This window comes from Pseudomonas sp. MRSN 12121, from assembly GCF_000931465.1.
Lineage (GTDB): Bacteria > Pseudomonadota > Gammaproteobacteria > Pseudomonadales > Pseudomonadaceae > Aquipseudomonas.
The window spans coordinates 3,326,051-3,787,423 of record NZ_CP010892.1; the positions used below are offsets into that span (position 1 = coordinate 3,326,051).

General features: G+C 64.6%; 402 protein-coding genes and 4 pseudogenes (2 of these 406 only partly in view). 211 read left to right on the plus strand and 195 right to left on the minus strand.

Annotation, left to right across the window (positions count from 1 at the left end):
• The 8 genes from arnE to TO66_RS15100 all read right to left on the minus strand — a co-directional run.
• Positions 1-196: the 5' portion of a 4-amino-4-deoxy-L-arabinose-phosphoundecaprenol flippase subunit ArnE gene (gene arnE, locus TO66_RS15065; RefSeq protein ID WP_044463080.1), read on the minus strand. Its footprint begins 149 nt before the window's first position; 196 of the gene's 345 nt are visible here — the first part of the coding sequence; the start codon lies at positions 194-196; its stop codon lies off the left edge, out of view.
• Positions 193-1,839, minus strand: a complete 1,647-nt coding sequence (gene arnT / locus TO66_RS15070; protein ID WP_044463081.1) for a lipid IV(A) 4-amino-4-deoxy-L-arabinosyltransferase — start codon at positions 1,837-1,839, stop codon at positions 193-195. Before arnT (TO66_RS15070) ends, arnE begins: the two co-directional genes overlap by 4 nt.
• Positions 1,836-2,717: a 4-deoxy-4-formamido-L-arabinose-phosphoundecaprenol deformylase gene (arnD, locus tag TO66_RS15075; RefSeq protein ID WP_044463082.1), complete on the minus strand. Its 882-nt coding sequence runs from the start codon at positions 2,715-2,717 to the stop codon at positions 1,836-1,838. The genes arnT (TO66_RS15070) and arnD overlap by 4 nt, the downstream gene beginning before the upstream one ends.
• Positions 2,717-4,708, minus strand: a complete 1,992-nt coding sequence (arnA, locus tag TO66_RS15080; RefSeq protein ID WP_044463083.1) for a bifunctional UDP-4-amino-4-deoxy-L-arabinose formyltransferase/UDP-glucuronic acid oxidase ArnA — start codon at positions 4,706-4,708, stop codon at positions 2,717-2,719. The genes arnD and arnA overlap by 1 nt, the downstream gene beginning before the upstream one ends.
• A complete protein-coding gene (gene arnC / locus TO66_RS15085) occupies positions 4,705-5,724 on the minus strand; it encodes an undecaprenyl-phosphate 4-deoxy-4-formamido-L-arabinose transferase (protein ID WP_044463084.1) in 1,020 nt (339 codons plus the stop codon). Before arnC ends, arnA begins: the two co-directional genes overlap by 4 nt.
• Entirely contained in the window at positions 5,721-6,869 is a 1,149-nt protein-coding gene (gene arnB / locus TO66_RS15090; protein WP_044463085.1) for a UDP-4-amino-4-deoxy-L-arabinose aminotransferase, read from the minus strand. Before arnB ends, arnC begins: the two co-directional genes overlap by 4 nt.
• A gap of 409 nt (positions 6,870-7,278) precedes the next feature.
• Positions 7,279-8,934, minus strand: a complete 1,656-nt coding sequence (arnT, locus tag TO66_RS15095) for a lipid IV(A) 4-amino-4-deoxy-L-arabinosyltransferase (RefSeq protein WP_044463086.1) — start codon at positions 8,932-8,934, stop codon at positions 7,279-7,281.
• 312 nt (positions 8,935-9,246) lie between these two features.
• Positions 9,247-9,882 (minus strand): histidine phosphatase family protein, encoded by a 636-nt coding sequence (locus TO66_RS15100; protein WP_256243652.1) that lies wholly within the window; start codon positions 9,880-9,882, stop codon positions 9,247-9,249.
• Between the two features lie 427 nt (positions 9,883-10,309).
• Here TO66_RS15100 and TO66_RS15105 point away from each other — a divergent pair, with 427 nt between their 5' ends.
• A complete protein-coding gene (locus TO66_RS15105) occupies positions 10,310-11,083 on the plus strand; it encodes an ABC transporter substrate-binding protein (RefSeq protein ID WP_044463087.1) in 774 nt (257 codons plus the stop codon).
• A gap of 84 nt (positions 11,084-11,167) precedes the next feature.
• Here the strand turns inward: TO66_RS15105 and TO66_RS15110 are convergent, their stop codons facing one another.
• Positions 11,168-12,211, minus strand: coding sequence for a hypothetical protein (locus TO66_RS15110; protein ID WP_044463088.1), 1,044 nt, complete (start codon positions 12,209-12,211; stop codon positions 11,168-11,170).
• 301 nt (positions 12,212-12,512) lie between these two features.
• Between TO66_RS15110 and TO66_RS15115 the strand changes: the two genes are divergently transcribed.
• The 4 genes from TO66_RS15115 (at position 12,513) to TO66_RS15130 (ending at position 16,712) form a co-directional block, all read left to right on the plus strand.
• Complete coding sequence (locus tag TO66_RS15115; RefSeq protein ID WP_044463089.1) at positions 12,513-13,436, plus strand: ABC transporter ATP-binding protein; 924 nt, start codon at positions 12,513-12,515, stop codon at positions 13,434-13,436.
• Entirely contained in the window at positions 13,433-14,167 is a 735-nt protein-coding gene (locus TO66_RS15120; protein WP_044463090.1) for an ABC transporter permease subunit, read from the plus strand. Before TO66_RS15115 ends, TO66_RS15120 begins: the two co-directional genes overlap by 4 nt.
• 10 nt (positions 14,168-14,177) lie before the next feature.
• Entirely contained in the window at positions 14,178-16,055 is a 1,878-nt protein-coding gene (locus tag TO66_RS15125) for a Gldg family protein (RefSeq protein WP_044463091.1), read from the plus strand.
• 222 nt (positions 16,056-16,277) lie between these two features.
• On the plus strand, positions 16,278-16,712 hold the full coding sequence (locus TO66_RS15130; RefSeq protein WP_044463092.1) for a nuclear transport factor 2 family protein: 435 nt from the start codon (positions 16,278-16,280) through the stop codon (positions 16,710-16,712).
• Positions 16,713-16,798: 86 nt separating this feature from the next.
• Here TO66_RS15130 and TO66_RS15135 read toward each other — a convergent pair whose 3' ends face one another.
• Positions 16,799-17,707, minus strand: a complete 909-nt coding sequence (locus TO66_RS15135) for a LysR substrate-binding domain-containing protein (RefSeq protein WP_044463093.1) — start codon at positions 17,705-17,707, stop codon at positions 16,799-16,801.
• Between the two features lie 368 nt (positions 17,708-18,075).
• Between TO66_RS15135 and TO66_RS15140 the strand changes: the two genes are divergently transcribed.
• From TO66_RS15140 to ppk2, 10 genes are all read left to right on the plus strand, one after another.
• Positions 18,076-18,744: a GntR family transcriptional regulator gene (locus TO66_RS15140; protein WP_044463094.1), complete on the plus strand. Its 669-nt coding sequence runs from the start codon at positions 18,076-18,078 to the stop codon at positions 18,742-18,744.
• An 81-nt stretch (positions 18,745-18,825) separates the two neighbouring features.
• A complete protein-coding gene (locus TO66_RS15145) occupies positions 18,826-19,635 on the plus strand; it encodes an ABC transporter substrate-binding protein (protein WP_044463095.1) in 810 nt (269 codons plus the stop codon).
• An 11-nt stretch (positions 19,636-19,646) separates the two neighbouring features.
• A complete protein-coding gene (locus TO66_RS15150) occupies positions 19,647-20,414 on the plus strand; it encodes an amino acid ABC transporter permease (protein WP_044463096.1) in 768 nt (255 codons plus the stop codon).
• A 2-nt stretch (positions 20,415-20,416) separates the two neighbouring features.
• Positions 20,417-21,196: an amino acid ABC transporter ATP-binding protein gene (locus TO66_RS15155; RefSeq protein WP_044463097.1), complete on the plus strand. Its 780-nt coding sequence runs from the start codon at positions 20,417-20,419 to the stop codon at positions 21,194-21,196.
• A gap of 32 nt (positions 21,197-21,228) precedes the next feature.
• Positions 21,229-22,839, plus strand: a complete 1,611-nt coding sequence (locus TO66_RS15160; RefSeq protein WP_044463098.1) for a gamma-glutamyltransferase family protein — start codon at positions 21,229-21,231, stop codon at positions 22,837-22,839.
• Between the two features lie 232 nt (positions 22,840-23,071).
• Positions 23,072-23,296 (plus strand): hypothetical protein, encoded by a 225-nt coding sequence (locus tag TO66_RS15165; protein ID WP_044463099.1) that lies wholly within the window; start codon positions 23,072-23,074, stop codon positions 23,294-23,296.
• Positions 23,297-23,574: 278 nt separating this feature from the next.
• On the plus strand, positions 23,575-24,831 hold the full coding sequence (locus TO66_RS15170; protein WP_082061170.1) for an HlyD family secretion protein: 1,257 nt from the start codon (positions 23,575-23,577) through the stop codon (positions 24,829-24,831).
• 9 nt (positions 24,832-24,840) lie between these two features.
• Positions 24,841-27,012, plus strand: a complete 2,172-nt coding sequence (locus TO66_RS15175) for a peptidase domain-containing ABC transporter (protein ID WP_044463101.1) — start codon at positions 24,841-24,843, stop codon at positions 27,010-27,012.
• Positions 27,009-28,424 carry a TolC family protein gene (locus TO66_RS15180; RefSeq protein WP_044463102.1) on the plus strand — a complete coding sequence of 472 codons (1,416 nt, stop codon included), beginning with the start codon at positions 27,009-27,011 and terminating at the stop codon, positions 28,422-28,424. The genes TO66_RS15175 and TO66_RS15180 overlap by 4 nt, the downstream gene beginning before the upstream one ends.
• A gap of 254 nt (positions 28,425-28,678) precedes the next feature.
• The gene (ppk2, locus tag TO66_RS15185) at positions 28,679-29,500 is read left to right on the plus strand and encodes a polyphosphate kinase 2 (protein ID WP_044463103.1); all 822 of its coding nucleotides are present in this window, start codon (positions 28,679-28,681) and stop codon (positions 29,498-29,500) included.
• 90 nt (positions 29,501-29,590) lie between these two features.
• Here ppk2 and TO66_RS15190 read toward each other — a convergent pair whose 3' ends face one another.
• Positions 29,591-30,250, minus strand: coding sequence for an O-methyltransferase (locus TO66_RS15190; protein WP_044463104.1), 660 nt, complete (start codon positions 30,248-30,250; stop codon positions 29,591-29,593).
• Between the two features lie 128 nt (positions 30,251-30,378).
• Here TO66_RS15190 and TO66_RS15195 point away from each other — a divergent pair, with 128 nt between their 5' ends.
• The gene (locus TO66_RS15195) at positions 30,379-31,017 is read left to right on the plus strand and encodes a TetR family transcriptional regulator (protein ID WP_044463105.1); all 639 of its coding nucleotides are present in this window, start codon (positions 30,379-30,381) and stop codon (positions 31,015-31,017) included.
• A 28-nt stretch (positions 31,018-31,045) separates the two neighbouring features.
• Here TO66_RS15195 and TO66_RS15200 read toward each other — a convergent pair whose 3' ends face one another.
• From TO66_RS15200 to TO66_RS15235, 7 genes are all read right to left on the minus strand, one after another.
• Entirely contained in the window at positions 31,046-32,068 is a 1,023-nt protein-coding gene (locus TO66_RS15200; RefSeq protein WP_044463106.1) for an XdhC family protein, read from the minus strand.
• A 68-nt stretch (positions 32,069-32,136) separates the two neighbouring features.
• Positions 32,137-33,489 (minus strand): cytochrome c, encoded by a 1,353-nt coding sequence (locus tag TO66_RS15205; protein ID WP_044463107.1) that lies wholly within the window; start codon positions 33,487-33,489, stop codon positions 32,137-32,139.
• 16 nt (positions 33,490-33,505) lie between these two features.
• Positions 33,506-35,755, minus strand: coding sequence for a molybdopterin cofactor-binding domain-containing protein (locus TO66_RS15210; protein WP_044463108.1), 2,250 nt, complete (start codon positions 35,753-35,755; stop codon positions 33,506-33,508).
• Positions 35,755-36,219: a (2Fe-2S)-binding protein gene (locus tag TO66_RS15215; protein ID WP_044463109.1), complete on the minus strand. Its 465-nt coding sequence runs from the start codon at positions 36,217-36,219 to the stop codon at positions 35,755-35,757. The genes TO66_RS15210 and TO66_RS15215 overlap by 1 nt, the downstream gene beginning before the upstream one ends.
• A gap of 598 nt (positions 36,220-36,817) precedes the next feature.
• Positions 36,818-37,090 carry a hypothetical protein gene (locus TO66_RS15225; protein WP_038579044.1) on the minus strand — a complete coding sequence of 91 codons (273 nt, stop codon included), beginning with the start codon at positions 37,088-37,090 and terminating at the stop codon, positions 36,818-36,820.
• Between the two features lie 195 nt (positions 37,091-37,285).
• The gene (locus TO66_RS15230) at positions 37,286-37,741 is read right to left on the minus strand and encodes a hypothetical protein (RefSeq protein WP_044463111.1); all 456 of its coding nucleotides are present in this window, start codon (positions 37,739-37,741) and stop codon (positions 37,286-37,288) included.
• A 145-nt stretch (positions 37,742-37,886) separates the two neighbouring features.
• Positions 37,887-38,495, minus strand: a complete 609-nt coding sequence (locus TO66_RS15235) for a TetR/AcrR family transcriptional regulator (protein WP_044463112.1) — start codon at positions 38,493-38,495, stop codon at positions 37,887-37,889.
• Positions 38,496-38,637: 142 nt separating this feature from the next.
• Between TO66_RS15235 and TO66_RS15240 the strand changes: the two genes are divergently transcribed.
• The 3 genes from TO66_RS15240 to TO66_RS15250 are packed head-to-tail and all read left to right on the plus strand — an operon-like array spanning position 38,638 to position 44,380.
• Entirely contained in the window at positions 38,638-39,795 is a 1,158-nt protein-coding gene (locus TO66_RS15240) for a MexC family multidrug efflux RND transporter periplasmic adaptor subunit (RefSeq protein WP_044463113.1), read from the plus strand.
• A gap of 27 nt (positions 39,796-39,822) precedes the next feature.
• On the plus strand, positions 39,823-42,954 hold the full coding sequence (locus TO66_RS15245) for an efflux RND transporter permease subunit (RefSeq protein ID WP_044463114.1): 3,132 nt from the start codon (positions 39,823-39,825) through the stop codon (positions 42,952-42,954).
• A gap of 4 nt (positions 42,955-42,958) precedes the next feature.
• Positions 42,959-44,380 carry an efflux transporter outer membrane subunit gene (locus tag TO66_RS15250; RefSeq protein ID WP_044463115.1) on the plus strand — a complete coding sequence of 474 codons (1,422 nt, stop codon included), beginning with the start codon at positions 42,959-42,961 and terminating at the stop codon, positions 44,378-44,380.
• 133 nt (positions 44,381-44,513) lie between these two features.
• Here TO66_RS15250 and TO66_RS15255 read toward each other — a convergent pair whose 3' ends face one another.
• Entirely contained in the window at positions 44,514-45,080 is a 567-nt protein-coding gene (locus TO66_RS15255; protein WP_044463116.1) for a TetR/AcrR family transcriptional regulator, read from the minus strand.
• A 131-nt stretch (positions 45,081-45,211) separates the two neighbouring features.
• On the minus strand, positions 45,212-46,111 hold the full coding sequence (locus TO66_RS15260; RefSeq protein ID WP_044463117.1) for a LysR substrate-binding domain-containing protein: 900 nt from the start codon (positions 46,109-46,111) through the stop codon (positions 45,212-45,214).
• 207 nt (positions 46,112-46,318) lie between these two features.
• On the opposite strand from TO66_RS15260, the gene TO66_RS15265 reads away from it, so the two are divergent.
• From TO66_RS15265 to TO66_RS15300, 8 genes are all read left to right on the plus strand, one after another.
• The gene (locus TO66_RS15265) at positions 46,319-47,266 is read left to right on the plus strand and encodes a branched-chain amino acid ABC transporter permease (RefSeq protein WP_044463118.1); all 948 of its coding nucleotides are present in this window, start codon (positions 46,319-46,321) and stop codon (positions 47,264-47,266) included.
• A complete protein-coding gene (locus TO66_RS15270; RefSeq protein WP_044463119.1) occupies positions 47,263-48,366 on the plus strand; it encodes an ABC transporter permease subunit in 1,104 nt (367 codons plus the stop codon). The genes TO66_RS15265 and TO66_RS15270 overlap by 4 nt, the downstream gene beginning before the upstream one ends.
• Complete coding sequence (locus tag TO66_RS15275; RefSeq protein WP_044463120.1) at positions 48,363-49,136, plus strand: ABC transporter ATP-binding protein; 774 nt, start codon at positions 48,363-48,365, stop codon at positions 49,134-49,136. The genes TO66_RS15270 and TO66_RS15275 overlap by 4 nt, the downstream gene beginning before the upstream one ends.
• Complete coding sequence (locus TO66_RS15280) at positions 49,129-49,845, plus strand: ABC transporter ATP-binding protein (RefSeq protein WP_044463121.1); 717 nt, start codon at positions 49,129-49,131, stop codon at positions 49,843-49,845. The genes TO66_RS15275 and TO66_RS15280 overlap by 8 nt, the downstream gene beginning before the upstream one ends.
• 86 nt (positions 49,846-49,931) lie before the next feature.
• On the plus strand, positions 49,932-51,089 hold the full coding sequence (locus TO66_RS15285) for a branched-chain amino acid ABC transporter substrate-binding protein (protein ID WP_044463122.1): 1,158 nt from the start codon (positions 49,932-49,934) through the stop codon (positions 51,087-51,089).
• A gap of 59 nt (positions 51,090-51,148) precedes the next feature.
• Entirely contained in the window at positions 51,149-51,640 is a 492-nt protein-coding gene (locus TO66_RS15290; protein ID WP_044463123.1) for an L-2-amino-thiazoline-4-carboxylic acid hydrolase, read from the plus strand.
• A complete protein-coding gene (locus tag TO66_RS15295) occupies positions 51,637-52,872 on the plus strand; it encodes a M20 family metallo-hydrolase (RefSeq protein ID WP_044463124.1) in 1,236 nt (411 codons plus the stop codon). Before TO66_RS15290 ends, TO66_RS15295 begins: the two co-directional genes overlap by 4 nt.
• A gap of 120 nt (positions 52,873-52,992) precedes the next feature.
• A complete protein-coding gene (locus TO66_RS15300; protein ID WP_044463125.1) occupies positions 52,993-54,072 on the plus strand; it encodes a sigma-54-dependent Fis family transcriptional regulator in 1,080 nt (359 codons plus the stop codon).
• A gap of 6 nt (positions 54,073-54,078) precedes the next feature.
• Here the strand turns inward: TO66_RS15300 and TO66_RS15305 are convergent, their stop codons facing one another.
• From TO66_RS15305 to TO66_RS15335, 7 genes are all read right to left on the minus strand, one after another.
• A complete protein-coding gene (locus TO66_RS15305; RefSeq protein ID WP_044463126.1) occupies positions 54,079-55,215 on the minus strand; it encodes an LLM class flavin-dependent oxidoreductase in 1,137 nt (378 codons plus the stop codon).
• Positions 55,205-56,233 carry an LLM class flavin-dependent oxidoreductase gene (locus TO66_RS15310; RefSeq protein ID WP_044463127.1) on the minus strand — a complete coding sequence of 343 codons (1,029 nt, stop codon included), beginning with the start codon at positions 56,231-56,233 and terminating at the stop codon, positions 55,205-55,207. The genes TO66_RS15305 and TO66_RS15310 overlap by 11 nt, the downstream gene beginning before the upstream one ends.
• A 39-nt stretch (positions 56,234-56,272) precedes the next feature.
• Positions 56,273-57,322: an LLM class flavin-dependent oxidoreductase gene (locus TO66_RS15315; protein ID WP_044463128.1), complete on the minus strand. Its 1,050-nt coding sequence runs from the start codon at positions 57,320-57,322 to the stop codon at positions 56,273-56,275.
• Complete coding sequence (locus TO66_RS15320; RefSeq protein ID WP_044463129.1) at positions 57,319-58,344, minus strand: LLM class flavin-dependent oxidoreductase; 1,026 nt, start codon at positions 58,342-58,344, stop codon at positions 57,319-57,321. Before TO66_RS15320 ends, TO66_RS15315 begins: the two co-directional genes overlap by 4 nt.
• Entirely contained in the window at positions 58,341-59,282 is a 942-nt protein-coding gene (locus TO66_RS15325) for a 5'/3'-nucleotidase SurE (protein ID WP_044463130.1), read from the minus strand. Before TO66_RS15325 ends, TO66_RS15320 begins: the two co-directional genes overlap by 4 nt.
• Complete coding sequence (locus TO66_RS15330) at positions 59,279-60,622, minus strand: LLM class flavin-dependent oxidoreductase (RefSeq protein ID WP_044463131.1); 1,344 nt, start codon at positions 60,620-60,622, stop codon at positions 59,279-59,281. The genes TO66_RS15325 and TO66_RS15330 overlap by 4 nt, the downstream gene beginning before the upstream one ends.
• Before the next feature lie 65 nt (positions 60,623-60,687).
• Positions 60,688-63,117, minus strand: a complete 2,430-nt coding sequence (locus TO66_RS15335) for a TonB-dependent siderophore receptor (protein WP_044463132.1) — start codon at positions 63,115-63,117, stop codon at positions 60,688-60,690.
• 448 nt (positions 63,118-63,565) lie between these two features.
• On the opposite strand from TO66_RS15335, the gene TO66_RS15340 reads away from it, so the two are divergent.
• A complete protein-coding gene (locus tag TO66_RS15340) occupies positions 63,566-64,561 on the plus strand; it encodes a P1 family peptidase (protein WP_044463133.1) in 996 nt (331 codons plus the stop codon).
• Between the two features lie 85 nt (positions 64,562-64,646).
• Here TO66_RS15340 and TO66_RS15345 read toward each other — a convergent pair whose 3' ends face one another.
• On the minus strand, positions 64,647-66,020 hold the full coding sequence (locus TO66_RS15345) for a tetratricopeptide repeat protein (protein ID WP_044463134.1): 1,374 nt from the start codon (positions 66,018-66,020) through the stop codon (positions 64,647-64,649).
• 283 nt (positions 66,021-66,303) lie between these two features.
• Between TO66_RS15345 and TO66_RS15350 the strand changes: the two genes are divergently transcribed.
• The 6 genes from TO66_RS15350 to TO66_RS15375 are packed head-to-tail and all read left to right on the plus strand — an operon-like array spanning position 66,304 to position 73,500.
• Positions 66,304-67,941: an ABC transporter substrate-binding protein gene (locus TO66_RS15350; RefSeq protein ID WP_082061090.1), complete on the plus strand. Its 1,638-nt coding sequence runs from the start codon at positions 66,304-66,306 to the stop codon at positions 67,939-67,941.
• Positions 67,938-68,930 carry an ABC transporter permease gene (locus TO66_RS15355; protein ID WP_044463135.1) on the plus strand — a complete coding sequence of 331 codons (993 nt, stop codon included), beginning with the start codon at positions 67,938-67,940 and terminating at the stop codon, positions 68,928-68,930. The genes TO66_RS15350 and TO66_RS15355 overlap by 4 nt, the downstream gene beginning before the upstream one ends.
• Positions 68,927-69,775, plus strand: a complete 849-nt coding sequence (locus tag TO66_RS15360; protein ID WP_044463136.1) for an ABC transporter permease — start codon at positions 68,927-68,929, stop codon at positions 69,773-69,775. The genes TO66_RS15355 and TO66_RS15360 overlap by 4 nt, the downstream gene beginning before the upstream one ends.
• Positions 69,772-71,415 carry an ABC transporter ATP-binding protein gene (locus TO66_RS15365; protein ID WP_044463137.1) on the plus strand — a complete coding sequence of 548 codons (1,644 nt, stop codon included), beginning with the start codon at positions 69,772-69,774 and terminating at the stop codon, positions 71,413-71,415. Before TO66_RS15360 ends, TO66_RS15365 begins: the two co-directional genes overlap by 4 nt.
• Positions 71,412-72,641, plus strand: coding sequence for an LLM class flavin-dependent oxidoreductase (locus TO66_RS15370; protein WP_044463138.1), 1,230 nt, complete (start codon positions 71,412-71,414; stop codon positions 72,639-72,641). Before TO66_RS15365 ends, TO66_RS15370 begins: the two co-directional genes overlap by 4 nt.
• Entirely contained in the window at positions 72,634-73,500 is an 867-nt protein-coding gene (locus TO66_RS15375; protein ID WP_044463139.1) for an alpha/beta fold hydrolase, read from the plus strand. The genes TO66_RS15370 and TO66_RS15375 overlap by 8 nt, the downstream gene beginning before the upstream one ends.
• Before the next feature lie 52 nt (positions 73,501-73,552).
• On the opposite strand, the gene TO66_RS15380 is transcribed toward TO66_RS15375, so the two are convergent.
• The 7 genes from TO66_RS15380 to TO66_RS15410 all read right to left on the minus strand — a co-directional run bounded on the left by TO66_RS15380 (position 73,553) and on the right by TO66_RS15410 (position 81,031).
• Positions 73,553-74,290, minus strand: a complete 738-nt coding sequence (locus TO66_RS15380) for a GntR family transcriptional regulator (RefSeq protein ID WP_044463140.1) — start codon at positions 74,288-74,290, stop codon at positions 73,553-73,555.
• 43 nt (positions 74,291-74,333) lie between these two features.
• Positions 74,334-74,933, minus strand: coding sequence for a nicotinamide riboside transporter PnuC (gene pnuC, locus TO66_RS15385; protein WP_044463141.1), 600 nt, complete (start codon positions 74,931-74,933; stop codon positions 74,334-74,336).
• 36 nt (positions 74,934-74,969) lie between these two features.
• A complete protein-coding gene (locus TO66_RS15390) occupies positions 74,970-75,806 on the minus strand; it encodes a 5'-nucleotidase, lipoprotein e(P4) family (RefSeq protein WP_044463142.1) in 837 nt (278 codons plus the stop codon).
• A 12-nt stretch (positions 75,807-75,818) separates the two neighbouring features.
• Positions 75,819-77,966, minus strand: coding sequence for a TonB-dependent siderophore receptor (locus TO66_RS15395; RefSeq protein WP_044463143.1), 2,148 nt, complete (start codon positions 77,964-77,966; stop codon positions 75,819-75,821).
• A 127-nt stretch (positions 77,967-78,093) separates the two neighbouring features.
• The gene (locus TO66_RS15400) at positions 78,094-78,981 is read right to left on the minus strand and encodes a sulfurtransferase (protein WP_044463144.1); all 888 of its coding nucleotides are present in this window, start codon (positions 78,979-78,981) and stop codon (positions 78,094-78,096) included.
• Positions 78,978-80,114 (minus strand): phosphotransferase enzyme family protein, encoded by a 1,137-nt coding sequence (locus TO66_RS15405; protein ID WP_044463145.1) that lies wholly within the window; start codon positions 80,112-80,114, stop codon positions 78,978-78,980. Before TO66_RS15405 ends, TO66_RS15400 begins: the two co-directional genes overlap by 4 nt.
• Complete coding sequence (locus tag TO66_RS15410) at positions 80,111-81,031, minus strand: ABC transporter substrate-binding protein (protein WP_044463146.1); 921 nt, start codon at positions 81,029-81,031, stop codon at positions 80,111-80,113. The genes TO66_RS15405 and TO66_RS15410 overlap by 4 nt, the downstream gene beginning before the upstream one ends.
• 366 nt (positions 81,032-81,397) lie before the next feature.
• Here TO66_RS15410 and TO66_RS15415 point away from each other — a divergent pair, with 366 nt between their 5' ends.
• The 13 genes from TO66_RS15415 to TO66_RS15475 all read left to right on the plus strand — a co-directional run bounded on the left by TO66_RS15415 (position 81,398) and on the right by TO66_RS15475 (position 97,804).
• Positions 81,398-83,539 (plus strand): TonB-dependent receptor domain-containing protein, encoded by a 2,142-nt coding sequence (locus tag TO66_RS15415; protein ID WP_044466042.1) that lies wholly within the window; start codon positions 81,398-81,400, stop codon positions 83,537-83,539.
• Positions 83,540-83,599: 60 nt separating this feature from the next.
• Positions 83,600-85,330 (plus strand): ABC transporter substrate-binding protein, encoded by a 1,731-nt coding sequence (locus TO66_RS15420; protein WP_082061092.1) that lies wholly within the window; start codon positions 83,600-83,602, stop codon positions 85,328-85,330.
• Complete coding sequence (locus TO66_RS15425; protein WP_044463147.1) at positions 85,327-86,259, plus strand: ABC transporter permease; 933 nt, start codon at positions 85,327-85,329, stop codon at positions 86,257-86,259. Before TO66_RS15420 ends, TO66_RS15425 begins: the two co-directional genes overlap by 4 nt.
• 19 nt (positions 86,260-86,278) lie before the next feature.
• Positions 86,279-87,547, plus strand: coding sequence for an acyl-CoA dehydrogenase (locus tag TO66_RS15430; protein WP_044463148.1), 1,269 nt, complete (start codon positions 86,279-86,281; stop codon positions 87,545-87,547).
• 23 nt (positions 87,548-87,570) lie between these two features.
• Complete coding sequence (locus TO66_RS15435) at positions 87,571-88,914, plus strand: LLM class flavin-dependent oxidoreductase (RefSeq protein ID WP_044463149.1); 1,344 nt, start codon at positions 87,571-87,573, stop codon at positions 88,912-88,914.
• 29 nt (positions 88,915-88,943) lie between these two features.
• Positions 88,944-89,996, plus strand: a complete 1,053-nt coding sequence (locus TO66_RS15440) for an NADP(H)-dependent aldo-keto reductase (RefSeq protein ID WP_044463150.1) — start codon at positions 88,944-88,946, stop codon at positions 89,994-89,996.
• A 29-nt stretch (positions 89,997-90,025) separates the two neighbouring features.
• A complete protein-coding gene (locus tag TO66_RS15445; protein WP_082061093.1) occupies positions 90,026-90,922 on the plus strand; it encodes an ABC transporter permease in 897 nt (298 codons plus the stop codon).
• Positions 90,919-92,679, plus strand: a complete 1,761-nt coding sequence (locus TO66_RS15450; RefSeq protein ID WP_044463151.1) for an ABC transporter ATP-binding protein — start codon at positions 90,919-90,921, stop codon at positions 92,677-92,679. The genes TO66_RS15445 and TO66_RS15450 overlap by 4 nt, the downstream gene beginning before the upstream one ends.
• A gap of 108 nt (positions 92,680-92,787) precedes the next feature.
• Positions 92,788-93,276 carry an AAA family ATPase gene (locus TO66_RS15455; protein WP_044463152.1) on the plus strand — a complete coding sequence of 163 codons (489 nt, stop codon included), beginning with the start codon at positions 92,788-92,790 and terminating at the stop codon, positions 93,274-93,276.
• A gap of 288 nt (positions 93,277-93,564) precedes the next feature.
• A complete protein-coding gene (locus TO66_RS15460; protein WP_044463153.1) occupies positions 93,565-94,773 on the plus strand; it encodes an acyl-CoA dehydrogenase family protein in 1,209 nt (402 codons plus the stop codon).
• Positions 94,774-94,910: 137 nt separating this feature from the next.
• Positions 94,911-96,275 carry an MFS transporter gene (locus TO66_RS15465; RefSeq protein ID WP_082061094.1) on the plus strand — a complete coding sequence of 455 codons (1,365 nt, stop codon included), beginning with the start codon at positions 94,911-94,913 and terminating at the stop codon, positions 96,273-96,275.
• Between the two features lie 152 nt (positions 96,276-96,427).
• Positions 96,428-97,210: an HAD-IIB family hydrolase gene (locus tag TO66_RS15470; protein WP_044463154.1), complete on the plus strand. Its 783-nt coding sequence runs from the start codon at positions 96,428-96,430 to the stop codon at positions 97,208-97,210.
• A gap of 51 nt (positions 97,211-97,261) precedes the next feature.
• Positions 97,262-97,804 (plus strand): hypothetical protein, encoded by a 543-nt coding sequence (locus TO66_RS15475; RefSeq protein ID WP_044463155.1) that lies wholly within the window; start codon positions 97,262-97,264, stop codon positions 97,802-97,804.
• Positions 97,805-97,944: 140 nt separating this feature from the next.
• On the opposite strand, the gene TO66_RS15480 is transcribed toward TO66_RS15475, so the two are convergent.
• Positions 97,945-98,676, minus strand: coding sequence for an SDR family oxidoreductase (locus TO66_RS15480; protein WP_044463156.1), 732 nt, complete (start codon positions 98,674-98,676; stop codon positions 97,945-97,947).
• A gap of 126 nt (positions 98,677-98,802) precedes the next feature.
• Between TO66_RS15480 and TO66_RS15485 the strand changes: the two genes are divergently transcribed.
• Positions 98,803-99,399, plus strand: coding sequence for a TetR/AcrR family transcriptional regulator (locus tag TO66_RS15485; protein WP_082061095.1), 597 nt, complete (start codon positions 98,803-98,805; stop codon positions 99,397-99,399).
• A gap of 221 nt (positions 99,400-99,620) precedes the next feature.
• On the opposite strand, the gene TO66_RS15490 is transcribed toward TO66_RS15485, so the two are convergent.
• On the minus strand, positions 99,621-100,529 hold the full coding sequence (locus TO66_RS15490; RefSeq protein ID WP_044463158.1) for a pirin family protein: 909 nt from the start codon (positions 100,527-100,529) through the stop codon (positions 99,621-99,623).
• Between the two features lie 425 nt (positions 100,530-100,954).
• Here TO66_RS15490 and TO66_RS32595 point away from each other — a divergent pair, with 425 nt between their 5' ends.
• On the plus strand, positions 100,955-101,353 hold the full coding sequence (locus TO66_RS32595; RefSeq protein ID WP_080925955.1) for a helix-turn-helix domain-containing protein: 399 nt from the start codon (positions 100,955-100,957) through the stop codon (positions 101,351-101,353).
• A gap of 276 nt (positions 101,354-101,629) precedes the next feature.
• On the plus strand, positions 101,630-101,938 hold the full coding sequence (locus TO66_RS15495; RefSeq protein ID WP_044463159.1) for a hypothetical protein: 309 nt from the start codon (positions 101,630-101,632) through the stop codon (positions 101,936-101,938).
• A gap of 154 nt (positions 101,939-102,092) precedes the next feature.
• Here TO66_RS15495 and TO66_RS15500 read toward each other — a convergent pair whose 3' ends face one another.
• On the minus strand, positions 102,093-103,091 hold the full coding sequence (locus TO66_RS15500; protein WP_044463160.1) for a DNA-binding protein: 999 nt from the start codon (positions 103,089-103,091) through the stop codon (positions 102,093-102,095).
• A 178-nt stretch (positions 103,092-103,269) separates the two neighbouring features.
• Between TO66_RS15500 and TO66_RS15505 the strand changes: the two genes are divergently transcribed.
• From TO66_RS15505 to TO66_RS15520, 4 genes are read left to right on the plus strand one after another with little or no spacing between them, the layout of a single operon-like run.
• A complete protein-coding gene (locus TO66_RS15505) occupies positions 103,270-104,241 on the plus strand; it encodes a site-specific integrase (RefSeq protein WP_044463161.1) in 972 nt (323 codons plus the stop codon).
• Between the two features lie 29 nt (positions 104,242-104,270).
• Positions 104,271-105,014 (plus strand): phage Gp37/Gp68 family protein, encoded by a 744-nt coding sequence (locus tag TO66_RS15510; protein ID WP_044463162.1) that lies wholly within the window; start codon positions 104,271-104,273, stop codon positions 105,012-105,014.
• A gap of 20 nt (positions 105,015-105,034) precedes the next feature.
• Positions 105,035-106,348, plus strand: a complete 1,314-nt coding sequence (locus TO66_RS15515) for a three-Cys-motif partner protein TcmP (RefSeq protein ID WP_044463163.1) — start codon at positions 105,035-105,037, stop codon at positions 106,346-106,348.
• 55 nt (positions 106,349-106,403) lie between these two features.
• Positions 106,404-107,015: an HAD family hydrolase gene (locus TO66_RS15520; protein ID WP_044463164.1), complete on the plus strand. Its 612-nt coding sequence runs from the start codon at positions 106,404-106,406 to the stop codon at positions 107,013-107,015.
• 323 nt (positions 107,016-107,338) lie between these two features.
• Here the strand turns inward: TO66_RS15520 and TO66_RS15525 are convergent, their stop codons facing one another.
• The 8 genes from TO66_RS15525 to TO66_RS15560 form a co-directional block, all read right to left on the minus strand.
• Positions 107,339-108,241 (minus strand): DUF1259 domain-containing protein, encoded by a 903-nt coding sequence (locus TO66_RS15525; RefSeq protein ID WP_197092456.1) that lies wholly within the window; start codon positions 108,239-108,241, stop codon positions 107,339-107,341.
• Positions 108,242-108,368: 127 nt separating this feature from the next.
• Positions 108,369-109,766: a chromate efflux transporter gene (gene chrA / locus TO66_RS15530; protein WP_044463165.1), complete on the minus strand. Its 1,398-nt coding sequence runs from the start codon at positions 109,764-109,766 to the stop codon at positions 108,369-108,371.
• 37 nt (positions 109,767-109,803) lie between these two features.
• Positions 109,804-110,745 carry a chromate resistance protein ChrB domain-containing protein gene (locus tag TO66_RS15535; RefSeq protein ID WP_044463166.1) on the minus strand — a complete coding sequence of 314 codons (942 nt, stop codon included), beginning with the start codon at positions 110,743-110,745 and terminating at the stop codon, positions 109,804-109,806.
• A gap of 313 nt (positions 110,746-111,058) precedes the next feature.
• Positions 111,059-111,421, minus strand: a complete 363-nt coding sequence (gene tnpC, locus TO66_RS15540; RefSeq protein ID WP_044463167.1) for a Tn3 family transposase post-transcriptional regulator TnpC — start codon at positions 111,419-111,421, stop codon at positions 111,059-111,061.
• Complete coding sequence (locus TO66_RS15545) at positions 111,418-114,432, minus strand: Tn3 family transposase (protein ID WP_044463168.1); 3,015 nt, start codon at positions 114,430-114,432, stop codon at positions 111,418-111,420. Before TO66_RS15545 ends, tnpC begins: the two co-directional genes overlap by 4 nt.
• A gap of 290 nt (positions 114,433-114,722) precedes the next feature.
• A complete protein-coding gene (locus TO66_RS15550; RefSeq protein ID WP_044463169.1) occupies positions 114,723-116,993 on the minus strand; it encodes a P-loop NTPase fold protein in 2,271 nt (756 codons plus the stop codon).
• 203 nt (positions 116,994-117,196) lie between these two features.
• The gene (locus TO66_RS15555; protein ID WP_082061097.1) at positions 117,197-118,159 is read right to left on the minus strand and encodes a bifunctional GNAT family N-acetyltransferase/nucleoside diphosphate kinase regulator; all 963 of its coding nucleotides are present in this window, start codon (positions 118,157-118,159) and stop codon (positions 117,197-117,199) included.
• 156 nt (positions 118,160-118,315) lie between these two features.
• Positions 118,316-118,705, minus strand: a complete 390-nt coding sequence (locus TO66_RS15560; protein WP_038578985.1) for a MerR family transcriptional regulator — start codon at positions 118,703-118,705, stop codon at positions 118,316-118,318.
• 73 nt (positions 118,706-118,778) lie between these two features.
• Between TO66_RS15560 and TO66_RS15565 the strand changes: the two genes are divergently transcribed.
• A complete protein-coding gene (locus TO66_RS15565) occupies positions 118,779-119,858 on the plus strand; it encodes an SDR family oxidoreductase (protein WP_044463171.1) in 1,080 nt (359 codons plus the stop codon).
• Positions 119,859-120,054: 196 nt separating this feature from the next.
• Here the strand turns inward: TO66_RS15565 and TO66_RS32600 are convergent, their stop codons facing one another.
• Positions 120,055-120,711, minus strand: a complete 657-nt coding sequence (locus tag TO66_RS32600; RefSeq protein ID WP_044463172.1) for a DUF3223 domain-containing protein — start codon at positions 120,709-120,711, stop codon at positions 120,055-120,057.
• Between the two features lie 85 nt (positions 120,712-120,796).
• Complete coding sequence (locus tag TO66_RS15575; protein WP_044463173.1) at positions 120,797-121,777, minus strand: 5'-nucleotidase; 981 nt, start codon at positions 121,775-121,777, stop codon at positions 120,797-120,799.
• A gap of 273 nt (positions 121,778-122,050) precedes the next feature.
• Between TO66_RS15575 and TO66_RS15580 the strand changes: the two genes are divergently transcribed.
• Positions 122,051-122,890 (plus strand): 5'-nucleotidase, lipoprotein e(P4) family, encoded by an 840-nt coding sequence (locus tag TO66_RS15580; protein WP_044463174.1) that lies wholly within the window; start codon positions 122,051-122,053, stop codon positions 122,888-122,890.
• A gap of 69 nt (positions 122,891-122,959) precedes the next feature.
• Here TO66_RS15580 and TO66_RS15585 read toward each other — a convergent pair whose 3' ends face one another.
• A complete protein-coding gene (locus tag TO66_RS15585) occupies positions 122,960-124,546 on the minus strand; it encodes an alkaline phosphatase (protein ID WP_044463175.1) in 1,587 nt (528 codons plus the stop codon).
• Positions 124,547-124,858: 312 nt separating this feature from the next.
• Here TO66_RS15585 and TO66_RS15590 point away from each other — a divergent pair, with 312 nt between their 5' ends.
• The 6 genes from TO66_RS15590 to TO66_RS15615 all read left to right on the plus strand — a co-directional run bounded on the left by TO66_RS15590 (position 124,859) and on the right by TO66_RS15615 (position 131,354).
• A complete protein-coding gene (locus TO66_RS15590) occupies positions 124,859-125,266 on the plus strand; it encodes a biopolymer transporter ExbD (RefSeq protein ID WP_044463176.1) in 408 nt (135 codons plus the stop codon).
• 2 nt (positions 125,267-125,268) lie between these two features.
• On the plus strand, positions 125,269-126,006 hold the full coding sequence (locus TO66_RS15595) for an energy transducer TonB (protein WP_044463177.1): 738 nt from the start codon (positions 125,269-125,271) through the stop codon (positions 126,004-126,006).
• 24 nt (positions 126,007-126,030) lie between these two features.
• The gene (locus TO66_RS15600; protein WP_044463178.1) at positions 126,031-128,310 is read left to right on the plus strand and encodes a TonB-dependent receptor; all 2,280 of its coding nucleotides are present in this window, start codon (positions 126,031-126,033) and stop codon (positions 128,308-128,310) included.
• Positions 128,311-128,349: 39 nt separating this feature from the next.
• Positions 128,350-128,997 carry a MotA/TolQ/ExbB proton channel family protein gene (locus tag TO66_RS15605; protein WP_044463179.1) on the plus strand — a complete coding sequence of 216 codons (648 nt, stop codon included), beginning with the start codon at positions 128,350-128,352 and terminating at the stop codon, positions 128,995-128,997.
• Between the two features lie 50 nt (positions 128,998-129,047).
• Entirely contained in the window at positions 129,048-130,286 is a 1,239-nt protein-coding gene (locus TO66_RS15610) for a phospholipase D-like domain-containing protein (protein WP_044463180.1), read from the plus strand.
• 318 nt (positions 130,287-130,604) lie between these two features.
• Positions 130,605-131,354 carry an SDR family NAD(P)-dependent oxidoreductase gene (locus TO66_RS15615; RefSeq protein WP_044463181.1) on the plus strand — a complete coding sequence of 250 codons (750 nt, stop codon included), beginning with the start codon at positions 130,605-130,607 and terminating at the stop codon, positions 131,352-131,354.
• A gap of 169 nt (positions 131,355-131,523) precedes the next feature.
• On the opposite strand, the gene TO66_RS15620 is transcribed toward TO66_RS15615, so the two are convergent.
• The 4 genes from TO66_RS15620 to TO66_RS32610 all read right to left on the minus strand — a co-directional run bounded on the left by TO66_RS15620 (position 131,524) and on the right by TO66_RS32610 (position 136,620).
• Positions 131,524-132,414, minus strand: a complete 891-nt coding sequence (locus tag TO66_RS15620) for a LysR family transcriptional regulator (RefSeq protein ID WP_177330403.1) — start codon at positions 132,412-132,414, stop codon at positions 131,524-131,526.
• 237 nt (positions 132,415-132,651) lie between these two features.
• Positions 132,652-134,178, minus strand: coding sequence for a sodium:proton antiporter (locus TO66_RS15625; RefSeq protein ID WP_044463183.1), 1,527 nt, complete (start codon positions 134,176-134,178; stop codon positions 132,652-132,654).
• Between the two features lie 243 nt (positions 134,179-134,421).
• Positions 134,422-135,780 carry an aromatic acid/H+ symport family MFS transporter gene (locus TO66_RS15630; RefSeq protein ID WP_044463184.1) on the minus strand — a complete coding sequence of 453 codons (1,359 nt, stop codon included), beginning with the start codon at positions 135,778-135,780 and terminating at the stop codon, positions 134,422-134,424.
• A gap of 198 nt (positions 135,781-135,978) precedes the next feature.
• Complete coding sequence (locus TO66_RS32610) at positions 135,979-136,620, minus strand: TetR/AcrR family transcriptional regulator (protein WP_177330404.1); 642 nt, start codon at positions 136,618-136,620, stop codon at positions 135,979-135,981.
• A gap of 421 nt (positions 136,621-137,041) precedes the next feature.
• Here TO66_RS32610 and TO66_RS15640 point away from each other — a divergent pair, with 421 nt between their 5' ends.
• The 9 genes from TO66_RS15640 (at position 137,042) to TO66_RS15680 (ending at position 150,925) form a co-directional block, all read left to right on the plus strand.
• Positions 137,042-138,232, plus strand: coding sequence for a thiolase family protein (locus tag TO66_RS15640; protein WP_044463186.1), 1,191 nt, complete (start codon positions 137,042-137,044; stop codon positions 138,230-138,232).
• A 61-nt stretch (positions 138,233-138,293) separates the two neighbouring features.
• Positions 138,294-139,910 (plus strand): long-chain-fatty-acid--CoA ligase, encoded by a 1,617-nt coding sequence (locus TO66_RS15645; RefSeq protein WP_218187726.1) that lies wholly within the window; start codon positions 138,294-138,296, stop codon positions 139,908-139,910.
• Between the two features lie 72 nt (positions 139,911-139,982).
• Complete coding sequence (locus tag TO66_RS15650; protein ID WP_044463188.1) at positions 139,983-140,741, plus strand: enoyl-CoA hydratase-related protein; 759 nt, start codon at positions 139,983-139,985, stop codon at positions 140,739-140,741.
• A 24-nt stretch (positions 140,742-140,765) separates the two neighbouring features.
• On the plus strand, positions 140,766-141,938 hold the full coding sequence (locus TO66_RS15655; protein WP_044463189.1) for an acyl-CoA dehydrogenase family protein: 1,173 nt from the start codon (positions 140,766-140,768) through the stop codon (positions 141,936-141,938).
• Positions 141,939-142,414: 476 nt separating this feature from the next.
• Positions 142,415-143,704, plus strand: a complete 1,290-nt coding sequence (locus TO66_RS15660; RefSeq protein ID WP_044463190.1) for an OprD family porin — start codon at positions 142,415-142,417, stop codon at positions 143,702-143,704.
• A 241-nt stretch (positions 143,705-143,945) separates the two neighbouring features.
• Positions 143,946-145,232: an MFS transporter gene (locus TO66_RS15665; protein ID WP_256240316.1), complete on the plus strand. Its 1,287-nt coding sequence runs from the start codon at positions 143,946-143,948 to the stop codon at positions 145,230-145,232.
• A gap of 4 nt (positions 145,233-145,236) precedes the next feature.
• Positions 145,237-146,361 carry an efflux RND transporter periplasmic adaptor subunit gene (locus tag TO66_RS15670; protein ID WP_052506125.1) on the plus strand — a complete coding sequence of 375 codons (1,125 nt, stop codon included), beginning with the start codon at positions 145,237-145,239 and terminating at the stop codon, positions 146,359-146,361.
• Positions 146,362-146,376: 15 nt separating this feature from the next.
• The gene (locus TO66_RS15675) at positions 146,377-149,478 is read left to right on the plus strand and encodes an efflux RND transporter permease subunit (RefSeq protein ID WP_044463191.1); all 3,102 of its coding nucleotides are present in this window, start codon (positions 146,377-146,379) and stop codon (positions 149,476-149,478) included.
• A gap of 10 nt (positions 149,479-149,488) precedes the next feature.
• Positions 149,489-150,925 carry an efflux transporter outer membrane subunit gene (locus tag TO66_RS15680; protein WP_044463192.1) on the plus strand — a complete coding sequence of 479 codons (1,437 nt, stop codon included), beginning with the start codon at positions 149,489-149,491 and terminating at the stop codon, positions 150,923-150,925.
• Positions 150,926-151,569: 644 nt separating this feature from the next.
• On the opposite strand, the gene TO66_RS15685 is transcribed toward TO66_RS15680, so the two are convergent.
• On the minus strand, positions 151,570-153,042 hold the full coding sequence (locus TO66_RS15685; protein ID WP_044463193.1) for an aldehyde dehydrogenase: 1,473 nt from the start codon (positions 153,040-153,042) through the stop codon (positions 151,570-151,572).
• 128 nt (positions 153,043-153,170) lie between these two features.
• Here TO66_RS15685 and TO66_RS15690 point away from each other — a divergent pair, with 128 nt between their 5' ends.
• The gene (locus tag TO66_RS15690) at positions 153,171-154,094 is read left to right on the plus strand and encodes an AraC family transcriptional regulator (RefSeq protein ID WP_044463194.1); all 924 of its coding nucleotides are present in this window, start codon (positions 153,171-153,173) and stop codon (positions 154,092-154,094) included.
• On the opposite strand, the gene TO66_RS15695 is transcribed toward TO66_RS15690, so the two are convergent.
• A complete protein-coding gene (locus TO66_RS15695; protein ID WP_044463195.1) occupies positions 154,091-154,840 on the minus strand; it encodes an SDR family NAD(P)-dependent oxidoreductase in 750 nt (249 codons plus the stop codon). The genes TO66_RS15690 and TO66_RS15695 overlap by 4 nt on opposite strands.
• 829 nt (positions 154,841-155,669) lie before the next feature.
• Positions 155,670-158,924 carry a response regulator gene (locus tag TO66_RS15700; protein WP_044463196.1) on the minus strand — a complete coding sequence of 1,085 codons (3,255 nt, stop codon included), beginning with the start codon at positions 158,922-158,924 and terminating at the stop codon, positions 155,670-155,672.
• A gap of 32 nt (positions 158,925-158,956) precedes the next feature.
• Between TO66_RS15700 and TO66_RS15705 the strand changes: the two genes are divergently transcribed.
• Both TO66_RS15705 and TO66_RS15710 read left to right on the plus strand, forming a co-directional pair.
• Positions 158,957-159,946, plus strand: a complete 990-nt coding sequence (locus tag TO66_RS15705; protein WP_082061100.1) for an EAL domain-containing protein — start codon at positions 158,957-158,959, stop codon at positions 159,944-159,946.
• Between the two features lie 32 nt (positions 159,947-159,978).
• Positions 159,979-163,662, plus strand: coding sequence for a transporter substrate-binding domain-containing protein (locus tag TO66_RS15710; protein ID WP_052506127.1), 3,684 nt, complete (start codon positions 159,979-159,981; stop codon positions 163,660-163,662).
• A gap of 46 nt (positions 163,663-163,708) precedes the next feature.
• Here TO66_RS15710 and TO66_RS15715 read toward each other — a convergent pair whose 3' ends face one another.
• From TO66_RS15715 to TO66_RS15750, 9 genes are all read right to left on the minus strand, one after another.
• Positions 163,709-164,338, minus strand: coding sequence for a response regulator transcription factor (locus TO66_RS15715; RefSeq protein WP_044463197.1), 630 nt, complete (start codon positions 164,336-164,338; stop codon positions 163,709-163,711).
• Positions 164,339-164,562: 224 nt separating this feature from the next.
• Positions 164,563-165,591, minus strand: coding sequence for a fimbrial protein (locus TO66_RS33380; RefSeq protein WP_156162070.1), 1,029 nt, complete (start codon positions 165,589-165,591; stop codon positions 164,563-164,565).
• 99 nt (positions 165,592-165,690) lie between these two features.
• Positions 165,691-166,692 (minus strand): fimbrial protein, encoded by a 1,002-nt coding sequence (locus tag TO66_RS33385; protein ID WP_156162071.1) that lies wholly within the window; start codon positions 166,690-166,692, stop codon positions 165,691-165,693.
• Positions 166,693-166,752: 60 nt separating this feature from the next.
• Positions 166,753-169,245, minus strand: a complete 2,493-nt coding sequence (locus TO66_RS15725; protein ID WP_409077160.1) for a fimbria/pilus outer membrane usher protein — start codon at positions 169,243-169,245, stop codon at positions 166,753-166,755.
• Between the two features lie 77 nt (positions 169,246-169,322).
• A complete protein-coding gene (locus TO66_RS15730; RefSeq protein ID WP_256240318.1) occupies positions 169,323-170,090 on the minus strand; it encodes a molecular chaperone in 768 nt (255 codons plus the stop codon).
• A 9-nt stretch (positions 170,091-170,099) separates the two neighbouring features.
• The gene (locus tag TO66_RS15735) at positions 170,100-170,693 is read right to left on the minus strand and encodes a fimbrial protein (RefSeq protein WP_044463201.1); all 594 of its coding nucleotides are present in this window, start codon (positions 170,691-170,693) and stop codon (positions 170,100-170,102) included.
• Between the two features lie 228 nt (positions 170,694-170,921).
• On the minus strand, positions 170,922-172,760 hold the full coding sequence (locus TO66_RS15740) for a Gldg family protein (RefSeq protein ID WP_044463202.1): 1,839 nt from the start codon (positions 172,758-172,760) through the stop codon (positions 170,922-170,924).
• A 4-nt stretch (positions 172,761-172,764) separates the two neighbouring features.
• Entirely contained in the window at positions 172,765-173,499 is a 735-nt protein-coding gene (locus TO66_RS15745; protein ID WP_044463203.1) for an ABC transporter permease subunit, read from the minus strand.
• Positions 173,496-174,419, minus strand: a complete 924-nt coding sequence (locus TO66_RS15750; protein WP_044466051.1) for an ABC transporter ATP-binding protein — start codon at positions 174,417-174,419, stop codon at positions 173,496-173,498. The genes TO66_RS15745 and TO66_RS15750 overlap by 4 nt, the downstream gene beginning before the upstream one ends.
• A gap of 223 nt (positions 174,420-174,642) precedes the next feature.
• Here TO66_RS15750 and TO66_RS15755 point away from each other — a divergent pair, with 223 nt between their 5' ends.
• The 3 genes from TO66_RS15755 to TO66_RS15765 all read left to right on the plus strand — a co-directional run bounded on the left by TO66_RS15755 (position 174,643) and on the right by TO66_RS15765 (position 176,765).
• A complete protein-coding gene (locus tag TO66_RS15755; RefSeq protein WP_156162072.1) occupies positions 174,643-175,560 on the plus strand; it encodes a hypothetical protein in 918 nt (305 codons plus the stop codon).
• 119 nt (positions 175,561-175,679) lie between these two features.
• Entirely contained in the window at positions 175,680-176,147 is a 468-nt protein-coding gene (locus TO66_RS15760) for a VOC family protein (RefSeq protein ID WP_044463205.1), read from the plus strand.
• A gap of 117 nt (positions 176,148-176,264) precedes the next feature.
• Entirely contained in the window at positions 176,265-176,765 is a 501-nt protein-coding gene (locus TO66_RS15765; RefSeq protein ID WP_044463206.1) for a DUF4142 domain-containing protein, read from the plus strand.
• Between the two features lie 97 nt (positions 176,766-176,862).
• Here the strand turns inward: TO66_RS15765 and TO66_RS33390 are convergent, their stop codons facing one another.
• Complete coding sequence (locus tag TO66_RS33390) at positions 176,863-177,030, minus strand: hypothetical protein (protein ID WP_156162073.1); 168 nt, start codon at positions 177,028-177,030, stop codon at positions 176,863-176,865.
• 256 nt (positions 177,031-177,286) lie between these two features.
• Here TO66_RS33390 and TO66_RS15770 point away from each other — a divergent pair, with 256 nt between their 5' ends.
• From TO66_RS15770 to TO66_RS15780, 3 genes are all read left to right on the plus strand, one after another.
• The gene (locus TO66_RS15770) at positions 177,287-177,454 is read left to right on the plus strand and encodes a KGG domain-containing protein (RefSeq protein ID WP_044463207.1); all 168 of its coding nucleotides are present in this window, start codon (positions 177,287-177,289) and stop codon (positions 177,452-177,454) included.
• 94 nt (positions 177,455-177,548) lie between these two features.
• Positions 177,549-177,962, plus strand: coding sequence for a CBS domain-containing protein (locus TO66_RS15775; RefSeq protein ID WP_044463208.1), 414 nt, complete (start codon positions 177,549-177,551; stop codon positions 177,960-177,962).
• A 73-nt stretch (positions 177,963-178,035) separates the two neighbouring features.
• Positions 178,036-178,314, plus strand: coding sequence for a hypothetical protein (locus TO66_RS15780; protein WP_044463209.1), 279 nt, complete (start codon positions 178,036-178,038; stop codon positions 178,312-178,314).
• Here the strand turns inward: TO66_RS15780 and TO66_RS15785 are convergent.
• The 4 genes from TO66_RS15785 to TO66_RS15800 all read right to left on the minus strand — a co-directional run bounded on the left by TO66_RS15785 (position 178,311) and on the right by TO66_RS15800 (position 182,561).
• The gene (locus TO66_RS15785) at positions 178,311-179,450 is read right to left on the minus strand and encodes a carboxylate-amine ligase (protein ID WP_044463210.1); all 1,140 of its coding nucleotides are present in this window, start codon (positions 179,448-179,450) and stop codon (positions 178,311-178,313) included. The genes TO66_RS15780 and TO66_RS15785 overlap by 4 nt on opposite strands.
• Before the next feature lie 15 nt (positions 179,451-179,465).
• Positions 179,466-180,446: a class I SAM-dependent methyltransferase gene (locus tag TO66_RS15790; protein ID WP_044463211.1), complete on the minus strand. Its 981-nt coding sequence runs from the start codon at positions 180,444-180,446 to the stop codon at positions 179,466-179,468.
• A gap of 21 nt (positions 180,447-180,467) precedes the next feature.
• The gene (locus TO66_RS15795) at positions 180,468-181,841 is read right to left on the minus strand and encodes an iron-containing redox enzyme family protein (RefSeq protein ID WP_044463212.1); all 1,374 of its coding nucleotides are present in this window, start codon (positions 181,839-181,841) and stop codon (positions 180,468-180,470) included.
• Positions 181,842-182,096: 255 nt separating this feature from the next.
• Positions 182,097-182,561, minus strand: coding sequence for a cupin domain-containing protein (locus TO66_RS15800; protein WP_052506128.1), 465 nt, complete (start codon positions 182,559-182,561; stop codon positions 182,097-182,099).
• Between the two features lie 114 nt (positions 182,562-182,675).
• Between TO66_RS15800 and TO66_RS15805 the strand changes: the two genes are divergently transcribed.
• The 3 genes from TO66_RS15805 to TO66_RS15815 all read left to right on the plus strand — a co-directional run bounded on the left by TO66_RS15805 (position 182,676) and on the right by TO66_RS15815 (position 187,652).
• A complete protein-coding gene (locus TO66_RS15805; protein ID WP_156162074.1) occupies positions 182,676-183,575 on the plus strand; it encodes a helix-turn-helix domain-containing protein in 900 nt (299 codons plus the stop codon).
• Entirely contained in the window at positions 183,563-185,977 is a 2,415-nt protein-coding gene (locus tag TO66_RS15810) for a DUF3772 domain-containing protein (RefSeq protein WP_044463213.1), read from the plus strand. Before TO66_RS15805 ends, TO66_RS15810 begins: the two co-directional genes overlap by 13 nt.
• Before the next feature lie 151 nt (positions 185,978-186,128).
• Positions 186,129-187,652 carry a sensor domain-containing diguanylate cyclase gene (locus tag TO66_RS15815; RefSeq protein ID WP_044463214.1) on the plus strand — a complete coding sequence of 508 codons (1,524 nt, stop codon included), beginning with the start codon at positions 186,129-186,131 and terminating at the stop codon, positions 187,650-187,652.
• 30 nt (positions 187,653-187,682) lie between these two features.
• On the opposite strand, the gene ptrR is transcribed toward TO66_RS15815, so the two are convergent.
• Positions 187,683-188,555 carry a putrescine utilization regulator PtrR gene (gene ptrR, locus TO66_RS15820; RefSeq protein WP_044466054.1) on the minus strand — a complete coding sequence of 291 codons (873 nt, stop codon included), beginning with the start codon at positions 188,553-188,555 and terminating at the stop codon, positions 187,683-187,685.
• Positions 188,556-188,656: 101 nt separating this feature from the next.
• Here ptrR and TO66_RS15825 point away from each other — a divergent pair, with 101 nt between their 5' ends.
• The 4 genes from TO66_RS15825 to TO66_RS15840 all read left to right on the plus strand — a co-directional run bounded on the left by TO66_RS15825 (position 188,657) and on the right by TO66_RS15840 (position 191,875).
• Positions 188,657-190,048 carry an aldehyde dehydrogenase family protein gene (locus TO66_RS15825; protein ID WP_044463215.1) on the plus strand — a complete coding sequence of 464 codons (1,392 nt, stop codon included), beginning with the start codon at positions 188,657-188,659 and terminating at the stop codon, positions 190,046-190,048.
• Positions 190,049-190,220: 172 nt separating this feature from the next.
• A complete protein-coding gene (locus TO66_RS15830; RefSeq protein WP_044463216.1) occupies positions 190,221-191,078 on the plus strand; it encodes an SDR family oxidoreductase in 858 nt (285 codons plus the stop codon).
• 78 nt (positions 191,079-191,156) lie between these two features.
• Entirely contained in the window at positions 191,157-191,540 is a 384-nt protein-coding gene (locus TO66_RS15835; RefSeq protein ID WP_044463217.1) for an NUDIX hydrolase, read from the plus strand.
• 89 nt (positions 191,541-191,629) lie between these two features.
• On the plus strand, positions 191,630-191,875 hold the full coding sequence (locus tag TO66_RS15840; protein WP_044463218.1) for a hypothetical protein: 246 nt from the start codon (positions 191,630-191,632) through the stop codon (positions 191,873-191,875).
• A 40-nt stretch (positions 191,876-191,915) separates the two neighbouring features.
• Here TO66_RS15840 and TO66_RS15845 read toward each other — a convergent pair whose 3' ends face one another.
• The 5 genes from TO66_RS15845 to TO66_RS15865 all read right to left on the minus strand — a co-directional run bounded on the left by TO66_RS15845 (position 191,916) and on the right by TO66_RS15865 (position 194,057).
• Positions 191,916-192,149 carry a PLD nuclease N-terminal domain-containing protein gene (locus TO66_RS15845; protein WP_044463219.1) on the minus strand — a complete coding sequence of 78 codons (234 nt, stop codon included), beginning with the start codon at positions 192,147-192,149 and terminating at the stop codon, positions 191,916-191,918.
• Positions 192,150-192,287: 138 nt separating this feature from the next.
• A complete protein-coding gene (locus tag TO66_RS15850; protein ID WP_044463220.1) occupies positions 192,288-192,731 on the minus strand; it encodes a DUF421 domain-containing protein in 444 nt (147 codons plus the stop codon).
• An 8-nt stretch (positions 192,732-192,739) separates the two neighbouring features.
• A complete protein-coding gene (locus TO66_RS15855; RefSeq protein ID WP_044463221.1) occupies positions 192,740-193,255 on the minus strand; it encodes a hypothetical protein in 516 nt (171 codons plus the stop codon).
• A gap of 8 nt (positions 193,256-193,263) precedes the next feature.
• Positions 193,264-193,764, minus strand: coding sequence for a CinA family protein (locus TO66_RS15860; protein WP_044463222.1), 501 nt, complete (start codon positions 193,762-193,764; stop codon positions 193,264-193,266).
• A gap of 86 nt (positions 193,765-193,850) precedes the next feature.
• The gene (locus TO66_RS15865; RefSeq protein ID WP_044463223.1) at positions 193,851-194,057 is read right to left on the minus strand and encodes a hypothetical protein; all 207 of its coding nucleotides are present in this window, start codon (positions 194,055-194,057) and stop codon (positions 193,851-193,853) included.
• A 311-nt stretch (positions 194,058-194,368) separates the two neighbouring features.
• On the opposite strand from TO66_RS15865, the gene TO66_RS15870 reads away from it, so the two are divergent.
• Entirely contained in the window at positions 194,369-194,671 is a 303-nt protein-coding gene (locus TO66_RS15870) for a hypothetical protein (protein WP_044463224.1), read from the plus strand.
• Between the two features lie 315 nt (positions 194,672-194,986).
• Here TO66_RS15870 and TO66_RS15875 read toward each other — a convergent pair whose 3' ends face one another.
• Positions 194,987-195,523, minus strand: coding sequence for a hypothetical protein (locus tag TO66_RS15875; protein WP_044463225.1), 537 nt, complete (start codon positions 195,521-195,523; stop codon positions 194,987-194,989).
• 227 nt (positions 195,524-195,750) lie between these two features.
• Between TO66_RS15875 and TO66_RS15880 the strand changes: the two genes are divergently transcribed.
• Positions 195,751-196,308 (plus strand): ATP-dependent Clp protease proteolytic subunit, encoded by a 558-nt coding sequence (locus TO66_RS15880; protein ID WP_044463226.1) that lies wholly within the window; start codon positions 195,751-195,753, stop codon positions 196,306-196,308.
• Positions 196,309-196,326: 18 nt separating this feature from the next.
• Here TO66_RS15880 and TO66_RS15885 read toward each other — a convergent pair whose 3' ends face one another.
• The gene (locus TO66_RS15885) at positions 196,327-196,557 is read right to left on the minus strand and encodes a hypothetical protein (protein WP_044466055.1); all 231 of its coding nucleotides are present in this window, start codon (positions 196,555-196,557) and stop codon (positions 196,327-196,329) included.
• Positions 196,558-196,864: 307 nt separating this feature from the next.
• On the opposite strand from TO66_RS15885, the gene TO66_RS15890 reads away from it, so the two are divergent.
• Complete coding sequence (locus tag TO66_RS15890) at positions 196,865-198,214, plus strand: sodium:proton antiporter (protein WP_044463227.1); 1,350 nt, start codon at positions 196,865-196,867, stop codon at positions 198,212-198,214.
• Positions 198,215-198,410: 196 nt separating this feature from the next.
• Complete coding sequence (locus tag TO66_RS15895) at positions 198,411-198,881, plus strand: hemerythrin domain-containing protein (RefSeq protein ID WP_044463228.1); 471 nt, start codon at positions 198,411-198,413, stop codon at positions 198,879-198,881.
• 99 nt (positions 198,882-198,980) lie between these two features.
• Here TO66_RS15895 and TO66_RS15900 read toward each other — a convergent pair whose 3' ends face one another.
• Positions 198,981-199,778, minus strand: a complete 798-nt coding sequence (locus TO66_RS15900; protein ID WP_044463229.1) for an exodeoxyribonuclease III — start codon at positions 199,776-199,778, stop codon at positions 198,981-198,983.
• Between the two features lie 227 nt (positions 199,779-200,005).
• Between TO66_RS15900 and TO66_RS15905 the strand changes: the two genes are divergently transcribed.
• The gene (locus TO66_RS15905; RefSeq protein WP_044463230.1) at positions 200,006-200,620 is read left to right on the plus strand and encodes a Yip1 family protein; all 615 of its coding nucleotides are present in this window, start codon (positions 200,006-200,008) and stop codon (positions 200,618-200,620) included.
• Here TO66_RS15905 and TO66_RS15910 read toward each other — a convergent pair.
• Positions 200,574-202,547, minus strand: coding sequence for a PAS domain-containing sensor histidine kinase (locus TO66_RS15910; RefSeq protein ID WP_044463231.1), 1,974 nt, complete (start codon positions 202,545-202,547; stop codon positions 200,574-200,576). The two genes, TO66_RS15905 and TO66_RS15910, sit on opposite strands and share 47 nt — an antisense overlap.
• A gap of 394 nt (positions 202,548-202,941) precedes the next feature.
• Here TO66_RS15910 and TO66_RS15915 point away from each other — a divergent pair, with 394 nt between their 5' ends.
• A complete protein-coding gene (locus TO66_RS15915; RefSeq protein WP_044463232.1) occupies positions 202,942-203,373 on the plus strand; it encodes a hypothetical protein in 432 nt (143 codons plus the stop codon).
• 59 nt (positions 203,374-203,432) lie between these two features.
• Positions 203,433-203,654 (plus strand): hypothetical protein, encoded by a 222-nt coding sequence (locus TO66_RS15920; protein WP_044463233.1) that lies wholly within the window; start codon positions 203,433-203,435, stop codon positions 203,652-203,654.
• Positions 203,655-204,267: 613 nt separating this feature from the next.
• Here the strand turns inward: TO66_RS15920 and TO66_RS15925 are convergent.
• Positions 204,268-207,321 carry an FAD-binding and (Fe-S)-binding domain-containing protein gene (locus TO66_RS15925; RefSeq protein WP_044463234.1) on the minus strand — a complete coding sequence of 1,018 codons (3,054 nt, stop codon included), beginning with the start codon at positions 207,319-207,321 and terminating at the stop codon, positions 204,268-204,270.
• Positions 207,322-207,480: 159 nt separating this feature from the next.
• Between TO66_RS15925 and TO66_RS15930 the strand changes: the two genes are divergently transcribed.
• Positions 207,481-208,383 (plus strand): LysR substrate-binding domain-containing protein, encoded by a 903-nt coding sequence (locus tag TO66_RS15930; protein WP_044463235.1) that lies wholly within the window; start codon positions 207,481-207,483, stop codon positions 208,381-208,383.
• A 6-nt stretch (positions 208,384-208,389) separates the two neighbouring features.
• Here the strand turns inward: TO66_RS15930 and TO66_RS15935 are convergent, their stop codons facing one another.
• Complete coding sequence (locus TO66_RS15935) at positions 208,390-209,160, minus strand: phytanoyl-CoA dioxygenase family protein (RefSeq protein ID WP_044463236.1); 771 nt, start codon at positions 209,158-209,160, stop codon at positions 208,390-208,392.
• 5 nt (positions 209,161-209,165) lie between these two features.
• Entirely contained in the window at positions 209,166-209,396 is a 231-nt protein-coding gene (locus TO66_RS15940) for a DUF317 domain-containing protein (RefSeq protein WP_044463237.1), read from the minus strand.
• 258 nt (positions 209,397-209,654) lie between these two features.
• On the opposite strand from TO66_RS15940, the gene TO66_RS15945 reads away from it, so the two are divergent.
• From TO66_RS15945 to TO66_RS15975, 7 genes and pseudogenes are all read left to right on the plus strand, one after another.
• Positions 209,655-211,037: an S-type pyocin domain-containing protein gene (locus TO66_RS15945; RefSeq protein WP_044463238.1), complete on the plus strand. Its 1,383-nt coding sequence runs from the start codon at positions 209,655-209,657 to the stop codon at positions 211,035-211,037.
• 1 nt (position 211,038) lies between these two features.
• Entirely contained in the window at positions 211,039-211,512 is a 474-nt protein-coding gene (locus TO66_RS15950) for a DUF6392 family protein (protein WP_044463239.1), read from the plus strand.
• Positions 211,505-212,011 (plus strand): DUF6392 family protein, encoded by a 507-nt coding sequence (locus tag TO66_RS15955; protein WP_409077161.1) that lies wholly within the window; start codon positions 211,505-211,507, stop codon positions 212,009-212,011. Before TO66_RS15950 ends, TO66_RS15955 begins: the two co-directional genes overlap by 8 nt.
• A 10-nt stretch (positions 212,012-212,021) precedes the next feature.
• Positions 212,022-212,483, plus strand: a complete 462-nt coding sequence (locus TO66_RS15960; protein WP_044463240.1) for a DUF6392 family protein — start codon at positions 212,022-212,024, stop codon at positions 212,481-212,483.
• Positions 212,484-212,493: 10 nt separating this feature from the next.
• Positions 212,494-212,950 (plus strand): annotated as a pseudogene (locus tag TO66_RS15965) (DUF6392 family protein).
• A gap of 120 nt (positions 212,951-213,070) precedes the next feature.
• A complete protein-coding gene (locus TO66_RS15970) occupies positions 213,071-213,853 on the plus strand; it encodes an APH(3') family aminoglycoside O-phosphotransferase (protein ID WP_218187719.1) in 783 nt (260 codons plus the stop codon).
• Between the two features lie 155 nt (positions 213,854-214,008).
• On the plus strand, positions 214,009-214,392 hold the full coding sequence (locus tag TO66_RS15975; protein WP_044463241.1) for a cytochrome c: 384 nt from the start codon (positions 214,009-214,011) through the stop codon (positions 214,390-214,392).
• 30 nt (positions 214,393-214,422) lie between these two features.
• Here the strand turns inward: TO66_RS15975 and nirD are convergent, their stop codons facing one another.
• The 19 genes from nirD to TO66_RS16070 all read right to left on the minus strand — a co-directional run bounded on the left by nirD (position 214,423) and on the right by TO66_RS16070 (position 240,609).
• Complete coding sequence (gene nirD / locus TO66_RS15980; RefSeq protein ID WP_044463242.1) at positions 214,423-214,800, minus strand: nitrite reductase small subunit NirD; 378 nt, start codon at positions 214,798-214,800, stop codon at positions 214,423-214,425.
• Complete coding sequence (gene nirB, locus TO66_RS15985; protein ID WP_044463243.1) at positions 214,800-217,361, minus strand: nitrite reductase large subunit NirB; 2,562 nt, start codon at positions 217,359-217,361, stop codon at positions 214,800-214,802. The genes nirD and nirB overlap by 1 nt, the downstream gene beginning before the upstream one ends.
• A 353-nt stretch (positions 217,362-217,714) precedes the next feature.
• Positions 217,715-218,329, minus strand: coding sequence for an RraA family protein (locus tag TO66_RS15990; protein WP_044463244.1), 615 nt, complete (start codon positions 218,327-218,329; stop codon positions 217,715-217,717).
• Positions 218,326-219,105, minus strand: coding sequence for an IucA/IucC family C-terminal-domain containing protein (locus tag TO66_RS15995; RefSeq protein ID WP_044463245.1), 780 nt, complete (start codon positions 219,103-219,105; stop codon positions 218,326-218,328). Before TO66_RS15995 ends, TO66_RS15990 begins: the two co-directional genes overlap by 4 nt.
• On the minus strand, positions 219,102-219,893 hold the full coding sequence (locus TO66_RS16000; RefSeq protein WP_044463246.1) for an ABC transporter ATP-binding protein: 792 nt from the start codon (positions 219,891-219,893) through the stop codon (positions 219,102-219,104). The genes TO66_RS15995 and TO66_RS16000 overlap by 4 nt, the downstream gene beginning before the upstream one ends.
• Positions 219,894-219,903: 10 nt before the next feature.
• Complete coding sequence (locus TO66_RS16005; protein WP_044463247.1) at positions 219,904-220,935, minus strand: iron ABC transporter permease; 1,032 nt, start codon at positions 220,933-220,935, stop codon at positions 219,904-219,906.
• Complete coding sequence (locus TO66_RS16010; RefSeq protein ID WP_044463248.1) at positions 220,928-221,917, minus strand: iron ABC transporter permease; 990 nt, start codon at positions 221,915-221,917, stop codon at positions 220,928-220,930. Before TO66_RS16010 ends, TO66_RS16005 begins: the two co-directional genes overlap by 8 nt.
• Complete coding sequence (locus tag TO66_RS16015; protein WP_044466058.1) at positions 221,914-222,807, minus strand: ABC transporter substrate-binding protein; 894 nt, start codon at positions 222,805-222,807, stop codon at positions 221,914-221,916. The genes TO66_RS16010 and TO66_RS16015 overlap by 4 nt, the downstream gene beginning before the upstream one ends.
• Positions 222,808-222,836: 29 nt before the next feature.
• On the minus strand, positions 222,837-224,699 hold the full coding sequence (locus TO66_RS16020) for an IucA/IucC family siderophore biosynthesis protein (protein WP_044463249.1): 1,863 nt from the start codon (positions 224,697-224,699) through the stop codon (positions 222,837-222,839).
• A gap of 4 nt (positions 224,700-224,703) precedes the next feature.
• Entirely contained in the window at positions 224,704-225,477 is a 774-nt protein-coding gene (locus TO66_RS16025; protein ID WP_044463250.1) for an HpcH/HpaI aldolase/citrate lyase family protein, read from the minus strand.
• On the minus strand, positions 225,471-227,339 hold the full coding sequence (locus TO66_RS16030; RefSeq protein WP_177330405.1) for an IucA/IucC family siderophore biosynthesis protein: 1,869 nt from the start codon (positions 227,337-227,339) through the stop codon (positions 225,471-225,473). Before TO66_RS16030 ends, TO66_RS16025 begins: the two co-directional genes overlap by 7 nt.
• Before the next feature lie 12 nt (positions 227,340-227,351).
• Positions 227,352-228,761, minus strand: coding sequence for a DHA2 family efflux MFS transporter permease subunit (locus TO66_RS16035; RefSeq protein ID WP_177330440.1), 1,410 nt, complete (start codon positions 228,759-228,761; stop codon positions 227,352-227,354).
• Positions 228,761-229,981: a type III PLP-dependent enzyme gene (locus TO66_RS16040; RefSeq protein WP_044463253.1), complete on the minus strand. Its 1,221-nt coding sequence runs from the start codon at positions 229,979-229,981 to the stop codon at positions 228,761-228,763. The genes TO66_RS16035 and TO66_RS16040 overlap by 1 nt, the downstream gene beginning before the upstream one ends.
• Positions 229,974-231,773 (minus strand): IucA/IucC family siderophore biosynthesis protein, encoded by a 1,800-nt coding sequence (locus tag TO66_RS16045; RefSeq protein WP_044463254.1) that lies wholly within the window; start codon positions 231,771-231,773, stop codon positions 229,974-229,976. Before TO66_RS16045 ends, TO66_RS16040 begins: the two co-directional genes overlap by 8 nt.
• Before the next feature lie 233 nt (positions 231,774-232,006).
• Complete coding sequence (locus tag TO66_RS16050; RefSeq protein WP_044466059.1) at positions 232,007-233,383, minus strand: diaminobutyrate--2-oxoglutarate transaminase; 1,377 nt, start codon at positions 233,381-233,383, stop codon at positions 232,007-232,009.
• Positions 233,384-233,732: 349 nt separating this feature from the next.
• Positions 233,733-236,156: a TonB-dependent receptor gene (locus TO66_RS16055; protein ID WP_044463255.1), complete on the minus strand. Its 2,424-nt coding sequence runs from the start codon at positions 236,154-236,156 to the stop codon at positions 233,733-233,735.
• Between the two features lie 67 nt (positions 236,157-236,223).
• The gene (locus tag TO66_RS16060; protein ID WP_044463256.1) at positions 236,224-237,198 is read right to left on the minus strand and encodes a FecR domain-containing protein; all 975 of its coding nucleotides are present in this window, start codon (positions 237,196-237,198) and stop codon (positions 236,224-236,226) included.
• Positions 237,198-237,707 carry a sigma-70 family RNA polymerase sigma factor gene (locus TO66_RS16065; protein WP_044463257.1) on the minus strand — a complete coding sequence of 170 codons (510 nt, stop codon included), beginning with the start codon at positions 237,705-237,707 and terminating at the stop codon, positions 237,198-237,200. The genes TO66_RS16060 and TO66_RS16065 overlap by 1 nt, the downstream gene beginning before the upstream one ends.
• 757 nt (positions 237,708-238,464) lie before the next feature.
• Positions 238,465-240,609: a phosphocholine-specific phospholipase C gene (locus TO66_RS16070; RefSeq protein WP_044463258.1), complete on the minus strand. Its 2,145-nt coding sequence runs from the start codon at positions 240,607-240,609 to the stop codon at positions 238,465-238,467.
• A 290-nt stretch (positions 240,610-240,899) separates the two neighbouring features.
• On the opposite strand from TO66_RS16070, the gene TO66_RS16075 reads away from it, so the two are divergent.
• A complete protein-coding gene (locus TO66_RS16075) occupies positions 240,900-243,500 on the plus strand; it encodes a membrane protein (RefSeq protein ID WP_044463259.1) in 2,601 nt (866 codons plus the stop codon).
• 33 nt (positions 243,501-243,533) lie between these two features.
• Here TO66_RS16075 and TO66_RS16080 read toward each other — a convergent pair whose 3' ends face one another.
• Entirely contained in the window at positions 243,534-244,439 is a 906-nt protein-coding gene (locus tag TO66_RS16080; RefSeq protein ID WP_044463260.1) for a helix-turn-helix domain-containing protein, read from the minus strand.
• 163 nt (positions 244,440-244,602) lie between these two features.
• On the opposite strand from TO66_RS16080, the gene TO66_RS16085 reads away from it, so the two are divergent.
• From TO66_RS16085 to TO66_RS16095, 3 genes are all read left to right on the plus strand, one after another.
• A complete protein-coding gene (locus TO66_RS16085; protein ID WP_044463261.1) occupies positions 244,603-245,961 on the plus strand; it encodes a glutamine synthetase family protein in 1,359 nt (452 codons plus the stop codon).
• Between the two features lie 249 nt (positions 245,962-246,210).
• Positions 246,211-247,299: a polyamine ABC transporter substrate-binding protein gene (locus TO66_RS16090; protein WP_044463262.1), complete on the plus strand. Its 1,089-nt coding sequence runs from the start codon at positions 246,211-246,213 to the stop codon at positions 247,297-247,299.
• A complete protein-coding gene (locus TO66_RS16095) occupies positions 247,296-248,597 on the plus strand; it encodes an FAD-binding oxidoreductase (RefSeq protein WP_044463263.1) in 1,302 nt (433 codons plus the stop codon). Before TO66_RS16090 ends, TO66_RS16095 begins: the two co-directional genes overlap by 4 nt.
• Before the next feature lie 222 nt (positions 248,598-248,819).
• On the opposite strand, the gene TO66_RS16100 is transcribed toward TO66_RS16095, so the two are convergent.
• Positions 248,820-249,344: an SgcJ/EcaC family oxidoreductase gene (locus TO66_RS16100; protein WP_044463264.1), complete on the minus strand. Its 525-nt coding sequence runs from the start codon at positions 249,342-249,344 to the stop codon at positions 248,820-248,822.
• A 170-nt stretch (positions 249,345-249,514) separates the two neighbouring features.
• Between TO66_RS16100 and TO66_RS16105 the strand changes: the two genes are divergently transcribed.
• Genes TO66_RS16105 through TO66_RS16120 form a run of 4 tightly spaced genes read left to right on the plus strand, consistent with a single transcriptional unit; the run spans position 249,515 to position 254,134 of the window.
• Positions 249,515-250,699: a sensor histidine kinase gene (locus TO66_RS16105; protein WP_044463265.1), complete on the plus strand. Its 1,185-nt coding sequence runs from the start codon at positions 249,515-249,517 to the stop codon at positions 250,697-250,699.
• Positions 250,696-251,361 (plus strand): response regulator transcription factor, encoded by a 666-nt coding sequence (locus TO66_RS16110; RefSeq protein WP_044463266.1) that lies wholly within the window; start codon positions 250,696-250,698, stop codon positions 251,359-251,361. The genes TO66_RS16105 and TO66_RS16110 overlap by 4 nt, the downstream gene beginning before the upstream one ends.
• The gene (locus tag TO66_RS16115) at positions 251,358-253,685 is read left to right on the plus strand and encodes an ATP-binding protein (RefSeq protein WP_044463267.1); all 2,328 of its coding nucleotides are present in this window, start codon (positions 251,358-251,360) and stop codon (positions 253,683-253,685) included. Before TO66_RS16110 ends, TO66_RS16115 begins: the two co-directional genes overlap by 4 nt.
• Positions 253,682-254,134 carry a response regulator gene (locus TO66_RS16120; protein WP_044463268.1) on the plus strand — a complete coding sequence of 151 codons (453 nt, stop codon included), beginning with the start codon at positions 253,682-253,684 and terminating at the stop codon, positions 254,132-254,134. Before TO66_RS16115 ends, TO66_RS16120 begins: the two co-directional genes overlap by 4 nt.
• A gap of 27 nt (positions 254,135-254,161) precedes the next feature.
• On the opposite strand, the gene TO66_RS16125 is transcribed toward TO66_RS16120, so the two are convergent.
• From TO66_RS16125 to TO66_RS32615, 17 genes are all read right to left on the minus strand, one after another.
• Entirely contained in the window at positions 254,162-255,505 is a 1,344-nt protein-coding gene (locus tag TO66_RS16125) for an OprD family porin (RefSeq protein WP_044463269.1), read from the minus strand.
• 80 nt (positions 255,506-255,585) lie between these two features.
• Entirely contained in the window at positions 255,586-256,791 is a 1,206-nt protein-coding gene (locus TO66_RS16130; protein WP_044463270.1) for a DUF1624 domain-containing protein, read from the minus strand.
• A 355-nt stretch (positions 256,792-257,146) separates the two neighbouring features.
• Complete coding sequence (locus TO66_RS16135) at positions 257,147-257,374, minus strand: hypothetical protein (protein ID WP_044463271.1); 228 nt, start codon at positions 257,372-257,374, stop codon at positions 257,147-257,149.
• Positions 257,375-257,571: 197 nt separating this feature from the next.
• Positions 257,572-257,943 (minus strand): Mor transcription activator family protein, encoded by a 372-nt coding sequence (locus tag TO66_RS16140; RefSeq protein WP_044463272.1) that lies wholly within the window; start codon positions 257,941-257,943, stop codon positions 257,572-257,574.
• A complete protein-coding gene (locus tag TO66_RS16145) occupies positions 257,940-258,392 on the minus strand; it encodes a gp16 family protein (RefSeq protein ID WP_044466060.1) in 453 nt (150 codons plus the stop codon). The genes TO66_RS16140 and TO66_RS16145 overlap by 4 nt, the downstream gene beginning before the upstream one ends.
• Positions 258,389-258,607 (minus strand): hypothetical protein, encoded by a 219-nt coding sequence (locus TO66_RS16150; protein WP_044463273.1) that lies wholly within the window; start codon positions 258,605-258,607, stop codon positions 258,389-258,391. Before TO66_RS16150 ends, TO66_RS16145 begins: the two co-directional genes overlap by 4 nt.
• 1 nt (position 258,608) lies before the next feature.
• On the minus strand, positions 258,609-259,049 hold the full coding sequence (locus TO66_RS16155; RefSeq protein WP_044463274.1) for a hypothetical protein: 441 nt from the start codon (positions 259,047-259,049) through the stop codon (positions 258,609-258,611).
• A gap of 1 nt (position 259,050) precedes the next feature.
• Complete coding sequence (locus TO66_RS16160; protein ID WP_052506129.1) at positions 259,051-259,440, minus strand: DUF2528 family protein; 390 nt, start codon at positions 259,438-259,440, stop codon at positions 259,051-259,053.
• A 1-nt stretch (position 259,441) separates the two neighbouring features.
• Positions 259,442-260,059 carry a DUF3164 family protein gene (locus tag TO66_RS16165; RefSeq protein ID WP_044463275.1) on the minus strand — a complete coding sequence of 206 codons (618 nt, stop codon included), beginning with the start codon at positions 260,057-260,059 and terminating at the stop codon, positions 259,442-259,444.
• Entirely contained in the window at positions 260,052-260,714 is a 663-nt protein-coding gene (locus TO66_RS16170) for a hypothetical protein (RefSeq protein ID WP_177330380.1), read from the minus strand. Before TO66_RS16170 ends, TO66_RS16165 begins: the two co-directional genes overlap by 8 nt.
• Entirely contained in the window at positions 260,714-260,998 is a 285-nt protein-coding gene (locus TO66_RS16175) for a hypothetical protein (RefSeq protein WP_044463276.1), read from the minus strand. Before TO66_RS16175 ends, TO66_RS16170 begins: the two co-directional genes overlap by 1 nt.
• Positions 260,991-261,311: a hypothetical protein gene (locus TO66_RS16180; protein WP_044463277.1), complete on the minus strand. Its 321-nt coding sequence runs from the start codon at positions 261,309-261,311 to the stop codon at positions 260,991-260,993. Before TO66_RS16180 ends, TO66_RS16175 begins: the two co-directional genes overlap by 8 nt.
• A 1-nt stretch (position 261,312) precedes the next feature.
• On the minus strand, positions 261,313-262,494 hold the full coding sequence (locus TO66_RS16185; RefSeq protein WP_044463278.1) for an ExeA family protein: 1,182 nt from the start codon (positions 262,492-262,494) through the stop codon (positions 261,313-261,315).
• The gene (locus TO66_RS16190; protein WP_044463279.1) at positions 262,494-264,269 is read right to left on the minus strand and encodes a DDE-type integrase/transposase/recombinase; all 1,776 of its coding nucleotides are present in this window, start codon (positions 264,267-264,269) and stop codon (positions 262,494-262,496) included. Before TO66_RS16190 ends, TO66_RS16185 begins: the two co-directional genes overlap by 1 nt.
• A gap of 2 nt (positions 264,270-264,271) precedes the next feature.
• Positions 264,272-265,159 carry a DUF3102 domain-containing protein gene (locus tag TO66_RS16195; RefSeq protein ID WP_044463280.1) on the minus strand — a complete coding sequence of 296 codons (888 nt, stop codon included), beginning with the start codon at positions 265,157-265,159 and terminating at the stop codon, positions 264,272-264,274.
• Between the two features lie 11 nt (positions 265,160-265,170).
• Positions 265,171-265,473, minus strand: coding sequence for a helix-turn-helix domain-containing protein (locus TO66_RS16200; RefSeq protein ID WP_044463281.1), 303 nt, complete (start codon positions 265,471-265,473; stop codon positions 265,171-265,173).
• Positions 265,474-265,485: 12 nt separating this feature from the next.
• The gene (locus TO66_RS32615) at positions 265,486-265,755 is read right to left on the minus strand and encodes a DNA-binding protein (protein ID WP_082061102.1); all 270 of its coding nucleotides are present in this window, start codon (positions 265,753-265,755) and stop codon (positions 265,486-265,488) included.
• A 122-nt stretch (positions 265,756-265,877) separates the two neighbouring features.
• Between TO66_RS32615 and TO66_RS32620 the strand changes: the two genes are divergently transcribed.
• From TO66_RS32620 to TO66_RS16300, 23 genes are all read left to right on the plus strand, one after another.
• Entirely contained in the window at positions 265,878-266,345 is a 468-nt protein-coding gene (locus tag TO66_RS32620) for a helix-turn-helix domain-containing protein (protein ID WP_082061103.1), read from the plus strand.
• Between the two features lie 20 nt (positions 266,346-266,365).
• On the plus strand, positions 266,366-267,037 hold the full coding sequence (locus TO66_RS16205) for a hypothetical protein (protein WP_052506130.1): 672 nt from the start codon (positions 266,366-266,368) through the stop codon (positions 267,035-267,037).
• 19 nt (positions 267,038-267,056) lie between these two features.
• A complete protein-coding gene (locus TO66_RS16210; protein WP_044463282.1) occupies positions 267,057-267,590 on the plus strand; it encodes a hypothetical protein in 534 nt (177 codons plus the stop codon).
• 132 nt (positions 267,591-267,722) lie between these two features.
• Positions 267,723-268,190, plus strand: coding sequence for a structural protein (locus tag TO66_RS16215; protein WP_044463283.1), 468 nt, complete (start codon positions 267,723-267,725; stop codon positions 268,188-268,190).
• Positions 268,187-268,426 carry a hypothetical protein gene (locus TO66_RS16220; RefSeq protein WP_044463284.1) on the plus strand — a complete coding sequence of 80 codons (240 nt, stop codon included), beginning with the start codon at positions 268,187-268,189 and terminating at the stop codon, positions 268,424-268,426. Before TO66_RS16215 ends, TO66_RS16220 begins: the two co-directional genes overlap by 4 nt.
• A gap of 195 nt (positions 268,427-268,621) precedes the next feature.
• Positions 268,622-269,221, plus strand: a complete 600-nt coding sequence (locus TO66_RS16225) for a hypothetical protein (RefSeq protein WP_044463285.1) — start codon at positions 268,622-268,624, stop codon at positions 269,219-269,221.
• Between the two features lie 6 nt (positions 269,222-269,227).
• On the plus strand, positions 269,228-269,446 hold the full coding sequence (locus TO66_RS32625) for a TraR/DksA C4-type zinc finger protein (protein WP_038632464.1): 219 nt from the start codon (positions 269,228-269,230) through the stop codon (positions 269,444-269,446).
• On the plus strand, positions 269,443-269,748 hold the full coding sequence (locus TO66_RS16230; protein ID WP_044463286.1) for a DUF2730 family protein: 306 nt from the start codon (positions 269,443-269,445) through the stop codon (positions 269,746-269,748). The genes TO66_RS32625 and TO66_RS16230 overlap by 4 nt, the downstream gene beginning before the upstream one ends.
• A complete protein-coding gene (locus tag TO66_RS16235) occupies positions 269,745-270,038 on the plus strand; it encodes a hypothetical protein (RefSeq protein ID WP_028684132.1) in 294 nt (97 codons plus the stop codon). Before TO66_RS16230 ends, TO66_RS16235 begins: the two co-directional genes overlap by 4 nt.
• 1 nt (position 270,039) lies before the next feature.
• The gene (locus tag TO66_RS16240; protein ID WP_044463287.1) at positions 270,040-270,588 is read left to right on the plus strand and encodes a phage protein Gp27 family protein; all 549 of its coding nucleotides are present in this window, start codon (positions 270,040-270,042) and stop codon (positions 270,586-270,588) included.
• Positions 270,585-272,204, plus strand: coding sequence for a phage protein (locus TO66_RS16245; protein ID WP_044463288.1), 1,620 nt, complete (start codon positions 270,585-270,587; stop codon positions 272,202-272,204). Before TO66_RS16240 ends, TO66_RS16245 begins: the two co-directional genes overlap by 4 nt.
• Positions 272,201-273,694 (plus strand): DUF935 family protein, encoded by a 1,494-nt coding sequence (locus TO66_RS16250; protein WP_044463289.1) that lies wholly within the window; start codon positions 272,201-272,203, stop codon positions 273,692-273,694. Before TO66_RS16245 ends, TO66_RS16250 begins: the two co-directional genes overlap by 4 nt.
• Entirely contained in the window at positions 273,694-274,524 is an 831-nt protein-coding gene (locus TO66_RS16255) for a phage minor head protein (RefSeq protein WP_044463290.1), read from the plus strand. The genes TO66_RS16250 and TO66_RS16255 overlap by 1 nt, the downstream gene beginning before the upstream one ends.
• Positions 274,525-274,534: 10 nt before the next feature.
• Entirely contained in the window at positions 274,535-275,011 is a 477-nt protein-coding gene (locus TO66_RS16260; protein ID WP_044463291.1) for a phage virion morphogenesis protein, read from the plus strand.
• Between the two features lie 235 nt (positions 275,012-275,246).
• Positions 275,247-276,359, plus strand: coding sequence for a hypothetical protein (locus TO66_RS16265; protein WP_044463292.1), 1,113 nt, complete (start codon positions 275,247-275,249; stop codon positions 276,357-276,359).
• A gap of 12 nt (positions 276,360-276,371) precedes the next feature.
• A complete protein-coding gene (locus tag TO66_RS16270) occupies positions 276,372-277,295 on the plus strand; it encodes a hypothetical protein (protein WP_044463293.1) in 924 nt (307 codons plus the stop codon).
• A gap of 7 nt (positions 277,296-277,302) precedes the next feature.
• A complete protein-coding gene (locus TO66_RS33395; protein WP_156162076.1) occupies positions 277,303-277,767 on the plus strand; it encodes a hypothetical protein in 465 nt (154 codons plus the stop codon).
• Positions 277,764-278,096, plus strand: coding sequence for a capsid cement protein (locus tag TO66_RS16275; RefSeq protein WP_044463294.1), 333 nt, complete (start codon positions 277,764-277,766; stop codon positions 278,094-278,096). The genes TO66_RS33395 and TO66_RS16275 overlap by 4 nt, the downstream gene beginning before the upstream one ends.
• An 8-nt stretch (positions 278,097-278,104) precedes the next feature.
• Positions 278,105-278,536 (plus strand): gp436 family protein, encoded by a 432-nt coding sequence (locus TO66_RS16280; RefSeq protein ID WP_044463295.1) that lies wholly within the window; start codon positions 278,105-278,107, stop codon positions 278,534-278,536.
• Complete coding sequence (locus TO66_RS16285) at positions 278,536-279,018, plus strand: Gp37 family protein (RefSeq protein WP_044463296.1); 483 nt, start codon at positions 278,536-278,538, stop codon at positions 279,016-279,018. The genes TO66_RS16280 and TO66_RS16285 overlap by 1 nt, the downstream gene beginning before the upstream one ends.
• The gene (locus TO66_RS16290) at positions 279,015-279,248 is read left to right on the plus strand and encodes a hypothetical protein (protein ID WP_044463297.1); all 234 of its coding nucleotides are present in this window, start codon (positions 279,015-279,017) and stop codon (positions 279,246-279,248) included. Before TO66_RS16285 ends, TO66_RS16290 begins: the two co-directional genes overlap by 4 nt.
• A 5-nt stretch (positions 279,249-279,253) precedes the next feature.
• A complete protein-coding gene (locus TO66_RS16295) occupies positions 279,254-280,678 on the plus strand; it encodes a phage tail sheath subtilisin-like domain-containing protein (protein ID WP_044463298.1) in 1,425 nt (474 codons plus the stop codon).
• A complete protein-coding gene (locus tag TO66_RS16300; protein ID WP_044463299.1) occupies positions 280,679-281,203 on the plus strand; it encodes a phage major tail tube protein in 525 nt (174 codons plus the stop codon).
• A gap of 1 nt (position 281,204) precedes the next feature.
• On the opposite strand, the gene TO66_RS16305 is transcribed toward TO66_RS16300, so the two are convergent.
• A complete protein-coding gene (locus TO66_RS16305) occupies positions 281,205-281,648 on the minus strand; it encodes a hypothetical protein (RefSeq protein ID WP_044463300.1) in 444 nt (147 codons plus the stop codon).
• On the opposite strand from TO66_RS16305, the gene TO66_RS16310 reads away from it, so the two are divergent.
• From TO66_RS16310 to TO66_RS16375, 12 genes are all read left to right on the plus strand, one after another.
• A complete protein-coding gene (locus tag TO66_RS16310) occupies positions 281,647-281,883 on the plus strand; it encodes a hypothetical protein (RefSeq protein ID WP_052506131.1) in 237 nt (78 codons plus the stop codon). The two genes, TO66_RS16305 and TO66_RS16310, sit on opposite strands and share 2 nt — an antisense overlap.
• Before the next feature lie 172 nt (positions 281,884-282,055).
• Positions 282,056-282,370: a phage tail assembly protein gene (locus TO66_RS16315; protein ID WP_044463301.1), complete on the plus strand. Its 315-nt coding sequence runs from the start codon at positions 282,056-282,058 to the stop codon at positions 282,368-282,370.
• Between the two features lie 183 nt (positions 282,371-282,553).
• Positions 282,554-285,274 carry a phage tail tape measure protein gene (locus TO66_RS16325; protein WP_044463302.1) on the plus strand — a complete coding sequence of 907 codons (2,721 nt, stop codon included), beginning with the start codon at positions 282,554-282,556 and terminating at the stop codon, positions 285,272-285,274.
• Positions 285,274-286,155 carry a phage tail protein gene (locus TO66_RS16330; protein ID WP_044463303.1) on the plus strand — a complete coding sequence of 294 codons (882 nt, stop codon included), beginning with the start codon at positions 285,274-285,276 and terminating at the stop codon, positions 286,153-286,155. Before TO66_RS16325 ends, TO66_RS16330 begins: the two co-directional genes overlap by 1 nt.
• Positions 286,155-286,361, plus strand: a complete 207-nt coding sequence (locus TO66_RS16335; RefSeq protein WP_028684150.1) for a tail protein X — start codon at positions 286,155-286,157, stop codon at positions 286,359-286,361. The genes TO66_RS16330 and TO66_RS16335 overlap by 1 nt, the downstream gene beginning before the upstream one ends.
• Positions 286,358-287,464: a contractile injection system protein, VgrG/Pvc8 family gene (locus TO66_RS16340; protein WP_310732163.1), complete on the plus strand. Its 1,107-nt coding sequence runs from the start codon at positions 286,358-286,360 to the stop codon at positions 287,462-287,464. The genes TO66_RS16335 and TO66_RS16340 overlap by 4 nt, the downstream gene beginning before the upstream one ends.
• On the plus strand, positions 287,464-288,015 hold the full coding sequence (locus tag TO66_RS16345) for a phage baseplate assembly protein V (RefSeq protein WP_044463305.1): 552 nt from the start codon (positions 287,464-287,466) through the stop codon (positions 288,013-288,015). The genes TO66_RS16340 and TO66_RS16345 overlap by 1 nt, the downstream gene beginning before the upstream one ends.
• Positions 288,016-288,082: 67 nt before the next feature.
• Positions 288,083-288,460 carry a GPW/gp25 family protein gene (locus tag TO66_RS16350; RefSeq protein ID WP_044463306.1) on the plus strand — a complete coding sequence of 126 codons (378 nt, stop codon included), beginning with the start codon at positions 288,083-288,085 and terminating at the stop codon, positions 288,458-288,460.
• On the plus strand, positions 288,444-289,565 hold the full coding sequence (locus TO66_RS16355; protein ID WP_044463307.1) for a baseplate J/gp47 family protein: 1,122 nt from the start codon (positions 288,444-288,446) through the stop codon (positions 289,563-289,565). Before TO66_RS16350 ends, TO66_RS16355 begins: the two co-directional genes overlap by 17 nt.
• Positions 289,558-290,139, plus strand: a complete 582-nt coding sequence (locus TO66_RS16360; protein ID WP_044466065.1) for a phage tail protein — start codon at positions 289,558-289,560, stop codon at positions 290,137-290,139. Before TO66_RS16355 ends, TO66_RS16360 begins: the two co-directional genes overlap by 8 nt.
• A complete protein-coding gene (locus TO66_RS33770) occupies positions 290,139-291,494 on the plus strand; it encodes a hypothetical protein (RefSeq protein ID WP_052506132.1) in 1,356 nt (451 codons plus the stop codon). Before TO66_RS16360 ends, TO66_RS33770 begins: the two co-directional genes overlap by 1 nt.
• 2 nt (positions 291,495-291,496) lie before the next feature.
• Positions 291,497-291,829: a hypothetical protein gene (locus tag TO66_RS16375; RefSeq protein WP_052506133.1), complete on the plus strand. Its 333-nt coding sequence runs from the start codon at positions 291,497-291,499 to the stop codon at positions 291,827-291,829.
• Between the two features lie 219 nt (positions 291,830-292,048).
• Here TO66_RS16375 and TO66_RS16380 read toward each other — a convergent pair whose 3' ends face one another.
• From TO66_RS16380 to TO66_RS16415, 8 genes are all read right to left on the minus strand, one after another.
• Complete coding sequence (locus tag TO66_RS16380) at positions 292,049-292,948, minus strand: polysaccharide deacetylase family protein (RefSeq protein WP_044463308.1); 900 nt, start codon at positions 292,946-292,948, stop codon at positions 292,049-292,051.
• A 158-nt stretch (positions 292,949-293,106) separates the two neighbouring features.
• A complete protein-coding gene (locus TO66_RS16385; protein WP_044463309.1) occupies positions 293,107-293,793 on the minus strand; it encodes a phosphoribosyltransferase in 687 nt (228 codons plus the stop codon).
• A gap of 21 nt (positions 293,794-293,814) precedes the next feature.
• Positions 293,815-294,705 (minus strand): universal stress protein, encoded by an 891-nt coding sequence (locus TO66_RS16390; protein WP_044463310.1) that lies wholly within the window; start codon positions 294,703-294,705, stop codon positions 293,815-293,817.
• A 140-nt stretch (positions 294,706-294,845) separates the two neighbouring features.
• On the minus strand, positions 294,846-295,610 hold the full coding sequence (locus TO66_RS16395) for an ABC transporter permease (RefSeq protein WP_044463311.1): 765 nt from the start codon (positions 295,608-295,610) through the stop codon (positions 294,846-294,848).
• Positions 295,610-296,818, minus strand: a complete 1,209-nt coding sequence (locus TO66_RS16400) for an ABC transporter substrate-binding protein (protein ID WP_044463312.1) — start codon at positions 296,816-296,818, stop codon at positions 295,610-295,612. The genes TO66_RS16395 and TO66_RS16400 overlap by 1 nt, the downstream gene beginning before the upstream one ends.
• Positions 296,819-296,957: 139 nt before the next feature.
• A complete protein-coding gene (locus tag TO66_RS16405) occupies positions 296,958-297,758 on the minus strand; it encodes an ABC transporter ATP-binding protein (protein WP_044463313.1) in 801 nt (266 codons plus the stop codon).
• Positions 297,755-298,825 (minus strand): acyl-CoA dehydrogenase family protein, encoded by a 1,071-nt coding sequence (locus tag TO66_RS16410; RefSeq protein ID WP_044463314.1) that lies wholly within the window; start codon positions 298,823-298,825, stop codon positions 297,755-297,757. The genes TO66_RS16405 and TO66_RS16410 overlap by 4 nt, the downstream gene beginning before the upstream one ends.
• 76 nt (positions 298,826-298,901) lie before the next feature.
• Positions 298,902-299,462 carry a carboxymuconolactone decarboxylase family protein gene (locus TO66_RS16415; RefSeq protein ID WP_044463315.1) on the minus strand — a complete coding sequence of 187 codons (561 nt, stop codon included), beginning with the start codon at positions 299,460-299,462 and terminating at the stop codon, positions 298,902-298,904.
• Between the two features lie 103 nt (positions 299,463-299,565).
• Between TO66_RS16415 and TO66_RS16420 the strand changes: the two genes are divergently transcribed.
• Positions 299,566-300,477, plus strand: coding sequence for an AraC family transcriptional regulator (locus TO66_RS16420; RefSeq protein ID WP_044463316.1), 912 nt, complete (start codon positions 299,566-299,568; stop codon positions 300,475-300,477).
• A 12-nt stretch (positions 300,478-300,489) separates the two neighbouring features.
• On the opposite strand, the gene TO66_RS16425 is transcribed toward TO66_RS16420, so the two are convergent.
• Positions 300,490-301,437: an ABC transporter substrate-binding protein gene (locus tag TO66_RS16425; protein WP_044463317.1), complete on the minus strand. Its 948-nt coding sequence runs from the start codon at positions 301,435-301,437 to the stop codon at positions 300,490-300,492.
• A gap of 435 nt (positions 301,438-301,872) precedes the next feature.
• On the opposite strand from TO66_RS16425, the gene TO66_RS16430 reads away from it, so the two are divergent.
• The 5 genes from TO66_RS16430 to TO66_RS16445 all read left to right on the plus strand — a co-directional run bounded on the left by TO66_RS16430 (position 301,873) and on the right by TO66_RS16445 (position 305,435).
• Positions 301,873-302,868: an aliphatic sulfonate ABC transporter substrate-binding protein gene (locus tag TO66_RS16430; protein ID WP_044463318.1), complete on the plus strand. Its 996-nt coding sequence runs from the start codon at positions 301,873-301,875 to the stop codon at positions 302,866-302,868.
• Between the two features lie 64 nt (positions 302,869-302,932).
• On the plus strand, positions 302,933-303,793 hold the full coding sequence (locus TO66_RS16435; protein WP_044463319.1) for an ABC transporter permease: 861 nt from the start codon (positions 302,933-302,935) through the stop codon (positions 303,791-303,793).
• A gap of 3 nt (positions 303,794-303,796) precedes the next feature.
• Entirely contained in the window at positions 303,797-304,510 is a 714-nt protein-coding gene (locus tag TO66_RS16440; protein ID WP_044463320.1) for an ABC transporter ATP-binding protein, read from the plus strand.
• Between the two features lie 119 nt (positions 304,511-304,629).
• Positions 304,630-304,791 carry a hypothetical protein gene (locus tag TO66_RS33670; protein ID WP_171820050.1) on the plus strand — a complete coding sequence of 54 codons (162 nt, stop codon included), beginning with the start codon at positions 304,630-304,632 and terminating at the stop codon, positions 304,789-304,791.
• 53 nt (positions 304,792-304,844) lie between these two features.
• Complete coding sequence (locus TO66_RS16445; RefSeq protein ID WP_171820119.1) at positions 304,845-305,435, plus strand: helix-turn-helix domain-containing protein; 591 nt, start codon at positions 304,845-304,847, stop codon at positions 305,433-305,435.
• Between the two features lie 93 nt (positions 305,436-305,528).
• Here TO66_RS16445 and TO66_RS33970 read toward each other — a convergent pair whose 3' ends face one another.
• Together TO66_RS33970 and TO66_RS33975 are read right to left on the minus strand one after the other, a co-directional pair.
• The gene (locus TO66_RS33970; protein ID WP_080926040.1) at positions 305,529-306,041 is read right to left on the minus strand and encodes a hypothetical protein; all 513 of its coding nucleotides are present in this window, start codon (positions 306,039-306,041) and stop codon (positions 305,529-305,531) included.
• A gap of 146 nt (positions 306,042-306,187) precedes the next feature.
• Entirely contained in the window at positions 306,188-306,358 is a 171-nt protein-coding gene (locus TO66_RS33975) for a hypothetical protein (RefSeq protein ID WP_256240395.1), read from the minus strand.
• 43 nt (positions 306,359-306,401) lie between these two features.
• Between TO66_RS33975 and TO66_RS16455 the strand changes: the two genes are divergently transcribed.
• The 7 genes from TO66_RS16455 to TO66_RS16485 all read left to right on the plus strand — a co-directional run bounded on the left by TO66_RS16455 (position 306,402) and on the right by TO66_RS16485 (position 317,204).
• Positions 306,402-307,223 (plus strand): aldo/keto reductase, encoded by an 822-nt coding sequence (locus TO66_RS16455; RefSeq protein ID WP_044463322.1) that lies wholly within the window; start codon positions 306,402-306,404, stop codon positions 307,221-307,223.
• A 138-nt stretch (positions 307,224-307,361) separates the two neighbouring features.
• Complete coding sequence (locus tag TO66_RS16460) at positions 307,362-310,190, plus strand: response regulator (protein ID WP_044463323.1); 2,829 nt, start codon at positions 307,362-307,364, stop codon at positions 310,188-310,190.
• On the plus strand, positions 310,177-311,367 hold the full coding sequence (locus TO66_RS16465) for an EAL domain-containing protein (protein WP_044463324.1): 1,191 nt from the start codon (positions 310,177-310,179) through the stop codon (positions 311,365-311,367). Before TO66_RS16460 ends, TO66_RS16465 begins: the two co-directional genes overlap by 14 nt.
• 105 nt (positions 311,368-311,472) lie before the next feature.
• Positions 311,473-314,697 (plus strand): hybrid sensor histidine kinase/response regulator, encoded by a 3,225-nt coding sequence (locus TO66_RS16470; RefSeq protein WP_044463325.1) that lies wholly within the window; start codon positions 311,473-311,475, stop codon positions 314,695-314,697.
• A 74-nt stretch (positions 314,698-314,771) separates the two neighbouring features.
• Complete coding sequence (locus TO66_RS16475) at positions 314,772-315,419, plus strand: response regulator (protein ID WP_044463326.1); 648 nt, start codon at positions 314,772-314,774, stop codon at positions 315,417-315,419.
• Positions 315,420-315,452: 33 nt separating this feature from the next.
• Positions 315,453-315,866: a TIGR03067 domain-containing protein gene (locus TO66_RS16480; RefSeq protein ID WP_044463327.1), complete on the plus strand. Its 414-nt coding sequence runs from the start codon at positions 315,453-315,455 to the stop codon at positions 315,864-315,866.
• A 129-nt stretch (positions 315,867-315,995) separates the two neighbouring features.
• The gene (locus TO66_RS16485; protein WP_044463328.1) at positions 315,996-317,204 is read left to right on the plus strand and encodes a serine hydrolase; all 1,209 of its coding nucleotides are present in this window, start codon (positions 315,996-315,998) and stop codon (positions 317,202-317,204) included.
• Here TO66_RS16485 and TO66_RS16490 read toward each other — a convergent pair.
• Positions 317,189-319,477, minus strand: a complete 2,289-nt coding sequence (locus TO66_RS16490; protein WP_044463329.1) for an ATP-dependent DNA helicase — start codon at positions 319,475-319,477, stop codon at positions 317,189-317,191. The genes TO66_RS16485 and TO66_RS16490 overlap by 16 nt on opposite strands.
• Positions 319,474-321,126, minus strand: coding sequence for a VRR-NUC domain-containing protein (locus TO66_RS16495; RefSeq protein WP_044463330.1), 1,653 nt, complete (start codon positions 321,124-321,126; stop codon positions 319,474-319,476). The genes TO66_RS16490 and TO66_RS16495 overlap by 4 nt, the downstream gene beginning before the upstream one ends.
• A 220-nt stretch (positions 321,127-321,346) precedes the next feature.
• On the opposite strand from TO66_RS16495, the gene TO66_RS16500 reads away from it, so the two are divergent.
• Complete coding sequence (locus TO66_RS16500) at positions 321,347-321,571, plus strand: YgdI/YgdR family lipoprotein (protein ID WP_044463331.1); 225 nt, start codon at positions 321,347-321,349, stop codon at positions 321,569-321,571.
• 775 nt (positions 321,572-322,346) lie between these two features.
• Here TO66_RS16500 and TO66_RS16505 read toward each other — a convergent pair.
• The 12 genes from TO66_RS16505 to TO66_RS16560 form a co-directional block, all read right to left on the minus strand.
• Positions 322,347-322,733, minus strand: coding sequence for a hypothetical protein (locus TO66_RS16505; RefSeq protein WP_044463332.1), 387 nt, complete (start codon positions 322,731-322,733; stop codon positions 322,347-322,349).
• A 276-nt stretch (positions 322,734-323,009) separates the two neighbouring features.
• Entirely contained in the window at positions 323,010-324,863 is a 1,854-nt protein-coding gene (locus TO66_RS16510; RefSeq protein ID WP_044463333.1) for a polyurethanase, read from the minus strand.
• Between the two features lie 106 nt (positions 324,864-324,969).
• On the minus strand, positions 324,970-326,670 hold the full coding sequence (locus TO66_RS16515) for a polyurethanase (protein ID WP_044463334.1): 1,701 nt from the start codon (positions 326,668-326,670) through the stop codon (positions 324,970-324,972).
• Between the two features lie 37 nt (positions 326,671-326,707).
• Positions 326,708-329,791 carry an autotransporter serine protease gene (locus TO66_RS16520; RefSeq protein ID WP_044463335.1) on the minus strand — a complete coding sequence of 1,028 codons (3,084 nt, stop codon included), beginning with the start codon at positions 329,789-329,791 and terminating at the stop codon, positions 326,708-326,710.
• A 163-nt stretch (positions 329,792-329,954) separates the two neighbouring features.
• The gene (locus tag TO66_RS16525; RefSeq protein WP_409077194.1) at positions 329,955-332,897 is read right to left on the minus strand and encodes an autotransporter domain-containing protein; all 2,943 of its coding nucleotides are present in this window, start codon (positions 332,895-332,897) and stop codon (positions 329,955-329,957) included.
• A 121-nt stretch (positions 332,898-333,018) separates the two neighbouring features.
• On the minus strand, positions 333,019-334,377 hold the full coding sequence (locus TO66_RS16530) for a TolC family outer membrane protein (protein WP_044463337.1): 1,359 nt from the start codon (positions 334,375-334,377) through the stop codon (positions 333,019-333,021).
• A 2-nt stretch (positions 334,378-334,379) separates the two neighbouring features.
• Positions 334,380-335,696, minus strand: coding sequence for an HlyD family type I secretion periplasmic adaptor subunit (locus TO66_RS16535; RefSeq protein WP_156162121.1), 1,317 nt, complete (start codon positions 335,694-335,696; stop codon positions 334,380-334,382).
• A gap of 14 nt (positions 335,697-335,710) precedes the next feature.
• The gene (locus tag TO66_RS16540) at positions 335,711-337,504 is read right to left on the minus strand and encodes a type I secretion system permease/ATPase (RefSeq protein WP_044463339.1); all 1,794 of its coding nucleotides are present in this window, start codon (positions 337,502-337,504) and stop codon (positions 335,711-335,713) included.
• 238 nt (positions 337,505-337,742) lie between these two features.
• Complete coding sequence (locus TO66_RS16545) at positions 337,743-338,126, minus strand: AprI/Inh family metalloprotease inhibitor (protein WP_044463340.1); 384 nt, start codon at positions 338,124-338,126, stop codon at positions 337,743-337,745.
• Between the two features lie 107 nt (positions 338,127-338,233).
• Complete coding sequence (locus TO66_RS16550) at positions 338,234-339,682, minus strand: serralysin family metalloprotease (RefSeq protein WP_044463341.1); 1,449 nt, start codon at positions 339,680-339,682, stop codon at positions 338,234-338,236.
• Between the two features lie 295 nt (positions 339,683-339,977).
• Entirely contained in the window at positions 339,978-341,081 is a 1,104-nt protein-coding gene (locus tag TO66_RS16555; protein ID WP_044463342.1) for a P1 family peptidase, read from the minus strand.
• A gap of 10 nt (positions 341,082-341,091) precedes the next feature.
• A complete protein-coding gene (locus TO66_RS16560) occupies positions 341,092-342,456 on the minus strand; it encodes an APC family permease (protein ID WP_044463343.1) in 1,365 nt (454 codons plus the stop codon).
• A gap of 228 nt (positions 342,457-342,684) precedes the next feature.
• Here TO66_RS16560 and TO66_RS16565 point away from each other — a divergent pair, with 228 nt between their 5' ends.
• Entirely contained in the window at positions 342,685-343,488 is an 804-nt protein-coding gene (locus tag TO66_RS16565; RefSeq protein WP_148558640.1) for a helix-turn-helix transcriptional regulator, read from the plus strand.
• Positions 343,489-343,525: 37 nt separating this feature from the next.
• On the opposite strand, the gene feaR is transcribed toward TO66_RS16565, so the two are convergent.
• From feaR to TO66_RS16585, 4 genes and pseudogenes are all read right to left on the minus strand, one after another.
• A complete protein-coding gene (gene feaR / locus TO66_RS16570) occupies positions 343,526-344,464 on the minus strand; it encodes a transcriptional regulator FeaR (RefSeq protein WP_044463345.1) in 939 nt (312 codons plus the stop codon).
• Positions 344,465-344,610: 146 nt separating this feature from the next.
• On the minus strand, positions 344,611-345,204 hold the full coding sequence (locus TO66_RS16575; protein ID WP_044463346.1) for a DUF3156 family protein: 594 nt from the start codon (positions 345,202-345,204) through the stop codon (positions 344,611-344,613).
• Positions 345,170-346,685: pseudogene (locus TO66_RS16580) on the minus strand (APC family permease). Before TO66_RS16580 ends, TO66_RS16575 begins: the two are co-directional and overlap by 35 nt.
• A 109-nt stretch (positions 346,686-346,794) precedes the next feature.
• Complete coding sequence (locus tag TO66_RS16585) at positions 346,795-348,282, minus strand: aldehyde dehydrogenase (RefSeq protein WP_044463347.1); 1,488 nt, start codon at positions 348,280-348,282, stop codon at positions 346,795-346,797.
• Positions 348,283-349,008: 726 nt separating this feature from the next.
• On the opposite strand from TO66_RS16585, the gene TO66_RS16590 reads away from it, so the two are divergent.
• The 5 genes from TO66_RS16590 (at position 349,009) to TO66_RS16610 (ending at position 354,550) form a co-directional block, all read left to right on the plus strand.
• Positions 349,009-350,343, plus strand: coding sequence for an aspartate aminotransferase family protein (locus tag TO66_RS16590; RefSeq protein WP_044463348.1), 1,335 nt, complete (start codon positions 349,009-349,011; stop codon positions 350,341-350,343).
• Positions 350,344-350,575: 232 nt separating this feature from the next.
• Entirely contained in the window at positions 350,576-351,235 is a 660-nt protein-coding gene (locus TO66_RS16595; RefSeq protein ID WP_044463349.1) for a LuxR C-terminal-related transcriptional regulator, read from the plus strand.
• A gap of 90 nt (positions 351,236-351,325) precedes the next feature.
• Positions 351,326-352,153, plus strand: coding sequence for a molybdenum cofactor biosynthesis F family protein (locus TO66_RS16600; protein ID WP_044463350.1), 828 nt, complete (start codon positions 351,326-351,328; stop codon positions 352,151-352,153).
• Positions 352,154-352,406: 253 nt separating this feature from the next.
• The gene (locus tag TO66_RS16605; RefSeq protein ID WP_044463351.1) at positions 352,407-353,789 is read left to right on the plus strand and encodes an aspartate aminotransferase family protein; all 1,383 of its coding nucleotides are present in this window, start codon (positions 352,407-352,409) and stop codon (positions 353,787-353,789) included.
• Positions 353,786-354,550: an SDR family oxidoreductase gene (locus tag TO66_RS16610; RefSeq protein ID WP_044463352.1), complete on the plus strand. Its 765-nt coding sequence runs from the start codon at positions 353,786-353,788 to the stop codon at positions 354,548-354,550. Before TO66_RS16605 ends, TO66_RS16610 begins: the two co-directional genes overlap by 4 nt.
• A gap of 142 nt (positions 354,551-354,692) precedes the next feature.
• Here TO66_RS16610 and TO66_RS16615 read toward each other — a convergent pair whose 3' ends face one another.
• The 8 genes from TO66_RS16615 to TO66_RS16655 all read right to left on the minus strand — a co-directional run bounded on the left by TO66_RS16615 (position 354,693) and on the right by TO66_RS16655 (position 364,728).
• Entirely contained in the window at positions 354,693-355,244 is a 552-nt protein-coding gene (locus tag TO66_RS16615; protein ID WP_044463353.1) for a flavin reductase family protein, read from the minus strand.
• A 24-nt stretch (positions 355,245-355,268) separates the two neighbouring features.
• Positions 355,269-356,504, minus strand: a complete 1,236-nt coding sequence (locus TO66_RS16620) for a cation:proton antiporter (RefSeq protein ID WP_044463354.1) — start codon at positions 356,502-356,504, stop codon at positions 355,269-355,271.
• A 154-nt stretch (positions 356,505-356,658) separates the two neighbouring features.
• On the minus strand, positions 356,659-357,750 hold the full coding sequence (locus TO66_RS16630; protein ID WP_044463356.1) for a Rieske 2Fe-2S domain-containing protein: 1,092 nt from the start codon (positions 357,748-357,750) through the stop codon (positions 356,659-356,661).
• On the minus strand, positions 357,747-359,477 hold the full coding sequence (locus TO66_RS16635; RefSeq protein ID WP_044463357.1) for an NAD(P)/FAD-dependent oxidoreductase: 1,731 nt from the start codon (positions 359,475-359,477) through the stop codon (positions 357,747-357,749). Before TO66_RS16635 ends, TO66_RS16630 begins: the two co-directional genes overlap by 4 nt.
• A 39-nt stretch (positions 359,478-359,516) precedes the next feature.
• Complete coding sequence (locus TO66_RS16640; RefSeq protein ID WP_044463358.1) at positions 359,517-360,602, minus strand: monodechloroaminopyrrolnitrin synthase PrnB family protein; 1,086 nt, start codon at positions 360,600-360,602, stop codon at positions 359,517-359,519.
• On the minus strand, positions 360,602-362,218 hold the full coding sequence (locus TO66_RS16645) for a tryptophan halogenase family protein (protein ID WP_044463359.1): 1,617 nt from the start codon (positions 362,216-362,218) through the stop codon (positions 360,602-360,604). The genes TO66_RS16640 and TO66_RS16645 overlap by 1 nt, the downstream gene beginning before the upstream one ends.
• 236 nt (positions 362,219-362,454) lie before the next feature.
• Positions 362,455-363,861 carry an FAD-binding oxidoreductase gene (locus tag TO66_RS16650; protein WP_044463360.1) on the minus strand — a complete coding sequence of 469 codons (1,407 nt, stop codon included), beginning with the start codon at positions 363,859-363,861 and terminating at the stop codon, positions 362,455-362,457.
• A gap of 51 nt (positions 363,862-363,912) precedes the next feature.
• The gene (locus TO66_RS16655) at positions 363,913-364,728 is read right to left on the minus strand and encodes an AraC family transcriptional regulator (protein WP_044463361.1); all 816 of its coding nucleotides are present in this window, start codon (positions 364,726-364,728) and stop codon (positions 363,913-363,915) included.
• 267 nt (positions 364,729-364,995) lie between these two features.
• On the opposite strand from TO66_RS16655, the gene TO66_RS16660 reads away from it, so the two are divergent.
• Positions 364,996-365,265, plus strand: coding sequence for a DUF1652 domain-containing protein (locus tag TO66_RS16660; RefSeq protein WP_044463362.1), 270 nt, complete (start codon positions 364,996-364,998; stop codon positions 365,263-365,265).
• A gap of 41 nt (positions 365,266-365,306) precedes the next feature.
• Here the strand turns inward: TO66_RS16660 and TO66_RS16665 are convergent, their stop codons facing one another.
• Positions 365,307-367,766 carry a UvrD-helicase domain-containing protein gene (locus TO66_RS16665; RefSeq protein ID WP_044463363.1) on the minus strand — a complete coding sequence of 820 codons (2,460 nt, stop codon included), beginning with the start codon at positions 367,764-367,766 and terminating at the stop codon, positions 365,307-365,309.
• Positions 367,767-368,046: 280 nt separating this feature from the next.
• Between TO66_RS16665 and TO66_RS16670 the strand changes: the two genes are divergently transcribed.
• From TO66_RS16670 to radC, 4 genes are all read left to right on the plus strand, one after another.
• A complete protein-coding gene (locus tag TO66_RS16670; RefSeq protein WP_044463364.1) occupies positions 368,047-368,742 on the plus strand; it encodes a pirin family protein in 696 nt (231 codons plus the stop codon).
• Positions 368,743-369,096: 354 nt separating this feature from the next.
• Positions 369,097-370,296 carry a site-specific integrase gene (locus TO66_RS16675; protein ID WP_014603550.1) on the plus strand — a complete coding sequence of 400 codons (1,200 nt, stop codon included), beginning with the start codon at positions 369,097-369,099 and terminating at the stop codon, positions 370,294-370,296.
• Complete coding sequence (locus TO66_RS16680) at positions 370,293-371,357, plus strand: YhcG family protein (protein WP_016487843.1); 1,065 nt, start codon at positions 370,293-370,295, stop codon at positions 371,355-371,357. Before TO66_RS16675 ends, TO66_RS16680 begins: the two co-directional genes overlap by 4 nt.
• Positions 371,358-371,708: 351 nt before the next feature.
• Positions 371,709-372,218 carry a RadC family protein gene (gene radC / locus TO66_RS16685; protein ID WP_016487841.1) on the plus strand — a complete coding sequence of 170 codons (510 nt, stop codon included), beginning with the start codon at positions 371,709-371,711 and terminating at the stop codon, positions 372,216-372,218.
• A 66-nt stretch (positions 372,219-372,284) separates the two neighbouring features.
• On the opposite strand, the gene TO66_RS16690 is transcribed toward radC, so the two are convergent.
• On the minus strand, positions 372,285-373,046 hold the full coding sequence (locus TO66_RS16690; RefSeq protein ID WP_044463365.1) for an AAA family ATPase: 762 nt from the start codon (positions 373,044-373,046) through the stop codon (positions 372,285-372,287).
• Between the two features lie 11 nt (positions 373,047-373,057).
• Between TO66_RS16690 and TO66_RS16700 the strand changes: the two genes are divergently transcribed.
• Positions 373,058-374,208 (plus strand): IS3 family transposase gene (locus tag TO66_RS16700; protein ID WP_088540460.1). Its coding sequence is split into 2 segments (ribosomal slippage): positions 373,058-373,301 and positions 373,301-374,208, totalling 1,152 coding nucleotides; the frame shifts between segments, so codons are not numbered across the junction.
• 15 nt (positions 374,209-374,223) lie between these two features.
• On the opposite strand, the gene TO66_RS16705 is transcribed toward TO66_RS16700, so the two are convergent.
• Entirely contained in the window at positions 374,224-375,822 is a 1,599-nt protein-coding gene (locus tag TO66_RS16705) for an AAA family ATPase (protein ID WP_044466070.1), read from the minus strand.
• Between the two features lie 545 nt (positions 375,823-376,367).
• On the opposite strand from TO66_RS16705, the gene TO66_RS16710 reads away from it, so the two are divergent.
• From TO66_RS16710 to TO66_RS16725, 4 genes are all read left to right on the plus strand, one after another.
• Entirely contained in the window at positions 376,368-377,195 is an 828-nt protein-coding gene (locus tag TO66_RS16710; protein ID WP_003092327.1) for a DUF932 domain-containing protein, read from the plus strand.
• Between the two features lie 80 nt (positions 377,196-377,275).
• Positions 377,276-379,345, plus strand: a complete 2,070-nt coding sequence (locus TO66_RS16715) for a ParB/RepB/Spo0J family partition protein (RefSeq protein WP_006379606.1) — start codon at positions 377,276-377,278, stop codon at positions 379,343-379,345.
• A gap of 61 nt (positions 379,346-379,406) precedes the next feature.
• Positions 379,407-379,616 carry a hypothetical protein gene (locus TO66_RS16720; protein ID WP_016487839.1) on the plus strand — a complete coding sequence of 70 codons (210 nt, stop codon included), beginning with the start codon at positions 379,407-379,409 and terminating at the stop codon, positions 379,614-379,616.
• A 770-nt stretch (positions 379,617-380,386) separates the two neighbouring features.
• A complete protein-coding gene (locus TO66_RS16725) occupies positions 380,387-380,701 on the plus strand; it encodes a DUF736 domain-containing protein (RefSeq protein WP_001273857.1) in 315 nt (104 codons plus the stop codon).
• Between the two features lie 312 nt (positions 380,702-381,013).
• On the opposite strand, the gene TO66_RS16730 is transcribed toward TO66_RS16725, so the two are convergent.
• Positions 381,014-381,307, minus strand: a complete 294-nt coding sequence (locus TO66_RS16730) for a helix-turn-helix domain-containing protein (protein ID WP_006379425.1) — start codon at positions 381,305-381,307, stop codon at positions 381,014-381,016.
• Positions 381,308-381,594: 287 nt separating this feature from the next.
• On the opposite strand from TO66_RS16730, the gene TO66_RS16735 reads away from it, so the two are divergent.
• From TO66_RS16735 to TO66_RS16775, 9 genes are all read left to right on the plus strand, one after another.
• A complete protein-coding gene (locus tag TO66_RS16735; protein ID WP_016487838.1) occupies positions 381,595-381,942 on the plus strand; it encodes a DUF2958 domain-containing protein in 348 nt (115 codons plus the stop codon).
• 342 nt (positions 381,943-382,284) lie between these two features.
• Positions 382,285-383,055, plus strand: coding sequence for a DUF2285 domain-containing protein (locus tag TO66_RS16740; RefSeq protein ID WP_006379424.1), 771 nt, complete (start codon positions 382,285-382,287; stop codon positions 383,053-383,055).
• A 111-nt stretch (positions 383,056-383,166) separates the two neighbouring features.
• A complete protein-coding gene (locus TO66_RS16745; RefSeq protein WP_001247107.1) occupies positions 383,167-383,451 on the plus strand; it encodes an AlpA family transcriptional regulator in 285 nt (94 codons plus the stop codon).
• Positions 383,452-383,477: 26 nt separating this feature from the next.
• Positions 383,478-384,323: a replication initiator protein A gene (locus TO66_RS16750; protein ID WP_022652188.1), complete on the plus strand. Its 846-nt coding sequence runs from the start codon at positions 383,478-383,480 to the stop codon at positions 384,321-384,323.
• A 241-nt stretch (positions 384,324-384,564) separates the two neighbouring features.
• The gene (gene parA, locus TO66_RS16755; protein WP_003092312.1) at positions 384,565-385,203 is read left to right on the plus strand and encodes a ParA family partition ATPase; all 639 of its coding nucleotides are present in this window, start codon (positions 384,565-384,567) and stop codon (positions 385,201-385,203) included.
• A complete protein-coding gene (locus tag TO66_RS16760; RefSeq protein WP_022652187.1) occupies positions 385,200-385,463 on the plus strand; it encodes a hypothetical protein in 264 nt (87 codons plus the stop codon). Before parA ends, TO66_RS16760 begins: the two co-directional genes overlap by 4 nt.
• Positions 385,460-386,017: a DUF2840 domain-containing protein gene (locus TO66_RS16765; RefSeq protein ID WP_006379346.1), complete on the plus strand. Its 558-nt coding sequence runs from the start codon at positions 385,460-385,462 to the stop codon at positions 386,015-386,017. The genes TO66_RS16760 and TO66_RS16765 overlap by 4 nt, the downstream gene beginning before the upstream one ends.
• Positions 386,014-386,601: a S26 family signal peptidase gene (locus TO66_RS16770; protein WP_006379345.1), complete on the plus strand. Its 588-nt coding sequence runs from the start codon at positions 386,014-386,016 to the stop codon at positions 386,599-386,601. Before TO66_RS16765 ends, TO66_RS16770 begins: the two co-directional genes overlap by 4 nt.
• Positions 386,602-387,049: 448 nt before the next feature.
• On the plus strand, positions 387,050-389,044 hold the full coding sequence (locus TO66_RS16775) for a relaxase/mobilization nuclease and DUF3363 domain-containing protein (RefSeq protein WP_016487835.1): 1,995 nt from the start codon (positions 387,050-387,052) through the stop codon (positions 389,042-389,044).
• 75 nt (positions 389,045-389,119) lie between these two features.
• Here the strand turns inward: TO66_RS16775 and TO66_RS16780 are convergent, their stop codons facing one another.
• The 9 genes from TO66_RS16780 to TO66_RS33980 all read right to left on the minus strand — a co-directional run bounded on the left by TO66_RS16780 (position 389,120) and on the right by TO66_RS33980 (position 398,808).
• Positions 389,120-389,725 (minus strand): ABC-type transport auxiliary lipoprotein family protein, encoded by a 606-nt coding sequence (locus TO66_RS16780; protein WP_223231737.1) that lies wholly within the window; start codon positions 389,723-389,725, stop codon positions 389,120-389,122.
• A 92-nt stretch (positions 389,726-389,817) separates the two neighbouring features.
• The gene (locus tag TO66_RS16785; RefSeq protein WP_016487833.1) at positions 389,818-390,747 is read right to left on the minus strand and encodes an MlaD family protein; all 930 of its coding nucleotides are present in this window, start codon (positions 390,745-390,747) and stop codon (positions 389,818-389,820) included.
• 91 nt (positions 390,748-390,838) lie between these two features.
• The gene (locus TO66_RS16790; protein ID WP_028689679.1) at positions 390,839-391,627 is read right to left on the minus strand and encodes an ABC transporter ATP-binding protein; all 789 of its coding nucleotides are present in this window, start codon (positions 391,625-391,627) and stop codon (positions 390,839-390,841) included.
• A 29-nt stretch (positions 391,628-391,656) separates the two neighbouring features.
• The gene (locus TO66_RS16795; protein ID WP_016487831.1) at positions 391,657-392,814 is read right to left on the minus strand and encodes an ABC transporter permease; all 1,158 of its coding nucleotides are present in this window, start codon (positions 392,812-392,814) and stop codon (positions 391,657-391,659) included.
• Positions 392,811-393,431, minus strand: coding sequence for a DUF3313 family protein (locus TO66_RS16800; RefSeq protein WP_016487830.1), 621 nt, complete (start codon positions 393,429-393,431; stop codon positions 392,811-392,813). Before TO66_RS16800 ends, TO66_RS16795 begins: the two co-directional genes overlap by 4 nt.
• Before the next feature lie 15 nt (positions 393,432-393,446).
• The gene (locus TO66_RS16805) at positions 393,447-393,794 is read right to left on the minus strand and encodes a multidrug efflux SMR transporter (protein WP_032665245.1); all 348 of its coding nucleotides are present in this window, start codon (positions 393,792-393,794) and stop codon (positions 393,447-393,449) included.
• An 80-nt stretch (positions 393,795-393,874) separates the two neighbouring features.
• Positions 393,875-396,979 (minus strand): efflux RND transporter permease subunit, encoded by a 3,105-nt coding sequence (locus TO66_RS16810; protein WP_016487828.1) that lies wholly within the window; start codon positions 396,977-396,979, stop codon positions 393,875-393,877.
• Positions 396,980-397,003: 24 nt separating this feature from the next.
• Positions 397,004-398,035 (minus strand): efflux RND transporter periplasmic adaptor subunit, encoded by a 1,032-nt coding sequence (locus TO66_RS16815; protein WP_223231736.1) that lies wholly within the window; start codon positions 398,033-398,035, stop codon positions 397,004-397,006.
• Between the two features lie 131 nt (positions 398,036-398,166).
• A complete protein-coding gene (locus TO66_RS33980) occupies positions 398,167-398,808 on the minus strand; it encodes a TetR/AcrR family transcriptional regulator (RefSeq protein ID WP_016487826.1) in 642 nt (213 codons plus the stop codon).
• Positions 398,809-398,909: 101 nt separating this feature from the next.
• Between TO66_RS33980 and TO66_RS16825 the strand changes: the two genes are divergently transcribed.
• The 4 genes from TO66_RS16825 (at position 398,910) to TO66_RS16840 (ending at position 401,980) form a co-directional block, all read left to right on the plus strand.
• Positions 398,910-400,313 carry an efflux transporter outer membrane subunit gene (locus TO66_RS16825; RefSeq protein ID WP_016487825.1) on the plus strand — a complete coding sequence of 468 codons (1,404 nt, stop codon included), beginning with the start codon at positions 398,910-398,912 and terminating at the stop codon, positions 400,311-400,313.
• 89 nt (positions 400,314-400,402) lie between these two features.
• Positions 400,403-401,308 carry a LysR family transcriptional regulator gene (locus TO66_RS16830; protein ID WP_006378999.1) on the plus strand — a complete coding sequence of 302 codons (906 nt, stop codon included), beginning with the start codon at positions 400,403-400,405 and terminating at the stop codon, positions 401,306-401,308.
• A 32-nt stretch (positions 401,309-401,340) separates the two neighbouring features.
• Positions 401,341-401,604, plus strand: coding sequence for an EexN family lipoprotein (locus TO66_RS16835; protein ID WP_016487824.1), 264 nt, complete (start codon positions 401,341-401,343; stop codon positions 401,602-401,604).
• Positions 401,605-401,662: 58 nt separating this feature from the next.
• Entirely contained in the window at positions 401,663-401,980 is a 318-nt protein-coding gene (locus TO66_RS16840) for a multidrug efflux SMR transporter (protein ID WP_000539741.1), read from the plus strand.
• Between the two features lie 335 nt (positions 401,981-402,315).
• Here TO66_RS16840 and TO66_RS16845 read toward each other — a convergent pair whose 3' ends face one another.
• From TO66_RS16845 to TO66_RS16855, 3 genes are all read right to left on the minus strand, one after another.
• Positions 402,316-402,822, minus strand: a complete 507-nt coding sequence (locus tag TO66_RS16845) for a hypothetical protein (RefSeq protein WP_006378996.1) — start codon at positions 402,820-402,822, stop codon at positions 402,316-402,318.
• Positions 402,823-402,866: 44 nt separating this feature from the next.
• A complete protein-coding gene (locus TO66_RS16850) occupies positions 402,867-403,397 on the minus strand; it encodes a polyketide cyclase (protein WP_016487823.1) in 531 nt (176 codons plus the stop codon).
• A gap of 280 nt (positions 403,398-403,677) precedes the next feature.
• Positions 403,678-404,583 (minus strand): LysR family transcriptional regulator, encoded by a 906-nt coding sequence (locus TO66_RS16855; RefSeq protein ID WP_006378991.1) that lies wholly within the window; start codon positions 404,581-404,583, stop codon positions 403,678-403,680.
• A gap of 306 nt (positions 404,584-404,889) precedes the next feature.
• Between TO66_RS16855 and TO66_RS16860 the strand changes: the two genes are divergently transcribed.
• The 13 genes and pseudogenes from TO66_RS16860 to TO66_RS16920 all read left to right on the plus strand — a co-directional run bounded on the left by TO66_RS16860 (position 404,890) and on the right by TO66_RS16920 (position 417,221).
• Positions 404,890-406,887 (plus strand): conjugal transfer protein TraG, encoded by a 1,998-nt coding sequence (locus tag TO66_RS16860; protein WP_016487822.1) that lies wholly within the window; start codon positions 404,890-404,892, stop codon positions 406,885-406,887.
• A complete protein-coding gene (locus TO66_RS16865; protein ID WP_006378865.1) occupies positions 406,884-407,360 on the plus strand; it encodes a CopG family transcriptional regulator in 477 nt (158 codons plus the stop codon). Before TO66_RS16860 ends, TO66_RS16865 begins: the two co-directional genes overlap by 4 nt.
• Positions 407,357-408,426 (plus strand): annotated as a pseudogene (gene trbB / locus TO66_RS16870) (P-type conjugative transfer ATPase TrbB). The gene TO66_RS16865 and the pseudogene trbB overlap by 4 nt, the downstream one beginning before the upstream one ends.
• A complete protein-coding gene (locus tag TO66_RS16875) occupies positions 408,423-408,809 on the plus strand; it encodes a TrbC/VirB2 family protein (RefSeq protein WP_006378803.1) in 387 nt (128 codons plus the stop codon). Before trbB ends, TO66_RS16875 begins: the two are co-directional and overlap by 4 nt.
• Positions 408,806-409,075, plus strand: coding sequence for a VirB3 family type IV secretion system protein (locus TO66_RS16880; protein WP_006378802.1), 270 nt, complete (start codon positions 408,806-408,808; stop codon positions 409,073-409,075). The genes TO66_RS16875 and TO66_RS16880 overlap by 4 nt, the downstream gene beginning before the upstream one ends.
• A gap of 12 nt (positions 409,076-409,087) precedes the next feature.
• On the plus strand, positions 409,088-411,538 hold the full coding sequence (gene trbE / locus TO66_RS16885) for a conjugal transfer protein TrbE (RefSeq protein WP_006378801.1): 2,451 nt from the start codon (positions 409,088-409,090) through the stop codon (positions 411,536-411,538).
• Positions 411,535-412,278, plus strand: coding sequence for a P-type conjugative transfer protein TrbJ (gene trbJ, locus TO66_RS16890; RefSeq protein WP_006378800.1), 744 nt, complete (start codon positions 411,535-411,537; stop codon positions 412,276-412,278). Before trbE ends, trbJ begins: the two co-directional genes overlap by 4 nt.
• Before the next feature lie 12 nt (positions 412,279-412,290).
• The gene (locus tag TO66_RS16895; protein ID WP_006378798.1) at positions 412,291-412,617 is read left to right on the plus strand and encodes a hypothetical protein; all 327 of its coding nucleotides are present in this window, start codon (positions 412,291-412,293) and stop codon (positions 412,615-412,617) included.
• On the plus strand, positions 412,614-413,981 hold the full coding sequence (gene trbL / locus TO66_RS16900; protein ID WP_006378795.1) for a P-type conjugative transfer protein TrbL: 1,368 nt from the start codon (positions 412,614-412,616) through the stop codon (positions 413,979-413,981). The genes TO66_RS16895 and trbL overlap by 4 nt, the downstream gene beginning before the upstream one ends.
• Before the next feature lie 18 nt (positions 413,982-413,999).
• A complete protein-coding gene (gene trbF / locus TO66_RS16905) occupies positions 414,000-414,704 on the plus strand; it encodes a conjugal transfer protein TrbF (protein WP_006378793.1) in 705 nt (234 codons plus the stop codon).
• Entirely contained in the window at positions 414,701-415,693 is a 993-nt protein-coding gene (gene trbG, locus TO66_RS16910) for a P-type conjugative transfer protein TrbG (protein ID WP_016487821.1), read from the plus strand. Before trbF ends, trbG begins: the two co-directional genes overlap by 4 nt.
• 2 nt (positions 415,694-415,695) lie before the next feature.
• On the plus strand, positions 415,696-416,979 hold the full coding sequence (locus TO66_RS16915) for a TrbI/VirB10 family protein (protein ID WP_016487820.1): 1,284 nt from the start codon (positions 415,696-415,698) through the stop codon (positions 416,977-416,979).
• On the plus strand, positions 416,976-417,221 hold the full coding sequence (locus TO66_RS16920) for a DUF2274 domain-containing protein (protein ID WP_006378741.1): 246 nt from the start codon (positions 416,976-416,978) through the stop codon (positions 417,219-417,221). The genes TO66_RS16915 and TO66_RS16920 overlap by 4 nt, the downstream gene beginning before the upstream one ends.
• A 310-nt stretch (positions 417,222-417,531) precedes the next feature.
• On the opposite strand, the gene pgm is transcribed toward TO66_RS16920, so the two are convergent.
• Together pgm and TO66_RS16930 are read right to left on the minus strand one after the other, a co-directional pair.
• A complete protein-coding gene (gene pgm, locus TO66_RS16925) occupies positions 417,532-419,175 on the minus strand; it encodes a phosphoglucomutase (alpha-D-glucose-1,6-bisphosphate-dependent) (protein ID WP_044463367.1) in 1,644 nt (547 codons plus the stop codon).
• A gap of 227 nt (positions 419,176-419,402) precedes the next feature.
• Entirely contained in the window at positions 419,403-420,425 is a 1,023-nt protein-coding gene (locus tag TO66_RS16930; protein WP_044463368.1) for a zinc-dependent alcohol dehydrogenase family protein, read from the minus strand.
• Positions 420,426-420,695: 270 nt separating this feature from the next.
• On the opposite strand from TO66_RS16930, the gene TO66_RS16935 reads away from it, so the two are divergent.
• From TO66_RS16935 to hxsA, 5 genes are all read left to right on the plus strand, one after another.
• Entirely contained in the window at positions 420,696-421,610 is a 915-nt protein-coding gene (locus tag TO66_RS16935; protein WP_044463369.1) for a LysR family transcriptional regulator, read from the plus strand.
• Between the two features lie 186 nt (positions 421,611-421,796).
• Complete coding sequence (gene hxsD / locus TO66_RS16940; protein WP_044463370.1) at positions 421,797-422,096, plus strand: His-Xaa-Ser system protein HxsD; 300 nt, start codon at positions 421,797-421,799, stop codon at positions 422,094-422,096.
• Positions 422,093-423,580: a His-Xaa-Ser system radical SAM maturase HxsB gene (gene hxsB, locus TO66_RS16945; RefSeq protein ID WP_044463371.1), complete on the plus strand. Its 1,488-nt coding sequence runs from the start codon at positions 422,093-422,095 to the stop codon at positions 423,578-423,580. Before hxsD ends, hxsB begins: the two co-directional genes overlap by 4 nt.
• Positions 423,580-424,815: a His-Xaa-Ser system radical SAM maturase HxsC gene (gene hxsC, locus TO66_RS16950; RefSeq protein WP_044463372.1), complete on the plus strand. Its 1,236-nt coding sequence runs from the start codon at positions 423,580-423,582 to the stop codon at positions 424,813-424,815. Before hxsB ends, hxsC begins: the two co-directional genes overlap by 1 nt.
• Positions 424,812-425,420 (plus strand): His-Xaa-Ser repeat protein HxsA, encoded by a 609-nt coding sequence (gene hxsA, locus TO66_RS16955; RefSeq protein ID WP_044463373.1) that lies wholly within the window; start codon positions 424,812-424,814, stop codon positions 425,418-425,420. Before hxsC ends, hxsA begins: the two co-directional genes overlap by 4 nt.
• Before the next feature lie 422 nt (positions 425,421-425,842).
• On the opposite strand, the gene TO66_RS16960 is transcribed toward hxsA, so the two are convergent.
• The 10 genes from TO66_RS16960 to TO66_RS17005 all read right to left on the minus strand — a co-directional run bounded on the left by TO66_RS16960 (position 425,843) and on the right by TO66_RS17005 (position 446,408).
• Positions 425,843-427,069 (minus strand): RhtX/FptX family siderophore transporter, encoded by a 1,227-nt coding sequence (locus TO66_RS16960; protein ID WP_044463374.1) that lies wholly within the window; start codon positions 427,067-427,069, stop codon positions 425,843-425,845.
• A gap of 12 nt (positions 427,070-427,081) precedes the next feature.
• The gene (locus TO66_RS16965) at positions 427,082-428,584 is read right to left on the minus strand and encodes a PepSY domain-containing protein (protein ID WP_044463375.1); all 1,503 of its coding nucleotides are present in this window, start codon (positions 428,582-428,584) and stop codon (positions 427,082-427,084) included.
• A complete protein-coding gene (locus TO66_RS16970) occupies positions 428,581-428,862 on the minus strand; it encodes a hypothetical protein (protein WP_044463376.1) in 282 nt (93 codons plus the stop codon). Before TO66_RS16970 ends, TO66_RS16965 begins: the two co-directional genes overlap by 4 nt.
• The gene (locus TO66_RS16975; protein WP_082061105.1) at positions 428,862-430,955 is read right to left on the minus strand and encodes a TonB-dependent siderophore receptor; all 2,094 of its coding nucleotides are present in this window, start codon (positions 430,953-430,955) and stop codon (positions 428,862-428,864) included. The genes TO66_RS16970 and TO66_RS16975 overlap by 1 nt, the downstream gene beginning before the upstream one ends.
• A 168-nt stretch (positions 430,956-431,123) precedes the next feature.
• A complete protein-coding gene (locus TO66_RS34130) occupies positions 431,124-432,821 on the minus strand; it encodes an ABC transporter ATP-binding protein (RefSeq protein ID WP_044463378.1) in 1,698 nt (565 codons plus the stop codon).
• Positions 432,818-434,557: an ABC transporter ATP-binding protein gene (locus tag TO66_RS16985; protein ID WP_044463379.1), complete on the minus strand. Its 1,740-nt coding sequence runs from the start codon at positions 434,555-434,557 to the stop codon at positions 432,818-432,820. Before TO66_RS16985 ends, TO66_RS34130 begins: the two co-directional genes overlap by 4 nt.
• Positions 434,554-435,591: a Gfo/Idh/MocA family oxidoreductase gene (locus TO66_RS16990; protein ID WP_044463380.1), complete on the minus strand. Its 1,038-nt coding sequence runs from the start codon at positions 435,589-435,591 to the stop codon at positions 434,554-434,556. The genes TO66_RS16985 and TO66_RS16990 overlap by 4 nt, the downstream gene beginning before the upstream one ends.
• A complete protein-coding gene (locus tag TO66_RS16995; RefSeq protein ID WP_044463381.1) occupies positions 435,588-441,026 on the minus strand; it encodes a non-ribosomal peptide synthetase in 5,439 nt (1,812 codons plus the stop codon). The genes TO66_RS16990 and TO66_RS16995 overlap by 4 nt, the downstream gene beginning before the upstream one ends.
• Positions 441,023-445,348, minus strand: a complete 4,326-nt coding sequence (locus TO66_RS17000; protein WP_044463382.1) for a non-ribosomal peptide synthetase — start codon at positions 445,346-445,348, stop codon at positions 441,023-441,025. The genes TO66_RS16995 and TO66_RS17000 overlap by 4 nt, the downstream gene beginning before the upstream one ends.
• 166 nt (positions 445,349-445,514) lie before the next feature.
• The gene (locus TO66_RS17005) at positions 445,515-446,408 is read right to left on the minus strand and encodes a helix-turn-helix transcriptional regulator (RefSeq protein WP_044463383.1); all 894 of its coding nucleotides are present in this window, start codon (positions 446,406-446,408) and stop codon (positions 445,515-445,517) included.
• 227 nt (positions 446,409-446,635) lie between these two features.
• Here TO66_RS17005 and TO66_RS17010 point away from each other — a divergent pair, with 227 nt between their 5' ends.
• The 4 genes from TO66_RS17010 to TO66_RS17025 are packed head-to-tail and all read left to right on the plus strand — an operon-like array spanning position 446,636 to position 450,787.
• On the plus strand, positions 446,636-448,297 hold the full coding sequence (locus tag TO66_RS17010) for a (2,3-dihydroxybenzoyl)adenylate synthase (protein ID WP_218187733.1): 1,662 nt from the start codon (positions 446,636-446,638) through the stop codon (positions 448,295-448,297).
• Positions 448,294-449,073: an alpha/beta fold hydrolase gene (locus TO66_RS17015; RefSeq protein WP_310732164.1), complete on the plus strand. Its 780-nt coding sequence runs from the start codon at positions 448,294-448,296 to the stop codon at positions 449,071-449,073. Before TO66_RS17010 ends, TO66_RS17015 begins: the two co-directional genes overlap by 4 nt.
• A 14-nt stretch (positions 449,074-449,087) precedes the next feature.
• Positions 449,088-449,393, plus strand: a complete 306-nt coding sequence (locus TO66_RS17020; protein ID WP_044463385.1) for an isochorismate lyase — start codon at positions 449,088-449,090, stop codon at positions 449,391-449,393.
• On the plus strand, positions 449,390-450,787 hold the full coding sequence (locus TO66_RS17025; protein ID WP_044463386.1) for an isochorismate synthase: 1,398 nt from the start codon (positions 449,390-449,392) through the stop codon (positions 450,785-450,787). Before TO66_RS17020 ends, TO66_RS17025 begins: the two co-directional genes overlap by 4 nt.
• Before the next feature lie 238 nt (positions 450,788-451,025).
• Here TO66_RS17025 and TO66_RS17030 read toward each other — a convergent pair.
• Positions 451,026-452,036 (minus strand): annotated as a pseudogene (locus TO66_RS17030) (chitinase); the annotation flags it as partial.
• 37 nt (positions 452,037-452,073) lie between these two features.
• Positions 452,074-452,709 (minus strand): lytic polysaccharide monooxygenase auxiliary activity family 9 protein, encoded by a 636-nt coding sequence (locus tag TO66_RS17035; protein WP_044463388.1) that lies wholly within the window; start codon positions 452,707-452,709, stop codon positions 452,074-452,076.
• 377 nt (positions 452,710-453,086) lie between these two features.
• On the opposite strand from TO66_RS17035, the gene TO66_RS17040 reads away from it, so the two are divergent.
• Entirely contained in the window at positions 453,087-453,998 is a 912-nt protein-coding gene (locus tag TO66_RS17040) for a LysR substrate-binding domain-containing protein (RefSeq protein WP_044463389.1), read from the plus strand.
• Positions 453,999-454,181: 183 nt separating this feature from the next.
• Here the strand turns inward: TO66_RS17040 and TO66_RS17045 are convergent, their stop codons facing one another.
• The 6 genes from TO66_RS17045 to TO66_RS17070 all read right to left on the minus strand — a co-directional run.
• A complete protein-coding gene (locus TO66_RS17045) occupies positions 454,182-455,222 on the minus strand; it encodes an ABC transporter substrate-binding protein (RefSeq protein WP_044463390.1) in 1,041 nt (346 codons plus the stop codon).
• Positions 455,223-455,277: 55 nt separating this feature from the next.
• Complete coding sequence (locus tag TO66_RS17050) at positions 455,278-456,660, minus strand: aspartate aminotransferase family protein (protein ID WP_044463391.1); 1,383 nt, start codon at positions 456,658-456,660, stop codon at positions 455,278-455,280.
• Complete coding sequence (locus TO66_RS17055; protein WP_044463392.1) at positions 456,657-458,093, minus strand: APC family permease; 1,437 nt, start codon at positions 458,091-458,093, stop codon at positions 456,657-456,659. The genes TO66_RS17050 and TO66_RS17055 overlap by 4 nt, the downstream gene beginning before the upstream one ends.
• Before the next feature lie 98 nt (positions 458,094-458,191).
• On the minus strand, positions 458,192-459,709 hold the full coding sequence (locus TO66_RS17060) for an aldehyde dehydrogenase (protein ID WP_409077162.1): 1,518 nt from the start codon (positions 459,707-459,709) through the stop codon (positions 458,192-458,194).
• Positions 459,702-460,865 (minus strand): acetylornithine deacetylase, encoded by a 1,164-nt coding sequence (gene argE, locus TO66_RS17065; RefSeq protein WP_044463394.1) that lies wholly within the window; start codon positions 460,863-460,865, stop codon positions 459,702-459,704. The genes TO66_RS17060 and argE overlap by 8 nt, the downstream gene beginning before the upstream one ends.
• On the minus strand, positions 460,858-461,373 hold the 3' portion of the coding sequence (locus tag TO66_RS17070) for a DUF1028 domain-containing protein (protein ID WP_044463395.1). The gene runs 159 nt beyond the window's last position; 516 of the gene's 675 nt are visible here — the last part of the coding sequence; its start codon lies off the right edge, out of view; the stop codon is at positions 460,858-460,860. The genes argE and TO66_RS17070 overlap by 8 nt, the downstream gene beginning before the upstream one ends.

A 461,373-nucleotide genomic window follows, 5' to 3' on the forward strand; every position in this document is an offset into this window, starting at 1 on the left:
CCTCCATGCGTTGCAGCACCAGCAGCCATACCAGCAACCCGCCCCCCAGGCTGGCCAGGGCCAGCCACAGCCAGGGCGAGCGCAGTTTGGCGAGCGCCGACGAAGGCTGGCCGCGCCAGCTTTCCACGGCGAACTTCTGCGCGAGCTGGCCGAGGCAGGTCAGCCCGCAGGCGACGAGCAGCAACAACAGGCTCATGGCTGGCTCTGGGAGAAGATCAGGATCACGAGATTGCCCTGGTCATAACGTTTGAAGTCCTGTGGCAACAGGTCGATTTCGTAATGCTCGTCGTCACTGACGCGCATCAGCACGGCGACCTGGCCCTGCTTGCGGGCCTCGGGCAGCCATTGGCCGACGTCGCGCAGATCGACGTAGCGCTGCTGGGTGTCAGGATAGGCCAGGCCATATTTCACTTCGCCACTCGTGTTGTACAAGGCGATGTCCGGCCGCCCGAGGCGCCACGCCAGGGCCGAGGCCGCTCCCAGGTCGTTGCTCACCAGGGTATGGCTCTGGGCGAGTTCCTCGAGGTGATCGCTGATGAGCTGGTCCGGCATCTTGTTGTAGACCACCGAGTTCGGCAGGCCGGCCGGCAGCAGGGCCAGCAGCAGCCAGCTGCCGAGCGCCGGCGCGGCCCACAGCTGCAGCGGCCGGAAGGCTTGCAGCAGGTTGCTGACGATCCAGCCGAACAGGGCGAGGAACACCAGCACCAGGTGCCCGGGTTCGTTGACGTACAGCGGCTTCTTCAACTGGAAGAACACCAGCGTCAACAGCAGCAACAGGCCCAGCACCAGGTTGAGCACACCGTTGAGGCTGATGATCCGGGTCTGCCCGGCCTGCAGCCGATCGCTTAGGGTATGGCCCATCAGCAGGGCCAACGGCAGCAGGCACGGCAGGATGTAGGCCGGCAGCTTGCCCTTGCTCAGGCTCAGGAAGGCCAGCGGCAGGAACAGCCACAGCAGCAGGAAGCCGATGGGCGCCTGGCGCCGGTTCTGCCAGGCCTGGCGGAAGGTGCCCGGCAGCAACAGCACCCAGGGCATGCTGAACGCCACCAGCAACGGCAGGTAGTACCACCAGGGCGAGGCGTGCTGGGCATCGTCCCCGGCAAAGCGGCGGATGTGCTCGTGCCAGAAGAAGAACCGCCAGTAGTCCGGCTCCTGGGCATGCACCGCCAGGGCCCAGGGCAGACTGATGACGATCGCCACCAGCACCGCCACGCCACCGTAGACGAAGAGCTCGCGCAGGCGTTTCTGCCAGAACATGTAGGGCAGGGCGATCAGCACCGGCAGCAGCCAGGCGAGGAAACCCTTGGTCATGAAGCCCATGCCGCAGGCCAGGCCCAGCCCGGCCCAGGCCAACAGGCGGCCGCGCGGGGTCTTGCTGTCGAGGGCGAACCACAGCGCCACCAGGCTCAGGTTGACCCAGAAGGTGAACTGCGGGTCGAGGTTGGCGTAGCCGCCAGCGCCGACCACCACGCAGAAACTCATGTACAGCAGCGCGCAGACCAGGCTCTTGCGCGGATCGTTCCACAGCCGCCGGGCCATCAGGTAGGCGAGCAGGGCGCTCAGGCCCATGCTCAGGGCCGAGGCCACGCGCACGCCGAACAGGTTCTGGCCGAACACGGCCTGGCCCAGGGCGATCGCCCAGTAGCCGGCGGCCGGTTTCTCGAAATAACGGATGCCCATGAAGTGCGGCGCTGCCCAGTGACCGGTCAGGAGCATTTCCTGGCTGATCTGCGCATAGCGGGTTTCATCGGGAATCCACAGGCCGTGGGTGGCCATCGGCAGCAGGTAGAACAGGCCGAAGGCAAGCAGCAGAAGAGGCAGGGCCCAGCGTCTGGTCATGCGCCTTGTACTCCCAGCCAGCCTTCGCGGCCTTCGAGGGCGCCGCGGACCACCTGCCCCCGGGGCAGCGCTTGCTCGGCGGGCAACAGCTCGCCCAGCGGGTTGAAATGAATGTCGCGCTGGCGGGCTTGCGCCAGTAGCTGACGAAAATCGTTGGCCATCAGAATCCCTTCGACTTCGGCGTGAATGGTGTAGACGTTGAGCCCTTGCGGGCTGAACCGGTCCAGGATGAATGCATTGAAATCCGTCGCGGCCACGGTCGGTCCGACGACTTCGTCGAAGGTCGGCAGGTCCACCGGAATCTGCGGCGCGCCCAGGCTTCCATCCTCCAGCCGTGGCTGGAAGATGGCGGTGCCGCGGCAATCGCTGTTGTAGCGGAAACCGAAGGCCTGCTTGGCCTCGATCACACGCTCGTCGGCGCGCCAGCCGGCCGCGGCCGAGCAGTCGACGCGCTGGCCGAGAATGTCATTGAGGGTATCGACGCCCTGGCGGATCTGCTCGATCAGCTGCGCCTGGCTCCAGCGTCCGGCGTTGGCCTGCCAGCCATGGTGATCCCAGGCGTGCAGGCCGACTTCATGACCGGCGTCCCGGGCCTGGCGCATCAGGTGGCCGAGGTCGCGACCGATCGGCTTGCCCGGCCAGGCGGTGCCCGCCAGCAGGATGTCCCAGCCGTACAGCCCGGCGGCGTTGGAGCGCAGCATCTTCCAGAGGAACTGCGGCCGGATCAGGCGCCACAGGTGGCGCCCCATGTTGTCCGGGCCGACGCTGAAGAAGAAGGTGGCCTTGACCCCGGCTTCGTCGAGCAGTTCGAGCAATCGCGGCACCCCTTCGCGGGTGCCTCGATAGGTGTCGACATCGATTCGCAGACCTGCGCGCATCAACGCTTGTCCGCGATTTCGAGCATGGCCTCGCGCAGGAAGAAGTCCAGCGTATTGCCGATGGTTTCCTTCATCTCGATGCTCGGCTCCCAGTTCAGCAGGCGCTTGGCGTTGGCGATGCTCGGCTTGCGGTGTTCCACGTCCTGGTAACCGGCGCCGTAGAAGGCCTTGCTCTCGACTTCGCGGAAGCCGGCGAACGGCGGGAAGTTGCCCCGCAGCGGGTGAGCCTCGAACTGGCGCAGCAGCTCTTCGCCCAGCTGGCGGATGCTGGCTTCGTTGTCCGGGTTGCCGATGTTGATGATCTGGCCGTTGCACACGTCGTTTTCGTTATCGACGATGCGCGCCAGGGCCTCGATGCCGTCGGCGATGTCGGTGAAGCAACGCTTCTGCGCGCCACCGTCGAACAGCCGGATCGGCGTGCCTTCCACCAGGTTGAGGATCAGCTGGGTGATGGCCCGGGAGCTGCCGATACGCGCCGAGTCGAGGCGGTCCAGGCGCGGCCCCATCCAGTTGAACGGACGGAACAGGGTGAAGTTCAGGCCCTTGCTGCCGTAGGCCCAGATCACCCGGTCCAGCAACTGCTTGGACACCGAGTAGATCCAGCGCTGCTTGTTGATCGGGCCGACGATCAGGTTGGAGGTGTCTTCGTCGAAGTTCTGGTCCTGGCACATGCCATAGACTTCCGAGGTCGACGGGAAGATCACGCGCTTGTTGTACTTGACGCAGTAGCGGACCAGCTTGAGGTTTTCCTCGAAGTCCAGCTCGAACACGCGCAGCGGGTTGCGGGTGTATTCGATCGGGGTGGCGATGGCCACCAGCGGCAGGACCACGTCGCACTTCTTGATGTGGTATTCGATCCACTCGGAGTGAATGCTGATGTCGCCCTCGACGAAGTGGAAGTTCGGGTGGCTGCGCAGGCGCTCGATGGCGTCGGAGCCGATGTCCAGGCCGTAGACTTCGTACTTGTCGTCGCGCAGCAGGCGCTCGGACAGGTGGTTGCCGATAAAGCCGTTGACCCCGAGGATCAGCACCCGCGTGCGACGCGGCGCGCGGCCGGATTCGGCGCCGCGCAGCAGCGAGCCGTCCACCAGGCCCAGCTCGTTGGCCAGTTGCGGGCCGCTGAGGTACAGGCCGTTGTCGTTACGCTGGCCGGCGTTGATCACCAGCGAGTCTTCGCCACAGGCGATGCGCAGCGGATCGACACTGATGACCCGGCCCGGGGCCTGGCCTTCGTTGCCCTTGACCACCTCGGCGCTCCAGACGATCAGCTTGTGCTCGCCCACCGCGCAGAACGCCCCCGGATAGGGTTTGGTCACGGCGCGGACCAGGTTGAACAGGCGTTCGGCCGGCTGGCTCCACAGCAGCTTGCCGTCCGCCGCGGTGCGGCGACCGTAGTAGCTGGCCTTGGACTCGTCCTGGGCGGTTTCGTTGACCTTGCCCTGGGCCAGCGCCGGCAGGGTATCGCGCAGCAGGCTGGCGGCGGCGTCGCGCAGTTTGCCGTGCAGGCTCAGCGCGGTGTCGCTGCGCTCGATGGCCACGCGCTGCTGGGCCAGGATCGCCCCGGCGTCGGCGCGCTTGACCATGCGGTGCAGGGTCACGCCAGTCTCGCTTTCGCCGTTGACCAGCACCCAGTTGGCCGGTGCCCGGCCACGGTAGTTCGGCAGCAGCGAGCCGTGCAGGTTGAACGCGCCCTTGGCGGCGGTGGCCAGCAGGGCTTCGCTCAGCAGGTTGCGGTAATAGAAGGAGAAGATGAAGTCGGGGTTGAGCTTGGCGATGCGCTCGACCCACAGCGGGTGGTTGGCGTCTTCCGGGGCGTGCACGGGAATGCCCTTGAGCGAGCACAACTGGGCCACGGAGCCGTAGAAGGTGTTTTCCTTCGGATCGTCGGCATGGGTGAAGACTGCAGCGATGTCATAACCCGCGTTGAGCAGGGCTTCGATGCCCGCGCAGCCGATATCGTGATAAGCGAAGACAACAGCTTTTTGACTCATGGCGAAACCTGATCGGAGAGAGTGGAAGTTAGACCGTCAACCGTGACAGCGGGAGCAGGGGCGGCAGGCTGGCTGCGCAGGATTTTTTCAATGAAGAAACGCGGGCGGGCACGCACATCGCTGTACATGCGCCCTAGGTATTCGCCCAGCAGGCCCATGCCGATGAACTGGCCGCCGGTGAACACGAACAGGATGGCGAACAGCACGAACATGCCGTCGCCGGCCCACTCGGAGCCGAACACCAGGCGCAGGAAGATCAGCATCAGGGCGAACAGCACCCCCAGGCCGGCCATGCTGAAACCGATGATGCTCAGCAGGCGCAACGGCGTGGTGGTCATGCAGGTGATCAGGTCGAACATCAGGTTGATCAGGCGCATCGGGCTGTACTTGGAGTCGCCGTGTTCACGCTCGGCGTGGTTCACCAGCACCTCGGTGGTGTGGCGGGCGAAACTGTTGGCCAGGATCGGAATGAAGGTGCTGCGCTCGCGGCAGGCGAGCATCGCGTCGACCACGCTGCGCCGGTAGGCGCGCAGCATGCAGCCATAGTCGCTCATGGCCACGCCGGTGGAGCGCTGCACCGCCAGGTTGATCAGCTTCGACGGCCAGCGCCGCCAGGCGGAGTCCTGGCGGTTGTTGCGCACGGTGCCGACCACGTCGTAGCCCAGCTCGGCCTGGGCCACCAGGCGCGGGATTTCTTCCGGCGGGTTCTGCAGGTCGGCGTCCAGGGTGATCACCACATCGCCGCGGCATTGCTCGAAGCCGGCCATGATCGCCGCGTGCTGGCCGTAGTTGCGGTTGAGGATCACCGCCACCACCGGGCTGCCTTCACGGGCGGCCGCCTCCTCGAGGATCTGCGCCGAGCTGTCGCGGCTGCCGTCGTCGACCAGGACGATCTCGAAATCGTGCTTGAGCTGGCGGCACGCCGCTTCGGTGCGGCGCAGCAGTTCGGGCAGGCTCTGTTCTTCGTTGTAGACCGGGATGACGATCGACACGAACTGGATGGGATAAGGTTTCACAGGTGTGCGTCCAGGCAGGTTTTGATGGCGCCGACGACGCGCTCGACGTCGTCGAGGGTCATGTCGGGGAACAAGGGGATCGAGCACAGGCGTGCCGAGTTCCATTCGGTGTTGGGCAGCCGCACGTCCGGGAAGCGCTGGCGGTAATAGCTGTGCAGGTGGCTGGCGACGAAGTGGATGCCGCTGCCGATGTTCCGCTCCTGCAGGGCCTTCATGAAGCCGTCGCGATCGATGCCGCAACGCTCGGCGTCGATGCGCAGGATGAACAGGTGCCAGGCGTGCTGCTGCGGATACTGCGGCAGGTGCAGCGGTTGCACCGGCAGGTCGCGCAGCTGCTCCAGATAGGCGCTGGCCAGGATTTCGCGCTGGCGATTGATCGCATCCAGGCGCTGCAACTGGACCAGGGCGATGGCGGCGTTGATATCCGCCAGGTTGTACTTGAAGCCGGGCTCGATCACTTCGGCCTGGGGCTTGCGCCCATGGGTCAGGCGGTCGTAGGCGTCGACACCCAGGCCATGGAACTTGAGCATGCGCACCCGGTTGGCCAGGGCCTCGTCATCGCTGACGAACATCGCGCCTTCGGCGCAGGTCATGTTCTTGATCGCATGGAAGGAGAAGATCGCCGTGCCCCGGGCCCCGATCGCACGACCGCGGTAGGTGGTGCCGGCGGCATGGGCGGCGTCTTCGATCACCGCGATGCCGTGCTTCTCGGCCAGGGCGTACAGCGGGTCGAGGTCGAAGGCGGCGCCGGCGTAATGCACCGGGATGATCGCCTTGGTACGTGGCGTGATGGCGGCTTCGATGGTGGCGGCGTCGGTCATCAGGGTGTGCGGATCGACGTCGACGAAGACCGGTGTCGCCCCCAGCAGGCAGATCATGTTGGCCGTGGAAACCCAGGTCTGCGACGGGGTGATCACTTCGTCGCCAGGACCGATGCCCAGGGCCAGCAGGGTGATGTGCATGCCGCCGGTGGCCGAGGAGAGCGCCACTGCGTGGCGGCAACCGACCCGCGCGGCGAACTGCTGCTCGAGTTCCTGGTTTTTGGGACCGGTGGTAATCCAGCCGGACCGCAGAACCTGCTCGACCGCTGCGATCTCTTCATCGCCAATACTCGGGCGCGAGAAAGGAAGGAAAGCCTGGTTCATTGAGACCTCGGGTGAAGAAAACGTCAGGAAGCGAAGGAACAAGCGATAGGTGCAGCGTGCGGATGATTCTGGTTTTTATTCAGGTGGTGAATGAGCTGGATGCAGTCATTGGCGCTACTCCATGGTTGGGCCGATAGAGGCAATTCCTTGCCTTGCTGAGTAAAGACCATAGTGAAAAAAAGTAAATGCGGATCAACGTGTTATGGGCAATTTCAGAGCTGTCCCACGGGCTTGCCAGGAATAGTCGCAATCCTGGTCGCGGGTTTCGAGGGCCCGAGATTAAGCGGAAAAATGTGAAACGAATATGAAAAACAGGGCAAGGCTGCGTTTATCTGCGAAACAGACAGCCAGGGTTCAGTTTTTTCGCCGGCAGAGCGCACCCGGCCGGGGCGCGCAGCGGCAGAAAGGCTCAAGACGGACTCCGGGGAAAGATCAGGATGGTCAGGTTGCCGCGCTTGTAACGTTTGCCGTCCAGCGGCAGCAACTCGACTTCGCGCTCCTCGTCGGCACTGTTGACCCGCATCACTACTCCCACCGGGCCCTGCTTGCGGGCTTCGGCCATCCATTGCTGGATCCCGGCGAGGTCGACCGCGCGGGCCGCCGAATCGGGGTAGGCAATGCCGTACTTCAGCTCGCCGACGGTGTTGTACAGGTCCACTTGCGGTCGTTGAAGGCGCCAGGCCAGTGCCGAGGCGGCGCCCAGGTCGTTGCTCAGCAAGCGGCTGGCCTGGCTCAGTTCCTGCTGATGTTCGGCGATGAACTGGTCCGGCATCTTGCTGGCGACGATATGCGCGGGCATCGCCGCCGGCAGCAGCGCCACCAGCAGCCCGATACCCAGCGCGGGCGTCGCCCACAAGGCCAGTGGGCGCAGGGCTTGCAGGGCGTTGGCGATGATCCAGCCCATCAGCACCATATAGCCCAGGGACAGGCTGAACATCTCGGCCTGTCCATACACCGGCCGGGTGATCTGCAGGTAGATCAGCGCTCCCAGCGCCACCAGGGCGATGCCGACATTGAGCAAGCCATTGATGCGCAGGACCCGGCCGCGAGCCTGGTTCAAGCGTTCGATCAGGGTGTGGCCCATCAGCAGCGCCAGGGGCAGCAGGCACGGCATGATGTAGGTGGGCAGCTTGCCCCGGCACAGGCTGAAGAACGCCAGCGGCAAGACCAGCCAGAGCAGCAGGAAGCCGATGCCGGCCTCGCGTTTCTGCCGCCAGGCCTGGCCCAGGGTGGACGGCAGCAGGGCGGCCCAGGGCAGGCTGGAGACCACCAGCAGCGGCAGGTAGAACCACCATGGGCGGGTGTGCTGGGCGTCCTCGGCGGCGAAGCGGCGAATGTGCTCGTGCCAGAAAAAGAAGCGCCAGTAGTCCGGTTCCTGGGCATGGATCTGCACGACCCAGGGCAGGCTGACCAGCAACGCCGCCAGTATCGCCAGCGGGCCGTAACGCAACAGCTCGCCCAGGCGTCGTTGCCAGATCATGTAGGGCAGGGCGATCAGGGCCGGCAGCAGCCAGGCGAGAAACCCCTTGGTCATGAAGCCGAAGCCACAGGCGATGCCCACCACTGCCCAGGCCAGGAGCCGTTGCCGGGTGGTGGCCGCATCGATGGCGAACCACAGGGCCACCAGGCTGAGGTTGACCCACAGGGTGAATTGCGGGTCGAGGTTGGCGTAGCCCGCTTGCCCGGCGATCAGGCCGAAACTCATGTACAGCAGGGCGGCGGCAAAGGATTTGCGCGGGTCCCGCCACAGGCGCCGGGCGATCAGGTAGGCCAGTACCACGCTCAGGCCGGTGCTGAACGCCGAGGCGATACGCACGCCGAACAGGTTGTCGCCGAAGACGGCCTGGCCGATGGCGATCATCCAGTAGCCTGCAATGGGTTTCTCGAAATAGCGGATCCCCATGAAATGCGGCGAAACCCAGTCGCCGCCGAGCAGCATCTCCTGGCTGATCTGCGCGTAGCGGGTTTCATCGGGAATCCACAGGCCATGGAAGCCAAGGGGCAACAGGTAGAAGCACAGGGCGAAAGCCAGGAGCATCAGCGGCAGGGTCGAGCGTCGGATCATGGACGACGACTCCCGCGGCAAACCTCATGCGTAGGTTCCGGCCGATAAACGACTGGCTGGCTGAATGAACAGCGGAAACTGGCGCGTAACAACATCCCTGGGCTCCTGATGGCAGGTCAACGTTCTATTTATTATTTAGATGCGCCTGGCAAAGTTTCGGTTAGTTACCAAGACCAGGCTGATGCGTATTCAAGCTAAAAAAGCGCTGCCGTCCAGTGAGCGAATTAACAAACAAGTAACTTATTAATTCCGGGGCAAGCTTTTAGTGGGTTTTCCTCGGACGGGCAACCTGAAAAATAGGTAGGAAAAAACCTACAACGTGCTGTTCAGCAACAATGACCAGTTTTGTTCATTGACCACCCCCAATACTTTTACCTGGCCCGCCATCACGGAAACGAACAGGGCGCTGCCGTACTCACTGGCGTGGGCATGCTTGAAACCGGTCTGGCTTTCAAAGTCGCTGATGCAACCGCTATGGGTCACCAGCAGCAGGTTGTGGTGCGGCGACTTGTGAGCGACGACATCGTCACGCAGGGGCTTGCCACAACTGGCCAGCCATTCCTGGCTGATCGCCGGGTGGTCGAACATGGCGGCCGACGTTTGCGCGGTACGTGTGAGGGGGCTGCTCAACACATCGGTACGCTCCATGCCCAGGGTCCTGAAGGCGACGCCCAGGTGGATGGCGGCCTCGCTTCCGAGGCGCGTGATGCCATCCGCCGGCCCCAGGCAGGGATGGGGCGAGCGATCGCAACGCTCGACATGGCGCACCAGCACCACCACGTTGCCGGCCCGCCATTGCTCGACGAGCCCGGAAGCTCGCAGGTCCGCGGCGCTGGCCAGGTCCAGCGGCGACCGTGGCCATAACATGAAGCCCGCGAGCAAGGCACCCGCGAGGGCCAGCAGCACCAGCCGGGGGAACAGCCCTTTGATTGCGATACGCGCTACCACAGATTCACCACCGGGCCGCCAATACGACCGATAAGATTCATTGCGCCGGCAAGGCACACCAAGTAAGAGCAAGCCGAAGAAAAAGCACTGCAGTTCCAAGGTTGCCGCGAATCTAGGGAGTGGCAGGTGAAGCGGATGTGAAAATTTCAACAACTATTTATTGAGCGAATCGTTATCGTTTCGAGGTGATTAGTTAGCTTGCTGGCTATGTTTCTGGCTCGAGATTAGTTGTTGAAAGTTGCGCGCCATAATTGCAGGATTCGCGAATCATGCTGTACTCGATAACCCATTCCTGCGTCTCGAACCCGCCCTACAGTCATGTGAATGCGTGGGAAAAGACCTGGAATGGACGTTTTCCCGCTCGTCGCAGGCTGCGTGGTCCGAGCTTCGACCCCTCCAACGATATGGCCCCAGGGAGGCTCGCTGTGTGATCAGAACAACACCAGCCAAAAGCGTGTCGTCATTCATTTCTTTGCTACTGCCGTGGCTCATCCTCATCGCGCCGGAGCTGCGGGCGAAGGAAACCGTCGAGTTCCTGATCCCGGAAGCGCCACCGCTGACGATCGCCAGCGAAGGCGGGCGGCATGGCATCGTCGGTGATGTGGTGCTACAGGCGCTGAGGCGATCCGGCTACACCAGCGAAGTCAGGGCCCTGCCATGGGCCCGCGCGCAGAAATACGCCACTGAAAAGGACAACGTTCTCATCGCGCCGCTCAGCCGTACCCCCGAGCGAGAAGGCCGCTTTACCTGGATCGCGCCGATCATGCGTATGGACAGGGCGTTCTTCAGCCTCGAACACAAGGTGGCGAGTTTCGAAGAAGCCCGGCAGCGCTACAAGGTCATTGCCGTCGGCTTGGGCAGCGCGCAGGAAGAGATCCTGCGCAGCAAGGGGTTCGCCCGGGAACAGATCTATGCCGTCAAGATCGGCGAGAACCCCGCGCAGCTACTGTTGAAGGGGCGGGTGGACGCCTGGTTCAACGGCGTTCAGGAAAGCCGGTACATCTGGGAGCATGTCTCCAACCGGCCATTGCTGATGAGCCCACCCATGGTCAGCCATGACCTTTACCTGGCCTGCTCCAGGGTATGTGACGCCGATCTTGTGGGCAGCGTGGCAAAGACCATCGAGACGATGCGCAATGACGGTTATATCGAGAAAGTGAAACACCATTATTTGAATGGCAAGTTGGCGAGAAAGAAATAGGCCTGGCAACTTGAGTGCTGTGCTCCTGCTGTTCGGGCTTGAACATGGGCAGGAGCACTGAGGTGATATTTCGTCGAATGGAAGTTACTTGGGCGATATCGTCTCGCTGGCCGGGATAATGTCGTTGAGACTTTTCAGAATGTTGTGGAAGTTGTCCCGCGCATCGCTGAGCTTCTTGAAGTGCTCGGCCATTTCCGAGGCCTTTCGCTGCAATACATCTTCGCGTGCATCCAGTTCGGCCTGACGCGCCTGCTGTTGCGCCTTTATCGTGCTTTCGGACTTGCGCGCCTGCTGCAGTTGTTCTTCAAGTTGCAGCAACTGCTCTTCCTTCTGTTCTATTCGTTGTTCTTTCTCCTGCAGCTGGCGCTCCTTGGAGCCCAGGGTCTCCATCTGCGCCTGGCTCTGCTGTTTCTGTTGCGTGAGCTTCTGGGCGATGCCGGAGAACTCTTGCAGGCTCGCCTCGATATCCTGCAGGAACTGCACCGGGTCGGTTCCCGGGAAAGGCCAGTCTTCGTGCTGGGGCTCGGTTTTCGGCTTCTCGGCGGGAGCGGGAACGGGAGCTGGGGCGGGGATCGGGCCGGTGTCGGCGTAGCGGGTTTCGACAGGCGCTGCCGGCTCCGGCTCGCTGGCCTGGGCCATCACGGCGTTGAGCTTCTCGTCGAGTTTCTCGTCGTCGATGACCACCAGCATCGGCGAGTACTCCACCGCGGGGCCATAGTGAGCCGAAGCCTGGAAGTTCAGCAGCTTGGCGACCCACTCCTTCTTCACGCTCAACATGCGGTGTTCCGTGGCCGAGGCGGGCGCCAGGGGCTTCTTGTTCAGGTCGACCAGGTGATAGCCCACATCGTTGTCACGGTGCTCGCCGGTGGCGGCTTCCCGCAGGATCTGGCTGAACACCTTGATCGCCAGGTGGCTGTCGGCATCGGCGTCCAGCGCGCCGACCCGGTAATTGCCGCCTTCGTTGAACAACAGGGCGAGATAGACCCGCAAGTTATTCTCATCGATGCTTTCGTTCAGGCTATAGGCGACAAAGTTCCGGCCCGAGTCCGGAACGGAAAAGCTGCAGAGCAACGCGGCGGTCAGCAGTTCCTGTTCCTTGTTCTGAATGTAGATAGTGCGCAAGAGCATGTGTCACCCTGTAGGCTCATTTAAGAATATGCGCCGTAGAGTACTCGCAAACTATAGCGACAGGCTTTAAGAGCAATGCTTTGGCTAAAAAGGATAAATCCTATATTTCTATAGAAATATCCTGTTCGGATGAATTCGCATCTTTTATATAAATGCCAGCGTGTATCGTGTCGCCCCTATTAAATAAGGGCAGTAAACAGTTGTTTAGTCTGTACTGCATTATCCATTTCCCGATCTTGCGCTGAGTATGAACGGCCCTCGGTTATTCATCTCAGTCTTATCTTGTCGAACCTGGACCGCCATGATCGAAATATCCAAGTTAACCAAGTCTTTTTCCGGGCAGGTCGCGGTCGACGATCTGTCCTGTCATATCGGCCCGGGAGAAGTGCTGGGGATTCTCGGGCCGAACGGCGCGGGCAAATCCACCACCATGAAAATGCTTACCGGCTTCCTCACGCCGACCTCGGGTACCGCCAGCGTCCTGGGCTTCGACATCCGCACCCAGACCCGCCACGCCCAGCGCCACATGGGCTACCTGCCCGAGGGCGCTCCCTGCTACAGCGACATGGCGGTACAGGGCTTTCTCGAGTTCATTGCCAGCATTCGCGGCTATCGCGGCAAGCAGAAGCGCGAACGGGTGGACCGGGTGCTGGACATGCTGGAGCTGGGCGATGTCCGGCGGCAGAGCATCGAGACCTTGTCCAAGGGCTTTACCCGCAGGGTCGGCCTGGGCCAGGCGATCTTGCACGACCCGCAGGTGCTGATCCTCGACGAGCCCACGGACGGGCTCGACCCGAACCAGAAGCAGCAGGTTCGCCAGCTGATCCAGGGATTGGGCGAGGACCGGATCGTGATCATCTCGACCCATATCCTCGAAGAGGTGTCGGCCATGTGTAACCGCGCCCTGATCATCAGCAACGGCCGCATCCTGGCCGACGCCACGCCGCATGAGCTGGAGCGCAGTTCCCGCTATCGCCAGGCGGTGACCCTGCAGGCCGACGAACCGCTGGACCTGCTGGCCCTGGTGGTGCTGCCGGGCGTGGCGGGCGTCGAGGAGAACCCGGCCGAGGGCAGCCTGACGCTGCTGGCCCGGCCCGGCGAGGTGATTTTCCCCCATGTCAACGCACTGGTCACGGCGCGCGGCTGGAAGATGAAACGCCTGGAGCTGGAGCAAGGGCGCCTCGACGAGGTGTTCCAGACCCTGACGCGGGGAGAGTCGGCATGAGGCAGCTACCGGTCATTTTCAAGCGCGAGCTGGGCGGCTACTTCGCCACACCGCTGGCCTTCGTGTTCATCGAGATCTTCCTGGTGCTGTCGGGCATCTTCACCTTCTACCTGGGCAGCTTCTACGAACGCAACCAGGCGGACCTGGTGCCGTTCTTCGACGTTCATCCCTGGCTTTACCTGCTTCTGCTGCCGGCCCTGGCGATGCACCTGTGGTCGGAGGAGCGCAAGTCGGGCAGCATCGAATTGCTCATGACCTTGCCGGTGAGCTGCTTCGAGGCCGTGCTCGGCAAATTCCTCGCGGCCTGGGTGGTCGCTGGCGTCACCTTGTTGCTGACCCTGCCCATGGTGCTGACGGTGAACTACCTGGGGAACCCGGACAACGGCGCGATCCTGGCCGGCTACCTGGGCAGTTGGCTGCTCGCGGGTGCCTACCTGGCGATCGGTTCCTGCATGTCGGCCATGGCCAAGAGCCAGGTGATCGCCCTGATCCTCGCCTTCATGATGTGCTTCCTGTTCGTCGCCTGCGGTTTCTCCCTGGTGCTGGATGCGCTCAATCCGTGGGCGCCGCAATGGCTGCTGGACCTGTTCGCCTCGCTGAGCCTGCTCACACATTTCAGCGCTATCAGCAAGGGGTTGATCGACCTGCGCGACCCGCTCTATTTCATCAGCGTGATCGTCGCCTGGCTGCTGGCCACTGTCGTGACCGTCAACCTGAAGAAGGCCGAATAAGGACAATTCCATGAAACGCATTCTGTATTCCGGCACCGGCCTGTTGCTCATCGCCGTGCTGTTCCTGGCCTTCAATATGGCCTCAGGCCTGTTGCTCACGGGCGTTCGCCTGGACCTGACCCAGAACAAGCTCTATTCCATCAGCGCCGGCACCCGGCAGATCCTTGCCGAGCTGAAGGAACCGCTGGACCTGAACTTCTACTTCTCCAACAGCGAGGCGAAGGAGCTCGCGCCGCTGCGCAGCTATGCCGTGCGGGTCCAGGAGTTGCTCAAGGTCTACGAACAGGAGTCTGCGGGCAAGATTCGCCTGCATGTCATCGACCCGCTGCCGTTTTCCGAAGAAGAGGACAAGGCCGGCGCATTCGGCCTGGAGGCCCTGGCGCTGGGGCAGGGCGGGGCGCCGGTGTTCTTCGGCCTGGCCGGCACCGACGCGCAGAACAATGCGCAGGTCATTCCGTTCTTCGCCCCGGACCAGGAGGAGTTGCTCGAATATGACATCAGCCGCCTGATACAGACCCTGGCCCATCCGCAGCGGCCGGTCCTGGGGCTGCTGAGCAGCCTGCCGGCGAACGGTGGCTTCGACGTCCGGACCCAGCGCAAGACCGAGCCCTGGGCGATCCTCCGGGAGCTGCGCCAGGAGTACGACCTGAAAGAACTCAAGACGGACACCCGGGACATCCCCGGCGACGTCGACGTGCTGATGCTGCTGCACCCGAAAAAGCTGTCGCAGCCGACCCTGTACGCCATCGACCAGTTCGTGTTGCGCGGCGGCCGGTTGCTCGCCTTTGTCGACCCCTACAGCGAACAGGACAGCGGCGAGGAATACTTCGGTGTGCAGAGCAAGGACAAGTCCTCGGGCCTGGAGCCGCTGTTCAAGGCCTGGGGCCTCCATCTGCAGCCGGGCAAGGTGCTGGGCGACAACCTCTATGCCCTGTTCGACAGCGCCAAGGAGGGCGAGCCGGCGTTGCCGCGCCCCTTCACCATCGGCGTGCCGCAAGCGGCCATGAGCCAGGAAGACCCGAGTACCAGCGGGCTGGAATTCATCGCCCTGAGCACCGCCGGCATCCTCGAACCGGTGGCGGGGGCCAGCACGCAGTTCACCGCGCTGCTGTCCACCTCGGACTCGGCCAAGCCGTTCGAGGCGGACCGTTTCGACAAGCCGGCCGACCAGCAGCAGGCACTGCGCGACCTGGCCCAGCCCGGCCAGCGCTATGTGATTGCGGCGCGCGTGCAGGGCCCGGTCAAGTCAGCGTTCGCCGAGGGTATCGACGGGCGCAAGGACGGGCTCAAGCAGGCGCAGCAGGTCAATCTGCTGGTGGTGGCCGATACCGACCTGTTGAGCGACCGCATGTGGCTCGGCACCGAGGACATCAATGGCCGCACGGCGCCGCGGCCATGGGCGGACAACGCCTCCTTCGTGCTCAATGCGCTGGACAACCTGGCCGGTTCGGATGCCTTGAACAGCCTGCGTTCGCGCGGTCCTTACAGCCGGCCGTTCGTGGTCGTGGAACGACTGCGCCGCGAGGCCGAGACCAGCTTCAGGGCCAAGCGCCTGGCCCTCGAGGAAAGCCTGGAGGAAGCCGAAGCCAAGTTGCAGCAGTTGCAGGGAGCCTCGCCCAAGAGCCAGTCGCTCAGCGCCGAACAACAGGCGACGGTGCGCCAGTTCATGCAGGAGAAATCCCGCATCCGCAAGGAGCTGCGCGAGGTGCAGTACCAGTTGAACGCCGACATCGACCAACTGGGGCGGAACCTGAAGATCGTCAACATTGCCCTGATGCCGTTGCTGGTGAGCCTGTGCATGCTGCTGGTCTGGGCCGTGCGCTACCTGCGACGCAAGCACGCGGCCTCGCGCAAGGCCGCGCTGGCCGCCGGCTCTCCAGCGGCCTAGCTTGTGACGCCTGTGCTGTCCCTGGAGGGGACGGCACAGGGCGGTCGAACGGGATGCTCGTACTGCTCGCCGGGTTCGACCGCCATGCCGATTGCTCGTTGCGATCAACCAAGTGTCACTTGCGATCATTGTTGGGGGCCGTCGCTGGCGCTTAAGGTGGTGGGCGCGCATCACCGATGCCCATCTCCCAAGTCCGACAACAACAAGCGACAGGAGCACAAGATGTCCGATCTGAAACTGCACCCCCAGGCCGCCGCTTCCCTGCAACGCTGGCATGCCATGCTCGCCGCGGGCGACCTGAGCCGCCTGCCCGAGCTGCTGGCTCCCGGCGTGGTGTTTCGTTCGCCCATGGCCCATACGCCCTATCCGGGCGCGCCGGTGGTCTCGACCATCCTCAATACCGTGAGCCAGGTCTTCGCCGACTTCACCTATCACCGCGAACTGGCCACCGCCGACGGTTTGAACGTGGTGCTGGAATTCAGTGCGCGGGTCGGCGATCGCCAGCTCAAGGGCATCGACCTGATCCGCTTCGACGAAGCCGGTAAGATCGTCGAGTTCGAGGTGATGGTCCGGCCCATGAGCGCCTTGCAGGCGCTCGGCGAGGAAATGGGCCGGCGCCTGGCGCCTTACCTGGCGGCGAGCAGGGCGTCGAGTTGAATCACTGACGGTCGATAGCACGGGCGCCCTGACAGGCGCCCGTTTTCGTGGGATTGCCGACGATCCGCAGACAAGCTGCTGTGCCCTCAGCTATCGCGTTCCTGGACAAAGGACGCGGCGAGAAAGTCGATCAGGGTGCGCACTGAGGGGCGCAGGCCCCGGCGCGATGGAAAGACCGCGGTGATGACCCCGCCCGTGGGTTCCCAGTCTTCCAGCAGCCGCTGCAACTGACCGCTGGCCAGTTCGTCGCGGACCACGGTACAGGGCAGGTTGGCGATCCCCGCGCCTTCGAGCACGGCGCTCTTGAGCACCGAGATATCGTCGCTGAGCAAGCGCGGCGCCAGGGTGACCTGGGCCGTGGCGCCGCTGGCGTTGCGCAATTGCCACCAGTGGTTGGCCTGCCCGGCGTTGGCCCAGGCGACGCTGGGCAGGCCGGCCAGGTCCGCGGGTGTGCGCAGCGGGCCATGGCGCTGGATAAAGGCCGGGCTCGCCACCAGTACCTGCGGGCTCGGGCCCAGCACCTTCATCACCAGTTCGCTGTCGTCCAGGGGCGGGAAGGACAGCCCCAGGGCGATGTCGAAACCTTCGCTGATGATGTCGACCCGGCGGTTATAGCTCTTCACATACAGCTCGACGGCGGGGTATTGGGCCATGAACCGGCCGAGTCGCGGCGCCATCCAGTAGTTCAGCAGCGGCGTGCTGCAACTGAGCCGGACCATGCCCCGGGGTTCGGACCGGTTCTGCTCGATCAGGTCTTCGGCCGACTCGGCCTCGGCCATCATCGCGACGCAATGCCGGTAGTAGGACTGGCCGATGTCGGTGACCTGGAACTGCCGGGTCGAACGCTGGATCAAGCGCACCCCCAAGCGGGTTTCCAGCTGGTTGACCCGGCGGCTCAAGGTCGACTTGGGCATGTTCAGCGCCCGGCCGGCGGCCGCGAAACCGCTGTGCTCGACCACCTTGGCGTAAAGAAAGAGTTCGTTGAGGTCGATCATCGACAGCGAATTGTTCCAATAACAAGACGCTGAAGTCTAAATCAATGACTACCGACACCCAAGGCTGCTGATTAAGGTGGTGGCCTGATCGCCCTGGCGGCCGCTGCTGGTTACGCCAGTGGAACACTGGAGCCGACAGGCCGGGCCTGCACCGGGTGTTACCACGCGCACATTCTGGGTGCCCGATCAGCCCCGTCCTGGGGCGATTTCACTCGTTGTCCCGGTTGCCGATCTTCCTCGTCAATCTTCTCGATCCCGCAAACACCCACTGAATCAAGCACCTGGAAAAAAGCCCGGGAGCCTGGCATGCAATGTGCTTTTTTTGGCTTTATGGATAATTGGATACAAAAATACAAAAGGTGCCGCCGATGAAATTCGCCCCAGCCTATACCGAGCGCCAGCCCGTGACCGCGGAGGAGGAGGCCTACAACTTTCTGCTGGAAGGGATCTGCAAAGGGCGTTGGCGTACCGGCGAGCGGCTGATCGCCGAGGATATCGCCAGCGAAATCGGCATGAGCCGCATGCCGGTGCGCGAGGCGTTCCGGCGCCTGGATGCCGATGGCCTGGTGACCCTGCGCCCCAATCGCGGGGCCATCGTGCGTGGCCTGGACATCGAGGAAATGCGCGAAGTCTTCGAAATGCGCAGCGCCCTCGAAGGCCTGGCGATCCGCGTGGCGGTGGGCAAGATCGGCGAGCGCCATTTCAGCCAACTGGAGCGCTTGCTCGACGACATGGACGACTACCGCGAAGACGGCGCCGAGTGGGTCGGCCGCCATCGCGCCTTCCATGAATACCTGTGCAGCCTGAGCGAACGTCCGCGGCTGATGCGGCAGATCTCGGCGCTGTACTCGGTGATCGAGCCGCACATGCGCCTGTGGCTGCAACACGCCGACAAGCCGCGCAGTGCGCGCGACGAACACGCCTCGATCATCGCCGCGCTGCGCTCCGGCGATCCGGACCAGGCGGCGCGGGTGGTCTCTGAACACATCGAGGGCACCATTCCGCGACTGATCCAGTTCCTGGAGGCCCATCGCTGAAAACCGGCTGCCATCGCGGGCCCATGCCCGCGGCGGGCCGGAGCCGTTCCCCCTGTTACCCGACATGACTGGAGTAATGCCATGCACAAGCCTTGCGCGTCCGTTGCCGCTTTTACCTTGAGTCTGTGTTGTCTGCCGTGGGCGCATGCCACCCCCGAGCTGCCGGAGCGCCTGGCCCGCAGCGAAAAGATCGTCTATTGCTCGGGCATGGATTCGCCGCCGCTGGTGTCGTTCGACACGCAACAGAAACCGGTGGGGCTGCAGGTGGACATGGGCCAGGCAATCGCCCAGCGCCTGGGCGGCAAGCAGGTCGAATGGCGCATCTCGCCGTTCGCCGGGCTGATCCCGGCGCTGCTGGCGCAGCAGTGCGACATGATCGTCGACCAACTGTTCGACAAGCCCGAGCGCCGGGAAGTGATCGACATCGTCAACTTCATGTATTCCAGCCAGTCGATCGTGGTGCCCAAGGGCAATCCGAAAGCGGTGAACACCCTTGAGGATCTGTCCGGGCTCAAGGTCGCGGTGAGCAACGGCTCGACCATCCGCCTGCTGCTCGGCGCCGAGAACGACAAGCTGGTGGCAGCCGGCAAGCCGCCGATGAAACTGGTGGTCTACAACGTCGACGCCGACGCCTTCCAGGCGCTGCGGATCAACCAGGTGGACGCCTTCGGCACCACCGTCGAATCCGCCGGCCACTATCAGCAATTGGCACCGGACCTGTTCCAGCCGGCGGTGCCGGCGTTCAACCGGATCCTCACCGGCTTCGGCGTGCGCAAGCAGGATGCGCAGCTGAGCGCGGCCCTGACCCAGGTCCTGCACGACATGCGCGCCGACGGCAGCTACGCCGCGCTGCTGGATAAATGGCATGTCGGCGGCGACAAACTGGACTGAGGGCGCACGCCATGAACTTCAATTGGGATGTGTTCTGGCAGTACCTGTTGCAGCCCAGCGATGTCTACCTGACAGGGCTCGCGCTGACCTGCCTGATCAGCGTGTGCGCCATGTTCCTGGGGTGCGTGCTGGGGCTGCTGGCGGCGCTGATGAAGCTGTCGGGCAACCCGCTGTTGCAGTACCCGGTGCGCTTTTATGTGTGGCTGATGCGCGGCACGCCGCTGCTGGTGCAGATCGTGTTCCTCTACACCGCGCTGGCGGCCGGGGGGATTTTCCGCTTCGAGGACCTGGACCTGGGCTGGTTGGTGATCCCCGGCAATATCCAGGCGGCGATCATCGCCCTGGGCCTCAACGAAGGCGCGTACATGGCCGAGATCATCCGCGCCGGCATCGGCGCGGTCGACAAGGGGCAGTACGAAGCCGGGCGCTCCCTGGGCATGACCTTCGCCAAGCTGATGCGGCGCATCGTGCTGCCCCAGGCGTTCCGGGTGATCGTGCCGCCGCTGGGCAACGAGTTCAACGTGATGCTCAAGAACACCACGCTGGTCAGCGTGATCGGCGTCCAGGAACTGCTGCTCAGCACGCAGATGGTGACCTCGGCGACCTTCCGGGTGTTCGAGCTGTACCTGGTGGTGGCTCTCTACTTCCTGGCGCTGACCACGCTCTGGGGCTTCTTCCAGCGTTGGCTCGAACAGCGCTTCGGCCAATCCGAACGGCCGCTGCCGGCGGCCAGCCGCCTGTTCGGGCGTGGCCCCCTGAAACTGCTGAGAGGACGTTGAACATGGCGCACATGAGCGAAGAACTGGTCATCGAAGCGCTGGATGTTCACAAGTCCTTCGGCGACCTGCAGATTCTCAAGGGCATTTCCCTGCAAGTGCGGCGCGGCGAAGTGGTGGTGCTGATCGGTGCTTCCGGCTCCGGCAAGACCACCTTCATCCGCTGCATCAACCTGCTGGAAGACATCCAGGCCGGGCAGATCCGCGTCGCCGGCCGGCCCATGGGCTATCGCACCCGGGCCGACGGCCGCCTGGTGCGCGATGCGGAACGCAACATCGCCCGCCAGCGCCGCGACATCGGCATGGTATTCCAGCGTTTCAACCTGTTCCCGCACATGACGGCCCTGGAAAACATCATCGAAGCGCCGATCCAGGTGCTCGGCGTGTCGCGTGCGGCGGCGCTGGAACAGGCCCGGGCGCTGCTCGAACGGGTAGGGCTGGCCGATAAGGCCGGCCATTACCCCTCGATGTTGTCCGGCGGCCAGCAGCAACGGGTGGCCATCGCCCGGGCGCTGGCGATGAAACCCCAGGCGATGCTGTTCGACGAGCCCACCAGCGCCCTCGACCCGGAAACGGTGGGCGAGGTGCTGCAAGTCATGAAGGAATTGGCGCAGGAGGGCATGACCATGGTGGTGGTCACCCATGAAATGGGCTTTGCCCGCGAAGTGGCCGATCGGGTGGTGGTGCTCGACCAGGGCGAGCTGATCGAACAGGGCCCGCCCGAGCAGATCTTCAGCCAGCCGCGTCACGCCCGGACCCGGGCCTTTCTCAGTCGGGTGCTGTAAGCCCCGGATATCCATTTGAAGCGAGTACTGCCATGTTCAAGTTTTCTGCCCACGAGTATCCCTACGCTTCGCAGCGGCAAAGCGTGTTCGCCCGGCGCGGCATGGTCGCGGCGTCGCAACCGCTGGCCGCCGAGGCCGGGATCGACATCATGCGTCGCGGGGGCAACGCGATCGATGCGGCGATCGCCACCGCGGCCGCGTTGACGGTGGTCGAGCCCACCGGCTGCGGCATCGGCGGCGACGCCTTTGCCCTGGTCTGGACCCAGGACCGCCTGCACGGCTTGAGCGCCAACGGCGCGGCGCCCCAGGCCCTGAGCATCGAAGCGGTGAGGGCCGCCGGCCACGAGCGCATGCCGCTGCATGGCTGGACGCCGGTCACGGTTCCCGGCTGCCCGTCGGCCTGGGCCGAGCTGTCGCGACGCTTCGGCCGCCTGCCGTTCGCCGAGCTGCTGCAGCCGGCCATCGCCCTGGCGCGCGATGGCTTCCCGGTGTCGCCAGTGGTGGCCCTGCAATGGCAGTCGGCCTTGCAGGACTTCACCCCGGACCGCGATGCGGTGCTCGACAGCTGGTTCGCCACCTTCCTGATCGACGGCCGCGCGCCCCGGGCCGGGGAGCTGTTCCGCAACCCGGCGCAAGCCAGGACCCTGGAGGAGCTCGCCGCCACCGCCTGCGAAAGTTTCTATCGCGGCGCCCTGGCGCAACGCCTCGACGCGCATTCGCGCGCCACCGGCGGCTACCTGCGTGCCAGCGACCTGCAGGGCTACCGCGCACAGTGGGTCGAGCCGATCAGGATCAGTTACCGCGGCCATGACGTCTGGGAGATCCCGCCCAGCGGCCAGGGCCTGGTGGCCCTGATGACCCTGAAAATCCTCGAAGGCTTCGCCTTCGACCACCGCGACAGCCAGCAGACCTGGCACCGCCAGCTGGAAGCCATGAAGCTGGCCTACAGCGACGGCCTGCACTACATCACCGACCCCGCGCACATGCGGGTCGCGGTGGAAGACCTGCTCAGCGACCGCTACGCGGCCCGGCGCCGGGCCCTGATCGGTGAGCGCGCGATGGCGCCGCAGCCGGGCGAGCCGCAGGCCAGTGGCACGGTCTACCTGGCCAGCGCCGACGCCGAGGGCAACATGGTGTCGTTTATCCAGAGCAACTATCACGGCTTCGGTTCCGGCGTGGTCCTGCCCGACAGTGGCATTGCCCTGCAGAACCGCGGCGAGGAATTCAGCCTCGACCCGGCCCATGCCAACTGCCTGGCACCGGGCAAGAAGACCTTCCACACCATCATCCCGGGGTTTCTCAGCAAGGACGGCGTGCCGCTGGGACCGTTCGGCGTGATGGGCGGCTACATGCAGCCCCAGGGGCATGTGCAGATGGTCATGAACCTGCTGGACTTCGGCCTCAACCCGCAGGCCGCGCTGGACGCTCCGCGCTGGCAATGGCTGGGCGGGTTGCGGGTCGGCATCGAGCAGCCGGCCTCGCGCGACCTCAGCGCGGCACTGGCGCGGCGCGGCCATCAGGTGCAGGTGGCCTGCGACCTGAGCAGCTACGGGCGCGGCCAGATCATCCTGCGCAACCCGGAAACCGGCGTGCTGTGCGGCGGCACCGAGCCGCGGACGGACGCGCATATCGCGGTGTTCTGAGGGCGGTGAAAGGCGAGGGTGATCGTTGTCAGGAGAATTATTCTCTGGACAAACTCAATATCTGTATTGATAAGAAAAAGCGATCAATTGTTCAGATTTATCTGATGGTGATTTTATGTTGAGCTAACTAAATTTTACGCCCCGTATCCATGCGGGTAATAGCTTTCTTGAAGTGCGAATAGTTGTTTTGTTTGATGTCGAGAAAGTTAATGTAATAGTTGGAGAAAGCCAAATGCGTGATTTGAATGCTGTTGAAATCGAAGAAGTATCGGGTGCGGGTCTTACCATCGGCGGCGTGAAAGTGGTGCCCGGTGCGGACTTGAGCGGCGTCATCAAGAACAACACCGGGAGTAACCCGGGCAATGGCGTTGGTATTGGCATCGGTATCGGTTCCGAAGGTAAAAATGGTGTCGGTATTCAGGTAACCACCGGTTGGGCTGGCTGGCCGTTCAACTGAATAAGTCAAGCTAAGTCGCTTTGTTAATAAAAAGCGATTAGTCATCGCTTTGAACGCCAGGTTTTTCTGGCGTTCTTTGTTTTTTGCAGATTGATTACTTGGGTAGCCTCTAACTTGGCGGTATTACAGATTGACTGCATCAGGTGTTGGGAAATTTTGATCCCCCTGAGATTTCCTACAGCGCAGAACTTGCATATTCCTGCTTGCTGTTTTCAGAACATGGTTGCCGCTCCTTGCATTATTGATCGCAGCGTTTCAATGCAATGACTGATACGTCGTTGTTCCGCCAAGAGGCGCTGGAGGCCCGACAAACCAGTTGGTTGGGCAATATCGTATTAATCCGCCCCACCTCGTTCACGTTCCTCACTTTCCTGGCCATGACACTGGCAGCGTCGGTGGTAGCCGTATTCGTTTTTGCTAGTTATACCAAGCGCAGTACCGTCAGTGGCCAGTTGGCCCCGGTCAGTGGTTTGGTCAAGGTATACATTCCCCAGACAGGCATCGTCTGCGAAAAATGGGTGCAGGAAGGTCAATGGGTCAAGCGCGGAGCTCCTTTGCTAAGGGTTTCCAGCGAACGTTACAGCGCGGATGCCAGTCCTGTGCAAGCGAACATCAGCCGCCAACTCGAACGTCGCCGTGATTCGCTGAACGACGAACTGGAAAAGGTCCGTCGATTGCAAGCGGACGAGCGCGATAGCCTGAATAACAAAATCACTAGCTTGCAACGTGAATTGACAATGCTGGCCGAACAGGTGGACAGCCAGCATCAGTTGGTGGAGCTATCCAGCGATGCCGCGCGGCGTTACGAGGGGCTCATGTCGAAAGGCTATATCTCGGTCGATCAACTTCAGCAGCGCCAGGCCGAGTTGCTGGGGCAGCGCCAGACTCTCCAGGGATTGGCTCGTGAGCGCACAACTCTGCTACAGCAATTGACTGAACGCCGCAATGAGTTGGCTGGCCTGGATGCCCGTCACGCCAACCAGCAAGCCGAATTCCAGCGCCAACTCTCTGCCATTGAAGAGAATCTGCTGGAAAGCGAGGCCAAGCGCAGCGTATTGATCACGGCCCCGGAAACCGGGGTCGTCACCGCCGTGCTCGCCGAAATCGGCCAGAGCGTGGACAACTCTCGACCTGCATTGAGCATCGTTCCTGTCGATGCGCCCTTGCAGGCAGAGCTTTACGCCCCCAGCAAAGCCATCGGCTTCATCAAGCCGGGCGACTCGGTGCTGATCCGCTATCAAGCCTATCCCTATCAGAAATTTGGCCAATACAAAGGGCATGTGCGCTCCATCTCGCATACCAGCATGTCCTCCGTTGAACTCGCCAGCATCATCGGTGGCTTGCCAAGAGCGAGCGGAGATGGCGAGCCGTTGTACCGACTGCAGGTCAGCCTCGATAAGCAAGAGGTGATGGCTTATGGCACACCGCGAACATTGCAAAGCGGCATGTTGCTCGATGCCGACATCCTTCAAGACACTCGTCGGCTTTATGAGTGGGTACTCGAACCGCTTTACAGCCTTACCGGAAAACTCTAGGAATCCTCGATGGCATTTACCGCCGCTCTCGCGCTGCGTATCGGCCGGCGCTTGCCGCTGATATTGCAGACCGAAGCTACTGAATGCGGCCTGGCGTGCCTGGCGATGATCGCGACCTACCACGGTTACCACACTGACTTGATGGGGTTGCGGCAACGTTTCAGTGTGTCGCTCAAGGGCGCTTCTCTTAAACAACTGATTCAGATTGCGCAGCAGATGCGGTTAGGAGCCCGTCCGGTAAAAGTATCGCTGGCAGAACTTGGCCAATTGGAGCTTCCTTGCCTGCTGCACTGGGACTTCAACCATTTTGTGGTACTGAAGTCGGTTGATGCCGGCGGTATCACACTTCACGATCCCGCCCGTGGATTGCGCCATTTGAGCCTGGATGAGGCATCGCGCAGTTTTACCGGAGTGGCCATGGAGCTTTGGCCCGATCGTGGTTTCGAGAAGCAGGTTGCCAAGCCGCGCATCAGACTGTTGGGTTTGATGGGGCGCGTCACTGGGCTATATCGTTCTCTGACGCAGTTACTGCTGCTGTCTGGCGCTCTTGAGCTGTTTGCCCTGGTCAGCCCGTTCTTCCTGCAGTGGACTCTGGATAACGTCATTGTCAGTGAGGATCGTGACCTGCTGACTACCCTGGCCTTGGGGTTCGGTCTGCTGTTGTTGATGCAACAAGTCGTCAGCGGGGTACGCGCCTGGGTGTTGATGTATATGAGCACCCTGTTGAGTATGCAATGGCGGGCCAATGTGTTTAGCCATCTGTTGCGGCTGCCGATCCAGTACTTTGAAAAACGCCATCTCGGTGACGTGGTTTCGCGCTTTGGCTCCGTAGACAACATTCAGCAATCTCTCACTGGCGCCTTCCTGACGGTGATTCTCGACGGCCTGATGAGTGTCGCCACGCTGGCCATGATGCTGCTCTACAGTCCAATGCTGGCAGCTATTTCCATCGCTGCCATGAGCCTGTATGCCATCGGCCGCTGGGCCTGGTATCGCCCGTTACGCAACGCCACGGAAGAGCAGATCGTGCATGCTGCTCGCCAGCAGAGCCATTTCCTGGAGACCGTGCGAGGAATCCGTCCACTCAAGCTGTTCCAGCGGCAAGAGGAACGTCGCTCAGTCTGGCTCAGCCTATTGGTCGAACAAATAAACGCCGGACTACGTACACAGAAGCTGCAACTGTTCTATCAACAGATGAATGGGCTGTTTTTTGGAGTAGAGAACCTGTTGGTGATCTGGCTAGGGGCAACTCTGGTGATGGATGGCCAGTTCAGCGTCGGTGTGTTGATGGCGTTCAACGCCTACAAATTGCAGTTCAGCGGCCGGGTCGCCAGCCTGATCGATAAAGTCTTCGAATTGCGCATGCTTCAGCTGCAAGGTGAACGCCTGGCTGACATCGTTCTCCAGCCACCGGAGGAGGAACTGACCCAGATTGCGCCAGACGATCTTCGGCGGCGTCCGGCCAGCCTGGAGGTCCGTGGGCTCCGCTACCGATACGCCGAGCATGAGCCCTGGATTCTGGATGGCCTCGACCTGGCAATCGCCGATGGGGAGTCCGTGGCCATCGTCGGTCCGTCCGGTTGCGGTAAGAGCACCTTGTTCAACATCTTGCTTGGCATTCTGCCACCGAGCGAGGGCCAGGTCCGGGTGGCGGGCCTGGAGCTTTCGAACCTGGGGCTGGATGGCCTGCGCGAACTGGTCGGCACGGTGATGCAGGACGATGTGCTTTTCGCCGGCTCGTTATTGGAGAACATCAGCTTTTTCGATTCCAGCGTTGACATGCCGTGGCTGATCGAATGCGCCCGAATGGCCGCGATCCATGACGACATACAGAGCATGCCAATGGGCTACAACACCCTGGTCGGTGAAATGGGTACTGTGCTTTCCGGCGGGCAGAAGCAGCGAGTCATGCTGGCTCGCGCCCTGTACAAGAAGCCGAGAATTCTCTTCCTTGACGAGGCTACCAGTCACCTTGATGTCCGTTGCGAACAAATGGTCAACGAAGCGATTCGGGGGCTGCGCATTACCCGCATCATGATTGCTCACCGTCCGCAAACCATTGCCTGTGCTGATCGGGTCGTGGTTCTGGATGACGGAAAGGTGGTACGCGATGAGCGCGCCCGGAAAGAGCCAGGATCGCAGCCTCCCACCAAGGCCGATGTCGCTTGGAAACCGATATGAAGCGGCACCATTTCGCACTGTTGGCCTGGCTGGCATGGGGGCCGGTTGCGGCGTTGGCTCACGAACCTGACGTATTTGCTACCACAACCTCGGTGACTGGAGAGGCGGTGTATGACGTCGATCACACCTCGCGACCCTGTCATTTCGGGAATCTGCCAGAACAGTTATCTCTAGAGGAGACGGTCAGCCGTATCCTTTGTCACGATCCGCAGGTCCGCATTGCATGGGCCGACGCCAAGGCCCGGGCGGCGACGGTGGGCGTCAGTCATGCGGCCTATTTGCCTCGTCTGGATGGACGCCTGGACTGGAGCCGCAATATCAATGAGAGGAAAGAGGAGTCTGTTTCCGTCAATGGTCGTCGCCAACTGGCGGGCGCCAATTTCACCCTGAGCTGGGTGCTGTTCGACTTCGGTCGGCGAGGTGCCGCCTTGCAGAATGCCAGGCAAATGCTGATGGCCGCCAACGCCACTCAGGATGCGACACTGCAAAATGCCTTTGCCGTGGCGGCCCAGGCCTACAACGACGCCTTGGCTGCGCAACGTAATCTCGCCGCGTCACGTCAGGTCGCGGAACTGGCAGCACAGAACCTTGAAGCTGCCGACGCCAAGTACAAGGCCGGCGCAGCGGCGTTATCGGATCAGTTGCAGGCGCAGACCGCGCTGTCCCAGGCACGGCTGCGCGAGGTACGGGATATCGGTAATCTGCGACAACTTCTGGGCGTCATCGCACTGCGCATGGGGTTGTCGCCAGAAACACCGCTGAAGTTAGCGGGGGATCTTGCCCCATTACCCAATCCATTTTTTTCCAAGGCCGTGGATAAGTTGTTGGCCGAGGCGCGTCGCGAGCATCCCGCGCTGCTGGCGGCGCAAGCCCGGTTCAAGGCTGCCGAAGCCTCGGTGGAGGAAGCTCGCGCGGCTGGCCGTCCTAGCCTGAGCCTGACCGCCAATCTGGCCCACAACCGCGTCGGCCAGTCTGAAATCTATAACGGTGATTACCGTGAGCGCGACAGGAGTATCGGCCTGCAGCTGGATGTTCCGCTGTTCGATGGGTTTAGCCGTAGCTATCAAGTCCGTAGAGCGTTGGCGCAGGTCGAGTCCCGGCGCTCTGAACTGGCTGATACCGAACAACAGGTTTCGCTGGATGTCTGGAATAACTACCAGCGTCTGAGTATCGAGACGCGAAGCCTGGCCCAGACCAGCGAACTGGTCGAGCAATCGCGTCAAGCCCTGGATGTGGTACAGGGGCGTTACCGCGCCGGGGTTGGCAGCATGATCGAATTACTTAATGCGCTGACTGCCTATGCCAGTGCCGAGGAGTTGCATACCCAGGCTCTTGGTAGTTGGCAGAGTTCACGGTTGAGACTGGCCGTTGGCTTGGGCCGCCTAGGATTCTGGGCCGTGGATACACGGTAAGGCGGGCATCGGCTCGTTGTACCAATACGTCACGAACAAGCCAGTGGCCCTGTTATAGCTGCCATGCGATGAGTGGCCACAGACTACGCGGATGCGGCGCGCCACTCTCGAACCGGCGTGCTGTACGGCGCCGTCACACTGCACGCGGCTGCCCATATCGCGGTGCACTGAACCAGCTCAGCAGGCCTTGAGGGCGCGAGCGAATCATCGACTAGACTCACGCGACCAATGGAAAGCCGCATGAGGTTCTGGTCATGGCAAAAAACCACAAGAGCGCCGCCAGGGGCGCCGCGGGTGAGCGGGGCAAGCTCGGCAAACAAGCCTATGAAGAGCAGTTGCGCCGGCTGCATGTCGAGCTGGTGACGCTGCAGGAGTGGGTGCAGGAAAAGGGCATCAAGATCTGCATCGTTTTCGAGGGGCGCGACGGCGCCGGCAAGGGCGGGACCATCAAGGCCCTCACCGAACGCCTGAGCCCGCGGGTGTTTCGCGTCGTGGCGCTGCCTGCGCCCACCGAGCGCGAGCAGAGCCAGATGTACCTGCAACGCTACTTGCCGCACCTGCCCGCAGCGGGCGAGGTGGTGATCTTCGACCGCAGCTGGTACAACCGCGCCGGCGTGGAGCGGGTGATGGGCTTTTGTACCGAAGAGCAGGCCACCAGCTTTCTCAAGGCGGTGCCGCTGGTGGAGCGGGCGATCGTCGACTCGGGCGTCATCCTGCTCAAATACTGGCTGGAGGTCAGCCAGCAAGAGCAGACCCGCCGCCTCGAAGCGCGGATCAAGGACGGGCGCAAGATCTGGAAACTGAGCGCCATGGACCTCAAGTCCTACAGCCGCTGGTATGACTACTCTCGGGCCCGCGACGCGATGTTCGAGGCCACCGACACCGAGCACGGCCCCTGGCTGGTGGCCGATTCCAACGACAAGCGCCGCGCGCGCCTGAACATCATTTCCGACTTTCTCAGCCGCGTTCCCTACAAGAAAGTCCCGCGGGAAAAAGTCGTGCTGCCCAAGCGCCAGAAACCGGGGGGCTACAAGGAGTCGGATCACCCATTGCGCAGGGTTCCGGAGAAGTTCTGAGCGTGAGGCTCGATTGCACGCTGCGATAGCGGCTTTTCCCTCGACACCGACCCTGCCGGCGCCCGCGCCGACAGGCGTTGCGCGGCCGGCTCAACCCAGCCGCATCGACAACTCCACGTCGCCGCCAAAGGGCACGGACAGGTAGCCGCTGGCCGGCGACCGCACGCGTTCCAGGTAGTCGGGGCAGTAGTCGGTGTTGTCTGCGACGATCAGCGCACCCGGGCGCAGGCGGCTTTCGAGCAGGGCGAGGATGTCGGCATACAGTGCCTTGGCGCCGTCGAGCAACAGCAGGTCGATGGTCTCGGGCAGGTCGACCGCGAGGGTCTGCAATGCGTCGCCTTGGCGGATGTCCACCAGGTCATCCAGCCCGCCTTCGCGCAGGTGCTCGCGCGCCCGCGCCACCTTGGAGGCCTCGAATTCGCTGCCGATCAGTTGGCCGCCGCCGTTGTCGCGCAGGGCCGCGGCCAGGTGCAGGGTCGAGATGCCGAATGAGGTGCCGAATTCGACGATGTGCCGCGCCCGGGTGCTGCGCGCCAGCATGTACAGCAGCCCGCCGGTCTCGGGCGAAACCGGTAGCCAGAGGTCCTTCAGGCGGCCATAGAAGTCCAGGTATTCGGTCTTGCTGTGCATCATCCGTTCGCGTTCCTCGCGGGAGAGCTCGGCGACAGTGGGGCTGGTCGCGGTGCGGGCCTGCCTGAACAGGCGGTCGAGCAACCGGGCGAGCGGGGCGGTGGTCAGGGTGCTGGTCATTGGGCTTGAGCTCCTGGGTTGACGCCTTGCGGCGCGTCACTAAAATGCGATCAATTCGTCGCATTCACAGGGTATGAGCAATTGATCGCCTCCGCTATTCGCATTGGCCGCGGCCCGGTCCGGCCGGCATGAGCAACCGCCGCAGCCCGCAGGTTTCCTCGCGCAAGGCCCCGCAACAGGCACGTTCGACCGAGCTGGTCGCGGCAATCCTGGAGGCCGCTACTCAGGTTTTGGCGAGGGAGGGCGCGCAGCGTTTCACCACCGCGCGGGTCGCCGAGAAGGCGGGCGTCAGCATCGGCTCGCTGTACCAGTATTTCCCGAACAAGGCGGCGATCCTGTTCCGGCTGCAAAGCGATGAGTGGCAACAGACCACCGAGATGCTGCGCAGCATTCTCGAGGATGCGCGCAGGGCGCCTCTGGAACGCCTGCGGGTGCTGGTCCGGGTGTTTATCCAGTCCGAGTGCGCGGAAGCCGGCATGCGCGTGGCGCTCAACGATGCGGCGCCGCTGTACCGCGATGCCCCCGAAGCGCAGGCGGTGAAGGCCCAGGGCGAGCGGATTTTCCAAGGATTCATGGCGCAGGCGCTGCCCGAGGCGCCCGAGGCGAGCCGCGTTTTGGCCAGTGAACTGATCACCGCCACGCTCGGCAGCGTGGGCAAGGAGTTTTCCGAAAGCCCGCGCAGCGCGGCCGAGATCGAGCGCTACGCCGATGCGATGGCGGACATGTTCTGTGCCTACCTCACGCACTTGGCGCAACGCCGCGACTGAGCGTGGATTGCCCCACGGCCCGGGCGGATCAGGCCACGGACGCGGCTTGCTCGCGGGTCTGTTTGGCCGTGGCAATGTCGGCGGCGCGGGGCAGGGCGACACTGTTCTTGGCGGCGAGGATCTCGGCCATGACGCTCACGGCGATCTCGGCGGGGGTCTTGCTGCCAATGTAGATGCCGATCGGGCCGTGCAGGCGTTGCAGCGAGGCCTCGGTCTCGCCGAAGTGCTCGATCAGGCGTTCGCGGCGCAGCTGGCTGTTGCGCCGAGAGCCGATCGCGCCGATGTAGAAGGCCGGGCTGTGCAGCGCTTCGAGCAGGGCCAGGTCGTCGAGCTTGGGGTCATGGCTGACGGCGACGATGCAACTGCGCAGGTCCGGGGCGAAGTCGCGGACGATGTCGTCCGGCATGCCCACCAGTTGCTCCACGCCCGGCACGTTCCAGCCGCCGATGTATTCGGGGCGCGGGTCGCAGACTGCCACCCGGAAGCCGTTGAACAGCGCCATGGTCGCCAGGTATTCGGCCAGCGCGCCGGCGCCGATCAGCAGCAGGCGGTAGCCGGGCCCCAGGGTATTGACCATCTGCTGGCCATCGAAGAAGAACTGCTCCGGCGCGGCGCTGGTGGCCAGGGCGACCTCGCCGCTGCCCAGGTCGAGGCGGCGGCGCACCAGTTGCCCGGCATTGAGCTGGGCCAGCAATTGCTCCAGGGCCTCCTTCGCCGGCGTGAATTCGAGAATCAGCTCCAGGGTGCCGCCGCAGGGCAGGCCGAAGCGATGGGCTTCGTCGGCGCTGACGCCGTAGCGCACCACTTGCGGCGGGCCGTCCGGCAGGCTGTGGCCTTCGTAGGCGCTGGTGTAGCGGTGGATCAGGTCGTCCTCGATGCAGCCGCCCGACACGCTGCCCACCACCCGACCATCGCCGCGCAAGGCCATCATCGAGCCCACGGGGCGGGGCGATGAGCCCCAGGTGCGGGCCACGGTGGCGAGCATCACCCGCTGGCCGGCCTGGAGCCAGTCGCGGGCGGTACTCAGGACCAGTAGATCGATGCTTTCCATGGGAACCTCTGTTGTTCATGGAAGGGGCGGCCGATCCGGGAACCCCCGGAGCGGCCGCCGCCTTCTTTTCAGCGCATGTGCAGGACGATCGGGCTGCTGCTGGCGGGGTCGGTATGCCCGCGCAGCTTGCCGACCGCCTGCGGGTCGACCGCGCCGCCCTGATTACCCCAGGTGCCGCGCACGAAGGTCAGGACCTCGGCGATTTCCCGGTCCGACAGCTGCTCGCGAAAGGCCGGCATGCGGTAGGCATCCGGCACCCCGGCGGCGACCACGCGTTGCGAGCCGTTGAGGGTGATGTTGATCGCCGAGGCGTTTTCCCTGGCCAGTGCCGAGGTGGCGCCCGCCAGGGGCGGCATCCACTCGGCCTGGCCCTGGCCGTCCAGGCCATGGCAGGACGCGCAGCGGGTCACGTAGGTGTGGGCGCCGGGGCTGTCCAGCCGGGTCGCGGCGGACACGGCCTGGTACTGCCAGGGCGTGCCGTCGCGCTGCGGATCGCCGGGCAGCGACTTGAGGTAGCGGGCGATGGCGTTGAGGTCCTCGTCGGCCATGAACTGGGTGGAGTTGTTGAACGCCTCGGTCATCGAGCCGTACACCACCGCGTGCTTGTTGCGCCCGGTCTTGAGGAACTGCACGATCTCCGGTTCGCTCCAGCGCCCCAGCCCGGTGTTCGGGTCCTGGCGCAGGCTCGGTGCGTACCAGCCGTCGAGCAGGGCCCCGGCGAGGAACGGCGCGCCGGATTCGTCCAGGGCCTTCTCGTTGAACGCCAGGCCGCGCGGGGTGTGGCAGCTGCCGCAGTGGCCCGGCCCCTGGACGATATAGGCGCCGCGGTTCCACAGCGCATCTTCGCCGGGCTTGGCCGCGTAGGGCGTGGTCGGCGCGAACAGGCCGTTCCACAGCGCGATTGGCCAGCGCAGGTTGAGCGGCCAGGGAATGTCGCTGGGGATATTCGGCTCGCTGGCCGGTTGCACGCCTTTCATGAAGAACGCGTACAACGCGCGCATGTCGTCGTCGCTGAGCTTGACGTAGGACGGGTAGGGCATGGCCGGATAGAGCCGGCGCCCGCCGGGCGCCACGCCATGGCGCACCGCACGGTCGAAGTCGGCCAGGCTGTAGGCGCCGATACCGTGGGTCGGGTCCGGGGTGATGTTGGTGGCATGGATGGCGCCCAGCGGCGTGGCCATTTCCAGGCCGCCGGCGAACGGCGTCTTGCCCGGCAGGCTGTGGCAGGCCACGCAGTCGCTGACCCGGGCGACATACTCGCCGCGGCTCACCAGTGCGGGGTCGAAACCGGCCTGCGCGGCCGGCTCCTGCTCGAAGGGCGAGGCAGGCTCGCGGGTGACATACCAGGCCAGCAGGCCTGCCGCGACGAGGCACGGCAAGGCCAGCCAGCCTGCGGTTCTGGCGAATCGGCTGTTATTCATGGGCAGTCCTTGTCGGTCAGCTGAAGGTGTATCGGCTCAATGGCAGGCTGCGGATGCGCTGGCCGGTCAGCCGCGCCACCGCATTGGCCACCGCCGGGGCGACCGCGGGCAACGGCGGTTCGCCGATGCCGCCCATTTTTTCGCCGCTCTCCACCACCCGTACATGCACCCGCGCCATGCGTGCCGGCGGCAGGATCGGGTACAGGTCGTAGTTGCGCGCCCGTGGCTTGCCGTCCACGTAGACCGCTTCCTCAAGCAGCGTCTGCGACAACCCCAGGGCCACGGCGCCATTGACCTGGGCCTCGACGATCGCCGGGTTGACGATGCTGCCCGGGTCGATCGCCTGCCAGATGTCGTGGACCCTGACCTGGCCGTTTTCGATCGACACCTCGGCGATCGCCGCCGTGTGCGAGCCGAACGGCGAGGCCATGGCCACGCCGCGGGCGCGCCGGGTGCCGTCCTCGGCAGTGAACGGGCCGCGCTTCCAGCCGCCGGACAAGTCGCCGGCCGCTTGCAGCAAGGTGGTCAGGCGCGCGTTGTCGCGCAGCAGGTGCAGGCGCAGCTCATAGGGGTCATGGCCGCCCTTGTCCGCCAGTTCGTCGAGGAAGGCTTCATAGAAGAAGTCATTCAGCGAATTGCCCACCGAACGCCAGTAACCCAGCATGGCCGGGCCCTTGACGTAGATCTGCGCGATGCGTTTGTTGGCAATCGCGTAGGACTTGCCCGACAGTCCTTCAAGAGCGGTGGGGTCGATTTGCTCCCCCTGTTTGCCCATGAGAGCTTCGGTGGGACCTTCGGTGGCGCTTACCGCCTCGATGGCCACCGGCAGGCCCTCGGCGTCCAGTCCGGCGCGGAACTTGACCACCGCGACCGGGCGCAGCACGTCGCGCAGGAACTCTTCCTCACGGCTCCAGATCAGCTTGACCGGACGCCCGACCGCCTTGGCCAGGGCGATGGCCTGCGGGTAGGGGCTGGCCGAGTCATAGAGGAAGTGCCGGCCGAAAAAGCCGCCCAGCAGCGGCGAGTGCAGGGTGATGCGGGCAGGGTCGAGCCCGGTGCGCTTGGCGATATCGGCGAGGAACATGTCCGGCGCCTGGTTCGGCAGCCAGACCTCGAGCGAACCGTCGGGGTTGAAGCGCGCCAGGGCCGAAGGCGGCTCCAGCTGGGCATGGTTGAGGTACTGGTTGTGGTAGCTGGCCTCGACCCGGGTCTTGGCGCCGGCCAGGGCGGCCGCCACATCGCCCTGGTTCTCGTCGTCGCGGGCCGGGCCTTGCTGGGCGGCGAGAAATTCGCGGAAGCCGTCGCTGGAGAAATCGGCCGGCATTGTGCGCACCGGCGCATCGGCGGCCGGCTCCAGCCAGTCGACTTGCAGGGCTTCCACCGCACGCTTGGCGTGCCACCAGCGCTCGGCGACCACCGCTACCGCGCCGGGCAACTGATGGACCGAATCCACGCCTTTCATGGCCTTGACCTGCGCTTCGTTGCGCAGGCTGCCTACGGTCATGCCCAGGCGGGGAGCGTGCTGCACGGCGGCGTGGAGCATGCCGTCGACCTTGAGATCGATGCTGTACTGCGCCTTGCCGGTGGATTTTTCGTAGGCGTCGATGCGCCGCACCGGCTTGCCGATCCAGCGGAACTGGCTCGGGTCGCGCAGGGTGACGCTGGCCGGATCGGGGACCGGCATGTCCAGGGCGCGTGTGGCCAGTTCGCCGTAGCCCAGGGAGCGCCCGGAAGCCGCATGGACCACCCGGCCCGGTTCGGTGGACAGCTGCGCGATCGGCACGCCGAGCTGCTCGGCGCCGGCCTGCAACAGCATGGCCCGGGCCAGGGCACCGAGGCGGCGCATGACCGGGTAGCTCATGCGCACCGACATGCTGCCGCCGGTGATGCGCATGCCGTTTTCCATCACCACGTAGGCCTCGCCAGGCGGCGCGCTCTCGACCACGAAGGTGGCCGGGTCGGCGTCCAGCTCCTCGCCGACGATCTGCGCCATGGCGGTGTGGGTGCCCTGGCCGCCTTCCATGAAGGGGCTGAGCAGGCGCACGCTGCCGTCCGGGCGGATCTCGAGGAACGCCGGGACCTGGGTCCCGCGTTCCGTGGTGGTCGCCGTGGCGGCCTGGACCCTGGCCGAACCCAGCGGCAGGCCGAACCCAAGCACCAGCGCACCTACCGCGGTGCTGGCCAGAAAACGCCGGCGGGACAGGTTGACCGGCTCGTCCAGCGCCAGGCCCAGGAGTGCTTCAGCGGAGTCGATGGGCTTGTTCATCAGGCGCTTTCCTTGTTGGCGGGCTGTGCGAGGTCGTGCACGGCGGCATGGATGGCGTTGTAGGTGCCGCAACGGCACAGGTTGACCATCGCCGCGTCGATCTGCGCGTCGCTGGGCTTGGGGTTGTGCTTGAGCAGCGCGGTGGCCGCCATCACCTGCCCGGACTGGCAGTAGCCGCATTGCGCCACCTGGTGCTCGACCCAGGCGGCCACCACGCGCTTGCCGACGTCGTCCGCTTCGATCGCCTCGATGGTGGTGACTTCGCGTCCGACCACCCCGGAGACCGGGGTGACGCAGGAGCGCACCACATTGCCGTCCACCAGCACGGAACACGCGCCGCACTGGGCCAGGCCGCAGCCGTACTTGGTGCCGGTCAGTCCCAGGTCATCGCGGATCACCCACAACAAGGGCGTGTCGGCGTCGGCATCGACCTGATAGGCCTTCTGGTTGATTCGTAGTTCCATGGCTCACCTGCTGATCATCGGTTGGTGGTTCTTGGTTTTCGAGGAACGCGCGGCGTGGCGCCTTCCGGGTCAATACAGCGTAGTCAGGATCGGGGCCGGCCAATCGCGTTCCGGGCCAGGGGCTGGTGCGGTCTGCGCAAGGGCTGAAGGGTGGCGTGTACCGCTCGCGGCGCTTGCTGGCGCCGGTGGTTCAGGGGGCGGTCGCCCGGTAGGTCGACGATGTGGGCCAGGACCGATGCCTGGCCGGCGCTGGCATGGGTCATGACGGCTGGCTCCTCATCGGCGGACTCTAGCCCAGGGGTAACGGGTTTCCTATCCGATAGCGGCCAACTCCAGAGGATCAGGCAAGAATTCAAGAGGATTGCGCTAGAGCGGCGCAGGCCCGGTACCGGGGACAGCCTGGCGGCGAGGGAGGGCGGGGTAGACGGGGCTGGCGATGCAGACCTGTGGCGGTGATGAGGCTAGATGCCCTGGTGGCGAGGGAGGGGGAGCCTGTGTCGGGCGTCGATTCTGCCCGAGAAACGGGCATGCAGCCCCGGCTGTGGCGATGTCACAGGTGCCGGTGCGCGCTTGCCGCGCACCAGCACCCTGTGGCGACTTACCACTGGCCGCTGGCGAGGCAGCCGACGATTTCCCAACCGCTATATTCCCACCAGGAATAGCGCTCATCGGAGCAACTTCTGGCCAGGCTGGCCACCTGGATTTCGCTGGCCTTTTTCTGGGTGCCGAAAGGCGTGTCGGCAGAGGCTGTAACCTGATTGACGGCCTGGGGAGCCTGGAGAGTGGTGGTCGGATGCACGACAGCGTTCGCGGCCGTTACGGTGAAGGCGAGCGCGGCGGAGACGGCCAGGGCGGTGATGGACTTGTTCATGTTCGATTCCTTTCAGTTTCCTGACGTGGGGCTTTTAAATCGGCCCGACCTGCCTTTATCGGTCACCCGAACAGATCAGGCATTCGCGTAGGGGGACGCCCTGAAAAGCCTACTCGCGCGCGGTCTTCCACACAGTCGCTCAACGGCACTATTGACAAATCGATAAAAGCCTGGAATTTACCGCCGGGTGCCGGATCAGCCCTTGGATAGCAAGAGCTGAGAGGCGGTATCTTTGTCGGCCTTGGAAAGCTGCAGTTTGTTCAGGTCATTGTTCCTGGACGTCAGCTGATTGCTCAGGACCGATAATTCGACCTGGATCACCTGGGTCTTGGCCTGGCGTTCTTTTTCACTCAATGACGGGTCATTCTTGACCGCATCGAGCTCCTGCATTTTTTCCTCGATCTTCTCCTGGATCTCGCGAATCGCCTTGAGGAGTTTCTTTACGTTATCCGGCAGGTTGCTGGCATCGATATCCGCGTACTTGTCCTGCTCCTTGGCGGCCTTGGCTTTTCCTTCTTCGGACAGCGAGACCCTGACGCTTTCCTGGGGAGCGGCCTGGGCCTCGTCAACGGAAGGTTCGGTCGAGACGGCCGGCGCGGTTCGAGGCGTGACGACAGAAGACAGGGATAGGGCGGTTGGGTTGATCGACATGGGCTTCTCCTTGATATCGCCAAGGGTATCGGCCATTGGCCGGCGGGCTTGAGCGTTGCCCCGGCACCCGGTGCTCAGCGTCGGCCCTGGCGATTATTCATGCTGCATCCCAATCACCCACCGGTTGCCAGCATCAGCGACGCGTTCACTCATTTCTGAGGGCTGGCGCCTCCAGCGCGCGCGAAGGCTCGCTGGAGGCACGGGGGCGCAGCGCCCCATGCAAGAACATCTGTTCCACGGTGCCTGCCGAATTGGCATTGGCGGCCCGCCCGCGCTGTTCGGCGTCGACTATCCCGTAGACCAGGGTGATGAACAGCTCGGTGAAAATCGCCGCGGTAATGTCGATGCGAAACACGCCCTGTTGCTGGCCGCGCAGGAAAAACGCGTCCAGCGTCTCGATATAAGACTGCCAACGCACGTCACAGCGCTCGAAGTCGAGGAAGTCGGGTCGATACTGCACCAGCAGGAAGGCCAGCAGCTCGCGATGGGCGAGGTGTTCCCTGATCAACCGCCGCAACGCCTCCAGCGGCTCTGCGCTTTGTAGTCCGGCGTTGCTGATGACGCGGCTGAGCACGTCCTTGGCATACGCCTCCAGGCGTTGTTCCAGGTTTTCCCGCGTGCCGCAGTAGCGGTGCAATGTCGCCTTGCTTACCCCTGCCAGTTGCGCCAGCTCCTTCATGGTGGCGCGCGGCCGCTGGACGACGGCCATGGTCAGCGTCTTGAGCAGGAGTTCGTCATGGGAAATCGGGTTCATCGCAAGCCTCGGGCGGATGTTATTGCGGGCCACTGTCCAGGTTTCTGAAATATTACAAATAGAACTCAAATGAGTCATTGTTGACTCATAGTGTTTTAAAAAGTAGCATTCGAGCCGTTTTCAATCAAGCCTCGGGTGATTTATGGGCAATTTGCGTGCAATAGGGATGGCAGGCTCATTGGCAGCAGCCATTGCGCTGGCTGGCTGTGGTCCGGCGAATGAACAAGAGAGCGTGGCCGAAGTGGCGCGCCCGGTAGAAGTGGTCGCGGCAGTGACCGAACCCCTGGCCCTGACCTCGGAGCTGCCAGGCCGGGTCGAGCCCATGCGTGTGGCGGAAGTGCGGGCCCGGGTGGCCGGCATCGTCATGAAAAAGCATTTCGAGGAAGGCGCCGATGTAAAGGCCGGCGACTTGCTGTTCCAGATCGATCCGGCGCCGCTCAAGGCGGCGGTATCGCGTGCCGAAGGCGAGCTGGCGCGGGCCCAGTCCGCGGTGCAGGAGGCCCAGGCACGGGTCCGGCGCTACGAACCGCTGGTGAAGATCGAAGCGGTCAGCCAGCAGGACTTCGACACGGCCACCGCCGACTTGCGCAGCGCCCAGGCCGCCACCCGTTCGGCCCAGGCCGATCTGGAAAGCGCGCGGCTGAACCTGGGGTACGCCTCGGTTACCGCACCGATTTCCGGCCGCGTCGGCCGCGCGCTGGTGACCGAGGGCGCACTGGTCGGCCAGGGTGACGCCACCTTGATGGCGCGGGTGCAGCAGCTCAACCCGGTGTATGTCGACTTCACTCAGTCCGCGGCCGAGGCGCTGCGCCTGCGGGAGTTGCTCAAGGACGGAAAACTCTCCGGCGACAAGAACAAGGGGCTGTCGATCCGCGTCGAAGGCACGCCTTACGAGCGCCAGGGCTCCTTGCTGTTCACCGACGTGGCGGTGGATCGCGGCACCGGGCAGATTGTCCTGCGCGGCAAGTTCGACAACGCAGACGGCACCCTGCTGCCGGGCATGTATGTGCGGGTGACTACGCCCCAGGGCACGGATAACCAGGCGATCCTCGTGCCGCAACGCGCGGTGCAACGCACCAGCGATGGCAGCGCCCAGGTGCTGGTGATCGGCGCGGACGAGCGGGTCGAGGCGCGCGCGGTGCGCACCGGCGCCATGCAGGGTTCGCGCTGGCAGATCAGCGAAGGCTTGAAGGCGGGGGACCAGGTCATCGTCGGTGGCCTGGCCGGCCTGCAACCGGGTGCCAAGGTCGTGCCCAGCCAGCCCCAGGCCCAGGCTCAGTTGCCTGACTCGAAACAGTAAGGCCGAGTTCGCCGCGAGGATTTTCCGATGTCTCAATTCTTCATCAAGCGCCCGAACTTCGCCTGGGTAGTGGCGCTGTTCATTTCACTGGCGGGCCTGCTGGTCATTTCCAAGCTGCCCGTGGCGCAGTACCCCAGCGTCGCGCCGCCGCAGATCACCATCACCGCCACCTATCCCGGCGCCTCGGCGAAGGTACTGGTGGACTCGGTCACCTCCGTGCTCGAGGAGTCGCTCAACGGGGCCAAGGGCCTGCTCTATTTCGAGTCGACCAACAACTCCAACGGCGTCGCCGAAATCGTGGTCACGTTCCAGCCCGGGACCGACCCGGATCTGGCCCAGGTGGACGTGCAGAACCGCCTGAAGAAGGCCGAGGCGCGCATGCCGCAAGCCGTGCTGACCCAGGGCCTGCAGGTCGAGCAGTCCAGCGCCGGTTTCCTGCTGATCTATGCGCTCAGCTACAAGGAAGGCAGCGCGAATGGCGACACCACGGCGCTGGGCGACTACGCCGCGCGCAACATCAACAACGAGCTGCGGCGCCTGCCCGGCGTCGGCAAGTTGCAATTCTTCTCCTCCGAAGCGGCCATGCGCGTGTGGATCGACCCACAGAAACTGGTGGGCTACGGGCTGTCCATCGACGACGTGAGCAACGCCATTCGTGGCCAGAACGTCCAGGTGCCGGCCGGTGCCTTCGGCGCCGCCCCGGGCACTTCGGAGCAGGAGCTGACCGCGACGCTGGCGGTCAAGGGCACCCTGGACAATCCGGCCGAGTTTGGCCAGATCGTGCTGCGCGCCAATGAAGACGGCTCGCTGTTGAAACTGGCCGATGTCGCGCGCCTGGAAGTCGGCAAGGAGAGCTACAACCTGTCCTCGCGCCTGAACGGCAACCCGACCGTGGGCGGCGCGATCCAGCTGTCGCCTGGCGCCAACGCCATCGAGACCGCGACCCTGGTGAAGGCGCGCCTCGCCGAGCTGTCGGCGTTCTTCCCCGAGAACATGGAGTATTCCGTTCCCTACGACACCTCGCGCTTCGTCGACGTGGCCATCGAGAAGGTGATCCACACCCTGATCGAGGCGATGGTCCTGGTGTTCCTGGTGATGTTCCTGTTCCTGCAGAACGTGCGCTACACCCTGATTCCATCCATCGTCGTGCCGGTGTGCCTGCTGGGTACGCTGTTGGTGATGTACCTGATGGGCTTCTCGGTGAACATGATGACCATGTTCGGCATGGTCCTGGCGATCGGTATCCTGGTGGACGACGCCATCGTGGTGGTGGAAAACGTCGAACGGATCATGGCCGAAGAGGGGCTGTCCCCGGTCGATGCGACGATCAAGGCGATGCAGCAGGTGTCCGGGGCCATCATCGGCATCACCCTGGTGTTGTCGGCGGTGTTCCTGCCACTGGCGTTCATGGCCGGTTCGGTGGGGGTCATCTACCAGCAGTTTTCGGTGTCGCTGTCGGTATCGATCCTGTTCTCCGGTTTCCTCGCGCTGACCTTCACCCCGGCGCTGTGCGCCACGCTGCTCAAGCCGGTCCCCGAGGGGCATCACGAGAAGGGCGGTTTCTTCGGCGCCTTCAACCGTGGTTTCGCCCGCGTCACCGAGCGCTACTCGGTCCTCAACTCCAAGCTGGTGGCCCGTGCCGCGCGTTTCATGCTGGTGTACGTCGGCATCATCGGCGTGCTCGGCTACTTCTATCTGCGCCTGCCGGAAGCCTTCGTGCCTTCGGAAGACCTGGGCTACATGGTGGTCGATGTGCAACTGCCGCCCGGCGCGGCGCGCTCCCGTACCGACGCCACCGGTGCAGAACTCGAACGCTTCCTCAAGTCCCGCGAGGCCGTGGCTTCGGTGTTCCTGGTGTCGGGCTTCAGCTTCTCCGGCCAGGGCGACAACGCTGCGCTGGCATTCCCGACGTTCAAGGACTGGTCGGAACGTAATGCGCAACAGTCGGCCGAGGCGGAAATCGCCGCGCTGAACGAACACTTCGCGGTCCCTGGCGACGGCACCATCATGGCCGTGTCGCCACCGCCTATCGACGGCCTGGGCAACTCCGGTGGTTTCGCGTTGCGCCTGATGGACCGTGGCGGCCTGGGTCGCGAGGCGTTGCTGCAAGCCCGGGATACGCTGCTGAGCCAGGTCCAGGGCAATCCCAAGTTCCTCTACGCGATGATGGAAGGCCTGGCCGAAGCGCCGCAACTGCGCCTGGTGATCGACCGTGAGAAGGCACGCACCCTGGGTGTGAACTTCGAGACCATCAGCGGCACGCTGTCCTCGGCTTTCGGTTCGAACGTGATCAACGACTTCACCAACGCCGGTCGCCAGCAGCGGGTAGTGATCCAGGCCGAGCAGGGCTCGCGGATGACCCCGGAGAGCGTGCTCAAGCTGTATGTGCCCAACGCCAAGGGCGACCTGGTTCCGCTCAGCGCCTTCGTGACCACACGCTGGGAGGACGGGCCGGTACAACTGGTGCGCTACAACGGCTATCCGTCGATCCGTATCGTGGGCGACGCCGGCCCCGGTTTCAGTACCGGCCAGGCCATGGCGGAAATCGAGCACCTGGCCGCGCAACTGCCGGCGGGTATCGGCTACGAATGGACCGGCCTGTCCTACCAGGAAAAGGTCTCCAGCGGCCAGGCCACGCAGCTGTTCGCCCTCGCGATCCTGGTGGTGTTCCTGTTGCTGGTAGCCCTTTACGAGAGCTGGGCGATTCCCCTGACGGTGATGCTGATCGTCCCGATCGGTGCGATCGGCGCGGTGCTCGCGGTGATGGTGGTCGGCCTGCCGAACGACGTGTACTTCAAGGTCGGCCTGATCACCATCATCGGCCTGGCGGCGAAGAACGCGATCCTCATCGTCGAGTTCGCCAAGGAGCTGTGGGAGAAGGGCTACAGCCTGCGCGACGCGGCCATCGAGGCGGCCCGCCTGCGCTTCCGGCCGATCATCATGACCTCCATGGCCTTCATTCTCGGCGTGGTGCCCCTGGCGTTGGCCGCCGGCGCGGGCGCGGCCAGCCAGCGTGCGATCGGCACCGGGGTGATCGGCGGGATGCTCAGCGCGACGCTGCTGGGTGTGCTGTTCGTACCGATCTGCTTTGTCTGGGTGCTGTCGCTGTTGCGCAGCAAGCCGGCCCCCATCGAACAACCGGCCGCGGCCCAGGAGTGATTGCATGCGGATCTCAGCCTTTTCTACGCTTCTGATCGCCATGGCGCTGGGGGGATGCTCACTGGCTCCCACCTATGAACGTCCCGTCGCGCCGGTGGCCGACAGCTGGAGCGGTGAAGCCGCCCAGCGCGGCAGCGCCATCAACGACCTGGCCTGGCAGACGTTTATCGTCGACCCACAGTTGCGGCGCCTGATCGGCACCGCGCTGGATAACAACCGCTCGCTGCGCCAGACGCTCCTGGACATCGAGCAGGCCCGCGCGCAGTACCGCATCCAGCGCGCCGACCGGGTGCCCGGGCTCAACGCGGGCGCCTCGGGCAATCGCCAGCGAGTGCCGGCCGACCTGTCCAACAGCGGCAGGGCGGGAGTGGCCAGCAACTATCAGGTGGGCCTGTCGCTGCCGGAATACGAGCTGGACCTGTTCGGCCGGGTCAAGAGCCTCAGCGATGCCGCGCTGCAGGAGTACCTGGCCACCGAGGAGGCCGGGCGCGCGGCGCAGATCGCCCTGATCGCCGAGGTCAGCCAGGCGTACCTGACGCATCAAGGCGCCCAGCGCCGCCTGGAGCTGACGCAACAGACCCTGGCCAGCCGCGAGTATTCGTTCGCCCTGATCAACCAGCGTCGTTCGGTCGGCACCGCAAACGCGCTGGACTATCAGGAGGCCCTCGGCCTGGTGGAGCAGTCCCGTGCGGAAGAGGAAAGCAACCAGCGGCAAAAGCAACAGGCGTTCAATGCCCTGGTGCTGTTGCTGGGCACCGCGGACGCGGCGAAATCGATCCCCCAGGATCTGGGCAAGGAGCAGCCGATGCTGGTCCAGGACATTGCGCCGGGCACCCCTTCGGCGCTGATCGAGCGTCGTCCGGACATCCTCGCCGCCGAGCATCGCCTGCAAGCGCGTAACGCCGATATCGGCGCAGCGCGCGCGGCGTTTTTCCCGCGGATCAGCCTGACTGGCAGCTTCGGCACCTCCAGTGCGCAGATGTCCGGTCTGTTCGATGGCGGCTCGCGCTCCTGGAGCTTCGTGCCGAACCTGTCCCTGCCGTTGTTCGACGCCGGTCGCAACAGCGCGGGCCTGAGCCTCGCCGAAGCCCGCAAGGACTCCGCCGTGGCGGCGTACGAGGGCACCATCCAGACAGCGTTTCGCGAAGTCGCGGATGCCTTGGCGGCCACCGATACCCTGCGCCGGGAGGAGGCCGCGCGGCGTTCCCTGGCCGACACCAGCAACGAGTCGCTGAAGCTGGCCAAGGCGCGTTACGAAGGCGGGGTGGACAGTCACCTGCGTTACCTGGATGCCCAGCGCACCAGCTTCGTCAACGAGACGCAACTGATCGAGGTCAGCACTCAGCGCCAGATCGCCCTGGTCGACCTGTTCCGCTCCCTGGGTGGAGGCTGGTCGGCACAGGTACAGGCAAAGGCCGGTCAATAAGGATCGGTAACGACTTCTAGGTTGGCGCATCCAACCGCCCTTTAGCCCCGTGGACCTTTCGGTCGCGGGGCTTTTTTTTGCGGAGCAGGGCGGCGCCGATGGGCGCCTGGGGATGGGCCTGGGCCTGTGATCGCTACTGGGGCTTCACGGCCACGGCGGCGCCGTGCAGGAACATCTGTTCCAGGAGGTGGGCCGAATTGGCGCTCGCCGCGCGTCCGCGTCGTTCGGCGTCGACCATGCCGAAGATCATGGTCAGGAACAGCTCGGTGAAGACCGCCGCGGTGATATCGATCCGGAACGCACCCAGTTGCTGGCCGCGCAGGAAGAAGCGGTCCAGGGCATCGGAATAGGATTGCAGTTCCGTGTCGTCACCCGTCAGGCCCAGGGTGTCGGGGCGGTACTGGAACAGCAGGAAGACCAGCATTTCGCGGTGTGCCAGGTGTTCGTTGATCAGGCTGCGAAACGCTTCGAGCGGGTCGCCTTGTTCCAGGTCGGTGGCGGTGATGATCCGGTTGAGCACGGTATTGCCGTGGTTTTCCATGATCTGCACCAGGTTGTCGCGGGTGCCGCAGAAGCGGTGCAGGGTGGCCTTGCTCACCCCGGCGGCTTCGGCCAGCTCCTTGAGCGTCGCCCGCGGGCGATCGACGATGGCCAGGGCCAGCGCCTTGATAAGTCGTTCGTCGTGCGGAGTCAGGGACATCGGTTAGTCTCGGATCGGATTTCAATGACAGGCATTGTGCAGGAAATGCGCCGTGCTTCAACGAAAAGCGAGGAAAATACTTCATCTGAGACATTATTTCCTCAGTCGCAGCATGAGTAATCAGCCTCGCTTCATGCCTGCACCAGGCTGCGCTTGATCCATTCATACAGCTCGACGCCCGCGCTGGAGAGTTCGCTGTTGGAGCGGCGGCACAAGTAGTACTGGCGCCCGTCGTCGACCTCCAGGTCGAACAGTTTCACCAGTTCGCCACTGGCCACATGGGGCGCCACCAGCGGCTCGCGCAGCAATGAACAGCCGAGGCCGGTGAGGGTGGCGGTGAGGGCCAGCTGGCCGTCTTCCAGCAGCAGGCCATTGAGCGCGGTGCTGTGGCGCACGTCGGCGGCTTGCAGCCACTGGCCCCAGGTGCCGCGCTCTTCGTCGTGCAGCAGCGGCAGTTCGCTCAGCGCCTGGGGGCTGTCGATGGGGCCGTGGCGTTGCAGGAAGGCGCGGCTGCAATAGGGCGTGACCGCCCCGGAAATCAGCGGCTCGCTGTGATACCCCGGCCAGTGCCCGGTGCCGAAGCGGATCGACAGGTCCGCGGCGTCGCTGGGGTAGCTGCGGTGGTTGGCGTAGGTGACGTTGATGTCCAGCTCCGGGTGGTCGCCCAGGAACTCTGCCAGGCGCGGAATGAACAGGTTGATGCCGAACAGCGGGATCAGGCTGATGGTGACCTGGCGCGTCGCGCTTTTTTCCCGCACATGCTCGGTGGCGCTGCGCAGCACGGCGAAAGCCGAGCGGATTGCGCGGTAATACTCGCGGCCTTCCTCGGTGAGGATCAGGTTGCGCCCCTGGCGCAAGGTCAGGGGCTGCTGCAGGAAGCTTTCCAGCAGGTGCAACTGATGGCTCACCGCGGAAGGGGAGACGTCCAGCTCGCGGGCGGCGGCGTTTACCCCGCCGTGGCGGGCGAAGGCTTCGAAAGTGCGCACGGCACGCAGCGGCGGGTCATTGGCTAACTGTTCTAAATTATTCATGTGTTGAATTAAATACCAAGCTGATAGAGAAATAAAGCGCCTTAAATGCCGTGATTATGGCGGTTATGGCGCTTTTTCTATTTCGAATAACCATATGAATTTCTGATATTTGATAAAAATAGAATAAATAACTAGTGTGCCGCCTTCTTGTTTTCCGGTCGGCGCACCCTGCAGTCCGACCCTTGGTACACGGGGTTGATGGTTTTCATGGATGCCTTTATCCAGCAACTGCTCAACGGCTTGATGTCGGGCAGTCTCTACGCGCTCGTGGCCCTGGGCTACACCATGGTCTACGGCATCCTGCGGATCATCAACTTCGCCCATGGCGATGTGCTGATGATCGGCGCCCTGATCGGGCTGTCGGTGATTCGCCTGCTGCAGGCCGGCTGGCCCGAGCTGCCGGCGGTGCCGGTCCTGCTAGTGGCCACCGTGATCGCCATGGCCTGCTGTGCCTTGCTCGCGGTGCTGATCGAACGGGTCGCCTACCGGCGCCTGCGCCATGCGCCACGCCTGGCCCCGCTGATCAGCGGCATCGGTGTGTCGCTGTTGTTGCAGACCGCCGCGATGCTGGTGTGGACGCGCAACCCGCAGATGTTCCCGCAATTGTTGCCGCTTGCGCCGATCGAGGTGCTGCCGGGCGCTTCCGGGCATGGCGCGGTCATCCATGCCACCGCCCTGACCACCATCGGCATCGCCCTGGCGGTGATGCTGGCGCTGCTGGTGCTGGTGGAGCGCAGCCGCTTCGGCCGGGCCATGCGCGCCGTCGCCGAGAACCCCCAGGTCGCGAGCCTGATGGGCATCAACCCCAACCGCATCATCGTGCTGACCTTCGCCATCGGCGGCGCCCTGGCCGCGCTCGCCGGCATCATGATGGCCAGCAACTACGGCAGCGCGCATTTCTACATGGGCTTCCTGCCGGGGATCAAAGCCTTCACCGCCGCGGTGCTGGGAGGCATCGGCAACCTCAAGGGGGCGATGCTCGGCGGCCTGCTGCTGGGGCTGATCGAAGCCCTGGGCACCGGCTACCTGGGCTCGGCCACCGGCGGCGTGTTCGGCAGCAACTATCAGGATGTGTTCGCCTTCATCGTGCTGATCGCGGTGCTGGTATTGCGTCCTTCGGGGATTCTTGGCGAACGACTGGCGAGCCGCGCATGACCTTCACGACCGCACTGGCGACACCTTCCACGACACGCGCGCACCTGGGCCTGCTGCTGTTCGCCCTGGCCCTGGTCCTGGCCCCCTGGGCGGTCGGCCACGCCGGGGGCAACACCTGGGTCCGGACCCTGGACTTCGCGCTGCTCTACATCATGCTGGCCCTGGGGCTGAACATCGTGGTCGGCTATGCCGGGCTGCTGGACATGGGGTTCATCGCCTTCTATGCGGTGGGCGCCTACCTGGCGGCGCTGCTGTCCTCGCCGCACCTGCTGGCGCAGTTCCCGGCCCTGGCGGCGGCCTTGCCCGAGGGGCTGCATACCTCGATCTGGCTGATCCTGCCCCTGGCCGCGCTGCTGGCGGCCGGCTGCGGCCTGGTGCTGGGGGCGCCGACCCTGCGCCTGCGTGGCGACTACCTGGCCATCGTCACCCTGGGTTTTGGGGAAATCATCCGCATCCTGCTGCGCAACCTCGACCGGCCGGTGAACCTCACCAACGGTCCCAAGGGCATTGCCCAGGTCGACCCGGTGCACCTGCTGGGGATCGACCTCGGCCGCAGCCAGGAGCTGTTCGGCCTGCGCCTGCCGTCGGTCTACCTGTACTACTACCTGTTCGCCGCGCTGGTGCTGCTGATCCTGTTCACCTGTATCCGCCTTCAGCGTTCGCGCATCGGCCGCGCCTGGATGGCGATTCGCGAGGACGAAGACGCGGCGCAAGCCATGGGCCTGGATACCCGCCGCCTGAAGCTGCTGGCGTTCGCCATCGGCGCCGCCTTCGGCGGGATCGGCGGGGCGCTGTTCGCCTCGTTCCAGGGCTTCGTGTCGCCGGAGTCCTTCACCCTCAACGAGTCGATTGCCGTGCTGGCGATGGTGGTGCTGGGCGGCATGGGCCATGTCCCCGGGGTGATCCTCGGCTGCGTGCTGCTGGCCGCCTTGCCCGAAGCCCTGCGCGCAAGCATGGGGCCGTTGCAGCAGGCGCTGTTCGGCCAGGTGCTGCTAGACCCGGAGATCATCCGCCAGTTGTTCTACGGCCTGGCGCTGATCCTGGCCATGCTCTATCGGCCCGCGGGCCTGTGGCCGGCTCCGGCGGGAGGTGCGCGATGAACCGGCCGTTGCTGCGGATCGAAGGGGTGCACAAGCACTTCGGCGGCGTCGTCGCGCTGAACGATGTCAGCCTGAGCATCCAGCCTGGGGAAATCTATGGCCTGATCGGCCCCAATGGCGCCGGCAAGACCACCTTCTTCAATGTCATGACCGGCCTCTACCGCGCCGACGCCGGCAGCTTCCAGCTCGACGGCCGGGCCTATCGGCCCACGGCGGTGCACCGGGTGGCCCGGGCCGGCATCGCCCGGACCTTCCAGAACATCCGCCTGTTCAACGCCATGAGCGCGCTGGAGAACGTCATGGTCGGGCGCCATGTGCGCACCCATAACGGCCTCTGGGCCGCGTTGAGCCGCCATCGCCGGGCCCGCGAGGAAGAGGCCCGGACCCGCGACCAGGCTTGGCGCCTGCTGGAATACGTGGGCCTGGCCGGCTTCGCCGACTACCGCGCCGACAGCCTGTCCTACGGCCATCAGCGGCGCCTGGAAATCGCCCGCGCCCTGGCCACCGAACCCTTGCTGCTGGCCCTCGACGAGCCGGCGGCGGGAATGAACGCCAGCGAGAAACTGCAACTGCGCGGCCTGCTGGAAAAAATCCGCGGCGACGGCCACAGCCTGTTGCTGATCGAGCACGACGTGAAACTGGTGATGGGCGTGTGCGACCGCATCAGCGTGCTGGACTACGGCCGGATAATCGCCGAGGGCGCGCCGCAGCAGGTACGCCGCCACCCGGCGGTGATCCAGGCCTACCTGGGAGCCAGCGCCGATGCCTGAGCCACTGTTGAACATCGAAGGGCTGCAGGTGCGCTACGGCGCCATCGAAGCGGTCAAGTCCCTGGACCTGCGGATCGCCGAGGGCGAGCGGGTGACCCTGATCGGCGCCAACGGCGCGGGCAAGACCTCCAGCCTCAAGGCGCTCACCGGCTTGCTGCCGGCGACGCAGGGGCAGATCCATTTCGCCGGCCGCCCGGTGCTTGGCCTGGCGCCCCATGAACTGCTGGGCCTGGGCATCGCCATGGTTCCGGAAGGCCGCGGCATCTTCGCCCGCATGACGGTGCGGGAGAACCTGTTGGCCGGAGCCTTCCTGCGCCGCGACCGGGCCCGGGTCGACCAGGAGATCCGCCAGCTGTTCGAGCACTTTCCCCGCCTGGAGGAACGCTTGCAGCAGTCCGCCGGGCTGCTGTCCGGCGGCGAACAGCAGATGCTCGCCCTGGCCCGCGCGCTGCTGTCGCGGCCGCGCCTGCTGGTGCTGGACGAACCGTCCATGGGGCTGGCGCCGATCATGGTGGAGAAGCTGTTCCAGGTCATCGACGACGTCTGCCGCCAGGGCATGACCCTGTTGCTGGTGGAGCAGAACGCCCGGCTTGCCCTGCAGGTCACCGACCGCGCCTACGTGATGGACACCGGCCGCATCGGCCTGAGCGGCGCCTCGCGCGAGCTGCTCGACGACCCCGAGGTGCGCGCCGCGTACCTCGGGGAATGAATCAACCACAGACGCTACCGGACGCCCGGCGTGTTCCGACAAGCCCGTACAGGCCGCGCATGGCCTGTCTGATACAGGAAATACCGATGAAGACTTCCGCTCCATTCAAACGCGCCGTCCTCCTGGGCCTGGCGCTGGGCAGCCTGGGCAGTGCCGTGGCCCTGGCCGACCAGCAGGTGTCGATCGGCCTCGCCGGGCCGCTGACCGGGCCCTCGGCACGGATCGGCAAGGACCTGGAAAACGGCGCGCAGCTGGCCATCGACCAGGCCAACGCCCGGCATCCGCAGATCAACGGCGAGGCGGTGACCTACAAGCTGGTCTCCGAAGACGATCAGTCCGATCCGCGCACGGCGGTCTCGGTGGCCCAGCGCCTGGTCGACGCCGAGGTGGTGGGGGTGGTCGGCCACTGGAACACCGGCACCAGCATTCCCGCGGCGCGGGTCTACCACGACGCCGGGATCGCCCAGGTGGCGCCGGTCGCCACCGGGCATGCCTACACTCAGCAGGGGTTCGACACCAGTTTCCGCATCATGGGCCATGACGACGATGGCGGCCGGGTCGCCGGCGACTACGCCTTGAACACCCTCAAGGCCCGGCGCATCGCCGTGATCGACGATCGCACCGCCTTCGGCCAGGGCCTGGCGGACCAGTTCGCCAAGGCCGTCGAGGCCGGCGGTGCCAGCGTGGTGGCGCGCGAGTACGTGGACGACAAGACCATCGATTTCAGCGCGGTGCTGACCAACATCCGCGGGCACAACCCCGACCTGATTTTCTTCGGCGGGGTCGACTCCCAGGCCGCGCCGCTGGCCCGGCGCATCAAGCAACTGGGGATCAAGGCGCCGCTGATGGGCGCCGGCGGTTTCGTCAGCCAGACCTTCCTGCAACTGGCACAGAACGAAGGCGAGGGGGTGATTGCCCTGGAGCCGGGCCTGGCAGTGGCGCAGATGCCCGGTGGCAAGGCCTTCGAGCAGGCGTACCGGGAACGTTTCAAACAGGGCATCGAGCTGCACGCGCCATTCGCCTATGACGGCGTCGGCGTGCTGATCGCGGCGATCGAGAAAGCCGGATCGACCGATCCGCGGCGCTACTTGCCGGTGCTGCGCGCCAGCCATTACCCGGGGGTGACCGGCACCATCGCTTTCGATGCCCAGGGCAACCTGAAGAACCCGTCGTTCACCGTCTACCAGGTCAAGGCCGGCCAATGGCAACCGGTGAGCGTGGCAGGTGGCGCACAGGCGCAATAGAGAAGCATCGGGCGGGTCCCATGGCCCGCCCGGTTCCGTGGAGCTGATGGAGGCACACAATGAGCAAACTCGAAGGTGAACTGGGCATCCTCGCCCGGCGGCGGATCGAAGCAGAAATCATCAAGCCGATCTACGACATCCTGGTGCGCGAACACGGCCAGGCCCATGCCGCGGCGGTGATCGGCGAGGCCGTGGGCAACGCCGCGATCCAGGCCGGCCGGCATTTCGCCGCGCTGGAGGAAAACGGCGCCGACCTCAAGAGCTTCGTCGAGCTGCAGGTGCTCTGGGAGCAGGACGACGCGCTCAAGGTCGAGATCATCGCCAGCGACGCCGAGCACTACGACTACGACGTCAAACGCTGCCGCTACGCCGAGATGTACCACGAGATGGGCCTGGGCGAGATCGGCCACCTGCTGTCGTGCAACCGCGACGAGCTGTTCATCGTCGGCTACAACCCGGACATCCACCTGACCCGCACCCAGACCATCATGGGCGGCGCGCCACGCTGCGATTTCCGCTACCGGGCCAAGCCCCAGGAGCCGCGTTCATGAGTCTTCAGGCACGGGTCAATGGCGAGCGCCTGTGGGCTTCGCTGATGGAGATGGCAGAGATCGGCGCCACCGCCAAGGGTGGCGTCACGCGCCTGGCGCTGAGCGACGAGGACCGCCGCGGCCGCGATCTGTTCGTGGCCTGGGCCGAAGCCGCCGGATGCACGGTCCGCGTCGATGCCATGGGCAATATCTTTGCCCGGCGCGCCGGCCGCAACGACCAGCTGGCGCCGGTGCTGACCGGTTCCCACGGCGACTCGCAGCCGGCGGGCGGCAAGTTCGACGGCATCTACGGCGTGCTGGCCGGGCTGGAAGTGCTGCGCACCCTCAACGACCTGGGGATCGAGACCGAACGGCCGATCGAGGTGGTCGACTGGACCAACGAAGAAGGTTCGCGCTTCGCCCCGGCGATGATTGCCTCGGGGGTGTATGCCGGGGTCTTCGACCTGGAGTACGGCCTGTCGCGAGTCGATGCCGAAGGCGTCAGCATCGGTGAGGCGCTGCAACGCATCGGCTATGCCGGCCCGCATCCGGTGGGCGGCCAGGCGGTGCATGCGGCGTTCGAGCTGCACATCGAACAGGGGCCGATCCTCGAAGCCGAGGGCCTGACCATCGGCGTGGTCGGCGGGGCCCAAGGCCAGCGCTGGTATGAGGTGGAACTGCTGGGCCGCAGCGCCCATGCCGGGACCACGCCGATGGACCACCGGCTGGACGCGGTGCTGGGGTTCGCCCGGGTGGTGGAGGCGGTCAATCGCCTGGGCCTGGAGCAGGGCGCCGAGGGCCGGGCCACCGTGGGCATGGCCAACATTTTCCCCAATTCGCGCAACGTGGTGCCTGGGCGAGTGTTCTTCAGCGTCGAGTTCCGCCACCCGGACGAGGCGGTGCTGGCCCGCCAGGACCAAAAATTGCGCGAAGCGGTGGCGCAGGTCGCCGAAGGAATCGGCCTGCAGCACAGCGTCAAGCAGATCTTCCAGTACGCGCCCATCGCCTTCGACAGCGACTGCGTCGAGGTGGTCCGCGCCGCCAGCGCCGCCCTGGGCTACAGCCACCGGCCGATGATTTCCGGAGCCGGACACGACGCCTGCTACCTCAGCCGGGTGGCGCCCACGGCGATGATCTTCGTGCCCTGCGTGGACGGTCTCAGCCACAACGAAGCCGAAGAGATCCACCCCCAGTGGGCCACGGCCGGCGCCAATGTGCTGTTGCAGTCGATCCTGGCCAAGGCGGGGGCTTGAAGGCGGGTAAACGCCTGAAATTTCGGGTTATGTGCTAATGAATTTTTAATATTTCTAGTTATATGCGGCGGCCAGTAAAGTGCTTTTAATCCGTTCAATGCCGCCGCCGGGAAGACGTTCATGAGCAGTGCCCACAGGCATCCGAGCCCGGTCCTGACCTTGCCTCAGGGCGAGAAGGACCCCTTGTCGATCCGGGCGAAGGCGCTGGTATTCGCCGACCCCCGGTCCCGCCAGTTGCTGGAGTACCTGCAACGTGTCGGGCCCAGCGATGCGCCGGTGCTGATCAATGGCGAGACCGGCACCGGCAAGGAGCTGGTGGCGCGTTACATCCATTCCGTCAGCGGACGCAGCGGCGCTTTCGTCGCGGTCAATTGCGGGGCGATCAGCGAGCACCTGGCCGAAAGCGAGTTCTTCGGCCACGAGGCCGGTTCGTTCTCCGGCGCGGCCGGGCGTCGTGCCGGCTGGTTCGAAGAGGCCGACGGCGGCACCCTGTTTCTCGACGAGATCGGCGACCTGCCATTGCCGCTGCAGGTGAAACTGCTGCGGGTGTTGCAGGAGCAGGAAGTGGTCCGGGTCGGCTCGCGCAAGCCGATCAAGATCGATATCCGCCTGGTCACCGCGACCAACGTCAACCTGGAACAGGCGGTCGAGGCCGGCAACTTCCGTCTCGATCTGTTCTACCGCATCAATGTCGCCCAGGTGGCCGTGCTGCCACTGCGGGAACGGCCGCTGGATATCCTGCCGCTGGTGGAGCACTTCCGTAAGCTCTACAGCGCGCGCCTGAACATCACCGAACCGATGCTCTCGGAATCCGCCACCCAGGCGCTGCTCGACTACCCCTGGCCGGGCAATATCCGCGAGCTGGAAAACGTCGTGCACCTGGCGTTGCTGGTGGCCGGCGAGCGTTCGATCCGCCCCGAGCACCTGAAGTTTTCCGCCGGCCTCAGTGCGCTGCAGGGGCCGGGCTCCGGCGGCGCCTCGAAGCTGCCCCAGGAGGTGCTGCGCGAGCAGTTGCTGCGGCTGTTCGAGGTGCCGGGCGATTCGCTGCTGCACGACATCGAAGACCTGATCGTGCGCGAAGCCTTCGCCTTCTGCAGTTTCAACCAGCTGCGCACCGCGCAACTGCTAGGCATCACCCGCAATGCCATGCGCACCTTGCTGGTCAACCACGGCATGCTCAAGGGCCGGGCCCGGCCCTAGGGCGACTCAGCGCTGTTCGGCGCGGGGCAGGGCGCTGCCCAGGCGGCGCAGTTGCGGCAGCAGTTCGGCGCCCAGGTGAATGGCTTCTTCCAGGTGCGGGAAGCCGGACAGGATGAAACAGTCGCCCCCCAGCTGGTGGTACTCCTCGATGCGTTCCGCCACCTGCTGGTAGCTGCCCACCAGCGCGGTGCCCGCGCCGCCCCGTACCAGCCCGACCCCGGCCCACAGATTGGCCGAGACTTCCAGTTCCCGCGCACCACGGCCGCGGCCCTTGACCAGGTCGGTCTGGCGCGACTGGCCCACCGACTCGTAGGCGGCCATCTGCACCTGGGCGCGGTCGATGGCTTCCTTGGGGATCTCTTCCAGCAGGCGCTCGACGTGGGCCCAGGCGGCATCGTCGGTGGCCGCGGCGAAGATGTGCAGGCGCAGGCCGAAGCGCAGGCTGCGGCCGCAGGCCGCCGCCAGTTCGCGCATGCGCAGGATGCGCTCGGCGATCATCGCCGGCGGTTCGCACCACATCAGGTAGGTCTGGGCATGGGCGGCGCCGACATGCTCGGCCGCCGCGGAGGCACCGCCGAAATAGATCGCCGGCGCCTGGGCCTGGGGCGCGATCGGGTTGCCGGCGCCACTGCGGTAGTAACGCCCGTGATGGGGCTGGCCCTGGCCGGCCCAGACCGCCTGGAACACCTCGAGAAATTCGGCGGTACGGGCGTAACGCTCGTCGTGTTCGAGGAAGTCGCCGAGGGAGCGTTGCTCGAAACGGCTGGAGCCGCTCACCAGGTGCAGGTCCAGGCGGTTCTCGCTGAGCAGCTGCAAGGTGGCCGCGCGGTGCGCGCTGTAGGCGGGCAGTTCGAGGCCCGGGCGCAGGGTCAGCAAGAAACGCAGGCGGCGGACTTCCTGGGCCAGCACCGCGGTGATCAGCCAGGGGTCTTCGAAGCCGCTGGCGGTGGGCACCATGATGCCGTCGAAGGCCGACTGTTCGGCGGCGCGCACGATCTGCCGCAGGTAGTCCAGGGTCGGCGCGCGTTCGCCTTGCTGGAACAGGCCGATCTTCGGCAGGCCGCTGCTGGTGAGGTGACGGCCATCGCCGTTGGTGGGCAGGAACCAGTCGATCTCGATCGGTTGGCGCGGGTCATTGGGCATGCTGGCAGGGCTCCTTGCGCAGGCCTTGGTCATCGAGCAGCGGCAGCAGGCGTTCGGCGAAGCGCAACACTTCGCTGACCGCCGGCTGGCCCTGGATGACGATATGTTCGAGGCCCAGGCCATGCAGTTCCTGCAAGCGGGTGGCGAGCTGATGGGGCGTGCCGACCAGGTACAGCGGTTGCCCCGGTTGCAGCTGGACCAGGTTCGGATGGATTTCGAAATGCCGCAGCGGCTGGCTATCCCGTGGCAGGCGCGGCACCGCGGCGCCCGGCGTCGGCAGCGGCGCCAGGTCCGCCGCCAGTTGCCGGCTGGCGGCCTCCCAGGCCAAGGCCTCGGTGTCGCCCAGCACCAGGCCGAAGGCGCAGGCGAATCCCAGGGGCCGCGCCGCGCCGCGCTCGCTGCCGCGCAGGCGCTCGATTTCCTGGCGCAGCCAGTTCGGCGGCGCCGAGCGCAACAGGCACAGGTCCGCGTGGCGGGCGATCAGCGCGCCGCTCTGGCTGTCGTCGAGGATCAACGCCGGGGCCGGCAGGGGGCGGCGAGCGAAACCGGCATTTTCCAGCTGGAAGTAACGACCGCTGTAGTTGAAGCCGCCGTCCGCCTCGGCCAGCAACTGGTCGAGGATCTCCAGGTACTCGCCGATGCGTTCGTTGCGCTGGTCGCGGTTGAGCCATTCGCCGAACGCGCTGCGCAGGCTGCCCTGTTCACTGTCGGGCAGATGCAGGCGGACCCGGTTGGCGCTGATCGATTGCAGGCTTTGCAGGGTACTGGCCAGGGCCGCCGGCAACATCACTTCCGGCGGCACGCTGACCGTCAGCCGGACCCGCCGGGTATGGGCGCAGAGGGCCGCGGCCACCCCCAGGCTGTCGGCGCACCGGGCGCCACCGGGAATCCACAGGCCGTCGATCCCGGCGTATTCCACCGCCTGCGCCAGTTGAATCCATTGCCCGGGACGCGCCGCCCAGTCGGGCGCGCCACCGGGGCCGCAGAGCGGCATTTGCCAACTGAACTCAAGCGCCATGGGCAGGCTCCGCGACAGGAGAGAAAGAGGGAGGCGCCATCATCCCACTGTCGCCGGCGGCTGAGTAGTGTGCGCCGGCTCATGGCGCGCAGGCTGCCAGCCCAGGGCCGGGGCGATGTCCCGGGCGATCACCCGCAGGCGCTCCAGCACCTGGGCCTGGGTCGAGCTTTCGGCCTGCACCACGACGATCAGGTAGTCGGCGTAGTCCAGCAGCGCCGGGTCCTGGCGCAGGCTGTCGAGCACTTCCTCGGGGTGGCCGTGGTGCACGTTCATCAGGCGCAGGTGTTCCTGCAGGTTGACCGCCTCCTCGATCAGCCCTTCGCGTTGCAGGCGCGGAATATGCCGTTCGATGTCCACCGCCAGTTCGGCCTGGGCGGTGGCGCGGTCGCGGGCCGGAAACACCGCCCGTACCACGCCGATGCGCGGCGCCCGTGCCGTGCTGTTCCAGGCCTTGAGGTAGGCCTCGGCCAGGGGTTTCTGCACGGTCAGCGGGTCATGGGTGGCGGTGCCCAGCAGCAGGCCGTTGCCCTGGCTGGCGGTGTAGGCCGCGCCCTCGACGCTGCCATGGGAATGCCACAGCCGCTGGCCCAGGCCCGGCGCCGGCGGTTGCAGGGTCAGCTCGCTGCCGGGGCTGACAGGCTGGCCGTCGAGCAGCTGTTGCAGGCGTTGCTGGTGGGCGATGAACTGCGGCTGGCGCTGCTCGGGGTCGCGCTCGAAGGCACTGAAATTGTCGAGGTTGGCGCCACCGCTGCCGAGCCCCAGTTGCAGGCGCCCGGCGCTCAGGCTGTCCAGCACGCTGGCGTCCTCGGCGAGGCGGATCGGGTCTTCCAGGGGCAGGACGATCACCCCGGTGCCGAGTTCGATATGCCGCGTGCGTTCGGCGACGGCGGCCAGCAACACCAGGGGCGAGGGCAGTTGGCCGAAGCCGTTGCTCAGGTGGTGCTGGGCGATCCAGCCGCCGTCGTAGCCCAGGGCCTCGGCCACCTCGAATTGCTCCAGCAGGTCGTGGTAGACCTGCCGCGGGTCTTCGCCGAAGGCATGGCTGAGAAACCCCAGCTTGAAGGGTTTGCGTGGGGGCAAGGGGCTCATGGTCGGGAGGTCTCCACAACAGGACGAGTGACGGTGCGGGTGCCGGGGCGCCAGCCGAGGGCGGGGGCGATCCGTTCGCGGATGATTTCCAGGGCGCGGATGGCTTCGCGCAACGGGGTGCTGGCGGTCTGCACCTGGACGATCAGTTGGTCGTTGGCGCCCAGCGCCGGGCCCTGACGCAGGCCGTCGAGGATCGCGTGGGCCGGGCCATGCAGCACGCCCAGGCGCTTGAGGGTGCTGGCGAAGTCCTCGTCCAGCGGGCCGTTGTACACGCCGATACGCTGCTGGCGCCTGACGTAGTCCTGGATATCCCGGCGCAGGGCCGAATCGTCGCTGGCCGGCGAGTCGCCGGGAAACACGCCCTGGACCCGGGCCACCCGCGCCGGCGTGCCGTTGTCGCCGGTCCAGGCCCGGCGATAGCGCTCGACCAGCTCCACCCCGGCCTCGGGCGGCAGGTGCGGGTTGGGCGCCATGATCAGGCCGTTGCCACGGGCCGCCACCAGCTCGACCCGCGAGGTCGCTTCCCACAGGCGCCGGCCCAGCCCGGAAGCGCCAGGACGCAGGCGCAACCCCTGGGCGTTCAGCGGCGCGTTGTTCAAGGCCGCGTGCAGTTGCCGCAGATGCTGCTCGTAGTCGCGGTGGCGCTGCTCGTGCTGGCGGCCGAAGGCGCCGTAGGTCTGCGGGTCGAAACCGGCCCCCAGACCCAGTTCGAGGCGGCCGTTGCTCAGCAGGTCGAGCACCCCGGCGTCTTCCGCCAGGCGCAGCGGCTGCTCCTGCGGCAGCACGATGATCCCGCTGCCCAGGCCGATGCGCCGGGTCCGCTGGGCGACGGCTGCGAGCAGCACCAGCGGCGCGGGCAGGCGCCCCTGTTCGCTGGCGAAATGGTGCTGGGCCACCCAGCCGTTGTCGAAGCCCAGTTCCTCGGCGACCTGGAACAATTCCAGGGTGTCGCGGTAGACCTGGCGGTCGAACCCCGGGCGGTAGACCCGGCTGAGAAAACCCAGGGCAAATCCTGCGCTCATGGCTGCGGCTCCTGTGTATCGGCTAGGGGCAGGGCCAGCAGGCCCTGGAGTTCGTGGCGTACGGCGGTGGATTCCGCCAGGCCGCTGAACGGGCTGAGGGTCAGGTAACCCTTGGCCACCCAGACGGCTTCGTCATCCTGTTCTTCGGCGGTGGCCGGCGGGCTGTGGCGGAAACCGATGCCGGGCTTGCCGGCGAGCGCCGCTCCGAAGGTGCCGAGGTCCTCGGTGTAGCGGGCCTCGAAGCCTACATAGCGGCCGATGCGGGTCAGGCGCAGGCCCTTGATGGTCGGCCCGGCGGGCAGGTTGACGTTGAGCCCGATGCCGGCGGGCAGCAACTGGCCGTCGGCCTGACGATGGCGCTCGAGGGCTTGCACCAGGCGCACCACCAGCCGGGCCACCCGCTGCGGATCGGCCTCCTTGAGGTCGGTGCTGACCGCCAGCGCCGGGACCCCGGCCAGCAGGGCCGCGCTGGCGGCGTTGAAAGTCCCGGAGGCGAGGTTGATCGCCCCCAGGTTGTTGCCGGGGTTGGGCCCGACTATCACCAGGTCGGGGTGCGGCATGACCGTTTCCAGGCCCATCAGCAGCGCCATCACCGGGGTGCCGCTGATCTCGATGCGCACCGTCTGGCCGGCGCAGGCGGGGCTGCCGCACACGCCGCTTTCATAGGTGCTCAGGTAGTAGCTGTCGGGGTAGGCCGGGTCGCTGTCGCGGCCGATGCGGGTTTCGCGGCCATAGATGAAGGCGCCGCCGCGGGCGCTTTGTTCGCTTTGCGGGGCGGCGATCTTCACCTGGTGCCCGGCCGCCTTGAGGGCGCTGTACAGGGCGCGGATGTTCGGGTGGCGGTAACCGTCGTCGTTGCTCAGCAGGATGTTCAAGGCCAGCGCCGGGGCGCTCGCCAGGCCGCAACACAGTGCCAGCAGGCAGGCCAGGGCTTTCATGGCCGGGGCCCCGGCGCCTGGCTGAAGCGGTTGGCCGGACGCGGCAGGCCGAGGTTCTCGCGCAGGGTGCGGCCCTGGTACTCGTGGCGGAACAGCCCGCGTTGCTGCAACAGCGGGATCACCTGGTCGACGAAGGTGTCGAGGGAACCGGGAAAGTAGGGGAAGAACACATTGAAGCCATCGCAGGCGCGGCCCTGGAACCAGGCCTCGAAGGTGTCGGCGATGTCTTCGGCGGTGCCGATGATCGGGTGGCCGCCCGCCAGGCGCAGGTACAGCTGGCGGATGCTCAGGTTCTCCCCTCGGGCCAAGGCCAGGACCTGATCGCGGCGGCTGCCGCGCTGGCCGACCGGGGTGTCCGGCAGGGGGCCGTCGAGATCGTGGCCGGACAGGTCGATATCGTCGCCCAGAGTATCGGCCAGCAGGCGCAGGCCGAGCACCGGGTCCACCAGCGCCTGGAATTCCTCGAACAGCGCCTGGGCCTGGGCGCGGGTGGCGCCGATGAACGGCGTGACCCCGGGCAGGATCTTGATGTGCTCGGGGTTGCGGCCCAGGGCCGCGGCGCGTTGCTTGATGTCCTGGTAGAAGGCCTGGGCCGCGGGCAGGTCGTGATGGCTGGCGAAGATCAGTTCGGCGACCCGCGCGGCGAGGGCCCTGCCGGCTTCCGAGGCGCCGGCCTGGACCAGCACCGGGTGGCCCTGGGGCGGGCGGGCGACGTTCAGCGGCCCGCGCACGGCGAAATGCGCGCCACGGTGGTCGAGGGTGTGCAGCTTGTCCGGGTCGAAGTACTGGCCGCTGGCCTTGTCGCGCACGAAGGCGTCGTCGTCCCAGCTGTCCCACAGGCCCTTGACCACGTCGTGGAACTCTTCCGCGCGCTGGTAGCGGTCGGCGTGGTCGATATGGCTGTCGCGGCCGAAATTCCAGGCTTCGTCGGAGACCACCGAGGTCACCAGGTTCCACGCCGCGCGGCCGCCGGACAGGTGGTCCAGCGAGGCGAACTTGCGGGCGATATGGTACGGCTCGTTGTAGCTGGTGGTGGCGGTGGCGATCAGGCCGATGTGGCGCGTGACCGCGGCCAGGGCGGCCATCAGGGTCAGGGGCTCGAAGTGTTCGCCACGGGCGGTGCGGCTCAGGGCGTCGAGGTGGTGGCCCCAGAGGGCGACCACGTCGGCGACGAACAGCGCGTCGAACTTGCCGCGCTCGGCGGTCTGGGCGATGGCCTTGAAATGCTCGAAGTCCAGGCTGGCATCGGCCTGGGCCAGGGGATGGCGCCAGGCGGCGACATGATGGCCGCTGTTGGCCAGGAAGGCCCCCAGCTTGAGTTGATCGGTACGGCGGGTCATGGGCAGGCTCCGGTGCGGATTCGACGAACCTGCCGGCCACCCGGGCCGGCAGGCGCTCGGGTGGCTCAGAAGTTGTACGTCAGGCCGGTGTACCAGTAGCCACCGGTGGTGCCATAGGGCGAGAAGTTGCCATAGGGGAACGCGCCGGAACTGCTGGGCAGGCCGGTGCGCTCCGGGTACTTGTTGAACAGGTTGTTGGCGCCGGCGTTGAGGGTCAGGGCGGGGCTCAGGTGGTAGTCGAGGTTGAGGTCGGTGATCCACGCCGGGGAGAAGGTGCGGTCGAAGTTCTCCGTCGTCCCGTACTGGGTGTACTCGCCGTAGCGGGTCAGGTTGAGGCCGATCTCGAACTTGTCGATGGTCCAGGTGGTGCCCAGCAGCAGCTTGGACTCGGGCAGGCCGTGCTTGAGGTTGCCCTGGCGCTGGCGGTCGTAGCCGCCGGTAGGGCCCAGGGCCTGCTGGGCCACGGGCGAGGCGTGGATGTCGTCGATCTGCGTGGTGTTCCAGTTGAAGCCCAGGGTGTAGCGCAGGCCGCCGTAGGCCCCGAGGTTCTGCCGGTAGTCGCCGACCAGGTCGATGCCGCGGGTGGTGGTGTCCAGGGCGTTGGTGAAGTAGGTGACCGACTGGTTGGTGTTGAGCCCGGCCGCGGCGAGGATCGCGGCGATCTGCGGGGTGCCGCCCAGGTAGCCGGTCTGGGCGATGCGGTCGCGGATCTTGATCTGGTAGGCGTCCAGGTTCACGCTGCTGGCCTCGCTGGGCTGGAAGGTCAGGCCGAGGCTGATGTTGGTCGATTTCTCCGGCTTGAGGGTCGAGGCCCCCAGGGCCTTGGCCACGTCCGAATCCACCGCGACGTTGCGGTAGTCGATCAGGTTGCCGTTGACGCTGCTTTGCGAGGTCGAGCTGTAGATCTGCTGCGCCAGCGACGGCGCGCGAAAGCCGGTGCTGTAGGTGCCGCGCACGGCCAGGGTGGGGGTCAGCTGGTAGCGGGTGGAGAACTTGCCGTTGGTGGTGGTGCCCGAGCCGTCGTTGTAGTGCTCGTAGCGGCCGGCCAGGTCGACGTGCCATAGATCGGTCAGGTCCTGGCCGATCTCGCCGTAGCCGGCCAGGCTGGTGCGGCCTTTCTGCGCGGCGTCGGCCGGGGTGGTGCCGGCGCCGGAGATGGTCCCGGGGGCGATCGGGTTGCCGCTGGCGCCGGTGGTGTAGGGGCCGCTGGCGTAGGACTCATAGTCGCCCTTGCCGATCTTGTAGTTTTCGTAGCGCTGCTCCAGGCCCCAGGAGACCTGCGTGGGCCTGGCCAGGCCGAAGTCGAAGGCGCGGGTCAGGTCGAGGTTGTTGGTCCACTGGCTGAAGGTCTTGACCCCGGTGTCCACCGAGGTCGGCGAGTCCTGGCCGTAGCTGAGGTTATAGGTGTGGCGCAGGGTGGCCTCGGCATGGTCCTGGCCGTAGGTACTGGACAGGTCGTAGTCCCAGTCGGCGAATTTACCCTTGCCGCCGAAGGCCACCTGGAAGTCGTTCTCGATGAACCGCAGGGTGTCCTCGATGCCTTCGGGGAAGGGCGTGGCGATGCCGTCGAAGCTTGCGGGCTGGTGGAAGGCCAGGGGCTTTTCCGAGTTGCGCCGGGTGTAGGTGGAGAACGAATACAGGCTCAAGGCATCGTTGACCGGCAGCTCGGCGTTGTACCCCAGGCTGAAGTTGCGCGCCTCGGGCAGGCCGGTGCCGTAGTAGGTGTGGCGCAAGCTGGTGTTGCCGGCGCTGTCGGTGTAGGGCGCGTCGTCGGAGCGGTCGGAAACCCGCTGCTTCTTCACGTCCAAGGCCAGGTTGACGAAGCCGTCGTTGGGCAGCGCCAGGCCGACGTTGCCGGTCTGCCGGGCGGTCTCGCCGTCGCCGTTCTCGTAGTTCTGGCCATAGCTGGTGGACAGGCTGCCGCCATGGTCGGTCTGCTTGAGCACGATGTTCACCACGCCGCCGATGGCGTCCGAGCCGTACTGGGCGGAGGCGCCGTCGCGCAGCACCTCGACATGGTCCACCAGGGCGGTGGGGATCATGTCCAGGTCCACCGGTTGCGAGCCGGAGTTGAGGTAGGTGCCGTTGTTCAGCAGCGCGCTGTTGTGCCGGCGCTTGCCGTTGACCAGCACCAGCACCTGGTCGCCGTTGAGGCCGCGCAGGCTGATGGGGCGGACCACCGAGGTCGAGCCGAAGCCCGACGACGCCGGCTGGTTGAGCGAAGGCAGCACCCGGCTGAGGGCGCGGGTCAGGTCGCCCTGGCCGGTGGCCAGCAGTTGCTTGGACGAAATCACATCCACCGGGGACGGGCTTTCGGCCAGGGTCCGGGCCTGGCCGCGGTTGCCGATCACTACCACGGTGTCCAGCGGGTTGTCGCTGTCGGCGGCCAGTGCCGCGCCGCCGTGGGTCACTGCCTGGCACAAGGCGATGAACAGCAGGCTGTGGGCGAAGGTCCGGTGCGGTTGCCGCACGCCAATGGCGCTTGATGAAGTCATGATTGAAACACTCCAGTGTGGTCCCCGGTTTGCGCCCTGCTGGGTGGCCAACCTTGTCGGGTAAGGCGACGGTGGCGAAGGCGGCCGTCGCGGATGTCGTGGTGGCGGCTTGTTGTCGGGCCTGGACAGGCCAGCGGGCTCAAGCTCTGGTAAGCCGGCAGAGCAAGGCCTGTGCCAGTCGATGAAATCTTTTTAAAACAGCAGGTTGCGATGGGCGCTGGCGGCAAGTTGGTGTTTTTTTAACAGTGCCGGCCCAGGCTGTTGGTTTTTCTACAGGGCAGGAGGGACAGGGCCGGCGGCGAGCCCCGCTGTTGCTTTATCAGCAAGGCCCGGCCCGACGGCAGGGGAGGCGGCCGGCGCCGCGACAGCTCGGCGGGCCGGGGCCCTGGCACATCACTTGCTGGGTAGCGGGATCGCCATGTCATTGGTCTATTCAGGAAGCTTTCCCATGCCGCAGCCGGGCCCTCGCAACTTGCTCACCGACATCCCTGGGATCAGGGTCGGGCACGCCACCGACACGCGGGTCGACACCGGGGTCACGGTGATGCGTACCGACGGCGCCTGGACCGCCAGCATCGATATCCGTGGCGGCGGGCCGGGCGGGCGCGAGTCGGCGGCGCTGGAGCCGCAGAACATGGTCGGCCAGCTGCACGCCCTGGTGTTCGCCGGTGGCTCGGTGTTCGGCCTGGGCGCGGCGGACGCGGTGGCGGCGGCGCTGTCCCGCGAGCATGTCGGCCTGCACCTGAAGGCCGGGGCGCCGGCGATTCCCATCGTGCCGGCCGCGGTCCTGCATGACCTGGCCAATGGCGGCGACAAGCAATGGGGCCTGGACCCGCCGTATCGCCGCCTGGGTTTCGAGGCCCTGGCCAACAGCGACGCGGACTTCGCCCTGGGCGCGGTCGGTGCCGGGCGGGGCGCCATGGCCGGGGTGTTGCCGGGCGGCCTGGGTTCGGCGTCGCTGGACCTCGGCGGCGGGCTGCTGGTGGCCGCGCTGGTGGTGGCCAATCCCATCGGTTCGGTGTACATGCCCGACGGCCGCACGTTCTGGGCCTGGCCCTGGGAAATCGGCGGCGAGTTCGGCGGCGCCCGGCCCGGGGCCGACCAGGACAACAGCGACCCGATGCCGGAACTGTCGCGCCTGGATTCCATGGGCCGCCTGCAGGCCGGGGCCAACACTACCCTGGTGGTGGTCGCCAGCACCGCGCGCTTGACCACCGCCGAGTGCAAGCGGGTGGCGATCATGGGCCAGGACGGTATCGCCCGGGCGGTGCGTCCGGCGCACTTGCCGTTCGATGGCGACACGGTGTTCGCCCTGGCGTCCGGGGCGGTGGAATTGAGCGCCGGCCCGCGCCGCCAGGTGCAGATCGGCTGCATCGGCTCGGCCGCCGCCGACTGCGTGGCCCGGGCCATCGCCCGGGGCGTGTACGAGGCGCGCCGGCCTTGATCGGCCGATGCCTCAATCGCCCCGTCATCCCACTCCCGTAGGAGCCGGCTTGCCGGCGATGGTCCTATCGCTGGCAAGCCAGCTCCTACGGGAGGGGTGGGGTCAGGACCTGGGTCACCCTGGCCCGGGCCTGGCGGGCCAGGTCGGGCAGTTCCAGGGCCCGGTAGACCCGTTCAAGGCTGCGGTTGGTGGGCACGTCGAAGGGGTCGTGGCGGCGGCGCAATTCCAGATTCTGCTGGGCGGCCAGCCAGTCGCCGGCGCCCAGGCGCGCGTCGAGCTCGATCTGCGCGAACAGGTCGCGCTGGGCATGGCTGCCGCCGATCTCGTTGAGCCGTGGCAAGGCACTGGCCAGCAGGCCGGCGGCCTGGGCCGAATCGCCACGGGCATGGGCCAGCAGGCCTTCGGCCAGGGGCAGGGTGACCTCGGCCCACACCGCGCGGCTGAAGGCCGGTGCCTCGCGGCTGCGGGCGTGCAAGGCGGCCAGCAGTTGCCCGGCTTCGGGTTTGCCGGCACGGGCCAGGCCATACAGGTATTGCAGGCTGAGGAACGGCTGCACGGTATCGCCGTGGCGTTTCTGCAGATAGGGCGCCAGGGCCTGCCAGCGCTCGCCGACCTCGACCCCGGCCAGCTCCAGGCGCGCCAGTAGCGACACGGCGCCGATCTGGTCCTGGGAGTAGTCCGGGAGGATGCCCCACACATGCCGGTCGTAGATATCCAGGACCCGTCGTTCATCGCCGCGCGCCAGGTAGAACAGCGCCAGGTGCCACCAGTTGTGGGTGTAGATGAAGGAGTTGAGCCCCTGCCAGTGCGCCTTGACGCTTTCCAGGAAGGCGATGCCTTCGCCGATGCGGCCCTGGGTCAGCATGACGTGGGCCAGGGCGTGCTGGGCCCAGGGTTCGTCCGCTTGCAGGGCCAGGGCCTGGCGGGCGCTGGCCTCGGCTTCTTCGAGCAGGTGGCATTGCTCGTAGGCGAAGGCCAGCATGCCATGGCTCTGGGCGATCTCGGCGCTGGCCGCCACGGCCTTGAGGGCGATGCGCAGCAGGGCCGGCCAGTTGCCGCGGTTGAACTCCACGTACTGGTTGAGCTTGGCCGCGAACAGGTCGCGGGGAAAGCGTTCGAGCAGGGTTTCGCTGAGGCCCAGGACGCGGTCCAGGTCGTCGTCGATCCACGCCTGCAACAGCGCCAGGTACAACCCGGCGCGCGGGTGCGGCGCGCTGACCCGGGCCGCGCGCTGGCGGTAGTGCTCGGCCAGGCGCGGGCCTTCGGGGGATTCGACGAACATCAAGAGGATCCCGGCGAAGGCATTGCTCAGCGCCGAGTCGGGATGGCGTTCGGCGCTCGCCAGGATGCCCTCGGCGCGCGGGTGGTAGCCGAGAAAGCCGCTGATGAAGTCATCCACGCCCTGGCGGGCGTCGGGGTCTTGGCTGTCGATGGGGTTGCCCAGGTAATCCAATGACATGGTGCTCACATTCCAGGAGTCGGAGGAAGCCATACAGGGCAAACCCTGTGCCAGCCCGGCGCGGCTACGGGGAACGCGGGCCTGGCCGGCAATGAGCTTGGGCGCGCTGCTGCTTTTTCCACACTGCGCTGGCGCGCTGTGGTTTTTTCATCAGTGCCGGGGCCGGCCCCTGGCGGCCGCGCCGCACCCTGCGGCGTCCCGGGGCAGTGGCACAGGCCTTGCTAAATCCCGGCAAAGGGACACGGCCGCCAGGCATTCCCCGAACCCCTGCCAAGGAGCCAGCATGCCCAGTCAACCTTATCGACATCCGCCACGCCTAGGGTCACGGCGCCTTGCCTGGCCCGGGCCATCGTTCAAGGCCTGGGCCCTGGGCCTGCTGGCCGGCGTGGCGCTGCTCGCCGGCACCGCCCAGGCCGCCCCCCGGGACGGCGGCGTGCTCAACCTGATCGCCCAGCCCGAGCCGCCATCGCTGATGCACGGCGTGGTCACCCATGTGTCGACCCAGTACGTCAGCGGCAAGATCCTCCAGGGCCTGCTGACCTTCGACCGGCAACTCAAGCCGCAACCGGTGCTGGCCCGGGCCTGGACGGTGTCCGCCGATGGCCTGACCTACACCTTCGATTTGCAGCAAGGCGTGCGCTGGCACGACGGCCAGCCGTTCAGCGCCGAGGACGTGCTGTTCAGCTTCAAGACCTTCTACCCGGAGGTCGACAAACGCATGGCCAGCATCTTCAGCCAGTACGTGGCGTCGATCGAGGCCGCCAGCCCGCAGCAGGTGGTCTTCCACCTGCACAAGCCGTTCGCGCCCTTGCTCTCGCTGCTGGGCAGCGGCCTGCGGCCGATCGTGCCGCAGCACCTGTACGCCGGCAGCGACTTTCGCAACAACCCGTACAACCTCAAGCCGGTGGGCACCGGGCCGTTCGTGTTCCAGGAATGGAAGCGCGGGGCCTATATCAAGCTGGCGAAGAACCCGCAGTACTGGAAACCGGGCCTGCCGCACCTGGACGGCATCGTCTTCCACGTGATCCCCGACGGTTCCTCGCGGGCCGCGGCCTTCGAGCGCGACGACGTGCAAGTGCTGCGCAGCGGCGACGCCGACTACGCCGACCTCAAGCGCCTGGCCGCGCTGCCCGGGGTGCAAGCCTCGGAGCAGGGCTGGGAGCTGTATTCGGGCCTGGCGTTCCTGCAGATCAACACGCGCAAGCCGCCGCTCAACGATCCCAAGGTGCGCCAGGCGATCCTCTATGCGCTGAACCGCCCGTTCATCGTCGACACCATCTTCTTCGGCTCGGGCCGGGTGGCCCAGGGGCCCTTTGTCTCCAGCTCGCCGTACCACGATCCGCAGCTGCCGCAATACGCCTATGACCCGGACAAGGCCAAGGCGCTGATCGCCGAGTCCGGGGTGGACGTCGGTGCAGTGCGCATCCGCCTGCTCAACGGCGAAAAGGGCGGCGCCTGGGAGCGCCTGGCCGAGTACACCAAGCAGGCCCTGCAACCCTTGGGGTTCAAGGTCCAGGTGGTCACCTCCGATGCCGCCACCTGGTTCCAGCGGGTCAGCGACTGGGACTTCGACCTGACCTACAACTTCATTTTCCAGATCGGCGACCCCTACCTGACCAACGCCTACCTGTACCGCTCGGACTACATCCTCAAGACCTCGCCCTTCGCCAACGTCAGCGGCTACGTCAACCCGGCGGCGGACACCCTGTGGAACCGGGTCGCCGACACCGCCGAAGGCGCCGGGCGCCAGCAGCTCTACAGCCAGCTGGAGAACCTGCTGAACACCGACCTGCCGATTCTGCCGATCTTCGAGATGCGCTACCCGACGCTGTACCACAGCCAGGTCAGGAACCTGCTGCAGACCGCCACCAGCCTCAACGAAGACTACGAAAGCGTCTACCTCGACGCCCCCGCGCCATGAGCGGGCTGCTGTTTCTCGGCTCGCGCCTGGGCCGCGCGCTGCTGATGATCGTCGGCGTGCTGGTGTTGAGTTTCCTGTTGATCCGCCTCGCGCCCGGCGACCCGGCGCTGCTGATGGCCGGCGAGGCCGGGGTGGACGATCCGCAGTACATCGCCGGCCTGCGTCACGACATGGGCCTGGACCAGCCCCTGGCCCGGCAGTTGCTGCTGTACCTGGGTCAGGTGGCAAGCCTGGACCTGGGGTATTCCTATCGCAACCAGACGCCGGTGTGGACCCTGCTGGCCGAGCGCCTGCCGGCGACCCTGAGCCTGATGGGCTCGGCCTTTGTCCTGTCGTCGCTGCTGGGGGTGACCCTCGGCGTGCTGGCGGCCCGCGCCCGGCAACGCCGGCACTGGCTGGACGGGGTGATTTCCCACGGCGCCTTGCTGCTCTATGCGCTGCCGCCGTTCTGGCTGGCGATGCTGCTGATCCTGCTGTTCTCGGTGAGCCTCGACTGGCTGCCGGCCTTCGGCATGGAGACGGTGGCCCGCGAGCTGCACGGCAGTGCCTGGCTGGCGGACCGGGCCCGGCATCTGCTGCTGCCGTGCCTGTCCCTGAGCTTCCTGTTCCTGGCCCTGTACACCCACCTGACCCGCGCCGCGACCCTGGAGGCGATGAACCAGGAATACGTCTACACCGCGCAGGCCAAGGGCCTGCGTCCACGGCGCATTCTACTGGCCCATGTGCTGCGCAACGCGCTGCTGCCGGTGGTGACGTTCGCCGGTTTGCAACTGGGCCAGCTGGCCAGCGGCGCGCTGCTGGTGGAGGTGGTCTATTCCTGGCCGGGTATCGGCCGGCTGATGTACGACTCCCTGGCCCAGCGCGACTACGGCGTGCTGATGGGCGGCTTCCTGCTGATCTCGGTGCTGGTGGTCGGCTTCAACTTGCTGACCGACCTGGCGTGCCGCCTGCTGGACCCACGGATCGGTGCCGGAGGGCAGGGCGCATGAACCAGTCCACGGTGTGGCGACGTTTTCTCGGCCAGCCCTCGGCGCTGCTCGGCGCGCTGTTCCTGCTGCTGTTGAGCCTGCTGGCGGTGGCCGCGCCCTGGCTCGTCCCGGCATCGCCCTGGGCGATGAGCGCGCGGCCGATGCTGGCGCCGTTCCAGGACCCGGCCCACTGGCTGGGCAGCGACCTGCTGGGCCGCGACCTGGCCAGCGGCCTGCTGCACGGCGCCCGGGTGTCGCTGGCGGTGGGCGCCCTGGCCAGCCTGGCGACCCTGGTGGCGGGCTCGCTGGTGGGGGCCATCGCCGGCTATGTCGGCGGCTGGCTGGACGGTGTGCTGATGCGCATCGCCGAGTTTTTCCAGATCATCCCGCAGCTGGTGCTGGCGGTGATCCTGGTGGCGATCCTCGAACCCTCCCTGGGCTCCATCGTGCTGGCCATCGCCCTGGTGGCGTGGCCGGCGGTGGCGCGGCTGGTGCGCAGCGAATTCCTCAGCCTGCGCCAGCGCGAGTTCGTCCAGGCCGCCCGGGTGCTGGGGCAATCGCCCTGGGCGATCGTCACCCGGCAGATCCTGCCCAACGCCCTGGCGCCGCTGCTGGTGACCATGACCTTCGTCATGGCCACGGCCATCCTCACCGAGGCGGCCCTGGCCTTCCTCGGCCTGAGCGACCCGGAAGCCATGAGCTGGGGCTACATGATCAATACGTCACGCGGGCTGCTGCGCGATGCCTGGTGGATGAGCCTGCTGCCCGGCGGCGCGATCCTGCTGTGCGTGCTGGCGGTCAATCGCGTCGGCGAAGGCCTGCGCGTGGCCTTCGAACCTGCCCGTCGACCCGGAGATGCGCCATGAACCAGAGCCTGCAAGCGCTGCTGGATATTCAACACCTGCGCATTGCGCTGCCGGCCGGCGGCGACCGCAGCCATGCGCTGCATGACCTGTCGCTGCAACTGCGGCGCGGCGAATGCCTGTGCGTGGTCGGCGAGTCCGGGTCGGGCAAGTCGATGCTGGCCAAGGCCCTGCTGCGCCTGTTGCCGCGCCCGTTGCGAGTGGAAAGCAGGCGCCTGGCATTTCGTGGCCAGGACCTGGCCGGGCTCGATGAAGAGGCCATGCGCCAACTGCGCGGGCGCGACATCAGCCTGGTTTTCCAGGAGCCCATGAGCGCCCTCAACCCGTTGCTGAGCGTGGGCCGGCAGATCGACGAAACCCTGCGCGCCCATGGGGTCAAGGCGGCCGCCACGCGGCGCCAGCGGGTGCTCGAGCTGCTCGGCTATGTCGGCTTGCCTGACCCGCCGCGCCTGCGGCACGCCTATCCGTTCGAGCTGTCGGGCGGCCAGCGCCAGCGGGTGGTGATCGCCATGGCCCTGGCGTTCGATCCGGCGCTGCTGATCGCCGACGAGCCGACCTCGGCGCTGGACGTCACCACCCAGGGGCAGATCCTCGACCTGCTGCGGCGGATCCAGCGAGAGAAGGGCATGGCGATGCTGTTTATCACCCACGACTTTGCCGTGGTCGAAGCGGTCGCCGACCGCGTGCTGGTCCTGGAAAAAGGCCATGTGGTGGAGCAGGGAGCGGTCGCCGAAGTGCTGCGCGCGCCCCGCGAAAACTACACCCGGCGCCTGCTCGAGGCGGTGGCCGCAGTGCCGCTGCATCCCCGGCAAGCGCGGGCCGAGGCGGCCGTGGTGCTGAGCGCGCGGCAGCTGGAAAAGCATTTCCGCCGCCGCGGCGGCGGATGGCGGCGGCACAGCACCCGGGCCCTGGCCGGGGTCGATCTGGAACTGCGCGAAGGCCAGACCCTGGGCATCGTCGGCGAGTCGGGCTCCGGCAAGTCGACCCTGGGCCGCTGCCTGGTGCGTTTGCTGCAGGCGGATCGCGGCAGTATCCAGTGGCAGGGCAGGGAAGTCGCCGGGCTGTCCCAGGCGCGCCTGCGGCCATTGCGCGGCGCGGTGCAGATGATCTTCCAGGACCCGTTCGCCTCGCTCAACCCACGGCAGGACATCGGTACGATCCTGATGACCGGGCCCCTGGCCCAGGGCTGGAGCAAGGCGGACGCGCAGCGTCAGGCGCGCCGGGTGCTGGAACTGGTGGGCCTGCCGGCGACCGCGCTGGAGCGTTATCCCCATGAGTTTTCCGGGGGCCAGCGCCAGCGCATCGGCATCGCCCGGGCCCTGGCGGTGGAGCCCAGGGTGCTGATCGCCGACGAGTGCGTCTCGGCCCTCGATGCGCTGATCCAGGTGCAGATTCTCGAACTGCTGGAGGCGCTGCAACGGCGCCTGGGCCTGAGCCTGGTGTTTATCACCCATGACTTGCGCGTGGCCGCCCGGCTGTGCGACCGCATCGCGGTGATGCACGGCGGCCAGGTGGTGGAGCAGGGCGCGACGGCGACCCTGCTGGCCCGGCCCCGGCATCCCTACACCCAGACCCTGCTACGGGGCTTTGCCCCGGCCGTGGCGCCGCCGGCCGCGACACAAACCATCGAGGTCGCGCCATGAGCCCGCCGCGCAGGACGATGAGCCTGAACGCGTTCCTGATGGCCACCGGGCACCACGTCGCCGGCTGGCGGCACCCCGACGCCCAGGCCGATGGCGGGCTGGACTTCGAGCATTACCGGCAGTTGGCGCTGACCGCCGAACGCGGCTGTTTCGACGCGCTGTTTCTCTCCGACACCCTGGCCATGCTGCCGGGCAGCCGCGAGGCGCTGAGCCGGATGTCGCGCACCGAGCACTTCGAGCCCCTGACCCTGCTCGGCGCGCTGGCGGCGGTGACCCGGCGCATCGGCCTGGTGGCGACCGTCACCACCTCCTACAACAGCGTCGACAGCGTGGCCGCCGGTTTCGCCTCCCTGGAGGCCCTCAGCGGTGGTCGCAGCGGCTGGAACCTGGTGACCTCGAGCAACGCCGAAGAAGCCTTCAACTTCGGCCGCCAGGCGCATTTCGAACACGCCCAGCGCTATGGCCTGGCCCGGGAGTTCCTGGCCCGGGTACGCGCGCGCTGGACGCAACGCGGCCTGGCGCCGGTGCAGGTATTGGCCGGTGCCTCCAGGGCCGGTTGCCAATTGGCCGCGGCCCATGCCGAAGTGGTGTTCACCGCGCAGCCGGAGCTGGCCGGCGCCCAGCGCTTCTATCGGGAACTCAAGGGGCTGTTGCCGCATTACGGGCGCCACGCCGGCCAGTTGAAAATCATGCCCGGGGTGCTGCCGATCGTCGCCGACAGCGCCGCCGAGGCCGAAGCCCTGTACCAGCAGTTGCAGGACCTGGTGCAGCCTGAAGTAGGCTTGTCGCTCCTGGCGGACATCGCCGGTGGCGCCGATCTGTCGGCCTGCGACCTGGACGGCCCGTTGCCCGAGCTGCCGGCGACCCAGTCCGGGGTCAGCCGGCGCGAGCTGCTGATCGGCGTGGCCCGCCGCGAAGGCCTGAGCATCCGCCAGCTGTACCTGCGCATGGCGGCGGCACGCGGGCACCTGGTGCTGGTGGGCGAGCCGCGGCAGATCGCCGACCGCCTGGAGCAGTGGTTCGTCGAGGAGGCCGCCGACGGTTTTAATGTGATGCCGCCCTACCTGCCGGGCGGGCTGGAACGTTTCGTCGACAAGGTGGTGCCGGAACTGCAACGTCGCGGGCTGTTTCGCCGCGCCTACCAGGGCCGCACCCTGCGCGATCATCTGGGCCTGTCGCGGCCCGACTACCTGGTATCCGAAGAGGTTCACAGCGCCCATGGCTGACCTGCACAGCTTCACCGAGTTGCCCCTGGTGCGGGGCGAACTCCTGGAAATCCGCCCCGGCCGGCGCCTCAGCGTGGCCCACCGGCCCGGCACCCGGCACGCCGACACCGTGGTGTTCTTCGGCCATGGCGGGGGCGGCAACAAGGATCAGTGGCGCGAGCTGTGGCGCCACCTGGGCGAGCAGGGCTACAGCCTGGTGGCCTGGGACCTGCTGGGCCACGGCGACAGCGAAAAACCCCGCCAGGCCGCGGCCTACGCCTGGGACGAACTGGTGGCCGACCAGTTGCAGATCATCCAGCGCTATGCCGGCCGACGGAATGTGCTGGTGGCCCATTCCTTCGGCACCGGGCTGGCCTTGAGCGCCGCGCTCGAACAGCCGCGCCGGCTGCCCGGGGTGACGGTCGCCGGGGCCTTGCTGCTGGGCACTGCGTTGCAGCGTCCGCTGGGGCGCGGCGGGCTGCTGGGCTTGCCGGCCTGGCTGCTGGAAATACTCCGGCCGCTGTTGTCCCGGGGCTTTCGCCAGAAGGCCTGGCACCCCACGGTCGATCCGGCGCTGCTGGCCTACGAGGAACGGCTGACCCGGCGCAACCGCCTGTATGTGTTCAAGGCCTTGCTGCAAAGCGCGCAATGGCCCGATGCCTCGGCCCTGGCCGGCCTGACCCTGCCGACCCGGGTGCTGGCCGGCGACAGCGACGGCCTGACCCCGGCCAGCGGCGGCGAAGCCCTGGCCCGGCACCTGCCGCAGGGCAGTTTCCAGTTGCTGGAACGGTGCGGCCATCAACTGATGCTGGAGCGCCCCGGTGAAGTGCTGGCGGCGTTCCAGGCGCTGCTGGAGCACCTGGAACCGTCCGCCGGGTAGAGGGTTGGCGCGACATCCCGTCCCGCCGGCGCGCCATGGCCGAAAACCTGCTTCAGGCCAGCGTGCCCGGGTAATGGGTCTGCATCACGATCGACAAGGCATCGGGGCGCCAGAATTCCTGGTCGAACTCCACCGGCTGATTGTCCTCGCCGAAGTTCAGCCGCTCCAGGTAGACGTTGGTGGAGCCCGGGGACAGTTGCAGCAGGTCGGCCTGTTCCTCGTTGACCGTGCTGGTGTGGATTTGCAGTTCGCAGCGCGATTGCACCCGCGCGAAGCGCTCGCGCAGCACCCGCGTCAGCGAGGTGTTCAGGTCCACCTCCAGCAAGCCGGGGCACCAGCTGGCGAGGATCGCGTTGCACTCCAGCAGCACCGGGCGCCGGTCGATCCAGCGCCGGCGTTGCAGGTAGAACACCGGTTCGTCCGCGGACTCCAGGCCCATGCGCCTGGCCAGCCAGGCACCGGCGGGGCGCTGTTCGGCCAGCAGGCATTCGGTGCGCGGGACACGCCCCTGGGCGGCGACGTACTCCATGAAACCGGTGATGCGCGAGGGGTCGTAGCGGATGCGTTGCGGGCTGACGTACCAGCCGCGACGGTTTTCCCGATATACCAGGCCCTCGGCTTCCAGCTGTTGCAGGGCCTGGCGCAGGGTCACCCGGGTGCAGCCGAAGCGCTCGATCAGCTCGCGCTCGGAAGGGAACTTCTCATCGGCCTGGGGGCTGCCGCCGGCGATGTCTTGAGCGATCTGCTCACGAATGCGCTGGTAGTGCGGTGAAATGGGATCGAAGGGCATCCGATGTTCCGTTCGGTTGAAAGAGGGGATGGGCAAGCGCCGCTCAGGGGCTGTCGCAGGCCGGGTCCAGCGCGGACCGGGACTCCTGCCGGCGCAGTTCGCCGGCCCAGGTGCGCAAGCCATAGAGGGCCAGGATCACAAAGCCGGCATACAAGCCCGCGGTCAGCGACAAACCCTTGTACAAAAACAGACCGACATAGGCGCTGTCCAGCACAATCCATAGCCACCAGCTGGCCACATACTTGCGTGCGGCCCACAGGCTGGCCACCAGGCTGAACGCCGTGAGCAGCGCGTCGAACCAGGGCAGGGCGGCGTCGGTGAAACGCTGCATCAAGGCGCCCAGCAGCAGCGCTCCGAGCAGTCCGGCCAGCAGATGGCGCCAGGCCTGCTCGTGGGGCAGGCGCTCGACCTGCACCTTGCCCGCCGCCATGTGCCCGGTGCTCCAGCGCCACCAGCCGTAACCCTGCAGGACGGCGAATACGCCCTGCAGGAGCATGTCCGAATACAGCTTCACCTCGAAAAAGATCCAGGCATACAGCAAGACCGCGACCACGCTGACCGGCCAGCACCAGCGCACCCGCTGCGTGGTGAGCCAGACCCCGGCGATGTTGAAGAACACGGCGACTATTTCCAGTGGCGACATAGGGCCCCCCAAGGGCTTGAATGGTCGAACGGCGGTTCAGGGCTGCAACTGCAGGGCCTGCTGCTTGAGCTGGCGCTTGCGGGCCATCGGCAGGTCGTCCTGGTCGCCATACGGGGCGCTGTACCAGTTGCCATAGGTCGGGTTGGGCAGCAGGAACCAGCGCTGGCCGAGCCAGCCCAGGTAGGGCTCGACCGCTCGGCGCTGGGCGTCGAGGCTGTTGTGCGCGGCCTGGACGAAGTCGCCCAGCGAGTCGCCGGCCAGCAACAGCACGCGCGCCTGGCTGGCGACCCACTGGCGCCGGCAGTCCTTGCCGTAGCCGGCCTGTTCGCAATGACCGGTGGGCGTGCCGGCCGCCAGCACCTGCTCCGGGCTGTCGACCGGGAAGCCCCGCAGGCGCAGGTTGTCGACCGTGGCCCGGACCTGGCTGTGCTCACGGTTGGTCAGGTAATACACCTTGATCCCGCGTTGACGGGCGGCCTGCACGAAGGCCACGGCCCCCGGCAGGGCCTGCGCCCTGGCCTGCTCGACCCAGAGGTTCCAGCGGTCATAGCCGTAGGCCTGGTCGTTGCGAATGTCCCGGGCATTGAGGGGAATGTTGTCCAGCAGGGTTTCGTCGATGTCGACGATCACCGCCGGCGGCAGGCCCGCCAGCTGGCGCGGCGGCAAGGGCAGGGCATCCCAGTCCGGGGTGGCCAGGGCCACGTCCAGTTGCCGCGTGGCGCTGGCGAACACCTGGCGATAGATCAGCTCGTGTTCGATGGAGGTCTGGGTCCAGAGCACCGCGTCGAGTTGATCGTTGGCGGGCGGCTGTTGCTGGCAGCCGACGAGGAACGCAGCGAGCAGGGCGGCACTGGCAAGCAGGGTATGGCGCATGGAAAGTCGACCTCAGAAGTTGATGGTGGCGGATAACCGCGCAGTGCGGGGGGCGCCGAGGAACAGGTAGCCGTCGCCGGCGGATTCGCCGACATCGCGCCAGTAGCGTTTGTCGAACAGGTTGTCGACGGTCAGGCGCAGCACCGTATCGTAATCGCCGATCCGGGTGCTGTAACGGCTGCCCAGGTCGAACACCGCATAGTCGTCGACCTTCACGCTGCCTTCCCGGTTGGCATATTTGCTGCCGCTGTATTGCACCCCGCCCAACAGCGCCAGGCCCGGCACCCCGGGGATGCTGTAGTCGCCATGCAGGCTGGCCCGCAGCTTGGGCACGTTGAGCGCCTGGTGGCCGTCGTAGGCGTCGGTGCCGCTGCCGGTGACCCGCGCGCGGATGGCCGCGACGCTGGCGGATACCTGCAGGTCGGAGGTCAGCCGACCGTTGGCAGAGAGCTCGAGGCCGACATTCTTCTGCTTGCCTTGCTGCACGAACGTCAGGCTGCCGTCGTCGTTGGGCCGGTTGTATTGCAGGTCCTGGGTGATCTGGAACAGCGCGGCGGTCAGGCTCAGGCGCTGGAAGTCGCGCTTGATCCCCACCTCCAGCTGGCGCGAGGTGGTCGGCGGCAGCACTTCGTCGGCGTTGCTGCTGAACCAGGCCGCCTCGCCGCCCAGGGACAGGCCCTTGCTGTAGCTGGCGTAGAGCGAGGTGTCGGGACGCGGCTTGTAGATCAGCGCCACCTGGGGCAGGAACACGCTGCGCCGGGTATGGCGCGTGGTGTCGCCGGCGATGTTGTAGGTCTCTTCATCCAGGCGCACCTGGCGGCCGCCGAGGAGGGTCTGCCATTGTTCGTTGAAGCTGATGCGGTCACTGGCGAACAGCCCGTACTGGCGGCTGTCGAGGCGTCGATAGCTCGGCCCCAGCGGTCCTGCATAGGGCTCCAGCACCGGAGGTTTCTGGTAGATGTTGCCCTCGCCGATGTACTCGTTGACCGATTGCCGGCGATCCACCAGGCGGCGGAACGCGCTGGTACCGAAGGTCAGGTCATGCTTCAGGAACCCCGTGTCGAACTGGCCATTGATCGCCACCTGGGCCTCTTCGTTGCGCCGGGTGTCGTCGGGGCTGCGGTAGTCGGAGATGTCGTAGTCGCCCTCGGCGCTGAAGTGGTTGGGCAGCGCGCTGTCGGCGCAGCTGGCCGCGCCGTAGCAGCCCCAGGCGAAGGTGCTGTAGTCGTCGATCACCACCCGGCTGCGAGAGGCGCTGAAGCTGGCTTTCCAGGCGTCGTTGAAGCGGTACTCGAACAGGCCGTCGAGGTTCAGCGACTCGATGCCCACCGGGTCCGACCAGCTCTGGTACGCCAGCAGGTCCCGCGGCGATACGCCGTGAGGCAGGGCGGTGCCGCCCAGCAGTTGATAACCCGGTACCGAGCGTTGCTCGCGCTTCTGGTATTCGCCGTTGAGTTGCAGCAGGGCGTTGGGGCTGATGTTCCAGTCCAGGGCCAGGGAGGCGAAATCGCGCTTGCCGTCGGCGTGCTCGACATAGGAGCGGATGTCTTCGTGGGCCAGGTTCAGCCGAACCCCGACTGCTTGCTCGGCGCCGAGCCAGCCGCCCACGTCGGTGGCCAGGTAACGTTCGCCCTGTTCGTTGGTGGAGACGGTCACCGAACGCACCTGCTCCGGACGCTTGCTCACGTAGTTGACCAGGCCGCCGGGCTCGGACACGCCGCTTTGCAAACCGGCCAGGCCCTTGAGCACTTCCACCTGCTGCTTGTTCTCCAGCGCCACGTTCTGCTCGCCGGTGATGGTGCGGCCGTTGATCTTGTAGCTGTTGGCCGGATTCAGGGCGAAGCCGCGGACCACGAAGTTCTCGTAGTAGCCGACCGGGGCGTAGCTGTCGCCCACCGAGGCGTCGTTCTTCAGCACCTCGCTGAGCAGGCGCGCCTGCTGGTCCTTCAGGCGGGCTTCGGTGATCACCGCCACCGAGGCCGGGGTGTCCAGCAGCGGGGCGTTATCGAAGCCCGCCACCGCGGCCTTTTTCGCCTGGTAGCCGGTGGGCTCCTGGCCCGTCACGGTGACGGTGTCGAGGGTCGCCTCCTGGGCCTGGAGAGCGCTGGAGACCAACGCGAGGCTCAGGGTGAGCAGGGTGTAGCGAAAAGGTGTAGCCATGAGACGAGCGCTCCTTGGGCCCGGCCGCGGCTGCATGGCGCCTGGTACGGGCACAAAGGGGCCCGGCGCTGCGCAACGGACGGGTTGCCAGTACGAATGAAAGAAAGCCGTGTGAGCCGAAAAGGCGTCAGGCCGGAGCTGCTCCGGTAGTCATTGGTAAGCGCGGATCGGCGGCCCATTCCTGCAGCGAGCCGTCGTAAATGGCGACGTTCCGGCGACCCAGCAGGGTCAGGGCCAGGGCGTTGGCGGCGGCGGAAATGCCGCCTCCGCAATAGAGAATCAACGGGGCATCGCCGTGCAGCAACGTCGGTCCGATGGCCAGGGCCAGGGCATCCCTGGATAGGTAGCGGCCTTGCGCATCGAACAGTCCCCGGGCCGGCAGGTTATGGCTGCCGGGTATGTGCCCGCGCCGGGCGTAACGGGTGGTCGCCGAGCCTTCGAACAAGGCGGCTCCCAGGGCACAGACCAACAGCCCCGGCGCCTGCCCGCGGACTACCGCTTCGACGCCGGCCCGGTCGATCCACAGTCCGGCCCGCGGGACGTGCGGCCAGGGCGCGGCAGCGTCGGGCGTCACGCCGGGCCCGCGCTGTTGCGGCAAGCCCGCCTCGCGCCAGGCCCTGAAGCCGCCATCGAGTACCGAGGCATCGATGCCCAAGCCACGCAACATCCACCACAGGCGCGCCGCCCAGAAACCGTCGCTGCGGTCGTAGACCACCACGCTGCACCCGACCCCCACGCCCAGCTCGGCCAAGGCCTGGATCGAGACGGCGGGGTCGGGCAGGGCGAAGCTGAAACCGGCGCGGGTGTCGGCCAGGGCCGTCAGCAGGTCGGCATGCCGCGATCCGGGAATATGCGCCTGCAGCCAGCCGTCACGGCCGCTGGCCACCCGGTAGTCGCCATCGAAATCGGGGGCGGGCAGTTCCACGCTGGCGTCCAGCACGACCAGCGCGGGATGGCCAAGGTGGCTGTGTAGCCAGTCGGCGTCCACCAGCGTGCCGGGCACAGGCAGGTTCATGGCCGCCCCCGGTGCAAATGGCGCAGCAGGCGTTGTCCCTGGGCGCCGGCGAACCAGCGCAGATGACCGAGCAGGTAAGCCTGGTAGGCCACGTCGGCACTGCGGGCGGAGCCCACAACGCCCTGGTAATAGGCCACCTCCGACAGGGCGAAATCCACATGCACCAGCGGCAGCAAGGCACTCAGTGCCTGCAGGTCGCGGCTCTCCAGCGGCCGTACCTGGTGGTAGCCGGCCAGCAGCGCGTCGACGCTGTCCAGGTCGGCCACCGCCGGGCCGCCGCTGTCCAGTTCCAGCCAGGGCACGGCGTTGCGCTCGATGGCGGTGGCCAGGTCGAAGAGGGCGAAGGTACGGTCCGCGAGGCCGAAATCCAGCACGCTGGAGACCGCACCGTCCTCACCCCACAACAGGTTCGAGGCATGCCAGTCGTTGTGGGTCCACAGCGGCGCCTGCCGCTCCAGTAAGGGCAACAACGGCGCGTGAAAGGGCAACAGCCATTGGCTCAGTTGTGCCTGCCAGTCCTTGTCGGCCAGGTAAGCCTTGAGCCCAGGGTCATGCTCCACGGCGCCGGCGATCGCCGCCAGCGGCGAGGGCTGTGCGATCAAGCGTGCATTGGCCAGCAGCACGGGCGTCTGGCGGGGCGCGGCGCTGTAGCGCTGCGCCGCCTCATGCAGGCGGGCCAGGGCCTGCCCGGCGGCCAAGGCATGCCGCGGGCTTTGGAACGGCGACCAGGACAGCGCATCGCGGTAGAGGTCCAGGCCCTCGGCGACCTGGTGGATTTCATAGGTCCACGGGCCTTGCGCGGTGGCGGTGCGGCCGTGGCGGTTGGGCAGCACCGCGGCAACCGGCGCGCCTTGGCGATGCAGATGGGCGATGAGGCGATGTTCTTCCTCCAGCCATGCCGGCTGGCGCACCTGGTGGTGATGGCGTTTGACGAACAGGCGGCCGCTGCCGGTGGTGATCAGGCCGGCGGCGGAAAACGGCCGCGGGCTGTGCCACTGCACCTCCTGCAACCGGCCCAGCTGCGGGTAGTCGAGCAGCAGCTGCTCGAGGTCGCTGTCGGCCAGGGCCGGCCAGTCGGCCGCGACCGGATCGAGCCCCAGGCCATGGGCGGTTCGTACCGCCTGCAGGCTCATCGGGCCGGCTCCGGCAGGTAGGCATTGCTGGTCGCGGCCTGCCACACCCCGGGGTTGTCGAGAACCGCGTGCTGGTGCAGCCACTGGGCATAAGGTTCGAGCAGGGCCTGGCGTTGTTCGCCCCAGCGTCCCTGGTGCAGCCAGGTGGGGGCGATCTTGTGCAGCGAGGCACGCAGCAACTCCGTGGGGAAATACGGCGTGGTGCATTCATAGGCCGCCAGGGCCAGCTCCGGTTCCCGGGCCGCGGCCAGATAGCCGCGGGCGGTGGCGGCGAGAAAATCCCGGACCTGCCGGGGCTTTTCCGCCAGGGTCTGTTCATGGGCACCGAGCAGGTAGCTGTGGTACGCCGGGGCGCCGATCTCGTCCACCGGCAAGACCACCCGCCGCGTGGCGTCGATCGGGCTGGGCATCAAGGCTTCCCAGGCCCAGTAGCCGCCGAAACTGGCGTCGGCAAGGCCCTCGGCCAACTGTTCGGGACGCAATTCGCGCACGCCGCTGTCCACCAGGATCACCCCATCGGGGTCGCCACCGTCGGCGCGCACCAGGTGGCGCACCATGGCCAGGCCGCGGGGCGTCGGGTTGAGTGCCAGGCGCTTGCCGACCAGGTCCCGGGGCCGCTGGATGCCGGAGTCGGTCAGGGTCTGGATCGACTCCAGGCCGGCATGGTTGATCGCGGCGATACCTTGCAGCGGTTGCCCCTGGCTGCGTCGCACCAGCAGCCGGTTGCTGGGGAAGACCCCGAAGTCCGCCGCGCCGGTCAGCAGGTGCTGCAGGGTGTCGCCACGGTAGGGGTCATGCACCACCAGTTCGACATCCAGGCCCAGCTCCCGGTACCAGCCGCGTTCCCGCGCCAGGTACAACCCCGCCGAGTTGGGCCAGGGATGAAAATATTCCAGCATTACCCGCAACGACACCATCGCTCACTACTCCAGCCCGCCGTCCCTCGAAGGGTGCCGGGCGCTGTTTTTGATGGGGCGATTTATAAGGGCGGGCATCTGGTATATACCAATATTTTTTGCGTCTATGGATATGCCGGATCGCTCAGCGCCCGCGGCGGCGCGTGGCCGTGGCGCTCAGCGGACGGCAACTGTTCGGTGCGCAACAGTGGCCGAACATCCACAGCGTTTTGCAACACCCGGCTGGCCCGCTCCAACGCCTTGAAAGCCCACGGATAAAGCGCTTTGCCCGTTGGCATGGTCGGTGCATTGGCCGAGGGGAGATTGACTATACCTATAGAAACTCGCCTATTTTTTAATCAGGTGGGGAGCAAGACCTTGAAGCATGTGTCTCTGACAACAGCCGCGACAACCGCAACAACCTTCCGTCATTCCTCTTTATTCGCCGTAGGCACCGCAGTACTCGGCCTGGCCACCGGAGCCCCGGCCGCCGAGACCCAGGCGCCCGGCGAGAAGCGCCTGGGCACGGTCACCGTCCAGGCGGCCAGGCAGACCGCCGCCCAGGCCGCCCGCGCAGAGCTGGACGAGATCCCCGGCGGCACCAGCCTGGTGACCCAGGCCGAGGTGGAGAAGGGCCGTTCCGCGACCCTCGAAGACACCCTGGCCTATCAGCCCGGGGTGTATGCCCAGTCGGCCGGCGGCAACGATGCGATCAAGATTTCCATCCGCGGTTCGGGGGCCAATACCTCGCCGGGCTATTTCCGCGAAGGCACCAAGTTCCTGTTCGACGGCCTGGCCCTGACCGGCCCCGGCGGCACGCCCTATGAACTGCTGGATACCCAGGGCCTGGACTACACCGAGGTGCTGCGCGGGGCCAACGCCTTCGAGTACGGCGCGTTGTCCCTGGGCGGGGCGATCAACTTCGTGACTCAGTCGGGGCTGACCGCGCCGGACAACCGGATCAAGGTCGAGGGCGGCAGTTTCGGCTGGCAGAAGCAGACCCTCAGCACCGGCGGGGTAGTGGGGGACGGCGACTACTTCGTCAGCGTCGACAATTCGCGGCGCGACGGTTACCAGGACTTCACCTTCACCAAGGCCAAGGGCGTGGTGACCAACTTCGGTTATCGCTTCAACCCGAAACTGGAAACCCGCCTCTTCGTGCGCTACCGCGAGGAGTACCACGAGAACTCGGCGCCGCTGACCCGCGCGCAGATCAAGCACGACTCGTCGAAGACCACCGCCGCCGTGCGCGATGCCCGGGGCGACTCGACCAAGCGCGGCTCGACCTGGGTCGGCAGCAAGACCACCTACACCTTCGACGACGATGCCACCCTCGAAGCCGGGCTGGTGTACCACGACTACCCGCAGATCCTCAGCCGCCAGAGCAGCGTCAACCCCAACTACTGGGACTGGCGCGACATCAACTATTCGCTCAAGTACAGCCGCCACGACCAAGTGTTCGGCCTGCCGAGCACCACCACCGTAGGCTGGAGCAGCACCGAGCATGTGCGCTCCGGAGTCCGTACCTACCGCGGCGACAAGGACCTGGGCGTGCTGCAGAAACAGGTCGAGTACGACGGCTCCTTCGACCATGTGTTCACCCTGGGCAACGACCTGGGCCTGACCGACAACCTGTACCTGTCCAGCGGGCTTTCGGCGATCGAGATCAAGCGCGACATCAACGTCACCTTCAGCGACCGCGCCAACACCAGCGGGCTGCCGGACCACTACCGCTATGACGAGTGGAAACTCGCGCCGCGCGCCGGCGTGCGCTACTACCTGACGCCGGATGTCCAGCTGTTCGCCAACGCCAGCCGCTCCATCGACCCGCCCAGTTCCTGGTCCAGCTCCGGTTCCGGGGTCACCAGCAACTACGCCAAGCCGCTGGTGCCGCAAAGCGCCAATACGGTGGAGTTCGGCATCCGGGGCAAGAACGCGGTCTTCGACGGCAGCCTGACCCTGTACAAATCCTGGATCAAGAACGAGCTGCTCAACGTCGAAGTGCTCCCGGCCACCCGGACCACGGCGGCGGTGATCTCCACCTCGAACGCCACGCCGACCATTCACCAGGGGGTCGAGGCCGGGCTGACCACGCGGCTCTGGCAAGGCGCCAACGGCGACGTGCTGAGCTGGCGCCAGGCCTACACCCTCAACGATTTCCACTACCGCAACGACCCGCTGTTCAGCCAGAACGAGCTGCCGGGCCTGCCCAAGCATGTCTACCAGGGCGAACTGTTCTACCAATACGCCAACGGTTTCTACGCCGGGCTCAACGTGCGGGCGGTGTCGAGCACAGCGGTGGACTACGCCAATACCTTCTACGCCCCGTCCTACACCCTGTGGGGCGCGCGCTTCGGCTACGACGACCCGGGCAAGAAGTGGCAGCTGTACCTGGACCTGAAGAACCTCACCGACCAGAACTACGTGACGGCGGTGCTGCCGACCTACAACGCCAACGGCCGCGACACCGCGTCGCTGTACCCCGGCGACGGCTTCGGTGCCTTCACCGGCATCGCCTACAACTTCTGATCCAGCGCGGCTGCTGCCCGGCGCGCCGACACGGCGGCCGGGCAGTGGCGGGAGACCACCATGACCCTGACCACAAGGCTCGCCGGCCTGGCGGCGCTGGTCGCCGTGCTGGCGCTGGCCGCTTGCAAGCCGGCCGCCGAGGCACCTCGCGGCAGCGGCGCCTTCGGTGCCGGTACACCGAGCGACGGCCGTCTGGACAACGGCAGCCTCAGCTACGCCGCCGAGGACTACCGCGAAAGCGCGCCGGGCAAACCGGGCGGCACCCTGCGGGTGTCGACCTCGTCCGACACCACCACCCTCGACGTGCATTCGATCTCCCACGGCAATGTGCAGTGGCTGGGGCGGATCCTGTTCGACTGCCTGCTGTACCAGGACGAGCAGGGCAATATCTCGCCCTGGCTGGCCAAGTCCTGGGAGATCTCGGCCGACGGCAAGACCTACACCTTTCACCTGCGCGACGACGTGACCTTCAGCGACGGCGAGAAATTCAACGCCCGGGCGCTGCAGGTCAACCTCGAGCACATGCGCGACCCAGCCACCAAGTCGCCGTTGGCGGCGGCCTACATCGCGCCTTATGTCGATGGCCGGATCGTCGACGAGTACACCTTCGAGGCGCACCTGCGCGAGGCCTATTCGCCGTTCCTCGACGTCCTCGCGCAGTCCTGGCTGAGCATGATCTCGCCGCGGCAGATCCTCGAAGCGCCGAAGACCATCGCCGAACGGCCGATCGGTTCCGGGCCCTTCGTGCTGGAAAGCTACACCCGCGACCAGGGCGCCAGCTTCGTCCGGCGCCAAGGCTACAACTGGGCGCCGCCGGTCACCCGGCACCAGGGCGAAGCCTACCTGCAACGCCTGGAGCTGAGCATCGTGCCCGAGCCGATGATCCGCTTCAGCGCCCTGGAGTCGGGCCAGTCGGATTTCACCGTCGACGCTCCGGCGCAGAACGCCCGGGCCATCCGCGCCAACCCCGACTTGCAGATGCGCAGCCGGATCCGCAAGGCCAACCCGTTTCGCAGCCTGACCTTCAACGTCGAGCGCTTTCCTTTCGACGATGTAGAAGTGCGCCGGGCGGTGGCCAAGGCCATCGACCGCGAAGGCCTGGCCTGGATCACCGGGTTTGGCGAGTACCTGCCCAAGGGCGATTTCCTCGCCGCCAACACCCGTTACTACGACCCGGCGTTCAAGGACGTACTGGCCTATGACGTCGATGCCGCCAATCGCCTTCTCGACCAGGCCGGCTGGAGCCAGCGCGATGCCCAGGGTTACCGGGTCAAGAACGGCCAGCGGCTGGCGGCGCGCCTGCTGACCTACGAAACCGGGGCGTTCCCCAGCAGCGTGTCGGTGGCGATCCAGGCCGACCTGAAGAAGATCGGCTTCGAGATGGCCATCGAGCAGTTGCCCCTGGCCCAGGTCATCGAGCGCCGCTACGCGAGCAATTTCCAGGCGGTGGCCGGTGGCTACTGGCATACCAACACCCCGGACGGCCTGTTCATCCTCTACCACAGCCAGGCGATCAGCACGCCCAGGCTGATCGGGCAGAACGCCGGGCGTTTTCGCGACGCCGAGCTGGACCGGGCCTTGTCCGTCGCCCGCCAGTCGCAGGACCCGGTCGAGCTGGCCGCGGCCTACCGGGTCGCCCAGCAGCGCCTGGTGGAAACCGTGCCCGCCGTGCCGGTGTTCGAAAGCCATGTGCTGGTGGCCTATCGCAAACAGGTCAAGGGGCTGATTTTCGACACCTCCCACAACACACCTTTTTTCACCAGCGTCTGGCTGGACCAGGAGGCCCGATGAACAGCCTGCGACTCGCCCTGCGCCGATTGCTGTCCGGGATCGGCGTGCTCTGGGGCGCCGCGACCCTGACCTTTCTTGCGCTCAACCTCAGCGCCGGCGACCCGGCCCTGGCGATCCTCGGCGGCCCGGAGGCCATGCCCAGCGCCGAGCTGATCGCCCAGGTGCGCGCCGAATACGGCCTCGACCAGCCGCTGATCGTGCAATACGGCCAGTACCTGGGACGCCTGGCCCAGGGTGACCTGGGCGATTCCTATCGCCTGCGCATCCCGGTGGTACAGGCGATCGGCGGGCAGTTGGCGGCCACCGTGCAGCTGTCGTTGGCCGCGGCGGCGGTGGCGGTGCTGCTGGCGATCGCGGTGGCGGTGCTGACCGCCCACCGCGCGCGCTGGATCCGTTCGTTGGCGTCCGGCACCGAGCTGGTGCTGTCGTCGGCGCCGTCCTTCGTCATCGGCCTGGCCCTGCTGCTGGTGTTCGCCTTCGGCTGGCACCTGCTGCCGCCTTCCGGCTCCAAGGGCTGGCGTGCGCTGATCCTGCCCAGCCTGGCCCTGGCGCTGCCGATCGCCGCGGTGCTGGCCCAGGTCTTGCGCCAGGAGCTGGAAGACATCCTCGAACAACCCTTTATCGCCATGGCCCGGGCCCGCGGCCTGTCGGAAACCGGGGTGCGCCTGCGGCATGCCCTGCGGCACGCGCTGGTGCCCCTGGTGACCCTCTCCGGGTTCGTCTTCGCCAGCCTGCTCGGCGGGGCGGTGGTGATCGAGCTGCTGTTCGCGCGCCAGGGCATCGGCCGGTTGATGCTCGACGCGGCGATCAGCAAGGACGTGCCGTTGCTGCTGGGGATCACCCTGCTGGCGGCGGCGATTTATGTGGTCGTCAACTTTCTGGTCGACCTGATCAATCACTGGGTCGATCCGCGCGCGAAAGCCGTGTGACGCCCCGCAAGGACCTGCCATGACTGCACATTCACCCAAGCCTTCGTCCTACCGCGCGTTGCACGAGCGCCTGCACCCGCTGTTCGAGCGCATCGCCGCCGGCGCCATCGAGCGCGAGCAGCAACGCAGCCTGGCGTTCGACGCCGTCGGCTGGCTGCGCGAGGCCGGGTTCGCGGCGTTGCGTGTACCCCAGGCCCACGGCGGCGCCGGCGTCAGCCTGCCGGTGCTGTTTCGCCTGCTGATCGACCTGGCCGCGGCCGACTCGAACCTGCCGCAGATCGTCCGCGCCCATTTCGGCTTCGTCGAAGGGCGCCTGTCCAGCGGCGACAGCGCCTCCCAGGCCTACTGGTTCGCCAAGGTGCTGGACGGCCAGCTGTGGGGCGCGGCCATGGCCGAGCGCAGCGACAGCACCAGCAACTCGGTGCGGCTCAGCGCCGCCGACCCACAGAATCCCGACGCCGGCTGGCTGCTGGACGGCGAGAAGTACTACTGCACCGGGGCGATCTACGCCGATTGGGTCGCCGCCGTGGCCATGCTCGACGAGGATTTCGTCAGCGTGGTGGTGGCGGTGGACGCCCCCGGGGTCAGCCGCGAAGACGACTGGGACGGCTTCGGCCAGCGCCTGAGCGGCAGCGGCACCACGCGCTTTCGCCAGGTCGCGGTGCCCTGCACGCATGTACTGCGCCGCTTCAAGCCCGGCGAGTTGCGCGCCGAGTCCTACCTGTCGGCGTTCTACCAGCTGTTTCACCTGGCGACCCTGGCCGGCATCGCCCGCGCGGTGCTGCAGGACGCCACTTCGTTCGTCCAGGGCCGCACCCGCGCCTTCGGCGTGCCGGGCCAGTCCAGCCCCAAGGACGACCCGCTGGTGCAGCGGGTGATCGGGCGCCTGTCGAGCCTGGCCTACGCCAGCGAGACCCTGGTGCTCGGCGCCGCCGAGGTGCTCGAAGGCGTGCACCAGGCCGAGCTGGCCGGCAGCGTGCAGGAGTCCGACTACGTCGAGGCAGATATCCGCGTGTACCAGGCCCAGCAGATCGTGCTCGAACAGGTGCTGGAAGCCACCACCTTGCTGTTCGAAGTCGGCGGGGCCTCGGCCACCAGCCAGGCCCGGCGCCTCGACCGGCACTGGCGCAACGCGCGCACCCTGGCCTCGCACAACCCGGCGATCTACCGCGAGCGGGCGCTGGGCAACTACTTCCTCAACGGCATCAGCCCGGGCGCCGCCTGGCGTGCCCTGCATGAGCAGGACGCGGCCAAAGGCGGCGCGCGCGACGAAGCCAGCGCCGTCTGAACCCCACCTTCGCAGGAGTGACCATGAGCCAGCCCGAACAGCAGATGAGTATCGGCATGAACATCCTCGGCTTCGGCGCCCACGCCGCGGCCTGGCGCAAGGCCGAAGTGGCGGCCGACGCTTATCTGGACGTCGAGTATTACTGCAACATCGCGCGGATTTCCGAGCGCGGTTGCCTGGATGCGATCTTCCTTGCCGACGGCCCGGCGCTGGTCGGCGATATCGCCCGGCAGCCGGCCGGGCGCCTGGAGCCGACCGTGCTGCTGACCGCGGTGGCGCTGGCGACCCGGCACATCGGGGTGATCGCCACGGCGTCGAGCAGCTACAACGATCCGTACAACCTGGCCCGGCGCTTCAGTTCGCTGGACCATATCAGCGGCGGCCGCGCCGCCTGGAACGTGGTGACCAACGCCGGCGACGCCGCGGCGCAGAACTTCGGCCTGGCCGGCGCGCCACGGCATGTCGACCGCTATGCCCGGGCCGACGAGTTCATCGACGTTACCCTCAAGCTGTGGGACAGCTGGGAAGACCGGGCGGTGATCGGCGACGCCGGCAGCGGGCGCTTCGCCGATCCGGCGAAGATCCACGCCATCGACTTCGTCGGCGAGCATTTTTCGGTCAAGGGCCCGCTGAACCTGCCGCGCTCGCCCCAGGGCCGGCCGGTGCTGGTCCAGGCCGGCTCGTCGGAAGGCGGCAAGGCCCTGGGCTCGCGTTACGCCGACGCGATCTTCACCACCCAGACCACCCTGGTGGACGGCCAGGCCTTCTATCAGGAAATGAAACAGCGCGCGCGCCAGTGGGGGCGCAACCCCGAGCACCTGAAAATCATGCCGGGGCTGTCCACGGTGATCGGCAGCACCGAGGCCGAGGCCCAGGCGCGTTTCGACCAGCTCAATGCCTATCACGGCGAAGAAGGCCTGTTGCAGCAGGTCGCCTCGCGGGTGGGCCTGGCGGTCGAGGAGCTGGACCCGGACGCGCCCTTGCCATGGCAGCGGATCGGCCCGATCGAGGCGTTCGAGCGGGGCTCCCATGGGTTCCTCGAAGCCCAGCTGAACCTGGCGCGCCGGGAGAACCTCAGCATCCGCGAGCTGTCGCGCCGCATCCTGGTGGGCCACCGCCTGCTGGTGGGCACCCCGGAGCAGGTGGCCGACAGCCTGGAACACTGGTTCCGCGCCGGCGCCGCCGACGGCTTCAACATCATGCCGGACGTGTTCCCGTCCGGGGTCGAGGCCTTCGTCGACCACGTGGTGCCGTTGTTGCAGCAGCGCGGGGTGTTCCGCCGCGAATACCGCGGCAGCACCTTGCGCGAGCACCTGGGCCTGCCGTATCCGGCCAGCCAGTACCAGCAGGCGGCCATCGCCATTTGAAATCCCTCCATCACCGACCTGGACAGACCATGGACTACCGCACACTTGGCAACAGCGACCTGAAGGTCAGCGCACTCGGCCTCGGCAGCATGACCTGGGGCCACCAGAACAGCGAGGCCGAGGCCCATCGGCAACTCGACGAGGCCCTGGCCCACGGCGTCAACCTGATCGACACCGCGGAGATGTACCCGACCCCGACCCGGGGCGAGACCTGGGGCAGCACCGAACGGTTTATCGGCAGCTGGCTGGCCAGCCGCGGGGGCCGCGATTCGATCGTCCTGGCCAGCAAGATCATCGGCCCGGCGCGCCAGCCGGGGGCAGGGGCGCATATCCGCGACGGCCTGACCCGCCACGACCGGCAGAACATCGTCCAGGCCCTGGACGGCAGTCTCAAGCGCCTGCGCACCGACTACCTGGACCTGTACCAGCTGCACTGGCCGGACCGCACCACCAATATCTTCGGCCAGCGCGAATACCCCTATGTCGACGATCCCGAGGCGATTGCCATCGGCGAGACCCTGGGCGTGCTCGCCGAGCAGGTGGCGGCGGGCAAGATCCGCCATATCGGCGTGTCCAACGAAACCCCCTGGGGCGTCGCGCAGTTTTTGCGCCAGGCGGAGATCCTCGGGTTGCCGCGGATCGTCAGCATCCAGAACCCCTACAGCCTGCTCAATCGCCTGTATGAGGGCGGGCTTTCGGAGTTCAGCCACCGCGAAGGCGTCGGCCTGCTGGCCTATTCGCCGTTGGCCTTCGGCGCGCTGACCGGCAAGTACCTGGGCGGGGCGCGGCCGGAAGGTTCGCGCCTGTCGGCGGTGTACCGCACCTTCAACCGCTACGACAGCCCGAGCGCCCAGCAGGCGATCGCGGCTTATGTCGAACTGGCGGCGGACCTGGCGGTCAGCCCGGCGCAACTGGCCCTGGCCTATGTGCTGGGCAAGCCCTTCGTCGCCAGCGCGCTGACCGGGCAGACCTCGCTGGCGCAGTTGCGGGAAAACCTCGGGGCCCTGGCGCTGCGCCTGGATGCCCAGGCGCTGGCGCGTATCGAGCAGATCCACGCCAGCATCCCCAACCCGGCGCCCTGAGCGCCCACTTTCAGCCTGTGGAGGTGCCCATGGCGCCCATCAATCAAAGCACGCCCGTGCCGGCCGGCCTGATCCCGGCGGTGCCCTTGTTCAGCGCCAGGCGCGGGCCGGCCCACGCCTGGCTCGCGCGCCCCGGGCTGCTGCTGGCCGGGCTATTCGTAGCCCTGCTGGCGATCGCCGCGCTGCAACCGGCCTGGCTGGTGGCCGGCGATCCGCTGGCGGCCAATGCCCGCGAGGCGTTTCGCGCGCCGGACAGCCTGTACTGGCTGGGCACCGACGAGAACGGCCGGGACATCCTCACCCGGCTGGTCTACGCCGTGCGTCCCTCCCTGGTGCTGGGGCTGTCGGCAACCGCCATCGGCCTGCTGGTCGGTACGCTGTTCGGCCTGCTCGCCGGCCTTGGCCCGCGCTGGCTGGACGGCGCGGTGATGCGCCTGGTGGATGTGCTGCTGGCGTTTCCCGACCTCTTGCTGGCCCTGGTGATCATCACCTTCTTCGGCCAGGGCCAGCTCAACACCATCATTGCCGTGGGCATCGCCAGCGTGCCGCGCTACGCGCGCCTGGTGCGCGCGCAAACCCTGGTGGTGCGCGGCGCGGCCTATGTCGAGGCGGCGACCACCCTGGGCCTCGGGCGCCCTGCGGTGATCGCCCGGCATGTGCTGCCCAATGCGATCAAGCCGATCCTGATCCTGGCCACCATCGGCATCGGCAGCAACATCGTCGCGGGATCGGCCCTGAGCTTCCTCGGTTTCGGCGCGCCGCCACCGGCGCCGGAGTGGGGCGGCATGCTCGCCATCGGCCGCAACTACCTGGGCAATGCCGGCTGGCTGGTGGCCTGGCCGGCCCTGGCAATCACCTTGACCGTGGTGTCGATCAGCGCGATCGGCCGCGAACTGCTGCGGCGCAGCGAAGGAAAACATCCATGAACCTCATTCAACACGACCCCGAACCGCTGATCCGGGTCGCGGATCTGCAGGTGCGCTTCGGCGCCCATGCCGCGCCCACGCTCAAGGGCATCAGCTTCGAACTGCGGCGCGGCGAGTGCCTGGCCCTGGTGGGCGAATCCGGCTCGGGCAAGAGTGTCACCTCGCGCACCCTGGCCGGGCTGACCGGGGCCAACGCACTGATCCAGGCCAGCCGCCTGGAGTTCGCCGGGCAGGACCTGCGGCGTTTCGACGAGCGCGCCTGGCGGCGGATCCGCGGCGCGCAGGTCGGCTTTGTGATGCAGGACGCCCTGGGCTCCCTCGACCCGCTGCGCCCGGTGGGCAAGGAGATCGCCGAACCCCTGGAGCTGCACACCCCGCTGGACCGGGCGCAGCGCCAGGCGCGGGTACTCGAACTGCTGCGCGCGGTGGGGGTGCCGGAGCCCGAACTGCGCGCCCGCCAATACCCGTTCCAGCTCTCCGGCGGCCTGCGCCAACGGGCGCTGATCGCCTCGGCGATCGCCTGCAATCCGCGGCTGCTGATCGCCGACGAGCCGACCACCGCCCTGGACGCCACGGTGCAGGCCCAGGTCCTCGGCCTGCTCGAATCGCTGCGCGGCGACAGCACCGCGATGCTGATCGTCAGCCACGACCTGGCGGTGGTCTCGCGCCTGGCCAACCGGGTGGCGGTGATGCACAACGGGGTGATCGTCGAGCAGGGCAGTGTCGAACAGGTGCTGCACGATCCGCAGCATCCCTACACCCAGTTCCTGCTGCGCGCGGGCAGGGCGGTGCACTTCCGGCGCCCGGCGCCGAGTCCGCGTCCGCACCTGAGCGCGGTGGCACGGGCCCGGGTCGAGGCGCCGGCCAAGGTCGAGGTGCCGGCCAGGGTCGAGGCGCCGGCCAAGGTCGAGGTGCCGGCCAGGGTCGAGGCGCCGGCTAGGGTCGAGGCGCCGCCGCTGTTGCAGGCGGATCGACTGAGCAAGGCCTTCAAGGGCCCGGACGGGCGCCTGCGCACGGTGGTCGATGGGGTGTCCCTGCAACTGCGCCGGGGCCAGACCCTGGGCATCGTCGGCGAGTCCGGCTCGGGCAAGACCACCCTGACGCGGATGATCCTCGGCCTGGAGACCCCGGACAGCGGCGCTATCCAGCTGCTGGGCCAGCCCTGGCTGAGCCTCCCCGACGCGCAGAAACGCCAGTTGCGGCGCAGCATCCAGGTGGTGTTCCAGGACCCGCTGAGTTCCTTCGACCCACGCTACAGCGTGCAGCAGGTGCTGTTCGAAGCGCTGCAGGTGGCCGGGCATCCGCGCCGCGACTGGGTGCACCAGGCCACCGAGCTGCTGGGCCTGGTGCGCCTGGAGGCGAACCTGCTCGGGCGGCGGCCGCTGGAGCTGTCCGGCGGCCAGCGCCAGCGGGTGGCCATCGCCCGGGCCCTGGCGGCCCGGCCGCAGATCCTGGTCTGCGACGAGCCGGTGTCGGCCCTCGACGTTTCGGTGCAGGCGCAGATCCTCGAAGTGCTCGACGACCTCAAGCAGCGCCTGGGCCTGGCGTGCCTGTTCATTTCCCATGACCTGGGGGTGATCAACCATGTCAGCGATGCGGTGCTGGTGATGAAGGATGGGCAAATGGTCGAGGCCGGGCCGGTGCGCGAGGTATTCGATCATCCGCAGCATCCCTACACCCAGGCCTTGCTCGACGCGATCCCCCACCTGGAAAGCGGCCGGCGCACTTCCTTCGAATTCCTCAAGCTGGCGATCTGAGCCATGGCAGAGGTGGCAGGCGTGTTTGGGCAGCATGCTGGCCTGGAGGACTGGATCGGCCTTGAGCAGGGCCGGGACGATGGGCAAGAAATAATGCGAGGAGTGCAGATGGAGAATATTGCCCAGGTCATCAACCCCGACGACTACCTCGAAACCGAGTTCGGCCGCGAGTTCACGCCCGAGCGCAACAGGCAGGCCTGGGCGTTGGCTTATGCACGGCTGGAAACGGAGCTGGCGAGGGCCGCGGCAGATGCCCGCTTGTATGTGGTCATGGGCGTGCAGGGCGCGGGCAAGTCGCGCTGGGTCGCGGAGCATGTCGAGCGGCTTGGCGCCCGGGCGATCGTCTTCGACGCGGCCTTGCCGGCCAGGCGGCATCGCCAGCCGTTGCTGGCGCTGGCCCGGCATTACGCGGTGCCGGTCATTGGCGTCTTCGTGCGCGCGTCCCTGGAGCAGGCACTGTCGCGCAATGCGCGGCGCGCCGCGGACAAGCGCGTGCCCGAGGCGGCGTTGAAAAGTGTCTTCGCCATGCTCGAGCCGCCCTGCGAGTCGGAGGGTTTCCTGCGGGTGGAATCGGCGGGCGAGGGCGACCCCGGCTGAGGCGCCGATGGCACTGTTGCCCAGCCAACACCGGCTGGACAGATTGTTTGCCTGGCACCTCTGCAACGCCGGCCACAGCGCCTGTCTACGGGGCGCAAAGCCCGGCATGCCTTGTGCAATAGCCGGGTTCCCGGACCCAAGGCCTGTCAGCCCCATGCAAGCCAGGCCATCTGCCCAGCCCATGTTCGTGCCACCCGCGCTGGAGCGTCACGTCGGCCGTCGCGGCCTGCGGCAGCGGGTGGCCGTTGTCCGAGCGATCCAACCCCGAATGTTGCCCAAGGAAATGCCATGAGCAGGTTATCCGCAGTACCCGAACGCCCGATTGTCTCGGTGGAACAACTCAATGCCCGGGCCGACCGGCTGTTGCCCGAGATCGCCCAGGGCGCCGCGCAACGCGAGCGCGAACGCCAGTTGCCGTTCGCCGCGGTGGCGCAGATCGCCCAGGCGGGCTTTTTCACCTGCCGGATTCCGGGGCGCTACGGCGGCGCGGCGGGCTCGGTCAAGGAGGTGATCGCGCTGCTGATACGTATCGCCGCGGCGGATTCCAACGTGGCCCAGGCGCTGCGCCCGGGCTTCGGTTTCGTCGAAGGCTTGCTGGCTTCCCGGGCCGAGGGCGCGGAGGCCGAGCGCGAGCGCTGGTTCGAGCGTTACCTGCAGGGCGCGGTGCTGGGCAACGCCGGCTGGGAAGTCGGCGGCGCCAACGGCTCGATCAGTGCGCGCATCGTGCGCGACGGCGCCCATTACCGGGCCAGCGGCAGCAAGTACTACAGCACCGGGTCGCTGTACGCCGATTGGGTCAGCGCGGTGGCCCTGGACGAGAACGACCAGCCGGTGTCCTTCGTCTTGCCCCGCGACCGCCAGGGCCTGGAGCTGCTGGACGATTTCGACGCCATGGGGCAGCGGCTGACCGCCAGCGGCACCACCCACCTGCACAACGTGCTGGTCAAGGCCGACGAGATCCGTACCCGCACCGTGGAGGAGGGCAAGCGCACCATCGTCACGCCGTTCCTGCAACTCTTCCTCGGCGCGGTGCAGGCCGGCATCGCGCGCAATGCGCTGAACGACGCGGTGGCCTTCGCCAATGAGCATGCGCGGCCGATCAAGCACAGCAGCGCCGCGCGCTCGGTGGACGACCCTTATGTCGAACTCAGCGTTGGCGACATCGCGGCCCGGGCCTTCAGCGCCGAAGCGGTGGTGCTGCGCGCGGCGGAGTCGATCGATCGCGCCTGGGCCACCGAGTTCGACCCGCAGGCGGTGGACCGGGCGGCGGTGGACGTGGCCCAGGCGCAATACATCGCCGCCGAGTCGGCGCTCAAGGCGGCGGAGCTGGTGTTCGACGTCGGTGGCGCCTCGACCACCGGCCGCGGCCATAACCTCGACCGTCACTGGCGCAACGCGCGCACCGTGGCCAACCACAATCCCCGGCACTGGAAGGCCGCGGCGGTCGGTGCCTGGCAACTCAAGGGCACGCCACCGCCGACCTCGGGGTTGTTCTGAGAGGGCGCCCCTTGAACCGGCCCCGCGTCCAACCAGGCAGGAGGCGCGGCGCAGCCGAACGCATCGCCGAGCGGCCTCGCGCGCTGTCCGCCAGCACGCCTTTACGGCAAGGGCAGGACAGCCAGCGCCGGGTGCCGATGATCATCGGCTGCGCGCTGTTCATGGAGCTGATCGACGCCACGGCCGTGCTCACTGCCTTGCCGCAGATGGCCCATGACTTCAACGAGCCCAGTGTGCGGATGAACCTGGTGGTGTCCCTGTACCTGCTGGCCGTGGCGCTGTTCGTGCCGGTCAGCGGCTGGGCGGCGGACCGCTTCGGCCCGCGCCGGGTGTTCGTCAGCGCCATCGTGCTGTTCACCCTGGCCTCGGTGGCCTGTGCCAGTGCCGGCTCGTTGTTGCAGCTGTCGCTGGCGCGCATGGCCCAGGGCGCCGCCGGGGCGATGATGGTGCCGGTGGGGCAGGTGATCCTGCTGCGCTGGTCGGCGCGGGACAACCTACTGCGGGCCATGTCCTACCTGACCATCCCGGCGCTGATCGGCCCGGTGCTCGGACCGCCCCTGGGGGGCCTGCTGGTGACCTTGCTGTCGTGGCAGTGGATTTTCCTGATCAATGTGCCGATCGGCATCCTCGGCGTGCTGCTGGTGCTGCGCTACATTCCCCACTATCCCGGCGCCCGCGGGCGGCCCCTGGATGGCCCGGGGCTGTTGCTCAGCGCTGCCGGACTGGGCGGCCTGGTGTTCGGTTTCGAGGCGTTCGGCCACGGCCTGCTGGAGCGGCATTGGGCGCTGGCGCTGATCGTGACAGGGGCGTTGTGCGCCGTCTTGTATGTCAGGCACGCCAGGCGCGTGGCGCAGCCGCTGATCGATCTTTCGTTGCTGCGCATCCCCACCTTCCGCCTGAGTTTCTGGGGCGGCAACCTGCTGCGCATCGGCAGCGCTTCCCAGCCGTTCCTGCTGGTGCTGCTGTTCCAGCTGTGTTTCGGCCTCAACCCGCTGCAGGCCGGGCTGCTGAGCTTTGCCGGGGGCGCCGGGGCCTTCCTGATGAAGCTGCTGGCGGTGCGGATCGTCAGCCGCTGCGGCTTTCGTCGCACCCTGACCGTCAACGCGCTGCTCACCGGGCTGACGATAGCCGCCTGCGCCAGCTTCGATATCGCCACGCCGTACTGGCTGGTGATCCTGCTGCTGTTCGGCAGCGGCATCATCCGCTCCCTGCAATTCAGCACCCTGGGCGCCTTGACCTATGCCGACGTGCCCGCCGAGCTGTCCAGCCGCGCCAGCAGCCTGGCGGCCATGACCATCCAGTTGAGCATGAGCCTGTCGGTGGGCGTCGCGGCGGCGTTGCTCAGCCTGGTCATGGCCTGGCGCGGCCACACCGCCATCGCGCAAAACGACGTGGCCCTGGTGATGCTGATCGACGGGGTGTTTTGCGCCTTGTCGGCCCTGGTGTTCCGCCGGCTTTCGGCAACGGCGGGCGCCGCCGTGTATGCCGCGGGTCAGCGGTAGGGTGGAGCGAACCTAAGCTCATGTAAAAACGATATTTATTGCCGGTTTTCAAGATCGTTTAGCTTCACCGGAATCACCGCTGACTCCTCGGCCTGATGCGCTCCCTGGCCCATCGACGCTGAACCCGACTTTCGCCTGACCACGAGGAACCGATGAAAAACCTCTCCACGGCGTCCCCTGCGGAATTCGCCGGCGTGCGCTTCGTGCTCACCGACATGGATGAAACCCTGACTTACCGCGGCCGCCTGGCCGCCGCTACCTACAACGCCCTGGAGCGCCTGCAAGACGGTGGCATCCGGGTCATCCCGGTGACGGGCGCGCCGGCCGGCTGGTGCGACCAGATGGCGCGCATGTGGCCGGTGGACGGCGTGATCGGCGAGAACGGCGGGCTGTTTTTCCAGCGCACCGCCGATGGCCATGAACTGCGTCGCCACTTCTGGCATGCCGCTGAGGAACGGGCCAGGGTCTGGGAGCGCCTGCAAGCGATCGCCGGCGAGGTCCGGGCGCGGGTTCCCGAGGCCGTACTGGCCAGCGACCAGCCCTTCAGGCAGACCAGCCTGGCATTCGCCCAGCCGGCCCACGCCGAAACCCGCCAGGCGCTGGCCGAAGCGTTGCGGGAGGCGGGGGCCGATGTCACCGTCAACAACCTCTGGGTGCTGGCCTGGCTGGGCGGCTACGACAAACTGAGCATGTCCCGCCGCATACTCGCCGACGTCCACGGGTTGGATATCGATAGCCATGGCGAGGCGGTGCTGTATTGCGGGGATTCGACCAACGATGGCCCGATGTTCGCGTTCTTCCGCCACACGGTGGGGGTCAGCACGGTCCGCGAATACCTGCCGCACCTGGCCAAGGCGCCGGCCTGGATCACCCGGGGACCGGGCGGCGCGGGTTTTGTCGAAGCGGCCGACAGGCTGCTCGCGGGGCGTGGTTGAACCGAGGATTTGCAGCGGGGAAGGGTAGCTCATCTTTCAAAGGAGTATGCAATGGGGCATTTTCCAAGCTGGATGCTTCAAAGCGCTCACAATTACCTGAAAGCTGCTGAGATTCTGGACGCGCAGAACCTGCCGCATGTTGCCCAGATCAATGCTGCGATTGGCATGGAAATCCTGCTCAAGAGCTTTATTTCTGTGCCTGACCAGCATCAAGGCACATCCGGTGAGACCTACAAACTCGATGCCGCAGCGTTGGCCGCAGCTCACCAGCATCTGCAAAGTACTGACAAAACCAATCGTAAAACCCCTGATAGGCACGATTTGTTGACGTTGTTCCATGCGATGCCCGAAGCAATTCGTCGCAGCTTGGCCCTAGACAGCCAGGAAGATTCTTTCGAGAGATACCGCGACGTATTCACCAACAACCGGTATCCGTATGAATCGAGCAGCTGGAAATTTTCCGATCCGGTGCTGATGAGATTGCTGCGGTGGACGCTGGCCAACGTGGTTGGTTATTACAAAGAGCAAGGTTCTCAGGATCCGTTTGTCCTGAGCTACATGGCTGAGGTCCAGACGAGAGCTGCAGCAGAGTGATCGAGGCCTGAGCCGGCTTCATATCTGACCACCACTGGCTCCCGTGTCTTCAGGTGGTGAAAGAGGAATGTTCGAATGCTTAGATGAACAGCCCGCCCAAGCCTTCTTCCAGCTCTATGCACGGCAGGTTTGCTTGACATTCACCATGGCATAAACCCACCGTCTGTAAAGAATCCCCCCGTAGGGCCGGAAACATCCAAGGTCGCATACTTGACCACGATCTCCGCCGCCTGATCGACCGTTCGCTTTCCCGTAAAGCCATTTAGATCGGTAGCGGTGAACCCTGGATTGACGGAATTGACCTTGAAGTCGTCCTCCCTAAGTTCCTTTGCCAGCAGTACGGTGAATGCGTTGAGCGCCGTCTTCGATGAGCAATACGCTAGTAAATTAACGGGAGCGAACGGAAAGTCGGGATAGCTATGCAGAGTCAATGATCCCAACTCACTGGAGACATTGACGATGGTGCGTTTTTGCCCAGCTCGAAGCAACGGCAGCAGCAGCCGGGTGACCGAGACCGGCCCGATCACATTGGCCTCATAAACGTCGCGCAACGCCTGTGCATCGCACTGGCTGGGCGGCAGCGGTTGGCCTGCAATGCCGGCGTTGTTGACCAGCACATCGAGTGATCCGACTTCATCCTTCAGTCGTGCCGCTGCTGCTGCAATGGATTCAACATCGGTGACGTCCAGGCAGATCGGTCGAATGTCCAAGCCGGGGCGTTCGATGCTGGCCTTTGCTTCAGCCCCGCGCTTTTCATCACGACTGGCAAGGTAGACAGTGTAGCCACGTGCGGCCAGTTGCTGCGTGATTGCCAAGCCGATGCCTTTGTTGGCACCGGTCACCAGGGCCACGGGTTGTATATGTGCTTTCATGGAAGATTCCCTTTAATTCGAGGAATATTCATAATATGAAGGTTTCTTCAGATTATGAATTCGCATTCGATGCCCATATCTGCACCACCTCCCAAGCCAAGAAAATCGCCAGTTCAGGCGAGGTCGATGGCTACCGTAGACGCCATTCACATGGCGACGATTCAGGTTTTGGCAGCCGAAGGCCTTGCCCTTTGTACAACCACCCGTGTCGCCGAACGTGCAGGGGTGTCGGTGGGCAGCCTCTACCAGTACTACCCCAACCGCCGATCACTGTTAGCGGCAGTATTGGGGCGGCACCTCGACCAGGTTGCTGTGGCGGTGGAACAAGCGTGCATCGCGCAGAGAAGGAAGCCGATAGCCGACATGGCTCATGAGTTGGTTTATGCATTCCTTGGGGCGAAACTGGAACATCCCTCGGCGTCGAAAGCACTCTATGCCGTTGCCGAAGAGCATGGAGGCGCTCTCTTGGTCGCACATGCCAAGGGGCGTATGCACAGAGCGGTGGCCTCGATGCTTGATACGGCCACGGATGCACGTTTTGACGACTTGAGCACGGCCAGCCTCTTGACCATGAGCGCCATGATCGGTCCGGCACAGGCTTTGCTGGAGGATGACGCGTCCGCTGAGCTCGTCGATGTGCTGCAGGCACACCTCTGTACGCTGATACAGGCGTATCTACGGGCTATTTCTCTATCAGTGCCAACCGGCAAGTCAACTGAGTAATGACCCGCGCTGCCGACCAATTTCCCAAGACACCCAACTGCCACGCTATGAATCCCATACCCGGAGTCTTGACGGCCAATGATCGAGCAGCGTCTGAGGCAGCAAATTTCAGCAATGGTGCTCGGGGCAGGGGGGCGTCGTCGGAAATAGGAAGACAGTGACGGCCGTCAGTCGCTTAGCCATATATTGTTCAAGCTACATGGACGGCCCGGGAGGTACTGCTACCGGAACACCGGTATCGTTCCCGATGCCGTGCGTCGATCTCCGGCTTCCTTGAGCTTGTTGCCCAATTCAGCGATGCGGCGTTCGCCGGCCTCCAGCGCCTGCGCAGAGGTATGCACCGAGTAGTAGCCAAGGTGCAGTGGGTACGGATGGGGTACAGCCGAACCGAGAACGAATACAGCACCTTCCTGGCCAGAGGCCTCGAGCGCAATGGGCGTTTCGCCCGGCTCGAACACCACCATTTCACCTGCGCTGGCGCAGCCAGGAGCACCGGCATCGAGTTGGCCCTTGGCGAGCGCCAGCCAGCCGACGGTATGGCCTGCCGGCGGACGGTATGTCCAGCGATCGCCCGGCATGAGCGTGACGAGCAGATAATTGAAACCGTCCGGTGCGGGAACCGCGCTTTGTACGCCTTCATGGTTGCCGACAATGACATGCGCAGGCCCAATCTTGTGCATGTCTCGAGCTTCGATGTAGCAGCTCTCGGATTTGCCGTTTTCAAGTTCGGCGGGCAATGCCACCCAAAGTTGAAACCCTTGGATCCGCGGCGTGTCAGCAGCAGACAGTTCCTTGCCGTGCCACATGCCGCCACCGGCGCGTGACCACTCCACTCCACCATAAGCGAGCTTACCGGAGGTACCGCTGTCTGGATCTTCGTAGTGGAAGGCCCCTTCGACCGGAACAGTCACAGTGGCGATGCCTGAATGTGGATGCAGCGGCATGTCGGCCATCGCCTGTATGGTGCGCTTGTCCGCATCGAACAGGTCGAGGAACACGAAGGGTTTGGCGATCTGTCCGAGGTCGGACGGACTCATCAGCCTGGTAATCGGGCCGTGACCGTGGCCCCGCGTGCGGTACACAATGCGCCGCACTGCGACCTCGGTGTTATTAGCAAGAACTGAGTTCATGGCATTCTTCTCCAATGTATCAAGATCGGCTCAGGCGGCCATAAGTGGCCACGACATTGGCGCGGTGCAGCCACACAATTGTTGTAGCAACGAGCAGCACCAGAGCCGGGGCAGGGGCAGGGCTCCCGCCGATAACAAATAAGTGAGTGAGTACAGCAAAGAACATGGTGACGGCCAGCCATAGGCCAGCCAGGCCTGCCGTGGTTGGCGCTAAAATAGCAATGCCTTGGAAGGCCCGGAATTCCGTGGCGGAGAGGTGACTAACTGAGGTGGCGGCAAGGTCAGTGCGAATGCCCCGCGTGTCCGGTTTGTTCCTATGAAGTAGTGTCATAGCCAGGCCCCTAGTATAGAGTTGATACTAGAGCTAGGAATGTAACCACGCCGCTGAGAACACACAATACGGCACATGTAGAGAACTCAGTATTATGGATGTAACCGGACCGTATGATTTGAAAGACACTGATTGTCAAAAGATTAGTCAGGTGCTGGCTCGCATTGGGGAAAAATGGAGTGTTCTCATTATTATTTTTTTGTCAGGCAGTCCACGCCGCTTTACAGAAATTAAGCGTGCCATTAACGGCATATCCCAAAGAATGCTAACGCTATGCCTTCGCGGGCTTGAGCGCGATGGACTTATCAAGCGAACGGTCATCGCGGTTATGCCGCCGCATGTGGAATATGAATTGACACCTCTTGGGCGCTCTCTTACAGAACCTGTTATCGCACTTGGAACTTGGGCCAATAGCCATATTTCCGAAATTGATGCGGCCAGAGAAGCCTTTGACACGAAGGGCAATAGCCAAGGCGATCTGCCGCCTCGATAGCTGAAGTTTCTTCTTATGGTAGGAAGCGTTGCAGCTGAGCCTAGGTAATTTCCTGTGCACCGCAACACGGGTGCATGCCGAGATAAGGGGAAATTTCACTCACTCCCGTTCTAACTGTTTGATTCCTAAGTGAATTCTACGCTCGAATACATTGACCGTGCCGACATACGCTACCCTCGTCACTTCGAGGTGATCTCTCGGGTCGCCTTTTTCAATGCCCCACATATCGATTGGTAAGTTGGAAGGCAGCCGAAAGCCTCCCTCTCCTTGGAGCTGATGATCATGCGCCACGTTGCTACCGAGCCGACGGAAACGACCTCAGACGTTACTTGCGACGCCTGTTGCCAGAGCACAAGCGTTGAAGGTTATGGTCACCAGTTCGGCGTTCTTCAAGCTTGCTGGGGGTACGGTTCAAAGCATGATGGCGAGCGCTATGAGATTCACCTTTGTGAATCGTGCTTTTTCCGAGCGCTGGCCATGCTTCGCCGCGAGCGAATGGTTAACACCATGTTCGATGATGAACCTGACACCAATCAGGATGAGTTTGGTTTGGTGCGAAAGGACGATTTCTGGGCCGAAGGTTGAGTGCGCCGATCAGGCAGCATTCGCAGTCACATGGTCAGTGACTCAACGGCGCCTGCAGGCTTTGCGTCCGCTGAGCCTGAAAATTGGTGAACATGGTTTGCCTGTCTGACCCGCCCACGGTACCGGTGTCTGTTTCTGGTCGCAGTGAGCCGGATCATGGGCTACTTGCGTCGCCGGGGACGGCAGGCGGCGCATGCCTGAGCAGCTTCAGCTGCGCGAGGGCTTCGGACAAGCGCTCCTGTAGGCCCTGGGCTCTTTGTGCCTGAGCATCGGTGGCTTCGCCAAGCCGGGCGACTTCATCCTGCAAAGCGTGGCAGCGCTGCTCCAGTGCATCATTCGTACGCTCCATTCCGGTCAATGTGCTCCGGGCGATCTCCAAGGCCTGAGTTTTCTGCGTGAGATGCTGTTCTTGAGCACGCTGATCCTTCTGCATCTGCCGCGCCTCGGTGAGTAGACGTGCATTGTCACGGTTAAGCTGGGTCAGCTCGTCCTGCTTAACTATCAGAGTCTGTCGGAGCTGTCGCAGCTCAACCTGCAGTTGCTGAACCTGGGCTTCGTGACGCCGCTGGTCTTGCTCGCGCTGATCCTTGCTGGCCTGCCGGTAGTGTTCCAGTGCATCACGGGCATGTTGGTGCTTGTCCTCCAGCGACACAATTTGGCTGTCGCGATCAATCAGGCGCGTCTCCTGATCGGCATTGGCCTGCGCTAACCGCGCATTTTCCAGCTCGACCTGCTTGCACTTCTGTTGCTCGTGCTGCAGTGCCTGCTGAGCAGCGTTGAGCTGCTCCCCGAGCGTAGAAGACTGACCTTCAAGCTGCTCTATTCGGCTTTCAGCCTGCCGCATCTGGTCCTGGTAATCGAGTCGCTCGCGTGCCAGCTGCTCGCGCTCCTGTGCTACGGCTGCCTGAGCCTCTTCTCTGAGCTGCTCAGCGAGCAGGCTCACCAAATTGCCCAATTGCTCGCTGAGAGACGGAGCCGTTTGCCGGCCGCGCTCAGCCTCCTCTATTTCTTTCAGGTAGCGGTGAATGGTGGTTTTCGAGCCGGTGTTGCCAAGTTCAACTCGCACCGCATCGATGCTGGGGTTCTCTCCCCGCGTCAGAATCACCTGTCGCGCCTTCTGAACCAGCGCTTTGTTGATGCCGCCCCGTGCCATGGTTGCTCCTACGATTTCGTAGTGTGTTACATACCATGTATTTACATATGAAAATCACCTGTTGTAAAGGAGGAATTTTCATATAATGTTAGACAGAATAATCTAGAATTATTCAATTGAATCGGCAAAAAGCGGCTCGTTAACGCCATTTTTCAGTACACAAAAGGCCATCTAGGCGATGAAGGACGTTGGGCGCTATCTGCAAGCCGGCACGCGAGAAAACACTCGCCGCAGCTATCAATCAGCCATCGAGCACTTCGAAGTGACTTGGGGTGGTTTCCTGCCCGCGACCAGCGACAGCATCGTTCGCTACCTTGTGGACTACGCAGACACCTTGAGCCTAAACACGCTGAAGCAGCGCCTAGCGGCCCTGGCTCAGTGGCATATCACCCAAGGCTTTCCTGACCCGACGAAGACCCCCACGGTGCGCCAGGTACTCAAAGGCATTCGCACCTTGCATCCGGCGCAAGCCAAGCAAGCTGCTCCATTGCAGCTGCAGCATCTCGAACAGGCAGCTCAATGGCTGAATCGGGAAGCCGAGCGAGCTCATATATCAGGGGACCTAGCTAGTCTGCTGCGTAGCCGGCGTGACGCGGCCCTGCTGCTGATCGGCTTCTGGCGGGGCTTTAGAAGCGACGAACTCTGTCGACTAAAGGTCGAGTATGTACAGGCCGAAGCCGGCGCTGGCATGCGCTTGTTTCTACCGCAGAGCAAGGGTGACCGGCAGAACTTCGGTACCACCCACTACGCACCGGCCTTGAAACAACTGTGCCCGGTGCAGGCCTATCTCGACTGGGTTAGTGTCTCCGGGATTACTCGCGGGGCGGTATTCCGCCGTGTGGATCGCTGGGGGCACATCAACGACGAAGCGTTGCATCCCGGAAGTCTCATCACGCTGTTGCGCCAAATCCTACAGCGCGCCGGTGTTCCGGCTGAGCTGTACACCAGCCACTCCTTGCGCCGTGGCTTCGCTACTTGGGCCACCGCTAACGGCTGGGATATCAAAGCCCTGATGACGTATGTGGGGTGGAAGGACATTAAATCAGCCATGCGCTATATCGATCCGGCCATCTCCTTTGGCGGCCTGGCGGCTAGGCCCGCCCTTGAACTCAATGCTGGCACTTTGACTAGACTGCCAGCCTCTCACTAACATCGACGCACAACAGGAGTGACGGTGCAATGAGTACGCAGACCAGCATCGAATGGACAGAAATGACCTGGAACCCAATAGTGGGTTGCACCAAGGTGTCGCCGGGCTGTAAACACTGCTATGCGGAGAATATGGCGCGCCGACTGCAGGCCATGGGGACGCCTGGCTACGAGAACGGTTTTCGCCTTAGTCTGCGACCGGAAAAGCTGCAGGAACCGCTGCAGCGCAAGAAGCCGACCATTTACTTCGTCAATTCGATGTCCGACTTATTCCACGAGAACGTATCGGACGAATATATCGACCAAGTGTTCGAGGTCATCCGAAAGGCCTCCCAGCACACCTTTCAAATCCTCACCAAGCGTGCCGAGCGTCTGGCCGCCTACTTCAGTAAGCGGACGCCGCCAGCCAATGCCTGGCTGGGGGTGTCAGTTGAGGACCGCGAATATGGAGTGCCGAGGATCGACTGCCTGCGCAAAATCGATGCCACGATTCGCTTCCTCTCTGCCGAGCCGCTGCTAGAGGACTTAGGTGAGCTGGATCTGACCGACATCCATTGGGTCATTGTCGGTGGAGAGTCAGGGCCTAAGGCGCGGCCGATGAAGCAAGAGTGGGTCGACAATATTCATCGCCAGTGCGATGCCTTTGGCTCAGCGTTCTTCTTCAAGCAATGGGGCGGCTGGGGGGCCGACGGAGTGAAGCGTTCGAAAAGGGCGAATGGCCGACTATTGAACGGCCAGACCTGGGATGAAATCCCTCTGCTCAATCTCGCCTGAATCAGTGCAAGGAATAGGCTATGGCCAAGGATGATGAAAAGTACCGCTGGGATTGGAGTACGCAGACCTTCCCGATCATCGATCCGCACAGCAAGATCAAACACCAGATCATCGATGAGTACATCCAGACTTACATCGACGTGCTGATGCGCAACCAGCTGATGCCAGAACTGGGGTTATCGATCGTCGATGGCTTCAGTGGCGGCGGTATCTACCATGACGGCGCAGGCAAACACCACTTTGGCTCTCCAGTAATAGCTCTGGAGGCGATTCAGGCGTCGGAGATCCGAAACAATCTAGAGCGTATCAAGCCACGGCCCATCCGCTCCCAGCACTATTTCGTGGATGTGAAGCCTGAGAATATCGCCTGCTTGCATTCGGTATTGGCCGCACGTGGTCACGCCCCTCGGGTTGGTCAGGATGTGCATCTGCATCGCGCCGAATTCACCGAGGCCTTGCCGATAATCGCTCAGAAGCTCAAGCACTTCGGCAAGGGTGAGCGTGTTCTCTTCCTGCTGGATCAGTACGGTTATGCCGACGTGCCGTTCCCCAAGATCAAATGGATTTTCCAGAATCTCAACAAAGCCGAAGTCCTGCTGACCTTCAATGTCGATTTTCTGGTTACCTACCTGGCCGACCGCCAAGCGAACCGGAAAGCCATTTCCAATATCGGCTTGGATCACCATGTGCCATGGGAAATGCTCAAACAGCTGAAGGCGCATCAGCCGCGGAGCTGGCAATACCTGATCCAGCGCTATCTGTCTGAGGGGATCAAGCAGGAAAGCGGTGCCCAGTACATGACCGTCTTCTTCATTCGTCCGGCCGGCAGCAACCCGATGGCCTATTGGTTCATCCACTTGGCAAACAACTACCGCGCCAACGATGTGATGAAGAAGATTCACTGGAAATACGGCAACAATTTTTCCCACATGCTGTCGCCTTCCAGCTTTTTCGGCTACGACGCCAATCGTGATATTGCCGTGACAGGCCAACACGATTTGCTGCTGGATGAGCACCACTTCGACGATGCCACGGATGACCGCATCCGTGGCGAGCTTTCCGAGCTTCTACCCAAGCAAGTCTATGAGGTCGAACGGCAACCCTTTCTGGGGTTGATGAGCGGAATCACAAACTACACCATGGCTGACGAGCTTCGCGTAAAGCAGGCGCTCGATATTGCTGTCGCAACCGGTGATTTGCTGGCGATCGGCAAAGATGGCAAAACTAAGCGCCGCAAGGGCACAAGCATCAAATCCACTGACATTTTGATAGCTCCCCCGCAGCGACCCATCTTCTTCCTGCCACCATTGAAGAAGACCAACTCAGAAGACTGAAGTATGGCCACCGCTCTATGGGTGGAGGTTCGCCTTCAACGGTAAAGGTACCGGCGTGATAAAAGCAGTAGTTTTCGACGTATTCGGCACGCTGCTCCAAATCGGCGAGCGACGCCATCCTTTCCGTCAGTTGATGCAGCAACTGCGGCTTCAGGGCAGGCAACCAAAGCCAGGCGATGCACGGATTCTGATGACCCAAAATTTGGGCTTAGCTGGAGCTGCCGCTTTGTTCGGTGCCCAATTGAACCAATTCGAGCTGGCTCGCCTTGAAACCGATCTTTTTACCGAGTTGGCCAGCATTCGCTGCTTTGAGGACACCCTGGAATCGCTAAATCAACTTAAGGAGGCTGGGTTGAAGCTTGCGTTGTGCTCCAATCTCGCGGCCCCTTATGCGATCCCAGCTAAGCTGCTCTTGCCCGCGTTTGATGTTTACGCGTGGAGCTTCGAGGTTGGGGCGATAAAGCCAGAGCCTGCAATTTATCGTCAGGTGATCGAACAATTTGGTTTTGAGGCTTCCGCCATCGCGATGATTGGCGATACGCTGGTTGCCGATGTTCTAGGGCCAGAGACACAGGGCATGCAGGGCCATCACCTGCATCGTGAGGGTAAGGTACGGCAGGCTGGGTTTGCCACACTGAGGGAGTTTGCGGAATTTATTCTGCAGTAAGCGCGTTCCGCCGAGCTTCATTTTGCGGGCCGCCTATACAATCGCGCCGATTTGCCTTCGTCATCTATCTTAGCTCTTGGCAATCTGGCGTCGCGAGTGACTCTGAACCACGCCAATCGGTGCTCGGGTAACCTGGGCCACAGCCGACGGCTGGGGCTCAGGTGCTTGATGGTTTATGTGGGTTGGAAAGATATCGAGTCAGCTATGCGATACATCGACCCCGCTATGTCCTTTGGCGGCCTAGCGGCAAAGCCCACCATTGACTCTTAGCCGAAAAGCCGATGCTCAATACGCCTCAATCGTGAGGTTGGGCCATCACAAGTTCACTGCTTCTGAGTATCGAGCGCCTTCTTGATACCTTTTGCGAGGTTGGCCGCCGGCCCCTTACCCCAATAGTGTAGAAAATAGAAAGCCGGTGTCTCGCCCATCATATGATTATGAAGCGCGACGATATGAATGCCATTCTCACGTAAGCTTTTGATTACTGGCTGCACTTCGTCGGCCGTCATAATAAAGTCGCCGTCCACGGCGGCGAATTGATCATTGCCGGAAAAGGCCGCCCAGGTGGATAAACCCATGGAGGCGCCAACGGGGACGCCGTGCATTTTGCCTTCACGCCCAAAGGTGAATTTCACAACTTTTCCGTTCAGTTCAGGAGTGCTTTTTAAGAGGTCCTGCAACTGTTCCACGTTAAATTTGCCCGTTAATTCCGGCACCCCGCCGGAGAAACGCCGTTGTGGTTGAGGATGTTCCTTCCGCACGGCTTTGATGGCGTCCCAAGTTGCCTTGACACCTTCGGCCAACTTGGCGGAATCGCCCATGCCTCCGATGTGCATGAAGTAAACAGGCGGATCATCGAAGACAAAATGATTGTGCAGAGCGGTCACTTCCAATCCGTGCGCAAGAGCGGCGTCCATGGCTGGGGTGATCTCATCTTCGAAGACGACGGTGTCACCCATCAGCATCACCCCCTCATGTGCAGGCTTAAAAGCGGCCCAGGAACCGAGTCCAGCTGGTGGCGCTAAAGACATTCCATCGACTGTAACCGCCACATCCTGGCGAGGCCAACCGAGTCGGACCACGCCATCCTCAGTGATTTTGGTTTGCATGCCTGAGGCTTTGCCAACGATCTCACTGAGGCTGCTCGTTTCCTCCGTCTTAGCCGATGCTGACATGGGTATCAGTAGAAGCCCCAGTATTGGCATGACCCATTGGTACAGTTTCATAGATATCCTCCTTTGGATTGGTTAAAAGATACATAGGGATGATTTCTTGATGCTTCTGCCATGTTTTTCTAGAGCGGTAGAGCACTAAGCACAGCGCACGGTGCCAAGCAGGCCTGCAAGTATGGCGTTACGTCAGCATGTACCACCCCGCTCCCAATGCGGCACTTACGAATATGACCGGTATCATGCCGACATGAAAGCGCAGCATGGCCACGAAAGCCCCGATCGCCAGGACGAGACTGGCGACGTCAAGCGTAGCAAGCACCGGGACCTGCAGTTTTAATCCGAAGGCTTGGACGACGTTGACCTCGCCAAAGACAACGTGAAGTGCGAACCAGATCGCGAGGTTTAGCACCACGCCCACCACAGCCGCAGTGACCGCCGACAGGGCCGCGCTGAGCGCCTGATTGTCCCGCAAAGACTCAACATAAGGCGCGCCGATGAATATCCACAGAAAACACGGGACGAAGGTCACCCAGGTCGCCAGGATCGAGGCGAGAAAGCCCGCTGTGAACGGATCGAGCCCGCTGGCGTCGCGGAAAGCGCCCATGAAGGCGACGAACTGGGTTACTTGGATTAGCGGTCCGGGCGTAGTCTCGGCCATGCCGAGGCCATTGAGCATTTCGCCCGGTGTTAGCCAGGCGTAGTTCTGGACAGCCTCCTGGGCCATGTACGCCAACACCGAATAAGCGCCGCCGAAGGTCACTACGGCGAGCTTGGAGAAAAACAGCCCGATCTGAGTAAAGACGTTGTCGCTGCCTAGCACGGCGGCCAGTGCGATTAGCGGCACGAACCACAGGGTAAGCCAGATCACTGCAACACGCAGGGTACGTGCTGTGTTTGGCCGAGTGTGATCTTGACCACCGTTAGTTAGCATGGCATCTACCGCCGGCTCGGTGGCACCAGCCTGGGGCTGATGGCCTTTAATGACCACAAAGTGGGCCGGATCGATGCGGCTGCCGATAAAGCCAACCAAAGCCGCCGTGGCGATAATCAGCGGAAAGGGCAAATCCAGAAAGAAGATAGCGACGAAGGCGGCAGCCGCGATCATATACATGTAGTGATTTTTCAGTACCCGTTTTCCGATACGCAGCACTGCCTCGATCACCACAGCGAGCACAGCCGCCTTGATCCCGAAGAAAATAGCCTGAACAAGTGTGAAGTCCTGAAAGCCGGCATAAAGAATGCTCAGCGCCAGAATGCTGAGGAAGCCTGGCAGCACGAACAGTATTCCGGCCACAAGGCCGCCAGCGGTACGATGCAACAGCCAGCCTATATAGGTGGCCAGTTGCTGCGCCTCCGGCCCCGGCAGAAGCATGCAGTAGTTGAGTGCATGCAGGAAGCGGCTTTCGCTGATCCACTTTTTCTCTTCGACAAGGATGCGGTGCATAACCGCGATCTGTCCGGCCGGGCCGCCGAAACTCAAGAGCGCTACGCGGCACCAGACGATCATGGCCTCGCGGAACGAGACCGAGTGGCCATAGTCGTTTGTGTTTGGGGCACTGCGTGCCTGGGATTCACTCATGCATGTCTTCCTACTTTCATTAAAGTGTTGGCGGGGGCTATCGGCCGCATGGTTTGCCCTCGAAACGGGCCAGCAAACCGTCGAACACCGTCGCGGCGGCGGCTAGCAGTTCATCATCATCGGCGAACGCTTGGCGTAACCCAGCCAGCACAGATTCGACACCCGGCGCTTCGGGGGGCTGGACACCGCCGACGTCCAGGTAATGAACCAGCAGCCCCAGCTTCGAGATGGCCGGGCTGTCCAAGCTGAAACTGGTCGCCAGTACCTCGAACGTGACGCGGCTACCGACGTGGCTGAATGTCGCCCCGTCGAAATCGAAACCCAGCGCCTCAGCCGGGCAATCACTTGGCGTGTCCAGCCAGAGAATGCGGGCCGTCGGATCAATGCAGCGGCGGATCAGCCAGGCGCTGGCCAGGCGGTCGACCCAGGGCCGCTTGCGCGTCGCCCAGAGGCGGCCTTGGTAGTCACGACGATCTAGCTGTTCGATTGGCTGATCCTGACTGCTCGGCTCATCCAGCGACAGCGCTCGACTGATGGCCGTTTCCAGTGTTTTGAGAGCCGCGTCGGTCTGCTGTCGATCTGCCGCTGGAAAAAAGTCGATGGCCGCTACCTGAGCAAACGCCTTGCGCAGCTTGCGCACCTGCTTTGTGCTGGCAAGAGCATTGTCCGCATTCACCTGTGCTTGGCACGCCTCGATCTCGATTCGCAGCCTGGTGTAGTCCTCACTACGGTCGAACAGCTCGATAAAGCGCTGCCCCTGTGGATCGTTGATGGGGAGCAGAAAGGCTGTGCCATTACTACTCAGTACGTCGCGCTCAACAGCCTCTAGCGACTCCCGACAGGCGAGATTGTCGGGCAGTAAATAGACCCCGTCGCGCAGTACCGCAGCGCCGCTGCTCTTGAGGGCACGCCAGGCGCGCATGCGCTCTGTGGCGTTAGCGGTCGGTAAAGCAATAATGAGGGACAGCCAATTCGTCATGTAGAGATAAATCGCTTTATGTAGTTATCTCTACATTAAACCTTTCGAGTAGGCTTGTGAAGCGTTGCTGACAGGTTTCGTTTATCAGTTTCTGCTTGGCGCTCGATGTCCAAGCCGGACGCGTGGTCCATGCTCATAAAGGTCTAGGTGCGGCGGAGCAAGAATTTGTTGAAATTTCTAGGCAGCACAGTCGGGATCATTTTTTTGATCGGCTTGTTGGTCGTAATCGGGTTCTTCATGCTGATCTTTTGATAAACAAAGCGCGCTATGTAATGTTCAAACTCCCCGGATAGTGGCCGAAATTTTTCGGTAACTACCGCTCGTAATCTGGAGCTAGTTCAGTCAGCGGAGTGATCACAGCGGTCGCAGAGCAAATCCACGTCGTAAGGCTGTCCAGGTCTAGCTGCAGAGCCTCTGCCTCAGCCCAAATAGAAGGGTTTTCAGTCGGTACAGCCGGTGGTACGCCCTCAACCAACGTCATGCTCATGGCATGCAATCGAAGTAACTCATCACGCAACGCCACCATGCCGCCCATATCTTCCAAACAGCGGTCTAGATGATCAACCACCCTCAGTAACCGGGATGTGTCGAAGTGCTCGCAAAACCGCTCTAGCGCGGCGGCATCCACTTCACCATAAGCGGTGATACGAAATGAGGGCGGCAAAGTGTCAATCATGGCAAAGTCTCCAAGTTGGTCTTTCCAGACGGAGATAGTCGCAAAGAGCCCGCTGCCTGCTGGAAGACGGCATCCTTGATCCACGGCTCTGGAGGACGGTTGAGCTTGAGGTTGAACTCGCCGAAGCGCTTGACGTTGCTAGTCAGGTAGGGACTGAGGAAGGACACATCCTCATCGGTGAACTGCCACCCCTCGCGGGCCAGTTTCTGCAGGATGCGCATCATGTCTACGGTGTTCTGCAAGATCACTGATGAGGCCACCATGTCGTTGTAGCGCAGGCGCTTCTGCTGCTCATCCGGATCATTCTCGGCAATTACGTCGCCGCCGAAGGACAGCCACTTGGAAAAGCCGTTGTACGACTCAATTTTGTTCGTATTGGCGGTCACCTCCTGGCGCAGCTCACGGCTGCTGATCCAGTTGAGCAGGAAGATTGTCCGCACCACAGCGCCGAGCGCCTGCGCAGCATGATAGAGGCGGTTGCGCCGACTGTAGGAACCTAGCTTGCGCAGCAGCATGGGCGAGGAAATCTTTCCAGTCTGGATCGACAAGGCGACCTGCATAAGGTCCTGCCAATGGGTCTCGATCATTTGCCAATCGGCCGTATCGGTAAACAAGCGGTTGATGTGCTTGTAGGAAAGCCCGCGATCTGGTCGACACATCACCAGGTCGCGCCAGTTGCGAATCCGCGGCATTAGATTAATGCCCAACAGATGGGTAAAGGCGAAGACCGTCGCAGACTGTCCCTGCGTATCGGAATACACCGTGTCGGCCTCGACGCTGAGGTCCGCCTTGAGCAGCCCCTCGATCACATAGATCGCCTCCCAGATGCCTGGTGGGATGAAGTGTTGGAAGACTGCGATGTAATTGTTCGCCACGTGCCGATAGGCCACGGCACCCATCTTGCGGTAGCGGAAGTGATACCCGGCCAAGAGGTTGTCGTCATAGAAGTCGAACTGGGTGCCATCCGCTGCCACCGCCTTACCGTCACCCCATACCTTGGGCAGGTCTAGCTGGAGATAGAGCTCCACCAGTTCGCGGTTGGCCTTGTCCAGCTTCTCCAGCGAGAGATGGCGGCGATTCGTATAGGAGAGCATGTGCGGGGTCACGTTGCCCGCAAGGTGCCGAGCCGCCTGGTTGGGACCGAGGTTGCAGCCCATCGCGAAGATGGTCATCAGGTAACGCTCGGCCGGTTCTTTGAGCTTCGGCTCGTTGCCGGACATTGGTCCGAAATGCCGCGTGAACTGAATCCAGTGCTCGATGTTGGCCATGATGTCGAGCACGTGCCTGGCCGGCATGCGCTGGATAAGTGCTGTCTGTAGCGAGATGGCCGAAGGCGGGATGTCTCGTGCTGTCACTCGGCGCAGCACCGGCTCGCCGGCTTCGTTGATCGATACGTCACCTCGGCAAGAGGGCAATTTGTCATCCAGCTGCTGCGCGGTTTCCTCCAGCTGGGCCTTGAGGGAAGCAACAAACTCCTTCGCCGTGCCTGGCAGTCCCACCTTTTCGCAGTAGGCAGGTAGTCGCTGGAGACATTCATCCCAGGGGAGCAACTGCTTACGATAGTCGGCGAAAGATTCCGACCCCAGCACACTCATGTCACCCGAGCGCAGCTCACTGGCTAGGTAGGAGAATACGCAGACTTCTAGATAGCGCCGGTTGGTCGGCGGTCCTTCGGAAGCAGAACGGCGCACAACTTTGACCCAACGCTCTGACGCAAAGGACAAGTCGACGTGTTCGTCGATCCATTCGCGGTGTAGATTTTCGCTGTCCTGGATCAGTTGAAGCGCCTGAACCAGTGACCGATCCTGAGTCGTTGGCTCCAGTTGGAGAAGATGACTGAGACGGAACAACAAGGAGCGATGGGACTTGAAGTGCTTCCAGATCAGAGGCAGATAGTTATTTCCTCCAGTGGCTTGCACTTCGGCGCAGGTCTCTCGCAATCGATCCAGATTGCCGTCGGGTGATAGGTATTCCCGAATCAGGCTGCCAGCCTCGTGGTCATCCGGCTCTTGAACGAGAATTTGCACAACCCCATCCAAAGTTGCTGCCAAGTGCTCTAACTTCTGACGTTGCCGTGCCTGGATTTGCTCCAACTCCTCCTTGGCGCGTTTGTGGATCGTCGATATCCGGCGGATAAACATCTCGGCCAGATGATCCCGAGTCCGCACGCGCATCCGATAGATCAAGGCCAGCATCAGGGTGTAGCGTTTCGGCAGTGAGCAGTCCTTCAGCTCAGACACGTCCGATGCCGCAGCTTGGGCAGCAAAGTGGCGAATCTTGGTATCGACGATTCCTTCAAAAATAGCATCCAGATTCCCGAAGCTCTCTAGCCACGCCAGGTGGTCGATCAGCACTTCCAGGTGCTTGCGGGAGGGCTTCTTGGGAGCCTGCTTGAGTGCGTTGAAGTCGCTCTGACGACGCCCAAAATCCGTGTCGAGCAGCTCCTTCAGTTTGTCGACCATATCTGTCGATGTTTGGGCGATCACCTGGTTGAATATTGCCTCTTGAGATTCGGCATGAATCCGCTCAGCGAGATCATTCAGGGTTGAGTACGCGGGCAACTCATAATTCTGGCGGATCAGCTCTTCAATCACGGCGTTGATTATGTCGGCACGCTGGTCAAGCAGGAACGACATTGCTTGGGCGTGGCGCTCGGCAAGTTCTAAAGCATCTGACCCATAAAATGCGGTCACACCGAGACGCGCTCGTATCGCGTTCATATGGCGATATTGCTGAAACCACTTGTATTCCGTGAGTTTCACCTTGCTCCGCTGACCCAATTCGCCGCGAATAAAGTCCACCAGTTGATCAGGCACGTCGGTGATATCGGGAAAATATCGTAGTAGCTGAAAGGTTTTGAGCAAAACGGCAAGATTGAGGTGGAAGGGGGCCTTTGATTTGCTTCGTACCCATTTAAGCTCCTCATCTGAAAAGGAAAACTCGCGCTGCAGCTCAGCCTTCGAATACGTCTTTGTCAGAGTGGGGTACGCCGTGCGCTCTACTGAAGCCATAGGACCTCCTTTTCTGGGAAATCAAAAAAAGATAGTCCACGAGCAGGGGCTGTGCGGGGTGATTTAGAAACGCGTTTTAAATTAGTTACTTAGACGCGAAGTGAGTGAATTTTATCTTCATCTCGGCATGACCCGAACACCAACGAACATGCCCGGCATTCGCATAATGTATATTATGTTAAATTATATTCACCATCAGCCTGGCTGATCACTCTCAGTTAACCCACAGTCATATGGCTTCATACCACTTTCCTTTCCAGGCTCTGCCGATACATCGCGTCGCAGATGCGTTATCCCGGCATGGCCGTCTCATCCAGCGCGTGGCGTGACAACGCGTCCTTTACCAGCGCTAACGTCTCTAAATCCGAGTCACTCAGTGTCAGCGATTCCAATTGCTCCACCCATTCTGCGCATCGAGTGAGCCCCATCATGTATTCCAGTGTGCTCGGCGAAATGTAGGCAGTACGAGTCGTTCCGCTGCTAGTGGACGAGCTTTGAAAACTGGTAAATCCACGCGCGAACTGGAGGAATCGGGCCGGTGAATTGACGTGCCCCTCGACCCAGCCGCGCCCCTTATCGCCTTCAGAGCTGTAGTGATTGAGATCATTAAGATAGGACGCAAGATCATCGTCACCCAGAAACGCATCAGGGTCACCGTCTGCCACTTGACGCACAGTGTCCAAGTACAGGCTTTTCAGTTGCTCCAGCCCTGCATCGTCGAATATGCCAATATCGCCTTTGCGGCGTAGTGCATGGTCTGTGCCGAGCAACAAACGCACAACGGTCAGACCGGGCACAGCGTTAAACGCCTCGATGAGCAGATGGCTCCGCATACTTTCTTGCGGGTGGCGCCTCAGGAACAGCCGCAGTAAGCGCATGACCTGCTCGCGTGGCGACCAGTTGGTGTGCGACATGCGCCGGCCCGCCCGCTCACCAGCACGTAGCATGGACTGCACCACTGCCGGTGACTGGTCGAGTGGGAATTCGTGCACAAGCCCCTGTAAACGCTGCAAAATCTCAGCCTGGCGATCTTCCTCAAAAGAGCACAACAGCGTGGTGAAGGCCTCAGGCTCCGTAATCAGCCGCGCAAACTTGTGTAGCAGCGAGTTAGGGAACTCCTGCGCAGGAATCGACAGTTCGAAATATCGATCAAACACCTCCTCGCAGCATGCCCGCGAGTCGATGAGCCAACGAAGCTGGATGTGCTGGTCATACTGCGTATGGGTGAACACCCACTCCAGAGTCGGGAACATTTCCTGTAGCAACTGGCGTGTAGCCAAGTGATGAGGCGTCGGGGCAAGACTAACCAATTGGTCGATGACCTCAAGAATACGGGTCCGTTGCGCGTCATCCCTTTGAGCATAGCGCTCGCCGTCGGTAAGCAGTATTTTGTGCCGCCGCATCTCCGCGTAAGTTTCCGGGGCGAAAATCCGCAAGCATTCCAGGGCAAACAGATCGACCGCATTAACTTCAGCCACCTCAGTTCCGCGTAGCAGCCGGCAATGAAACGCCAAGGTCGAAGCATAGCGATAGACGTGGCGCAAGTTGCCAAAGAAAGGACGCATGCCGCGCTGGAACATCTGATCCCAGTACGCCTTGTCGAAGCGTTGTTGCAACTGCGGTTCACTGTCCAGGATGGCGTTCAACCTGCTAAACAGGATTTCCTCTAGCTGACTGGCCGAGATTGCCGGCACGCTGAACGGTACCTGGATGATTTTTTCCAGATAATCCGCACCGTCAAAACCTGCCCTCGCAAGGCCTTGCTCAACAGTGTCGCGCTGGAATATCAAGAGGAACACCACGTTTGCGAAATCCATGTGGGCCTTGACCAATTGGAACATGGCTTTCAATTGCTCGGTGGATAACCGATCCAAGTCATCCAGAACAATCAACAATGGTTGCTGGCGTGCGCTGAGCAACTGTTGCAGCTGTCCGCGGATTTGACTGAGGCTCATCTCGCTATCCTTGGCTCGCTGGTCAAGGATGTTCCATTTTTTAAGGCACCAGTCAGCCCCTTGTTTCAGCCATGGGGAGATACTACCAAGCCAACTGGCGGCACTAACTGTCCAAATGGACACTTGTGCGGCAGTGCCTTCAGCGACACTGCCCAATGCGGTGGTTACTAGAGCAGAACCGAGCAGGATGGGCGCCCATTTGGCGGTGTTGTTGAGGACGCTCACACCTGCGTTCAGGCGCCGCTCATAACGCCGCAGCACTTTGGCTAGTTGCTTGTCGGCGGCGCTAGGATCCTCGCGCTGAACCACCCGAGAGACCTCCTCGAAGAAGGCACTGCTGAGTTTGTCTTGGCCAGACCATTGCCAGGGATTGAATTCAATTACCTGACAACCTTGATTATTCGCCAACTGCTCCAGAGTCATATTCTTGATCGAACTTTTGCCGCTTCCCCAACTGCCCGTAAGGCTGATGACTAGGCTCTCCTGGTTCTTCCAGGAACTCACCGCCCACGCCAAGCGTTGAGCAAAGTCGGCTCGATTGAGTCGGTCCTCTTGTTGTCGTGCGATCGGCCGATCATGAGCAAACTGCAGGTCATCTTGGTTCATCAACAGCTCCTGGACATCACGAGTAGCGTGGAATTTCATGAGTCACACGCACTTCAACGAAATACGTGAGCTAAGCGACGGAACATCCCTGTTTCCTAGGCCGCAGAAAGGCTATCCGGGTGGCCGCTCAAAATGGTCAATACTTCAAATCTACAGTCAACTCGATACGCATTTATATAAGTAACACTGAACTCAAGTCGCAATCACAAGTGGAAATCACCCGCAGCCTCAGGCTGGTAAAGCACTTTCCTGATCTCGATGCGGCGGGTTCGATCGGCGATTCGCCAGTCGATGGCGTCTCCCTCCTGATAGCCGAGGATGGCGGCGCCGATGTCGGAGCACACGGAGTGTTTGCCGGCGTCGCTGTCCGCGTCGTCGGGATAGACCAGGGCCACTTCGATCTCTTCGTCGTCCAGTTGCAACAAGGCCCTGGAGTTCATCGTGACGACGTTGCGCGCCACCTGCTGCGGCTTGACGACAATGGCTCGCTCCAGCTCATGTTCGAGTTCGACAACGGCCGGGCCTTGTTCGAGCGCGATCAGGCTCTCGAGCCTGGCCTTGTCGATTTCAGTGATGTAGATCCCCGTGGAGTCGCCCATGGCCCCTTCGCGCAGGAACTGCAGGTAGCGACCCGCCGTCATCGACAATGACTTCAATGCCGGCGTTTCGCTCTCGAGCAGGAAGCCGCTGCGCAGAAAGGCTTTCAGCGAGCGCAGGTTGTCCGGGTGGATCTTGGCGATGAGTTTTTCGGCCCGCATGTCGAGGAAGGCCAGCTTCATGCCTTCGCGGATCGTCCGGGCGCCAAGGTTGCGGCCCCATTTTTCGCGGTCTCCGATGGCCAGGACGATCTCGCAGTCCGGGCCGGTCTTGATCAGGCGGACAAAGCCCACCGGGACATCATGCCGGTCATAGGCCATGAAGAATCGGCCGCCCCGGTTGAATAGATGGGTCAGGATCGGTAACTGGGTCCGATCGATGGCGTGCTCGATGGACCGGGAGACATGACGCGAATCGCTCAGATAGCAGGTGACGCGCTCATCCTCCAACCAGTCCATCAACGTCAGCGCATGTGCCCGAGTAATTTCAGGGCACAGAGAAATGAAAGGCTTGTTCATCTTCACCACACTTATTTGCAAAGAATGAAAGCCCTTCATGGCTATGGCCATGACGGTTCTTTCGGCAGCCGGGCATTCTAAGACATAAGGCGAGGAATGCCGAACGGCCTGCGCATTTCTTCTTGATAAGCGCTGCGAAAGCGTCAGGCGGCACCACGCCCTTCCCTGCTTCGAGGATCAGAAACGCGGTGCGCGCAAGGGGCGGACTCAGCTGGAAGCGTCGTTCATCCGCTGCAGCTCGAGTTGCCTGGCGGCACTGGCTTCGAGGGTGGCGCGCTCTGCATCCAGGTAGTGATAGATGCTCTGGAAGTTGGCGATTTTCTGTTTGATTTCCGCCATCTTCTTTTCGATCAACTGGGCGCCCTCGGCACAATCGATCAGCTTGTTGCGCTGCGCATCGAGAATCTCGCCGATTTCCCCCAGGGAAAACCCCATGCTTTGCGCGCGCTGGATAAAGTCCAGGTCCTGCAGGGTTTGCTCGGTGTAGACGCGATAGTTGTTAGCCCGCCGCGCCGACGAGATCAGGCCGATTTGCTCGTAGTAACGCAGGGTGTGGCGGCTGGCGCCGCTGCGGGTCTCGATTTCGCCGATTTTCATGAAAACATCGCTTGACCGTAGAGTTGGGTCGACAGTTTACGCTTGGTTTCTCACCTTAACCAAGAGCAGGAAAATGAGAGTGGAATGCTTTGTTACAGGAGGTACAGGCTTCATCGGTCAACATTTGCTGGCGAACCTGAGTGCCCAGGGTCACACCATCCGGGTGTTGATGCGTCGCCCGGAGCGGCTCGCCGAACTGCGCGGGCAAGTCGACAGCCTGGGAGGCAACGCAAGCCGGATTTTTGCCGTGGCGGGCGACCTGGAACAGGACAACCTCGGGCTGAGCCGTGCGGACCGGGAAGCGCTTAAGCGGGCCAAAGTGGTCTTCCACCTGGGCGCGCACTTCGCCTGGGGGCTTTCGGTGGAGCATTCCCGGGCGGTGAATGTGGAGGGGGCAAAGCGCGTGGCGCAGTTGGCCGCCGAGCAGAAAAGCCGGCTGGTGATGATCGGCGGCTACATGCTCAAGGATCACCGACACCTGCAACGCATCGGCATCGATCCCGGTTCGCCGGGGTCGACCGATTGGCCTGCCGTCTACCGCAAGGTCGGGGGTTACGAGGGGAGCAAGCTGGAGGCGCATTTCGCGACCCTGGAGGTCATGTCCGCCCAGCGTGGGGAGATGACCATCGTCCACCCCTCGACGGTGTGTGGCCACAGCCGCACGGGGCATATCCCGGACGGTCAGCCGCTGGTGGACCTGATCCGTAACCTGGTGCAGGGAAAGCTCAGCGCAGTGCCCGGCACCCCCGACCACTGGCTGCCCCTGGTCACCGTGGATTACCTGGTCGAGCTGATGGTGGCCTGTGCGTTCGATCCGACCATGGCGGGCCAGGAACTGCTGGCGCTCGATGACCAGACGCCCAACTTGCGCAAACTCCTGGCACAGGTGGCACAACCCCTGGGCTTCAAGTCGCCCAAACATCACATACCGCTGCGCTTGCTGAAGTGGCTCCTGGGTATTGCGCCCATCGCGCGGTTCCTGAATACCAAGCCCGAAGCCCTGGACTTTATCCAAACCACGCGTTTCGATACCACGCCCGTCGAGCAATTCGCCAAGCGGCATGGCATCGCCAAACCGGATATACGCCAGGCTGTGCAGAACACGGCCAGGTTCGTCAACGCGTATTACCTGGCCAGAAGTAAGGAACGCTGACTTTGTCCTTGGAGTGAGTCGGCTCTTACAATGTTTTATTTGTAAATTTACTTCAAATGCTTTAGGCCTTTAGCTCTTCGTCGAGCTAAAGGCTTGCAAACTCACTCTCACTAAATCCTGGATTTATCTATAAGACTTTTCTATTTAAACCAATTTAATCAGTGGCGTTTTTACCTGAAACCACTACAAATTAGTCCTAGTTCTTTTTTCGATGAGACAGACGCCCTCCCTTCGCAATATTGGCAGTTTTCAACAAGGGTTGAAGTTTTGCATGAAGACGGTGGTACTCCTCAAAGGCGGAAGATATATATTGATTGGTCAATGACAGTTGCTCGCCATTTCCAATTGTTCCAAGCTTGGTCAGGTCAATCCCATGGTCACCACAAAATCGTTCTAACAACCTCCAGAACGGCTCAACGTGATCAATATGCAAATCTTGTCGCTCTGTGATATCCACACCAGTTGCCGCACACTTTGTGGGTAACCCAACGGCATCCCGAAATGCGATCAGTTGCGGGCGCACTGCAAATCTCAGGGCTTCGCATACTTTGCCATGGGAAGATTGAGTGACGCCGGTGATGCAGCGTTTATAGGAGAAGCTATCTTCGCTGCCATCCATGCGGACGAGTTTGATCCCCTTACCCGCCCCCAATTCATTACGCTCAATCCTAAAGTGATCAATCCCATTGCCAATTTTTCTGCTTGCATCCGGATGCATTGCCACTAGCAAGTGCAATTTTTTTACTGCGAGCTTGTTGGTGATCACACCTACTGGTGCGTTGTAAAGATAGTTTTTGAGTCGATCCATCAACTCTTTTTTTGACTTGTACTCAAATGGCCCCAGCCAGAACATTCAGAAGTCTCCTTACCTCATTTTTAAGCTTGATCCATAGGCCCGTTTGCATCCATCCCATAAACGGCACCATTTGACGGATGTACTACAACACTACCTGAACCTGGCTCTTCGCCGTTAGTACAGTCTCCGACGCCACATTGTTGGTAATACCGAAAGGAATGTGAACGGATGGAGCAACTGCGCTAGTCGATTTGAGGTGTCCGGATTGGTCATCGAAAAAAATGTGCGGTTTCAATACGCCCAGGATTTTGCCTTTCTCGATACCTCCCAGGAAAAAAGCGTCATTTGCCATGACTCCCCAACTCTTGAGCGTATTCATTGCACGTTCATGCGACGGAGCATTGCGGGCCGTGACGATTGATACACGTATGCGGTTTTCATATTCAGGATTGAGTTTTTTATGCTCTTCCTCAACGGTTTGGATCTTGGATATCCGCACCATGAACTCCTTCAGCGGCCCAGGGTTATGGGGCTGCATAACGTTCCTCACTTCATGAGCATGAAACTCTGTCAATCCGGAGGACTGCATGATCGATTCAGACTCGTCGCCGGCAAGTACGCCGTCAAAGTCGAATGCGATACGTAGGGTTTTATCTGCTTCGTCGTCTTCGAATTCTGAGTCGAGCACCTGCCCAGCTGGATACCCAGCCCTGATTGCCCCCTCTACATCTTTTTTTTCACCCGATAAGAACAGAGCGATATTCAGCGCTGGAATGTACTCATACGGAGACTTTCCCTGCATGAAAATGGCTCTGGTCATCCCGAGCCCGTAGTGCTCAATTGTCTTCAGTACCCGTAGCCCGGTGTCAGGATCATTCCGTGAGAGAAGGATTACTTCCACCAGAGGATCCTCAGGGTCCGCGCTAAGGTCATTTACCGACAAGAGACGCTTGATGAAGGGAAACGCTATTCCCTTTGGCAGAGGAACATGGAGGTTTTCTTGCTGAAACTTGCGGTACTCCTCCTCTCCCTGGCTCTTAAACACTGCATCCGATGCCACAAGATCAAACACAGCGCTGGAAGCCACACCGATCACTAAACGGTTTTCTAACTCGTATGGCATTGGAATCTCTCTCGATATTGAGGCGTTCTATTTCAGGGTGAATCTATAAAAAATCACTGCGCCGCGTTAGCGCTGTCGATCCCGACTCATTCCTTGCATACATTGCCACACATGGAACCTGAGTCGGAATCACGCCTCATTGATCCCAAAACACGACACCCGTATTGAGCGGGACACCCGAGTGCTATAGAACCCCTTGGCGGTATTGGTCAGCATGGCGCCCGGCGCGCCCTGCTCCGTATTTACCTGTCTGCATGACTTAGGTGTCGAGTAATGAAATCAAAAACAACTAAAACCTTGATCGCGCCTGTACTCTTCTCGCTTGTGCTGTCCCAGTGGACGCCCGCCGTTGCCGAACAGGTGGCCGGCACACCCTCCAATCTCTTGACCGCGGCGGTTGCCTGGAAGCAGACGGCGGCCGAGTTCGAGGCGCTGTATTACCAGGGCTTCAACATCGCCAGGATGCGCCTGGACCAGGCGCTGCAGGCGCACAAGGCAGGCGACCGCCCGCTGGCCATCATCAGCGATGTCGACGACACCGTCCTGGGCAGCAACAGTTATTGGGGCTACATGATTCATTCGGGGAAAGAGTTTTTCGATGACCCGGCCTGGGACCAGTGGGTGGCCGAAAACGGCCCGGTCGCCACGCCCGGTGCACTGGAATTCTTGCAGTACGCCCAGTCCAAAGGCGTCGAGGTGTTCTATGTGACCAGCCGCGACCAGGGTGAAAAAACCTTCGACTACGCCCTGGCCAATCTGCGCAAGAACCAGCTGCCGTTCGCCGATGAAAAACACCTGACGGTCTATCGCGACAGCTCCAACAAAGAGCCGCGGCAAACGCAGATCGCCAAGGACTACGAGGTGGTGCTGATGCTGGGCGACAACCTCAACGACTTCAAACGCAAGTACTACGTCGCAGACGTCAAGCAACGCCTCAGCCTGATGACCGAAGACAAGGAGCAATTCGGCCGTAAATTCGTCCTCTTCCCCAACCCTACCGACGGCCACTGGCTCAAGGCGATCTTCGGCGACTCGGAACCACCGGCCACCCCGGAGAATCGCGCCAGGTTCAAGGCCGCTGCCGAATCGACGGCCTGGCAGCCCAAACCCTGACCGGCCCCCTGCCCTTGCCATTGGAAAACCGGCCTGGCCTTGTCGAAACAAGGCCAGGCTTGCGATGCCTCAGACCGCCATCGCCCCCGCCCGCCCCGACTCGACCACGAAGGACTTGAGGGTCGAGACGCTGGCGTTCGGATCCCGCGGATCGGAGATCACCCGCAGGTGGGTCAGCATTTGCTGCTCACTCAGTTCCACCGCCACGTAGCCCCTTTGCCGGCTGTCGAAGAACCTGACATGTGGATTGAGCGGCAGGATCGCGTTGAACGCGTCGTAAGGCGGGCCGTCGGAGGTCACCGAGGTGCCGACGAATTCGCTGGCGACGATGGGTGAGTCCGGATCGTCGGCACGGGCATGCAGGTCCGTGACCCAGAACGAATGAATGTCGCCACCCCAGAACACCGGGTTGCTCGCTTGCCGGCGTTGGATGGATGCCAGCACCCGCTCGCGGGTCGCCATGTAGCCGTCCCAGCCATCGGTCCAGTGCCCCAATGCCTGGCTGGTCGGATCGCGCTGGAGCAGCGGCGCCACCAGCAGGTCCTGGGCGATCACGTTCCATTGCGCTCGCGACCGGGCCAGCCCCTGGTCCAGCCAGGCCTCTTGTTCCCAGCCCAGCATGGTGCGCCCGGGGTCGCGCAGATCGCGGCAACTGTCAGGGGCGATATGCCCGCGATGGCTGCCATTGGCCGCCAGGCACGGTTGCTCGGAGCGGTATTGCCGGCCGTCCAGGACGTGGAAGCGCGCCAGCCGGCCGTAATCCAGGTGCCGATAAAGGCGCAGGTCCGGCCCCCGCGGCAGGCTGCTGGCGCGCAAGGGCATGTGTTCGTAGAAAGCCTGGTAGGCCGCGGCGCGGCGCTGGAGAAACGGGCCCGGCGCGATGTTCGGGTCCTGGGACCAGCGATTGGCGTAGTCGTTCTGCACTTCATGATCGTCCCAGGTCGCCACGCTGGGGGCGATGGCGTGCAGCGCCTGCAGGTCGGGGTCGCTCTTGTACTGGGCATAACGCTTGCGATAACCGGCCAGGTCCAGCGCCTCGCGACTGTCGTGGGGGCGCACGATCTTCCCGGAATCGGCGGCGTAGGAAGCTTCGTAGATGTAGTCGCCGAGGAAAAACACCAGGTCAGGCTGTTCCGCGGCCAGGTGGCGATAGGCACTGAAGTAGCCGCGCTCCCAGTGCGAACAGGAGACGAAACCCAGGCGTGCCGAGACCATTGCCTGGGCCGGCGGCGTGGTCTGCGCGCGGCCGGTCGGGCTTTGCGCCCCGAGGCTCTGGAACTGGTACCAGTACGGGCGCCCCGCCTGCAGCCCGGCGACTTCGACATGCACCGAATGGGCAAGACGCTCGGTGGCCAGCACCTCGCCTTGCTTGACGATCCGCGTCATCGCCGCATCGCTGGCCACCCGCCAGCGCACCGGCACCGGGCGGCTCAGGCCACCCTGGCCATCGACCGCGTTGAGCTGCGGCGCCAGGCGGGTCCAGATGACGAAGCCGTCCGGCAGCGGATCGCCCGAGGCGACGCCGAGGGTGAACGGGTAATCGATGCCGGCGCTGCGCGCGTAGGGACCGAGGATCGAAAAGGCCGTCGCCACCGCCAGGCCCGACAGTACCCGGCGACGCCCCGGATCCCTCGGCTCGCCGAAACCGGCACTCATGACGCGCCCTGCCCGATCGCGATGTCAGCTCCGTTGGCCAGCTCGCCCAGTGTCCGGGCCTGCCGTTCGTGCAGCGCCCTGAGCGCCAGTCGCGGGGTAGACAAGGAAGGTAATGCAGCACTCATAGCGAAGGGCCCGCCAGGGAAAGGGCAAAAAGTGCGCTCGGGAAATGTCAGTTTCATGACAGCCGGGAAAATCCCCATGAACGGCTGCAAGTGCTGTCCTAGACACTTCAAAGCTTAAATTAAAGTTAACCAATCGGTCATTTTCGGTTGCTAGCGTGGCGCCCCTAATCAATGGCGGGGTAACCGAATGAGAACCTGGGACGAACCGAAAAAACGCAAGGCGCACATCGAGCTGATCCCGATGATCGACGTGATGATGTTCCTGCTGGTGTTTTTCGTACTCGTGAGCCTGAACGTGATTCCGGCCCTGGGCATGAAGACCCAGTTGCCCAGCGCCAGCAGTTCGCAACAGCTCAAGCCGCAGAACAAGTTCGTCCTCACCCTGGGCCTGGAAGGCCAGTTGCAACTCGATGGCAAGGACCTGGCGATTGACACCCTGGTGCCAGCGCTGAAGGCCGCACAGCAGCCCGACAGCAAGGCGACCATCATCGTCAACAGCGACAAGGGCGTGGAAGTCGCGCGCCTGGTCGAGGTCATGGACACCCTGCGTCTGGGTGGCTTTACCTCGGTCTCCATCGCCACGCGCAAGTCTTGATCATGTACGCCCTGTTTCGCGCGCGTCAGCTGCTGGGCGGCATCCCGGCCCTGATCGCCCTGGTGCTGATCGCCCTCGGTATCCAGTCGCAGCCCCTGAAAGTGCAGCCGGTGTACGACGAGTCGGCGGTCGAAATCGCCCTGGTCGAGCCCGAGCCGCCCGTGGTCCCCGAGCCGGTGGTGGAACAGGAACCGCCACCGCCGGTGATCGAAGACGAAGCGGCCGAGCCGGCCCCGCCGCCACCACCGCTGCCTGCCAAGCAGCCGCCGAAACCGAAGCCCGAACCCAGGCCCCAGCCGAAGCCGCAACCCAAGCCGGCGCCTGCCAAGGCGACCCCGGCCCCCGCGCCGCCGGTTCCCGCCAAGCCGGTGCAACCCGCTGTCGCCCAGGCACCGACGCCCCCTGCCCCGCCCGCGCCGCCGAAAGTCGACGGCCAGGCCCTGGAAGGCGGCTACCTCAAGGGGCTGCGCAGCGAGCTGGATGGCTACAAGCAGTACCCCACCGGGCGCCAGGCCTCCCTCGAGCGCCCCAGTGGCGAAGTGGTGGTCTGGCTGCTGGTGGATCGCCAGGGCCGCGTCCTCGACTCCGGGATCCAGACCCAGGCCGCCAGCATGCTGCTCAACCGGGCCGCCACCAACAGCCTGCGACGCATCAAGCAGGTCAAGCCGTTCCCCGAGCAAGCCTTCGGCGGACGCAACGAACAACGCTTCACCGCCACCTTCAACTACAGCGTGCAATAAGCACCCAACACCAGGACGACAGTGATGAAGTTCACCCGGATTCATCTGGCACTCGTTGCCGCGAGCATGGGCCATGGGCTAGCCATGGCAGACACCAGCGACAGCGACGTCGGCACCATCGGCGTGCAGGGCAAGGCCACGGCAGGCGGTGGCTACATGGTCCAGGAGGACAGCATCAAGGGCCGCTCCACGGTGACCAAGGAGGCGCTGGACAAGCAGACCGCCACCGGCAACGCCATCGACAAGCTCAAGTACACCCCGGGCCTGAACATCTCCAGCGAAGACGCCACCGGCCTGTCGGGCTTTCGTTTCACCATGCGCGGGCTCAACTCCGACCAGGTCGGGATGTCGGTGGACGGCATGCCGATCAACGACTCCGGCAACTACGCGCTGTACTCCAACCTGCTGGGCGATCCGGAAAACATCGAGCAGCTCTTCGTCACCCAGGGCGCGTCCGAAGCCGATGGCCCGCACATCGGCTCCAGCGGCGGCAACATCGGCATCGTGACGATCCGCCCGACCAAGGAGACCGGCGCCTTCGTCAAACAGGTGGCCGGCAGCAACGGCACTTTCAAGACTTTCGCACGGCTCAATACCGGCGAAGTCAACGGCCTGAGCAACTGGCTTTCGCTGTCCCACACCGAAGGCGAGAAATGGCGCGGCGACGGCGCGGTGCGGGCCGACAAGGTGGAGTGGAACAGCTTCTTCGACATGGGCGGCGGCGACAGCGCCAACCTGATCCTCAAGTACCACGAGCAGGACAACAACAGCTACAGCCAGCTGACCAAGACCCAGTTCCAGCAGAACGGCCGCAAGTACGACCCCTACCCGTCGACGCCGGCCCTGGGCAGCAACGGCAAGGTCAGCAACTACTACGCCCTGGCGCAGAACCCGTTCCAGACCTTCACCGCCGTGCTCAACACGCAATTCAAGCTGGCCGACAACCTGGCGCTGTCGGTCATCCCGTATTACTACTGGGGCAACGGCAGCGGCGTGGGCGCCTCCAGCTATGCGTTGAACCGCGGCTCGAACCAGGGCGGGGTGTTCGACCTCGGCAACCTGCCGACCGCCGCCCAGTACAACGCCGACGGTTCCTCCACCACGGGCGTGTACTACCGCCCTTCGCGGACCCAGACCTGGCGCCCGGGCATCACCACCAAGCTGAACTGGGACCTGGGCGACCACAGCCTGCAATTCGGCTACTGGTACGAGCGGGCGCGCCAGAGCCAGACCCAGCCGTTCATTCCGCTCAAGAGCAGCGGCAAGCCGCAGAGCACCTGGCCGGATTCGGACAACATGGTCGATGCCAATGGCAACAAGATCCAGGGCCGCGACCGCTTCACCGTCACCCCGGCGCAGAAGATCTGGGCCCAGGACACCTGGTACTTCGCCCCGGACTGGACCCTGGTGGCCGGCCTGGCCTACATGCACGTCAAGCGTGACGGCACCAACCACGGCAGCCTCACCGAGCAGCCGGAAAAACGCGACCAGACCTACAACAAGCCGCTGCCCAACGTCGGCCTGAAATACCAGCTCGACGAGCGCGACCAGCTGTTCTACAGCCTGTCGCGCAACATGCGCATCCCGCAGAACTATGTGCTGTACGACAAGGGCGCCGGCTCCATCGACGCCAAGCCGGAAACCAGCTGGAACCACGAGCTGGGCTGGCGCTACAGCGGCGACGACATGACCCTGGCCGCGACCCTGTTCTACATGCAGTTCAAGGATCGCCAGGTGTCCTCCCGGGACATCAACGGCGACTTCGCCGACATCAACGCCGGCTCCGTGGACAACAGCGGCCTGGAGCTGGAATGGAGCGGCCTGCTGCCCCATCACTTCAACTACTACACCTCCTACACCTACACCCGCGCCAAGCAGCAGGACGACCTGACCGTCTACAACGCCGGCAAGGCGATCGACCTGCCCACCAGCGGCAAGCAGTTCGCCAACGTGCCGAAGAACATGCTGGCGGCCAACATCGGCTACGACGACGGGCGCTTCTACGGCACCTTCGGCGGCAAGTACACCAGCAAGCTGTATGGCGACCTGACCAACGACGAATCCATCTCCGGGCGCACCGTGTACAACCTCGGCGCCGGTATCTACCTGCCGGTGGACAAGAAGGTGGTCAAGGACGCGACCCTGCGCCTGAACGTCGACAACCTGTTCGACAAGAAGTACCTCGACGGCGTGTACACCACCAAGACCAACTCCGCGCCCTACAGCGGTTTCCGTGACGGCGACCCGGCCTACATCGTGGGCCTGGAACGAACCGTGACCGTCTCCCTGGAAGCCAATTTCTGATCGGCATCCGCCCCTTAGCGAACCACGAGGTAAAGCACCATGGACATGAACCTGCTTCACGACATCACCTTCTATGTGATGTATGCGGCGATGGCCATCGCGATCTTCATCGCCATCGAGCGCGGTCTCTACTTCGCCTATGTCCGGCGCCAGGCCCGCTCGCTGATGGCCGCCCTGGGCAGCCACGTGCACAGCCAGCACGACCTGCCGCACGACGCCACCCGGCGCGACAGCCTGCCCCTGGGCATGGTGCTGCCGGTGCTGGCGCAAAAGGCCGCCCACGGCTCGCGCAAGGACCTGGACGACGTGATCGAAAGCCAGTACCTGGCGACCCGCGCGCCGCTGGCCCGCAGCCTGTGGATCATTGAGACCATCACCACCGCCGCCCCGCTCCTGGGGTTGCTGGGGACCATCCTGGGGATCATCGACACCTTCAAGGCGCTGGCCAGCGCCGGCGTGTCCGACCCCGGGCAGATCTCCGGTGGCATCGGCACGGCGCTGTTCGCCACCGGGCTGGGGATCGCCATCGCGCTGTTCTGCGTGGTGTTCCATAACTTTTTCCAGGACAGCCTGGAGCGCATCAACGATCAACTGAAGATGCTGCTGCTCCGCGCGGCCACCGGGGCCCGGGTACAGGACGAGGCGCCGCAGCGCGCGCCCAGCCCGCTGCACAGCCGCACCGCGTGATCTCCGGGCGGGCGCCGGCCGCGCCCGCCCCTTGCCCGGATGAGAAACCCATGACCCTACGCATGACCTTCAACCGGGCGCTGCGCAGCGTCCGGCTCGCCGGCCTGGCGGGCGTGCTCGTCAGCCCGCTGGTCCAGGCGGACTTCGCCATTCCCGGCTTCGAGCTGGTGCACAGCGTGCCGGTCGACAGCGCCCTGGGGACCGCCGACCTGCGCGCGCCCGGACCGGTGTGGAGCGAGCTGTTCGATAGCGCGCAACGCCGGATCGACATTGGCCAGTTCTACGTGGCGAATCGTCCCGGCTCGGCGCTGGACCGGGTGCTCGAACACCTGGAGGCGGCCGGCAAACGCGGGGTGCAGATCCGTTTCCTGCTGGAAGAAAAAGGCCTGAAGCTGTCGGAGCCGGCCACCCTGGAACGCTTGCGGGCGATTCCCAACCTGACCTTGCGGGTGCTGCCCTACGCCCGGGTCGGCGGCGGCATCATCCACGCCAAGTACCTGGTGGTCGACGGCAAGCAAGCCTTCGTCGGTAGCCAGAACTTCGACTGGCGGTCGCTGGAGCACATCCACGAAACCGGCTTGCGCATCAGCGACGAAACCGTCGTGGCCCAGGTGCAGGCGATCTTCGACCAGGATTGGCAGGCCCAGGCCGCCCTGGCGCAAGGCCAGCCCGTCCCCCTGCCCGCCCCTGGCGAACCAGCGGTACGCCGCGGCAATTACCTGGTCGCCAGCCCGCAGCGCTACAACCCGCCCGGCGTGGCCGATTCGCAACAGGAACTGCCGCGCCTGCTGGCCGCCGCGCAGCGCGAAGTCCGGGTGCAACTGCTGGACTACGCACCGCTGTCCTACGGCCCCGAGGGCACGCGGCCGTATTACCCGGTGATCGACACCGCCTTGCGCACCGCCGCGGCGCGGGGTGTCTCGATCAAGCTGCTGGTGTCCGACTGGAACACCGACAGGGTCGAACTGCCCTACCTGAAAAGCCTGGCGCTGTTGCCCAACGTCCAGGTCAGGATCGTCACCCTGCCCCAGGCCACCCAGGGGTTCATCCCCTATGCCCGGGTGATTCACAGCAAGACCATGGAAATCGACGGCCAGGTGGCCTGGGTCGGCACCAGCAACTGGCTCGGCGGCTATCTGGACAATTCGCGCAACCTGGAAGTGGTGCTGCACGACACCGCCATGGCCAGGCGCATCGGCGACCTGCATGAGCAACTGTGGGCCGGACCTTATGCCAAACCGCTGGACGTGACGGCCGAGTATCCGGAGCCGCATCCCGGTACGCCGTGAAGGCAAAAAATGCAGAGCGGTGCACCAGTGACTCAAAGTTCCACACCAGCGCAATGCCACAACTTATTCGTTAAGGACAAAGAGACGCCAAGTTCAATTCATTGCACTCTAATAATCCAGCAATTAGATCCAGGCACTGGCCTCAATATTATCTTGCATAACTATCCGCCGATCATTAGCCAATCATAAAGACTCTATTCAAGGAATAAGATTTATCTGCGAGGCGTTTATCTACATAGTTTCCCCGGACGCATCTAGCGTCAGCCCGATTTAGCCAAACGGCTAACTGCAATATCCTCATTTTGGAGAGTGGCTTCCATGGGAAGACTTGAAGGTAAGATCGCTGTCGTTACAGGTGCTAGCAGTGGTATCGGCTTGGCCATCGCCAAACGCTTTGCCCAGGAAGGAGCTGAACTGTTTATTACAGGGCGGCGTCAGGCAGAACTCGATGCCGCCGTTCGTGAAATTGGCGGAAATACCCGGGGCGTGCGCGGGGATATTTCCAAACTGGCGGATTTGAACAACTTGTATAAAACCGTAGAGCAATACGGAAAGTCTATTGATGTATTGGTGGCGAATGCCGGCATCGGTGAATTCATTCCATTGGAATATGTGGACGAGTCACATTTCGATCGGCTCTTTACTACCAATGTAAAGGGAACTGTCTTCACGGTTCAGAAGTCCTTGCCACTGCTGAAGGAGGGGGCATCGATCATCCTGATCGGCTCGGTAGCGGCTGAGGCGGCGGTCCCGGCCTTCAGCATCTATAGCGGAACCAAAGGGGCTATTCGCAGCTTTGCTCGTGCATGGACAGTTGAACTTGCGCCCCGCAAGATTCGCGTCAACGTACTGGCCCCCGGCGCAATCGTTACGCCCGGCTGGAATGATTTCGCCTCATCGAAAAGCGAACTGGAGCAGATCATGGCGCAGGCTGCGAGCCAATCCCCTTTCAACCGGATGGGGTCGCCCGAGGAAGTTGCCGGGGCTGCTCTGTTCCTTGCCTCCGATGACAGTAGTTTTGTCAACGGGACCGGTTTGTATGTAGATGGCGGCACGCTGCAGTTCTAATGCACGAAGTCGCCAAGGCAGATTAAAAACCTGAAGAACGCTGACGCATGAGGCGATGGGGCGTGCCCGGGCGAATCGAATTCGCGGGCGACCGCCCCATCGCCACCTTTATCAATACGAAAGTCGACAAGCGGAGCCAATCAGCTCCCCCTCACTCGGCTATATGCAATCAAACCTTTCCAACTAACTCGCTGTTCTCGAAAACTTCCACGACCCAGTCAATGAAACAGCGCACTTTCTGAGTGAGATGCCGATTCTGTGGATACAGGATAGAGATCGGCAACCGCATGGATACCGAGCCTTTCATCACTTCTCTTAACGCTCCAGTCTCCAGGTAAGGGGTTGCCATGAATCGTGGGATCCTGACCAAACCCAGCCCATGAACGCCGCATGCCAAATGGGCGTCGGCATCATTGACGAGCAAGCTGGTCTTGGGTCGCTGGTGGCGCCCCTCTGCTCCGGCCTCCTCCCACTGTTTCGTCCTGCCTGTCTGAGTGGAGAAGTAGTAAACCAGCTCATGCTCGCCAAGTTCCTCGAGTGAGCTGGGCTCTGGATAACGTGCAAAATAGTCTGGAGAACCGCAAATGACAAAATCGAAATAACCTATCCGTCGGGCCGCGAGCGTGGATGATTCAAGTTCGCCCACTCGAATGACACAGTCGACCCCCTCCTGTACGAGGTCGACTAATCGATCGCCCACCCCAAGCACAATATCGATGTCGGGATAAGCGACTCGAAAATCTTTCAGATTTGGAATCAATAGACGATAAGCAATGGAAGGCGAGACATCGACACGCACGCGCCCATGGGGCCGCTTGGAACGATCGCGAAAACTCGCCTCTGCATCGTCCAGGTCCGTCAGCAAACGCACGCAGACCTCGTAGTAGGCTGCGCCATCCGATGTGACATTCAAGTTCCTGGTGGTTCTGTTAATCAGTTTTACGCCGAGCGCGCTTTCCAATTCCTTGATCGCGACGGTAACAGTCGCCGCTGGCATGCCGAGACTCTCCGCCGCCCCTCTGAAGCTGCCGGCGTCGACCACCTGCTTGTACACACGCATAGCGCGCAATCGATCCATACTCTAGTTTCGCCCCTGATGCGGAATTCCTGGCGATGGTTCACCAGCGTTGTGCTGCTGCGGTAAATGCCCGAAATGCGCTCACCGACTGCTATCGGGTACTAGGTTAAGCCTGTTCTGACTTCAATGTCTCGGGCGGCTTGTGTCCCCATGCCGGCGCCTCGGTTCCAGATGCCGGGAAGCCAGGTCAAGTTTTGGAAAACACTGGCAGAAGTGGGCTCAAGGCGGCGACGGGACGCGAGAGCTGAGCTCCAGCAGATCCAGCTCGCGCTCGACGGCGCGGTACGCCTCGTCGCCGATACGGCCACTCTCGCGCAGCTCATCCAGCGCTTGCCGGGAGGCCGGCACCACGCGCCGGCGCAGTGAATGGTCCACGGATTCCCTGGGGTCCCGGCCGTCGCGCACTTCGCTCAGCGCGTCCTGGTATTCCAGCTTCAGGCGTCGGGCCGCATCGCCTCCATGGTGATCCAGCTCGGCCATGGCCGCTTCCAGCGTGGCACCGCGGGCGATCGCCAGTTCGTCCTTGACGGTGTTGTCAGAAGGCAGGTTCAACCACAGGAGCAAGGGCCGCAGTGTCAGGCCCTGGATCACCAGGGTGCCCAGCACGACGGTAAAGGCGGTCAGCAGGATAAAGTCGCGGTAGGGAAACTCCACGGGCAGTGCGAGCGCCGCGGCGAGCGTGACGATCCCGCGCATGCCCGACCAGCCGATCAACAGCCGGGTCTTGGCGTTGTACAGCAGGTTCGGGCGCTGGCTCGCGGCCTGGTCCCGGGCAAAGCCATAGACCAGGATCCAGGCCAGGCGCACGACCACCACGACTCCCAGGATCGCCAGGGCAACGCCTAGCAAGTGATAGCGCTCACCCTCGGCGAATACCTCGAAGATCGGCCGCACCTGCAGCCCGATCAGGGTGAACGCCAGCACGTTGAGCACGAACGTGACCACCTCCCACGTCGAGTTGGAGAGTATCCGTACATGGGATTTGGCCGAGGAGGTGCGCCTGCGCGCCGCGGTCAAGCCGAACACCACGATGGTGACCACACCGGACAAGCCCAGGTGCTCGGCGAGAATCCACACGCCGAAGGTGACCACGAACTGGATGATGGTCGCCGTCGGCGCATCGAGGATCGAGCCCAGCACACGTAGAAAGACTTTCGCGAGGACCCACCCGGCCAGCACGCTGCCGAAAGTAACCAGGGCAAAGGCTGGCATGGCCTGATGGGCACTGAAACCACCGATCGCGACCGCGCCCACCGCCAGCTTGTAGATCAGCAGCGACGAGGCATCGTTGAGCAGGCTCTCGCCTTCCAGGATTGTCCGGATCTGATGGGGCGGCGCCACCTGGCGCAGCACCGCGAGGGCCGCGACCGCATCCGGTGGTGCCAGCAGCGCCCCCAGCGCGATGGCAGCGCCCCAGGGCAAGTCGGGTAGAAAGCACTTGGCGACGACGGCCACCGTGGCGGTGGTCAAGCCCACCACGACAAACACCAGCGACAAGACCGCGCGCCAGTTTTTCCGCAGGTCGCGCAGCGAAGTGTCATACGCGGCGTCCAGCAGCACCGGTGCGACGAACAGCGCAAGGATCAAGTCCGGCGGCAGGTCCAGCCTGGGGGTACCGGGAATCAGCGCGACCCCGATCCCGCCCAGGGCGAGCAAGGTGGGATAGGCAACGTTCAGGCGCCGCGCGAGCATCGACAGCAACGCGGCGCAAAAGAGTAGTACGAGAATGGCTTCGAAAATAAACATGGCGGCGGTGTCTGTTCCCTGTCTGTCCGGATGCGTTTTTTCCGTTTGCGTTTACCCGCCAGGTGTCGGCCTGGCGGGTATGGGCAACCTTGAAAAGGCTGAAGCCATCTTATGGGCAGCAGTTGGCCAGGGTAATGCTCGGTCCTCCAGGATTCCCCTGCCATCGTCCAGACCGGCCAGGCGCGGCCGGCGCTGCACGGCAAAACCGCGACCGCGGGAACGACGCCGGTTGATTCCGGCCCGTTACGGCAAGACGGGCTTGTCGATCGATCGCCGCGACGGGCTCAACTTCGAGGCGTGGCGGCATTGGCAGCAGATTGCCAGCGAGGCCACCGCGGCCGGAATCAGCATCAGCATGCATATATGTTCGAGCGACCAGCCCAGGCCCAGCATGTACGCGCCGGCGAAGGCGCTCAGCACCGCGCCGACCCGCCCGACCCCGCTCATCCAGCTGGCGCCCGTCGCCCGCGCCTGGGTGGGGTAATAGCTGGCCGCCAGGGCATTCATGCCCACCGTGGAACCGTTGATGCCGAACCCTACCAGCCAGGCCACGGCGCATAGCAGCAGGAAATGGTCGGTGGACTGGCCGATGGCGAAGATCGCCAGGCCGCCGCCCAGGAACGCCAGCGACAAGACATTGCGCTGGCCCCAGCGATCCATCGCCCAGCCGATGAACACCGAACCTGCCGGCCCGCCGATCTGGAACACCGCGGTGACGATCGCGGCATCCGCGACGCTGTACTGGCCGACTTGCTTGACCAGCATCGGCAACCAGCTGCTGAACAGGTACACCATGAATAACGCAATGATGTAGCCGACCCACAGCATCAGGGTGCCGAACAGGTAACGCCGCGACAGCACCAGCCCGATCGCATTGGCCGCCGGCCTGCCCTCGGCGGGAATCACGAACACCGTATCGGCACTGAATTGCGCTGGCGCCAGGCGCTGCATGATGGCCTGGATGCGCTCGGCGGCAGCGCGCCGGGTCAGCAGGAAGGTAACGGACTCGGGCAACTTGAAATACAGGAACGGTGTGACCAGCAACGGCAACACGCCGCTGAGCACCAACACGCTGCGCCAGCCCAGGTTGGGGATCATCCAGGCACTGGCGAAGCCGCCCACGGCCGCCCCCAGCGAGAAGCCACAGAACGCGAGGGTGATCAGGAAGGAACGCTTGCGCGCAGGTGCGTATTCGCTGACCAGGATGCCCGCATTGGGCATCGCCGCACCCAGCCCGAGGCCGGTGAGAAAACGCAGGATAACCAGCCCCTGCACATCCGAGGCGAATGCCGTGGCGACGGTCAGGGCACCAAAGAACGCCACGCTGCAGATCAGCACGATGCGTCGGCCATAGCGGTCGGCCAGTGGCCCGGCGGTCATCGCCCCGGCCGCCAGGCCAATCAGCGCGGCACTGATCACCGGGCCGAGCGCCTGGGGTTCCAGCCCCCAGTCGAGTTTCAATTGCGGCGCGATAAAGCCCATGATCGCCACATCGAAACCATCGAGGGCAATGATCAGGAAACCGAAGAACACCACCCATTTCTGAAAGCGGCCCACCGGGCGGCTATCGATCCACTCACGTACATCAATCGATTTGTTCATCGAACGTTCCTCAGTATTTATTATTGTTGTTGCTCAGTCGCTCGGCTCGCTGGGTAGCAAGTGCAGGGCTTGTTTGTCGTTAGTTGCCGTCCATCAGGCAGCACGAAGCGCAGAACCTGAGTTCTGGCCACGCACTCTTGTCATCCAACGGGTAAAAATACTGGCCTGAGCGTTGCGCCCCAGGCTGGTTGTTGCGAACTAGGCCTTTTCCACGCCGGCGTAGATGGCGCGATACCAGATCAGGCTTATCGTTTCTGCAGCCACTTCCAGGTCGGGGCTTTCGCCGCCGTTCTTCTCGGTTTCCACGTACCAGTGATAGGCCAGCTGCTCGACCATCGTGGCCAGGGCCGCCGCGGTGTGGTCAGGCTGCAGGACGTCGTTGGCCAGGGCCTTCTGCAGATATTGCGCCTTGCGGCTGAAGGTCTTCTGACGCAACTTCCACCAGAGTTCGGCGCACTCCGGTACGGCGGCCGACATTTCCAGCAGGCCGGCGATGAAGTGGCGATTGTTGTAGTAAGTCGTGAGGTAGCGCCGCGAAGACTCGCGCAAAGACTCCAGTACCTTGTCCTTGACCCAGGACTTGTTGACCGACGTGAAGAGTTCTTCGACAAGCGACTCCAGAAGTTCCAGGAACAGATCTTCCTTGTTGTCGAAGTAACGGTAGATGCTTCCCAATGCCAGCCCGCTGCGCTCGGCAATCTCGGCCACGGTGGCGCCAAAATAGCCCCGCTCGGAGAGGACCTGGCGGCCTGCTTCAAGGATTCGAGCCCGGGTGAGCTGGCCCTTTTTACTCAGCGCGCCAGGATCGCTGGGTTTGGAAGACGCGGTAGGTGTGGTCACGACAATCACTCTTTGGAAAACTGAGGTCAATTTCACTATAGGGGCTGCCAAATCTGGATGACAAGCCCCCTCCCTGCAAAAAAAATCCTCTGCCAGCCCGCCCTGCGGACCTGAGATACCCGCAAAGGCCCGACGCTGCTCGGCTGGTGCCGGGCAATAACCGTTCAGCGGAACACTTCCCCGAAAATCCAGTCGCCGCAAATCCACGGTCGCAGGCTTGTCGGCCAGCTCGATGCCTGGTGCGCGTGAAACCCGCAGGATAGAGCCTTGCGGCCGCCAGGAAGCAGCTCCATGACGTCCCCTGCCCGGCATTTTTGCCGTCCTTTCACCCGCCTCTTTCCTGCCTTTCCAGGGCTATTGACTGTTTCATTTGGCAGGATTATAAAAAGTGAAATCACTTTCACAAACGAGGATAAAAACAATGTCTAAACATCAACCGGTTTGGATTGTGGATGGCGTCCGCTCACCGTTCGGCCGCTTCGGCGGCGGTCTGCGCGACGTGCCGGTGGTCGATCTCGCACGGCAAACCTTGCAGGCCCTGCTCAAGCGCACTTCCTGGCCCATCGAGGACCTTGCCGAGCTCAATGCCGGAATGGCGATGATCGAAGGCGGGCTCATGGTCCCGGCGCGCCAGTTCGCCATGGCTGCCGGGCTGCCCGAGACGCTGCCGACCCTGACCGTCGACCGCGCCTGCTGTTCCGGCATGACCACCGTCGGCCTGGGGTGGCGCGCCATCCGCGGCGGCGCCCGCTCTACCCTGGCACTGGGCATCGAATCGATGAGCCAGACCCCGCGGCTGCTGCATGAGACCCGCTGGGGCTCCAAGCGTGGCGACCTGGTGGTCGAGGACCTGCTCCTGCTGCGCAACCCCCTGGCCGGTGGCGGATCGATTGCCCGCTCGGCGGGCGAGGAAGCACTGAGTCGTGGCGTGGGGCGCGAGGCTCAGGATGCCTGGGCGCAACAAAGTCACGAACGCTACTTCCGGGCACTGGCGGCCGGTTACTTCAGCGACGAAATCATTGCGATAACCACCCCCGAAGGCGAGCTCATCGCCGATGAACAACCCCGCGCCGACAGCAGCCTGGAGCGGCTGGCACGCCTGAAGCCGGTGTATGGCGGGCCGACGGTGACGGCAGGAAACGCCCCCGGCCTGAATGACGGCGCCACTGCCCTGCTGCTGGCCGGAGAACAGGCGCTGGCCGACAACGACGTGGCCCCGCTGGCGCGGATTCACGCCTACCTGCAAATCGCCGGTGGCCCGACCTCGTCGGTTTTCCTGCCGGGGCTGGCGATCGGGCGGATTCTCGCCGAGGCGGGCCTGACACCGGCCGACGTCGACGTGATCGAGATCAACGAGGCCTATGCCGCCACCGCCGCGGTCAGCGTCAAGACCCTCGCCGCCGGCGACGCACAGCTGGAGGCCGTGCTGGCCGCGCGCACTAACATCAATGGTGGTGCGGTGGCGATCGGTCATCCGACCGGCTCCAGTGGCGCGCGGCTGGTGCTCACTGCAGCCCGCCAGTTGCAGCGCAGTGGCGGTCGCTGGGCCGTTGCCGCCATCTGCGGCGGGTTCGGCCAGGCCGATGTGATCCTGCTCGAGGCCGCCAGGTAACGGCCCTTCGATCCAGGCACCTCAGCAGATTGATTAGAAGGTAATAAAGATGCAGCACACCATGCAGGCTCTACCTCTTACCGTGGCGCAACTGTTTCGGCGGGCGAAACGCCCGTTCGGGCAGAAACGGATCTACAGCGCCGAACCTGGCGCCTTGACGGTCACCACTTATACCGCTTGGGCAGAACGCACCGAACGACTGGCCAGCGCGTTGCGCGGCATGGGGCTCGAAGACGGGGCCCGGGTCGGCACTTTCGCCTCGAGTACGGTCCGCCACCTGGAAATCAGTTTCGCGGCCCCGCTTGCGGGGTACGTCTTCCACCCACTCAACGTACGGCTGCCCGAAGACCAGCTGTGCTATGTGGTGAACAACGCGGCCGACGAGGTGATTTTCGTCGACAGCGCCCTGCTGCCGCGTCTTGTCCCCCTCCTCGGCTCGCTCAAGAGCGTCAGGCGACTGGTGGTTATCAACGAAACCGGCGCCTCACCGGCGGCCGAGAGCCTGCCGCCGGGCATTGGCCTGTCGGACTACGAGGAACTGCTCGCCGCCGCGCCGGCGTCGCCCTATCAGGTCGAGGATGAAATGGCCGCGGCGTCGGTGTGCTACACCAGCGGCACCACCGGCAACCCCAAGGGCGTGGTCTATTCCCAGCGCTCGCTGTGGCTGCATGCCATGTCTCTGTTGCAGGCCGATACCGCGGCGATCAGCGAGAGCGACACGGTGCTGCCACTGGTGCCGTTCTTTCATGCCAACGCGTGGGACATGGGCTATGCCGCGGTCGCCGCCGGGGCCGACCTGGTATTGCCCGGCGCGGACCTGTCCGGCCCGGCGATCGCCAGCCTGATGGAACGTTGCCGGGTCACCTGCGCCACCGCGGTGCCCGCGCTCTGGTCGCGCATCCTGCCCGAACTGCAAGGCCGCGACACCTCCAGCCTGCGCATGCTCTGCTCCGGAGGCAGCGCAGTGCCGACTCGCCTGACGCAACTGTGCCGCGAGCTGACCGGCAGCCCGATCATGCAGGTCTGGGGCATGACCGAAACCGGGGCCTATGCCTCGATGGCCCGGCGGCGCCCGCATATCGACCCCACCGACAGCGCTGCGCTGGCGGCTGTCGCCTCGTCGCAGGGCGTTCCCGTCGCCGGCGTCGAGTTCCGCATCGTCCAGGGCGAAACCCTGCAAGAGCTGCCGTGGGATGGCGAATCCGCGGGTGAGCTGCAATGCCGGGGCCCCTGGGTGACCCGCTGCTACCACGGCGAACAGGAACCCAGCGCCTCGGTCACCGCCGATGGCTGGTTCCGCACCGGCGACGCCGCCAGCATCGACCACGAGGGCTACATCCGCCTCCGGGACCGCCTCAAGGACCTGATCAAGTCAGGTGGCGAATGGATTCCTTCGGTGGAACTGGAAGCCGCCCTGGAGTCGCACCCCGGGGTAGAAAGCGCGGCAGTGATCGGCGTTCCCTCCGAGCGCTGGGACGAGCGTCCGATTGCCATCATCACGCTGGTCGACGGCTGCTCCATCGCGCCGGACGAACTGCTGGACTGGCTGCGCCCGCGCATCGTCAAGTTCTGGCTGCCCGACGAGATCCATGTGCTGCTGGAGCTGCCCATGACCTCGGTCGGCAAGGTCGACAAGAAGGCCCTGCGGCACAGCTTCGCTCTCGAAACCCGGCCCTGATGCCACGGCGTCGCGCAAGCGCGGCGCCGTCCGGGGATCCGTTGTCTCTCATCAGAAGAAGGGAACCGTTCCATGATCCAGTTTGAAGTGCGCTCACCGGTGGCGATCATCACCCTCGACCGCCCCCACATCCGCAATGCCATCGACCGGGCCGACGCCGAGGAAATCGAGCGCCTGGTGGACTTCATCGAAGCCGACGACTCGATCTGGGTCACGGTGATCACCGGGGCCGGCAGCGTGTTTTGCTCGGGCGCCAACGTCAAGGCCCTGGCCAACGGCGAAGGGCCGGCGAAAACCGAGCGCGGCGGGTTTGCCGGGATCGCCAGGCGCCCTCGCAGCAAACCGCTGATTGCCGCGGTGAACGGCCCGGCTTTCGCCGGCGGCTGCGAGATCGTGCTGGCCTGCGACCTGGTGGTCGCGGCCAGCAACGCGGCCTTCGCCCTTTCCGAAGTCAAGCGCTCCATGGTCGCGGCGGCCGGCGGGCTGTACCACCTGCCGCGCTCGATCCCGGTGAACGTGGCGATGGAAATGGCCATCACCGGCGACCCCATCAGCGCGGAACGCGCCTACCAGGTGGGCCTGGTCAATACCCTGGTCGCCCCGGAGCAACTGATGGATGCGGCCATCGCCCTGGCCCTGCGGGTCTGCGCCAATGCGCCGCTCGCCGTGCGCGAGACGCGCCGGGTGCTGCTCGAAGGCCTGAGCCAGGACGTCGCCGACGCCATGGCCGCCGCCGAAGCCAGCATGAGCCAGATCCGCGCCACCGCCGACTTCGCCGAAGGCACCCGGGCTTTTCTCGAGAAACGCGCGCCGGCCTGGCGGGCGTGCTGACCCCCATTCCACAGGATGCTTGCCATGAAAGCACACCAGACACCGTTTCAATTGTTCGATATCGAAGCCCTGATCGGCCCTGACGAGCGCGCCATACGCGACAGGGTCCGGGCCTTCACCGCCGAGTACGTCCGGCCCTTTACCCAGCAGTGGTTCGAGACCGGCGCCAGCCCGGTGCGCGAACTGGCCCGCAAACTGGGCCAGCGCGGGCTGCTGGGCATGCACCTTGACAGCCACGGCTGCGCCGGAGCCAGCGCCACCGCCTACGGGCTCGCCTGCCTGGAGCTGGAAGCCGGCGATTCCAGCGTGCGCACCTTGGTTTCGGTGCAGGGCTCGCTGGCGATGCATGCCCTGGCGCAGTGGGGCTCGCAACAGCAGAAGGATCAGTGGCTGCCGAAGTTACGCAGCGGCGAGTCGATTGGCTGCTTCGCGCTCACCGAAGCCGGTTTCGGCTCCGACCCGGCCGGCATGGCCACCCATGCCCGCCGCCTGGGTGACGACTGGGTGCTCGACGGGGCGAAAAAGTGGATCACCAACGGCTCCATCGCCGACGTGGCGATCATCTGGGCGCAGACCGACGACAAGATCCGCGGCTTTGTCGTGCCCACCGACACCCCGGGGTTCTCCGCCCGGGACATACCGGGAAAGCTGTCGCTGCGGGCCTCGACCACCAGTGAGCTGCGCCTGGACGGCGTGCGGCTCCCGGGGTCGGCCCTGCTCCCTGGTGCACGGGGTCTCTCGGCCCCCCTGGCCTGCCTGAACGATGCCCGCTTCGGCATTATTTTCGGCGCCCTCGGCGCGGCGCAGGACAGCCTGGAGAGCACGCTCGAATACAGCCGCAACCGGCAGATCTTCGACAAGCCGCTGGCCAGCTATCAGGCCACGCAACTGAAAATCGCCGACATGGCGGTAGAGCTGGGCAAGGGCACCCTGCTTGCCCTTCACCTGGGGCGTTTGAAAGAGGCTGGCACCTTGCGCTCCGAACAGGTGAGCGTCGGCAAGTTGAACAGCGTGCGCACGGCGCTGGCGATTGCCCGGGAATGCCGGGCCATTCTGGGTGCCAATGGCATCACGCTGGACTATTCCCCGTTGCGCCACGCCAACAACCTCGAATCGGTGATGACCTACGAGGGCACTTCGGAAGTGCATCAACTGATCATCGGCCAGGCACTGACGGGGCACGCGGCGTTCCGCTGACCCGGCGTCGTCCAAGTGCGGGCCTGACACAGTAACGGTCACTGCAAAGCACGCCAAGGCACAACCAGCTGGTTGCCCTGCTTCCCGGAACGCCCTGTGCGTTTCGCGACGCCGTGTGCCTGGCCCGGGCCGGCGCGGGAGGCAGGGCAAGATCAACTATCGGCAAGCGAGGTGCAACTAAAGAAACAGCCAGTACTTAGCGCAACTATCGATGAGCACAACTATCGATCAACCCAACTATCGACTTACCCGACTATCGACTTACCCGACTTGGCTCGCAAGCCTGGAGCAATGGCTTTCAAGCCAGCCGTAACACCCGGTGCAGGAGCGTTTTTCATCAGGGCCGTCTTTTCGAAGAGTGCCCCGACAGGCCGCCTTTTGCCCGGAGCTTTTCCAGGAGAACAAGTAAGGAGACGAACTTCCTGTGTGCAATGGATGAATTCATCACCACTACAACAACTACAAAGAGTGAAACGATGAAGCAATCAACAGTCGTATCTCGTGCACTGCGCGGCCCCTGCTTCCCGCTGGTCGCCCTGGTTCTCCCGCAGACCCTGCTGGCGGCCGAAAGTGGCTTCCTGGCAGACAGCAGCGCGACCTTGCAGGCGCGCAATTACTACTTCAGCCGCGACTATTCCGGGATCGTCGGGCGCAATCCCCAGTCCCGCACCGAAGAATGGGCACAGGGTTTCATTCTCAACTTCAAGTCCGGCTATACCCCCGGCGACGTCGGGTTCGGCGTGGACGCCCTCGGTCTTCTCGGCCTCAAGCTCGACAGCAGCCGCGACCGCGCCAACAGCGGCCTGTTGCCGGTACACAGCGACGGACGCGCGGCCGACGAATACAGCCGCATGGGCGCGGCGCTGAAGGTCAAGGTCTCCAGGACCGAGTTGAAAATCGGCGAGCAACAAGTGACGGTGCCGGTGCTGTACTTCGGCGATATCCGTTTGCTGCCGCCGACCTACCAGGGCGCCAGCATCGTCTCCAGCGAGATCGCCGGGCTGACCCTGCAGGCCGGCCAGATGCGCTCCACCAGCCTGCGCAACGAGTCGGGCGACGAGGAACTGGGCGCCATGGTCGGCTTCGTGCCGAGGCTGCGGGACGGCAAGCTGGTGACCTCCGACCGCTTCAACTACGCGGGGGCCGACTATGCCTTCAATGCCAACCGCACATCGGTGGGCGTCTGGTATTCGCAGCTCAAGGACCTCTATCACCAGCGCTACTTCAGCCTCAAGCACAGCGAACCCCTGGGTGACTGGGTGCTGGGAGGCACGCTCGGCTATTTCGACTCCGCCGAAGACGGCGAACAGTCGATCGGCAAGCTGGATAACCGCGCGGCGTTCGGCATGCTGTCGGCCCGGCACGGGGGCCACACCGTCTACCTGGGCTACCAGGCGATGTTCGGCAAGGACGGCCTGCCGCGGGTGTTCGCCAACGTCACGCCGATGAGCAACAACCTGCCGACCTATGTCTTCGACTCCGCCGACGAGCGCTCCTGGCAGGCACGCTACGACTATGACTTCGCGGCGCAAGGCATCCCCGGCCTGGTGGCGGGCGTGCGTTACGTCAAGGGCGACAACGTCGATACCGGGCGTGGATTCGAAGGCAAGGACTGGGAACGCGACCTGGATATCAGCTATGTGGTGCAAGGCGGCCCGTTGAAGGGCCTCGGCGTGCAGGTGCGCAATGCCATCGCCCGTTCGAACTACGTCACCGACGTCGACGAGAACCGGCTGATCTTCAATTACACCTGGAAGCTGTTCTGACAACGCGACCGCTCCGGCCCGAGCGCCGGAGCGGTTTCGCGGGGGCTGGCCATGCCTCCTCCAGGGCATCCCGCAGCGCCGAGACGCGCGCATCGCGGGCGGCCTGGACGCTGGCCAATGAAGTCCGGTGTTTCACGCATGGGGGTGGTCCCGACCGCTCGATATCATTTGCTGGCCGGTTCAGCACAGCCTGCCTGCCTTGAACCGGCGCTTTCCCGTTCCCCCACGGACCCGAAACCCTATGTCCACATCCATGCCTGTTGCCGGTAACCGGCGCTCGAGCCTCTTCCTGTTTCTCCTGGCGCTGTCCCTGATGGTGTCGTTGATGAACAGCAGCACCCCGACGCCGCTGTACCCGCTCTACAAAGAGCACTTGGGCCTGAGCTCCCTGGACCTGACCTTCATTTTCGGCGCCTACGGCATCGGCGTGCTGATAGCCCTGGTGGCCATGGCGCGGCTGGCCGGGAGCGTCGCAGACCTGCGCTGGCTGTTCGTGCCCGCCAGTGCGCTGGTGTTCATCGGTGCCGGCGCCTTTGCCCACGGCACATCCCTGGGCGCGCTGTGCTTCGCCCGCCTGCTGGGCGGCCTCGGTTCGGGGGCGATGACCGCCGCGGTGAACATTGCCCTGGTGCGTTTCAACCCCGGGCACAACGACAAGCTGCCCGCCCTGGTCGCCACCCTGGCCATGGTCTCGGGCCTGGCCCTGGGCCCGCTGCTCAGCGGCGCGGCGTTGCAACTGGATATCCGGCCCATGGCCTCGCCCTTCTGGCTGATCGCATTGCTGGGCCTGGCCGCCGCTGTGGCCAGCCTGCTCCTGTGGCCTGGCCGCGGCGCCGCGCAGTCCGGCGCCGCCCATGGCAGTGCAGGCCGGCCAGCCAGCCTCAAGCACGCCTTGCAAGGGATCGGCCTGCCTTTCCATCTCTGCGCCTGGAGCGTGTTCTTCAGCTGGTCGTTCGCCGCCTGTGTGTTCGTGCTTGGCCCACAGGTGGCGCGGCAGGTCTTCGGCCTGACAGAGCCCGGGCTCTTCGGCTATGTGATTTCGGCCTACCTGCTGATCGCCGGCATCAGCCAGCTGTACTGTCAGCGGCTCGAGGCACGCCAGGCGCTGCTCGGCGGCTGGCTGTGCCAGTGCCTGACCTTCGTCGTCCTGCTCCTGGCCTGTTACACCCAGGCGCTGTGGCTCGCGCTGCTGGGGCTGGTGATCGGCGGCTATGCCTATGGCGCGCTGTTCGTCGGCAATGCCCGCCTGGTCAACCAGCTCGCTCCGCGCCACAGCCACGGCAAACTGATTTCCTATTTCTACGCCACCGTCTACCTGTTCAACGCCACGCCGGTCCCCATGGGGTTGCTGGTGGACGCCTACGGCATCGTCAGCGCCAGCACCATCGCGCTGCTGGTGTTCCTGGTCATCGGCCTGGTGCTGTTCGCCCTCGCCCGCCGTACTCGCTTTACCCCTGATGCATCACCGCCTTTTATCCGTCTTGCTGCTTCTGCGCAAGGCACTCCAGACACTCCACACAGTAAGTGAAGACATGAACAAGACACTCAAACGATGGGCCGGCGGCACCGCCTTGCTGGTGGCCGGCAGTACCCTCACCGTTACCCTGCTGGGCGTGACCCCGGCCATCGCGGTCGGCGACACCGAACCCTCGCTGCCCGCCATCAAGGTGGCAGTGGCCAAGGTGACCCAGGGCCCGCTGCCGAACCTGCTGAGCGGCATCGGCGAACTGGAGGCCACGCGCCAAGTGATGGTGACCGCCGAAGCCGGCGGCCTGGTCACGGTCATTGCCTTCCGCGCCGGCGAAACGGTACGTGCCGGGCAGACCCTGGTGCAGCTCAACGATGCCCCGGAGCGCGGCGAGCTGGCACGCCTGCAGGCCCAGGCCAGCAATGCGCGCTCGCGGCTGCAGCGCACCCGGCTGTTGCTGCCGCAGCAAGCGGCCACCCAGGAACAGCTAGATGAGGCCGAAGCCGATTTCCGCCAGGTCCAGGGCGATATCACCCGGGTCAAGGCACTGATCGAACAGAAGCGCATCAAGGCCCCGTTTACCGGCGTGCTGGGGGTGCGCAAGGTCAACCTCGGCCAGTTCGTGCAGGCCGGCGACGCGATGGTCTCGCTGACCGATGCGCAAACCCTGTTCGCCAACGTCAACCTGCCGGAGCGCACCCTGTCGGCGCTCAAGCCCGGCCAGGACATGCAGTTGACGGTGGATGCCTACCCCGGCCGCCAGTTCACCGGCAAGGTCAGCACCCTGGAACCGCGCATCGATCCGGGCACCCGCACGCTGCTGGTCCAGGCCACCCTGCCCAACCCGGACAAGCTGCTCGCCCCGGGCATGTATGTGAATGCCCAGGTCAGCCTGCCGACCTCGGAACAGGTGCTGAGCGTTCCGGAAACCGCGGTCAGCTACAACAGCTACGGCGACTATGTGTACACCGTGCAAGGCGACGACCCGCGCACCCTGAGCGTGCGCCTGGCGCAAGTGAAAACCGGGCCGCGCATCGCCGGCCGGGTCGTGCTGCTCGATGGCGTCAAGGCCGAGGACCGGGTCGTCACGTCCGGCCAGTTGCGCCTGAGCAACGGTGCGCACATCGAAATCATCCCGTGGGACAACGTAGCCCTGAAGGCTCCGCTTGATCCCGCCTCGAACAAATAACAGGCGAAAACTGCCATGAAGTTCACTGATCTGTTTGTCCGCCGCCCCGTATTGGCGCTGGTGGTCAGTACCCTGGTGCTGTTGTTGGGGCTCCTGGCCGTCAACCAGCTGCCGGTCCGGCAATACCCACTCACCGAAAGCTCCACCCTGACCATCACCACCCAGTACCCGGGTGCTTCGCCGCAGCTGATGCAGGGTTTCGTGACCCAGGCGATCGCGCAGTCGGTGGCGACGGTCGAGGACGTCGACTACATGACCTCGACCTCGACCCAGGGCCGCAGCATGATTGCCGTGCGCATGAAGCTCAACGCCGACTCGAACAAGGCGATGACCCAGGTCATGGCCAAGGTCAACGAGGTCAAGTACCGGTTGCCCGCCGAGGCCTACGACCCGGTGATCGTCAAGTCTTCCGGCGATGCCACGGCGGTCGCCTATGTCGGCTTCTCCAGCCCGACCCTGTCCACCGCCGCGCTGTCGGACTACGTGACTCGCGTGGTCCAGCCGCAATTGTCGTCCATCGAAGGGGTCGGCAGCATCGACCTCAACGGCGGGCAGAAAATGGCCATGCGCATCTGGCTCGACGCCAACCGCATGGCGGCGCATGGCATTTCCGGCGGCGACGTGGCGCAAGCGCTGCGCGACAACAACGTGCAGGCCGCCCCCGGCCAGGCCAAGGGCCTGTATGTGGTGTCCGACATCCAGGTCAACACCGACCTGGTCAACGTGGCCGAATTCCGCGACCTGGTGGTCAAGTCGACGCCGGTCGGCATCGTGCGCCTGAATGACATCGCCACCGTCGAACTGGGTGCTGCCTCCAGCGACACCAGCGCCACCATGGACGGGGTCAACGCGGTGTTCTTCGGCCTCAACGCCGCCCCCAACGCCAACCCGCTGGTGATCGTCAAAAAGCTCAACGAGCTGCTGCCGGGCATCCGTGCCAACCTGCCGCCGGACGTCAAGGTGGCGGTGCCTTTCGAGCTGGCGCGGTTCATCAGCGCCTCGATCGACGAAGTGCTGGGCACCCTGGGCGAGGCGATCGTGATCGTGGTACTGGTGATTTTCCTCAGCCTGGGGTCGGCTCGCGCGGTCATCATCCCGGTGATCACCATTCCGCTGTCGATGCTCGGCGCCGCGGCCTTCATGGCGATGTTCGGCTTCAGCATCAACTTGCTGACCCTGCTGGCCATGGTCCTGGCGATCGGCCTGGTGGTGGACGATGCGATCATCGTGGTGGAAAACGTCCACCGGCATATCGAGGAAGGCCACTCGCCGGCCCGTGCCGCGCTGATCGGCGCCCGCGAAGTGGCCGCGCCGGTCATCGCGATGACCCTGACCCTGGCCGCGGTGTATGCACCGATCGGCCTGATGGGCGGCCTGACCGGCTCGCTGTTCAAGGAGTTCGCCTTCACCCTGGCCGGTTCGGTCATGGTCTCGGGGCTTATCGCCCTGACCCTGTCGCCGGTGATGAGCTCGTTCCTGCTCAACAGCAAGATGAGCGAAGGCTGGATGGCGCGTCAGGCGGAACGCTTCTTCCATTCGCTGGGCCATGCCTATGGCCGGGTGCTGGACCTGTCCCTGCATCATCGCTGGATCACCTGCGTCGTCGCCGCCGTGGTCGTGCTCAGTGTGCCGCTGCTGTACACCAGCGCGCAGAACGAACTGGCGCCGGTGGAAGACCAGGCCACGGTGCTGACCGCGATCAAGTCGCCGCAGAACGCCAACATCGCCTACGTCGAGAAATTCGCCGAACAGTGGAACGCGGTCATGGGCGAGTTGCCCGAGCAGAGCAACCTGTGGCTGATCAACGGCATCAACGGCGTATCCAACAGCATCGGCGGGGTGAACTTCGTCGAGTGGGAGAAACGCCAGCGCAACGCCGACCAGATCCAGGTCGACATGCAGAACCGCGCCAACGCCATCGAGGGCAACAACGTGTTCGCCTTCCAGTTGCCGTCGCTGCCCGGCTCCACCGGCGGCCTGCCGGTGCAGATGGTGATCAAGAGCGCCGGGGACTACAAAGTCGTCTACGAGGCCATGGAGGCCCTGAAGAACGCTGCGCGCCAGAGCGGCCTGTTCATGGTGGTCGACAGCGACCTGGACTACAACAACTCGGTCATCCGCATCAAGGTCGACCGCGCCAAGGCCAACAGCCTGGGCGTGACCATGAAAGCCATCGGCGACACCCTGGCGGTGCTGGTCGGGGAAAACTACGTCAACCGCTTTGCCATGGACGGACGCTCCTACGACGTCATTCCACAAAGCCTGCGCAATGAGCGGCTGTCGCCCGAAGCCCTGGCGCGGTTCTATGTGAGCAGTGCCTCGGGCGCGCAGGTTCCGCTGTCCAACCTGGTCACTGTCTCGACCGGCGTGGAACCGAACCAGCTGACCCAGTTCAACCAGCTCAACTCGGCGATCCTGCAGGCCATTCCCAACCCCGGCGTGAGCATGGGCGAAGCCGTGCAGTTCCTCGAGGCACAGGCCGGCAACCTGCCGCCGGGCTTCAGCTATGACTGGCTGTCGGATTCGCGCCAGTACCACCAGGAAGGGGCGGCGCTGATCATGGCATTCGTCTTCGCCATCATCGTCATCTACCTGGTCCTGGCGGCCCAGTACGAAAGCCTGCGCGACCCGCTGATCATCCTGATCAGTGTGCCGATGTCGGTGTGCGGTGCGCTGATTCCCCTGGCGCTGGGCATGGCGACCATCAACATCTACACGCAGATCGGCCTGGTGACGCTGATCGGCCTGATCAGCAAGCACGGGATCCTGATGGTCGAGTTCGCCAACGAAGTGCAGGTCAAGGAAGGCCTGGACCGGCGCGCGGCCATCCTGCACTCGGCCAAGCTGCGCCTGCGGCCGATCCTGATGACCACCGCGGCCATGGTCACCGGCCTGATCCCGTTGCTGTTCGCCTCGGGGGCCGGTGCCCACAGTCGTTACGACCTGGGCCTGGTGATCGTGGTCGGCATGCTGGTCGGCACGGTCTTCACCCTGCTGGTACTGCCCACCATGTATTCGCTTATCGCTGTCGACCATCGCGCCGCAGCCGACAATCCGCGTAACCGTGAACTGGCCTCCGTCGACGACACCGACGCTGCCATGGCCCCAAGGGGGTAAGGAGCACATCATGCGAAACACAGGACTCTATCCGTTGCGCCCACTGTGCGCGGTACTGTTCTCGCTAGGGCTGGCCGGCTGTGCCGTGGGCCCCGACTACCAGCCCCGGACCGAGGCTGCGGTGCAGCTGTCCCAGCGCCTGGACACGGCGCTGTACTCCAGCGAACAGCTGCAGCGGGACTGGTGGCGCCAGTTCCAGGATCCGCAACTGGACCAGTTGATGGACCAGGCACTGAGCCGTAACCGCGACATCCACCTGGCCCAGGCCCGGCTGCTGGAAGCCCGGGCCGAGCTCGACGAACGCCAGCTCGATCGCCTGCCGACCGTCACCGCCCAGGGTGGCTACTCGCGCAGCAAGGCCCAGGACAATCCTGGCCCCGCCGGGGAACGCAACCTGGCCAAGAGCTATCGGGCCGGGCTGGACGCGCAATGGGAGATCGACCTGTTCGGTCGCTTGCAGCGCTTGTCCGAAGCGGCCGCCGCCCGTGGCGAGGCCGCCGAGGCCGACCTGGCGCAAGCGCGCATCGTGGTCGCCGCCGAAGTGGCACGTAACTACTTCGAGATGCGCGGCGCCCAGCGCCAGCTGGACGTGGCGCGGGCGTCCCTGGAAAACCAGAAGAGCATGGTGCAGGTGGTCGCCGCCATGGTGGGCGTCGGTCGCGGCGCCGCCGACGAACTGGCCAGCGCCGAGGCCGAGCAGGCCCGCCAGCAAGCGGCCCTGCCGCCCCTGGAGACTCGCGTGCAACTGGCCCGCTACCGCCTCGCGGTACTGGTGGCCGCACAACCCAGCGAACTGCCGGCCTTGACCCGCCAGGCCGCCCTGCAACCCTTGGTCACCCGCTTGCCGATCGGCAATCTCGCCGACCTGTTGCGCCAGCGCCCGGACATCGCCAGCGCCGAACGGGACTTCGCCGCCTCCACCGCGGATATCGGCGCGGTGACCGCCGAGCTGTATCCCCGGGTGGACCTGGGTGGTTTCCTCGGGTTCGTGGCCATCCGGGGCTCGGACCTGGGCTCCAGCGGCAGCCGCGCCTTCAGCGTGATGCCCGGCGTCAGCTGGCCGGCCCTGCACCTGGCCAGCGTCAAGGCCCGGCAACGCCAGGCCCAGGCTCGCCAACAAGGCGCCCAGGCGCATTACGAACAGGTGGTGCTGCAGGCGGTGGCGGAAGCCGAAGGCGCGCTGACCACTTACAGCCAATCGCAACAGCGCCTGGGTGACCTGCTGCAAGCCGCCCGGCAAAGCGCCCGGGCCGCCAGCCTGGCGCAGGTGCGCTACCAGGCCGGCGCCGCCCCTTACCTGTTGGCGCTGCAAGCCCAGCGCACCCGGCTGCAATCCGAAGATGCCCTGGCACGGGCCGATACCGCGTCCTATATCAACGTGGTCGCGCTGTACAAGGCCCTGGGCGGTGGCTGGCGGACTACCACCAGCGTGGCCGATCGCGACTGAAAGCGCTTGCGCTTGCCCGGTCCCGGGCAAGCTCCCCCTGTGGCCGTCAGCCGGGGCTCGAGGTACGAGTTCCGGCTGGCATCGCCTGATCCCAGCCATCCCCTCTTCTGTTCGATCAGCGTCCACGCCGTCCTCACTGACGCGCCGCGGGGCATCGTTGCCAGCGCATCCGCTGTTCCAGCTTCGCGCCACGCGAACGCCACACACCGGCCGTTCCTGCATCGCCCCCTACCGGCTTCGCCAGGGCCTGCAACCATAGCGTTGGCCGGCCAGCGGCCCCGCCTGTAAACCTCTCTTCAGATGCCGCGCTGTTCCCAGGCTCGTGAACATGTCCGGGGCCGTCGCTCTGCGCCCATGGATCTACCTGCCGAGAGCCTTCCCTATCCGTGCCTTTGGGGTACGAGGGCATGGCCCGGCAGGTTGCAGGCAGGCCGCTCCCCACACCCGCTATTCGCGTGAACCAACCGCTATTCAGGGCAGCCGGCCCGTCGTTGCCGGAAGCTAAATCGCGCCTCGGCGCAGCCCTCGCTGCCTGGGGAGGCCGAAAGACAGACGCCTGATAACGGCTCGCGTGCGACCAAAGTTCGGCACAAAAAAGCCGCCTGCTCCCGGAGGAACAGGCGGCTTGTCGAAGCTCGCATTTTTTAGCGCGGTGCGAACCAGGGGGCCGGTACGTCGGTCTGCACCGTGATGGTCTTGACCTGGGTGTAGGCATCCAGGGTTTGCCGGCAGAACTCGCGACCGATGCCACTGTCCTTGTAGCCACCGAAGGCGGTGCCGTCGGTGATGTTGGAGTAGCGATTGATCCATACCGAACCGGCTTGCAGGCGTTCGGCGGTAATGACGGCGTTCTTCAGGTTACTGGTATAGATCCCGGCCGCCAGGCCGTACTGAGTGTCGTTGGCCTGGGCGATCATTTCCTCGTAATCGCTCCACGGGATCAGCGACAGCACAGGGCCGAAGATTTCTTCCTGGCAAATGCGCATGGCGTTGTCAGCGAGAAATACCGTGGGCTGGATAAAGTAGCCCGCCGGGCAACCGGCCACCTCCTGCCGGCCTCCTCCAACCAGCAGTTCGGCACCTTCCCGCCCCCCCGTGGCGATGTATTCAAGGACCTTCTCGCCCTGCCGGGAGGACACCAGGCAACTGATCCGCGACTCTTCGTCCTGAGGTGAACCGACCTTCACTCGCTGGAACGATTCGATCAGCTTCCGCTTGAAGTCGTCGAAGATATCCCGATGCACGAACAACCGCGTCCCGGCCAGGCATGACTGGCCGTTGTTGTGAATCGCGGCGAAGGTGGCGTTGTCGACCACCGAGTCCAGGTCCTGGATATCGGGGAACACAATGTTCGCGCTCTTCCCGCCCAGTTCCAGCGTGGCCGGTACCAGCCGTTCGGCAGCCACCCCGGCCACGATCCGGCCGACGTCGGTACTGCCAGTGAAAGAGAGTTTTCGCACCTGCGGGTGAGCGCTCAGGGCGGCGCCCACCAACTCTCCGAGGCCGGTCACGATGTTGACCACGCCAGCGGGAAAGATCCGGGCGATGTGCTTGCCCAGTTCCAGGGTCGACAACGAGGCGTTTTCATCCGGTTTCAGTACCACGGTGTTACCCGCCGCCAGGGCCGGCGCCAGCTTGAACGAAGCCATGATCGCTGGCGCGTTCCAGGGGATGATTTGCCCGCATACCCCCAGGGGCTCGCGTTTGCCCAGCGCGTAGCCGCCCGCGATCTCCCGGCCATAGTCTTCATGCGCCATGATCACGGAGGCGAAATAGCGGTAGTGGCGGACAGCGGTCTGATAATCCCGGCGCACTTCACTGATGCAGCGCCCGACATCGTGCGCATCGATGCGCGCCAGGCGTTCGCTGTCGGCTTCCACCGCGTCGGCCAAGGCATTGATCAGGCGCGCACGCTCTTGCTGCCCGAGGGCTTTCCAGGCGCCGAAGGCCGCCTGCGCGGCGTCGACCGCACGGTCCACGTCTTCCCTGCTGCAACTGTGGATCTGCGCCAGGAGCAGACCCGTGGCCGGATCGAGCGCGGGAAAAGTAGCGCCGGCGCTCTTTTCAAATACGCCGTTAATCAACGGACCGTAAGTCCTATCAAGCTCAATAGTCATATATATGTCTCTGTCCATTACCGTTTGCAAACATGTCCCGTAGCCACGGGATAACTTTTATATATCCAATGAAATAAGCCCGATGTTAAAGTCTCGAACTTGTTTTTCAGGATTGAAAAGGATGGTCAATGGACCCGCTTTCAGGTGTGCTGTCTTTATTGCGGATCCGCAACTATCACTCCGCAGCGTTGAATCTTGGGGGCGATTGGGCGTTCCACTTTCCCGAGATCGCCGGGATCAAGTTCACCACTGTGGTGCAAGGCAGTTGCTGGTTGCTGGTCGAGGGGGAGCCGCAACCACAACGATTGCAGCAGGGTGACTGTTACCTGATGACCCGGGGGCGGCGCTTCGAACTCTACAGCGATATGTCCCAGGTTCCCCTGGATTCCGACAACTACTTCCGGCGTCTCGCCGAGGACGAACTCGCCCTCGACTACGGCGGCCGCGACACTCAGCTCGTCGGCGGCCGCTTCGAGTTCACCGGGGTGCCTGCCCAGGTCCTGCTCAGCTCCCTGCCGTCGGTGGTGCACCTGACCGGGGTTTCCACCCAAGCGTCGATCCTGCGCTGGGCCCTGGAGCGCTTCATCTCGGAGCTGCACCAGCGCAAGGCCGGCCGCTCGCTGGTCACCGAGCACCTGGCGCACATCATGCTCGTCGAGGTGCTGCGCGAGCACCTGGACACTCTCGACGGCGAAGGCACTGGCTGGTTCGCCGGCCTGGCCGATCGTTACCTGAGCGCCGCGATCGGCGCCCTGCACGACGAGCCGGCGCGCCGCTGGACCGTGGAGGACCTGGCCAGCATGGCGAACATGTCGCGCTCGGCGTTTGCCCAGCGCTTCAAGAACGTCGTCGGCGTCGCCCCCATGGAATACCTCACCCGCTGGCGGATGCTGCTGGCCAGCGATCGCCTGCGCAACTCCGCCGACAGCATCTCCAGCATCGCCTTTTCCCTGGGCTACGAATCGGAAAGCGCCTTCAGCAACGCCTTCAAGCGGGTGATGAGCGAGGCGCCGCGCCACTATCAGCGTGCCCAGCAGGAGTGCAGCGCCTAGCGCAGGCCACCACCGATGACCAGCGTTTCGCCGGTGATCCAGCTCGCGTCGTCCGAGGCCAGGAAAGCCACGGCCGGCGCGATATCCTGGGGCTTGCCGATCCGCCCCAGGGGGGTGATGGCTTCGATCTTGCTGCGGAACTCGTCCTCGAAGAAGCCGCTGGCATGCACGCCCTCGGTCACCACCAGCCCCGGGTTCACCGAGTTGACGCGGATGTTCCGGGGCCCCAGTTCGTTGGCCAGGGTACGGGTAATGGCATCCACCGCGCCTTTGGAGGCGGTGTAGACCGTGGAGCCGGCCGGGGTGAACGAGGTGACGCTGGAACTGATGTTGACAATGCTGCCCCCCGCCGGGTTGAAGCACTCCACGGCGGCCTGGGTGCAGAGAATCAGGCCCAGCACGTTGAGGTCGAAATGCCGGTGGAATTCGTCTTCGGTCACCTCGCCCAGCTCGCCGGTGGCGTAGACCCCGGCGTTGTTGACCAGGATATCGACGCTGCCATACATGTGGGTGATCGTCTTGAAGAGCGTCTTGACCTCAAGGCTTTTCGCCACGTCCGCCTGGATCGCGAAAGCCCTGCCGCCCTGCTCGAGAATCTGCGTCACGACCTTGTCGGCGTCGGTTTGGCTGCGTGTGTAATTGACGATGACCGTGGCGCCCTCCTGCGCCAGTTGCCTGGCAATCTGGGCGCCGATGCCCTTGGAAGAGCCGGTGACCAGGGCAACTTTCTTTTCCAATCGTTTCATGCTTGAACCCTTGCTCGTCATTCAATAATCCCGCGGCCTCGGGGGCTGTCGGGCGTTGAAACGAGCTTATGACGCAGGTCCTGGCGTGTTAATGACTGAAAATCCGGGAAACATGCGCCAGCGTCCAGGGTGTGCCGTCGCTGCCCCTGGCCATTGCCCGGCGGGATGGCGTCAGGAACAGGACAAACATGGATAAGAGACCAAGTCTCCACTGCGCTTTCTGGCCTTCGGCCGGGACGCTGAAAACACCCGGGGAAAAGATGTAATGGATAAAAACCAATCCGCCTCGGATATCTCAGGCAAGAACTTACGAAGCGAGACGAAATCATCGGAGCTCAGGGCACGGAACGGATAAACAGGCTGAAGATACTTTCGATAAATGAACTTGAGCCGCAAGTCCTGAAGACGCTGAAGTTCGTAAAGGTCTTTATCCCGCTTAGCCGTCAGGACATTACGAAAGAACTATTTCAAGTCGCCATTCGTTGCACTACAGGCACTCTCGAGTACCGGCAAATGAACACCATGGGCTGCCATGCGCTGCTCCCTGCACCTGAACCGATTGGCCCAACCGAGATCGCCTGCTGCCGGAGCCTGGACGCACGGCAATAAGCTCCGGCGTTTCACGCATGGCCTCGCTCGCTGCGGCCGATATGATTGCCGGCACACATTAATGGCCTAACGCCACTAGCGCATTGGCCACCTGCCTCCTCCAAGACCTGAAGGGACCGACAGCCTATGCCAGCCTCCATTGCGATGACCACGCCCTTCGAGCTGCCCTGCCGATGAACAGCGTGGATGAACCGAAGTGAGCGCAACCTTGCTTGCCTTGTCAGGGACGTGGCCCTTGAGGTGCGGTATCGAGCATCGCCAAAGCCACCTCGACCCGGTCGATGAAACGCTCCACGGCCAGGCTCATGGCATCCCGGTCACGGCTTTCGGCCTGGACTTCCAGCTCTTTGCTCAGTCGTATCAGCGATCGGGCCTTGCCCACGCTCAGCGAACTGCGAATCCGGTGCAGCAGGCGCGTCACTTCGCTGGCGTCGTAATACCGGGTCGCGGCCTTGAGCTCATCGAGGTCCTGGCGCAGGGTCAGGGTAAAGAGCGCCAGCATTGGCGGCGGCACCTGCAGCAGGTCGATGGCCGGGGCGCCGGACGGCTCGACGACGGCCGCCAACACGCCCCTTGCCGGCGCCGCCACGGCTTTCAGGCACAGATACAGGCCGTCGATCGAGATCGGCTTGCTCAGCCAGCTGTTCATCCCCACCCGAATGCAGTGTTCGCCCTCCTCGCGCAGGGCATTGGCGGTTACCCCGATGATCGGGATCCGCTGGTCGTTGCGGCGTACCGCAGCGGTCAGTTCGTAGCCATCCATGAGCGGCATGTTGACGTCCGTGAGGATCAGGTCGAAAGCCTGTCGCTCCATTTGCAACAGGGCCTCGCGGCCGTTGCCGGCCAGGGTCGCCCGGCAACCGATATGCTCCAGCTGTTCGCGCATCAGGGCCTGATTGACCGGATTGTCTTCGACCAGCAGGACGTCCAGCCCCAGCTCCTGACGCCGATTTGCCGGGGCCTGTTCGGCTTCCGGCAGTTCTCCGGTAACGGCCAGGGACACGCCCCGCATGATCGCCGCGAGGCTGTGCTGGTTGACCAGCACATCCTTGCCGATGCTTTCGAGCAGGGCAAAATCATGCCGGGCGAATACCGTCGGCCTCCCCCACTCCAGATTCGCCCCGGCTTCGGGCATGACCTCCAGCACAGCGTCGGGCTGCTCCAGTGCCAAGTCCTCCAGGATCGAAGTCCGGGCCCCAAAGTGTTCCAGCCAGGCGCACAGCGAATCGGTCAGGTCGGGGAACGGGCTATGTACCGCAACTTTGCATCCCGCCAGGCCGCTCACCCGCCACGGCGTCCCTTGATCCCGCGCGCGGGCCAGGCTCAGGCCAACGCTGAACTCGCTGCCCTGGCCCACCGTGCTGTGGACTTGCAACGTAGCGCCCATCAATTCGCACAGGCTCGCGCAGATCGGCAAGCCCAGCCCGGCACCCGTGATGCTGTGGCGCTTGTTGTCCACCTGGTAGAACGGTTCGAACAACCGCTGCCGGGCAGCCTCTTCTATGCCAGGACCGGAGTCGATCACTCGCCACAGCAGTTGCACGCTGTCGGCCTGCTGCGCGGCGAGCGTAAGGTGGATCGCGACGTATCCCTTGTCGGTGAACTTGATGGCATTGCTCAGCAGGTTACCGATGACCTGGCGCAGGCGGTGGCTGTCGCCGCTCAGTTGCGCGGGGACCTGTGGGTCGATGCAGGTATAGAGTGCCAGTCCCTTGTTCGCCGCACGCTCGCAAAACCCTCGTGCCAGCTCCTCCAGCATATGCAGTGGATTGAAGTCCATGGTCTGGATCTGCAACTGGCCGGACTCGATCTTTGACATGTCCAGCACATCGTTGATCACGTGCAGCAACAGGTCCGAGGAATGATCGATGGTCTGCAGGTAGGTCCGTTGTTGTGGCGTCAGGTCGGTCAGCCCCAGCAGTTCCAGGGTGCCGAGTACCCCGTACAGCGGCGTTCTGATCTCATGGCTGACTGTGGCGACGAAGCGGCTTTTCTCGGCGCTGGCGGCATCCGCGACCTGGCGCCCGAGCACCAGCGTGGCGGCCGCTGCACGGTGTTCGGTCACATCGGTGAAGGTACAAAGCAGCACCTCTTCGTTCTGATAGACAGTCGGGGCGTAGCGCACATGGAAGGCTCGCTCGCCGAGCATCAGGCAGCCCTCGCCGGTCAGCGGGCGCTCGCCTTCGAACATCGGCCAGTCACTCAGCAAGGTGGCGATGGGCGGCTCCTGTCCCAGCCAGTCGTTGAACAGGCCGTTACACGTCACCTGTTCAGGGCCCTTGAGCACGCAGAGCGCCAGGGGCACGGTCTGCAGGAGCGAATGGTTGAAATCATGGTTGCTGCGCAGCTCGCTGTAGTGGCTGCGCGCGGGCAGGACGATCCGTCGGCGGTACCAGCTGGCGATCCCCCAGCCACTCAATACACACGCCGCCAACAGCCCGGCGAGGCTCATCAGTTGCCATCTGGCGTGCTCGACCAGGCGCAGGAAGCTGATTCGATACAGGGCCTGCCAGGCACCCACCGGACCGGCGCTGCGCTTGATCACCAGGCCCGAACTCGTCAGATGAAAGCCGTTTTCATAAGTGAAAATCCCTCCCTGCGCCGACCCCAGCACGAAGGTACCGTCGGGAGCCATCAGATCGATCGCGTCGAACGTCAGGGAATCGAACATCTCCTGGTCGATACGAATACCGATTTCGTCAGGTTCGCGCAGGTCCACCAGGGTGGCGGCCACCAGCTCTCCGGGAAGACGCTCCGCCCCTTGTCCGGCAGCGGCCCTAGGCACCGAGATATAAGCCAGCAGTTGCTCCTCGCCGGCCTCGCTGTAGCGCTCGGCCGGGGCCCAATGCACCAGCAGATCGTAGTTCTTCGGCGGTTGTCGCTCGATGGTGCGCTTGATCCGTTGCAGTACCGGCACGACATCGCCTTGCACGATGCTTTCACGAGACGGTTCGGAGTCGATCGAAGGCAAGGCGATATCGATGTGGTGATCCGGGTCGAGCAGGAACATCTGCGGCGCCAGAAACGAGGAACCACTCCAGAAGTCGCTATAGACGTTGGCCAGGCCGATGCCCAGCGCCAGAGGATCGGTCAGGGGGACCAGACCTTCCCGGGCCCGGGGCATGACAATGGAGAACGTCGTGGAATATTGCGAAGCCTGGCCGGTATAGATCAGGGATTCGCCATCCACGCTTTTACTCAACTCGGGCTTGGCGAGCTGGACCAGGGGATTGTATTCGGGGGCGACACTGGCGTTGATCGCGCGCAGCAGGAAGATCTCATGGTCATAGGCGCGGCCGACGAAGCTCAGGAAATGGTAATTGGCCTTGATCCGTTCGCCGCGAAAGACCTTGTAGGTGACCCAATACCCGGCCACCACGAAAAACACGCACAGCAGCAAGGACAGGATCAGGCTGAAGTGCAAACGCAAGGACACCCTGGCCAGCCGGCCAACCTTCGACTGATTAATGGGCATGAAGCCCGCGGGCGCTTTCAGCCGTGATCGTTATGCGACACATCACCAATACCTGTGTTGACGGGCTCGTTGCCATTGAATGGCGAAAAATCATAGCACGTCAGATAAATCCTACATGGCACTTCGACACTGCTGATCCTCCAGCCCCGGCCGACGCGTCACTGTATGCCTCCCAGCTGGCGACCGAGGCGACCATGCCAAACTCATCTCTTGCTCTTTCCGACTGTGCCCCTTCCTGCCCGCTGTCACCTTCGGTCGTGCGGCGTGCGCTGTTCGACGACGAGTTCGTGGCGTTCTATCAACCGAAAGTGTGCATCGATACCGGCCAGCTGGTCGGGGTCGAAGTCCTTGCCCGCTGGAACCGTCCGGCACAAGGGCTGGTGTCACCCGCCGATTTCCTGCCTGCCCTGGAAAGCCTGGGGCTGCTGGACGAGCTGTTCCGGCGGATGCTGGTCCAGGCGCTGGGCATGCGCCGACACCTGCTCGCCCGAGGGCTCGAGCTGGACCTTGCCTTCAATGTGCATCCCGGCCAGTTGCAGCAGGCCGGCTTTGCCAATGCCCTCGAACAGCTGCTCAAGCAGCAGGGCTGCCCTGCCCGCGCCATCACCCTGGAAATACTCGAAACCGCCGCGCTCGAGCCGTCCGGGCTCAGTTACAAGAATCTGCTGCAACTGCGGCTGATGGGCGCCAATGTCTCGATGGACGATTTCGGCAGCGGTTTTTCCTCGCTGCAAAGGCTGTGTGAGTTGCCTTTCAACGAAATAAAGCTCGATGCCTCGTTCCTGCGCCAACTTGACAGCAATGCCAAGGTACGCGCGGTGATCCAGGGAACGGTGAAGCTGGCCGGGGCCTTACAGATCCGGCTGGTGGTCGAAGGTGTGGAAACCCGCCAGCAATTGGCGCAACTCCTGGCCTTGGGCTGCAGCACTGCCCAGGGCTACCTCTTCGCGCGTCCCATGCCGGCGCAGAAATTCATTCAGTTCTGTCTGCACCGCAGTCCTTCGAGCCTTGTAAGCCTGTGAGCCGCCCCTTGCCCCGTACCGGTTGGTCGTCCATGCCTGTCTATCGCCGTCTCAAACGCGTGGCCCTGCTCCTGCTGGTCATGGCGTTCTCTAGCGGCTTCGCCCTGACGACCGCGCCTGTCAGCGCCGCGACGGCTCCGGGGTTGCTGCGTCTGTCGAGCCAGATTCCCCCTGAACCCCTGCGCATGAACCTGACGGAAGCGGACTGGGCCTGGCTGCGGGAAAAAAAAACGCTGACCCTGGGCGTGGTCGGCACGGCCGCCCTGCCGTTCGAGGTGGTCTATGGCAATGGCGACTATGAAGGTATCAGCGCGGATGTCGTACAGATGCTCAAGCAGCAGCTGAGTGTCGATATCCGAATCGTCGGCTTCACCTCTCGCGAGGCCGCCATCGCGGCGCTGGCAGCCCACAAAGTGGACCTGGTCAGCCGTGCCAGCGATTTCGGACACTCGGCCAGCTCCACGGTCCTGAGCAAGCCCTACGCCCAGAACGTACCGACGCTGTATCGACGACAAGGCGATGACCGCTCCGTGCCTTCGGACCTGCGAGGCATGCGTGTTGCGGTGGTCAATGGCTACCTCCCCGCGGAGCTGCTTGCCCAACGCTTTCCCCAGGCGCAGATCCTTCTCTATTCGAACAATGTCCAGGCCATGGCCGCCGTTGCCTTCCAGGGCATCGACCTGTACCTGGGCGACTCGCTGAGCGCCCATTACCTGATCAACAACAGTTTTTTCAATTACCTGAAGTTCACACGTTTCGTCGACGTGAATACCGGTGGCTACGGTTTTGTCCTGAGACCACAAGACACCCGTCTGCTGCATATCCTCGACCAGACCCTGAGCACCATCGGTGTCGCCCGCATGGACCAGATAGTCAAACGCTGGACAGGCGGGGGAAACATCATGCCGCAAGCGCAAATAACGCTGTCGCCGCAGGAACAGCGCTGGCTGGCGCAGCACCCCGTGGCCCGGCTGATGATCAACGATGACATGGCGCCCTCGGCGTTTTTTGACGTCAATGGCCGGTTCAACGGTGTCATCTCCGACCTGTTCGAAGTCATTACCCAGCGCACGGGACTGCGCTTCGAGATTCTGCGGGTATCGAGCTTCCAGGGGATCCAGGACGCATTGCGCGATGGCCAGACCGACCTGGCCATCCTGACTCCGAGCCTGGAGCGGCAAAATGATTTCCGCTTCACCCATCCCTTCGCCAACAGTTCGTTCAGCCTGGTCACCTCGACTCATGGCGCCAACCTGTCGAGCCTGGCCGCGCTGGCCGGCAAGCGCCTGGCCATTACCCGCGGCCATGTGCTGATCGACGCCATTGCCCGCGACCACCCCGATATCGTTCTGCTCAACCCGTCGAACAACCTGGATGCCATGCGCATGGTTGCCAACGGCGAAGCCGATGCCGCGCTGATGGCGCTGTCCATGGCGCGTTACTACACCGCCCGCCTGTATGAAAAGCAGTTGCACATCTCCGGGATACTCGACGGCGAGATGGCCACGGCCAGTTTCGCCATGCGCCGTGGCGACCTGGAATTGCATTCGATCATGGACAAGGCCCTGCTCAGCATCGCCCCCGATGAGTTGAACGCCATCACCGCGCGCTGGCGGGCCAATGCTGCCATGAGCGGCCAGACTTGGCGCGATTACCGTTACGTGATCATGGAAATCATCTGCTTCGCGCTGCTGGTCCTGTTTGTGTCCATTGCGCGGATTCTTCAATTACGCCGGCAGATCCGACGTCGCCAGGCGGCCGAGAAGGCCCTGAATGACCAGCTGGAGTTTTTGCAGACCCTCAATAACGCCATGCCGATTCCGGTCTACGTGCGCGATGACCAGGGGCGCCTGCTGTCGTGCAGCAGCAGCTACGAACAGGTCATGAACCTTACCCAGCCCGAGCTTCTGGGCAAGACTGCCCTGCAGATACCGCTCGAACACTTCGAGATCGCACAGACCCTGCACAACAGTTACCTGCGCGCCATGGACACCGGTCAGGCCATCGAGCAGCGCTACGAGGTGACCATCGCCGGCGCACCTCGGATCATCGACCACTGGATTCAGCCTTTTCGCGATTCGACTGGCAGGATCAAGGGGGTCATCTGCGGCTGGCAGGATGTCAGCCAACACCATCAGCTGGTGCATGACCTGCAACAGGCCAAGGAAAAGGCCGACGATGCAAGCCGCGCCAAGACCCGTTTCCTGGCCACCATGAGCCATGAAATCAGGACCCCGATGAGCGCCATCATCGGCACCCTGGAACTGGCGTTGAAACAGGCCGACCAGGGCGTACTGGAACGCCACCAGATCGACCTGGCCTACACCTCGGCGAAGAATCTGCTGGAGTTGCTGGGCAATACACTGGACATCGTCAGGATCGAGTCGGGCCACCTCAGCATTTCTCTGCGCCGATGCACCCTGAAGGAAATGGTCGAGCCGGTGACTCGGGTCTTCGAAGGCCTCGCGCGCCAGAAAAACCTGCGCCTGATCCTCGAGATCGACGCCGGCGCCACCCGGGAAGTGCTGATCGATCCGCTGCGTTTCAAGCAGGTGCTGTCGAACCTCGTCAGCAACGCGATCAAATTCACTCATCAGGGCAGCATCGCCATCCGAGTCAGCACCCAGGCCGAAGGCCCGCACTTGATGGGGGTGCACCTGCAGGTCAGCGACACCGGCATTGGCATCTCCGAAGAAGACCTGAGCCTGTTGTTCCGCCCTTTTTCCCAGGTAGCCCAATCCACCTTGAATACCCTCGGCGGAAGCGGGCTCGGGCTGGTGGTGTCGCGTTCGCTGTGCGAAATGATGGGCGGACGCCTGGAAATGCTCAGCACCCTGGGACGTGGCACCACCATCAACGTGACGCTGACCCTGAAGCTGCTCGATCCTGTGCCGATCCGCGACGTCTTGCAACCATCGCCGCGCACCGGTGCTTCAGGTCTCGCGGCGCCTCGACCGGCCTCCGCCGTTCCGGCCGGCATTGGCAGCGCGCGCATCCTGGTGGCCGACGACGACAACCTCAACCGGCAGATGCTGCGCGCCCAGCTGGAATACCTGGGCTATCAGGTCGTCGAGGCCGGCAACGGCCTGGAGGCGCTGGAACTCTGGAACCAGCAGGCTTTCGATTGCCTGATTACCGATTACCACATGCCGCTGATGGACGGAGTCGAGCTGACCCTTGCCATTCGTGACAAGGAGCGCGGGCGCGGCAGCGGGCCGCTGTTGATCCTGGGGCTGACGGCGGATGCCCAGCAAGAAGAAGTCGAGCGTTGCATCAACGCCGGCATGCGTGATTGCCTGATCAAGCCGGCAGGGCTCGAGGTGCTGCGTGAGCGCCTGGGGGCGCTGCCGGGCGTTCCGCAAGCGAGTCCGCCGGTGGCATCGTCGCCCGCCGTCACCCCCACCGTCGAACGACGACCGCTGATCGACATTGGCGTCAAGGACCCCGCGATCCTGCAGTTGCTGCTCGACGAGGCCCGTAAAAGCAATCAACGGGACCTGGCCGAGTTACGCACCTTACTGGCCCACCCTGACAAAAAGCGGCTGGGTAGCTTGCTGCACCGCATCAAAGGCAGCGCATCGCTGATGCGCAATGCTTATCTGGGGGGATTGTGCAAATTCGGGGATGTGGAAGCCGAGGGGATCGACGGGCTGCTGGACCGGGCCCGGATGATCGAGAAGGAACTGCTGCGCATCGAGCACAGCCACGGGGCTTGACCAGCCCCGGAGACGCGGGATGGCCGGCGGCCTGTCCTGCGCCGGCTCAACCCAGGTTATTGCGCTTGGCCAGCTCGACCAGGGCAATCAGGTTGCTCACGCTCAACTTTCGCTGCAAGCGCACTTTATAGGTACTGACGGTCTTGTGGCTGATCAGGAGCTTTTCGGAGATCGCCAGGTTGCTCATGCCCCGCGCAAGCATCTTCAGTACGGTGATTTCCCGGTCCGACAGCTGGGCCAGGAGCGCCTCTTCATTGTGCGCCGCGTTGTTGTTGTCACGCAGGCGATGGATGGTGTCCACGGGAAAATAGCTGGACCCCGCCAGGACCGCTTTGACCGCGATGACCAGATCGTCCAGGCTCTCGTCCTTGCTGACAAACCCTGCCGCCCCCGCCTGCAGCGAGCGCATGGCGAAGTTGGCGGCATCGCCGGAAGTCAGTATCAGCACCTTGCTGTTGATGCCCACCGCCTTCAGGTGCGCTATGACCGCCAGGCCATCCATTTTCGGGATGCTCAGGTCCAGCACAATCAGGTCCGGCAGGAGCCTGCGGATAACGTCCAGCGCCTCGATGCCATTATCGACTTCGGCCATGACGACATGCCCCTCGCCTTCGAGCATATGCCGCACGGCCATGCGCATTAGAGGGTGGTCGTCAACGATGACTATATTGCCCATTTCGGCTCCATGAGTTGAATACGGGGTTGCAATAAAAAGGGGTATTGAAGCACAACCAGCGAACTTGCCCTATGCCTCGGCAATAGGAATGCCATTGCCGTCGCAACATTTGACTTGCCCAAGGTGGCATTGGTTGCGGTACACATGTTCGTCTCTGACTGGCGACTCAATATCACCGGAGTTTGCAGGCATCATCAGGCCGTGCCTGACATTCAGGATGCCGACTAGTTATGAATCAACGTTACTGAAATCATGGCCTGCCCTTTGCCTGGCACAGTGTTTGGGAGGGTACGCACATAACGCACATCAATTGTCTTACTCAATACATCGCCGCCCGCCGCGGTACTTCCAATAATATTATTTGACGGAGGGCCCAATTCCATTGGTTTCCCTGCATTCAAAAGTTGTAATCCATACCCGGAAGCTACTGCACCATTAATTACCAGATTGACATTATTAGAACCAACACCACCACCAAGAGCTGTTGGATCATACACACTCAACCCCATGGTATAGCCTGGTGTATTCGCACCGCAGTTGACTGTCAGCTGAAACGAGCCGGCCGCGACACTTGAGCCCACCGTTGGCAAATCACCCATCATGATTTTTTTCAATGCCACATTGGTCGGATAACCCAACTTACAGGTTTCTGCGGCCTTTACCTCGAGGGTGGTTCCTGAAATAGAACCAATACTGGCACCTGTGTAACTACCCTGACCTTTGACCCTCATGCCCTGCCAGGACAAACGTGCAAGTCCTGGAAACGCTATAACCCCCGCAGGCAGCTTCTCCAGGGCCACCAGGCGAACCCGGGTTCTCAGCCCGTAACTGAACTTGCCTGCATTGACCAGCGTACGCTCGCCAGTCACTTGCTGTTGGGCAGTCAGCGGCAGCATCACGCCGCCATCGCCGATCTCGGCGATAACCCCGATGCGAGGGTCATCTGAACGGAATACGGTGTAGACCCGGCCATCCAGCGCCAGGCGCTTGCCGGAGTCCACTGCAACGGCCTGGGTGAATGTCTGCACGGTTTCCGGTTCGCCCGATGCCATGCAGTCTAGAGCTTTTGGTGCGACCGATTCATGCCACACGCTGGAAATCAACGATAGCTCTTGCCCGCCGGACAGGTAACTCATACTGGCTGGCAGTTTCAATGTTTGATCAATATAGCTACATGTGTAAGCGAGTACTGGAGAAGAACAGAACATCAACGCCACGGATATCAGGCGCCACCGCCCCAGAATTCTTTTCATATATAGGTTACCCCTAAAAATTCGACGCCTCGCAATATTAAAAACGAATCACAACCATGCCGTGCATAGTTCAACGGTCAAGTCCGGAAAGTTAACATTCTATTGGTGCACTAATAATACAGTAAGCGAGGCAACACCCTTGCCAGGCACAATCTCCCGAGCGGTACGTACATAACGCACATCAATCGTTTTTCTCAACACATAAGCACCACCCGGGGTGTTCCCCAGAGGATTATCTCCCGAGGGGCCTAGTGCTATCAGACTTCCAGCATTTAAAAACTGCAAGCCATATCCGGAAGCGGTTGTACCATAGGTGGTAAAAACAGCACTGGTAGAAGAATTTCCAGGATCAAGCACATCGATGAATCTTGCATTCAAACTGTAGGCGATGGTATTGACGCCACAATTAATCGTCAGCCCAAACGAGCCGGCCGCGGCAACCGAATCTACCGCAGGCAAATCGCCCACCATGATCTTTTTGAGCACTACTGCGCTCGGCAAACTCAGGGTGCAGGTGGCCGCTTTTACGCCAAAGTTAAAACTCGAGGCCGACATGCTCCAGGTTCCCTCGGCAGGAAGTACAGTTGATCCATACTTAAGCCTTCCGTTGACCAGCGTATCGGCTGCAATGCTGTATTGGCCCGGTTTCATGCTGGCAGAGGGCGAATAATAACGAACACGCACGGTCACAGGATAATCAAGTTTCCCGGAACTCGGATATATACCATGAACATATGACGTGCCGAATGGCCGTGGAATATTATCGGAACCGGCGATATCCCCGAAATACATGACCTCCGCATTGTTAGTCTTGTAGAGGCGATAGCTCTTGCCTTCGAACGTAATGGAGCTGCCCGCGAACACGCCGGAAGCAAGCATTTCATTGGTATAGGCACCAGAGTTGCCGACGCTGCAAATCACATGAAACGTTGCCTGATGCCAGGCACTGGACAACATTCCACCGCCACCTATCGGCACTTCCGCCACAGAGGGTGTAATACTGCTGGGGCCGACCTGTTGGCAAACCGCCAGGGCAAAGGGTGATACCCACATGGCCAGGCAACAGGCAAGCCGGCCCAGCCGTTCAAACATTCGACTCATGCCGAGCCTCCAATCAAGTGAGTGGTTTTGCGGACAAAGCTCTTTTCGCGCAGTGGCGGCTCAGCCACGGCAGACCCCATCGAACCGTTCATATGCGCTGTGCTGGTCCGCGGGTGCGAGCTCGTAGCTCAGTTCACAGCGCTTGTCGCCCCAACGGATCTCCATGACACCCTTGTCCTCGATGCCGAACACCAGCAGCCTGGACAGGTTGTCGACGACCCCCAGGACCTTGCCTTGCGGGCCATAGGCCTGGGCGCCGAAGGGAATTTTCTCGCCATCGGCCAGGCGCAGGTCGAACTGCAAGCGGCGCCCCGAGCTGGCCTCGAAGCGGCTCCTGACGATCGCGCCGCGGGTCGGCACCAGGGTGTGCGAGCTTTCGGCAATCTCTACATCCGAGCCCAGGGTGTCGGTGTTCAGGTTGATCCAGTTGTAGCGGTACGGCTGGGTGTAGGGCACGACCGCGTAGCCGCGCTTGTCGGTACGGACCGAGGCCGAGGAGTCGATCCCCACTCCCTGGACCTGCGGCACCTCGATCAAGGCAAAGGTCTCGCCCACCGGCTGGCCCAATGTCACCCCGCCGCTGTGCACCACCACCGAACCCGACGCCGCCAGATCCATGTGCTTGCTGCTGCGGCCCTGGCCATAGTTGCCGCTGACCTTGGCGACCGGCGTGTCCCAGCTCAGGCCCATGTCGGCCGAACTGCCACCGGCTTTGCTGTGCCCACCCTGTACCGAGTAGCTCAGGGTGTTCTGCTCATCCAGGTTCCCCGACAGGCCGGTCTGGATCGAGGAGTCGCCCGTGCTTGAAGAGGTCACGCTGGTATAGGCCCGCTGCGGGCGACCGCGGCTGCCGAAGGGGATGCTCACCGAGGCGGTCAGCTGGGTATCCACCCCCTGCCCCATGCCCTGGCCTTCGGTGCGGGCGACCGCAAAGCTGTAGCTCGCATCACGGTAGTTGCCGTTGTAGCCAAACTGCCAGCGCCGGGTGTTGCCCTGGCGATTCCAGTAGTTGGTTTCGCCCAGGCTGAGGAACAGCGAGCCATTGCCGGCCAGCGGCTGGTTGACGTTCATGTCGAACCGGCTCTTCTGGCGCCCATAATCCGAGCCCAGCAGCACATCCTGTTCGTCCACGTGCTGGCTGAAGGTCCGGTAGCCCTCGGTCGAATAGCGATAGCCGACCATGGTGAAGGTGGTATCGGTCGAGTTGAGCGTCTTCGAGTACAGGAAACGCGCACTCTGGCCATGGGCGCTACCGCCCTGCGGGGTCTGCGAGGCGCTCTGGGTCACATCGAACGACAGCCCGCCCCAGGCCGAGTTGATACCCAGGCCCAGGTTGAGTGCCTTGTAGCCCGTAGACGCCAGCGCGCCGCCGTAGCCGGTGAAGTTGTCGCTCATGCCATACACCAGGGTGCCCTGGGTGAAGGTCGGCGAAGGCTTGCCTTCATTGCTGTATTTGCCGCTGGCCAGGCTGTAGCGCGTGCTGCCGCGACGGGTCATCACCGGCAGGTAGGAATAGGCCTGGGAGTATTCGCGCTCGCGACCGTCGGCCTCGATGATCTTGATCTTCAAGTCACCGTTGGAGCCACTGGGGTAGATGTCGTTGATTTCGAACGCACCGGGGGACACGTTGGTCGAGTAGATGACATAACCGTTCTGGCTGACCTCCACCGTCGCGTTGCTTTCGGCGATGCCGCGCACCACCGGCGCGTAGCCCACCTCGTTGTCCGGCAACATGCCCAGATCGGAGCTCAGTTGAGCGCCGCGAAAGCGCACGCTGTCGAAAATCTCGCCCTGGGTATAGAGCTCGCCCGCGGCCAGGCCGCCCTTGAGGCTGGCAATGTCGCGCTCGACATAACTGCGGTTGCTGGTGAATTTGTTGCGCGTGTCGCTGGTGCCGCTGATCGACGACTCGTTGCGCAGGCGCCAGGCGCCGATATTCAGGCCGCTGCGCAGGTTCAGATAGCGATAGTCGCTGCGGTAACCCTGGTTGATGTTCCGGCTGAAGTTGGCCTGGTAGTTGGTATAGAAGGCGGTAATGCCCTGGTCCCATAACGAGGGATCGACGTAGCCGCGGCTGGTATGCGAGATATAGGCCTGGGGCACGCTGAGCTGCAGCGCCAGTGTGTTGACATCGAACTCCACCGACGCATCGGGCAGGCTGGCGGCCAGGTCGATAACGCTGTCATCCTGGCTGTCGGCGGCAATCAGCTTGTCCTGTTTGAGCTTGGCAATATTGACGCCCATTGCCTTCAATACGCTCAGGTACAGTTTCGGGTGCACACCGCTCGAATCGCCTTCAGAAGAAAACTCGACTTGTTGATGGCTCATCAACACCTGGTTGAGGTAAATGTCGACGTTGTAAGTGCCCGGTGGAATGCCGCTGCCCTGCTCGAAGTATTTCAACTCGACAGCCGCACCATGCTTGTTCAGGAACGTCTCGTTGAACTCCATGGAAAAGGCAACTTGGGGAAACATCGCGCCAAATGCGGTGGCACATGAGCCGGTCACATAGCCGACAACGCTCAGACGCTTCTTTCTCCTAGATATGGACACGACAGTTCCTTCCAAAAACATGGCAACAACGCCCGTTGAATCTTTGCCAGCAGCCAAAACCTGGTATGCCGGCGACCTCAGTTCGCGATCGATACGTGCTGACTGACCGGTGCGCCGTAATCATTGATATTGAAAAAATCGAAGGTCACTGCACTTGCCGTTGCGGGAGCGCCTGGCACCAGGAACTTTTTCGTGGCGCCTGGCGGCACCATCTCGCTTTTCACCGGATAGGTTTTGCCGGCGATAAGGGCTTTGCTCTCGCCAAAGGAAATGAAGTAGGCAGAGTCATTGCTCACTTGCAGGTAACGCTTGCCTTGCTCGACCAGGGCGCTCCATTTCAACGCCTTGACCGCCGCCTCTGGGGAGCCGGCCAGGTTGCTCGGGCGATAGAACACCTTGATCCGCTGGCGCAGGGCGATTTGCAGGGTGTTCTCGGTGGCGGACTTCTGCGGGATTTCCTGGACGCTCAACCAGAACACCGACTCTTTGTCCGTGGGCAATCCCTTGCCGTAATAAAACAGCCGCAGGGTCTGCTGTTTATTACCGGCCAGGCGGCTCAGCGACGGGGTGAGGGCAAAAGGCAGGTCCTGGCCCTGTTGTTCGCTTTCCGGATCCAGCCAGGACTGAATCATGACGTCCCGCGCGCCGTCGTTTTTTATCTGGATGGAAACTTCCTTGCTCTTTTCCGGATAAATAATCCGCGTGCCACCAAGGGTGATTCCGGCATTGGCCTGGCAGGCACACAGCAACGCGAGCCCCGCCAGCGCAAATCTGGATTTCAAGTTCATGATGAAAGTGCCTAACTGAAAAGATGGGCAGAGAGGCAACTCGATGCCCCTCTGCAAAGTGCTTGCTTACTGGTAAGTCAGGGTAAACGGCAGCGTGCCGTTGGCAGTACCAGGCACCAACGTTTCGCCGTTAGCGACATAACCGGCTCGCATATTGAGATTGGCGGTGTACTTTGGAGCTTCCGTTGTGCCGCCCTTTACCAGAGCTGCGTCGATGAATTCGTTCGCCGCCAGATTGATCAGGTTATTGGCACTGTTATAAACAGCGATGCCCACACCTTTCGCGGTACCGGTGGTTTTCAGCAAGGTGTTCTTTTTCGGATCGACGCCCGACCCGGACATCGGGTCGAATTGCAAGCGCACCGTGGTCAAGCCGGTGGCGGTGGCACCGCAATCGAGGTTGATGCTGATGGCATTACCGGCCACGATACTGCCGCCCGCGGTCCCCCCCAGGGAGTCCATACTGACCTTGCCCAGGGCGACGTCGATGTTCTGGTCGCCTTTGCTGCCACCGACGGTGGTGCCGGCGCCGGCGGTGGCGCTGCAGGAAGCGGCGGTGATTTCACCGGTAAAATTGATGGTGCCGTCCGCGGCCATGGCCGAATTGGCCAACAGGCCGGCAATGGATGCTGCAAGAATTTGCTTCAGATAAACGGACATGAAACGTTCCTATCGTTAGGGAGTAGTAAGCAGATCAACTCTTTGAAAGAGTGAGGAAATTTTCCTTTTTGAGGCAAACGCCAACAATCTGCCGATTCCAACCACCCCCCTAGAAAAGTCCTTCATCTAAGTAGGACTACTCCTACAAAAGCACAGCAAAAAAAACGCCTGTCCTTTTAAGGAGCAGGCGCATTCATGGCCCAGGCGGCGTTTTAATCCCAGGACAGATCAGCGTCTGCTGATGGCTCGACGGGACAAGGCGGCGCTCGCCCAGCGCCCTGCGCCCAGCAGCCCGATCAACAGCGGGACCAGGGCGATGTTCACGGCCTTGAGCCACTCCCCCAGGCGCTCGATTTCCAGGTTGGATGCCCTGGCGGTCCGGCGCATCTGCGCCTCGATGGCCTGTCGCTCTTCGGTGAAGCGCATCATGGTTGCCTGCTGTTCGGCGGAAAGCTGGTCATTGCTCTGGTTCTCACGCTGCAACCGGGCCAATTGCCGGTCCGTCTCATCCAGGCGGCCCTGCAGCTCGGCATTCATCCTGTGCAGGCGCGCACGCGCCTGCCCCTGCATCTGCTCGACCAGGCCAAACGTACGGCTGAAGTGCCCCCTGGAGCGCAGGCCGATCAACTCGTCGGAACCGCTCAGATTGTCCAGGGCATTGAGTACGAAGTTGCCGTTATCGGCCCAGGGCATCGCCAGCGGGGCCCCGCTACGGTGCTGCAGTTCGATCCAGGTACTGTCACTGAGCACGTCGGTGTCGGCGACCGCGATCACGTGAATGCCGGCAGACTCGCTCAACTCTCCGGGGCGGGCATGCTCGCGTTGCACATAGGCCGAGTGCGCCGGTCCTTCGATGCGTGCGGCCAGGGCCAGGCGCTGTGCCGCCGTCTCGAATTGCGAGGCCAGTTGCGCCGGGTCCGTCAGGTGGTCCAGACGCGACGTCGGCAAGGTGCCGGCGCCGGCCGAGCTGCTTAGCAATGGCGTGAACCGCGTACTGGCGCCGTGCGTTGGTTCAAGAACACCGGCGGTGCTCAGGTTGATGCCTGTCAACCCGGCGGTCACAACGTCTTGCGGATTCATCGCGGCCCCCGGCAGCGTCAATGCGGTGGGTTGCCAAACGGGCCGAGGCTGCCCGGGCAGGTTCACGTACTGCCCATACTCGTCATCGGCGACCACCACCGCGCTGCGCAGCCGCAGCCCCCAGGCGCCGAGCAAAGCGGTAAGTGTGGAAGCCTTGTCCTTGCTGGGGATACCGAAGTACGACTCGCCCGGATCCTGCTCGCTGTAGGGGTCCACGAACACCAGCAGACGGCCGCCGCGCAGCACGAACTGGTCGATAGCGCGCAAGGTTTCACGGGACAGGCGCTTGGGGTGGACCAGCATCAGCACCCTGAGATCGTCCGGAATGACCTGCGTCTCGCCCGACAGCTCTTTTACTTCGAAGGCTTTGTGGATTTCTACCATTACCTGCCAGCGTGGCCGCAGGTGGGGTGCCGAAGGATCTTCATCCCCCTCGACCGGCAGCGTCGAGATCAGGCCCAGGCCCGGTTTCTCCGGCTGTCCCAGGGACTGCAGCAGACGGCTGATGTCGTATTCGAGAAAGTTCTGCTCATCGATGGAAAACAGCGGCAGGCTTTTCCAGTGGTCCTTGTCGCTGGAAGCCACCAGGCCGAAATACATCGGGGCATCCATCGCCACGGACAACGACTGCAGGCCATGGCTGCGGGCCTGTTCTTCCTCGCGGGAAAACGGCGCCGGGTCGACGACCTTGAGGTTCAAGCGGCCCCGGGACCTTCGCTCGTATTCTCTGAGCAGCGCCTGCACCCGCTGGGCGTAACTGCGCAGGCTCACCGCTGCCTTGGCCTGCTCCCTGGAAAAATACAGCGTCAGTTCAACCGGTTCGGGCAATGCGCGAATGATCGCCAGGGTTCCCTGGCTGACGCTGTAGAGCTGGTCTTCGGTCAAGTCCCAGCGGGCGTCTTGCAGGCAGGGAGCCAGACCCAGGTTGAGCCCGGGCAACAGCAACGCCAGACCGCTCAGGCACAGCACTATGGAAGTCTTGCGCATGCTGTCACCCGACCCGCCTGAGTTCGACAAGCAGTGCCGTGGCCAGCCACCACAACACAATCTGGCTGGCGAAATACACCAGGTTCTGCGCCAGCAATACGCCTTCGCTGAGCGCCGCGTAATGCCCCAGGACACTCAGTGATGCCAGCTGGTCCAGCCATTGCGCATCGACCCACGGCCGGAAAACCTCTTGCACCGATGGCATGCCGAAAGCGCTGAACAGCAGGCAGAGCATCACCGCCAGCACGAAAGCGATGCTCTGATGACGCGTCAATGCCGATACGCAACCGCTGATTGCCAGGAAACATCCCGCCAAGAGCAACGCGGCCAGGTAACCGCAGAGGATCGCGCCATTATCCGGCTGGCCCAGGTAGTTGACGGTCAGCACCACCGGAAAGGTGAGCAACAGCGCAACTCCAGCCACCAGCCATGACGCGAGAAACTTGCCCAGCGCCACGCCGAAACTGTTCACCGGCAGGCTGAGCAACAGCTCGATCGATCCGGACTTGAACTCCTCCGACCACAGGCGCATGGCCAGGGCAGGCATCAGCAACAGGCACAGCCACGGCTGGTAATGGAAGAACGGTGCCAGGTCGGCCTGGTTACGCTCGAACAGCGCCCCGGGATAAAACGTGCAGAAGCCGCTCAGCAACAGGAAAACAACGATGAACACATAGGCCACGGGCGTCTCGAAGTAGCCGCGTACCTCGCGCTTGATAATCGCGCCCAGCACGCTCATGCCCGTTGCTCCTGGATCAGCCGGCGAAAGATTTCTTCGAGCCGGCCGCGCTCCACCACACGCTGGCTGACTGGCCATCCTGAACGGGCAATCAGCTGGTCGATGCCGGCCAGGATCGTCGCCCCAGGCTTGGCCAGGACGGTGATGGCATGGGGTTCGCGGCCGTGTTCGATGCCGGCGACGCCGGGCAGCACTGCCAGCGCCAGCATGTCCAGGGGCCGCGAACTGGTCAGGGTGACGGCCTGGTGGTAGCGCGAACGGCTTTCCAGCTCCCCGGGTGTGCTGTCGGCCAGCAGTTGCCCGTCATTGATCACCACCACCCGGTTACACACGGTGCTGACTTCTTCCAGCAGGTGTGTGGAAAGCAGCACGGTCTTGCTCTGGGCCCAGTACTTGATCAGTTCGCGAACATGGTGGCGCTGCGCCGGGTCGAGGCCATCGGTGGGTTCGTCCAGCAACAGCACCTTGGGGTCGTGCAGCAAGGCCTGGGCCAGGTCGACCCGGCGCCGGTACCCCTTGGACAAGGTGGCAATCCGTTGCTGGCCCACGGCGTCGAGCTCGAACAGGTCGAGCATGGCGCCGACCCGCTGGCGCTCGAGCGCGCCGCGATACCCCCGCACCTGCGCGATGTAGCCCAGAAATCCGCGCACGCTCATGTCGTTCTGCCCCGACATGCCCTCCGGTACATAGCCGATCAGTCGCTGGGCCTGGCGACGCTGCCTGCGGATATCCAGGCCATGTACGGAGGCCGTGCCCGAGGTCGGCAGCAACGTGCCACCGAGCATGCGCATGGAGGTCGACTTGCCGGCTCCGTTGGGCCCCAGCACACCGAGCACTTCGCCTGGCGAAGCGCGAAAGGAAAGGCGGTCCACGGCGGTTTTGCCGGCAAAGGTTTTGGTCAGGTGGCTAAGATCGATCATGGCGTGCAAATCCGCGGGAAACATGGGTACAAGGCACATTGGTGCCCTATTCGCCAGCCAGCTTAGGGGGCTGTTACCCGCGATAGAACGGTGAAACCATTGATTCAGACTGCTCCTTCATTTGCCGTCGATTAATCCGACAAAACTTGCGCCTAGTCCTACAAATCCAGAAAAAGCAGCTGCGTACCCTTGTCCTGAACCAGTCAAGAATCAGGACCTGCCTATGACCCTTCGAACCATCCCCCTCTGCAATCGTCACGGTGAGCAGATGAACGCAGCATTGCTCTGTGCGTTCCACATCCCTGCCTGCGACCGCTCGTTCCTGCTGTACAGCCGCAATGAAAAGCTCGGCAATCGGCTGGCACGGGTCTATCTGGGCGCCTTCGCCCTGGAGGACGGAAACGTGCGGATGATATGCGCCAGTGCCCAGGAGTGGGAAAACGCGCTCGAGGTGCTCAAGACCCTCTTCGAAGATGTGAATGCGGGTCGCAATACCGCTGCGGCAGACAGCTACCATCTGGTGGATCTGGGGGAAAAGGAGGTACCGACATCCCGGGTGGAAGCACACCGGCAGTTGCAGATCAGCCAGCAATGGTTGCTCAGGTTGCTCAATCGCGTCACCGATGGGCAGTACGACGTACCTGTCGAGGAGGACCCCGCGCACGCCAGTGAAAACCTGGCGTTCGGCTTCGAACTCACGGAGCAACCGCCGCAGGTCAGCGAACACCTGATGAACAAACTGACCACCCTCAGCACCGACCCCGCCCTGGCAGTGAACTTCAGTTTCGGCGAACGCGGTCGTTGCGTATCCCCCATCGCTGAGCGCCCAGCAGTCGCAGCGCCGGCACAAGCGGTCGCCATCGATGAGCCCGGCGCGTCCGACAGCCTGAAAAAAGTGGAACGCAATATCCGATCGATCATGACCAGCCTGCGCCAAAGGAAAGACGCACTGCTGGCCGAGCGCCTTCGTCTGTCCACGCTGGAACGGCAGCTGGCTGAGCGCGAAGCGGCCCTGGACCTGCGCGAAGCCGCGATGCAGGACAAAGACGCGTTACTGAACGCGGGGTTGTCCCAGCTCAAAGACATCGATAGCGAACTGGACGAGTTGTTTCGCGGGCTGGATAACGCTACGCAGAGCTGAACCCGGGCCATCCGTCCTCCTCCTGCCACTTGCGATGGAACAGAAGAATCCTGGCGGGCTTCGAAACAGTCATGGGGGGCCGGTCCCCGACCCTGCCTGTTCACCCGGAGGATCCACCCATGTTCAGTCATATTCAGATCGGCGCCAGGGACCTGCCGCGGCTGGTTGCCTTCTACGACGCGGTGCTCGCGCCTCTGGGCCTGGTCCGCGAATCGTTCCGCCTGGAGGACGGCCTCGAAGCCGCCTGCTGGCGGTTCCCTGGCCAGCATTGGCCGCAGTTCATCGTGCAGCCGCCGATCAATGGCCTGCCGGCCAACTGGGGCAATGGCGTGCAGGTCAGCTTCGCCTCCCGCTCCCCCGACCATGTGCGCCAGGCCTGGGCCGTCGCCATCAGCCTGGGCGCCCTCGACGAGGGTGTGCCGGGGTTCCGGCCGCGCTATTCGGAGGATTACTTCGGCGCCTATTGCCGCGACCCCGAAGGCAACAAGCTGTGTTTCGTGCACACCGCCGAGGTCCAGGCCCTCGCCCTGGACAGCGGCGCCCTGCCCGCTGCGCCAACCCCGGCCGGCCCGCAGAACGCCTCCTGAGCCGTCGTCGCCTGGGCGCCCCTCGGTCGTCGGCCGCGGAAAAAAGTTAAACCTTTGCCGGCCCCGGCCCCTCAACCGTCAGGCGACACCATGCTCGCGTCATCCTAGGAGAACGATATGAACAACCTGCTGATGAAACGAATGGGGTTGGGCGGCCTGTTGCTGGCGGCCGGCCTGTCCAGTGCGCTGGCGGCGACGTCCAGCGCGTTCGTCGAACAGGCCGCGCAAGGCGGCATCAACGAGGTCGAGAGCGGCAAGCTGGCGCTGGAGAAAAGCACCAATGCCGAGGTCAAGGCGTTCGCCACGCAGATGGTCGCCGACCACGGCAAGGCCAACCAGGAGTTGCTGGCCCTGGCCGGCACGCTGGACATCCAGGTGCCCGACGACGCCTCGCTGACGGCCAAGGCCAAGAAGATGATTCTCGAGATGCGCGACGAATCCTTCGACAAGGCGTACGTCGACAATCAGGTGGTGGCCCACAAAGAGACCGTGGCCCTGTTCAAGAAGGAAGTGGCTTCCTCGGACAAGCCCGAGCTGAAGGCCTTCGCCGAGAAGACCCTGCCCACCCTCGAGCATCACCTGGAGATGGCGCAGCAACTGCAATCGCAACTCAAGTGAGCCCGGGGGCAAGCCCCCGCGGGGGCTTTTCCGGGGGCCGGCAGTGGCCTGTATCGGCTCGCGGAGCGGGCCGCTGACAGTGTCCGGCCCGCGCCTGTCACTGCTTCTGCGGCTCGGGCTGGGTCATCGGCACCGAGGCCTTGTAGGTGTCCTTGTCTTTGTCCTCGGTGTTTTCAAAGCAGCCCTGCAGGGCCAGCAGGCAGCACAGCAGGGACAGCGTGCGGGCCAGGTTGATACGGGTCGGGTTCATGCAGCTCTGGTTCATGGAAGAACTCCGGAAAGGATCGGCGCACCGGGCCGGCGACGCCTGGTAAAGGGCAGACCCGGCAGCCTGCGCCAGTGTTCAAAAAAACTCGCCGGCCAAGGGACGAAGTCCCCGCCGCACAGCCCGCTCCGGCGGCTGTCGACCGCTCGTCCAGCTTCGCCGAACAAATTTTCAACTTTTGAAAAATCCCGGCACTCCCAATTAGTGCTCGCTGCGATTGCGAGCGAACACTCCATTGACCAAGAGGTAGCGAATCATGGCTAACACCGGAAATTCCAATCCTGGCAACTTCGCGAACGACCGGCAAAAAGCCTCCGACGCCGGCAAGAAAGGTGGGCAGGCTTCGGGCGGCAACGAACGGCAGAAATCCGACGCCGGCAAAAAAGGCGGCCAGCACAGCGGCGGCCGTGGCGGTCGCAGCTGAGCGCCAGCTCCCAGGTCGTCACCAGCGCGCAGGGGTTCACGCCCCTGCCTCATGCCGGGCCCCCGCGGCCCGGCTCATCAGCAGGAGTCCGATGATGAAAATCTCTGAAATCATGACCCGCGACGTGCAGACCGTGCACCCCGGGCAGACGCTGCGGGAAGTCGCCAACATGATGGCCAACATCGACAGCGGCGCCATCCTGGTCAACAGCGAGGACCGCCTGGTCGGCATGATCACCGACCGCGACATCGTCATTCGTGCCGTGGCCAAGGGTGAAAGCTGCGACACCCCGATCAGCGGCGTGATGAGCAGCGACATCCGCTATTGCTTCGACGACCAGGAGGTCGACGAGGTGGCCCGCAACATGGCCGACATCCAGATGCGCCGCCTGCCCGTGGTCAACCGCGACAAGCGCCTGGTGGGCGTGGTGTCGCTCGGCAATATCGCCAAGGCCTGCGACAGCGGCGCCAACAACACCGTGCTGCAGGGCGTCGCCCAGGCGCACTGATAACGGCGGGCGCGACGCAAATGGACCAATGCCCGCTCCTGACCAGCCGGGGCGATGGCCTGCGAGGAACCCCATGGATTATCTGGACTGGCTGCAATGGCCGGCCATGCTCGTCACCGTCCTGGCCGCCTGGCTGATCGGCTCGCTCAAGCCCGGGCGCCGGGTCGCCGGCTTCGTCTGCTTCATGCTCAGCAACCTGCTGTGGGTGCTCTGGGGCTGGCACGCCCACGCCTGGGCCCTGATCGTGCTGCAAGTGTGCCTGGGGATCATGAACCTGCGCGGGCTGCGCAAGAACACCGCGGACGGCGAGCCTGACCGGCCCGGCGCGTTCGATCGCGATGCCCGGCGCTAATCGGCGTCGGCGCTTTCTTCCAGCAGCTCATCGACCACCGCGCGGCGTCCGGCCTCGTCGCCAGCGCCGTTGGCCCGCGCTTGCAGGCAACGCAGCTGGCGTTCGGCGCTGGTGCCGCGTTGCAGCAAGCGCAAGGCCTGGTCGAACACCTGCTCTTCGCCGAGGCTGCGGGCTGTGGCGGCGAAAGTCTGCCGGGCCCGTTCCAGCCATTGCGCCAGGGTCAGGGCGCCACCGCCTTCGGCCAGCAGGAAGCGGCCCTCGGGTCCCCAGCGCCGGGCCTGGGCGCGATTTTCCTTGAGCAGCCAGTAACGCTGCGCGCTGAACTGGCTGCCCGGCGCCGGCAATTGGCACGCGTGGCGGATCATCACCCGGAACAGCGCGGCGAGCAGCAGGCTGTCGGCCAGCCGCGGACAGGCATCGGTGATGCGCAGTTCCAGGGTCGGGAAGCCCAGCGAAGGCCGGATGCACCACCAGACGTTGGCGTCCGCCGGCATCGCCCCGGCCTCGCGCAACAGCCGCAGGTAATGGCGAAAATCCGCTTCGTCCGACAGCTGTTCGGGGATGCCCATGCGCGGCCATTCATCGCAGGCCACCTGGCGGTAGCTCAGGTAACCGCTGTGCTCGCCCTGCCAGATCGGCGACGAGACACTCAGGGCCAGCAGCATCGGCAACCAGGGCAGGACTTCGTTCATCACCGCGACGCGGTCCACGCCCGGGGGAATTTCCGCATGTACATGCAGGCCGCACAGCAGGCTGCGCCGGGCCACCAGAGCGAATTCGCCGAACAGTTGCTGGAAATGCGGCTGGGGCGTGGCGCGTTGCAGTCGCCAGTCGGCCAAGGGGTGGGAGCCGGCGCAGACAAACCCCAAGCCATGACAGGCCAGGGCCTGGCCAAGATCGCGACGCACTCGGCGCAGGTAGCTCGCGGCCTGCGCGCCCTGCTCGAAGACCGGCGACGCCACCTCGATCTGGCCCTGGAACATTTCGTAGGCGAACCCCGGGCCTATGGCTTGGCGGCAGGCGTGCAGCACCTCGGCGGACGGCTCGGCGAGCAGGCGCCGGCTGTCCAGGTCGGTGATGAAATACTCTTCCTCTATACCGAAGCGCTGCACCGGCCCGGGGTCGACGGCGATCATCGGCGGCACCGGCGCTCAGCGCAGCCGGGTGACGGTCAGCGCCACCACCGCGATCCGCTCGACCCGCTCGTAGCCGGGCTTCTCCAGCTCCTCGCCGAACACGTCGGGGTCGAGTTCGCGGTAGGTCCAGCCGTAGGCGTCGCCGGCCAGCATGACCCGCGCGGCGTCCAGGAACGGGTCGTGCCCGTCGACCATCGCCACGCCGGTGTAGAGCAGCAACGTGCCCTCGCGGTTCAGGCGCGGCAACGCTTCCTCGAGGATGCGCAGCGACAATTGCTCGCCCAGCGCGCCGCCGCCATGGCGATAGGCGCGGCGCTGGCTGTCTTGCATATAGGGCGGGTTGGCCAGGATCAGGTCGAACTGGCCATCGACGCTGTCCAGCACATCGCTGTGGTAGACGCTGACGTTACGCGCCTGCGCCAGTTCGGCGTTGATCGCGCTCAGGCGCAGCGCCCGCGGGTTGATGTCCACCGCAAGCACCTGCGCTTCGTGGCGCGCCCGCGCCACCAGCAAGGCCCCCACCCCGGCCCCGCAGCCGATATCCACGGCGCGCCGCAGCGGCGTGAAGCGTTGCTGCAGGTGCGCCTCGATCAGGCTGGCGAAACGGTAGCTGTCGGGGCCGAAGAACACCGCGTCGGCCTCATCGGTGGGATACGCCGAATGCGCCAGCAGCAGCGGCCCCAGGCTCGACCAGCGCAGCGTGGCGCGCCAGCCGCCGTCCACCCGCTCGACGATCCCGGCCTGTTGCAGCTCGGCCAGCCGGGTGGCGTCGAATAGCTGGTCGTCGAAGGGCCGCGACCAGCCGAAGACCCCGCGCAAGTCCGTGGCGCGCTGGTGTTCCGGGCGCGCGTTGACCCGGCTGTGGGTCAGGGGCGTCGGGGTGACGAAGCGGTAGCCGGCCGCCAGCAGGCGCCGGCCCTGTTGCAGCAATGCCTGGTCGGCGCGCGAGCGCGTCGAATACACCAGCGGCTGCGGGCGTGAAACGGAATCGGCCATGGGCGGTTCTCCTTGGGTTGCTCAGCGCCACAGGGTGCGCAGCTCGATAAAGCGCCGGGTGGCGAACAGCCCCGCGGGGCGAAAATGCCGGTGTGGGCCGAGCCACGGCAGCAGCAACGCCCGTTGCCGCTCGGCGTCCTGCCCTGCCAGCTCGGCTTGCAGGGCGCGGGTTTCGGCATCGTCCGGGAGATCGCCGCGCGAGCGCTCCAGGCTGCTGGTGCGGCGTACTGGCGCGCTGCGCCTGGCACTGCGCCAGTCGCCGGCGATCCAGTCGTGCAGCAGCTGTTTCTCGAAGCCGCTGAACACCCCGAACATCGCCGCGCCAGGGCCTTCGATCAGTTGCCAGAACGGGCTGTCCGCGGGGTTCTGCTGGCGCTTGATCCAGCCCCGTTCCTGCAGCGCCCGCAGAAAGGCCGGGATCTGCCCGGGCTGCTCCAGCCACTGGTTGACGCTCTTGCCCTCGAAACGGCAATAGTCGGAATGCATGTACTGGCCGAAGCGCCGCTTGCGTTCGAGCATCGCCACCAGCTCGTGCTCCAGGTCGAAGGCCTGGATCACGTCGGTCGAGCCCGGGCCGAGGTCGTTCAAGCGATACCCCCGCGCCACCCGCTGCCAGTACTGGGCGGCATCCATGTCCAGCGGCTGCAACGCCTGCACCGCCTGCACGGCGCGGCGCGCATGGCCGCAACTGGCGTTGTCGATGGTCACGTGCAGGGTGAAGTAATACGGGTCGATCCCCAGTTCGCCGAGTTCGTAGGCGCTGATCAACAGATGCAGGGGCAACTGTTCGTAGCCCAGGTTGTACCCCAGCACTTCCGGCAGGCAGGTTTCGGCGCAACGGCCGAGCGCCAGTTGCACGGCGCCCTGGCGAAAGAGTTCGTCGTCCAGCCCGAAATCGCCGTCGCAGCCGTGCTCGGCCAGCAGGCGGCGATAGATCGCCACATGGTTCTGTGCCGGCTCGCCGTCGCCGAGCTCTTCCAGGTAGGTGGTCAGCAGGCCGTCGTAGCGCGGGTCCTGACCATGCGCCAGGACCCCGTACAGCCAGGCGCCGTCCACCTCCTTGGTCGGGGCGACCGCCTGGAGGAAATACAGCGCATGGGCCTTGTTGTGGAAATACCGCCGCGCGCCGCCGGCCTGGCGCTCTTGCAGATAGTCCCGGTAATCGCGTGCCACAGCGGCGCGGCGCTCTTCGAGCCACGGCAGCAATTGCGCCGGGTCTTCCGGCAGCGGCGCCAGCCCGTCGCCGGTCTGCTCCAGCTGCTCGTGCAGGAACTCCGCGGCCCGTGTCTCGGCAGCCTGGTCGTTGTCCAGCAGCAACTGGTGGTACAGGTTGCGCAGCGGTGAATCGAGCGGCGGCGTGTCGGGGCTGCCGTGCAACGAGCAGAGCTGGCTCATGGCAAGTACCTCGCTCGCGCTGGCAGGCGCAGGCCGCCGAACGCGCCCGGCGCCGTCGATGAACAGATGAAAACCCCAGCGAATGAAATGGGCATGGCAGGACTCCCCGTGCGGTGACTCGAATCAAGGCCATGTCGCGACTGCCGACACTCACCTCCCGACAGGCGCCCACTGGCGCCTGGTACACAGGAGAGCCGCAGCGGCGGAAAAAAATTCCATCAGCGTGCGGTGAGTGCCGATTACTGGTGGGCAGGTTCAGAAATACCGCAGACCATATTTTTCCTGGAGCCTGAGCAATTGCTCGGGGTCGGGTGGCGCCGGGGCGGCGCGGCGAATCAGTTCGCCGGCCTCCTTGAAGAAACCTTCCGCGCCACCCGGGGTGAAGGTCGTCAGGAACCGGCAGGGAATGTCGCCTTCGTTGCGAAAGCATTGCTCGACGCCTTGCGGCGCCACCACGTAGCTGCCGGGCCCGGCCCGATAGAGCGTCGGGCCGATCTGCATGGCCAGGTGCCCCTCGAGGATGAAATTGTTTTCATCCTCGCCGGCATGGATATGCCGGGGCACCACGCCGCCGGGTGGCAGCAGGGTTTCCATCAGCGAATAGACCCCGCCCGTATCGGAGGCGAAGACCTTGATGTTCATCCGGGCGCCGCTGGGGTGCAGGACGTGATGGCCCTCATCGGGGCGGAGCATGCGGGCGATGGTCGAATGGCGGTGCATGGTGTTCCTCCGTTGATGCCAGGCGGCGCCATGGCAAGTGCGCGGAGAATCTTAGCGAGGCGAACCCTGGTAGGATTCATGCATTTGGCCAGATGATCCATAAAAGACGCCAATATGCCGTCCCTCACTCTTATTCAGTCCCTTCCGGCCCTCGGCCTGCAGGCCCAGCGCTTCGACGCCGGCAGCGAAAGCCTGACGCAGACGCACGCCCATCGGCACGAACACGGGCAACTGGTCCTGACCCTGCGCGGGGTGGTGGCCTGCGAAGTCGCCGGCAGCCATTGGACTGTACCGCCCCATTGCGCGCTGTGGATTCCCGCCGGCCTGGCCCATCGCAGCCGCGCCTCGGCCAACGCCCGGGGCTGTTTCCTGTTTATCGATCCCGGGGTCTCGCCGCCGCTGGCGCAGCGCTGTTGCACCCTGCGTCTCAGCGCCCTGCTGCGGGAGCTGATCATCGAGTTGTGCGACGCACGCCGCGAACGCAGCCCCCGGGGCCAGGCGCTGCTGGCCGCTCTGCTGCTCGACGAACTGGCCGGCATGCCGACGGTGGACACTCATTTCCCGCTGCCGGACGACCCGCGGCTGCAACGGGTCGCCCAGGCCCTGATCGCCAATCCCGGTGACCGACGCACCCTCGGGCAGTGGTCGAGCCTGGCCGGGATGAGCGAACGCAGCCTGTCCCGCCAGTTGCTCAAGGACACCGGCATGGCGTTCGGCGCCTGGCGTAGGCAGTTGCAACTGATGGTGGCCCTGCGCTTGCTGGCCGAGGGCAAGAGCGTGCAGCAGGTCGCGGGCGAGCTGGGCTATGAGGCCGCGACCAGCTTCATCACCATGTTCAAGCAGGCCATGGGCACCACGCCAGCGCGCTACGTCTCGGCTTGGGAGCCTGTGCACAAGGGCCACCGCCACTCCCTTTCCAGGCGCGCCAGCGGGGAATTTCTGCCACGTTCAGGCGGTCTATGCTCGTCAGGGCCAGCGAACGGCGAAAGAGGACAGGACACATGCGGCGAGTGAAACACCACCATTGGGGGCTGGGGCTGCTGGCCCTGTTGCTGTGCATTGCGCTACCGGCCTTCGCCGCCCCTGCTTCCGGGCCGCAGGCCGTCGCGCGCAACCAGATGCCGCTGCTGGCCGAGGGCGCAGACCTGGACCAGCTCAACGACCGCCTCGAACTGATCCGCCAGAGCGTTTCGGCCAATGCCAACGACGACCTGCTCGCCGACCTGCGTCAGGCCGCGCTGCAGGTGCAGAAGCAGGCCGACAGCCTGATCGCCGTGCGCGCCACCGACATCGAGCGCCTGGACGACCAGCTCAAGGTCCTGGGCCCGGCGCTGCCCGACGAAGCGCCCAGCCTGACCAGCCAGCGCCAGGTGCTGAGCGCGCAAAAGGACACCCTGCTCGAAGAAGAGCGCCAGGCCAACCTGCTCAGCCAGTCCGGCCGCGACCTGGCCGCGCAGATCATCAACCTGCGCCGCAGCCTGTTCAATTCGCAGATCAGCACCCGTTCGGCGAGCCCGCTCAGCCCGGCCTTCTGGTCGACCCTGGTGCGCCCGACCGACGACGACCTGGGGCGCCTGAACAGCCTGAAACAGGAAGTCATGACCGCCTTCGAGACGGCGCTGGCCCCCGGCAACCGCGGGCTGTTCATCGCCACGCTGATCGTCGCGGCGCTGCTGGTGGTGGTCGGCCGGCGCCTGCTGGAGCGCGGGCTGACCTGGTCGATGATCCGCTGGCTGCCCGAAGGCCGCCTGCGCCGCAGCGCCCTGGCCCTGACCGTGGGGCTGACGACCATTATCACCATCAACGCCGCCGCCTCGCTGGTGCGCTGGGGGCTGGTCAACAGCGCGCCGCTGAGCGCCGATGTGCTGAACCTGCTCGGCCAGTGGCTGACCCTGCTGATTTTCTGTTCCTTCATCGTCGGCCTCGGCCGGGCCATGCTGATGCTGTCGCGGCCCTCCTGGCGCCTGCCGCCGATCCCCGACCCGATCGCCACGGCCCTGGGGCCGTTCCCGCTGATCCTGGCGCTGGCGCTGATGCTCACCGCCGGCGAAGAACGGATCAACAGCGTGATCGCCAGCAGCCTGGCCCTGACCGTGGCGGTCAACGGCCTGACGGCGCTGGTCACCGCGCTGATCTTTCTCTGCGCCCTGGTGCGCCATCGCCGCACCCGGCGACGCTTCGAGCTGGAACGCCCCGACGGCCTCGCCGGGCTGCTGCCGTTCATCGTCGCGGTGTGGGTCGCAGTGATCCTGCTCGCGCTGCTCAGCGGCTACCTGAGCCTGGCCTATTTCCTTACCGTCAAGCTGTTGTGGATCAGCGTGGTGGCCACCAGCGCCTACTTGCTGATCGCCTGTTTCGGCGACCTGTGCGAAACCCTGCTGTCGCCCAAGCAGCCCGGCGGCCTGGCGCTGGCGGCGGCCCTGGGCCTGTCGCCGCGCCACCAGGCCCAGGCCACCACCGTGCTGGCCGGCATCGGCCGCACCCTGCTGCTGTTCACCGCCGCGCTACTGGCCTTCATGCCGTCCGGGTCGACCCCGGGGGAACTGCTCGAAGGCTTTACCCAGCTGGATGTCAGCGGCAAATCCCTGGGCAACCTGAACATCGTGCCCCAGGACATGCTCCTGGCCGCCGCGCTGCTGGTCGGCGGCATGTTCGCGGTACGCGTTCTCAAGCGCTGGCTGAGCGAGCGGCTGCTGCCGGAAACCAACATGGACGCCGGCATGCGCGCCTCCCTGGTAACCCTGGTCGGCTACCTGGGCTTCGTTTCGCTGGCGATCGTGGTGATGTCCATCCTGCGCATCAACCTCACCAGCCTGACCTGGGTAGTCAGCGCCCTGTCGGTGGGTATCGGCTTCGGCCTGCAGGCGATCGTGCAGAACTTCATTTCCGGGTTGATCCTGCTCACCGAGCGGCCGGTGAAGGTCGGCGACTGGGTCAGCCTCGGCGGTGTCGAGGGCGATATCCGGCGGATCAACGTGCGCGCCACGGAAATCCAGATGTCCGACCGCTCCACGGTGATCGTGCCCAACTCCCAGTTCATCTCGCAGAACGTGCGTAACGTGACCATGGACAACGCCCTGGGCGTGGTCGGCATCACCCTGACCCTGCCCCTGGACACCGACGTGCAGCAGGTGCGCGAGCTGCTGTTGCAGGCCTATGCCGAGCATGAGGCGATCCTCACCGCGCCGGCGCCCTCGGTGTCGTTCAAGGACCTGACCAGTAATGGCCTGATCCTCAGCGCCAGCGGCTACGTGGGCAGCCCGCGCTCGGTGTCAGGGGCCCGCAGCGACCTGCTGTTCACCATCCTCGGGCGCCTGCGCGAACTGGGCATCGCCCTGTCGTCGCCGCAGAACCTGGTGCTGATCAGCGACAACCCGGACAAGCCGGCCAGCGAAACGCCGACGGCAACCCCATGACGGCAGGCCGCCGCGCCAACCGGGCCCGCGCGGCGGCAAGCCTTGAACCTGCGCGGCTGCTATCCTCGCTGCGCAGGGCCCCTGGATCATCGCGGGCGTGATGGTCACGCCGGCAACCCGGTTTCATTTTTTCTGCAAGACAAGGATCCCCATGGACGGAACAAACGACAGCCTCGCCGAGGACAATGTCCTGGAATCCCGGCGGCTTCCCGTACTGGCGATCACCATCGCCTTCCTGATCGTGGTCGCGATGTCGCTGCTGGGCATCTATGGCATCCAGGTCGTCAACAGCAAGGCCCGCGAACTGGCCCAGGCGCGGCAGACCTCGGGCAACCTGGCCTGGTCCATCGCGCAACAGGCCACCGACACCTTCGACGAAGCCAACCTGATCCTCGAGGAGTTGATCGAGCGCATCGAGGAGCCGACGCCGGCGACCCTGGCCAAGACCCAGAAGCTGTTGCAGCAGCGGGTGTTCATCACCGAGCAGTTGCACGGCCTGTTCTACTTCGACCGGGAAGGCAACTGGGTGCTGTCCTCGTTCGACTACCGGCCGCCGGGGGCGAACAACGCCGACCGCGACTATTTCCAGTTCCACCGCGAGAACGCGAGCCTGGCGCCGCACATCGGCGCCGCCCTGCGCAGCCGCACCACCGGCGATTGGGTGATCCCGTTCTCGCGCCGGGTCAACGACGCCCAGGGCCAGTTCAAGGGCGTGGTGCTGGCGACCATCAAGATGGCCTACTTCGACAAGTTCTTCGCCCGCTTCAGCATCGACGACAAGGGCGCGATCTTCCTCGCCCTGCCCCAGGGCACGCTCATCGCGCGGCGGCCGTTCGACGAAAAGCTGATCGGCACCTCGCTGGCCCGCGGCGAGATCTTCTCCGTGCATATTCCCCAAGCCCCGGCCGGCACGGTGATGGTCAAGTCGATCCTCGACGGCGTCGACCGCCTGTTCGGCTACCGGGTGCTGTACAAGTACCCGCTGGTGGTGGCGGCGGGCAATTCCCGGGAGGCGATCCTCGACAGCTGGCGCGCCGACACCTACAAGATGACCGCGATGATCGCGGTGGTGCTGGTGATCAACCTGCTGGTCGGCATCCTGCTGTTCAAGCAGATCCGCAAGGGCCTGCAAGTGGAAAGATACCTGAAGAAAGCCCGCGCGGTGCTGCAGACCCTGGTCCTGCAGGACGGCCTCACCGGGCTCGCCAACCGCCGGCACCTGGAGCGCAACCTGGAACTGGAATGGCGGCGCGCGGCCCGGCAGCGCAGCTCGATCAGCCTGATCATGCTCGACATCGACCACTTCAAGAGCTTCAACGACCATTACGGCCACGTGGCGGGCGACCATTGCATCGGCGCCGTCGCCAAGGCCATCGGCCAGTGCGTGCGGCGGCCTTCGGACCTGGCGGCGCGCTACGGCGGCGAAGAATTCGTCATCCTGCTGCCGGACACCGAGGCCGGCGGCGCCTATGTCCTGGCGGAAAGCCTGCGGCTGGCGGTCCAGGCGCTGGCGATCGAGCACAGCGAAAATCCCGCCGGAGTGGTGACCATCAGCCTCGGCGTGTACACCTGCGTGCCCACCTCCAGCGACTTCCAGACCCTGCTGACCCAGGCCGACTCGGCGCTGTACATGGCCAAGCGCGGCGGCCGCAACCAGACGGTGCCGCTCGCCTGAACCGCAGGCCGTACCCCGGCGCCTGGCGTCTCAGCCAGCCAGCGCGCCGCGTTCCTCTAACAGGCGCACGAACTGGGTCAGGCTGCGCGAGACCGTGCCGCGGCGCCAGATCAGCCAGGTCTGCAGGAAACGGAACGGCTGCGCCAGTTGCCAGATGCTCACCGTGGCGCAGCCCGGCATGCTGTCGAGCATGCTGCGGGGCATCAGCGCCAGGCCGGCGCCGGCGCTGACGCAGGCCAGCATGCCGTGGTAGGACTCCATTTCGTGGATCTTGCCCGGCACCGCAGCGTCTTCGCTGAACCAGCGTTCGAAGTGATGGCGGTAGGAACAGTTGGCGCGAAAGGCGTAGATGCTCTCGCCGTTGACGTCGCGCCCGCGGGTGATGGGCGCATGCCCCAGCGGCGCGATGATGACCATTTCCTCATCGAACACCGGCACGCCTTCCAGGCTCGGGTGCGGCACCGGCCCATCGACGAAGGCCGCGGCCAGGCGCCCGGACAGCACCCCGTCGATCATGGTCCCGGAAGGCCCGGTGGACAGGTCCAGCTCGACCTTGACGTGCTTCTGGTTGTAAGCCGCGAGCAGCGCCGGGATCCGCACCGCGGCGGTGCTTTCCAGCGAGCCCAGGGAAAACGGGCCCTGGGGTTCGTCGCCGGCCACCGTCAGCCGCGCTTCCTGGACCAGTTCGAGAATGCGCCGGGCGTAGTCGAGAAAACTCCAGCCGGCCGGCGACAGGCGCAGGCGGCTTTTCTCGCGGATGAACAGCTCCACCCCCAGGTCCTGCTCCAGCTGCTTGATCCGCGTGGTCAGGTTGGACGGCACCCGGTGGATGAGTTGCGCCGCCGCGCTGATGCTGCCCTGCTCGGCGACCGCCTTGAAGATTTCCAGCTGGACCAGATCCACGTCATTCTCCATTCGTGAAAGAAAGGCTCTCCATTATTCAGTTTTCATAAGCCCTGCACCAGCCTAACCTGCAGCCATTCCCAGCCCCACAGGACGCTGCCATGACCCCGGTTTCCAGCCAGACCCACGCCCTTTCCATCAACCCGGCCACCGGCGAACAGATCGCCCATTACCCCTATGCCAGCGCCGAAGCGCTGGACGCCACCCTCGCCCGCACCGCCAGTGCCTTCGCCCAGTGGCGCCGTACTCGCCTGGAGCAACGCAGCGCGCTGCTGCTGGCCCTGGCCGACGCCCTGCGCGACAACGCCGAGGCCATGGCCCGCAGCATCACCCTGGAAATGGGCAAGCCGATCGCCCAGGCCCGTGGCGAGATCGAAAAATGCGCCCAGCTCTGCCAGTGGTACGCCGCCGAAGGCCCGGCCATGCTCGCCGCGGAACCGGCCCCGGTACCCACCGGCCAGGCGCGCATCGAGTACCGGCCGCTGGGGCCGATCCTCGCGGTGATGCCGTGGAACTTCCCGATCTGGCAGGTGCTGCGCGGCGCCGTGCCGACCCTGCTGGCGGGCAATACCTATGTGCTCAAGCACGCGCCGAACGTCATGGGCAGCGCCTACCTGCTGCTGGAAGCCTTCCAGCGCGCCGGGTTCCCCCAGGGCGTGTTCGAGGTGCTCAACGTCACCCCGGACGGCGTTTCCCAGGCCATCGCCGACCCGCGGATCGCCGCCGTGACCCTGACCGGCAGCGTGCGCGCCGGGATGGCCATCGGCGCCCAGGCCGGCGCGGCGCTGAAGAAGTGCGTGCTGGAACTGGGCGGTTCCGATCCCTTTATCGTGCTCGACGACGCCGACCTGGACGCCGCCGTGCAGGCCGCGGTGATCGGCCGCTACCAGAACACCGGGCAGGTCTGCGCCGCCGCCAAGCGGCTGATCGTCGAGCAAGGGGTGGTCGCGGCCTTCACCGAGAAATTCGTCGCCGCCACCCGCCAGCTGGTGGTCGGCGACCCGCTGGCCGACGCCACCTACATCGGCCCCATGGCGCGCTTCGACCTGCGCGACGAGCTGCATGAGCAGGTGCAGGCCACCCTCGGCGAAGGCGCGAGCCTGTTGCTGGGCGGCGCCAGGGCGGAGGGCCCGGGCAACTTCTACCCGCCCACGGTGCTGGCCGGGGTCACCGACCAGATGACCTCGTTCAAGCAGGAACTGTTCGGCCCGGTGGCCTCGATCATCACCGCCCGGGATGCCCGGCACGCGCTGGAACTGGCCAACGACAGCGAGTTCGGCCTGGCGTCGACGATCTATACCGCCGATGTCGAACGGGCCGAGCGCCTGGCCGCCGAGCTGGACACCGGCGGGGTGTTCATCAACGGCTATTGCGCCAGCGACCCGCGGGTGACCTTCGGCGGCGTGAAGAAAAGCGGCTTCGGCCGCGAGCTGTCGCACTTCGGCGTGCGCGAGTTCTGCAACGCGCAGACGGTGTGGCTGGACCGCCACTGATCGCCCCTGGCGGAACGCGCCGCACGCTCCGCCAATCAACCATCCGTCGCGCTGCGGGCCACTGCGCTTCAACTTTTGCGTGGCGGTTGTTCTCCCAATAGATGTCAGGCCGGGTGAAACCCGGCCACCGCTCCCGCATGGGTTGCTACCCGACATCGACAGGAGAACACCGATGACTGACTACCCCAGACCACCCTTCCCGCCCCAGGCCCAACCGGTGCCCGGCAGCCAGCAGCAGATGCAGCCGCAGCCCGATTGCGGCGAACGCAGCTACACAGGCTCGGGCCGCCTGGCGAACAAGATCGCCCTGATTACCGGGGCCGACAGCGGCATCGGCCGCGCCGTGGCCATCGCCTTCGCCCGCGAGGGGGCGGACGTGGCCATCGCCTACCTGGACGAACACGAGGACGCCCGCGAAACCGCGCGCTGGGTCGAGGCCGCCGGCCGCCAATGCCTGCTGCTGCCCGGCGACCTGGCGCAGCAGTCGGTGTGCCAGGACGTGGTCGAGCGCACGGTGGCGCAGTTCGGGCGTATCGACGTGCTGGTCAACAACGCGGCCTACCAGATGACCTACTACGAGCTCGAAGACATCAGCGACGAGGAATGGCTGAAGACCTTCGACATCAACATCACCGCCATCTTCCGCCTGTGCAAGGCGGCCCTGCCGCACATGGCCCCCGGCAGCTCGATCATCAACACCAGCTCGATCAACTCTGATACGCCCAAGCCGACCCTGCTGGCCTATGCCACCACCAAAGGCGCGATCGCCAACTTCAGCGCCGGCCTGGCGCAACTGCTGGGCAAGCGCGGGATCCGCGTCAACAGCGTGGCACCCGGCCCGATCTGGACGCCGCTGATCGTCTCGACCATGCCCGAGGAACAGGTCAGCCACTTCGGTGAGAACACCCCGCTGGGCCGTCCGGGGCAGCCGGTGGAAGTGGCGCCGATCTACGTGCTGCTGGCGTCCGACGAGGCCAGCTACATCTCCGGCACCCGCTATGGGGTGACGGGGGGCAAGCCGATCCTCTAGCCGCGCCTGGCCGGTGGCCGCGTCCCCCGACGCGCCGCCACCGGCCATCCCGAGGGGCCCTCGACAGGACGCCGCCTTATGAAACGCAACAAACAGCGCGCGACCATCATCTGCTGCCAGGGCCTGCAGTGGCTGTATGTGCGCAAGGCCAACGCCTTCTGGACCCTGCCCGGCGGCAGGATCGAGCACGGCGAATCCCCCGCGCAAGCCGCCTGGCGCGAGTTGCGCGAAGAGACCGGGATGCACGCCGACGACCTGCGATTCCTCATGCTGTACCGCAGTGGCGACGCGGTGCACTACGTGTTCCAGGCGCGCCTGGGCGACTGGGAACGGGCCGCGCCGCACAGCGAGATCGCCGACTGCCAGTGGGAGCGGGTCGACCGCCTGCCGCAGGTGAAACGACGCATTCGCAAACTGATCGAATCGGTGCGCGGGCAGTACCCCGAATTGCCCGCAGAGTGAGCGCGGCGCAGGCGGCAAGCGGCCACCATTTACACCTCGGCGTCAGCATCTAGTCTTAAGTGCCTCCCCTCTGCTGACAGGAGAAGTGAATGGACACCCTCAGCAAGCTCGAACTCGAAACCGTGCTTTCCAGCCGCTTGCCGCACTGCACGATCAACTGCCTGATCAATGGCGATGGCAGCTTGTCCGTCGAGGTCACGGGCCCCGCTGCCGATCAGTTCACGATCGCCAACATAGAACGCTCCCACTACCGCGGCGAAGAGGGCGTCAACCGTCTGGCCCGCGAGATCCTGCAGGAAATGGTCCTGGCCCGGCAGGCCTCGCATACGCTTTAGATAGCCGGCTCCGTAGTGTCGCAGAGGTCGCCGAAACGCCTTATCCCTTGCTGTGTTCCGCGGACGTCGGGCCCGTCCCGGGCTTGATCCCGCGCGGCCCGGCGAAACCCCAGGCGATCAGGCCGAGGATCGGGAAAATCACGATGCCGAGAAACCAGGCGACCTTGACGCCATCGCTCTTTTCGCTGCGAAAGACGCTGACGATCGCCCAGAGGTCGACGAGGATGAGGATCACCGCGAAGGCAATCCAGAAGTAGCTGATCGGGTCTGACATGATCGTACCCTCCGGTGGGATGTTGGCCCGCCGCTATCGACAGCACTATCCGCGGGGGCGGATGCAGGGCCAGGTATCTGTTTGGAAAGGCCTCGCGCGCCGGGGTGCGGTCCACTGGACGAATGGTCTGCCGCGCCCTCAGTCGTAAGCGATGATCGACAGCTTGCCGTTGCGCTCGATGACCGCGAACCTGATCTGTTCGAGGCGCGTCAGCCCCTGGGTGGTGCGCGCCGCTTCGAGTATGTCCGCCTCCACCAGCCGCGCCTGGCGCATGCGTGCGCGCAGCAGCCGGCCGTGCTCGACGATCACCGTCGGGCCGCCATCGATCAGCCGCGCGAAGCCGCCGAAGCGCAGCTTGAGCAACGACAGGCCGACGTCGATGGCGATCAGCGTGACGATCACCAGCACCGCGTTGGTCATGGAGAAGTCTTCGCCCAGCAGCGCCTGCTGGGTCGCCTCGCCGATCACCATCAGCAGCACCAGGTCGAAGGTGGTCAGCTCCGCCAGCGAACGACGCCCGGCGATCTTGAACAGCACCATCAGCACCAGATAGATACACGCCGCGCGCAGGACCGAATCCATGGCAACTCCTAGGGATAGATGAACTGGGAAATCGTCAGCGGCAGGCTGCCGGCCAGGGTCACCCGGCTCTCATGCGGCCCCATGCCGATGCTGCGCAGCGTCAGGTACAGCCGCGCCTGGCCGTCGCGGTCGGCCTGCACCCACAGGCGCATGCCGGCTCCCGCAGCGCTCGCCCGCAGCGGGTCCGGTTGCATGGTCTCCACGCTGAAGCCCTGCAACAGCTCGCCGGCGATCTCCAGCTCCAGCCGTTGCCCCGGGGAGCCGCGCATGTGCAGGGTCAGCGCGTCGGTCGAGCCGTTGCGCAGGAAACGCTGGTACTCCACGCGCAGGCGGCCATCGGCGCTGCTGATGTCGCGGTCGCTGAGTGGCCCCCGGGAAAACGCCCCGGCCAGGGTCGCCAGCACGATCAGCACCAGGGCGTACCAGCCCAGGCGCTCGAACCGCCAGACCTTGCGCTGCAGGGCCATGTCTTCGCGCACCGGCTGCTGGCGCGGGCGCAGGTCGTCTTCGGCGGAATCGTCCATTGCCCCTCCTAGGCCCGTTCGCCCTTGAGCGCGGCGCGGTGAAAACGCATCACCTGGCGCAGGCCATGCAACGCCGCCTGTTGCTGTACGCTCTCGCGCGGGCCGAAGAAGCGTTCCCTGCGGGTGAACAGCGCCACTTGGCCGCCGAGCGCGAAGGCCCAGGCGAAGCACACGGTGCCCGCCGGGATGCCATCGACATCGTCGGGGCCCAGCAGCCCGGTGGTGGCCACCGCTACCGTGGCCGGGCTGTCGTGCAAGGCGCCCAGGGCCATTTCCCGCGCCACCTCGCAACTGGTGAGGTTGAAGGTCGCGATGGTCTGCGGGCGGACGTCGAGCAGGCGCTGCTTGGCCTCGGCCGAATACACCACATAGCCGCTGTCGACCCACTCGCCGCTGCCCGGCACCTGGGCCAGCAGGGTCACCATCGCGCCGGCCGTGCAAGACTCGGCGGTGGTCAGCAGCAGGCGCTGCTGGCGCAGGTAGTCCACCACCCGTTCAACCTCGTTCATGGCGCCTCCGCCGTCGTCGCTGTTCTGGGTTGACCGCGGGCCCCCGGGCAGCGTTCGGTCGGCGTTTGGCTGCGAGAGGCAAGCGGTCAGCGACGGTCGTCGGACAGCGGGGTCGGTTCGTCGGCCGGCGGCAGGTCCGGGTCTGTCGGCCGCTCCACCTCTGTCTCGGGCACCTCGTCGGTGCGGTCGCCATTGACGTTGGGATCGGTCACCGGGTCGTGGCGGCGGACCGGTTGTTCGGGATCGGTGTCGGGAGCCCGGGGCTCATCGGGTTCGGGTCGGGAAGGAATCATGCTGCACCTCGCTACGGGCCGGGCGAATCCGGACCTTGTCGGTTAGGCAGCGCCCGATGCCTGGGGGTGCAAGGCAAGGGATGAACGGTCGAAGGGACGGCCCATGGGGGGCGACCGATTGAAAAACATGATCGCTGGGAGCCGGTGGCGCGCGGCGATCCAACGGTTTTTCCGCTGTTTATTTTTGCAGTCCCGGTGCAAACGGCCCGGTCGAATTTTTTACCAATGCCTGGAAAACCCGTCGCCGGCTACCCGGGCCCTCACCCGGCATCCGCGGCCCGCACCCGATCCCGCAGAACAAGGAACCTGTCATGTACAGCCCGCACCAGCGCTTTCAACTGCGCGCCTGCCGCGCCTTCGCCCTCGAACAGAACCAGCGCCTGTTCCGCCACGCCTGTGCGCTCAGCGCCCAGGCCTTCGCCCTGCTGGACGACGCCCGGCTCGATAGCGAGACCTTCGAGCAGTACCGCCACCTGCGCGACAAGGCCGAAGCCCGGTTCCAGGAAGCGATCGAACACCTGCGCCTGATCAACCGCGACTTCGCCGACCAGGAACCCCGCACACCCCGCCACTACCCACCCAAGCCACTGCCCCTACAACACACCGGCCGCTAACGCGCCAGCGGCCCCCTGCCCTGTAGCTCTGTAACCCTGTAGCCGCTGTCGAGCCTTAGCGAGGCTGCGATCGCCTGCGCAGCAGGCGCCAACCCTGCCAACGCGGTCCTCCAGACAAACCCGGGACTCAGGCCTTGCGGCAACTGCGTTGCCGATCGCAGCCTCGCTGGCGCTCGGCAGCGGCTACAAAAGCCCGTCTGGCCCTGCCCAGGTAACTCACAGTCCTGTAGCCGCTGTCGAGCCTCAGCGAGGCTGCGATCGCCTGCAAAGCAGGCGCCAAACCAGGCGACGCGGTCTTCAAGATCGCACGCGAGCTCAAGCCCCCGGATTGGTCAGCTGGATATACAGCGACCACACCCCGAGCAGCAGCCAGAAGCAGGCGAAGATCCAGGGCGTGCGCAGGGAAAACAGCAGCGACTTCTGATAACCCTTGTGGGTCGACTCGCGCTCGCAGAACAGCGGCGATTCGTCGTAGGCCAGGCCCATCACCGGCTCGCTGCGCAGCAACTGGGCCTGCTTGAAATACCAGTGGTCGATGATGTCGTAGGCCGCGCGGATGCCCGGCCAGGCGTTGAGCGAGCTGAGGATCCCGAGCAGCGCCAGGAACGGCGGCACCGCCAGGGTGAACAGCTTGCCCCATTCCGGGTTGAGGTTGCCCATGGACGAGGTGAAGGCGATCACCAGGAAGGATTGCGCGGCCAGGTAGGCATCCGTGCGATTGGCCAGGATGCTGGTTTCGTACTGGATTTCGCGGCGGTAGAAATCCAGGCGCTCCTTGGGCGAGCCGAACATCTGTGCGTTGTGTTCGCTCAAGGGGCTGTCGTCGCGGTGGGAAAGCAGGATTCTGGGCACGGGCGGGTCTCGACGTCGGATGGGACAAGGCAGGCGCGTGGCGCGATCCGTCATGGACCCGGGCCATGCAGCGTCTTAGGTCGGCGGCCCGGGCCAGGGTTCATTTAAATTTCCCCGTCGCAGGGGCCGCCCGTCGTCCCTTGTCGATCGACGGAAACCTTCGCCACGGCCCGGGCTCCACCGTAAGGCCTGGCCGCGCGATGCGGCCCCCACCGGGAGGACATCCGATGACAGAGCACATCGTGCATTTCCATTGCCAGATCGACCAGGGCACCACCGAGCGCTTTCGCGACAGTTGCCTGGAAGCGATCGAACAAGGCGCCAGCTCGCTGCTGCTGAATCTGTCCACCACCGGCGGCAGCACCAATTTCGGCTTCACCCTCTACACCTTCCTCAAGTCGCTGCCGGTGCCGCTGTGCGCGATCAACGCCGGCAACATCGAGTCGATGGGCATCATCATGTTCCTGGCCGCCAACCGGCGGATCACCACGCCCCACTCGCGCTACCTGATCCACCCGATGAACTGGTACTTCAGCCAGAGTTCGGTGGACCACCAGCGCCTGCGCGAATACCTCTCGAGCCTGGACAACGACCTGGCGCGCTACGTGAAGATCTACGAGCTGGAAACCGCCGAGGCGGCGACCCAGCTGGACATCTTCAAATGCCTGTCGGCCGAGGAAAAAGTCATCGCCGCCCACGAGTCGCTGGCCTACGGCATCGCCCACGAAGTGCGCCAGGTCGTCTTCGCCGACGACGTCAAGCACTGGAAGGTCGGCGGCGGCTGAACGCCCCGCCCGGCCGTTTCAGCCGACCTTGTCGTTGTCCTGCTCGGGGGTCTCGATACCCAGCTCGGTGCTCTCATGCCTGTCTTGCGCCGGGGGCATCGGACGAGTGGGGGGACGCTGATGCTTGGGCGCTGGAGGCTGATCGGTGGCGCGCCCGGGGTAGCCGGGCATGCCGTGGGCGTCCTGCGGTTCGAGGGCCTCGGGCGTGCGGGTGCGGTCGGTGGGCGGAGCAGCGGGAGAGCGAGTCATAGACACCTCGGTAATGGCCTGGGCGACAGTGCCCTGTCCCTGGTTCGAGGGCATCGCCGAGCCGAGGTGCGAGGCAATGGATGAACGGCGCTGCGCCGCGCCATCCGGCAGTCCGCTGGAACATCCGCCGCTGCCGGGCGTCTTCCGCGAGGGAGCCGCCGCTTCGAGCTTGCCGCCTGCGCACCATAAGGAGGACCGCGTTGATGACGCTAAAGAGAACCGCGTTGAGGGCTCTTAAGAAAACCACGTCGAGGACTCTTAAAAAAACCTCGTTGAGGACTCTCCCCCCACCCCGGATTCGCTCGCGATGAGTTTCATCGCCTGGGTCGCGGTACTGGGCGCGGTGCTGCTGATCCTTGCGCTCACCTCCTCCTACCTGCGCTGGATGCCGATCACCACCTCGGTGGTATGCCTGGCGCTGGGCGTCGCCATCGGCCCCGCCGGCCTGGACCTGCTGCGCCTGGATGTGCACCAGGCCGCGGGATGGATGGAGCACCTGAGCGAAGTCGCGGTGCTGTTCTCCCTGTTCGTCAGCGGTCTCAAGCTGCGCCTGCCGCTCGGCCATCGCAGCTGGCGCATCGCCTTTGGCCTGGCCGGCCCGGTGATGCTGCTGTCGATCGCCGGCGTCGCCCTGCTGCTGCATTACGCCCTGGAGCTGCCCTGGGGCGCGGCGGTGCTGATCGGCGCGATCCTCGCCCCCACCGATCCGGTGCTGGCGACGCTGGTCCAGGTCAGCGACGCCGGGGACTACGACCGGGTGCGCTTCGGCCTTTCGGGCGAGGCCGGGCTGAACGACGGCGTGGCGTTTCCCTTCGTGATCCTCGGCCTGTTGCTGACCCGCCAGGGCGGCGAGCACAGCGCCTGGTTCGCCGACTGGGCCCTGGTCAGCCTGCTGTGGGCGGTGCCCGCGGGGCTGCTCAGCGGCTACTGGATGGGCCGTGGCCTGGGCCACCTGACTCTGCACCAGCGGATCAAGCACGCGGACAGCACGGGGTCGCCGAACGACTACCTGACCTTCGCCCTGATCGCCCTGGCCTATGTGGTCGCGGAACTGCTCCACGGCTACGGTTTTCTCGCGGTGTTCGCCGCCGCCCTGGGCCTGCGCCAGGCCGAGGTGCACTCCAGCGACCACGCCCATGCGCCGGCCGAGCACCTGGTGCAGCCGGTGATCGACCATCAGCATGTCGCCCCGCACCAGGCGGTACGGGGCGATGTCGACGCCCTGCAGGAAACCCAGGTGGCGGCGGGCATCATGCTCGGCGACATGCTGGCCTTCGGCGGCCTGGTGGAACGGGCCATGGAAGTGTTCCTGGTGACCCTGCTCGGCGTGGTGCTGGTGGCCCACTGGGACTGGCGCGCGCTGCTGGTCGGCGCCCTGCTGTTCCTGCTGATCCGGCCGCTGAGCGTGCTGCTGATGCCCTGGGGCACGCTGCTCGACAGGCGCCAGCACCTGCTGCTCGGCTGGTTCGGCATCCGCGGCATCGGCAGCTTCTATTACCTGTTCTACGCCCTCAACCATCAGCTCGACCCGGCGCTGGCCGCTACCGGCAGCGACCTGACCCTGTCGGTGGTGGCTCTGAGCATCCTGGTCCATGGCCTGAGCACCCAACCGATGCTGGCGCGCTACGAACGCAGCAAGCGCGCTGCCGGCGACTGAGCAGCCAGCAGAATGCAAGACCGCGCAAGCGCCCGCCATGCAGCTTGCACGAAGCCCCAGTCGCGGCCAATAGGCCAAGCCATTGATTTTCCTTGGGTTGCTCCGCATCAGCCATCTGGCACGGCCCCTGCAATCTTCATTGTCAACAAGGGCGGCAGCGACCGTCCCATCTCCCGTGACAGCCAGAGGAATCACCATGAACGCCATCGACCTGCTGATCAGCGACCACGAACGCGTCAAGACGCTCCTGACCCAACTGAGTGAGTCCACCGAGCGCGGTATCAAGAAGCGCACCGAGCTGTTGAACAAGCTGGAAATCGAGGTCACCGTGCACACCCAGCTGGAAGAACAGATCCTCTATCCGGCCTTCAAGAAGGCCGGCGGCAAGGAACAGCAGGTGATGTACTACGAGGCCAAGGAAGAACACCGCACCGTCGACTCGCTGGTGCTGCCGGACCTGAAGAACACCGATCCCTCGACCCCGGAATTCGCCGGTCGGGTGAAGGTGGTCAAGGAATTGCTGGAGCATCACATCGAGGAAGAAGAACGCGAGATGTTCCCGCAGGCCAGGAAGCTGCTGGGCAAGGCGACCCTGGAGCAACTGGGCGCGGAAATGGAAGCGCTCAAGGCCGAATACAAGAAGGCGGCCTCGCACCTGGCGGCCTGATCCCCTTCCCTCACCCTGGCGAGCCCTTTTCCCCTTGGTTCGCAGGCCCGGCCTCAGCGCCGGGCTTTTTATGCCCAGCGTTTATGCCCGGCGTGTCGCTCAGCGGCGACGCCGGCGCGTGCCCAGCTCGATCCAGGTCGGCGCGTGGTCACTGGCATGGGGTTCGTTGCGCACCCAGGCATCGACCCCGGCCTGCTTCAGGTAAGGCGCCAGTTCGCGGTTGAGCAGCAGGTGATCGATGCGCAGTCCCGAGTTACGGGGCCAGTGCTGGCGGAAATAATCCCAGAAGGTATAGACCCGCTCCTGCGGGTACAGCGCGCGCAAGGCGTCGGTCCAGCCGAGCTCCAGCAGGCGCCGGTAGCAGTCGCGGCTTTGCGGTTGCAGCAACGCGTCCTTGAGCCAGGAGCGCGGGTCATAGATGTCCAGGTCGGTGGGCACCACGTTGTAGTCCCCCGCCAGCACTACCGGGTGCCCGTTGTCGCACAGGGTCGCGGCATGCGCGATCAGGCGTTCGAACCAGGCCAGCTTGTAGGCGAATTTCGGCCCCGGCTGCGGGTTGCCGTTGGGCAGGTACAGGCACCCCACCAGCACGCCGTGGACCGCCGCCTCCAGGTAACGGCTCTGCGGGTCGTCCTCGGTCCCCGGCAAGGCGCGGCGGATCTCCAGCGGCTGGGCCCCGCGGGCCAGGATCGCCACGCCGTTCCACGACGCCTGGCCCAGGTGCAGGCTGCCGTAGCCGGCCTGTTCCAGCGCCGCCGCGGGAAAGTCCCGGTCGGCGGCCTTGAGCTCCTGCAGGCAGACGATATCCGGGCGCTCGCGGGCCAGCCAGGCCAACAGGTTCGGCAGGCGCGCACGGATGCCGTTGAGGTTGAAGGTGGCAATCTTCAAGGCTTTCATCGCAGGCCCTCGGCAGTGGCATGGGGTTGGCTGGGGCACGGGGGCCTCCCTGTGACAGACCCGCGCCCGGCGTCGGAGGTCGTCGCGAGCGACCGCCGGTCATGCCCGAGCGCACTCCGCCGGAAAGTTTGAACCTGCCGCCGCGCCGGGTTTTCCACATGGACATAGGGGCTGGCCCGGCGCATCGGCAGGGCGATTGCCCGGCATTGCCGAACAGGAGGCCTGTCGTGAAAGCACATCTGATCAAACTGCTGACCCAGCCGGACGATGCCTGGGTCGCCATTCGTAGTGAAGAAGAACAGCACCCCCGCCAATACCTGCCGCACCTGCTGCTCTGGACCCTGCTGCCCAGCCTGTGCCTGTTCATCGGTGCGACCTGGACCGGCTGGAGCCTGGCCGACAGCGAGCGCGTGCGCCTGAGCCCGGCCAGCGCCCTGCAACTGAGCGTGCTGCTGTACCTGGCGACGCTGTTCGGCACCTGGCTGATGGGCGTGTTCGTGCGCTGGATGTCGCGCTCCTTCGAGGCCCGGCCGACGCTGAACCAGTGCATCGGCTTTGCCGCCTACACCGCGACGCCGTATTTTCTCGCCGGCCTCGTCGCGCTGTACCCCAACCGCTGGCTGGCGGCGATCACCCTGTTGCTGGCCAGCGCCTACGCCAGCTACCTGCTGTTCGTCGGGCTGCCGAAGTTCATGCGCCTGAACCAGGACCGCGGCCTGCCCTATGCTGCCTCGGTGTGGGGCGTCGGCCTGCTGGTGCTGGTGACGGTGCTGGTGGGCATGATCCTGCTGTGGTTCAACCTGCTGTCCCCGGAGTACCTGCGTCCGCAGGCCCTTCCTTGAGGTCCGCCGAGGCCGGCGCCAGGGCTTGCGCCAGGGCCTCGATCAATTGCAGCTGGGTGTAGGGCTTGGGCACCCGCGGCAGGGTCGCCGCCAGCCCTTCCACGCGCTGGGTGTAGCCGCTGGCGAGAATGATCGGCAGGTCCGGGCGCAACAGGCGCACGGCGCTCGCCAGTTGCCCGCCGTCCATCTGCGGCATCGCCATGTCGGTGATCATCAGGTCGATCGCTGGATACTCCTGGAAGCGTTGCAGCGCCTGCACCCCGGACACCGCACAGAGCACCTGGTGGCCGAGGTCTTCGAGCAGCAGCGTGGTGCTGGTCAGCACCAGGCTGTCGTCGTCGACCACCAGCACGCACAACGGCTCCTGCTTCACCTCGATCTCCGGGGGCGGCGGTGCGACGCGCATCGCCTGGGTCGCCAGCGGCAGCCACAGCTCGGCGGTGGTGCCCTGGCCCTTGCGGCTCTTGAGGATCAGCCGGCCGCCCAGTTGCTCGGCCAGGCCATGCACCATCGACAGCCCGAGGCCGGTGCCCTTGCCTACACCCTTGGTGGTGAAGAACGGGTCGGCCGCCGAGGCCAGCGTCTGCTCGTCCATGCCTTCGCCGCTGTCGATCACGCTCAGGCGCACGAAATGCTCATGGGGCAGGTTGATGCTGGACGCCTGGGCCCGGTCGCCCAGCTCGGCCCGCAGTTCGATGGTGCCACCACCCGGCATCGCATCGCGGGCGTTGGTCGCCAGGTTGAGCAACGCCAGCTCCAGCTGGTTGACGTCGGCCAGCACCGTCGGCAACGCCTCGGGCAAGCGGTTGAGAATCGTCACCTGGGGGCCCAGGGAACTGCGCAACAGGCCGCTGAGGTTTTTCACCAGGTGCGGCAGGTCCACCGGTTCGCTCTTCAGTTCCTGGCGCCGGGCGAAGGCCAGCATGCGCTGGGTCAGCGAAACCCCGCGCTCGGCGCCGAGCGCGGCGTTGTCCAGCAGGCGCGCGAGCCTGCCCGGGTCGTCGATGCGCTTGCGCGCCAATTCCAGGTTGCCGAGGATCACCGTCAGCAGGTTGTTGAAGTCGTGGGCGATACCGCCGCTGAGCTGGCCGATGGCTTGCAGTTTCTGCGCCTGGAACAGCGCCTCGCGGGCCCGCTCCAGTTCCTGTTGCGCCTGCACCGCCTCGCTGATGTCGCGGGTGACCTTGGCGAATCCCAGCAACTGGCCGCTGTCGCTGCGGATCGGGTCGATGATCACATGGGCCTGGAACTGCGTGCCGTCCTTGCGTACCCGCACGCCCTGCTTCTCGAACCGGCCTTCGCGCAGGGCCGTCTGCAGCGCCCGCTCGGGCTCGCCGGCGGCGCGGTCCTGCTCGCTGTAGAAACGCGAGAAATGCTGGCCGATGATCTCTTGCGGCAGGTAGCCCTTGATCCGCTGCGCGCCCAGGTTCCAGCTGCTCACGCGGCCTTCGGGGTCGAGCATGTAGAGGGCGTAGTCGGTGACGCTCTGCACCAGCAGGCGGAACTGCTGTTCGCTCTGCTTGAGGGTCTCCTCGGCGATCTTGCGCTCGGTCAGGTCGCGGGTGATCTTGGCGTACCCCAGCAACTCCCCGCTGCTGTCGCGGATCGGGTCGATCACCACATGGCACCAGAAGCGCGTGCCGTCCTTGCGCACCCGCCAGCCCTCGCCTTCGAAACGCCCTTCAGTGAGCGCAGTGTGCAAGGCGCGTTGCGGCAGGCCGGCCGCGCGGTCCTCGGCGGTGTAGAAACAGGAAAAATGCGTACCGAGGACTTCCGCTTCCTGATACCCCTTGAAGCGCCGGGCCCCGGCATTCCAGCTGGTGACGATGCCCTGGGGATCGATCATGTAGATCGCATAGTCGACCACCGCCTCGACCAACAGACGAAAACGCTCGTCATCCAGAACTTTTCGGGGCTGATCCGTCATATCGCTCTCCGCCAGGCAAGGTGCTTTCTTATTGTTCTATCGAGGCACACAGGAACGAAGGGCCGGGCACCGGCTCACAGCAACGGCCCGGCCCACCGCGAGTTAGACCGATCGGCCTGTCGCGTCTCCAATTGAAAATACAACTCGATCCTTCGGGCACTATAAACAGCTTCAATCTTGGACAATGCCCCGCCGGCAATCGATCCCTTGCCCGGCGCATCCGCGAAAAACCGTCCCGGCGCCCGGCCCGCTGACTCACGTCCGAGGCAACCGCCGGGCAGCGCCATGGAACCCTGGCCGCCGGGCGATTTTCCAAATTCAGGCAGGACTTCACGACCTCGACCGCCCGTAACCGGGCTTGCCGGGGCTCCCCGAGCCAGGAAGAGGGATCGCCATGAATACCCCCACGCTTGTGTGTCTTGCCGCGGTTGCCCTGGGCAGCGGCGGCGCTTTCGCCCAGAGCTGCGACGTGGTCACCCGTTCGCAGAGCAGCGATGTCCCCGGTGTCGACACCCACACCTGTTATCTCTTCGAAGGCATGCCGGCCGACGCCATCGCCTGGTCGTGCAGCAACGAGAGCAAGGGCACCCTGGCCAGCCGGAAGGAAAAGGTCGCGTCTTGCGATGAGTCCTACCTCGCCGTCTGCCGGGCGCGCCTGACCCAGGAGGCACTGGCCAACCCCCGCGCCACCGACAGCGACCCGCGCGGCTCGTCCGTGAACATTCCCGACAAGGCACGGGTGGTGACCTTTTATTACCAGGCGCAAGACCTCAAGCAGGCCCGCACCGACTGTGAAACGGCCGGTGGCCGCTGGCAGTGGAAATGAGCACGGCGCGGCCGGCGGCAGCAAGCCTGACAACGCATTCAGACGAGGACGACGCATCCATGAACAGGACAGAACGATTCAACCGCGAACTGGCGAACAACGCCCGGCTGTTCGCCGAGGCCGACCGCCTGGACGTCGCGGCCTATGAGCTGCTCAATACCGACCAGGTCGACGACGACCGCCTCGCCCTGTTCAGCAACGCCAAGCAGCTGGCAAACGAAAAATACCTGCAGGCCCGCAACGACTGGCTGCGCATCAAGCAACTGATGGAAGAACCCTGACGCCCTGCCCCGCCCCTGTAGCCCTGTAGCCGCTGCCGAGCCTCAGCGAGGCTGCGATCGACTGCGCAGCAGGCGCCCAAACCAGCCAACACGGTCCCCCAGACAAACCCGGGACTCAGGCCTTGCGGCAACTGCGTTGCCGATCGCAGCCTCGCTGGCGCTTGGCAGCGGCTACAAAAGCCGCGCCTGCCCCTCCGCCAGCACCCCGCCTGTAGCCGCTGTCGAGCTTTAGCGAGGCTGCGACCGACTGCGCAGCAGGCGCAAACCAGCCAACGCGGTCCCCCAGACACACCCGGGACTCAGGCCTCACGGCAACTGCGTTGCCGATCGCAGCCTCGCTGGCGCTCAGCAGCGGCTACAAACACCGCGCCGGCGCTGTAACCCTGTAACCCCCGTAGCCGCTGTCGAGCCTTAGCGAGGCTGCGATCGACTGCGAAGCAGGCGCCAAACCAAACGACGCGGCCCCTCAGCCACACCCGGGACTCAGGCCTCGCGGCAACTGCGTTGCCGATCGCAGCCTCGCTGGCGCTTGGCAGCGGCTACAAACGCCGCGCCTGCCCTTCCGCCAGCACCCCGCCCCTGTAGCCGCACCTGGCGCTCACAGGCCGTGCAGTCAGGCTGTCAGCGGCCGTTTGCGCAGTTGCTCCAGCAGGGCTTGCAGCGGGTGCTGCAGGCCTTGTCCTTCCTGGCGCTTGACCTGGCTGCGGCAGGAATAGCCGTCGGCCAGCAGGCGGCCGCCCTGGCCATGGCGCGCCACCAGCGGCTGCCAGGACTGCTGGTAGATGACCTGCGAAGTGGCCAGGTTACGCGCCTCGTGACCGTAGGTGCCGGACATGCCGCAGCAGCCGCTGGGCAGGACTTGCAATTTCAGCCCCAGGCGCGCGAATACCTGTTGCCACAGGCCGACGGCGCCCGGTTCGTTGGTCTTCTCCGTGCAATGCGGCAGGAACTGATACGGCTCAGCCTCGCCCGCCGCGCTCGCTTCGCCCGCCTCGGGCAGCACCCGAGCCAGCCATTCCTGGGGCAGCAACACCTCGGGAGCCTGGGCGGTGCCCAGGGTCTTGCGGTACTCCTGGCGGTAGACCAGGGTCATCGCCGGGTCGAGCCCCACCAGCGGCACGCCGCTGGCCTGTAGCTTCAGCAGCGAGGCAGCGTTGTAGCGCGCGGCCCGGGCGAAGGCGCCGAGGAACCCCTGGACCTGCAGCGGCTTGCCATTGGGCGCGAACGGCGCGAGGTAGATCTGGAAGCCCAGGCGCTCGATCAGCTCCAGCCACTCGGCGGCCAGCGGCGTCTCGAAGAACCGGGTGAAGGCATCCTGCACCAGCACCACGCTGCGCTGGCGCTGTGCTTCGGTCAGCGCCGCCAGTTGTGCGGCGCTGGCCATGCGCACATTGCGCCGGCGGCACACCGCCTGGAAATCCAGAGTGCTGAGCAAGGGGCTGTCGACCATCCCCGCCAGGCGCTCCAGGGCCCGGTTCACCGGCGCCGCGCTGATCAGCGCGTTGTACAGCCGTGGCAACCGCGCCAGGTAAGGAATGCTGAACTCCAGCGAGCCGATCAGGTAATCCTTCAGCGGTCGCAGGTAGCGGCCGTGGTACAGCTCGAGGAAACGCGAGCGGAATTCCGGCACGTTGACCTTGACCGGGCATTGCCCCGCGCACGACTTGCACGCCAGGCAACCGGCCATGGCGTCGTACACCTCATGGGAGAAATCCTCGCGCCCGGCGCGCCGGGCCAGGCTGTTCCAGACCCGCTGGGCCAGGTTGGACAGCCGCGCACCACCGCCTTCGAGCACATTCACCCCCTGCTCGCCCTGCAGCCGCAGCCACTCGCGGATCAGCGAGGCGCGGCCCTTGGGCGAATGGATACGGTTGCGGGTGGCCTTCCACGACGGGCACATGGCGTCGTCCGGGTCGAAGTTGTAGCAGGCGCCGTTGCCGTTGCAATGCAGGGCGCTGTCGTAGCTCTGCCAGACGCGTTCGTCGATGGTGCGATCCAGCTCGCCGCGTAGCACCACTTCGTCGACCCGGGTCAGGCGCGCCTGCGGCACCGAGGCCGGGGTGGCGATCTTGCCGGGGTTGAGCTGGTTGAACGGGTCGAAGGCCGCCTTCAGCGCCTGCAGCGCCGGGTACAGCTCGCCGAAATAGTCCGGCACGTACTGCGAGCGCAGGCCCTTGCCGTGCTCGCCCCACAGCAGGCCGCCATGCTTGTGGGTCAGCGCCGCGACCGCATCGGAAATCGGCTGGATCAGCGCCGCCTGGGCCGGGTCCTTCATGTCCAGGATCGGCCGCACATGCAGCACCCCGGCGTCGACGTGGCCGAACATGCCGTATTGCAGGCCATGGCCGTCGAGCAGCGCACGGAATTCGAGAATGTAGTCCGCCAGGTTCTCCGGCGGCACCGCGGTGTCTTCGACGAAGGGCTGCGGCCGCGCCTCGCCCTGGACGTTGCCCAGCAGGCCGACCGCGCGCTTGCGCATGGCGTACACCTGGTTCACCGCCTGGGCGCCGATGGCCAGGGTATGGCCCAGGCGCACCACCGAGTTGTCTTGCTGCAAATGGCGGACGAAGGCGTCGACCCGCTGCTCCAGCTCGTCCTGGTCGTCGCCGCTGAACTCGATCAGGTTGATGCCCAGGGTCGGGGCCTCGGCCTGCTCGGGGAAATAACGCGCCACCCCGTGCCAGACGATGTCCTGCATGGCCAGCAGCAGCACTTTGGAATCCACCGTCTCGATCGACAGCGGCTTGAGTTCCATCAGCGCCTTGGCATCGCGCAGCGCGTCCATGAAGCCGGCATAACGCACGTTGACCAGGATCGAGTGCTTGGGAATCGGCAGCACGTTCAGCCGCGCCTCGACGATAAAGCCCAGGGAGCCTTCGGAGCCGCACAGCACGCTGTTGAGGTTGAAGCGCTCTGTGCCCTCGCGCAGGTGCGCCAGGTCGTAGCCGGTCAGGCAGCGGTTGAGCTTGGGAAAGATCGCCTCGATCAGTTCGGCCTGGCTGTCAGCGATGCCTTGGGCGCAGCGATAGACCTCGCCGATGCGGTCGTCGCGGGCGGTTTCGTCGCTCAGTCGCTGATTGTCGATGGACGCGGTATCCAGGCGGCTGCCGTCCAGCAGCACGGTGCTCAGTTCCAGCACGTGGTCGCGGGTCTTGCCGTAGGTGCAGCTGCCCTGGCCGCTGGCGTCGGTGTTGATCATGCCGCCGACGGTGGCGCGGTTGGAGGTCGACAGCTCCGGGGCGAAGAACAGGCCGTGGGGCTTGAGGGCGGCGTTGAGCTGGTCCTTGACCACCCCGCTCTGCACCCGCACCCAGCGCTCCTCGACATTGATTTCGAGGATGCGGTTCATGTGCCGGGACAGGTCGACCACCACCCCGTCGGTCAGCGACTGGCCGTTGGTGCCGGTGCCGCCGCCCCGCGGGGTCAGCACCACCTGGCGGTGTTCCGGGCGCGCCGCCAGCGTGGCCAGCAGCTCGACGTCCGCGGCGTCCCGGGGAAAGACCGCGGCTTGCGGCACACGCTGGTAGATCGAGTTGTCGGTGGCCAACACCGTGCGCAGGCCCAGGCCGCGGGCGATTTCGCCGCGAAAGCCGGCAGCGGCCAGGGCGTCGAGGAAGGCCTGGTAGTGCGCCAGCAGGTCGCGTTCGGGGGCAAGCGAAGCAATCATCAAAAAAGTCCTGACAGAGAAAAAGGCCCGGCGCTGCATGCAAAACACGTATGCTTGCACGCGCTCCTCGAGCGGCAGAATAGGCAGTGGCGCGCATTTTCCGCTGTCTGCGCCCTACGGACAAATGTATTTCCTGCGGCCTTTGCATGAGCTTTATGAATGAACCCGAGACGCCTGACCCCCTCGATGTCGGTGCTGCTGGCCTTCGAGGCCGCCGCCCGCCACGGCAGTTTCACCAAGGCCGCCGAAGAGCTGGCGCTGACCCAGAGCGCCGTCAGCCGCCAGGTCCAGGCCCTGGAATCCTTGCTCGAAGTGCCGCTGTTCAACCGCGACGGCCGGCATATCGAACTGACCGCCGCCGGCGCCCTGTACCACCACGAACTGGCGGCGGCCCTGGCGCGGATCCGCAACGCCACCCTGCAGACCATCGCCCACAAGGCCGGGGGCGGCCCGCTGCACCTGGCGGTGCTGCCGACCTTCGGCTCGAAATGGCTGCTGCCGCGCATGCATGACTTTTACGCGAGCCATCCCGGCACCCTGGTGCATATCCACTCGCGCATCGTCAGCACCGACCTGTCCAAGGACACCGGCGACATGCACGCGATCATCTGCGCCGGCACCGGCCAGTGGCCCGGCTACGAAGCGCATCGGCTGCTCTCGGAAAAACTCACGGTGGTGGCCAGCCCCAGGGCCCTGCCCGATCACGCCTTGATGAGCGCCGCCGAGGTGACGCAGCAACTGCTGTTGCATGTGGTGTCGCGCCCCGACGCCTGGCCGCAATGGTTCGAGCAGAACGGCCTGCAGCAGCGGACCATGCGCATGGGCCCGGGCTTCGAGCTGACCGCGCACCTGATCCAGGCGGTGGTCGCCGGCATCGGTATCGGCCTGGTGCCGCGGATCCTGGTGCAGGACGAGATCCTCAGCGGCGAGCTGGTGGCGCTATTCGATCCGGTGGACAGCGGCCGCGGCTATTACCTGGCCTACCCCACCCGCTACCAGCACCTGCCTTCGCTACAGGCCTTCAGCCACTGGCTGCTGTCGATCCCCTTCCCCGACAGCTGAGCCCACTCAGTCGTATTCGGCCTCTTCATGCTCGCCCAGCAGGCGCCGCTGACGCGCCGATGCGGCGGCCAGCACCTCGGGGTTGAAGCGCCAGTGCAGGTAGGGCGAAAACTTCTGCGCCACCATGCGCCGGCCGTAATGCACTTGCAGCAGGTAGCGGCTGCGCCCGGCCGTGCGGTTGTCGCTGCCGGCATGCCAGAGCTCGCTGCGAAACATCAGCGCGTCGCCGGCGCCACACAGCACCGCCTGCGCCGCCCGGCCCTGCCACTGCGTCTCGCCGGGCCGCGGCGCGCGCCCGGCCCGATGGCTGCCCGGCACCACCCGGGTCGGGCACAGGTCCGGGTCGATAGCGTCGAGGTACAGGTGGCAGGTGCAAATCTGCATCGGCAGCTCGAACCCCGGGTCGGCCAACAGCCGCCGCGGCAGCGCCATGGCCAGGTAGTCCAGGTGCAATCCCGTTCCACGGAAGCCGGGATGACAACGCCAGGCGGTCTGGCCGATGACATGGCAGTCGGCGCCCAGCGCCGCCTCGGCCAGTTCGATGACCCCGGGCGGGTCGAGAAAAGGCAGCCACAGCGGGTCGCGATTGAACACGCATTTGTAGTGATCGAGCAGGCCGCTGTAGTCCCAGTGTTGCGCTTGCAGGCCATCGATGGCCTGGCGCAGCAGGCGAACCTGCGCCGCCTCCAGCACCCCGGGCAGCAGCACGAAACCGTCGCGGTGCAGGGCCTGCAGGCGTTCGGCGGTCAGGATCGGCGGGGTCGACTCGACGGGCATGGCGGCTAGTCGATAGGGCCGATATTGATCGAACGGTCGCTGCCCAACCCCGGCACCCGGGCCAGCACCTCGACGGGCGTGGTCGCGGAAAACTCGATGACGTAGCCCATGCCGCTGCCGTCTTCCTCCATGGCGACGACCCAGCGGGCCACCTCGTCGGGGTTCAGGTTCAGCGCCTGCGCCGTCTTGCGCTGGCGGCGTTCTTCGAGCGTTTCGTCCAGGGAGTCGTCGTTCATCTGGCTCAACCTCCGGCGTCTGGCATCTCGTGCGGGCCGGGTTCGGCCCTCTCACCAGCTGTGAAAACCATTGTCGGCAAAAGTTGAATCACGCTCGTGGCGCCGTGACGAACGGCAGCGGGCAGGCATTTTTATCGACGGTCCGGTAGCGAGTTTTCTTTCGAGCGTTTCAGAAAGCGCCTAAAGCGCGGCGGCGGGTCGCGGCCCTAGCATCGGGGCTGATCCCAAGGCCGAGGCCGTCCCTGTGTCGACAAAACCATGCGTCTGCTGAAAAGCTCCGATCCTGATGCCTGGCGGGCGCAGGATCCGCACAGCGCCCACAGCCAGGTGCGCCTGGCGCTGCAAGGCCACCGTTCGAGCCTCGGCGGGCTGGATCGGTTGATGCGCGAACACCCGGGCATCCACAGCGACCGGGAGATCCTGGCCGCGGTGAGGAACGGCGACTGGGTGCTGGTCAGCGACGCTCCGGCCACGGGTGGCCTGGTCTGCCCGCTCCTTGAGCCGGAGCCGGTCTATCTGCGACAGGACCCCTGGCCCGAGCCCGTTCCCCGCACCGATCGGGTCTTCGCCAAGTCCGCCAGCACCGCGCCCTGGGGCACCACCCAGGCCGGCTCCAGCCGCGAGCCGGCGGCGAACTTCGGCAAGACCCTGCTCATGGCCTCCTCCACGACCGAGACCGGCCTGGGCAGGATCGCCGGCGAGCTGATCCTCAGGAGTTTCGCCTGGTCCCTGGAGCTGGCCGGCACCGCGGCAAAAGGCGTCGCGGGCCCGGCCGGACAGGTCCTGCTGCTGGCTCTGACCCCGACCGTGCTCGGCGACGACACCTTCTACAGCGAAGAACAACTACGCCAACTGCGCGCCGCCACTACCCGCGTGCGCTTCCAGTTCCGCCGCGACAGCCAGGGCCTGCTGCAGGTCTACGGCATCCACACCAGCGCCCGGTCGGGCCAGGACCGCGTCCCGGTGATCAAGGCCCACTGGAACGCGGAAAAAAGCGCGATGCAGGCCCATCTCGGCACCCTCACCATTACCTGGACCCCGCACAGCGGCCCGGTGGTCACGGCGCCGACCCGCTACCCCGGCCTCCCCGACAAACTGCCGACCCTGATGGTCCACCCCATCGCCGAAGGCGACGACAGCCAGCTCCAGGGCGCGCCCCTCGATGAACTCAAGGTCGAAGACTGCATCGTCACCTTCCCCGCCAACAGCGGCATCAGGTCGCTGTACCTGGTCTTCGCCAAGCCGATGGTCAACCCGCTGGAAGTGGGCCCGGCGAACGACCTGAGCAGCAGGAGCGCGAAGGATGGGTTGGATATTGATCACATTCCTTCGCAGAAGGCGTTGGAAGTTTTTTTGAAGGCAAACGATCCACGTATAAAAAATGAAAAAATCCAAGACTATTTGCGTAAAGCCCCGAGCATCGCGATCCCGCGTAAGGTGCACCAGAAATACAGCGCAACGTATGGCGGCAGGAATACCAAGACCCAGCAGGCCGAGGATGCCGCCGACCTGCGTACAGCCGTAGATACTAATCTCGATGCGATGAAGCCTTATCTGCTCGAAGAAGGTTTTACCGAAGAGCAAATCGAAACGGCGCGCACCCACCTGCATAATCTCCACCAGAAACAGGGTTGGTATTGATATGAACGCAGCAACTATTGATGACTTGGTTAAAAGCCTCGGACGTACTTACCCCGAAATGATTGCTTCAGGGATGTATCTTCCAGGCGGGCCACCTAAAGGCATTTTCGAGGACAGTGACACAGTGGCAGTGTCACCTGAGCCTGGAATCGAATTAGGTTTTTGGGCCAGTAGCCAACGCTTTGAAATGCTGTTCATCAGCTTGCTGGAGAGCTTCCAAGGGGAGTCAATCTACAAGGGGAGTCTTCCCTACCAACTTGAAAAGCGAATGGATCAGGGCTGGATACGTTCCCGGTATGGAGAGCCTTTAGAGTCAAGAGCACCGTTCAAAATGCCCATACGCGGCATGACAGGAGGGTGGGATATTTATCGTTTGCCGAGCATCCCCAAAGGGACTAAGGCGGTTTTTAAATACAATGCCGAAATGAAGGTTGAAGATGTAGTGTTCGAGCTGAACGAAAGATCCCATGCTTAGCTCTGCAGGGACGATGCTGATTGATGTGAACGCCGCAATGATTGATGACTTGCTTAAAAGCCTCGGGCGTACCTATCCCGAACTGGTTGCCTCTGGGATACATCTCCCCGGCGGTCCGCCAACAGGTATTTTCGAGGACAGCGATACCAGAGCCATGTCTCCAGAGACAGGTATCGAGCTTGAGTTCTGGGCCAGTACCCAACGCTTTGAAGCCTTATATATCTCCTTGCTAAAGCGCTTCCCAGAACAATCAACCTACAAGGGAAAACTGCCCTACCACCTCGAAATCAAGATGAACCAGAAATGGGTCAGATCCCATCACGGTAAACCCTTGGAATCAGGAGCCCCCTATAGAATTCCGGTGCTAGGTATGACTGGCGGCTGGGATGCCTATCGACTTGCAGGGTTTCCCAAACATATCCATGTGCGGTTCAAGTACACCGTCGACATGGACGTGGAAGGGATCGTATTCAGGCTGAATGAAAAATCACACGCTTAGCTCTACCGCCATGACCGATGATCTGGTTAAAGCGCTCGGGCGTACTTATTCCGAAATGATTGCCTCCGGAATGTATCTTCCCGGCGAGCCACCGAGAGGTATGTTTGAGGATGTCGATACCATAGCCATGTGGCCTGGGGCCGGTATTGAGCTTGAGTTTTGGGCCAGTACTCAACGCTTTGAAGCTTTATATATCTCCCTACAAAAGAGCTTTCCCGAGGAGTCAATCTACAAAGGGATCCTGCCCTACCAACTCATATCGAAGATGAGCCGGGACTGGGTTAGATCCCGGTTTGGCCCACCATTGGAATCAGGCGCACCTTATAGAATCCCGGTACTGGGCATGACAGGTGGATGGGACGTTTATCGCCTCCCCGGTATTCCGAAAAGTACTCAAGTGGCATTTAAATACAACGTTGAAATGGACGTGGAAATGGTGGTGTTCGAACTGAATGAAAAATCACACGCTTAGTTCTACCGCCATGCTCGATGATCTGATTAAAGCGCTCGGACGCACTTATCCCGAAATGATCGCCTCAGGTATGTATCTCCCAGGAGGACCACCAAAGGGCATCTTTGATGACAGCGACAGGGTGACCGTGTCGCCGGAGCCTGGGATCGAATTGGGTTTTTGGGCCAGTACTCAACGTTTTGAGAACTTGTTTATTACCTTTCTTGAGGGTTTTGAAGGAGAGCCCATATACCGAGGGAACCTTCCCTACCAGCTCAAAACGAAGATGAACCAGAAGTGGGTTAGATCCCAATATGGTGAGCCTCTGGAGAGCGCCTTATAGAGTTCCTATCTCCGGCATGACAGGCGGTTGGGATGCTTATCGTTTTCCAGGCATGTCCAAGAGCATCAATGTGTTGTTCAAGTACACCGTTGAAATGGAGGTAGAAGGCATCGTCTTCAGGCTGAACGAAAAATCCCACGCTTAGTTCCGCCGCCACGATCGGCGCCTTTGTTAAAATTCCGGCCCTGATAGCAACTCGCTCATTTCTGGAGTCCGTCTTCCGGTTTGCGTTTGATGTTGTACCCACCCGTCCGAGCACCTGTCATTGCCTATCCCTTGCGAATTACCCAGCGCCATCGCCCGCTTCATTGGCAGCAACCCCCTGGTAGCCGACGAGGTGGGCGAGTCTCCCGCCGACGTCTACGGCTTCACCCGAGGCAATGACCGGTTTTTTCTTAAAACCTGCACCGCCCTGTATGCGCCCACGACCTACAGCGTCCTGCGCGAGGCTCGTGTGTTGCAGTGGCTGGACGGCCGGCTGAAGGTTCCCGAAGTGGCCGTCGTGGCCGAAAGCGAGGCCGGGGAATTCATGATTACCCGCAGCGTGCCGGGCGTGCCGCTCCAAGCCCGCGGCGGCAGTCAGGGCTCGATGGGGGCGCTGCTGCGCGAAGCGCTGCGGCAACTGCAGGCAGTGGCGATCGCCGATTGCCCGTTCGACTCAGGTGTTGCAGTGCGCCTGGACGAACTGCAATACCTCATCGCCCACGACCTGTGTGCCGATGATGTCGACCTGGAGCAATGGCCGGACCTCCCTACCCCCGGGAAGCTGCTGGCCCACCTGCAGGCCACGCGGCCGATCGAGGACAAGGTCTTCAGTCACGGCGATCTGTGTGACAGCAACGTCTTCGTCGACGCCCATGACCAGCTGCACTTCATCGACCTGGGACGGGGCGGCATCGCGGATCGCTGGCTGGACATCGCCTTTGCCCATCGCAACCTGCGCGAGGAGGTTTCGCCCGCGGCCGCCGCCCAACTGCTGCAGGCACTGGGCGAGCCAGACGCCTCGGCGAAGCGGTTGTTTTTCGAGCAGCTGGATGAGTTGTTCTAGGCGCTGGACATGCCCCCATGGACGAGTAGAGAATCGCCGCCTTCAACGGCAGGGTCGACCCCGCGAGCCATGTCGCGGGTCGTTTGAAAAAGTTGCGCCCCGACCCCGTCACGCTGGACATGAGGTCCAGCGTTTTGCACAACAAGGCCTCTGGAATGAAAACAAAAACATCGTTCGTCGCGTCGCTGGTTTTTTTCGCGCTGTTTCAAACCCCGCTGTCCCTCGCGGATACCGCCAACGGGAAAAACCTCTTTCTACAGCGCTGCGCCATGTGCCACGGAGCCGATATCAAGGGCACCGGCCCCCTGGCGAACAAAAGCAACCCGCCGACCCCCGACCTGACGAGCGCCGCCTTCAAAAAGCGCCTCGCCGATTACCCGGGCGTGATCGTGTCGTCGATCATCCTGCGCCCCAATGGCGACCTGATCCCCAGGACGTTGCGCGAGAACGGGGTAAAACTGGCGCCCTTCGCCTGGCGGGTCAACGACCTGCGCGATCTGCATCAATACATGAGCGGTGTGATTGCCAAGAGCCGATGACCTGGCAATCGCTGCTCCGCAGATCGCCGATCAGCCCACGCCGATCTCCACCACATCGCCGCGCAGCCGCACCGGCCAGGTGCGCAGGCGCTGTTCCGGGTATTCCAGGCAACGGCCGTCGGCCAGGCAAAAGTGCTGCTTGTACAAGGGCGAGGCGATCACCAGCTCGTCCTTGATGCAGCCCACCAGGCCGCGGCCGATCACATTGGCGCCGGACTGCGGGTCGTGGTTGTCGATGGCATAGAGGGTCCGCTGCGGCGCGTCGGGCAGGTAGATCAGCGCCACCTGGGCGCCGTCGTGCCACACCACCACGCCGCTGTGGCTCACCAGGTCCTGGCGGCGGCACACCGCCTGCCACCGGACATCGAGGGACTCGTCGCTACGTTGCGGGCTCGGGGACGGATGCATCAGACCACCTCCTGGGTGACGGCAATCAGGTTGAGTTCGGCGGCCATGATCGGCCGGCGCTGGCCGCGTTCCTCGACGAAATGAATGTCAGGGTCCGGGCGCTGGTCGTTGACGAAGGTGCGGAAGCGCTTGAGTTTTTCCGGGTCGTCCAGGGCATTGGCCCATTCGCATTCGTAGCGGTCCACCACCAGTTGCATCTGCGCCTCCAGTTCGGCGCCCAGGCCGAGGCTGTCGTCGATGATCACCGCCTTGAGGTAATCCAGGCCGCCGTCCAGGCTCTCGCGCCACACCGAGGTGCGTTGCAGGCGGTCGGCGGTGCGGATGTAGAACATCAGGAAGCGGTCGATGTAGCGGATCAGGGTCTGGTCGTCGAGGTCGGTGGCGAACAGCTCGGCATGGCGCGGGCGCATGCCGCCGTTGCCGCAGACATACAGGTTCCAGCCCTTCTCGGTGGCGATCACGCCGACGTCTTTGCTCTGCGCCTCGGCGCATTCGCGGGTGCAGCCGGACACCGCGAACTTGAGCTTGTGCGGCGCGCGCAGGCCCTTGTAGCGCTCTTCGATATCCAGGGCCATGCGCACGCTGTCCTGCACCCCGTAGCGGCACCAGGTGCTGCCCACGCAGGACTTCACGGTGCGGGTCGACTTGCCGTAGGCGTGCCCGGTCTCGAACCCGGCGGCGATCAGCTCGGCCCAGATCAGCGGCAGCTGGTGCAGCTGGGCGCCGAACAGGTCGATGCGCTGGCCGCCGGTGATCTTGGTGTAGAGCTCGTATTTCTTCGCCACCTGGCCGATCACGATCAGCTTGTCGGCGGTGATTTCGCCGCCGGCGATGCGCGGCACCACCGAGTAGGTGCCGTTCTTCTGCATGTTGGCCATGAAGGTGTCGTTGGTGTCCTGCAGCGGCACCCGCGAAGGATCCATGATCGGCTGGTTCCAGCACGAGGCGAGGATCGACCCCAGCGCCGGCTTGCAGATATCGCAGCCGGTGTGGCCACGGCCGTGCCTGGCCAGCATCTCGTCGAAACTGAGGATGCCCTCGACCCGCACCAGCGCGTAGAGCTCCTGGCGGGTGTAGGCGAAGTGTTCGCACAGGCTCCGGTCGACGCTGACGCCACGGGCCACCAGCTCGTGCTCGAACACTTGCTTGAGCAGGCCGGCGCAACCGCCGCAGCCGGTGCAGGCCCTGGTCGTCGCCTTGAGCTGGCCGAGCTCGCTGCAGCCGCCGTCGATGGCCGCGCAGATCGCGCCTTTGGTCACGTTGTGGCAGGAACACACCGTGGCCGACTCGGGCAAGGCGCCCGGGCCCAGGGTCGGCGCGTCGGTGCTGGACGGCAGGATCAGGCCGGCCGGTTCGGCGGGCAAGGCGATGCCGTTCTGCAGGTATTGCAGCAAGGTGTCGTAGTAGCTGTTGTCGCCCACCAGCACCGCGCCCAGCACCCGCTTGCCGCTGGCGTCGACCACCAGGCGCCGGTAGCTGGCCGTGGCCTCGTCGATGAACTGGTAGCTGCGTGCGCCCGGGGTCAGGCCCTGGGCATCGCCGATGGAACCGACGTCCACCCCCAGCAGCTTGAGCTTGGTCGATATGTCCGCACCCATGAAGGGCTCGCCCGGCTCGCCGCAGAGTTGCGCGGCGACGCTGCGGGCCATCTGGTAACCCGGGGCCACCAGGCCGAAGATACTGCCGTTCCAGCTGGCGCACTCGCCGATCGCATAGATATGTGGGTCAGCACTCAGGCACTGGTTGTCCACCACCACCCCGCCCCGCGGGCCGATTTCCAGCCCGCAGTCGCGGGCCAGGGCATCCTGGGCGCGGATCCCGGCGGAGAACACGATCAGGTCGGTTTCCAGGAAATCCTCGCCGGCGAAATGCATCCGGTAGCGGTACTGTTCGCCGGCAGCGATCGCCCGGGTGGCCTTGCCCAGGTGCACGCCGACGCCCAGAGCCTCGATCCGCGCCTTCAGGGCACACCCGCCCTGCTCGTCCAGCTGCACCGGCATCAGGCGCGGGGCGAACTCCACCACATGGGCCTCCAGGCCCAGGCTCTTCAGGGCGTTGGCCGCCTCCAGGCCGAGCAGGCCACCGCCCACCACCACGCCACGCCGGGCGTTGACCGCCGCGGCGCGGATCGCGTCGAGGTCTTCCAGGGTGCGGTAGACCAGGCGCGAGTCGCCTTCGGCGCCTTCGATCGGTGGCACGAAGGGATAGGAACCGGTGGCCAGCACCAGTGCGTCGTAATCCACCGGGCCGGCGGTGGTGAACACCTGGCGGCTGGCGCGGTCGATCCGCTGCACCGCCACCCCCAGGTGCAGGGTCAGGCCCGGGCTCTGGTACAGCGCCGCCTCGCCCAGGGCCAGCGACTCGGCATCGCGCCCGGTGAAATACTCGGACAGGTGCACCCGGTCATAGGCGCGCATCGGCTCCGCGCTGAAGACGTGCAGCCGGTAGTGTTCGAGGGCGCCGCGCGCCACCAGCTGTTCGACGCAATGGTGCCCGACCATGCCGTTGCCGATCACGATCAGGGTTTTGTGTGTGTTCAAAGGGGCAACAATGGCATTCATAAATAGCACCCGACCCAAGCCAATCACGGTTTTTTAAGCAAAAAAAAAGCGCCTGAAACCTCACGGTTCCAGGCGCCTTTGCCTGTTCTCTGCGGTGTGCGATCGGGCGGCTGTGCCTGATTCACCGAACGTCCCCAGGGGCCTTCTGGCCCATCGATCGACGTTGACCGACGGAGACTCTGCTCACGGTCTTGCAGCCTTTGTGCCAGTTGCCGGGCCACTGCCACCCGGCCCCGCTGCGCCGGGGCCGACGGCTCTCGGGTCGGCCTGGGCCTGCGCGCGGCGGGCGTGGAAAACGCCTTGGCCTGGTGCACCCCGGGGGCGGCGGCGCGTTATAAAAGTGCGCGCCCGGTTCAGCGACCGCTGGCGAGGCGCTGCAGAAAGCCCGCGCGCCGCTCGCGGTCCAGGGCTTCCTTGGCCAGCAGCTGCGGCAACAGCGCCTCGGCCCGTGGCCCGTCGAGAATGAACACCCCGTCGTCGTCGCCGAGCGCAATATCCCCCGGCTTGACCCGCACCCCGGCCACCTCGATCGGCCGGTTGACCTCGCCCTGCTGGCCGATGCCGCGGGTGGTGAAGGCGCTGACGCCGCGGCTGAACACCGGCAGGCGATGCTCGCGCAAGGCCGCGACATCGGTGACCGCGCCCTCCACCACCACCCCGGCCAGGCCCTTGATCAGGCCGGCCAGGGTGCGCAGCTCGCCCCAGCAGGCGCAGTCCGGGTCACCCAGGCACTCGATCACCAGCACATCGCCCGGTTCACTGAGCAACAGCGCGTCGCGCAGGATGGCGCCATCCGGCGCGAAGACCTTGACCGTCACCACGTTGCCGAGCATGCGCAGCCCATCGAACAGCGGGCGGATACCGCGCAGGTAACCCTCGTCGCCAAAGTGGCCGAGGGTCGAAGGCGTGATATCCCGGTAATGTTCGAGCAAAGCGGCGCTGGCGTGGGACTGGCGTGGAGCGATCATCGGCATTTCCTCGGCCGCAGCAGCGGGCAGGTCGAGCAGTATTCGGCAGGGTCGGTGGCTTCGTAGTAGAAGCAGCAGGTGCGGCGAAAGCGGATGCTCTTGCCCTCCTCCAGTGGCGTCGGCGGCCGGCGGAAGTGGTGCAGCGGGTTGTAGTCCAGGCCGAACAGCCGCGGCTCGGCCGCCTGCAACAGCCAGTCGAAATCCGCTTCGTGGCGCAAGCGCACCCTCGGTTCCTCGACCTTGGCCATGCGCTTTTCGTACAGCGAGTACACGCGCACCGCGGTGTTTTCCCAGAGGATGCGCCGGGAAATGCCGCTGACCCGGTTGAAGGTCTGCCACAGCGGCGCCAGCAGCCCGGCGAACAGCGATTCGACGATGGCCGCGCGCCAGGCTTCGCGTTCGCCCGCGGCATACCCCCGGGGCGACCGGTCCGGCAGCGGCATCGATGAAGTCCAGAGCCCGTCGTCGTGGCCGTACTCGATCACGCACTCGTCCAGCGACAGCAGCAGGCCCTGGTCGCACACCGACATCGCATACAGGCAGGCCCCGGTGGCGAGGAAGGAAAAGCGCTTGGCCAGCAGCGACGCGGTGATCGCCCGGGTCGGCGAACCGATCACCGGCCCCAACTGGTCGAGCAGCGCGATACAGGTTTCATCGTCAAGCAAGGCCCGGGCGCTCACGGAGCGCTGGCGGTCGCGTTGCGCCATGGGCTTGAGGCGCAACGGCCCGGATAGCACGCTCCAGTCTTGCGCGGAGAAAGCCGCCTGCAGGCTCATTGCGGCAGTTCCCGGCCGAAGGGAATGCACAGCGGCGTACCGAAGAACGGGTCGGCGATGATCCGGCAATTGAGGTCGAACACCTGCTTGACCAGGGCTTCGGTCAGCATGTCCGCGGGGCGGCCCTGGGCGAACGCGGTGCGCTGGTGCACCGCCACCATGTGGTCGGCGTAGCGGCAGGCCAGGTTGAGGTCGTGCAGGACCATGACGATGGTCTTGCCCTCCTGGCGATTGAGGTCGCGCAGCAGGTCCAGCACCTCGATCTGGTGCGCCAGGTCGAGAAAGGTGGTGGGCTCGTCGAGCAGCACGATCTCGGTGTCCTGGGCCAGGGTCATGGCGATCCACACGCGCTGGCGCTGGCCGCCGGACAAGGCGTCCACCGGCCGCTCGGCCAGGGCCTGCACGCCGGTCTGGCGCAACGCGCGCTCGACCATGGCTTCGTCTTGCGCCGACCATTGCTGCATCCAGTTCTGGTAGGGATAGCGCCCCAGCGCCACCAGCTGGCGCACGCTGATGCCTTCCGGGGCGCTGGGCATCTGCGGCAGGATCGCCAGTTCGCGGGCCACCGCCGCGGTGGATTTGCGCTGGATATCCTCGCCATTGAGGATCACCGAACCCTGCTGCGGCTTGAGCAGCCGCGCCAGGGACTTGAGCAGCGTGCTCTTGCCGCAGCCGTTGCTGCCGATCAGCACCGACACCTGGCCCGCCGGCAGTTGCAGGTCCAGGGCGTCGATAATCACCTGACGCTGATAGCCCAGGGTCAATTGACGGGTTGCCATCGAAGACATCGAGAATTCCTTAGTGCCGCTGGTTGATCAGAAGATACAGAAAGAACGGCGTGCCCAGCACCGCGACGAAGATCCCCGCCGGCAGGTCCAGCGGCAGGAACAGGGTGCGCCCGATCAGGTCGGCCACCACCAGCAGGTTGGCGCCGACCAGGGCCGTCATCAGCGCTTGCCCGGCGAACCCCGGGGCCACCAGGCGCTTGGCGATGTGCGGGGCGATCAGGCCGACGAAGGCGATCGCCCCGCCCCAGGCCACCGCCGCCCCGGCCAGGGCCACGCTGACCAGCAGCAGGCCAGCGCGCAGCCACTGCACCCGCACACCGATGCCCTGGGCCAGGGCGTCGTCCAGTTGCTGCACCCGCACCTGGCGCGCCAGCCACCCCAGCAGCGGCAGGATCGCCAGCAACCAGCCGGCCAGGGCCCGCGGCTCCTGCCAGCTGGCGCCGTAGACGCTGCCGGTCAGCCAGACGTAGGCCGACAAGGTGGTGGTCAGCGGGCTGAACACCAGGACGAAGGTGGTCACCGCCGCCAGCAGCGCCGACACCCCCACGCCGATCAGCACCAGGCGCAGCGGCGAGGTGCCCTGCTTCCAGGCCAGCAGGTAGATGGCCAGGGCCGCCAGCGCCGCGCCGAGCATCGCCGCCAGCGGCAGGAACTGCGCGCCCAGCGCCAGGGCAAAGAACGACAGGTACAGCACCGCCGCCGCACTGGCGCCGCTGGTGATGCCCAGCAGGTCGGGCGACGCCAGCGGGTTGCGGATGATGCTTTGCAGGATCAGCCCGGACACCGCCAGCGCCGCGCCGACCTGGGCCGCCAGCAGCAGGCGCGGCAGCCGCAACTGCTCGACGATGAACACCAGGCGCGGATCGCCGCCGTGCCACAGCAGCTCCAGCACCCGCAGCGGCGACAGCTCGACCTTGCCCAGGGACAAGGCGCCGAGCATTACCAGCGCCGTCGTCAGCAGCGCCAGCAGCAGGCGCCACAAGGTCGTCAGGTCGATGCGCCGCGAAAAGCCGGCGGTGCGCAGGGTCAGGGTCTTACTCATAACGACCTCCACGGCGCGCCAGGAAAATGAAGAACGGCGCGCCGAACAGCGCGGTCATCACCCCCACCGGCACCTCCTGCGGCAGGATCACCAGCCGGCCCAGGGTGTCGGCCAGCAACAACAGGGTCGCGCCCAGCACCGCGCAGCCCGGCAGCAGCCAGCGGTGGTCGATGGACAAGCCCTTGCGCACCATGTGCGGCACCAGCAGGCCGACGAAACCGATGCTGCCCGCCAGCGCCACCGCGCTGCCCGCCAGGCCGACGATCAGCGCGCTCATCAGCCAGCGGATCAGCCCGGTACGCTGCCCCAGGCCAGTGGCGATGGCTTCGCCGGCGTTGAGCACATTGACCTGCCCGGCCAGCGCCCACGACCCCAGCAGGGCCAGCGCGACCCCGACCAGCAGCGGCGCGGCCAGCGCCAGGTCGCGCTCGGACAGCGAGCCGGCGAGCCAGAACAGCACGGTGTCCAGGCCCTCCTCGTTGACCACCAGCAACGCCTGGCTGAAGGCGGAAAACAGCGCGGTGATCGCTGCCCCCGCCAGCACGATGCGCAAGGGATTGAGGCTGCCCTGGCCGCGATTGCCGATCAGCCACACCAGGCTGCCGGCCAGCGCGGCGCCGATAAAGGCGCACCACAGCCACTGGCTCATCGACGTCAGGGCGAACAGCGACGAACTGAGGATGATTGCAAAGGTCGCCCCGGCATTGACTCCGAACAACCCCGGTGAGGCCAGCGGGTTACGGGTCAGCGCCTGCATCAGCGCGCCCGCCACCGCCAGGCTGGCGCCCACGGCGACGGCCATCAGGGTGCGCGCCAGGCGCGTGCCGAAGATCAACTGCTGGCCGGCGCTGAGGCTGTCCGGTTGCAGCAGGCCCGCGAGCATTTGCCCGGGCTCGATCCAGGTGGCCCCGGCCGCCAGGCTCAGGACCATGCACAGCAGCATGACCAGCAGCGCCACCCCCAGTTTCAGACCGTGACTCATGCCGGTGCCACCAGGCGCGCGATGTCGTCGAGCATCAGGTTGGCGCCGAGGATCCCGCCCGAGAAACTCCAGGCGATGCCGTCGACCCGCCACACCTGGCCCTGGCGCACCGCGCGCAGCTGCTGCCAGAACGGGTAATGCACCAGGCGCTCGTAATTGCGTTGCACGGCCGGGCTGTCGGCGCGCTGGAAGACGAAAAACAGGTCGGCATCGACCACGGGCAGGTTCTCCTTGCTGGTGAGTTTCAAGTACATGCCGCGGGTTTCGCGGGCGATCGGGTTCCAGGCGAAGCCCAGCTCGGTGAGCACCGAGCCGGCGAAGCTGTCGGGCAGGAAGCTGCGCACATGGTCTTCGCGCACGTCCAGCACCGACACCGTCAGCGGCCAGCGCCCGCCCATCTGCTCCTGCAACTGCGCGCGCAACCGCATCACCCGCTGCTGCCATTGGCCCAGCAGGCTGGACGCCTGCTGCTGGCGGTTGAGCGCCGCGCCCATCAGCGCCAGGGTGCGCTTGAACTCGAAGACTTCCTCGAGCATCAGCACCGTGCCGATCCGTTGCAGTAAGGGCGCAATGCGCTGGTGGCGAAAGCCCGACGCGACGATCACGTGCGGCTCCAGCAGCACGATGTCCTCCAGGCTCGGCTGAGTTTCCAGGCCGACATGGGGCACATTCGCCAGCGCCGGGCGCAGGTAGCGGAAAGTCGGCTTCTCGCTCGACGACTCCACCACGCCACAGGGCGTCACCCCGAGGGCCACCGCGCTGTCGGTGGCGCCCTGGAACAGGGTCACCACCCGCACCTCTTCGGCCCGGGCCAGCGCCGGCAGCGCCAGCAGGCCCAGGGACAGGCGCAGCACGCCGCGCCGGGACGGCTGTGGTACGAGATCGAGCAGAGGCAGGTCGGCGCTCGCGGGGTCGGGCCTCACGCCTGCAACCGCTGGAACGGGTTGACCACTTCGCCCTTGCCGAACGGCATGCTGCCCGGACCGCCGGCGCGTTCGATCATCGGCGTCAGCAGCAGCTTCTGCGGCCAGCGCGGCGCCTCGAAAAGTTGGTGCTGGATCATCGCCCGTGCCTCGGCGTCGAACTCGATGCTCTGCAGCAGGCCCTCCAGGACCTCGCGCAAGCTGCCCCATAGGCGGGTCGCGGGCAGTGCGTAGACCTGCGCCAGGGTGTCGATGATCGCCCGCACGTTGACCTGGATCGCCAGGGTCTGCAGCCAGAACAGCAAGTCTTCGGGACGCTGGTGGTACAGGGTGTTGGCATGGCCTTTCTTGATCCGGTACTGCGGGTCGGCCATGCCGTTGCGCGTCAGCCACGGCACGAAGATGCGCAGCGAGTCGTGGTCGCGCAGCAACAGGCCCTGGGCCTGGCCGGCCTTCCACACCAGCACCGCGTTCTGCCCGTGGACCTCGCCGAGCATGCCGAGGCGGAACATCCGCAGGTTGACGTCGAAGAAGCGCTGGCACAGCTCGCCGAACAGGGTCAGTACCGAGTCCGCGGTGACCGGCAACTGGCGGTAGGCCATCCATTCATCGAAGAAGTGCCGGTTGCTGCCGGGCAACGGCGTGCCCAGGGCGGCCATCGGCAACAGGCGGCAGTCCGGGTCGTCGAGCAAGGCCTGCGGGTAGCCGCGGACCATCGCCGACAGGTGCCGCGGCGCCTCGTCGAACAGCGTCGCCTCGGGCGGCATGAAGGCCCACCACTTGCTCTCGTCGCACAGGTGCAGGGTCTGCTCCAGCACCGGGTCGAGGCGCCGCACCTGGTGCAGCAGCGCTTCGCTGAGGCCGCCGTTGATCATCTTCACCGCCGGCAGGTAGCGCGAGGCGCCCAGGGAATAGATGGCCATCGGCAGCTTCAGGTAGTCGGCGCTAGGGAAGCACGGGGTCATCGAGCGCAACGACGAGGTGGCGAACACCGTCGCCTCGCTGAAGTCCAGGCGCTGGCAATCGCCACGGGCGAAGGCCGCGCCCAGTTGCGCCGGCAACACATGCTCGAACTGCCACGGGTGCACCGGCAAGGCCACATGGCTGGCGTCGATGCCGCGCTCGCGCAGCTCGGCGGCCAGGCGTTCCTGCAAGGCTTCGGGCAGCAGGTAGCGCGCCGGGTAGACCTGCGCCAGGTCCGTCACGCCTTCGCCTCCTTGCAGCAGGTCCTTGCGCACCGCCACCCAGTTCAGCGCCACCGGCTGGGCGAACTCGGCCTGGTACTGCTGGTACTCGGCCTGCAACAAGCCCTGCTTGGCCTTGGCCAGCGGGTGGTACGGGCGGTCGCGCAGCGAGGCCCACTGCTCCATGGTGCGCAGGAAGGTGGCGCCGTCCTGGGCCATCAGGTTCTGGTCATCGACCCGGTGTTCCAGGGACAAGGCGGTCTGCCAGACGCTGATATGCAGCACTTCGAGGAACAGCGTCAGGCCCTTGTCGTTGTCACCAAAACGCGGGCCCATGCCGGTGAACACCCGCTTCATGAAATCCACCGGGCCCAGCGCGCTCCAGCGCTGCTCCTGGCGCGCCAGCACCGGCGAGCCCGGGACCTTTTCCCATTGCTGGGTGATGCCTGGGCGCAGGGCGATGCTGATGAAACGCTGCTCCTGGGCATCGCAGCACCAGTCCCAGATCCGCTCGTAGGCCTCGCCGCCTTCCAGCGCCGGGGCTTCGGGGTGGGCCTGGCGCCATTGGCCGGCAGCCAGCAGCGGCAAGGGTTCGGGGCCAAAGAAATGTTCGGCCAGCAGGCAATCGATCAAGTCCTGCATCACCTGTTCGGCGGCCATGGATGTGAAGTTCATCGGATCAGTTTCCTTCTAGAGAAAGGGTGGCCAGCCTGGCCTGGAGGGCACGGAAGGCGATGCCGCGTTCGTCGCCGAGGACAAAGGCGCGGACCCCGCGCTCGCGCCAGCGCGCCACGTCGCCCGGTTGCCGGGGAATCGCGCAGTACGGTACGCCGGCGTGATCGGCCGCCTGCCAGGCCTCGAGCAGGGCTTGCTGCACCGGCAACTGGTCGATCTGCCAGGGCATGCCCAGGGATTGCGAAAGGTCGGCGGCGCCTTCGAGGATCAGGTCCAGGCCCGGCACCGCGGCGATCTGCGCGGCGTTCGCCACGCCGGCGGTGCTTTCGAGCATCGCCACCAGCATGATCTGTTCGTTGGCCTGCCCCACGTACTGCGCCAGGCTGTGCTTGCCGAAGCTGCCGGGGCGCCCGGCGTTGAGGCTGCGCTGGCCCAGCGGGTGGTACTTGCAGGCGGCGATCGCCGCCTGCAGCTGCTCGGCGGATTCGATCATCGGCAGCACGATGCCCTGGGCACCGCCGTCGAGCAGGCGCAGCAGGGTCTTCGGGTTGAGGTCGGCGACCCGCACCAGGGGCGTCAGCTCGTAGGCTTCGGCGGTGCGGATCATGTGCTCGACGGTTTCCGGGTTGATCAGCACATGCTCCATGTCGATGATCACGAAGTCGAAGCCGGCCTCGGCGATCAGCTCGATGGCCGCCGGCGCCGGGATCGACGCGATCAGCCCGTACACCGTCTGCCCGGCGGCGAGCTTGCGTTTGAGCTGGTTGGTTCTCAGCATGCGTGCGGCCTGTAGGCGTGGAGTGGGTTGGGCACCGACTTGAAGCGCCGCTCGCCGTCGCCGAGCAGTCGGCGCTTGGTCAGTTCCTCGACTTCGTAGCTCGGCGCGAACACGTCGAACAGGCCGAAACGGTCGCGGTGCTGCGGGTGGGCGGCCTGGTAGTCGAGTATCACCTCGGCGGTCAGGCCCCAGAACCGGCCTTCGTCCAGCTGGTAGTGCTGGCGCAGGAAGATCGCCATTTCCGCCAGGCAGATGAAGAAGAAACAGTCGCAGGAGAAATCCCGCACCGCGTTGACGTCATCGGTGAGGATGAAGGAGTTGCGGTTGAGCTTGGCGTGGCTGGCCGGCAGCGGCACCAGTTGCGGCGCCAGCTCGGGCCGCGCCAGGTGCGCCGGCGAGTAGCGCACGCCGTCGTGGAAGTCTTTCAGGGCGATCCGTTGCGGCCAGCCCTGCTTGACGATCAGCACGATGTTCTGGCCGTGGGACTCCATGCCGATGCCTTCGGCGTAGAGCATGTGGATGATCGGCGGCACCGTCACCTGCAGCAGCTGGCGGGTCCAGGCCTCGAGGCCGTACTGGCGGATCCAGGCGTCGATGAACGGCTGCTGCGGGCCAGAGCCGTAGCGGTTCTCGACATGGCTCAGGCCGTTGAACGGCACGGCCTGTTCGTCCGCCTTCAGGTAGTGGTGGATGCTCTCGCGCCAGATCGCCCCCAGGGTGCCGTAGGTTTGCGGGCCGCGGGACTCGGGCAGGTGCTGGTAGTCGAAGCTGACCCCGGCCACCTCGCCGAGGATCACGAAATCCAGCTGGCGCGCGGTGCTGTCGCTGGCGATCAGCTGTTGCAGCCAGTCGGTGATGATCGGCCCGTTGAGCACCGTGTGCCGCGCCAGGATGCGGGTGCTGGAAGTGTTGGTCATGCTCATGGCCAGCTTGACGTAGGGCCGTTCCCGGGCCGTGGCGTTGGCCAGGGTGCGGATCGACTGCTGGGCCTTGTACTGGTCGTCCGAGGTGCCGAGGTAGATCAGCTCGCCGCTGAGCAACTCCGGGTAGAAGCTCGGCACTATGACCTTTTCCCACTGCCAGGGGTGGACCGGCAGCAGTTGGTAATCGTCCAGCGCCCTGCCCTGGCTGGCCAGTTGCTGCTCGACCTGCTGCCAGCGCGCGGCGCCCAGTTCCTGCTGGATAAAAGCCGGGAAGTCGAGGTTGCGTGAATGGTTGAGCGCCGCGCGATTACGCGCCACCGCCAGCCAGACCACGGCGATCGGCGTGGCGAACTCGGGGCCGTAGGCCTGGTTGTCGGCCAGGGAAAAACCGATCCGCGACTTGTAGCAGGGGTGATAGCTGTGGGCGTCCATGAAGTGCTGCTCGAGGGCGTCCACGTCCAGTTCGTGGGCCGGCCCGGCGGCCTGGTAGCCCTGGCTGCGGGCCTGCAGGTCGTTGAGCCGGGTCTGTTGCAGTTCGAGGATGAAGCGCTCCAGGTGCGGGCTGTCGCGGTAGTCGCCGAGCAGCTCGGCCAGGGCCTGGTGCAGGTCCGGCACGCTGTGCCGGCCGTGGCTGTCGACCCGTTCCAGGCTCGCGCAATCCAGGCGGATCAGCGCGAAGCTGGCGCTGAGCAGGCCGTTGCAACGGTACTCCACCCGCTCCCGGGCGCCATCGACGCCCGGCACCACGAAGCGGTGCAGGCCGTGTTCCAGCGGTGTGCTGGCGAATTCCAGCACGCCTTCGTACAGCAGGGTCTGCAACAGCTGGCCGACCACCCGCTGCTGCACTTTTTCGTCGATCCGCGGATCGACCGTGGCCAGCCAGGCGCCGGAGGCGGTGCCGCTGCTGGAGGTTGCCGGGGTTGCAGTCGCCATGTTCATACCTTCAAAGGATTAACGGTGTTCGAGCGCGCCGGGCAGGGCCTCGGCGCGCTCGTCGGAAAGGGGAAAACGCCAGGCGCAGGGCAGCGCCAGCAGCACCAGCACGCCGGTGACCACGAACACTTCGCTGATCGCCAGCGACAGGCCCGCCTGCGGGCCCGGGCCGCCTGCGGCGTGACGGAACTCCAGCCACAGCGAGGCGATGACGATGGCCAGCGACGACACCAGGCGCCGCGAGATGTTGTTCATCGCCGCGCCCTGGGTGACCATCGGTTCGGGCAAGGCATTGAGCCCGGCGGTGGTCACCGGCATGTAGGACAGGCCCAGGCCGGCGCCGCGCAGCATCATCAGGGCGAACACCAGGCCGATCCCGGCGCTGGCCGGGAACAGGCCCAGGGCCAGGGTCGAGAGCCCGGTCAGCAGCAAGCCGATCGACACCACCCGGCGCGGCCCGTGGCGGTCCAGGGCGCTGCCACCGAGGCGCCCGAACAGGCTGGCGAACACCGCGGTGCACAGCAGCGCCAGGCCGGTCCACAGCGGGCTGTAGCCGAGCACCGTCTGCACCAGCAGCGGCAGCAGCACCAGGCACTCGAACATGCCCACCGACTGCACCACGGCGATGATCACGCTCAGGCGATAACCGCGCAGGGCGAAGATCCGCAGGTTGAGCAGCGGCGCCTCGCGGCGCAGTTCCAGGCGCACGAAGGCCACCAGGCACAGCAGCGCCGCCAGTAACATGCCGAGGTTCACAGGATCCGCCAGGGCGGCGGCATGGCGCAGGCGGCTGATGGCGACCATCAGCAGGCCGATGCCCGAGGCGATCAACAGGTAGCCGGCCAGGTCGAACGGCTTGCGCTCGACCGGCTCCGAGGGCGGCAGGATCGCCAGCCCCATCAGCAGCGCAAGCACGCCGACCGGCACGTTCATCAGGAACAGCGAACGCCAGCTGAACCACTCCAGCAGCAGGCTGCCGCACAGCGGCCCCACGGCCGGCGCGAGCATCACCGCGGCGCCCCACAGGCCGGTGACCCGGCCGCGCTCGTGCTTGGCGTACACGGCGAAGATGATCGCCAGCGACAGCGGGATCATCAGCCCGCTGGCGATGCCCTGCAGCACCCGCGCGGCGATCACCAGGGCGATGGAGTCGGCCAGGGCGCCGAGCAAGGAGCCGGCCACGAACAGCGCCACGCCCCACAGGTACAGCGGCCGCCGCCCCAGGCGCTGGCTGAGGAAGCTGGTCAGGGGCATGGTCATGCCCATGCTGGTCATGAACGCCGCGACTATCCAGGTGGCCATCAGCGGGCCGATGGCGAACGCCTGCATGAAGGCCGGCAGCGCCGGGTTCAACGAGCTGTTGTTGAGGCTCACGGTCAGGGTGCCCAGCAGCACATTGACCACCACCCAGCTACGTGGCGCCTGGATCACTGCGACGCTCCTGCGAGCAACTCGCCCTGGCGCAGGAAGTGCTGCACCGGCCGCGGGTGGCAGAGGAAGTCGGCGTGGGAGATGTTGTAGCCGTAGGCCCCCGCCATGGGCAGCACCAGCAGGTCGCCGACTGCCACGCCCTTGAGCGGCTGGGCCCGGCTGAGCACATCCTTGGGCGTGCACAACTGGCCGACCACGGTCCAGGCCTGCTCCGGCGCATGGGCATCGCGCGGGCCGCGCGGCAGGTGGATCAGCGGATGGTCGTGGCTCTGCGCCGCCGGCAGGCGGAACTGGTGGGTGCCGCCGCGGCACACCAGGAAATGCTCGCCGTGGCTGGTCTTGGTATCCAGCACCTCGATCACGTAGTAGCCGCAGAAGGCGCTGATAAAACGCCCGGGTTCGAAGCGCAGGACCGGCGCGCCGGCGCCCTGCTCCGCCAGCCGCCGCTCCAGGTGGCGGCACAGGCGCTGCCAGTCGAATTGCCGGCCGCCGAGGTAGTCGACGCCGATGCCGCCGCCGACATTCAGGTGGGTCAGCTCTTCGGGGTGCGCGGCCAGGGCCCGCCAGTGCGTCCAGCGTTGCAGGTAGAAATCCAGCAGTTGCTCATGGCGCTCCACCGAGTGCTGGTGGGACATGGCGTGCACGTGGAAGCCCTTGAGGCGCAGGTGGCTGGCGCGCTCGACCCTGTGCACGGCCTCGGCCAGGTCCGCCTCGTCGATGCCGAACGGCGTGGCCGTGCCGGCCATGGCCAGGCGGCTCGACTGGTTCTGCGGCAACTGCGGGTTGATGCGGATGAACACCGCCTGCACCCTGCCCGCCTCCACGGCCAGGCGTTGCAGGCGCTCGATCTCGTTGAGGCTTTCCAGGTGCACCGCTTCCACCTGCCGGGCCAGGGCTGCGCGCAGGTCGGAATCGAGCTTGCCGGGCCCGGAAAACACATAGGGCTTGCGCGTCGGGCAGGCCATCACCCGCTCGATCTCGCCGCCCGAGGAAATCTCGAAGCCACTGACCAGCGGCGCCAGCGCGGCCAGCACCGGCGCTTCGCTGTTGGCCTTGATCGCGTAATACAGCTCGACCCCGGCCGGCAACGCCGCCATCACCTGGCGCACATGGGCCTGCAAGGCATCGAGGTCGTAGATGAAGGCGGCCAGCGGATCGGCGCTGCCGGCCCGGGCCTGGTCGATGGCGCTCAGCAGCGCCGCGGACAACTCAGCCATAACGGGCCTCCTCGCTCCACGGCGAACACAGGCTGACGTAGCCGGCCTGGCGATCGGCCTTGGCCGCCAGGCGCACCTTGAGGTTGGTCTTGCAGGCGATCGGCTGGCCGGCGATCAGCGCGTCCAGCTCCGGCGCCGGGCGCACCAGCTCGTCGCGGATCTGCCGCAGCTGGCGCTCGACCCGCCGCCACATGGCCGGCGCCAGGTGCGGGCGCTCCCAGCTCAGGGCCAGCACCGCCTCGGACAGGTTGTTGATCAGCAGGCAATAGGTGATGCGGCTCCAGCCCTGCGCCCGGGAATACAGCAGCGACTGGCGCACCCGCGGGTGCAGGCCGACCTCGATCTGCGCCATGCCCAGCTCGTCGGTGAGCTTGACCCCCTCGAAATCCCGCAGCAGCAGCTGTTGCGGCTGGCCCCGGTCGTGGATCAGCACGCTGTTCTGCAAGTGCGGCTCCATCACCACGCCGTGGTTGAAGAACAGCGCCAGCACCGGCCGCAGCAGCAGCGCCTGGTAGCGGTCGAACCACTCGATCAGTTGCTCGTCGGCCAGCTCGCGGGCGTTGAAGCCTTGCAGGAAGTCATGCACCAGCGGCCGCGAATGGATGTCGCGGGCGAACAGGGTGCCGGCCATCACGCTGCGCTCGGCGCCGGCGCGGCGGCAGAAGTTTTCCCGCAGGATCGCCCCGGTCTGTTCGCGGAACCAGTGCGCGTCGGCTTCGCTGGCCTGGGCCGGGGCCCAGCTCATGGAACCCGGCTCGGCCACTGCCGACAGGCCGCCGAGGGTCGCGGCCTGGGTCTGCTGCAGGCGCTGGAACAGCTGGTCGATGATCAGCGTGCTCTCCAGCTCGTACCAGGCGTTCTTGCGCACGCAATTGGTGATGCGCACGTTCAGCGAGCCCTTGATGAAAAAGTCATGGTCCTCGATGTACCAGGTGCGCATCGAGGCGGTCGGGCTGGCGAGCGGCCCGGTGGCGCCGTGGTCGACCACTTCGCCCTGATCCAGCAGGCGCTGCACGCGGCGGTCCTGCATGAACAGCTCGGCCTGCACCGGGTGCATGCAGATCATCGCGCGGTCCGGGCGGGCCCGGCGCTGGTCGGCGAAACCGGCCATGACCTGGGCTTCGCTGAGGCCGTTGGCGGTCACGCGCAAGCCCTGGCGCGGCACTTCGAACAGGTGCAGCGCGGTGCGCGCCTGGAACTCCGGGGCGTAGGTTTCCTGGGCCAGGTGCGCCGGCCACAACCGCGCCTTGGGCGCCGGGTGGTTGGGGTGGCCGAACCACAGGCCCTGTTCGCTGGCCAGGTAGCCGCTGAGCGGCGCCGGGCCCTGGCCGTCCATGTTGTGCGCGACGATCGCCGCGGTCAGCGACTGGCTTTGCAGCACCTGGTCCAGCAGCTCGTCGTTGCTGGCCCGGGTCATGTGCTCGCAGGCGCCGAGCAACTGCTCGACGAACTCGGCGAAGGCCAGGCAACGCCAGCTTTCGCCTTCACGCCGGGCGTACACATCCGACAGGTAGCGGTGGCTGCCCAGGTGGTCACGGCGGTCGACCATGACGAAGAACTGCTGCCGGTTGGGCAGCTCGATGGTCAGCGGGATGCCCTTCCATTCCAGGCCGTCCAGGTAGCTGCCGGGAGGAATGCCCTGCATCTCTTTCGGCCAGTGATAGCCGAGGCAGTTTTCCGGCAGGGCGAACTCCTTGATCAGGCAATTGAGCAAGGCTCTTGTGGTTGCCAGTTCGCTGACCATCTTCGATAAAACATGTTTCGACAACATATCGCGCTCTGAATAGTTCATAAAAGGCTCCACAGTAGCCATGCGATACTGGCCACGTTATGTCGCGACAAAGAGTTAGTTGCTTGCCAGCCACTTCCAACAGCCGACAAGTACCCGCCAGGCGACACTCGCCCGTTTGCACTTGCAATAAAAAAACCGTGACCCGAAGTTGTTATGAGTCGCTGGCAAAGTGTGAAAAACGACACACTTTCATGGGCACGCCCGACACTCGCCTACTTCCCGGCCAGCCCACTTCAGGCGCGCTGTTGCAACAAGGCATCGGCCACCGCGCGGCTGAACCGCTGCACCACTTGCCGGCATTGCTCGTCGTCGATCACCAGCGGCGGCAACAGGCGGATCACATTGCCGCGGCGCCCGCCGCGCTCCAGCAGCAGGCCCTGCTTGAAGCAGTGCTGCTGGATGGCCACGGCCAGGGCCGGATCCGCCGGAAAGTGCCCGAGGCGGTCGGCCGGCTGGCGCTCGTCGACGATCTCGATGCCCAGCATCAGGCCCAGCCCGCGCACCTGGCCCAGGGCCGGATAGTCCTGGCGCAGGGCGTCCAGCTGGGTCTTGAGCCACTGCCCGCGGCGCTCGGCCAGCGCCGCGACGTTCTGCTCGCTCAATACCTGCAGGGTCGCCAGGCCCGCGGCCATGGCCATCTGGTTGCCGCGGAAGGTCCCGGCGTGGTTGCCCGGCTCCCAGGCGTCGAACTCGCGCTTGATGCCCAACACCGCCATGGGCAGGCCGCCGCCCACCGCCTTGGACATGACGATCATGTCCGGCTCGATGCCCGCGTGCTCGAAGGCGAACATCCGCCCGGTGCGGGCGAACCCGGCCTGCACCTCGTCGAGGATCAGCACAATGCCGTGCCGGCGCGTCACCTCGCGGATCGCGCGCAGCCAGCCGGCCGGCGCGCAGTTGACCCCGCCCTCGCCCTGCACCGCCTCGAGGATCACCGCCGCCGGCAGCGACACGCCGCTTTCCACGTCGTCGATGAACTGGCTGAAGTAATGGGTCAGCGCCTCGATTCCGGCCTCGCCGCCGATGCCCAGCGGGCAGCGGTATTCATGGGGGTACGGCATGAACTGCACGCCCGGCATCAGGCCGGCGATGGCGTGTTTCGGCGCGGTGTTGCCGGTCAGCGCCAGGGCGCCGTGGGTCATGCCGTGGTAGGCGCCGCTGAAGCTGATCACGTTGTGCCGCCCGGTGTGGGTCTTGGCCAGCTTCAGCGCCGCTTCCACCGCATCCGCGCCGGATGGCCCGCAGAACTGCAGGCAGTAGTCGCGGCCCTGGCCCGGCAGCAGGCCGAGCAGGGTTTCGCTGAAGGCGTCCTTGACCGGGGTGGTCAGGTCCAGGGTGTGCATCGGCAGGCCCGAGGCGAGGAAGCTGTCGAGGCTGGCCATGATCGCCGGGTGGTTGTGCCCCAGGGCCAGGGTGCCGGCGCCGGCCAGGCAATCCAGGTAGGTCTTGCCCTCGACGTCGGTGACCCAGACCCCATGCGCCTTGGCGATCGCCAGGGGCAACTTGCGTGGGTAACTGCGCACATTGGATTCGAACTTGCCTTGTCGGGCGAGATAATCGGCGTTGGTCTTTTGCAGAGGACTAGTATGCAATATGCCATCATTCAACATCTGTTCACCCTCGTTAAATTCGACATGCAAATTATTATCATTAATAAAAAGGCGCAACTGCTTATTCGAACTTATTTGGAAATTTACATAGTCTTTCCAGGCATAAGTTAAATATAAGCGCGCACGCCGACAGCCCGGTTTTAAAACCAGGTAAAAACATTAACAACGCCATTAACTGGCCATATGAATGCCATCTTTCCGGCAACTTGCTTAGTTGCCATTACATGGCCAATACCTCTTCAAGAGGCGGCACGTTCATCAAGTGATAACGGGCATGCATCCTTCCTCGACCGCGAGGCGGTCATGACGGCGCTGCGCCCTTCCCTGTGGCGCCCTGCGCTGCGTCTTTTTAGAAACCCACGGTGGCCGACAGCAGCAGGGTCCGTGGGGTCGCCAGGGTCAGTCCCGGTTCGCTGTCATCCGAGGCGCCGGCGGAACTCCAGTAGCGTTTGTCCAGCACGTTCTCGACGTTGGCGCGCAAGGTGACGTGCTTGTCGTCGACCTTGAAGGCATACCGCGCACCCAGGTCGAAACGCTCCCAGGAGTCGATTTCCTTGCTGTTGGCCTGGTCCAGGTACTGCGAGCTGGAATAGATGCCGCGGGCGGTCAGGGTCAGGCCCTGGACTTTCGGCACGTCCCACTCGGCGCCCAGGTTGACGTTGTACTTTGGCGTGGCCGGCGCGCGGTTGCCGTCGAAGGTGCCGTTGGTGGTGTCCTTCAGTTCGCTGTCGATGTACATGACCCCGCCCAGCAGGCGGAAGCCCTTGAGCGGCTCGCCGAACACGCTCAGCTCCACGCCGTCGTTCTGGCGCTTGCCGTTGGGGCCGAACACCCGGGTGGTGGCGTTGGTCTCGTAGGCCGGCTGCTTGATGCGGAACACCGCGGCGGTCAGGGCGAAGGCGCCGGCGTCGTACTTGGCGCCGGCCTCGACCTGGCGGCTGATGAACGGCGGGAAGATTTCGTCCTCGTTGATCGAGGTCGAGGGGGCGATCTTGCCCTGGCTCAGGCCTTCCATGTAGTTGACGTACAGCGACAGCTCGTCGGTGGCCTTGAACAGCAGGCCGCCCGAAGGCGAGACCTTTTCCTCGTCGTAGGCGGTGTCGCCCTTGATGCCGTCGCTCCAGTCGTCGACCTTGACCCGTTGCCAGCGCGCGCCGAGGGTCAGCAGCAGGCGGTCGTCGAAGAAGCCCAGGGTGTCGGACAGCGCCACGCCGCTGAAGCGGTTCTCGGTGTAGACCTTGGGATCGAAACGCGTCGGCCGCGACGGGGTCGGCGTCGGCCGCGGGTTGTAGAGGTTGCTCGGCGACGCGGCGTAACGCGCGCCGCCATTCTCGAAGTCCATGTAGAAGTAGCTGGCCGCCAGGTTGACCTCATGGCTCACCGGGCCGGTGTGGAACCAGCTGCGCACGCCCGCGGTGGTGGTGCGCACGTTTTCGTCGCGGGTGAAGTCGCGCGGCTGCACGCTGAAATCGCCGGCGTCGTTGGTGATCGACACCGCGTGGCGCAGGAAGTCGTGGTTGCTTTTGCGCGCGCCGACGCCGCCGTAGAGCATGATCGAATCGTTGACGTCGTATTCGGCGTTGAACGTGCCGAAGGTGTCCTTGGTCCGCGCCTTGCTCCAGGCCTGCGCATAGTTGTGCCGCACATCGTCGGCGTCCGGCACCTTGGCGTTAGGGCCTATCTGCACCCGCTCCTGGGGCGCGTCGGTGTCGCGCTCGGTGTGGCCGATGTCGGTCGACAGGCGCAGGCGTTCGCCGCGGAAATCCAGGCCCAGCACGGCCATCTGACGGTCGACGCTCTGGTGGTCCCACTTGGTGTCGCCGGACTGCTTGACCGCGTTCAGGCGCACGCCGAACTGGTTGTCCTCGCCGAAGCGCCGGCCGACATCCACCGCGCCGCCGACCTGGCTGTCGGAGGCGTAGCTGCCGGTGAACTCGGTGATCGGCTGGTCGGTGGCGCGCTTGGGCACCACGTTGATGCCACCGCCGACGCTGCCCCGCGGCGAGATGCCGTTGATCAGCTGGGTCGGGCCCTTGAGGATGTCCACCCGGTCGGCCATTTCCATGTCGATGGTGTAGGTCGGCAGCACGCCGTACAGGCCGTTGTAGGCCACATCGCTGTTGAACAGGCTGAAGCCGCGGATGGTGAATTGCTCGTAGCGCCCGCCCGCCGGGTTGGTGGCGCGCACCGAGGGGTCGCTGGCGATCAGGTCGCCCAGGGTCCGCGCCTGCTGGTTCTTCACCGCCTCGCTGGTGTAGGTGGTCATGCTGAACGGCGTTTCCATGAAGTCCTTCGAGCCCAGCAGGCCCTGGGAGCCGCGCCGCGCCACCTGGCCGCCGGCGAACACATCGCCGCCGGTGGCGGTGCCAGCGCCGAGGATCGAGGTCGGCGCCAGTTGCAGGCTGCCGCCCTCCGGCGCCGGTGCCAGGATATAGGCCTGCTCGCCCACCGCCTGCAGTTGCAGGCCGGACCCTTGCAGCAGACGGGCGAAACCCTCCTCCACCCCATACTCGCCGGACAGGCCGCTGCTGTTACGGCCACTGACCAGTTGCGGGTCGACCGACAGGTTGACCCCCGCCAGGCCGGCGAAGCGGGTCAGCGCGGCGCTCAACGGGCCGGCCGGCACCTGGTAGCTGCGCCGGTCGGCATCGGCCGCCCAGCCGGACGGGATCAGCAACGGGCTGGAACTGAGGGTCAGCATGAGGCCCAAATGCAACAACGGACGCAGGCCCGGCGACACCGGGCGCAAACGGAAAGGCAATACTGCGGGCATGGGAGGAAGCTCTCGTTTTTTGTTCACTTACCTGGAATGACCGGCGAGGTGAAAAAAAGGGACAGCTTCAGCCGATATTTTTTTCCGCGGCGTTTGCCGCAGGGTTTTGGCGCGGCACCAGGGTGACCCAGTAGCGGGTGCGCGAATGCACCTCCAGCGGCAGGCTGGCGGCCAGCAGCGCCAGCACCCGCTCGGTGTTGTCGAGGCGGAAGCTGCCGGTGACGCGCAGGTTTTCCAGCGCCGGGTCCCAGCGCAACAGGCCGGGACGGTAACGGCTCAGCTCGCGCAGGAAATCCCCCAGCGGCTGGTTCTGCGCCATCAGCACCCCGTCGCGCCAGCCCGGCAGCAAGGCGTCGAAGGCATCGATCTGCCCCGCGCCGTCGGCGCGCAGCCTGATGCGCTGGCCGGCATTGAGCACCAGCTGCGGCCCCTGCAAGGGTTGCAGCTGCACCGAGCCGCTGATCACCGACACCCGGCAATCGCGCTCGTTGAGGCGCACGCAGACTTCGCAGCGGCTGGCGATGATCCGTCCATAGGGGGCCTGCAGGGCCAGCGGCGCGTTGCCATTGACCTTGAGCGCCATCTCGCCGCGCACCAGGCTGACCTGCCGCGCGCCCAGGTCGACGTTGACCGCGCTGGCGGTGTTCAACTGCAAGGTGCTGCCGTCGGCCAGGACCACCGAGCGATGTTCGCCGGTGGCGGTCTGCAGGTCGGCGCGCCACACGTCCAGCGGCAGCTGGCGCGCCAGCAGCCAGGCGGTCGGCACCAGCGCGGCGACGCCCAGGGCACGCTTGAGCACCGCGCGCCGCGACGGTTCGGGGCGATCCAGGGTGGCCATCGCCAGCGCCGGGGGCAAGGCGGAAAAACGCTGGCGCAGCGACTGCGCCTTCTGCCAGGCGCTTTCGTGCCGGCTGTTGCTGTTGCGCCAGTGTTGCAGGCGCGCGTGATCGTCGGCGTTGGCCGCCCCGGACTCCAGCAGCGCCAGCCACTGGGCGGCGGCGCGGGCCACCTCGCGGGCTTCGCCGGACGGCGCGGCGCGCATCACAGCTCCACCAGCAGGCAGTGTTCGTAGGCCTGGGCCATGTAGCGCTTGACGCTGCGTTCCGAGACGTCGAGGCGCTCGGCGATCTCGCGGTAGCCCAGGCCTTCGAGCTGGCTCCAGAGAAACGCCCGGCGCACCACCGGCGGCAGGCCGTCGAGCAGTTCGTCCAGGGCTTGCAGGGTCTCCAGCAGCACCCAGCGCTGCTCCGGCGACGGCACGCTGTCTTCGGGCAGGCTGGCCAGCGCATTCAGGTAGGCCTGCTCCAGCTTGCGGCGGGTGTGGAAGTTGCTCAGCAGGCGCTTGCCCACGGTCACCAGGTAAGCCCGCGGCTCGCGCAGGTCGACCAGTTGCTGGGAGCTGGTCAGCACGCGCAGGAAGGTGTCCTGGCTCAGGTCCGCCGCATCCCAGGCGTTGCCCATGCGATGGCGCAGCCAGCTCTCGAGCCAGCCTCGATGATCGCGGTACAGGGCATGTAGGCTGTGCTCCGATGGCGTCGCTGCTTCAATCATGTCAAGAGGCCCTGCGCGAAGGATGAAACAAATGAGACTGATTCTAATTAATATTCATGTCGCAAACCAAGCCCTTTCGTGTGATCGGCTTCTTGTTTTCATGGCGCGGGAATAATCGGCGGGCGCCCTGGAACAAGGGTCCCAGGGCGTGGCGGTGTCGGTGTAGCCGCTGCCAAGCGCCAGCGAGGCTGCGAACGACAACGCAGTTGCCGCAAAACCTGAGTCCGCGATCCGCCAGGTTAAATGCGTCGCCTGGATTGCGACCGCTGCGCGATCGATCGCAGCCTCGCCAGGGCTCGGCAGCGGCTACAGGAACGGCGGTGTCTGTAGCCGCTGTCGAGCGCCAGCGAGGCTGCGAACGGCAACGCAGTGGCCGCAAAACCTGAATCCGCGAGGTGCCAGGTTAAATGCGTCGCCTGGATTGCGACCGCTGCGCGATCGATCGCAGCCTCGCCAAGGCTCGGCAGCGGCTACAAGAACGGCGGTGTCTGTAGCCGCTGTCGAGCGACAGCGAGGCTGCGATCGGCAACGCAGTTGCCGCAAAACCTGGGTCCGCGATCTGCCTGGAAAACCGCATCGCCCGGTCTACGGGGCTACGCCCCGATCGCAGCCTCGCCAAGGCTCGGCAGCGGCTACAAGAACGGCGGTGTCTGTAGCCGCTGTCGAGCGACAGCGAGGCTGCGAACGGCAAAGCAGTTGCCGCCATGCGATCTGCCTGGAGAAACCCGGCGTCTTGCGCGCCGGGCCCCAGGCGTGGTTACACGCCCATCAACGGATCGCTGATGCTGTGCGCACCGGTTTCCAGGCGCCCGGCCAGGCGCCGCAGCCAGCCGCCTTCGGCGCGCACGGTGAAGTCGTACCAGCCACCGCTGGCGTGGCAGCTGAACATCTGGTGCACCTCGCTGCGCCCGCGCACCTCGAAATGCCATGGCCCCTGCTGGGTGTAGGGGCAACGCTCGATGGTGATCGACACGGCGTCCTTGCCCGGGTTGCTCAAGGTCAGTTGCAGGTTGTTGCCGCGGCTGAACATCGACACCTCGGGCTGGCGCAGCAGCAGGTTGCCGTGGAAGCTGCGGTGGAAGCCGTTGGGGCCCAGCAGCCACAACTTGTAGTGCCCGGCGGTCTGCCAGCTGTCTTTCAGGTGCTTGCCCGCCTCCACCGTGTAGCGGCGCGGAACGTCGAGCAGGTGCAGGCGATCGTAGACATGGAACACCGCGCCCTGGTCGCCGCTGTTCTGCATATCGAGGGTGAAGCTCAAGGCCTTGCGCTTGGCCTTGGCCTCGACATTCAGGCGATACGGCAAGGCCCGCGAAGGCCGCGCCACGCGCTGCTGGTGCGGCAGTTGCTGGCGGCTGGCGTCCGGCAGCGGCACCTGGGCCAGTTGTTCCTGGCGCTGGCGCAGCAGGTCGGCGGCCTGGCGGGTGGTGGTGTGCAGCGGCGGCAGGATCTCGCTGTTGGGGTTGACGAAGTTGAAGGCCGAGGTCAGGTCGCCGCACACCGCGCGGCGCCAGGCACTGATGTTCGGCTCGCGCACGCCGAAGCGCTTCTCGAGAAATTGCAGGACCGAGGTGTGGTCGAACGCCTGGGAGTTGACCCAGCCGCCACGGCTCCAGGGCGACAGCACCAGCATCGGCACCCGCGGCCCGGGGCCGTAGATACCGCCGTCCGGGCGCGGTTGCTGGGTGGTGCCGGGGGGCGCCGCGTGGGTGAACACTTCACTGTCGAAGTCCACCGTGGACTTGCCGGCGAAGCTGCCGTCCAGGCGCCGCGAGGGCGCCGACGGCGACGGCAGGTGGTCGAAGAAGCCGTCGTTCTCGTCGTAGTTGACCAGCAGCACGGTCTTGCTCCAGACCTCGGGGTTGTCGGTCAGCGCCTTGAGGATTTCCTGGGTGAACCAGCCGCCCTGCACCGGGCTCGACGGCCCCGGGTGTTCGGAATAGGCCGCCGGCGCGACGATCCAGCTGACCTGGGGCAGCTTGCCCTGCTGCACGTCGTTGCGAAACCCCGCGAGCATGCCTTCCAGGTCGCTGCCGCTGCGCGCCGGCAAGGTGTTGCCATTGCCCTTGTACAGCGGCACCCGGGCATTCAGCGCATCGCTGTAGGGCACAAACCCGGTAAAACCGTCCGGCGGCTGCGCCGGGTTGCCGGCGGCCACGCTGGCGCGGCGGTACTGGCGAAAACCGGCCAGCGGGTTGTCGCCGAAGTTGTCCGGCAGGTACTGGTAGATCTTCCAGCTCACGCCCCGCTCTTCCAGGCGCTCGGGGTAGGTCTTCCAGGTGTAGCCGACGTCCACCGCGCCCGGGCCGTCCCATTCGTTGACCACCGCCGCCACGTTGGCCCCGGTCGGACCGTTGGTGCCGGTCCAGTGGAACAGGCGGTTGGGGTTGGTCCCGGCGTGCACCGAACAGTGGTAGGCGTCGCACAGGGTGAAGGTGTTGGCCAAGGCGAACTGGAACGGCAGTTCCTGCTCGCGGTAGTAGCCCATGGAAGTGTGGGTCTTGAAGGTCGGCCAGGCGCTCATGCGCCCGCTGGCCCAGGCCGCGTGCTCGTCGATCCACGAGTGCGGCGTGCCGTTGACCCGCTGCGCGTTGCCCCGCGAGCTGTCCAGGTGATACGGCAGCACCAGGCGCCCGATGCCCTGCTGCTCCCACACCGAACGCTTGCCGGGCAGCGGGATGGTGAAGCGGTCGCTGAAGCCGCGCACCCCGGGCAAGGTGCCGAAGTAGTGGTCGAAGGAGCGGTTTTCCTGCATCAGGATCACCACATGCTCGACGTCGCGGATGGTCCCGGTGCGGTTGTTGGCGGGAATCGCCAGGGCCTGGCGGATGGAGTCGGGCAGCAAGGTAAAGGCCGATCCGATAGCAGCGGCCTGCATCAGCTTCCTGCGGGTAAGAGTAGGCATACGCGGTTGAATTCCTTGAAGTTACAGAGCGGGAAATAACGACCCACGCAAAGTAGTGACCTCAAGTAACAGCCAAGTTACATGGCGGTTGCAGGCCGGGGTCAAGGCGCTTATTGATACTGATATAGCCGCTTTATCATCATAAACAGCTGATTTTTAATAACATTTCAAAATAAATAATATTTCGTGAACTTCACTTCGCGCAGAACGTTCCAGCGGCAGAAATGTGACGTGGTTCTGCTTTACTCCTGTAAGCAGATTGCCACTACTTCACCCGCAAGGAGCGCGTCATGGACCTGAAACAGCACTACCAGGGAGAACGCGAACGCATCGAACACCGCCGGGCCACCCTGGGACTCACACCCCCGCCCGGCCCGGAAAAACCGCCGCTCAAGCCCTGGGGCCTGGCATTGTCCGGGGGCGGTATCCGCAGCGCCACCTTCTGCCTCGGGGTGCTGCAGGCGATGACCCGGGCCAGGGCGCCTGAACCCTCGGCTGACAAAGACGAGGTCGGCAACAGCCTGCTGCCGCGCTTCGACTATCTGTCCACGGTCAGCGGTGGCGGCTACATCGGCAGCTTTTTCGCCAGCCTGTTCATCCCCGATCGCCTGCGCAAGGGACCGCCGCCAGCGCCACAGACGGCCCGGGCGGCGGCCGCCAATGCCTACAAGGTCCTGCACTACGAGCCACCCGGGCGCATCAGCACCGGCATCGACTACCTCAAGGAAGAGGTCGGCATGGGCCCCACGGCCTGGCTGCGGGAAAACGGCCGCTACCTGACCCCGACCGGCTCCGGAGACACCCTCTACGCCCTGGCGATCACCTGGCGCAACTGGCTGTCGCTGCATTTCGTGATCGGCATGCCGATCGTCCTGGCCCTCACCTTGCTGATGCTCCTGCAACTGCTCCTGGTGCCCGACCTGTACCTGCTGCCGGCAGCGGTATTTGTCCTCGGCCTGTTGCCCTGCGGGCTGGCGTATTGGCTGGTGCTGCCGCAAACGAGCCTGAGCGATCCCCCTGCCCTTGGAAACCTGGCCGCCATCCTCTGCGGGGTGGCCGCCGCGGTGTTCCTCATCGCCTCGCCGTTCGTGGGCGAAGGCTACAACACGCCGAACGTGGGCGACCTGTTCCTCGGTTTCAGTGCGATCGCCTTCCTCGGCCTCGCCTATGCCTGGGGCCTGGTCCGCAGCCTGGCGCGCCGCGACCGCCAGGCCAGCGGGCAGAACGGTCTGTTCACGGTGCGCAACTACCGGGTCGAGGTCACCCGCCTGCTGGCGCGGATAATCATGGGCCTGGGCGGGCTGCTGTTCGCCGCGTTCCTGGTGTCGCTCTCCGAAACCCTCTACCTGCACCTCAAGACGCTGACCCAGGGCACCCTGGGCATCCTGCCGGTGCTGATCTGGCTGGTGCGACGCCTGGCGCTGCTGCGCGACGAGAAAACCCTGCCGGACTGGCTGCGCCAGCTGCCCCTGGACGTCATGGCGCTGCTGGGCGGCATCCTGCTGCTGGCGGCGGTCTGCCTGGCGTGGATGCTGTTGGTGGTGTGGGTCAGCGCCGACGGCAGTGTGCGCCTCGAGGAAAGCGGCCACCTGCCGCGGCTGGTCCTGCTGGTGCTGGTCGCGGCCGGCCTGACCTGGGTCAGCAGCCGCTTCGTCGGCTTCCTCAACACCTCCTCCTTGCAGTCCTTCTACAGCGCCCGCCTGGTGCGCGCCTACATGGGCGCTTCCAACGGCAAGCGCTTCAACGGCACCACGGAACAGCGGCGCAAGCACATGAGCGTGGCCGAACCGCTGCGCGACGACGACATCAGCGTCAAGGACTACTACGACGCGGCGAACGCCGGTCCGCTGCACCTGATCAACGTGACCATGAACCTCACGGTGGACCCCGCCGAGCAACTGGTGCAGCGCGACCGCAAGGGCAAGCCGCTGTGCCTGGCGCCGGGCAGCCTGCCGGACGCAGGCACCTTCCTCCTCGATGGCAAGCTCTACCCGCGCAAACTGGACGACATGCCCAGTTCGGAAATCGCCTATCCACTGACCATCGGCCAATGGATCGGCGTCTCCGGCGCCGCGTTCACCACCGGCCTGGGTCGCGCCACCAACCTGGGCATGTCGCTGCTGCTGGGGCTGGCGAACATCCGCCTGGGCAACTGGTGGCCCGGCTGTTTCGACGACCCCTGCCGCCAGGCCGGCCGCGACACCCTGGGCGCGAAGATGTCGCGCTGGCTGCCGACCCATACCTACCTGTTCTACGAGCTGACCGCGCACTTCCACGGCCACCGCCGCACCTACCAGTACCTCTCCGACGGCGGCCACTTCGAGAACACCGCGGCTTACGAGCTGCTGCGCAAGGAGCGTGAGGTCGAACTGATCGTACTGTGCGACTGTGGCTGCGATCCCGATTACCAGTTCGAAGACCTGAGCAATCTCATTCGCCTGGCGCGCATCGACCATGGCCTGGAGATCCGCGAGGACACAACCATCGTCGACGACGAAGTGCTGAAAGAGGTGTTCGGCACCCTGGCACAGCTCAAGGCCAAGCCTTCGACCGGCGACCGGCGTTGCGCGCTGTTGCTCAATGTCTATGCCGGCGATGCTGCCAACACCCTGGTCAGCCGTATCCTGGTGCTCAAGCCGCGGCTGATCGCCTCGGTGTCGCTGGACGTGCAGCACTACGCCCAGGCCAACCCGGCCTTTCCCAACCAGACCACCGTCGACCAGTTTTTCGACGAGGCCCAGTTCGAAAGCTATCGCCAGCTCGGCCGGAGCATTGGCCTGCAGGTGTTCGGCGGCGGCCCCGACGGCGATGCCGTGGCCAATGCGCTATGGGCGCATTTCAAGAAGACGCCGGCTGGCGCCGCGCAAGCGCCCAGCTGCGAGGACGACTGAAGCCGCCGCACGCCGGCGGGCCACCTCGAACGCTCAGCGTTGCCCGCGTTTCAGGGTTTCGCTGGGCAACTCCTTGAACAGCGCCCGGTAGCTGCTGGAAAACCGCCCCAGGTGCCAGAACGACCAGCGCATCGCCACCTCGGCCACGGTGGTTTCGTCGGGGCCGCGGGCCAGCAGTTCGCGGTGCGCGCTGTTCAACCGGCGCAGGCGCAGCCACTGGGTCGGCGCCATGCCGGCGAAGGCCTTGAACGCGCTCTGCAACTGGCGCAGGGAGACCCCGGCCACCTGCGACAGCTCCAGCAGGTTGAGGCTGTCTTCCGGCCCGTCCGCCGCCCACTCCGCGACCCGCTGCATGATCGCCCGCTCCTCGGCGCGCCGGCGCAGGCCGCCGCCGTCGAGGCGCGCGCAGGCGTTGTCGAGAATGAACAGGCAGTCGTCGAGCAGCTGTTGGGTCAGGGCTTCGCGGCTCGGCGGATCGAGGGTCTGCGACAAGCGCGTCAGCGTCGCGCTTAGCCAGCGGCTGAACAAGGCGTTCTGCCCGCAATTGAGCGGCGCCAGGAACAGGCCGTCCAGGCGCCGGGCCTCGAGGCCGTGGCCACGAACGAATTCCGGGCCGAACACCACGGCGATTTCCTGGTAGTTCTCCGGGGTGATCCAGATGTTGCGGCTTTCGCCATTGAGCAGGTACAGGGCGTTGTCGCTGCGATCGAAACAGAACGCCAGGGAGTCCTCGGGGGCGCTGAAATTCTGCTCGACCCGGGTGTTCATGCATTCCTCGTAGATCTGCACCCCCTGCAGGTCCAGGTAGCGCACCTGCCCGGCGAAATGCCCGGGCGACATCTGTTGGTAATGCTGGACCCAGCCCGGGGTGGCACGGATCTGATCGGCCACATCGAAGGTGTTGAAGGCCTGGACCTGAAGAGCTGTCGACGCTGTCATGGGATGACCTTGCGCACTCTTTTGGTGCGCTTTGGTGCTGCTTAAAGTGGATAGATGGAACCGCAAGGGTTGCCCAAGATAGTCGCCAACGCGTCACAGGGGAAGCCTTGCCGGGCGACCCGAATGGCTGTGAGCGTCACCGACAATCATTGACGAGGTCCTTATGAATGCCCCTTTCGATCAGCTGTCTGCCTGGCTGAAAGAACACAAGATTACCGAAGTGGAATGCGTGGTCAGCGACCTGACCGGCATCGCTCGCGGCAAGATAGCGCCCACCAACAAGTTCCTGCATGAGCGAGGCATGCGCCTGCCGGAAAGTGTGCTGTTGCAGACGGTAACCGGGGACTTCGTCGACGACGATATCTATTACGACCTGCTGGACCCGGCCGACATCGACATGGTCTGCAGCCCCGATGCCGCCGGCGTGTACCTGGTGCCCTGGGCCCTGGAACCGACCGCCATCGTCATCCACGACACCTTCGACAAACTCGGCAACCCCATCGAACTGTCGCCGCGCAACGTGCTGAAGAAAGTCCTGCAGCTGTACGCCGACAAGGGCTGGCAGCCGATCGTCGCGCCGGAAATGGAGTTCTACCTGACCCAGCGCTGCGAAGACCCGGACCTGCCGCTCAAGGCGCCGCTGGGCCGCTCCGGCCGCGCCGAAAGCGGACGCCAGTCGTTCTCCATCGATGCCGCCAACGAGTTCGACCCGCTGTTCGAGGATGTCTACGAGTGGTGCGAGGCCCAGGGGCTGGACCTCGACACGCTGATCCACGAAGACGGCCCGGCGCAGATGGAAATCAACTTCCGCCACGGCGACGCCCTGGACCTGGCCGACCAGATCACCGTGTTCAAGCGCACCCTGCGCGAGGCCGCGCTCAAGCATGACGTGACCGCCACCTTCATGGCCAAGCCGGTGGCCGACGAGCCCGGCAGCGCCATGCACCTGCACCAGAGCGTGGTCGACAGCGCCACCGGAAGGCCAATCTTCGCCGACGCCGAAGGGCGCATGAGCGAGTTGTTCCGCCACCACATCGGCGGCCTGCAGAAGTACATCCCGCAGGTGCTGCCGATGTTCGCGCCCAACGTCAATTCGTTCCGCCGCTTCCTGCCGGACACCTCGGCGCCGGTCAACGTCGAGTGGGGCGAAGAGAACCGCACCGTCGGCCTGCGCGTGCCGACTTCCAGCCCCGAGGCCATGCGCGTGGAAAACCGCCTGCCCGGCGCCGACGCCAACCCTTACCTGGCGATTGCCGCGAGCCTGCTGTGCGGTTACCTGGGCATGGTCGAGGGCATCGAGCCGAGCGCTCCAGTGGAAGGCCGCGCCTATGAGCGGCGCAACCTGCGCCTGCCGATCACCATCGAAGACGCCCTGACCCGCATGGAAGAGAGCCCGACCATCGAGCGCTACCTGGGCCACAAGTTCGTGCGCGGCTACGTGGCGGCCAAGCGCGCCGAGCACGAAAACTTCAAGCGCGTGATCAGCTCCTGGGAACGCGAGTTCCTGCTGCTCAGCGTCTGATTCGACCCTGTGCCCTGTAACCCTGCGGTCCTGTAGCCGCTGCCGAGCCTTGGCGAGGCTGCGATCGGCGGCGCAGCCGTCGTAAACCCTGCAACCCCGTTGCATCAGGCACACCGCATGCACTGGTTTGGCGAGGACTGCGTCCTCGATCGCAGCCTCGCTGGCGCTCGGCAGCGGCTACAGGACAGGACAGGGCTACACGGACTACACGTGCGCTTCACAATAAAAATCGAAACGAGGGGAATCGCTATGCGTCTTTGGAAATCAATGGTCCCGCTGGCCCTGTCGGTGCTGGTCGGCGCCACGGCCCAGGCCGAATCGAAAGTCAGTGTGTACAACTGGACCGACTACATCGGCGAGACCACCCTCGCCGACTTCCAGGCCAAGACCGGGACCCGGGTGATCTACGACGTCTTCGACTCCAACGAGACCCTGGAGGGCAAGCTGCTGGCCGGGCGCACCGGCTACGACGTGGTGGTGCCGTCGAACCACTTCCTGGCGCGCCAGGTCAAGGCCGGGGCCTTTCTCAAGCTCGACCGCCAGCAGTTGCCGAACTGGCAGAACCTCGACCCGAAACTGCTGGCCCTGCTGGAGCGCAACGACCCCGGCAACCAGTACTCGGTGCCATACCTGTGGGGCACCAACGGCATCGGCTACAACGTCGACAAGATCAAGCAAGTGCTGGGCGTGGAGCAGATCGACTCCTGGGCGGTGCTGTTCGAGCCGCAGAACCTGAAGAAGCTCAGTCAGTGCGGCGTGTCGATGATGGACTCACCGGATGAAGTGTTCCCCGCCGTGCTCAATTACCTGGGCCTGGACCCCAACAGCGGCAACGCCGAGGACTACAAGAAAGCCGAGGCCAAGCTGCTGGAGATCCGTCCGTACATCACCTACTTCCATTCCTCCAAGTACATCTCCGACCTGGCCAACGGCAATATCTGCCTGGCCCTGGGGTACTCGGGCGACGTGTTCCAGGCCGCCAACCGCGCCAGGGAAGCCAAGAACGGGGTGAAGATCGCCTACGCGATTCCCAAGGAAGGCAGCAACCTGTGGTTCGACCTGCTGGCGATCCCGGCGGACAGCAGCAACCCCAAGGAGGCCCACGCCTTCATCAACTACCTGTTGGACCCACAGGTGATCGCCAAGGTCAGCGCCGCGGTCGGCTATGCCAACCCCAACCCGGCGGCCCGGCAGTACATGGACCCCGAGCTGGTCAACAACCCCGAGGTCTACCCGCCCCAGGCGGTGCTCGACAAGCTGTACATCTCCAGCACCCAGAGCCCGCAGATCATGCGCCTGATGACCCGCTCCTGGAGCAAAGTGAAGTCCAACCAATGAACCAGCACAGCCCTGCGCAACACACCCGCTCCTACTACGCCGCGTCGGCCAATGCACTGCCGGACTACCCGCCGCTGAGTGCAGAGCTTGAGGCCGACGTCTGCGTGATCGGCGGCGGCTTCACCGGGGTCAACACCGCCATCGAGCTGGCCCAGCGCGGCCTCTCGGTGATCCTGCTGGAGGCCCGGCGCATCGGCTGGGGCGCCAGCGGGCGCAACGGCGGGCAACTGATCCGCGGCATCGGCCACGACGTCAGCGGCTTTGCCCGCTACGTCGGCGCCGAGGGCGTGCGTTACCTGGAACAGGCCGGCATCGACTCGGTGGCGCTGGTCGGCCAGCGCGTGCGCGAACACGGCATCGAGTGCGACCTGCGCTGGGGCTTCTGCGAGCTGGCCAATACCCCGGCGCAGTTCGCCGCGTTCCAGGCCGAGCAGGAACACCTGGCGGCCCTGGGCTACGAGCATGAAACCCGCCTGGTAGCGCCGCAGGACATGGCCCGGGTGGTGGCCTCGACGCGTTATGCCGGGGGCTTGGTGGACATGGGTTCGGGGCACCTGCATCCACTCAACCTGGTGCTCGGCGAAGCGGCCGTGGCCCGGGCGCTGGGGGTGCGGATCTTCGAGCAGAGCCCGGTGCTGGAACTGATCCACGGCGAGCGCGCGCAGGTGCGCTGCGCCCAGGGCAGGGTCCGCGCCGGCAGCCTGGTGCTGGCCTGCAACGCCCACCTCGACGACCTGGAACCGCGCCTCGGCGGCAAGGTGCTGCCGGCGGGCAGCTACATCATCGCCACCGAACCGCTGGCGCCGGCCCTGGCCGCCGAGCTGATCCCGCAGAACCTGGCGCTCTGCGACCAGAAAGTCGGCCTCGACTACTACCGGCTCTCGGCGGACCGGCGCCTGTTGTTCGGCGGCGCCTGCCACTACTCCGGGCGCGACCCGGCGGATATCGGCGCCTACATGCGGCCGAAGCTGCTCAAGGTGTTCCCGCAGTTGGCCGACGTGCGCATCGACTACCAATGGGGCGGCAAGATCGGCATCACCGCCAACCGCTTCCCCCAGGTCGGGCGGCTGCGCCAGTACCCCAATGTGTATTACGCCCAGGGTTACTCCGGGCATGGGGTCAACGTCACCCACTGGACCGCGCGCCTGCTGGCCGAAGCCATCCACGCCGGACACAGCCAGGGCCTGGACATCTTCAGTGCCGTGCCACACCTGACCTTCCCCGGCGGCCCGGCCCTGCGCGCGCCGCTGCTGGCATTGGGCATGTTGTGGCATCGGTTGCGCGAGGTGCTGGGCTGACGGCAACAACGCGGGTGAACGGACCACCGCTATCGCCGGCAAGCCTGGCTCCTACGGACGTACGCGCCAGGCATCGAATGCACCGCAATCATCCCCGGCACGTCAGCGCTGCCACTCACACCGCCCCGCGCAACCGGCACGGCGCGCCCGGCCCATCCGACCATGGCTGGAAACAAAAACCGGGCACCGGGCCCGGTTTTCAAATGCTGCGGCACAACCTGATCAGCGATGGCTGGCCTGCAGTTGCGGCTGGGCCTGGGGCATCGCCGAGGAATGGTGGTTGAGGATCTTCCACTGGCCGTCGACGCGCTCGTAGAGGAAGGTGTAGCGCGCCTGCACCTGGCGGGTCGCGCCGCCGGCGTCGAGCAGGGTGAAGGTGTAGACGCCGCTGTCCATGGCCGCATCGGCGCCCAGGTGGCGGATTTCCCGGTAGTTGATCTGGCCCACCGGCTTGCCCGCGAGGAAATGCTCGAAGTAGTCCTGGATCTGCGCCGGGGTGGTGCGCACCTGGTTGGACACGGTCGGCTGCAGGATCGCGTTGGCGGCGTAAAGACTGGTTACGTTTTTTGCGCTGCCGCTTTGCAGGGCCGCGTTCCAGCGGTCGAACAGGCTGGCGATCTCCCGGTCGCCCTGGCTCTGCGGCTGGGCGGCAACGGTGCGGTACACATACGGCGTGGCGTCCAGGGCCTGGGCCAGGGGGGCTGCCAGGGTCAGCAACAGGGCGATGGCGGTGCTCTTGAGTTTCATCGGAACGCTCCAGTGGGTTTCAATGCGCCCACTCTGCCCGCCCGTCGCTGCCGCGCCATCGGCCAACCGGTGCCGGCGGCCTATGCCATTCGGCAGATAGGCCCACGGCCGGCAAGCGGTTTTAATGCCCGCTCGCGAGCGCACGCCCTTCAACGCTGGAGCCCCCTTTCATGCCAAGCCCGACCCACGACCCCGGCAGCGCCCTGGCCATCCGCACCCAGTATCGCCAGGCCCAGAGCCGCGCCGCGCGCCTGCGCCTGCTGGTGGACACCGGCCAGGAACTGACCCGGCTGCCGCCCGCGGCCATGCGCCAGCGTGCCCTGCAACGGGCCTGCGCCTTCATGGCGATGGACCATGGCCTGCTGCTGGAATGGCGCGCCGAACAAGCGCCCCACGCCAGCGCCGAACATGGCCACGGCGAGCGTCTGGCGGCCCTGCACGGCCTGGGCTGTGCCACGGCCCTGCACCCCGAATGGCTGGCGCCGGCGGACAGCGCCCTGCCCCAGGTACTGCGCATTCCCCTGCCCGGGGCCGACGGCCAGGCGTTCGGCGCATTGCTGCTGGCCAACAGCGTGCCCCTGGCCGCCGCCGACGGCGAAGACCTGGAATCCCTGCAACTGCTGGCCACCCTGCTCGCGGCGCACCTGGAGAACCAGCGTTTGCTGGAGGCCCTGCAAGCCCGCGAACGCACCATGTCGGAGCTGGTGCATCGCCTGTTCAGCGCCCAGGAAGACGAACGCAAGCGCGTGGCCTACGACCTGCACGACGGCCTGGCGCAAACCCTGGCCGGGCTGCACCAGCGCCTGCAGGGTTTCGCCGGGCGCTGCCCGACATTGCCCGAGACATTGCACGACGAACTGCAGGCGATCCTCGCCCTGGCCCAGGGCTGCGTCGGCGAGGGCCGGCAACTGATCGGCGGCCTGCGTCCCCATGTGCTGGACGACTTCGGCCTGTACCCGGCCATCGACAAGGAGGCCGACCGCCTGCGCGACGCCGGTATCGAGGTGCACTGGCAGCGGCAGTCCCGCACCCGCCTGCCCGGCGCCAGCGAAATCGCCCTGTTCCGCATCGCCCAGGAAGGCATCAACAACATCCTCAAGCATGCCCGGGCCGGTCGCGTCCAACTGAGCCTGGAAGTGGCGCACGCCCAGGCGACGCTGGCGCTGCAAGACAACGGCATCGGCTGCGTCCAGGACAACCGGCAATCCGAGGGCGACGACCAGCACCTGGGCCTGGCGACAATGCGCGAGCGCGCCAGCCTGCTGGGCGGCGAGCTGTCGTGGCACAGCGTCCCCGATGGCGGCACCCGCCTGCTGGCCCGCGTGCCGCTGCCCGACACTGGAGAAACCCCATGACCCCTGCCCTGCGCCTGGTGCTGGCCGACGACCATGAAGTCACCCGCACCGGCTTCGTCGCCCTGCTCGCCGGCCATCCCGAGTTCGAGGTGGTCGGCCAGGCCCGCGACGGCGAGGAAGCCCTCGACCTGTGCGAACGCCTGCAACCGGACATCGCCATCCTCGACATCCGCATGCCGCGGCTCAACGGCCTCGGCGCCGCGCGCCTGCTAGGCCTGCGGCAGCCGGCGGTCAAGGTGGTGATCTTCACCATGGACGACAGCCCCGACCACCTGGAGGCGGCAATCGCCGCCGGCGCGGTCGGCTACCTGCTCAAGGATGCCAGCCGCACGGAAGTGCTCGCCGCCCTCGCCCAGGTGGCGCGCGGCGAAGAGGCCCTCAACAGCACGGTCAGCGCCCGCCTGCTGCGGCGCATGGCCGAGCGGGCCGGCAACGGTCACCCGACCGCCGCCCTGACCGCCCGCGAGCGCCAGGTGCTGGGCCTGGTGGCGGGCGGTTTCAGCAACCGCGAGATCGGCGAAAAGCTCGGCATCACCACCGGCACCGCCAAGGCCCATGTGGAACGGGTGATCGGCAAGCTGGGCGCCGCCGACCGTACCCAGGCCGCGGTGCGCGGCATCGCCCTGGGGCTGGTGGCGCAACCCGCGGGAGACTGGCCATGAGGCTCCTGGCGAGCCGGCACTGGCTCGACCTGCCGCTGCGCGGCAAGGCCCTGGTGGTGATTTCCCTGCCGCTGGTGGTCCTGCTGCTGTCACTGGTGCTGATCTACATCACCGAGCGCCAGACTGCCCGCGCCGAGGAAGACGTGCGCCGGGTGCTGCTGGTGCAGGGCGACATCCAGACCGTGCACACCCTGCTCGCCGAGGCGGCGGCCAGCGTGCGCGGCTACCTGCTGACCCGCCGCGAAGACTTCCTGCCCAGCTACGAGCGGGCCCAGCCGCTGATCCGCGCCGCGCTGCAACGCCTGGACCACAACATCCGCGACGCCAGGATGCGCGACCACCTCAAGGCCATCACCCCGCTGATCGGCCACAAGCTCGACGGCCTGGTGGCCCTGCGCAACGGCCGGCCCGACGACAGCGCGAGCATCACGGCGATCCTGATCGAGAACAAGCAGGTGCTGGACGTGCTGCGCGAGCAGATCAGCGCCATGCGCGTGCGCGAGGACGGCCTGCTCGCCGAACGCAGCGCCGCGGCCTCGGCGACCCGCATGCGCCTGCTGCTGGCCACGCTGCTGGCGGCGGTCTGCGGCCTGTTCGGGGCGATTGTCGCGGTGCTGTTCCTGTCCAAGGGCATCGTCGCGCGGGTGCAGCAGGTGCAAGGCAACGCCCAGCGCCTGGCCCTCGGCCAACCGCTGCGACCGCAGGCGCCGGAACAGGATGAGATCGGCCAGCTCGGCACCCGCCTGGTGGAGGCCGGGCAACTGCTGGCCGAACGCGAGCGGGCCCTGCGCGACAACGAGGAGCGCCTGCGGCTGATCATCGACGGGGTCAAGGACTACGGGATCTTCGCCCTCGACACCGCGGGCCGGGTGACCACCTGGAACGCCGGCGCCGAGCGGATCAAGGGCTACACCGAACAGGAGATCATTGGCCGGCACTTCTCGCTGTTCTACCTGCCGGAAGAATGCCCGGCGCACCCGGACATGGCCCTGCGTGAGGCCACCCGCGACGGCCATTACATGGAAGAGGCCTGGCGTTGCCGCAAGGACGGCAGCCGCTTCTGGGCCAGCGTGGTGATCACCGCGCAATACGACGCCAGTGGCGCGCTGCGCGGCTTTTCCAAGATCACCCGCGACATCACCGACCGCCGCGCGGCGGAAATCGCCCTGCGCACCGCCCGCGAGGAAGCCGAGAGCGCGAGCCGCGCGAAAAGCCAGTTTCTCTCGCGCATGAGCCACGAGCTGCGCACCCCGCTCAATGCCATCCTCGGCTTCGCCCAGCTGCTGGAGATGGATTCGCCCGGCGGCCGCAGCCCGCAGGTCGGGCACATCCTGCGTGCCGGGCAGCACCTGCTGACCCTGATCAACGAGGTGCTGGACATCACCCGCATCGAGGCCGGGCACCTGCCGCTGAACGTCGAGCCGATCGCCCTGGCCTCGGTGCTGCACGAGACGCTGACGCTGGTCTCGCCGATGGCCAGCGACGCCGGTGTGCAACTCGATGCCCTGCCCGTGCTGGACGAACGCAGCGCGGTGATCGCCGACCGCCAGCGGCTGATCCAGGTGCTGCTCAACCTGCTGTCCAACGCTATCAAGTACAACCGGCCCCAGGGCCGGGTGCGGATCGCGGTCACCGTCGTCGGCGCGCAGATCGAAGTGGCGGTCAGCGACACCGGCGCCGGTATTCCCCTGGAACGCCTGGACCAGTTGTTCCGCCCCTTCGAACGCCTGGGTGCCGACCCGCGGGTCGAAGGAACCGGCCTGGGCCTGGCCCTGAGCAAGAGCCTGCTGGAAACCATGGACGGCAGCCTGCGGGTGCACAGCACCCCGGGCCAGGGTTGCTGCTTCACCCTGCAACTGCCGTTCGCCCGGCTCGCCACGGCGGGCGTGGCGCCACCCTTCGAGCAGCCAGCCTCGGTGCTAGCGCCCCGTGCCGAGGCCGTGGAGCCACGCGGCCAGGTGCTGTGCATCGAAGACAACCTGTCGAGCCTGGCGCTGATCGAAACCCTGCTGCAACGCCGCCCGGGCATTCGCCTGCTGTCGAGCATGCAAGGCCAGATGGGCCTGGACCTGGCGCGCCAGCATGCGCCGCAGCTGATTCTGCTGGACGTCAGCCTGCCGGACCTGACGGGCCTGGAGGTGCTGCGCCGCTTGCGCGAAGCGCCGGCCACCGCCAGCACCCCGGTGCTGATGATCACCGCCGACGCCAGCGCCCTGACCCACCGCGACCTGCTCCAGGCCGGGGCAACGGCGATCCTGACCAAGCCGATCCATATCCCGGCGTTTCTCGCCCACCTTGAGCAACACCTACCGGAGCCCGCATGAACCACGACCTGCGCATCCTGATCATCGACGACCAGCGCCCCAACCTCGATCTGATGGAGCAACTGCTGGCCCGCGAAGGCCTGCACAACGTGCTCAGCAGCACCCAGCCGCTGCGCACCCTGGACCTGTTCAACAGCTTCGAGCCGGACCTGGTGATCCTCGACCTGCACATGCCCGATTTCGACGGTTTCGCCGTGCTCGAACAACTCAACCGGCGCATCCCGGCCAACGATTACCTGCCGATCCTGGTGCTGACCGCCGACGCCACCCGCGACACCCGCCTGCGCGCCCTGGCCCTGGGCGCCCGCGACTTCATCAGCAAGCCGCTGGACGCCCTGGAGACCCTGCTGCGGATCTGGAACCTGCTGGAAACCCGCGCCCTGTACAAGGCCCTGCGCCAGCAGGTGCCGGCGCAACAGATCGAGCTGCTGCGCCGGCATCGGCCGTAAGCCGCTCGCGCGGAGGGCGAGACCGCCTCAGAACCGCCCGCCCAACGGATACTCCAGCGCCAGCCGCAACTGGTCGGCATCCAGTTCGGCCTGGGCGCGGTTGCCGCGATGCACGGCGTGGCGCAGGGTCACGGCGAGGTTTTTCGCCGGGCCCGACTGCACCACGTACCTGGCCTGCAGGTCGCGTTCCCAGTGTTTGCCGCCTTCGCCATAGCCCAGCCAGGCGTAGCCGCCGCGCGGGTCCATGTGGCGGCCGTCGATGCCGCTGCCGCGCACATACAGGGCGCTGAAGGTCAGGCCGGGAACGCTGTAGCCGGCCATGTTCAGGTCGTAGCGGGCCTGCCACGAGGCTTCTTCGGGGGCGTTGAAGTCCGACAGGGCCACGGCGTTACTGAGCAGGATCGCGCCGCGGGTGACGTAGTCGTAAGGCGTGTCGCCATCGACTTTCTGATAGCCCAGGCCAAAACTGTGGGCGCCGCTCCTGTAGGTCGACATCAGGCTCCAGGTGCTGTTGTCGATACGCCCGGACAAGGCCTTGCCAGTGTCCTGGGTGCGGTACAGGTTGAAATCGAACGTCAGGTCCTGGCCCTGGCTCAGCGGCAGGTTGTAGAGCGCACCGAGATATTGCTGGCGCCAAGTGTCTTCGTACAGCGCGCTGAACAGACTGGCGTTGAGGCCCTTGATCGAGGTGTTGCGCACGCCGATCAGGTCGAAGCTGTCGCCCTGCTTGCCGTTGGAATAATTGACCACGAAACCCTGGTCGTGGCTGCTGGCATTGCGGTCGGTGCTTTCGTTGAAGTGGCCGCCGTACAGCGTGGTATTACTCAGTTCGCGGCTGGTGAGGAACCAGCCGGTGGCGGTCTCGGGCAGCAGGCGGCTGTCGGAGGAACCGAACACCGGGGTCTTGACCCGCTGCTCGCCGTAGCGCAGTTCGGTGGAGGAAAAGCGCAGCTTGGCCACCGCGCCGCCGCGGCTGAATTCATCCTTGGGGTGGCCGTCGTTGTCCACGCCCAGCAGCCGCGCCTTGCCGGCCCGGCCACCGCCGCTGTCGAGTTTCCAGCCGGAATAGACGTGGGCGTCCAGGCCAAAACCGAGGGTGCCCTGGGTGAAACCGGAGCTGTAGTCGGCCATCAGGCCGTAGGCCCACTCCTCGGCCAGGTCGCTGCGTTCGGCGCGGGGTTTGTAGGCGTTGCGCGCGCCGTTGCTCAAGGAACCGTGCTCATAGTCGCGACGGTCGTAGAGGCTGCGGTTGAACAGGCTCCATTGGCTGTCTTCGATAAACCCCTTGGCATTGTCCTGCTCCGCGGCCAGCGCGAGCAGGCTCTGGCCGCCCAATGCCAACAGCAGGGTGTGTCGGGTCAAGGTCTTCACGGTCGAACTCCGGAAAATCGATAAAGGGCGGGCGATAGCAGGCAGTGCGCCGCTGTACGGGCGCACCACCGGGACCCCGTTCAGAGGTATTTGAGGATCGCGATATCGCGGCGACGCTGCTTGAGGCCTGCGAACCAGCGGGTCGGGAAGAACAGCAGCACACCGAGGATCAGGCTCCACAGCCAGACCCCGGACAGGTTGTCGAAGCCGTAGTAAGTGCCCTGGTTGGCGCCCCAGATGGCCACGGCCACCAGGTACAGGGCCTTGAGCACGTACAGGTGCAGCAGGTAGAAGAACATCGGCGCGCCGCCGTAGATCGCCAGTTGCGCGGTCGACCAACGATCCTGGGCCTTCTCGAAGTACGCCAGGAGGATCAGCCCCAGGCCCAGGGTCGGCATCAGGAACATCAGCGACGGCGGGTATTTCCTGGCGCTCATGAAGCTCATGAAAGTACGCAGCGCATCGCCGGTCTGTACCCAGGGCTTCTCGCCATAGACGTTCAGGTAGCGGATGAACACGAAGGCCAGCAGCAGGCCGACGCCGACCTTGAGCAACCGCGCAATCCGCGCCGCCGGCTGCACATCCTTGCCGAACCAGGGGCCTATGGCCCAGCCCAGCAGGATCACCCCGATCCACGGCAGCACCGGGTAGGTGGTGCGGGCCCGGGTGAACTCGGTGAGGTCGATGAATACCCGCTGGTGCAGGATCGACCAGGGCACGAAGAATGGCGACTCGGGGCCCACCACCACCTCATCCAGCAGGTTGTGCCCGGCGACGATGGCGACGCCCAGCACGATCAGCCAGCCGCGCTTGAAGTGCAGCAGGCCGGCCAGCACGATCATGCAGATACCGATGCACCAGATCACCTGCAGCCACAGGGTCTTGGGCGGGAACTCGGCGTTCCAGGCAAAACACACGAAGGTCAGTTCGAGGAACACCAGGAACAGGCCGCGCTTGAGCAGGAACACCGAGGTTTGCCCGAGGCTGTGTTTCTGGCTGTAGAGCCAGGCCGACAGGCCGGTGAGGAAGATGAACACCGGGGCGCAGAGCGTGCTGAGCAGGCGGGTGAAATACAGGTCCGGGGTCACGCTCAGGGCGTCGATCGGGTCGGTCACCTGGCGATGCAGGAAGAAGGTCTCGCGCACATGGTCCAGCAGCATGCACAGCATGACAAAACCGCGCAGGGCATCGATCGCCAGCATCCGCGTATTGGCCATGGCCATGCTGCCCGCCAGCGCAGGGGAGGCAACGCCCGCCTGCCCTGCCAGTCCGGTAGAAAGAGTCATATCGCTCACTTGTGTCGAAGGTCGTTGGGCCGGGGTAAAACCTGGCGCTGATTCAGGACAAGGGGGCATGCCACCTGCCCGGGCGATATCGGTCGTGCCGGGGATGTCCCGGAACACGTGTCGCCGGCCGCCGCTCGAAGCCTTGTGGGCCACACCGCGAAAGGTCCGGCGCAGACGCTGGCGCGCCTTGTCGCCGCCTGGGTGGGGATGAGCCACCCGGATGCAAAATGTTATCAGATAACATTTCGTTTTGAACAAAAAACCGCGCCACGCCCGAAAACTCATGCCCCGGACAAACGACAACGGCGCCCGAGGGCGCCGTTGTCATGTGTTCGGGCCAGACCGCCCGGGAAACTCAATCATCGTCGTCATCGTCGCGATCGCGACGGTGATGACGCTCGTAGCGACGGTCACGACGGTCGTCGTCGTAATCCTGGCCCTGGTCGTTGTCACGGTAGTAGCGGCCATGATCGCGCCAGCGGTCGTGGTCGCGGTAATAGCCTCGATCGTCATCCCAATGGGTGTAGCAGCCTCCTAGCAACAGGGTGGACAGGGTCAGGGTGAGTAGCGCGAATCGCTTCATGGATGGGTCCTGGTGTTTAGGAGTGAGATAAATACAGGGGTAGGTGTGAGGTAAACCCGAGACATTCCGGGATCTGGTGGTCCATGGTGGTATGGGGTTTGTAAATGTGTTGCAGCAGGTGCAATTAGGTTTGGCCCCGGCCAGTGCCTGGTGATCGGGGCGCTAGGTGGAAAGGTAGCGCTCTTTTCTGCTGGTGACTACTCTTCGTCGTCCTCTTCAAAAGATGCGAACAGATCGCCCTGGTTGCGAGCAATTATTGCCAGCCGCATCCTCTTAACGACCTTGTAGACGAACGCCAGCGAGAGATTATGTTTCATGGCCAGCTCCCGCTGGTTACGCCCCGTCCATTCATCAAAGATTTGTTGGTGCAACTTCGAGGCTTGCAGGTGAATGCCTTTCGGCATGTAGAGAACCTGCCCTCCCCAGACGTTAGCCATCAGCATAGCCACTTCATTGCCGTGAGCCTCGGCAAGTTCAGGGCTGATGTCTAGGGTTTCCTTGGCAGACTGAGCCACATGATCGGCGAGGGTCTGGAGAAGCTCACCCGGAGCGCTACAGGGCGCTTTCATACGACCTCCTTATTGGTCACACGGTGCTGCCACTGTTTCAGGTTCTCGATCACTCGACTTGCCTGGGGGACGCTGAGCCATTGCAGCGCAGACACCTTTGTCATGCTTTTTACGAAGCTGGCCAGGGCTGCCTCGGACGGATCGCGAACCGCACCCAGGTCATGCAGTGCCAGCCACAGCGAACGGATCTTCTTGGACTGCTCATCATTAGCTTGTGGCCGCTTACCAGCCTTGTTTGGACGAGGTTTAAAGCCCTTCTGCTTGAGCTGCTCCAAAACCCTCAGCAGGTTTGGAACGCTCAAGTCAGCGGTGGACGTCGCGCCGTCCAACCCCGTCATTCCAGCCAGCATCAGGCGATACGTATCGTCATCCATGCGCAACTCACGCCGTGCAACATGGATCATCTTGATGTAACGCAGGCGGATAGGATTGGTCGGCGCGGCGCTCATGCCCACCCCCCGCGTTCCATCAGATCGATAGCGGCTTGCTGAGGATCTTCGATATCGCCGTAGGACAGTTCCCGAATGAAGTCCTCCAGCTCACTCTTGTCGTTGATCGCATTCCCCGACGCCCATGCAGCGACCCGAAGCCTGCCAATCTCCCGTGGGATATCGTTGCCCATGCCCTCTACAACGAGGGTGTCAAAAGTCTCTTTCTCACTCATGTCACACCCCCTCCGGCGTAATTCGCCACCTGCTATGCAGGCGATCAGTCGGGACACATTCAAGGCGCTCGATGTTACTAAGTCGGCCAAGGAACAGTTTCTCTGCCAAGCGCTTCACCGGATATTCATAGTCATGAGTGCACGACACACGCTTGCCGTTCACGGTGCTGGTGACGTAGCCGTTCCAGTCCTGACGCACCGAAACTTCAATAGGAATGAGTGGCTGAACCGAACGCACCGGATACTTGACCCAGCCGGTACGACCTTTCCAGAGATACTCGACATCGCTACCGATCTTCAGCTCGGCCAGATTGGTGACTTTAAAACCGCCCCATATATCACTCTGGTATGGCCAGCTTTCGGTGACGATGCCCTCTTCATCGACAGTCCACACAAGGAAGTCTTGGTGATGATTCTGAAACTCGATCAGTGTCTTGCTCATATCAATCCTCCTGGAACTCAAGATCGAGATCGACTTCTATGTCAGCACTGAGCAGGCGAATGCCGCACCACCCGAATGGTTCATTACCTTCAGTTCCGCCCCAGCCCTCTTGGTTGTGCAGGTTGTCTCGCGTCCAACACCCTGCCGCCTCGGTGGTGTTACAAGTGCCGCCACCAATCTCCAGAAAGGCAAAGACCAGTTGTCTGGCTGCCATCTTGATGACAGCCATGACAACATCTTGATTGGCTTCACTAAGGCGCCACTTCGAATCCGACCAGTACTCATTGATCAGCGTGGCACGCTCAACAGTGAGCTGGTCATGATTGACCTCCAGGGTGATTTCCCAATCTTTCCAGGTGTCTTTCAGTGTGTATTTCTTGAGGTTCGCCATATCACACCACCGCCAGGTCAAGAGGAATGGCCCGGTACTCGTCGGTGCCATTGACCCGCTCATAAACGCGGATGTACACGGCAATGCCAGATACCAGGATCGAGTCTTTCACAGCTTTCATCGCTGCTTTCCAGGTGTCGTCATCGATCTCCAAGCGCAGCAGATCAAGGACATCTGAGGTCTTGATCTGGCCATTACGGTTTGGGCTGAAGGTACGGTCTACGATGGCCAGCAAATGGTTGTCCGCGCCCTTGCTCCAGGTCTTGATGCAGTCGTACACCATGACCTTGGCGACCTCCATTTCCTCGGTGAAGGTCAGCCGGTCCGCGTGCGAACGCACAACCTTGTACTTGCCGTCATAGGTGGTGATGGTCACGTTGCCTTTCTTGCCGCCCATCTGGACGCCGTAGCGTTCGCCCGCGATGCTGATCAGATCGGCGATGTCACCGAGCGATTTTTTCTTGAAGTTCTTCAGGTCCAGGTGCAGCTTTTTGGCCGCTTCAGCAAGCTCTGCTGCTACCTGGTCGCGCAGCTTGTCCTGCTCGCGCACCTGGTCAACCGGGACCAGGTGGCCAACGGCATTGCGGACAAAGCCTTCTGGAATAATGAGATCAGACATGGCGTTCTTCCTTTTGGGCGCTTGCTGCAGCGCGGTCGAGTCGGTCAATTTCAGCGAGGATCAAGGCACCGGCCTTGACCAGGTTGCGGCGTTGGTCTTTAGGCCTCCAGGTCACGGCCATCCACGGCCATGACTCGGGAACGATGCGCATGGCGCCCTCGGTTTCAGTGGCTTGGACGAATGCCTCGGTGGCATAACAAGCCGCTGCGATAGCCAGGTCACCGTCAACGAACTCCTCATCTTGCTCGGGATAAAAGCAATGAATCTGGATCTGGCGGATACGCTCGGCCAGCACGCTCTGCAGTGACGCCGGGGCGTTCTGCGCGTATTCCGTTTCGCTGAAGGCCGCGTGGTCCGCCGCAATCAGCCGGTAGATATCGCGGATCACGCTGTCATCCTCAATCGCACCGTCAAACGCTTGATCCACGATCCAGGCGAGCAGCTGTTCATTGATCTCAGCGGGCATGCCGCCGACAGACAGGCCATAACGGTCGATGTGTTTGAGCAGCACTGAAACATGCTGCATGGCTTCCTTCCAGTACAGTGCGGGAGCCTCAGAGCCAGCAGCTGTCCGCAGTACTTCTATTAGGCCTGGAGTTTCGGAGACAACAGCTTTCCGCAACGTGTCGATTGAGGTTTTAAGAGCCTGATTCATCAGTGAACCTGCCTTGCAGCGTGGGCTGCCATCTGCTGTTGGTAGTAGTCGCCGAGCCGCTGCATCTCGCTATAGATGTCGCTGTAGTTACCAGCGAGCTGCAGCTTGGCGAGTCTCACCAAAGTCGTGTTGAGGGAGTGGACCTGCTCTTTCAGTTCGATGATCTTCAGGTCTTTACCGAACAGCTCATCGTTGGCCCGTTTCAGCTCAGCCCGAACCTGTTGCTCGCTGAGAAGGTCCGGGTTGCAGAGGGTCGAACATGCGTGAACGATGACGTCATTCATGATCCTGCTCCTTCACCAGGGAGTACCAAGCGACATCAACGCCGCGTACCGTCGCGGTGTGACAAGTGAACCGCCCCCTAGACGAGCTGCGCATGCGCCGCAGTTCATGCCCAAATCGCCGCGTAAACAGCTCGACGCTGGACTGGTCGATAAAGATCTTGTTGTCCAAAAACACCAGGTGTTTGATCTCGATGCCAGCCCCGCGGATCTCGCGGGTCAGCTCGTTGAAGGCCGACAGTTTCACGGGAAACTCTTCCGTCAAGATGCTCGGCGGCAGTGTCACTTGAACCCCGACCAGGTACAGAGCGGCCATGTCACACCCCCTTCACAATGTCGGCGGTGATCATCGGCGCGCCCAGCTTGGCGGCGAGATTCATCGACGCGACTACCAGGTTGCCGATGGCCAGCGGGTACAGCGACGAAACAGTCTCGTCACGTCCACCGCGCTTGCTTGGCTGCGACAGACGTTCAGCAATCGCCTGGATACCGCTGGCGTCGATAACATCGTCGAGCGCTTTGTTCGCACGTTCGAAACGAAACTTCAGGAACTCCCCCAGGCGCTCGCCTGCAATTGGCTCCAGGTCGATCCGTTCGCAACGCTGCACCACCTCGCGCACGTCGGCGTTGCGCTCGCTGAGCTTCATCAGAAGCTCTGTCTGAGCGATCATGATGATGCTGATCAGCTTGGTGAAGCCGACTTCCAGCTCAAGGAAACGCTTGAGATGTTTGAGCGTCGAGACCGGCAGGCTGTGCGCTTCTTCGATTACCAGGCAATGGCGATACCCGGCCGCAGTGGATTCCTTCAGCGCCTTGTGCAGCTGGGCGAAACGCGCCTCGGGGCTGCTCTTCACTTTTTCCAGGGGTGCCACCGCCGCCATCATGGACTCGGCAATGTGCGTGCTTTTCAGCGGTTTGCCCTTGGCTTCGCTGTCTTCCGAGGACAGGACATAGGGCTCGATGATGATCACCGGGTCATTGTTCTCGGTGATCCGGTTCACCAGGTCACGGCGCAGCGTGCTTTTGCCTGCACCTGACTGGCCGACGACAGCGAGGAACCCGCCGTGACGCGCCGTCTGATACATGAACTCCCGCACGTAGCGGATTTCAGGGCTGAGCCACATATCTTGCGTGCATTGCAGATCACTAAAGGGATCGCGGAGCAGGCCGAAGGCTTTCCGTGTATTTGGCTGTAACGTCTGCTTTGGCAGTAACATAGGTTCGTCCTCCCCGGACGGCTCTTCATTAAGGGCCGGATCTGCCGTGTTGGCGCACGGCAGGTCCACTTCTTCAAAGGCGTTGGCGATGTCGGCATCGTTGGCGCCGGCTTCGGTCAGGAACACACGGATGCGCCCCTGCAGTTCGTCGCAGTCAAGGCTGCGTGGCCACTGACCATGGTTCAGCAGTTGGGCGACCGAAGCACCGCTGAGGTTCAGCGACTCGGCCAAGGCCCTTTGAGGGCGGCCCACCCCCTGCAGAATTTGCTTCAGCTTCAACATCACTGACCTCCAGCTGCAGCCCGTACCAGGCTGAGTGGTGTACGGGTGACTTCAACGGGGCGTTTCAGCTCAGCTTCGATGTCATCGAGCTTGTCTTGGGGAACGCCCTCGGGGTATTCCCGCTGCAGCCAACCAAAGGACTCACCGGACCAGAGATTGGCCAAGCGTGGTTGAAGCAACTTCGCCGCCTCGACATGGGTCAGCAGCGCATGCTCTACGGTTGGCGCGTTGACACTGAGCGACGTACCACGACGCGGCATGTAGGCCGGCAATACGGTGTCGCTGACGTGTTTATGCGGATCGATTAGGCCGCCGAACGGCACGGCCTTGGCCTTGCGTGCAGCTTCGGCGTCGGCTTCGCTGGTGGTGCCGGTAGCGATCTGTTCCAGGACTTTGCGCGAGACCTGGGCAGGCGTCTCGGCGTGGCGCTTGTACTGCTCGCCAATGGTTGCTGAGGTCTCCGCGAACCCGAATTGGTCGATTCCGATCCGGTCGATTACGTGGAACTGTTCACGGCCGTCCTCACCGACCAGCACAGCAATGGCGGTGTCCTTGTCTCGCCAGCAGTTGCGAGTGATCAGCAGCTTTTCAGCGACCATCACACCGGGTACAGAGCTGACATCGAACTGAGCGCCCCGGAACGAAACCCGCAACAGGTTGCTGACAGTGCGGTATTCCGGTGTGCTGACCGCCAGATCCCGGCAGACCTCAACGCTGGGTGCCAGGCGCAGCTGTTCCTGCGTGATCAACTGCCACACGCCATAACGAGTGCGCCGGGTGCGGGTGTGAATCGCGGTCGCGTTGTAATAACGCATCCACTTTCCGGCCCAGGTGTTGATTTGCTCCAGGCTGTTCGCGGCCTGGAACTTCAGCGCACTCTCAAACTCGCGCTCAACGATGTTGTGCGCTTGCTCGACCTGTCCCTTGGCCCGCGCATTGCCGACCTGGTTAATGATCAAATCGATGGACATGGCACGGCAGAGGTTACGGAACATGCCGCTGGTCATCGCCGCGCCGGGGTCGGTCATCAGCATCAATGGCACACCGTGGAATGGGTCTGACTCGTGGCGCTTCTGCATCGCGTTGATCAACACGGCGCACAGATTCTCGGCCGACTCAGCACCCAACACGTACTCCAGGTACAGGGTGCCGCTGGTGTGGTCGGTGATCACATAGCGCCACAGGCGTTGGCGTTCGATCTTCTTCAGATTGCCGGGTTTGCCGTCATAGAACTCGGCCTTGTTCATCGCCTGCGCCCCATTGTCGGCGAGGTAGAACTGCGTCGAGATCGACGCGTCCACCTGCCAAACGTGGTTGGGGTGATTGCTGGCCAGCGATACCGCAGGGGTGTCCTGCAGCAACTGGTCAGGGTGGAGCTTGTAGCTTTTCAGGGCGCGGGCGATGGCGCCATTCGTCAGCGGTTGAAACAACCCGGTGGCTTCATCAACTCGGCCCGCCATGATCAGCCCATTACTGCGCAGACGCTCAACGGCTCGTTCGATGGTAGACAGCTGTTTGTTGTTGGCGCGGATCGACTCCAGCAACACAGCTGAAATCTTCTGCGCTTCGTCCAGCGGTAAGGCGCTGCATCCAGCATCACTGCGACGTTTGCGTGGTTTGGTCACTGAGACCTCCTTCAGCTTGCGCTGTAGGGTTTGGATTGAGATACCCAGCTCGGCAGCACCCGCCTTATAGATAGCGGTACGTTGACCGTGGGGGGTGTTGGCTGCCAGCTGGGCGATTTGGGCCAGAAGCTGGGTCTGAACCGGGTTCATGTTCAGGCCTCTTCCGCAGCCATCCAGACGGGGTCGGTATCGGCCTGGCGTGCGGGCAGATGGAATTCACTGCGAATGCTGGCGAGGACGATTTCCAACTGATGGATCAGGCCGGCCTGGAAGGTACGATGGTCTTGGCCGGCATCATTGGCGTGTTCCGCCATCTTCATGAAGCCTTCGCGCAACTTGCCCAACGAGGTCGATTCGACTTCAAACGCAAGGGCCGTCACTTCAACGCGCAGCTCCTTGATAACTACGTCCAGGGGCTGGCCCTGGATACGCTTGCGGGCGACATCGAGTTCGTCCTTGGCTTGTTGCAGATCACTGGAACGCTTCGCCAGCACTTCACCTTGTGCCTTGGCGTTTTCGCGGGAGTCACGAAGCGCGGCACGCAGCTCGCGGCTGGTCATCCGGTCTATGTCTTCCAGGGACAACCCGGCAACAGTTCCCCCCTCTGCCAGGGCTTCCAGGTCTTCGTCATCCTCGGCAATCAGCTCAAACAGCTTGGTCTTACCCAAAAGCGCCAGCGCTGGCGCTTTTGCCTCAAGTTGAGGTGACAGGTACTTGAGAGACGCCTGCATCATGCGTTGGGCTGTCCGCTCCGGCATGCCGAGCTGTTCCCGAACGATCTGTTCAAACTCGCCATATGGCTCGTTTTCCTTGAGGACAATCAGGCGCTTACCCGCTTCCAGCATGGCCTCGGCACTTTGGGCCATGTAGAAGCGGGCCTCGTTGATCAGTCGGGTACGCTCATAAGGGAGACCATCACCGAACTGGTTCATGACTACGGCGCAGTTGTCCGCCATCAGGTTCTGATTGGCCGTAAGTACTTCGCCATCCAGAGGGGTAGTTTCAACAGTGGGTGCGGGTTGGCTTTTAGTGCGTGCCATGGTGTTTCTCCTTAGTTCATCGAGCCAGCGGCGATGCGCTGATTGGTTTCCTGCATGCGCTGGGTCAAGCGCGCCATGTGTTCAGCGTGGGCCTGTGCGATTTGCAACATGCCGATTGAATGGGCGAAGCGACCGTTATCCAGCTTCACGGCCAAGCCTTCCTCTATGAGGGTCTGCATGGCGCGGCTGATATTGCTGGGGCTGTCTTCTGTCAGCTGGGTGAGTTCGGTATTGCTGAGGCCCGTGATGGTGTGGCCTTTCAGGGCTTTGAGTACGCGCAGTGCGCGGGCGGCGGCAGAAACAGGTTGAGTCATGAATGGCTCCGGTTACGCGGCTTTAGCTGCGACAGCTGGTTTTGATTTGGCGCGGGCGGGATTGGGCTTCAGCCCCAGGGCAACAGCTACGTGGTGTGCTTCGCCACGGTGGCCCTTCAGTCGTCCGCGCAACAGGTCGACAACGGTCATGCGATCAAAGCCTAGGGCCCTGGCCCATTGAGATTTGCAAATGCCATGACTCACAAACCAGGCATTGGCGCTGGTGGGTGTTTGTGGATACGGCAGTGGCGCCGAATCAAGTGACGTTGCGGGGCCGTTCATGGCGCCTCCTGTGTGGTAAATTGCGGCTTTCTTTGGTGGTCTACTGCGGATGCGTTCTTGGCTCACAGCCTCGCTTTTCGTTGTGGTTAAGCGGGGTGATGTGTTGTCCTCTGTGGTGAATAATGGGGAACAAACGTTCCCATGTCAATCTGTATAGAGGAACAAACGTGCCTTTTTTTGGGGATCGACTGCGTAAGGAAAGGGAGCGCCTTGAGTTGAGCCAACAACAGCTAGCGGACTGTTGTGGTGTGACCATGCGATCACAACGAAACTATGAAAAAGGCGAACGACAGCCTGATGTTTCGTACTTGAGTGCATTTGAAAAAGCTGGCGGGGATGTTCTTTACATCGTCACTGGGAAGTATTCGGGCGATAGAGATGAACTGAGCAAGCGCTCAGCAGAGATTGACGTCGAAAGATTGGCTCGAATTGCTGACATGCTCGAAGAACTCATACAGCAGACTAAACGTCGATGGCCTGCACGAGAGTTGGCTATAACTGCGGCAGAGGTTTACAACATTTTGGTTCCCGAACAAGAGCTAGATGGGGCTCAACTTGGGAAGATTTTGAAGCTAGTGGTCAATCGCTGATGTAGTAGATGGAGGTTTTTATGCTGGGTGAGGATGAAAAGCTGGATAAGATTAAGGCAAGGCTGACCGAGAGTTTCGGTTCATTTCCTTTGGCCGAAAATGACGCGCCTCCATCGCAGATAAAGGTAAAAGGGAATAATGCGAATATTAACTTCGGCACACAGCTTAACTTTCCTGAAAAACCACTACCGCGAGCCCTGCTAGCTGTCCAACGAAAAGAGCTTCATGAGTTGCGAGCTAAGTGTGAAGAGCTTGGGGATGATCCGTGGGAAACTTGGCGTAGTGTTCATGCTCATTTGTCTGTCAGCTCAATTGATGAGATCTGTGCAGAGGATTTTCAGAAGGCAAAAAATGTTCTTCAAGATCGGCTTGAGCAGTTGCAGGAGATCGCTGACAAGCGGCGCCTCACGGACCGGATATTACGGTTAGCAGCAGAGAAAGACGCGACAAGGGAAATGAATGACTTTTGCGACTTGACGTTTGGGCGAACCGAGCTGACGCAGCTCAAGCGTGAAGAGTTACGACAGATCCTTGGATTCCTTAAGAGTATCCAAGGTCAGTCAGTCCCTTCCTCAGCCCAGGGGGGAGGTTCCTCTGGAGTATTGGCGCTTCGAGAGTTCTTGATTACATACAAGTGGAATTCGTTTGGTCTGTTTGTTTTTGGAGTTCTAGTCGGAAGATTTTGGTTCTAATGTAAACAAGGAGATATTTATGGCAAAGGTAAAGCGCAGAACTTGGAAGGATATGGGGGCGGCTGAAAAGGCTGCCCTGGTCTCGTTATGGGTACTTGTAGCTGGAGCGTTGTATTGGTTTGTTGTGGCTACCTCAGCTCGCCCACAACCCGAGGCAGAATCGAAATTGGAGCCAGTTAAGGCCGTAAGCACATATACAGGCGCAAGCAAACAAGCTCTTCTTAGTGCAAGCCAGCACGTTGCGGACCTGGATAAGGCGATGGCCGATAGTATCGCCGTCCTAAAAAGCGGCCAGTTGCAGGGCTTAAATACTCAGAGCCGATTATTCAGTTCATTGGTTGACTCTGGCAAAGCTCAGTTCGGTGACTCAGTTTTTGAGCCGCTCGGGCAGTGCTTCTCTGCTGGTATTTATGCTCGGGCGTGGTGGCAGTCTCAGATGATTGCTGCGAATAATGCCGGAGTGGAAAAGATTCCTGGCTCAATCCAAGACGCCTTGAACTCATATAAGGCTGCTCGCGATGCGTGTTTGGTGTCCGCTACCCCTACAGCTTAAATAGACAATGAGTTGCTCTTAAAAGGGACTCTTTAAACTCGATTAAAAGCCTTCCTGTACCGCGCCGCCGATTATGGCGGCGTGTGTATTTCTGGCGTCCGAAAACTACGGCGCCATTACAGGAGGCGTCCGATGCGACCCGAAACCCCTCGCGGCATCCGCAATTTTAATCCCGGCAATATCCGACATGTAAAAGGCACCCGCTGGCAAGGCATGTCGGCGAACCAGAATGACACGGCGTTTGTCCAGTTCATTGGCCCCCAATGGGGCATCCGAGCCCTGGCTCGCACCCTGATCACCTATCAGGACAAGCATTATCTGCGCACCGTCCGCCTGATCGTCGGTCGCTGGGCGCCACCGAACGAGAACAACACCGAGAGCTACATCCGCCAGGTCGCGACCCGTGTCGGTGTATCGCCTGATGGCCTGATCGACGTGTACGACTACCGCACAATGAAGGCTTTGGTGGAAGCGATCATTCGTCATGAGAACGGTGCTGGCCCGCTCTCCGAGGGCAACTGGTACGGCGAAGCGCTGATCAATGAAGGCCTGCACCTGGCAGGCATTGTCCCCGACGCCTACCACGGGGAGCCGGCATGAAGCTGATCGACAACTGCCATTGCTGCTGGAAGCTACACAGCGTCCAGCTGGCCATCGTTATCGCGCTGCTCGGTCTCGCCCAGGCCACCATCTTGCCGATGTGGCAAGCGCAACTTTCTTCATCGACTTATGCGGCCCTCAACAGCGGCTTGGCTGTTCTGCTGTTCATTGCTCGCCTGCTCAAGCAAGGCCCTCCTGACCAGGCCGAGCAACCAGACCAGGAGGTTTCGTCATGAGACTGAACCTCTTTGGTCGGGCCTTCGCAGCACTGCTGGCGGGGCTCGCGGGTGTTTGTCGTTGGCCCACTCCAAGCACCGCTGCCGGAACCTGGATCAGGTCCGGCGTCATGCCCCTCTATCGCCACGGCAAGACCGGCATTGCAGCCGCCAAGCGCCGTGCGCGGAAGTCCCGCAACCGTATGAGGCAGCGCCATGGTGCTTGAACGGTTGCCTACAGGACTCCTTGTCGCCGGCCTGGCCTGCGTGATCAGTGCAGCGGCTGCCGGCTCAATCGCCTACGGCTTCGGGTTTCGGTACGCCGAAGCCCTGGGCAATTCCGACCTGCAGTCATTCAAGGCCACGCAGGCAGTACAGGCCGGGGCGGCGGAAAAGGAAAACCGTCTGCAGCTGCTGCAGCAAGTAACCCGTGCCAATGAGACCGAGGCCTTGCTGCTCACCACACTCGAACGACACGCCGAAGAGAAACGCCAGCTCCAGGAGCGAATCCCCCATGTCACAACGAAATACATTCCAGCGCCTGGCGCTGTCGCTAAGCCTATCCCTCGTTGCGTGTTCACTGCTGGTTGGCTGCGCGACTTCAACACCGCCCTCGGTGTGCCCGCCCCAGGACCGGGCACCGCTGTCACCGCAGCTGAAAAAGCGGCCTGGCCCGCCACCGGCTCTGAAGCCGAACTATTGGAAAGCGGCGTCACTCCCTCCGACATTCTTGCCCACGCCCAGGACTACGGCTTGTGGGCCCGATCCATCCTCGCCCAATTCAATGCCTTGCTTGATCTCCAGGAAAAGGACTGACGCCCTATGGATGTAGCTGAACCCGCTACAGATGACGACATCAGCGATGCGCAATTGCGCGTGCGCAACAGCGACCTTCGACGAGGCTCCGGCCGGTCGGCTTATCGCTGCGAGGAATGCGGTGATGCGATTCCTGAAGATCAACGCCAGGACAGCCCTGGTATCGAACATTGCTTTGACTGCATAGACGCCTTGGAACACTTGGCCACACGGGGTTTTGAATGAATCTGAACGAACTCAACTTCGGTTTCCAGACCGTGCAATGGCTGGTCCTGGCTGTACTCGGTATTTACACCTGGATGATCAAACGAGATGCCGCCAGCGCCCAGGAACTGCTGGAGCTGCGCACGCGCATCGTCGCCCTGGAAGAACACGTCCGGCACCTGCCTGACCAGACCGCCGTCACCGATCTGCTGGGCGACATGAAGGCGGTACGGGCCGAACTGTCGGGGGTCAAGGAAGCGCTTGGCCCTTTGGCCCGTTCGCTGGACCGGATCAATGATTACTTGCTGCGAGAAAAGATATGACCGAATTCGCTTCCTTTCTGCGTGAAGACTATCGCCTGGTGATTCTGCGCCTGCTGGCGGAAACGACCGGATACCGTGCCAACAGCTCGGTGCTGAACATGGCCCTGGACAGATTCGGCCACACCCTCAGCCGCGACCAGGTGAAGACCGAACTGCACTGGCTGGCCGAACAAGGCGCGGTGACTGTTTCCGATGTCGGCCCTGTGTTGGTGGCCACGCTAACCGAGCGTGGCCAGGACATTGCTGCAGGACGCGCTCGCGTCCCAGGCATCAAGCGGCCGGGGGCATAACATGGCCGGCAAATCATCCATCAATCGGTTGCCGCCGATGGTCAAGGCGTACATCCAGAAGCTACTGCGCGAAGACCGCATGACCCTGGATGACATGCTTGCCGACATCCAGTCGCGCTTTCCCAACGAGAAAGCCCCCAGCCGCAGCGCGCTGGGGCGCTTCAAGCAAGGCTTCGATCTGCTGACTGAGAAGACCCGGCAGCACCGCGAGCAGGCCGAAGCCTTCGTGGGTGCCTTCGGTGAAGACGCTTCCGACAAGACCGGCGCTTTGCTGGTCGAGGCGATATCGACCCTGGCTTATCAGGCCGCGATGGGCGCCCATGAAAAAGATGATGTCACCACAAAGGAGGTGGCCGAGCTGGCGCGGGCAGCCAAGAACACAATGCAGGCCCGGACCCTGAGCATCAAAGAACGCCAGGCTATCGAGAAAGCGGCGCGTGATCGCCTGCTCCAGGAACAAGACGCTGAATTGGCCAAGACCGTACAGACCGGGGGCATCAGCGAAGAACAGGCCCTGTTCTGGCGCCAGAAATTCCTGGGTGTCAAATGAGTGCCCCAGCGGTCAAGCCGTCATCGAGTACGTTGCGCGTTGTCGAATGGGACGATTTGCCGCCGAGCGTCAAACAGATCCCCAGCGACTACAACCCGATTGCCGACGGCATCCTCATGGCTCACCAGTCCGACTGGTTGAGCATTCAGGCCCAAATCAAGCTTTGTGAAAAAGGCCGCCGTACCGGCATCACGTTCGCCGAGGCCCTGGACTCGGTGATCACTGCTGCGTCACGCAAGGCCGCTGGCGGCATGGACGTGTTCTATGTCGGTGACACCAAGGAAAAAGGCCTGGAGTTCATAGGCTACTGCGCCAAGTTCAGCCGTGTGATGGCCGAGGCCCAGGCTTCGGGTGTCAGCGAAATCGAAGAGTTCCTGTTTGAAGACCAGGACGAATCAGGCAACACCCGCCAGATCAACGCCTACCGCATTCGTTACGCCTCGGGCTTCAAGATTGTCGCGCTGTCCAGTAACCCGGCCAACCTGCGCGGTTTGCAGGGCAAGGTGATCATCGACGAGGCGGCCTTTCACCGTGATGTTTCCGCTGTGCTGGACGCTGCAACCGCCTTGCTGATCTGGGGCGGTCGGATCGTCATCATCAGCAGTCATAACGGCAAGAGCAACCCGTTCAACCAGATGGTCAACGACATCCGCGAAGGCCGCTATGGCGATACGGCAGAGGTCTACAAGGCGACCTTCGATGATGCTGTTGCCAATGGGTTGTATGAACGCAAGTGCATGATGACCGGGGAAGCCCCTACGGCTGAGGGCAAGGAAGCCTGGTACAAGCAGATCCGCAACGCCTACGGCCCACGCAAAGCGCAGATGCATGAAGAGCTGGACGCGATCCCACGCGACGGCAACGGTGTGTGCATTCCTGGTGTATGGATCGAAGACGCCATGCGCGCCGGTCGCACTGTGTTGCGCCTGGCGCTGGACGATGATTTTGCGCTGCAATCTCTTGCCCGCCGTGAAGCGTATGTCGAGGACTGGATTGAGCGTTATCTGGCCCCGTTGGTTCAGGGCCTGACGCCCGAGTTGCGGCACTATCTGGGCATGGACTATGCCCGTCACCGTGACTTTTCGATCATCTGCCCGATGTCCGTCGACCAGGCGCGGCACCGTGACGTGCCGTTTGTGGTGGAAATGCATAAGGTGCCGTACCGCCAACAGAAACAGATCCTGTTCTACATCCTGCGTCGGCTGCCACGTTTTGCCAGCGCCGCCCTGGACGCCACCGGCAGTGGTGAAACCCTGGCCGAAGAAGCTGCCGATGAGTTCGGTCATGACCGCGTCCTGCAAGTGAAACTCAGCCGCGCCTGGTACGGCGCCTGGATGCCGAAATTCATTCAGCTCTTTGAAGACGGCACCATCACGATGCCCAAGGATGACTCTCTGCAGCAGGACGTGCGGTCCATCGAAGTGGTTGAGGGCATTCCGATGATCATGAAGGCCCGTTCGCAAGACCTTAAAGACCCCGAACTCTACCGTCACGGTGACTTCGCTGGTGCCGGCTCGCTGGCCAACTTCGCGACACTGGAAAGTGCTGCTGGTCCGGTCTCAGTCAAATCCCGTCGCCCGCGTCAGGGCACTTTCATCACCCAGGGGTACGCATGAATAAGAAAGGTGTGTGGGTCACTCCCACGGAATTCGTCAACTTCGCCGAGCCTAAGCACAAAGGTCTGACCGAGCATATCGCCAGCCGTGCGCGCAGCTTCGATGCCCAGGCGCTGGGCATGTACCTGCCCAACCCTGACCCAATCCTCAAGGCCCAGGGCAAGGACATCAAGGTCTATCGGGATCTGCGCAGCTCAGCCCTGGTCGGCGGCAACATCCGCCGTCGCAAGTCCTCGGTGCTTGCCCTGGAACGCGACCTAAAGCGCGGCAATGCCCCCGTGCGGGTTGAGCGCTTTATACGCGATTGGCTGACCGACCTCGATCTCGACCGGATCATTCGCGAGATGCTGGATGCGCCGCTGTTCGGGTTCCAACCTATTGAAGTGATGTGGCGTCCGCTCGGCATGAACATCGTCCCCGAGGATCTGCTGGGCAAGCCGGCCGAGTGGTTCCTCTACGACCAGGAGAACAACCTGCGTTTCCGCGCCCGCGATGCCGGGTTGACCGGCGAGCTGTGCGACCCGCAACGCTTTGTCGTGGCCCGCCAGGATGCGACCTACAACAACCCGTATGGCTTCGCTGACCTGTCCATGTGCTTCTGGCCGGTGATCTTCATGAAAGGCGGCCTGAAATTCTGGGTTCAGTTCACCGAGAAGTACGGCTCGCCCTGGGTGATTGGCAAGCACCCTCGCGGTGCCAGTACGGGCGAGACCGATCTGCTGCTCGACAGCCTGGAAGCCATGGTCCAGGACGCTGTTGCCGTCATCCCGAATGACTCCAGCGTCGAGATCATGGAGGCCGCAGGCAAGGCTGGCAGCGCCGAGGTCTACCGCGAGCTGCTGGTCTATTGCCGCAGTGAGATCAACGTCGGGCTGTTGGGGCAGAACCAGACCACCGAGGCCAACAGCAACAGGGCCAGCGCAACAGCCGGCCTGGAAGTCACCAAGGACATCCGCGACGGCGACAAGGGCATTGTCGCGGCGACCATGAACGCGGTCATTCGCCGGATCGTCGATCTGAACTTCGGCGAGAACATTGCCGCCCCGGTGTACGAGCTGTGGGAACAAGAAGAGATCGACAAGACCCAGGCCGACCGCGACAAGTCCCTCACCGAGTCGGGGGTGAAGCTCACAGCGCAATACTGGAAGCGCACTTACAACCTGCAGGATGGCGACCTGGACGAAACCCCGGCCCCGGCTGAGTCGTCGGAGTTTGCCGAGTCGACCCTAAAGCCCATTCTCGACCAGGTAGCGCTTGACCAGGCCATCAACAGCCTTCCTGCCGAGCTGCTGCAGGAGCAGAGCGAACAGACCGTTGCCTCTCTGATCGAGACACTGTTGCGCGCTCGCACCGACATCGAGGCGCTCGGCCTGCTGGCCGAAGCCTACCCGACGATGGATGACCAGGCGTTGCAGGAGAACCTCACGCGCCTGCTGTTCATGGCCAACATCTGGGGTCGCCTAAATGCCAATGCGGATCGGGAGGACTGATGGCGACCACTACGAAAGCCCCGAACCCGGCCGACCTCAAAGCCATCTTCGGCATGGAGCCGAAAAACGCCGTGGCCTACCTGAAGTCCAAGGGCTATGCGATCACCTGGAACTGGCAGGAAATGCTCGACCAGGCGCACGACCAATCCTTCACCGTGGCCAAGGCCATGCGCCTCGATCTGCTGTCGGACATTCGCGGCGCCCTGGAAACCGCGCTGCGGGAAGGCCAAACCCTCAAGCAGTTCATCGCGGATCTGCAGCCCGTCCTGGAGTCGCAAGGCTGGTGGGGCCAACAAGTCATTGTCGACAGTGAAGGCGTCGGCGAGCTGGTCCAGTTGGGCAGTCCGCGCCGTCTCAAGACGATCTATCAGACCAACCTGCAGAGCGCGTACATGGCCGGCCGCAAGGCCGAGATGGAACAGACCACCGAGACCCATCCGTACTGGATGTATGTGGCCATCCTGGACGGCAAGACCCGGCCGAGTCACCGGGCGCTGCATGGTCAGGTGTTCCGCCATGACGATCCGATCTGGTCTGCGATCTTCCCGCCGAATGGGTTCAACTGCCGTTGCCGTGTTGTCGCCCTGACCGAGGCCGCTGTGAAGCGCCGGGGCCTAAAGGTTGTGTCGAGCGAAGGACGTATGTTCACCGAGACCGTGGAAACCGGCACCGACAAGCGTACCGGCGAGATCCGCACCGCACCCGTCACCGGCATTCGCACAACCGACGCCGCTGGCAAGGCCATCACGTTCCGCACCGATCCTGGATTCAACCACGCACCAGGTACTGGCCTGGCCGACATGCTTAAACGCAAACAGGCAGCCGCCTAGGAGGTTTGAAATGTTCACCGTTGAACTTGATCACCAGCGTGTACAGGCTGCCCTGCGCAAAATTGAGTGGGCCGTGGGCGACCTTGCACCGCTGATGCGCGGCATCGCCGCCGAGCTGGCCAGCCAGACCGAGGAAAACTTCGGCGAGGAAGGCCGCCCCGAGTGGGAGGATCTGTCCGATGTCACCACAGCACGCCGTGAGAAAAACGGTAACTGGCCAGGGCAGATGCTGCAGGTCAGTTCGGCAGGCCTGGCCGCCTCGATCACCACGCAAGCAACCGACAGCTCGGCGCTGGTTGGCAGCAACAAACCCTATGCCGCCATGATGCAGTTCGGTGGCACCAAGTCGGACTTCCCCCACCTGTGGGGTGACATTCCAGGTCGCCCATATTTGCCGATGGACGCCGAGGGCAAACTGCAGCCCGAAGCAGAAGAGGCCATCCTGGATCTGGCCATGCATCACCTGGAAAAGGCCGCTCGCCTGTAAGCCCCTCAGAGGCGCCACAGGGTGCATACGGCTCCGGTTCATCGAACCGCATAGGCGAGTCACGCTGTAAACGCTTTATAAAGCCCTGCTGCCTCACTCCTATCCCACTGCGCGGGTGCCAATGGCACCCTGGCCGCATCAACACCGCCGCGACACTCTTTAAACTCGATTAAAAGTCTTCGGCCGGGCATTGGCTCAGTCTGTGTGCATCACCTTCAACTGAAGTGCACAGACTATGAAAACCATTCCTTTCTTTCGTGCCGGTAAGCATGTCGATAGCCAGGGCCGAAAAGTCGAGTTCACCGAGACAGACCTGGCGGCATCGATCAGCGGTTATGACCCAGCGCTACACCGGGCACCCCTGGTCATCGGTCACCCCAAGGACAACGGGCCGGCCTATGGCTGGGTTCGGTCCATCAGCCGCAACACCAAGGGTGAAGCGACGGCAGTACCTGAGCAGGTCCACAACGACTTCGCCGAAGGTGTTGCGGCTGGCACCTGGTATCCGCGTTCGGCTTCCTGGTACGCACCCGATGACCCGCGCAATCCGAAGCCGGGCATCTACTACCTGCGCCATATCGGTTTTCTTGGCGCCCAGCCACCCGCCATCAAGGGCCTGTCCGATATCGAGTTCGATGACGGCGATGGCGTGGTTGAAATCGAATTCGGCGACTTCGGCGACGCTGTTTCGGCCGGGATCTTTCGCCGTCTGCGTGACTGGTTCATCGACCAGTTCGGCCAGGAAACCGCTGACCGCGTTGTACCTGGTTGGGACGTAGACAACCTGTTGGCAGAGTCCCGCCGCGAAGACGACCGCCCCTCATTCACCGAACCCAGCACACCCAGCAAACCCACCACCGAGGAACACCCCGTGAACCCAACGGAAAAGGCCGCCCTGGAGGCGGAAAACACGCGCCTCAGAACCCAACTGGCTGCACACCAGGCGCAGCAACAGAAGGACCAAGCTGCCCAACGTCATGGCAAGAACCTGGCTTTCGCTGAAGGCCTGGTCGGCGCGGGCAAGCTGTTGCCCAAGCACACCGCCGCACTGATTGCCGCCCTGGACTTCGCCGAAGCGGGTGACGCACCGCTGGAGTTCGGCGAGGGCGATCAGCGCAAGCCGGTAATCGAAGGCCTCAAGGCGATCTTCGACGACCTCCCGAAACAGATCGACTTCGCCGAGCAAGCGAGCAAGGAGCGCAAGGGCGAGGTGCACGTATCGACCGATCTGGAGTTCGCCGAGAAGAACACCAACCCCGACCGTCTCGACTTGCACAACCGAGCAACGGCCTTGGCGGCGGACAAGAACATTTCCTACGAGTCGGCAGTTCGCCAACTTTCCAAGTAACAAGGAGTCATCATGGCTGATCGTTTGAAGGCATTGCGGGTCGTTGACCCGGTCCTCACCACCTTGGCGCGTGGCTATCGCAACGCCCAGTACATTGGCGAAGGCTTGTTCCCCATCGCATTGATGGATAAAGAAGCCGGGATCGTCCCGTTGTTTGGCAAGGAGGCCTTCGAGGTCTATGACACCGAGCGGGCGATTCGTGCTCAGTCCAACATCATGACCCCAGATGACCTGGAGCCCCTGGACGTCGTACTGCGTGAACACGACCTCGCATATCCGGTGGATTACCGCGAGAGCAACGAGTCCATGTTTGACGCCGAGTCGAACGCCTCTCGGCGTGTGGTCAATGCCATTGATCTGCGTCGTGAAGTGAGCTGCGCCAAGCTGGCGCAGAACCCTAACACCTTTCCAGTCGGCTCCAAGGTCACCTTGGTCGGCTCCAGCCAATGGAGCAACGGCGGCGGCGACCCTATCGCGGTAGTTGAACAAGGCAAGGAAGTGGTCCGTAGCCGCATCGGTATCCGCCCCAACACGATCACCATGGGCGCCTCGGTGTATCAGTCCCTGAAGTTCCACCCCAAGCTCCAGGAAGCGCTGGGCAGCAACGAGCGCAAGCTGATCACCCTGGAACACCTGAAAGTCCTGTTCGGTATCGACAACATCCTGATCGGTGAAGGCCTGGCGGGCTCCCGGAATACGTCCGATATCTGGAGCGACAACCTGACCCTGGCCTACGTGGCCAAGCCAGCGGCCGGCGCCCAGGGCAACTATGAAGAACCGAGCTTCGGCTACACCCTGCGTCGTAAGGGCATGCCCGAGATCGATACCTACAACGGTGCGGGCGGCAAGGTGCGCTTCGTCCGTAACACCGACATCTATAAGCCCGTGGTCGTGGGCTCGGATGCCGGTTACCTGATCTCCGATATCAACGGCTGAGGTTCCCATGGCAGCTAAACCAACCAAGGGCACCCCCTCAACTGCTGATGCGGCTCAGGGTGATGTCAGCCAAACCGCTGCAGCTGCACCAGCTGCTGCAGCACTTCCACCGACACCCCCAGCAGCATCGGGCGAACAGCCCGGCGATCAGACTGCGACTCCAGCAACTCCCGCACCTGGTGCGCCGGCTGCTGATGGTCCCAACGCTTCGGATGAGCTGAGCCTGGACGGTCGGCTTGATGAGTTTCGGGCGCCCATTCGTCTCTCCGGCTCGTCCTCTGGTGATGCAGCAGATCTGAAAAACGATGCCACGGATGAGCCGGAGCTTCTTGGCTACCTGGTGACCGATGTGTCGTCCGTGCTGCATGACGGCACCTGGTATCACCTGGGCGATGAAATTTTCTTGAACGATGAAGAAGCAGACCCGCTGTTGGACCGCCGAATTATCGAACCTTCCGGGAGCAAAAAATGAAGACTCAACAACCTGTACTCATCACCTCGGTCGTGGCGCTGGTTGACCTCCCGCGTTACCTCTTCGCTGGCTTCAACGGAGCCTTGTGCGCCGCCGGAGCCAAGGCCCTGGGCACGGTTCAAGCTGACACCGAAGCGGACAACGTGGCCCCGGTCAGTGTCCTGGGCATCTGCCTGGTTACTGCCGGTGCCGCTGTGGCCGCTGGTGTCGAGGTGGAGTCCGACGCTTCGGGTCGAGCGGTGACGCTCGCTGCAGGAAAGGCTAACGGCATCACCATGGACGCGGCGACAGCTGCAGGTGATGTCATCCGTATCGTCCGGGGGATCTGAGGCCTGCCATGCGCTACTGCACTCGCGCCGATATCGGCAAGGCCATCCCTGAGCTGATCCTGCTGCAGCTCTCAAACGACGACCCCGCCGCGATGGAGCCCAACGAGGACGTCATTGAGGATGGCGTCCGCCAGGCTGAAGAGCTGGTCGACGGCTACCTTCGCGGCCGCTACGACCTGCCGCTCGATCCGGTCCCAACAGTGTTGCGCGATGCAGTGGTGTACCTGGCCCGGCACTGGCTGTATCAGCGCCGGCCCGAAGGGGCATTGCCCGACGCAGTGAAGGACAGCCGCAAGGACACCATCAAGCTGCTGGAAAGCATCCGCGACGGTGTAGTCACCCTGGGTATGCCTGGTGGTCAGGCTGCGCCAGAGCCTGGTGAAATCCGCGTTCGGGCACGTCGCCAGCAGTTCGGCGGCGATCTCTGGGAGCGTTACTGATGACTCAACCCAAGACCCAAACCGAGCAGCTTCTGGAAGCCATGCGGGATCGCCTGCAGGAGGCCTTCGGCAAGATGGTGATGGTCGAGCTGTTCCCTGAGAACCCATCGGGTTACCGCCTGAACCATACCCAGGGCGCGATCTTGCTGGCCTACGGAAAGTCGACCTTCGGCGGCTCCGAAGCCGGAGACTCGATGTTCCAGGCCCGCAACATTGTCATCAGGCTGACCCTGGTATTCCGTCAACTCAATGGCAAGGACGGGGTGGTCAGCTACCTCGACCACATCCGCGGCTGTCTGACGGGCTGGTTTGCACCGCATTGCGATCAGGCATGTCGGCCGGTGAGCGAGATGTTCATCGGCCACCAGTCTGGGGTTTGGCAATACGCCCAGGACTTCGCTGTTCGTGCCACTCAACTGCAGATCATGGGCCCCGAAAGTGGCCCGCTGCTTACACAAGTTCGTTTCGAGGAAGACCAATGAAACTTACCCGCTACATCTATAACGGCCCGCAGAGCGGCGCCACTCTGCAGGTAGGCGATGCCCGCGAACTGTTGGACGTGCAACTGCAGCCGGGGAAACCCGTCGAGTTGCCAGCCGACCACGAGTACACCCTGGTGTTGCTGGAACTCAAGCACCTGGTACTTGCACCGCCTGAAGCGAAGCCAACCGGCAAGGCTGCAGCTACGCCTCAGAAACCTGAACAGGAGTAAGTTCAATGCCTGCTAATTTTTTGCACGGTATCGAAACCATTGAAGTCGAGCGCGGCCCTCGGCCTATTCGGGTGGTCAAGTCGGCGGTAATCGCCCTGGTCGGCACGGCGCCTATCGGGCCGGTCAACGAGCTGACCCAATCCCTTAACGAAGTAGACGCCGCTCAGTTCGGCTCGCACCTCACCGGCTTCAGCATTCCTGAAGCTCTGGAAGGTATCTACGACTTCGGCGCCGGTACGGTGCTGGTCGTCAACGTCCTCGATCCGGCAGTTCACCGCACCAACGTCGTAGGCCAGGAAAAGCAGTTCGGTGATAACGAGCTGCTGCAGCTGGAGCATGGTGGGCTGCAACAACTGACCGTCAAGTCGATGAATGGCGACACCGAGTACGTGCTGGGCACCGACTACACGGCTGATACGTTGATCGGTCGGGTGAAACGCTTGGCAACCGGGAGCATTCCCGCCAATGCCTCGGTGAAGGCGGACTACACCCATGCTGACCCGAGCAAAGTCACCCCGGCCGATATCATCGGCGGGGTCACCGTTGCCGGCCGGCGTACTGGCTTGAAGGCTTTCCAGGACAGCTACAACTTGCTGGGGTACTTCCCGAAAATCTTCATTGCGCCGGGCTTCAGTACCCTGAACTCTGTCAGCGTCGAACTGATCATTTCGGCCGTGCAGGTCAGTGCGTTCACATACATCGATGCGCCTATCGGGACCACGGTGCAGCAAGTGATTGCCGGGCGCGGCCCGGCCGGGACTATCAACTTCAACACCAGCAGCGACCGTGTGCGTCTGTGCTATCCGCATGTAAAGGTGTACGACGCAGCAACCGATGGGACGCGCCTGCAGCCATTGTCGATCCGCGCAGCAGGCCTGCGGGCGAAGATCGATAACGACAAGGGCTACTGGTGGAGCATGTCCAACCAGGAACTGGTTGGCGTCATCGGCCTGGAACGACCATTGACGGCTCGGATCGATGACCCGAACAGTGAGGTCAATCTGCTCAACGAAAACGGTATCACTACCGTCTTCAACTCCTTCGGCACCGGCTTCCGTCTATGGGGTAACCGTTCCGCCGCCTGGCCTACCGTGACCCACACGCGCAACTTTGAAAACGTGCGGCGTACCAAGGACGTGGTGGACGAGTCGATTCGCTACAGCTCGTTGCAGTTTGTCGACATGCCGGTCACCGATTCGCTGATCACTAGCGTCAGCGAAAGCGTCAACTTGTTCATCCGTAAGCTGGTTGGCGACGAGGCATTGCTTGGCGGCGAGTGTTGGTTTGACCCCGCACGCAATCCGCAAACCGAGCTGGAGCTGGGGCACGTCCTGTTCAGCTACAAGCTCGGTGTACCTGTGCCATTCGAGCGCGGCACCTTCGAAACTGAAATCACCGGGGAATACCTGGTCAACTTAGGAGCCGCATAAATGGCCGGTTTTAGCGCACACCGTATTTCCAACGCCAACATCTACCTGGACGGCACCAGCTTCTTTGGCAAGTCCGAAGAGATCGATCTGGGCTCGATCAAGACCGTGACTAGCGACTTTCAGGGGCTGGGCATGGTTGGCCTGATCGAACTGCCGGATGGCCTCGATAAGCTGGAAGGCAAGATCACCTGGAACAGCCTGTACTCAGACGCGGCAAAGAAGCTGGTGACTCCGTTCAAGAGCATCCAGCTGCAATGCCGTTCAAACGTACAGGTATTCAACAACGGTGGCTTGGTCGACGAGATCCCGCTGGTCACGATGATGACAATCACCGGCAAGGAGTACCAGCTGGGCAGTCATAAACCACGCGACCCGGCAAAGTATGAAACGCCGTTCTCGGCTACCTACGTGCGCCAGGTACTCAACGGTGAGGAAGTCGTGTTGCTGGATTACCTGTCCAACATCTTCCGGGTCGGTGGTGAAGACCAGTTGTCCAAGTACCGGAAGAATATCGGTCAGGCCTAAGTTAGCCAGGGAGGCCTAAGTGATTGGTAGCGAACTTAACTCCGATGGACAGGGCTTGTCCGGCGAGGTCACCGATCAAGCTCTTGGCTCCTGTTTTGGATGCGTCAATCAATTGCTCACCAAGGCTCGATTCGGTGCTGAGGCTATCCGGGGTTGCCTTCAGCACCTCAAGACCTTTGGCGGTCAGTACACACTCCGAGTAACCGGTAGCTTGAATCTTGCTTTGGAAGCGCAGGTAGCCTGACTCGGTCAGCCAGTCGATACAGGCAAAAAGGAACTCGCCGTTTTCATTGGGAACATCGAACCCCACGCGCTCATCGAATGAAATGCCGTCAGAGATGAGATCCTTAAGTAACAGGACGCGTGGCACCGGAAAACTCTCATACAACACGCCGAGTATCTGGCCGGTGAGTTCGTCGAATCGTTTGATATTGGAGGTGGTCATGTCCTTGACTCCTGAAGAACAGCAAGTAAGAGAAAAAAAGCGCGATGATTTAATGAGATGCATCGATATGCAGGTGCGTCGAGACTTCGACTTTATGCGTGCCAGACAATACTGGGGCAAGGTCTTGGAGGAAACCCCGATAGAGGTTTTGGCTGAGGCACTGAGCATGACATTGGCGACCGGCCGCTATCAGATGACACCGCGTTGTAAGTGCCAATGCTGCCGCCACTACTGATGCTTGACCAGGACTAGCTCCAACGGACTGGAGCCGCCAGGACGGCAAACCGAAGCCCCGCCATCGTGCGGGGCTTCGTCTTTAAACTCGATTAAAAGTCATCGCTACGGCCAGGTGCGATGCTCTGGGCTCCTTAAGCAGTCGATTAAACCGACAACATGGAGCAACAAAGATGGCCGAAGTACTCAGTTTCACCCTCAAGTTTCCTTTCAAAAATGCCGCCGGCGACACGATCTCGAAGTTGCCCATCAAACGCCTGAAGCGCAAAGACATCAGCGCTGCCCAGTCAGCCACCAAAAACGAAGCCGAGTTGGAAGACATGCTCGTCGCCAAACTGTTGGGTATCACCCATGAGGACCTCAGCGAGTTCGATATCGCTGACTCTAAGTTAGCCACCGAGGTGTTGCGGGAAATGGCTAACGGAGGAGACCTTGCTGCAGTCCTGGGACGAGGCCCTGTTGCTGGTGCTGAGGATGCAGCCGTCTGAGATCGACGAGCTGGACATGGAGCGGTATTGGTTTTGGGTCGATGTGTGTCGACGTGAGATTGACCGCCGCAACGAGATTGCCGAGCAGATGAACCGCTGATCGGCAGTCCCTCAAGTCTTCGTCCTACCGTGCGCCTACGTCTCAGGCGCACACCCTCAATCAAATAGCCTGCCGGGTACTCTATGGCGAATGAAGTCTTAGTCGGATTACGAATAGGGGCCGCCGTGTCGGGCTCCTTGAGTGCCGCATTCGGTTCTGCCAAGTCAACAGTGCAGCAGCTCGGGCGAGCGACCGATGGCCTGACGGCCAAACAAAAGCTCATAGGGACCGAGCTGGCCGCGTCTCTGGCGCGTGGTGGTACTGGCATCGAGCGTATGCGCCGCCAGTATGACCAGGTCGGTCGAGCGATTGACCAACTCAAGATCAAACAGGAGAACCTCAACGCCAGCATTACCAGAGGTGCAACGCTGAAAAACCAACGCGGTGAGCTTCGTGGCCAGGCAATGGAAACGCTGGGGACTGCAGCCGTGGTTGGGGCTCCAGTTTTCCAGTCGATGCGGACAGCCATCGACTTTAAAGACCAAACTCGTGACATCGCCATTACAGGCGGATTCGATGAGGCTGAAGAAAAACGCCTCAGCGATGTGATGCGTGGCTCTGCGCTGAAGTGGAACCAGACCCAAGCCGAGGTTGCCAGGGGCACAGGCGTGCTGATTGCCGGTGGCATCTCCAGTTCTAAGGAACTGGCTGCCTACGCACCGCTAATGGCGAAGTCCGCGACAGGTACGCGGGCCGCTATGGAGGATCTTGGGTCTGTCGCCATTGCACTTAATGACAACCTCGGAATCGGTGCGGCCGGCTTTGAGCGCGCTATGAACATGCTGGCCTATGCGGGGGATCGTGGCCAGTTTGAACTGAAGGACATGGCCAAGTGGCTGCCCCAGCTGACACCGCAGTTCGCCGCCCTGGGCATCACTGGCGAGCGGGCTGTCGCCGAGATCGGCGCGTCCCTGCAGATCGCTCGTAAGGGTGCAGGGAGCAATGACGAGGCGGCCAACAACTTTAAAAACTTCCTTTCCAAGCTGACCGCCCCGGACACGATCAAGGCATTTAATGACGCGGGCATTGATATCAAGGATGCGCTGGCCAACATGGTTAATAAAGGACTGACCCCTACGCAAGCCATGTTGGAAGTTGTTACTCAGTACATGGGGACTAAAGGTCCGGCTGCGGCCGCGCAGTTGCAAAAGGTCATGGCTATAAAGGATGACCAGGAGCGCGAAATCGCTCTGAGTCGACTTAATGAAGCCTACAAGTTGGGTGAGCTGTTTCGTGATCAACAGGCGCTGTCCTACCTTCGGCCAGCCTTGGCCAACCGGGCCGAGGGGGCTGACATCCAAAAAAGTAGTGTGAGTGCGGCTGATCAGGGCGTTCTTGATCAAAAGTGGCAAAAGCGCATGGGGAGCGCAAAAGAACAACTTAAAGCACTCACCATTAGTTTGTCAGAGGTCGGTATCGCTTTCGGTGGTGCACTGCTGCCGTCGTTGGTAGAGATCACCCAGGCGGTTGTGCCTGTTGTTCGTTCGTTTGCGGTCTGGTCCGAGAATAATCCGGGCCTGGTCAGCGGTGTTGTTAAGACAGTCACCGCCGTTGTCGCCCTCAAGCTCGGGTTTATTGGGCTGAAGTATGGCGCCAATCTCGGAGCCTCGGCGCTAAACAGTGTCGGAACTTTTATGTCGTTGCTGACTGCCAAGACTGCGTTGTTGAATAGCGCTCTGCTGGCTGCACGGTTCGCTCCATTGATAACCGGTGTTGGCAGCGTGACTGCTTTGATGCCGGGGCTGACTGGTGCCGTGGCTGCATTTGGCGCAACGCTGGCAGCCACACCTATTGGCTGGATCGTGGCCGGCATTGCTGCTGTCGCAGTAGCCGGACTTGCGATCTACAAAAACTGGGAGCCCATCAGGGCCTGGACTATTGGTTTCTTCACGGGGCTTGTTGATGGACTCAAGCCCATCCGGGATGCCTTCACTGCCGCCTTTGCTCCGGTAGGGCCACTGCTCGCACAACTGGGGACTTTCATCCAGCCGGTGACTAAATGGTTCCGTGAGCTGTTTAGCCCGGTGCAAGTCACTGGCGATGCACTGGGCCGTGCCACCTGGTCAGGGGTCGAGTTTGGTCGGGCCGTGGGTGGCGTCCTGTCCGCACTGATGGCGCCTATCCGCTGGGTACTGGAGGGCATCAGCGAAATACCGCAAGCCTTTAGCGGCGGCCTTGGCGGTGTGGCTCAGCTGATTACCAACTTCTCGCCGTTGGGCCTGTTCTATCGGGCGTTCGCCGGAGTCATGAGCTACTTCGGCGTTGAGTTGCCAGCCAAGTTCACAGACTTCGGCGGCATGATTGTCACGGGCCTGATCAACGGCATTCGCAACATGGCCAGCTCGCTGAAAGAAAGCGTGGTCGGTGTCGGCTCGTCGGTGAAAGGCTGGTTCACCGAGACGCTCGGCATCCAGTCGCCGAGCCGCGTGTTCATGGGGTACGGGGCCAACATCAGCGAAGGCGCCGCCATTGGTATCAGTACACAGGCCGGCCTAGTGCGTAAGGCCGCGATGGGCATGGCGGCGCAATCGGGTGTCGACCTCGCACCGCCGAACCCGGTCGACGTATCCAGGGCGAGCATGATGGGCAGTGGCGGCGGCACAACTCCTGGTGCTGCAGCTGCAGGCGGTCAACCCGTCTTCAACTTCTCCCCGCAGATCACCGTGCCAGGTGGCCCTGGTGTTCGCGATCAGGTCGGCCAGGCGCTGCAGGCGAGTTATCCCGAGTTTCTGCGGATGATGGAGCGTTACATGCACGACAAGCGCCGCCTGAGCTATGGCTCGTCTGATGGAGGGCCTGTGTGATGTTTGCCATCCTGGGCGAGATCGAATTCACCGTTGCTGGCGGTATCAGCGGCATGGAGCAAAGCGGCTCGGCCGATTGGGCCGAGCATGCCCGTATCCAGGGCAAGCCGTTGCTGGAATGGATCGGTGAAGGGCTGGACGAATGCAACCTGACCATTGAGCTGCATCCTGTCCTGGGCGATCCCGAGGCGCGCTTGCGGGCATTGCGCCAGGCCAAGGCCAAGCACGAACCCCTGGCGTTCGTGATGGGCTCTGGCGAGTACCATGGCGCCTATGTCATCGCCAACATCGGCAACACCATCCGCCGCGCAACGGCAACGGGCCAGATCAACTCTGCAACGGTTCAGCTGAGCCTGAAGGAATACACTGGAGCATTCACGCGCAAGGTGGCTCGTCCTGGTCTACTCAATACGGCCTTGAGTGGCACGTCTGCAGCTGCAGCAGGATCGCCCGGACTCATCTCTCGACTGATGCCAGCCCCCAGTACCGTGCAAGCAGTGATCGGCCATGCCAAGACGGCCGGCAACATGCTGAAGGCTGGCCAGAACCTGTACGAGACGGTCAAGAGCGGCAACGCCTCGATGATCCTTGGCCAGGTGCCCCAACTGCTGGGTGTCACTGCCAGGGCCGTCGAGCCGTTACAGGGGCTGACTGCAGCTGCGGGCCTGCTCGATGACGGCGCGGATCTGTCGCGCCTCGGGGAAGACGTGCTGAGCAGTGTGATGGGGGCTCGATCCGCGCTCGATCCGGTCGACCTGGGCAACATCGTGGATCGGTTCACCGCGTCCCGTCAGTCGCTGGACCAGGCCCTCACCACTATGGACGGTGCCAGTACTCGCTTGGCGGGCCTTGCTGCAGACGTTCTGACGAGGAAAGCCTGATGTTTCTGACCCATGTCACGACCGAAGGTGAACGCTGGGACCAGTTGGCTTGGCGCTACTACGGCGATGCTCATCGGTATTTGCCGATCGTTCAGGCCAACATGCATGTGCCGATCACCGGAGCCTTGCCGGCCGGGTTGACCCTGGCCATTCCGGTCCTTGAGCCCGTGGCCACGACTGAGGACCTGCCACCATGGATGCGATGATTCCCGAGCAGGTGCCCGAGGCGCGCTTCGTCCTGACCTACCAGCAGCGCAATATCACCCGCAACATCAGCGAACACCTCTTGTCACTGACCTACATGGACTTCTTGTCTGGCCAGGCCGACAGCCTGGACGTCGAGCTGGAGGACGCCGAAGGTAAATGGCGCGATGCCTGGTATCCAGGACACGGCGATAGCCTGGCGCTGTCCATTGGCTGGGAAGGAAAGCCACTGCGCGAGGTGGGCCGGTTTGAGATCGATGGGATCGAACTGCGCTGTCCTGCATCATCGGTCACGATTCGTGCCCTCGGCACCGGCATCAACAGTCCGTTGCGCACCCCTGAACACAAGGCCTACGAGAATACGACCCTGGACGCGGTAGCGAAACAGGTCGCCACTCGCCAGGGGTTGGAGCTGATTGGCAGTATCGAACCGATCAAGCTCGACCGGCTGACGCAGCAGGAGTCGGACCTGGAGTTTCTGCGCAACCTGGCGGGCGAGTACGACTATGCGTTCAAGGTGACCGGAAAGCGCATGGTGTTCCATGCCATCAGCGCGCTAGTCAAGGGCGTGCCGGTCGCGTCCATGGTGCTGGGAGACCTGGCCAACGTCACTCTGCGTGACCAGATCCGGGAAGTGCCGAAGGCCGTTGAGGTCAAGCACAAGGAGCCGGCGACCAAAAAACTGATCTCGTACACCATCAACAATAAGGGTGAAACTGTCGCGGTGCCGAGCAGCTCAAGTAAGGCCACAACCAGCGGCGACACAAAGAAGAAACGCAAGCGCAGTGCCTCTGCAGAAGAGGCCAAGGCGAAAGCCAAGGCCGAGCTGGCCAGGGCCAACCGCGAGCGCACAACAGGCGCCTGGACCGCCATGGGCCGGCCCAACCTGGTCAGCGGCAACATCGTGACACTGGCGGCCGCTGGCAAGCTCGGAGGCAACTACCTGATCACTTCAGCCCGGCACGAAATGACCCGCAGCGGCGGCTACATCGTTGACCTGGAGTCTTGCCGTGTCTCGGCGCCCTCGATCTCGATGACCCAGGACAGCACCAAGCCTGATCTGGCGCTGTCGACCTACGGCATTCAACAAGAGGTGGTCGCCTAATGGGTGTTCAACTGGAGTACGGCGAGGTTAGCGCCGTGGACTACATGTCCTGCCGTATCCGGGTGCGCCTGGATGATCGTGACGGCGTTGAGAGCTATTGGCTCAACGTGCCGCAACGTAATACCCAGGGCACCCAACGCCGGCCGTTGATGCCCGAGCTGAAGGAACAGGTTGCGGTGCTGTTGGACTCTGACGGCGTGGGTGGCGTTTACCTGGGCGGGATCTATTCGACAGCCGAGCCGCCGCCTGTGGTCGACGAGGACACGGACTATGTGCGGTTCAGTGACGGGACAGTCTCCACCTACGACCGAGCGGCCGGGGTGATGACCTTGGATTGCGTGGGGGCGTTGCTGGTGAAGTGCGGCCGGAACATCACTGTCGAAGCCGGTGAGCCGGTGGTGGTGATGGCACCCTCAGCGACTCTGGATATCCCGCAGGTCACTTTGAATGGCAACCTGCAGGTGAATGGCGACGTGAGTGTGAACGGCAATGTCAATGCGACAGGGACTATCCTGGATGTCGGTGGCAACTCGAACCACCATAGCCATTAAGCCCGGTCCAGGGACTCTTTAAACTCGATTAAAAGCCTGCGTCAGCAGGCTTTTGCATTATGGGCGCATGACGACGCCCATCACTTACACCAGTATCACCGCCGCCCACTGGCAGCCCGCCCTCGGTACATCCGGGGCGGTTGTCGAGGGCCTGCGCGATATCGACCAGTCCATTCGCATCATCCTCACCACGCCCAAGGGCGCCGACGCTCATCGGCCGGACTTCGGCAGCAACCTGCATTTGTATATCGACTGGCCTGTTAACCGCGTGACGCCGCACCTGGTGCGGGAAACTGTCGACGCCCTTCGTCGCTGGGAAACCCGCATCTCGGTCGTGCAGGTGCAGGTGCTGATTGAAGAGTCGCAGATCAGAGTGCGGGTGCAGTGGCGTGTTGCGGATGGTGTCACCCAACTGACCGAGGTGCCCTATGCGCGAGCTGCCTAAACCCGTCTTTGTCGAGATCGATCCGGCCGCGACCGAGGCCGCCCTGATTGCCCGCTATGAGGCCAAGTCGGGAAAAACCCTGTATCCCGCCCAGGTCGAGCGGCTTTTTATCGACCTGATTGCCTACGCCAAGACGCTCTCCGACATGGCCATTCAAAATGCCGGCGAGCAGTCCCTGGTGCGTTTCGCAAAAGGCCCCATCTTGGATTACCTGGGCGAACTGGTTGCAACTCCCAGGCTGTTGGCGGCCCCAGCACGTTGCCCGATCCGCTTCAGCGTGCCGGCCGCAGTTCAGCAGCAATTGCTGATACCGGCCGGTACTCGGGTCAGCACCCAAGACGCCAAGATCACATTCCTGACTGACCAGGATGTAATCATTCCCGCTGGCCAAACACAGGTAGGCACAACGGCGACCTGTCTTGCAACTGGGGTGGTTGGCAACGGTTGGGCCGTCGGCCAGATCAGCAGCATCGGGAACTCACCTGCAGCGGGCCTAACAGCGACCAACACCAGTGTCACTGCCGAAGGTGCCGAGGATGAAGATGATGACCGCTACCGCGAGCGGATCATCCTGGCCCCTGAAGCCTTCAGCAATGCCGGCAGTCGTGGCGCCTATCGCTACCATGCCTTGGCTGTACATCAGTCGATCATCGATGTCGCCGTGCACGGGCCGGACGAAGGTCAATTAGATGGCCATGTAGCTTTGTTCCCGCTTACCAACACCGGCTTGCCTACTGGCGATCTACTGCAGCAGATCAAGAGCCAGGTCTCTGGTGAAAAGGTGCGCCCTCTATGCGACACCGTGCATGTCCTTGCGCCCATCGAAGTGAACTACCAGATCAAGGCGCGCCTGACCTTTTACGCGACAGCAGATCGAGCCGAAGCGATGAAGGCGGCCAGGGCTACTGCCGACGCGTATGCGGTTGAACGCCGTGCCGGGCTCGGCCGTGATCTTGTCCAGGAGCAGATAACGGCGCTGCTGCAGGTGAATGGCGTTTATCGCGCCGAGCTGGAGTTACCCAGCGCCTGGCGCGAGTTGCTGAGTAATGAATGGGCGAACTGCACATCGATCCTGCTAGAGGATGCGGGGGTGGCGTATGGCTGAGCAACAGCTACCGCCAGCCCTGGCCGGTGATGAGCGCTTTGCGTTGCTCTGCGAGCTCCTCAACGAGACGTTTGACAGCCTGGATATCAATGCGATGTTGGTTTACCTGGTCGACCTGGTGAAACCGCGACTGCTGCCTGTGCTGGCCGACCAGTTCTCCCTCATCGACGAGGCGGCCTGGTTGCTGGCCGAGTCTGAGGATGCCAAGCGCAACCTGATCAAGAGTTCGGCCGAGTTGCATCGATACAAGGGCAATCCATGGGCTATCCGCGAGGTTATCCGCTTGCTGGGCTTCGGTGAGGTAACGATCCAGGAGGGTCTGAACAACCAGATCCGCAACGGCTCAATCACTCGCAATGGTACCTACGTCCACGGCGATCCCTCTGCGTGGGCTCTTTATCGCGTCTTTCTAAAACGCGTCATTACCAATGATCAGGCTGCGCTCTTGCGCCGCCTTCTTCTTTCCGTCGCCCCTGCACGCTGCCGTCTGGTATCTCTCGACTATCAGGAAGTCGCGATCCGGCACAACGGTGTTGCACGTCGTGACGGTCAATACAACCGTGGGAGCAGCTAATGGCCGATCTACCTGAACCAATTGAATGGACGCCCGGCATCTATCAACTCGAAACCTCCGATCCCGTCCTCGGTGGCCCCGAGGGCATCGATAACCTGCAGGCCAAGCAACTGGCGAGCCGCACGCAGTGGCTTAAAGACCAGCTTCAGAAGGTCGTCGATGGTGTAACAGCAATCGGCGTGGCGACCAGGTTGGCGGTCGCCCGCACGATCTCAATTGGTGGCGCGGGTAGTGGCAGCGCTTCATTTGACGGTTCTGCCAACGTCTCTATTACTCTGACGCTTTCCGATAGCGGCGTAGCTGCAGGGGCGTATTCGAAGGTCACAGTCAACACCAAAGGCCTCGTAACAGCTGGCGGTTCCTTGGCCGCCGCTGACATACCGGCTTTGGACTGGGGCAAGATATCCTCCGGCAAGCCAACGACCCTAGGCGGCTACGGCATCATCGATGCGCTCGCTGTTGGACAGTACGGTCTCGGTGCTGCCGCGACCCCAAACGCCGCGATTGACACAATTGGTCTACCTGGCGGTTTCTACACGATGGGCATCGGCAATACTGGCCTGCTTCAAAACTCGTCGGTTTTGAACCTGCCATATTCCAGCGCCGGGTATTCGGCACAACTTGCAATCGAACAAGGCGGTAGCGATGTTCTGATTGTCGTTCGCGCAGTCAATGCTCAAGGGAACTGGACCCCCGCGCGCACCCTGTGGCATAGCGGAACTTTCAACCCCGCGACCAAGGCTGATGCTGCTGCAACTGAAACGGCTTTAGCTGCAAAAGCGCCGCTTGCAAGCCCGGCATTTACCGGGACTCCTACTGTCCCTACAGCTGCGGCGGGTACAAACACAACTCAGGCCTCAAGTACGGCTTTTGTGAAAACCGCCATTGCGGCGGTGGTTGGGTCTGCGCCCGCCGCCCTGGATACGTTGGGCAAGCAAGCCGCAGCAATCGGGAATGATCCCAACTTCGCAGCGACAATGGCGACTGCGCTGGGAGGTAAAGCTGCGAAAGCCACCACGCTAGCGGGGTACGGAATCACTGATGCCGTGAAGATTGGCACCTATGGTCTGGCGGGCACGACAGCGCCGATTCAGGCAATTGAAACACTTGGCCTACCTGGTGGTTTCTATGCAATGGACGGTACGACGACAACACTACTCAATTACTCGTCAGTTCTTAACTTTCCGTACTCATCGCCAGGTTTCAGTGCACAACTTGCGATCCAGCAAGGGGCAGCCCAGGTAAAAATTGTTGCAAGGGCAACAAACAACTCAGGGGGCTGGACCTCAACCGCTGAACTGTACACAACAGCCAACACAACCCGCGCCGCAGACGGCACATTGAAGGCGATCTAATCATGGCTAGAGCAGCAATCAACGTTCTCGGTGCAACTGGTGCGACTTATGACCTCGTTTCTCTGGGGGGAAGTGAGGTTTTTTCGTCGCGAGTATCGACCGGGGTTTATCGGATTACAGGGTGTCTCGGTCTCGTTCCATTTCCGCCCGTTGATGAGGGCTGGGGCTACACCATCAACCAGGTCGATGATGGTGTGGACGTAGAGACGGATTTTGCTGAGGGTGTGCTGACAGTGAAGATCACAAAGGGCGGTCAGCCTTACGATCTCAAGCACATGATCACGCTTCACATTCTGGTGCCTGACGCGGCGACTGAACCAGGCAGTCTGATTTGAAATTCTGTTGCACTCAGTGCAAAAGAATCGAAGGCCATTTATCTCACATCAGGGCGCGGATTTTTCGCGCCCGGCATCATCCTGGAACCGGGGGTGGATCCGTTGATCGCAAAGGCCCCCGGCGCACCGCGCCGGGGTCTCCATACGACTGTGAAAAGCCGCGATGATTCCCCGCCGGCAAGCGCCGCGCGGCCTCGGCGGATCGACGGTAGCCGGCGCTCAATGGCCGTTGGCGTCCCACAGCCAGTTCCACAAGCCCGGCAGGCGCACCGGCTGTTCGCTGCTGCGCACGGTACGCGCCAGGATGGCGCGCTGGAGGGCCAGGGTGTCGTCGTAGAACGGCTTCGGCGCGGTAGCCAGGCCCGTGGCCCTGGCGCTGTCCAGCAGGATCTGCAGGTACTCCCGGGTATGCCGCGCGGTGTAGCGATTGAGGTCGTGGAAGGTCACCACCACCGGAATCGCCCCGTCCACCGTCGGCAACTCGCCTCGGGCGATGCGTTCACGGACCTCCGACAGCTGGCGCAGCATATTGGCCCGGCGCCGCGGGCTGGCGGTGAAGCCCCAGACCTTGCCGTCGTTGGCGCTGAGGTCGGTCAACAATACCTGCAGGCCATGTCGTTGATAGGCGGCGAAGGTGCGCTTGTCGTAGTTCCAGAATGGCGGGCGCACCAGGATCGGCGGCACGCCGCTGATCAGGGCGATGTCGGCGCTGCCGCGGTTCAGGGACGCATCCAGCTCCCGCGGTTCCAGCGAACGATGGTTGGTGTGCCAGTGCGTGGCGGTGTGAAAGCCCAGCAGATGCCCCTCACGATGCTCGCGCGCCATCAGCGCGCGGCCGATGTCGCTGGCGCCGGCCCGCGGGGCGCCGGTCTGGACGAAGAACAGCGCCTTGATCGCCGGTTGCAACGGGTTGTCGAGCAGGTCGTCGAGCACGCGCTCGGTGGGGTTGTAGAAACTGGAAGCGCTGGGGCCGTCGTCAAAGGTCAGCAGAAAGCGGATCGGCGCCTGGGCGCGCAGGCGTTGCTCGGTCTGCGCGGTCAACTCGATGGGCGCGCCGATGCAGCCGGCCAGGCCGACGGCCAGCAGCCCTATACAGAAAACCTTGAAGCCTTGTTTCATGTCTTGCCCTGGGCCGACCGTTGCGGTCGTCACGTCAATGGCAAAATCCCTCGCCCATGGGTCCCTCGCCCGGCACACAAGGCGTCGGGCACTGCTTGGAGGGGCAACGGCGCTTTTGGTTCCGGAGGCCCCACACCGGGCTCAACAGGCCGGACGCATCACCCGCGGCCGCCCTCACATGGCCGCTCCCAGGCGCGCTGCAACAGCTCAATCACCTCGGCGTCCTCGGTCTGGGCAAAGTCCACATAACCCTGGCCGATCGACACGAACCACAGCGGCGTGATCAGGCACACCAGCTCGTCGACCTCGAAGCTCAGGGTGTCGACGGTTTCCTGCGGCGCCAGGGGCACGGCGACCACGATCCGCGCCGGATGCTGCGCCCGCGCGGCCTGTACCGCAGCGTGCATCGAGGCGCCGGTGGCCAGCCCGTCGTCCACCAGGATCAGCACCTGGCCGCGCAGCTCCGGCGCGGCGCGGGTGGCGCGATAGGTTCGCTCGCGGCGCTGCAATTCCCGGGTTTCGCGCTGGGTCGCCGCCTGGAGCGCAGCATCGTCGATGCGATGGCTGCCCAGCACGTCCTGGTTGAGGATGCGCACCCCGCCGCTGGCGATCGCGCCCATCGCCAGCTCTTCATGGCCGGGTACACCGAGCTTGCGCACCAGCATCAGGTCCAGCCGCACATCCAGGGCCCGGGCGATTTCCCAGGCCACCGGCACCCCGCCGCGCGGCAACGCCAGCACCAGCACGTCGGGCCGCCCGCGGTATTTGTCCAGCGCGGCGACCAGCCCCTGCCCGGCCGCCCGGCGGTCGCGCAGGGTCATCTGCAAGGATGGATAGTCACTCATGTCGTTACCTCCCCTGCCCGACTACAACGCCAGCAGGCTGCAGGGCACCTGATACAAGGCGTGTTCGGTAGTGCTGCCCACCAGCTTTTCCAGGCCCTGGCGATGCACCCGGCCCATGACCAGCACATCTGCCTGCTGCTCGGCGACGAACCGGGCCAGCACCGTAACCGGCTGGCCGAGAATGAAATGCCGACGCTCCTGGGGCACGCCGTAGCGCTCGGCGAGTTCGAGGAAGGCCCGCTCCAGGGTCGTGCGCAATTCGTGCGTCAGGTCCGCCAGCGTCAGCCCGCCGCCCCCGGCATCGCCCAGGTAGACCGACGACACGTCGCAGGCATGTAGCAGGTGCAGTTCGGCATCGCATTGCAGGGCCAGACTGTTGGCTGCATCGATGATCCGTTCGTTGAGCCCGTTGTGCCGGGACTCCGGCCGCGACGGGTCGACCGCCGCCACCACCTTGCGCGGCAAGGCATGGCCCTCGCGGCCCACCAGGTACAGCGGCACCGGACACTGGCGCAGCAGGTGCCAGTCCATGGGGGTGAGAAAGGCGCGTTTCAGCGCCGGTTCGTGCTGCACATCCTTAATCAGCAGGTCGGGTTCGAGTTCGGCGACGTGCTGCAGGATTTCCTCCAGCAGGTCGTCGGCCCAGGCCACCTCGCCGCTGACCGTGACGCCCTGGCCACGCAAGCGCTGCACCTGTTCCTGCAACCAGTGCCGGTGCTCCAGGCGATGACGCTCGCGGGCCTCGGCGCCGGTCTTGTGGTCGAACAGGGCAAGAATCGCTGCCGGCTTGAGCAAGGCGGCGATATGCAGGGCCGCGCCGCTGGCCCTGGCCAGGGCGGCGGCGCGCAGGATCGCGGGGGAGTGCCGGGCTGCCGGGTCGATGACCAGCAGCAGGCGTTGGTACTGGCTCATGGCGCACCTCCAGATTGGCTGGACGCCCACGCCGGCCCCGGGTGCCTGGCGGGCCTGTGGCTCGCGGGCAGCCGTGCGTCAACACCGGAACGCGCCAGCCTGACTTCAGATCGTTCACTGACAATGCGCCCGCCATGGCCTTACGGCAAGTGCGTCCAGCGTCGATGCAGGCCGCGGGCCAGGCTGTCCAGGGCAAAGCCCAGGGCGCCGATCAGCAGCACCATGGCCATCAGTTCCGAGTAGGCCAGGCGGTCGCGGGTGTCGAGGATGAAATAGCCCAGGCCGGCGCTGACGCCGAGCATTTCGCAGGGCACCAGGACGATCCACAGAATGCCGATGGCCAGTCGCACGCCAGTCAGCACATGGCCGAGCACACCGGGCAGGATCACCCTGCACAGGGTTTCCCAGCCGGTGGCGCTGAGGCTGCGGCTCAGTTGCAGCCAGCGCGGGTCGAGCTGGCGCACCCCGGCCGCAGTGTTGAGCAGGATCGGCCAGACCGCGGCGAAGGCCAGCAGGAAGTAGATCGGCCGGTCCCCGACCCCCATCAGCATCACCACCACCGGCATCCACGACAGCGGCGAGATCATCCGCAGGAACTGGAACGCCGGGGTGGTGGCCGCCTCCAGGCGGCGGTAGCTGCCGACCAGCAGGCCCAGGGGCACGCCCACCAGCAACGCCAGGGCGAGGCCGACAAGAATGCGCCGCAGGCTCACCAGCACATGCTCGTAGAGCTCGGCGCGGCCCAGCAGCTCCACCAGGCTGGCCAGGGTCGCGGCTGGCGCAAAACGCGCCGCCAGGCCGTCGCCGCCGAACAGGCCGACGCCCAGCCACCACAGCCCCAGCAGGCCCAACAGCCCCGCCAGGCCCAGGGCGCCCCGCGCCATCGATGCGGATCGCTTGGCCATCAGAGGCTGAACTCCTCGCTGCGCTCGAACCCCTCGGGCAGGCCGAACGCCTGGAGCCCGCCCACGGCAGCGATGGCGTTGCGCACGAAGCGCTCGTCCACCAGGTCGCGCGCGGTGTGCACCGGGTCGAGGTCGGCCAGGAAGCCCCGGTCGCCCTCGATCAGGGTGTGCTTGAGACGCTTGACCAGCTCCTCGGTGTAGCTGGGGAACGGATACGGCTGGAAGTCGATGCGCCGCTCGTCCCACTGCGCATGCCGGATCGCACCGTCGGCCAGGTACTGCTCGCGCTCGCTGGCCGCCGGCGCCAGGACCCGCCCCAGCACCTGGGGCGGGTGCGGCGTATAGCGGTTGGCGCCGTCGCGGGACAGCAGTTGCGCGGCCTCGGCGCGGTGGTCGCGCGTCCACAGTTGCGCCTTGACGATGGCGTTGACCACCTTCTGCGACCATTCGGGGCGCTGGTTCAGGTCCTGCTCGTGCATGAACACCACGCAGCAGGCGTGATTGCGCCAGATATCGCCGGTAAAGCGCTGCACCCGGCCGACCTTGAGGTCCTCGGCCAGGGCATTGAACGGCTCGGCGACGATGTAGCCGGCGATGCGCTGGCTGGCCAGGGCCGGCGGCATGTCCGACGGCGGCAACACCAGCAGGTTGACCTCGTGCGCCGCCAGTGCGCTGCCGGCCGGGCGGCTCACCGGGGTCAGGCCGTTGTCGCGCAACAGTTGCTGCACCACCACGTTGTGGATCGAGTACCAGAACGGAATCGCCAGCGCCTGCCCGCCCAGTTGCCGCACCTCGCTGATGCCCGGCGCCACGGTCAGGCCCGAGCCGCCGACATGGTTCCACGCCACCACCTTGGCCGGCACCCGGCTGCCGTAACGCGCCCAGACCGTCATCGGCGACAACAGGTGGATCACGTTGACCTGCCCGGAAATGAACGCCTCGATCACTTGCGCCCAACTGCGCAACAGCACCGGGCGCTCGGAGCGGATGCCCTCGGCCTCGAACAGGCCATTGTTGTGGGCCACCAGCAACGGCGTGGCGTCGGTGATCGGCAGGTAGCCGATGCGCACCGGCGCGTCCGGCGCGTCCGGCTCGGCCGCCGCGCGGGCCTGCAGGCTATTGAGCAGCGGCAAGGCGCCGCCGGCGGTGAGCAAGGCGCCCAGCTTGAGAAAGTCGCGGCGGGTGTGGGTGAAATCGTCCAGGCACATGGTGAGTCTCCAACAATTCGGGCAAGGGATGACCGCGCTCTGCTGTAGGAGCGAAGCTTGCTCGCGATAAAACCTCGGAACGGCGCAGGGTCCCTGACACCCGACCAGCCTTGAGATCGTTCGCGGGCAAGCCTCGCTCCTACACAGGCAGAGCCGAGGCGTGGGGTTGCGGATTGCGGCTCGCCCGCCGAAGGGTTTTGAGAATCTCGATACGCAGGGTGCCCAGTTCTTCCACCAGCTCGGCGCGCGGCTGCGGCAGGTCGATGCGCCACTCGCCGAGGGTCCGCGCCGGGCTGTTACCCAGTAGCAGGATCCGCTCGGAGAGGAGCAGGGCTTCGTCGATGTCATGGGTGATCAGCAGCGCCGCGGTACGCTGCTCGGCAATCACCTTGAGCAGCAGTTGCTGCATGTCGGCGCGGGTCACTTCGTCCAGCGCGCCGAAGGGTTCGTCGAGCAACAGCACCTGCGGCTGGCGCGCCAGGCAACGGGCCAGCGCGGTGCGCTGGGCCATGCCGCCGGACAGCTGCGCCGGGTAATAGCCCCGGGCGTGTTCCAGGCCGACCGCGGCGATCGCCTGGTCGATCCGCGCCTGGCGCTGCCCGGCGTCGAGCCTTGGCTGCCGGGCGAAATCCAGGCCGAACGCGACGTTGTGTTCCAGGTTCAACCAGGGCAGCAGGCTCGGGTCCTGGAAAGCCACGGCCACCCGCGGATGCGGCCCGTCCAGCGCCTGGCCGAGCAGGCTGACGCTGCCGGCATGGGGCGCCTGCAAGCCGGCCAGCACCCGCAGCAGGCTGGACTTGCCGACCCCGCTGGGGCCGAGGATCGATACCACCTCCCCCGGCTGCAAGCGCAGGTCGAAACCTTCCAGCACCGCCTGCCAGCCGGCTTCGCGGGGGTAGCCAAGGCTGACCTGGCGGGCTTCGAGCAAGGCCGGGCTCATGCCGCCGCCTCCCGCGCCTGGCGCTGCAACTCGGCGCGCAGTTGCACCAGGCTCGGCGTGACGATCGGCACGAACGCCGATTCGCGCCAGCGCCGGGCGAAACCGCCGCCGTGCTCGCTCAGATAAGCCTTGCCGCCGCTGGCCTGCAACTCCAGTTGCACGGCGCTGGCGGCCGCTTCGGCCAGGGCGATGCGCAAGCGGAACAGCGCCGCCGGCTGGGCCAGGAAGCGCCCCTCCAGCAGGCCACGCTTGAGCTGGTCGACGTTCTCCTGCAACTGCTGGCGTTGCTCCTGCAAAGGCTCGCGCAGGATCGACCGGCCGCCGGGCAAATGCCCCTCGACCTCCTCCAGCGCGCGCCGCGCCAGGCCGATGGCCATGCCGCATTGCAGGCCGAGAAACGCCGGGCGCACCGCCGGCAGAAAGACCTTGGCGTCCTCGTGCAGCAACCAGTCGCGAGCGACCTCGACCTGTTGCAACTCCAGCGCCGCGGTGTTGCTCGACTGCAAGCCCATCAGTTGCAGGTCCTCGGAACGCCGCAGCCCGGCCAGGCCCGCGGGGATCGCCAGGATAAAGGGCGCGCCGCCCTGCTCGTGCTCGATGGCCGCGGCCACCACAAAACCGTCCTTGCGCAGGTTGGTCACCCAGTGCAGGCGCCCGTCCAGGCGCCAGCCGCCGGCCCGGGGCTGGGCGCGAACTTGCAGGGCCTCGATGCCGGACAAGAACTTCATCGCATTGGACAGCCCGGTCGCCCCCGCCAGTTCGCCGCTGAGCAGGTCCTCCAGCAGGCGCTCGCGCAAGGCCGCGTTGGGGCTTTGCAGCAGGTATTCGATAAAGGCCCGCTGGCCCCAGAACACGAAGGCCGCGGCCAGGGAATGGCGGGCCACCGCGGCCACCGCTTCCACGGCGTCTCCCAGGTCGCCGCCGCTGCCGCCCTGCCCGGCCGGGATGCCGACCCGCAGGACCTGCGCCTCGGCCAGCCGCGCCACGACCTGCTGCGGGTCGCAGTGGCCCTGGTCCAGCGCCTGGGCCTGGGCATCCAGCCAGTCACTCAATGCCGGATCGAGCATGTGGTTTCCTCCTTTTTCATCTGGCATCGGCCCGACGGCCCTGCCTTGGATCGAGCCGCTGTCCGGCGGCGTCTCGTCACTGTTGCGGTGCTTGCCAGCGGTATTGCGCCAGCTCCGGGTTCAGCGGCGTGCGGGCGAACACGTTGGCGAAGTTGCACAGGGTCGCCAGGCTGACCCCGAGAATCACTTCCAGCGCATTGCCTTCGCTGTAGCCGGCAGCCCTGAAGGCCTCATAGGTCGGCTGGCTGACGTTGCCGCGAGTGGCGATCACCTCGCTGGCGAAGGCGGCCAGCGCCTGCAACTTGGCCTCGGGCAAAGGGTCCTGCTCGCGCAACGCGCTGACTACCTCGTCCGGCAACCTGGCCTTGTTGCGCGCCACGGCGGTGTGCCCGGCCACGCAGAAATCGCAGCCATGGGTGGTCGCCGCAACCAGTTGCACCACTTCGCGCTCGGCCAGGCTCAGCTCGGCCTTGCCATTGAGCGCCGATACCGTAACGTAGGTCTCCAGCGCCGCCGGGGCGTTGGCCAGGATGCCCAGCAGATTGGGGATGAACCCCGAGTTGTTCTGGGCGTTCTGCAAGAACGGCCGGGCTGCTTCGGGCGCGCTTTGCAGGGTGTGTAGAGTGAGGCGCGACATGCGATGGACTCCTGTGGTGGGGTGTCCGGCCAGTCTGTTGGTTATAAGAATTCCGATCCATATTCTAAAGTAGCGATTACTTGCTCCTGAGTGTTTCCATTAGATGATTTCGTCCAGCCCACTGGTTGATTGGTTATTAGAAAGCCTCGAACTCGACGCCAGCCTGTTCCATGTCGGCCGCTACTGCGGTGGCTGGCACGCCAGCACCCACGGCCTGGCGCGGGCCAGCTTCCACCTGATCGTGCAGGGCCACTGTTGGCTGCATATCGAAGGGCAGGCCCAGGCCTGGCGCCTGGAGGCCGGGGACGCGGTATTCCTGTTGCGCGACCTGGACTATCGCCTGTCCAGCGCCGAAGAACGCAGCGCCGCCCATGAGCAGCCGAGGATGGCCATGCAGGCGCTGGATATCAGTGCCGAAGATGGCGTCGGGCTGGTCTGCGGCTTCTTTCATTTCAAGGCGGGATTGTCGTCACTGATCATCGACGGCCTGCCGGACTGGATCGTGCTGCGCGCCGGCGACCCGTCGCTGAGCGCGGCGCGGGCGCTGTTCGAGCTGATCCTCGACGAGTGCCAGCGCACGCCCGCGCCCTCCTCGGCGCTGCTGGAGCGCCTGAGCCACCTGCTGTTCCTGTATGTGTTGCGCCAGCAAGTGAGCGGTAACCAGGATCTCGGCGGGCTGGTGGCGCTGGCCCGGCAACCGGCCTTCGCCACGCTGCTGGAACAGCTGATCGAGCGCCCCGAGCAGGCCTGGTCCCTGGAAAGCATGGCGGCCTGCACCGGGCTGTCGCGCTCGGCCTTCTTCAAGCGCTTCAACGAACTGGCCGGCCAGTCCCCGGGCCAGGTGCTGCTGGCGCTGCGCATGCGCCACGCCTGCCAGCTGCTCAAGGCTAACCACACCGTGGAGCAGGTCGGCGCGGCGGTGGGCTACCAGTCGGTCGCAGCCTTCACCCGCGCCTTCGCCAAGGCCGTGGGCGTACAGCCGGGAGCTTACCGGCGCCAGCACGAAGGGCGGTGAGCCGGCCGCGGCTTACTGGCCCAGGGCCTGGGTAAAGGAGCGGTCGACCACCGTGGCGGTGGCCAGCGGCGCCGGCAGCGCCTTGACCTTGAACAGGAAGTCCGCGGTGCTTTGCAGGTCGGCGGCGGCCTGCTGGTCCACCGGGCCGACCGTCATGTGCGCCTGGCGCAGCCAGTGCCGGGAGACGTTCTGGTCGAGGTTGGCCTTTTTCGCCCACAGGTCGGCGTACTGGTCGGTGTGGCTGTCGACCCAGGCGCGAGCCCGTTTCAGGCGGCCGAGGAAGTCGGCGATGGCTCCGCGCTTGCTGTCGATGGCCGGGGTCGAGGCCGCGATGGCACTAAGGCCGGGCATCAGGTTCTTCGCGGTGAGGATCGGCCGCGCACCGGAAAACAGGATCTGTTGCGAGATATAGGGTTCCCACACTGGGAAGGCATCGATGCTGCCCTGGGGCAAGGCCGCGGCGGCGTCGATCGGCATCAGCTTGACGAACGCCACATGATCCTCCGGCAGCCCGGCCTGCTCCAGGGCCCGCAGGGTCAATTGCTGGCTCCAGGCGCCGGGCCAGTAGGCGACCTTCTTGCCCTTGAGGTCGGCGATGGTCTTCACTGGCGAGTCCTTGGGCACCAGCAAGGCAATGGTGTCCGGGTTCTGCCGCGAGACGCCGATCAGCTTCACCCGCGCCTGCTTCGCGGCGAGGAACAGAAAGCCCGAGTCGCCGAGGAACCCCAGGTCCAGGGCCCCGGTGTTCAGGGCCTCGGCCAGGGGTGCGGCGGCCTGGAAGTGTTTCCAGTCCACTTGGTAAGGCGCGCCTTCGAGCACGCCCGAGGCCTCCACCGAAGCCCGCACGTTGTAGTAATTCTGATCGCCGACATGCAGCACCAGCGGCTCGGTGGCCTGGGCCAGGGGGACGGCGAACAGAGAGCTGACCAGCAAGCGGCGCAGGCGTCGGGAGAGCGTCATGGGAAATTCCTGGATCGAGAGAACGGTGGGTTTTCTAGAACATAACGCTCTTACAAACCGATTTTGAAATTCTATTTACATATAAGCTAAGCGTCGATTTCACCGACCGGGACTCTGTAGGAGCGAGGCTTGCCCGCGAAGCGGTTTGCCTGGCAGGACGCCGTCGCGAGCCAGCCCGCGCCTCCAGGAAAGCAGGGTGCGCTGCCCTTTCTCAGGGGTGTTGCTGGGGAAACAGCAGCGCAACAGATTGCCCCGGCAGCGACATCCGCTGTCCGCTGGTTTTCCCTGAATCCCTCGAAACCGCCCCTTCCCCGGCCATGGCACAGAGCCTGCAATATTCCTTTCAAGCAGGATCCCTGCCTGCTGGCCGGCTCTTTTGCAATAAGCGCCGGCATAACCAGATTGCCCGCTCGCCGCCTTGCCAGGAGCCACGCCATGAACCCCGTAAGCCGCTTTTCCCTGGCCCGCGCCAGATACCTGCTCGGCGCCTGCGCCCTGGCGCTGACCGTGATGCAACCCCAGGCCCGGGCGGCGGAGACGCCGCCGGCCGAAGTGCACCTGGACTACGCCTACTACTCGCCGGTCAGCCTGGTGCTCAAGCACTTCGGTTTCCTCGAAAAGGCCCTGCCCCAGACCAAGGTCGGCTGGGTCCTCAGCCAAGGCAGCAACCGCTCCCTGGAATACCTCAACAGCGGTGGCGTCGACTTCGCCTCCTCCGCCAGCCTGGCGGCGGTGCTGAGCCGGGCCAACGGCAGCCCGATCAAGTCGGTGTATGTCTACAGCCGTGCCGAATGGACTGCCCTGGTGGTGCGCAAGGACTCGCCGTACCAGACCGTCGCCGACCTCAAGGGCAAGAAGATCGCCGCCACCAAGGGCACCGATCCCTACCTGTTCACCCTGCGCAGCCTGCAACAGGCGGGGCTGAACAAGGACGACGTGGAACTAGTGCACCTGCAACATCCGGACGGCCGCACCGCTTTGGAGAAAGGCGACGTCGACGCCTGGGCCGGCCTCGATCCGCACATGGCCGCCAGCGAGGTCCAGGCCGGCTCGCGCCTGCTGTACCGCAACACGGCGTTCAACAGCTACGGCGTGCTCAGCGTCACCGAGCAATACGCCCGGCAGCATCCGCAGACCATCGCCACCGTGCTCGCGGCCTATGAGCAGGCGCGCCAGTGGTCGGTCGAGCATCCGCAGGAGCTGGCCAAGCTGCTGGCCGACGAATCCGGCCTGCCGCTGGAAGTCGCCAGGCTGCAACTGACGCGCACCGACCTCGGCAACCCGCGGTTGAGCGCCCAGGATGTGCAGGCCTCCAAGGCCGCGGCGCCGATCCTGGTCGCCGAGGAACTGGTGCGGCGCGGAGTGAATGTCGATCAGGTGATCGACCAGTTGCTCGACACCGGCTTGCAGCAGGCCGTGGCCCATCAATGACCCACTGTCCAGGCGACCGCCGGATCCGCGCCGGGCGCGGCGCGGGTGGCGGCGGAGAACCCTCATGAGCAGTCACGGCAAACCCCTCTCGCCCGGCGCGCTGGCCCCCGGCAACCTGCCCGCGACGGCCAGCGCGCCACGCCTCACCAGCGCCCGCTGGCGCCTGCGTCTCAAGGGCCTGGTCCTGCCGGTGCTGGTGATCCTGCTGCTGGAGCTGGTGGTGCGCCTCGGCTGGCTGCCGTCCTACCAGATGCCGGCCCCCAGCGAGATCGCCCTGACCCTCGGCGAGCTGGCCGAAGGCGCGCTGTGGAAGCATATCGGCGCCAGCCTGCTGCGGGTGCTGCTGGGCTTTGCCATCGGCGCCGGCCTGGCGCTGGCGTTCGCCGCCTGGGTCGGCCTGAGCCGCGAAGCCGAGGCCTACCTGGAGCCGACCTTCGCCGGCCTGCGCTCGATTCCCAGCCTGGCCTGGGTGCCCTTGCTCCTGCTGTGGCTGGGCATCGACGAAAGCTCCAAGGTGGTGCTGATCGCCATCGGCGCCTTCTTCCCGGTGTACCTCAATGGCGTGGCGGCGATTCGCAATATCGACCGCAAGCTGGTGGAGGTCGGCCATATGTACGGGTTCGGCCGCTGGCGCCTGGTACGGCGGATTCTCCTGCCCGCCGCCCTGCCCGGCCTGTTCACCGGCTTGCGCAGCGGCCTGAGCCTGGCCTGGATGTTCCTGGTGGCCGCCGAACTGATCGCCGCCACCCGGGGCCTGGGCTACCTGCTCAGCGACGGTCGCGAAACCTCGCGGCCCGACATCGTGCTGGCCGCAATCATCGTCCTCGCCGTGCTGGGCAAACTCAGCGACGGCCTGCTCGCCGCCCTGGAACAACGCTGCCTGGCCTGGCGCGACACCTTCAGCGGCGAAACCCCCAAGGAGTGAGCCATGAGCCAAGCCCTGCTGGATATCCGTGTCGAACGCAAAGCCTTCGCCGGCGCCACGGTCCTCCAGGACATCCACCTGCAACTGCAACCACGGGAAACCGTAAGCCTGCTGGGGCCCAGCGGTTGCGGCAAAAGCACCTTGCTGCGCATCGTCGCCAGCCTCGAACAGGACTTCGAGGGGCAACTGCAACGCCCCGCCGAACCCCTGGCCTTCGTCTTCCAGGAGCCGCGGCTGATGCCCTGGCTGACGGTGGAACAGAACATCGGTTTCAGCGACGACGACCGCTACGACCGCGCCTGGGTCGCGCAACTGATCGAGGAAGTGGGCCTCGCGGGGTTCGCCCAGGCCCTGCCCAAGGCGCTGTCCGGCGGCATGGCGCAACGGGTGGCGATCGCCCGTGGCCTGTACTCGCGCCCGCGGGTGCTGTTGCTCGACGAGCCCTTCAGCGCGGTGGACGCCTTTACCCGGATGAAACTCCAGGACCTGTTGCTGCAATTGGCCGAACACCACGCCATCGCCCTGCTGCTGGTGACCCACGATGTCGACGAAGCGCTGTACCTGAGCGACCGGGTGCTGGTGATGGACAACCGCCCCAGCCGCGTGCGCCGGGAACTGGCGGTGCCTTCGAGCCACCCGCGGGATCGTCGCGACCCACAGCTGGCCCGCCTCAAGGCATTGGCGCTGACAGAGTTGCACAGTGCCCAGGTCATTTGAGCGGGCGCTCGCTAAAAACCAAAAGGAATTAATAAATGAAAAATCAGTATTTATAGCTATATGAGTAACCACGTACTCTCAGCTCATCCCGCCCATTGGTCACCACAGTGAAGTGCCTTATGAAACCGACTGACAACGTTATCGACTTCGCCCGGTTCCGCAAACGCAAGCAGGCCCAGCAACTGGCCCGGACCATGTGGGAGATGTACGCACGCAATGCCGGTTACCAGGCGTTCCAGTGGGTCCAGGCGAACCAGCCGACCGGGACACATCACCCGTGAGCGTCCAGCAACCCTCGCGCTTTCTGGCGAGCGCCGACGAACCCGGCCTGGAGTTGAATCACCTGGAGCCTCAGGAAGAAGACCCGATCAGCGAACGCGTCGCGCAGAACCTGCAACGCCTGCGCAGCAAGCGCCACCTGTCCCTGGATGCCCTGGCCCGCCAGTGCGGGGTCAGCCGGGCGATGCTGGCGCAGATCGAATCCGGGCGCAGCGTGCCGTCGATCAAGGTGCTGTGCAAGATCGCCAAGGGCCTGAAAGTGTCGGTGGCGGCCTTTCTCGAACACCGGGCCTTCGAAGGCGTGGCGGTGCTGCCGTCGAGCCGTAGCAAGCGCCTGGTCAGCGCCAACGGCGCCTTCGTCAGCCGCGCCCTCTTCCCCTTCGACGTGGCGCGCCAGTCGGAATTCTACGAACTGCGCCTGAGCCCCCTGGGCGAGGACCACTCCGAAGGCCACGGCCCGGGCGTCCAGGAAAACCTGGTGGTGGCCCAGGGCGTGCTGGAAATCAGCGTCAACGAGGAACGCTACCTGCTCTCCACCGGCGACTCGATCCTGTTCTACGCCGACCAGCCGCACCGCTACCGCAACCCCGCCGACAGCGAAGCGCTGGCTTACCTGGTGGTGACCTACCCGGAACGCCTGGACTGACCCGCTCCGCAGCCGCGCAAAAAACAGCCCCATGAAAAAAGCCCGGCGGGAACAATCCCGGCCGGGCTTTTCTTCAGGTGACGCCGCGGGGCATCAGCAGGTGCAGCACATCATCGGCATGCCGTTGCAGCTCATCATCATCGGCATGCTGCAATCGTTCATCATCTTCATCATCAGGGCGCAGCAGTTTTTCATCATGTCCATGTTCATGCCGGCCATCGGCATGATCTTGCACATCATGCAGTCGGCCTCGACGGTGCATTCCATCACGCACTTCATCGACGGCATCGGCATGCCCATCATCATCGGCATTGGCATCATGGCGCCCATCATCGGCATGGCCATGCTCGCCTGGGACATGCACATCATGCTCATGTTGCCGCAGTGCATCATCATCGGCATGCCGCAGTTCATCATCATCTGCATCATCTGCGCGCTGTTCTTGAACATGGCCATGTCCATGCCCGCGGCCGGCATCATCTTGCACATCATGCCGTCGTCCATCATTTCGCAGCTCATGGTCGCCATCATCATCGGCATGCCCATCATCGGCATCATCGGCATGTTGGCGTTCATCGGCATTTGCATCTGCATGGCATTCATCATGGTGGAACTCCCTAAGCGATTCGATAGTTGGACGAAGCGGATGAGGCGAATTCTAGGGAGCGGCGAATACCGCACAAGAGGCCGGTCGAACAGCTGTGGCGGCTGCCCGGACAGCCTCAGCGGCGCCGTTCGGGCGGGACTTTCCGTCATAACATCCTTATTGAATTCATAACGGATAAAGCCATGACCAGAACACGTTTTACGACGTCATGGATATGCATGATTGGACGCAGCCAATAACCCAAAGAAATAATCAGTCTAAAAAGCCCGGTTTTTTTGTAAAAAACGCCGCCCGCCACGCCTTGACCCTCAGCCACGGCTTTGTTTCCCTGGGGCCTGGCCAACCGTGAGGAGACAGACATGCGAACACTCGACCTGGCGGGCGTGCCCGTTCCGGTGATAGGCCAGGGCACCTGGCGCATGGGCGAGGAGCGCCACCAGCGCAACGCCGAGATTGCCGCCCTGCAGGCAGGTATCGAATGGGGCATGAGCCTGATCGATACCGCCGAGATGTATGCCGAGGGCGGCGCCGAGGAAATCGTCGGCGCGGCGATCGCCGGCCAGCGCGACCGGGTGTTCCTGGTCAGCAAGGTGTACCCGCACAACGCCAGCCGCAAAGGCATTCCCCAGGCCTGCGAGCGCAGCCTGCGACGCCTGGACACCGACTATATAGACCTGTACCTGCTGCACTGGCGCGGCCAGTACCCCCTGGAAGAAACGGTGGAGGCCTTCGAGCGCCTGCGCGACGAGGGCAAGATCGGCCGCTGGGGCGTGTCCAACTTCGACCTCGACGACCTCGAGGAACTGGCGAACCCGGCCTGCGCCACCAACCAGGTGCTGTACAACATCGAGGAGCGCGGCATCGAGTTCGACCTGCTACCCGCCGCCCGGCAACAGGGCTTGCCGCTCATGGCCTACTGCCCGATCGCCCAGGCGGGCAAGCTGCTGCGCCATCCCGTGCTGCAACAGATCGCCCAACGTCATGGGGTGACCCCGGCCCAGGTGTCGCTGGCCTGGGTCCTGCGCCAGGACGGGGTGATCGCGATTCCCAAGGCGGTGCGTCCCGAACACGTGCGGCTGAATGCCGAGGCGGCCGGTTTGCACCTCGACGCCGACGACCTGGCCAGCATCGACCGGGCCTTCCCCGCGCCCCGGCACAAGCAACGCCTGGCCATGGTCTGACCCCGCCGCGCCGGCTCCCCCGGATCGCTGGAGCAGGCCTGCCAAGGCCCGCTCCGGCGCAGCCGTGGGCGATAAAAGATAACCGACTTTAAGGATCGTCCTATCCCGGATTTTTGAGGCTTTATTTAGAGTGGGTCAATGAGATTAAAGACCTACCTTCATCAGATCAGTCCCTTGTTTTCCAGTCCTGAAGCCGCCAGCAGGTTACTGCGCCTTTTCGCCCTCATTCTGCTGGTGGGGATCCTCGGCGCGGTCTACAACTTCCTCAATTCCACCCTCAGCAACGACATTTCCCGGCGTCGGGGCTACATGAGCAGCGCCATCGCCGAGGCCCAGACCTTCTTCACCAACCGCGAGGCCCTGCTGGAAAGCCTGAGCCTCTCCGCGGTGCGCCAGTCCAGGCAGGCCGTTCCCCTGTTGTACCAGCCCGACACCGAAGAGCTGCGCCTGGAACTGGGCGACGGCGACAACCGCTGGAACCTCTGGCTCAACCTGCGCATGCGCGACTATTTCAAGGCGCGGCAGGTCAACCTGCTGTATGTCAGCCCGGGGCCGATGCCCCAGGTAAAACGCCTCTACAGCAGCAATCCCGACGCCCCGCCCCTGCCCAAGGCGATCCTCGACAAGCTCGCGATGCTGCCATACGACGAGCAGTCGGCGGCGACCGAGCTGTGGCTCACCGACCAGTCCACGCAGGGTTCGCAGCTGTACATCTTCACCCGTGTCGACGAGCGCACCGAAGACTCCGGCTGGCTGGGCCTGGAAATGAACGGCCGGGAAGTGCTGACCGCCCTGAGCGACCAGAGCGCCGGGGAATTCATGATGTTCAATTCCGAAGGCGCGCTGCTGTTCACCAATACCCCCTCCGCGCGCCTCGGCCAGACGCTGCAGCAATTGCAGGGCAACAACTTTTTCGGTTTCGTCGGCAGCGGCTGGTGGCCGGACCACCTGGTGATCCGCAAGCAGCTGATGACGTCGGACTGGCAACTGGTCTACTCCTTCAGCCTGCAGGCCTTGCTGCTGGCGCTCTGGCCGCAGCTGGCCGGCGCCCTGGTGTTCTGCCTGTTCAGCATCAGCCTGATCTGCCTGCTGACCCGGCGCATCGAGCACCGCTTCATCACCCCCGCGCTCAGCCGCATCCAGGCCCTGGTCGAAAGCGAGCTGTTCAGCCGCGACGTGATCCAGACCGCGCCCGTGGCCCTGTGCGTGCTGCGCCGTACCGACGGCCAGGTGGTGCTGGAAAACACCCTGGCGCAACAATGGCTGGGCAACGGCATCGAGCGCGAGGTTCTCTGCGCCGGCTGGATCCAGCAAGCCTTCAAGAGCCACGAGCCGAACCGCTTCGACTATTTCGAAACCGCCGACGGGCGCCACCTCTACCTGAGCTCCGCCCCCACCCGCTACAAGGGCGAGGACGTGCTGTTCTGCGCCTTCAGCGACATCAGCGCGCGCAAGCAAGTGGAAGCCGCCCTGGAAGAGGCACGGCAGATGGCCGACGCCGCCAACGAGGCCAAGACCCTGTTCCTGGCCACCATGAGCCATGAGATCCGCACCCCGCTGTATGGCGTGCTCGGCACCCTGGAACTGCTCTCGCGCACCCAGCTCGACCCACAACAGCGCGATTACCTGCGCGCCATCGAATGTTCCTCCTCGACCCTGCTGCAATTGATCTGCGACGTGCTGGACGTGTCGAAGATCGAAGCCGGGCAACTGGCCCTGGAACTGACCGAATTCTCCCCACTGGACCTGGCCCACGAACTGGTCCAGGGCTATGCCGCGGCGGCCTCGAACAAGGGCCTGCTGCTCTATTCCTGCGTGGACCCGCAGATTCCCGAACGGCTTATCGGCGACGTCACGCGGATCCGGCAGATCCTCGGCAACCTGCTGAACAACGCGGTGAAGTTCACCGAGTTCGGGCGTATCGTGCTGCGGGTCAACCTGCTGAGCCGCGACGGCGAGCGCTCCAGCATCATGTGGCAGGTCTCCGATACCGGCAAAGGCATCGCCCAGGACCATCAGCCGATGATCTTCGAGCCCTTCTACCAGACCGGCGGCAACACCAACGTGGTGGCCGGCACCGGTCTCGGCCTGCCGATCTGCCAGCGTCTCACCCAGTTGATGAACGGCAGCCTGCGCATGGTCAGCGAACTCGGCCTGGGCAGCAGCTTCTCCCTGACCCTGCCCCTGGAGGCCGCGAACGAGGGCCCGGTCGACCTGTCCGGCACGCAACTGCTGCCCGAGACCATCTACCTGATGTCCAACGTACGGGAACTGGCCGAATCCATCGGCGGCTGGCTGAGCCAGTGGGGCGCGCGGGTCCAGCTCTGCCAGCCATCGAAGCTCGCCCCCGGCAGCGATAGCCTGCTGATCGAAGTCCACCCCGGCGAACTCGAACAGCGCCTGCAACCCGACTGGAACGGACCGCTGATCCTCGCCACCGGCACGGGCAACAACGAGCCGCAGCTCCAGGCCGGCGCCTGGCATGTGAACCTCAACCACCTGCGTTCCATCCATCAGGCGGTCAGCCAGGCCCAGGGCCTGTGGGTCGCGAAAACCGATAACCACAGCGAACACTGGGCCTTGAAGCAACTGCAACTGAACGTCCTGGTGGCCGAAGACAACGTCATCAACCAGTTGATCCTCAGGGACCAGCTGGAAGAACTGGGCTGCACCGTGGAGCTGGCGTCGAATGGCGAGGAAGCCTTGTCGATGTGGGACCCGGAACGCTTCGACCTGGTCCTTACCGACGTCAACATGCCGGTCATGAATGGCTATGAACTGGCCAAGGAGTTGCGCCGCCGCGGCTGCGCGACCCCGATCATAGGTGCCACGGCCAATGCGATGCGTGGAGAAGAAGAACAATGTCTGGCGGCCGGAATGAACCATTGCCTGGTCAAACCCTTTGCACTGCGCGCGCTGTTCAATTACCTGGCGCCCTATGAAAGAGCGAAACATGAAGCCCTGTAGCATATTGATCGTTGAAGACCATCCCTTCCAGCACATGTACCTGCAACATCTGTTCGGCGAGCTGGGCCCCTATTACCTGGAAGGCGCAAGGGATGGCGAAGAAGCGCTGGAGCGCCTGAAATGGCGCAAGTTCGACCTGGTGCTCACCGACCTGCTGATGCCGGGAATGGATGGCGTGCAGTTCATCCAGGGGCTGGCGACCCTGCACTACAAGCCCGCGCTGGCGATCATGAGTTCGGCTTCGCGGCGCATGCTGATGAGTGCCAGCCTGGTCGCCAAGAACCTCGGGGTAAAAGTCATCGGGCTGATTTCCAAGCCGGTGAACCTGGCCGCGCTACAGACCCTGACCACCCAGTTGAGCGTCTCGCAACCGAGCTCGCCGCACCCCTTGCCCGCCTCCCTGCTCAGTCAACCGGCCTTGCTCCAGGCCTTGCAGGAAGAACAGTTCGAAGCCTGGTTCCAACCCAAGAAATCGCTGTTCAATGGCCGGATAGTCGCCGCCGAAGCCCTGGTCCGCTGGCTGCACCCGACCCGCGGCATGTTGCTGCCCGATGCCTTCCTGGGGGCGATCAAAGCCTACGATTTCGAGGAAGACCTGCTGTGGCTGGTGCTGCGCCAGGCGATGCAGGCCCAGGCGCGCTGGCGCCAGCAGGGCTACGACATTCCGGTGTCGATCAACTTGCCGACCCACCTGCTCAACAGCCACGACCTGGCGGATCGCCTGTTCGACTTCGTGGTCCAGCACCAGGGGGTGCCCGCGCAGATCTGCTTCGAACTCATGGAGTGTTCGGTGCCCCAGGACATCAGCAATTTCTACGCGGGCGCCTGTCGCCTGCGGATCAAGGGCTTCGGCCTGTCCCAGGACGATTTCGGCAAGGGCTACAGCTCCTACATGAACCTGGTCTCGACCCCCTTCACCGAGCTGAAGATCGATCGCGCCCTGGTCCAGGGCTGCCACGCCAGCGAGGAACTAACCAAGGCCTTGACCAGCATCATCGCCCTGGGGCGCCAGCTGGGCCTTACTGTGGTGGCCGAGGGCGTGGAGAGCGCCGAGGAACTGGCGCTGCTACGCAAGATCGACTGCAGCCAGGTCCAGGGCTTCCTCATCTCGCGCGCCGTGCCTTCCGAGCAATTCCAGGAATTGCTGGTCAACGACGGCCCCGCCGCCAGCTACTGACCCGCCTGACGCTCGACGCTACAAAAAAATACTAAAGTCCATCACGGCTAAGGGGTTATTTATCGGTAGAATTCTCGCTTTTTCATGCTTTCTGGACACCCGGCAATGAAACAAAGGGACATGCTTCTTGAGAACCTCACACGAAGTTCGATTCGGCTGAGCAAGGGATTGCTGGTCGTTCTCGGCCTGACGCTCGTGCTGATCGGTATCAGCTACTGGTCGGTGCACAAGACGCTCAAGGAACAATACAGCACCTTCGAGTTTCACTTTGCCCGGCTCATGGAGAACATCCAGGAGCATGAAGACTTTCTTCGCGGCGCCGCCGAACAAAGCACCAGCGGGCAACTGAAGGCCGACGGGCGCCGCAGCTACCTGAAAGAGCCGCTGCCCAACGAAGGCCCGAATGTCTACGAAGGCCGCGAATTCGCCTTTTCCATTCCGTTCAGGCTGGACACCGGCCGCTTGCGCCCGGACGCCGACGAGCTGGCGAAAATGCTCGCGCTCGGCGGCCACCTGACCGATTACTACAGCACCTTCTGGTCGATCTCCCACTATCAGTCGCCCCAGGTGTTCCTGTTCAACGCCGACGACAACTTCAACATCAGCATCCCGGCAGCCTGGCACACCCGAGGCGCCGCGCAAGAAGACAGGATCCCCCGGCAGGCCTTCGTCCAGCATGTGCTGGAACGGCTGCAGGTGAAAAGATCCGCGCACACCGACCGGGAACAGGTGCACTGGGATTCGTTCGAGCCGCCCGCCTCGGTCGAGGCGCCGCTGCGCCTGCTGGCTTACAAGGACATCCGGCTCGACCCGCAACGCCTGCTGATCCAGGGCGCGGACCATGAGGTCACTATCGTTTCGCTGCTCAACATGGATCAGGTCAACAACCTCGAACGCATCATGGACTGGCCGTTCTACGATCACTTCACCCTCGTCTCGCCCTCGGGAAAGATGCTGATCGGTGCGGCGCGGCCGGATGCGGCGCTGCGCGAGGGCCTGAACATCGGTGCCGAGGGCCTGGTGTTCAAGGTGACGAGCCACGGTGGCAAAGGCTGGACAGCGCTCTATACCGTCACCTACCGCAACTATTTCGAATACGCCCTGTGGCCGATCGTGGCCTTGCTGGTGCTGCTGATCGCCCTTCTCGGCGGCGGCTGGTGGATCAGCCGCTGGTACCGCTCGAAAATCGTCGCCCCCGCCTACCAGGCCCACCAGCGGCTTGCGGAAAACGAGGTGTTCAGCCGGGCGGTGATCGACACCGCGCCCATCGGCCTCTGCGTGCTGCGCCGCGCTGGCCTCGAAGTGCTGCTGGCGAATCGCAAGTTTCATCAGTGGCCGGACCTCGCACAGCACCTGCAGCCGCTGCTCGACCGCCAGCAGGACCTCGCCGAGCCTGGCGAGGCCTACCTGGATACCGACGGTGCCCATTTGCAACTGTGCTTCGTGTCCACCCGCTACCAGGGCGAGGATGCCCTGCTCTGCGCCTTCAACGACGTGACCCAGCATATCGAGGGCGCCGCCGAACTGGAGCAGGCCCGCCGTTCGGCCGACGCCGCGAACCAGGCCAAGACCCTGTTCCTCGCCACCATGAGCCATGAAATCCGCACGCCGCTGTATGGCGTGCTCGGCACCCTGGAACTGCTCGGCCTGACGCGCCTGGACGCTCGGCAGCGCGAGCACCTGCAAACCATCCAGCGCTCGTCGAGCACCCTGTTCCAACTGATCAGCGATGTCCTGGACATCTCCAAGATCGAGTCCGGGCAAATGCCGATCGAGGCCGTTGCGTTCTGCCCGTTGCAGGTCATCGAAGACACCCTGCACACCTATGCCGCCTTCGCCGAACAAAAGGGCCTGCTGCTGTACGCCTGCATCGATTCGAAGCTGCCCGACCAATTGCTGGGCGACCCGATGCGCATCCGCCAGATCCTCAACAACCTGGTCAGCAACGCGATCAAGTTCACCGACACCGGGCGCGTGGTGCTGCGCGCGCGGCTGCTGCACGGCGACAACGGCCAGGCCAGCCTGGAATGGCAGGTCACCGACTCCGGCATCGGCATTTCACCGGCGCAGCAGGAGCGCCTGTTCGACACCTTCTACCAGGTGCAGGACGCCAGCAGCGAGGCCGGGGCCGGTCTCGGCCTGACGATCTGCCATTGGCTGGCGCAGATGATGGGCGGCCAGATCCGCGTGGTCAGCGAGCCCGGCCTGGGCAGCAGCTTCTCGTTCCAGTTGGCGCTAAAGGTGCTGCCGGGCACGCTGGACGGCTGCGCCGACATTCTGCCGACGACCCAACCGGTGTATGTCCGCGCGCCCGCCAGCGAACTGGCGCAAAGCATCTGCGACTGGCTCAATCGCCTCGGCGTCGCGGCCAAGCCGTTGCCGACCTACCTCGATCAGGCCCGCCAGGAAACCCTGCTGGTGGACATCCTGCCCGCGGACACCCCGCCCGCCTGGGCCGGCCCCCGGGTCGTCGGCCTCTGCGGCGATCGCCACCTGGCGCCGCCTGCCCCCGGGATCCTGGAAGTGGACGCGCACGACGTGCGCGCCATTGCCCGGGCCGTCTCGCTGACCCTGCATGGCAAGTCGCCGGCGGTGCCCGGCGTGCAGGTCGATAGCGGCAAGCCGCTTGGCCTGCGTATCCTGGTGGCCGAAGACAACGCGATCAACCAGGCGATCATCAAGGAACAGCTCGAAGCCCTGGGCTGCCAGGTAACCACCGCGTCCAACGGCGAAGCCGCCCTGCAACTCTGGCGGCCGCAGCTGTTCGACCTGGTCCTGACCGACGTGAACATGCCGCTGCTCAACGGCTACGAGCTGACCCGCGCCTTGCGCGAGCGCGACCGAGAGATCCCGATCATCGGCATCACCGCCAACGCCCTGCGCGAGGAAGGCAACCGCTGCATGGCCGTCGGCATGAATGCCTGGATCGTCAAGCCCCTGAGCCTGCAGACCCTCTACCAATACCTATCGAACCTGTGCGCCAACGCGCCTACCCAGGAGCCGGAACCGATGCCCCTTGCAAGACCTGCCTCCACCACCGGCGACACCATGATCGAACTGTCGGCGAAAATGCGTGAACTGTTCATTGCCACCATGCGCCAGGACATCCAGAGCGTGACAGACGCCCTGCATGCCGAGGATGCCAAGCGGCTGGCCGAGCGCCTGCACAGCGCCGCGGGTGCCCTGGGCGCCGTGCAGTTGGGCAATCTGGCGAATAACTGCGCCGAACTGGAATCGCAGATCCTCCAGGAGGCAATCACGCCTGCCGTGACCCGCGAGGTGAACGACCTGATCCAGCGCTTGACGGATATCCTTAATGCACTTGAATGAGACACGGCAAGATTTCATGAACGCAATCCCTTACTCTCTCTCCTCACCAACCGGCGTATTACGAGTGGCTAGTCATGGAAAAATTTAAGGTAGTCATCGCCGACGATCACCCGATTGTGCTGCTCGGGGTTCGCGAGTTGATGGAACGGGAAAGCAATTTCGAGATCGTCGGCGAAGCCATCAGCTCGCAAGGGTTGATCGAGCTGCTCGAACAACAGCCGGTCGATATCGTCATCACCGACTACAACATGCCCGGGGACTCGCCCTACGGCGACGGCCTCAAGTTGATCGAATACCTGAAGCGCCACTACCCGCGCTTGCAGATTCTGATCCTGACCATGATTTCCAACCAGCTGATCCTGACGCGCCTGCACGAGCTGGGCGTGGTCGGGGTGATCCAGAAAAGCCAGCTGCACAATGAAATCCAGGTGGCGCTCAAGACCATCGTCGAGCGGGGTTCCTACCAGAGCCTCGAACCTGCGCCGACCTCGGTCATCGATTCCAACGCCAGCATCGACGACCGGATCTCCATGCTCTCGCCCAAGGAGTTCGAGATATTGCGCCTGTTCGTGTCCGGCAAGAGCGTCAGCGAGATCGCCCGCAGCCAGAACCGCAGCTCGAAGACCATCAGCGCGCAGAAGATTTCCGCCATGCGCAAGCTGGAGGTCGAGAGCGACCAGGACCTGCTGACGTACTGCATCGGCCGCAACATCTTCAATTGACCCCTTCCGCTGACGCACAAGGCCCGACCGGCGATGACCGCTGAAGACCTGCTTGACCTGCAACGACTGCAAGGGGCCTGGGAACAGGTGGCCTTCGAGGATAACGGGGTCAGCGACCCACCTGACGAACATGGCGCTCCCGGCGCCCTGACCCTGATCCAGGGCCAGGGATTCCGCGTCGTGACCCTGGACGGCGAGGTGTTGCTCGCCGGCCGGTTCACCCTCGATACCAGCACCCGGCCCAGGTCCATCACCTGGGTCGACTCCATGGGCGCGGACATCGGCAAGCACTTGCCCGCCAGCTACCAGCTGGAGGGCGATCACTTCGTCTTCATCGCCGCGGACGAGGGCCAGCCCAGGCCCGAGGTATTCCGTACCGGCCCCGGCCAGACCCTGCGCCGCTTCGTCCGCGCCGCGCAACCGGGCACGCCTGCCGTCAGTCGTTGAGGCATCGGCTACCTGCCCTCGTCGCCACCTGCGCAGCGCCAGGCCTCGCCATCCGCATGCCGGTCGCGCTTGAAATGACCGTGGATGCCGGTTAGTCATAGCGGACCTTGTGATGACGGAGCCTCCCCCATGAATCGACCCATTCAGGGCCTGCTCGCCCTGGCGGCCACCCTTGGCGCCTCGCTGGCCGGCGCCGCCACCCCGGACGCAGCGCTCGGCAGGCGCATGGACACGGCCATCGACCGGGCCATCGCGGAACAGCGGATCGTCGGCACCGTGGTCGTGGTGATGCGCGACGGCCAGGTGGTCTACCGGCGCGCGGCCGGTTTCGCCGACCGCGAGGCGGCCCGGCCCATGACCGAGGACACCATCCTGCGCCTGGCGTCCATCACCAAGCCCATGGTCTCGGTGGTGGCGATGCGGCTGGTGGAACAAGGCACCTTGTCCCTGGACGATCCGGTCAGCCGCTGGTTGCCCGCGTTCCGGCCACGGCTGGCCGACGGCAGCCAGCCGCCGATCACCCTCAAGCAATTGCTGACCCACACCGCCGGCCTGAGCTACGGCTTTCTCGAGCCCGAGCACGGCGCCTATCGCACCGCGGGGGTTTCCGATGGCCTGGCCGAACCCGGCCTGAGCCTGGAAGACAACCTGCAACGCATTGCCAGCGTGCCCTTGAGCTATCCGCCCGGCACGCAGTGGCGCTACTCCCTGGCCACCGACGTGCTGGGCGCGGTGCTGGAGAAAGCCACCGGCAAGCGCCTGCCGGCCCTGACCCGCGAAATGGTCACCGGCCCGCTGGCGATGCAAGACACCGACTTTGCCGTCAAGGACCCGGCCCGCCTCGGCGCCGCCTACCGCGACGACCAGCCGCGGCCAAGCAGGATGCAGGAGGAAACGGCGCTGCGGGTCGGTAACAGCACCACGCTGTTCTCCCTCCAGCGGATTTTCGATCCGCGCGCCTACCCCTCCGGTGGCGCCGGCATGGCCGGCACCGCGGGCGACGTGGCGCGGTTCCTCGACACCCTGCGCCAGGGCGGCGGAGTCCTGCTGTCCCGCGCCAGCGTGCAGGCGATGATGACCGACCAGGTCGGTGCCCAGGCGCAGGCCCAGGGCCCGGGCTGGGGCTTCGGTTATGGCTGGGCGGTGCTGGACGATCCGGCCCTGGCCGCCACCCCGCAATCGAAGGGCACCCTGCAATGGGGCGGCGCCTATGGCCACAGCTGGTTTGTCGACCCGCAGGCCAGGCTGACCGTGGTGGCGCTGACCAACACCGCCTTCGAGGGCATGTCGGGCGCCTTTACCCGGGAGATCCGCGACGCCGCCTACCCGGCGCCTTGAACCGCCTCGCCGCCGGGTGCGTCGAGCGACCACCAGCGCGGCAGCAATTGCCGGACCCGGGGCTCGGCGAAGCGGTCGTCGATCAGCATCACCACGCCGCGGTCGTGCTGGCTGCGGATCACCCGGCCGGCGGCCTGCACCACCTTTTGCAGGCCGGGATACAGGTAGGTGTAGTCGTAGCCGGCGCCAAAAATCGCCGCCATGCGCTGTTTCAGCTGCTCGTTCACCGGGTTCAGCTGGGCCAGGCCCAGGGTGGCGATAAAGGCCCCGATCAACCGCGACCCCGGCAGGTCGATACCCTCGCCGAAAGCCCCGCCGAGCACCGCGAACCCCACGCCCTGGCCATCGGCGTCGAATCGTTGGAGAAACGCCTGGCGCTGCCCCTCGTCCATCCCCCGGGACTGTTGCCACATCGGGATCTGTGGATGCCGCTGCGCCAACAGGCTGGCCACCTGCTGCAGGTAATCGAAGCTGCTGAAGAACGCCAGGTAATTGCCCGGGCGCCGCTGGAACTGGCTGGCGATCAGCTCGACGATCGGCGCCAGCGACGCCTGGCGATGGGTGAAGCGCGTGGAGATCCGGCTGACCAGCTGCACCTCCAGCTGCGCGGCGTGAAACGGCGACTCCACCTCCACCCACACCGCGTTGTCCGGCAGCCCCAGCAGATCGCGGTAGTAATGCCAGGGGTTCAGGGTCGCCGAGAACAGCACCGTGCTGCGCGCCGCGCTCAGCCGCGGCCCGAGGAACCCGGCCGGCACCACGTTGCGCAGGCACAGGGTGGACAGGCTGCGCCGGGCATTGAGTTCGCGCTTGCTGATATCGAACAGGAACTGCTCATCGAACAGTTCGGCCACCCGGGCAAATTGCAGCGCGTCGAAATAGAAGCCCTGCAAGCCGTTGTCCAGCCCCTGAGGGTGGTCGTTGAGGTAGTCGCCGATCGCCGCAATGCACAGCGCCAGCGCCTTGAGCAGCGGCGCGGGCAGCTGGTCATGGGCCTGATAGGGCCGCTGCTGCTCCTTGTGCAGCGCATTCCATTCGCGGTTGAGCCGTTGCAGGGGCGTCTTCAGCGCCGGCGGCGCAGTCTGGCGCACGCTGCCGAGCTGGTACTGGTCGAGGCTCGCGCTGTACATCGCGCGCCCGCGCTCCACCAGATTGTGGGCTTCGTCCACCAGCGCCGCGACCTTCCACTGGTTGAGCTGCGCCAGGCCGAACAGCAAGGCGCTGAAATCGAAGTAGTAGTTGTAGTCCGCCACCACCAGGTCGCTCCAGCGGGCCATTTCCTGGCTCAGGTAATAGGGGCACAGCCCATGCGCCAGGGCGACCTCGCGCAGCGCCCGCTGGTCCAGCAGCGGCAGCTGGCTTGCCGCCTGCCGCGCCGCCGGCAAGCGCTCGTAGAAACCCTTGGCCAACGGGCAGGACTCGCCATGGCAGGCCAACTCCGGGTGCTCGCAGGCCTTGTCCCGGGCCACCAGTTCCAGTACCCGCAACGGCAGCCCGGGGTTGCGCTCGAACAACAGCCGGGCGCTGTCCAGCGCCAGTTGGCGACCCGGCGTCTTGGCGGTGAGGAAGAACAGCTTGTCCAGTTGCTGCCCGGGCATGGCCTTGAGCATCGGGAACACCGTCCCCAGGGTCTTGCCGATACCCGTCGGCGCCTGGGCCATCAGGCAGCGGCCGGTGCTCACCGCCTTGTACACCGACTCGGCCAGCGTGCGTTGCCCGGGGCGGAAGTCGGGGTGCGGGAAGCCCAGGGCCGCCATCGCCCGGTCACGCGCGGTGCGATGGGCCAGCTCCTGTTCGGCCCATTGCAGGAACAGGCGGCACTGGCGGTTGAAGAACTGCTCCAGGGCCTGGGCGTCGTGCTCCTCCAGCAAGGACGTTTCGCGTTCGCTCTGGATGTCGAAATACACCAGCGCCAGGCGGATGCGGCGCAGTTGCAACTGCTGGCACAGCAGCCAGCCGTAGACCTTGGCCTGGGCCCAATGCAGCTGGCGATGGTTGGCCGGCATGCGCTCGAGGTCGCCACGGTAGGTCTTGACCTCTTCCAGCAGGTTGGCGTCCGGGTCGTAGCCGTCCGCCCTGCCCCTGACCGTCAAGGCGCCGAAGCTGCCCTCGAGGGCGACCTCGCGCTGATAGTTCGCGCTGCGCCGCGCCGCGACCGTGCGATGGCCCTGGATGCCTTCCAGCGCGGTCGGCGACGGGGTGAAGCGCAGGTCGAGGTCGCCGGCCTTGGCGGTGAACTCGCACAGCGCCCGTACCGCGATGCGGTAGTTCACGCGCCCTGCTCCGCCCATTGCACGTAGCAGACCGCCACCGGCATCTGGTGCTGCTGGCAGAACTCCAGCCAGCGCAGCTGGTTATCCTGCAGGCGATCGCCGGGGCCCTTGACCTCGATCATCCGGTAGGTTTTCTGCTGCGGCCAGAACTGGATCAGGTCCGGCATGCCGGCGCGGTTGGCCTTGATGTCCTGCAACAGGCGCTCGAACCAGTGCCGCAGGTGCGCCGCCGGCAGGCAGGCCAGGGCCTGCTCCAGCAGCGCTTCGTCGAGGGCGGCCCAGAACACGAACGGCGATTGCACGCCCCACTTGTCGAGGTAGCGCTGGCGGATGGTCTGCGCATAGCGCCCGTCGTCCAGCTCCGCCAGGCAGGCCTGGAACAGCTCGGCGCGACGGGCGTGGAAATCCTCGCTCAAGAGGTCCGCCGGCCCGCGCTGGAACGGGTGGAAGAAGGCGCCGGGCAGCGGCGCGAAGATCGCCGGCCAGCAGAGCAGCCCGAACAGCGAGTTGATCAGGCTGTTCTCCACGTAGTGCACCGGCGCCTCGACCTCATGCAGGTGGGCCTGGACATGGAACTCCACCGACAGCTGCGGATCGCTGCGCGGCAGGCTGAGGTCCAGGCGCAACAACGGACGCACGCCGCCGCGGGGCGCGGCCGGGCCGCCAAGCTTGCGCCGCAGCCGCGGCAGCACCCGCAGCAGTTGCTGCTGTTCGGCGGCGCTCTGCGGGGCCAGCCCGGCCTCCTCCGCCAGGAGCAACGCTCGGGGATAATCGCCGCTGCGCTCGAAGACCCGGATCAGGCGCATACGCGCCCCGGGATAGGCACAATCCTGGTAGATGGCCGCCGCCAGCGGCCAGTCGGCGAGCCGCTCGCCGTGTTGCCCCAGCAGGAACAGCAATTTGTCCCGGCGCCGCTGCAACCAGGGGTTGTCGCTGGCGAAGGCCCGGGCGGCGGCCAGCACCTCGCCCAGCGCCGCGCCGGCCTCGAAGCGCTGGCGGCAGTCTTCCAGGTAGATGAAGCCCTCGACGTCGGCGCGGCTGCGCAGGGCGCGGGCGTCGTCGTGGAACTCGACCTTCTCGTAGGTGAAGATGCCAAGGTCGGCCAGCACGAACTCCGACCAGTCCTGGTACAGGTTGCCGAAGAACATCAGGCGCAAGCGATCGCACAGCGCCATGACGGTCAGGCTGCACACCCGGTCCTCCAGCCCCGGGCACCATTGGCCCAGGCTGCGTGGCTCGTCGAACTGTGGCGCCAGGGCGGCCAGCCAGTCGGACTTGCGGCCCTTGGGCTGCTCGATCAGCGCCTGGAAGCCCTGGAGGATTTCCGCCTTCTGCAACAGGTTGAACAACTCTTCCAGGGTCAGCGGCGCCTGCTCGTCGACCCAGCCCAGGCGGACCAGCGGCGCGACCGCCGCCCCGGTATCGCCGATTTCCTCATAGGCCAGCCGGGAGCTACGAAAATGACAGCCCTTGCGCATGACCATGCGCACTAGCAGGGCCTGGGACGGCTGGGCCAGGGCCGAGAAATCGGCGATGAAAGCCTGCTCCTCGGGCGACAGCACGTCGGCATAACGCAACTCGAGCCAGGCCAGCACCTGCTGGAAGTTGTGCAGGTAATAAAGAGGGTTTTCCAGGGGATTGGAGGTCACAGGACAAGCGCGCCGCAAAGAGGTGGGTACTGGTTATGCATACAGATAGCAGCTGCCACCCTACCCTGGCAAACACTATTGGATCAGCGGCGACGGAGGTTTTTTTGCGACGCGCTCAGAACTTTCCTGCCGTTAACTACACCAACGGGGCGGATAGCCGTATAGTCGCGAGCCGCCAAACGTGGGTGGACTCACAGGATTCATGAAGAGAGGTTTGTCTATGAACGTCAAATACCTGGCCCTGCCACTGGCCGTCGCCGCCTTTCTGGCCCTGGGCGGCTGTGCCACGCCGACCGTGGTGACGCTGCAGAACGGCACGCAATACCTGACCAAGGACATGCCGAACGCCAAGACCAGCGACGGGTTCTACGAGTTCGAGGACATCGCCGGCAAGAAGATCCGCGTCAAGGCCGACGACGTCGCCACCGTTCGCAAGGAAGACTGATCGCCCGGGCCTGGTCGCCCTCAGCGCCAGCCCTTGAAAGGGCTGGTCCCAAAACCTGAATCCCTGATCTGCTGGTGTACCTGTCCATGCACCTCCGGTCGGCTTCGTCGAGGGGCGCTGCGCGCCTACCCCTGATGAGCACCGCCATTCGACCTGCCGATGGGGTGGATAAATCAAGATCAAAAGCCAAACGTGACCTACCGGTCGGCGCACCTGTAGCCGCTGCCGAGCCCCGGCGAGGCTGCGATCGAGGCCGCAGGACTCGCCAGGTGGGCACCGCGTTTTTCCAGATATTGCGCGGTGGCAGGCTTGGCGGCCCTGCGGGCCGATCGCAGCCTCGCCGGAGCTCGGCAGCGGCTACAGGGTTTAGCCCCGGCCGAATCGAACTCTCAGCTAGGCCGGCCGGTAGGCCGCCGTCTTGCTTTTGATCTGAGCGCCCCGTTAACCACGATGGCCGAACGCAGGCATTGAGCCGTGGGTAACCCGGCAGGGATGCCGGGTTAGCCGCCCCAGGCCATGGATGGCCTGTGGCGGCGGCCCACGGATCAATGCCGGAGTGAGAGCACACCGAGCCTAGGCGAGGTGCCGAGTGGAGGGGCAAAGCGTTTTTGGTTCCTTTTTAGGCGTTTGTAAAAAGGGACCCGCCGTAAGGGCGGAACCATAAGCCGCCGTTACCGCAGCAACGGATATGTACCCCGTCCAAAAAAATGCAGCACCAGAACCACCGCCATCGCGAGCAAGTCGGATCGCCGCCCGACCTTGAAAGGGCTGGCCCTCAGGGCGACCAGGGTGCCGAATGCTGCCCCGGCACGCTGTTATCGCAGGAAATGTAGCGCTGTTCCCCCCGTCTCTGCAGTTCGCTGCGCACTTGCCGACAACGCTCGAACTCCCGGGCGTCCGCATTATCGATGCTGATATTGCCGGTAGTTTCCGGCTGCTTGCCCTCCCCCAGCGTCACGTTCACCACGGGACGTTCCCCGTCGAGCTGAAAGCGCTTGTCCTGCTCGGGCTCCGTTACCTTGCCCGGCGTCTCAGCCGGCAGCTGGTCCGGAGTCACGCCGAAGCGTTGCAGGATCGACGGCTGAGGCAGGTCCTCGGCCACTGCGCCGCCCGCTGCCAAAAGCAGCGCCAGCCCCAAGCCATGCCACGGTTGTTTACTCATCGTTCTTTTGCCCATCGTTGTCACCCTTGCCTACACACCGGCCGCTGCCTTGGCGTCGGCTGCCCTGCCTGGATAACGCATGGCCGGCCACGGACTTTAGCCGCCGCGCAGCCACTTGCGCCCTCGCGGCGCCCGGCCACGGACCGGACGCTGGCGCCCCCTGTGCCGGGGGCGATCAGCTATTGGAGGCCTGCGCGCCAGTTCGGGTCACGCCTTGTGGGCATGCCGGCTGCGCGCCTGGCGATGCGCAGGGCACGTCGCCCGCGCCGTCCGGGCTCAGGCGAGGACGATATTGGCGCCGTTGAGGTGATCCAGGCTCACGCCCACCAGGGTCACCGAGTCGTCACCGAAGCTCAGCAGCGTATCGTTGCCCACGGTGCTGGCATGGGCGCGGAAATCGTCGTTGGGGGTAATGCCCGCGACGCCGAGGAACACCAGTTTGTCGCTGCTCTGGTAGCCCAGCACGCGGTCCTGGCCGAACTCGCCGCTGAACAGGAAGGTGTTGTTGCCACCGCCCCCTTCCAGCAGGTCGTTGCCCGCACCGCCGACCAGCACATCGTTGCCGCGGCCGCCGATCAGGTGATCGTCGCCGTCCAGGCCGAACAGCCAGTCGCCACCGGCGTGGGCGGTCAGGGTGTTGGCCGCGGCGTCGCCCTTCACCGACGAGGCGTACTGGGTCAGGCTGCTCCCCGCCTGCAGGCCCTTGTCGGTCACGCTGTGGGTCACGTCGTTCTTGAACAGGCCCCAGAGGAAACCCGGTTCCTTGCTGGCGATCGCGCCGATATCGCGGGTGAGGCTGATCCCGCCGTTGGCATCGCGCACGTACAGGGTGCCGGCGCCGTCGTTGGCGAAGCTGAAATTCTTCACCGACTGCTGCAGGTCCAGGGTGTTGTTGCCCGAGCCGCCCAGCAGGATGTTGTAGCCACCGGCATCGCGGAAGGTGTCGTTGCCGGCGCGGCCTTCCAGGTAGTCGTTGCCCGAGCCGCCCTGGATCAGGTCGGCGCTGTCGCTGCCGATGATGAAGGTGCTGCCCTTGTGGGTCTCGGCATTGCGGTTCAGGTCCTGGACCCAGGTGTTGGCCCGCGCCGGGTCCGACAGGTTGGCGACGATGATGGTCGAGTCCTTGCTCGTCAGGTCGTAGAACTTCGATTCGAGGATCCGCGTCAGGCCGTCGCCATAGGCGGTGGGCAAGTGGCTGACCCAGGTCGGGATGTTGAGGATGGAGAACGGCAGCAGGTTCCAGGCATCCGAGGCGTAGTAGTCGTTGAAGCTGACGATGTTGTTGGTCGCCGACGCCTGCGCCGTGTCATGCACGCCCAGCGATGCCAGGTTGAACGCCGAGCCGTCGAGGGCACGGAACACCGGGTCCTGCTCGTAGCCGATGTTCAGCACCTTGTCCCCCGCGCTCTGGGTCGGCGACGCATAGGCGATGTAGTTGGCGTCCTGGTAGAAGCCCGACCAGCGATCGCCGCTCAGGTCCGCCAGGCTGTTGACCGCCAGGCCGCCGAGGCTGTGGCCGCTGACCAGCACGTCCTGGCCCGTCAGGCCATTGGCCCGGGCGAAGGCGGCGACGTCGGCGAGCAGCGAGCCGAAGGCTTCGCCGGCGTAGTTCTTCGCGTAGTCCTTGGGCCCGAATGCCGCCTGCAAGTCGTTGATCAGGTCGCCGATGGAATCGCCGATCAGCGATTCGCGGGGGCCGCTGGTGCCGCGAAAGGCGATGCCGATGGACGTCAGGTGGCCCTGGTCGTCGTACTTGCCGAGGATTTCCGCCTGGGCCGTGGTGTAGCCGGCCTTTTCCCCGTAGAAGGTGCCCCTGAAGTCGGTCTTGCCGTCGTAGCCCAGCTGCGAGGCGCTGATCGGCGTCCAGCCGGCCTTCTGCACCGCGGCCAGCGCGGCCTTTTCCGAATCGGGGTTCCAGGGCACGCCGGGAATCACCCCTTGCGAATCGCCGCTGCCGATCAGCGCCGTCACCAGGGTCGCCGGCAAGCCAAGGCCGAAGCCGTACTGCTGGTAACCGGCGGCAAAGCCGTTGTCGAGGTTGTGGTAGGAATACAGCGTGATCGCCATGGCATCGGAAAACAGTGCCTTGGAATCTTCTGTGCCGAGGTTCTTGTAGTCATACACACCCATGGTATTGCCTCTCTCTGTTGTTGAACTTGTTCGAGATAGCTCACGCGAACGAGGCGCCATCCCCTGGCGCCCCGCCCTTAGTGCAATGCCTGTTGTCGCTCCTTATCTAGGCAAAGACGATCCCCCCTGCCGACAGGCTGTCCGGCGCGACCCCGACCAGCGTGACGGCGTAGTCGCCGACGCTGAGCAGGGTGTCCTGGCCGCTCTGGGTCAGGTGCTGGGTGTAGTCGTAGCCCTGCCCCGCGCCCGCCACGCCCATGAACACCAGCTTGTCGCTGCCCTGGTAGCCATGGATGGCATCGAAACCGAACGCCCCGCTGAACAGGAAGGTATTGGCACCCCCGCCGCTGGAATACATGACGTCGTTGCCGGCGCCACCGACGAAGGTCACGTCGCTCTTGTCGCTGCGCAGCACATCGTCGCCGCCGTGCCCGAACAGCCAGTCGCCGTCGACGCTGGCCGCCAGCGCATTGCCGTAGGCGTCGCCATTGAGCGAATGGTTGTAGGGGGTCAGCTGGTTGCCGGCCAGCAGGCCCTGGTCGGTGACGCTGTGGGTCACTTCCTTGCTGAACAGGCCCCAGAGGAAGCCCGGCTCCTTGCTGGTGATCGCCCCGATGTCGCGGGTCATGCTGATGCCGCCATAGGCATCGCGCACATACAGGCTGCCATCGCCATCGTTGACCACGCTGAATTTACTCAGCGACTGCTGCAGATCGAAGACGTTATGCCCCTTGCCGCCGAGCAGGATGTTGTAGCCACCATCGTCGCGGAAGGTGTCGTTGCCGTCGCGGCCCTCGATGAAATCGTTGCCGCGCCCGCCCTTGAGCAGGTCGTTGCCATCGGTGCCGAAGATGAAGGTGCTGCCCTTGTGCGGTTCGGCATTGCGATTGAGGTCTTCGACCCAGGTCGAGCCACGGTTGCCCTCGGACAAGGTCGAGACGATCAGGGTCGAGTCCCGGCTCGTCAGGTCGTAGAAGGCCGAGTCGACCACCCGGTTCAGCCCGTCGGCGTAGCCCGCGGAACTGTGCGCGCTCCACGACAGCGGGTTGAGGATGCTCTGCGGCAGCAGGTTCTCCAGGGTCGAGGCGTAATGGTCGCTGAAGTTGACGATGTTGTTGGTCGCCGAGGCCTGGGGCTTGTCGTGAGCCCCCAGGGACGACGCGTTGAAGGTGGTGCCGTCGAGCACCCTGAACACCGGATCGTTTTCGTAGCCGATGTTCAGCACCTTGTCCGCGGCGCTCTGGGTCGGCGAGGCGAACGCCACATACTGCGCGTCGGCGTAGAAGCCGCCCCAGTGCTCGCCGCTCAACTGCGCCAGGCTGTTGACCCCCAGGCCGCCCAGGCTGTGGCCGCTGACCAGCACGTCCTGGCCGTTCAGGCCCTGGTTCCGGGCGAACTCGGCCACCCGGGTGAACAGCTGGTCGAAGGCGTTCTTGCTGTAGTCGTCCGCATAGCCCGACGGGCCGAACGCCGCCAGCAGGTCGTTCTTGATGTCGCCCAGGGTATCGCCCAGGCCCAGGCCGCCGGTGCCGCGAAAGGCAATACCGATCGACAGCAGCTTGCCGGCGTCGTCATAGCGCCCCAGCACTTCGACGTTGGCCGTGGTGAAGCCCGGCTGTTCGCCGAAGAAGGTGCCCTCGGGCCCGACCGTACCCTGGTAGCCCAGCTGCCCGGCGGAAATCGGCTTCCAGCCCGACGCCAGCGCTTGCCCGGTGGGCGCGTAGGCATACAGCGTCAGCGCCAGGGCATCGCTGTACAGCGCTTTGCCCGCCTCGCCCTTGAAGTTGCGGTAGTCAAATACACCCATGTGCGTGCCTCGCTCTAATGGTCATTGGCCACGAGCCTCAGAACTGCCAGTCCAGGGTCAGGCCGACCCCATGACTCTTGTCCCGAGAACCCAGCAGGCCGTTGTAGTCCAGGTTTATCCGGGTATCGCGCCCCAGCAGCAGCCCGGCGCGAGCCCCGACCACAGCAGCGTTCCGGTCCAGCGCAACGCTCTGTATGTTGAACGAACCACCCTGCGCAAAAGCCAGGTGCTGCTCCGACTGGGTGTCGCTCAGGTTGTGTTGCCAGCCCAGGGTGCCGGCCAGTTCCAGCTGCCGGGCCTCGGCCAGGGCGAAGCGTTTGCTGGCCCGCAGGCCCAGGGTCGAGAGCACCGCGTCGCGGTTGTCGTCGCCGCCCTTGAGCGCCGTCGCCCCGCCCTTTTCGTGGAAGCTGTCGCTGCCCACATGCACGTAGGCCAGGTTGGCGAAAGGCTCCAGGGCCACGCCCGGCAGCGCCACTTGCCACGCCGCTTCGGTGAACAGCTGCGCGCTCTGGGCGTCGCGCTTGACCTTCTGCCGGTCCGAGAACTCGCCGTATTGCAGGTCGCGCTTCACATCGATGCGGTGCCAGCTGTAGGAACCGCCGACGCTCAGGCGCACGGCGTCCAACTGGTGGCCCAGGTAGGCGCCCAGGTGATAGCTGTCCGCGGAGGCCGAGGAATGGGTGCCGTCGCCCATGCTCAGGGAGCTGTCGCTGTAGCCGGTGAACAGGCCCAGGCGGGTGTTCTCGGCGACCAGCCCATCGACACCGGCGAGCAGGCCGCCGATCGAGGTGTTGTAGCTGGCCCGGTCATGGCCGTCATCGGCCTTGCCCCAGGCCCCCAGCACCTTGAACCACACATTGTTGTCGGCGGTGCTCGGCGCCGACGAATCGAGCAGGCCGTCCTGGCGCAGGCGATCGCCCACGGCATCGCGCAGGTGGCGGCTGTCGTTGATCAGCAGCGTGCCGATCGCCGGGTGGATCTCCCCGTTCAGTTGCTGCAAGGCCTGTTGCGCGCTGGCGGCGTCCGCCGACAGCAGCAGGCTCTCGTACACCGGGTTGCCCGCCCCCAGGCGCTCGGCGGCGACCGCCACGGAACGCTGGTTCGGAGTCACGCCGACATCGCTGAAGGCCGTCGCGTTACGCGCCACCTGCAACTGCACGCCGCTGGCGCTGTAGTCGAGGTTGCCCCCCAGGAACAGGTAGTTCGGGGCGACCGAGGCAAAGCGCCCGTCGATGCCACCGGCGGCCTGCAGGATGTTGTACTGGCGGCCCAGCAGGCTCTGCGCCTCGCGGGCGCTGAGCAGGGTCGGGCTGTTCTCCAGGGCCAGGGTCACGTTGGCCCCGGCGATGCTGGCCTTGCCACCGGCGACGATCCGGTCGCTGCTGGTCGGCGACAGCTCCACCGCATAGGTCGAGCCCGGTTGCAGGGTCACGTCGCCCGCCACCTGCAGGGTGCCGATGGAGTTGCCCGGCGCCACGCTGCCGCCGCGGTTGACGGTCAGGCCCGCGATGCGCCCGTTGCCGCCGAGGATGCCGCTGTCGTTGACCGTCACCTGGGAGGCCAGCGAGCCGTTGATGGCCAGGCGTCCCTGGTTGACCAGGGTCGGGCCGCTGTAGCTGTTGTTGCCGGTGAGCACCAGGGTGCCGACGCCCTGCTTGGTCAGGCCGCCGTGTCCGGAAATATCGTTGCGCCACACATCCAGGCCGCAATGCACGTCGTTGCACAAGCGCTGGGTCGGCTTGCCGGCGTCCACCACGGCGCCGATGCCAGGCAGGTCGGCGACGAACTGGCCGGAACCGTAGGCGCCCTGGATACGGAATTCCTCGGGAATGTCCGCCTCGGTGATGAACATGCCCGGGCCGTCGATGCCCTTGCGCAAGTCGATCATGCCCCAGCCGTACAACGCGTCGATGCCCGGCGCGCCCATGTCGGTGGCGGTGGTGCGCAGCACCGTGGCGATCTGCGAGCCGCTCATGTAGGGAAAGCGCTCCATCAGCACCGCCGCCGCGCCCGCCACATGCGGTGCGGCCATCGAGGTGCCGCTCTTGTTGCCGTAGCCGACGGTCATGTTCTCCAGGCTGGTGCCGCCGATCACCGCGCTGTAGACCCGCGTACCCGGGGCCGAGACGCAGAAGCTCGCGGTGTAGCCGCAGCGCGAGGAGAAGGTACTGAGGGTGTAAGGGTTGGGGCTGCTGGTGTCCGGGTTGGTCTGCAACGCCGCCACGGTCATCCAGTTCGGGGCGATTTCCGGGACGAAATAGCCCAGGCCGGCAATCGCGTCGGGATTGTTCAGGTTGTAGTCGTTGCCGGCGGCGAAGATGGTCAGCACGCCGCTGCGGGCGGCATCGATCGCCCCGCTGTAGGCACCGCCCTGGCGAGTGCCGAGCAGCGGCCGGATCTGGTCGAACTGCAATTGCGCGTCCTGCACGGTGAAATGCGGGAACGCCGGGTCGCGGCCGCCCTGGTCGAAACGGTCGGTGATACCGATGCCCCAGCTGTTGTTGATGATCCGCGCGCCGCTGTTGACCAGGGCATCCCAGCCGGCCCGATAGACTGCGCCGTCGTTGCCCAGGATGATCCCGTCCTCCGGGCCCGGGTCGCCGTTGTCGGCGCTGATGATCTGCGCGCCGTAGGCCACGCCGTGCATCGGCCCGCCGTCGCGGCTGCCGGCGGCGATACCGCCGACGTGGGTGCCGTGGGAACCGAGCTTGCCGTCCGAGCCCACCGAAGGCTTGCCGTCATACAGGAAGGCGTCGCCGGCTTTGACCGGGATATAGGGGTCGGTGTATTCGCGGATGCCGCGGGTGACCAGGGTGATCACCTTGTCGGCGCCGCTGAATTCCGGGTGCTGGGCGTACACCGGCTGGTCGAAGATCCCCAGCTTGACGCCCTTGCCGCTGTAGCCGGCGGCGTAGGCTTGCTCGGCATGGATCGCCCCCAGCCCCCATTCGGCATTGAATTCGGCGCTGCGCCAACTGCCGGGATCGCCCGGCTTGCCGTTTTCCACGTAGGGCGCGGCCTGGGCCCCACCCGCCACGGCCAGGCCACAGATCAGCGCGCCACAGGAGGCGCGCACCAGGCTGTGGGCCGCCGGAGCAGCCCCCATAAAGCTGTATTTCATCGGTACCTTCCTTAGTTGCCTTGCTCTTGCTGAAAGCGGCGCGCCGCGATCCGGCGCGCTTGGTTTTATCGAACAGCCGGGCTGCCGGCGGCGGCCCGTGCCATGCCGATTGCGGTTCGCCGAGTCGACGCGGGCGTCGGCACGGCGCTGTCAGGGTGCGGGCTCAGAACTGCCAGTCGAGGCTCAGCCCCGCGCCGTGCTGTTTCTCGCGGCTGGCCAGCTGGCCGCTGTACTCCAGGCTCAGGCGCAGGTCGCGGCTCAGGGCCAGGCTGGCCTTGGCGCCGACCAGCGCCGAGTTGCGCGCCAGGGACGTGCTTTCGACGCTGAACGGCGTGCCACCCGCGGCGAACGCCAGGTGCTCTTCGGCCCGGGTGTTGCTCAGGTTGTGCTGCCAGCCCAGCGAGCCGGACAGGTCCAGGCGGGTCTGCGCGGACAGGTCCAGGCTCTTCGCCGCCCGCAGGCCGAGGGTGCCGAGCACGGCTTCGCGGCTGTCGCTGCCGGCTTGCAGCGCGGCGGCGTCGCCCTTCTCGCGGAAGCCGTCGCGGTGCAGGTGCACATAGGCCAGGTTGCCGAACGGCTCCAGCGCCAGCGCCGGCAGCGCCAGGCGATAGGCCGCCTCGCCGAACACCTGGCTGGTACGGGCGTCGACCTTGGCTTTCTGTGTACCGGCGACGTCGGCGAACTGCAGGTCGCGCTTGACGTCCGCGCGATGCCAGCTGTGGCTCGCCCCGGCACTCAGGCGCCAGGCGCCCAGTTCGTGGCCCAGGTAGGTGCCCAGGTGGTAGCTGTCGACCGAGGCCTTGGAGTGGGTGCCGCCGCCCATGCTCAGCGAGCTGTCGCTGTAGCCGGCGAATGCGCCCAGCCGCGTATCGTCGCTGAGCGCGCCGTCGGCGCCCAGCAGCAAGCCGCCGATCGAGCTGTTGTAGGCCTCGGTGTCGTGGTCGCCATCGTTCTTGCCCCAGGCGCCCAGGACCTTGAGCCAGGCGTTGCCCTGGCCCTGGACCTGCGCGCCGGGCGCCTGCAGGCGTTCGCCGACCGCGTCGCGCAGGTAGCGGCTGTCATTGAGCAGCATCGAGCCGAGCGCCGGATAGATTTCCCCGGACAACTGCTGGAAGCCCTGGCGCGCCACCGCGGCGTCGGGCGAGCGCAGCAGGCTCTCGTACACCGGGTTGCCCGCGCCCAGGCGCTCGGCGGCCGCGGCCACGGCACGCTGGTTCGGGGTCTGGCCGACGCTGGCGAACGCGGTGTCGTTGCGCGCGATGCTCAGTTGCACGCCGCTGGCGGAGTAATCGAGGCTGCCGCCGAGGAACAGGTAGTTCGGCTCGACCGAGCCGAAGCGGCCTTCGATGCCGTTGCCTGCCTGGAGAATCTGGTACTGGCGGCCGATCAGGCTCTGCGTCTGCTCGACACTGAGCAGCTGCGGGCTGTTTTCCAGGGCCAGGGTGACTCCGGCGCCGTTAAGCGTGGCCTTGCCGGTGGCGACGAGGCGGTCGCTGCTGGTGGGCGACAGCTCCACCGCGTAGGTCGAGCCCGGCTGGAAAGTCAGGTCGCCCGCCACCTGCAGGGTGCCGATGGAGTTGCCCGGGGCCACGGTGGCGCCGCGGTTGGCGAGCAACCCGCCGACCTGCCCGGAGCCGCCGAGGGTGCCGCCGGCATTCACCGTGACGGTCGAGGCCAGCGAACCGTCGACCGTCAGCAGGCCGGCGTTGACCGTGGTCGCGCCGCGGTAGCTGTTGTGGCCACTGAGTACCAGCTGGCCGGCGCCGGACTTGATCAGGCTGCCCTCGTACACCCGCTGCGCCGCGGCGGCGTCGCGGGCCATGCCGACGGCGTAGTCGGTCTTGTCCTGCTGGCTGGCACCGGCGCCGAGGCCGTTTTCCCAGCCCCGGTCCTTCAGGGTCTGCTGCCAGGCGGCTCGCTCGGTGGCGTCCTCGCCCTGGCGTTGCAGCAGCGCCTGGTCGGAGATGTCGTTGCTCCACACGTCACGCTGCCCGGCGCCCAGGTTGGCATCGAAGGCCCCGAGCAATTGCCCGGGCCCACGCATTGCCCGTTCGAGGTCCGGCACGCCCCAGCCGACCAGGCTGTTCGGCGCCACGGTGGGCGAGCCGTCCAGCTGGGTGGCGGTGGTCAGCAAGACCTCCAGGGCCTGCTGGTTGTTCATGTACGGATAGCGCTCCATCACCAGGGCCAGCGCGCCGGTGGCATGGGGCGCGGCCATCGAGGTGCCGGACTTGGTGGCGTAGCCGCCGCCGGGCACGGTGCTGGAGATCAGCCGCCCGGGGCTCGCCACGCACCAGTACTTGGCTGCGCCGCACTGGTTGTAGCGCTGCTGGTTGTTGGCATCCAGGCCGGATACCGCCAGCCAGTGGCCTTCCAGGTCCGGCTGGAAATACGGCAGCGCCGCACGCACGCTGGCGTTGGCGTAGCCGCTGTTGCCGGCGCTGAAGACGTTGATCACACCCTGGCGCGACACGTCCGCGGCGGCGTCCAGCCAGGTGCCCTGGCCGTAGTGCTGGGCATAGGCGGCCTGCAGGCCGGCCAACGTCTGGTAGCTGACATCCGGCGGCTGGCTGCCCCAGCTGTTGTTGATCGCGCGCACCCCGGCGTCCGCCAGGGCCCCGTAGACCGCCTTGAAATAGCGCGGGTCCGGGGTCGGGCCGAAGAGGAAACTGTCGTTCTTGTTGGTGTTGCCGACGTAGACCTGGGCATTGAACGCCACGCCGTGCATGCCGATGCCATCGCGGGCCGCGCCCATGGTGCCGGTGACATGGGTGCCGTGGCTGTCGTTGTTGCCGTTGAGCACCCCGGAAACGCTGAACGGCGTGCCGTCGACATAGGTGCCCGTGGCGGTGACGGCATGGAAGCGCTCGGGCGAGGCCTCGGGATGGCTGGCGTCGAAACCGGAATCCAGGGCGCCGATCTTCACCCCGCTGCCGGTGATCCCGGCGGCATAGGCGGAACTGGCCCGCATGCGCTCCAGGCCCCAGTCCTGGTTGTATTCGGCCGACCGCCAGGAGGCCGGCGAACCCGGCTGCCCGGCCTCCTGGTACTGCGCCTGGACCAAGCCGGGCAGCGCCACGGGCAATACCGCGGAACACGCCAGCAACGAACGGCGACTCAGCGCCTTGAGCTGATGAAAGCATCTATCCATGTAATGACTTCTCGTTTTTTGTTTTTGTCGAAAATGTCAGGCCAGGCCGTCCGCGGCCGCCTTGTTCATGAACCGTTCATGAGCCGGGCCTGAAGGCTTCATCGACCCGCGCCAGGTCGTCTTCGCGCAGGGTGCCCGCGTAGTAGTGCAACTTGGTCCAGGCCATCAGATAGTCGTAGCGGGCCTGCGCCAGGTCGCGCCGGGTGGTGTACAGCTGTTGCTCGGCGTTCAGCGCGTCGAGGTTGACCCGCTCGCCGCCGAGGATGCTCTGCTTGGTCGAGACCACCAGCGCCTCGGCCGAGGTCAAGGCCTTCTGATAGGCGCGCAGCTTGCTGACTCCGGACAGGCAGGCGCTGAACTGGCGCCGCAGCTCGATCAGGGTGCTGCGGGTCTGCGAGTCGAGCTCGTACTCGGCCTGCTCCATCATCCGGCTGGCCTGGCGGGTGGACGCCGAGACGCCGCCGCCGGCGTACAGCGGCATGCTGATTTCAATGCCGATGGTGTTGGTGTCGTAGCGCTGGTTGTAGGTGTTGCCGCTTTCCGACTCGACCCGGCGCGAAGTGGCATAGGCGCTGAGCCGCGGCAGGTGGCCGGCGCGGTTGCGCTCGATCTCGTAACGCGCCACTTCCACCGCCTGGCGCTGGGACGCCAGGTTCGGGTTATTGCTGATCGCAAGCTCATGCCAGGCGTCATAGTTGGCCGGCGACAGGGTGAACGACTCGAAACGCTCGCCCAGGGGCGCCAGGTCGCGGATGTCCACGGTCGGCTCGCCAATCAGCGCGCCCAGCTCGCGCAGCGCCGCATCCTGCTCGTCGCGGGCCTCGATCTCCTCGGCGGTGGCCAGCTCGTAGCGCGATTCGGCTTCGAGAATGTCGGTGCGGGTGCCCTCGCCCTGGCGAAACATGTGCTCGTTCTGCTGGAACTGCTGCTCGAAGGCCTTCTTCTTGGCCTGGGCGATGTCGATCTGGTCCTGGGCGAACAGCGCCTGGGTGTAATAGGTCAGCACCCGCACCAGCAGCTCCTGGCTCTTGCCGCGGAAACTCTCGTCGGCGAACAGCGCCTGGGCCACGCCCTTGCGGTAGGAGGCATAGGCCTCGTAGTCGATCAGCGGCTGCTGCAGGGTGAAGGTCGAGCCGTAGCTGTCGTAGTTGCGGTCGTCATGGCTGGTGCCGCCGCGGCCGTCGGGCACCGTGGCCTTGGAGTTGTTGCGCCCCTTGTTGTAGTTGTAGTTGAGCTTGGGCAGCAGCCCGGCGCGGCCGATGATGCGGTTTTCCAGGCCCGCGTCGCGCGCCTTGATCGCCCCGAGGAACACCGGGTCGTTACGCAGCGCCTGCTCGTAGACCTGGAACGGCCCCATGGCGGCGTGAACGCCGGTACAGCACAGCAAGGCGACGGTGGCTCCGAAGATGGAAAGCTGACTCATGCGACGGAACATCCTTATTCCTCGGTCAATGCGGATCCCGCCCGGTCGAGCAGGGGTTTGAACAGGTAGTTGAGCAGCGAGCGCTCGCCGGTGCGGACGAACATTTCCGCCGGCATGCCGGGCTTGATCACCAGGCCGTTGAGTTTCTCCATGGCCTGGTCGCTGACGCTGCTGCGCAGCACGTAATACGGCATGCCGGTCTTCTCATCGACCATCTGGTCGGCGGAGATCAGGCTGACCTCGCCGGACACCCGCGGCGTGCGGCTCTGGTTGAAGGCAGTGAACAGAATGTCCACCGGCAGGTGGCTGCCGACCTTGTCGATCAGGTTCACCGGCAGGTGGCCTTCGACTTCCAGCCGCGTGTCCTGGGGCACGATTTCCAGCAGGTTTTCCCCGGGACGGACCACCGCCCCTTCGGTGTGCACCCCGAGGTTGACCGCGATGCCGTCGGCCGGCGCGAGGATCTCGCTGTGCTGCAAGTCGAAACCGGCCGAGGTCAGCTGTTGCTCCAGGGTCAGGCTTTTCAGCTGGGCCTCGGCCAGTTGGCTGCGCACCTCTTTCTGGTACTCCTCGGCGTGCTGCTGCAACTTGAGCCGCGACTCGAGGATGCCCTGCTCCACCCGGCCGCTTTCGCCGGTGTTCTGCGCCTGTTCCTGCTGCACCTGGGACAGCTGGCGCTGGTACTCCATCAGGCGGTTGCGCGGGATATAGCCGTTGTCCGCCAGCGGTTGCAGGTTGGCCAGTTGCTGGCGCAGTGACTCGGCCTGGTTGTTGAGGTCGGTGCGCGCGCGGCGCATCCCGGCCAGTTGCGCGGTGGCGCCGTCGATGCTGGCGCGGATCGCCGCCTGTTCCCGGGCGAAGGCTTCGCGCCGGCTGCTGAACAACTGCCGCTGGCCTTCCAGCACCAGGGCCAGGGCCGGGTCGGGGTTGGCGCTCAGGGCCGGCGGGAAATCCACCTGCCTGAGGTTGTCGCGCTCGCTCTGCCAGCGCGCCAGGCTGGCCCAGGCCATGCGGTACTGCGCCTGCAGCGACTGCACATCGGCCTCGACCTGGGTCTGGTCGAGGCGGAACAGCGGCTGGCCCTGCTTCACCGCCTCGCCCTCGCGGACCAGGATCCGGCTGACCACCCCGCCGCTCATCGATTGCACGGCCTTGCGCTTGCCCGAGACCACCACCGTGCCCTGCACCGGGATGCCCTGGTCCAGCGGCGCCAGGGCCGCCCAGGTAAAGAAGCTGCCGGCGCCGACCAGCGCCAGTACCCAGCCCATGCGCGCAAAAAACCGCGCATCGCGCTCGGGACGCTCCGGCGCATAACCTTGTTCGATCATCATTTGGCTGTCCTTGCTCATGCGCCTGGATTCCGTGTCGGGGCCTGGTATTGGCGGCTCATGCTCAAGCCGGCCGGGGCCGACGGTTTGTCCCGCGACGGTTCCTGGACCGACGCCTGGGCTTGTGCCTGGGCACCACCGGACAGCGCCCGGAGCACTTCCTGGCTCGGGCCGAAGGCCTGCAGGCGCCCTTCGTTGAGCACCAGCAGCTTGTCGGCCTGGGCCAGCGCGGAAGAACGGTGGGTCACCAGGATCACGCTGGTGCCCTGGGCCTTCATCTGCGCGATGGCCGACGCCAGGGCGCTCTCGCCCACGGTATCGAGGTTGGAGTTCGGTTCGTCGAGCACCACCAGCCTTGGCTGGCCGTACAGCGCCCGGGCCAGGGCCACGCGCTGCTTCTGCCCGCCGGACAGGCCGCTGCCATCGTCGCCCAGCTGGGTGTCGTAGCCCTGAGGCAAGCGCAGGATCAGTTCGTGCACGCCGGCCTGTTGCGCGGCCTGCACCACCTGTTGCGGGTCCGTGTCCTGAAAGCGCGCGATGTTCTCGGCGATGCTGCCGGAAAACAGCTCGATGTCCTGGGGCAGGTAGCCGATGTGGGGGCCCAGTTCATTGCGGTTCCAGCGATGGATATCGGCGCCGTCCAGGCGCACCGTGCCCGCCAGGGTCGGCCATACCCCCACCAGGACCCGGGCCAGGGTCGACTTGCCGGAGCCGGAGGCGCCGAGCACGCCCAGCACCTCCCCCGCCCCGAGGTTGAAGCTGACCTGCTGCAAGGTCGCCAGGCGCTTGCCCGGCGGGCCGGCGCTGACCTGCTCGAAACTCACCTGGCCCTTGGGCGCGGGCAGCGACATCGCCGTGTCGCTCGGCGGGAAGGCCTGCAACAGCGAGTCCAGGCGCTGGTAGGCGAGCTTGGCGGAACTCCACTGCTTCCACACCGCGATCAACTGGTCGATCGGGCTCAGCACCCGGCCCATCAGGATCGATCCGGCGATCATCATGCCGGCGGTCATGTCGCCCTTGATCACCAGCAAGGCCCCCAGGCCCAGCACCAGCGATTGCAGGCACAGGCGCAGGGTCTTGCTCAGCGAACTGATGACCGCGCCGGTGTCGCTGGCCTGGTTCTGCAGGCTGAGAAAGCGCGAGTGCACGTCGAACCAGCGCTTGCGCAGCGCGCCGAGCATGCCCATGGCCTGGATGGTTTCGGCATTGTGCAGGTGGCTGGTGGCCAGTTGCGTGGACTTCTGCGAGTAGCCGCTGGCTTCGCCCAGGGGCTTCTTGGTCATGACTTCGTTGAGGTACGCCAGGGCGATCAGCAGGACCGCGCCCACCGTGGCGAATACCCCCAGCCAGGTGTTGAACAGAAAGATCACGAACAGGTAGATGGGAAACCACGGCGCGTCGAAGAAGGCGAACAGCGCAGGTCCGGTGACGAACTGGCGGATGTGGGTCAGGTCGCCCAGGGATTGCCCGGCATGCCCTTCGCCGCGGAACAGGTTGCGCTCGAACGCGGCCTGGTAGACCCGCAGGTTGAAACGACGCTCCAGCTGGCTGCCGATGCGGATGACGATGAAGCTGCGCACCACCTCCAGCAAGCCGATGAACGCGAAGAAGCCGACCACCATCAGCGACAGCATCGCCAGGGTGGTTTCGTTCTGCGAGGAAAGGACCCGGTCGTAGACCTGGAGCATGTAGATCGAGGGGACCAGCATCAGCACATTGATCAGTGCGGTGAAACAACCGACGCTGATCAGGATGCCTTTGTAATCGCCCAGTGCCTTGAACAACGGTGCAGTGGTCTTCGCCATCTTCATTGGTCTTTCCTGAGCTGTATATCCCGTGCCACGGGCACAGGACAAATAAACCGCCCGTACTTGAGTCGGGACATTATTGGATTATTGAGGCGTACAGGCGAAAGAACTCTACCGCCAGACGATACGGAGTTCTAGTTATTTAGTTCTTTACATCAAACATAAAGACATAGCGTATATGGCCCTGCCTTATACGCTTATCCATACAGATACATTCAAAGATGCATACAGCCGCGACTTTTCAGGGGGTGCGCTGCAATATAACTTTTGCCCCCGATTTCAAAGTGCCTTCATATAAGCCGTCTTTCTGGCGACTTAGAAAGATGATCTTCGAGCCCTCTTTGCCGGTCACGGCAATTCCGTCCGGCTCGGGAAACCAGCCAATGGCCGGATCGCCCAGCCAGCCGGAAAGACACTCCGCGCCCGCGCCCAGGGTGCCGTTGCGCTCCAGGTCCAGGACGCACTGGCTGGCCGGTTGCGCCGGCTGCGACAGGTGCCAGTGTCCGGCCAGTTCCGCCGGGTCCGCCAATCTCAGGCTGCTTGCCATGCTTGTTTCTCCAGAAAACATCATCAACGTCGCGATCAGGTACGCGCCGGCCTTCGCGATAAAGGCAGTTCGAATCATAGGGGGTCGCTCCGGGCAACGCTTCAGGCATGCGCCTGTCGATACAGGTCGGAGGACGCCGCCGGGGCGCCGTCCTCCTTCCTTTGCTTCACGGCTATCTTACGGGATCAGGCGACGATGTCAGTGACTGCCGCCTGGCCGACGGTGGTGACCAGGAAGTCGGCCACGCCATGCCCGGAGAAGTCCACCGAGAGGGTGCTGTTGCCGCCCGAGGTGCTGAGGATCGCATCGCCGGCGCTACCGGTGAACGCGTTGACGAAGTGCAGCCCCGCGCCCTTGGTGATGCCGGTCAGGTCGATCTTGTCCAGGCCGCTGGCGAAGTCCAGGATCTGGTCGGCCGCACCGGGCGTGGAGTCCGAGCTGGCGCCGAAGACGAAGATGTCGGCACCCGCGCCGCCCCACAGCTTGTCCGCCCCGCCACCGCCGTAGAGGATGTCGTTGCCGGCACCGCCCTTGAGCTCGTTGGCCACGTTGTTGCCGATCAGCAGGTCGTTGCCCGAGCCGCCGATGGCGTTTTCCACGGTCACGCCCTTGGCGATGGAAACGTTGCCTACCAGGCCACCAACGTCGGAGAACGAGGTCTCATTGAGGTTGATCTTCTGGTTCTGGGTGAAGCCGGAGAAGTCCAGGGTATCCTTGCCGCCCGCATCCCAGACCGAGAACACCAGCTTGTCCGCCGACGAGGTCGCGCTGAGGAAATCGCGGCCGGTGTTGGAGTTGAAGCCGTAGGTGGTGTCGCCGGTACGGGTGCTGGTGTTGGCGCCGTAGAGCTTCTGGATCGCGGCGATGTCGTCGATCAGCGGGCCCGAGGCATAGGCTTCGACGCCGGCCTTGCTGAAGTTCTGCTTGGTGTTGCTTTCACTCCAGTAGCTCATGACGCTGTAGCCGCGCGTGTCCTGTCCATAGGTCGCGTCGTTGTAGGTCGGATTGCCGTTCCCGGCGTTGTAGTCGCCAGGGTGGGCCAGGCCCAGGGTGTGGCCGATCTCGTGGGTCAGCGTCTGCCGGCCGTAGTTGTTGAGGTCGGGGTTCTTGTTGGCGGTGTAGCTGCTGTTGATCAGGTACCAGGAAGTACCGTCGTAGCCCGCGCCGGTGCCTGGCAGGTAGGCGAAGGCCGCCGCGCCGTCCTGGCCACCGCTGTAGTTGCCGAAGGTCATGTGGCCGTCACCGCCGGAAGCCTTTTCGGTGAAGGTGACATTGGCCACGTCGGCCCAGGACTGCATGGACAGCGCGGCTTGTGCCTTCTGCTGCGCACTGAACTGGCTGAACCCGGAGATGCCGTGTTTGTACAGGGTGCTCGAGGACGCCGAGGTCAGGAAGGTATAGGTCAGATCGATCTTGCCGTTGCCGTTGAGATCCTGGTAGGCGGCACCGTCGCGCAGCAGCTGGGTGGCTGCCTGATCGACTGTGTAGGAGGGCTTGCCATTGACCGTCAGATTGCCACCACGGTCATACTGATGGCTGAAGCTATTGATCTGGTTATACGCAGAACTTGCTGCGGCCAATGGCACGAGCTCTTGTTCGGCGGTCACAATAGCTTTCGCTTTAACTTTCGACATAAACACACTTCCTTGTAATCAATGGAACAGTTTTTGTCCGATAGCGACGGTCCCTGGCGAGAGCGTCCTATCACTCGCCCCATTTGGGCGTAAGCAAGCTGACACAATTCGAAATCGGGCGTCCACTACTTTTTGACGCCTGATTTCTACTGTTCCTGCAAACTCCCGAAAACAATGACTGACAAGTCGAAATATTCTTTAAGCCTCAACCCCCAGCGATAATTGTCCGACAATCTAGAATTTAATTATTAAATAACCCTAAACATTGTTTTGCCGACTGTGTCGCAGTTTAAGTTCATACAAGTTTGTTCCATCCAGTTAGTTTCAAGGCCTGTAACAAGGTATCGCCCGTCAGTGCCGGCACGCTCGCGCCGTTGTCCGCGGTCATCGGTTCGCCCGCCAGCAGGGCGTTGACGATGGCTTCCTCCACCGCTTCGGCCGCCGCGCTGAACAGCTCGGAAATGTAGTCGTTGTTGAGCATCGCCAGGGGGCTGGTGAACGGCACGCCCTGGCGCCCGTAGGCCGAAGGTGGCAGGTCGCGGTTACCGGTGGCGAACGCCAGGAAGATGTCGCCACTGGAATCCTCGGTGCCGCCGCCGGTGCGGGCAATGCCGATGGATGCCCGTTGCGCCAGGCGCTGGCACTGGTGGGGCAGCAGGGGCGCGTCCGTGGCCAGGATCACCACGATCGAGCCCATGCCCGGCGTGCCGCGCAGAGCGAAGGGTGACGGGATATCGCCCAATTGCCGTCCCACCGGATAGCCATCGACCCGCAACTCCGCGCGCTTGCCGTGGTTGGCCTGCACCAGCGCGCCGACCGTGTAGCCACCCCGCTCCTTCGGCACCTGGCGCGACGCCGTGCCGATCCCGCCCTTGAACTCATGGCAGATCATCCCGGTGCCGCCGCCGACCGCACCCTCTTGCACCGGGCCGGATTCGGCATTGGCCAGGGCCTCGCGGACCTGCTGCGGACCGACATGCTGGCCCCAGATGTCGTTGAGCAGGCCATCGTAGGTCTCCATCACCACCGGCATGCACCAATACTCCGAGGGGTCGGCCAGGCTGCTGCGCTCCTCGGCGATCAGCGCATCGCGCACCACGCCCACGCTATGGGTGTTGGTGATCGCCAGCGGCGTGGTCAGCAGGCCCGCCTCGCGGACCCACTCCAGCCCGGTGGCGTCGCCGTTGCCGTTGAGCACATGGCAGCCGGCGAAACAGGGTTGCAGCCGGGCGAACCCTTCGCGGGGCTGGATCAGGGTCACCCCGGTCCGTACCTGCTTGCCGTCGACCGTGGTCCTGAGCGTGCTGTGGCCCACCCGTACCCCCGGGACATCGGTGATGGCGTTGAAGGGGCCGGGAGTACCCAGGCCCAGGCTGATGCCCAATTGACGTGCGCGCATGATTGCTCCTTTAGAGTTTCTGAAACGCCGGACTGAACCGGCCGTTGGTGCCATACAGGATCACCGACAGCGCCAGCAGGCCGACGATCACCAGGATGTCCCTGAGCGAAGCGTCCAGGAACAGATTGAATAGCAGATAACCGGCGCCGAGCACCGCCAGCAGCGCCGGCAACGGCCACAGCGGCATACGGTACGGGTGCGCCCGATCGCGCAGCAGTACCCGGCTCATCAGCGCGCTGAGGGCGACGATCAAATACACCAGCATGATCAGCAGCACGCTGAACGAGGTCAGGTCGGCCAGGTTAGAGCTGAAACTGAGCACCGCCGAGGGAACGGCCAGGAACAGCGTGGCCAGCCACGGCGAATCCCAGCGCGGGTGAATCCGCGTGAACAAGCGATTGATGCCGGGTGTCCACAGCGCGTCGCGGCCGCTGGAGAACACCACCCGTCCGATCTGGATCACGATGGCGACGATGGCGTTGAACACCGAGAGGAAGATCCCGGCGCTGACCACCCGCGACAGGGTTTCGTTGCCATGGCTGGTCAGCAGGTAGCCGATGGGGTCGGGACTGGCGAGCATCGCGCCGAGGGACGGCGCGCCGATCAGCAGCGCGGTCAAGGGCACCAGCTCGATGATCACCACCAATACCAGGGACCAGAGCACCGCCTTGTGCACGCCCTGCCCCTTGCATTTCATGTCCTCGGCCAGCAGCACCGCCGGCCCGTAACCGTTATAGGAAAACAACCCGATCCCTACCGCGCCGATCACCAGGGCCCAGGGCGCCAGGTGCAGCACGCCGTTTTCGACGATCTGCGGTTGCAGCAGGATGCTCGCCGGCTGCGAGGCATTGCCGAAGCCCAGGAACACGATCACCAGCAAGGCGCCGACCTCCAGCAACAGGCAGGTGCCGGTGATCCAGGCGTTGAGCTTGATGTTGAGGATGCCCAGGGCATAACTGCAGACCACGATCACCAGGGCCACGGTCTGCGCATCGAAACCCGTGCCCAGGGCGTTGTTCAGGTAGGTCGCCGCGCCGGTGGCCAGCACCGGCGGAATGAACAGCAGCATCACCAGCACCGTGAGAAAGGTCGCGTAGCCAGCCATGCCGCCGAACACCCGCTTGGCGTACACATACTCGCCGCCGGCACTGTTGTGGGCCCGGCCCAGTTCCGCGTAGCAGAAGGCGAACATCAGGGCCAGCAAGCCGGCCATGACAAAGGCCAGGAATACCCCGCTGCCGGCCTGGTGAATGGCGAACGGCGCGATCACGAAGACCGAACTGGCCGGGGTCACGCCCGACACGGTAATAGCCACCACATCGAACACGCTCAGCGTGGGTTTCAGGGCGCCTTCCGGCGCGCAGCGAGAGCTCATGTCGTCATCCTCGTGGTTATTGTTGGTGTGAGGCAGGAACGAAGAACGTCAGGCGGATACGCTCTGGGGCGTATTGGATGCAGGCACTCTAGTCAGGCTGGAACACAGGGCCAATTCCCCTATTGGGGTACTCCCCCTTGACGAGTCGGGCAAATCGCCGAAACCATGCCTGCACCTGGCGCACCGCAGCGCGCCAATCCCCAGCGACAGCGACGCGGAGCCACTGGTTTGATCACATTGTTCAGGGAAATCGGCATGCATGCCGGACTCGGCCGCACCCTCTCGCAGATCGGCGGCGAACGCTTCTGGAAGCAACTGGTGCTCCTGCTGCACCAGGCCCTGCCGTTCGATAACGCCCTGGCGATCTTCTATCCGCACAACGGCCTGCCCACGGCGCTCGAGGAATACGATGCCGAGCCTTCGGACAAGCCGGCCTCGATGCTCACCTACCTCAACGGCCTGTACCTGCTGGACCCGTTTTTCCAGGCCTGCCGCGAAGGTTATCCGAGTGGCCTCTACCGCCTGGAAGAAGTGGCGCCGGACCATTTCCGGCAAAGCGAATACTTTTCCAGCTATTTCCACGACAACGTGCTGGAGGACGAACTGCAGTTCATCCTGCAGATTCCCGAAGCCGGCACCCTGGCACTGTCGCTGGGCATGCAGCGACCGTTCAGCGCCGAGGAAATAGGCCAGCTCACCACCTTCTCGGCCTGGGTCCTGCCTTTGATGCAACAGCATTGGCAGCAGAGCAACCAGCGTCCGTCAGCCCCCGCGGCGAAAGAAATGGCCAACCAGATCCGCGACGCCCTGAGCCATTTCGGCTGTGGCGTGCTGTCGGACCGGGAAGTGGAAATCGCCCGACTGATCCTGCGCGGCTTTTCCTCCAAGGCCATGGCCGAGCGGCTGAAGATCTCGCCGGAGACCATCAAGGTGCACCGGCGCCATCTCTACGCCAAGCTGGACATTTCCTCGCAGCCGGAGCTGTTCTCGCTGTTCATCCAGTCTCTGGGGCACGACCTGGAGAACCCCTGAAGCCTGTAGGAGCCAGCTTGCTGGCTCCTACAGGGGCTTAAGCGTTCAGCGAGTGCGCCCGGTAATCCCGCGGCGACTGCTCGAACTGCTTCTTGAAGGTGCGGCTGAAGTGCGACGAGTCGGTGAATCCCCACTTGAAGGCGATGTCGGTGATCGACTCATGGCGCAGGCGCGGGTTGCTCAGGTCGGCCGCGCTGCGATCCAGGCGCGCGCGCTGGATGAAACGGCAGACGCTGTCGCCCTGCTCTTCGAACAGCCGGTACAGCTGGCGCACCGAGATGTTCATCTGGCTGGCCAGCGACACCGGGGTCAGGTTGGGTTCATTGAGCGACTGGCTGATCAACTGCCGCGCCTGGCTGCGCAGGCAGCCGCCGTGCTGGCTGTCGTAGCCGTCCAGGGTGGGATCGGCGCCTGGTTGCAGGCTCGGGCCGAGCAAGGCGATCAGCGCCTCCTGCAAGGCCTGGCCTTCCTGCCGTTCGACGCAGCCCTGCAACTCGCCGCCGCAGATCTGCTCCACCAGCAGGCGCATCAGCCGGCCACTGGCACAGCGCTGCGAGAGTTTGCCGAACTTGCGCTGCTGCGCCGGCAGATGCCGATACACCTCGTCCCGGGACAGATGCAGGGAAACGTGTTCGATCAGGCCGTGGGGGACGATTTCGCAGGCACCGGCCGAGTCCAGCAGGGCCATTTCCCCCGGCGCCAGCTCGATGCGCTCGCCGCCCTGGCTGAGCTGGGCATGGCCGCTGCGCTGCATGATCAGGAAGCAGTGACGGTCGTCGTCGTGATCGACGCGGGTGCCCTTGCGCGAAATCAGCCCGGCATTGGTGCGGATCTGCGCGACCTCGAGGCCGGCGTAGTCGCGCAGGCCGACCTCGCCGATGAACAACGCCGAATTCAGCGCCGGGCGCGCGTCGAACCGACCGCAGACCCCCTGTAGTGCGCCGACCCAGGAACCGAAAGTATGCGAAGCAAGCACTGTGCACCTCCAGAGACCGGTTGAGACCGCCTTTAGTTGTTATGGGCGATATCATTAACATGTTATCTATTTGCCGGGCAAGGACGCGCGACGCATGGACAGTCGCCAAGGCTTACGCACAGGTTGTGCCACTTTCGCGAAACGGTTCAGTACGCGCCGAGCAACTCGCGCAATCGCGCGAACGTCATCAGCAAAGCGTCGCGCTGCGCGGCGCTCAGGCGGATGTAACGACGAAAGCCAGGCAGCCGGTTGACCACCTCGCTGGCGCCAAAGTGCTCCAGGCACACCAGCCAGCCCTGGTCGTCGCGTTGCAGGCTCAGGCGCTGGAAATCCAGCGGCAGCAACGCCGCCAGCAAGCGTGGGTCGCCCTGCAACAACGGCAACAGTTCGGCCGCCTGCTCCGGCGTGCCCTGTTTCATCTGCGCGGCGACGCCCTGGCGGCGGATCGCCCCGGTATGCCGCAGCTCGATCCGCGCCGCCGGCCCCGCTGTGCCCGGCACCCGCAGGCGAAACTCGCAGAGCACCAGGTGCATCAGGAATTGCGCCTGCGGCCGCTCCCGGACCTCGAAGCCGAAGCCGCCATCGGCCCAGGCGAAGCCCGCCAGCCCGGGCTCCAGCGGCGTGCAATCGAGCGCCGCAAGGTCGCGGCGCAAGTGGTTCAGGGTCACCCCCGGGCGGTAGCCGGTGGGTGGCCGGCGCCAGAAATCACAGAGGCTTTGCCGCCAGCTTGTAGGGCTCATCGGGCTGCGCTCCTGGCAGGTGTGGCGCTTGGGTTTCCAGGTCGAAGGCTTTCTCCAGCACCTCCTCCACCGGCACCGGACGGAACGGATTGACCTTCTGCACGAACAGGGTCCAGACCAGCGCATAGACCGCCGTCAGGCCGAGCATGCTGCCAAAGCACGTAGATATCCCGCGGGTTCATGCCCGGCGGCGTGATGAACCACATGCCGAGCAGGATGCCGATGGACGAGACGATCTGCGGCAGCGGGAACCAGGGCGACTTGTAGGCCCGCGGCAAATCCGGCCGGCGGATCCGCAGCACCACCACCGCCAGGGTCACCAGCAGGTAGGCGGTGCTCCAGGCACAGACCGCGGCCAGCACCAGGTGCAGGATGTTGTCGGTGCTGCCGCCCAGCCACCAGGCATGCAGGCACGGGATCAGCACCGCCACGGCGATGCACAACAGCGGCGTCTTGAAGCGCGGATGCAGGTAGGTGAACGCCTTGGGCAGCGCGCCGTCCAGGGCCATGCCGTAGAGGATGCGCGGCAGCCCGGCCATCAGCGTGTTGATGGTCGCCGCCCCGGCGAACAGCAGGCCGACGCCGAGCCAGATCCGCCCGTACGGCCCCATCACCTGCTCGGCGAACTGCGGGATGGCCATGGGCGTATCCAGCAGGTGCACGCTGCCATCCTCGCTCAGGGCCACGTTCGCCACCTGGCGCTTCATTGCCGCGCCGTAGATGAACATGCAGGTGGCCACGCCCACCAGGCCCAGGGCCATGGCCCGCGGCAGGGTCCTGGCAGCGCGGCGCACGTCCGGGGCCAGCGGGGTGACGAACTCGCAACCGACGAACATGAACATGGCCATGCCCACCAGCGAGAGGATGGTGGTCAGGTCGGTGCCGACCATCGATTCGCCGAACCAGCCGTCGAGTTGGATCGCCGGTGCCTTCAGCACCCCGACCACGCCGAAGATGATCAGGGTGGTCCACATGCCGAAGGTCAGGATCACCTCGGCGCGACTGAAGGCGGTGATGCCCACGGCGTTCAGCAGGCCGAAACAGACCACCAGCCCGACGCCCACCAGCCAGGCGCTGCCGCTCTGCTCCAGCAGGGTGTTGAGGGACTCGAAGTTGACCAGGGCCATGACGCCGCTGAGGATGGTTTCCGCCGTGCCGGCGAACACATGCACGATCAGGTAGGCGGAAATCGTCCCGGTGATGGCGAAGAAGCGCCCCAGGCCGCAGGCCAGGTAGTCGTATACCGAGCCGTTGGTGGGGATCATGCAGGCCGCCTCGGCGAAGGTGGTCGATTGCGCGAGCATCATCAGCATCGCGATGAGCATGGCCATGGCGAACGCGCCGCCACCGAGGCCGAAGCCGGTGGTGGCGGTGAGGATCACCGGGCTGGCCATGATCAGGCCGACGGCGCTGGCCAGGGCCGTGGGAAAGCCGACCACGCCCTGGTTCAGGTGGCGGGTGAGTCTGTCGTTGAAAGACATGGTGCTGGACCTCGAAAGCAATGCTGATGTTGTTGTTTTAGGCATTTCAAGGGCACGCGGGCGTGCTTGTTACCGGGCTGTCTGCGCAGCCTCCATCGGGCGAAGGCGGTTAAAACGCGATGCACACCGACTTGTTCTCGGTATACGCCTCTATCGCCGCATGGCCCATCTCGCGACCGATGCCCGATTGCTTGTAGCCGCCGAACGGCATCGACGGGTCGAGCATGTTGTGGGTGTTGACCCAGACCGTGCCGGCCTTGATCCGCGGGATCAGGTCCATGACCCGGGCCAGGTCGTTGGACCAGATGCTCGCGCCCAGGCCGTACTGATTGTCGTTGGCCAGCGCCACCACTTCGTCGATGTCGTCGAAAGGCGTGGCCACCACCACCGGGCCGAAGATTTCCTCGCGCACCACCTGCATGCCGGCATGCACCTCGGCCAGCACCGTCGGGCGCACGTAGAACCCCTGCTCGCCAAAGGCCACCCCGCCACACAGCACCCGCGCGCCGTCGGCCACGCCCTGGCCGATCATGTCCAGCACGCGCTTCTGCTGCTTGGCGGAAATCAGCGGGTTGATCTGCGCCTGTTCGTCCAGGCCGGGGCCGATGCTCAGGGACCCGGCGATAGCCGCCAGGCGCTCCAGCACCTGGTCGAAGATCGCCCGCTGGATGTACAGGCGCGAGCCGGCGGTGCAGACCTGGCCCTGGTTGAAGAAAATCGCCCCCGCGGCGCCGGCGGCCGCGGCCTGCGGGTCGCAGTCGTCGAGCACGATCACCGGCGACTTGCCGCCCAGTTCCAGGGAGAAGCGGGTCATGTTGTCCACCGCCGCGTGGCCGATAAGCTTGCCGATCTGGGTCGAGCCGGTGAACGCCAGCTTGTCGATGCCCTTGTGCCCCGACAGCGCCGCGCCCGCCTCGGCACCGCTGCCGGTGACCACATTGACCACCCCCGCGGCGATCCCGGCCTCCAGGCACAGCTGGCCCAAGCGCAGCGCCGTCAGCGGGGTCTCGTCGGCCGGCTTGAGCACCACGGTGCAGCCGCAGGCCAGGGCCGGCACTATCTTCCAGATCGCCATCAACAGCGGGAAATTCCACGGCACGATGGCGCCGACCACGCCCACCGGCTCCGGCACCGTATAGGCGCGATAGCGGGCGCCCGGCACGGCGGCGATCGACAGGTCCAGGCTCTTGCCTTCGATCTTGGTCGCCCAGCCCGCCATATAGCGGGTGAACTCGGCGGCGGCACCGACTTCCAGGGCCCGGGCCAGGTGGATCGACTGGCCGTTGTTGAGGGTTTCCAGCTGCGCCAACTCTTCGCCATGGAGCTCCAGCAGGTCCGCCAGCTTGAGCAGCAGGCGCTCGCGATCGGCCGGCCGCTGCGCCGCCCAGGGCCCCTCGAAGGCGCGGCGCGCGGCGGCCACGGCGAGGTCGATATCGGCCTGGGCGCCCGCGGCGACGCGGGTCAGTTCCTCGCCCGTGGCCGGGTTGAACACCGGCATCTGCGCGCCGGACAGCGCCGGCTGGCTGCGCCCGTCGATCAACAGGCCGTGCGGGCTATCGATAAAGGCGGCGACACGTGGGTCGATGGCAATACTCATGGGCAGTCCTCGTTAGTTGGCCTCATGCAGCGAACTCTGCGACTAACGCGCAATACCGTCTTGATCCTGGCTGCCGGGAAACTTGCCACTGCCTGCCAGGAGGTAGCGCAACGCCCTGCTTCTGTCGCTGCTGGCGCGTTTATCCAGATGTCCCGCGGACTCAGGATTTACGGTCGCTTCGCAACCGATCGCAGCCTCGCTGGCGCTCGGCAGCGGCTACCCAGGCACCCGCATTCCCCGTAGCCGCTGTCGAGCGCCAGCGAGGCTGCGATCGAGCGCAACGCGCTCGCAAAACCACGCAACACGGTGTTCCAGGCGAACAATGGAATTAGGGCCACCGCCCCGCTGGCAGCGGCTACCCAGGCGCCGCATTCCCCGTAGCCGCTGTCGAGCGCCAGCGAGGCTGCGATCGAGCGCAACGCGCTCGCAAAACCACGCGACGCGGTGTTCCAGGCGGACAATGAAATCAGGGCCACCGCCCCGCTGGCAGCGGCTACCCAGGCACCCGCATTCCCCGTAGCCGCTGCCGAGCGCCAGCGAGGCTGCGATCGAGCGCAACGCGCTCGCAAAACCAGGCGGCGCGATGTTCCAGGCGAACAATGGAATCAGGGCCACCGACTCGCTGGCAGCGGCGGTCAAGAGCCTGGCACACAGAGGCAAGCATCCCGCCGCCAGAGAGCGCACTACTATGTCCCACGCTGTCCGTGCGTTTTCAGGAGATTCAACGTGAGCGAACCAAGCCGCTTCTGGCATCCCATGCTGCACCCCAACGAAATGCAACAACGCGAGCCGATCCGCATCGTCCGTGGCGACGGCTGTTATGTGTACGACGACCAGGGCCATCAGCTGGTGGACGGCGTCGCCGGGTTGTGGAACGTCAACGTCGGCCACAACCGCAAGGAAGTGAAGGCCGCGATCACCGCCCAGCTGGACGAGCTGGAATACTTCCAGCTGTTCGACGGCGTCAGCCATCCGCGCGCCGAGGAGCTGTCGCGAGTGGTGATGAACCTGCTGGAACCGGAAGGCATGCGCCGCGTGGCGTTCAGCTCCGGCGGCTCGGATGCGATCGAGACCGCGCTGAAGCTGGCCCGCCAGTACTGGAAACTCGAAGGCCAGGCCGACCGCACCAAGTTCATCTCGCTGCGCCAGGGCTACCACGGCACCCACTTCGGTGGCGCCTCGGTCAACGGCAACACGGTGTTCCGGCGCAACTACGAGCCCCTGTTGCCGGGCTGCTTCCATGTCGACACCCCGTGGCTGTACCGCAACCCCTACAGCCAGGATCCGGAAGAGCTCGGCAAGATCTGCGCCGACCTGCTCGAACGGGAAATCCAGTTCCAGAGCCCCGACACGGTGGCGGCGTTCATCGCCGAGCCGATCCAGGGCGCCGGCGGCGTGATCGTGCCACCGGCCAACTACTGGCCGCTGATCCGCGAGGTCTGCGACAAGTACGGCGTGCTGCTGATCGCCGACGAAGTGGTGACCGGTTTCGGCCGCAGCGGCTCGATGTTCGGCAGCCGCCTGTGGGGCGTCAAACCCGACATCATGTGCCTGGCCAAGGGCATCACCTCCGGCTACATCCCGCTGGGCGCCACGGTGGTCAACGAGCGGATCGAGGCGGCGTTCGCCAGGAACGGCAACTTCACTGGCGCGATCATGCACGGCTACACCTATTCCGGGCACCCGGTGGCGTGCGCGGCGGCCCTGGCCAGTCTCGACATCGTGGTCAAGGAAGACCTGCCGGCCAACGCCGGCAAGATGGGCGATTACATGCTCGGCAAGCTGCTGCCGTTCGCCGAACGCTTCGACAGCGTCGGCGAGGTGCGCGGCAAGGGCCTGATGATCGCCCTCGACCTGGTGGCCGACAAGACCACCCGAGAGCCGATCGATCCCATGGGCGGCTACGCCAACCAGGTGGCGCAGATCGCCCGCGACAACGGCGTGATGGTGCGTCCGGTGGGGACCAAGATCATCCTGTCGCCGCCCTTGGTGATCCAGCCGCCGCAGGTCGACGCCATAGTCGCCGCCCTGGAGCTGGGCTTCACCCAGGCCCGGCGCTGAGGCCCCGATAGCCGCTGCCGTGTTCCGCGCCTCCGGGCTCGCGGGACACGGCAGCGGTTTTGTCGGTTGCTTCACCCAACGCCGGCCCGCGCAAACCGTCGCATCGAGCTTTCGCATCGAGCTTTCGCATCGAACCGCCGACGAGCCGGACATAGGTCCATACTGCAGCGCTACCCGTCCCTCTCTTCTGCCCGTTGACGCGAAGCCGTCAGTGTTCGCCAGGAGCCCTTCGATGAACACCGCCCATGAGCTCGGCCAGCGCTGCATCGACGCCTTTACCCGCGTGGTGCCGGCCACCCTGTGCGCCTTCTACCGCATCGATGCCCAGTTGCAGGCCGGGCACTTCTCGCTGTACCACATGAGCCCGCAGATGCATGAGGCCTACCTGCAGCGCTACCGGCACTACGACCCGCTGCGCCCGCGCAACTGCCTGGCGGCCGGGGCGCCGGTACTGTCGCTGCGCATGGGCATGGCCCAGCAGGGGCAGCATGAAACCCGGGTCTACCAGGGGTTCCTGCAACGCCACGGGGTGCTGGATGTGGTGGAGGTCCTTGCCCGCGACGCTTCCGGCCAGCCGATCGCCGGCCTGTCCCTGCTGCGGGATGCCAGCCTGGGGGCCTTCCAGCCCGGCGAACTGGGCACCCTGCATGCCTTGCAGGGGCTGCTGGAAATCGCCGCCCAGGCGCCCTGTTCCGGGGATGACGAGCGCCTCGGCGCCCTGACCCCGCGGGAACGGCAGATCGCCTGGCTGCTGCGCGAGGGCGCCTGCAACAAGACCATCGCCCAGCGACTGGACCTGGGCCTGCCGACGGTCAAGACCCACTTGATCAACCTGTTCCGCAAGGTCGGGGCGAACAACCGCACTGAACTGGTGAGCACGCTGTTCCTGTAGCACCGCCAGGCCTCAACCATCCGGTTGATGGGCAACCAGGGCTTGCGCGCCGAACATGAGGCTCTCCTTCAGCAGATACGAGCCACCCCCATGCAGCGCGATCAGCACACGCAACCCGAATGGATCACCGTCGGCGCCCTGGCCGAAGGCTTCGCCGCCGATAACCATGTCCTGCCCGGCCGCGACGACCTGGCCGGGCGCACCCTGACCCTGCATTTCGCCGATGGCGCGCGGATCGAGCACCGTTTCGGCCCGCAGTCGCTGCATTGGCAAGACGCCGACAGCAAGACCTCTGGCGAAAATATTTATCGAGCTACTTCAATACGTTCCGAGATTTACCTGGTGGACTTTCTCAAGTCACAAAACCAGCAGGTGCACTCGGTGAGCCTGATCCTCGACCTGCGCCAGAACATCTTCACCGCGGTCATCGGCCAGTTGCCAAGCCGGGCGGACACCCAGGTCGACCTGTTCCGCCGCGCCCTCGCCGGTGACGAGCTGACCCAGGTAAAAGCCCGGTTCCTGCAGGGAAGCATCGACACGCCGCCGACCGCCGACACTGCGCGACACTTGCCGACCGACGAACTGGTCGGCCTGCGCAACCACTACCGCTACAGCACCACCGAGGCCTACGAGCACATCTACCTGAACCGCAACTTCTACAGCTGGCAGTGCCTCCAGGGCGTCGAACAGGGCCTGGCAGACACCGATCGCTGTCACTACTACAAGGTCGCCGACCAGCTGTACCTGTTCGTCTGGCGCGAAAAGATCGTGCCGACCCTGGGCCTGGTGCTGATCGACCTGCACGCGGGCCGTACCGACGGCAAGATCTTCGGTTACCAGGGCACGGATTTCGCCGCGCCCAGCAACTTCCCGGTGGGCGCCCTCGCCCAGGTCCTCAACCGCACCACCCACCCCTGATGCCGACTGTAACCCCGTGGCCCTGTAGCCGCTGCCGAGCGCCAGCGAGGCTGCGATCGGCAACGCAGTTGCCGCAAAACCTGAGCTTGCGGTGCTTCAGGCAGAACGTGCTGCCTGGATTACGACCGCTTCGCGCTCGATCGCAGCCTCGCTAGCGCTCGGCAGCGGCTACAGAGCTACAGAGCTACAGAGCCACAGGCCCCGGAACACCACTCCCCCTGTCCCCCTCTTTTAATCCCACAGGACCTCAACCATGACCCTTGGCCTCAACCTCGACCGCGTCGCCAGTTGCTACCAGTCCGAGCTGCAACGGTTCGCCGAACGCCACCCGCGCTCCGCCGACTTTTACCGGGAAAACCTCAAGCACTGGCTCTACGGCGCGCCGTTGCACTGGATGCAGCAATGGCCGGGGCTGTATCCGATCCTGGTGAGCGATGCCCAGGGCGCGACCCTGACCGACTGCGACGGCAACCGCTACGTCGACTTCGCCCTGGGCGATACCGGCGCCATGTTCGGCCATGCCCAGCCGGCGGTGGCCCAGGCCATCGCCCATCAGGCGCGGCACGGCTCCACCCTGATGCTGCCGACCGAGGACAGCCTGTGGGTCGGCCAGGAACTGGCGCGGCGCTTCGGCCTGCCGTTCTGGCAGGTCACCACCTCCGCCACCGACGCCAACCGTTTCGTGCTGCGCCTGTGCCGGATGATCACCGGCCGCGAGAAAGTGCTGGTGTTCAACTGCAACTACCACGGCAGCGTCGACGAGTCCCAGGTCGAGTTCGACGCCAGCGGCCGGATGATTCCCCGCGAAGGCGTGCACGCCAACGGCCTCAGGCACGAGGCCACCACCCGCCTGGTGGAATTCAACGACCTGGCGGCGCTGGAGGCGGCCCTGGCCCATGGCGACGTGGCCGCGGTACTGACCGAACCCTTCATGACCAACGTCGGCATGGTTCCGCCCGCCCCGGGCTTCCATGAGGGGCTGCGCGCGCTGACCCGGCGTTTCGAGGTGCCGCTGATCATCGACGAAACCCACACCATTTCCTGCGGCCCTGGCGGCTACAGCGGTGAACACGGCCTGCAGCCGGACTTCTTCGTGCTCGGCAAATGCATCGCCGGCGGCATCCCGACCGCCGTCTGGGGCGCCAGCCAGGCCATGGCCGAGCGCATCTGGCAGGTGTTGCCACACTTTCAGCCCGGGCAGGCGATCAACCACTTCGGCTTCGGCGGCACCCTGGCCGGCAACGCCTTGCAGATGGCCGCCATGCGCGCCACCTTCAGCGAGGTCATGAGCGAGGCCAACTACGCGCACATGATCGCCCTGGCCGAACGCCTGCGGGACGGGGTCCAGACGCTGATCGACAAGCACCGCCTGCCCTGGCATGTGACACGGATCGGCGCCCGGGTCGAGTACCTGTTCATGGACCACGCCCCGCGCAACGGCGGCGAAGCCCACCACGCTCGCCACGGCCTGATCGAGGCCTACCTGCACCTCTACCTGCTCAACCGCGGGGTATTGCTGACGCCGTTCCACAACATGGCACTGCTCTGCCCGGCCGCCAGTTCCGATGACGTCGACCTGCACAACCGCCTGCTGGACGAGTGCCTGGGCACGGTCGTCGAAGGAGCCAGCCAATGATTCTCGACCTTAGCGGACGTGTCGCCCTGGTCACCGGTTCCGGCCAGGGCATCGGCCGCGCCATTGCGCAGCTCTTCGCCGCCCAGGGCGCCAAGGTATTGCTCGCGACCCGCAGCGAAGCCGCAGGCGCCGAAACCCGGCGCCTGATCCACGCGGCCGGCGGCAGTGCCGAACTGCTGGCCGTGGACCTGGGAACCCGGGCCGCGGCCAACAAGGCCGTCGCCACCGCGCTGAGGGTCTTCGGCGGGCTGGACCTGCTGATCCACAACGCGGCGGTGTTCCCCATGGAAAACCTGCGCGACCTCAAGGACGAGACCCTGGAGGCGACCCTGGCAGTGAACCTCAAGAGCTGCTTCTGGCTGACCCAGGCAGCGCTGCCGGCGTTGTGCCGGGCCGAGCATCCACGGATCGTCATCACCTCCTCGGTGACCGGGCCGCGCACGGCGATCCCCGGGCTGGCCCACTACGCCGCGTCCAAGGCCGGGGTCAATGGTTTCATCCGCGCGGCGGCGCTGGAGCTGGCCGAACACCGGATCACCGTCAACGGCGTCGAGCCGGGACTGATCGCCACCCAGGCCATGGCCAACCTCGGCGACTCCCCGGCGCTGGCCCGCCATATCCCACTCAAGCGCCTGGGCGCCCCGCAAGACATCGCCCACGCCATGCTGTTCCTGGCGTCCGAGCAGGCCGGCTATATCACCGGGCAGACCCTGGTCGTCGATGGCGGCGCCCTGCTGCCGGAGAATGTGCAGTTCACATGACCTCAACCAAGCCAGACACCCTCAGCCACGTCGACGCCGATAGCGGGTAGTGGCTCGCCGTATTCAATGCGCCGTTCGCCGGTACGGCCGCGGCGCCGCATATTGGCAAGCCACCATCGCCCTGCTGGAGCCGCAGCAGGAGCTATTCGAGTTTAAGTGCCCTTTTTGTTCGATGACTCCCCAAATCCCGGTACTGGCCTGCATGGAAGACCAGCGGGTCCGCCTCGCTGTATCGGTATTGTTCGATCTCGCCAATGAAGATCAGGTGGTCGCCGCCCTCGTACTGGGTGACGTTGCGGCATACCAGCACTGCCACCACATCATCCAGCACCGGGGCTCCCGCCTTGCCATAGGAATGAGCTACACCCGCGAACTTGTCAGCGGCTGCCCGTGCGAACTGCTCCGACAAGTGGTGCTGGTGCGCACCCAGCACGTTGATGGCGAAGTGGCTCGCCGAGCAGAAGACCTTAAGGCTCGGTGCCGTGCGTGCCAGGCTCCAGAGCACCAGCGCCGGCGACAGCGACAATGAGGAGAACGAGTTGGCGGTCACACCGACGTTGCGGCCGTCAGCGGTGCGCGTGGTGATCACAGTCACGCCGGTGGCAAACTGCCCCAGCACGTTGCGCAGTTCGCGAACATCTCGGCCCTGGGCCTCGAGCAGAGCGTAAGCCTGGGTTTCGGTGGCAGCATGCATGGTGATCTCTCCCCTCAAGCTGGTTCAGGCGACCTGTTGGCTCACTGCGCGCGATTGCGCGCGCAGCGTGAGTCGAACCAGCGGTGCGGTCAGCGCCGTTGTCACCAGTGCGAACACCACGAGGATCGTGTAGACCCTTGGCGGAAGGATCTGCATCTGCAGACCGATTGACAGGACGATCAGCTCCATCAAACCGCGCGTATTCATCAACGAGCTCACCAGCATCGCATCGTGTGGCGCGAGCCCGGTGGCGCGCGCGCCCAGATAGCTGCCGCCGAACTTGCCGATGAATCCGCCCGCGAGGAATACACCGAACCACATCCATGATGTCGCGTCGTCGATCGTGCCGACCGACGCCTGCAGCCCCGCACAGGCGAAAAACACCGGCATCAGCACAAGCTTGACGAAACCTTCGACGTTGTCGCGCCACTCCTTCGCGACGCCGGGCACGCGCCGCACGAACAGCGCCGCCGCAAGTGCGCCAAATGCGCTATGGAACCCGATCAGCGACGTCGCCAGTGCCGACACCATGACGAAGCAGAACAATACGGCCAGGCGGTCGCGCGTCGCATGCGCAGTCGATGCGAGCCGCACAAGCGTCGGTCGAACCACAAAGCGCACCAGGAGTGCGCACAGCACCAGATACGCGAGCAGGCTGACGAGCATGCGCGCAAATGCCCAGCCAGGCCCGCTCGATAGCGAGGCAATCATTGCCAGCAGCATCCATCCGAGCGCATCCGTCAGTATCGCGGCAGACATTGCCTGCCGTGCACCCACCGTCGCGCTGAGCGCCAGGTCGTCGACGATGCGTGCCATTACCGGCACCGCTGATACCGCCAGTGCGACACCGCAGAAGAGTAGATAGGGCAGCGCCGGCACATCGCTGGCGAGGGTGTCTTTCGAGACGGCGGCGATGATAATGCCGATCGCAACCGGTACGACAAGCCCGCCCGCGGCGATCGCGACGGGCATGCGCCAGCGCTTGCTGCGCAGCGTCTCGCCCAAATCCATATGCAGACCGACCTGAAACATCAGCAGTATCAGGCCGAGTTCGCCGATGTGCGCCATCGCTGACAGCACACCCGGACCGAACAACACGCCGTAGAAACCCGGTGCGACCAAGCCGAACAGCGAAGGCCCCAACAACAGACCGGCCGCGATCTCGCCGACGACCGCGCACTGGCCGAGCCGTTCGGCAATTCGGCCGCAAACGTTGCAGAGCGCGATCACCAGCACGAGTTGCAACAGCCAGATAGTCATGAATACCTCGGAAAGAGCGACACCGCCCCCAAGCGGGTGGCCACGCGCCCAAGCGGGCCCGCCGCGCCGTACGCCGTGATGACCGCGACGCCGCGCGCCAGGTTCGCGAGCACCTGGCGGAACGACGCGGGCGAGACCGGTCCGGCTGCACGCATCACCGCTCACCCGCGACGCGGTCGACCCAGCCCCGGTAGAACCCGCGGTACTTGAGCACGAGCTTGTCGTACTTGCTGTACGCACCACCGCCGTCCGGCTTCATCCCGTTCCAGATTTTGACGTCGTACCCCGCAGCCTGCCTGGTCTGCAACCCGAACAGCACGAAGTCGGTCGCGCGACGCAGGACGCTGCCCACCTTCTTGATCGAGATGAGCATGTGCATGACGTTCTTGCCGTCGCTCACCGGCGTCACACACTGGAGCAGCTTGTATTTGAAATCTCCATCCAGCGCGACGGTCATGACGCACCCGCCGGGGTAGCCATCGAAGTGCAGGTTCATCTGCGACATGTTCAGGCCGAGCGCGCGCGACAACATGCCGAGGGGACCGAAGTAGCGGTCCACGGTGAAGTCGATCCCTGCACCGAACCACGCGCCCGCCCGGGCCAGCGACTCAACCTCCGGCCACTGGCGCCAATCGTCGAAGAGCTTGAGCTCGAAGGCCGAGATCGGCAGCGCGTGCACAGGGGTCGCGTGCTGCGCGTCGTAGAAGTTCTCGACGATCCGCAAGACCGCCGTCGTCGTCTCGAACGCGAAGTGCAGGTGCATAAAGTCGCCGTTGTCGACGTCGGCCGCGGCAATTTCGGGCAGCGGGTGCAGCGGCTGCGGGGAGCCGTACCAGACCCACACGTAGCCGTATCGCTCGACAGTGACCAACGTCGGCTGGCGCGCCCCGCGCGGCACGGGCTCCAGCTGGCGCACCGCCTGGCTGTGGCCGGGGATGTGAACGCACTGGCCCTGCTCGTCGTACCGCCAGTGGTGGAACGGGCACTGGATGCACCCGTCCTTGACCCGCCCGTCAGCCAGGTTCGCGCCCAGGTGCGAGCAGTGTCGGTCCATCACCACGGCCCGCCCCGTCGCTCCGCGCCACGCCACACACGGGCGGCCGAAGAGCGTCAACTCCGTCGGCTTGCCCTTGAGGTCGTCCGAGCGCATCGCGACGTACCAGCTCGCGGCCAGGCGCGTGGTCGCGTCGTACGTCCCCCGGGGAGGCGTCTTGACGCTCACTTGATCCAATTGAAGGTCGTTCATCGCTTTTCTGTCGTCGTCGGCCGACCATTTCTTAGCGCCAGGCCGATGCGGGTGGTGATGTACGCCTTGAGCAGCGCGAACATCGGGTTGTAGTCGAAATACTTCTTCACCGCGGGCGGCGCGCTGGTTTGCGTCCAGTGCATCAGTTTCATCGCCGGCACCAGGCTGTACTTCGAGTTGTTGAGCTGCGGCTTGTCCCCGGTGATGCAGTAGCCGAAGCCGAACATCGGCTTGGCGAAGTCTCGTTCGTCGATGAGGGCGTGAATCCGCGCCGCGGCCTCCCCGGCCGGCTTGCGCCCGGCGCTCACGGCCTCGACCTCGGCTTTGGCATCGTTGAACAACTGGTAGTACTCCTCCATGTCCGCGCACAGGTACCCGAGGTATGGCGGATTGTTGTCGAGGTGATCGAGGTCACCCTCGTCGCGCGAGGCGCGGAACCTGGCGTGGGCTTGCACGAGCCGGAACTGCCCGAGAATTGTGCCGACCGCCCACAGCCTGTGGAATGCGTCCCACAGGCGGAAGTCCGCGAACGCCGTGTAGCAGCAGCTGACGAAGTCGTCGTTGTGGTCCAAAAGCTTCTGCTGCAGGCGCTCGATGTACTCGAAGCGCTCCGGGGAAAAGTCGTCGTCGCGCAGGGCCTTGATGAGGCGCGCCGCGAGCGCGTGGATGGTCACCGCGGTGTTCTCGAGCCCCCTGGAGAAGAGCGGGTCGATGAACCCGTTCGCATGCAGCATCAGGCAGTAGCGGTCACCGACGCAGGCAGTCGACGAGAACTGCAGGCGGTCGGTCTTGACCCAGTCGCGCACCGGCACGGCGTCCCGGAACTGCGCCCCGATACTCGGGAAGCGCGCGAGGAACTCATCGAATTCCTGCTGCGCGGAAATGTCCGTTTTCGGGTAGACACGCGGGTCGAGCTGCAGGCCGACGCTCACCAGGTTGTTGGTCGACCGCGGATGGTTGTTGAACGGAATCACCCAGAGCCAGCCCCCCTCGAACATGTGGTGCAAGGTCCCCTCGTGCCAGCGCCAGCGCTGCCCCTTGACCTTGAAGATGTCGTCGAACGGCTTGACCCCGAGCATGTGCGTGTAGAGGCTGCGCGAGTGCGTCTTGAAACGACACGGTTCTTCGCGGAGATTGAACTTGGTCGCAAGCGGCGCGCGGGGGCCTCCGCAATCGATCATGTACCGGCCGGTGAACCGTTCGCCCTGGGCGGTGGTCACCGCGACGCCGTCTTTATCGGCGTGGTATTCGGTCACGCTAGTCTTCTGGCGGACCGTGCAGCCGTATTTGATCGCGGCTTGCAACAGGTAGGCGTCGACGTCTTGCCGGTAATAGTGGCTCTCCGGCCCCCACGGCAGCTCGGGGATGACGCACTGCGTGAACTCCTTCGGGTCGTGCTCCTGGCCGGGCTTGTGGAACACGAAGCCGAAGTTGCGCTTGATGCCCGTGCTCGACGCGACGTAGCGTTGCGTCGAGTAGAACGACGTGATGTGGTCGAGCTCCGGAATGCCGTAGCGATCAGCGATGATGCGGTTCATCAGGGACGTCTCGGGGATCGACGATTCGCCAATCGTGAACCGCGGGTGCGACGACTCCTCGATGATCAGCACGCGGAACTGTTGTTTGGCCAGGATGGCCCCCATCTGGGTGCCGGACATGCCCGAGCCGAGGATGATCACGTCGAAGTGGTGGCTATCGTGCCCGTTCGCGGAGCTCTTCTGAGTCATGGGGGCTAACTCTCCTTGTTAGATAACACATGGCGCGCGTCAGGATTCGTCGAGCGCGGCGCGGATGCGGGAGCGCGCGGCACACGTCAGCGTGAGTAGGTCACCGAGCATGCTGGGCGCGTATCCCCCGCTGCCGGTCGAGGGGCCGCTTCGCCCGACTTCGTACGCCCGCTCAGCCACTTTGAGGTGAAGTGCCCGGAAGCGCAGCAGAACCTTGAAGACCCGCTCGAGGGCCTCCAACCCGGCCCGGACGGGCTCGCCCCGCGCACCGAGCGCCCGCGCCTCGCCGAGCGCGCGGTCGATGAGCGACGGTTTCCCGGCGAACCGAGCGTAGACCGCCCTGTACGCGGGAAGCACGTAAGGCAGGTACGTCTCCTTGAATTCTCGATAAGCCTGGTCGTCCGATTGCGAGCCCCACAGGACATGCTCCAGCACGAAGAGGGGCATTTCTACGGCACCGGGGCCGAGGTAGCTCTGCCCTCCGACTAGAATCGGTTCGTAGAAAGGGCGCAGCTCATCGTAGAAGACCTGCGGCGAAATGAAGCGGTACGCGTAGACGATCGCTTCGACCATTTTCTGCAGATAGTCTGCTAGCTCGTCGCACCCTGGCGCGAACGCGGGCGATCGCAGGGGCACGTCGGACAGCTCGACGGTCACCGCGATGGCCGCCTCGAGGGCCGCCATCGAGATGCGCACGCTCTCGAGCAGGTGCGCTTCGTCGCGCAGCCCGGTGTAGCTCCGCTGCGCGTCGGCCGCCGCGGGGTTCCAGACCGTCACATGCAGGAGCGTCTCGCGCGGCGGCAGGTCGGTCGCGCGTGCCAGGTCGAGCAGCAACGGCTCAAGCCCGGGCACCACGTCCGCGGGCTCATGTCCGTGCCGCTTGAGCGACCCCAGGAAGAACCCGATGTCCCGCATCGCGGCGGCGGCTTCGACGAAGCCCCAGCCGGAGGGCACGCCGCGCGTCGGGAGGAACTCGCGCAGCAGGCCGACGATGCCGGGCACGTCCTTGTTACGGTTCAAGCCCGGCAGCTGCAGAACGAGCGAGCGCGCCTGCAGCGGGTCGCAGGCCGCCACGGCAGCGTGCGTGGCCGCGAATGCGGATACCCGGTCCAAGGTGCGTTCCACTACAGGATTTCCCGCGCCGCGCGCTTCGGCCCTCGCTGGCTGCGAGACAGCCCCGCATCGCCGTCACGCAGCGACCGCAGGTAGTCGTAGTTCGTCGGCAGGCTTGTGCGCAGTCGCTCGGCCTCGCGCCGGATGCTGGCGAACATCGCCTCGGCCTTCTCGATCGACTCCGGTCGGTGCTGCAACAGCGGCAGCGACCGGTCGGGCAGCATGCCCAGGCCGGCAAAGATGCAGTAGTAGTTGCCGTTCAACCAGAAGTTCTTGAATTCGTAGTCGAAGGTCTCGTAGTACGTGGAATCGTCGAACGACGTGGTGGTCAGCGGCAGCCCCGCCTTGTAGCGCTCAACCTTCTCTTTGATGGCGTCCGAGAGCCGCAGCTCGTGCCGGTTCGCGAGCCAGAACGGGGTGTCTTCGCGCGACGTGGTGAAATAGTGCGCCTGCACGAAATCTCGACAGTCGTCGAACATGTAGACGATCTCGGCGTTGAATGCGTCTCTCAACCGCGGGTCGAACGTGGTGTCGGGGAAATGCTTCACGAGCTGGTAGAGCGCCGCGTAGATGAAATAGATTCCCGTCGATTCCAGGGGTTCCAGAAAGCACGACGACAGCCCGATCGAGACACAGTTGTTGACCCACGCCCGCTTGTTGCGCCCGACCCGGAACTTGATCTGGTTGAGCGGCTGATTGTCCGAGAGGCCCCAGAGGTTGAGGAAGTCGGTGGTGGCCTGGTCGCGCGAGGTGAACTTGCTGGAGAAGACGTAGCCGCTGCCGAACCGGCCCAGCATCGGAATCTTCCAGGTCCACCCCGAGTTCATGGCAATCGCGGAGGTGTATGGCTCGACCCCCTCGTGCGCGTCGTCGTTGGGCACGGCGCTGGCGACCGCGCTGTCGCACAGCAGGTAGTCGGACATGTCGATGAAGGGTTCCTTCAGGGCCTGATTGATCAGCAGCCCCCGCATGCCGGAGCAGTCGATGAACAGGTCTCCCTCCAGTGTCCGCCCCTCCTTGGTGAGCAGGCTGGAGATGTAGCCGCGTTCGTTTTGCTTAACCTCCACGACCTCGTCGACCACGCGGTTCACCCCGCGCTCGACAGCCCAGCGCTTCAAGAAGTCGGCCACCAGGTGCGCGTCGAAGTGCCACGCGTGGGACATCTGGCGGGTGCCGTCGGGCAGGCACGGTGCCAGCTTGCCGTCGAGCGCCCCGGGCTGCGGGTAGCACGCGTACTCCATCGACTGCTGGAAGCCCTGTTCGCGCTTGCGCAGCCAGTAGTGGGTAAGCGGCACGCCGTCGCAGTTCGGCACGCTGCCGAACAAATGGTAGAAGTGATCGTCGCGCGATGGGTGGGGAGACTTTCGCCAATTCACGAACTTGATCGCGGCCTTGAACGCGCCGTTCACTTGGGGCATCCACTCCCGCTCCGGTATCCCGAGGAAGTCGAAGAACACCTTCTGCAAACTCGGGATGGTCGCCTCGCCCACGCCGATCCGGGGGATGGCGGCAGACTCGATGAGCGTAATGTTCGCCTGCTGCTGGAGCGCCCGGACGAGGTACGAGGCGGCCATCCAGCCCGCAGTGCCGCCGCCCACGATGACGATATTCTTGATCGGCTTGTTCATAACACTCCTTGTTCAAGACGGACTGCCTGTGACAAGGCCGCCAGTCTCCGTGCATCCATGCAAGGGGCACATCAATGTGCTTGGGAGATTTAGACTCTAGCCGGCCGGGAAAGCGAAGCAAATTCCGTTTCCGAATTAACATTCGAGGGTTAAAAGGCATTTGCTATAAAAGGAGGGTTTTGCGTAGTTTTTGCGGCTGATCAGTCCGCCGCTATCGCTGAAAAAATCTCGATGACTCAGTGCATCAGCCCTTCCATGAACCCCGCCACGCGGGTGGCCAGCCGGCGGCGCCAGGGCGGCGTGGCCGGGTTGGCCAGGATCCGGTCTTCATGGACGAAGCTGCGAATGATCGCGTTGTAGCCCAGCCAGCGGCAGGGTTCCGGCTCCCAGGCGCGCAAGGCGTCGAGGCCGCCCTCGGGGATCACCCAGGGCTGGCGGGTCAGTTCGCTGTCGCGGCCGAGGATGAGCTCGGCCAGGGTCCGCCCGCCCAGGTTACTGGCGCCGACGCCTTCGCCGCCATAGCCGCCGGACAGCGCGATACCGCGCCGACGGTCGCAGAGCATGTGTGGCTTGAAGTGCCGGGACATGCCCAGGTTGCCGCCCCAGGAATGGCTGATCCGGACGTTTTTCAGTGACGGGAACAGTTCGCCGAACAGATAGCGCCGCAACTCGAGCTCATCGCGGCTCAGCTCGAAGTCGTGGCGCAGCTTGCCGGCGAACTGGTAACCGCCGCGGGCCCCGAACACCAGGCGGTTATCCGCGGTGCGCTGGCCGTAGGTGACCTGGCGGCTGCTTTCACTGAACGCCTGGCCCTGGCTCAGGCCGATCGCGTCCCAGGTTTCGGCCGACAGCGGCTCGGTGGCCACCAGCAGGCTCTGTACCGGCAGCTGATAGCGGCCCAGGGGCGGCAAGGTCACCGAATAGCCCTCCACCGCCGGCACCAGCCACTGGCAGCGCACCCGGGCCCGCGCGGTCTGCAGGCTGCCGGACTGCCAATGGGTGACTGGGCTGTCTTCATAGATCGGCACGCCCAGGCGCTCCACCGCCCGCGCCAGGCCGCGCACCAGCTTCGCCGGCTGGATAGTCGCGCAATGCGGGGCGTAAATGCCGCCGTAGGCGTTGGCCACGCGGATCTGCCGGGCCAGTTGCTCGGGGTTCAGCCAGCGGTAGTCGCGTTCGTCGAGCCCCTGCCTGTAGAGCCGCTCCAGATAACGACGCTGGTGGACGGCCTGCTCGGGATAACGCGCGGCGCAGTACAGCACCCCGCCCTTGCGGTAATCGCAGTCGATCGCTTCACGTTCGAGGACCTTGGCCACTTCATCCGGAATACCGTGCAGCAGGTCGAACGAGGCGCGGCGCTGCTCGACGCCCAACCCGGCCAGCAGGCGGTCCTCCCCCAGCAGGTTGCCCATCAGCCAGCCGCCGTTGCGCCCGGAGGCACCGAAACCGGCGGTCTGCGCCTCGATGATCGCGATGTCCAGCTGCGGTGCCAGGCGCTTGAGGTAATAGGCGGTCCACAGCCCGGTGTAACCGGCGCCGATGATCGCCACGTCGACCGCCAGGTCCTGCTCCAGCGCCGGCCGGGCCAGTAGCGGCTCGTCGAGCTGATCCATCCACAAACTGATGTTGCGCCACGCTGGCATACCCTGACTCCGCCATCTGTACTTCGATGGCGGCGATCCTAGTGCCTGGGTTCAGGGATTGTCTTGCGCGCGTGCACGCAAAGAAATTTGCCGGGCATAGGCTTTGGGCGACAGGCCCGTGTGCTGGCGGAAGCAGCTGTAGAACGCCGACAGCGAGTTGAAGCCCGCGGCGAACGCCAGTTCGTCGATGCGTACCGGGGGCACGGCCTGGTCCAGCGCCGCCAGCAGGTGCTGCAGCCGGGCCTGGTTCACGTAGCGATAGAAACTCTGGCCCAGCACCTGGTTGAGCAGGTAGGAGATCTGGTTGCGGCTGTAGCCACACTCGCGCGCCACTCGCTGCAGGTCCAGTTCCGGGTCGAGGTAGGGTTGCTGGCGCTCGAAGTACTGTTGCAGGTCGTCGGCCATGAAGCTTAGTTGCCGCGGCGACAGGCCCAGGCGGCTGGCCGCCGGCCGCGCGCCGCCAGCGGCCTTGCCCTGTGCCGGCTCGCGCACCAGCGAGGCGTATTCATTGACGCGCCAGATCAGGCCATCGCGCACGGTGATCGCCTCGCTGGCGCGAAACGACACCAGGCCCTGCCCGCCACGCAGCGTCACCTGGTACTGGATGAACGCGGTGTCGCCATCCAGGCGGATGCGGTCGCTGTGTTCCAGGGCTTCGTCGGGCGCGCGCGGCATGCTGTTGCGCACGTATTCGCGCAACTCTTCCAGCCCCAGGGTGCGGTTCTGGAAGAAGTCGTGGTACTGGATGTGCGGGTGGTACAAGGCCATGACGCCATCGAGGTCGCGGTGCTTCCAGCACAGGTGATAGCGCATCACGGTCTCGCCCGTGGCCTGGGTTTGCGCCGGGCCATCATCGAAGGCGGACATAGGGTACTCGGAGCCTGAAAAAGCGCAGCTTGCCGAAGATCGGCGAATGCTTCAACGGCCCGTGGATACTGGCGTTTTGCCAAAACCCGGGCCGGAAATGACCTGCATCAAAAAAGTGCGAGCCAATCGCCAAACGGCCTGAAAAAAAGCCATTGCCTGTCATGAGCCGGTGCTATTTTTAAAAGCTCCACAGGTTGGGCCAACGAAGGCCTTTCCATACCTACCGCGAGCACAAGGAAGCGCTCTATGAATCAAGGTGGGCAACCCATGACCAGAGTCTGCGCCAGTAAAGTCACCTTTCCCAACGCCTGCCAGCTGATGCGCTGGCATTTTCACCCCATGGGCTTCGAGGCCAGCATGGACGCACCCGGTAGCATGATCGCCCGGCTCTTCGACCGTGCCAGCGGCGAAACCATGATCGCCATCGCCGGCATTCCCTGCGCCACGGTGATGAACGCCGCCGATGTCGAACGAATAATCGAGGCCGTGGAAGACGAACTGGAAGCCTTCATGCCGCCACTCGCCTTGAAGGCCTGACGCCCCAGGTCGTATTCAAGCCCGCCCCGTCGCGGGCTTTTTCATGCCCGCAGATCGGCGAAGAACGGCTTGCCCCGCGGAACCCGGTCCGATGCCTTGGGCGCGTTGGCCGCCTGGGTGTCCAAACTGTCGACATACCAGTAGCAGTGGGTGACTGCCCGGGTGATGCCGACATAGGCCAGGCGCAGGGTTTCGTCTTTCTGCGCGCTGTCGTAGGGCTCGCTGTCGCCGTCCTTGCCCAATCCGGCCATGCGATAGACCTGGTTCTTGTAGGGCGAGCTGGTGAGATGCTGGCAGTCGCCCAACAGGAAAACCGCGTCGGCCTGCAGGCCCTTGGCGCTGTGATAGGTCAGTTGCTTGAGGCGTCGCTCCTCGGTCGGCAACCTAGAATCCACATTAACTATCGGTAAAATATGCTGCTCAATCAAAGACTTATCGATACTTTTTCGAAACAACATCAAGATCGAATCGCCCTTCCGATAATGCTCCGCCAGGCGCGCCGCCAACCCCGCATCGTCCCGGTCCAGCACGGCCACCGGCAGCGCCTCCTTCGGTGCGCCGCAGGCCTTGGCCTTCTTCCCGGCGATCGCCGGCGCGGCGCGGACGATATGCTCCGCCGCATCGATGATGTGCTGGTGGCTGCGATAGTTCTCGCTGAGCATCACCCGGGTGGTGGCCGGCGATGGGAACTCCTGGTTGAACTCCATGAAGTACTTCGGCGAACTGCCGCGCCAGCCGTAGATCGATTGCCAGTCGTCCCCTACGCAGAGCAACGAGGAACGCTGCGCGCCGCGGCCGACATGCATCGCCGGACCGCGGCTGCGGATCTCGCGCAGGCTGGCGCGGACCCAGGAGACGATCTGCGGCGAAACGTCCTGGAATTCATCGATCATCAGGTGCGACATCGGCCGCAACCGCTCATCGCTGAGCAGCTTGAAGTTCTCCGGCGTGTTCTCGCCGAACAGCGCGAACATGCGGTTGTAGCTCATGATCGGCGGCGACTGGTCGAGCAGATGATCGTCCAGCGCCCGCCAGAACAGGCTCAGGGCCTCGAAGAAGTAACGGTCCGGATCGTCCCGGGGAAACACCATCTGCCCCACGGCCACCGCCACCTCCAGCCCGAGGTTCTCGATAAACCCCGCCGCGGCGACAAAGCAGTCCAGCAACGGCGCCGAAGCCAGCTCGCCCTTGACCTTGTAATCGAAGCCCGGCCCGGCGCTGGCATCGCCGGCCAGGGAGGACAAAGCGCGCTTGGCCGACTCATAACTATCAAGCCAAATCAAAGGCTTACGACAGAAAGCTTGAAACAAGGTGCGTTTTACCGCCCATTCGGCACGCACCGAAAGCTTGGACCCGGGCCGGCTCAGCTGGGGGTTTTCCCGGGGATCGAAGCCCAGCACCACCCAGGCATCCAGCTCGGGGACGTAGCCATGGCAATGGAACTGCGATCCGTTGATTTCGAGCGTCTGCCGGTTCGGTTCGATCCCCTTGATCGGCCAGGCCCCGGCACGAAACCACAGGTCTTCCAGGGTGTCGCACAATTCCTCGTCGCGCTTGGCGGCCAGCTCGGTCACCGCCATGCGTTTCTGCACATCCGGGTGGTCGCGCTCCAGCTCCTTGAGCTGCAGGGCATGGCGCAACAACGGCTTGATCGCCTCGCGAAAGCGCCCGTCGCGCTGGTACAAGGCGTGATAACAGGCGTTCAGGTGCTTGCGCTGGGCGTCGTTGATGCGCAGATCGAAAGGGTTGCTGTCGACGTCCAGCTCCCCGGCCACCGCTCCCTCGCTGAGGTTCTCGAACGCCTGCAGGCGCTCGAAGCCCGGCAGGCTGCGCACCATCGGCAGGATGCGCGAATGGAAGGTGCGCACCAGTTCCCGCGCCTCCTTGAGCCCCAGGGGCCGGCCCCAGAGCGCGAAGACTTCCATCAGCTTGCGAATGAAGTCCTTGCGCGACTCCCGGGTGAAGGTCACCACGGTCATCGAGTCGAGTTCGAAGCCCAGGTAATGAGTGAGCAGCAGGATTCGCAGCACCAGGGAGGTCGATTTGCCCGCCCCGGCCCCCGCGATCACCGAGGTCGACGGGGTTTCGCTGAAGATCATCTTCCATTGCGCAAGGCTGGGCTGGGCATGGGCCGGCAGCAGGCGGGCCACGTCGGCCTTGATGCGTTTCTTCAACTCGGCCGTCAGCGGCAGGCGCCAGTCGTCGAAGAGCTGGTCGTCCACCCCGGGCGCCGGATGCTCGGTGCTGCGGCTGTCGCGAATCAACAGCACCTGGCGGCCCTGCTCCAGGCCTTCGGCCTTGCCCTCCCGGAATCCGTACTCCACCCCCGCGGTGTGCCCACTGCGAAAACCGTCCGCCTGGCCGTGCAGCCAGGAGGCGCGATGCTGGGCGCGCAAGCGGCTGAGGCCGAGACCGAAGAACCGCGCCGCCAGGCGCTTGAGCAGCGGCATGTCGGCCAGGAGCAAGAGTTCGGGAGGAAGATCGGGGGTGTGTTGCGTCACGCTGACTCCAGGGTGTGAGGCTGTGGCTGCGAAAGAGAGAGGGCGTCTATGGTCGCCTCATTTGCCGGGCAGTTCTAGTTAAATGCTTACAGGTCATTCACTTAAGCGATGAACTGAAGGTAGAACCGCCCAATAAAACATCAACTTATTGGATAGGATTGCCGCAGTTTTTGCGCTTTTTATCGATGTATGGCTGATAGATGATGGCTGCCATCAATCACCGGTCTCGTTCTGTGGCCCTTTATACGGGCCCCATGGCGAACCCTGGCAGGAGACGATCATGCTTGAACTCAGACCTTTCAAATCCCTGGGCGGCGCCCACCATGGCTGGTTGGATGCCCACCACCACTTTTCGTTCGCCGAGTACTACGACCCCAAGCGCATGAACTGGGGCAACCTGCGCGTGTGGAACGACGACGTGATCGCCCCCGGCACCGGCTTTCCCCAGCATCCGCACCGGGACATGGAAATCATCACCTACGTCCGCGAAGGGGCCATTTCCCACCAGGACAACCTCGGCAACAAGGGCCGCACCGAGGCGGGCGACGTGCAGGTGATGAGCGCCGGCACCGGGATCGCCCACAGCGAGTACAACCTGGAAGACGTCGAAACCAGGATCTTCCAGATCTGGATCATCCCCAACGAGGCCGGCTCCGCACCCTCCTGGGGCGCCAAGCCGTTTCCCAAAGGCCAGCGCGAGGGTTTCGTGACCCTGGCCAGCGGTAAGCACGGTGATGACCAGAGCCTGCGGATTCGCGCCGATGCGCGGCTGGTGGCCGCCAACCTGAAAGCCGGCGAGTCCGCCGAATACCCGCTGGACGCGGGGCGCCGCGCCTATCTGGTGCCGGCCACCGGGGTGATTGAAGTCAATGGCTTGCGCGCCGAAGCTCGAGACGGTGTCGCCATCGCCGAGGAGCGCCTGCTGCGGGTCACTGCCATCGAGGACAGTGAAGTGGTCCTGGTGGACCTGGCTTGATCCGCTTCTGTAGGAGCGAAGCTTGCTCGCGATGGGCTGTTGGGAAGCCCGATTGAGTTCCAGCTGAAGATAGCTGTCGCTCGAACGAAAGCTATCGCGGGCAAGCCTCGCTCCTACAGGACGAGGCGGCAGTAAAGCAATAAAAAAGGGGGCGACCGTCTGGTCGCCCCCTTTTTTGTTTCACGATGACTCCAGCCCGGTAGTTCGCTGGACTGCGACGTAGCCCGATACAACAGGTTTATCAATAGCTTACGCGCGTCCATCATATGCCGGTGCTTTCTGAAACTTGACCCGGTTCTCCCTCGCGCCGCTCCTATCTGGCTCCTGGAATCCGGGTCGTTCCAAGGAGTCATCATGGCAAAGATCAAGCTCACCAAGACCGCCGTAGAGTCGGCGCAACCCCAGGCGAAGGACATCGAACTACGGGATACCGTCGTGCCCGGCTTCCTTTGCAAGATTACCCCGACGGGACGCCGGGTGTTCATGCTCCAGTACCGCACGAACTCTGGCCAGCCCCGCAAGCCCTCGCTGGGACTCTACGGGGAGCTAACCGTCGAACAGGCGCGGGTCAAAGCGCAGGACTGGCTGGCCGAGGTTCGCCGGGGTGGTGATCCCGGCGGTGCCAAGGCCGAGGCGCGCAAGGCGCCCACGATGGCCGAGTTGTGCAAAAAGTTCATGGAGGACTACTCCAAGAAGCGCAACAAGGTCAGCACGCAGGACGGCTACCAGGGCGTCATCGACCGCAACATCATCCCGCTGCTGGGCCGCAAGAAGGTGCATGACGTGAAGCGGCCCGACATTGCGGGGCTCATGGAAAAGCTGGCCTACAAGCCGACCGAGGCCAACAAGACCTTCGGCGTGCTGCGCAAGATGTTCAACTTGGCCGAAGTCTGGGGCTTCCGCCCGGACGGTACGAATCCGTGCCGCCACGTCCCGATGTACCCGCCGGGCAAGGAAACCCGGCTCATCGTGGACGAGGAAATGGTGCGGATCTTCCGCCAGTTGGAGAAACTGGAGGCGGAGGGGCTGGAGAACTACGTCATCCCGTTGGCGATCCGGCTGCAATTCGAGTTTGCGGCGCGGCGCTCCGAAATCTGCCCGCTCGAATGGAGCTGGCTGGACTTCGAGAACCGGCGCGTGGTGTGGCCCGACAGCAAGGTTGGCGGCATTTCCAAGCCCATGAGCGAGGAAGCCTATCGGCTGCTTTCGACGGCGCCGCGTCTGGAAGGCTGCCCTTACGTCCTGCCGTCGCCGAACGACCCGGCCAAGCACCTGACCTTTGGCGAGCACTATGGCGGCTGGTGCCGGACGCTCAAGGCCGCCAGCGTGCCGCACGTAGGCACGCACGGCATCCGTCATCGCTCGACCACCGACATTGCCAATTCCGGTGTGCCGACCAAAGTGGGAATGAAGCTGACGGGCCACAAGACCGTGGCGATGTTCATGCACTACGTCCACACCGAGGACAAGCCGGTGCGCGAGGCGGCCGAGCTGGTGGCCAGCCGCCGCCAAGCCATCACGGGCGCGCGGCAGCTTGCGGAGGCGGTGGCATGAACGGGCGCCGGCCATCAGCAGCATCGCTCGCAGCGCCCGCGGCGCTGCTGGGCGACATTCGGGCACTGATCGAGGCGGCGCGCAAGCGCGCCGCCTCGACGGTGAATAGCGAGCTTACGATGCTCTACTGGCGCATCGGCCAACGCATCCACACGCAGGTCTTGGACAGGCGCCGGGGCGCCTACGGCAAGGAAGTTCTGCCCACCTTGGCTGCGCAGTTGGTGGAGGAGTACGGCAGCAGCTTTGCAGAGCAGAACTTGCGCCGCATGGTGCAGTTCGCCGCCACCTTCCCCGACGAGCGAATTCTCGTATCACTGATACGAGAATTGAGCTGGACGCACTTCATCGCCCTGATGCCGCTGAAAGACCCGCTCCAGCGGGACTACTACGCACAGATGGCCAGCACCCAACGCTGGAGCGTGCGGACGCTGCGCGAGCGTATCGACTCGATGCTGTACGAGCGCACGGCGCTTTCCCAAAAGCCGGAAGAAACCATAGCGCAGGAGTTGGCGACCCTGCGCGATGCGCAGCGCATGTCGCCGGCCCTGGTCATGCGCGACCCGTACATCCTCGACTTCCTGGGCCTGCGGGACACTTGGCAGGAAGGCGACTTGGAAGCGGCGATCATCCGTGAAATGGAGTCCTTCCTGCTGGAGCTGGGCGCGGGCTTCTCATTCGTCGCCCGGCAGAAGCGCATTCCGATCGACGACGAGGATTTCCACCTTGACCTTCTGTTCTACAACCGCAAGCTGCGGCGGCTGGTTGCGGTGGAGTTGAAGGTAGGTGACTTCAAGGCGGCCTACAAAGGGCAGATGGAGCTTTACCTTCGGTGGCTAGACAAGCACGAACGGGAGCCGGAGGAAGCCTCGCCGCTCGGGATCATCCTTTGCACCGGCAAGAAGCGCGAGCAGATCGAATTGCTGGAGCTGGACAAGTCCGGCATCCACGTTGCCGAGTATCTGACCGCCTTGCCGCCGAGGGGCGTGCTGGTGGAGCGGCTGCAACAGGCAACGCAACGGGCGCAGTTGCAAATCGAGCAGCGCAAGACGGACAACGAGTAGTCCTGTCCCAAGCAGTCGGGCGTCCCGGCGTGCCGCCGTCGCGCTGTCGTGCTGCGCATCGAGCTTCGCTGCGCGAGTCTCGCCCCTGTCGGGCTTCCATCACTGACGCCTCCGTCCCGGCTCGTTGATCCGGGCCTGCGCGCTCCGCTTGCCAAAAATCGACTCTGTGCAGTGGGCGGGTGTGGGCGGTCTTGCTGTTCCCTTCACCGTATCACGGCGTTCTCGCCGTCAAGGGCGGCGCGCGCCATGCGCGCTTGCGTCCTGGCGGCCGTCTGCGACCCCTGACTGCTTGCGCTGCGCCGTGCTGCCGCCGGTTCCGGGCAATTCCGCCCGAGCAACCGGAGCACGATCATGTCGCAACTGTCCTTTCCCTCGTTCGATTCCTGTCTGCTGGTGCGCGACGCGCACGGGCGCTATCTACCGGCATCGGCCGACGACATTCTGGAAGCTGCGCGCCAGGTCATTGACCGGAAAATGCAGCGCGGAGCAGAGTTCACTTCGCCGGCGGCGGTCAAGGAATACTTGCGTACAAAGTTGGCCAGCTTCGAGCATGAGGTGTTCGTAGTGCTGTTCATGGATACGCGCCATCGTCTGATCGAATACAGGGAGATGTTCCACGGCACTATTGACGGTGCGTCGGTGTATCCGCGCGAAGTGGTCAAGGAGGCGCTGCGGCTCAATGCGGCGGCGGTCGTCGTTTCGCACAACCATCCGAGCGGAAACCCCGAGCCGAGCGCGGCTGACCGGGCGCTGACCCAGCGGCTCAAGGAAGCGTTGGGTCTGGTGGACGTGCGCGTGCTCGATCACATCATCGTTGCGGGCAACGAAACGGCATCGTTCGCCGAGCATGGGCTGATCTAGCCCAAGGGGCTTCGGCCCCTTTTTGCTGCGCCTGGTGGCATAGCTATGGCCCTCGCGGCCTGATGCTCAGGCCGTCGCAACCTGAATCATCTCGTCGTAATGTTTCTTGTCCACCTCTTCCAGCCACTGGAAGATGTTCCCGATGACGCTGTGGCTTTCGCCTGCCAAGTTTTCTGCGGATTCCTCTGTTATCTCAATAACGTCGCTATGTGAATACTTATTGATAAAGCGGTAGATTTTTTCTTTAAGCTCTGGTGTCGTGATGGTGCAATCTTTTAGGCCAGCCTCCATCAATTGACTAATGTCGCTTCGCCGCCTTGGATATTTGAAGGTAAAAAACGATTCAACAAGCTTTCGGGCGAGGTTGGCGGTCAAGAACGCCTCATCTCGATTGAGTGTCGTGTGCGCCCTATATTCGTAAAGCTTCTTGAAGATATAGTGGTACTCGGAACCGTAGTTCTTGAGTGAGTCGTCGGCATCCACAAGTAGGGAGTGACGAGGGGAGCCAGGTGGCGCATCCAGGCGATAAAAGAAGCAATTCTCGGCGTTGCCTTTTTTGACTCGATTCCTATTGGTGCCAGTGAACCAGTCTCTCACTAGCTTAAAGTAAGTGAAGTTGTGAGTCAGCACAAAAAGTTGCTTGGCTTCAGTGCATTGCGTTCTCAAAAACGAGTAGGCGTGAAACAAGTGATTAGAATCAAAGCTTGAGACCGGATCGTCAACGACGACGATCGTATCCTTGATGTTATTTCCATTTTCTTTGAGCTTCGTGATGAATGAATCGCCCCTAGTTTCGTAGACACCTCCAGGCCTCATAATACGGCCCATTAGGAGGTGCCATGAGCAACCCGCGTTATCCCGAAGAATTCAAAATCGAAGCCGTCAAACAGGTGACCGAGCGAGGTCTGCCGGTGGCTGAGGTAGCTGCTCGCTTGGGCATGTCGACCCACAGCCTGTATGCCTGGGTGAAGCGCTACAGCAAGCCCCAAGAGCAGCGAGCGCAAGAAGACGATCAACACGCTGAGTTACGTCGCCTGCGTGCCGAACTCAAGCGCGTGACCGAAGAGCGAGACATCCTAAAAAAGGCCGCCGCGTACTTTGCCAAGGAGTGCGGCTGAAGTACGCCTTCATCAATCAGTTATCCGCAGACTATTCGGTTCGCCGCCTGTGCCTGACCCTGAAAGTACATGCCAGCGGTTACTACGCTTGGCTGGCAGAGCCGAACTCGGCACGAGCTAAGGATGATCAGCGGCTGCTGAGTTTGATCAAGCACTCCTGGTTAGAGAGCGGTGGAGTCTATGGCTACCGCAAAATCCATGACGACCTGCGTGAGCTTGGAGAACAGTGCGGCAGGCATCGCGTTGCTCGACTAATGCGCCAGGAAGGCCTGCGTTCGCAGACGGGATATCGGCGGCGTCCAGGACGTTATGGCGGCAAGCCTCCAGCGGCCTCACCGAATCATCTTGAGCGTCGATTCAATGTCACCGAGCCCAACAAAGTCTGGGTTACGGACATCACCTACATCCGCACCTATGAGGGTTGGTTATTTTTGGCGGTGGTGCTCGATCTGTTTTCGCGGCAGGTAATCGGTTGGTCGATGAAGCCACAGATGACCAGCGATTTGGCTATTGATGCATTGCTGATGGCGGTTTGGCGGCGTAAGCCAAACCAAGAGGTGATGATTCACTCAGACCAAGGTAGTCAGTTCAGCAGCGGTGACTGGCAGAGTTTCCTGAAAGCCAACAACTTGCTTGGCAGCATGAGTCGACGTGGCAACTGCCATGACAATGCGGTGGCGGAAAGCTTTTTCCAGCTGCTGAAGCGGGAGCGGATCAGGCGAAAGATCTACAGCACCAGGCAGGATGCTCGCGCTGATGTTTTCGATTACATCGAGATGTTCTACAACCCAAAACGCCGGCACGGTTTCAACAATCAGCTGTCGCCGGTAGAGTTTGAAAAGCGCTATTTCCAGAGCCTGGAGAGTGTCTAGAAAACCTGGGGCGATTCAGAAATAGACAAATGCAATCGCAGTCTTCTCACCTTCGCTCAAATTCCCATCGTGCTCACCAACCCCGTTTCTGATGATCTCATAGCCTTTCTTCTTCTGATTGAAGTTCAGGCAAAGCTCAGAGCGGCCAATGAAGCGATGCAGGATGTCATTGAACTCCTTTGCCCCGACCGTTTCATTCGAGAGCGCCGCTTCTATGGCTCCGACCTCTAGACTAATTTTTTCAATTTCCTTATGGTCGTTCTTTGCTTCTGACTCAAGGTCATTGCACTTCTTCTCACTTCCAGCATAGTCAAACTCTTGCACCTCAGCCGCAGCAAAGTGAAGCTCCAGTGCCACCTTGCTTTTTGAGGTCTCAGATTTGAAATTTGAAGTCTTATTGTTGTGCTTTCCAACGAGAGCAACAATCGACTTCAGGATGTCATTGAAATTGGTGACATCGTCTTCAACCACATCCGAGATCTGAATGTCTGTCTTCCCAGGGTCTGTGATCTTGGCCTTCAGGGCTTCCCGCCAGGCGTCCATTTGCTGGTCGATCTTTTCAGCAGCAGTTGCGTAGTCCTTTTGAAGCTTTTCTGCCTCGGCCGATAGTTCTTTATAAAACTCGGTCGATGCGGGAAACTGATTAGCTGGAGCGCCTTGAGATTCAATCCATGTCGCCGCATTCTGAAGTCGGCTCTGAAACTCCGTGAACTCCTTGCTGAAGTGGGCAGCAAGCGCCTCGGCACGAAGCTGGGCGAACGGAGAGCCGCAGAACTCGCAGGATTGCGAGTCGTGGTTTTTATGGATTTCCAAGCCTGCTTGAACCCATTCGCGGATGTCCGGGTTATCGGTAAGCCGCTGGATTGCTTGATTGACCGCCGTAGTCCCAATCAAATCTCTGATGCGGCCCGCCGCTTTCTTAAAGTAGTCCGGCTCAATGGCCGTTGAGGCGAAAGCAATGCTTGGAAGCTGATCTGGCTTGGCGGCATTCGTAAGGTCGATAACCCTCTCATCTGGAAGAACCGACTCCGCCTTGATAATTGTCTCGCCGTTATTCTGTATGAAGTTGGAGAGCTTGCGGCGGTCGTAATTCAAGTAATAACTGTCGCTCGTATCAATCGCCTGAAGTCCAAGCTTCATTTTCTTGGCAGCATTGGTCAGGAACTTCTCTAATGCCTCACGCTGCTTCTTGATATCGCTTTGCTTGTCGTCGTGAGCCTTCTTTTTCGACTGAAGCTCGCTCTTCAGCTTCTCCAGCTTCTGCAAGTCATCAATCTTCTCTTTCGCAATAAGAAGGATGCTCTTTACGGATTTGTCCCAATCAATGTTCTCATGCACGAAGCGTTGATTGAAAACATGAATATTCAATTGGGATGAGTGGAGTGTGGATTCCGTGATCGTTGAGCCATCCTCCAGAACTACTGAAAATTGGCCCGTGCTGAAGCGGGGAACCATCGAGCGAAGCTCAAAGCAAGAGAATAGATTCGATAACGTTGACTTGCCTGTTCCATTCCAACCATAGACCAGGTTGTACCGGCCGAACTTTTGGATCTTCGTTCCATTGAAGTCGCTGAAGATTCCGAACTGTTTGAGGCGGTTGATGCAGACAATCATCTCTAGATCTCCGTGTTCTTGCTTTCCCATCATTAGCTTGCGAAACAAATGGTAAACGAAGAGTCCTCTTGCGTCTCCGCTTCGCGGATCGCGCTGCTCCAGGTTCGCTAGTCGCTCATCCCTGGCGGGACTGGCTTCGCCAGCCTTCCGCATCGCTGACGCCTACGGCCCGGCTTCCAGCTTCGGGCCTGCGCGCTTCGCTTGCGTGCGGTCAGCACAAAGGGATGGCCGTTGCCTTGTCCAGCCGTCTCCCCTGACTTCATCACCTTACCCGCGACCGTAGCCCGCGCCCGTGTGCCGTCAAGGCGCGCAGGGCCGTGTCCTCGGCTGCGCCTGCGGGCCGCACCCACCCTGCGCTTGGCTCCTTGACGGCCCCCGTCCGCGCGCTCCTTTGGCCGCGGGCGATGAACTCAGGAAAGACGGTGGCAACAGGGCCAACCGGGTTCCTCGTGCCGACCGCACCAAACAGCCGAAAGGCTGGGCTCCGAATCTAGAAATCCGGTGTGCGGTGTGAACAGCAAACCTCTTTTGTCAGGAGAAAGACCATGCAACTCGCATCCCGTTTCGCTTTCCGCTCCCCCTCGCTGCGCAGCGATTACCCGCTGTCCGACGACCAGATTCACCGCGTGGCCCCGTCCATCTTCGCGGATGCCCCGCACGAGAGCCGTTCGCAGCGGTACGCCTATATCCCCACCGCCGCCGTGCTGACCGAGCTTCGCAAAGAAGGCTTCCAGCCTTTCATGGTGACGCAAACCCGCGTGCGCGACGAAGGCAAGCGCGAGCACACCAAACACATGATTCGCTTGCGCCATGCCAGCCAGATCAACGGCGCGGAGGCCAACGAAATCGTGCTGCTGAACTCGCACGACGGCACCAGCAGCTATCAGATGCTGGCCGGAATGTTCCGGTTCGTGTGCAGCAATGGCCTTGTTTGCGGCAACACCGTGGCCGATGTGCGAGTGCCCCATAAAGGCGACGTGGCCGGTCTGGTCATTGAGGGCGCTTACGAAGTCTTGAGCGGTTTCGATCGGGTGAAGGAATCGCGCGATGCCATGCGCGGCATCACCTTGGACGATGGCGAATCCGAAGTGTTCGCCCGCGCCGCGCTCGCCCTCAAGTACGACGACCCCGACAAGCCCGCGCCCATCACGGAATCGCAAATCCTGATGCCGCGCCGCTTCGACGACCGCCGCCCCGACCTGTGGAGCGTGTTCAACCGCACCCAAGAAAACCTGACCCAAGGCGGGCTGCGTGGCCGCAGCGCCAACGGGCGCCGACAGCAAACCCGCCCGGTGCAGGGCATCGACCAAAACATCCGACTGAATCGCGCCCTCTGGCTGCTGGCCGATGGCATGCGCCAGTTGAAAGCCTGAATCCCCACGCGGCAGGGGCAGGCAGCAGCCCTTGTCGCTTTCTTCGCTGCTGCATTCCTGAACCGATAGGAGTTATCACCATGAACGCCGTTACCCAAACCGAAGCCCGCGCCATCAACACCGCCGCCGCTATCCCGCTGGAAGCCGCTGACCCGACCAAGAACCTGATTCTGGTTCCGCTGTCGCGGCTGGTGTCGCGCCCCACTGGCCGCAACGTGCGCAAGACCCCGCGCATGTCCATTCCCGAACTCGCCGCCAGCATCCAGCGTGTCGGCCTGCTGCAAAACCTCATCGTGATTGCCGCCGCCGACGGCGAGCATTACGAAGTCGTGGCCGGTGGCCGTCGCCTCGCAGCGTTGAAGCTGCTGGCGAAGAAGCACCGCATCAGCAAGGAATGGGAGGTGCCTTGCCTGCAGGTGGCCGATGGCACCGCACGCACGGCCAGCCTGACCGAGAACGTGCAGCGCGAAGCCATGCACCCCGCCGACCAGTTCGAGGCGTTCGCCGCGCTGGTGGCCGAAGGCCGCAGCATCGAGGATATCGCAGCGGATTTTTCCGTCACGCCGCTGGTGGTGCAGCGCCGCTTGAAACTCGCCAACGTCTCGCCGCGCCTGCTGGCCGACTATCGCGCCGAGGCCGTGAGCCTTGACCAGTTGATGGCCCTTGCCATCACCGACGACCACGCCGCGCAGGAAGCCGCGTTCTACGATGCGCCGACATGGCAGCGCAGCCCGCACAACCTGCGCGACCGTCTGACCGAACGCGAAATCGACGCCTACCGGCATCCGCTGGTGCGCTTTGTCGGGCTGGACGGCTACGAGCAGGAAGGCGGTGGCATCCGCCGCGACCTGTTCGCGGAGGGCGACAAAGGCGTGTATCTGACCGATGCCGCACTGCTGGAACGGCTGGCGCAGGACAAGCTGGCAGGTATCGCCGCCAAGGTGCAGGCCGAGGGCTGGGCGTGGGTGGATGCCACGCCGGGCATGACCCATGCCGATCTGCAAGCCTTCCAGCGTGCGCCAAGGGAACGCCGCAGTCCGAACAAGCGCGACGCGCAGCGCATCGAGAAGCTGCAAACCAAGCTGCACGAACTGGCCGAAGCCGTGGATGCCGCGCTGGACGACGAAGACGAAGAAAAGGCCGATGCCTTGCAGGAAGAAGGCGAACGCCTGGGCGAGCAGTTGCAGGCGCTGGAAGAAGGCTTGCTGGACTATGCGGCCAATGTGAAGGCCGCAGCCGGTGCCATCGTCACCATCGACCGCGACGGGCAGGCCGCGATTCATCGCGGGCTGCTGCGCGAAGCCGAAGCCAAGGCGCTGCGCACGCTGGAACGACTGCGGCAGGGTTTCGGCAGCGAAGGCGAAGCCGCAAACGAGGACGAAGGCGAGGACGACGAGCAGCCCAAGACCGCCACCATGTCCGACCGACTGGCGCAGCGGTTGAGCGCGCACCGTACCGCCGCGCTGCAAATCGAAGTGGCCCGGCATCCGCAAGCCGCGCTGGCCGCCGTGGTGCATGGCATGGTGCAGACCGTCTTGCAGGAAAGCCACTACGGCCACGACCTGCCGCTGGGCGTGCGCCTCACGGTGCAAGACCGGCTGGAAGGCATGGCCCCGGACTGGCCGGAATCACCCGCCGCCGTGGCGCTGCGCGAACTGCAACAGGTGGCAGGCGAAACCTTGCCGGAGGACAGCGCCGAACTGTTCGCCGCGCTGCTGGCGAAATCACAGGATGAACTGGTGCGGCTGCTGGCCGTGTGCTTAGCTTCCACGGTGGACGTGGTGACGCCTCGCGCCACGCCGCACCAGCCCGGCGCGGAACTGGCGCAGGCCGTGGGGCTGGATATGGCCGCGTGGTGGCAGCCCACCAATGAGGGTTACTTCCGGCATGTGCCGAAGGCCGCGATTCTGGAAGCCGTTGGCGGGTTCGCGCCCTCGCACGTCACCCGACTGGCGAAGTTGAAGAAGGGCGACATTGCCAGCGAAGCCGAACGGCTCGCCGCTGGCACCGGCTGGATGCCCGCCATCTTCCGCACCGAAGGCCCGCAGCAGGCCGGGCAGGACGCGCCGGCGGATGGCGAAGCCGAAGCACAGGAAGAAGCGGCCGCCGTGGCGGATGTCCAGCCGCAGGCCGAGGCTTTGGCCGCGTGACTTCGCACCGTAGATAGCGCCCCGGTTCCGGCCGGGGCGCTTCATATTGAGGATGCCTGCCATGACCCACCAACCCGCAAACCGCCCCCGTATGGCTGCGACCTATGCCTCCGGCACGGTGCGCGCCCGCCGCTGGCACGGCGACGGCGACGTGCGCGGCTACCGTCCGCCGCGTGGCTGGACGGCCCGCGCCGACCTGACCGATCTGCATCCCCTCACGGGCCGCGCCTTGCCGCGCGCCGTGTGGTGGATCATCGAAACCAAGAAATAACGAGCCGCACCGGCCCCAAGCCGTGCCGCCTTGGGGCCGGTGGTCGAAAACTCCGGGCGCGGCGGTGGCCGCGCCCGGTTTCACTGCTAAAAAAAAGCCCCATCGCCGCCTTCGGTCGGCGGCGATGGGGCCACGCACAAGGGCGCTCGTGCGCGAAATCCACGAAGCCAGCAAGTGTGGCGGCGCATCGCGCCGCCAACGATTCGACCGAGCCCCGCCGCAATGGGCGGGGCTGGTGTGGCTACGCCCCGGCTTGCTGCGGCAGGTTGCACGAAAGCGTGCCGTCCCCGACGCTGGCGGTTCGTTGTCTGTACGTCACGAAAGACGGTTCACCGACACGCCGCCCAGCCTCGCTTCTATGGAGCTTCCACACCACGCCTCAGTATGTGGCCGTGAGCTGCGGCAGGGGCGCTCTGGCCTTGTCGTCGGGGCATTGACCTGGCCCGCGTCAGGGCGCAAGCCGGTGCAGCCGTCACGCGGGGATGCCGAGTTGGCCACGTCTCCATTCGGGAGCGGGCGGCCTGTGCGTCCTTGTCTTGTTGTGAATCCTGGCGGTGGCGCGGCTGCGCCTTGGGCTTCATGGCCGCAACCTTGCAGCGAAAACAATTTCCCCTGCGCTGCGCGCATTCCTCGCGGGACAAATTCTTTTCGCTTCCAGGTTCTCCACGTTGTTGCGACCGCTGCGCGGTGCGACCAGCCCATCCCCCGCCGGCCGGATCACAACAAGGACGCACTGGCGCGACCTTGTTCAACCCGAAAGGAGAAACATCATGGCTAACATCGGCACCTTCACCGCAGAGAAAGACGGCTTCACCGGCACGCTTCGCACCCTGACGCTCAACGTCAAGGTCAAGCTGGTTCCCAACGACAAGGGCGACACCGAGAACGCCCCCGACTTCCACCTGCAAGCGGCTGGCCACGAAGTCGGCGCAGCGTGGAAGAAGACCAGCGAGGCCGGGCGGGAATACCTGTCCGTATCCATCGACGACCCTTCGTTCCCGGCGACGGTCTATGCCCGCCTGATCGAGAACGAGGACGGCACGCACGACCTGATCTGGTCGCGCAACAAGCCGAAGGCGGCCTGACAGCCGCTTACCGCGTCCCGCCCACTGCGGCGGGGCGCGATGCTGCTGATCGCAGCACCGCACGCGCAGGATTTCTGCTGCTGCCGCGTGCTGGATACGCCCGTCACCGCGGGCCTGCATGCGTGCCTTGTGGCTCGCAATCCGTGTCAACGAGCGGTGTGTGGCGTGTCGGCGCTGTAAGCGCCGCCGGGCTTTCGGGCTTCGCCCCGTGCCGGCAAGCCGTCACGGCCATCCGGCTTCAATCCCTCACGCCTTCGCGCCTGCGGCGCTGCGCGCTCCGCTTGCTGCAATTCAGTACCACACGCCAACGCGCTACGGCGTGTCGGGCTCTTCCAATATCGCCCTGAGTTCCTGGCGCACCTGTGCCAGCAATTCATCAGCTTCGCGGGTGCTGTCACCGGCATAAGCCAATGTGAGCAGCGTGAGCGGATGCACTTCCATGACCTCGCACAGATCGGCCAGCTTCTGGATGGTTGGGCTTTTCAGGTCGCGCTCCAGCGTGCTCATGTAGGTGCGACTGGACACGTTGGAGAACGCTTCCTGGCTCAAACCACGCGCCTTCCTTACCGTCCGAATCGCCGCTGCCAATGAGTTCTTCGCTGCCACCTATGGTTTCCCCAAAAAACCAAGATGACAGCCCATTGCGCCCTATAGGACTACAATCTATAGTGTTCATTTGGTGGTGATGTTTTCCTTTTCCGTGCTTTTACGGAGATCCGCATCTGCGGATTTCCTCAGACCCAGGGAACCGCGTCCGTGTCTTTCCTGACTTCCACCAATACGCCTTCGTGCCTCTCCGCTTTTGCGGCTTCGTGCGCTTGCGCATACGTGCATCCGTCCGCAGGCACAGATGCGCCTCGGCGATTGCGTGTGTTCGTGGAAGGGGCGCGGCCTTGACCACGCTTGTCACCGAGGAAGACCGGGTGCACCTACTGGCCCACGGCCTCACCCGCGCCGCAGGCCAGGAATGTGACCCGCTGCCCGTGGTGCGCCTGTTCACACCGGACGCACATGCGACCTGGCTATTGGCCGCGCTCGATCCGACCGATGGCGATACGGCCTACGGCCTGATCGACCTCGGGATCGGGATGCCTGCCCTGGCGACGGTGAAGCTGTCCGATCTGGCGTCCATCGTCGGGCCGCTCAAGCAGCCCGTGATACGAGATCGGTACTTCCAGCCGACGCGGCCGCTGTCGGAATACGTTCGACTGGCTCAGGAAAACGGTTCGATCACCGATTGACGCATTCCAGCGCGACCAGGCAAAAAGTATCGCATTGTGACTATTTCGGTCTTAGCCAAGACCTGGCAAGTCTTGATCCGCATGCTTGCACCAGGGTGGTGCGCTCCTGACCAAAACAGTCATGATGCCAGGCGCGAGATTCGGCACGGTGTTCAATGCTGCACCCCATTTCCGGGCGGTGCAGTCGTCGCATTTAGACGATTTCGGCAATGCACTGGAGCGAATCTGTCTTGACACCAGCAGTTAAAGCGTAACCCGAGTTTGATGACCACTTGATGGCGATTCGATAGCTCCCGCACAGCGGAATTGTGGCGACGTTCCCAGAAACAGGGAGGTTTCGCCATGACTGACCGCAGCAGCCAACACTGGTATCCCACGGCCGCGTATCTCTACACGCTGCACCTCGATGGCCCAGCGCTGGCTTGGGAGTATTTGCGCAGGAATGCAAGCTACCGGCGCGACTGGCTACGCCGGCGTCGCAAGCCAGATGCGGCGCAGGCCTGGGGCCTGCGCCTGCTGGAAGATCCCGGCCTGGATGCGCGCGATGCACATCCTGCTTGGTTCCCCGATCACGACGGCGTGGTGCAGCTATACCCCGACGCCGACCCACCACCCGATGCGCATACCTTCGAGTTCTGGCGCATTCCTGGGCGCAAGCAACTGACCCACGACGGCAAGCGCCTGGTGCTTGTATCGCATTGGCCAGGCTGCTGCGTTCGGCTCGCACTCGCACCCGACCTAGAAGATGGCTCGGCCTATCTCTACGCCACACGCGCCTGCGCCACGCCCTGTGCGCGCTACCGCACGCTCGCTGCGAAGCTGGATGCGCTATCTGCCGCAACCGTGGCCGCGCCTGTGGCAACAGCCCGCTCTCGCCCCACGCCCGCCGCGCTGCTGGAACTGCATACCTTGCAAGCGCTCGACGCGACCCTCGCGGGAGCCTCTTTGCGCGAAGTGGCCGAAGGTCTGTTCGGCGCGGATGCCGTCGCGGCCGACTGGCACAAAGACAGTGCATTGCGTGCCCGCGTGCGGCGGCTGGTACGCCGCGGCGATGAGCTGATGCACGGCGGCTACCGCCGACTAGCGCAGCTTCCAATGTTCCCGTCGCATTAGGGGGGACGTTTCTCGACCCGTGCGAATCGTCCCTTAGCAAGAAGCCTTGCTTTCTTGAGAGTGCCTCTATCCGGCCGCGTGGTGTGGCCGGGCTTGATGGAGGTACATCCCATGCGACCTGCTCCCTCGCGGCCTGCCGCCGCTGCCGTCACTGCGACCTCGCAGCCTCAACGCTACCTGACAAACGACGAAGCCGCCGACTACCTGCGGCTGTCGCCGCGCACGCTGGAGAAGCAGCGGGTGATCGGCGGCGGCCCCAAGTTCCGCAAGTTCGGCCGCCGCGTCATGTACGCGGTGTCCGACCTCGATGCCTGGGCCGACCAGCGCAGCTACGAGGCCACGTCCGATCCCGAATACGCCGAGCGCCACGCGGGCGACTACCGTGATGGCCGCTGATCGTCGGCGCGTGGGTGGCCTTCGCCATGTCCAGCCCGCCAGGGCAAGCCTTGCCGCAGCGCGAACAGCTCGATCTGTTCCGAGCGCTGCCGGGCGACATGGCGCCACGCGATTCCCAGGACTTGATGGCCTTTCCGTTCTTCTCGCTTGCCAAGTCGCGGCGCACGGCGCCGATCGACTTCCGCAGCGGGAACGTCACCATTCGCGTGGAAGGCACGCAGGAGCACGGCATCGCAACGATATGGGATGCCGACGTGCTGATATGGGCCGCCTCGCAGATCGTGGAGGCGCGCGACGCGGGCCTGCGCCCGTCGCGCTGGATACGCGCCACGCCTTACGAGATTTTGCGCTTCATCGGGCGCGGCACGTCCCTCAACGACTACCAGCGCCTGAAGGCCGCCCTCGACCGGCTGCAATCGACCACGGTGGCCACGTCCATCCGCGAAACCACGGGAAGGCGCTTGCATCGCTTCTCGTGGATCAACGAGTGGAAGGAACTCGCCGACGCCAGCGGCACCCCGCTGGGCATCGAGCTGATCTTGCCGGACTGGTTCTATGCCGGCGTGCTCGACGCCGCCCTGGTGCTGACCATCGACCCGGCCTATTTCCGCTTGAAAGGCGGTATCGAACGCTGGCTGTACCGCCTGGTGCGCAAGCATGGCGGGCGGCAGGAGCACGGCTGGCAATTCGACTTCCGACACCTGTACCGCAAATCCGGCAGCGCGGCCCGCTTCTCGGACTTCGCCTACGACGTGCGCGCCCTGGTGGCGCGGCAGTCGTTGCCCGGCTACGTCCTCGGCATCGAGCGGATGCCGGACGACAACACCGAGCTGCTGACCTTCCGGCCCGTGCCGCACGCGGCACGGGGATAACTGCGGGAGAACCTGTGGACGGCCTCGTGCTATCAGGAGTACCGGGTATCGTGCTATCAGGAGTACGACCCTCGTGCTATCAGGAGTACGAAAACGCCGGAAAGCCAACAACGGCGCGGGTTTGCGTTCCCTCTAACTTACCTAACAAGAAATACATAACTTTTAGTAGAAGCGCGCCGTTTCGGTGGACAACCACGAAATGGCACGCCCAGGCCGGCTTTCCAGCTCGGAGGGCCGCGCCATGATCTTCGCGTTTCTCAACCAGAAAGGCGGCGTCGGCAAGACCACGCTCGCCACGCACATCGCCGGCGAACTGGCGATGCGCGGCCTGCATGTCATCCTGCTGGATGCCGACCCGCAGGGGTCATCGCTCGACTGGACGCAGCGGCGTAGCCAGCAGGGCCTGCCCCGTCTGTTCAGCGCCGTGGGCCTTGCCCGCGAAACGCTGCATCAGGAAGCGCCAGAACTCGCCAGGCGGGCCGATCACATCATCATCGACGGCCCGCCGCGCATCGCCGCCCTCGCGCGCTCCGCGCTGCTGGCGGCCGAGCGCGTGCTGATCCCCGTGCAGCCCAGCCCCTACGACGTATGGGCTTCTGCCGAGATGGTCGCACTGATCCGCGAAGCACAGGTGTTCCGGCCAGCGCTACGCGCGGCCTTCGTCATCAACCGGCGCGTCAGCACCACCATCATCGGCAGGGAGGCACGGCAATCGCTGGCCGAACAGCCGCTGCCCGCGCTGCGCTCGGAGATCCACCAGCGCATCGTCTTTGCCGACAGCGTAGCCGCTGGCCGGCTCGCCCGCGAAACCGCGCCCGACAGCGCCGCTGCCCGCGAGATCGCCGCGCTCACCGACGAACTGCTGCGGTGGCCGACATGACTGGAAAGCCATCACCACGCAGCAAGCGCGTCGGCATCGGTGTACGTCCCCCAGCGAATCCGCACGCCGAAGCGTGGATTCGCCAGGGCGACGCAGATGCCTTGCAGAAAGGCGACCTCTACACCGCTCGACTGACGCTTGACATCACGCCCGCCATGCGGGCGCGCATCAAGGTGTCGGCCTTCACGCGAGGCGTGACCGTAGCCGAACTGCTGCGCAGCCTGCTGGAGCGGGAGTTTCCCCCGGAGGGCACGCCGTGAACGCATCCGCTTCGACCGCCCACACCCCCAAAGCAAGTGCGCCCACGGCTGCACCGCCGCCGGCGCCTTCGACACTCGCCGGCCAGGCCGGCAACGTGCCGCTGACGCGCGTGGCGCTGACCTACATCGAACCCCGCTTCAAGCTCTACCTGCGCTTCGGCGAACCGGCGCGCACGCTCCAGCTCGACCGCTGGCGGCGCTGCGCCGTGTTCCTGCCGAACGCGGTTCTGTGCCGCATCCGTTGGCAGGCCAACGACTACGGCACGATCCGCTGGCAGCTCATGGTGATGCAGACCGCCACGCCGCTGGACGCCGTGCAACGCATCCCCGGCGTGCAGCCGGGCGCGCGTCTGCTGTTGCACGCCGAAGGCGATGCCAACGTTCGCGCCGTGCTGGAACGCATCGACGACATCGAGGCGCTGGGCATCGCAGCCGCAGACACATCGCCCGCGTACTGGCGCACGCTCGCGAACCGGCTCGCAGCGCGCTCGGCGTTACCCACATACACCACAGAACGGCACGCCGCCTGGCTGGCAGGGAGGGCATTGCCATGACCACGATTTCCACGACCGGCCCCGTGCCGCATCCTCGCTCGCGCCTGCGCACTCGCCTCGTGCTGGCAGGCTTCGCCACCGTCGGCCTCGCTGCGCTGGCCTGGGCTGCGTTCGTGCAGCCCCTGCCGCGAATGGCCTACAACCCGTCCGACAGCGTGGCGGTCGGTTGGTATCGCATCGAACCGTTCGACCCGCGCACCGCCTCGCGGCCACGTCCGCTGTCCGTGGACAGCATCGTGCTGGTGCCGCTGCCCGACAGGGCCGCCATGCTGGCTGCGCAGCGCAGTTACCTACCGACCCGCGTTCCGCTGCTCAAACGTGTGGGCGCAGTCGCGCCACAACACGTCTGCATCGTCGCCGGCCAGGTTCGCATCGACGGCGTGCCGGTGGCCGCCGCCCTGCCTGCCGACCGGCAGGGCCGACCGCTGCCATCCTTGCAGCTTTGCCGCCGTCTCGAACCGGGCGAACTGTTCCTCTTGAGCGTGACCAACCCAGCGTCGTTCGACAGCCGCTATTTCGGGCCGGTCAGTGCATCCACCGCGATCGGCGTTGCGCATCCGATCTGGCTGGAGACACGTCCATGATGGCCGCCGATTCGCTGCACTTTGCCGCGCCTCTCATCGTGCCATCGGGCATGTCGTTCTACTGTTCGTCGCCTTGTCATCGCACGTGCAGTGCGGGTGCATTCGCACCGCACTTCGCGCTGCCTTCGGCGCAGCCGTCCAACGTGCAGGCGTCTTGCCTCGAACGCGCCTGGCCTGCGGCCATTGGCGTGTTCGCCGGCGGGCTGGCTGCTGGTGCAGCAGCGCCGCCGGGCCGCCGATGCCCGGAGCGGGAGCGAGGGGCAAAGGCGGAAGGCAAGACAAAAGGACGCGGCACCGGGCCGCGTCGAAGGCCTGTCTGCACATGGGGGTGGCGCGGCACGGAGCGGCTTTGCCGCCGTGCCGCGTGGGGCGCGAGGCCCGCGCCAATGCAGGCATGTCCGCGTGCTTCGCACGCCCGGAGACGCCGGAGCTTGCCAGGGGCGCTGCCATGACCGACCGCCGCGACGACGATTTCCGGGTGCGCCCTGGCGCGCCGAAGAACCGAGGCAAAGGCCAGGGCCAGAGCTTCGTTTCCAAGGTGCTCAAGCGGGCTGGCAAAGCCAGCGGCGGCAAGTCGGCGGTGCGCCGTCCTGTCGCTGGCGGGAGCGGCCAGCACGCGGGCCAGCGGCCCGGCTCACGGCTTGGGCGCGGCCATACGGCAGCGCGCTTCGCAGGTGCAAAGCTGACACCCATGTCACGGCGCGTGACCGTCAAGACGCTGCTGGTCAACCAGCGCAACGCCAGCCCGCAGTCGCTCGCCAAGCACCTGCGCTACATCGAGCGCGACGGTGCCGGCCGGGACGGCGAGCCGGGCCGTGCCTACGGGCCGCAGACCGACCATGCCGACCTCGATGCCTTCAAGGAACGCTGCCAGGACGACCGACACCATTTCCGTTTCATTGTTTCCCCGGAAGACGGAGCCGAGCTGGACGACCTGCGCACCTACACCCGGCACCTGATGAACCGCATGGAGGCCGACCTGGGAACGCGGCTGGATTGGGTGGCGGTCGATCACTGGAACACCGACAACCCGCACACGCACCTGATCGTGCGCGGACGCGACGATACCGGCAGAGACCTCGTCATCGCGGGCGACTACATCGCCCACGGCTTCCGCCATCGCGCCGCCGAGCTGGCGACGGAATGGCTGGGGCCGCGCACCGAACTGGAGATCCAGCAGACCTGGCAGCGCGAGGTGAAGCAAGAGCGGTGGACGAGCCTCGACCGCACGTTGCAGCGCGAGGTCGGCGAGGATGACCGGGTGCGGATCGAACGCTTCAACGAACCGACGTTGCAACGCCAGCGCCTGCTACTGATCGGCCGGCTGCAACGCTTGCAGCGGCTCGGCCTGGCCGACGAGGTGCAGCCCAGCACCTGGGCCATCCATGCCGACGCTGAGAAGACCCTGCGTGCCCTGGGCGAGCGTGGCGACATCATCCGCACCATGCAGCGCGCCATGAGCGGCCAGCCGCGCGAGCTGGCGGTATTCGAGCCGGCCGACGACGGCCGTACCCTCGTCGGCCGCGTGGCCGCCAAGGGGCTGGCCGACGAGCTGCACGACCGCGGCTATCTGGTCATCGACGGCGTGGACGGCAAGGCCCACTACGTCGCTTTGAACGCCCGCGACGAACTGGCGAGCTACCCCACCGGCGCGGTGGTGGAGGTGCGTGGTTCCGCCGAGGTACGGGCGGCGGACAAGAACATCGCCGCACTGGCGAGCGATGGCCTGTACCGTACCGATCATCACCTGGCGATCGAGCAAGGCCGAGCCAAGCCCGGCCGCGACCCGCAGGAAGTCGTCGCGGCCCACGTCCGACGGCTGGAAGCCCTGCGCCGGGCCGGCATCGTGGAGCGCGTGGCGGAAGGGCTATGGAAAGTGCCGGACGACCTATCCGAGCGTGGGCGCCAGTACGATGCGCAGCGACTGGGCGGCGTGGCCGTGGACCTGAAATCTCACCTGCCGATCGAGCGGCAGGCCCGCGTGATCGGCGCCACCTGGCTCGACCAGCAACTGATCGGCGGCGGCCGGGGATTGGGCGACCTGGGCTTTGGTGGCGATGCCAAGCAAGCCTTGCAGCAGCGCGCCGACTTCCTCGAAGAACAGGGGCTGGCCCAGCGGCGTGGGCAGCGGGTGATTCTCTCCCGGAATCTGCTGGAAACGCTGCGCAATCGGGAGCTGGCGCAGGCCGCCCAGCACATTGCCGCCGATAGTGGGTTGGAGCATCGGCACGTCACAGACGGGCAGCGCGTAGCCGGCATCTACCGGCGCTCGGTCATTCTCGCCAGCGGTCGCTATGCGCTGCTCGATGACGGCATGGGGTTCAGTCTGGTGCCTTGGCGGCCGATAATCGAGCCACGACTGGGGCAGCAGATCGCCGCGACTGTACGCGGCGGCGGTGTGTCATGGGAGGTTGGACGGCAACGAGGTCCTGGGATTGGATAGGGGCCGTAGGCTGTCGTACCGAGTTAAGGTGTCGAGCAGCGTTCTGGCCCTAGCTTCTGTGCTCCGTTAAGGCGACTAGTCTGTGCTTATCGCCGACGCTGTGGGTGCATGGTTGCTTGCCGATTCCGGTGCAACTCGCAAACGCGCTGCCCCGACCTGAACTGCCCATTCAACGATCTGCCCGGCCAACACGTCCGTCGCGACACCGAACGCGCTCACCACATCTGCCTCTCGCTTGCTGCCTGTAGCTTGGATTGCTTCGAAGCGTCTACTGGCAATAGCAGTCCGTTTGGCCGGATCGACCAGTTGCACATCGAGCCGAACCCGAACCGCGGCGATCGCTTCAGTGCCGCGGTATTCGAGCTGGAACGCCCGTAGCGTACTGCGCAACTCCATATCGGCGCTCATTGGCGTGCTATCGGTAATCACCGAAGTCGACCGCCCATCGCGCATGAAGGCTTCGACGATTCGGTCGCGTAGCAGCACCGGTGCGGGGTCGGCCCAACGCACTCCTTGCCAAGCCGACAAGCGACCATCGGGCTGCGCAATGAAAAGCCGCTCCGAATCCAGGACGCGACTACTCTCAGGGGCGTAGACGCGCAGCGCCCCAGGTCCAGGAACGGCGCGTGGCGTACTCTCCGCCTGGGCGATGTGATAGTCGGGCAGTTTGTAGGTGACCATTGGAGCTGTTTTGGGAAGCACACTGCACGCGGACAAGCCGAGTACTAGCGTCATAGTCGCGGCAGCGACGGGAATCATCCTGGCGGAAGTGTTCACGGCTTGGTTTCCTCAATGTTCTCTCCACCGAGCAGGTATTGCGCCGGATTGCGATCCAGTCGGCGCAGCACGGTGTTTAGATTGGCCAGCGCCTGCTGGAGTTCGTGCATGGCAGGGCCTGTGGCGGCCATGCCTTGGTTCAGCGATTCCTGATTGTTTTGCAGTAGCGTCTCAACCCTGAAAGCGGCGCGTTCGAGGGATGCCGTTGCATCACGCGTGTTCACCATGATTTGCTTACCATCGTTATTTAGTAGCAGGTTGGCATCGCGAAGAGTGCTATTTGCTTGGCGCACGGCAGCTGTCGATTCTCTGCTTGCTTCGGTCAGATTGCTGATTAACGTCGCGATCTCGGCCCTCTGGTCAGCGACCGCGCCCGTAGTCTGTTCGAGATTCACTAGACTGCGGTGCACAAGAGCCAAATTCTCCTTCGACAGTAACTCCTGCGTGCGCAGCAAGATGCCGTTGAGTGTCGTCATGCTGTTACCCTCGCCGGAGACCAGGGATGCCATCGCCGAACGTGGCGCGAGGATCAACGGTTCCTCGTCCTCTTTCCGATCCAGCAATGGCACGTTTGGCCCACCGTCGCTCAACTCGATCACCGCGTTGCCGGTAATTCCCGTGATGACCAATTCAGCGCGGGTATCCTGCCGGACCGGGATGGTGGCATTGATACGCACGCGCGCTATCGCCCGCCTTGGGTCAGGCGGCGAAAGAGAAAGTGCAACGACTTCGCCAATCGTGATTCCGCTGTACTGAACCTGGCTGCCGGGCGTAAGCCCGGTCACTGGCTCATCGAACATGATCCGGTAATACTGGTAATCGTGGTCGGAACGTGTGTCGCTGAGCCAGAGCGCGAAGCCGATACCAATCGCACCGAGCAGCACGACGAACAGACCAATGAATACATGATGGGCACGTGGCTCCATGATCAGACCACCTCGTTTTCAGAGTGTAAATATTGCGTGCGCCCAGCCCAATGCGTGCGCGACGGAAGAATGATGCAGATGCGGAAGGGTTTCATGGCTGCGTCTCTTGGCTGGAAGCACCAGTGGCCTGTGCGGCCGCACGGCCACGGGGGCCGTGAAAGTATTCCTGTATCCACGGGTGCTTGAATCGCTCGACTGCCTCGATGCCGTCGTTGATGAGTACCTTCTGGTTCGCCAGGACCGCGACACGGTCGCATATGGTGTACAGCGTATCGAGGTCGTGGGTTACCAGAAACACCGTGAGACCCAGTGCATTGCGCAGGGTCAGAATCAATTGGTCGAAAGATGCAGCCCCGATTGGATCCAGTCCTGCGGTGGGTTCGTCAAGAAACAGGATGTTCGCATCAAGCGCCAAGGCTCTCGCCAGTGCTGCTCGTTTCACCATGCCTCCGGACAACGAGGCCGGATATTTGTCTCCCGCTCCGGCAGGCAACCCCACCAAGCCCAGCTTGCTTCTTGCCAAACGCTCGGCAAGAGGCCGCGCCAGACCGACATGCTCGATTAAAGGAAGAGCGACGTTCTCCAAGACGGTCAGCGATGAATACAACGCGCCCTTCTGGAACAGAATGCCGAACCTTCGCTCCATACGCGCGCGTGCAAGCCATTGGGCTCGCAGTAGGTCGCGCCCCCCGATACGGACCACGCCCGAATGCGGCTTCTGCAGCCCGACGATGCTACGCAAGAGCACGGATTTCCCGGTGCCTGATCCTCCCACCACGCCAAGGATTTCCCCGCGTCGCACGTCCAGGTCCAGGTCCTGATGGACCTGCTGGGTTCCAAACCTGTTGTCTAGGCCGCGCACTTCAATAGCGTGTCGCACACCGTTGTCGGTGTCTTCCTTCACCGCGCTCACCAGCCCATCTCCATGAAGAACAGTGCAGCGATGGCATCGATCAGGATCACCATGAAGATTGATTGCACAACACTAGAAGTCGTGTGGTCGCCTACCGACTCAGCGCTACCGGCGACCTTGAACCCTTCATGGCAGCCGATAGCGGCGATCATCACCGCGAAGAGCGGGGACTTGCTCATTCCGACAAGAAAATGGCGCACCTCGATTTTTTCCTGCACGATGGCAAGGAACTGTGCAGGAGGAATCTCCAAGCTCAGTGCGCATACAGTGGCGCCGCCCACAATGCCAGCCAAGATGCCTACTAATGTGAGCAGTGGCAAGGACACAAGAAGCGCCAGCACGCGTGGCAGCACCAGCAACTCGATGGGGTCGAGCGCGTTGGAGCGAAGCGCATCGATCTCTTCATTTGCCTTCATCGAACCGATTTGGGCGGTATACGCGCTTGCGGTACGGCCTGCAATCAATATGGCCGGGAGCAGCACTCCGAACTCGCGCATGAACGAGAAGGCGACCAGATGCACCGAGAAGATGCTCGCACCGAAGTTGGCCAGCACCGTTGCGCCCAGGAACGCCACCACCATTCCTACCATGAAGCTCAGTAGCGCCACGATGGGAATGGCGTCCACCGCTGACCGCTGGATTTGAGCGATCACCGAGGTCGTGCGCCAGCGACGCGGGTGACGAACGGTACGGCTCCATGTTTCGATGATCTGACCCACGAACCCGGCCAGACCAAGACACGCACGACAGCCCTGTTCCACGGTCAGGCCTATGCGTCCCAGACCGCGGAGCAGAGGATTCCCGCTCACCGCTGCTTTGTCCGTCTTCTGCTGAGCGGTAGCAGCGGCGGCAAGCGCTTTCATTAGGGCGAGGCGATCCGGGGACAGATTTGGAGCTGCCTCCGGCCGGTCGAGTATCGAGTCTGGCCCGAGAATTTCCACCAGCAGAGCCGCGCCGGCGGTGTCCAGTCTCTGGACTTGCGTCCAGTCGAGCAAGGGAGTGGCGTACCCCTCGGCATGGCTGATGCGGGCGGCGGACACGGATTTTGCCAGACTGGCGTAGTGCTCTATCGTCCAGTCGCCACCCGCCAGCCATTTGTGATCACCGCCGACCATGGCATCCTGCCGGAGCCAAGCCTGTGAAGCGTTGCTCATGGCTGCGTGTCCCGCCAAGCGCTGTCGATGCGCTCGATGCAGTTCGTGATCGCCGCTTTGGCATGACCCAGCAATGTGTACGAACCGGCGAACTCTTTAATGACGTTGCCGCGCTCGAAGCAACTGGCGGCAGCAACGCGTCGTCCCGTACTTACATCGACTGCTTCGAACTCTAGGCTGGCACCGCCCGTCGTCACGGGTCCAACCAGCAGGGTCGTCATTGCATTGACTGCCCGATTCGGTGTCTGCAGTTCGGTGACCGCTACACGCACCCGAACCTGTCCCGTGCCACCTGGGGTGGCGGGACTTTTGCCTTCCTGGCGTTTCAGTTCGCTCGTCACATGGTCTAGCACTTCACGCTGCTGCGCGTCATCGAGCCCATCGATGCGACCCGAGGCGGTCTTGATCTGCGCATCTTCCACCACGACAGCGGCATAACGCTTGGGCTCGAATCCCGCTGCGCGGTACATCAGTACGTTCTCGTATCGTGTCGGCGATAACTTCTCGTAGTCGCCGAGAAATCCGGAGCGCGTCATGCTGTTGGTCGCGCATCCAGAGAGCGCGGCTGCTACGCAAAAAAAAATGCCGCCGCGGATCAATGCAGTTTTGCTCTTCATAATGGGTCTCCTTGATCAAACGAAACTAAGACAGGCAATGCCTGCTGCGATGAGGGCGGTGCCAGACCAGCGCGTCACTGATGCGAGATCGCCTAGCAAGAGGGCGCCGATACCCAAGTTTCCAAGTAGCCCGATTCCTGCCCAGGCTGCAGAGGCCGCGCTGATCGGAATCCGCTTGAGCGCGAGCCACAAAAGTGCGCCGCTGGCCGCCATGCACGTCACTGCCACACAGAGGCCGACCCAGCGCGTCGGACCGCCCGCCGTGATGGCCCGCAGGCCCAATGGATAGCCCGCTCCTAGAACCCCTGCGGCAATGACAATCGACCAGGATTTCCAGATCAGCGGATGGATGCTGAATCGCATAAGCCTAGCGAGACATACGGATGAAGCGTGGGTACATACGAATTCTGAGAATGCGCAGCACGAGGCGGTCCGCAAGAGACTCATGAGCGATCTCCATGCGCGGTGGCGGCACTCAGGCTCCACGGCCCAATTCGCTTGATTCCAAACAGGACTTCGTAAAGCAACGGAATCAAGCCCAACGTCACCAGCGTTCCGAGCGCCAGCCCACCGATCATCGCGATCGCCATCCCTGTCCATAACGGTCCGGAGAAGAGCATGAGTGGCACCAGTCCCGAAATGCAGGTGACCTTGGTCATCACGATTGGACGAAGTCGTTGTATCGCGGCCCCAACCAAGGCTTCATGGCGCGGCAGGCCTTCCGCTAAGCCCTGGTCGATGCGTTCCAGCAACAGCACGGCGTTGTTGACAATGATCCCGAACAAGGCCAGTACGCCGAAGGTCGCCATGAAGCTGAAAGGTGTGCCGGTTAGCTTCAGAGCCAATACCACGCCGATAAGCGTGAAAGGGATCGTCGCGAGGATCACACCGAGCTTGCGGAAGGAATTGAACTGCCATACGAACAGCATCAGCATCGCCAGAAATGCGAGGGGCATGTAGGTCGACAGCGCGGCGTTCGATTCGGCAGCTTCCTCGATCTCGCCGCCAAGTTCGACCGAGTAGCCCGCGGGCAGGTCCAAGGCAGCGACGCTAGGCACCAGGCGGTTGACGATCTCCTGGGCGGTGTAGGAGGTGTTCTGTCCTTGCACGGTGATCGTGCGGATGAGATTGCGCCGTTGGATGACCGATGGCTCGCTCGCGAGCGATACGTCTGCGACCTGGGCCAGCGTCACCGCCGGACCGCCGTTGCTGGGATAGATGAGCGTCGCGCCTACGTCTGCCGTGCTGCGACGCTCGCTTACGATGCTGCGCAGGACGATCGGAACGGAGGTGTCACCGTCGCGAATCACCGAGATCGATCGGCCGCTGTAGCGGACATCCAGCCCGCCAGCGATGTCTTCAGTCGTTACGCCCGCCCGACGCGCGCGGTCCTGGTCAACCTTTACGTCGATGCGGCCAATGCGCGTATCCCAATCGTTCTTGACGTTGATGGTTCCGGGCAGCTTGCGCAGTGCTGCTTCGATTTTGGACGCAGCCTCCAACAATACCTCCTCATCCGGACCGCTGACACGATAGATGGCGGTCCCTGATTCGGTCGCACCGAGCGAGAAGCGCTTGGGCTCGGCGCGCACGTCGCCATGTGCGTGCGCAAAGTAGCTGCGGGTTCGGGCGAGGACAGCGTCGATGTCGCTCTTCGGCTTCAGTGTGACAACGAAGTACGCGATGTTCGATGCCGGCAGCGGTGGATTCAGGCTAAGGATGAAGCGAGGTCCACCATCGGCGACGTAGCCGATGTGATCGGAGACTTCTGGATTGATGTTCTTGTCGCCCAGCCAACTACTGATCTGCTTCACGCGTGCGAGCGTTTCGCGCGAATCCGTACCTGGGGCGAGCTGCACCGGAATCTGGAACTGAAGCCGGTCGGACTTGGGCATGAAATCGTAAGGCAGGGTGGTGAAGCCATACAGCGCAATGGCAAGCGCCGCGATCATCGACGCTACATAGACCGCCTTATGGTGGAGAACCCACTCCAGTACGCGCCGGTAGCCACGGTAGAAGCGGGTGTCATACGCGTCGCCATGCTCCTGCTTGTGGTGGGGTTTGGCGAAGTGGTAGCACAACAGGGGCGTGACAGTCAGGCACAGCAGCCACGATGCGAACAACGTCAGTGCCAGCACGACCACGAGATTGTGCAGATACTCGCTCGTGGCGTTCTGGCCAAAAAAGAACGGCGAGAACACGATCACGATCACGAGCGAGGACGTGAGCAGCGGAATGGCGAGCGTGCGGCCCGCCTCGAGGCAGGCATGCTTACGATCTTCGCCACCGGCTAGGCGGCGTTCGATGTCTTCGGCAATCACAATGCCGTTGTCCACCAACAAGCCGAGCGCAATGATGATGGCGCCCATCGAGACGTTCTGAAGCTCGATGTTCATCGCGCGCATGACGATGAGTGCACTGAGGATCGTCAACGGCACGATCATGCCCACGATGATCCCGGTTCGCCAACCGAGGAATAGCACGACGACACCGAGGACGACGATGATCGTCTCCATCATGACGTGGTTCATTTTGCCCATCTCGTGCTTGACGACATCGGCCTGGAAAGTGACGTATGACAGATCGAAACCCGCCGGCAGCAGCTTCTCCTGGTCTGCAACCCGTGCTTTGAGCGCTTTTCCGAACTGCTCCACGTTTTGACCAGAGGCCATCGAAACCGCCATGACGACCGCGGGCTGGCCTTTGTAGATGGCGGCAGACTCCGGCGGATCGGCTGGCCGCACACTCACCTGCGCCAGTTCACCCAATGCGATCGTCGGCATGGGCGCCGTACTACTTTGCGGTCGCGGCAGCGCGATCGGCATTGCTCGCAGGGAGGGAGCGTCACTCACTTCGCCACTGACCGCCAAGGTTGCATTGATGCCGCCGACGACAATTTGTCCACCCGAAGCGACGACGTTCTGTTTGACGAGTTGGTCGATCACCCCCTGTGGTGTCAGCTCCAATCGCGCAAGCCTAGGCCGATCGAACTCGAGATAGACGCGCTCTTCCTGCAGGCCGTAGAAAGTGATGCGCTCAATACCAGGCACGGTGTACAGGCGGTCGCGCATCTGCTTGAGCGCGACGCGCATCTCGCTCATGGAGTAACCTGGTGCAGTGACCGCAATCGAGGCAACCGCGACGCGGCCGAAGTCTTCGTCGACGAAAGGCCCCATCGTGCCCTGTGGTAAGGCATCCTTCGAATCGGCGACCTTGGCCCGGACGCGCTGCCAGATCGGTGCCAAGTCGGTGTAGCGGTCCCAGATCGTGACCTGGATCATGGCGCTGCCTGCGCGCACGGTGCTCGTCACGCGCTTGACCTCTGCCAGTTCGCGCAAGCGCTCCTCGATCGGCCGGGCAATGAGTTGCTCAACGCGTTCGGCGGGCAGCCCCGGGTTCAACGCCGTGACCATCGCATCGCGGACCGTGACAGTCGGCTCCTCCTGAGAAGGAAAATTCAGGAAGGTCGCGATGCCGGCGACGAAAATGATAAGCGCTACAAAGTAGGTAAGTCGACTGGCGCGCAGCGCCATCTCGGTGATCTTCATGATGAAGTAACCTGGTGGATCGCGTTAGCGCTTGGTCAATTGAGTGGTGGCTTCCAGTGGTGTCACTGGCTGTCCATCGGTGAGCCATCCGCCTCCGGCGGCAACCACCGTCTCGCCGGGCTTAAGTCCAGCGAGGACGCGCGCGCTGTCTCCTTCCTGTGCCGGCGTGAAGCGCACCGCGCGACGGTGCACCTTCTTATCTGCAGGGGTGTAGACGAAGACGGAAGCCTCACCCGGCTTCGTGCCGAGCACCAGCGAGGCATAAGGGACGGATACAGTCTCGGGCCGAGAGGTCTTGGAGGTCGCCGCAGGTGCGTCGAGCACGACCTGTACGGGAATACCTGGCCGAAGTGCGCGCGCTTGCGCGTTATCTTCAGGCACTAGCACCACGGGTAGGAGCGAGCCATTTTCGGCGCGCAGACCGACACGACGTACCACCGCTCGGATTGGTTGTTCGGCTCCGCTCCAGAACAGTTCTGCGCGTTGGCCGACATCTATGTGAGGTGCCTGTGTAGTAGACGCGTTCGCGATGATCTCAGTGCCACTGCGCACACCGTCGACCTGAAATACCGGCGCACCAGCAGCAATGTCGGTGAACGCCAAAGCCAGCTTTTCCGCCACGACACCATCGAAAGGAGCGACGATCATCGTGCCACGTTGTGCTCGTTCGGCCAGGCCAAGCGCTGCCTTGGCAGTGCGCGCTTGGCCCTCTGCGACCGCTAGCTGCGCCTTGGCGCTCTCGAACGCAGCAGGGGAGATGACTTCGCTTTCGAGCAACCGGCGCTGTTGATCTGTCTGTACACGTCGATCCATCAGGCCGGCTTCGGCGGCCGCCAGGGATGCTTGCGCTTGCGTCACGCGAAGCCGGTCAGGTTCCGCATCAAGTTCTGCCATGACTTGACCGCGGGCGAACCGTTCACCCACGTCGACGTTCAACTTGGCGATCCGTCCTCCTGTTTCAAATCCTAGGATGCTGCGCTCGGTTGCTCGCGCCGAGCCAGTCAATTCGATGCGGGAGCTATGCGGAAGATCCGACTGCGCGGCGGCGAGCTTCACTGCGCGCGGAGGCTCGGATACGGTGGATTGCGAGTTTCCGCACCCTGAGACCAGGGTCGAAATGAATAGTGTGCAAGCAACCGTCAAGGAGCGCAGTGCGCACGCGGTCATGAAAGCTCTACGGACGCGACTCATGGGTGTCCTTTCGCAGGGATCAGTTCGAGATGGCCCGAGGCGAGATCCTGGAGCGCCCGAAAGAAATGCCGCCGCTCTGCGGGTGCGAGTATCGGCAGACCCAGGAGATCGGCGAACAGGGCGCCATCCAATGCCAGCATGATGAGTGCCGCGGTCTCGGTGCCACGCGGGGATCGACGCACGCGTTCGTACTGCACGCGATACCACTCGCGCAGTGGGTCGAGAAGTGTTGGATCTTCCGCAGCTGCCGCGAGCAGCGCTGCGCCCATCTTCTGCATCTCGTCGTCGGGTATCGCTTCCACCTGGCTCGACAGCCAGGGGTCCGGGTCTCCGGCAAACCTGCGCTCGTGATTGGCTTGTACCGCGTCGAACGCCCGGATCATCTCGTCGATCAGTGTCACGAACAAATCGCGTTTGGTCTTGAAATGATAGAGAAACGCCCCTTTGCTCAACCCGGCCCGCACGACGACGGCGTCCAGCGTCAGACGACTGGCGCCTTCCTCCAGCACCAGTTCGCGAGCGGCCTGCAGGATGCGCTCGCGAGTTAGCTGGGCTCCTTGCTGGAGAACGGGCTGCGCATCGGTGCTGCTATGGGCGGTGGACGGGGGGGGCAACTTTGTTTTCGCGCGAGGCGGCATGGTCGTGCTCCAAAAAAAGCTTGAGTCATATACAGTCCAGACGGTATAGTAGAAGGCGTAAAACAGTCCGTCAAGACTTTTTCGGAATGCAAGGACCTGCCATGTCTCAAATTCTTGAACGCTATCGCCTCATGGCCATGATTTCGCCGCTAATGCTTCTTGCGGCTTGCAGCCATGCTCCGCACTCTGCCGATCCGCCTCGCCTGGATGTACCGGCCCATTTCTCAAATGAAGAGGGAGGTGAAGGCATCCTGGACAAATCATCCCGCCGTACTCTTCCCGTCGACTGGTGGACGGCCTACGGCGATCCACAGCTCAATGTCCTAGTCCGGGCGGCGCTGGAGCGCAACACCGAACTGTCGATTGCGCGCGCGCGCGTCGACGAGGCCTCGGCCGCCACGCGGCGAGCACGGGCCTCCCTGCTCCCCTCGTTGTCCGCGGGCACGCAGGCAACTCGAGGACGCGACTATTCAGAGAACGTTGCGATCGGCAATGATGGCCGCGCCACGTTGTCTGCATCGTGGGAGGCAGACCTGTCGGGGCGGCTTTCGCAGGCAGCAGAAGGTGCGCGCCTGGATGCGGTGGCAGCCGAACAAGCGTGGGTTGCCACGCGTTGGCAGGTCGCGTTTGAAACAGTGTCGGCGGCTGTGCAGCAGCGCCAAGCCAGTGAACTCGAAGCGCTCGCCACGGCGCGGCTGGCATCCGCCGAGCGACTCGTCTTGCTGACACAACGGAAGTTCGAGGCCGGACAAGCTACCGGCTTCGACATCGAGCGAACCCGCTCCGGCGTCGTCGCACTGCGTGTGGAGCAAGAGCAACTTCGGCGTGCGCGCGGCGAGGCGACGCATGCACTTGATGTACTAGCGGGACAAACGCCCGGAGCGTCTGCAGCTTCTCCGACTCTTGCTTCACTCGCCGCCCCCAATTGGACACCGACACGCATACCTGCGGACCTGCTGAGTGAGCGGCCCGACGTGCGCGCCGCCGAAGCGAAGTTCGCAGCCGAAACCGCGCGCTGGAACGCAGCCGAAGGCGAACGCTTCCCTAAGCTGGTGTTGGACCTGAGCGGCGGACGGCAGCGCGTTGAGAGTGCGGGGACGCGCATTACCGGCAACATTTTTTCACTTGGGGCCGGGGTTTCGTTGCCGATCTTCGATGGTGGCGCGATCCGTGCCGGCATCGAGACCGGAGAGGCGCGCAGCCGAGCTGCGCGCGCGGAGTTCGAGCGCACTTTGTTGAGTGCATTGCAGGACGTAGAGAACGCATACCTCGGTTGGCATACGCAGCACGCCGCACTGGAGCATCAGACCGAGGGGGTCGCAGTCGCGGAGCGTCAGCTCGATCGCAGCCGCCGTCTGTTTGAGGCGGGACAAGTGGACGCCACGGTGGTGGCCGAGGCTGAGGCGGGGGTGATGTCAGCGCAGGCTTCGCTGATCCGCACGCGGGCCGAGACAGCCGTGCAATGGGGTGTGCTGGCAAAAGCACTATCCGGCCCACCTGTTTGATCGGGGAAGCTTGCTGGAGCAGCTTGCGAAGGCTAGATAGCGTGGCGCAAGGCGAAGGTGGTGAGGCCTAAGTGAGGAGGAATGCGAACATGGAAATTCGGCATCTGCGCTACTTTCTAGCGGTGGCAGAGGAACTGCACTTTGCCCGAGCCGCAGAGCGCCTCCACATCGAGACATCGCCGCTGTCGCGCGCCATCAAAGAGCTTGAAGAGGAGTTGGGCGTAGCGCTATTTGCGAGAACCACTCGGAGCACCCGCTTGACTCGTGCAGGCAGACTCTTCTTTGAGAGCGTACCCCGTGTCTTCGCAGCTTTGCAGCAGGCGCGCGACAGTGTGAACGCCGCAGCCAATGGCTTTCATTGCCAGCTCCGTATTGCATTGTCTGATGGAATCACGCCATCGCGCCTGCCTGCGTTGTTGGCGCTCTGCCGGCAGGAAGAGCCGGAAGTGGAAGTTCGCTTCTTCGAAGTGCCTTTGTCACAGCAAATCAAGGGATTGTGTGGCGAACTGTACGATCTCGGCTTCGCTCAATCGGATGAAGTCGGCGAAGGCATCATCGCCGTGCCGGTGTGGAGTGACCCTCTGATGGTAGCTGTGCCCGCACGGCACCCCTTGCTATCCCACAAACAGATTCCCCTGGAAGAGCTGTTGCGGTATCCGCTGGTGCTCTGCGACGCGGTGGCGTGTGAGGGCCATGCTCGGCAAGTTGAACGGGTGCTACGTCGCGTGGACATTGAGCCTCTAATTGCCGAACGCGTGACTTCCAGCGATCTAATGATGGTCCTGGTTTCGGCGGGACTTGCACTAGGCCTCACAGGAGGTGCGCATATTACTGCCAGCAGGGAACAGGGTGTGGTCGCACGGCCGCTGACTGGAGGTTCGCCCATGCTCACGACCTATCTGCTACGACCGGCCAGCGAGCCGTCAGAAATACTGACTCGCTTCATGGAACGCGTTCATTCGATCAAATCTCCAGACGCCAAAAGTCGGCGGTAAACCATCACACAATCTCCCAAGGAAACTTAACCATGAAGAAGATTGCTCTCATATTGCTTTCCTCGACACTGGCAGCCTGCAGCCCATCCGGGAAACCAGATAAAGGCAACCTTCCGACGGTCGATGAATTAGCGCTCAATCCTGAGCGGCTGAAAAAGTTGCGCCAGCAATGCAAGTTGGATCGTCCTATGCTGGGCGACCAACTATGTAACCGGGTTGCCGAGGCTACGCGAAAGCGCTTTTACGAAGATGGCGATGTGCCCTACACCACACCTAAAGAGCCGCCGAAGTTCTAAGCTGGTGGTCACGCTGGAGTATGTATGCCGGATATGAAAAACTTGAAGGAGAATTGCAATGGGCTGGATCTATCTTGTTTTGGCTGGATTGTTTGAAATCGGATGGCCGGTCGGGCTGAAAATGGCGCAAGAGCCAACATCGCGTTGGAGTGGGGTCGCAGTAGCCGTCTCTTTCATGACAATTAGCGGCGCCTTCCTATGGCTTGCTCAGCGTCAGATACCGATTGGGACTGCTTATGCGGTGTGGACGGGTATCGGAGCGGCGGGAACGTTCTTAGTCGGAATTCATTTCTATGGCGACCCAACCTCCCTGATGCGATACCTTGGCGTGGCGCTGATCATCCTGGGCGTTATCACGCTCAAGTTATCGAGTTGAGTACTAGCTCCTTTGATAGCGTAGTCACTGGGACACCCTGCGACACAGACTGGATCGGGTTCTGGGAACTCGCACGGTCACCTCCTCCTAGTCGTTATATGTGGTGAGCTTGCCGCAGCCTCGGGAGAGTTCGAGCCAGTGCGCGTAAGGCGGTGGAGCAGCCATTCCGGGTGCTCCACCTTCAGCTCCTGCAAAGGTGGAGAAAGAGTGTGGGTTGGCTAGCATGGCGCGGCCAAGAATCACCAAACCCATCTACCTGCCAGCGATCACGTGCTCGGCCATTCGCGGATCGTCGATGCCCCAACTCACTGCCACAGGTAGCCCAGTCTCGCGGCTCATGCGTTTGGCAAAGGGGCTGACGCGACGGCCGGCAACCAGCGGCTGGCCATTCGCTTCCTTGACATTAACCAGTCCGGCTCGGCCGTGGCAGGCCGCCGCGACCACCCTGCCGTCAGCCCAAGCGCCCGACAGCAGATTGACGAGCGCCCCGCTCCGGGTAAGTCCCACATGGTGCCATGGCCGCCGGGCAGGAACATCACCGCACCCCCTTCCGGGGCGATGCTGTCGATCTTCAGCGAGCCTTCGAGCTTGTCCATCGACACCTTGTCATCGAGGAAGCATTCCACGCTCGGCGGGTTCATGCCTTCGCTCGCTATGGAATGAGGATCCACCGGAATCTCGCCGCCGGCGATTGACGCAATATCCACATTGGCACCTGCATCGACCAAGGCGTAGTACGGGGTGGACTGTTCCTCGAACCACACGCCGGTCAGGCGCGGGTCGTCGCCCATCGTTGCCTGCGAAGTCAAAACCAGCAGAATCTCGAGGGGAGTTCCCATCATGGTTTTCTCAGTTCAGACGCTTGGGATCAAGCGGCCAGCGACCATTACGCCTGCTTGGCTTTGCGCGCTGTCTCGACCAAGCTGTCGAGCCAGTCCTGATGGCCGTTGATCATCGGGTTGGGTTTGGCGTTGTGCAGCTCCTCGGCCGGCTTGCCCTTCTGCGTTTCCTGCGTGAGGATGCGCACGCGCCCGCCGTCCAGGTTCTCGACCAGCCAGGCGTGATGCACATCCAGGCGCGTATCTGTGCCTTCCTCGCCGGACCAGCCGTGCCAGGCCACGCGGCCGGGTTGCCCATCCGCAGGTGCCACGTACTCGTTGCACTGCCCCTCTACCGGGAAGCCGAAGGTCTCGAAATAAAATCGATCGCCGTCGGCCAGTACCGGGCCTTTGCCGCCATGAAAGCGCACGTTAGCCGAGTTGGCGTAGTAGCTTGGCCACAGCGATGGTGTGACGAGTAGCGGCCATACGTCGGCCGCGCTCAAGCCGGCGGCGATGATCTCATTAGAGGCGAAATTCTCAGTAAAGCCCGGCGTGTAGCCTTCGGGCCAGAGGATGGCGTTCTGTTGCTTGCTCATATCGAAGCTCCTTCACAAAATGTCAATGACGCAACAGGGGTGGCTGCGTCATTCAAGTGGTCATAGAGCAATCATGAGCCTCCCTGTGAAATAAGTGAAATCCTAATTTTTTATTTTTGAAATCATATAATTTGATATCAGCGTCTAGGTTCTGCCATCCGCCGACAAGGCTATCTCGCAGCGGTGCTACGAAAGGGTCCGTCTCCAATTGAGCCGGCTGATTGCATATTTGTAGTGCGAGGCAGAGTTGTGCTGAGCATGACGATGAGAGCCATCTTGCCTACTTGTTGTTAGCACAGGAAGTGAACAGCAGTGCTCGTATCCAGCGATGTGCTGGATCGTGATGGGTGCGTTCGTGCCAAGCAGCCGTCTTGGTGAACCCCGGTATCTTCATCGGCGGCAGGGAGATAGCCAGCTTGTCCATACCGGCGACCAAGCGGCTCGGCAAGATCGCGACCATGTCACTGGCACGCAGGATGTCTGGCAAGATCAGAAAGCTCTTGACCGACAGTGTGACGCTTCGTTGTTTGCCCAACTGTTCTAGCGCATCGTCGGTGACGCCGCGGAAACCTCCACCATCGTAGGAAACAAGCGCATGGTCGAGAGCACAGAACTGCTTAACTGTCAGCTTGCGCCCCATAGCCGCTGGATGGTCTTCCCGCAGGACACACACGTAGTGCTCCTTGAATAGCTCTCGGGCATGCAGATTTGGCGGAGTGATCTCTGGCGTCAGGAGGGCTAGATCGATTTGACCGCGCTCAAGCTGGTTCTGTAGCAGTCCGCTCTCGACTGGCACTAATGAGACTCGAACGCGCGGTGCGTGCTGTTTGAGTGCCGATAGAAATGGGACAGCAATGGCACGCAGCGCATAGTCCGTCGCGGCGATGGAGAAGGTCAGTTGTGCGGTGGCCGGGTCGAAAGAAGGTGGCTGGAGCAGCGCGTCGATTTCCGCTAGCACCTGTTTGACAGATATCCCTATGTCTAGCGCCCGCTGCGTCGGAACGATGCCCCGCTGCGCACGCGCGAACAGCGGGTCGCCGAAGCTTTCACGCAGCCGCGCAAGCATGCCGCTCAAGGCCGGTTGGGTTAGTCCAAGACGTGCTGCCGCCCGTGTCACGTTGCGTTCGTCCAACAATACGTCCAGCGCCTTGAGTAAGTTGAGATCCATGCTCTTGATATCTTTCATTCTTATCCAGATTTCAATAAATAATTCTTTCCCATGATATCTAGATTCTGCTCATGAGGGGAGCGAGACCCAGCGAGAATTTTTTTCTGGGCAACCTCTTGGAAACTCCAAATGCGCCATAGGGTGCTTTAGTTTGCGGCGTTTGTCTTCGACTCGCCCCGCCGCTCATTCTTTCTTTTCCCTCGACCGTTGTGCTCAAAACGGTCTTTGACGGGCACCCACGCGGCACCGATCCTCGCTCTATGCGGCACGTTCCTGTGCCGCTTTTGAACGAGGAATCAGTGCAGGGAAATCGGAGGCCAGTCAATGCAAGCTCAGGGCGTACTGTTCGGGCAGATCGCCGCCGTATTCGGCATCGTGATCGCCGGCGTGTGGGGTGCAACGCAATGGACAGCCGCCGCCCTGGGCTATCAACTACGCCTTGGCTCGCCATGGTTCGACTTCTTTGGAACCCCGGTCTATCACCCTTGGCGGCTGTTCGAGTGGTGGTTCTTCTTTGATGCCTACGCGCCGCACGTCTTCGATATCGGCGGGGCCATCGCGGGTGGAAGTGGTCTGGTGGCCGTGGTGGTCGCCATCGCCATGTCGGTGTGGCGCTCGCGGCAAGCGCGCCTTGTCACCACCTACGGTTCGGCACGCTGGGCCGATGCGGAAGACATACGCAAAGCTGGGCTGATCCAGCCCGACGGGGTTTTCCTCGGGCTGCATCGCGGCCAGTACCTCCGCCATGAAGGCCCGGAACACGTCCTGACCTTCGCACCAACGCGCTCGGGCAAGGGTGTGGGCCTGGTCGTTCCCACCTTGTTGAGTTGGCCCGCATCCGTCGTCGTTCACGACATCAAAGGCGAGAACTGGACGCTCACCGCAGGCTGGCGTTCGCGGTTTAGCCACTGCCTCCTGTTCAACCCCACGGATGCGCAGTCGGCAGCCTACAACCCGCTGCTGGAAGTGAGGCGCGGCGCGCACGAAGTGCGCGACGTGCAGAACGTGGCCGACATTCTTGTCGATCCCGATGGCGCACTCGAACGCCGGAACCATTGGGAAAAGACCAGTCACGCGCTGTTGGTCGGCGCCATCCTGCATGTGCTGTACGCAGGCGAGGACAAGACGCTGCGCGGCGTCGCCAACTTCCTCAGCGACCCGGCGTGTCCGTTCGAGCTGACGCTGCACCGGATGATGACGACGAAGCACCTGGGCGATGCGCCTCACCCGGTTGTCGCATCCGCTGCCCGCGAAGTGCTTAACAAGTCGGACAACGAGCGATCGGGCGTGCTCTCCACCGCCATGTCGTTTCTCGGCCTGTACCGCGACCCGACCGTGGCCGAAGTCACATCGCGCTGCGATTGGCGCATCGCCGACCTGATTTCCGCCGAGCACCCGGTATCGCTCTATCTGGTGGTGCCGCCCTCCGACATAAGCCGCACCAAGCCGCTGATCCGGCTCATCTTGAACCAGATCGGGCGGCGGCTGACCGAATCGCTCGACGGCAGCGATGGCATCGCGCGCCGGCACAAGCTGCTGCTGATGCTGGACGAGTTTCCGGCGCTGGGCCGCCTCGATTTTTTCGAGTCCGCGCTTGCCTTCATGGCCGGGTACGGCATCCGCAGCTTTCTCATCGCTCAAAGCCTGAACCAGATCGACAAGGCGTATGGGCAGAACCATTCCATCCTCGACAACTGCCATGTCCGGGTGACTTTCGCCACCAACGACGAAAGGACGGCGAAAAGGATTTCAGAAACCCTCGGCACCGCCACCGAGCTTCGCGCGCAGCGCAACTACGCCGGCCACCGGCTCGCTCCGTGGCTGGGGCACCTGATGGTGTCGCGTCAGGAAACTGCACGGCCGCTGTTGACGCCCGGCGAGGTGATGCAGCTTCCACCTGATGACGCCGTGGTCATGGTGTCCAGCGTCGCCCCGATCCGCGCGAAGAAGCTGCGCTACTACGCCGACGCCAATTTCAAGAATCGCGTCCTGCCACCGCCCGCGCTCGTAGCCGGGAGGTACGCCGACGCGCCGCCAGCCCGCCCCGACGACTGGAGCGGCTTGGCGATCCCGGCCGTACCTGCGGCGCCGGCCTCGGCATCCGCCGATGGCCTGGGCGGCACCGATGACGGCGGCCCACGCCGCCAGCCCGAACTCTCCGAAACCGTCGCCTACGACCCCGAGCCGGACGCACATGCGAACGACCTGGCGCTGCTCGATGACGACGACCTGGCGCTGCCGCTTCCCGGCCAGCTCGACCCGGCCATGCAGCGCACGGCCCGGCTGGCTTCCCTCGACCCCAACGACGGAATCGACCTATGAGCCAATACCGCCTCAATCTTTTCATCCAGCCCGAGCACGCCCAGCGCCTGGACGAACTGGCCGCCAAGAAAGGCGTGTCCAAGTCGTCCATCGTCGCAGCGGCCTTGGCGTCCTGGCTGTCGCCCGATGCTGGCGACCAGCGCGAGGCCGCCATTGCCAAGCGGTTGGATCGACTGTCGCGGCAGACCGAACGCCTGGAGCGCGACCAGAACATCCAGATCGAAACGCTGGCGCTGTTCATCCGCTACTTCCTGACCGTCAGCACGCCGGTGCCCGAAGCCCATCAGGATGCGGCACGCGCCCAGGGCAAGGTGCGCTTCGAGCAGTTCGTCGAACAGTTGGGTCGCCACCTTCTGCGTGGCCGCAGTCTGGTGCGCGACGTGGTGGAGGAACTGCACCCCGATCCGATGCAGATGGATGACGCAGCAGCGATGGCCTCCGCCCATGAACGAACTGCGGAGCGTGCGTCATGAGTGCCGTTCCACAGATCCAGCCCGAACCTCGCTCATCCGCAGCAGCGTCCCAGGATCGCCGCATCCAGATGCTGCGCACTGCAATGGGGCCGCTGATCGCCGCTGCGCTCGAAGACCCGGATGTGGTGGAAATCATGCTCAACCCCGATCGCACCCTGTGGGTGGATCGGCTGTCGTCGGGTCGCTCGCCGCTGGGCGTGGAGATGCCCGAGGCCGATGGTGAACGCATCATCCGCCTGGTCGCCGCGCATGTCGGCGCGGAGGTGCATCGCGGCCAGCCGCTCTTGACCGCCGAGTTGCCGGAAACCGGCGAGCGTTTCGAGGGCATCCTGCCTCCGGCCGCCCCGGGGCCAGCCTTCGCGCTACGCAAGCGGGCCGTGAGCATCATCGGCCTGGATCGCTACGTGGCCGACGGCATCCTGACCGCCGGGCAGGCCGAGTTCCTGCGCCGCGCCGTGCGCGAGCGGCAGAACATCCTAATCGCCGGCGGCACCAGCACCGGCAAGACCACGCTGGCGAACGCGCTGCTGGCCGAGATCGCCGCCACAGGCGACCGCGTGCTGGTGCTCGAAGACACCATCGAGCTGCAATGCGCGGCCCGCGACCATGTGCCGCTGCGCACCCGCGCCGGCGTCGTCACCATGACCGAGCTGGTGCGGGCCACGATGCGCCTGCGGCCTGACCGCGTGATCGTCGGCGAGGTGCGCGGCGGCGAAGCCCTCGACCTCATCAAAGTGTGGGGCACCGGCCACCCCGGCGGCATTGCGACCATCCATGCCGGCTCCGCGCTGGGCGCGTTGCTGCGCCTCGAACAGTTGATTCTCGAAGTCGCTGTGAATCCGCCGCGGGCGCTGATCGCCGAGGCGGTCAACGTCGTCATCAACATCGCCGGACGCGGCCGCAAGCGCCACGTCGAAACCATCGCCCGTGTCGTCGGCTTCGACGGCACCGGCTATCGCCTGGCGGACGCACTGGAAACGCCGTTTCCCGAGCTGACGCCGGTTCCTCTCGCAGCCGACGCCGCTGCACATTCCCGTCCCCCAACCAACTTGGAGAACTGCCATGACGCACGTTGATTCTTTCCGCTTTTCCGTAAATCCGCTTCCTCGCCTGTCCGGCCTGGCGCGGCTGCGCAGCCTCACCCGCCCTGCGAGGCAGGGGCTGCTGCTGGCCGCGCTGCTGCTGTTGCTGGCCGGAACGGCGCAAGCCGCCGGTTCCTCGATGCCGTGGGAGGGGCCCTTGCAGTCGATTCTGGAGTCGATCCAGGGGCCGGTGGCACGCATCGTCGCGGTCATCATCATCATCGCCACGGGCCTGGCGCTGGCCTTCGGCGACACCAGCGGCGGCTTTCGCAAGCTGATCCAGATCGTGTTCGGGTTGAGCATCGCGTTCGCCGCTTCCTCGTTCTTCCTGTCGTTCTTCTCGTTCTCCGGCGGGGCCGTCGTATGAGTACGGCCAGCGACCTTCCAGGCTTCGAGGTGCCGCTGCATCGCTCGCTGACCGAGCCAATCCTGCTGGGCGGCGCGCCGCGCACCGTGGCAATTGCCAACGGCACGCTGGCCGCCGCCGTCGGGCTGGGCCTGCAACTGTGGATTCCCGGCGTGGTGCTCTGGATCGTCGGCCACTCGCTGGCCGTATGGGGTGCGCGCGTCGATCCGCAGTTCATGCAGGTCTTCGCGCGGCATATCAAACACCGCCCGCTTCTGGACGTGTGAGGGGAGGACGCCATGCTGAACCTTGCCGAATATCGTCAGCGCCCGGCCTTGCTTGCCGACTGGCTGCCCTGGGCCGGGCTGGTCGCGCCGGGCGTTGTGCTGAACAAAGATGGTTCGTTTCAACGCACGTTCCAGTTTCGCGGCCCCGACTTGGACAGTGCGACACAGGGCGAGCTGATTGCCACGTCGGCGCGGCAGAACAACGCGCTTCGCCGTACCGGGTCTGGCTGGGCCTTCTATATCGAGGCCGAGCGGATGCGGGCATCGAGCTATCCGCAATCCTCCTTTCCCGAACCACTGTCCTGGCTGGTGGATGAGGAGCGACGCGCGGCGTTCGAGGAGTCGGATGGCCATTTCGAGAGCGTCTATCACTTCACGTTGCAACACCTACCGCCGCAAGAGTCTCGCGCCCGTGCGGCTGGGATGCTGTACGAGAACCGGCCCACTGAGGGTGTGGACTGGCGTGGTCGGCTTGATTCCTTCGTGGCAGAGACCGATCGCGTGTTCGACCTGCTCGATGGTGTGATGCCGGAGATTGCCTGGCTGGACGATAGCCAGACGCTGACCTACCTGCATGCCACAGTCTCCACCCGGCGCTATCGCGTCGGCGTGCCCGACGTGCCGTTCCATATCGACGCACTGCTTGCCGATGCCGCGCTGGTCGGCGGCCTGGCGCCCATGCTGGGCGATCAGCACCTGCGCGTGGTGTCGGTACGAGGCTTCCCGACCTCGACCTGGCCGGGGATCTTGGACGACCTCAACCGCCTGGGCTTTGCGTATCGCTGGAGTACGCGCTTCCTGTGCCTGGACAAAGCCGAGGCGGAACGGGAATTGGGGCGCTTGCGGCGCCAATGGTTCGCCAAGCGCAAGAACGTCATCGCGCTGCTGCGCGAAACGATCTTTCAGCAGGAAAGCCCGCTGGTCGATACCGATGCCAGCAACAAGGCCGCCGACGCCGATGCCGCCTTGCAGGAGCTGGGCAGCGATCAAGTCGCCTTCGGCTACCTCACCGCCACGGTGACGGTGCTCGACGCCGACCCGGCCGTGGCCGACGAGAAGCTGCGCATGGTGGAGCGCGTCATCCAGGGCCGGGGTTTCGTGACCATCCCCGAAACCCTCAACGCAGTCGATGCCTGGCTGTCGTCCGTCCCCGGCAACGCATACGCGAACGTGCGTCAGCCCATCGTTTCGACGCTGAACCTGGCGCACATGATGCCGATGTCAGCGGTATGGGCTGGGCCGGAGAAGAACGAACACCTCGATGGCCCGCCGCTGATCGTCACCCGCACCGATGGCGCGACGCCGTTCCGGCTGGTGACGCACATCGGCGACGTGGGGCACACCCTTGTCGCCGGGCCGACCGGCATGGGCAAGTCGGTGCTGCTCGCCATCTTGGCCATGCAGTTCCGGCGCTACTTCGGCTCGCGGATCTTCGCCTTCGACATGGGCCGCTCGATGCGCGCCACCATCTTCGGCCTTGGCGGTGAGCACTATGACCTCGGCGCCGATGGCGGCATCGCCTTCCAGCCACTCGCGCGAATTGCCCACGAGGGCTACCGCACCTGGGCCGCCGAATGGGTGGAGGGCCGGCTGCTGCACGAAGGCGTGACGGTCGGCCCGGACGAGAAGGCTGCCATCTGGTCGGCGCTGAGAAGCCTTGCCGGTGCGCCGGTGGAGCAGCGCACCATGACCGGCTTGTCGGTGTTATTGCAGTTTAACGCGCTGCGCCAAGCGCTCGCGCCCTATGTGCTGGGCGGCGCACACGGCAAGCTGCTGGACGCTGACCACGACCGGCTGGGCATGGCCGACGTGCAGGGCTTCGAGATGGAAGAACTGATGCACAGCCCGGCCGCCGTGCAAGCGGTGCTGCGCTACCTGTTCGCCCGCTTCGACGAACGTTTCGACGGCGCGCCCACGCTGTTGATCCTCGATGAAGCGTGGCTGTTCCTCAATGAGCCGTCCTTCGCGGCCCGCATCCGGCAATGGCTCAAGACGCTCAGAAAAAAGAACGTCAGCGTCATCTTCGCCACGCAGTCGCTGGCCGACATCAAGGACTCGACCATCGCGCCAGCCATCATCGAAAGCTGCGCGAGCAGGATCTTCTTACCTAACCCGCAGGCCACCGAGCCGCAGATTCGCACGATCTACGAAGGCTTCGGCTTGAGCAGCCGCCAGATTGAGATCGTGGCGACCGCCCAGCCCAAGCGCGATTACTACTACCAGTCGCGCCTCGGCAATCGCCTGTTCGACCTCGACCTGGGGCCTGTCGCGCTCGCATTCGCGAGCGCATCCACCCCTCAAGACCAACGCGACATTGACCGCGTGCTGACGCAGGCCGGCGCTCCCGGCTTCGCCGGCGCGTGGCTGCGCCATCGCGGCCTCGGCTGGGCCGCCGACCTGCTGCCGTCCGCTCCGGCGGCAGCTTCCTTTCTCGCTTCTCAACCGCTGGAGGTTTCGCCATGATGACCAAGCCCCGTTTGCTCTCTGTCTCACTCGCTGCTGTGCTGTCGGTATCGCTGTTGGCCGTGCAGCCCGCATCCGCGCTGACGGTGTTCGACCCGTCCAACTTCGTGCAGAACACGCTGACCGCCGTGCGCACGCTGGAACAGATCAACAACCAGATCAACCAGCTCCAGAACGAGGCGCAGATGTTGATGAACCAGGCCAGGAACCTGGCAAATCTCGACTTCAACATCGTCAACCGCCTGCGCTCGACGCTCGCCACCACCGAGCGCCTGATCGCCGAGGCGCGCGGCTTGGCCTACGACGTGCAGAGCATGGATGCCACGTTCGCCCGCCTGTACCCGGAACAGTACGCCTCCACCATCAGCGGCGACCGCATGGCACAGGATGCCCGCGAACGCTGGCAGAACACCTTGAACGGCCTGCACACCGCGATGCGGATGCAGGCGCAGGTGTCGCAGAACCTCGCCCAAGACGAAAGCGCGCTGGCCGACCTCGTGAGCCAGAGCCAGTCGGCCACCGGCGCGCTGCAAGCGATGCAGGCGACGAACCAGCTCCTGGCTTTGCAGGCCAAGCAGTCGATCCAGGCGCAGCAGCTCCAGATCACGCAAGACCGGGCCGCTTCGCTGGAACTGGCGCGGCAAGCGGCGGCTATGGAGCGCGCCCGCGAAGTGCGGCGGCGCTTCCTCGGCACCGGCACGCCGTACACGCCGCAGTCCGTCAACTTCTACAACAACTGACCGGAGGCGGCCATGCGATGCGCTTCCGTCCTGCTGGCCGTGCTGCTGACCGCGTGCGGCCAGCAGCCGGCCGAGAACCTGGCCGACGCCCTGGCCGCAGATCCGGTGCGGCTCAAGGCGTTGCGCGGGCAATGCGCGGTCGACCGGCAGGCCATGGGCGAGGATGCCTGCCGCGCCGCCGCCGAAGCCTTCCGGCGGCGCTTCTTCGCCGGCCATACCGGGCCGGATGAATACAACTCGCTGGCTGAACTCCCGCCGATTCCGCCGAGCTTCGATACGCCCGCAGATGAATTGCCAGAGGGCGCCGTTCCGCTCACTCCGCCCGAGGATTCGCCATGAACGACGTGACCATCATCGACCGTTTCCTCGATACGTTCTCGCGCTACATCGACTCGGGCTTCGGCTTATTGCAGGGCGAAGTGGCATTTCTCACCGCCACGCTCATCGTCATCGACATGACGATCGCTGGCCTGTATTGGGCCATGAGCCACGCCACCGGCCAGGGCGACGACGTGATCGCCAAGCTGCTGCGCAAGGTGCTCTATGTCGGCGCGTTCGCCTACATCATCGGCAACTTCAACTGGCTGGCGAGCATCGTGTTCCGCTCGTTCGCCGGCTTGGGAATCACCGCTACCGGCTCGGCCATCACGATGGAGAACTTTCTTCAGCCGGGCCGGCTGGCGAAGACCGGCATCGACGCAGCCGCGCCGATTCTGGAACAGATCGGGGACATGGCTGGGTTCCCCGAGGTGTTCGTGAACATCGACCCTATCGTGGTTCTGTTCATCGCCTGGCTGGTGGTGATCCTCTGCTTCTTCGTGCTGGCCGTACAGCTTTTCATCACGCTGATCGAGTTCAAACTGACTACGCTCGCCGGCTTCGTCTTGATCCCGTTTGCACTCTGGAACAAGACCTCGTTCCTCGCGGAAAAGGTGCTAGGCAACGTGGTGTCGTCAGGCATCAAGGTCTTGGTGCTGGCCGTCATCGTCGGCATTGGTTCCGGGCTGTTTGCCGAGTTCCAGGTACATCCCGACGAACCATCAATCGACCACGCGCTGGTCGTGATGCTGGCCTCGCTCGCGCTGCTGGCGCTGGGCATTTTCGGCCCCGGTATCGCCACCGGCCTGGTGTCCGGTGCGCCACAGCTTGGTGCGGGCGCGATGGCTGGTGCTGCGGTCGGGGCTGTCGGCACCGGCGTTGCCATCGGAGCCGCCGCAACGGGAGTGGGCGGCGCCGTCATGGCTGGGGCACGAATGGCCCCGGCGGCCGCAAAGCTGGCCGGTGCCGGCGCGCGTGCCGCGACTTCGGCGGCCGGCAGTGCCCGATCGGCGTTCCAGGCCGGTTCCGCTGCGGCCGGCGGCGGTGCCAAGGGCGCGGCGGCTGGCCTCGGCAATGTCGCCAAGACCGGCGCACAAGCCGCAGGCCGCAGCGTCACCTCTGGTGCTTCCGCTGTTGGGCAGAAGGTGGCCGACTCCTTCCGCGCTGGCTGGAACGGCACAGAAGCCGGCAGCGACGGTGCTGGCCGCGGCCAGACCGCAGACGGCACCGCAGGCTCGCAGAAGCAAGAGCAACCGGCCTGGGCCAAGCGGATGCACCGCCGCCAGCAGGCTACCCATGCCGCGACCACTGCCGCCCACACGCTGCGCGGGGGCGACGGCGGCGGCTCCGGGCAAGGCCCGAGCCTGCGGGATTCCGATACCTAACCTTCAAGGAGAACACCCATGCGATTCAAACGACCGCAGGTGCGCTACGCCGATACGCCGCAGCCTGCCACCCCGTATCAAGCCGCCGCCCAGGTGTGGGACGACCGTATCGGCTCCGCCCGCGTGCAGGCGAAGAATTGGCGCCTGATGGCCTTCGGCTGCCTAGTGCTCGCGCTGTTGATGGCCGGCGGCCTGGTGTGGCGCTCGGCGCAGTCCATCGTGACGCCCTATGTCATCGAGGTCGATCAGGCCGGGCAGGTGCGCGCTGTAGGTAAGGCCGCTACGCCGTATCGGCCCGGCGACGCGCAGATCGCGCACCACCTGGCGCGCTTCGTGACGCTGGTTCGCTCGCTGTCCATCGACCCCATCGTGGTGCGGCAGAACTGGCTCGATGCCTACGACTACACCACCGACAAGGGCGCGGCGGTGCTCAACGACTACGCCCGCACCAATGACCCATTCGCCCGCATCGGCAAGGAATCGGTAACGGTGCAAATCACCAGCGTGGTTCGCGCCAGCGACACGTCTTTCAACGTGCGCTGGACAGAGCAGCGCTATGTCAACGGTGCGCCCGCCGGCACCGAACGCTGGAACGCCGTGCTTTCGACCGTCCTGCAAACCCCGCGTACTGAACAGCGCTTGCGCAAGAACCCATTGGGTATCTACGTCAACGGCCTGTCATGGAGCCGCGAACTGGATTCTTCCGAAGGAGCCAAACCATGAAACTTCGTTTCTGCCTTTACGTTTTTCCTTTGACGCTGCTGGCCCTCGCGGGCTGCGCCTCGCAGGGCAAGCCGCCGCCGTCCATCTCGCTCGACGAGCCGGTGCTGGCCCAGCCATTGCCCGAACCGCCCAAGCCCGTCGAAGTCGTCGCCGTCCCTGAACCGCTGGCGCTGCCGGCGCAGTTGAAGCCGCTGCCGGAACTCGATGAGGCCCCCGTTGCGCCGGAGCCGGCCGACGAAAAGGTGCGCGTTTCCCGTGCCAATGCAGAAGCGCGTATCGCGCCTACCCGTGAGGGCTACGTCAACGCGATTCAGGTGTGGCCGTTCACCGATGGCGCGCTTTATCAGGTCTATGCGTCGCCGGGGCGCGTGACGGTGGTTTCGCTTCAACCGGGCGAGGAACTGGTGACGGTCGCCGCCGGCGATACCGTGCGCTGGATCGTGGGCGACACGTCCAGCGGCGGCGGGGCCGATCTGCGCGTCAATGTGCTGGTCAAGCCCATCCGTTCCGGCCTGAAAACCAATCTCGTCATCACCACCAGTCGGCGCACCTACCTGCTGGAGCTGACCTCGACCGAGAAGGCATGGATGGCGTCGGTATCCTGGGACTACCCGAAAGACCGGATGCTCGCGTTGCAGCGCCAGGCGCAGGCTGCGCAGGCGACAACGCCTGTCGATACGGGCCTGTCGCTGGACAAGATCCGCTTCCGCTACGCGGTATCGGGCAGCAACCCGCCGTGGAAGCCGCTACGCGCCTTCGATGATGGAGAGAAGGTCTATATCCAGTTTCCGGCGGGCATCGCCCAGGGCGAGTTGCCGCCGCTGTTTGTCATCGGCGCGCAGGGCGACGGGCAATTGGTGAACTACCGTTTCCGCGCGCCGTACTACGTCGTGGATCGCCTGTTCGGCGCGGCCGAACTGCGGCTGGGCGGCGACGGCGGCGACGTGGTGCGGATCGAGCGCACCGATGGCGTTGCGCGGAGGAACTGACCATGAGCCAGGATGACACTCCCGACCTTGCCGCGCCGCAGGCGGCGGGCAAGATCGCTCCCGAGGCGGTCGCGCTTCGCGCCCAGCCGCGCCCGGTCACGCGCCTGAATCGGCGCACGCTGGCCATCCTCGCCGGCGTCCTGGCGGTGGCCGTGCTCGGCGCGGTGATGTGGTCGCTGCAACCTCAGCGGCGCGGTGCGGGCGAGCAGACCGAGCTTTACAACGTCGATCGTGTCTCGAAGTCTGAAGGACTGGATGCGCTGCCGACGGACTACTCCAAGCTGCCGCCGGCGTTGCCGCCTGCCGTTCCCGAACTGGGGCCGCCGCTGCCGGGCGATCTTGGCCCGGCCATCGTGAAGTCGCAGCAGCCGGCGACGGCCGCCTACGCGGCCCCCGGCCACGACCCGAACGATGCTCTGCGCAAAGAAGCCGAAGCGGCCGCGGCCTCGTCCGTGTTCTTCCGCTCGGGAGGGCAGAATGCGGCGCCGGTGGCGCAGACACAGGTGGCCGCTGCGCCGGGCTTCGCCGCCAATGCGGTGTTTGACCCGCTGGCGGCCGGGCCGGTCTCCACGGCGGCCCAGCCTGCTGACCCGACAGCGGTGCAAAACCGGCAAGACCATAAAGAGGCTTTCTTGAAAGGTGGCTCCACTGAAACCCGTAATTCCGGCAATCTGACCCTGCCAACTTCGCCGTATCAGGTCATGGCCGGAACGGTGGTCGCAGGTGCCTTGGTGACGGGGATTAAGTCGGACTTGCCCGGCGACGTGATCGCCACGGTGACGGAGCCGGTCTATGACACAGCCTCCGGGCGCTTCCTGCTGATTCCGCAGGGTTCGCGCATCCTGGGCAAATACAACAGCCAGGTCAGCTACGGGCAGAGCCGCGTTCAAGTCGTCTGGAACCGGATCATCCTGCCGGACACGTCTTCGCTCACGCTCGACAACCTGGCCGGCACCGACCCAGCCGGCTATGCCGGGCTGGAGGACGATGTGGACTACCACTGGGGCCGCATCTTTGCCGGTGCGGCACTCACCACGCTGCTGGGCGTCGGTGCCGAGCTGGCCGCGCCGGAGAACCGGCAGGATGGTGATCGCGTCATCATCGCTGGGCGCGACAGCGCGCAGGACAGCATCAATCAGGTCGGCCAGGAGATGACCCGGCGCAACCTCAACATCCAGCCGACCTTAACGCAACGGCCGGGCCTGCCGGTTCGCATCATCGTCAACCGGGATCTGGTGCTGCGGCGGTACCAGCCGCTGTTCTTCAACCGGGGGACTTCACGATGAGCACGACCAAGAAGCTGCGGCTCGGCCCGCTGCCGAAGACCGAGAGCACCAAGCTGACTTTCGTTTGCCCGACCAGCTTGAAAGCCGACCTCGACCGCTACGCCGCGCTACACGCGCAGGCGTATGGCGAGGCCGTTGATGCGGCGACGCTGATCCCGCATATGCTGGAAGCGTTCATGGCGGGGGATCGAGGATTCAGGAAGGGCACGGCGACCCGCAGCACACCACCGAAGCCGCCATGATTGCACCGCATGCTATTCAACGGCATCCATCGAACGCGCAGCCCAGGCTGCGCGTTCTTCATTCTGGATGCCGCCGAGCCTGTTGGGCTATGATGATGCGACAGGCCCGCCGTTCCTCGGCAATCCAGCACTACACAGTGCGATGCGGCTTTCTCTCCCAACGCTCCTATGTCGCTCCTAGCCGACAACGCCGCTCTTCTTCTAAGCGGCCCCGAAAGGAGCTAACCTACTGTCCCATATACGGTTTCAAGTCCTTCTTGATTTGCGCGAAAGACTTGACACCGGCACTTTTTTGTCCGGCTTGCCTGGATCAGCCGCCGATCGCGCCATCCACCAGGGTCTGGGCTTCCTGCACCAGTTGCTGGAGGTGATCGTCGCCGATAAAGCTCTCGGCGTAGATCTTGTAGATGTCCTCGGTGCCCGATGGGCGCGCGGCGAACCAGCCGTTCTCGGTCATGACCTTGAGGCCGCCGATCGCCTGGTCGTTGCCCGGCGCATGGCTGAGGATCTTCTGGATGCTTTCGCCGGCCAACTGGGTCGAAGTCACCTGGTCCGGCGACAGCTTGCCGAGCAGCGCCTTCTGCTGCGGGTTGGCCTTGGCGTCCACGCGCACCGAGAACGGCTCGCCCAGTTCGTCGCACAGCGCACGATAGGCCTGGCTCGGGTCGCGACCGGTGCGCGCGGTCATTTCCGCCGCCAGCAGGGCCGGGATCAGGCCATCCTTGTCGGTGCTCCAGACGCCGCCGTCCTTGCGCAGGAACGAAGCGCCGGCGCTTTCCTCACCGCCAAAGCCGAGGGAGCCATCGAACAGGCCGTCGGCGAACCACTTGAAGCCTACCGGTACTTCGTACAGGCGCCGGCCCAGGCGCGCGGCCACACGGTCGATCAAGCCGCTGCTGACCACGGTCTTGCCCACAGCCGCGTCGGCGCGCCATTGCGGACGGTTCTGGAACAGGTAGTCGATGGACACCGCCAGGTAGTTGTTCGGCGCCAGCAGGCCGCCGCTCGGGGTCACGATGCCATGGCGATCGTGGTCCGGGTCGCAGCCGAAGGCCACGTCGAAACGATCCTTCAGGCCGATCAGGCCCTGCATCGCATGGCTCGACGACGGGTCCATGCGGATCTGCCCGTCCCAGTCGACGGACATGAAGCGGAAGGTGGCGTCGACTTGTTTGTTGACCACGTCCAGGTCGAGGCGATAGTGCTCGGCGATCGCCGACCAGTAGCGCACCCCCGCTCCGCCCAGCGGATCGACGCCCAGGCGCAGCTTGGCATTGCGGATGGCGTCCAGGTCAATGACGTTGATCAGGTCGGCGACATAGCTGTTGAGGTAGTCATGACGATGAGTGGTGTCGGCTTTCAGCGCCTGCTCGTAGCTGACACGCTTCACCCCGGCCAGCTTGTTGGCCAGCAGCTCGTTGGCCTTGGCCTCGATCCACTTGGTGATATGCGTGTCGGCCGGCCCGCCGTTGGTAGGGTTGTACTTGAAACCACCGCTTTGCGGCGGGTTGTGCGACGGGGTAATGACGATGCCGTCGGCCAGGCCGCTGGTGCGGCCGCGGTTGTAGCAGAGAATCGCATGGGACACCGCCGGCGTCGGGGTGTATTCATCGCCCGCGGCGATCATCACGGTCACGCCGTTGGCGGCCAGCACTTCCAGGGCGCTGGCGCCCGCCGGCGTGGACAGCGCGTGAGTGTCGATGCCGACGAACAGCGGGCCATCGATCCCCTGGGACTGGCGATACAGGCAGATCGCCTGGCTGATGGCCAGGACGTGCCATTCGTTGAAACTCAGGTCGAACGAGCTGCCACGATGCCCCGAGGTGCCGAAGGCGACACGCTGGGTGGCGATGGAGGCATCGGGCTGGCCGGTGTAGTAGGCCGTTACCAGTCGCGGAATATCGACCAGCAGTTCGGCCGGTGCCGGCTTGCCCGCAAAAGGACTGAGTGTCATGCAAAACCTCGGGAAAAGGATGGTTCGGTGAGTGCTGCGCAGTTTACTGGCAGTTTGACCACGGCGCGATGGGATCTATCCGTGACGACTCACGCAATCGGCGGGAACCCAGCCGCGCCCTTACCGACGGGCACAGGGAAGCCGCCACTAGCGAGGCAGAAACAAACAAGGGAATGGATACGCAGACAAGAACGCCAGGGTGCGCGATGCGAGCCCTGGCGTCGGGATCAGGCCGGTTCGACCTGCAAGGCGACCCGTTCGCGGCAAGGACATTCATCCATGTAGCGGTGGGCTTCGATGAACTCGTTGAACCCGAAGACCCGGGTCTTTAGCGGCAGCAGCACACGGTCCGCCGTCAGCTGGTTGATGTCGCGCAAGGCGCGCTGCAAGGCCACCTGGTCCTGGATGATGCCCAGCTCGGGCTTGCCGGTGAAGTTGCCGATGCAGTGCACGAAGAACTGGATGTTCTTCTGGAACGCGGCGCAGGCCGGGAATGGCGTCTGGTTGCCACCCTGCAGGCCATAGAGCACCAGGCTGCCGCGTGGCGCCAGGACGTCGCCGAGCAGCGACATCTGCGGGCCGCCCAGGCCATCGAAGACCACATCGACACCACGGTTGTCGGTGTATTTGTTGATCTGCATGAGCAGGTCCTGCTCTTCGGTGACGATCACTTTCTCGGCACCCAGGGACAGCAGGTTCTCCCGCTCTTCAGCGGTCTTGGTCGCGGCGATCACCCGCACGCCCAGCGCCTTGCCCAGCTGGACGAAGGACGGGCCGGCACAGTGGCTGGCGTCGGTGACCAGGGCGAACTGCCCGGGCTTGACCCGCGCCAGGTCGACATAGGCGAAGTACGCCACCAGCAGCGGCGTGTAGTGCACGGCGGCTTCGATCGGGCTGAGGATGTCGGGGTAGCGGGTCAGCGCCGAGCGCGGCAGGACGATCTGCTCGCCGTAGACCGGGTAATCGTTGGGGCTTTCGGCCGGGAAACTGGCAACCTTGTCGCCAATGGCCAGGTCGTCGACGCCTTCGCCGACGGCGGTCACCACGCCGGCCATCTCATGGCCGAGGCCGGAAGGCAGGCGGGCATGGGAAGACGCCAGGTTCTGGCGCCAGAGTACGTCGTACCAACTGATGCCGATCGCTTCGACACGTACCTGCACTTCGCCTGGCGCAGGCAAAGCGGCCGCATGCTCTTCGCACTTGAGCACCTCGGCCGGACCAAACTTGTGAAAACGGATCGTGCGGGACATCGCAAACCTCGTCAAAGTAACCTCTAATGCCCTGAACTCTATCTGGGCTTTCTGACCAAGACCATCAGTGGCTATTAATAGTCGACATGCCTGTCATTGATTCCGCGACAGCGGCAACCGCGATAAACCGCGTGCCAGAGCGAAGGGGTTCCTTACAGGAAAAAACAATTAGCCGGTGCAGAGTAGCAGCCTTTCCCCGTAAGATTCATGCCGGCCATTGTTCTCATATGGCTGCTCTCGTCAAGTTTGCTGACTCTGCCAGGACTCAAGATGAATCGTAATGACCTGCGTCGTGTCGACCTGAACCTGTTGATCGTATTTGAAACATTGATGCACGAACGCAGCGTGACCCGGGCGGCGGAGAAACTCTTCCTCGGCCAGCCGGCCATCAGCGCGGCCCTGTCGCGCCTGCGCAGCCTGTTCGACGACCCGCTGTTCGTGCGCACCGGGCGCAGCATGGAACCCTCGGCCCGGGCCATGGAAATCTTCGCCCTGCTCTCGCCCGCCCTGGACTCGATCTCCACCGCGGTCAGCCGCGCGGCCGAGTTCGACCCGGCGACCAGCACCGCGGTGTTCCGGATCGGCCTGTCCGACGACGCCGAATTCGCCCTGCTGCCGCTGCTGCTCAAGCGCCTGCGCGCCGAAGCACCGGGGATCGTGCTGGTGGTGCGCCGCGCCAACTACCTGCTGATGCCGGCCCTGCTGGCGTCCGGGGAAATCTCCATCGGCGTCAGCTACACCCAGGACCTGCCGGCCAACGCCAAGCGCAAGGTGCTGCGGCGCAGCCTGCCCAAGCTGCTGCGGGCCGACAGCATGCCCGGCGCCCTGAGCCTCGATGACTTCTGCGCCCGTCCCCACGCGCTGGTGTCGTTCGCCGGCGACCTCAGCGGCTTTATCGACGAAGAACTGGAAAAACTCGGGCGCAAGCGCCACGTGGTGCTCGCGGTGCCGCAGTTCAACGGCCTGAGCACCCTGCTCACCGGCACCGACATCATCGCCACCGTGCCGGACTACACCGCCGACGCCCTGACCGCCGCCGGCGGCGTGCGCGCCGAAGACCCACCCCTGCCGACCCGCAGCTTCGAACTGCACATGGCCTGGCGCGGCTCCCAGGACAACGACCCCGGCGAACGCTGGCTGCGCTCGCGGATCCAGATGTTCTTCGGCGATCCGGACAGCCTTTAGCCGTCGGCGTGCAGGCTGGGCGGCGCCGGAATTGTCGGACGGCCCCCTGCGCCACTGTTGCTGATGGCCGAGCCGCAGTGAGCGCAGAACCCGCCATGCTGCACAAACGCAAAAATTGTAATAGCACAATGCCTCAGCAACCGGCAAAATCCACACGTTCCCAATGGATTTGAAGGACCGGTTCCGATGACATGGCCCGTCACGCTGAAAATTGACAGCGCAGCGTACCCTCTCAGTGTGGTGCAACGTGCCGCTTACTCCCTGGCCGACACCGTCGCGATCCAGATCGCTATCGAAGCCAACCAGATTCGTCTCACGGCCTTCCCCGCAGAAGCAATACTGCCGCTTTCCCCGGAGCAGGCAAACTTGCAGATCCTCCAACATCTGAACGACTTCGCCCTTCGCGATCACATTGACCGCGAAACAGCGGGGCTGCGCGAAGTTCTGGCTCGAGCTGCACTCGCTGGATGTGGGATTTCCCAGTGACACTGATTGCGACAGATGCCAAGCACTACCGCTTGCTGCCTTTTCGATTCATGCGCATGAACACGGGACATGACTGTGACATCTTGCTCACCTCCGATACCGGTGAGTACATGCGCGTGAACGAAGCGCAATTACGGGCCCTCAGTTACTTCGACGCTCAAGCAGGTACGCCTTTTTACAAGGACCTGTTGGCCCGCCACTTCATCTACGAACCAGGTCGCCACAACCCGTTCCCGGAAATGGCCGCGCAGTATCGCAGCCGCAAGGACTTCCTCTTCCAGGGCCCTGCACTGCACTTGTTCGTGGTTACATTGCGCTGTAACCACACCTGTCAGTACTGCCAAGTGTCGCGGGCGCCTCTGGGAGGATCCGGACACGACCTGTCGGAAGCGGATGCACAAGCGGCAGTCGATCGCCTGTTCGAATCGAGCGCTCCCGCCCTGACTGTGGAGTTTCAGGGTGGTGAACCACTTCTGGCCTTCGAGCGCGTCCGCCAGATCGTAGAATGGGTCGTTGAAAGGAACGTGCTCGAACAACGGGATATCCAGTTCGTCATCACTACCACGCTGCACCATCTGACGGAGGAAATACTCGACTTCGCAGAACAAAATCACATCCTGTTTTCGACCTCGCTCGATGGGCCGGCGCCCTTGCACAATGCCAACCGCCCTACCCCGTCACGAGACTCCTACGAACGCACTGTAAAAGGCATCCAGTGGGTCCGTGAGCGCCTTGGCCATGATGCTGTTTCCGCACTGACCACGCTAACTTCACGAAGCCTCGAACAACCTGAAGCGATCATCGATGAGTATGTAAGCCAGAGCTTCTCCAGCATCTCGCTTCGGCCTCTGAGCCCTTATGGGTTTGCCACCAAGAGTGCCCATCGACTTGATTACTCTATTGAGCACTACCTGGCCTTCTACAAGAAGGCACTGGCCTATTTGCTGCACATCAACCAACAGGGCGTATACCTCTCAGAGAGTTATACGAGCCTGCTGCTGAAAAATATCTTGACCCCCTTCTCCTCCGGCTACGTAGACCTGCGGTCCCCTGCTGGCGCTGGCACTGCGGCGCTGGTTTACAACTATGACGGTTACGTCTATCCCTCGGACGAAGCCCGAATGCTGCTGGAAATGGGTGAAGACGGCTTGAGACTCGGCACCGTGCAGCAACCCTTGTCCGAATTACTCGCATCGCCAGTTATGAATGCGTTGCTCGCCAGTGGTGTAGCAGAGACGCTGCCGGGCTGCTCCGACTGCGCACTTGTCCCGTACTGTGGTGCTGACCCCGTCGAACACTATGCCCGCCAAGCTGACCCGATCGGACACCGAGTGTTCAGCAGCTTCTGCAAGAAGAACATGGGGCTGCTGAAGCATCTTTTCGGTCTGCTTTGCGATGGCGACGACAACGTGCAGAGGGTGCTGCTGTCTTGGTTGAACAGGCGCTCTTACAACGATGTCCGGTTCCCGGGTTACAGGGGCTGATGGCGATGCTGCGCAAAGATACCCACTTCGAAATCCATCACCTGAATGAGCCGAAACTGCTCAAGGTCATCACTCTGGATGAGTTCATCGAACAAGGCCTGGCTGTTTGCGCCGGAAGCGCTGAGTTCGGTGACCTGCTGCTTTGGCTGCCAAACGAAGAACGGCTACGGAGCCCGCATCTGCTCTCATTACCGGTGGGTGGATTCCTGATCCCGGAGCCATTGATCGGCGACTTCGACAGCGCGCGGCCACACCTGCACACCCCTAAAGATGCGGATGTCGTGCAGCCCGGCGATGTCATTGCCATCACACCAGGCAACTCGTTGGTGCGAGTGCTCTATCGACGAGGCTCAGACAGCAACCTGCTGTTCATAACCGATCGTTGCAACAGCCTCTGTCTGATGTGCTCGCAGCCGCCCAAAGATATCGATGACCGTTGGCACATCGAGGAGAACCTACGGCTGATCGACCTGATGGACCCTGGTGAGGAAAATCTGGGAATCAGCGGCGGAGAACCCACGCTATATCGTGACGGCCTGCTCGAAATCCTGGCCAAGTGCAAAGCCGTTTTGCCGCAGAAATCCATTCATGTGCTCAGCAACGGGCGTCTGTTCCAAGACCCGAGCTGGATCGCAGCACTCTCTGCCCTCGGTCACCCTCAATTGAGCTGGGGCATCCCGCTGTATGCCGACAATGCCGAAGACCATGACCATGTGGTGCAGGCTCCAGGCGCGTTCAGCGAAACCCTGCAAGGTCTTTACAACCTGGCGCGGACCAACCAGATCATCGAGATACGCGTGGTGCTCAATCGCCTGACCACGCCACGCTTGCCCGAGCTCGCCTACTACGTATTCAGGAACTTGCCCTTCGTGCGGCATGTTGCGCTGATGGGTATCGAAAGTACCGGCCTAGCCAGGAAGAACTATGAAGAACTGTGGATTGACCCACTGGACTATCAGGAGTCGTTGAGCCAGGCCGTGTATTTCCTGTTCAACCGCGGAGTACCGGTTTCGATCTACAACTTGCCCCTGTGCCTGATCCCGGCCCACCTTTCGCGTTTCTCCCGCCAGAGCATCTCGGACTGGAAGAACCTGTTCATCAATACCTGCCAGCAATGCGCTGCCGTCAAACATTGCTCTGGCTTCTTCAAATCCCACACCGACCGCTGGCAGAGCCGCGGCGTAAAACTACTATCGACCGAGGCCTTTAGCGCCTATGCAAGGAGTGCACAGTGAAATTGCTCGACCGCTGGAAAGTCCTGATCAGTGGGATCAGCTTACTGCCGATGGCAGGTACCACCCTGGCACAGGCAGGCCATCTGTCGCTAGCCGATGCGAATTGGCAACCCAACGACCAGCTACAGCCCCCCGTATTTGCCGATACGCTCAATTCACCTGATACCGTCAACATCTATGCAGCACATCGCTCGCACAGTTCACACCGGTCCCACAGTTCGCACAGTTCCCACTACAGCGGCTCGGGTGGCTATAGCGCACCTCGTTACTACAGCCCACCCGCTACCAGCACCCGAAGCTATAGCGCGCCGAGTGCTTCAAGCGGCACGTCCAGCAGCAATAGCCTTTATCAGTCGTCTGGCACCACCAGCGGGACAAGTTCGAGCACTTCAAAGAGTCGCGCGACCAATGAACAAAAAAGCAACCTGGTCACCCGTGTGCAGACCGCACTGATGGTGCGCCAGTATTACCAAGGCTCCATTGATGGGGTGATGGGCAAGGCGACACGTGGCGCGTTGATGGCCTTTCAGATGGACAGTGGGCTGGCCGTGAATGGCCGGATGGATACGCCATCGCTGAATGCGTTGGGAATCAAGATTCCATAAGTCGCTTCAGATTAAAGCTAGCGACCGCTTAGCAGCGAAGGAATTATCGGCAGTACCGAGGCCAGGCAAAAGGCCCAGGATTATGAACTGCAAGCCGAAGGCTTCAACGGCAGAGCAACGCCGCACCACTTCGAAGGCTCGAATATGCGGGAAGGTACTTGGGTAGAACACAGCGTACGCGGGATGTGGAGGATTATTGCCAAGGCGATTGATTCGCCATTGGCACCCACATAAAGAAGCTGAACTCGTGGCGGTTTGATGGGCCGCCACGGGGACCTTCACCTTAATTGACAGAACAAGATGTGTATCAAGGCGGCCAAGTACCTGCCCATATCCAGATGTTCTTTGGCGATCCGGACAGTCTCTGAAACCTGCCCTCTTTCACCACAGAGCTCCCCGCGGGAACGCTGCCACTCGCGACCCTACACCTGCGCGCTGCGCGCTGCCTGGGAACGGGCCAGGTTCGACGCCACCAGCAGGGCCAGCAGGGCCATCGCGGCGCCGGTGAGGAAGCCGCCGCTGTAGCCGACCTGGGCGGTCAGCCCGAGCAACAGCGAGGACGCGAGCATTTCGCCGAGGTCGCGGGTGCTCTGGACCGCGGTCATGTCGGTGCCGGCCTGGTCGCCCTGGGCGGCGAAGGCCATGGATGCGGTCATGATCGCCACCGAGGTGGCGCCGGTGGCGAACGAGCCCAGGCCGACCGCCAGCCCGATCAGGACGATGTGCGGCGCCACCGCGCCCGAAGCCTGCAGCAGCCAGGTGAGCGCGGCGATGGCGGCCATGCCCACCGCGAGCATGAAGGCTGGCCACAAGCCCAGGCCCCGGATCAGCCAGGCGCCGCCCCCGCAGCCCAGGACGATGGTCACGATGCCGCCGCTGATGCCCAGTTGACCGATGGCCTGCAAGGACCAGCCGGCATCGTTGAGAAACAGTTTCGACAAGCCGAACCCCGAGACCGAAGTCATCGCCGAGAGCAACGCCAGTAGCACCAGCGCCAGGGCCTTCGGCCGCTTGATGAAGCGCAGCAGGCTGGCGTGCGCCACGTCCCGCCGGGTCGGCCCGGCTGTCGCGGCGTTGAGCCAGCCGACGCAGCCCAGGCTCGCCAGCGGCACCAGCGCCAGCAGGCCGAAGGCGCTGCCCTGCCCCAGGTAGCCGCTGAGCAGCAAGGCCCCGGCGGCGCCGACGAAGAAACCGACCATGGTGCCGCCGACCTGGATCGCGTTGATCCGCGCCAGCAGTTCGCCGCTGAAATACTCGGCGGCCATGCCGTCGGTCGCGATGTCCTGGGTGGCGCTGGCCAGCGAGGCGAGGATCAGCAGGCCCACGGCCCAGCCGGCGGTCTCGACGCTTAGGCCGATGATCGCCAGCGTGACCAGGCACAGCAGCACCAGCGCCTGCATCGGGATGATCCAGCTGCGGCGTCGCCCCAGCCGGCTGTTCCAGTGGTTGTCGACCACCGGCGCCCAGATGAATTTCACCACCCACGGCACGCCCACCAGCGGCAGGAAGGCCAGGGCGTGGAGCGCCGCGCCGTCGTGGCGCAGCAGGGTCGGCAAGGCGTCCATGGCGATGCCGAAGCAAATGCCCTGGGACAGGTACAACAGGGCGAACGTCAGCACCATGCGCCAATGTTTCAGTAGTTCCAGCATGCGAATCTCCAATCAGTAAACGTTGGCGTCGGCAAGCGCTGCCGAGCGGGTAATGGAAACCAGGCGCCACGCCGCCCACAGGGCGCTGGCGCCCCCCAGCGACAGCACCAGGTCGATGGGCCAGACGGCCAGGTTCAACGGGTTCAGGCTGGCGCCCAGGTGCAGCACCCCGGCGCCCAGGAACGCCAGGCCCGCCACACTCAACAACAGCGCCAGCGGTTGGCGCCGCGGCGGCAACCCGCAGGCCAGCAGCAGGCTGGCGCTCCAGCCGCCCCAGAACCAGCCGCCCAGGCCCTGGCGCGGGATCAGCCCGAGGTTGGCCAGCGCCGCGGCGCAGAGCAGCAAGGCGCAGGCCACCAGCAGCCCGCCGCAGCCACCGACCACCAGGCGCAGCAACACCTGCCAGCCGGCGCCCGCACGGGTCCGGCGCCGTTCCAGCCACAGGTACAGGCCGCTGAGCACCAGCATTGCCGCTGCCAGCGCCATGCAGAAATGCAGCGCGCGCAACAGCGGCGCGGCCCGGGGCAGCCAGCGGTAGTCGGCAAAGTGCAGTGGCTGCACGGCAATGAACGCCTGCACCCAGAAGCCGCGTCCGCTCGCACTGCTGCCGCCCAGCGGCGAGCCGTCGGCGCCGCGGTAGGCGTGGCGCTCGAACACCGCGGTACTGGGCAGCCCCGGCTGGATGCCGGCCACTTCCACCCAGGCCTGCGGCTCGCCCCAGCGGTGCAGCGCGACGCTCTGCGCGACGAAGCCCGGATGCGCCGCCGCGTCGTCGTCGAGCAAGCGATCCAGATCCAGCCCCTGCCCGGCGCCCGCCACCGGGACGACCTCGGGCGGCGCCCCCAGCAACTGCACGAACGCCTGCTGCGGAGCCCCGGGAAACGCCTGGCCGGCCAGGCCCAGGGTGCCGAGGGCGCCCAATCCGGACAGCGCCCCGGTCAGCCCGAACAACAACAGCCAGGGCCCGGCCCAGCAGCCGATCAGGCTGTGCAGGTCATGGGCCAGCAGCCGTGGCCCGCGGTCGCGGCGCAAGCGCTTGAGGTCGCGCAGGCGTCCGCTGTGCAAGGCACTGCCGGCCACGATCAGCAGCAACAGCACCACGCCGAACAGGCTGACCAGAATCCGTCCGGGAAAACCCAGGAACAGGCTCTTGTGCAGGTCGAACGGGATATCCGCGGCGTGCACCGGATCCAGTTCGCGGCCTGTGGCCGGGTCCAGCGCCAGGGAGCAGTCCTTGGGCGACGGGCAGAGTTCCACCAGCGGACGCGTGTTGTCCGGCAGGCGGATGCGCAATTCAGCCAAGGCCAGGCCCTGGCGCCGGGCGATCTCCAGCCATTCACCCAGCGGCAGCAGCGGCCCCGGGGCCAGCGCCGCCGGGCCGCGAAACCAGGTGCGCAGGTCCTCGTGGGCCATGCTCCAGGCCCCGGTCAGCAGAATCACGAACAGCAGCGCGCCGAACACACTGCCGGCGCCGGCGTGCACCCGCTGCACCAGAGCTCGCGGTGCGCCCATCATGACCAGGCCCCGTCCCACCACAGCCACGGGGCGAACAGCAGCAGTCCGACGCCCGAGCGCCAGGCCACGCGTCGGCAATCGGGCGCCAGCAGCGCCCACAGCAGCACCGCCACCAGGAACCCCAGGCCGAGGAAGACCCCGGCGTACAGACGCTCCAGCCCGCCGCCCCAGGGATAGTGCCGCGCCAGCAGCACCGCCAGTTGCAGGCTGCCGAGCACGCTGCCCGCCAGCGCCAGGGCGACGCGCAGCGGCCAGGGCCCGAGGCCCGACGTGGCCATCAGAACGTGCCCCGCAAGGTCAGGTTGAGGCTGCGCGGTTCGCCGTAGCGGTTGTTCCAGCTGGGGCCGCTCAGGCTCTGGTAATACTTGCGGTCCGCCAGGTTGTTGGCGTTGACCGAGGCGGTCCAGTGCTCGTCGAGGCGATAGGCGACGCGGGCGTTGAGCAAGGCATAGCCACCCTGCTGCAGCGACACGCCGCCCGACTGCGTGGAGAAATCGCTCTGCGCCTGCACCCCGGCGCCCACGCTCCAGCGCCGGTCCTGCCACGGCAGGTCGTACTGGCTCCACAGCCGCAGCAGGTGCCGCGGGGTGAACTCGGCATAACGCTGGCCCGAAGCGCTGTTGGTGTCCTTGAGGTATTCGGTGGTGGTGTAGGTATAACCGGCGAACAGACTCCAGTCGGGGGTGAGGTAGCCGCTGCTTTCCAGTTCGAAGCCCTGGCTGCGCACCTTGCCGCCGCTGATGTAGTAGGTGTTCGGCCCCGCGCCCGGGTGGTCGGGGTCGACCTGGGGGTTGTTTTCCAGGTCGATACGGAAGGCCGCCAGGGAGACGTTCAACCGCCCTTCCAGCAACTCGCCCTTGATCCCGGTCTCGTAGGTCTTGCCCTCCACCGGCTTGAGCAGCTCGCCGCTCCAGGTCTGCCCGGTCTGCGGCTGGTAGACCTCGGCGTAGCTGGCGTACCACGACCACTGGCGGGCGAAGTCCCAGATCAGGCCGCCGTAGGGGGTGATCTCGCGTCCCGGCTTGCGGCTGGCGCTCGGCGCATCCTGCTCCCACCAGTTGGCCCGGGCCCCCAGCACCAGGGTCAGCGGGTCCAGCAGCTTGTAGCGGGTCAGCGCGTAGACGCCCTTGGAGGTGGTGGTGGTCGAGCCCGGCGAGCTGTAGGCGCCGATACCCGGCTTGGGCACGCTGTGCGGGTCCCAGCGGTAGACATTTACCGGCACGTTCAGCGCGCTGGTGAAGTTGGCCGTGTGCTGCTCGCTTTCCCCCTGGCTGTAGTTGCTGCCCAGCAACAGTTCATGGCTGCGGCCGAACAGGGAAAACGGCCCGCTGACCGAGGCGTCGAGGCTTTTCTGGGTGCTCTCGAACTTGTACGCCTGGCCGATCAGGTGGGCACCGTCGCCGGTCAGCGGGTCGATGGCGCCGTTGGCGCCGGCATAACGCAGCCGCGAGTCGGCGTCCTGGTACTCGGCGGCGACCCTGGCTTTCCAGTCGTGGTCCAGCTGCTGTTCCAGCGATCCGAAAAAACGCCGCGTGGTCCACTGGAAGCGGTCCCAGTCGACATCCAGGTAGGTCGAGCGCGGCAGGTTCAGGTTCGAGCCGTCCTTGGCCATCGGCACCCCGGCCATGTTGGTCACCGAGTCGATGGTCTGGTACTGCGCGCCCAGGGTCAGCAGCGTGTCCGGGCTCAGGTCGAACTCGCTGATGCCGTAGAGCAGCTGGGCGTCTTGCTTACCGATGTCGTAGAAGTAGTCGCGGTCTTCATAGGCCGCGACCATCCGCCCGCGTACATTGCCGCTCTCGGTCAGCGGCCCGCCCACGTCGACCTCGCTGCGATAGCGGTCCCAGCTGCCGCCACTGAGGGTGGTGCTGGCGGCAAAGGCTTTTTGCGGACGCTTGCGCACCAGGTTGACGGTGGCCGCCGGGTTGCCGGTGCCGTGCAGCAAGCCGTTGGAGCCGCGCAGGATCTCGACCCGTTCGTACACCGCCATGTCCTGCGGCGAGCTGGCCATGTCGCCGATCAGCGCCGGCACGCCATCGAGCTCGAAAGAGTTGATCTTGAAACCGCGCACGTAATACGCGGTGGTCAGCAGCTGGAACGGCTGCACCGTGACCCCGGTGGCCTGCTGCATCACTTCGTCGAGGCTGAACAGGTTCTGCTGTTCGATGCGTTCGTGATCGATCACGCTCACCGATTGCGGGGTCTCCCGCAGCTTGAGCGGCATCTTGCCGAGGGTGGTGACACCCGGCGGAATCGCCCCGCCCGAGGTGTCCTCGCCGGCGATCTCGATATTGCCCAGTTGCAGCGAGCCGCTGGCGTCCTGCGCGGCGATGGCCTGCGCCAGCGGGTTCAGGCCCAGCACCAGGAGCATCCCCAGATGCGTCCTGGAGCGCTTCGATCCCGCCCCTGCCCTTGTTGCTCCCCGGTATGACATGGCCCCGCCCCATTTTCGATAACAATTCTCATTAGTATCTTGTAAACGGACGGTCGGACTTTTCGATTTAGTGACTTTTTCAATCGATGGCGGGCACGAATGCCATCACTGTTCGGCGCGGTGCTGCTCGGCGAACCGCGCGTACCAGGGGTGCGTCGCCAGCAAGTGCTCATGGCTGCCGCAACCGCTCAGGCGGCCGTCTTCGAGCACCAGGATCTGGTCGGCGTCGCGCACCAGCGCCGGGTTGTGCGACACCAGCACCAGCGTGCGCCGCCCGTGCAGTGCCCGCAGGCTGCGGTGGACCCGGGCTTCGCTGCGCGCGTCGAGGCTGGCGGTGGGTTCGTCGAGCAACAGGATCGGCGCCTCGGACAACAGCGCCCGGGCCAGGCCGACCCGCTGCCGCTGGCCGCCCGACAGCAGCGCGCCGTCCGGGCCGACGTCGCTGTGCCAGCCGCCCGGCAGGCTGTCCAGCACCTCGTCTAGGGCGGCCTGCTGCGCGACCTCGGTCAATTGCGCCAGGGTCGCCTGCGGCCGCGCCATACCGACGTTCCACAACAGGCTGCCGGCGAACAGACCGCTGTCCTGGAACAGCTGGGTCAGGTGCGCGGCCAGGGTCCGCTCGCTCAATTGGCGGATATCCACCCGCCCCAGCCGCACCTCCCCGGCCTGCGGGTCCATCCCCCGCCCCAGCAACGCCAGCAGCGTGCTCTTGCCTGCCCCCGACGGGCCGACGATCGCCGTGCAGGTGCCCGGCGCACAGTGCAGGTCGAGATCCTCCAGCAGCGCTTCGCCGTTCTCGCCATACACACTCAGGCCCTGCCCCTGCAGGCTGGCGTCCAGCGGTTGCGCCCCGGGCTGCGGGCTGTGCAGGGTCGGCGCCGCCAGCACCGCCAGCACCTGCGCCAGGGCCTGCCAGGCCATGCGCAGGGCCTGGTCCAGTTGCGCCAGTTGCGCCAGCGGCTCGATGAACCGCACCAGCAACACCAGCACCGCCACCAGCAGCGCCCCTGGCAGTTCCCCGGCGGCCACCGCCAGCACGCCGCCGACCAGCACCGCCGAAAACACCAGCTGCACCGCCGTGGCGAACCCCAAACTGGCGGGCAAGGCGCGGCGATTGAGCAAGCGGGTCGCGCGGTGCTGCTCGCGCAACCCTTCGCGCAGCGCTTGCTGCCCCTGGCTGGCATCGCCGGCGCTGCGCAGCAGCGCCTGTTGCTGGGCGAAGGCTTGCAGCAGTTGCCCGGCCTGGCGATCCACCGCCTGGCGGCGCTGTTCCAGGTCCAGGTTGCGCCGTCCGGCCCAGCGCAGCAGGCCGAACAACGGCAGGTAGGCCAGCGCCAGCCACAACGCCAGGCGCGGCGCGAAAGCGAACAGGCCGAGCACCACCACCGTCGGCGTGACCAGCGCGGTCACCAGCGGCGCCAGCAGGTGCGCGGGAATCCCCATGCTGCTGAACACCGGCCCGCGGACCAGCCCTTGGTGATCCTGGTGCCGGCCCCGCGGCAGCCGCGGCAGATGCTCCAGCAAGTGAGTGACCAGCCCTGCGGCCAGGCCCGCGCCGGCCAGGTAACCGCGGCGCTGCGCGCTGTAGCCGACCAGCGCCTGGAGCCCGGTCAGCCCCAGCAGCAGCCAGACGCTCTGCGCCACGCTGGCCTGCGTGGGGTCGAACCAGGCCAGGATCAGCGGCACCAGCGCCAGCCCCGCCAGCCCGTCGAGCACGGCGGCCAGCACCATCCAGGCCAGGGCGCCGCGCAGGGCTCGCCAGGCGGGTTCCGGCAGGTGGCGCAGGGGCGAAAAAAAACTCATGACACAGACTCCAGATAATCGGTGCTCGGCATTTGCTCAAGCCATAACTGACGGTAAAGACCTTCGACGGCCAGCAACTCCTGGTGCTGGCCGCGCTGCACGATCCGGCCGTCGCACAGCACCAGGATCTGCTCGGCATGCCGGATGGTCGCCAGGCGATGGGCGACGATCAGCCGGGTCCGCCCCGCGGCGCCCTGCCAGAGGGCCGTGCGCAAGGCGCGTTCGGTCTGCGGGTCGGTGGCGGACGTCGGCTCGTCCAGCAACATGATCGGCGCGGCGGACAACAGCGCCCGGGCGATGGCCAGGCGCTGCAACTCGCCGCCGGAGAGCCGCACATCGTCGTCGACGATGCTGGCGTAGGCCTTGGGCAGGGCCATGATCCGGCTGTCCAGGCAGGCCGCCCGCGCGGCCTGGCGAATCTGCGCCGGGCTGGCGTCGGGGCGGTACAGGGCGATGTTCTGCGCCAGGGACAGGCGCAGCGCGCCGGCCTGCTGCAACACCAGCGCCAGGTGCTGCTGCAACTGCCGGCTGGCGATCTGCCGGACATCCACCCCGCCGACGAGCACCTGCCCGCTGTCGACGTCCATGAACCGCGCGATCAGCCCGGCCAGGGTGCTTTTGCCCGCGCCCGAAGGCCCCACCAGCGCCGTGGTGGTGCCCGGTTCCAGGCGCAGGTCGATCGCCGACAGCACCGGCACCGCGTCATGGGCGAAGGACACATTGCGTAGCTCCACGCTGGCATCCCGCGGGGCTTGCGGAGCGGCCGGCTCCGGCAGCGGCGGCGTGCTCAGCAAGGCTTGCAGGCGCTGGGCGCTGGCCCGGGCGCCGTGCAGCGCATCGAAGCCGTGCCCCATCGCCAGCACGGGCGCGGCCATGGCGCGCAACAGCAGCAGGAAGGCGCACAGTTGCGCCGCGCCGACCTCGGCCATTCCCGGCAACAGCGCGCCCAGCACCACCCAGGCCAGCAGCCAGGGCGCGCCGAGCACGACCTGAATCAGCGCGGCCAGGTGCCCGGCACGGCTGACCCAGTGGCTGAAACGCTGGTCGAACCCCTGCACCGCCTGTTGCAGGCGCTGGTGGATGCCGGCCCCGGGAAACTGGCGCACCAGCCCCAGGTTGCCGGCGAACTGGCTGTAGTCGCCGAACAACTGCTGGATCGCCAGGTTGCGCTGCTCGACGTCCTCGCGGTAATGCGCCGAGCCCAGGCGCCAGTAGCCCAGCGCGCCCAGCGCCAGCGGCAGCAGGCACCAGAGCGCCAGCAGACTGTCGCTCCACAGCAGGTACGCCAGGGTGGCCAGCGGGATCAGCAGCAGGTTGACCAGGTCGGTCGGCGCGTGCCCCACCAACTGGTGCAACGCCCGCACGTCCTGTTCGGCATAACGCGTCACGCCGTCGGTCCCCAGCCGGGCGAACCAGCCCAGGGGCAGGCGCTGCAGATGCTCCGCCAGGCGCACCCGCAAGCCGTTGCACAGGTTGGCGTCGACGTCGTGGGTGAGGTACAGCGCCAGGGTCTGGCCGCCCAGCCACAAGGCCGAGCCCAGCACCGCCAGCCACACCCAGCCAGCCACCGCGGGCGCCAGCGGCGGCGCCCGGTGCAGGCTGTCGGCCAATTGCCCGAGGGCGATCAACGGCAACAGCGAGCTGATCCCGGCCACGGCCTGCAGCGCCACCGCCAGCCACAAGCGGGCGCGAAAAGGCCGCAGCAGCGCCCGCAGCTCGGGCCCCAGCAGGTTCATCGGCGGGCCTCCAGGGCCTGGGCCAGGCTGGCCGACGGCAAGGCCTGGGGCGGTGCCTGGGGAAAGCCGAGGGCGGCCGTCACCTGCTGCCACAGCCCCACCACCTCCAGGCTGCGCTGTTGCAGGCGCGCCAGCCCGGCGCCGTCGATCAGCGGCTGCAAGGCCGCCGCCGCGGCCGTGGGCCAGGCCTCGCGGTAGACCGTCGCCCAGTCCGGGCAGGCGTCCAGCAGCACTTCGGCGCACGGCAAGGCATCGCCGCCGAGGTCGAACAGGCCGTCGGCATCCTCTCGCGGGGCGCGCACCGCCGGCATCCACAGCAGCGGCCCGTGGGGCGACGCCAGCAGCAAGGTGCCGCTGTCGGTGGCCAGGCTGATCCGCAGCAACGACTGCATGCGGCCATCATCGGCGGCCGCCAGTTCGTTGATCACCCGCAGCGCCACCGGCACCTCGGCCATGGCCAGGCCGATCTCGCGCCAGGGCGAGAGCGCCGGCGCCAGTGGCTCCAGCGACCAGGGCCCGACCGCCTCCAGCACCGCCGCCAGCACCTCCAGGGTCGCGTAGCTCACCTGCACCGCGCAGTGCGCCTCGATGTGGCGGATCCCCTGCTGGCGCTGCAATTGCCGGCCCAGCTCGATGAAGCGCGCCACCCACGGCAGTTGCGGATAGAAGCTGTTGAGCAGGCAACGGCGCTGCAAGCGGGTCGCGCTGCGCAACAACTCGTGCCATTCCTGGGGCAGCAACGGGTGCTCGATCAGCACATCCAGGCCCCGGGCCATCAGCGCTTGGGCCAGGGCCGGGCCCTGCTCGCCGCGTGCCGCGCCGCCTACCGCGACACAGGCCAGGCGGGTGTCGTCGGGCACCTGCTCCAGGGCGTCGAAACAAGGCACCTCCAGGCGCCGGGCCAGGGCCTGGGAACGGCGGCTGCCCTGCCCCAGCACGCCGACCAGTTCGAGGTGGCCGGCGGCCGCGACGCCCGCCGCGTAGAACTGGCCGAAGCGCGAGCCCACCACCAGGGTTTTGACGGGATTGTTCATGGACGCTGTTCCTCCAGCAGATGACGGCTCAACCCGCCGTTCAGGCAATCGAAGTGATTGCCCGGCAGGGTCTCCAGGGTTAGCGGCGCCAGCGATGCCGCCTGCCACCAGGCGCGCAGGCTGGCCTGGTGATCGGCGATCAGCGGGCTGCCGACGCTCGGCACGAACAGCCGCACGGCGCCGGCGTAAGGCGCGCTGTCGCTGTAGTGGCTGGCGCGCACGGAATGGGCGAATACCCGATACAACTGTTCGTCGGCGATGCCATGGGCGGCGGCCAGCACGCGAGACTTGAGCGCCGCGGCATCGAACTCGCGCAGGATCGCTTCCAGGCTGCCGGCGGCCAGGTGCCCCGGGGCTTCCTCCAGCGCCTGGGCCAGCGCGCCCCGCAACCGTTCGGCGCACGGCAGGCCCAGCGCCTCGCCGTCCAGGCCGAGGGTGGCGGCGAAGCTGTAGAGAATCAGCAGTTCGTCGTCCACCCGGTACGGGATGCGGTAGCTCGACACGATGTCCACCTGGCGCACCTCGGCTCCCCGTTGCAGCAGGGCCTTGGCCAGTTCCAGGGTCACCAGCCCGCCGGAGCAGTAGCCCAGCAGGTCGAAGCAGCGCTGGCCGCTGTCCCACAGGGCCTGGGCATACCGCTTGCCCAGGGTGGCGTTGACGTGTTGCGGCGCCAGGCCCAGGTAGTCCTCACTGTCGTGCACCGCCAGCCCCAGCAGCGGGCCGCTACCGGCCAGCTCGGCGATCAGTCCGCGGTACGGCAGCAGCGTGCCCAGGCCTTCGTGCACCAGCACCCGGGGCACGCCGGCGCCGGCGGCCAGCTCGCTCAGGGCATCCACCCGCCGGCGCCCGCCCAGCGGCGCGCGGGCCATGGCCGCAGCGCCCATGGCCTGTGGCGCCTCGGCCAGTGCCTGTGGCGCCTCACTGCCCGTTCGGGCGTCGGGCGCCTGGCCCGCTGCGTCGCGCAAGCGCTGCGCCAGGCCGGCCGGCGTCGGCTGGCTGAGGGCCCAGCGCAACAGCCGATCGAAAGGCTGCTCGCGGGCCAGCGGCTCCTGCTCGCGCAGGCCGGCAATCAATTGCGCGATCAGCAACGAGTCGCCACCGGCGGCGAAGAAATCCTGTTCCGCCGACAAGCCGCTGCAATCGAGCACCCGCTCCCAGTGGCCGATCAGGCGTCGGACCAACTCGTCGGCCACCTCGACCCGCGCCTGCCGCACCGGCTCCAGCTGACGCTGCTGCGCCTGCTCGGCCAGGGCCCGGCGGTCGATCTTGCCATTGGCCGTCACCGGCAGGCGGTCCAGCACCCGCACCTGGGCCGGCACCATGTAGCGCGGCACCCGCTCGGCAATGAACCCCAGCAGGGCTTCGCTCGACAGCCGTGGGCGGTCGGTCTTGACCCGTGCCACCAGCAGGTCGTAGCCCAGCAGCGCCAGCACGCCCGCGGGCGATGCCAGGGCCTGGGCACAATCCCCCGGCTCGCTGTTGAGCCACTCCAGCCACTGCGCCGTGTGCACGAACAACTGCCCGTTGGCCGCCCGCACGTCGCGCGGGGTTTCCATCATCAGGCTCTGGCTGATGCTGATTTCCCGGTGTTCGCGGGTCAGTTCCTGGATCACCAGCCAGGCGTCCGCCTGCATCAGCTGGCGCAAGCCGGCCAGCAGGCCCGGGGTGTCCAGGGCGTTGTTCAAGGCACCGGAGCTGAGCAGCAAATCCAGGGATCCGGCGGGCAGGCCCTGCTCGCAGGCGGGCTGGTTCATGTCGAAGTGCATGAAGCGCACCCAGGGGTACTCGGCGAACCGTTCCCGCGCGGCATTGAGGAAGTAGCTGGAGACATCGCTGAACAGGTAGTCGATCTGCACCCCGGCCGCCACCAGCGGCGCCAGCGCCGGGATGATCGCGACACTGGCCGCGCCGGTGCCGGCGCCGACCTCGAGAATGCGCCAGGGGCGCTGGCGTTCGGCGGCGACGATCGCCGCGACCGCCTCGGCCATGCCGCGGTGCAAGGCCTGCGCGTGCAGGCCGCGACTGTACATGGCCTCGGCGATATGCGCCGAACCCTGCGGGAACATCAGGCTCGCCGGGCTCAGGCGGCCGTCCAGCTGTTCGGCCAGGCGGGTCGCGCTGCCGCGCAGGTAGTCCACCAGTTCCGCGGGCCACAGCCCGGGCGGCGCCAGTTCGGCGAAGCGTGCCCAGGCCTGCGCCGGGTCGAGTTCATCGGGCTGCACCCGGCAGCGCCAGCCGTCCCCCTCGCGTTGCAGGCAGCCGCTGTCGGTCAGCAGGGTCAGCCAGTGGTGCAACAGCCGCTGCTGCGCCGGCGCCAGTCCGAGCGCCTGGCACAGCGGCGCGAATGCCACCGGCTGCGCCTGGGCCAGCAACCCGCTGCCGGCCAGCCAGTGCAGCAGCGAGGCGTCCGCTGCCCGGTCGAGGGCCGCCAGGGCGGCCTGGATCGCCTCGCGCGGGCCGAAATCCGCCTGCTCCAGGGTGTCGCGGGCGCGCTGCAACAGGCCCTGCATCTCCTCACCCAGGCGCTGCCGGTCCGTGGCCACGGCCTGCGGCGTGACAAAGCTGCACAGCGAGCGTTCGTGACGTTCCCCCAGCAGCACCGTGGTGGCGGCCGCGATTTGCGGGTGGGCCAGCCAGCCGGCGTCGATTTCCGCCAGCTCGATGCGATGGCCACGGATTTTCACCTGGTCGTCCTGGCGCCCGAGAAACTCGATCAGGCCGTCCTCGTCCAGGTAGCGCCCCTGGTCCCCGGTGCGGTACAGGCGGCGTCCGCTGGCATGCAGGATGAAGCGCTCGGCGGTGCGTTCCGGGTCTTCGGCGTAGCCCAGGGCCAGGCCGAGGCCGCCGATGTGGATCTCGCCACGCACGCCCAGCGGGCATTGCCGGCCCAGGCTGTCGAGGACTTCCAGGGTCTGGCCCTTGAGGGCCCGCCCGTAGGGAATGCTCGGCAACGCCGTGTCGGCGGGGCGGATCGGATGCTCCACCGACCAGATCGCCGCCTCGGTCGCGCCGCCCAGGCTGAACAGCCGGCTCTCGGGCCAGCGCTGCCACCAGCGGGTCGGCAAGGTGGTGGGAATCCAGTCCCCGGACCACATCACGCAACGCGGCCCGGGAATCGCCGCCGGCTCCGTCTCCAGGTAGTCGATCAGCATCTGCCCCTGGGCCGGCACCGAGTTCCACAAGGTCACGCCGTGTTCGCGCATCAGTTGCGCCCAGTGCGAAGGGTCGGCCCCGCGCTCGGGGTCGGGCAGCACCACCTGCGCGCCCACCGCGGTGGCGCCGAAGAAGTCATACACCGAAAGGTCGAAACTCAGTTCCGCCAGCCCCAGCACCCGGTCCCGGGCGTTGACGGCGTAGCGCTGGTTGATGTCGTCCAGGGTGTTGACCACCGCGCCGTGGCTGAGCATCACGCCCTTGGGCGTGCCCGTGGAGCCGGAGGTGTAGATGATGTAGGCCAGGTCGCCGGCCCGTACCGCCCGCGGCTCGCGGGGCGGCCACTGGGGGTCGGGCTCCAGGCGGTCGATGGCGATGCGCGGCAGGTCGAGGCTGTCCGGCAGTGGCGCATCCGCAAGGGTGACGACCGCCGCCATCCCGGCATCCCGCAGGATCGCCTCGCGGCGCAGGGCCGGCTGGCGGATGTCCACCGGCACATAGGCCGCGCCCATCTGGTTGATGCCCAGCACCGCCATCAGTTGCCAGGCGCTCTTGGGCAGCATCACCGCGACCCGCGCGCCCGGCGCCACTTCGAGCGCCTCCAGCGCCGCCCGCACGGCCTGGGCCTGCTGGGCGACCTGGCGGTAGCTGTAGCGCCCGTGGCGGTCGCTGACCACTGGCGCGTCCGGGGTCCGCAGCGCCTGCCGGGCAAAGCCGCTGGCGATGTTGCGGTCCGCGGCCGTCGCGTCCACCCGGCGTGGCGCCTGCTGGTGCGGCAGGACGATATCGCCGCGCGCCTGCCACAGCTGGGCATCCTGCGACAGCCGTTGCAGCAGGTCGACATAGGCGGCGAACATCTGCTGCGCCATGCCTTCGGGCAGCACGCCGACGCGCACGTCCCAGCCGATCTGCAAGCCGCCGTACTGGTCGCTGACCTGGCAATCGATCCACACCTGGGGCGTCTGGCTGATCATGTAGCTCGGCGGCTGCAACAGGTGCCCCGCCTCCCCCAGCAAGCGCTCGACGCTGCCGATGCCGCTGGTGAACACCACCGGCATCAGGTCGGCGCCGCGGCCCTGGACCCGCGCCAGCTCACGCAGCACCTCGACCCCGGTGAAGCGGCTGTGGTCCAGGTCGTCGAACAGCTGCGTGCCGATGCGCCGCGCCCGCTGCACGAAGCTCGCGCCGCTGGCGCCCCGCACCTCCAGCAGGCTCAGGGCGGTGAAGTCGCCCAGCACCTGGCCCAGTTGCGGGTGCAGGTCCGGGCGGTTGAGCACGGTGAGATTGAGGCAGAAATCCGCGCTCTGGCTCCAGCGCCCGATGACCTCGGCGAAGGCCGCCAGGGTCACCCCGGCGGCGCTCAGGCCCTGGGCGCTGGCCAGGGCGCAGAGGGCATTCCATTGCGCGCTGCCCAGCACCCCGTGGTGGTGGACGAAACGCGTGGAGTGGAGGCCCGCATCGTCGCTCAGGGGCAGGTCCGGACGCCCCGGCAGGTTGTCCAGGCGCGCCAGCCACCAGGCCTTGTCGTCCTGCCAGGCGGCGCTGTCGCGCACCTTGTGCTGGTGTTGCAGGTAGTCGCGAAAGGTCGCCTCCAGCACCGGCCAGTGCCGCGTCGGCTCCAGGTAGCGCTGGGTCAGTTCCACCAGCAGCAGTTGCAGGCTGGCGTAATCGATCAAGGTGAAGTCCACCGAACAATGCAGGATCGCCTGCTCGGCGCCCAGGCTCAGTTCGGGCAACAGGATCGGCCACTGGTCGAGGGCATGGCAGGCATGGTCCAGGCGCTCGCGCACCTGCTCCAGGTGCGCGGCGAAGGCCTGCGGCCCGGCCTGGCGCAGGTCGTGCACCGGCAGGCGCTGCCACGGCACCCGGGCCTGCACGCACTGGCGACTGTTGTCTTGCACCACCGCGCGCAGCATCGGGTGGCGCTGCACCAGGGCATTCCAGGCCTGCTCCAGCTGCTCGCTGTCGACGTTGGCCGGCCAGGGATATTCGACATACAGGTGGCAGGCGTTGCCGCCGTAGTCGAACGCCGGGTTGCGCCCCAGCACATAGGCGCCCTGCACCGCACTCAGGGCAAAGGGTTGCAGCGCCTGGTCGGGGGCCGGGCACCAGTCCGAACGGGGCGCCAGATGGACCATCAGCGCCTCGCGCTGGGCGCGGATCCGCTCCGCCAGGGCCGGGTCGAGGGCGCCTTGCGGGGCGCGGAAATGCAGCTTGCCGGCGGTGGCCCAGAGTTCGATCTGGCGTTCGCGGCAGATGTGCAACAGGTCGTCCAGGCTCATAGCACGCCCTCCTCGAGGGTGGCGCTGCGCGCCAGCAGCTCGGCCATGCCGGCCAGGGTCGGCTGGCGATAGAAGTCGCTCATGCGCAGGCTGACGCCCAGTTGCTCGCGCACCGCGGCCAGCAGCCGGGTGGCCAGCAGGCTGTCGCCTCCCAGGCTGAAGAAATTGCCCTGGGCGCTGCGCACCGCCCGCCCCAGCACGGCTTCCCAGCAGGCCGCCAGCGGCTGCAACGCTGCGGGCAACTCGCCCTCTTCGCCGGCCGTAGGCTGCCGGCGTTGCAAGGCCTGGGTCAGGCTGGCCTGCAAGCGGCCGCGGTCGACCTTACCGTTGGCGTTGAGCGCCAGGCGCGGCAGGCACCACAGGTGCTCGGGACGCATCGCTTGCGGCAGGCGCTGTTGCAAGCCTTGCCTCAGCTCGTCGCCGGCCAGCGAGTCGCCCGCCGCCGTGGCCTCGACCAGCAGCATCGCCGGGTTGCGCCACAGGCAGCGCAGCTCGGCAAAGCCGTTCTGGCCAAGCAGCCGGGCGATCTGCGCGGCCTCGGGCAACACTGCCGGACGGCTGTCCAGCAGCGCCGCGCTGACCAGGCCCAGCGGCGAATCGCGCAGCAGGTCGGCCAGTAACAGCCGGCCCTGGGGCTTGAGCAACGCCCGGGCGAGGTTCAAGCCATCGCCGGGCTGCGCATAGCCGTGCAGCGCGGCAAAGCTGATGACCAGGTCGTAAGCGCCACAGTGCTCGAGCGGCAACAGCCCGTCCGGCAGCAACTGGCCGGTGACGTGCGCCGGCTTGCCGGCCGTGGCGGCCGCCAGCAACCCGGGGCTGGTGTCGAACAGGGTCACACGCAGGTCGCAATGGCTCAGGTGGTTCAGCCATTGATCGAGCAGTTGCCCGCCGCGCACATCCAGCACCGCCACCTTCAGCGGCCCGGCCTGGGCATTGGATTGCCGCTGCACCGCCCCGCTCAGCGCGTCCAGCAACTGGCGCCCGGCCGGCAGGTTGAGCGCCATGGCCTGGGGCGCCAGCAGCGGGTCGAACAACACCTGCGCGGCGCCGTCTTCAGTGCGCAGCAGCACCTGCAGCGAGCCGACCATGGCTTGCAGGTCCGCCTCGCGCCAGCCCAGCTGCGCCAGCGCATCGCCCAGGCTCAACGCCTCGGCGGGCTGGCCTTGCAGCCACTGGTGCCAGCGCTCGAGCAGCGGCATTGCCGGCAACGCCGGGCCTTGCAGCAGCCGTTGCAGCAATTCGGCGGTGACCCGGGCTTCCGCCTGCGGGGTGTCGTCCAGTGCCGAGGGCGCGGCCAGGGCGTCCGGCGCCACGTCCTGCGGCGACGCGCTCATCACCAGCGCCGCACCGAGGCTGGCGACGTTGCCGGGCAAGACCGCGGCGCAGGCGCTGTCGATCAGCGGATGGGCGGTGAGCGCCGCCTCGATTTCCCCCAGTTCGATGCGCTGCCCGCGCAGCTTGACCTGCTGGTCGATACGGCCGAGGAACTCCAGGGTGCCGTCGCTCCAGAAACGCCCGCGGTCCCCGGTGTGGTACCAGCGCCCGCGCTCGTCGCAGCGAAAGCGCTGCGCGGTCAGGCACGGGTCGTTGCGATAGCCGCGCGCCAGGCTGGCGCCGCCGATCAGCAGTTGCCCCGCCACCTGGTCGGGCACGTCTCGACCGTGGCCGTCCACCACCCGGTAGGCCTGGCCGGCCAGGGGCTTGCCATAGGGGATCGACGGCCAGTGGTGCGGCACCTCGTCGATGGCTTGCAGGTTGGACCAGATGCCCGCCTCGGTGGCGCCGCCCAGGCCGTACACCCGGCACTGCGGCGTGGCGTGGCAACGCAGGCGCGCGGCCAGGTCCAGGGCGATCCAGTCGCCCGACAGCAGCACCGCCCGCAGGCTCTGGTAGCGGCAGTCGGAGGCGGCGATGCCCAGGGCCATTTCCAGCAGCGCCGGCGCCGAGTTCCACAGGCTCACCCGGTGCTCGGCGATCAGTTGCGCCCAGCGCGCCGCATCGCGGGTTTCCTCCGGTTGCAGCAGCACCAGGCGCGCGCCCTGCCCCAGCACGCCGAACAGGTCGAACACCGACAGGTCGAAATCCAGCGCCGACACCGCCAGCAGGCAGTCGTCGCGGTCGATCCGCAGTTCGGCCTGCAGCGCATCGATGGTGTTGATCGCCGCGCCGTGGCTGACCTCGACGCCCTTGGGAATCCCGGTGGAGCCGGAGGTGTAGATCACGTAGGCGCTGGCGTGCGCTGCCTGCGGGCGCGGCGCGGCCAGGGGCGTCGCCTGTTCCAGGCGCGCCGGGTCCAGCCAGCGCAACGGCGGGCTGTCGGGGGTGGGTTCGGGCGGCTGCTCGGCGATTACCAGGGCAATCCCCGCCGCCGACTCGATCAGGCTGCGGCGGGCCGGCGGTTGCGCGGTGTCCACCGGTACGTAGCAGCCTCCCGCCGCCAGCACGCCGAACACCGCGACGACCTGCGCGGGGCCGCGTGGCAGGCAGATTTCCACCGCCTCGCCCGGGCGCATCCCGGCCTCCAGCAGCCCGCCGGCCACCCGCAGCGCGCGCGCCGCCAGTTCACCATAGGTGCAGCGCTGCGCGCCGCAGATCAGCGCCAGGTCGTCCGGGTGCCGGGTACTGTGGGCGAAGAAGTCCTCCAGCAGGCCGCGCCCCGGGGCCAGGGCCGGCACGCTGTTCTGGCGCTCGCGCCGGGCCTGCTGCGCCAGCGGCAACAGCACTGGCTGCGGCTGTTCCCAGTCACTGTCGGCGAGGCGCTGCACCAGCTCGACATAGGCCTGGAACATCGCGTCCAGCACCCCGTCGGCGAACAGTTCGGCGATGCTGTCCCAGGCCAGCAGCAGGCCGTCGTCGACCCGGTACAGCTGGTGGTCGAGCCACACTTGCGGGGTTTGCGAGAGCATTGCGTGCAGGTCGCCGAACACCTCGCGGAAACCCGCCGGGATGAAGCCCGCCTCGTTCAGGTTGCTGGAGAACACCACCGGCGCCGAACGCGGGTGGCCCTGGCGGCGGCCTTCGCGCAGCACTTCCAGAGCGGGAAACGCCGAGCGGTCGATGGTCGCGTGCAGGCCGCGCTGGAAACGGCGCACCGCATCGGCGAACGGCAGTTGCGGCGCATCGTGGCATTCCACCAGGAGCAAGGTGGTGAAGTCGGCGATTGCCCGGTCGATGTCCGGGTGCTCGTCGTGGCGGTCGAACAGCGGCACGTTGAGCAGGAAGTCCGGCTGCTCGCTCCAGCGCGCCAGCACCGCGTTGAAGGCGGTGGCGAACACGCAGGACAGGGTCAGCCCGTGCCGGGTCGCCTGGGCGTGCAGGCGCTTGGCCTCGGCCTGGCTGAGCACGAAGGCCTGGCGGCTGAAACGCGGCTGGCGGATCGATTCGGGCGCGCGCGCCAGGGGCAACGCCGGGCCGTCGGGCAACTGCGCCAGGCGCTGGCACCAGTATTCGCGATCGCGGGCGTACGCCTCGGCGCGGCGCTGCCGGCGGCGCTCCAGGTAGTCGGCGAAGTGCAGGGTCGGCGCCGGCGACAGGGCGGCCGGCGCCCGGTAGGCCTGGCCCAGCTCCGCCATCAACAGGCGCAGGCTTTCCACGTCGGCCGCCAGCAGGTCGACACTCAACCACACCCGGTCCTGGCCGTCGGGCAACTGCACCAGGCCCACCAGCATCACCTGCCCGGCTTCGACATCCAGGCACTGATGCGAGCGCCAGTGGCGCAGTTCCTCCCAGGCTTGCAGCGCGGCGGCCGGTGCCTGCCGGCGCCAGTCCTGATGATCGAACGCCGGCTGCTGCGCGGCGGCGAGGATGCATTGGCGCCCTTCGCTGAAGCGGGCCCGCAGCATCGGGTGCCGGGCCTGCACCAGGCGCACGGCTTCTTCCAGACGCTGGGGCTCGATGCCCTGGCAGGCGAATTCGAGCCAGGCATGGCAACTGATGTTGCCCAGCACTTCGTCCGGGCCGCGCCCCAGCCAGTAGGCCTGCTGCACCGGACTGAGCTCGAAGCCCTGCTCGGGCGCCGCCACGGCGGCCAGCGGTGCCGCCGCCGTGCGGCTCGGGACCTGCCCTTGCAGCAGCGCCAGCCAGGCGCCGATCCGGGGTTCGGCGCTCAACTGGGCGAAATCGACCTGCAGGCCGTGGCTGCGCAGGCGCTCCTGCAAGTACATCAGGCGGATCGAATCCAGCCCGCAGCCGAGGAGGTTTTCCTCGTCGCCCAGGCTGTCGATCTCAGCGCCGGTCGCGCCCAGCAACTGCGCCAGGTGTTCGATCAGCCAGCTCCGCAGGGGGTTCGTCGAGGGGGTGTCTGCTGTTGTCAGCTCGCTCATGAAAAGCTTCCTGTGGCCAGTCAAAATAAAGTCCGCGGCTCACCAAGATGGAAGCCATTATCAAATGAGACTTTATCGCAAGCAGGTTTTCAGGAAGCGCCCGGGGCTTTAGATCCACGGGCCTTTTCATTCGATTCAGGGACACCGGCCCGCGGGCCGGTGTCGGTCAGCGGATCTCGCTGGGCGATACGCCATAGCGTTTGCGAAAGGCGATGGAGAAATGCGCCGGGCTGTAGCCCACGCCATAGGCCACGGTGGAGACATTGCTCTCTTCGTCGCTGAGCATGCGGTGCGCCACGCTGAGGCGGTGCTCGTGCAGGTAACCGAACACGCTGGTGCCGAACACCTTGCGAAACCCCGCGGTGAGCTTGCGCGGGCTCATGCCGACATGGCTGGCCAGGGCATTCAGGCTCGGCGGTTCGAGCAGCGAGCGCACCAGGCGGTCGCGGGCGGCGTGCACGCGCTCGACATCCGAGGAGGTGATACGCAGCTTCTGTTCCGGCTGCCCGCGCTCGCCCAGCAGGAACTGCGCGCTCAGGGCGGTCAGCTCCAGGGCCTTGCCGCCCAGGTAGAGCGAACGGCTCGGGCCCTGCATCGGGCAGGTGGCGATCTGTGTCGCCAGGGCCTGCATCGCCCGCGGCGCCGGGCGAATCATCATGTAGGGGTCGCCCCCGCCGCCGGCCAGCAGCTTGCGCGGCGCCATGCCCAGGTGACGGTCCAGGGACTCCAGGTCCAGTTGCACGATGGTGTAGCGCAGCGGCGTCGAGGTTCCGTAGATCTGCGACGAGGTGAACTCGCCGTCATTGACGATGGTGCACAGGCTCGGGCCCTTGATCGATTGCTCGGCGTGCCCGGGGATCCGGCAGGACAGCTCGCCGCTCTGCACCAGGATCAGCTTGAGGCCGCGTTCGAGCGGGTCTTCGACCCAGTCCTCGGTCTCGGACCAGAGGGTGCCGGTCACCAGGGTCATGTGCGGTTCCAGATAGACCGTTCCGGGTTGGTTGCCCTTGGGTTCGGCCTGCGTTTCCTGTTGAGACGGGGCGATGATCGTAATAGTCATTGGGTTTTCCCTTGATCCTGAGGCCATTACGCGGGGGTGACCTGAATGTGAGAGAGGCATTTAAACCCTGAACCTCCCTGTTTGAAGCCACTGCGTATTTCATCTAATGAAAAAGTCGCGGTACCGAAAGCCTTCGCGTTGAGAAGCCCTCGGCAAAGGACAATGATAATAGATCTCATTTAGCCATTTGTAGCCAATTATTTCTACAAATAGGAGATCCCATGTCATTGCTCCCCTCCCCCCGTGTTCCCGAGTCCGTGGACGATCTGCCCGACTGGCCGGCGGCCTTCGCCCAACGCTATCGCGAGGCCGGCTACTGGCAGGACCAGACCTTCACCCAGGCCCTGGAGGCGGCCGCCGCCCGCCACCCTGCGGCAATCGCGGTCACCGACGGCGCCCTGCACCTGGATTACCGCAGCCTGGCGCAGCGCTGCCGGCACCTGGCCGGCGGCTTGCGCCGGCTCGGCGTACAGGCCGGCGACAACGTGGTAGTGCACCTGCCCAACGGCAGCCGCTTCATCGAAGTGTGCTTTGCCCTGTTCCGCCTGGGCGCCCGGCCGATCCTCGCCCTGCCCGCCCACCGCCAGTTGGAGATCGGCGGCTTCTGCGGCTTTGCCCAGGCCTCGACCTACATCGGCAGCGACCTGCTGGAAGGCTTCGACTGCCGGCAGATGGCGCGCCAGTTGCTCGCGGCCCATCCGTCACTGCGCCAGGTGCTAATCGACGGCGACAGCCAGGAGTTCACCGAGCTCGGCACGCTGTACCAGGGCGAACCGCTCGCCGAGGATGCCGGGCAGGCCAACGCGGTGGCCTGCTTCCAGCTGTCGGGCGGCACCACCGGCACCCCCAAGCTGATCCCCCGCCGGCACGCCGAATACCTCTACAACGTGCGGGCCAGTAGCGAGGTCTGCGGCCTCGACGCGCACACTGTGTACCTCGCCGCCCTGCCCATGGCGCACAACTTCACCCTGTGCTGCCCGGGCGTGGTCGGCACCCTGCTGGCCGGGGGCCGGGTGGTGTGTACCCGGCGCTCCGACCCGGACACCTGCTTCGCCCTGATCGGCGCCGAGCGGGTCACGGTCACCGCGCTGGTGCCGCCGCTGGCGATGCTCTGGCTCGATGCCCAGGCCCGGCGCCAGGCCGACCTGTCGAGCCTGCGCCTGCTGCAGGTCGGCGGCGCGAAACTGCTGAGCAGCGCCGCGGCGCGGGTCACTCCGGTGCTCGGCTGCGCCTTGCAGCAAGTGCTGGGCATGGCCGAGGGGCTGCTGTGCTACACCCGCCTGGACGACCGCGAGGAACTGATCCTGCACACCCAGGGCCGGCCGCTGTGCGCCGACGACGAAGTGCGCATCGTCGACCACCAGGGGCAGCCGGTCGCCGACGGCGAAGTCGGCGAACTGCAGGTGCGCGGGCCCTACACCATTCGCGGTTACTACCGCCTGCCGGAACACAACGCCCAGGCGTTCACCGCCGACGGTTTCTATTGCAGCGGCGACCGGGTGCGGCGGACCGCCGAGGGTTACCTGGTGGTCGAGGGCCGGGACAAGGACCAGATCAACCGCGGCGGCGAGAAGGTTGCCGCCGAGGAAGTGGAAAACCTGCTGATCGACCATCCGCAGGTGCATGACGCGGCGCTGGTGGCGATGCCCGACGCCCTGCTGGGCGAGTCCACCTGCGCCTTTATCGTCGCCCGCGACCCGGCGCCCTCGGCGTTCGGCCTCAAGCAGCACCTGCGCAACCAGGGCCTGGCGGCGTTCAAGGTGCCGGACCGCATCGAGTTCGTCGCGCAGTTCCCGCAGACCGGGGTCGGCAAGGTCAGCCGCAAGGACCTGCGCGCGCAGTTGCGCCGGGCCTGGCTCGACGCCAACCGCGGGAGCGTCGCCTCGTGAGGCCGGATTGGCTGGCCCAGGGCGAGCGCTGGGTGCGGCCCTATCGACTGTCGCCGATGCCGCGCTGGCGCCTGGTGTGCTTCGCCCATGCCGGGGGCAGCGCGAGCTTCTTCCGCGACTGGGCCGACGCCCTGCCCATGGAAATCGATCTGCTGGCGATCCAGTACCCGGGGCGCGAGGACCGCTACAGCGAAGCCTGCCTGACGGACATGCACAGCCTCGCCGAGGCCGCCGCCCAGGCGCTGCACGGTTATGCCGACCGGCCCCTGGCGCTGTTCGGCCACAGCCTCGGCGCGGTGGTGGCCTACGAGGTGGCCGCGCGCCTGGAGCAACGGGCGATCGCCGTCGAGCATCTGTTCGTGTCCGCCCATCCGGCCCCGCAGTGCCAGCGCGGCGGGCAGTTGCACCAGGGGCCGGACCAGGCGCTGCTGGACGATGTGCGGCGCCTTTCCAGCCGCCCCAACCCGCTGCTCGAAGACCCGGCCCTGCACGAGCTGTTCCTGCCCGGCCTGCGCAACGACTACCGCATCGTCGAGACCTACGGCCGCGCGTCACCGCAGCCGCTGCGCAGCCGGATCGAGGTGTTCTACCCCGAGCAAGACCCCGAGGTCGATCTCGACGAAGCGCTCGCCTGGCAAGCCGCCAGCCACCAGCCACTGCACCTGCAGCGCTGGGACGGCGAGCACTTCTACCTGATCGAGCAACGCCAGGCGCTGCTCGATGCCCTGGCGACCACGCTGCTCGGTCGCTCTCCACTGCCCTGCCCTACCCCCTGAGGAAAAACCCTTCCATGAAAACCCCTGACGCTTGCGAAGGCCTGCCGGACATCCGGATCGCCATCGACTCACTGGACCACCAGATCATCGAACTCATGCGCCAACGCATGGCTTACGTCAAAGCCGCCGCCCGTTTCAAACCGACCGAAAGCAGCATCGCCGCGCCCGAGCGGGTCGCACAGATGCTCCCGCAACGGCGCCAGTGGGCCGAGGAAGCCGGGCTGGAAGCGCACTTCGTGGAAACCCTGTTCGCCCAGATCATCCATTGGTACATCGCCCAGCAAGTGCTGCACTGGCGCGCCACGAGAACCCCGGCATGAGCGCCTTCAGCCAACTGGCGGAGCACGCCCCGGGGCTGACCCGCGTGTTCGAGCAGGCGCGCCAGCGGGCCGCCGGGCAAGGCGCGCCGGTGCTGGCCAGCTACGCCCTGGCGATCGGCGCCCTGGACCTGCTGGAACTGTTCTGCAAGGCCGACCAGCCCCACGCCGAAAGCCTGTTCTGGCGCGCCGCCGACGGTGGCCGCAGCCTGTTCGGCTGGGGCGTGGCGGCGCAGCTGGACGGGGTCGGCGAGCAGCGCTTCGCGACGGTGGACCGGCAATGGCAGCACTGGCTGCGCAGCGCGGTGATCCATGGCCCGCAGCCACCGGCGATCTGCGGTGGCTTCCGCTTCGACCCGCAGGTCGCGCCCAGCGAGACCTGGCAAGGTTTCGGCGACGGCTCGATGCTGCTGATGACCTTGCTCCTGATCCGCGACGGCGAGCAGTGCTGGCTGGTGTGCCAGCAGCGGATCGCGGCGAGCGACGACCCCGCCGGCCGCTGCGAGCATGTGCTGGAGCAATGGAACGCGCTGATGGACCGCTACCTGTCGCCGGCGGCCTCGACCGCCGCGCCGCGGCATACCGGCGACCACTGCCTGCCCCGCGCCGCCTGGGAAGACAAGGTCGCCCATGCGCTGCACGTGCTGCGCCACAGCGCGCTGAACAAGGTGGTGCTGGCGCGACAGGTGCGCAGCGAGTTCTCCCACGCCGTCAACCCCGGCCGCACTCTGGCGCGCCTGGCCGGCAACGATCCGGCGGCGTACCTGTTCGCCTTCCGCCGCCAGCGCGCGTGCTTTATCGGCGCCTCGCCGGAGCGCCTGGCGAAACTGCACGACGGCCATCTGCAAACCCTGGCGCTGGCCGGCACCTGCCGTCGCGATCCGGACCCGCAGCGCGACGCCGAACTGGCGCGCGAGTTGCTCGATTGCGCGAAGAACCGCCATGAACACGCAGTGGTGGTGCAGATCATCCAGAGCGACCTGGCGCCCTGGGTCGAGCGCCTGCAGGTGCCGCCGACGCCGGCGATCCAGCGCCTGAGCCGGGTGCAGCACCTGAGCACGGTCATCGAAGGCCGGCTGCGCCCCCGCGCCAGCCTGCTGCAAGTGGTGGCGACCCTGCACCCGACTCCCGCCGTCGGCGGGCACGAGCGACAGCAGGCCATGGCCCATATCCGCCAGTTCGAAGGCTTCGACCGCGGCTGGTACGCCGCGCCGCTGGGCTGGCTGGATGCGCGGGGCAACGGCGAGTTCATCGTCGGCCTGCGCTCGGCGCTGCTCGACGACCGGCAAGCCTGGCTGTTCGCCGGCTGCGGCATCGTGCAGTGCTCCGACCCGGCCAGCGAATACGAGGAAACCTGTATCAAGCTGGCGGGCATGCAGGTGGCGTTGCAGGCGTGAGGCCCGGCCCTCCCGGCACGGTTGCCTAGCGGGCCATGCCGGGAGGTACAGCGAGCTTCGGCGGATCGCCTCGGAAAGCGCATACGCAAAAAATCCGATGCCTTTCGACATCGGATTTTCATCGCTTACCCTCAGCGATCGAGGCTGTGGGGCATCCGGCACGTCTGCCGGATGCCTGCCTGATCGAGGGCTAGTGAGCGGCCTGCGGGTGGGGCTCGTCCTGCGTTGCAGGGGCCGGCTGGCCACCGTTGATCAGCGGCCCGTAGCGCCGGCTGAATTCCTGGTTGTAGGCCACGTGGTCCTTGTTGAACCCGTTGTCCCAGTTGACCGACCAGGTCATCAGGCCCTTGATCGACACCCCTTTGGCATAGAGGCGCTTGAACGCATTGGTCACCGCCAGCGGGTTGACCACGTACCCGGTGGCCGCGGCATCGACGTTGGCGGGCAGGCCAATGACGAATTTGTCGGCCGGGATCTGGGTGAAACCGCGCGTACCGCTGACCAGGCTTTCGCTCAGGTAATAGAGGAAGTCCTCCTTCATCGCATCGTTGTTCTGCGCGATCCAGGCCCCCTTGCCGTTGTTCGCCTCCTGCACCCAGAGGCCATCGCCGCCCTGGTTGTAGAACTGCGGCGCGATGAAGTCGTAGTAGCCCTCCAACGCCTTGAGGTAGCCGACGTATCGTCCGGCAGCGGTCAGGTAGGGAAACTCCGGCGCCATGCTGATGATGAAATGCTTGCCCTGGGCGGCATAGTGGTCCTTGACCAGCTTCAGCGCCGCAGGCAGCACGGTCTTGTTGCTGGCGGCATCGATCGCGCTCTGTTCGAGGTCGATGTCCAGCCCGTCGAAGCCGTAGGTTTCCACCAGGCGGATGATTTCATGGGCCAACGGCTGTTCCTGGCCCGGGTTCAACGCGATGTGCGCATCGGCGCCCCCCAGGGACATCAGCACCGCCCGGCCCTGGCCGTTCAGCACGCCCACCTGGCGACGAAACTCGGCATCGGACAGGTTGTACGGCTTGAACGTCGGAATGCCGCTGCCCTTCATGAAGGCCACGACCACCACGTTGTAGTCCCGAGGCACATCTTCCAGGCTCATATTGGCAAACTGCCCGCGCTGGTAGCCGTCCGACGGGCCGGCCGGCCAGTTGTGCCAGTAGCCCATGAGAATCTTCTTGCCCGCCAGGCTCGGCATCCGCGACGCAGCATCGTCCTGCGGCGCCTTGAGGTGGGTAAAGTCAAACTTTGTCATGTTCTAATCCTTCAGAACGTTTGGGTGAATCGCCGACTTATTTGAAGTCGACGTCGAAGGCCTGATAGAAGGCGTTGCCGGTGTTGGCCACGATCCACATCAGCACAATCACGTGACGGCCCTTCTTGTTGGCCGGCAGCTTCACTTCGTGATCGACCTTGGCCTTCAGCTCGCCGGCATGGCTGTAGTAAGGCACCTGCGGATAGAAGTCCTCGGCGAAAGGTCGAGCCTCCAGCTGGGCGCGGGTGATGCGCTGCTTCGGGTCCCAGCCGTCCTTGGTGATCAGCCAGCGATAGCCACGGGTGGTATGCGGGGCGGTGTACTGCCAGGTCACCTTGAAGACCTGGCCGGGTTCGACGTTGAGCAGCGGCCAGGTGAAGGCGCGGCCGAGCTTCTTGCTCATCTCCTCGTCGGTGAAGTTGACGCAGTCCCGGGCGTCGGTCTTGCCACCGCTGAGGATGACGCCATCGGCCGGTGGCACGTCGCTCGGGTTGTCGGTGTTGAACGGTGCGGGGAACGCGCCCCCAGCCAGGGCCGGGAAGTTCTTGCCGCCTTCCATCTCGTTGACCTGCCAGCCGCCCAGCAGGCCCAGGTCGATGGCGACTGCGCCGCGGGAGGATGGGGAAGTGACGCGACCGTGACGAAGCGACGATTGGGTTTGTGGTTGGTTCATGGGTATTGCTCCATTGATTTGAGAAACTCTCCCTTTCCGAAGGAGAGGTCTGCAAATTAACCGAGCTGGATTTTCTGTCCACGCACCCATTTTTCGTTCTGCGCCACGCTGCCAGAGGAATCTCCCGCAAATACTGGATATATAACCAGTACCGCTAGAATTTTCCTACCGACCGTGAAGCAAAAGTCCTACACGTCCAGGCGGTGCTCGTCGCTGTCGTCAGGCCCGCACAAAGCGCCCAGGCCCGCCCTGGTCGATGCCATGGAGCCACTCGCCGGCTGCCGAGCAAAAATATCCCCACTGGCGAACAAAATCCGCTGCAGCGCCGGGCAGCGGAGCAGGTATCGTGGAGCGAAACAATCGGCCAGAGGTGCACTGTGGCGTCCTATTCCTTGCGTCAACTGAAGTATTTCGTCACCACCGTCGAGTGCGGCAGCGTCGCCGAAGCGTCGCGCAAGCTGTATATCGCCCAGCCGTCGATTTCCACGGCGGTCAAGGGCCTGGAAGACAGCTTCGGCGTGCAGTTGCTGATCCGCCATCACGCCCAGGGCGTGTCCCTGACCCCCGGTGGCGCGCGGTTCTACCGCAAGGCCCAGGAACTGCTGCGCATGGCCCATGAGTTCGAGCAGAACGCCCTGGCCGACAACGACGTGGTGTGCGGGCAGATCGACATCGGCTGCTTCGAGACCGTCGCCCCGCTCTACCTGCCCCGGCTGATCGCCGGTTTTCGCCAGCGCTTCCCGGGGGTGGAAATCCGCCTGCAGGACGGCGAGCAGCAGGAGCTGGTGCAGGGCCTGACCGGCGGGCGTTTCGACCTGGCAATCTTCTACGAGCACGAACTGGACAGCACCATCGAGACCGAGGCGCTGATGGCGCCGCAACGGCCCTATGCGCTGTTGCCGGCCGGGCACCGTTTCGCCGGGCAGGCCCAGGTGTCGCTGCGCGACCTGGCCCTGGAGCCGATGATCCTGCTGGACGTACAGCCCAGCCGCACCTATTTCGTGAGCATCTTCGAGGAGTTGCAGCTGGCGCCGAACATCGTCTTCGGCTCGCCGTCGATCGAGATGGTGCGCGGCATGGTCGGCCAGGGTTTCGGCTTCGCCCTGCTGGTGACCCGGCCCCATGGCAACCACACCTACGACGGCCAGGAGCTGGTGTGCGTGAACATCGCCGAGGACGTCACCGGCTCGGCGCTGGTGGCCGGCTGGCTCAAGCGCGCACAACTGACCAAGCCGGCGCAGCTGTTCGTCGATTACTGCAAGGAGCAGTTCAGGGCCTGGCTGGCCTGACACCGCGCTCAAACCAGGGGGCGGACCTGCACCCAAGCGTAGGAGCTGGCTCGCCAGCGATGAGGCCCGCATGGATTGCCCACCAGGTGCTGACAGGCTGGCGAGCGCTTTGCGCTCGATCGCTGGCAAGCCAGCTCCTACGGAGATTGGTAAGTGCTCCGAGGAAGCTGGCCGCCAGTGGTATCAGCGCGCCGCCCAGGCGTTGAAGCGCTGCTCCAGCTCTTCGCCGTGGTCTACCCAGAAGGCCGCATCCACCGCCCGCGCCCCGGCCAGGTTGGCCTGCGCGGTGGGCAGTTGCTGCTGCACCGCGCTGGGCAACAGCGTCAGCGCATCACGGTGTACCGGCCCGTAGGGGATGGTTTCGGAGAACACCTTCTGCGTCTGCGGCTGGCTGGCGAAGGCGATGAAGTCTTCGGCCAGCGCCTTGTTCGGCGTGCCCTTGACCACCGCCCAGTACTCCGGGTCGTAGAGGCTCTGCGGCCAGACGATGCTCAGCTTCATGCCTTCCTTCTGCGCCGAGGCGATCCGGCCGTTGTACGCCGCGCTCATCACCACGTCGCCGGCGATCAGCCATTGCGGCGGCTGCGCGCCGGCTTCCCACCACTGGATCTGGCCCTTGATCTGGTCGAGCTTGGCGAACGCCCGGGTCACCCCCTCGGGGGTGCCGAGCACCTGGTACAGCTGCTCCGGCTTGACGCCGTCGGCGAGCAAGGCGATCTCCAGGGTGTACTTGGCCCCCTTGCGCAAGCCGCGCTTGCCGGGGAAGTCGGCGAGGTTCCAGAAATCCGCCCAGGAGCTCGGCGCCCGGGCCAGCTTGTCCTGGTCGTAGGCCATGACCATCGACCAGACATAGGTGGCCACCCCGCACTCGCTCAGGGTGCCCGGGACGAATTGCGCCGGATCGCCGAAGCGCGCCGGGTCCAGGCGCTCGAACAGGCCTTCGTCGCAGCCGCGCAGCAGCTCCGGGCTTTCGACCTCGACCACGTCCCAGCTGGTATGGCCGACATCGACCATGGCCTTGATCTTCGACAGCTCCCCGTTGTATTCGCCGGCGACCACGCGTCCTGCGCCGCTGGCGGTGAAAGGTTGGAAGTAGGCCTTGTCCTGGGCCTGCTTGGTGGCACCGCCAAAGGAGATGACGGTGAGGCTCTGCGGTGCGGCCGAAACAGCGGTGCACAACAGGGCCAGGGCAAAGGGAACGCAGCAACGCAAGGGTCTGGACATGAAGCGGTTCCTCTGATGGGCCGGCGCGCCCGCACGCGCCGGCCGCTTTATGGGCTTACAAGCGACCGAATTCGCGGGCGGTGCGGTCTACGGCGATACGGGTCTTGTCGACCAGTTCATCGATGTCGGCGTGGCTGGCCACCAGGGCCGGGGCCATGATCATCCGGCCCAGGGTCGAGCGGATGATCAGGCCCTCCTCGAAGCCGAGGGTGCGGCAACGCCAGGCCATGTCGTTCTCGTTGGCGAAACGCTTGCGGCTGGCCTTGTCCTCGGCGAACTGCAGGGCGGCGACCAGGCCGGCGCCCTGCACTTCGCCAATCAGCGGATGGTGCTCGAACACTTCGCGCAGGCAGCGCTGCAGGTAGGGGCCGGTCTCGTGCTTGACCCGGCTGACGATGCCTTCGTCGCGCAGCGCCTTCAGATTGGCGATGGCCACCGCCGCGGCCACCGGGTGCCCGGAATAGGTCAGGCCGTGCGCGAACACCCCGCCCTGCTCCACCAGCACCTCGGCCATGCGCCGGGACAGGATCAGCCCGCCCATGGGGATGTAGCCGCTGGTCAGGCCCTTGGCGATCGACAGGGTGTCGGGCTCGAAACCGAAATGCTGGTGGGCGAACCATTCGCCGGTGCGGCCGAAGCCGCCGATCACTTCGTCGGCGCACAGCAGCACATCGTACTGGCGGCAGATGCGCTGGATTTCCGGCCAGTAGCTGTCCGGCGGGAAGATCATGCCGCCGGCGCCCTGGAAGGGTTCGGCGACGAAGGCCGCGACATTCTCGGCGCCCAGTTCGAGGATCTTCTCTTCCAGCTGGCGCGCGGCGCGCAGGCCGAACTCGGCCGGGCTCAGGTCGCCTTCGTGGGCGAACCAGTACGGCTCGTCGATATGCGCCACATCGGGGATCACCCCGCCCATGTCGTGCATGAACTTCATCCCGCCCAGCGCCGTGGCGCCGAGGGTCGAGCCGTGATAGCCATTCCAGCGGCCGATCATGATCTTCTTCTGCGGCTGGCCGAGGATCTGCCAGTAGCGGCGCACGGTGCGGATCAGCACCTCGTTGGCCTCGGAGCCGGAGTTGGTGTAGATCGCGTGGCTGTAGTGCGCGGGCAGCAGGCTGAACAGCAGCTCCGAGAGCTCGACCACCGCCGGGTGGGTGGTGTGGAAGAACATGTTGTAGTACGGCAACTGCTCCAGCTGCTGGCTGGCGGCCGCGGCCAGGTCCTTGCGGCCGTAGCCGAGGTTGGTGCACCACAGGCCCGACATGCCGTCCAGGTAGCGCTGGCCGTCGTTGTCCCACAGCGCCAGGCCCTCCCCGCGCACGATCACCCGCGGCCCCTCGGCGTTCAGCGCCTTCTGGTCGAGGAATGCATGAATGTGGTGCGCGGCATCCGCGGCCTGGTAGTCGCCGGTGCTACGGACGGGTTTCACTTGAACGGTCATTGCAGATCTCCTTGCGGTTTTTTATCGGGAGCGCCGAGCACGCTGGCCAGCGGCTCCGGCTTGAACAGGGGCTTGCCCATCACGCCCTTGATCCACAGCACGGCGATGATCGAGACGATCAGCAGCACCAGGCCGGCGTAGGCGAAGATCGACACGGTCATCTCCGGGCTGGGCGAAACGTTGCAGATCGCAAACAGCATGCCGGCGATGCCGAACAGCTGCGGCAAGGGGTAGAACGGCGTGCGGAACGGCCGCGCCACCTGCGGGTAGCGCCGGCGCAGGGCGATGACGTTGACGTGGGTGATGATGTAGGCCAGCAGCCAGGCCAGGGCCGCCGAGAGCAGCAGCTGGTTGATGGCGTCGGCGTGGTCGTGCATCAGCAGCAACGGCAGGCCGGTGACCGCGGCGATGAACAGCACCGCCACCCAGGGCGCGCCGGTGCGCTTGCCCTGGCGCTTGAACACGCCGAAGGCCTGGCCGTTGCGGGCCATGCCGAAGAGCATCCGCGGGATCGCCGCCAGCGAACTGTTGAGGGTGCTGCAGGTGGCGGTGACCGCCGCGGTCACCAGGAACACCTTGCCGGCCTCGCCGAACACCGTGGTGGCGAACAGGTAATGCGGCAGGCCGTTGCTGGCCAGTTCCGCCTGGGGCACGGTGAGCAAGGCGCCCAGGGCGTACAGGGCGATGATCACGAAGATGATGGTCAGGCCGAGCATCATCGAGCCGGGGATGGTGCGCTCCGGGCGCCGGGTTTCCTCCACCAGCGGGCAGACGAACTCGGCGCCGACGAACCCCCACACCGCCATCGCCGTCAGGGCGATCACCCCCAGGCCCAGCGGGTTCCAGCCGGCCGCGTCGAACAGCGACGGGTTGGGCGCGGGGATATCGCTGCTCATGGCGCTCAGGCCCATCACCAGCAGGACCACGGTCATCACCACCGCCAGCAGCGTTTGCAGGCGCGCGAAGATGTCGATGTTGCACAGGTTGAGCACGGTGAACAGCGCCAGCACGCCCAGGGCCACGCTCAAGGGCGGCATGGCGTGCGGGTAGACCTTGTCGATGATGAACTCCATCAGCAGCAGCTCGGCCGACAGGGCGAACATCGCCACCACGATGTAGCCGGAAAAGGTCGCCAGGATCGCCGGGAACTGGCCGATGGCGACTTCGGTATAGGTGCTCAGGCTGCCAGCGCGGGGAATCATCAGCGCCAGTTCGGAAAACGAACAGGCGTAGCTCAGGGCCAGCAGGTAGGCCAGCCCCAGGGGCACGATGAAGCCCGGCCCGGCGAGGCCGACGCCTTGCAGCATCAGCACCATCACGCCCTGGGACACCACCAGGCCGATGGCTACCGCCAACAGCGCGGTGAGGCCGAGTTTCCTGCGACTCGCGGGCGCCGCCCGGGCGCCGGTATGCACGCTTGCATTGCTGTTCATCGGTTGCTCCGTCTTGTTGTTCTATTTTTTGGAAGATCGGTGCCGCGCAGGGGGGCTGCTGCGCAGCCCATCGCCGGCAAGCCGGCGCCTACGGGTATTCAGTTGCGTAGCTGGATCCAGGTGGTCTTGAGCTGGGTGTACTTGTCGAACGAATGCAGCGACAGGTCGCGGCCGAAGCCCGATTGCTTGCCGCCGCCGAAGGGCACGGTGACGTCCAGCGCGTCGACGGTATTGACCGACACGGTGCCGGCGTGCAGCCGCCGCGCCACCCGGTGGGCGCGGTTGAGGTCGTCGGTCCACAGCGACGCGGCCAGGCCGTAGACATGGTCGTTGGCCAGGGCCACCGCCTGCTCTTCGTCGTCGAACACCGTGACCGCCAGGACCGGGCCGAACACCTCTTCGCGGGCCAGGGTCATGTCGGCGGTCACGCCGGTGAAGATGGTCGGCTCGATGAAGTTGCCGGAACCGTCGCGGCTCAGCCGGCGACCGCCGCAGACCAGCTGCGCGCCCTCGGCCCGGGCCTGTTCGATGTACTGCATGATCCGCTGCGTCTGTCGCGCATCGACGATCGCCCCGGCCCGGCTCGCCGGGTCCAGCGGATTGCCCGGCTGCCACTGGCGCGCCCTGCTCACCAGGCGCTCGATGAACGCCTCGGCAATCGGCCGCTGCACCAGCAGGCGCGAGTTGGCCGAACAGACTTCCCCCTGGTTGAAGAAGATGCCGAACGCGGCCTTCTCGGCCGCCAGGTCCAGGTCCTGGCAATCGGCGAACACCAGGTTCGGGCTCTTGCCGCCGCACTCCAGCCAGACCTGCTTGAGGTTCGACTGCGCGGCGTACTGCATGAAGTAGCGGCCCACCTCGGTAGAGCCGGTGAACGCCAGCGCATCCACCGCCATGTGCAGGCCGAGGGCGCGACCGGCCTCCTCGCCCAGGCCGGTCACCACGTTGAGCACCCCGGCGGGCACGCCGGCCTCGATCGCCAGTTCCGCCAGGCGCAGGGCCGAGAACGGCGACTGCTCGGCCGGCTTGAGCACCACGCTGTTGCCGGCGGCCAGGGCCGGGGCGACTTTCCAGGCGGCCATGTCCAGCGGGAAGTTCCACGGCACCACCGCGCCGATCACCCCCAGCGGCACCCGGGTGATGGTCGCCAGGACATCGCTGGCGCTCGGCGCCACCTGGTCGTACAGCTTGTCGAGGCTTTCGCCGTACCAGGCGAACACCTGGGCGGCGCCCGGCACGTCGATGTTCCAGGCATCCATCACCGGCTTGCCCATGCTCAGGGAATCGAGCAGGGCCAGCTCATCGCGATGCTCCAGCATCAGCCGCGACAGGCGCAGCAGGATCGCCTTGCGCTCGCCGGGCGCCATGCGGGCCCAGGGGCCCTGGTCGAAGGCGCGGCGGGCGCTGCGCACGGCCAGGTCGACCTCGACCGCGCCACAGGCGGCCACCCGCGCCAACAGGGTGCCGGTGGCCGGGTTGATCACCTCGAAACGCGCCCCGCTCTGCGCCTGGCAGGCCTGGCCGTCGATAAAGGCGCTGTCGATCAGGCGTTGCCGTTGCGCCAACGCTGTCCACTCGTTGAAATCCTTCACCGCAGATTCCTTATTGTTATTCATGGTTGGAAAGGTATTCGGCCAGCCGGTCCATCAACCGGTCACAGGCCGCCAGCTGTTCGACGCTGACGAATTCGTCCGGCTTGTGGCCCTGCTCCATGCTGCCCGGGCCGCAGACCACCGTCGGGATCCCCGCCGCGGCGAACAGCCCGCCCTCGGTGCCGAAGGCCACGGTGCCGAAGGCGTCGCTGCCGCAGAGGTGCGCCAGGCATTGCGCGGCGGCGCTGTGCGGGTCGGTGGCGAGGCCCGGGTAGGCCGAGAGCGGTTCGAAGCGGATCGCCGTCCCGGCCTTGACCGCCTGCATCGCCGGTAGCAGTTCCCGTTCGGCGTAGGTTTGCAGTTCATCCACCACCGCCTGGGGCTCGAAGGCCGGCAAGGCGCGGACCTCGAAGTCGAAGCGGCAGTCGGCCGGGACGATGTTCAGCGCGGTGCCGCCCTGGATCAGCCCGACCTGCACCGTGGAGAACGCCGGGTCGAAGCGCCCGTCGTGATGCTCGGGGGCCGCCAGACGCTGGCCGATCTCGCCGAGGCGGCCGATCAGCCGCGCGGCCTGCTCGATGGCATTCACACCATCGGGCGCATAGGCCGAATGGCACGGCGCGCCGTGCACATGGCAACGCATGGCGAGCTTGCCCTTGTGGCCCAGCACCGGCTTGAGCCCGGTGGGTTCGCCGATCAGGCACAAGGCCGGTGGCGGGATGCGCTGCGGCAGCACCGCCAGCAGGCCGCGCACGCCGAGGCAGCCGACCTCCTCGTCATAGGAGAACGCCAGGTGCACCGGCCGGCGCAGCGGGCTGGCGAGCAACCGCGGCACGGCGGCGAGCACCGAGGCCAGGTAGCCTTTCATGTCCGCGGTGCCGCGCCCGTAGAGCTTGCCGTCGCGCTCGGTGAGGCTGAAGGGCTCCACCGTCCATGGCTGGCCATCCACCGGCACCACGTCGGTGTGCCCGGAGAGCACGATGCCGCCCGCCACCGCCGGGCCGATGCTGGCCAGCAGGTTGGCCTTGGTTCGCTCGGCGTTGTAGATGAGTTCGCAGGCGACGCCCAGGCCCTCCAGGTAGTCGCGCACGAACTCGATCAGGGCCAGGTTCGAATCGCGGCTGACCGTGGCGAAACCGACCAGCGTGGCCAGCAAGGCACGGCTGCGCGGCTCACTCATCGCCCGGCACTCCGTAGCTCGGCGCCAGGGTCGGGTTGAGCGCGCGGGTCAGGTAGTCCTGCAACTGGGGTTCGTAGGCGCTCCAAAGCCGGCTCAGCTCGCCGATGGGGTTGGCGTCGGCCCAGTCCACCCGCAGGTCGACGATCGGCCAGAGCAGCTCGCCAACCACCGACAGCGCCGCCGAATGCACGGCGCCCGCCTCGCCGCCGGCGTCCTGGCCGGCCTGCAGCGCACTGAGCAAGCGCGCCGCCAGGCAGCCTTCGCTGTGCTCGAAGGCCTCGACCATGCGTTCGATCACTGTGCTATTGGCCAACAGGTTGCCAGCCGCCACGCATTGCTCGCCGGCCACGGCATGGTGGATGCCCAGCGCCTGCGTGCCGCTGAACAGCGCCGTGCGCCCCTGGGCATCGATCACTGCCACCTGGCGGTACTGGCTGTAGCCGTTGCGGGTCAGCGCCCGGTCCAGGGCCTGCGCCGGTGCCAGGCCCTCGTCCAGGCCGTCAAGCAC

Bases quoted from the DNA above. Each gene is read 5' to 3' on its own strand.
- arnT (WP_044463081.1), bottom strand. From the start codon at position 1,839: ATGACCAGACGCTGGGCCCTGCCTCTTCTGCTGCTTGCCTTCGGCCTG.
- arnD (WP_044463082.1), bottom strand. From the start codon at position 2,717: ATGCGCGCAGGTCTGCGAATCGATGTCGACACCTATCGAGGCACCCGC.
- arnA (WP_044463083.1), bottom strand. From the start codon at position 4,708: ATGAGTCAAAAAGCTGTTGTCTTCGCTTATCACGATATCGGCTGCGCG.
- arnB (WP_044463085.1), bottom strand. From the start codon at position 6,869: ATGAACCAGGCTTTCCTTCCTTTCTCGCGCCCGAGTATTGGCGATGAA.
- arnT (WP_044463086.1), bottom strand. From the start codon at position 8,934: ATGATCCGACGCTCGACCCTGCCGCTGATGCTCCTGGCTTTCGCCCTG.
- TO66_RS15110 (WP_044463088.1), bottom strand. From the start codon at position 12,211: ATGCTCTTGCGCACTATCTACATTCAGAACAAGGAACAGGAACTGCTG.
- TO66_RS15115 (WP_044463089.1), top strand. From the start codon at position 12,513: ATGATCGAAATATCCAAGTTAACCAAGTCTTTTTCCGGGCAGGTCGCG.
- TO66_RS15120 (WP_044463090.1), top strand. From the start codon at position 13,433: ATGAGGCAGCTACCGGTCATTTTCAAGCGCGAGCTGGGCGGCTACTTC.
- TO66_RS15125 (WP_044463091.1), top strand. From the start codon at position 14,178: ATGAAACGCATTCTGTATTCCGGCACCGGCCTGTTGCTCATCGCCGTG.
- TO66_RS15130 (WP_044463092.1), top strand. From the start codon at position 16,278: ATGTCCGATCTGAAACTGCACCCCCAGGCCGCCGCTTCCCTGCAACGC.
- TO66_RS15135 (WP_044463093.1), bottom strand. From the start codon at position 17,707: ATGATCGACCTCAACGAACTCTTTCTTTACGCCAAGGTGGTCGAGCAC.
- TO66_RS15140 (WP_044463094.1), top strand. From the start codon at position 18,076: ATGAAATTCGCCCCAGCCTATACCGAGCGCCAGCCCGTGACCGCGGAG.
- TO66_RS15145 (WP_044463095.1), top strand. From the start codon at position 18,826: ATGCACAAGCCTTGCGCGTCCGTTGCCGCTTTTACCTTGAGTCTGTGT.
- TO66_RS15150 (WP_044463096.1), top strand. From the start codon at position 19,647: ATGAACTTCAATTGGGATGTGTTCTGGCAGTACCTGTTGCAGCCCAGC.
- TO66_RS15155 (WP_044463097.1), top strand. From the start codon at position 20,417: ATGGCGCACATGAGCGAAGAACTGGTCATCGAAGCGCTGGATGTTCAC.
- TO66_RS15160 (WP_044463098.1), top strand. From the start codon at position 21,229: ATGTTCAAGTTTTCTGCCCACGAGTATCCCTACGCTTCGCAGCGGCAA.
- TO66_RS15165 (WP_044463099.1), top strand. From the start codon at position 23,072: ATGCGTGATTTGAATGCTGTTGAAATCGAAGAAGTATCGGGTGCGGGT.
- TO66_RS15175 (WP_044463101.1), top strand. From the start codon at position 24,841: ATGGCATTTACCGCCGCTCTCGCGCTGCGTATCGGCCGGCGCTTGCCG.
- TO66_RS15180 (WP_044463102.1), top strand. From the start codon at position 27,009: ATGAAGCGGCACCATTTCGCACTGTTGGCCTGGCTGGCATGGGGGCCG.
- ppk2 (WP_044463103.1), top strand. From the start codon at position 28,679: ATGGCAAAAAACCACAAGAGCGCCGCCAGGGGCGCCGCGGGTGAGCGG.
- TO66_RS15190 (WP_044463104.1), bottom strand. From the start codon at position 30,250: ATGACCAGCACCCTGACCACCGCCCCGCTCGCCCGGTTGCTCGACCGC.
- TO66_RS15195 (WP_044463105.1), top strand. From the start codon at position 30,379: ATGAGCAACCGCCGCAGCCCGCAGGTTTCCTCGCGCAAGGCCCCGCAA.
- TO66_RS15200 (WP_044463106.1), bottom strand. From the start codon at position 32,068: ATGGAAAGCATCGATCTACTGGTCCTGAGTACCGCCCGCGACTGGCTC.
- TO66_RS15205 (WP_044463107.1), bottom strand. From the start codon at position 33,489: ATGAATAACAGCCGATTCGCCAGAACCGCAGGCTGGCTGGCCTTGCCG.
- TO66_RS15210 (WP_044463108.1), bottom strand. From the start codon at position 35,755: ATGAACAAGCCCATCGACTCCGCTGAAGCACTCCTGGGCCTGGCGCTG.
- TO66_RS15215 (WP_044463109.1), bottom strand. From the start codon at position 36,219: ATGGAACTACGAATCAACCAGAAGGCCTATCAGGTCGATGCCGACGCC.
- TO66_RS15225 (WP_038579044.1), bottom strand. From the start codon at position 37,090: ATGAACAAGTCCATCACCGCCCTGGCCGTCTCCGCCGCGCTCGCCTTC.
- TO66_RS15230 (WP_044463111.1), bottom strand. From the start codon at position 37,741: ATGTCGATCAACCCAACCGCCCTATCCCTGTCTTCTGTCGTCACGCCT.
- TO66_RS15235 (WP_044463112.1), bottom strand. From the start codon at position 38,495: ATGAACCCGATTTCCCATGACGAACTCCTGCTCAAGACGCTGACCATG.
- TO66_RS15240 (WP_044463113.1), top strand. From the start codon at position 38,638: ATGGGCAATTTGCGTGCAATAGGGATGGCAGGCTCATTGGCAGCAGCC.
- TO66_RS15245 (WP_044463114.1), top strand. From the start codon at position 39,823: ATGTCTCAATTCTTCATCAAGCGCCCGAACTTCGCCTGGGTAGTGGCG.
- TO66_RS15250 (WP_044463115.1), top strand. From the start codon at position 42,959: ATGCGGATCTCAGCCTTTTCTACGCTTCTGATCGCCATGGCGCTGGGG.
- TO66_RS15255 (WP_044463116.1), bottom strand. From the start codon at position 45,080: ATGTCCCTGACTCCGCACGACGAACGACTTATCAAGGCGCTGGCCCTG.
- TO66_RS15260 (WP_044463117.1), bottom strand. From the start codon at position 46,111: ATGAATAATTTAGAACAGTTAGCCAATGACCCGCCGCTGCGTGCCGTG.
- TO66_RS15265 (WP_044463118.1), top strand. From the start codon at position 46,319: ATGGATGCCTTTATCCAGCAACTGCTCAACGGCTTGATGTCGGGCAGT.
- TO66_RS15270 (WP_044463119.1), top strand. From the start codon at position 47,263: ATGACCTTCACGACCGCACTGGCGACACCTTCCACGACACGCGCGCAC.
- TO66_RS15275 (WP_044463120.1), top strand. From the start codon at position 48,363: ATGAACCGGCCGTTGCTGCGGATCGAAGGGGTGCACAAGCACTTCGGC.
- TO66_RS15280 (WP_044463121.1), top strand. From the start codon at position 49,129: ATGCCTGAGCCACTGTTGAACATCGAAGGGCTGCAGGTGCGCTACGGC.
- TO66_RS15285 (WP_044463122.1), top strand. From the start codon at position 49,932: ATGAAGACTTCCGCTCCATTCAAACGCGCCGTCCTCCTGGGCCTGGCG.
- TO66_RS15290 (WP_044463123.1), top strand. From the start codon at position 51,149: ATGAGCAAACTCGAAGGTGAACTGGGCATCCTCGCCCGGCGGCGGATC.
- TO66_RS15295 (WP_044463124.1), top strand. From the start codon at position 51,637: ATGAGTCTTCAGGCACGGGTCAATGGCGAGCGCCTGTGGGCTTCGCTG.
- TO66_RS15300 (WP_044463125.1), top strand. From the start codon at position 52,993: ATGAGCAGTGCCCACAGGCATCCGAGCCCGGTCCTGACCTTGCCTCAG.
- TO66_RS15305 (WP_044463126.1), bottom strand. From the start codon at position 55,215: ATGCCCAATGACCCGCGCCAACCGATCGAGATCGACTGGTTCCTGCCC.
- TO66_RS15310 (WP_044463127.1), bottom strand. From the start codon at position 56,233: ATGGCGCTTGAGTTCAGTTGGCAAATGCCGCTCTGCGGCCCCGGTGGC.
- TO66_RS15315 (WP_044463128.1), bottom strand. From the start codon at position 57,322: ATGAGCCCCTTGCCCCCACGCAAACCCTTCAAGCTGGGGTTTCTCAGC.
- TO66_RS15320 (WP_044463129.1), bottom strand. From the start codon at position 58,344: ATGAGCGCAGGATTTGCCCTGGGTTTTCTCAGCCGGGTCTACCGCCCG.
- TO66_RS15325 (WP_044463130.1), bottom strand. From the start codon at position 59,282: ATGAAAGCCCTGGCCTGCCTGCTGGCACTGTGTTGCGGCCTGGCGAGC.
- TO66_RS15330 (WP_044463131.1), bottom strand. From the start codon at position 60,622: ATGACCCGCCGTACCGATCAACTCAAGCTGGGGGCCTTCCTGGCCAAC.
- TO66_RS15335 (WP_044463132.1), bottom strand. From the start codon at position 63,117: ATGACTTCATCAAGCGCCATTGGCGTGCGGCAACCGCACCGGACCTTC.
- TO66_RS15340 (WP_044463133.1), top strand. From the start codon at position 63,566: ATGCCGCAGCCGGGCCCTCGCAACTTGCTCACCGACATCCCTGGGATC.
- TO66_RS15345 (WP_044463134.1), bottom strand. From the start codon at position 66,020: ATGTCATTGGATTACCTGGGCAACCCCATCGACAGCCAAGACCCCGAC.
- TO66_RS15350 (WP_082061090.1), top strand. From the start codon at position 66,304: ATGCCCAGTCAACCTTATCGACATCCGCCACGCCTAGGGTCACGGCGC.
- TO66_RS15355 (WP_044463135.1), top strand. From the start codon at position 67,938: ATGAGCGGGCTGCTGTTTCTCGGCTCGCGCCTGGGCCGCGCGCTGCTG.
- TO66_RS15360 (WP_044463136.1), top strand. From the start codon at position 68,927: ATGAACCAGTCCACGGTGTGGCGACGTTTTCTCGGCCAGCCCTCGGCG.
- TO66_RS15365 (WP_044463137.1), top strand. From the start codon at position 69,772: ATGAACCAGAGCCTGCAAGCGCTGCTGGATATTCAACACCTGCGCATT.
- TO66_RS15370 (WP_044463138.1), top strand. From the start codon at position 71,412: ATGAGCCCGCCGCGCAGGACGATGAGCCTGAACGCGTTCCTGATGGCC.
- TO66_RS15375 (WP_044463139.1), top strand. From the start codon at position 72,634: ATGGCTGACCTGCACAGCTTCACCGAGTTGCCCCTGGTGCGGGGCGAA.
- TO66_RS15380 (WP_044463140.1), bottom strand. From the start codon at position 74,290: ATGCCCTTCGATCCCATTTCACCGCACTACCAGCGCATTCGTGAGCAG.
- pnuC (WP_044463141.1), bottom strand. From the start codon at position 74,933: ATGTCGCCACTGGAAATAGTCGCCGTGTTCTTCAACATCGCCGGGGTC.
- TO66_RS15390 (WP_044463142.1), bottom strand. From the start codon at position 75,806: ATGCGCCATACCCTGCTTGCCAGTGCCGCCCTGCTCGCTGCGTTCCTC.
- TO66_RS15395 (WP_044463143.1), bottom strand. From the start codon at position 77,966: ATGGCTACACCTTTTCGCTACACCCTGCTCACCCTGAGCCTCGCGTTG.
- TO66_RS15400 (WP_044463144.1), bottom strand. From the start codon at position 78,981: ATGAACCTGCCTGTGCCCGGCACGCTGGTGGACGCCGACTGGCTACAC.
- TO66_RS15405 (WP_044463145.1), bottom strand. From the start codon at position 80,114: ATGAGCCTGCAGGCGGTACGAACCGCCCATGGCCTGGGGCTCGATCCG.
- TO66_RS15410 (WP_044463146.1), bottom strand. From the start codon at position 81,031: ATGGTGTCGTTGCGGGTAATGCTGGAATATTTTCATCCCTGGCCCAAC.
- TO66_RS15420 (WP_082061092.1), top strand. From the start codon at position 83,600: ATGACCCTGACCACAAGGCTCGCCGGCCTGGCGGCGCTGGTCGCCGTG.
- TO66_RS15425 (WP_044463147.1), top strand. From the start codon at position 85,327: ATGAACAGCCTGCGACTCGCCCTGCGCCGATTGCTGTCCGGGATCGGC.
- TO66_RS15430 (WP_044463148.1), top strand. From the start codon at position 86,279: ATGACTGCACATTCACCCAAGCCTTCGTCCTACCGCGCGTTGCACGAG.
- TO66_RS15435 (WP_044463149.1), top strand. From the start codon at position 87,571: ATGAGCCAGCCCGAACAGCAGATGAGTATCGGCATGAACATCCTCGGC.
- TO66_RS15440 (WP_044463150.1), top strand. From the start codon at position 88,944: ATGGACTACCGCACACTTGGCAACAGCGACCTGAAGGTCAGCGCACTC.
- TO66_RS15445 (WP_082061093.1), top strand. From the start codon at position 90,026: ATGGCGCCCATCAATCAAAGCACGCCCGTGCCGGCCGGCCTGATCCCG.
- TO66_RS15450 (WP_044463151.1), top strand. From the start codon at position 90,919: ATGAACCTCATTCAACACGACCCCGAACCGCTGATCCGGGTCGCGGAT.
- TO66_RS15455 (WP_044463152.1), top strand. From the start codon at position 92,788: ATGGAGAATATTGCCCAGGTCATCAACCCCGACGACTACCTCGAAACC.
- TO66_RS15460 (WP_044463153.1), top strand. From the start codon at position 93,565: ATGAGCAGGTTATCCGCAGTACCCGAACGCCCGATTGTCTCGGTGGAA.
- TO66_RS15465 (WP_082061094.1), top strand. From the start codon at position 94,911: ATGATCATCGGCTGCGCGCTGTTCATGGAGCTGATCGACGCCACGGCC.
- TO66_RS15470 (WP_044463154.1), top strand. From the start codon at position 96,428: ATGAAAAACCTCTCCACGGCGTCCCCTGCGGAATTCGCCGGCGTGCGC.
- TO66_RS15475 (WP_044463155.1), top strand. From the start codon at position 97,262: ATGGGGCATTTTCCAAGCTGGATGCTTCAAAGCGCTCACAATTACCTG.
- TO66_RS15480 (WP_044463156.1), bottom strand. From the start codon at position 98,676: ATGAAAGCACATATACAACCCGTGGCCCTGGTGACCGGTGCCAACAAA.
- TO66_RS15485 (WP_082061095.1), top strand. From the start codon at position 98,803: ATGGCTACCGTAGACGCCATTCACATGGCGACGATTCAGGTTTTGGCA.
- TO66_RS15490 (WP_044463158.1), bottom strand. From the start codon at position 100,529: ATGAACTCAGTTCTTGCTAATAACACCGAGGTCGCAGTGCGGCGCATT.
- TO66_RS32595 (WP_080925955.1), top strand. From the start codon at position 100,955: ATGGATGTAACCGGACCGTATGATTTGAAAGACACTGATTGTCAAAAG.
- TO66_RS15495 (WP_044463159.1), top strand. From the start codon at position 101,630: ATGATCATGCGCCACGTTGCTACCGAGCCGACGGAAACGACCTCAGAC.
- TO66_RS15500 (WP_044463160.1), bottom strand. From the start codon at position 103,091: ATGGCACGGGGCGGCATCAACAAAGCGCTGGTTCAGAAGGCGCGACAG.
- TO66_RS15505 (WP_044463161.1), top strand. From the start codon at position 103,270: ATGAAGGACGTTGGGCGCTATCTGCAAGCCGGCACGCGAGAAAACACT.
- TO66_RS15510 (WP_044463162.1), top strand. From the start codon at position 104,271: ATGAGTACGCAGACCAGCATCGAATGGACAGAAATGACCTGGAACCCA.
- TO66_RS15515 (WP_044463163.1), top strand. From the start codon at position 105,035: ATGGCCAAGGATGATGAAAAGTACCGCTGGGATTGGAGTACGCAGACC.
- TO66_RS15525 (WP_197092456.1), bottom strand. From the start codon at position 108,241: ATGAAACTGTACCAATGGGTCATGCCAATACTGGGGCTTCTACTGATA.
- chrA (WP_044463165.1), bottom strand. From the start codon at position 109,766: ATGAGTGAATCCCAGGCACGCAGTGCCCCAAACACAAACGACTATGGC.
- TO66_RS15535 (WP_044463166.1), bottom strand. From the start codon at position 110,745: ATGACGAATTGGCTGTCCCTCATTATTGCTTTACCGACCGCTAACGCC.
- tnpC (WP_044463167.1), bottom strand. From the start codon at position 111,421: ATGATTGACACTTTGCCGCCCTCATTTCGTATCACCGCTTATGGTGAA.
- TO66_RS15545 (WP_044463168.1), bottom strand. From the start codon at position 114,432: ATGGCTTCAGTAGAGCGCACGGCGTACCCCACTCTGACAAAGACGTAT.
- TO66_RS15550 (WP_044463169.1), bottom strand. From the start codon at position 116,993: ATGAACCAAGATGACCTGCAGTTTGCTCATGATCGGCCGATCGCACGA.
- TO66_RS15555 (WP_082061097.1), bottom strand. From the start codon at position 118,159: ATGGCCATAGCCATGAAGGGCTTTCATTCTTTGCAAATAAGTGTGGTG.
- TO66_RS15560 (WP_038578985.1), bottom strand. From the start codon at position 118,705: ATGAAAATCGGCGAAATCGAGACCCGCAGCGGCGCCAGCCGCCACACC.
- TO66_RS15565 (WP_044463171.1), top strand. From the start codon at position 118,779: ATGAGAGTGGAATGCTTTGTTACAGGAGGTACAGGCTTCATCGGTCAA.
- TO66_RS32600 (WP_044463172.1), bottom strand. From the start codon at position 120,711: ATGTTCTGGCTGGGGCCATTTGAGTACAAGTCAAAAAAAGAGTTGATG.
- TO66_RS15575 (WP_044463173.1), bottom strand. From the start codon at position 121,777: ATGCCATACGAGTTAGAAAACCGTTTAGTGATCGGTGTGGCTTCCAGC.
- TO66_RS15580 (WP_044463174.1), top strand. From the start codon at position 122,051: ATGAAATCAAAAACAACTAAAACCTTGATCGCGCCTGTACTCTTCTCG.
- TO66_RS15585 (WP_044463175.1), bottom strand. From the start codon at position 124,546: ATGAGTGCCGGTTTCGGCGAGCCGAGGGATCCGGGGCGTCGCCGGGTA.
- TO66_RS15590 (WP_044463176.1), top strand. From the start codon at position 124,859: ATGAGAACCTGGGACGAACCGAAAAAACGCAAGGCGCACATCGAGCTG.
- TO66_RS15595 (WP_044463177.1), top strand. From the start codon at position 125,269: ATGTACGCCCTGTTTCGCGCGCGTCAGCTGCTGGGCGGCATCCCGGCC.
- TO66_RS15600 (WP_044463178.1), top strand. From the start codon at position 126,031: ATGAAGTTCACCCGGATTCATCTGGCACTCGTTGCCGCGAGCATGGGC.
- TO66_RS15605 (WP_044463179.1), top strand. From the start codon at position 128,350: ATGGACATGAACCTGCTTCACGACATCACCTTCTATGTGATGTATGCG.
- TO66_RS15610 (WP_044463180.1), top strand. From the start codon at position 129,048: ATGACCCTACGCATGACCTTCAACCGGGCGCTGCGCAGCGTCCGGCTC.
- TO66_RS15615 (WP_044463181.1), top strand. From the start codon at position 130,605: ATGGGAAGACTTGAAGGTAAGATCGCTGTCGTTACAGGTGCTAGCAGT.
- TO66_RS15620 (WP_177330403.1), bottom strand. From the start codon at position 132,414: ATGCGTGTGTACAAGCAGGTGGTCGACGCCGGCAGCTTCAGAGGGGCG.
- TO66_RS15625 (WP_044463183.1), bottom strand. From the start codon at position 134,178: ATGTTTATTTTCGAAGCCATTCTCGTACTACTCTTTTGCGCCGCGTTG.
- TO66_RS15630 (WP_044463184.1), bottom strand. From the start codon at position 135,780: ATGAACAAATCGATTGATGTACGTGAGTGGATCGATAGCCGCCCGGTG.
- TO66_RS15640 (WP_044463186.1), top strand. From the start codon at position 137,042: ATGTCTAAACATCAACCGGTTTGGATTGTGGATGGCGTCCGCTCACCG.
- TO66_RS15645 (WP_218187726.1), top strand. From the start codon at position 138,294: ATGCAGGCTCTACCTCTTACCGTGGCGCAACTGTTTCGGCGGGCGAAA.
- TO66_RS15650 (WP_044463188.1), top strand. From the start codon at position 139,983: ATGATCCAGTTTGAAGTGCGCTCACCGGTGGCGATCATCACCCTCGAC.
- TO66_RS15655 (WP_044463189.1), top strand. From the start codon at position 140,766: ATGAAAGCACACCAGACACCGTTTCAATTGTTCGATATCGAAGCCCTG.
- TO66_RS15660 (WP_044463190.1), top strand. From the start codon at position 142,415: ATGAAGCAATCAACAGTCGTATCTCGTGCACTGCGCGGCCCCTGCTTC.
- TO66_RS15665 (WP_256240316.1), top strand. From the start codon at position 143,946: ATGTCCACATCCATGCCTGTTGCCGGTAACCGGCGCTCGAGCCTCTTC.
- TO66_RS15670 (WP_052506125.1), top strand. From the start codon at position 145,237: ATGAACAAGACACTCAAACGATGGGCCGGCGGCACCGCCTTGCTGGTG.
- TO66_RS15675 (WP_044463191.1), top strand. From the start codon at position 146,377: ATGAAGTTCACTGATCTGTTTGTCCGCCGCCCCGTATTGGCGCTGGTG.
- TO66_RS15680 (WP_044463192.1), top strand. From the start codon at position 149,489: ATGCGAAACACAGGACTCTATCCGTTGCGCCCACTGTGCGCGGTACTG.
- TO66_RS15685 (WP_044463193.1), bottom strand. From the start codon at position 153,042: ATGACTATTGAGCTTGATAGGACTTACGGTCCGTTGATTAACGGCGTA.
- TO66_RS15690 (WP_044463194.1), top strand. From the start codon at position 153,171: ATGGACCCGCTTTCAGGTGTGCTGTCTTTATTGCGGATCCGCAACTAT.
- TO66_RS15695 (WP_044463195.1), bottom strand. From the start codon at position 154,840: ATGAAACGATTGGAAAAGAAAGTTGCCCTGGTCACCGGCTCTTCCAAG.
- TO66_RS15700 (WP_044463196.1), bottom strand. From the start codon at position 158,924: ATGCCCATTAATCAGTCGAAGGTTGGCCGGCTGGCCAGGGTGTCCTTG.
- TO66_RS15705 (WP_082061100.1), top strand. From the start codon at position 158,957: ATGCGACACATCACCAATACCTGTGTTGACGGGCTCGTTGCCATTGAA.
- TO66_RS15710 (WP_052506127.1), top strand. From the start codon at position 159,979: ATGCCTGTCTATCGCCGTCTCAAACGCGTGGCCCTGCTCCTGCTGGTC.
- TO66_RS15715 (WP_044463197.1), bottom strand. From the start codon at position 164,338: ATGGGCAATATAGTCATCGTTGACGACCACCCTCTAATGCGCATGGCC.
- TO66_RS33380 (WP_156162070.1), bottom strand. From the start codon at position 165,591: ATGAAAAGAATTCTGGGGCGGTGGCGCCTGATATCCGTGGCGTTGATG.
- TO66_RS33385 (WP_156162071.1), bottom strand. From the start codon at position 166,692: ATGAGTCGAATGTTTGAACGGCTGGGCCGGCTTGCCTGTTGCCTGGCC.
- TO66_RS15735 (WP_044463201.1), bottom strand. From the start codon at position 170,693: ATGTCCGTTTATCTGAAGCAAATTCTTGCAGCATCCATTGCCGGCCTG.
- TO66_RS15740 (WP_044463202.1), bottom strand. From the start codon at position 172,760: ATGCGCAAGACTTCCATAGTGCTGTGCCTGAGCGGTCTGGCGTTGCTG.
- TO66_RS15745 (WP_044463203.1), bottom strand. From the start codon at position 173,499: ATGAGCGTGCTGGGCGCGATTATCAAGCGCGAGGTACGCGGCTACTTC.
- TO66_RS15750 (WP_044466051.1), bottom strand. From the start codon at position 174,419: ATGATCGATCTTAGCCACCTGACCAAAACCTTTGCCGGCAAAACCGCC.
- TO66_RS15755 (WP_156162072.1), top strand. From the start codon at position 174,643: ATGACCCTTCGAACCATCCCCCTCTGCAATCGTCACGGTGAGCAGATG.
- TO66_RS15760 (WP_044463205.1), top strand. From the start codon at position 175,680: ATGTTCAGTCATATTCAGATCGGCGCCAGGGACCTGCCGCGGCTGGTT.
- TO66_RS15765 (WP_044463206.1), top strand. From the start codon at position 176,265: ATGAACAACCTGCTGATGAAACGAATGGGGTTGGGCGGCCTGTTGCTG.
- TO66_RS33390 (WP_156162073.1), bottom strand. From the start codon at position 177,030: ATGAACCAGAGCTGCATGAACCCGACCCGTATCAACCTGGCCCGCACG.
- TO66_RS15770 (WP_044463207.1), top strand. From the start codon at position 177,287: ATGGCTAACACCGGAAATTCCAATCCTGGCAACTTCGCGAACGACCGG.
- TO66_RS15775 (WP_044463208.1), top strand. From the start codon at position 177,549: ATGAAAATCTCTGAAATCATGACCCGCGACGTGCAGACCGTGCACCCC.
- TO66_RS15780 (WP_044463209.1), top strand. From the start codon at position 178,036: ATGGATTATCTGGACTGGCTGCAATGGCCGGCCATGCTCGTCACCGTC.
- TO66_RS15785 (WP_044463210.1), bottom strand. From the start codon at position 179,450: ATGATCGCCGTCGACCCCGGGCCGGTGCAGCGCTTCGGTATAGAGGAA.
- TO66_RS15790 (WP_044463211.1), bottom strand. From the start codon at position 180,446: ATGGCCGATTCCGTTTCACGCCCGCAGCCGCTGGTGTATTCGACGCGC.
- TO66_RS15795 (WP_044463212.1), bottom strand. From the start codon at position 181,841: ATGAGCCAGCTCTGCTCGTTGCACGGCAGCCCCGACACGCCGCCGCTC.
- TO66_RS15800 (WP_052506128.1), bottom strand. From the start codon at position 182,561: ATGCACCGCCATTCGACCATCGCCCGCATGCTCCGCCCCGATGAGGGC.
- TO66_RS15805 (WP_156162074.1), top strand. From the start codon at position 182,676: ATGCCGTCCCTCACTCTTATTCAGTCCCTTCCGGCCCTCGGCCTGCAG.
- TO66_RS15810 (WP_044463213.1), top strand. From the start codon at position 183,563: ATGCGGCGAGTGAAACACCACCATTGGGGGCTGGGGCTGCTGGCCCTG.
- TO66_RS15815 (WP_044463214.1), top strand. From the start codon at position 186,129: ATGGACGGAACAAACGACAGCCTCGCCGAGGACAATGTCCTGGAATCC.
- TO66_RS15825 (WP_044463215.1), top strand. From the start codon at position 188,657: ATGACCCCGGTTTCCAGCCAGACCCACGCCCTTTCCATCAACCCGGCC.
- TO66_RS15830 (WP_044463216.1), top strand. From the start codon at position 190,221: ATGACTGACTACCCCAGACCACCCTTCCCGCCCCAGGCCCAACCGGTG.
- TO66_RS15835 (WP_044463217.1), top strand. From the start codon at position 191,157: ATGAAACGCAACAAACAGCGCGCGACCATCATCTGCTGCCAGGGCCTG.
- TO66_RS15840 (WP_044463218.1), top strand. From the start codon at position 191,630: ATGGACACCCTCAGCAAGCTCGAACTCGAAACCGTGCTTTCCAGCCGC.
- TO66_RS15845 (WP_044463219.1), bottom strand. From the start codon at position 192,149: ATGTCAGACCCGATCAGCTACTTCTGGATTGCCTTCGCGGTGATCCTC.
- TO66_RS15850 (WP_044463220.1), bottom strand. From the start codon at position 192,731: ATGGATTCGGTCCTGCGCGCGGCGTGTATCTATCTGGTGCTGATGGTG.
- TO66_RS15855 (WP_044463221.1), bottom strand. From the start codon at position 193,255: ATGGACGATTCCGCCGAAGACGACCTGCGCCCGCGCCAGCAGCCGGTG.
- TO66_RS15860 (WP_044463222.1), bottom strand. From the start codon at position 193,764: ATGAACGAGGTTGAACGGGTGGTGGACTACCTGCGCCAGCAGCGCCTG.
- TO66_RS15865 (WP_044463223.1), bottom strand. From the start codon at position 194,057: ATGATTCCTTCCCGACCCGAACCCGATGAGCCCCGGGCTCCCGACACC.
- TO66_RS15870 (WP_044463224.1), top strand. From the start codon at position 194,369: ATGTACAGCCCGCACCAGCGCTTTCAACTGCGCGCCTGCCGCGCCTTC.
- TO66_RS15880 (WP_044463226.1), top strand. From the start codon at position 195,751: ATGACAGAGCACATCGTGCATTTCCATTGCCAGATCGACCAGGGCACC.
- TO66_RS15885 (WP_044466055.1), bottom strand. From the start codon at position 196,557: ATGACTCGCTCTCCCGCTGCTCCGCCCACCGACCGCACCCGCACGCCC.
- TO66_RS15890 (WP_044463227.1), top strand. From the start codon at position 196,865: ATGAGTTTCATCGCCTGGGTCGCGGTACTGGGCGCGGTGCTGCTGATC.
- TO66_RS15895 (WP_044463228.1), top strand. From the start codon at position 198,411: ATGAACGCCATCGACCTGCTGATCAGCGACCACGAACGCGTCAAGACG.
- TO66_RS15900 (WP_044463229.1), bottom strand. From the start codon at position 199,778: ATGAAAGCCTTGAAGATTGCCACCTTCAACCTCAACGGCATCCGTGCG.
- TO66_RS15910 (WP_044463231.1), bottom strand. From the start codon at position 202,547: ATGACGGATCAGCCCCGAAAAGTTCTGGATGACGAGCGTTTTCGTCTG.
- TO66_RS15915 (WP_044463232.1), top strand. From the start codon at position 202,942: ATGAATACCCCCACGCTTGTGTGTCTTGCCGCGGTTGCCCTGGGCAGC.
- TO66_RS15920 (WP_044463233.1), top strand. From the start codon at position 203,433: ATGAACAGGACAGAACGATTCAACCGCGAACTGGCGAACAACGCCCGG.
- TO66_RS15925 (WP_044463234.1), bottom strand. From the start codon at position 207,321: ATGATTGCTTCGCTTGCCCCCGAACGCGACCTGCTGGCGCACTACCAG.
- TO66_RS15930 (WP_044463235.1), top strand. From the start codon at position 207,481: ATGAACCCGAGACGCCTGACCCCCTCGATGTCGGTGCTGCTGGCCTTC.
- TO66_RS15935 (WP_044463236.1), bottom strand. From the start codon at position 209,160: ATGCCCGTCGAGTCGACCCCGCCGATCCTGACCGCCGAACGCCTGCAG.
- TO66_RS15940 (WP_044463237.1), bottom strand. From the start codon at position 209,396: ATGAACGACGACTCCCTGGACGAAACGCTCGAAGAACGCCGCCAGCGC.
- TO66_RS15945 (WP_044463238.1), top strand. From the start codon at position 209,655: ATGCGTCTGCTGAAAAGCTCCGATCCTGATGCCTGGCGGGCGCAGGAT.
- TO66_RS15950 (WP_044463239.1), top strand. From the start codon at position 211,039: ATGAACGCAGCAACTATTGATGACTTGGTTAAAAGCCTCGGACGTACT.
- TO66_RS15955 (WP_409077161.1), top strand. From the start codon at position 211,505: ATGCTTAGCTCTGCAGGGACGATGCTGATTGATGTGAACGCCGCAATG.
- TO66_RS15960 (WP_044463240.1), top strand. From the start codon at position 212,022: ATGACCGATGATCTGGTTAAAGCGCTCGGGCGTACTTATTCCGAAATG.
- TO66_RS15975 (WP_044463241.1), top strand. From the start codon at position 214,009: ATGAAAACAAAAACATCGTTCGTCGCGTCGCTGGTTTTTTTCGCGCTG.
- nirD (WP_044463242.1), bottom strand. From the start codon at position 214,800: ATGCATCCGTCCCCGAGCCCGCAACGTAGCGACGAGTCCCTCGATGTC.
- nirB (WP_044463243.1), bottom strand. From the start codon at position 217,361: ATGAATGCCATTGTTGCCCCTTTGAACACACACAAAACCCTGATCGTG.
- TO66_RS15990 (WP_044463244.1), bottom strand. From the start codon at position 218,329: ATGATCGCTCCACGCCAGTCCCACGCCAGCGCCGCTTTGCTCGAACAT.
- TO66_RS15995 (WP_044463245.1), bottom strand. From the start codon at position 219,105: ATGAGCCTGCAGGCGGCTTTCTCCGCGCAAGACTGGAGCGTGCTATCC.
- TO66_RS16000 (WP_044463246.1), bottom strand. From the start codon at position 219,893: ATGTCTTCGATGGCAACCCGTCAATTGACCCTGGGCTATCAGCGTCAG.
- TO66_RS16005 (WP_044463247.1), bottom strand. From the start codon at position 220,935: ATGAGTAAGACCCTGACCCTGCGCACCGCCGGCTTTTCGCGGCGCATC.
- TO66_RS16010 (WP_044463248.1), bottom strand. From the start codon at position 221,917: ATGAGTCACGGTCTGAAACTGGGGGTGGCGCTGCTGGTCATGCTGCTG.
- TO66_RS16020 (WP_044463249.1), bottom strand. From the start codon at position 224,699: ATGAACTTCACATCCATGGCCGCCGAACAGGTGATGCAGGACTTGATC.
- TO66_RS16025 (WP_044463250.1), bottom strand. From the start codon at position 225,477: ATGCTGAGAACCAACCAGCTCAAACGCAAGCTCGCCGCCGGGCAGACG.
- TO66_RS16030 (WP_177330405.1), bottom strand. From the start codon at position 227,339: ATGAACATGGCGACTGCAACCCCGGCAACCTCCAGCAGCGGCACCGCC.
- TO66_RS16040 (WP_044463253.1), bottom strand. From the start codon at position 229,981: ATGGCTGAGTTGTCCGCGGCGCTGCTGAGCGCCATCGACCAGGCCCGG.
- TO66_RS16045 (WP_044463254.1), bottom strand. From the start codon at position 231,773: ATGAACTATTCAGAGCGCGATATGTTGTCGAAACATGTTTTATCGAAG.
- TO66_RS16050 (WP_044466059.1), bottom strand. From the start codon at position 233,383: ATGTTGAATGATGGCATATTGCATACTAGTCCTCTGCAAAAGACCAAC.
- TO66_RS16055 (WP_044463255.1), bottom strand. From the start codon at position 236,156: ATGCCCGCAGTATTGCCTTTCCGTTTGCGCCCGGTGTCGCCGGGCCTG.
- TO66_RS16060 (WP_044463256.1), bottom strand. From the start codon at position 237,198: ATGCGCGCCGCGCCGTCCGGCGAAGCCCGCGAGGTGGCCCGCGCCGCC.
- TO66_RS16065 (WP_044463257.1), bottom strand. From the start codon at position 237,707: ATGATTGAAGCAGCGACGCCATCGGAGCACAGCCTACATGCCCTGTAC.
- TO66_RS16070 (WP_044463258.1), bottom strand. From the start codon at position 240,609: ATGCCTACTCTTACCCGCAGGAAGCTGATGCAGGCCGCTGCTATCGGA.
- TO66_RS16075 (WP_044463259.1), top strand. From the start codon at position 240,900: ATGGACCTGAAACAGCACTACCAGGGAGAACGCGAACGCATCGAACAC.
- TO66_RS16080 (WP_044463260.1), bottom strand. From the start codon at position 244,439: ATGACAGCGTCGACAGCTCTTCAGGTCCAGGCCTTCAACACCTTCGAT.
- TO66_RS16085 (WP_044463261.1), top strand. From the start codon at position 244,603: ATGAATGCCCCTTTCGATCAGCTGTCTGCCTGGCTGAAAGAACACAAG.
- TO66_RS16090 (WP_044463262.1), top strand. From the start codon at position 246,211: ATGCGTCTTTGGAAATCAATGGTCCCGCTGGCCCTGTCGGTGCTGGTC.
- TO66_RS16095 (WP_044463263.1), top strand. From the start codon at position 247,296: ATGAACCAGCACAGCCCTGCGCAACACACCCGCTCCTACTACGCCGCG.
- TO66_RS16100 (WP_044463264.1), bottom strand. From the start codon at position 249,344: ATGAAACTCAAGAGCACCGCCATCGCCCTGTTGCTGACCCTGGCAGCC.
- TO66_RS16105 (WP_044463265.1), top strand. From the start codon at position 249,515: ATGCCAAGCCCGACCCACGACCCCGGCAGCGCCCTGGCCATCCGCACC.
- TO66_RS16110 (WP_044463266.1), top strand. From the start codon at position 250,696: ATGACCCCTGCCCTGCGCCTGGTGCTGGCCGACGACCATGAAGTCACC.
- TO66_RS16115 (WP_044463267.1), top strand. From the start codon at position 251,358: ATGAGGCTCCTGGCGAGCCGGCACTGGCTCGACCTGCCGCTGCGCGGC.
- TO66_RS16120 (WP_044463268.1), top strand. From the start codon at position 253,682: ATGAACCACGACCTGCGCATCCTGATCATCGACGACCAGCGCCCCAAC.
- TO66_RS16130 (WP_044463270.1), bottom strand. From the start codon at position 256,791: ATGACTCTTTCTACCGGACTGGCAGGGCAGGCGGGCGTTGCCTCCCCT.
- TO66_RS16135 (WP_044463271.1), bottom strand. From the start codon at position 257,374: ATGAAGCGATTCGCGCTACTCACCCTGACCCTGTCCACCCTGTTGCTA.
- TO66_RS16140 (WP_044463272.1), bottom strand. From the start codon at position 257,943: ATGAAAGCGCCCTGTAGCGCTCCGGGTGAGCTTCTCCAGACCCTCGCC.
- TO66_RS16145 (WP_044466060.1), bottom strand. From the start codon at position 258,392: ATGAGCGCCGCGCCGACCAATCCTATCCGCCTGCGTTACATCAAGATG.
- TO66_RS16150 (WP_044463273.1), bottom strand. From the start codon at position 258,607: ATGAGTGAGAAAGAGACTTTTGACACCCTCGTTGTAGAGGGCATGGGC.
- TO66_RS16155 (WP_044463274.1), bottom strand. From the start codon at position 259,049: ATGAGCAAGACACTGATCGAGTTTCAGAATCATCACCAAGACTTCCTT.
- TO66_RS16160 (WP_052506129.1), bottom strand. From the start codon at position 259,440: ATGGCGAACCTCAAGAAATACACACTGAAAGACACCTGGAAAGATTGG.
- TO66_RS16165 (WP_044463275.1), bottom strand. From the start codon at position 260,059: ATGTCTGATCTCATTATTCCAGAAGGCTTTGTCCGCAATGCCGTTGGC.
- TO66_RS16170 (WP_177330380.1), bottom strand. From the start codon at position 260,714: ATGAATCAGGCTCTTAAAACCTCAATCGACACGTTGCGGAAAGCTGTT.
- TO66_RS16175 (WP_044463276.1), bottom strand. From the start codon at position 260,998: ATGAATGACGTCATCGTTCACGCATGTTCGACCCTCTGCAACCCGGAC.
- TO66_RS16180 (WP_044463277.1), bottom strand. From the start codon at position 261,311: ATGGCCGCTCTGTACCTGGTCGGGGTTCAAGTGACACTGCCGCCGAGC.
- TO66_RS16185 (WP_044463278.1), bottom strand. From the start codon at position 262,494: ATGTTGAAGCTGAAGCAAATTCTGCAGGGGGTGGGCCGCCCTCAAAGG.
- TO66_RS16190 (WP_044463279.1), bottom strand. From the start codon at position 264,269: ATGAACCCGGTTCAGACCCAGCTTCTGGCCCAAATCGCCCAGCTGGCA.
- TO66_RS16195 (WP_044463280.1), bottom strand. From the start codon at position 265,159: ATGGCACGCACTAAAAGCCAACCCGCACCCACTGTTGAAACTACCCCT.
- TO66_RS16200 (WP_044463281.1), bottom strand. From the start codon at position 265,473: ATGACTCAACCTGTTTCTGCCGCCGCCCGCGCACTGCGCGTACTCAAA.
- TO66_RS32615 (WP_082061102.1), bottom strand. From the start codon at position 265,755: ATGAACGGCCCCGCAACGTCACTTGATTCGGCGCCACTGCCGTATCCA.
- TO66_RS32620 (WP_082061103.1), top strand. From the start codon at position 265,878: ATGGGGAACAAACGTTCCCATGTCAATCTGTATAGAGGAACAAACGTG.
- TO66_RS16205 (WP_052506130.1), top strand. From the start codon at position 266,366: ATGCTGGGTGAGGATGAAAAGCTGGATAAGATTAAGGCAAGGCTGACC.
- TO66_RS16210 (WP_044463282.1), top strand. From the start codon at position 267,057: ATGGCAAAGGTAAAGCGCAGAACTTGGAAGGATATGGGGGCGGCTGAA.
- TO66_RS16215 (WP_044463283.1), top strand. From the start codon at position 267,723: ATGCGACCCGAAACCCCTCGCGGCATCCGCAATTTTAATCCCGGCAAT.
- TO66_RS16220 (WP_044463284.1), top strand. From the start codon at position 268,187: ATGAAGCTGATCGACAACTGCCATTGCTGCTGGAAGCTACACAGCGTC.
- TO66_RS16225 (WP_044463285.1), top strand. From the start codon at position 268,622: ATGGTGCTTGAACGGTTGCCTACAGGACTCCTTGTCGCCGGCCTGGCC.
- TO66_RS32625 (WP_038632464.1), top strand. From the start codon at position 269,228: ATGGATGTAGCTGAACCCGCTACAGATGACGACATCAGCGATGCGCAA.
- TO66_RS16230 (WP_044463286.1), top strand. From the start codon at position 269,443: ATGAATCTGAACGAACTCAACTTCGGTTTCCAGACCGTGCAATGGCTG.
- TO66_RS16235 (WP_028684132.1), top strand. From the start codon at position 269,745: ATGACCGAATTCGCTTCCTTTCTGCGTGAAGACTATCGCCTGGTGATT.
- TO66_RS16240 (WP_044463287.1), top strand. From the start codon at position 270,040: ATGGCCGGCAAATCATCCATCAATCGGTTGCCGCCGATGGTCAAGGCG.
- TO66_RS16245 (WP_044463288.1), top strand. From the start codon at position 270,585: ATGAGTGCCCCAGCGGTCAAGCCGTCATCGAGTACGTTGCGCGTTGTC.
- TO66_RS16250 (WP_044463289.1), top strand. From the start codon at position 272,201: ATGAATAAGAAAGGTGTGTGGGTCACTCCCACGGAATTCGTCAACTTC.
- TO66_RS16255 (WP_044463290.1), top strand. From the start codon at position 273,694: ATGGCGACCACTACGAAAGCCCCGAACCCGGCCGACCTCAAAGCCATC.
- TO66_RS16260 (WP_044463291.1), top strand. From the start codon at position 274,535: ATGTTCACCGTTGAACTTGATCACCAGCGTGTACAGGCTGCCCTGCGC.
- TO66_RS16265 (WP_044463292.1), top strand. From the start codon at position 275,247: ATGAAAACCATTCCTTTCTTTCGTGCCGGTAAGCATGTCGATAGCCAG.
- TO66_RS16270 (WP_044463293.1), top strand. From the start codon at position 276,372: ATGGCTGATCGTTTGAAGGCATTGCGGGTCGTTGACCCGGTCCTCACC.
- TO66_RS33395 (WP_156162076.1), top strand. From the start codon at position 277,303: ATGGCAGCTAAACCAACCAAGGGCACCCCCTCAACTGCTGATGCGGCT.
- TO66_RS16275 (WP_044463294.1), top strand. From the start codon at position 277,764: ATGAAGACTCAACAACCTGTACTCATCACCTCGGTCGTGGCGCTGGTT.
- TO66_RS16280 (WP_044463295.1), top strand. From the start codon at position 278,105: ATGCGCTACTGCACTCGCGCCGATATCGGCAAGGCCATCCCTGAGCTG.
- TO66_RS16285 (WP_044463296.1), top strand. From the start codon at position 278,536: ATGACTCAACCCAAGACCCAAACCGAGCAGCTTCTGGAAGCCATGCGG.
- TO66_RS16290 (WP_044463297.1), top strand. From the start codon at position 279,015: ATGAAACTTACCCGCTACATCTATAACGGCCCGCAGAGCGGCGCCACT.
- TO66_RS16295 (WP_044463298.1), top strand. From the start codon at position 279,254: ATGCCTGCTAATTTTTTGCACGGTATCGAAACCATTGAAGTCGAGCGC.
- TO66_RS16300 (WP_044463299.1), top strand. From the start codon at position 280,679: ATGGCCGGTTTTAGCGCACACCGTATTTCCAACGCCAACATCTACCTG.
- TO66_RS16310 (WP_052506131.1), top strand. From the start codon at position 281,647: ATGTCCTTGACTCCTGAAGAACAGCAAGTAAGAGAAAAAAAGCGCGAT.
- TO66_RS16305 (WP_044463300.1), bottom strand. From the start codon at position 281,648: ATGACCACCTCCAATATCAAACGATTCGACGAACTCACCGGCCAGATA.
- TO66_RS16315 (WP_044463301.1), top strand. From the start codon at position 282,056: ATGGCCGAAGTACTCAGTTTCACCCTCAAGTTTCCTTTCAAAAATGCC.
- TO66_RS16325 (WP_044463302.1), top strand. From the start codon at position 282,554: ATGGCGAATGAAGTCTTAGTCGGATTACGAATAGGGGCCGCCGTGTCG.
- TO66_RS16330 (WP_044463303.1), top strand. From the start codon at position 285,274: ATGTTTGCCATCCTGGGCGAGATCGAATTCACCGTTGCTGGCGGTATC.
- TO66_RS16335 (WP_028684150.1), top strand. From the start codon at position 286,155: ATGTTTCTGACCCATGTCACGACCGAAGGTGAACGCTGGGACCAGTTG.
- TO66_RS16340 (WP_310732163.1), top strand. From the start codon at position 286,358: ATGATTCCCGAGCAGGTGCCCGAGGCGCGCTTCGTCCTGACCTACCAG.
- TO66_RS16345 (WP_044463305.1), top strand. From the start codon at position 287,464: ATGGGTGTTCAACTGGAGTACGGCGAGGTTAGCGCCGTGGACTACATG.
- TO66_RS16350 (WP_044463306.1), top strand. From the start codon at position 288,083: ATGACGACGCCCATCACTTACACCAGTATCACCGCCGCCCACTGGCAG.
- TO66_RS16355 (WP_044463307.1), top strand. From the start codon at position 288,444: ATGCGCGAGCTGCCTAAACCCGTCTTTGTCGAGATCGATCCGGCCGCG.
- TO66_RS16360 (WP_044466065.1), top strand. From the start codon at position 289,558: ATGGCTGAGCAACAGCTACCGCCAGCCCTGGCCGGTGATGAGCGCTTT.
- TO66_RS33770 (WP_052506132.1), top strand. From the start codon at position 290,139: ATGGCCGATCTACCTGAACCAATTGAATGGACGCCCGGCATCTATCAA.
- TO66_RS16375 (WP_052506133.1), top strand. From the start codon at position 291,497: ATGGCTAGAGCAGCAATCAACGTTCTCGGTGCAACTGGTGCGACTTAT.
- TO66_RS16380 (WP_044463308.1), bottom strand. From the start codon at position 292,948: ATGAAACAAGGCTTCAAGGTTTTCTGTATAGGGCTGCTGGCCGTCGGC.
- TO66_RS16385 (WP_044463309.1), bottom strand. From the start codon at position 293,793: ATGAGTGACTATCCATCCTTGCAGATGACCCTGCGCGACCGCCGGGCG.
- TO66_RS16390 (WP_044463310.1), bottom strand. From the start codon at position 294,705: ATGAGCCAGTACCAACGCCTGCTGCTGGTCATCGACCCGGCAGCCCGG.
- TO66_RS16395 (WP_044463311.1), bottom strand. From the start codon at position 295,610: ATGGCCAAGCGATCCGCATCGATGGCGCGGGGCGCCCTGGGCCTGGCG.
- TO66_RS16400 (WP_044463312.1), bottom strand. From the start codon at position 296,818: ATGTGCCTGGACGATTTCACCCACACCCGCCGCGACTTTCTCAAGCTG.
- TO66_RS16405 (WP_044463313.1), bottom strand. From the start codon at position 297,758: ATGAGCCCGGCCTTGCTCGAAGCCCGCCAGGTCAGCCTTGGCTACCCC.
- TO66_RS16410 (WP_044463314.1), bottom strand. From the start codon at position 298,825: ATGCTCGATCCGGCATTGAGTGACTGGCTGGATGCCCAGGCCCAGGCG.
- TO66_RS16415 (WP_044463315.1), bottom strand. From the start codon at position 299,462: ATGTCGCGCCTCACTCTACACACCCTGCAAAGCGCGCCCGAAGCAGCC.
- TO66_RS16420 (WP_044463316.1), top strand. From the start codon at position 299,566: ATGATTTCGTCCAGCCCACTGGTTGATTGGTTATTAGAAAGCCTCGAA.
- TO66_RS16425 (WP_044463317.1), bottom strand. From the start codon at position 301,437: ATGACGCTCTCCCGACGCCTGCGCCGCTTGCTGGTCAGCTCTCTGTTC.
- TO66_RS16430 (WP_044463318.1), top strand. From the start codon at position 301,873: ATGAACCCCGTAAGCCGCTTTTCCCTGGCCCGCGCCAGATACCTGCTC.
- TO66_RS16435 (WP_044463319.1), top strand. From the start codon at position 302,933: ATGAGCAGTCACGGCAAACCCCTCTCGCCCGGCGCGCTGGCCCCCGGC.
- TO66_RS16440 (WP_044463320.1), top strand. From the start codon at position 303,797: ATGAGCCAAGCCCTGCTGGATATCCGTGTCGAACGCAAAGCCTTCGCC.
- TO66_RS33670 (WP_171820050.1), top strand. From the start codon at position 304,630: ATGAAACCGACTGACAACGTTATCGACTTCGCCCGGTTCCGCAAACGC.
- TO66_RS33970 (WP_080926040.1), bottom strand. From the start codon at position 306,041: ATGATGAATGCCATGCAGATGCAAATGCCGATGAACGCCAACATGCCG.
- TO66_RS16455 (WP_044463322.1), top strand. From the start codon at position 306,402: ATGCGAACACTCGACCTGGCGGGCGTGCCCGTTCCGGTGATAGGCCAG.
- TO66_RS16460 (WP_044463323.1), top strand. From the start codon at position 307,362: ATGAGATTAAAGACCTACCTTCATCAGATCAGTCCCTTGTTTTCCAGT.
- TO66_RS16465 (WP_044463324.1), top strand. From the start codon at position 310,177: ATGAAGCCCTGTAGCATATTGATCGTTGAAGACCATCCCTTCCAGCAC.
- TO66_RS16470 (WP_044463325.1), top strand. From the start codon at position 311,473: ATGAAACAAAGGGACATGCTTCTTGAGAACCTCACACGAAGTTCGATT.
- TO66_RS16475 (WP_044463326.1), top strand. From the start codon at position 314,772: ATGGAAAAATTTAAGGTAGTCATCGCCGACGATCACCCGATTGTGCTG.
- TO66_RS16480 (WP_044463327.1), top strand. From the start codon at position 315,453: ATGACCGCTGAAGACCTGCTTGACCTGCAACGACTGCAAGGGGCCTGG.
- TO66_RS16485 (WP_044463328.1), top strand. From the start codon at position 315,996: ATGAATCGACCCATTCAGGGCCTGCTCGCCCTGGCGGCCACCCTTGGC.
- TO66_RS16500 (WP_044463331.1), top strand. From the start codon at position 321,347: ATGAACGTCAAATACCTGGCCCTGCCACTGGCCGTCGCCGCCTTTCTG.
- TO66_RS16505 (WP_044463332.1), bottom strand. From the start codon at position 322,733: ATGAGTAAACAACCGTGGCATGGCTTGGGGCTGGCGCTGCTTTTGGCA.
- TO66_RS16510 (WP_044463333.1), bottom strand. From the start codon at position 324,863: ATGGGTGTGTATGACTACAAGAACCTCGGCACAGAAGATTCCAAGGCA.
- TO66_RS16515 (WP_044463334.1), bottom strand. From the start codon at position 326,670: ATGGGTGTATTTGACTACCGCAACTTCAAGGGCGAGGCGGGCAAAGCG.
- TO66_RS16520 (WP_044463335.1), bottom strand. From the start codon at position 329,791: ATGAAATACAGCTTTATGGGGGCTGCTCCGGCGGCCCACAGCCTGGTG.
- TO66_RS16530 (WP_044463337.1), bottom strand. From the start codon at position 334,377: ATGTTCCGTCGCATGAGTCAGCTTTCCATCTTCGGAGCCACCGTCGCC.
- TO66_RS16535 (WP_156162121.1), bottom strand. From the start codon at position 335,696: ATGATGATCGAACAAGGTTATGCGCCGGAGCGTCCCGAGCGCGATGCG.
- TO66_RS16540 (WP_044463339.1), bottom strand. From the start codon at position 337,504: ATGAAGATGGCGAAGACCACTGCACCGTTGTTCAAGGCACTGGGCGAT.
- TO66_RS16545 (WP_044463340.1), bottom strand. From the start codon at position 338,126: ATGATTCGAACTGCCTTTATCGCGAAGGCCGGCGCGTACCTGATCGCG.
- TO66_RS16550 (WP_044463341.1), bottom strand. From the start codon at position 339,682: ATGTCGAAAGTTAAAGCGAAAGCTATTGTGACCGCCGAACAAGAGCTC.
- TO66_RS16555 (WP_044463342.1), bottom strand. From the start codon at position 341,081: ATGCGCGCACGTCAATTGGGCATCAGCCTGGGCCTGGGTACTCCCGGC.
- TO66_RS16560 (WP_044463343.1), bottom strand. From the start codon at position 342,456: ATGAGCTCTCGCTGCGCGCCGGAAGGCGCCCTGAAACCCACGCTGAGC.
- TO66_RS16575 (WP_044463346.1), bottom strand. From the start codon at position 345,204: ATGAGCCCTACAAGCTGGCGGCAAAGCCTCTGTGATTTCTGGCGCCGG.
- TO66_RS16585 (WP_044463347.1), bottom strand. From the start codon at position 348,282: ATGAGTATTGCCATCGACCCACGTGTCGCCGCCTTTATCGATAGCCCG.
- TO66_RS16595 (WP_044463349.1), top strand. From the start codon at position 350,576: ATGAACACCGCCCATGAGCTCGGCCAGCGCTGCATCGACGCCTTTACC.
- TO66_RS16600 (WP_044463350.1), top strand. From the start codon at position 351,326: ATGCAGCGCGATCAGCACACGCAACCCGAATGGATCACCGTCGGCGCC.
- TO66_RS16605 (WP_044463351.1), top strand. From the start codon at position 352,407: ATGACCCTTGGCCTCAACCTCGACCGCGTCGCCAGTTGCTACCAGTCC.
- TO66_RS16610 (WP_044463352.1), top strand. From the start codon at position 353,786: ATGATTCTCGACCTTAGCGGACGTGTCGCCCTGGTCACCGGTTCCGGC.
- TO66_RS16615 (WP_044463353.1), bottom strand. From the start codon at position 355,244: ATGCATGCTGCCACCGAAACCCAGGCTTACGCTCTGCTCGAGGCCCAG.
- TO66_RS16620 (WP_044463354.1), bottom strand. From the start codon at position 356,504: ATGACTATCTGGCTGTTGCAACTCGTGCTGGTGATCGCGCTCTGCAAC.
- TO66_RS16630 (WP_044463356.1), bottom strand. From the start codon at position 357,750: ATGAACGACCTTCAATTGGATCAAGTGAGCGTCAAGACGCCTCCCCGG.
- TO66_RS16635 (WP_044463357.1), bottom strand. From the start codon at position 359,477: ATGACTCAGAAGAGCTCCGCGAACGGGCACGATAGCCACCACTTCGAC.
- TO66_RS16645 (WP_044463359.1), bottom strand. From the start codon at position 362,218: ATGAACAAGCCGATCAAGAATATCGTCATCGTGGGCGGCGGCACTGCG.
- TO66_RS16650 (WP_044463360.1), bottom strand. From the start codon at position 363,861: ATGCCAGCGTGGCGCAACATCAGTTTGTGGATGGATCAGCTCGACGAG.
- TO66_RS16655 (WP_044463361.1), bottom strand. From the start codon at position 364,728: ATGTCCGCCTTCGATGATGGCCCGGCGCAAACCCAGGCCACGGGCGAG.
- TO66_RS16660 (WP_044463362.1), top strand. From the start codon at position 364,996: ATGACCAGAGTCTGCGCCAGTAAAGTCACCTTTCCCAACGCCTGCCAG.
- TO66_RS16670 (WP_044463364.1), top strand. From the start codon at position 368,047: ATGCTTGAACTCAGACCTTTCAAATCCCTGGGCGGCGCCCACCATGGC.
- TO66_RS16675 (WP_014603550.1), top strand. From the start codon at position 369,097: ATGGCAAAGATCAAGCTCACCAAGACCGCCGTAGAGTCGGCGCAACCC.
- TO66_RS16680 (WP_016487843.1), top strand. From the start codon at position 370,293: ATGAACGGGCGCCGGCCATCAGCAGCATCGCTCGCAGCGCCCGCGGCG.
- radC (WP_016487841.1), top strand. From the start codon at position 371,709: ATGTCGCAACTGTCCTTTCCCTCGTTCGATTCCTGTCTGCTGGTGCGC.
- TO66_RS16690 (WP_044463365.1), bottom strand. From the start codon at position 373,046: ATGGGCCGTATTATGAGGCCTGGAGGTGTCTACGAAACTAGGGGCGAT.
- TO66_RS16705 (WP_044466070.1), bottom strand. From the start codon at position 375,822: ATGATTGTCTGCATCAACCGCCTCAAACAGTTCGGAATCTTCAGCGAC.
- TO66_RS16710 (WP_003092327.1), top strand. From the start codon at position 376,368: ATGCAACTCGCATCCCGTTTCGCTTTCCGCTCCCCCTCGCTGCGCAGC.
- TO66_RS16715 (WP_006379606.1), top strand. From the start codon at position 377,276: ATGAACGCCGTTACCCAAACCGAAGCCCGCGCCATCAACACCGCCGCC.
- TO66_RS16720 (WP_016487839.1), top strand. From the start codon at position 379,407: ATGACCCACCAACCCGCAAACCGCCCCCGTATGGCTGCGACCTATGCC.
- TO66_RS16725 (WP_001273857.1), top strand. From the start codon at position 380,387: ATGGCTAACATCGGCACCTTCACCGCAGAGAAAGACGGCTTCACCGGC.
- TO66_RS16740 (WP_006379424.1), top strand. From the start codon at position 382,285: ATGACTGACCGCAGCAGCCAACACTGGTATCCCACGGCCGCGTATCTC.
- TO66_RS16745 (WP_001247107.1), top strand. From the start codon at position 383,167: ATGCGACCTGCTCCCTCGCGGCCTGCCGCCGCTGCCGTCACTGCGACC.
- TO66_RS16750 (WP_022652188.1), top strand. From the start codon at position 383,478: ATGTCCAGCCCGCCAGGGCAAGCCTTGCCGCAGCGCGAACAGCTCGAT.
- parA (WP_003092312.1), top strand. From the start codon at position 384,565: ATGATCTTCGCGTTTCTCAACCAGAAAGGCGGCGTCGGCAAGACCACG.
- TO66_RS16760 (WP_022652187.1), top strand. From the start codon at position 385,200: ATGACTGGAAAGCCATCACCACGCAGCAAGCGCGTCGGCATCGGTGTA.
- TO66_RS16770 (WP_006379345.1), top strand. From the start codon at position 386,014: ATGACCACGATTTCCACGACCGGCCCCGTGCCGCATCCTCGCTCGCGC.
- TO66_RS16775 (WP_016487835.1), top strand. From the start codon at position 387,050: ATGACCGACCGCCGCGACGACGATTTCCGGGTGCGCCCTGGCGCGCCG.
- TO66_RS16780 (WP_223231737.1), bottom strand. From the start codon at position 389,725: ATGGTCACCTACAAACTGCCCGACTATCACATCGCCCAGGCGGAGAGT.
- TO66_RS16785 (WP_016487833.1), bottom strand. From the start codon at position 390,747: ATGGAGCCACGTGCCCATCATGTATTCATTGGTCTGTTCGTCGTGCTG.
- TO66_RS16795 (WP_016487831.1), bottom strand. From the start codon at position 392,814: ATGAGCAACGCTTCACAGGCTTGGCTCCGGCAGGATGCCATGGTCGGC.
- TO66_RS16800 (WP_016487830.1), bottom strand. From the start codon at position 393,431: ATGAAGAGCAAAACTGCATTGATCCGCGGCGGCATTTTTTTTTGCGTA.
- TO66_RS16805 (WP_032665245.1), bottom strand. From the start codon at position 393,794: ATGCGATTCAGCATCCATCCGCTGATCTGGAAATCCTGGTCGATTGTC.
- TO66_RS16810 (WP_016487828.1), bottom strand. From the start codon at position 396,979: ATGAAGATCACCGAGATGGCGCTGCGCGCCAGTCGACTTACCTACTTT.
- TO66_RS33980 (WP_016487826.1), bottom strand. From the start codon at position 398,808: ATGCCGCCTCGCGCGAAAACAAAGTTGCCCCCCCCGTCCACCGCCCAT.
- TO66_RS16825 (WP_016487825.1), top strand. From the start codon at position 398,910: ATGTCTCAAATTCTTGAACGCTATCGCCTCATGGCCATGATTTCGCCG.
- TO66_RS16830 (WP_006378999.1), top strand. From the start codon at position 400,403: ATGGAAATTCGGCATCTGCGCTACTTTCTAGCGGTGGCAGAGGAACTG.
- TO66_RS16835 (WP_016487824.1), top strand. From the start codon at position 401,341: ATGAAGAAGATTGCTCTCATATTGCTTTCCTCGACACTGGCAGCCTGC.
- TO66_RS16840 (WP_000539741.1), top strand. From the start codon at position 401,663: ATGGGCTGGATCTATCTTGTTTTGGCTGGATTGTTTGAAATCGGATGG.
- TO66_RS16845 (WP_006378996.1), bottom strand. From the start codon at position 402,822: ATGATGGGAACTCCCCTCGAGATTCTGCTGGTTTTGACTTCGCAGGCA.
- TO66_RS16850 (WP_016487823.1), bottom strand. From the start codon at position 403,397: ATGAGCAAGCAACAGAACGCCATCCTCTGGCCCGAAGGCTACACGCCG.
- TO66_RS16855 (WP_006378991.1), bottom strand. From the start codon at position 404,583: ATGAAAGATATCAAGAGCATGGATCTCAACTTACTCAAGGCGCTGGAC.
- TO66_RS16860 (WP_016487822.1), top strand. From the start codon at position 404,890: ATGCAAGCTCAGGGCGTACTGTTCGGGCAGATCGCCGCCGTATTCGGC.
- TO66_RS16865 (WP_006378865.1), top strand. From the start codon at position 406,884: ATGAGCCAATACCGCCTCAATCTTTTCATCCAGCCCGAGCACGCCCAG.
- TO66_RS16875 (WP_006378803.1), top strand. From the start codon at position 408,423: ATGACGCACGTTGATTCTTTCCGCTTTTCCGTAAATCCGCTTCCTCGC.
- TO66_RS16880 (WP_006378802.1), top strand. From the start codon at position 408,806: ATGAGTACGGCCAGCGACCTTCCAGGCTTCGAGGTGCCGCTGCATCGC.
- trbE (WP_006378801.1), top strand. From the start codon at position 409,088: ATGCTGAACCTTGCCGAATATCGTCAGCGCCCGGCCTTGCTTGCCGAC.
- trbJ (WP_006378800.1), top strand. From the start codon at position 411,535: ATGATGACCAAGCCCCGTTTGCTCTCTGTCTCACTCGCTGCTGTGCTG.
- TO66_RS16895 (WP_006378798.1), top strand. From the start codon at position 412,291: ATGCGATGCGCTTCCGTCCTGCTGGCCGTGCTGCTGACCGCGTGCGGC.
- trbL (WP_006378795.1), top strand. From the start codon at position 412,614: ATGAACGACGTGACCATCATCGACCGTTTCCTCGATACGTTCTCGCGC.
- trbF (WP_006378793.1), top strand. From the start codon at position 414,000: ATGCGATTCAAACGACCGCAGGTGCGCTACGCCGATACGCCGCAGCCT.
- trbG (WP_016487821.1), top strand. From the start codon at position 414,701: ATGAAACTTCGTTTCTGCCTTTACGTTTTTCCTTTGACGCTGCTGGCC.
- TO66_RS16915 (WP_016487820.1), top strand. From the start codon at position 415,696: ATGAGCCAGGATGACACTCCCGACCTTGCCGCGCCGCAGGCGGCGGGC.
- TO66_RS16920 (WP_006378741.1), top strand. From the start codon at position 416,976: ATGAGCACGACCAAGAAGCTGCGGCTCGGCCCGCTGCCGAAGACCGAG.
- pgm (WP_044463367.1), bottom strand. From the start codon at position 419,175: ATGACACTCAGTCCTTTTGCGGGCAAGCCGGCACCGGCCGAACTGCTG.
- TO66_RS16930 (WP_044463368.1), bottom strand. From the start codon at position 420,425: ATGTCCCGCACGATCCGTTTTCACAAGTTTGGTCCGGCCGAGGTGCTC.
- TO66_RS16935 (WP_044463369.1), top strand. From the start codon at position 420,696: ATGAATCGTAATGACCTGCGTCGTGTCGACCTGAACCTGTTGATCGTA.
- hxsD (WP_044463370.1), top strand. From the start codon at position 421,797: ATGACATGGCCCGTCACGCTGAAAATTGACAGCGCAGCGTACCCTCTC.
- hxsC (WP_044463372.1), top strand. From the start codon at position 423,580: ATGGCGATGCTGCGCAAAGATACCCACTTCGAAATCCATCACCTGAAT.
- TO66_RS16960 (WP_044463374.1), bottom strand. From the start codon at position 427,069: ATGCTGGAACTACTGAAACATTGGCGCATGGTGCTGACGTTCGCCCTG.
- TO66_RS16965 (WP_044463375.1), bottom strand. From the start codon at position 428,584: ATGATGGGCGCACCGCGAGCTCTGGTGCAGCGGGTGCACGCCGGCGCC.
- TO66_RS16970 (WP_044463376.1), bottom strand. From the start codon at position 428,862: ATGGCCACGTCGGGCCTCGGGCCCTGGCCGCTGCGCGTCGCCCTGGCG.
- TO66_RS16975 (WP_082061105.1), bottom strand. From the start codon at position 430,955: ATGCTCCTGGTGCTGGGCCTGAACCCGCTGGCGCAGGCCATCGCCGCG.
- TO66_RS34130 (WP_044463378.1), bottom strand. From the start codon at position 432,821: ATGAGTTTTTTTTCGCCCCTGCGCCACCTGCCGGAACCCGCCTGGCGA.
- TO66_RS16985 (WP_044463379.1), bottom strand. From the start codon at position 434,557: ATGAACCTGCTGGGGCCCGAGCTGCGGGCGCTGCTGCGGCCTTTTCGC.
- TO66_RS16990 (WP_044463380.1), bottom strand. From the start codon at position 435,591: ATGAACAATCCCGTCAAAACCCTGGTGGTGGGCTCGCGCTTCGGCCAG.
- TO66_RS16995 (WP_044463381.1), bottom strand. From the start codon at position 441,026: ATGAGCCTGGACGACCTGTTGCACATCTGCCGCGAACGCCAGATCGAA.
- TO66_RS17000 (WP_044463382.1), bottom strand. From the start codon at position 445,348: ATGAGCGAGCTGACAACAGCAGACACCCCCTCGACGAACCCCCTGCGG.
- TO66_RS17005 (WP_044463383.1), bottom strand. From the start codon at position 446,408: ATGACTATTACGATCATCGCCCCGTCTCAACAGGAAACGCAGGCCGAA.
- TO66_RS17020 (WP_044463385.1), top strand. From the start codon at position 449,088: ATGAAAACCCCTGACGCTTGCGAAGGCCTGCCGGACATCCGGATCGCC.
- TO66_RS17025 (WP_044463386.1), top strand. From the start codon at position 449,390: ATGAGCGCCTTCAGCCAACTGGCGGAGCACGCCCCGGGGCTGACCCGC.
- TO66_RS17035 (WP_044463388.1), bottom strand. From the start codon at position 452,709: ATGAACCAACCACAAACCCAATCGTCGCTTCGTCACGGTCGCGTCACT.
- TO66_RS17045 (WP_044463390.1), bottom strand. From the start codon at position 455,222: ATGTCCAGACCCTTGCGTTGCTGCGTTCCCTTTGCCCTGGCCCTGTTG.
- TO66_RS17050 (WP_044463391.1), bottom strand. From the start codon at position 456,660: ATGACCGTTCAAGTGAAACCCGTCCGTAGCACCGGCGACTACCAGGCC.
- TO66_RS17055 (WP_044463392.1), bottom strand. From the start codon at position 458,093: ATGAACAGCAATGCAAGCGTGCATACCGGCGCCCGGGCGGCGCCCGCG.
- TO66_RS17060 (WP_409077162.1), bottom strand. From the start codon at position 459,709: ATGAATAACAATAAGGAATCTGCGGTGAAGGATTTCAACGAGTGGACA.
- argE (WP_044463394.1), bottom strand. From the start codon at position 460,865: ATGAGTGAGCCGCGCAGCCGTGCCTTGCTGGCCACGCTGGTCGGTTTC.